Annotated in this window: 436 protein-coding genes, 5 tRNA genes, 1 other RNA gene, 1 pseudogene and 1 riboswitch (1 of these 444 running past the window's edge); of the genes and pseudogenes, 224 read left to right on the top strand and 219 right to left on the bottom strand. The window is 57.4% G+C overall.

Annotated features, from left to right (window positions below; genetic code table 11):
* The 5 genes from ACXAGD_RS09535 to ACXAGD_RS09515 all read left to right on the top strand — a co-directional run.
* Positions 1-383 carry the end of a helicase-related protein gene (locus tag ACXAGD_RS09535; protein ID WP_475210027.1) on the top strand. It extends 2425 nt beyond the left edge of the window, so the window shows 383 of its 2808 coding nt (coding positions 2426-2808); its start codon lies beyond the left edge, outside the window; the stop codon is at positions 381-383.
* 6 nt (positions 384-389) lie between these two features.
* Entirely contained in the window at positions 390-755 is a 366-nt protein-coding gene (locus ACXAGD_RS09530) for an RNA-binding S4 domain-containing protein (RefSeq protein WP_475210025.1), read from the top strand.
* 66 nt (positions 756-821) lie between these two features.
* Complete coding sequence (gene fdxA, locus ACXAGD_RS09525; protein WP_170324594.1) at positions 822-1160, top strand: ferredoxin FdxA; 339 nt, start codon at positions 822-824, stop codon at positions 1158-1160.
* A gap of 284 nt (positions 1161-1444) precedes the next feature.
* Entirely contained in the window at positions 1445-1954 is a 510-nt protein-coding gene (locus ACXAGD_RS09520; protein WP_170381457.1) for a CarD family transcriptional regulator, read from the top strand.
* A 112-nt stretch (positions 1955-2066) separates the two neighbouring features.
* On the top strand, positions 2067-2837 hold the full coding sequence (locus ACXAGD_RS09515; RefSeq protein ID WP_475210022.1) for an ion channel: 771 nt from the start codon (positions 2067-2069) through the stop codon (positions 2835-2837).
* Here ACXAGD_RS09515 and cobS read toward each other — a convergent pair.
* On the bottom strand, positions 2834-3598 hold the full coding sequence (gene cobS, locus ACXAGD_RS09510) for an adenosylcobinamide-GDP ribazoletransferase (protein WP_475210020.1): 765 nt from the start codon (positions 3596-3598) through the stop codon (positions 2834-2836). The two genes, ACXAGD_RS09515 and cobS, sit on opposite strands and share 4 nt — an antisense overlap.
* Before the next feature lie 79 nt (positions 3599-3677).
* On the opposite strand from cobS, the gene cobT reads away from it, so the two are divergent.
* Positions 3678-4691 carry a nicotinate-nucleotide--dimethylbenzimidazole phosphoribosyltransferase gene (gene cobT, locus ACXAGD_RS09505; RefSeq protein WP_475210019.1) on the top strand — a complete coding sequence of 338 codons (1014 nt, stop codon included), beginning with the start codon at positions 3678-3680 and terminating at the stop codon, positions 4689-4691.
* 19 nt (positions 4692-4710) lie between these two features.
* Here the strand turns inward: cobT and ACXAGD_RS09500 are convergent, their stop codons facing one another.
* From ACXAGD_RS09500 to ACXAGD_RS09485, 4 genes are all read right to left on the bottom strand, one after another.
* The gene (locus tag ACXAGD_RS09500) at positions 4711-5232 is read right to left on the bottom strand and encodes an NUDIX hydrolase (RefSeq protein ID WP_475210017.1); all 522 of its coding nucleotides are present in this window, start codon (positions 5230-5232) and stop codon (positions 4711-4713) included.
* Positions 5229-6155 (bottom strand): hypothetical protein, encoded by a 927-nt coding sequence (locus ACXAGD_RS09495; RefSeq protein ID WP_475210015.1) that lies wholly within the window; start codon positions 6153-6155, stop codon positions 5229-5231. The genes ACXAGD_RS09500 and ACXAGD_RS09495 overlap by 4 nt, the downstream gene beginning before the upstream one ends.
* A gap of 200 nt (positions 6156-6355) precedes the next feature.
* Positions 6356-8236 carry a monovalent cation:proton antiporter-2 (CPA2) family protein gene (locus ACXAGD_RS09490; RefSeq protein WP_475210013.1) on the bottom strand — a complete coding sequence of 627 codons (1881 nt, stop codon included), beginning with the start codon at positions 8234-8236 and terminating at the stop codon, positions 6356-6358.
* A 19-nt stretch (positions 8237-8255) separates the two neighbouring features.
* Positions 8256-8711, bottom strand: coding sequence for an Lrp/AsnC family transcriptional regulator (locus ACXAGD_RS09485; protein WP_475210012.1), 456 nt, complete (start codon positions 8709-8711; stop codon positions 8256-8258).
* Between the two features lie 146 nt (positions 8712-8857).
* Here ACXAGD_RS09485 and hppD point away from each other — a divergent pair, with 146 nt between their 5' ends.
* Positions 8858-9955: a 4-hydroxyphenylpyruvate dioxygenase gene (gene hppD, locus ACXAGD_RS09480; RefSeq protein WP_475210010.1), complete on the top strand. Its 1098-nt coding sequence runs from the start codon at positions 8858-8860 to the stop codon at positions 9953-9955.
* 33 nt (positions 9956-9988) lie between these two features.
* On the opposite strand, the gene ACXAGD_RS09475 is transcribed toward hppD, so the two are convergent.
* Positions 9989-11839, bottom strand: a complete 1851-nt coding sequence (locus ACXAGD_RS09475; protein WP_475210008.1) for a hypothetical protein — start codon at positions 11837-11839, stop codon at positions 9989-9991.
* A 164-nt stretch (positions 11840-12003) separates the two neighbouring features.
* On the opposite strand from ACXAGD_RS09475, the gene ACXAGD_RS09470 reads away from it, so the two are divergent.
* Entirely contained in the window at positions 12004-12699 is a 696-nt protein-coding gene (locus tag ACXAGD_RS09470) for an SIMPL domain-containing protein (protein WP_475210006.1), read from the top strand.
* On the opposite strand, the gene ACXAGD_RS09465 is transcribed toward ACXAGD_RS09470, so the two are convergent.
* From ACXAGD_RS09465 to ACXAGD_RS09455, 3 genes are all read right to left on the bottom strand, one after another.
* Entirely contained in the window at positions 12655-13413 is a 759-nt protein-coding gene (locus ACXAGD_RS09465) for a GNAT family N-acetyltransferase (RefSeq protein WP_475210005.1), read from the bottom strand. The genes ACXAGD_RS09470 and ACXAGD_RS09465 overlap by 45 nt on opposite strands.
* Positions 13414-13416: 3 nt before the next feature.
* Complete coding sequence (locus ACXAGD_RS09460) at positions 13417-14709, bottom strand: O-acetylhomoserine aminocarboxypropyltransferase/cysteine synthase family protein (protein WP_475210004.1); 1293 nt, start codon at positions 14707-14709, stop codon at positions 13417-13419.
* 72 nt (positions 14710-14781) lie between these two features.
* Positions 14782-15777: a hypothetical protein gene (locus tag ACXAGD_RS09455; RefSeq protein ID WP_475212538.1), complete on the bottom strand. Its 996-nt coding sequence runs from the start codon at positions 15775-15777 to the stop codon at positions 14782-14784.
* 311 nt (positions 15778-16088) lie between these two features.
* Here ACXAGD_RS09455 and ACXAGD_RS09450 point away from each other — a divergent pair, with 311 nt between their 5' ends.
* The 3 genes from ACXAGD_RS09450 to preA are packed head-to-tail and all read left to right on the top strand — an operon-like array spanning position 16089 to position 19631.
* Positions 16089-17423: an NAD(P)-dependent oxidoreductase gene (locus tag ACXAGD_RS09450; protein ID WP_475210002.1), complete on the top strand. Its 1335-nt coding sequence runs from the start codon at positions 16089-16091 to the stop codon at positions 17421-17423.
* Positions 17424-17469: 46 nt separating this feature from the next.
* Complete coding sequence (locus ACXAGD_RS09445; protein ID WP_475210000.1) at positions 17470-18306, top strand: methyltransferase domain-containing protein; 837 nt, start codon at positions 17470-17472, stop codon at positions 18304-18306.
* A gap of 20 nt (positions 18307-18326) precedes the next feature.
* Entirely contained in the window at positions 18327-19631 is a 1305-nt protein-coding gene (gene preA, locus ACXAGD_RS09440; protein WP_475209999.1) for an NAD-dependent dihydropyrimidine dehydrogenase subunit PreA, read from the top strand.
* A 222-nt stretch (positions 19632-19853) separates the two neighbouring features.
* On the opposite strand, the gene ACXAGD_RS09435 is transcribed toward preA, so the two are convergent.
* The 3 genes from ACXAGD_RS09435 to ACXAGD_RS09425 form a co-directional block, all read right to left on the bottom strand.
* Entirely contained in the window at positions 19854-20522 is a 669-nt protein-coding gene (locus ACXAGD_RS09435) for a hypothetical protein (protein ID WP_475209998.1), read from the bottom strand.
* Positions 20523-20525: 3 nt separating this feature from the next.
* The gene (locus ACXAGD_RS09430) at positions 20526-21926 is read right to left on the bottom strand and encodes a selenium-binding protein SBP56-related protein (protein ID WP_475209996.1); all 1401 of its coding nucleotides are present in this window, start codon (positions 21924-21926) and stop codon (positions 20526-20528) included.
* A gap of 235 nt (positions 21927-22161) precedes the next feature.
* A complete protein-coding gene (locus tag ACXAGD_RS09425; RefSeq protein ID WP_475209994.1) occupies positions 22162-22770 on the bottom strand; it encodes a TetR family transcriptional regulator C-terminal domain-containing protein in 609 nt (202 codons plus the stop codon).
* A gap of 171 nt (positions 22771-22941) precedes the next feature.
* On the opposite strand from ACXAGD_RS09425, the gene ACXAGD_RS09420 reads away from it, so the two are divergent.
* From ACXAGD_RS09420 to ACXAGD_RS09380, 9 genes are all read left to right on the top strand, one after another.
* Positions 22942-24192, top strand: a complete 1251-nt coding sequence (locus ACXAGD_RS09420) for a Zn-dependent hydrolase (RefSeq protein WP_475209992.1) — start codon at positions 22942-22944, stop codon at positions 24190-24192.
* 92 nt (positions 24193-24284) lie between these two features.
* Positions 24285-25739, top strand: coding sequence for a dihydropyrimidinase (gene hydA, locus ACXAGD_RS09415; RefSeq protein WP_475209990.1), 1455 nt, complete (start codon positions 24285-24287; stop codon positions 25737-25739).
* Positions 25740-25796: 57 nt separating this feature from the next.
* Positions 25797-26591: an ABC transporter ATP-binding protein gene (locus ACXAGD_RS09410; RefSeq protein ID WP_475209988.1), complete on the top strand. Its 795-nt coding sequence runs from the start codon at positions 25797-25799 to the stop codon at positions 26589-26591.
* On the top strand, positions 26584-27513 hold the full coding sequence (locus ACXAGD_RS09405) for an ABC transporter permease (protein WP_475209986.1): 930 nt from the start codon (positions 26584-26586) through the stop codon (positions 27511-27513). Before ACXAGD_RS09410 ends, ACXAGD_RS09405 begins: the two co-directional genes overlap by 8 nt.
* Positions 27510-28355 carry an ABC transporter permease gene (locus ACXAGD_RS09400; protein WP_475209984.1) on the top strand — a complete coding sequence of 282 codons (846 nt, stop codon included), beginning with the start codon at positions 27510-27512 and terminating at the stop codon, positions 28353-28355. Before ACXAGD_RS09405 ends, ACXAGD_RS09400 begins: the two co-directional genes overlap by 4 nt.
* Before the next feature lie 56 nt (positions 28356-28411).
* A complete protein-coding gene (locus ACXAGD_RS09395; protein ID WP_475209982.1) occupies positions 28412-29401 on the top strand; it encodes an ABC transporter substrate-binding protein in 990 nt (329 codons plus the stop codon).
* A gap of 153 nt (positions 29402-29554) precedes the next feature.
* Complete coding sequence (locus ACXAGD_RS09390; RefSeq protein ID WP_475209980.1) at positions 29555-30268, top strand: ABC transporter permease; 714 nt, start codon at positions 29555-29557, stop codon at positions 30266-30268.
* Positions 30261-30995 (top strand): ATP-binding cassette domain-containing protein, encoded by a 735-nt coding sequence (locus tag ACXAGD_RS09385; protein WP_475209978.1) that lies wholly within the window; start codon positions 30261-30263, stop codon positions 30993-30995. The genes ACXAGD_RS09390 and ACXAGD_RS09385 overlap by 8 nt, the downstream gene beginning before the upstream one ends.
* 20 nt (positions 30996-31015) lie before the next feature.
* Positions 31016-31831, top strand: a complete 816-nt coding sequence (locus tag ACXAGD_RS09380) for an ABC transporter substrate-binding protein (RefSeq protein WP_475209977.1) — start codon at positions 31016-31018, stop codon at positions 31829-31831.
* Positions 31832-31837: 6 nt separating this feature from the next.
* On the opposite strand, the gene ACXAGD_RS09375 is transcribed toward ACXAGD_RS09380, so the two are convergent.
* From ACXAGD_RS09375 to ACXAGD_RS09330, 10 genes are all read right to left on the bottom strand, one after another.
* Entirely contained in the window at positions 31838-32710 is an 873-nt protein-coding gene (locus tag ACXAGD_RS09375; RefSeq protein ID WP_475209975.1) for a substrate-binding domain-containing protein, read from the bottom strand.
* On the bottom strand, positions 32711-32836 hold the full coding sequence (locus ACXAGD_RS09370; protein ID WP_475209974.1) for a hypothetical protein: 126 nt from the start codon (positions 32834-32836) through the stop codon (positions 32711-32713).
* Positions 32833-34110, bottom strand: a complete 1278-nt coding sequence (locus ACXAGD_RS09365) for a c-type cytochrome (RefSeq protein ID WP_475209973.1) — start codon at positions 34108-34110, stop codon at positions 32833-32835. Before ACXAGD_RS09365 ends, ACXAGD_RS09370 begins: the two co-directional genes overlap by 4 nt.
* A complete protein-coding gene (locus tag ACXAGD_RS09360) occupies positions 34111-35313 on the bottom strand; it encodes a formate dehydrogenase subunit gamma (RefSeq protein ID WP_475209972.1) in 1203 nt (400 codons plus the stop codon).
* Positions 35314-35383: 70 nt separating this feature from the next.
* The gene (gene fdh3B, locus ACXAGD_RS09355) at positions 35384-35977 is read right to left on the bottom strand and encodes a formate dehydrogenase FDH3 subunit beta (RefSeq protein ID WP_170324620.1); all 594 of its coding nucleotides are present in this window, start codon (positions 35975-35977) and stop codon (positions 35384-35386) included.
* Between the two features lie 11 nt (positions 35978-35988).
* Entirely contained in the window at positions 35989-38883 is a 2895-nt protein-coding gene (locus ACXAGD_RS09350) for a formate dehydrogenase subunit alpha (RefSeq protein WP_475209970.1), read from the bottom strand.
* 104 nt (positions 38884-38987) lie between these two features.
* On the bottom strand, positions 38988-39176 hold the full coding sequence (locus ACXAGD_RS09345) for a twin-arginine translocation signal domain-containing protein (RefSeq protein ID WP_475209969.1): 189 nt from the start codon (positions 39174-39176) through the stop codon (positions 38988-38990).
* Positions 39177-39237: 61 nt separating this feature from the next.
* Positions 39238-39849, bottom strand: a complete 612-nt coding sequence (locus ACXAGD_RS09340) for a TorD/DmsD family molecular chaperone (RefSeq protein WP_475209968.1) — start codon at positions 39847-39849, stop codon at positions 39238-39240.
* 4 nt (positions 39850-39853) lie between these two features.
* The gene (locus ACXAGD_RS09335) at positions 39854-40414 is read right to left on the bottom strand and encodes a DUF3306 domain-containing protein (RefSeq protein WP_475209967.1); all 561 of its coding nucleotides are present in this window, start codon (positions 40412-40414) and stop codon (positions 39854-39856) included.
* Positions 40411-40965: a DUF3305 domain-containing protein gene (locus ACXAGD_RS09330; protein ID WP_475209966.1), complete on the bottom strand. Its 555-nt coding sequence runs from the start codon at positions 40963-40965 to the stop codon at positions 40411-40413. The genes ACXAGD_RS09335 and ACXAGD_RS09330 overlap by 4 nt, the downstream gene beginning before the upstream one ends.
* Before the next feature lie 251 nt (positions 40966-41216).
* Here ACXAGD_RS09330 and ACXAGD_RS09325 point away from each other — a divergent pair, with 251 nt between their 5' ends.
* Positions 41217-43169 (top strand): 4Fe-4S binding protein, encoded by a 1953-nt coding sequence (locus ACXAGD_RS09325; protein WP_475209964.1) that lies wholly within the window; start codon positions 41217-41219, stop codon positions 43167-43169.
* Here the strand turns inward: ACXAGD_RS09325 and ACXAGD_RS09320 are convergent.
* A complete protein-coding gene (locus ACXAGD_RS09320) occupies positions 43163-43891 on the bottom strand; it encodes a c-type cytochrome (protein ID WP_475209962.1) in 729 nt (242 codons plus the stop codon). The genes ACXAGD_RS09325 and ACXAGD_RS09320 overlap by 7 nt on opposite strands.
* Positions 43892-43999: 108 nt before the next feature.
* Between ACXAGD_RS09320 and ACXAGD_RS09315 the strand changes: the two genes are divergently transcribed.
* From ACXAGD_RS09315 to ACXAGD_RS09305, 3 genes are read left to right on the top strand one after another with little or no spacing between them, the layout of a single operon-like run.
* Complete coding sequence (locus ACXAGD_RS09315) at positions 44000-45061, top strand: Mrp/NBP35 family ATP-binding protein (RefSeq protein WP_475209961.1); 1062 nt, start codon at positions 44000-44002, stop codon at positions 45059-45061.
* A complete protein-coding gene (locus ACXAGD_RS09310) occupies positions 45058-45753 on the top strand; it encodes a biotin/lipoate--protein ligase family protein (RefSeq protein WP_475209959.1) in 696 nt (231 codons plus the stop codon). Before ACXAGD_RS09315 ends, ACXAGD_RS09310 begins: the two co-directional genes overlap by 4 nt.
* A complete protein-coding gene (locus tag ACXAGD_RS09305) occupies positions 45750-46229 on the top strand; it encodes a DUF6505 family protein (RefSeq protein WP_475209958.1) in 480 nt (159 codons plus the stop codon). Before ACXAGD_RS09310 ends, ACXAGD_RS09305 begins: the two co-directional genes overlap by 4 nt.
* Here the strand turns inward: ACXAGD_RS09305 and ACXAGD_RS09300 are convergent.
* The 8 genes from ACXAGD_RS09300 to acs form a co-directional block, all read right to left on the bottom strand.
* Complete coding sequence (locus ACXAGD_RS09300) at positions 46226-46726, bottom strand: flavin reductase family protein (protein ID WP_475209957.1); 501 nt, start codon at positions 46724-46726, stop codon at positions 46226-46228. The genes ACXAGD_RS09305 and ACXAGD_RS09300 overlap by 4 nt on opposite strands.
* Positions 46727-46815: 89 nt before the next feature.
* A complete protein-coding gene (locus tag ACXAGD_RS09295; RefSeq protein WP_475209955.1) occupies positions 46816-48228 on the bottom strand; it encodes a 3'-5' exonuclease in 1413 nt (470 codons plus the stop codon).
* Position 48229: 1 nt separating this feature from the next.
* Positions 48230-48748 (bottom strand): hypothetical protein, encoded by a 519-nt coding sequence (locus tag ACXAGD_RS09290; RefSeq protein WP_475209953.1) that lies wholly within the window; start codon positions 48746-48748, stop codon positions 48230-48232.
* Positions 48749-48797: 49 nt separating this feature from the next.
* Positions 48798-50621 (bottom strand): DUF294 nucleotidyltransferase-like domain-containing protein, encoded by a 1824-nt coding sequence (locus ACXAGD_RS09285; protein WP_475209952.1) that lies wholly within the window; start codon positions 50619-50621, stop codon positions 48798-48800.
* Between the two features lie 109 nt (positions 50622-50730).
* Positions 50731-52515: a sodium:solute symporter family protein gene (locus ACXAGD_RS09280; protein ID WP_475209950.1), complete on the bottom strand. Its 1785-nt coding sequence runs from the start codon at positions 52513-52515 to the stop codon at positions 50731-50733.
* A gap of 15 nt (positions 52516-52530) precedes the next feature.
* Positions 52531-52815 (bottom strand): DUF4212 domain-containing protein, encoded by a 285-nt coding sequence (locus ACXAGD_RS09275; protein WP_475209948.1) that lies wholly within the window; start codon positions 52813-52815, stop codon positions 52531-52533.
* A gap of 182 nt (positions 52816-52997) precedes the next feature.
* The gene (locus ACXAGD_RS09270; protein WP_475209945.1) at positions 52998-53681 is read right to left on the bottom strand and encodes an adenylate kinase; all 684 of its coding nucleotides are present in this window, start codon (positions 53679-53681) and stop codon (positions 52998-53000) included.
* 7 nt (positions 53682-53688) lie between these two features.
* Entirely contained in the window at positions 53689-55653 is a 1965-nt protein-coding gene (gene acs, locus ACXAGD_RS09265; protein WP_475209944.1) for an acetate--CoA ligase, read from the bottom strand.
* 415 nt (positions 55654-56068) lie between these two features.
* On the opposite strand from acs, the gene dctP reads away from it, so the two are divergent.
* From dctP to ACXAGD_RS09250, 3 genes are all read left to right on the top strand, one after another.
* Positions 56069-57085 (top strand): TRAP transporter substrate-binding protein DctP, encoded by a 1017-nt coding sequence (gene dctP / locus ACXAGD_RS09260; protein ID WP_475209943.1) that lies wholly within the window; start codon positions 56069-56071, stop codon positions 57083-57085.
* Positions 57086-57148: 63 nt separating this feature from the next.
* On the top strand, positions 57149-57778 hold the full coding sequence (locus ACXAGD_RS09255; protein WP_475209941.1) for a TRAP transporter small permease subunit: 630 nt from the start codon (positions 57149-57151) through the stop codon (positions 57776-57778).
* 3 nt (positions 57779-57781) lie between these two features.
* Positions 57782-59185 (top strand): TRAP transporter large permease, encoded by a 1404-nt coding sequence (locus ACXAGD_RS09250; RefSeq protein ID WP_475209939.1) that lies wholly within the window; start codon positions 57782-57784, stop codon positions 59183-59185.
* A 52-nt stretch (positions 59186-59237) separates the two neighbouring features.
* Here ACXAGD_RS09250 and ACXAGD_RS09245 read toward each other — a convergent pair whose 3' ends face one another.
* Genes ACXAGD_RS09245 through rocF form a run of 3 tightly spaced genes read right to left on the bottom strand, consistent with a single transcriptional unit; the run spans position 59238 to position 62122 of the window.
* Entirely contained in the window at positions 59238-60278 is a 1041-nt protein-coding gene (locus ACXAGD_RS09245) for an ornithine cyclodeaminase (protein ID WP_475209937.1), read from the bottom strand.
* A gap of 9 nt (positions 60279-60287) precedes the next feature.
* Positions 60288-61202 carry a citrulline utilization hydrolase CtlX gene (gene ctlX / locus ACXAGD_RS09240; RefSeq protein WP_475209935.1) on the bottom strand — a complete coding sequence of 305 codons (915 nt, stop codon included), beginning with the start codon at positions 61200-61202 and terminating at the stop codon, positions 60288-60290.
* A complete protein-coding gene (gene rocF, locus ACXAGD_RS09235; protein WP_475209933.1) occupies positions 61202-62122 on the bottom strand; it encodes an arginase in 921 nt (306 codons plus the stop codon). Before rocF ends, ctlX begins: the two co-directional genes overlap by 1 nt.
* A gap of 86 nt (positions 62123-62208) precedes the next feature.
* Between rocF and ACXAGD_RS09230 the strand changes: the two genes are divergently transcribed.
* Both ACXAGD_RS09230 and mprF read left to right on the top strand, forming a co-directional pair.
* Complete coding sequence (locus ACXAGD_RS09230) at positions 62209-62637, top strand: Lrp/AsnC family transcriptional regulator (RefSeq protein WP_170324645.1); 429 nt, start codon at positions 62209-62211, stop codon at positions 62635-62637.
* A 103-nt stretch (positions 62638-62740) separates the two neighbouring features.
* On the top strand, positions 62741-65350 hold the full coding sequence (gene mprF / locus ACXAGD_RS09225) for a bifunctional lysylphosphatidylglycerol flippase/synthetase MprF (protein WP_475209930.1): 2610 nt from the start codon (positions 62741-62743) through the stop codon (positions 65348-65350).
* 3 nt (positions 65351-65353) lie between these two features.
* On the opposite strand, the gene ACXAGD_RS09220 is transcribed toward mprF, so the two are convergent.
* The 6 genes from ACXAGD_RS09220 to ACXAGD_RS09195 all read right to left on the bottom strand — a co-directional run bounded on the left by ACXAGD_RS09220 (position 65354) and on the right by ACXAGD_RS09195 (position 70097).
* Entirely contained in the window at positions 65354-66916 is a 1563-nt protein-coding gene (locus ACXAGD_RS09220) for an efflux transporter outer membrane subunit (protein WP_475209928.1), read from the bottom strand.
* 11 nt (positions 66917-66927) lie between these two features.
* Positions 66928-68073 carry an HlyD family secretion protein gene (locus ACXAGD_RS09215; protein ID WP_475209926.1) on the bottom strand — a complete coding sequence of 382 codons (1146 nt, stop codon included), beginning with the start codon at positions 68071-68073 and terminating at the stop codon, positions 66928-66930.
* A gap of 21 nt (positions 68074-68094) precedes the next feature.
* The gene (locus ACXAGD_RS09210) at positions 68095-68457 is read right to left on the bottom strand and encodes a DUF3302 domain-containing protein (protein ID WP_475209925.1); all 363 of its coding nucleotides are present in this window, start codon (positions 68455-68457) and stop codon (positions 68095-68097) included.
* A gap of 34 nt (positions 68458-68491) precedes the next feature.
* Positions 68492-69055 (bottom strand): disulfide bond formation protein B, encoded by a 564-nt coding sequence (locus tag ACXAGD_RS09205; RefSeq protein WP_475209922.1) that lies wholly within the window; start codon positions 69053-69055, stop codon positions 68492-68494.
* A 10-nt stretch (positions 69056-69065) separates the two neighbouring features.
* Positions 69066-69221, bottom strand: a complete 156-nt coding sequence (locus ACXAGD_RS09200) for a DUF5993 family protein (RefSeq protein ID WP_475209919.1) — start codon at positions 69219-69221, stop codon at positions 69066-69068.
* A 114-nt stretch (positions 69222-69335) separates the two neighbouring features.
* Positions 69336-70097, bottom strand: coding sequence for a DeoR/GlpR family DNA-binding transcription regulator (locus tag ACXAGD_RS09195; protein ID WP_475209917.1), 762 nt, complete (start codon positions 70095-70097; stop codon positions 69336-69338).
* Positions 70098-70286: 189 nt separating this feature from the next.
* Between ACXAGD_RS09195 and glpD the strand changes: the two genes are divergently transcribed.
* Complete coding sequence (gene glpD, locus ACXAGD_RS09190; protein ID WP_475209915.1) at positions 70287-71873, top strand: glycerol-3-phosphate dehydrogenase; 1587 nt, start codon at positions 70287-70289, stop codon at positions 71871-71873.
* 39 nt (positions 71874-71912) lie between these two features.
* On the opposite strand, the gene ACXAGD_RS09185 is transcribed toward glpD, so the two are convergent.
* The 3 genes from ACXAGD_RS09185 to metG form a co-directional block, all read right to left on the bottom strand.
* Positions 71913-75050, bottom strand: coding sequence for an efflux RND transporter permease subunit (locus ACXAGD_RS09185; RefSeq protein WP_475209913.1), 3138 nt, complete (start codon positions 75048-75050; stop codon positions 71913-71915).
* 3 nt (positions 75051-75053) lie between these two features.
* Positions 75054-76214, bottom strand: a complete 1161-nt coding sequence (locus tag ACXAGD_RS09180; protein ID WP_475209911.1) for an efflux RND transporter periplasmic adaptor subunit — start codon at positions 76212-76214, stop codon at positions 75054-75056.
* A 269-nt stretch (positions 76215-76483) separates the two neighbouring features.
* A complete protein-coding gene (gene metG / locus ACXAGD_RS09175; RefSeq protein ID WP_475209909.1) occupies positions 76484-78202 on the bottom strand; it encodes a methionine--tRNA ligase in 1719 nt (572 codons plus the stop codon).
* 256 nt (positions 78203-78458) lie between these two features.
* On the opposite strand from metG, the gene ACXAGD_RS09170 reads away from it, so the two are divergent.
* Both ACXAGD_RS09170 and ACXAGD_RS09165 read left to right on the top strand, forming a co-directional pair.
* Positions 78459-79175, top strand: a complete 717-nt coding sequence (locus ACXAGD_RS09170; RefSeq protein ID WP_475209907.1) for an OB-fold-containig protein — start codon at positions 78459-78461, stop codon at positions 79173-79175.
* 33 nt (positions 79176-79208) lie between these two features.
* Positions 79209-80870, top strand: a complete 1662-nt coding sequence (locus ACXAGD_RS09165; RefSeq protein WP_475209904.1) for a flotillin family protein — start codon at positions 79209-79211, stop codon at positions 80868-80870.
* Positions 80871-80900: 30 nt separating this feature from the next.
* Here ACXAGD_RS09165 and ACXAGD_RS09160 read toward each other — a convergent pair whose 3' ends face one another.
* The 7 genes from ACXAGD_RS09160 to ACXAGD_RS09130 form a co-directional block, all read right to left on the bottom strand.
* Positions 80901-82121 (bottom strand): MFS transporter, encoded by a 1221-nt coding sequence (locus ACXAGD_RS09160; protein ID WP_475209902.1) that lies wholly within the window; start codon positions 82119-82121, stop codon positions 80901-80903.
* Positions 82122-82192: 71 nt separating this feature from the next.
* On the bottom strand, positions 82193-82789 hold the full coding sequence (locus tag ACXAGD_RS09155; protein ID WP_475209900.1) for a YceI family protein: 597 nt from the start codon (positions 82787-82789) through the stop codon (positions 82193-82195).
* A complete protein-coding gene (locus ACXAGD_RS09150) occupies positions 82786-84000 on the bottom strand; it encodes an MFS transporter (protein WP_475209898.1) in 1215 nt (404 codons plus the stop codon). Before ACXAGD_RS09150 ends, ACXAGD_RS09155 begins: the two co-directional genes overlap by 4 nt.
* A 64-nt stretch (positions 84001-84064) precedes the next feature.
* Positions 84065-84685, bottom strand: a complete 621-nt coding sequence (locus ACXAGD_RS09145; protein ID WP_475209897.1) for an ImuA family protein — start codon at positions 84683-84685, stop codon at positions 84065-84067.
* A gap of 61 nt (positions 84686-84746) precedes the next feature.
* Complete coding sequence (locus tag ACXAGD_RS09140) at positions 84747-85328, bottom strand: retropepsin-like aspartic protease family protein (protein WP_475209895.1); 582 nt, start codon at positions 85326-85328, stop codon at positions 84747-84749.
* 41 nt (positions 85329-85369) lie between these two features.
* Positions 85370-85990 (bottom strand): MarC family protein, encoded by a 621-nt coding sequence (locus ACXAGD_RS09135; protein WP_475209892.1) that lies wholly within the window; start codon positions 85988-85990, stop codon positions 85370-85372.
* Positions 85987-87840, bottom strand: a complete 1854-nt coding sequence (locus ACXAGD_RS09130; RefSeq protein WP_475209889.1) for an ABC-F family ATP-binding cassette domain-containing protein — start codon at positions 87838-87840, stop codon at positions 85987-85989. The genes ACXAGD_RS09135 and ACXAGD_RS09130 overlap by 4 nt, the downstream gene beginning before the upstream one ends.
* Positions 87841-87945: 105 nt before the next feature.
* Here ACXAGD_RS09130 and ACXAGD_RS09125 point away from each other — a divergent pair, with 105 nt between their 5' ends.
* Together ACXAGD_RS09125 and ndk are read left to right on the top strand one after the other, a co-directional pair.
* Positions 87946-89148, top strand: coding sequence for a multidrug effflux MFS transporter (locus ACXAGD_RS09125; protein ID WP_475209887.1), 1203 nt, complete (start codon positions 87946-87948; stop codon positions 89146-89148).
* A 102-nt stretch (positions 89149-89250) separates the two neighbouring features.
* Positions 89251-89673: a nucleoside-diphosphate kinase gene (ndk, locus tag ACXAGD_RS09120; RefSeq protein WP_155143779.1), complete on the top strand. Its 423-nt coding sequence runs from the start codon at positions 89251-89253 to the stop codon at positions 89671-89673.
* Positions 89674-89726: 53 nt separating this feature from the next.
* Here the strand turns inward: ndk and ACXAGD_RS09115 are convergent, their stop codons facing one another.
* Positions 89727-90074 carry a TfoX/Sxy family protein gene (locus ACXAGD_RS09115; protein ID WP_475209885.1) on the bottom strand — a complete coding sequence of 116 codons (348 nt, stop codon included), beginning with the start codon at positions 90072-90074 and terminating at the stop codon, positions 89727-89729.
* A gap of 119 nt (positions 90075-90193) precedes the next feature.
* Here ACXAGD_RS09115 and ACXAGD_RS09110 point away from each other — a divergent pair, with 119 nt between their 5' ends.
* From ACXAGD_RS09110 to ACXAGD_RS09095, 4 genes are read left to right on the top strand one after another with little or no spacing between them, the layout of a single operon-like run.
* Positions 90194-90379: a hypothetical protein gene (locus ACXAGD_RS09110; RefSeq protein WP_475209883.1), complete on the top strand. Its 186-nt coding sequence runs from the start codon at positions 90194-90196 to the stop codon at positions 90377-90379.
* Entirely contained in the window at positions 90379-91890 is a 1512-nt protein-coding gene (locus tag ACXAGD_RS09105) for a CHAD domain-containing protein (protein WP_475209881.1), read from the top strand. The genes ACXAGD_RS09110 and ACXAGD_RS09105 overlap by 1 nt, the downstream gene beginning before the upstream one ends.
* A gap of 3 nt (positions 91891-91893) precedes the next feature.
* On the top strand, positions 91894-92649 hold the full coding sequence (locus tag ACXAGD_RS09100) for a ParA family protein (RefSeq protein WP_475209878.1): 756 nt from the start codon (positions 91894-91896) through the stop codon (positions 92647-92649).
* A complete protein-coding gene (locus ACXAGD_RS09095) occupies positions 92646-93113 on the top strand; it encodes a CYTH domain-containing protein (protein ID WP_475209875.1) in 468 nt (155 codons plus the stop codon). Before ACXAGD_RS09100 ends, ACXAGD_RS09095 begins: the two co-directional genes overlap by 4 nt.
* Here the strand turns inward: ACXAGD_RS09095 and ACXAGD_RS09090 are convergent.
* The 9 genes from ACXAGD_RS09090 to ACXAGD_RS09050 form a co-directional block, all read right to left on the bottom strand.
* Positions 93110-94480, bottom strand: coding sequence for a sensor histidine kinase (locus ACXAGD_RS09090; RefSeq protein ID WP_475209872.1), 1371 nt, complete (start codon positions 94478-94480; stop codon positions 93110-93112). The genes ACXAGD_RS09095 and ACXAGD_RS09090 overlap by 4 nt on opposite strands.
* Positions 94473-95153: a response regulator transcription factor gene (locus ACXAGD_RS09085; RefSeq protein ID WP_475209869.1), complete on the bottom strand. Its 681-nt coding sequence runs from the start codon at positions 95151-95153 to the stop codon at positions 94473-94475. The genes ACXAGD_RS09090 and ACXAGD_RS09085 overlap by 8 nt, the downstream gene beginning before the upstream one ends.
* 182 nt (positions 95154-95335) lie before the next feature.
* Entirely contained in the window at positions 95336-96772 is a 1437-nt protein-coding gene (locus ACXAGD_RS09080) for a Do family serine endopeptidase (RefSeq protein WP_475209867.1), read from the bottom strand.
* 747 nt (positions 96773-97519) lie between these two features.
* Positions 97520-98125, bottom strand: a complete 606-nt coding sequence (locus tag ACXAGD_RS09075; RefSeq protein WP_475209864.1) for a nucleotidyltransferase family protein — start codon at positions 98123-98125, stop codon at positions 97520-97522.
* A 31-nt stretch (positions 98126-98156) separates the two neighbouring features.
* The gene (locus ACXAGD_RS09070; RefSeq protein ID WP_475209862.1) at positions 98157-100574 is read right to left on the bottom strand and encodes a GcvT family protein; all 2418 of its coding nucleotides are present in this window, start codon (positions 100572-100574) and stop codon (positions 98157-98159) included.
* Positions 100575-100666: 92 nt separating this feature from the next.
* Positions 100667-101974 (bottom strand): HlyC/CorC family transporter, encoded by a 1308-nt coding sequence (locus ACXAGD_RS09065; protein ID WP_475209860.1) that lies wholly within the window; start codon positions 101972-101974, stop codon positions 100667-100669.
* Positions 101975-102037: 63 nt separating this feature from the next.
* Positions 102038-102991 carry a site-specific tyrosine recombinase XerD gene (locus ACXAGD_RS09060; protein WP_475209857.1) on the bottom strand — a complete coding sequence of 318 codons (954 nt, stop codon included), beginning with the start codon at positions 102989-102991 and terminating at the stop codon, positions 102038-102040.
* 2 nt (positions 102992-102993) lie between these two features.
* A complete protein-coding gene (locus ACXAGD_RS09055; protein ID WP_475209854.1) occupies positions 102994-104517 on the bottom strand; it encodes a hypothetical protein in 1524 nt (507 codons plus the stop codon).
* Positions 104507-104656 (bottom strand): hypothetical protein, encoded by a 150-nt coding sequence (locus ACXAGD_RS09050; protein WP_170331309.1) that lies wholly within the window; start codon positions 104654-104656, stop codon positions 104507-104509. The genes ACXAGD_RS09055 and ACXAGD_RS09050 overlap by 11 nt, the downstream gene beginning before the upstream one ends.
* 79 nt (positions 104657-104735) lie before the next feature.
* On the opposite strand from ACXAGD_RS09050, the gene ACXAGD_RS09045 reads away from it, so the two are divergent.
* Both ACXAGD_RS09045 and aroB read left to right on the top strand, forming a co-directional pair.
* Positions 104736-105323, top strand: coding sequence for a shikimate kinase (locus ACXAGD_RS09045; protein ID WP_475209852.1), 588 nt, complete (start codon positions 104736-104738; stop codon positions 105321-105323).
* Complete coding sequence (gene aroB, locus ACXAGD_RS09040; RefSeq protein ID WP_475209849.1) at positions 105323-106435, top strand: 3-dehydroquinate synthase; 1113 nt, start codon at positions 105323-105325, stop codon at positions 106433-106435. Before ACXAGD_RS09045 ends, aroB begins: the two co-directional genes overlap by 1 nt.
* On the opposite strand, the gene ACXAGD_RS09035 is transcribed toward aroB, so the two are convergent.
* Both ACXAGD_RS09035 and ssb read right to left on the bottom strand, forming a co-directional pair.
* A complete protein-coding gene (locus ACXAGD_RS09035; protein ID WP_475209846.1) occupies positions 106436-107506 on the bottom strand; it encodes a site-2 protease family protein in 1071 nt (356 codons plus the stop codon).
* Between the two features lie 18 nt (positions 107507-107524).
* Positions 107525-108031 carry a single-stranded DNA-binding protein gene (ssb, locus tag ACXAGD_RS09030; protein WP_475209844.1) on the bottom strand — a complete coding sequence of 169 codons (507 nt, stop codon included), beginning with the start codon at positions 108029-108031 and terminating at the stop codon, positions 107525-107527.
* A gap of 207 nt (positions 108032-108238) precedes the next feature.
* On the opposite strand from ssb, the gene ACXAGD_RS09025 reads away from it, so the two are divergent.
* Positions 108239-108823: a lytic transglycosylase domain-containing protein gene (locus ACXAGD_RS09025; protein ID WP_475212536.1), complete on the top strand. Its 585-nt coding sequence runs from the start codon at positions 108239-108241 to the stop codon at positions 108821-108823.
* Positions 108824-108836: 13 nt separating this feature from the next.
* Here ACXAGD_RS09025 and ACXAGD_RS09020 read toward each other — a convergent pair whose 3' ends face one another.
* The 6 genes from ACXAGD_RS09020 to miaA form a co-directional block, all read right to left on the bottom strand.
* On the bottom strand, positions 108837-110018 hold the full coding sequence (locus ACXAGD_RS09020; protein WP_475209843.1) for an MFS transporter: 1182 nt from the start codon (positions 110016-110018) through the stop codon (positions 108837-108839).
* A gap of 123 nt (positions 110019-110141) precedes the next feature.
* Entirely contained in the window at positions 110142-112229 is a 2088-nt protein-coding gene (locus ACXAGD_RS09015) for a dipeptide ABC transporter ATP-binding protein (protein WP_475209840.1), read from the bottom strand.
* 94 nt (positions 112230-112323) lie between these two features.
* Complete coding sequence (locus ACXAGD_RS09010) at positions 112324-113787, bottom strand: ABC transporter permease (RefSeq protein WP_475209838.1); 1464 nt, start codon at positions 113785-113787, stop codon at positions 112324-112326.
* 13 nt (positions 113788-113800) lie between these two features.
* Positions 113801-114847 (bottom strand): ABC transporter permease, encoded by a 1047-nt coding sequence (locus ACXAGD_RS09005; protein ID WP_475209835.1) that lies wholly within the window; start codon positions 114845-114847, stop codon positions 113801-113803.
* Positions 114848-114968: 121 nt separating this feature from the next.
* Complete coding sequence (locus tag ACXAGD_RS09000; RefSeq protein ID WP_475209833.1) at positions 114969-116639, bottom strand: ABC transporter substrate-binding protein; 1671 nt, start codon at positions 116637-116639, stop codon at positions 114969-114971.
* A 309-nt stretch (positions 116640-116948) separates the two neighbouring features.
* Positions 116949-117842: a tRNA (adenosine(37)-N6)-dimethylallyltransferase MiaA gene (gene miaA, locus ACXAGD_RS08995; RefSeq protein WP_475209832.1), complete on the bottom strand. Its 894-nt coding sequence runs from the start codon at positions 117840-117842 to the stop codon at positions 116949-116951.
* 97 nt (positions 117843-117939) lie between these two features.
* Between miaA and pyrH the strand changes: the two genes are divergently transcribed.
* The 9 genes from pyrH (at position 117940) to ACXAGD_RS08950 (ending at position 128254) form a co-directional block, all read left to right on the top strand.
* Positions 117940-118692, top strand: coding sequence for a UMP kinase (gene pyrH / locus ACXAGD_RS08990; protein WP_475209831.1), 753 nt, complete (start codon positions 117940-117942; stop codon positions 118690-118692).
* Positions 118693-118947: 255 nt separating this feature from the next.
* Entirely contained in the window at positions 118948-120174 is a 1227-nt protein-coding gene (locus ACXAGD_RS08985) for an aminotransferase class V-fold PLP-dependent enzyme (RefSeq protein WP_475209829.1), read from the top strand.
* Between the two features lie 48 nt (positions 120175-120222).
* Positions 120223-121647, top strand: coding sequence for a cryptochrome/photolyase family protein (locus ACXAGD_RS08980; RefSeq protein ID WP_475209827.1), 1425 nt, complete (start codon positions 120223-120225; stop codon positions 121645-121647).
* Between the two features lie 69 nt (positions 121648-121716).
* Positions 121717-122925 carry a class I SAM-dependent methyltransferase gene (locus ACXAGD_RS08975; RefSeq protein ID WP_475209825.1) on the top strand — a complete coding sequence of 403 codons (1209 nt, stop codon included), beginning with the start codon at positions 121717-121719 and terminating at the stop codon, positions 122923-122925.
* A 16-nt stretch (positions 122926-122941) separates the two neighbouring features.
* Positions 122942-123382: a TrgA family protein gene (locus tag ACXAGD_RS08970; protein WP_475209822.1), complete on the top strand. Its 441-nt coding sequence runs from the start codon at positions 122942-122944 to the stop codon at positions 123380-123382.
* Between the two features lie 31 nt (positions 123383-123413).
* Entirely contained in the window at positions 123414-124529 is a 1116-nt protein-coding gene (locus tag ACXAGD_RS08965; protein ID WP_475209820.1) for an NUDIX domain-containing protein, read from the top strand.
* A 69-nt stretch (positions 124530-124598) separates the two neighbouring features.
* Positions 124599-125633 carry a cysteine synthase A gene (locus ACXAGD_RS08960; RefSeq protein WP_475209819.1) on the top strand — a complete coding sequence of 345 codons (1035 nt, stop codon included), beginning with the start codon at positions 124599-124601 and terminating at the stop codon, positions 125631-125633.
* Complete coding sequence (locus ACXAGD_RS08955; protein ID WP_475209818.1) at positions 125633-128074, top strand: DUF3772 domain-containing protein; 2442 nt, start codon at positions 125633-125635, stop codon at positions 128072-128074. Before ACXAGD_RS08960 ends, ACXAGD_RS08955 begins: the two co-directional genes overlap by 1 nt.
* Before the next feature lie 90 nt (positions 128075-128164).
* Positions 128165-128254, top strand: a tRNA-Ser gene (locus ACXAGD_RS08950).
* Between the two features lie 34 nt (positions 128255-128288).
* Here ACXAGD_RS08950 and ACXAGD_RS08945 read toward each other — a convergent pair.
* Positions 128289-128996: an SDR family oxidoreductase gene (locus ACXAGD_RS08945; protein ID WP_475209817.1), complete on the bottom strand. Its 708-nt coding sequence runs from the start codon at positions 128994-128996 to the stop codon at positions 128289-128291.
* Positions 128997-129118: 122 nt separating this feature from the next.
* Between ACXAGD_RS08945 and ACXAGD_RS08940 the strand changes: the two genes are divergently transcribed.
* The 6 genes from ACXAGD_RS08940 to ACXAGD_RS08915 all read left to right on the top strand — a co-directional run bounded on the left by ACXAGD_RS08940 (position 129119) and on the right by ACXAGD_RS08915 (position 134552).
* Positions 129119-129988 (top strand): LysR substrate-binding domain-containing protein, encoded by an 870-nt coding sequence (locus tag ACXAGD_RS08940; protein ID WP_475209815.1) that lies wholly within the window; start codon positions 129119-129121, stop codon positions 129986-129988.
* A 296-nt stretch (positions 129989-130284) separates the two neighbouring features.
* Entirely contained in the window at positions 130285-131244 is a 960-nt protein-coding gene (locus tag ACXAGD_RS08935) for a glycosyltransferase family 2 protein (protein ID WP_475209814.1), read from the top strand.
* Positions 131241-131627 (top strand): GtrA family protein, encoded by a 387-nt coding sequence (locus tag ACXAGD_RS08930; protein ID WP_475209813.1) that lies wholly within the window; start codon positions 131241-131243, stop codon positions 131625-131627. Before ACXAGD_RS08935 ends, ACXAGD_RS08930 begins: the two co-directional genes overlap by 4 nt.
* 9 nt (positions 131628-131636) lie before the next feature.
* Positions 131637-132383 (top strand): methyltransferase domain-containing protein, encoded by a 747-nt coding sequence (locus ACXAGD_RS08925; RefSeq protein ID WP_475209812.1) that lies wholly within the window; start codon positions 131637-131639, stop codon positions 132381-132383.
* Positions 132380-133789 carry a hypothetical protein gene (locus tag ACXAGD_RS08920; RefSeq protein ID WP_475209811.1) on the top strand — a complete coding sequence of 470 codons (1410 nt, stop codon included), beginning with the start codon at positions 132380-132382 and terminating at the stop codon, positions 133787-133789. The genes ACXAGD_RS08925 and ACXAGD_RS08920 overlap by 4 nt, the downstream gene beginning before the upstream one ends.
* Positions 133790-133931: 142 nt before the next feature.
* A complete protein-coding gene (locus tag ACXAGD_RS08915; RefSeq protein WP_475209810.1) occupies positions 133932-134552 on the top strand; it encodes a YrbL family protein in 621 nt (206 codons plus the stop codon).
* A gap of 3 nt (positions 134553-134555) precedes the next feature.
* Here the strand turns inward: ACXAGD_RS08915 and ACXAGD_RS08910 are convergent, their stop codons facing one another.
* Positions 134556-135425: a LysR family transcriptional regulator gene (locus tag ACXAGD_RS08910; RefSeq protein ID WP_475209808.1), complete on the bottom strand. Its 870-nt coding sequence runs from the start codon at positions 135423-135425 to the stop codon at positions 134556-134558.
* A gap of 106 nt (positions 135426-135531) precedes the next feature.
* On the opposite strand from ACXAGD_RS08910, the gene ACXAGD_RS08905 reads away from it, so the two are divergent.
* From ACXAGD_RS08905 to ACXAGD_RS08895, 3 genes are read left to right on the top strand one after another with little or no spacing between them, the layout of a single operon-like run.
* A complete protein-coding gene (locus ACXAGD_RS08905; RefSeq protein WP_475209807.1) occupies positions 135532-136374 on the top strand; it encodes an alpha/beta fold hydrolase in 843 nt (280 codons plus the stop codon).
* Positions 136375-136377: 3 nt separating this feature from the next.
* Positions 136378-136626, top strand: coding sequence for a hypothetical protein (locus tag ACXAGD_RS08900; RefSeq protein ID WP_475209806.1), 249 nt, complete (start codon positions 136378-136380; stop codon positions 136624-136626).
* 43 nt (positions 136627-136669) lie between these two features.
* Complete coding sequence (locus tag ACXAGD_RS08895; RefSeq protein WP_475209804.1) at positions 136670-137674, top strand: GlxA family transcriptional regulator; 1005 nt, start codon at positions 136670-136672, stop codon at positions 137672-137674.
* Positions 137675-137682: 8 nt separating this feature from the next.
* On the opposite strand, the gene ACXAGD_RS08890 is transcribed toward ACXAGD_RS08895, so the two are convergent.
* The 5 genes from ACXAGD_RS08890 to ACXAGD_RS08870 form a co-directional block, all read right to left on the bottom strand.
* Positions 137683-138243 (bottom strand): sarcosine oxidase subunit gamma, encoded by a 561-nt coding sequence (locus ACXAGD_RS08890; protein WP_475209803.1) that lies wholly within the window; start codon positions 138241-138243, stop codon positions 137683-137685.
* Positions 138236-141181: a sarcosine oxidase subunit alpha family protein gene (locus ACXAGD_RS08885; RefSeq protein ID WP_475209802.1), complete on the bottom strand. Its 2946-nt coding sequence runs from the start codon at positions 141179-141181 to the stop codon at positions 138236-138238. The genes ACXAGD_RS08890 and ACXAGD_RS08885 overlap by 8 nt, the downstream gene beginning before the upstream one ends.
* Entirely contained in the window at positions 141178-141465 is a 288-nt protein-coding gene (locus ACXAGD_RS08880; protein ID WP_475209800.1) for a sarcosine oxidase subunit delta, read from the bottom strand. Before ACXAGD_RS08880 ends, ACXAGD_RS08885 begins: the two co-directional genes overlap by 4 nt.
* A 12-nt stretch (positions 141466-141477) precedes the next feature.
* On the bottom strand, positions 141478-142728 hold the full coding sequence (locus ACXAGD_RS08875) for a sarcosine oxidase subunit beta family protein (protein WP_475209798.1): 1251 nt from the start codon (positions 142726-142728) through the stop codon (positions 141478-141480).
* Positions 142729-142805: 77 nt separating this feature from the next.
* Positions 142806-143669 carry a LysR family transcriptional regulator gene (locus ACXAGD_RS08870; protein WP_475209796.1) on the bottom strand — a complete coding sequence of 288 codons (864 nt, stop codon included), beginning with the start codon at positions 143667-143669 and terminating at the stop codon, positions 142806-142808.
* Positions 143670-143777: 108 nt separating this feature from the next.
* Between ACXAGD_RS08870 and ACXAGD_RS08865 the strand changes: the two genes are divergently transcribed.
* From ACXAGD_RS08865 to ACXAGD_RS08840, 6 genes are read left to right on the top strand one after another with little or no spacing between them, the layout of a single operon-like run.
* Positions 143778-144377, top strand: coding sequence for an amino acid synthesis family protein (locus ACXAGD_RS08865; protein WP_475209794.1), 600 nt, complete (start codon positions 143778-143780; stop codon positions 144375-144377).
* Positions 144349-145128, top strand: a complete 780-nt coding sequence (locus ACXAGD_RS08860) for an alpha/beta fold hydrolase (RefSeq protein ID WP_475209793.1) — start codon at positions 144349-144351, stop codon at positions 145126-145128. The genes ACXAGD_RS08865 and ACXAGD_RS08860 overlap by 29 nt, the downstream gene beginning before the upstream one ends.
* A complete protein-coding gene (locus ACXAGD_RS08855; protein ID WP_475209789.1) occupies positions 145125-146033 on the top strand; it encodes a flavin reductase family protein in 909 nt (302 codons plus the stop codon). Before ACXAGD_RS08860 ends, ACXAGD_RS08855 begins: the two co-directional genes overlap by 4 nt.
* A gap of 12 nt (positions 146034-146045) precedes the next feature.
* Positions 146046-147080: an LLM class flavin-dependent oxidoreductase gene (locus ACXAGD_RS08850; protein WP_475209786.1), complete on the top strand. Its 1035-nt coding sequence runs from the start codon at positions 146046-146048 to the stop codon at positions 147078-147080.
* Positions 147081-147088: 8 nt separating this feature from the next.
* Positions 147089-148567 (top strand): aldehyde dehydrogenase, encoded by a 1479-nt coding sequence (locus tag ACXAGD_RS08845; RefSeq protein WP_475209782.1) that lies wholly within the window; start codon positions 147089-147091, stop codon positions 148565-148567.
* 28 nt (positions 148568-148595) lie between these two features.
* A complete protein-coding gene (locus tag ACXAGD_RS08840; protein ID WP_475209778.1) occupies positions 148596-149462 on the top strand; it encodes an urea carboxylase-associated family protein in 867 nt (288 codons plus the stop codon).
* Here the strand turns inward: ACXAGD_RS08840 and argE (ACXAGD_RS08835) are convergent.
* Together argE (ACXAGD_RS08835) and ACXAGD_RS08830 are read right to left on the bottom strand one after the other, a co-directional pair.
* The gene (gene argE, locus ACXAGD_RS08835; protein WP_475209775.1) at positions 149459-150616 is read right to left on the bottom strand and encodes an acetylornithine deacetylase; all 1158 of its coding nucleotides are present in this window, start codon (positions 150614-150616) and stop codon (positions 149459-149461) included. The genes ACXAGD_RS08840 and argE (ACXAGD_RS08835) overlap by 4 nt on opposite strands.
* Entirely contained in the window at positions 150613-151797 is a 1185-nt protein-coding gene (locus tag ACXAGD_RS08830; RefSeq protein WP_475209770.1) for a M24 family metallopeptidase, read from the bottom strand. The genes argE (ACXAGD_RS08835) and ACXAGD_RS08830 overlap by 4 nt, the downstream gene beginning before the upstream one ends.
* Before the next feature lie 87 nt (positions 151798-151884).
* Between ACXAGD_RS08830 and ACXAGD_RS08825 the strand changes: the two genes are divergently transcribed.
* The 11 genes from ACXAGD_RS08825 to ACXAGD_RS08775 all read left to right on the top strand — a co-directional run bounded on the left by ACXAGD_RS08825 (position 151885) and on the right by ACXAGD_RS08775 (position 163634).
* Positions 151885-152928 carry a pyridoxal-phosphate dependent enzyme gene (locus tag ACXAGD_RS08825; RefSeq protein WP_475209765.1) on the top strand — a complete coding sequence of 348 codons (1044 nt, stop codon included), beginning with the start codon at positions 151885-151887 and terminating at the stop codon, positions 152926-152928.
* The gene (locus ACXAGD_RS08820; RefSeq protein WP_475209764.1) at positions 152925-154070 is read left to right on the top strand and encodes a M24 family metallopeptidase; all 1146 of its coding nucleotides are present in this window, start codon (positions 152925-152927) and stop codon (positions 154068-154070) included. Before ACXAGD_RS08825 ends, ACXAGD_RS08820 begins: the two co-directional genes overlap by 4 nt.
* The gene (locus ACXAGD_RS08815; protein ID WP_475209762.1) at positions 154067-154774 is read left to right on the top strand and encodes a maleate cis-trans isomerase family protein; all 708 of its coding nucleotides are present in this window, start codon (positions 154067-154069) and stop codon (positions 154772-154774) included. The genes ACXAGD_RS08820 and ACXAGD_RS08815 overlap by 4 nt, the downstream gene beginning before the upstream one ends.
* 148 nt (positions 154775-154922) lie before the next feature.
* Positions 154923-156014 carry an ABC transporter ATP-binding protein gene (locus ACXAGD_RS08810; RefSeq protein WP_475209759.1) on the top strand — a complete coding sequence of 364 codons (1092 nt, stop codon included), beginning with the start codon at positions 154923-154925 and terminating at the stop codon, positions 156012-156014.
* A 111-nt stretch (positions 156015-156125) separates the two neighbouring features.
* Positions 156126-157217, top strand: a complete 1092-nt coding sequence (locus tag ACXAGD_RS08805; RefSeq protein WP_475209756.1) for an extracellular solute-binding protein — start codon at positions 156126-156128, stop codon at positions 157215-157217.
* Positions 157218-157283: 66 nt separating this feature from the next.
* Positions 157284-158555: an ABC transporter permease gene (locus ACXAGD_RS08800; protein ID WP_475209753.1), complete on the top strand. Its 1272-nt coding sequence runs from the start codon at positions 157284-157286 to the stop codon at positions 158553-158555.
* Positions 158556-158560: 5 nt separating this feature from the next.
* Positions 158561-159772 (top strand): ABC transporter permease, encoded by a 1212-nt coding sequence (locus tag ACXAGD_RS08795; protein ID WP_475209752.1) that lies wholly within the window; start codon positions 158561-158563, stop codon positions 159770-159772.
* Positions 159773-159932: 160 nt separating this feature from the next.
* Positions 159933-161153, top strand: coding sequence for an aminopeptidase P family protein (locus tag ACXAGD_RS08790; RefSeq protein ID WP_475209751.1), 1221 nt, complete (start codon positions 159933-159935; stop codon positions 161151-161153).
* 108 nt (positions 161154-161261) lie between these two features.
* Positions 161262-162104, top strand: coding sequence for a glycosyltransferase family 25 protein (locus ACXAGD_RS08785; RefSeq protein WP_475209750.1), 843 nt, complete (start codon positions 161262-161264; stop codon positions 162102-162104).
* Positions 162105-162177: 73 nt separating this feature from the next.
* Entirely contained in the window at positions 162178-162579 is a 402-nt protein-coding gene (locus ACXAGD_RS08780; protein ID WP_475209749.1) for a group I truncated hemoglobin, read from the top strand.
* Complete coding sequence (locus ACXAGD_RS08775; RefSeq protein ID WP_475209746.1) at positions 162576-163634, top strand: adenylate/guanylate cyclase domain-containing protein; 1059 nt, start codon at positions 162576-162578, stop codon at positions 163632-163634. Before ACXAGD_RS08780 ends, ACXAGD_RS08775 begins: the two co-directional genes overlap by 4 nt.
* A 3-nt stretch (positions 163635-163637) precedes the next feature.
* On the opposite strand, the gene ACXAGD_RS08770 is transcribed toward ACXAGD_RS08775, so the two are convergent.
* The 9 genes from ACXAGD_RS08770 to guaA all read right to left on the bottom strand — a co-directional run bounded on the left by ACXAGD_RS08770 (position 163638) and on the right by guaA (position 172942).
* The gene (locus ACXAGD_RS08770; RefSeq protein WP_475209743.1) at positions 163638-164252 is read right to left on the bottom strand and encodes a TetR/AcrR family transcriptional regulator; all 615 of its coding nucleotides are present in this window, start codon (positions 164250-164252) and stop codon (positions 163638-163640) included.
* Positions 164253-164331: 79 nt separating this feature from the next.
* Complete coding sequence (gene ppk2, locus ACXAGD_RS08765; RefSeq protein WP_475209741.1) at positions 164332-165201, bottom strand: polyphosphate kinase 2; 870 nt, start codon at positions 165199-165201, stop codon at positions 164332-164334.
* A 49-nt stretch (positions 165202-165250) separates the two neighbouring features.
* Positions 165251-166168 carry an alpha/beta fold hydrolase gene (locus ACXAGD_RS08760; RefSeq protein ID WP_475212534.1) on the bottom strand — a complete coding sequence of 306 codons (918 nt, stop codon included), beginning with the start codon at positions 166166-166168 and terminating at the stop codon, positions 165251-165253.
* Between the two features lie 37 nt (positions 166169-166205).
* Positions 166206-167144: a homoserine O-acetyltransferase MetA gene (gene metA / locus ACXAGD_RS08755; RefSeq protein ID WP_475209739.1), complete on the bottom strand. Its 939-nt coding sequence runs from the start codon at positions 167142-167144 to the stop codon at positions 166206-166208.
* A 39-nt stretch (positions 167145-167183) separates the two neighbouring features.
* Entirely contained in the window at positions 167184-168056 is an 873-nt protein-coding gene (locus ACXAGD_RS08750) for an ATPase (protein WP_475209737.1), read from the bottom strand.
* A gap of 49 nt (positions 168057-168105) precedes the next feature.
* A complete protein-coding gene (locus ACXAGD_RS08745) occupies positions 168106-169002 on the bottom strand; it encodes a DMT family transporter (protein WP_475209734.1) in 897 nt (298 codons plus the stop codon).
* A gap of 100 nt (positions 169003-169102) precedes the next feature.
* Complete coding sequence (locus ACXAGD_RS08740) at positions 169103-170278, bottom strand: OmpP1/FadL family transporter (protein WP_475209732.1); 1176 nt, start codon at positions 170276-170278, stop codon at positions 169103-169105.
* Between the two features lie 125 nt (positions 170279-170403).
* Positions 170404-171306 (bottom strand): DMT family transporter, encoded by a 903-nt coding sequence (locus ACXAGD_RS08735; protein WP_475209730.1) that lies wholly within the window; start codon positions 171304-171306, stop codon positions 170404-170406.
* 76 nt (positions 171307-171382) lie between these two features.
* Complete coding sequence (gene guaA / locus ACXAGD_RS08730) at positions 171383-172942, bottom strand: glutamine-hydrolyzing GMP synthase (RefSeq protein ID WP_475209728.1); 1560 nt, start codon at positions 172940-172942, stop codon at positions 171383-171385.
* A gap of 81 nt (positions 172943-173023) precedes the next feature.
* Between guaA and ACXAGD_RS08725 the strand changes: the two genes are divergently transcribed.
* Positions 173024-173470, top strand: a complete 447-nt coding sequence (locus tag ACXAGD_RS08725) for a GNAT family N-acetyltransferase (RefSeq protein ID WP_475209725.1) — start codon at positions 173024-173026, stop codon at positions 173468-173470.
* Here ACXAGD_RS08725 and ACXAGD_RS08720 read toward each other — a convergent pair.
* Positions 173467-174168, bottom strand: coding sequence for a DUF2270 domain-containing protein (locus ACXAGD_RS08720; RefSeq protein WP_475209724.1), 702 nt, complete (start codon positions 174166-174168; stop codon positions 173467-173469). The two genes, ACXAGD_RS08725 and ACXAGD_RS08720, sit on opposite strands and share 4 nt — an antisense overlap.
* Before the next feature lie 154 nt (positions 174169-174322).
* Here ACXAGD_RS08720 and ACXAGD_RS08715 point away from each other — a divergent pair, with 154 nt between their 5' ends.
* Positions 174323-175867: a trimethylamine methyltransferase family protein gene (locus tag ACXAGD_RS08715; protein WP_475209723.1), complete on the top strand. Its 1545-nt coding sequence runs from the start codon at positions 174323-174325 to the stop codon at positions 175865-175867.
* On the opposite strand, the gene ACXAGD_RS08710 is transcribed toward ACXAGD_RS08715, so the two are convergent.
* Complete coding sequence (locus ACXAGD_RS08710; RefSeq protein WP_475209722.1) at positions 175868-176167, bottom strand: DUF6477 family protein; 300 nt, start codon at positions 176165-176167, stop codon at positions 175868-175870. It abuts the gene before it with no gap.
* Positions 176168-176408: 241 nt separating this feature from the next.
* Here ACXAGD_RS08710 and ACXAGD_RS08705 point away from each other — a divergent pair, with 241 nt between their 5' ends.
* Together ACXAGD_RS08705 and ACXAGD_RS08700 are read left to right on the top strand one after the other, a co-directional pair.
* On the top strand, positions 176409-177518 hold the full coding sequence (locus ACXAGD_RS08705) for a DUF6456 domain-containing protein (protein WP_475209721.1): 1110 nt from the start codon (positions 176409-176411) through the stop codon (positions 177516-177518).
* Between the two features lie 44 nt (positions 177519-177562).
* Positions 177563-178486 carry a LysR substrate-binding domain-containing protein gene (locus ACXAGD_RS08700; RefSeq protein WP_475209719.1) on the top strand — a complete coding sequence of 308 codons (924 nt, stop codon included), beginning with the start codon at positions 177563-177565 and terminating at the stop codon, positions 178484-178486.
* Positions 178487-178538: 52 nt separating this feature from the next.
* Here the strand turns inward: ACXAGD_RS08700 and ACXAGD_RS08695 are convergent, their stop codons facing one another.
* Positions 178539-179087 (bottom strand): redoxin family protein, encoded by a 549-nt coding sequence (locus tag ACXAGD_RS08695; RefSeq protein WP_475209717.1) that lies wholly within the window; start codon positions 179085-179087, stop codon positions 178539-178541.
* A 264-nt stretch (positions 179088-179351) separates the two neighbouring features.
* On the opposite strand from ACXAGD_RS08695, the gene lipA reads away from it, so the two are divergent.
* Both lipA and ACXAGD_RS08685 read left to right on the top strand, forming a co-directional pair.
* On the top strand, positions 179352-180302 hold the full coding sequence (gene lipA, locus ACXAGD_RS08690) for a lipoyl synthase (RefSeq protein WP_475209714.1): 951 nt from the start codon (positions 179352-179354) through the stop codon (positions 180300-180302).
* Positions 180299-181456 carry an amidohydrolase gene (locus tag ACXAGD_RS08685; RefSeq protein ID WP_475209712.1) on the top strand — a complete coding sequence of 386 codons (1158 nt, stop codon included), beginning with the start codon at positions 180299-180301 and terminating at the stop codon, positions 181454-181456. Before lipA ends, ACXAGD_RS08685 begins: the two co-directional genes overlap by 4 nt.
* Here ACXAGD_RS08685 and hpt read toward each other — a convergent pair.
* A complete protein-coding gene (gene hpt, locus ACXAGD_RS08680) occupies positions 181443-181985 on the bottom strand; it encodes a hypoxanthine phosphoribosyltransferase (RefSeq protein WP_475209710.1) in 543 nt (180 codons plus the stop codon). The genes ACXAGD_RS08685 and hpt overlap by 14 nt on opposite strands.
* 72 nt (positions 181986-182057) lie before the next feature.
* Here hpt and ACXAGD_RS08675 point away from each other — a divergent pair, with 72 nt between their 5' ends.
* Together ACXAGD_RS08675 and ACXAGD_RS08670 are read left to right on the top strand one after the other, a co-directional pair.
* The gene (locus ACXAGD_RS08675) at positions 182058-182504 is read left to right on the top strand and encodes a type II toxin-antitoxin system RatA family toxin (protein ID WP_475209709.1); all 447 of its coding nucleotides are present in this window, start codon (positions 182058-182060) and stop codon (positions 182502-182504) included.
* A gap of 37 nt (positions 182505-182541) precedes the next feature.
* Positions 182542-183837 carry an MmgE/PrpD family protein gene (locus ACXAGD_RS08670; RefSeq protein WP_475209707.1) on the top strand — a complete coding sequence of 432 codons (1296 nt, stop codon included), beginning with the start codon at positions 182542-182544 and terminating at the stop codon, positions 183835-183837.
* Here the strand turns inward: ACXAGD_RS08670 and pyrC are convergent.
* The gene (gene pyrC / locus ACXAGD_RS08665) at positions 183834-184871 is read right to left on the bottom strand and encodes a dihydroorotase (protein ID WP_475209703.1); all 1038 of its coding nucleotides are present in this window, start codon (positions 184869-184871) and stop codon (positions 183834-183836) included. The two genes, ACXAGD_RS08670 and pyrC, sit on opposite strands and share 4 nt — an antisense overlap.
* A gap of 133 nt (positions 184872-185004) precedes the next feature.
* On the opposite strand from pyrC, the gene ACXAGD_RS08660 reads away from it, so the two are divergent.
* Both ACXAGD_RS08660 and ACXAGD_RS08655 read left to right on the top strand, forming a co-directional pair.
* Complete coding sequence (locus ACXAGD_RS08660; protein WP_475209702.1) at positions 185005-185913, top strand: AAA family ATPase; 909 nt, start codon at positions 185005-185007, stop codon at positions 185911-185913.
* 58 nt (positions 185914-185971) lie between these two features.
* On the top strand, positions 185972-187228 hold the full coding sequence (locus ACXAGD_RS08655; protein WP_475209700.1) for a vWA domain-containing protein: 1257 nt from the start codon (positions 185972-185974) through the stop codon (positions 187226-187228).
* Here the strand turns inward: ACXAGD_RS08655 and ACXAGD_RS08650 are convergent, their stop codons facing one another.
* Positions 187229-187732: a hypothetical protein gene (locus ACXAGD_RS08650; protein WP_475209697.1), complete on the bottom strand. Its 504-nt coding sequence runs from the start codon at positions 187730-187732 to the stop codon at positions 187229-187231. It lies immediately after the preceding gene.
* A 235-nt stretch (positions 187733-187967) separates the two neighbouring features.
* Here ACXAGD_RS08650 and ACXAGD_RS08645 point away from each other — a divergent pair, with 235 nt between their 5' ends.
* The 5 genes from ACXAGD_RS08645 to ACXAGD_RS08625 all read left to right on the top strand — a co-directional run bounded on the left by ACXAGD_RS08645 (position 187968) and on the right by ACXAGD_RS08625 (position 193903).
* Complete coding sequence (locus ACXAGD_RS08645; protein WP_475209695.1) at positions 187968-188936, top strand: XdhC family protein; 969 nt, start codon at positions 187968-187970, stop codon at positions 188934-188936.
* Entirely contained in the window at positions 188933-189934 is a 1002-nt protein-coding gene (locus ACXAGD_RS08640) for a molybdopterin-binding protein (RefSeq protein ID WP_475209693.1), read from the top strand. Before ACXAGD_RS08645 ends, ACXAGD_RS08640 begins: the two co-directional genes overlap by 4 nt.
* A gap of 151 nt (positions 189935-190085) precedes the next feature.
* Positions 190086-190571 (top strand): (2Fe-2S)-binding protein, encoded by a 486-nt coding sequence (locus tag ACXAGD_RS08635; RefSeq protein WP_475209691.1) that lies wholly within the window; start codon positions 190086-190088, stop codon positions 190569-190571.
* Between the two features lie 80 nt (positions 190572-190651).
* Positions 190652-193012 (top strand): xanthine dehydrogenase family protein molybdopterin-binding subunit, encoded by a 2361-nt coding sequence (locus ACXAGD_RS08630; RefSeq protein ID WP_475209689.1) that lies wholly within the window; start codon positions 190652-190654, stop codon positions 193010-193012.
* Positions 193013-193111: 99 nt separating this feature from the next.
* The gene (locus tag ACXAGD_RS08625; protein WP_475209687.1) at positions 193112-193903 is read left to right on the top strand and encodes an FAD binding domain-containing protein; all 792 of its coding nucleotides are present in this window, start codon (positions 193112-193114) and stop codon (positions 193901-193903) included.
* 43 nt (positions 193904-193946) lie between these two features.
* Here ACXAGD_RS08625 and ACXAGD_RS08620 read toward each other — a convergent pair whose 3' ends face one another.
* Positions 193947-194846 carry a MurR/RpiR family transcriptional regulator gene (locus ACXAGD_RS08620; protein WP_475209683.1) on the bottom strand — a complete coding sequence of 300 codons (900 nt, stop codon included), beginning with the start codon at positions 194844-194846 and terminating at the stop codon, positions 193947-193949.
* 89 nt (positions 194847-194935) lie between these two features.
* Between ACXAGD_RS08620 and ACXAGD_RS08615 the strand changes: the two genes are divergently transcribed.
* Positions 194936-195715: a beta-keto acid cleavage family enzyme gene (locus ACXAGD_RS08615; protein ID WP_475209681.1), complete on the top strand. Its 780-nt coding sequence runs from the start codon at positions 194936-194938 to the stop codon at positions 195713-195715.
* A complete protein-coding gene (locus ACXAGD_RS08610; protein WP_475209679.1) occupies positions 195712-197028 on the top strand; it encodes an aspartate aminotransferase family protein in 1317 nt (438 codons plus the stop codon). Before ACXAGD_RS08615 ends, ACXAGD_RS08610 begins: the two co-directional genes overlap by 4 nt.
* A 62-nt stretch (positions 197029-197090) precedes the next feature.
* On the opposite strand, the gene infC is transcribed toward ACXAGD_RS08610, so the two are convergent.
* The 7 genes from infC to cobA all read right to left on the bottom strand — a co-directional run bounded on the left by infC (position 197091) and on the right by cobA (position 202715).
* A complete protein-coding gene (infC, locus tag ACXAGD_RS08605; protein ID WP_438826307.1) occupies positions 197091-197552 on the bottom strand; it encodes a translation initiation factor IF-3 in 462 nt (153 codons plus the stop codon).
* Between the two features lie 246 nt (positions 197553-197798).
* The gene (locus tag ACXAGD_RS08600; RefSeq protein ID WP_475209677.1) at positions 197799-198632 is read right to left on the bottom strand and encodes a ferredoxin--NADP reductase; all 834 of its coding nucleotides are present in this window, start codon (positions 198630-198632) and stop codon (positions 197799-197801) included.
* A 107-nt stretch (positions 198633-198739) separates the two neighbouring features.
* Positions 198740-199147 (bottom strand): DUF934 domain-containing protein, encoded by a 408-nt coding sequence (locus ACXAGD_RS08595; RefSeq protein WP_475209674.1) that lies wholly within the window; start codon positions 199145-199147, stop codon positions 198740-198742.
* The gene (locus ACXAGD_RS08590; RefSeq protein ID WP_475209671.1) at positions 199144-199905 is read right to left on the bottom strand and encodes a phosphoadenylyl-sulfate reductase; all 762 of its coding nucleotides are present in this window, start codon (positions 199903-199905) and stop codon (positions 199144-199146) included. Before ACXAGD_RS08590 ends, ACXAGD_RS08595 begins: the two co-directional genes overlap by 4 nt.
* Positions 199895-201559: a nitrite/sulfite reductase gene (locus ACXAGD_RS08585; protein ID WP_475209670.1), complete on the bottom strand. Its 1665-nt coding sequence runs from the start codon at positions 201557-201559 to the stop codon at positions 199895-199897. Before ACXAGD_RS08585 ends, ACXAGD_RS08590 begins: the two co-directional genes overlap by 11 nt.
* Positions 201560-201624: 65 nt before the next feature.
* Positions 201625-201939 carry a DUF2849 domain-containing protein gene (locus ACXAGD_RS08580; protein ID WP_475209668.1) on the bottom strand — a complete coding sequence of 105 codons (315 nt, stop codon included), beginning with the start codon at positions 201937-201939 and terminating at the stop codon, positions 201625-201627.
* Complete coding sequence (gene cobA, locus ACXAGD_RS08575) at positions 201939-202715, bottom strand: uroporphyrinogen-III C-methyltransferase (RefSeq protein ID WP_475209666.1); 777 nt, start codon at positions 202713-202715, stop codon at positions 201939-201941. Before cobA ends, ACXAGD_RS08580 begins: the two co-directional genes overlap by 1 nt.
* A 140-nt stretch (positions 202716-202855) precedes the next feature.
* Between cobA and ACXAGD_RS08570 the strand changes: the two genes are divergently transcribed.
* The gene (locus ACXAGD_RS08570; protein WP_170442447.1) at positions 202856-203335 is read left to right on the top strand and encodes an Lrp/AsnC family transcriptional regulator; all 480 of its coding nucleotides are present in this window, start codon (positions 202856-202858) and stop codon (positions 203333-203335) included.
* 6 nt (positions 203336-203341) lie between these two features.
* Here the strand turns inward: ACXAGD_RS08570 and ACXAGD_RS08565 are convergent, their stop codons facing one another.
* Positions 203342-204514, bottom strand: a complete 1173-nt coding sequence (locus ACXAGD_RS08565) for a cytochrome P450 (RefSeq protein ID WP_475209664.1) — start codon at positions 204512-204514, stop codon at positions 203342-203344.
* Between the two features lie 47 nt (positions 204515-204561).
* Here ACXAGD_RS08565 and ACXAGD_RS08560 point away from each other — a divergent pair, with 47 nt between their 5' ends.
* The 5 genes from ACXAGD_RS08560 (at position 204562) to ACXAGD_RS08540 (ending at position 211061) form a co-directional block, all read left to right on the top strand.
* On the top strand, positions 204562-206295 hold the full coding sequence (locus ACXAGD_RS08560; protein ID WP_475209661.1) for a sensor histidine kinase: 1734 nt from the start codon (positions 204562-204564) through the stop codon (positions 206293-206295).
* Entirely contained in the window at positions 206292-207521 is a 1230-nt protein-coding gene (locus ACXAGD_RS08555; RefSeq protein WP_475209659.1) for a sigma-54-dependent transcriptional regulator, read from the top strand. Before ACXAGD_RS08560 ends, ACXAGD_RS08555 begins: the two co-directional genes overlap by 4 nt.
* A gap of 372 nt (positions 207522-207893) precedes the next feature.
* A complete protein-coding gene (locus tag ACXAGD_RS08550; RefSeq protein ID WP_475209658.1) occupies positions 207894-208895 on the top strand; it encodes a DctP family TRAP transporter solute-binding subunit in 1002 nt (333 codons plus the stop codon).
* 112 nt (positions 208896-209007) lie between these two features.
* On the top strand, positions 209008-209685 hold the full coding sequence (locus ACXAGD_RS08545; RefSeq protein ID WP_475209656.1) for a TRAP transporter small permease: 678 nt from the start codon (positions 209008-209010) through the stop codon (positions 209683-209685).
* A complete protein-coding gene (locus ACXAGD_RS08540; RefSeq protein ID WP_475209654.1) occupies positions 209685-211061 on the top strand; it encodes a TRAP transporter large permease in 1377 nt (458 codons plus the stop codon). The genes ACXAGD_RS08545 and ACXAGD_RS08540 overlap by 1 nt, the downstream gene beginning before the upstream one ends.
* Positions 211062-211118: 57 nt before the next feature.
* Here ACXAGD_RS08540 and ACXAGD_RS08535 read toward each other — a convergent pair whose 3' ends face one another.
* Positions 211119-211943, bottom strand: coding sequence for a glycosyltransferase family protein (locus ACXAGD_RS08535; RefSeq protein WP_475209652.1), 825 nt, complete (start codon positions 211941-211943; stop codon positions 211119-211121).
* A gap of 260 nt (positions 211944-212203) precedes the next feature.
* Between ACXAGD_RS08535 and ACXAGD_RS08530 the strand changes: the two genes are divergently transcribed.
* Positions 212204-212515 carry a DMT family transporter gene (locus ACXAGD_RS08530; protein WP_475209651.1) on the top strand — a complete coding sequence of 104 codons (312 nt, stop codon included), beginning with the start codon at positions 212204-212206 and terminating at the stop codon, positions 212513-212515.
* A gap of 66 nt (positions 212516-212581) precedes the next feature.
* Here the strand turns inward: ACXAGD_RS08530 and ACXAGD_RS08525 are convergent, their stop codons facing one another.
* Both ACXAGD_RS08525 and tpiA read right to left on the bottom strand, forming a co-directional pair.
* Positions 212582-213481: an FkbM family methyltransferase gene (locus ACXAGD_RS08525; RefSeq protein ID WP_475209650.1), complete on the bottom strand. Its 900-nt coding sequence runs from the start codon at positions 213479-213481 to the stop codon at positions 212582-212584.
* Between the two features lie 75 nt (positions 213482-213556).
* Positions 213557-214306, bottom strand: coding sequence for a triose-phosphate isomerase (gene tpiA, locus ACXAGD_RS08520; RefSeq protein ID WP_475209648.1), 750 nt, complete (start codon positions 214304-214306; stop codon positions 213557-213559).
* 124 nt (positions 214307-214430) lie between these two features.
* Here tpiA and ACXAGD_RS08515 point away from each other — a divergent pair, with 124 nt between their 5' ends.
* On the top strand, positions 214431-215342 hold the full coding sequence (locus ACXAGD_RS08515) for an isopenicillin N synthase family dioxygenase (RefSeq protein ID WP_475209647.1): 912 nt from the start codon (positions 214431-214433) through the stop codon (positions 215340-215342).
* 2 nt (positions 215343-215344) lie between these two features.
* Here the strand turns inward: ACXAGD_RS08515 and ACXAGD_RS08510 are convergent, their stop codons facing one another.
* Positions 215345-215704 (bottom strand): HesB/IscA family protein, encoded by a 360-nt coding sequence (locus tag ACXAGD_RS08510; RefSeq protein ID WP_475209644.1) that lies wholly within the window; start codon positions 215702-215704, stop codon positions 215345-215347.
* Between the two features lie 180 nt (positions 215705-215884).
* On the opposite strand from ACXAGD_RS08510, the gene ACXAGD_RS08505 reads away from it, so the two are divergent.
* Positions 215885-216211 carry a hypothetical protein gene (locus tag ACXAGD_RS08505; RefSeq protein WP_475209641.1) on the top strand — a complete coding sequence of 109 codons (327 nt, stop codon included), beginning with the start codon at positions 215885-215887 and terminating at the stop codon, positions 216209-216211.
* 227 nt (positions 216212-216438) lie between these two features.
* On the opposite strand, the gene ACXAGD_RS08500 is transcribed toward ACXAGD_RS08505, so the two are convergent.
* The 3 genes from ACXAGD_RS08500 to ACXAGD_RS08490 form a co-directional block, all read right to left on the bottom strand.
* Entirely contained in the window at positions 216439-216801 is a 363-nt protein-coding gene (locus tag ACXAGD_RS08500; RefSeq protein ID WP_475209640.1) for an SUF system Fe-S cluster assembly protein, read from the bottom strand.
* A 96-nt stretch (positions 216802-216897) separates the two neighbouring features.
* Positions 216898-217176, bottom strand: coding sequence for an NfeD family protein (locus tag ACXAGD_RS08495; RefSeq protein WP_475209637.1), 279 nt, complete (start codon positions 217174-217176; stop codon positions 216898-216900).
* On the bottom strand, positions 217176-218066 hold the full coding sequence (locus tag ACXAGD_RS08490) for an SPFH domain-containing protein (protein WP_475209635.1): 891 nt from the start codon (positions 218064-218066) through the stop codon (positions 217176-217178). The genes ACXAGD_RS08495 and ACXAGD_RS08490 overlap by 1 nt, the downstream gene beginning before the upstream one ends.
* 184 nt (positions 218067-218250) lie before the next feature.
* On the opposite strand from ACXAGD_RS08490, the gene ACXAGD_RS08485 reads away from it, so the two are divergent.
* From ACXAGD_RS08485 to lon, 4 genes are all read left to right on the top strand, one after another.
* Positions 218251-219162: a nucleoside hydrolase gene (locus ACXAGD_RS08485; RefSeq protein ID WP_475209632.1), complete on the top strand. Its 912-nt coding sequence runs from the start codon at positions 218251-218253 to the stop codon at positions 219160-219162.
* A 64-nt stretch (positions 219163-219226) separates the two neighbouring features.
* Positions 219227-220357: a tRNA guanosine(34) transglycosylase Tgt gene (tgt, locus tag ACXAGD_RS08480; RefSeq protein ID WP_475209630.1), complete on the top strand. Its 1131-nt coding sequence runs from the start codon at positions 219227-219229 to the stop codon at positions 220355-220357.
* 91 nt (positions 220358-220448) lie between these two features.
* Entirely contained in the window at positions 220449-220862 is a 414-nt protein-coding gene (locus ACXAGD_RS08475) for a DUF6636 domain-containing protein (protein WP_475209628.1), read from the top strand.
* 223 nt (positions 220863-221085) lie between these two features.
* On the top strand, positions 221086-223494 hold the full coding sequence (gene lon, locus ACXAGD_RS08470) for an endopeptidase La (RefSeq protein ID WP_475209626.1): 2409 nt from the start codon (positions 221086-221088) through the stop codon (positions 223492-223494).
* 726 nt (positions 223495-224220) lie between these two features.
* On the opposite strand, the gene ACXAGD_RS08465 is transcribed toward lon, so the two are convergent.
* Together ACXAGD_RS08465 and ACXAGD_RS08460 are read right to left on the bottom strand one after the other, a co-directional pair.
* Positions 224221-224295 (bottom strand) — tRNA-Val (locus tag ACXAGD_RS08465).
* Positions 224296-224421: 126 nt separating this feature from the next.
* Positions 224422-226302: a M10 family metallopeptidase C-terminal domain-containing protein gene (locus tag ACXAGD_RS08460; RefSeq protein WP_475209624.1), complete on the bottom strand. Its 1881-nt coding sequence runs from the start codon at positions 226300-226302 to the stop codon at positions 224422-224424.
* 557 nt (positions 226303-226859) lie between these two features.
* On the opposite strand from ACXAGD_RS08460, the gene ACXAGD_RS08455 reads away from it, so the two are divergent.
* From ACXAGD_RS08455 to ACXAGD_RS08440, 4 genes are all read left to right on the top strand, one after another.
* Positions 226860-226936: transfer RNA gene (locus ACXAGD_RS08455), tRNA-Asp, on the top strand.
* Between the two features lie 44 nt (positions 226937-226980).
* Positions 226981-227057, top strand: a tRNA-Asp gene (locus ACXAGD_RS08450).
* 177 nt (positions 227058-227234) lie between these two features.
* Positions 227235-230093, top strand: coding sequence for an excinuclease ABC subunit UvrA (gene uvrA, locus ACXAGD_RS08445; RefSeq protein ID WP_475209622.1), 2859 nt, complete (start codon positions 227235-227237; stop codon positions 230091-230093).
* Positions 230090-230452 (top strand): hypothetical protein, encoded by a 363-nt coding sequence (locus ACXAGD_RS08440; protein WP_475209620.1) that lies wholly within the window; start codon positions 230090-230092, stop codon positions 230450-230452. Before uvrA ends, ACXAGD_RS08440 begins: the two co-directional genes overlap by 4 nt.
* Positions 230453-230462: 10 nt before the next feature.
* Here the strand turns inward: ACXAGD_RS08440 and mmsB are convergent, their stop codons facing one another.
* The 4 genes from mmsB to ACXAGD_RS08420 all read right to left on the bottom strand — a co-directional run bounded on the left by mmsB (position 230463) and on the right by ACXAGD_RS08420 (position 234739).
* Positions 230463-231335, bottom strand: a complete 873-nt coding sequence (mmsB, locus tag ACXAGD_RS08435) for a 3-hydroxyisobutyrate dehydrogenase (protein WP_475209618.1) — start codon at positions 231333-231335, stop codon at positions 230463-230465.
* A 3-nt stretch (positions 231336-231338) separates the two neighbouring features.
* Complete coding sequence (locus tag ACXAGD_RS08430) at positions 231339-232379, bottom strand: enoyl-CoA hydratase/isomerase family protein (RefSeq protein WP_475209616.1); 1041 nt, start codon at positions 232377-232379, stop codon at positions 231339-231341.
* A gap of 7 nt (positions 232380-232386) precedes the next feature.
* Positions 232387-233529 (bottom strand): acyl-CoA dehydrogenase family protein, encoded by a 1143-nt coding sequence (locus ACXAGD_RS08425; protein WP_475209613.1) that lies wholly within the window; start codon positions 233527-233529, stop codon positions 232387-232389.
* A gap of 94 nt (positions 233530-233623) precedes the next feature.
* Complete coding sequence (locus tag ACXAGD_RS08420) at positions 233624-234739, bottom strand: carboxylate-amine ligase (RefSeq protein ID WP_475209612.1); 1116 nt, start codon at positions 234737-234739, stop codon at positions 233624-233626.
* 132 nt (positions 234740-234871) lie between these two features.
* On the opposite strand from ACXAGD_RS08420, the gene ACXAGD_RS08415 reads away from it, so the two are divergent.
* Together ACXAGD_RS08415 and ACXAGD_RS08410 are read left to right on the top strand one after the other, a co-directional pair.
* Positions 234872-235723 carry a class I SAM-dependent methyltransferase gene (locus ACXAGD_RS08415; protein WP_475209610.1) on the top strand — a complete coding sequence of 284 codons (852 nt, stop codon included), beginning with the start codon at positions 234872-234874 and terminating at the stop codon, positions 235721-235723.
* A 60-nt stretch (positions 235724-235783) separates the two neighbouring features.
* Positions 235784-236260 carry a fasciclin domain-containing protein gene (locus ACXAGD_RS08410; RefSeq protein WP_475209606.1) on the top strand — a complete coding sequence of 159 codons (477 nt, stop codon included), beginning with the start codon at positions 235784-235786 and terminating at the stop codon, positions 236258-236260.
* 62 nt (positions 236261-236322) lie between these two features.
* Here the strand turns inward: ACXAGD_RS08410 and ACXAGD_RS08405 are convergent, their stop codons facing one another.
* The gene (locus ACXAGD_RS08405; RefSeq protein WP_475209605.1) at positions 236323-236907 is read right to left on the bottom strand and encodes a L,D-transpeptidase; all 585 of its coding nucleotides are present in this window, start codon (positions 236905-236907) and stop codon (positions 236323-236325) included.
* Positions 236908-237104: 197 nt separating this feature from the next.
* Positions 237105-238604: a CoA-acylating methylmalonate-semialdehyde dehydrogenase gene (locus ACXAGD_RS08400; protein WP_475209603.1), complete on the bottom strand. Its 1500-nt coding sequence runs from the start codon at positions 238602-238604 to the stop codon at positions 237105-237107.
* Positions 238605-238707: 103 nt separating this feature from the next.
* On the opposite strand from ACXAGD_RS08400, the gene ACXAGD_RS08395 reads away from it, so the two are divergent.
* The 3 genes from ACXAGD_RS08395 (at position 238708) to coaD (ending at position 240684) form a co-directional block, all read left to right on the top strand.
* Complete coding sequence (locus ACXAGD_RS08395; protein ID WP_475209601.1) at positions 238708-239610, top strand: LysR family transcriptional regulator; 903 nt, start codon at positions 238708-238710, stop codon at positions 239608-239610.
* Positions 239611-239669: 59 nt separating this feature from the next.
* On the top strand, positions 239670-240107 hold the full coding sequence (locus ACXAGD_RS08390; protein ID WP_170442509.1) for a CBS domain-containing protein: 438 nt from the start codon (positions 239670-239672) through the stop codon (positions 240105-240107).
* A gap of 85 nt (positions 240108-240192) precedes the next feature.
* Positions 240193-240684: a pantetheine-phosphate adenylyltransferase gene (coaD, locus tag ACXAGD_RS08385; protein WP_475209599.1), complete on the top strand. Its 492-nt coding sequence runs from the start codon at positions 240193-240195 to the stop codon at positions 240682-240684.
* On the opposite strand, the gene gap (ACXAGD_RS08380) is transcribed toward coaD, so the two are convergent.
* The 3 genes from gap (ACXAGD_RS08380) to gap (ACXAGD_RS08370) form a co-directional block, all read right to left on the bottom strand.
* Positions 240676-241680 (bottom strand): type I glyceraldehyde-3-phosphate dehydrogenase, encoded by a 1005-nt coding sequence (gap, locus tag ACXAGD_RS08380; RefSeq protein ID WP_475209598.1) that lies wholly within the window; start codon positions 241678-241680, stop codon positions 240676-240678. The two genes, coaD and gap (ACXAGD_RS08380), sit on opposite strands and share 9 nt — an antisense overlap.
* 81 nt (positions 241681-241761) lie before the next feature.
* Positions 241762-241905 carry a hypothetical protein gene (locus ACXAGD_RS08375; protein ID WP_475209597.1) on the bottom strand — a complete coding sequence of 48 codons (144 nt, stop codon included), beginning with the start codon at positions 241903-241905 and terminating at the stop codon, positions 241762-241764.
* A 71-nt stretch (positions 241906-241976) separates the two neighbouring features.
* Complete coding sequence (gene gap, locus ACXAGD_RS08370; protein WP_475209595.1) at positions 241977-242978, bottom strand: type I glyceraldehyde-3-phosphate dehydrogenase; 1002 nt, start codon at positions 242976-242978, stop codon at positions 241977-241979.
* Between the two features lie 181 nt (positions 242979-243159).
* On the opposite strand from gap (ACXAGD_RS08370), the gene ACXAGD_RS08365 reads away from it, so the two are divergent.
* Positions 243160-244098, top strand: coding sequence for a DUF808 domain-containing protein (locus tag ACXAGD_RS08365; protein ID WP_475209593.1), 939 nt, complete (start codon positions 243160-243162; stop codon positions 244096-244098).
* Between the two features lie 39 nt (positions 244099-244137).
* Here the strand turns inward: ACXAGD_RS08365 and ACXAGD_RS08360 are convergent, their stop codons facing one another.
* Together ACXAGD_RS08360 and tkt are read right to left on the bottom strand one after the other, a co-directional pair.
* Positions 244138-244488 (bottom strand): hypothetical protein, encoded by a 351-nt coding sequence (locus ACXAGD_RS08360; RefSeq protein ID WP_475209591.1) that lies wholly within the window; start codon positions 244486-244488, stop codon positions 244138-244140.
* Positions 244489-244648: 160 nt separating this feature from the next.
* Positions 244649-246670, bottom strand: a complete 2022-nt coding sequence (tkt, locus tag ACXAGD_RS08355; RefSeq protein ID WP_475209589.1) for a transketolase — start codon at positions 246668-246670, stop codon at positions 244649-244651.
* A 234-nt stretch (positions 246671-246904) separates the two neighbouring features.
* On the opposite strand from tkt, the gene ACXAGD_RS08350 reads away from it, so the two are divergent.
* From ACXAGD_RS08350 to ACXAGD_RS08340, 3 genes are read left to right on the top strand one after another with little or no spacing between them, the layout of a single operon-like run.
* Positions 246905-247702, top strand: a complete 798-nt coding sequence (locus tag ACXAGD_RS08350) for a hypothetical protein (protein WP_475209587.1) — start codon at positions 246905-246907, stop codon at positions 247700-247702.
* Positions 247702-248097 (top strand): cell division protein ZapA, encoded by a 396-nt coding sequence (locus tag ACXAGD_RS08345; RefSeq protein WP_475209586.1) that lies wholly within the window; start codon positions 247702-247704, stop codon positions 248095-248097. The genes ACXAGD_RS08350 and ACXAGD_RS08345 overlap by 1 nt, the downstream gene beginning before the upstream one ends.
* Complete coding sequence (locus tag ACXAGD_RS08340; protein WP_475209584.1) at positions 248094-248447, top strand: MliC family protein; 354 nt, start codon at positions 248094-248096, stop codon at positions 248445-248447. The genes ACXAGD_RS08345 and ACXAGD_RS08340 overlap by 4 nt, the downstream gene beginning before the upstream one ends.
* Here the strand turns inward: ACXAGD_RS08340 and grxD are convergent, their stop codons facing one another.
* From grxD to ACXAGD_RS08305, 7 genes are all read right to left on the bottom strand, one after another.
* On the bottom strand, positions 248448-248810 hold the full coding sequence (gene grxD, locus ACXAGD_RS08335; protein ID WP_155147033.1) for a Grx4 family monothiol glutaredoxin: 363 nt from the start codon (positions 248808-248810) through the stop codon (positions 248448-248450).
* A complete protein-coding gene (locus tag ACXAGD_RS08330; protein WP_475209581.1) occupies positions 248797-249087 on the bottom strand; it encodes a hypothetical protein in 291 nt (96 codons plus the stop codon). The genes grxD and ACXAGD_RS08330 overlap by 14 nt, the downstream gene beginning before the upstream one ends.
* Positions 249084-249326 (bottom strand): hypothetical protein, encoded by a 243-nt coding sequence (locus ACXAGD_RS08325; protein ID WP_475209578.1) that lies wholly within the window; start codon positions 249324-249326, stop codon positions 249084-249086. Before ACXAGD_RS08325 ends, ACXAGD_RS08330 begins: the two co-directional genes overlap by 4 nt.
* The gene (locus tag ACXAGD_RS08320) at positions 249323-249559 is read right to left on the bottom strand and encodes a BolA/IbaG family iron-sulfur metabolism protein (RefSeq protein ID WP_170324811.1); all 237 of its coding nucleotides are present in this window, start codon (positions 249557-249559) and stop codon (positions 249323-249325) included. Before ACXAGD_RS08320 ends, ACXAGD_RS08325 begins: the two co-directional genes overlap by 4 nt.
* Before the next feature lie 135 nt (positions 249560-249694).
* A complete protein-coding gene (purL, locus tag ACXAGD_RS08315; protein ID WP_475209576.1) occupies positions 249695-251854 on the bottom strand; it encodes a phosphoribosylformylglycinamidine synthase subunit PurL in 2160 nt (719 codons plus the stop codon).
* Between the two features lie 170 nt (positions 251855-252024).
* Complete coding sequence (locus tag ACXAGD_RS08310; protein WP_475209573.1) at positions 252025-254310, bottom strand: mechanosensitive ion channel family protein; 2286 nt, start codon at positions 254308-254310, stop codon at positions 252025-252027.
* A gap of 279 nt (positions 254311-254589) precedes the next feature.
* Positions 254590-255498 (bottom strand): LysR family transcriptional regulator, encoded by a 909-nt coding sequence (locus ACXAGD_RS08305; protein ID WP_475209570.1) that lies wholly within the window; start codon positions 255496-255498, stop codon positions 254590-254592.
* Between the two features lie 169 nt (positions 255499-255667).
* On the opposite strand from ACXAGD_RS08305, the gene ACXAGD_RS08300 reads away from it, so the two are divergent.
* The 10 genes from ACXAGD_RS08300 to ACXAGD_RS08255 all read left to right on the top strand — a co-directional run bounded on the left by ACXAGD_RS08300 (position 255668) and on the right by ACXAGD_RS08255 (position 267110).
* Positions 255668-259087 carry an indolepyruvate ferredoxin oxidoreductase family protein gene (locus ACXAGD_RS08300; RefSeq protein WP_475209568.1) on the top strand — a complete coding sequence of 1140 codons (3420 nt, stop codon included), beginning with the start codon at positions 255668-255670 and terminating at the stop codon, positions 259085-259087.
* An 80-nt stretch (positions 259088-259167) separates the two neighbouring features.
* The gene (locus tag ACXAGD_RS08295; RefSeq protein WP_475209565.1) at positions 259168-260046 is read left to right on the top strand and encodes a lysophospholipid acyltransferase family protein; all 879 of its coding nucleotides are present in this window, start codon (positions 259168-259170) and stop codon (positions 260044-260046) included.
* 8 nt (positions 260047-260054) lie between these two features.
* The gene (locus ACXAGD_RS08290) at positions 260055-260864 is read left to right on the top strand and encodes a glutamate racemase (RefSeq protein WP_475209564.1); all 810 of its coding nucleotides are present in this window, start codon (positions 260055-260057) and stop codon (positions 260862-260864) included.
* A gap of 94 nt (positions 260865-260958) precedes the next feature.
* A complete protein-coding gene (gene argC / locus ACXAGD_RS08285; protein ID WP_475209562.1) occupies positions 260959-261987 on the top strand; it encodes an N-acetyl-gamma-glutamyl-phosphate reductase in 1029 nt (342 codons plus the stop codon).
* A 7-nt stretch (positions 261988-261994) separates the two neighbouring features.
* Positions 261995-262441, top strand: a complete 447-nt coding sequence (gene ccmE, locus ACXAGD_RS08280) for a cytochrome c maturation protein CcmE (RefSeq protein ID WP_475209561.1) — start codon at positions 261995-261997, stop codon at positions 262439-262441.
* A 145-nt stretch (positions 262442-262586) separates the two neighbouring features.
* Entirely contained in the window at positions 262587-263198 is a 612-nt protein-coding gene (locus ACXAGD_RS08275; protein WP_475209559.1) for a holin-associated N-acetylmuramidase, read from the top strand.
* Positions 263189-263767: a holin family protein gene (locus tag ACXAGD_RS08270; RefSeq protein WP_475209558.1), complete on the top strand. Its 579-nt coding sequence runs from the start codon at positions 263189-263191 to the stop codon at positions 263765-263767. Before ACXAGD_RS08275 ends, ACXAGD_RS08270 begins: the two co-directional genes overlap by 10 nt.
* Positions 263768-263842: 75 nt before the next feature.
* Positions 263843-265807, top strand: coding sequence for a heme lyase CcmF/NrfE family subunit (locus ACXAGD_RS08265; RefSeq protein ID WP_475209557.1), 1965 nt, complete (start codon positions 263843-263845; stop codon positions 265805-265807).
* Complete coding sequence (locus ACXAGD_RS08260) at positions 265804-266259, top strand: cytochrome c-type biogenesis protein (RefSeq protein ID WP_475209555.1); 456 nt, start codon at positions 265804-265806, stop codon at positions 266257-266259. Before ACXAGD_RS08265 ends, ACXAGD_RS08260 begins: the two co-directional genes overlap by 4 nt.
* 74 nt (positions 266260-266333) lie before the next feature.
* Complete coding sequence (locus ACXAGD_RS08255; RefSeq protein WP_475209554.1) at positions 266334-267110, top strand: enoyl-CoA hydratase-related protein; 777 nt, start codon at positions 266334-266336, stop codon at positions 267108-267110.
* Between the two features lie 3 nt (positions 267111-267113).
* On the opposite strand, the gene bmt is transcribed toward ACXAGD_RS08255, so the two are convergent.
* Both bmt and ACXAGD_RS08245 read right to left on the bottom strand, forming a co-directional pair.
* Positions 267114-268127 carry a betaine--homocysteine S-methyltransferase gene (gene bmt, locus ACXAGD_RS08250; RefSeq protein WP_475209552.1) on the bottom strand — a complete coding sequence of 338 codons (1014 nt, stop codon included), beginning with the start codon at positions 268125-268127 and terminating at the stop codon, positions 267114-267116.
* Between the two features lie 123 nt (positions 268128-268250).
* Positions 268251-268568 carry a DUF1476 domain-containing protein gene (locus tag ACXAGD_RS08245; RefSeq protein ID WP_475209550.1) on the bottom strand — a complete coding sequence of 106 codons (318 nt, stop codon included), beginning with the start codon at positions 268566-268568 and terminating at the stop codon, positions 268251-268253.
* 187 nt (positions 268569-268755) lie between these two features.
* Here ACXAGD_RS08245 and purC point away from each other — a divergent pair, with 187 nt between their 5' ends.
* From purC to ACXAGD_RS08200, 9 genes are all read left to right on the top strand, one after another.
* Positions 268756-269511 carry a phosphoribosylaminoimidazolesuccinocarboxamide synthase gene (gene purC / locus ACXAGD_RS08240; protein ID WP_475209549.1) on the top strand — a complete coding sequence of 252 codons (756 nt, stop codon included), beginning with the start codon at positions 268756-268758 and terminating at the stop codon, positions 269509-269511.
* Between the two features lie 133 nt (positions 269512-269644).
* Positions 269645-270307, top strand: a complete 663-nt coding sequence (locus ACXAGD_RS08235) for a MarC family protein (protein ID WP_475209546.1) — start codon at positions 269645-269647, stop codon at positions 270305-270307.
* A gap of 116 nt (positions 270308-270423) precedes the next feature.
* Positions 270424-270654, top strand: a complete 231-nt coding sequence (purS, locus tag ACXAGD_RS08230) for a phosphoribosylformylglycinamidine synthase subunit PurS (RefSeq protein ID WP_109311572.1) — start codon at positions 270424-270426, stop codon at positions 270652-270654.
* A gap of 4 nt (positions 270655-270658) precedes the next feature.
* A complete protein-coding gene (locus tag ACXAGD_RS08225) occupies positions 270659-271702 on the top strand; it encodes a zinc-dependent alcohol dehydrogenase family protein (RefSeq protein WP_475209542.1) in 1044 nt (347 codons plus the stop codon).
* A gap of 11 nt (positions 271703-271713) precedes the next feature.
* Positions 271714-272382, top strand: a complete 669-nt coding sequence (purQ, locus tag ACXAGD_RS08220; protein WP_170324830.1) for a phosphoribosylformylglycinamidine synthase subunit PurQ — start codon at positions 271714-271716, stop codon at positions 272380-272382.
* A gap of 36 nt (positions 272383-272418) precedes the next feature.
* On the top strand, positions 272419-274185 hold the full coding sequence (locus tag ACXAGD_RS08215; protein ID WP_475209539.1) for a sensor histidine kinase: 1767 nt from the start codon (positions 272419-272421) through the stop codon (positions 274183-274185).
* Positions 274186-274198: 13 nt separating this feature from the next.
* The gene (locus ACXAGD_RS08210; RefSeq protein ID WP_170324832.1) at positions 274199-275533 is read left to right on the top strand and encodes a sigma-54-dependent transcriptional regulator; all 1335 of its coding nucleotides are present in this window, start codon (positions 274199-274201) and stop codon (positions 275531-275533) included.
* Positions 275534-276034: 501 nt separating this feature from the next.
* Positions 276035-278914, top strand: coding sequence for an Rne/Rng family ribonuclease (locus ACXAGD_RS08205; protein ID WP_475209535.1), 2880 nt, complete (start codon positions 276035-276037; stop codon positions 278912-278914).
* Positions 278915-279044: 130 nt separating this feature from the next.
* Positions 279045-279473: a hypothetical protein gene (locus tag ACXAGD_RS08200; RefSeq protein WP_475209532.1), complete on the top strand. Its 429-nt coding sequence runs from the start codon at positions 279045-279047 to the stop codon at positions 279471-279473.
* Between the two features lie 46 nt (positions 279474-279519).
* Here the strand turns inward: ACXAGD_RS08200 and ACXAGD_RS08195 are convergent, their stop codons facing one another.
* Positions 279520-279753, bottom strand: coding sequence for a sulfurtransferase TusA family protein (locus tag ACXAGD_RS08195; RefSeq protein WP_475209530.1), 234 nt, complete (start codon positions 279751-279753; stop codon positions 279520-279522).
* Between the two features lie 105 nt (positions 279754-279858).
* On the opposite strand from ACXAGD_RS08195, the gene ACXAGD_RS08190 reads away from it, so the two are divergent.
* The 4 genes from ACXAGD_RS08190 to ACXAGD_RS08175 all read left to right on the top strand — a co-directional run bounded on the left by ACXAGD_RS08190 (position 279859) and on the right by ACXAGD_RS08175 (position 284189).
* Positions 279859-280611, top strand: a complete 753-nt coding sequence (locus ACXAGD_RS08190; protein ID WP_475209528.1) for a cytochrome c biogenesis CcdA family protein — start codon at positions 279859-279861, stop codon at positions 280609-280611.
* A 63-nt stretch (positions 280612-280674) separates the two neighbouring features.
* Complete coding sequence (locus tag ACXAGD_RS08185; protein WP_475209527.1) at positions 280675-281889, top strand: hypothetical protein; 1215 nt, start codon at positions 280675-280677, stop codon at positions 281887-281889.
* Complete coding sequence (locus ACXAGD_RS08180) at positions 281886-283235, top strand: cytochrome P450 (RefSeq protein ID WP_475209525.1); 1350 nt, start codon at positions 281886-281888, stop codon at positions 283233-283235. Before ACXAGD_RS08185 ends, ACXAGD_RS08180 begins: the two co-directional genes overlap by 4 nt.
* A gap of 72 nt (positions 283236-283307) precedes the next feature.
* Positions 283308-284189 carry a fructose bisphosphate aldolase gene (locus ACXAGD_RS08175; RefSeq protein ID WP_475209524.1) on the top strand — a complete coding sequence of 294 codons (882 nt, stop codon included), beginning with the start codon at positions 283308-283310 and terminating at the stop codon, positions 284187-284189.
* 6 nt (positions 284190-284195) lie between these two features.
* On the opposite strand, the gene ACXAGD_RS08170 is transcribed toward ACXAGD_RS08175, so the two are convergent.
* The 4 genes from ACXAGD_RS08170 to fumC are packed head-to-tail and all read right to left on the bottom strand — an operon-like array spanning position 284196 to position 286638.
* Positions 284196-284798, bottom strand: a complete 603-nt coding sequence (locus ACXAGD_RS08170) for a DNA-3-methyladenine glycosylase I (protein ID WP_475209523.1) — start codon at positions 284796-284798, stop codon at positions 284196-284198.
* A 57-nt stretch (positions 284799-284855) separates the two neighbouring features.
* Positions 284856-285071 (bottom strand): ribbon-helix-helix domain-containing protein, encoded by a 216-nt coding sequence (locus tag ACXAGD_RS08165; protein WP_475209522.1) that lies wholly within the window; start codon positions 285069-285071, stop codon positions 284856-284858.
* The gene (locus tag ACXAGD_RS08160) at positions 285068-285244 is read right to left on the bottom strand and encodes a DUF4169 family protein (protein WP_475209519.1); all 177 of its coding nucleotides are present in this window, start codon (positions 285242-285244) and stop codon (positions 285068-285070) included. The genes ACXAGD_RS08165 and ACXAGD_RS08160 overlap by 4 nt, the downstream gene beginning before the upstream one ends.
* Positions 285244-286638 (bottom strand): class II fumarate hydratase, encoded by a 1395-nt coding sequence (gene fumC / locus ACXAGD_RS08155; RefSeq protein WP_475209515.1) that lies wholly within the window; start codon positions 286636-286638, stop codon positions 285244-285246. The genes ACXAGD_RS08160 and fumC overlap by 1 nt, the downstream gene beginning before the upstream one ends.
* A 195-nt stretch (positions 286639-286833) precedes the next feature.
* Here fumC and ACXAGD_RS08150 point away from each other — a divergent pair, with 195 nt between their 5' ends.
* Positions 286834-287397, top strand: a complete 564-nt coding sequence (locus ACXAGD_RS08150; RefSeq protein WP_475209510.1) for a hypothetical protein — start codon at positions 286834-286836, stop codon at positions 287395-287397.
* Positions 287398-287407: 10 nt separating this feature from the next.
* On the opposite strand, the gene ACXAGD_RS08145 is transcribed toward ACXAGD_RS08150, so the two are convergent.
* The 7 genes from ACXAGD_RS08145 to ACXAGD_RS08115 form a co-directional block, all read right to left on the bottom strand.
* Positions 287408-287866 (bottom strand): SspB family protein, encoded by a 459-nt coding sequence (locus ACXAGD_RS08145; protein ID WP_475209507.1) that lies wholly within the window; start codon positions 287864-287866, stop codon positions 287408-287410.
* Positions 287867-287942: 76 nt separating this feature from the next.
* Entirely contained in the window at positions 287943-289196 is a 1254-nt protein-coding gene (gene chrA / locus ACXAGD_RS08140) for a chromate efflux transporter (RefSeq protein WP_475209504.1), read from the bottom strand.
* Positions 289193-290008 (bottom strand): chromate resistance protein ChrB domain-containing protein, encoded by an 816-nt coding sequence (locus tag ACXAGD_RS08135; RefSeq protein WP_475209502.1) that lies wholly within the window; start codon positions 290006-290008, stop codon positions 289193-289195. Before ACXAGD_RS08135 ends, chrA begins: the two co-directional genes overlap by 4 nt.
* A gap of 128 nt (positions 290009-290136) precedes the next feature.
* Positions 290137-290568: an ester cyclase gene (locus ACXAGD_RS08130; RefSeq protein ID WP_475209497.1), complete on the bottom strand. Its 432-nt coding sequence runs from the start codon at positions 290566-290568 to the stop codon at positions 290137-290139.
* A 100-nt stretch (positions 290569-290668) separates the two neighbouring features.
* Positions 290669-291016: a transfer-messenger RNA gene (gene ssrA, locus ACXAGD_RS08125) on the bottom strand.
* A 36-nt stretch (positions 291017-291052) separates the two neighbouring features.
* Positions 291053-291415 carry a DUF4345 family protein gene (locus ACXAGD_RS08120; RefSeq protein ID WP_475209493.1) on the bottom strand — a complete coding sequence of 121 codons (363 nt, stop codon included), beginning with the start codon at positions 291413-291415 and terminating at the stop codon, positions 291053-291055.
* Between the two features lie 10 nt (positions 291416-291425).
* Positions 291426-292157, bottom strand: a complete 732-nt coding sequence (locus ACXAGD_RS08115) for a FadR/GntR family transcriptional regulator (protein WP_475209488.1) — start codon at positions 292155-292157, stop codon at positions 291426-291428.
* 87 nt (positions 292158-292244) lie between these two features.
* Between ACXAGD_RS08115 and ACXAGD_RS08110 the strand changes: the two genes are divergently transcribed.
* The 18 genes from ACXAGD_RS08110 (at position 292245) to ACXAGD_RS08025 (ending at position 308416) form a co-directional block, all read left to right on the top strand.
* Positions 292245-293036: a DUF2182 domain-containing protein gene (locus ACXAGD_RS08110; protein ID WP_475209484.1), complete on the top strand. Its 792-nt coding sequence runs from the start codon at positions 292245-292247 to the stop codon at positions 293034-293036.
* Between the two features lie 4 nt (positions 293037-293040).
* Positions 293041-293745, top strand: a complete 705-nt coding sequence (locus tag ACXAGD_RS08105; RefSeq protein WP_170324851.1) for a DUF1326 domain-containing protein — start codon at positions 293041-293043, stop codon at positions 293743-293745.
* On the top strand, positions 293745-294251 hold the full coding sequence (locus ACXAGD_RS08100) for a DinB family protein (protein ID WP_475212531.1): 507 nt from the start codon (positions 293745-293747) through the stop codon (positions 294249-294251). The genes ACXAGD_RS08105 and ACXAGD_RS08100 overlap by 1 nt, the downstream gene beginning before the upstream one ends.
* Positions 294252-295355 carry a dimethylsulfoniopropionate demethylase gene (locus tag ACXAGD_RS08095; protein ID WP_475209479.1) on the top strand — a complete coding sequence of 368 codons (1104 nt, stop codon included), beginning with the start codon at positions 294252-294254 and terminating at the stop codon, positions 295353-295355.
* Positions 295356-295457: 102 nt separating this feature from the next.
* Positions 295458-296453 (top strand): acryloyl-CoA reductase, encoded by a 996-nt coding sequence (gene acuI / locus ACXAGD_RS08090; protein WP_475209477.1) that lies wholly within the window; start codon positions 295458-295460, stop codon positions 296451-296453.
* Positions 296454-296640: 187 nt separating this feature from the next.
* Positions 296641-297204, top strand: a complete 564-nt coding sequence (gene frr, locus ACXAGD_RS08085) for a ribosome recycling factor (RefSeq protein WP_475209475.1) — start codon at positions 296641-296643, stop codon at positions 297202-297204.
* 9 nt (positions 297205-297213) lie between these two features.
* A complete protein-coding gene (locus tag ACXAGD_RS08080; protein ID WP_475209471.1) occupies positions 297214-297945 on the top strand; it encodes an isoprenyl transferase in 732 nt (243 codons plus the stop codon).
* The gene (locus ACXAGD_RS08075) at positions 297942-298724 is read left to right on the top strand and encodes a phosphatidate cytidylyltransferase (protein WP_475209469.1); all 783 of its coding nucleotides are present in this window, start codon (positions 297942-297944) and stop codon (positions 298722-298724) included. The genes ACXAGD_RS08080 and ACXAGD_RS08075 overlap by 4 nt, the downstream gene beginning before the upstream one ends.
* The gene (gene dxr, locus ACXAGD_RS08070) at positions 298724-299896 is read left to right on the top strand and encodes a 1-deoxy-D-xylulose-5-phosphate reductoisomerase (RefSeq protein WP_475209466.1); all 1173 of its coding nucleotides are present in this window, start codon (positions 298724-298726) and stop codon (positions 299894-299896) included. Before ACXAGD_RS08075 ends, dxr begins: the two co-directional genes overlap by 1 nt.
* A gap of 4 nt (positions 299897-299900) precedes the next feature.
* On the top strand, positions 299901-301253 hold the full coding sequence (gene rseP / locus ACXAGD_RS08065) for an RIP metalloprotease RseP (protein WP_475209465.1): 1353 nt from the start codon (positions 299901-299903) through the stop codon (positions 301251-301253).
* Between the two features lie 90 nt (positions 301254-301343).
* Positions 301344-301472: a hypothetical protein gene (locus ACXAGD_RS08060; RefSeq protein WP_475209464.1), complete on the top strand. Its 129-nt coding sequence runs from the start codon at positions 301344-301346 to the stop codon at positions 301470-301472.
* 128 nt (positions 301473-301600) lie between these two features.
* Complete coding sequence (bamA, locus tag ACXAGD_RS08055; protein ID WP_475212529.1) at positions 301601-303961, top strand: outer membrane protein assembly factor BamA; 2361 nt, start codon at positions 301601-301603, stop codon at positions 303959-303961.
* A 6-nt stretch (positions 303962-303967) separates the two neighbouring features.
* Positions 303968-304552, top strand: a complete 585-nt coding sequence (locus tag ACXAGD_RS08050; protein ID WP_475209463.1) for an OmpH/Skp family outer membrane protein — start codon at positions 303968-303970, stop codon at positions 304550-304552.
* 71 nt (positions 304553-304623) lie between these two features.
* A complete protein-coding gene (fabZ, locus tag ACXAGD_RS08045; protein ID WP_170358383.1) occupies positions 304624-305097 on the top strand; it encodes a 3-hydroxyacyl-ACP dehydratase FabZ in 474 nt (157 codons plus the stop codon).
* The gene (lpxA, locus tag ACXAGD_RS08040; RefSeq protein WP_475209462.1) at positions 305094-305879 is read left to right on the top strand and encodes an acyl-ACP--UDP-N-acetylglucosamine O-acyltransferase; all 786 of its coding nucleotides are present in this window, start codon (positions 305094-305096) and stop codon (positions 305877-305879) included. Before fabZ ends, lpxA begins: the two co-directional genes overlap by 4 nt.
* 4 nt (positions 305880-305883) lie before the next feature.
* Complete coding sequence (locus ACXAGD_RS08035) at positions 305884-306678, top strand: LpxI family protein (protein WP_475209461.1); 795 nt, start codon at positions 305884-305886, stop codon at positions 306676-306678.
* Positions 306678-307835, top strand: coding sequence for a lipid-A-disaccharide synthase (lpxB, locus tag ACXAGD_RS08030; protein ID WP_475209460.1), 1158 nt, complete (start codon positions 306678-306680; stop codon positions 307833-307835). The genes ACXAGD_RS08035 and lpxB overlap by 1 nt, the downstream gene beginning before the upstream one ends.
* The gene (locus ACXAGD_RS08025) at positions 307835-308416 is read left to right on the top strand and encodes a cadmium resistance transporter (protein ID WP_475209459.1); all 582 of its coding nucleotides are present in this window, start codon (positions 307835-307837) and stop codon (positions 308414-308416) included. Before lpxB ends, ACXAGD_RS08025 begins: the two co-directional genes overlap by 1 nt.
* Here ACXAGD_RS08025 and mnmA read toward each other — a convergent pair.
* The gene (gene mnmA / locus ACXAGD_RS08020) at positions 308413-309558 is read right to left on the bottom strand and encodes a tRNA 2-thiouridine(34) synthase MnmA (RefSeq protein WP_475209458.1); all 1146 of its coding nucleotides are present in this window, start codon (positions 309556-309558) and stop codon (positions 308413-308415) included. The two genes, ACXAGD_RS08025 and mnmA, sit on opposite strands and share 4 nt — an antisense overlap.
* Before the next feature lie 129 nt (positions 309559-309687).
* Between mnmA and sciP the strand changes: the two genes are divergently transcribed.
* From sciP to ACXAGD_RS07995, 5 genes are all read left to right on the top strand, one after another.
* Positions 309688-309981 (top strand): CtrA inhibitor SciP, encoded by a 294-nt coding sequence (gene sciP / locus ACXAGD_RS08015; protein WP_475209457.1) that lies wholly within the window; start codon positions 309688-309690, stop codon positions 309979-309981.
* A gap of 83 nt (positions 309982-310064) precedes the next feature.
* Positions 310065-310781, top strand: coding sequence for a response regulator transcription factor CtrA (gene ctrA / locus ACXAGD_RS08010; protein WP_475209456.1), 717 nt, complete (start codon positions 310065-310067; stop codon positions 310779-310781).
* Positions 310782-310900: 119 nt separating this feature from the next.
* Positions 310901-313027, top strand: a complete 2127-nt coding sequence (gene ligA, locus ACXAGD_RS08005; RefSeq protein WP_475209455.1) for an NAD-dependent DNA ligase LigA — start codon at positions 310901-310903, stop codon at positions 313025-313027.
* Positions 313024-315114, top strand: coding sequence for an ATP-dependent DNA helicase RecG (gene recG, locus ACXAGD_RS08000; protein ID WP_475209454.1), 2091 nt, complete (start codon positions 313024-313026; stop codon positions 315112-315114). Before ligA ends, recG begins: the two co-directional genes overlap by 4 nt.
* A 61-nt stretch (positions 315115-315175) precedes the next feature.
* Positions 315176-315349 (top strand): hypothetical protein, encoded by a 174-nt coding sequence (locus ACXAGD_RS07995; protein WP_475212658.1) that lies wholly within the window; start codon positions 315176-315178, stop codon positions 315347-315349.
* Positions 315350-315535: 186 nt separating this feature from the next.
* Here the strand turns inward: ACXAGD_RS07995 and ACXAGD_RS07990 are convergent, their stop codons facing one another.
* Together ACXAGD_RS07990 and ACXAGD_RS07985 are read right to left on the bottom strand one after the other, a co-directional pair.
* The gene (locus tag ACXAGD_RS07990; protein ID WP_475209453.1) at positions 315536-316174 is read right to left on the bottom strand and encodes a MarC family protein; all 639 of its coding nucleotides are present in this window, start codon (positions 316172-316174) and stop codon (positions 315536-315538) included.
* Between the two features lie 59 nt (positions 316175-316233).
* Complete coding sequence (locus tag ACXAGD_RS07985; protein WP_475209452.1) at positions 316234-316686, bottom strand: iron-sulfur cluster assembly scaffold protein; 453 nt, start codon at positions 316684-316686, stop codon at positions 316234-316236.
* A gap of 48 nt (positions 316687-316734) precedes the next feature.
* Here ACXAGD_RS07985 and hisI point away from each other — a divergent pair, with 48 nt between their 5' ends.
* Positions 316735-317124: a phosphoribosyl-AMP cyclohydrolase gene (hisI, locus tag ACXAGD_RS07980; protein WP_475209451.1), complete on the top strand. Its 390-nt coding sequence runs from the start codon at positions 316735-316737 to the stop codon at positions 317122-317124.
* Between the two features lie 3 nt (positions 317125-317127).
* Here the strand turns inward: hisI and gluQRS are convergent, their stop codons facing one another.
* The 4 genes from gluQRS to ACXAGD_RS07960 form a co-directional block, all read right to left on the bottom strand.
* Positions 317128-318021 carry a tRNA glutamyl-Q(34) synthetase GluQRS gene (gene gluQRS / locus ACXAGD_RS07975; protein WP_475209450.1) on the bottom strand — a complete coding sequence of 298 codons (894 nt, stop codon included), beginning with the start codon at positions 318019-318021 and terminating at the stop codon, positions 317128-317130.
* Positions 318018-318632, bottom strand: a complete 615-nt coding sequence (locus tag ACXAGD_RS07970) for a class I SAM-dependent DNA methyltransferase (protein ID WP_475209449.1) — start codon at positions 318630-318632, stop codon at positions 318018-318020. The genes gluQRS and ACXAGD_RS07970 overlap by 4 nt, the downstream gene beginning before the upstream one ends.
* A gap of 37 nt (positions 318633-318669) precedes the next feature.
* Complete coding sequence (gene trmFO / locus ACXAGD_RS07965; RefSeq protein ID WP_475209448.1) at positions 318670-320010, bottom strand: methylenetetrahydrofolate--tRNA-(uracil(54)-C(5))-methyltransferase (FADH(2)-oxidizing) TrmFO; 1341 nt, start codon at positions 320008-320010, stop codon at positions 318670-318672.
* A 251-nt stretch (positions 320011-320261) separates the two neighbouring features.
* Positions 320262-321047: an enoyl-CoA hydratase gene (locus ACXAGD_RS07960; protein WP_475209447.1), complete on the bottom strand. Its 786-nt coding sequence runs from the start codon at positions 321045-321047 to the stop codon at positions 320262-320264.
* Between the two features lie 58 nt (positions 321048-321105).
* On the opposite strand from ACXAGD_RS07960, the gene ACXAGD_RS07955 reads away from it, so the two are divergent.
* A complete protein-coding gene (locus ACXAGD_RS07955) occupies positions 321106-321549 on the top strand; it encodes a PaaI family thioesterase (protein ID WP_475209446.1) in 444 nt (147 codons plus the stop codon).
* Positions 321550-321605: 56 nt separating this feature from the next.
* On the opposite strand, the gene ACXAGD_RS07950 is transcribed toward ACXAGD_RS07955, so the two are convergent.
* Positions 321606-321833, bottom strand: a complete 228-nt coding sequence (locus ACXAGD_RS07950) for a DUF1127 domain-containing protein (RefSeq protein WP_475209445.1) — start codon at positions 321831-321833, stop codon at positions 321606-321608.
* A 99-nt stretch (positions 321834-321932) separates the two neighbouring features.
* Here ACXAGD_RS07950 and ACXAGD_RS07945 point away from each other — a divergent pair, with 99 nt between their 5' ends.
* The 3 genes from ACXAGD_RS07945 to rpsI all read left to right on the top strand — a co-directional run bounded on the left by ACXAGD_RS07945 (position 321933) and on the right by rpsI (position 324450).
* The gene (locus ACXAGD_RS07945; RefSeq protein WP_475209444.1) at positions 321933-323336 is read left to right on the top strand and encodes an aminotransferase-like domain-containing protein; all 1404 of its coding nucleotides are present in this window, start codon (positions 321933-321935) and stop codon (positions 323334-323336) included.
* Between the two features lie 163 nt (positions 323337-323499).
* Positions 323500-323958, top strand: a complete 459-nt coding sequence (gene rplM / locus ACXAGD_RS07940; RefSeq protein ID WP_170324880.1) for a 50S ribosomal protein L13 — start codon at positions 323500-323502, stop codon at positions 323956-323958.
* 6 nt (positions 323959-323964) lie between these two features.
* Positions 323965-324450 (top strand): 30S ribosomal protein S9, encoded by a 486-nt coding sequence (gene rpsI, locus ACXAGD_RS07935; RefSeq protein WP_039535473.1) that lies wholly within the window; start codon positions 323965-323967, stop codon positions 324448-324450.
* Between the two features lie 102 nt (positions 324451-324552).
* On the opposite strand, the gene ACXAGD_RS07930 is transcribed toward rpsI, so the two are convergent.
* From ACXAGD_RS07930 to gntH, 12 genes are all read right to left on the bottom strand, one after another.
* Positions 324553-325218: a YrbL family protein gene (locus tag ACXAGD_RS07930; RefSeq protein WP_475209443.1), complete on the bottom strand. Its 666-nt coding sequence runs from the start codon at positions 325216-325218 to the stop codon at positions 324553-324555.
* Positions 325219-325346: 128 nt separating this feature from the next.
* On the bottom strand, positions 325347-326507 hold the full coding sequence (locus ACXAGD_RS07925; RefSeq protein ID WP_475209442.1) for an ABC transporter substrate-binding protein: 1161 nt from the start codon (positions 326505-326507) through the stop codon (positions 325347-325349).
* A gap of 24 nt (positions 326508-326531) precedes the next feature.
* Positions 326532-328418, bottom strand: coding sequence for an AMP-dependent synthetase/ligase (locus ACXAGD_RS07920; protein WP_475209441.1), 1887 nt, complete (start codon positions 328416-328418; stop codon positions 326532-326534).
* Positions 328419-328422: 4 nt separating this feature from the next.
* Positions 328423-329196, bottom strand: coding sequence for an ABC transporter ATP-binding protein (locus tag ACXAGD_RS07915; protein WP_475209440.1), 774 nt, complete (start codon positions 329194-329196; stop codon positions 328423-328425).
* A complete protein-coding gene (locus ACXAGD_RS07910) occupies positions 329193-329957 on the bottom strand; it encodes an ABC transporter ATP-binding protein (RefSeq protein WP_475209439.1) in 765 nt (254 codons plus the stop codon). Before ACXAGD_RS07910 ends, ACXAGD_RS07915 begins: the two co-directional genes overlap by 4 nt.
* Positions 329954-331051 carry a branched-chain amino acid ABC transporter permease gene (locus tag ACXAGD_RS07905; protein WP_475209438.1) on the bottom strand — a complete coding sequence of 366 codons (1098 nt, stop codon included), beginning with the start codon at positions 331049-331051 and terminating at the stop codon, positions 329954-329956. Before ACXAGD_RS07905 ends, ACXAGD_RS07910 begins: the two co-directional genes overlap by 4 nt.
* Positions 331052-331055: 4 nt before the next feature.
* Positions 331056-331931, bottom strand: coding sequence for a branched-chain amino acid ABC transporter permease (locus tag ACXAGD_RS07900; RefSeq protein ID WP_475209437.1), 876 nt, complete (start codon positions 331929-331931; stop codon positions 331056-331058).
* Between the two features lie 74 nt (positions 331932-332005).
* On the bottom strand, positions 332006-333034 hold the full coding sequence (locus ACXAGD_RS07895) for an alcohol dehydrogenase catalytic domain-containing protein (protein WP_475209436.1): 1029 nt from the start codon (positions 333032-333034) through the stop codon (positions 332006-332008).
* A 220-nt stretch (positions 333035-333254) separates the two neighbouring features.
* Positions 333255-333779 carry a hypothetical protein gene (locus ACXAGD_RS07890; protein WP_475209435.1) on the bottom strand — a complete coding sequence of 175 codons (525 nt, stop codon included), beginning with the start codon at positions 333777-333779 and terminating at the stop codon, positions 333255-333257.
* A 273-nt stretch (positions 333780-334052) separates the two neighbouring features.
* On the bottom strand, positions 334053-335300 hold the full coding sequence (locus tag ACXAGD_RS07885; RefSeq protein WP_475209434.1) for a HupE/UreJ family protein: 1248 nt from the start codon (positions 335298-335300) through the stop codon (positions 334053-334055).
* Entirely contained in the window at positions 335297-337054 is a 1758-nt protein-coding gene (locus tag ACXAGD_RS07880; protein ID WP_475209433.1) for a hypothetical protein, read from the bottom strand. Before ACXAGD_RS07880 ends, ACXAGD_RS07885 begins: the two co-directional genes overlap by 4 nt.
* A gap of 129 nt (positions 337055-337183) precedes the next feature.
* A complete protein-coding gene (gntH, locus tag ACXAGD_RS07875; RefSeq protein WP_475209432.1) occupies positions 337184-338515 on the bottom strand; it encodes a guanitoxin biosynthesis MBL fold metallo-hydrolase GntH in 1332 nt (443 codons plus the stop codon).
* 212 nt (positions 338516-338727) lie between these two features.
* Here gntH and ACXAGD_RS07870 point away from each other — a divergent pair, with 212 nt between their 5' ends.
* Positions 338728-340038: a tetratricopeptide repeat protein gene (locus ACXAGD_RS07870; RefSeq protein ID WP_475209431.1), complete on the top strand. Its 1311-nt coding sequence runs from the start codon at positions 338728-338730 to the stop codon at positions 340036-340038.
* Positions 340039-340156: 118 nt separating this feature from the next.
* Here the strand turns inward: ACXAGD_RS07870 and ACXAGD_RS07865 are convergent, their stop codons facing one another.
* Both ACXAGD_RS07865 and ACXAGD_RS07860 read right to left on the bottom strand, forming a co-directional pair.
* Positions 340157-341575, bottom strand: coding sequence for a uracil-xanthine permease family protein (locus tag ACXAGD_RS07865; protein WP_475209429.1), 1419 nt, complete (start codon positions 341573-341575; stop codon positions 340157-340159).
* Positions 341576-341812: 237 nt separating this feature from the next.
* Complete coding sequence (locus ACXAGD_RS07860) at positions 341813-342931, bottom strand: hypothetical protein (RefSeq protein WP_475209428.1); 1119 nt, start codon at positions 342929-342931, stop codon at positions 341813-341815.
* 334 nt (positions 342932-343265) lie between these two features.
* On the opposite strand from ACXAGD_RS07860, the gene ACXAGD_RS07855 reads away from it, so the two are divergent.
* Together ACXAGD_RS07855 and ACXAGD_RS07850 are read left to right on the top strand one after the other, a co-directional pair.
* On the top strand, positions 343266-344693 hold the full coding sequence (locus ACXAGD_RS07855; protein ID WP_475209427.1) for an alanine/glycine:cation symporter family protein: 1428 nt from the start codon (positions 343266-343268) through the stop codon (positions 344691-344693).
* Entirely contained in the window at positions 344677-345618 is a 942-nt protein-coding gene (locus ACXAGD_RS07850; RefSeq protein WP_475209426.1) for a glutaminase, read from the top strand. The genes ACXAGD_RS07855 and ACXAGD_RS07850 overlap by 17 nt, the downstream gene beginning before the upstream one ends.
* Positions 345619-345690: 72 nt before the next feature.
* Here the strand turns inward: ACXAGD_RS07850 and ACXAGD_RS07845 are convergent, their stop codons facing one another.
* The 10 genes from ACXAGD_RS07845 to ACXAGD_RS07800 all read right to left on the bottom strand — a co-directional run bounded on the left by ACXAGD_RS07845 (position 345691) and on the right by ACXAGD_RS07800 (position 353945).
* Positions 345691-346641 (bottom strand): ornithine cyclodeaminase family protein, encoded by a 951-nt coding sequence (locus ACXAGD_RS07845; RefSeq protein WP_475209425.1) that lies wholly within the window; start codon positions 346639-346641, stop codon positions 345691-345693.
* 9 nt (positions 346642-346650) lie between these two features.
* A complete protein-coding gene (locus tag ACXAGD_RS07840; protein WP_475209423.1) occupies positions 346651-347778 on the bottom strand; it encodes an aminotransferase in 1128 nt (375 codons plus the stop codon).
* Between the two features lie 23 nt (positions 347779-347801).
* Complete coding sequence (locus ACXAGD_RS07835; RefSeq protein WP_475209422.1) at positions 347802-348755, bottom strand: ornithine cyclodeaminase family protein; 954 nt, start codon at positions 348753-348755, stop codon at positions 347802-347804.
* Positions 348756-348784: 29 nt separating this feature from the next.
* Entirely contained in the window at positions 348785-349555 is a 771-nt protein-coding gene (locus ACXAGD_RS07830; RefSeq protein WP_475209421.1) for an ABC transporter ATP-binding protein, read from the bottom strand.
* Positions 349556-349581: 26 nt separating this feature from the next.
* Complete coding sequence (locus ACXAGD_RS07825; RefSeq protein WP_475209420.1) at positions 349582-350274, bottom strand: ABC transporter permease; 693 nt, start codon at positions 350272-350274, stop codon at positions 349582-349584.
* Positions 350271-350978 (bottom strand): ABC transporter permease, encoded by a 708-nt coding sequence (locus ACXAGD_RS07820; protein WP_475209419.1) that lies wholly within the window; start codon positions 350976-350978, stop codon positions 350271-350273. The genes ACXAGD_RS07825 and ACXAGD_RS07820 overlap by 4 nt, the downstream gene beginning before the upstream one ends.
* 9 nt (positions 350979-350987) lie before the next feature.
* A complete protein-coding gene (locus ACXAGD_RS07815) occupies positions 350988-351776 on the bottom strand; it encodes an ABC transporter substrate-binding protein (RefSeq protein WP_475209418.1) in 789 nt (262 codons plus the stop codon).
* A 59-nt stretch (positions 351777-351835) separates the two neighbouring features.
* On the bottom strand, positions 351836-352822 hold the full coding sequence (locus ACXAGD_RS07810) for a pyridoxal-phosphate dependent enzyme (RefSeq protein ID WP_475209417.1): 987 nt from the start codon (positions 352820-352822) through the stop codon (positions 351836-351838).
* The gene (locus ACXAGD_RS07805; RefSeq protein ID WP_475209416.1) at positions 352819-352941 is read right to left on the bottom strand and encodes a hypothetical protein; all 123 of its coding nucleotides are present in this window, start codon (positions 352939-352941) and stop codon (positions 352819-352821) included. The genes ACXAGD_RS07810 and ACXAGD_RS07805 overlap by 4 nt, the downstream gene beginning before the upstream one ends.
* A 113-nt stretch (positions 352942-353054) precedes the next feature.
* Positions 353055-353945, bottom strand: coding sequence for a LysR family transcriptional regulator (locus ACXAGD_RS07800; protein ID WP_475209415.1), 891 nt, complete (start codon positions 353943-353945; stop codon positions 353055-353057).
* A 398-nt stretch (positions 353946-354343) separates the two neighbouring features.
* Positions 354344-354547, top strand: a riboswitch (cobalamin riboswitch).
* A gap of 112 nt (positions 354548-354659) precedes the next feature.
* On the opposite strand from ACXAGD_RS07800, the gene ACXAGD_RS07795 reads away from it, so the two are divergent.
* Both ACXAGD_RS07795 and ACXAGD_RS07790 read left to right on the top strand, forming a co-directional pair.
* Positions 354660-355883: an aromatic ring-hydroxylating oxygenase subunit alpha gene (locus ACXAGD_RS07795; RefSeq protein WP_475209414.1), complete on the top strand. Its 1224-nt coding sequence runs from the start codon at positions 354660-354662 to the stop codon at positions 355881-355883.
* 5 nt (positions 355884-355888) lie between these two features.
* Complete coding sequence (locus tag ACXAGD_RS07790; protein WP_475209413.1) at positions 355889-356971, top strand: FAD-binding oxidoreductase; 1083 nt, start codon at positions 355889-355891, stop codon at positions 356969-356971.
* A 58-nt stretch (positions 356972-357029) separates the two neighbouring features.
* Here the strand turns inward: ACXAGD_RS07790 and ACXAGD_RS07785 are convergent.
* The 11 genes and pseudogenes from ACXAGD_RS07785 to ACXAGD_RS07735 form a co-directional block, all read right to left on the bottom strand.
* Positions 357030-357365 (bottom strand): annotated as a pseudogene (locus ACXAGD_RS07785) (pyrophosphohydrolase domain-containing protein); the annotation flags it as partial.
* Between the two features lie 230 nt (positions 357366-357595).
* Entirely contained in the window at positions 357596-358645 is a 1050-nt protein-coding gene (locus ACXAGD_RS07780; RefSeq protein WP_475209412.1) for a siderophore-interacting protein, read from the bottom strand.
* 12 nt (positions 358646-358657) lie between these two features.
* Positions 358658-359440 carry an ABC transporter ATP-binding protein gene (locus ACXAGD_RS07775; protein WP_475209411.1) on the bottom strand — a complete coding sequence of 261 codons (783 nt, stop codon included), beginning with the start codon at positions 359438-359440 and terminating at the stop codon, positions 358658-358660.
* Between the two features lies 1 nt (position 359441).
* Entirely contained in the window at positions 359442-360386 is a 945-nt protein-coding gene (locus ACXAGD_RS07770) for a FecCD family ABC transporter permease (protein WP_475209410.1), read from the bottom strand.
* A gap of 62 nt (positions 360387-360448) precedes the next feature.
* Positions 360449-361480, bottom strand: coding sequence for a FecCD family ABC transporter permease (locus tag ACXAGD_RS07765; protein WP_475209408.1), 1032 nt, complete (start codon positions 361478-361480; stop codon positions 360449-360451).
* Position 361481: 1 nt separating this feature from the next.
* Complete coding sequence (locus ACXAGD_RS07760) at positions 361482-362468, bottom strand: ABC transporter substrate-binding protein (protein ID WP_475209407.1); 987 nt, start codon at positions 362466-362468, stop codon at positions 361482-361484.
* Positions 362469-362528: 60 nt separating this feature from the next.
* A complete protein-coding gene (locus ACXAGD_RS07755) occupies positions 362529-364736 on the bottom strand; it encodes a TonB-dependent siderophore receptor (protein ID WP_475209406.1) in 2208 nt (735 codons plus the stop codon).
* 267 nt (positions 364737-365003) lie between these two features.
* Positions 365004-366125: a DUF418 domain-containing protein gene (locus tag ACXAGD_RS07750; protein ID WP_475209405.1), complete on the bottom strand. Its 1122-nt coding sequence runs from the start codon at positions 366123-366125 to the stop codon at positions 365004-365006.
* Positions 366118-370194, bottom strand: a complete 4077-nt coding sequence (locus ACXAGD_RS07745) for a non-ribosomal peptide synthetase (protein WP_475209404.1) — start codon at positions 370192-370194, stop codon at positions 366118-366120. Before ACXAGD_RS07745 ends, ACXAGD_RS07750 begins: the two co-directional genes overlap by 8 nt.
* Positions 370191-379502, bottom strand: a complete 9312-nt coding sequence (locus ACXAGD_RS07740) for an amino acid adenylation domain-containing protein (protein WP_475212527.1) — start codon at positions 379500-379502, stop codon at positions 370191-370193. The genes ACXAGD_RS07745 and ACXAGD_RS07740 overlap by 4 nt, the downstream gene beginning before the upstream one ends.
* Positions 379503-379580: 78 nt before the next feature.
* Positions 379581-379757, bottom strand: a complete 177-nt coding sequence (locus ACXAGD_RS07735) for an MbtH family NRPS accessory protein (protein WP_475209403.1) — start codon at positions 379755-379757, stop codon at positions 379581-379583.
* Positions 379758-379917: 160 nt separating this feature from the next.
* Here ACXAGD_RS07735 and ACXAGD_RS07730 point away from each other — a divergent pair, with 160 nt between their 5' ends.
* From ACXAGD_RS07730 to ACXAGD_RS07715, 4 genes are read left to right on the top strand one after another with little or no spacing between them, the layout of a single operon-like run.
* Positions 379918-380991, top strand: coding sequence for a GNAT family N-acetyltransferase (locus ACXAGD_RS07730; RefSeq protein ID WP_475209402.1), 1074 nt, complete (start codon positions 379918-379920; stop codon positions 380989-380991).
* Positions 380988-382298, top strand: coding sequence for a lysine N(6)-hydroxylase/L-ornithine N(5)-oxygenase family protein (locus ACXAGD_RS07725; protein ID WP_475209401.1), 1311 nt, complete (start codon positions 380988-380990; stop codon positions 382296-382298). Before ACXAGD_RS07730 ends, ACXAGD_RS07725 begins: the two co-directional genes overlap by 4 nt.
* Complete coding sequence (locus ACXAGD_RS07720; protein ID WP_475209400.1) at positions 382298-383038, top strand: thioesterase II family protein; 741 nt, start codon at positions 382298-382300, stop codon at positions 383036-383038. The genes ACXAGD_RS07725 and ACXAGD_RS07720 overlap by 1 nt, the downstream gene beginning before the upstream one ends.
* Positions 383035-383652: a 4'-phosphopantetheinyl transferase family protein gene (locus tag ACXAGD_RS07715; protein ID WP_475209399.1), complete on the top strand. Its 618-nt coding sequence runs from the start codon at positions 383035-383037 to the stop codon at positions 383650-383652. Before ACXAGD_RS07720 ends, ACXAGD_RS07715 begins: the two co-directional genes overlap by 4 nt.
* On the opposite strand, the gene ACXAGD_RS07710 is transcribed toward ACXAGD_RS07715, so the two are convergent.
* Complete coding sequence (locus ACXAGD_RS07710) at positions 383607-384941, bottom strand: MATE family efflux transporter (RefSeq protein ID WP_475209398.1); 1335 nt, start codon at positions 384939-384941, stop codon at positions 383607-383609. The genes ACXAGD_RS07715 and ACXAGD_RS07710 overlap by 46 nt on opposite strands.
* A 283-nt stretch (positions 384942-385224) precedes the next feature.
* Here ACXAGD_RS07710 and ACXAGD_RS07705 point away from each other — a divergent pair, with 283 nt between their 5' ends.
* Entirely contained in the window at positions 385225-385743 is a 519-nt protein-coding gene (locus tag ACXAGD_RS07705; protein ID WP_475209397.1) for a sigma-70 family RNA polymerase sigma factor, read from the top strand.
* A gap of 158 nt (positions 385744-385901) precedes the next feature.
* Here ACXAGD_RS07705 and ACXAGD_RS07700 read toward each other — a convergent pair whose 3' ends face one another.
* Complete coding sequence (locus ACXAGD_RS07700) at positions 385902-387971, bottom strand: oxidoreductase (protein ID WP_475209396.1); 2070 nt, start codon at positions 387969-387971, stop codon at positions 385902-385904.
* Between the two features lie 60 nt (positions 387972-388031).
* Positions 388032-389384: an aminotransferase class III-fold pyridoxal phosphate-dependent enzyme gene (locus ACXAGD_RS07695; protein ID WP_475209395.1), complete on the bottom strand. Its 1353-nt coding sequence runs from the start codon at positions 389382-389384 to the stop codon at positions 388032-388034.
* Here ACXAGD_RS07695 and ACXAGD_RS07690 point away from each other — a divergent pair.
* The 7 genes from ACXAGD_RS07690 to argE (ACXAGD_RS07660) all read left to right on the top strand — a co-directional run bounded on the left by ACXAGD_RS07690 (position 389343) and on the right by argE (ACXAGD_RS07660) (position 396866).
* On the top strand, positions 389343-390353 hold the full coding sequence (locus ACXAGD_RS07690; RefSeq protein ID WP_475209394.1) for a helix-turn-helix transcriptional regulator: 1011 nt from the start codon (positions 389343-389345) through the stop codon (positions 390351-390353). The two genes, ACXAGD_RS07695 and ACXAGD_RS07690, sit on opposite strands and share 42 nt — an antisense overlap.
* 266 nt (positions 390354-390619) lie before the next feature.
* Positions 390620-391900 carry a flavin-containing monooxygenase gene (locus tag ACXAGD_RS07685; protein WP_475209393.1) on the top strand — a complete coding sequence of 427 codons (1281 nt, stop codon included), beginning with the start codon at positions 390620-390622 and terminating at the stop codon, positions 391898-391900.
* A 17-nt stretch (positions 391901-391917) separates the two neighbouring features.
* A complete protein-coding gene (locus ACXAGD_RS07680) occupies positions 391918-392334 on the top strand; it encodes a RidA family protein (RefSeq protein WP_475209392.1) in 417 nt (138 codons plus the stop codon).
* A gap of 90 nt (positions 392335-392424) precedes the next feature.
* Positions 392425-393099 (top strand): DUF1028 domain-containing protein, encoded by a 675-nt coding sequence (locus tag ACXAGD_RS07675; protein ID WP_475209391.1) that lies wholly within the window; start codon positions 392425-392427, stop codon positions 393097-393099.
* Between the two features lie 15 nt (positions 393100-393114).
* Positions 393115-394611 carry an aldehyde dehydrogenase gene (locus tag ACXAGD_RS07670; protein WP_475209390.1) on the top strand — a complete coding sequence of 499 codons (1497 nt, stop codon included), beginning with the start codon at positions 393115-393117 and terminating at the stop codon, positions 394609-394611.
* A gap of 25 nt (positions 394612-394636) precedes the next feature.
* Positions 394637-395575 carry a LysR substrate-binding domain-containing protein gene (locus ACXAGD_RS07665; protein ID WP_475209389.1) on the top strand — a complete coding sequence of 313 codons (939 nt, stop codon included), beginning with the start codon at positions 394637-394639 and terminating at the stop codon, positions 395573-395575.
* 142 nt (positions 395576-395717) lie between these two features.
* Positions 395718-396866: an acetylornithine deacetylase gene (argE, locus tag ACXAGD_RS07660; RefSeq protein ID WP_475209388.1), complete on the top strand. Its 1149-nt coding sequence runs from the start codon at positions 395718-395720 to the stop codon at positions 396864-396866.
* Between the two features lie 72 nt (positions 396867-396938).
* Here argE (ACXAGD_RS07660) and ACXAGD_RS07655 read toward each other — a convergent pair whose 3' ends face one another.
* The 6 genes from ACXAGD_RS07655 to ACXAGD_RS07630 all read right to left on the bottom strand — a co-directional run bounded on the left by ACXAGD_RS07655 (position 396939) and on the right by ACXAGD_RS07630 (position 403826).
* Positions 396939-397976, bottom strand: coding sequence for an extracellular solute-binding protein (locus tag ACXAGD_RS07655; protein WP_475209387.1), 1038 nt, complete (start codon positions 397974-397976; stop codon positions 396939-396941).
* 19 nt (positions 397977-397995) lie between these two features.
* The gene (locus tag ACXAGD_RS07650; protein WP_475209386.1) at positions 397996-398805 is read right to left on the bottom strand and encodes an ABC transporter permease; all 810 of its coding nucleotides are present in this window, start codon (positions 398803-398805) and stop codon (positions 397996-397998) included.
* 3 nt (positions 398806-398808) lie between these two features.
* Positions 398809-399738 (bottom strand): ABC transporter permease, encoded by a 930-nt coding sequence (locus tag ACXAGD_RS07645; protein ID WP_475209385.1) that lies wholly within the window; start codon positions 399736-399738, stop codon positions 398809-398811.
* Positions 399738-400859: an ABC transporter ATP-binding protein gene (locus ACXAGD_RS07640; protein WP_475209384.1), complete on the bottom strand. Its 1122-nt coding sequence runs from the start codon at positions 400857-400859 to the stop codon at positions 399738-399740. The genes ACXAGD_RS07645 and ACXAGD_RS07640 overlap by 1 nt, the downstream gene beginning before the upstream one ends.
* 718 nt (positions 400860-401577) lie before the next feature.
* A complete protein-coding gene (locus ACXAGD_RS07635) occupies positions 401578-403302 on the bottom strand; it encodes a phosphoenolpyruvate hydrolase family protein (protein ID WP_475209383.1) in 1725 nt (574 codons plus the stop codon).
* Positions 403299-403826: a phosphoenolpyruvate hydrolase family protein gene (locus ACXAGD_RS07630; RefSeq protein ID WP_475209382.1), complete on the bottom strand. Its 528-nt coding sequence runs from the start codon at positions 403824-403826 to the stop codon at positions 403299-403301. The genes ACXAGD_RS07635 and ACXAGD_RS07630 overlap by 4 nt, the downstream gene beginning before the upstream one ends.
* 303 nt (positions 403827-404129) lie before the next feature.
* Here ACXAGD_RS07630 and ACXAGD_RS07625 point away from each other — a divergent pair, with 303 nt between their 5' ends.
* Genes ACXAGD_RS07625 through ACXAGD_RS07590 form a run of 8 tightly spaced genes read left to right on the top strand, consistent with a single transcriptional unit; the run spans position 404130 to position 411219 of the window.
* Entirely contained in the window at positions 404130-404996 is an 867-nt protein-coding gene (locus tag ACXAGD_RS07625; protein WP_475209381.1) for a branched-chain amino acid ABC transporter permease, read from the top strand.
* Complete coding sequence (locus ACXAGD_RS07620; protein WP_475209379.1) at positions 404993-405970, top strand: branched-chain amino acid ABC transporter permease; 978 nt, start codon at positions 404993-404995, stop codon at positions 405968-405970. The genes ACXAGD_RS07625 and ACXAGD_RS07620 overlap by 4 nt, the downstream gene beginning before the upstream one ends.
* A gap of 13 nt (positions 405971-405983) precedes the next feature.
* The gene (locus tag ACXAGD_RS07615) at positions 405984-407222 is read left to right on the top strand and encodes an ABC transporter substrate-binding protein (protein WP_475209378.1); all 1239 of its coding nucleotides are present in this window, start codon (positions 405984-405986) and stop codon (positions 407220-407222) included.
* Positions 407213-407986, top strand: a complete 774-nt coding sequence (locus ACXAGD_RS07610) for an ABC transporter ATP-binding protein (protein ID WP_475209377.1) — start codon at positions 407213-407215, stop codon at positions 407984-407986. The genes ACXAGD_RS07615 and ACXAGD_RS07610 overlap by 10 nt, the downstream gene beginning before the upstream one ends.
* A complete protein-coding gene (locus ACXAGD_RS07605) occupies positions 407976-408695 on the top strand; it encodes an ABC transporter ATP-binding protein (protein WP_475209375.1) in 720 nt (239 codons plus the stop codon). The genes ACXAGD_RS07610 and ACXAGD_RS07605 overlap by 11 nt, the downstream gene beginning before the upstream one ends.
* A 13-nt stretch (positions 408696-408708) precedes the next feature.
* Positions 408709-409917, top strand: coding sequence for a Tm-1-like ATP-binding domain-containing protein (locus tag ACXAGD_RS07600; protein WP_475209374.1), 1209 nt, complete (start codon positions 408709-408711; stop codon positions 409915-409917).
* A gap of 1 nt (position 409918) precedes the next feature.
* Positions 409919-410782 (top strand): phosphoenolpyruvate hydrolase family protein, encoded by an 864-nt coding sequence (locus ACXAGD_RS07595; protein WP_475209373.1) that lies wholly within the window; start codon positions 409919-409921, stop codon positions 410780-410782.
* Complete coding sequence (locus ACXAGD_RS07590; protein ID WP_475209371.1) at positions 410779-411219, top strand: SRPBCC family protein; 441 nt, start codon at positions 410779-410781, stop codon at positions 411217-411219. Before ACXAGD_RS07595 ends, ACXAGD_RS07590 begins: the two co-directional genes overlap by 4 nt.
* 368 nt (positions 411220-411587) lie before the next feature.
* Here the strand turns inward: ACXAGD_RS07590 and ACXAGD_RS07585 are convergent.
* A tRNA-Ser gene (locus ACXAGD_RS07585) sits at positions 411588-411677 on the bottom strand.
* A gap of 123 nt (positions 411678-411800) precedes the next feature.
* On the opposite strand from ACXAGD_RS07585, the gene ACXAGD_RS07580 reads away from it, so the two are divergent.
* The 8 genes from ACXAGD_RS07580 to ACXAGD_RS07545 all read left to right on the top strand — a co-directional run bounded on the left by ACXAGD_RS07580 (position 411801) and on the right by ACXAGD_RS07545 (position 418809).
* Entirely contained in the window at positions 411801-412643 is an 843-nt protein-coding gene (locus tag ACXAGD_RS07580; RefSeq protein ID WP_475209370.1) for a DUF2059 domain-containing protein, read from the top strand.
* Positions 412643-413443: a DUF2059 domain-containing protein gene (locus ACXAGD_RS07575; protein ID WP_475209369.1), complete on the top strand. Its 801-nt coding sequence runs from the start codon at positions 412643-412645 to the stop codon at positions 413441-413443. The genes ACXAGD_RS07580 and ACXAGD_RS07575 overlap by 1 nt, the downstream gene beginning before the upstream one ends.
* A gap of 208 nt (positions 413444-413651) precedes the next feature.
* Entirely contained in the window at positions 413652-414269 is a 618-nt protein-coding gene (locus ACXAGD_RS07570) for a 50S ribosomal protein L21 (protein ID WP_475209368.1), read from the top strand.
* Between the two features lie 11 nt (positions 414270-414280).
* Positions 414281-414550: a 50S ribosomal protein L27 gene (rpmA, locus tag ACXAGD_RS07565; protein ID WP_039535512.1), complete on the top strand. Its 270-nt coding sequence runs from the start codon at positions 414281-414283 to the stop codon at positions 414548-414550.
* A gap of 248 nt (positions 414551-414798) precedes the next feature.
* A complete protein-coding gene (locus ACXAGD_RS07560) occupies positions 414799-415335 on the top strand; it encodes a GNAT family N-acetyltransferase (RefSeq protein WP_475209367.1) in 537 nt (178 codons plus the stop codon).
* Between the two features lie 37 nt (positions 415336-415372).
* The gene (obgE, locus tag ACXAGD_RS07555) at positions 415373-416407 is read left to right on the top strand and encodes a GTPase ObgE (RefSeq protein WP_475209366.1); all 1035 of its coding nucleotides are present in this window, start codon (positions 415373-415375) and stop codon (positions 416405-416407) included.
* The gene (gene proB, locus ACXAGD_RS07550; protein ID WP_475209365.1) at positions 416395-417501 is read left to right on the top strand and encodes a glutamate 5-kinase; all 1107 of its coding nucleotides are present in this window, start codon (positions 416395-416397) and stop codon (positions 417499-417501) included. Before obgE ends, proB begins: the two co-directional genes overlap by 13 nt.
* Before the next feature lie 45 nt (positions 417502-417546).
* Positions 417547-418809, top strand: coding sequence for a glutamate-5-semialdehyde dehydrogenase (locus ACXAGD_RS07545; protein WP_475209364.1), 1263 nt, complete (start codon positions 417547-417549; stop codon positions 418807-418809).
* Here ACXAGD_RS07545 and ACXAGD_RS07540 read toward each other — a convergent pair.
* Complete coding sequence (locus ACXAGD_RS07540) at positions 418806-419402, bottom strand: histidine phosphotransferase family protein (RefSeq protein ID WP_475209363.1); 597 nt, start codon at positions 419400-419402, stop codon at positions 418806-418808. The two genes, ACXAGD_RS07545 and ACXAGD_RS07540, sit on opposite strands and share 4 nt — an antisense overlap.
* A 41-nt stretch (positions 419403-419443) precedes the next feature.
* Between ACXAGD_RS07540 and ACXAGD_RS07535 the strand changes: the two genes are divergently transcribed.
* From ACXAGD_RS07535 to tsf, 5 genes are all read left to right on the top strand, one after another.
* On the top strand, positions 419444-419626 hold the full coding sequence (locus ACXAGD_RS07535; RefSeq protein ID WP_475209362.1) for a DUF3553 domain-containing protein: 183 nt from the start codon (positions 419444-419446) through the stop codon (positions 419624-419626).
* A gap of 98 nt (positions 419627-419724) precedes the next feature.
* Positions 419725-420480 (top strand): L-ornithine N(alpha)-acyltransferase, encoded by a 756-nt coding sequence (gene olsB, locus ACXAGD_RS07530; protein ID WP_475209361.1) that lies wholly within the window; start codon positions 419725-419727, stop codon positions 420478-420480.
* Positions 420467-421321, top strand: coding sequence for a lyso-ornithine lipid O-acyltransferase (olsA, locus tag ACXAGD_RS07525; RefSeq protein WP_475209360.1), 855 nt, complete (start codon positions 420467-420469; stop codon positions 421319-421321). The genes olsB and olsA overlap by 14 nt, the downstream gene beginning before the upstream one ends.
* A 166-nt stretch (positions 421322-421487) precedes the next feature.
* Positions 421488-422279 (top strand): 30S ribosomal protein S2, encoded by a 792-nt coding sequence (gene rpsB, locus ACXAGD_RS07520; RefSeq protein ID WP_475209359.1) that lies wholly within the window; start codon positions 421488-421490, stop codon positions 422277-422279.
* Positions 422280-422356: 77 nt separating this feature from the next.
* A complete protein-coding gene (gene tsf / locus ACXAGD_RS07515) occupies positions 422357-423232 on the top strand; it encodes a translation elongation factor Ts (RefSeq protein WP_475209357.1) in 876 nt (291 codons plus the stop codon).
* 377 nt (positions 423233-423609) lie between these two features.
* Here the strand turns inward: tsf and ACXAGD_RS07510 are convergent, their stop codons facing one another.
* The 3 genes from ACXAGD_RS07510 to ACXAGD_RS07500 form a co-directional block, all read right to left on the bottom strand.
* On the bottom strand, positions 423610-424365 hold the full coding sequence (locus ACXAGD_RS07510) for a helix-turn-helix transcriptional regulator (RefSeq protein ID WP_475209356.1): 756 nt from the start codon (positions 424363-424365) through the stop codon (positions 423610-423612).
* Complete coding sequence (gene aroQ, locus ACXAGD_RS07505; protein ID WP_475209355.1) at positions 424362-424811, bottom strand: type II 3-dehydroquinate dehydratase; 450 nt, start codon at positions 424809-424811, stop codon at positions 424362-424364. The genes ACXAGD_RS07510 and aroQ overlap by 4 nt, the downstream gene beginning before the upstream one ends.
* A gap of 92 nt (positions 424812-424903) precedes the next feature.
* A complete protein-coding gene (locus ACXAGD_RS07500; protein ID WP_475209354.1) occupies positions 424904-425917 on the bottom strand; it encodes an NADPH:quinone oxidoreductase family protein in 1014 nt (337 codons plus the stop codon).
* A gap of 138 nt (positions 425918-426055) precedes the next feature.
* Between ACXAGD_RS07500 and ACXAGD_RS07495 the strand changes: the two genes are divergently transcribed.
* Positions 426056-426874 carry an SDR family oxidoreductase gene (locus ACXAGD_RS07495; RefSeq protein WP_475209353.1) on the top strand — a complete coding sequence of 273 codons (819 nt, stop codon included), beginning with the start codon at positions 426056-426058 and terminating at the stop codon, positions 426872-426874.
* A 21-nt stretch (positions 426875-426895) separates the two neighbouring features.
* Entirely contained in the window at positions 426896-427918 is a 1023-nt protein-coding gene (locus tag ACXAGD_RS07490; RefSeq protein ID WP_475209352.1) for a phosphotransferase family protein, read from the top strand.
* Here the strand turns inward: ACXAGD_RS07490 and ACXAGD_RS07485 are convergent.
* The gene (locus tag ACXAGD_RS07485; protein WP_475209351.1) at positions 427915-428520 is read right to left on the bottom strand and encodes a DsbA family protein; all 606 of its coding nucleotides are present in this window, start codon (positions 428518-428520) and stop codon (positions 427915-427917) included. The two genes, ACXAGD_RS07490 and ACXAGD_RS07485, sit on opposite strands and share 4 nt — an antisense overlap.
* 175 nt (positions 428521-428695) lie before the next feature.
* Between ACXAGD_RS07485 and ACXAGD_RS07480 the strand changes: the two genes are divergently transcribed.
* Together ACXAGD_RS07480 and ACXAGD_RS07475 are read left to right on the top strand one after the other, a co-directional pair.
* Positions 428696-429916, top strand: a complete 1221-nt coding sequence (locus ACXAGD_RS07480) for a serine hydrolase domain-containing protein (RefSeq protein ID WP_475209350.1) — start codon at positions 428696-428698, stop codon at positions 429914-429916.
* A 49-nt stretch (positions 429917-429965) separates the two neighbouring features.
* Positions 429966-430835: an acyl-CoA thioesterase gene (locus ACXAGD_RS07475; RefSeq protein WP_475209349.1), complete on the top strand. Its 870-nt coding sequence runs from the start codon at positions 429966-429968 to the stop codon at positions 430833-430835.
* On the opposite strand, the gene ACXAGD_RS07470 is transcribed toward ACXAGD_RS07475, so the two are convergent.
* The 12 genes from ACXAGD_RS07470 to ACXAGD_RS07415 all read right to left on the bottom strand — a co-directional run bounded on the left by ACXAGD_RS07470 (position 430832) and on the right by ACXAGD_RS07415 (position 442579).
* Entirely contained in the window at positions 430832-431599 is a 768-nt protein-coding gene (locus ACXAGD_RS07470) for an SDR family oxidoreductase (RefSeq protein ID WP_475209348.1), read from the bottom strand. The two genes, ACXAGD_RS07475 and ACXAGD_RS07470, sit on opposite strands and share 4 nt — an antisense overlap.
* Before the next feature lie 112 nt (positions 431600-431711).
* Positions 431712-432941: an acyl-CoA dehydrogenase gene (locus tag ACXAGD_RS07465; protein ID WP_475209347.1), complete on the bottom strand. Its 1230-nt coding sequence runs from the start codon at positions 432939-432941 to the stop codon at positions 431712-431714.
* A 111-nt stretch (positions 432942-433052) separates the two neighbouring features.
* Positions 433053-433742 carry a phosphate regulon transcriptional regulator PhoB gene (gene phoB, locus ACXAGD_RS07460; RefSeq protein WP_475209346.1) on the bottom strand — a complete coding sequence of 230 codons (690 nt, stop codon included), beginning with the start codon at positions 433740-433742 and terminating at the stop codon, positions 433053-433055.
* 3 nt (positions 433743-433745) lie between these two features.
* The gene (phoU, locus tag ACXAGD_RS07455; protein ID WP_475209345.1) at positions 433746-434456 is read right to left on the bottom strand and encodes a phosphate signaling complex protein PhoU; all 711 of its coding nucleotides are present in this window, start codon (positions 434454-434456) and stop codon (positions 433746-433748) included.
* A 16-nt stretch (positions 434457-434472) separates the two neighbouring features.
* Positions 434473-435270, bottom strand: coding sequence for a phosphate ABC transporter ATP-binding protein PstB (pstB, locus tag ACXAGD_RS07450; RefSeq protein WP_170354173.1), 798 nt, complete (start codon positions 435268-435270; stop codon positions 434473-434475).
* Positions 435271-435283: 13 nt separating this feature from the next.
* The gene (pstA, locus tag ACXAGD_RS07445; RefSeq protein WP_475209344.1) at positions 435284-436645 is read right to left on the bottom strand and encodes a phosphate ABC transporter permease PstA; all 1362 of its coding nucleotides are present in this window, start codon (positions 436643-436645) and stop codon (positions 435284-435286) included.
* Positions 436642-438114, bottom strand: a complete 1473-nt coding sequence (gene pstC / locus ACXAGD_RS07440; RefSeq protein ID WP_475209343.1) for a phosphate ABC transporter permease subunit PstC — start codon at positions 438112-438114, stop codon at positions 436642-436644. The genes pstA and pstC overlap by 4 nt, the downstream gene beginning before the upstream one ends.
* Before the next feature lie 85 nt (positions 438115-438199).
* Positions 438200-439240 (bottom strand): substrate-binding domain-containing protein, encoded by a 1041-nt coding sequence (locus ACXAGD_RS07435; protein ID WP_475209342.1) that lies wholly within the window; start codon positions 439238-439240, stop codon positions 438200-438202.
* Between the two features lie 203 nt (positions 439241-439443).
* On the bottom strand, positions 439444-440490 hold the full coding sequence (locus tag ACXAGD_RS07430; protein ID WP_475209341.1) for a sensor histidine kinase: 1047 nt from the start codon (positions 440488-440490) through the stop codon (positions 439444-439446).
* 18 nt (positions 440491-440508) lie between these two features.
* Positions 440509-441033: a gamma carbonic anhydrase family protein gene (locus ACXAGD_RS07425; protein ID WP_475209340.1), complete on the bottom strand. Its 525-nt coding sequence runs from the start codon at positions 441031-441033 to the stop codon at positions 440509-440511.
* On the bottom strand, positions 441030-441671 hold the full coding sequence (gmk, locus tag ACXAGD_RS07420; RefSeq protein WP_475209339.1) for a guanylate kinase: 642 nt from the start codon (positions 441669-441671) through the stop codon (positions 441030-441032). Before gmk ends, ACXAGD_RS07425 begins: the two co-directional genes overlap by 4 nt.
* A gap of 17 nt (positions 441672-441688) precedes the next feature.
* Positions 441689-442579: a YicC/YloC family endoribonuclease gene (locus tag ACXAGD_RS07415; protein ID WP_475209338.1), complete on the bottom strand. Its 891-nt coding sequence runs from the start codon at positions 442577-442579 to the stop codon at positions 441689-441691.
* Positions 442580-442876: 297 nt separating this feature from the next.
* Between ACXAGD_RS07415 and ACXAGD_RS07410 the strand changes: the two genes are divergently transcribed.
* A complete protein-coding gene (locus tag ACXAGD_RS07410; protein ID WP_475209337.1) occupies positions 442877-443497 on the top strand; it encodes a PAS domain-containing protein in 621 nt (206 codons plus the stop codon).
* A 59-nt stretch (positions 443498-443556) separates the two neighbouring features.
* On the opposite strand, the gene ACXAGD_RS07405 is transcribed toward ACXAGD_RS07410, so the two are convergent.
* Positions 443557-444927 (bottom strand): class II 3-deoxy-7-phosphoheptulonate synthase, encoded by a 1371-nt coding sequence (locus ACXAGD_RS07405; protein ID WP_475209336.1) that lies wholly within the window; start codon positions 444925-444927, stop codon positions 443557-443559.
* Positions 444928-445096: 169 nt separating this feature from the next.
* On the opposite strand from ACXAGD_RS07405, the gene ACXAGD_RS07400 reads away from it, so the two are divergent.
* On the top strand, positions 445097-446101 hold the full coding sequence (locus ACXAGD_RS07400; RefSeq protein ID WP_475209335.1) for a GlxA family transcriptional regulator: 1005 nt from the start codon (positions 445097-445099) through the stop codon (positions 446099-446101).
* A gap of 6 nt (positions 446102-446107) precedes the next feature.
* Here the strand turns inward: ACXAGD_RS07400 and ACXAGD_RS07395 are convergent, their stop codons facing one another.
* A complete protein-coding gene (locus ACXAGD_RS07395; protein WP_475209334.1) occupies positions 446108-447202 on the bottom strand; it encodes a PQQ-dependent sugar dehydrogenase in 1095 nt (364 codons plus the stop codon).
* Positions 447203-447351: 149 nt separating this feature from the next.
* On the opposite strand from ACXAGD_RS07395, the gene ACXAGD_RS07390 reads away from it, so the two are divergent.
* The 8 genes from ACXAGD_RS07390 (at position 447352) to ACXAGD_RS07355 (ending at position 454315) form a co-directional block, all read left to right on the top strand.
* The gene (locus ACXAGD_RS07390; protein WP_475209333.1) at positions 447352-448533 is read left to right on the top strand and encodes an ABC transporter substrate-binding protein; all 1182 of its coding nucleotides are present in this window, start codon (positions 447352-447354) and stop codon (positions 448531-448533) included.
* 106 nt (positions 448534-448639) lie between these two features.
* Entirely contained in the window at positions 448640-449428 is a 789-nt protein-coding gene (locus tag ACXAGD_RS07385) for an ABC transporter ATP-binding protein (protein ID WP_475209332.1), read from the top strand.
* Positions 449425-450255: an ABC transporter ATP-binding protein gene (locus ACXAGD_RS07380; protein WP_475209331.1), complete on the top strand. Its 831-nt coding sequence runs from the start codon at positions 449425-449427 to the stop codon at positions 450253-450255. The genes ACXAGD_RS07385 and ACXAGD_RS07380 overlap by 4 nt, the downstream gene beginning before the upstream one ends.
* A 1-nt stretch (position 450256) precedes the next feature.
* Entirely contained in the window at positions 450257-450691 is a 435-nt protein-coding gene (locus tag ACXAGD_RS07375; RefSeq protein WP_475209330.1) for a hypothetical protein, read from the top strand.
* 276 nt (positions 450692-450967) lie between these two features.
* Positions 450968-451345 (top strand): hypothetical protein, encoded by a 378-nt coding sequence (locus ACXAGD_RS07370; protein ID WP_475209329.1) that lies wholly within the window; start codon positions 450968-450970, stop codon positions 451343-451345.
* A gap of 210 nt (positions 451346-451555) precedes the next feature.
* Positions 451556-452566 (top strand): branched-chain amino acid ABC transporter permease, encoded by a 1011-nt coding sequence (locus ACXAGD_RS07365; RefSeq protein WP_475209328.1) that lies wholly within the window; start codon positions 451556-451558, stop codon positions 452564-452566.
* Positions 452563-453876 (top strand): branched-chain amino acid ABC transporter permease, encoded by a 1314-nt coding sequence (locus ACXAGD_RS07360; protein WP_475209327.1) that lies wholly within the window; start codon positions 452563-452565, stop codon positions 453874-453876. Before ACXAGD_RS07365 ends, ACXAGD_RS07360 begins: the two co-directional genes overlap by 4 nt.
* Positions 453877-454063: 187 nt before the next feature.
* A complete protein-coding gene (locus ACXAGD_RS07355; protein ID WP_475209326.1) occupies positions 454064-454315 on the top strand; it encodes a hypothetical protein in 252 nt (83 codons plus the stop codon).
* Positions 454316-454360: 45 nt separating this feature from the next.
* Here the strand turns inward: ACXAGD_RS07355 and ACXAGD_RS07350 are convergent, their stop codons facing one another.
* Complete coding sequence (locus ACXAGD_RS07350; protein ID WP_475209325.1) at positions 454361-455902, bottom strand: helicase HerA-like domain-containing protein; 1542 nt, start codon at positions 455900-455902, stop codon at positions 454361-454363.
* A 428-nt stretch (positions 455903-456330) separates the two neighbouring features.
* Here ACXAGD_RS07350 and ACXAGD_RS07345 point away from each other — a divergent pair, with 428 nt between their 5' ends.
* On the top strand, positions 456331-456939 hold the full coding sequence (locus tag ACXAGD_RS07345; protein WP_475209324.1) for an invasion associated locus B family protein: 609 nt from the start codon (positions 456331-456333) through the stop codon (positions 456937-456939).
* A gap of 62 nt (positions 456940-457001) precedes the next feature.
* Here ACXAGD_RS07345 and ACXAGD_RS07340 read toward each other — a convergent pair whose 3' ends face one another.
* Genes ACXAGD_RS07340 through ACXAGD_RS07325 form a run of 4 tightly spaced genes read right to left on the bottom strand, consistent with a single transcriptional unit; the run spans position 457002 to position 461241 of the window.
* The gene (locus ACXAGD_RS07340) at positions 457002-458210 is read right to left on the bottom strand and encodes a beta-ketoacyl-[acyl-carrier-protein] synthase family protein (protein ID WP_475209323.1); all 1209 of its coding nucleotides are present in this window, start codon (positions 458208-458210) and stop codon (positions 457002-457004) included.
* Between the two features lie 9 nt (positions 458211-458219).
* On the bottom strand, positions 458220-458477 hold the full coding sequence (locus ACXAGD_RS07335) for an acyl carrier protein (protein WP_475209322.1): 258 nt from the start codon (positions 458475-458477) through the stop codon (positions 458220-458222).
* Between the two features lie 32 nt (positions 458478-458509).
* A complete protein-coding gene (lpxD, locus tag ACXAGD_RS07330) occupies positions 458510-459601 on the bottom strand; it encodes a UDP-3-O-(3-hydroxymyristoyl)glucosamine N-acyltransferase (protein WP_475209321.1) in 1092 nt (363 codons plus the stop codon).
* A 35-nt stretch (positions 459602-459636) separates the two neighbouring features.
* Complete coding sequence (locus tag ACXAGD_RS07325) at positions 459637-461241, bottom strand: L,D-transpeptidase family protein (RefSeq protein ID WP_475209320.1); 1605 nt, start codon at positions 461239-461241, stop codon at positions 459637-459639.
* Between the last annotated feature and the right edge of the window lie 132 nt (positions 461242-461373).

The raw sequence follows: 461373 nt of genomic DNA, 5'->3' as shown, positions 1-461373 counted from the left end.
CTACTGAAGAAACCCCTGCACCTGAGGCGGTAACCGAAGAGGTCGTCGCGCCTGTCGAGTCGTCAGCCGAGGCCACCGAAAGCACCGAGGCGGCAGCCGAGGCTCCGGCATCGGAAGAGCCCGAGGTTGAAGTGTTCTACACCTTCACCTGGGGACGTCAGCGCCAGGCCAACCGTGGTCCGCGCCGTGAACAACGGCAAGGGCAGGGTAAAGGCAAACCGCGCGGCAAGCCTCAGGACGGTCGTGGTAAGCCGCAGGGCAAAAAGGGTGGCAAGCCGCAAGGTGCCAAATCCTTCTCGTCCCGCCCGCCCAAGAAAGAAAAGGCTATCGATCCCGATAACCCGTTCGCAGCAGCGCTGATGGGTTTGAAGGACGGTAACTAAACGCCAATGGCCGAGGCCAAGCTGCGGATCGACAAATGGTTGTGGCAGGCGCGGTTCTTCAAGACCCGCAGCCTGGCCGCCAAACAGGTCAGCGGCGGCCACGTCCGTCTGAATGGAAACCGGGTCCTGAAACCGGCGCAGGCCGTAGGGCCCGGAGACGTTCTGACCTTTCCACAAGGTCGTATCGTGCGGGTGGTTCGGGTCGAAAAGCTCGGTGAACGCCGTGGTCCGGCACCCGAGGCGCAGACGTTGTACTTTGATATGACGGAAAAACAGGACGCCACGCCCAAAAATCCGGGATTTGAGGGAAAGGGTCGTCCGACCAAGAAGGATCGGCGCGCGCTTGATCTTTCTCGCACCTCTAAGGGCTGATCCTCCCTTGAAGACAGTGCAATACTGGATTAGCTAATCGCCCAAACCGCAAACGGGAATCCGACCATGACCTACGTTGTCACTGAAAACTGCATCGCCTGCAAATACACCGACTGTGTCGAGGTATGCCCGGTGGACTGTTTCTATGAAGGTGAGAACACGCTGGTCATTCACCCCGACGAGTGCATTGACTGCGGCGTGTGTGAGCCCGAATGCCCCGCCGATGCCATTCGTCCCGACACCGAGCCAGGCATGGACCAATGGGTCGAGTTTAACCGGAAATACTCGGAACAATGGCCTGTGATCGTGACCAAGAAAGATCCGCTGCCCGAGGCCGAAGAACGCGACGGTGAAGAGGGCAAGATGGAGAAGTACTTCTCGGAAGCGCCCGGCGAAGGTGGCTAAGCGATTCGCTCTCTGAACTTGTTCGTTCAGGTATAGAAACAGATTGCATCGCCTTGAAAAATATAAGGTTTCACGTCCGAACGAGGGCGTGACCTTTCAGGTGTCGTAATTTTGTGATATAATCGAAAGCTGAATGTTGAATGAGATGGGGATGTACTCCGTAAGTATGACTGCTTTGGAGTTCTGATTTAATGACAAACCAGCCGCTTGACGGGGCCGAAAAGGCTCCGGCTTGGGTGTTTTTGTTGTCCCGTGTCTCGCTCTAAAACTAAGGATGAACCTGTATGTCTAAGTCGAAAAAGCTTGAGTTCCGCCCGAACGACTATGTTGTTTACCCTGCGCATGGCGTGGGCCAGATCATCTCGATCGAAGAACAGGAAGTCGCAGGATATTCGCTCGAGCTGTTCGTCATCTCCTTTGAAAAAGATAAGATGACTCTGCGGGTGCCGACCAACAAGGTTACCGAGTCCGGCCTGCGGTCGCTCAGCTCGCCCGATGTCATCAGCCAGGCGATGAAAACCCTAAAGGGCAAGGCTAAGGTCAAGCGCGCCATGTGGTCCCGCCGGGCGCAGGAATACGAACAAAAGATCAACTCGGGCGATCTGATCTCGATTGCCGAGGTTGTCCGCGACCTGCACCGCACCGACGATCAGCGCGAGCAGAGCTACTCCGAGCGTCAGCTATACGAAGCCGCGCTCGAGCGTCTGACCCGCGAAGTGGCCGCCGTTTCCGGAGCTGGCGAAGTTTCTGCAGCCAAGCAGGTGGATGAGGTTCTGACCTCGCGCGCGGCCTGATCGCTGTTCGCACTAAGTTTTTGGCCGCTCCGGTAAGGGGCGGCCTTTTTCGTTTCTGGTCTTGGTGGAATCCGCGATTACCGCTAATTTTCCTGTAACCAGAGGCGGATACATGGCCGGGATAAAGCAAACCGTTAAGTTTTTATACGTCGCGCACGAGCCGGTTTCGGTCTGGTTCCGCTATTGTCTAATCCTGTTCGATGCGGCTTCGATCGTGTTTTTCGTGGCCACGGCAAACATCCCGCATGGTCCGGGGATTACTATCGCCAGCTTGTGCGTCGGCTTCCTGATCCTGCTGGATTTCCTCGCCCGACTGTGGATCGCAAAGGATCGCTGGAAACTGCTGCGCAAGGTCTACACTCTGGCCGATATTGTTGTGATCGCCTCGCTGTTGCTTGAACCGTTCTTGCCCGGAAATCTGGCCTTCGTGCGGATCTTGCGCGCCTTGCGTCTGATCCATTCCTACCACCTGTTGCGTGACCTGCGGCGCGACAGTCAGTTTTTTCGGACCCATGAAGACGCCGTAATCGCGGCGATCAACCTGATGGTGTTCGTGTTCGCGACCTCGACGGCGGTTTTGGTGTTCTTCATCCCCGACAACAGCCAGACGGCTTATATTGACGCGCTCTATTTCACTATGGCGACGCTGACCACGACCGGGTTTGGCGATATCACCCTGTCGACCCCGGGTGGCAAACTGTTTTCTGTGTTCATCATGGTGGTCGGTGTGGCGCTGTTCGTGCGATTGGCACAGGCGATCTTCATGCCGCAGAAAGTGCGGCACAAATGCCCCAGCTGTGGCCTCTACCGCCACGACCCGGACGCGGTGCATTGCAAGCATTGCGGTGCAACGCTGAGGATCGAGACTGGCGGTACGACCTAGAGCGCCGCTGCGGCTGTAGCCAGAAAGGCCAGTTCGCCCAATTGTTGCGTTGCGCCCAGAATGTCTCCGGTCTGGCCGCCGATCTTGGCCTTTGCCACCAGCGCGAACACCGTGATAGTCAGTGCCGAAACGATAACGGGCAGGATGGCGCCTGATCCCATCAATATTACTGCGCAGACAGCGGCCAGTGCAAACCCCACAGTCACTGTTGCACCACGAGGGCCGCCGACCGAATGGCTCAGACCGCTATTGCGGGCGTTGGGCAGGGCGTTCATCAGGACTGGCATGAAGGCGCGGGACAGGATGCAGGCGGCGAGGACGGCACCGTAGGCTCCGGCCGTCAGCAAGGTCGCAATCAGGGCGACACGCATCAATTGGACAAAGATCAGCGACAGGACCCCATAGGCCCCAATATGGCTGTCTTTCATGATTTCCAAGCGACGTTCCCGTGTGAACCCACCCCAGAGCCCGTCCACTGTATCCGCTAGACCATCTTCATGCATGGCACCGGTGGAAACCACCAGAGTGACGGTGAGTAGTACGGCCGCAACCATAGCAGGCAGGCCCAAGGTCAGTGCGACCCATCCAACCGTGCAAGCCAGCAGGCCAACCACCAAGCCAACAACGGGAAAAGCCCATGCGGAATCGGCCTGACGCGCAAAGGTTGGCTCGGGCAGGCGTGGCACCGGCAAACGTGTCAGTAACACCAGCGCCAGGGGGATATCCCGCGCAGAAATCAGGGCGTTGTCGTTTTTTTGCACTCCTGCGCCTTTCCGGGCCTTGTTGGATTGGACGCTTCGGTTAAACACACAGGACCACTCTGATGCAACGAGGCTTTGGATGCTTCCTGAACTTAATGATCTGAAAACTCTCCGAGATGCCCTGACACAGGCGCCGGGATCGGACGATGCCGCACTGCAAGGGGCGGCTGAACGCAACGGACAACTGACCAAACCACCGGGAGCGCTTGGGCGGCTTGAGGATTTGGCTATTTGGTATGCAGGATGGCGTAGGGATGCCCGTCCGCAGATCTCGGCACCTCAGGTGATTGTATTTGCAGGCAACCACGGCGTCACAGCGCAAGGCGTATCAGCCTTTCCGCCGGAAGTGACCGTTCAGATGGTGATGAACTTTGAACACGGCGGGGCAGCGATCAACCAGTTGGCCAAGGCTGCCGGTGCCACGATGGATGTGCGCGCGCTGGATCTGGATACGCCGACCGCCGACTTCACCGCAGGCCCGGCCATGTCCGAAGACGAACTGCTGCAGGCCCTGCGTACTGGTTGGACTGCTGTTGATCCGAAGGCTGACCTGCTGGTTGTCGGAGAGATGGGGATCGGGAACACCACCCCGGCCGCCGCAATCGCTTGCACCCTGTTCGGCGGGGACGCCGCTGATTGGACTGGGCGTGGCACCGGTGTGGATGACGCCGGGTTGATCAATAAAACCCGTGTTGTGGCCGAGGGCGTAGCCCTGCATGCAGGGGCGGGCGACGGGCTGGATGTTCTGCGCTGCCTCGGCGGTCGTGAGATTGCCGCGATGGCCGGTGCCATCGCTGCGGCCCGTGTGTTGCGCATTCCGGTCATTCTGGACGGTTTCATCTGCTCGGCAGCAGCGGCCTGTCTGGCGGATGTTGCTGAAGGCGCACTTGATCACACCGTTGCCGGACACCAAAGCGCCGAAGGCGCGCATGGTGCTGTGCTGGAAAAACTCGGTAAAGAACCAATGCTGAACCTTGGCCTGCGTTTGGGCGAGGGCTCGGGCGGGGCGCTGGCGATCAACATTCTGAAAAGCGCGGTGGCCTGCCATTCAGGCATGGCAACGTTTGCCGAGGCGGGCGTGTCAGACGCCTGATATTCCCCCAAAGCCCCGCTTAGGTGGGGCTTTGGGCAATCTGAACCTCTAGCTTGTCGCTGGCAGCCAGCAAGCATAGAGCAGATAGCGTAAAGCCATCTTCGATTTCGCCCCGTGAGAGCTTGGTCTTTAGCTCGCGAACCGGAATCTTCACAACATTGGTCGCTTCGCTGTCGCGTGCTGTTCCTGGGGTATCGACCGTGAGATGCGCAAGGAATACAGCCACTCTGGAAGTAAGCAGCCCGGTGTTTGGGCGAATGAATCCAAGCCTTTCCAACTTACCGGGGGCAACATCATACCCGGTCTCCTCGCGCAGTTCGCGTATTGCGCAATCCAGAGCTGTTTCGGATTTTTCGCCGTATCCGCGTGGTATTTCTAGCGTAGCCTCAAGCTGCTGCGCAGGGCGGTGCATTTCCAACAACACCAGTTGATCGGACAGCAACGGCACGATTGCGGCCCCGTTTTGCGCAGAGGGTTCATCGACGTAGAAATAGGAGCCGTCTTCGACGACCCGAAACCAGTTGTTTTGGTAGACGATCATCTCAGTTCCACTCCGATCGCTTTGGCTAGTCTGGGGTATAGCCCGAACCAGTTTTTCCGCGTGGCCCATTTCATGCCTTTATCTTGGGCTTTGCCTTCCAGATATCCAAGTGCTTCATCGGTCAGCAACTTCATCAACTCGATTGATCCGAAAGATGTCACAATTTCAAATGCTTTTGTCGCATATCCGATGTACTCGAATTCATTGCGCAGGGATCGTATTGCTACAGTCGTATCCAAAATCGGGGCTGGAATGCCGTCCAGAAACTGAATTCGGTCCATGGCAAAGGCTTCGCCTTGCCCGACGAACAGAGCGTGATAGGCCGTGTCGATCACTTCGGTTTTAAAGCGAACCGCATCTTGTGGCATCAGGCTATCCACGGCCGCGTACCATTCCGAGCGTGACCCCAATTCGTCTTTTCGTTCCAAAAGCCCTTGGATGCTATCCCGCTTTTCTTCCGAAGTTTCCAGCCATTCGGTCAAAGCCGGACGCTTGAGAATGCCGTTGCTCAGAGATTGCCGCTCCAACCCGACCGTTTCAAATGTTGGCTCGAATTGCCGAATGGACTTGTCCAGCGCATCAAGGTCTCTCCGCAATTCGATGAGCTGGGGTCGGGACAATGACCCTTTGGTCTTGCCGTCGTAGCCTGCCAGAACATGGTTGGGCGGGAGGGCGTCAAAATACTCAAGCATAGAGTGGCAGTCTGCAGCACCGGGAAGGCGCACGACAAAGCCACCATTGCCTTCTTCGCGGTACCATTTGACAAGGTTTTTTCGGTCAAGAACCGCCGCAAGACCCTTGTTGTCCAATAACAGGCTTGGGGTCACAATGACCCCGTCGGTAAAAGTGACGCCTAACAGGAACCGTTTCTCGAGTTCTTTGACTGACAACCGCCGCACCGGATCGCAGTTGGCCAGGAACATTTTTTCGTTAATTAGCACTCGAAGAAATCCTCAAATTGATTGCACAGCGATAGTGCGCGGTTAGGAAAGTTGGTCAATATATGCAACACGGAAAAAGCGTTTAATTTTAGTGCCCTGCGTGGGAAAGTTTGACACGATCAAGGCTTTCAGGCCAGCTGCGAGGGGCAACCTGGGCCAGTACAAGTTTAGGAAAGAATAATTCAGGCCGACTTCTGGGCGTGCTTTTCGGCAAGTTCCAGAAGCTCGGTTTCCAGGTCTTTTTCGAACTGTTGCGCCCGTTCGATGTATTTTTTGTTTTCCGCCGTCGGCATCCCCGGAATCCAAAGCTCGGCCAGTTCACGGATCGACGCGCGGTCGTGGTGGTAGAAGGTTTGCTCGGCCTGCGCGGCCTCATATTCGCTGAGCCCGATATTCTCGAGCACGTAGCGTCCGGCCCGGAGTGAGCTGTCGAACATCTCGCGTACGATGTCGTTCGCACCGGCCTGATACAGCTCGTACACATGGGTGCGGTCATGGGCGCGGGCGATGATGTGCAGGTCCGGGCGTTGGCGACGGGCAAAACTGACCAGACGTGTCACTTGTTTGCGGTCGTCCATCGCGGCGACAAGCACGGCTGCTTTCTCAAGCCCAGCAGCCCGCAGCAACTCGGGCCGGGTGGGATCGCCCAAAAACCCTTTGACACCAAAGCGACGCATCAACTGAATGGTGTCGATGTTATGATCCAGAACGATGGTTTTGAATCCGCTGGCGCGAACCAGTCGGTTCACAATCTGCCCAAAGCGCCCGATGCCTGCGATGATCACGGGGCCTTGCTCGTCGATTTTGTCGGGTTCTGGCTGCGGGCCGTTGTCGCGAATGCGGCGGGACAGTAGGTCGTAGATGATGAAGAGCAGTGGCGTGATCAACATGGTCAGGGCGATGATCATCAGCAGCTTTTGCGACAGGTCGGACGGGATGACGTTCTGCTGGGTCGAGAATGCCAGCAGGACAAAGCCGAATTCACCAGCCTGCGCGAGGCCCAGGGTGAACAACCAATGATCGCGACCGCGCAATTTGAAGGCGCGCCCGACAAGGAACAGGATGATGCCTTTGAACAGGATAACCAGAAGGGCCAGCCCGATCAGTTCCAATGGGTCATTGAAGAAATAGGCCACGTCGATCCCGGCGCCGACCGTGATGAAGAACAGACCGAGGAATAGGCCTTTGAACGGCTCAAGGTCGCTTTCCATCTCATGCCGAAATTCCGAACTGGCCAGAACAACGCCCGCCAGAAAGGCACCCAGAGCAGGGGACAGACCAACAAGTGTCATCAGGAAGGAAATGCCGACCACGATCATCAACGCCAGTGCGGTATACATTTCGCGCAGGCGGGTGGCGTGGATAAAGCGAAACAGGGGCCGCGTCAGGTAGACACCTGCAAGGATCACAAAGGCAATCGCACCTATGGTGACCAGCGTGACAGCCCAACCTGGCAAGCCATCGACCAGAGACAGGCTGTGATGGGCCGTGTCGTGCAGATCTTTGACACCCCGGTCGATAGAGCCGTCGCTTTCCAGGTGCGGGATCGCAGGCAGCGCCAGCAATGGTAGAAGCGCCAGAATGGGAATGACCGCGATATCCTGTGTCAGCAGCACCGAAAACGTTGCACGGCCGCCATTGGTCTGCATCAGCCCCTTTTCCGACAGGGTTTGCAGCACGATCGCGGTTGATGAGAGTGACAAGGTCAGCCCGACCGCCAGCGCGACCGACCATGGGTGACCGGCGTACATCGCGACACCGGCGATCGCAGCCGTGGACAGACCGACCTGCAAGCCGCCAAGGCCCAACAGCCTGTCCCGCATGTCCCACAGCGCGCGGGGCTCAAGTTCCAGCCCGATCAGGAACAGCATCATAACGACGCCGAACTCGGCCACATGCTGCAGGCTTTCGGTTTCGGCACCGACCAAACCGAATACAGGACCGATCACGATACCGGCGGCCAGATACCCCAACACAGACCCCAGCCCCAGACGCGCCGATAGGGGCACGGCGATCACGGCAGCTGCCAGATAGATCGAGGCCTGGTAGAGGAAATCGTCCATGTCGGTCCTTTCGGTCAGGTCAGGTGGGCAAAGGGGCGTCGCGCTTTAGCTGGTCCATCACGATCTGACTTTGCACCCGTGCGACCGCAGGATGCGGCAGTATCACCTCATGAAGCAAGCTGTTGAGCGCAGATAGATCGTCGCAATAAACGCGCAAGAGGTAATCTGCCTCTCCGGTCATCGTCCAGGCGCTGGTGATCTCAGGGCGTGAGTGAACCATGCGGGCGAAACTTTCTGATTGCTCGGGACCATGCGTGCCCAGATGAACCTGAACAAAGCCCTGCACGTGCAGACCCAGCTTCAGCGCGTCCAGCCGTGCGGTATATCCAGTGATGTAGCCTTCGGCCTCCAGTCTCTGGCGCCGCCGTCCGGCTTGACTGGGGGACAAGTTCAGCATTTCCCCGAGTTGATGCGCGGTCAGATGTGCGTCTTTCTGCAAGGCGGACAGCAAGCGTGTGTCGGTTGCATCCAGCATATGCGTACTTTCTTCATCTATGCTCGAATTGGCGCGGTATTTGCGCGTTTTTTATCAGGTTACACGAAAACTATGCGCAGAAACAGCGCTGAATAAGGCGTATTTTGGAATCAGCAAAGAAATTCCTGTTTTAAAGGAGGTGCGCCATGGGCCCTTTCCCTCACAACGCCCCGAAATCTGTCATCAGCAAGGAAAACCCGGTCGGGACCGACGGGTTTGAGTTTGTGGAATTTGCGCATCCTGAGCCGCAGGAGTTGCGCGATCTGTTCGCCAAAATGGGCTTTGAACAAGTTGGCTATCATACGGACAGACCCGAGGTTGAGCTGTGGCAGCAAGGCGATGTGACCTACATCCTGAACGCCGACCCGGATAGTTTTGCCGCGCGGTTCGTGGCCGAGCATGGCCCCTGTGCGTCGGCCATGGGCTGGCGTGTTGCGGATGCGAAAAAAGCCTATGACCATGCGGTTGCCAAAGGTGCCGAGCCATATGATGCGGCGGACAAGACCATGGAGGTTCCCGCCATCAAGGGCATTGGTGGATCGTTGATCTACTTCATCGACCAATACCATGACACGTCGCCCTATAATCATGAGTTCACCTGGACCAAACAATCCAAGCCGCGCGGCGACGGGTTCTATTACCTCGATCACCTGACGCACAACGTTTATCGCGGGAATATGGACAAGTGGTTTGAGTTCTACGAAACCCTGTTCAACTTTCGTGAAATCCGCTTCTTTGACATTCAGGGTAAGTTTACCGGCCTTTACAGCCGTGCCCTGACATCGCCCTGCGGCCGTATTCGCATTCCGATCAACGAGGATCGCGGCGAGACTGGGCAGATCGTATCCTACCTCAACAAGTACAAGGGTGAGGGCATTCAGCACATCGCGGTTGGCAGCGAGGATATCTATGCCTCGACCGATGCGATTGCCGAAAAGGGGTTGAAGTTCATGCCAGGACCCAACGAGGCCTATTACAAGATGTCCAAAGATAGGGTTTCTGACCACGAAGAGCCGCTGGACCGGATGATGAAACACGGCATCCTGATCGACGGTGAGGGCGTTCTGGACGGAGGCGAGACCCGAATCCTGCTGCAAATCTTCTCAAAAACCGTGATCGGCCCGATCTTTTTCGAGTTCATTCAGCGCAAAGGCGACGATGGGTTTGGTGAAGGGAACTTTCAGGCCCTGTTCGAATCCATCGAACGTGAGCAGATCGAAAGCGGAGAGATTTCAGCTGCTTGATTAACTAATTTAAAGCGGGCGCAATCGCCCGCTTTAGCCCCGCGGCATTTTCAATGTCAGGTTCCGACCCTTTTTCTGATAGCGCAATTCGCTGTCACCAATTGCGATGACCTTGCCGCCATCCAGCCTGTCACCCACTTTCAGTTTCTTGTAGCGACCGCTGGGCAAGCGAACCAGCGCGCGCCGGTCGGCGGGCGTGCCGTAGACCCCGATCAGGTTCAGCTTGCGCAAGTTTAGTGCATTGTCGATCGTCGCTTGCCGCGCAACCGAGGCCGAGGATGGAATCTTGGGCGCTACGGCCTTGGGCTTAAAGCCCCCGGTGTCGATCTGACCAATACCAGCTGCCGAACCCAAACTGGCGGTCTGGGTGCTTGTCGAAGGGGCGAGACCTGCGGGCCGCGTTTTGGGGCGCGGCACGCTTAACCCACCCAGCACGGCGGGTGTGGGTTCTTCTTCGACTTCTTCTTGTTGCAAGGACGCAGGGCGAACTTTGGGGCGCAGTGCCGCCAGTTCGTCGCGCGACCGTCCACCTAATTGCTGACGTTCGAATCGTTCGTTCAGATCGCCGGGGCGCGGTTTGGGGCGCAATCCGGCCAGCCGGTCAGACGGGGTTTCCGGACTGGGTTCTTCCTCAAACCGGAGGGGCGGCGCGGGCGGTGCCTTTGACGGGCGCCCGAGATAGACGGCAATCCCCTCGGGGTTTAGCGTTCCCTCGGCACTGGGCGTGACCAGCCCTCGTTCATCCAAGTCGAACTGGGATCCGGCTATGCTGGGCAACGCAACCTGATCAAACGGCGCATCGGTGGCAAAACTTTCAACGGACGGCTGGGCAATCGCGTCGTTGGACAGGTTGGAATTGTCGACAGACGCCAAATACGGCTCTTCCTGCGTGGGCAGAGCAGGGGGTATCAGAGGAGCGGGTTCATTGATCTTTATGCCGGGTTGTGCCGGAACTTCCTGCGGCTCGGGTTCGCGGTCGATTTCTTCGACCAGCGTTGGGGCCACGTTCAGTGCTTCGAGGATCGCGGCATCCGTGGGTGAAACGTCAGGCTCCTCGACAGCGCCATCCGGTTCCTGCTCGGCCGTTTCAATGGTCGGTTCCACGGCTTCTGGCGTTTCCGGCGCAGTGTCGAGGATCTGAACTTCCGGTTCGGGCTGAGCGGTTTCAACCCGTGCCGTTTCCGGTTCTTCGTCGCTGTCGGGCGTAATCAGGACCCAAGCCCCCAACGCGACCGCGACGGCAACCGCGGCTGCCGCCGGCGCGGCATATCGTTTGACTACGGCTTCAGTAGACGGCCTAGGGGCAGTGTCGTCGGACGGCGTACGGAACACGTCCGGAGCGGTCGTGTCCGCAATGGCGTGGACATTCGGTGCAGGTGTTGCACCGCTTTGCTCTGCCGCTGGGCCGTCGTCCTTTTTGTCAGAAAACACCGGTTCCGTCGGGAACTGGGACTGATCGGTGTCCGCCGTGAACAGGACGGGAATGAACCCGTGCTCGGTTGCAAAATCACGCGCTTCGTCCAGCGTCTGTTTCGCGATGGCCGCAACATAGGTGGTGGCGCCGACCGTGCTTGTGTCAAAAATCAGTTGGTCGACAGAATAGGGCGTCGCATCGGCCAGCGCGGACTGGGCTTGTGTTGCGCTTTCCTCTGGCGTTTCGCCCTCTGTATCCGCTGACAGAATTCGAACCTGATCGGACGGAATCACGACCTTGCAGTTCAGGTTGTTTTCCAGCGCGAATGCCTTGTCCCGCAAATCATGAAGCTGCGCGTTCAGGTCTGGCGCATCCAGCGCAACCTCACCAATGCAGAACCAGTCGCCGTCGGACTGGTGGTGCACAGATATTCCGGTCGCAGAAAAAGACAGCGCAAAGGCGGGTTTCATATTCCCGAGGAACCATAATTGTCAGCATCAATGCAAACGACTTCTCGTCCGCAGAGTGACATTAAAGCAGGTTCCCGCCGAGGGAAAGAAAAAGCCGGAGATTCCCCTTGTCTGATCGGTCTCGCCATCACCATGTTGTTGGTAGAGAAATTGGAGGGAAGACCTTGAAGAAAATCGCTTTTCTGGCCGCGATGGTGGCCGTAACAGCAGCGGGCATTGCCCATGCGGAAGAACGTCGCATCACGGTGGACGCGGCAGGAACGGTTCAGGCGGCGCCCGATATGGCGACCATCACTCTGGGCGTCACAAATGAAAATGCAGAGGCGTCGAATGCCATGCAGGCGACTTCAGACGCCGTTGCGCAGATTCTGAAACGGCTTGAAGACATGGGTATCGAATCCCGCGATGTGCAGACACGGGACCTGTCCCTGTCGCCGGTCTGGTCCGGTCGCAACAATTCCAGCGGTGAACGGCCCGAGATTTCCGGATTTGTCGCCTCGAACAACGTTCATGTGCGGGTGCGTGATCTAACCAAGCTGGGCTCGATCATGGATGCGGTCATTCAGGATGGTGCCAATGATTTTGGCGGGCTGAGCTTTGGTGTGCAGGACCCCGCTCCGCTGCAGGCAGAGGCACGCGCCAAAGCCGTGGCCGAGGCCACAGCAAAGGCTGAGCAACTGGCACAGGCGGCCAACGTGACTCTGGGTCAGGTTCAGACGATCAGCGAACAAGTAGGCGGTGTTCGTCCCGCGCCTCAGATGCGCGCGATGAGCATGGCAGAGGGCGGAGGTGTTCCTGTCGCGGGTGGCGAGATTTCAGTCTCGGTCAACGTGATGATGGAATTCGGGATTGCCGACTGATCCAGAGGTTTTAGCGCGGGCTTTCAGCGGTTGCCGCTGTTGGCCCGTCTGATCGAAATTGTCCGGCGATAACCAAGCCTCGAACGCGACCTTGATGCGTGGCCACTCGCTGTCGAGGATCGAATACCACGCCGTATCCCGGTTGCGGCCCTTGTAGTGGGTTGCTTGCCGAAAAACGCCCTCGAAGGTAAAGCCCAACCGCTCGGCTGCGCGACAGGAGGCGGCGTTCAGCGCGTCGCATTTCCATTCATATCGGCGATAGCCCAACTCGTCGAAGACGCGACGCATCATCAGATACATGGTCTCGGTCGATTTCGGGCTGCGCTGCAATAGTGGCGAAAAGTGGATGTGTCCAACTTCGATCGCCCCCGCCGCAGGTTCGATCCGCAGGAATGATGCCATGCCAATCGGTGTTTCGTTTTCGTCAAGCACCGTGTGGAACATCGGATCAGCGTCCATACAGGTCGCACGGGTCCATTCCACAAAGTCATGTTCCGAGGAGAACGGTCCATAAGGCAGGTAGGTCCAGTTGCGACCGTCTGTATCGTTGGCAAACGCCCGGAATAGGCCGGGCGCGTGCCGATTTACGTCCAGCGGCACGACAGAACAATACTGGCCTTCCATCGGCGTATAGGGCGGCGTCGGGCGAGGAAAATCGCCCGAAACCGGCCTGCCAACAGGCTGGCCCAGATCGTTGGTGTCGTGCTCACTCATCGGTCAGGCCGACGCTTTGGCCAGCGCCTGATCCAAATCAGAGATCAGGTCATCGGCGTCTTCGATGCCAATGGACACACGCACCACGCCCGGACCAGCACCCGCGGCCTCTTGCTGCTCGGGGGTCAGCTGACGGTGGGTGGTCGAGGCCGAGTGGATGATCAGTGACCGCGCATCGCCAAGGTTGGCAACGTGGCTGAAAATCTCAAGCGAGTTCACCAGCTTGACGCAGGCGTCATAGCCACCCTTGACCGCAAAGGTGAACAGCGCGCCGGCGCCTTTCTTATACTGCGCCTGAACCCGGTCGTGATAGGGGGACGAGGGCAGACCCGCGTAGGTGACATAGTCCACGCGATCGTCTGCCTCGAGCCAGGCGGCGATCTTCTGGGCGTTTTCGACGTGACGCTCCATCCGCAGCGACAGGGTCTCGATCCCCATCAGCGTGTAATGCGCCGCTTGAGGGTTCATGGTCATGCCCAGATCGCGCAGACCGATGGCGATACCATGGAAGGTAAAGGCCAGAGGGCCGAAGGTCTCGTGGAATTTCAGGCCGTGATAGGCCGCTTCTGGCTCGCTGAGCGAGGGGAACTTGTCATTCGCCGACCAGTCGAACTTGCCAGAATCCACGATGCAGCCGCCGGTAACGGTGCCGTTGCCGGTCAGGTACTTGGTGGTCGAATGCACGACCAGAGTCGCACCCTGTTCGATGGGGCGGCACAGGTATGGCGTGGCCGAGGTGTTGTCGACGATCAGCGGGATGCCCGCCGCATCGGCCACATCCGCCAGAGCGCGAATGTCGGTGACGTAGCCGCCGGGGTTGGCGATGGATTCGCAGAATACTGCACGGGTGTTTTCGTCAATCGCGTCTTTAACAGCGTCCAGATCGTCGGTGTCCACAAACTTGGCCGACCATCCAAAGCGTTTGATGGTTTGGCTGAACTGCGTGACCGTGCCGCCGTACAGACGGGTCGAGGCGACCACGTTGCAGCCCGGACCCATCAGCGGGAACAGCGCCATGATCTGTGCCGCGTGACCCGAAGAACAGCAAACCGCGCCTACGCCGCCCTCAAGCGTGGCGATACGTTCTTGCAGAACGGCCACGGTCGGGTTGGTCAGGCGGGAATAGATGAAGCCTACCTCTTGCAGGTTGAACAGGGCAGCCGCGTGGTCTGCGTCACGGAACACGTAAGCCGTAGTCTGGTAGATCGGCGTCTGGCGCGCACCTGTTGCCGGATCGGGCCGTGCGCCCGCGTGAATTTGCAATGTGTCGAAACCGTAGGTCGGGCCGTCAGACATTGTTGAAATCTCCTGTTGGAATTTGTGTTGCTGAATCTCTAGGCGATCCGGCGCGGGCGCACAACAATCCTGTCAGCGCATCCAAAGGCCGTTGTTGCGGATTGTATTGCGGATGACCTGCTCGCGCGGGGGCAGGTTTTCACGGTCGAACAGGTCACGGATTTTATGGCCCTTGCGCTGCAGAACCAGCTTTTTGATCGGCTCATACCCTTTGAGCACTTTCTTGACCCTGTTTGGGGCCACGACGGTTTCCAGCACATCAACCACGTGGTCGCTTTCGCGGGCATAGAGCAGAGGGAACAGGCGATAGTGGCAGCTGACCGATCCGTCCAGCAGACCGGGGGGCAGGGCATCCCGGCCGCCACCAAGGGAATGAATGACCAAAGGCAGGGCGGCTTGATCCAACCAGGGGTCAAGGTTCTGCCCTGCCAGTTCAGGAATCTCTTCGTCTCGGATCGTGCGGGCATAGTCCAGAAACCGCTCTCCGAACTTGCGCGGGCAGGAATAGAAGAAGTAGCCCGCGTTGAAATACAGATAGCGCCGCCAGTAGTCCTTCGGCTGGCTGGTATCCTGCGAGCTTTCGAAATCAAGGCCAAAACGACGATAGAGCGCGTGCCAGATGCCATCGAAACCTGGGCCATAGAGCGTCGGCTTGGGCCACGTGCCTTCGACTTTTTGCGAGGCTCCGGGGTGGTCGAAGTTAAACGGCACCGAGGTCACGTCACCGGTGATCAGCGTGTCGCTGTCAAAGAAAACGAACGGCTCGCCCTCGGGCAGGGCCAGCAGGGCCTCGATCTTGTTGCCATAGGGATAGCTGTCGCCGAACACCTGATTGTCAAACGGTAGGATTTCAGCATCCAGTTGTCGCAGGGCTTTCAGTACATCTTCGTTTCGGATGCTTGGGTCCTGACGCCATCGCGGTCCGGGCTGTGGGACGGCCACAAACAGCCGCCCCTGAAAGTCCGGTGAGCTATGGCGCAGAGAGGCCGCGAACAGCAGGGCCTCGTATTGCAGCCGGTTATTTTGCCCGATGATGACAATGTTGAATTTCGAAGGGCTGGCCTGCATCAGGTGACTTTCACGTATCTGGCCGCTGTCCGGCACTGCTCGGGTTATGTTTGACCTACAGCACGTCGAGAGGTCCGTCAAAACCAGATGCAAGGAATTTTCGGATTCCGTGTAACCCGAGGCTGTGCTGGCGCAGCGCAGGTGCCGCAAGTTTTCCAAATGCAAGAAAAACAGGCGGTTTTTCCTATTAAATCGAGGGAATCCACCCTGTTTTTGCGATTTTTGCCGATTTTATAAATTTTACCAATTGATAAAAAATCAGATTGTGGCAAGCTAAAACCATAACGAACATATCTACAGGGAGTAGAGCGATGGCACAGGGCCAGATGGCCTCCGGCATTGTCTCCGGGCGGCTTTCCAGCGATGAACTGACCTCGAATTTTACCGATCTGCATCCGCCTTTGGCCGCGCATGAGGCCGCAGTGGCAGCGGATCGGTGTTATTTCTGCTATGACGCGCCATGTGTGACGGCCTGTCCGACGGATATCGATATTCCGTTGTTCATGCGTCAGATTCAGGCCGGGCAACCCGTAGCTGCGGGCGAGACTATTCTGGCGCAGAACATTCTGGGCGGCATGTGCGCCCGCGTCTGTCCGACCGAGACATTGTGCGAAGAAGCCTGCGTGCGCGAGACCGCCGAAGGTGCCCCGGTTGAGATCGGTCGCCTTCAGCGCTATGCGACCGATAGCGTGATGGCTGCGGGTGAACATCCGTTCCAGCGCGCCGCGCCGACCGGTAAAACCGTTGCTGTGATCGGGGCAGGGCCTGCGGGGCTGGCCTGTGCGCACCGGCTGGCGATGTTGGGGCATGACGTGGTGATCCACGAAAGCAAACCCAAGCCTGGCGGTCTGAACGAATACGGCATCGCCGCCTATAAATCGACCAATGACTTTGCACAGGCCGAGGTCGACTGGCTGCTGAATATCGGTGGTATCACGATTGAGACCGGTTCGGTGCTGGGCGAAAGCGTCTCGCTGGACGGTTTGGTCGAAAACTACGACGCTGTTTTTCTTTCCATCGGTCTGGCCGGGGTGAACGCCCTGCGCGCGGAAGGGGCTGACAAGGACGGTGTTCGGTTCGCCGTCGATTTCATCTCGGACGTGCGTCAGGCATCTGATCTGGCGAACTTGCCGGTAGGGCGCAATGTCGTCGTTATCGGCGGCGGTATGACTGCCGTGGACGCGGCGGTGAAATCGAAACTGCTGGGTGCCGAGCATGTGACCATCGCCTACAGGCGCGGCCGCGACGCGATGGGTGCCAGCCGGTATGAACAGGATCTGGCTGCTTCGCATGGTGTGAAAATCATGACCAATGTGCAGCCCGTAGCTGTGCATGGCAACGGAACAGCGGCTGAGATCGAATTGGAGTATACCTCCAGCGAAAATGGTCAGTTGACGGGCACCGGAGAAATGATCCGCCTGCCAGCAGATCAGGTCCTCAAGGCGATCGGCCAGAAATTGGACGGCGCGCCGGAAGGGTTGAAGCTGGACGGCAACAAGATCGCGGTTACCGAGACAGGCCGCACGTCGCTGACCGGTGTCTGGGCCGGGGGGGACTGTGCCGCTGGCGGCGAAGATTTGACCGTGACCGCCGTGGCCGAAGGCCGGGATGCAGCGATGGACATCCACGCAACGCTGGTTTCGTGATAGGATGGGGTATTCACCCCATTCCTTTCGCTGCTGAGGTATTCCCATGTCCCAGATCGAACAAGCTGTTGCCCAACACTACACAACTGGTGCCCTGACCGAACGCGTCCGCGCGGCGCTTGAGGCCAGCGGTATCGACCCTGACGCGGCAACTGTCGCCGATTTGAAGGCGGGGGATGAGTTCCACACCGGAGGTGTACTGGCGACAGACAACCTGTTCGCTCAACTCGCGCCGACCCATGCGACGCGGGTGTTGGATGTCGGGTGCGGCATTGGTGGGACATCGCGTTACATCGTGGACCGTTATGACTCGACGGTGACCGGGATCGACCTGACGCCGGAATTCGTCGAAACCGCAACTGCGTTAAGCGATCTTGTCGGGCATGCTGACAAGTCTAGCTTTCACGTCGGTAGCGCCCTGAACATGCCAGTCCCGGATGCGGGTTTTGATCTTGCCGTGATGTTGCATGTCGGCATGAACATCAAAGACAAGGCCACGCTGTTTACCGAGATCTCGCGAGCTCTGGCCACGGGCGGAACCTTTGCCTTGTTTGATGTTATGGGTGGTGAGGTCGCCGAGCAGTTGGAATTCCCTCTGCCCTGGTCGACCGTTGCCGATACGTCATTCGTCGATGCACCTGAGGTATATAAAGATGCCGCTGCTGCGGCGGGTCTTGAGTTGGTGACCGAGACCGACCGGACCGAGTTTGCCGTGCAGTTCTTCGAGGACGTCTTTGCACGCCTTGCTGAAAGCGGACCGCCCCCTTTGGGCATTCACCTCATGATGGGCGAGACGGCGCCCGAGAAGTTTCAAAACTACGTCAAAAACCTAAAAGCCGGGCGGATCAGCCCGACTGAAATGATCTTTACAAAAACCGGCTGAGGAGCCGGAAAGGAGTACCTATGGCCGATCTGAAGACGAACTTTCTGGGTATTGAAAGCCCGAACCCGTACTGGCTGGCCTCGGCGCCGCCGACCGACAAGGAATATAACGTACGCCGCGCATTCGAGGCCGGATGGGGCGGTGTCGTCTGGAAAACGCTGGGGTCCGAGGGCCCGCCGGTCGTGAACGTAAACGGGCCGCGGTATGGTGCGATCTACGGCGCGGATCGTCGGTTGCTGGGTCTGAACAACATCGAACTGATTACCGATCGCCCGCTTGAGGTGAACCTTGAGGAAATGGCGCGGGTAAAGGCTGACTATCCTGATCGTGCGCTGATCGCCTCGATCATGGTTCCGTGCGAGGAAGAAGCGTGGAAAGCCATCCTGCCGCGCGTGGCCGAGACCGGCGCGGATGGGATCGAATTGAACTTCGGTTGTCCCCATGGGATGAGCGAACGCGGCATGGGATCGGCTGTGGGGCAAGTGCCGGAATATATCGAGATGGTGACCCGCTGGTGCAAGCAATACTATGACCGCCCGGTCATCGTGAAGCTGACGCCGAACATCACCGACATTCGCAAACCTGCCGAGGCCGCCAGGAACGGCGGCGCGGATGCTGTGTCGCTGATTAACACCATCAACTCGATCACCAGCGTCAATCTGGACACGTTCAGCCCGGAACCCTCGATTGACGGCAAGGGCAGCCACGGTGGTTATTGTGGTCCGGCGGTGAAACCGATCGCTCTGTCCATGGTGTCCGAGATTTCGCGCGCTCAGGCAACGCACGGTCTACCGATTTCCGGTATCGGCGGCGTTACAACCTGGCGCGATGCAGCAGAGTTCATGGCTTTGGGATGCGGCACCGTTCAGGTCTGCACCGCTGCCATGACCTATGGGTTCAAGATCATTGATGAACTGACCGCTGGCCTGTCCAAATGGATGGACGAGAAGGGCTATGAGGACGTCTCGGAAATCGTCGGTTTGGCCGTTCCGAATGTTACTGACTGGCAATATCTGAACCTGAACTATGTGGCCAAAGCCAAGATCAATCAGGATCAGTGCATCAAGTGCGGTCGCTGCTACGCTGCCTGCGAAGACACCAGCCACCAGGCGATCTCGATGTCCGAAGACCGGGTGTTCGAGGTGATGGATGACGAATGCGTTGCCTGTAACCTGTGCGTGGATGTCTGCCCCGTGGACGGATGTATCTCGATGGTGCCGATGGCGGCCGGAGAGGTCGACCCACGGACTGGGCGCGAGGTTCAGCCGGACTATGCCAATTGGACGACCCATCCAAACAACCCAATGGCAAAGGCCGCCGAGTAAAACTCATCACAAAGAAGAAGGGGCTGGCGAACAACCAGCCCTTTTGCCGTCAATATTGCCGCACAGCCACAGGCCTGTGGGTTTGTCATTCTACATAGAACAATAGCACCCGTAGATTTCTTCGGGAGCAGAGCGTTGAGGTCCCTTAGGCGGACAAAGCAACCGTTCGCTGATGCACGAACTAAACGATTGCTCAGCGTTCTATTTGGCCCGGCATTCCTGTTAACCAGCCGAATGAACGAACAGCAACGAAATTGATCCAACAAGTATCAAGCTAAGCGCCCAAACAATATCCAGGTTGAACCAACTCCTTGAGAGAAACCTAAGGCCCAGCCAATGGTAAACACCGAATGCAAGCAACCCGCCTGAGACTGTCATGGCCAGCGTGTGGGCCAAGGCGACACCAATAGCGATTTTGGCGTTGCCGGTCATCAGATCAGCAGCCGCTGCGTGGCCTTGGTCCGTGGAGATCGTGCGACAGATGCCCAGGTAAATTGGAACCAACATCAGCCCCGCACCATGTGCCATTGCTGCCAAAAACGACCAGAGCGCAAGTCGCGACGGAGGTACCCGCGCAAGGATTCGCGGATGACGCCGGTTGAACAATAGATAGACGCCCAGTCCGATCACGAGGCAAGCCGCGAAGATTTGAATCTCACGCTGCCATTCGGCCAGAAAAAGCAGTGCGGTAAAGGGAAAAAGAATGGCACCCATCGCAACCAGATGCCCGGCTGCCAGAGCGATCAAAGCCTTGAACAGGCTGTTGCGGCTTTTGTCCATCAGCGCCGCAGAAACTGCCAAAGGCCAACCCATGCCCGGATTGACCCCATGGTATATGCCCGAGGCGACAACAGCCCACCAAAGGGCTGTTGCCGTGTCTAATCCGTCCACGCGTCAGACAGACGGGTAGCAGAAGCTATCGGTTGAGCAGTCTCCACCTTCAAGGCGGATCTGATGGCTGCGATAGCCCTTTGGGAACTCGACATAGAAATCCTTGTCCAGTTCCAGACCACCGTTTTCCCCGACATTGGCCATGACCATTTGCCCGCCCTCATCATCAGGGTAGAACTGATCATCCCATGTCGAATACAGCGAGTTGGTCCAGTAGACCCGCTTGCCGTCCCGGCTGATCTCAACCATCTGGGGGCCGTAAGCAAAACCCTTGCCGTTCGGATGTTTCGCCCCGCGCGCAATCCCGCCAAGTTCGACCTTGCCGGTCAGCTTGGGGTTCATCGGGTCGGACACATCATACTGATGCATTTCACCCTGACCCCAACACGCGACATAGAGGTACTTGTCGTCAAGACTCAGGTCTATGTCGGTGACCAATGGAGGTACGGCTTCAAATCCCTGCAACAGGGGCGGAAGGTTCTCGGCCTTCTCAGGTCGCGGATCAATCGTGATCGTCTTTTTCGCCTCGAATGTTCCGTCATCCTTCTGCCACCACGTGAAAATTGCACCCTGCAGGTTCGTGGTGTCCACGACGACGCCGCAAAATCCATAATCCTTTGCCGGATCATGAGCGGGCCGTATTTCCAAAGCCATCTGGTGGTTTTCACCCAGATCGATGGTTTGGACGTTGCGGCGTTCGCGAAGGTTCCAGAAATGGATCTTGTGACCGTATTTGTTGGACAGCAAATCCTCGGCCACGATCCCGTTTTCGAACTGTGGTGGCAGCCCCCATTCCGAGCTCACCATGTAGTCGCGCGGGAGGTTCCACCAGAAGTCATAGTGTTTGTCCTGTTCACCGCGGTCCATTTCGTAGCGACCCAAGACATCAAAGGTTTCGCAGTCCATGATGAAGATACCCGGAGGGCCATCTGTGCCATCGGCACCGCCGCCGCCAAGCGTAGAAACATAAATCCCTTCGGGGCCGCAGTGGATTGTGTGCGGGCGGGAATAACCCGTTTTGGCGAACACCTCTTCTGGTTCGATGATCTTGTGAATCTTCGCCTTCAGGGGTTCCTTTACGTCGATCACGTAGATGCGCGAGGACCGGATACCCGGTATGATCAGATATCTGCGTTCCAGAAAAGCATGCCCGGTTAGTGGCGAGAGTGCAGATGAGCACGCGTTCCAACCGAAGTGATGAAATTCATCGCCCTTGTTGGGCATCATAAGCTTATGAACAATCTGGCTGTATGTCTTCGATTCAGGATCAACATCTACGACGGCCAAGCCATCAGGCTGGGAGCCGTCCGGGCTGAGCATCAAAGTGAAGGCCAGCGTTTCCGCAGGCGCTTCCATAGCAAGTTTCGGAGTTGCGTGAAAAGTTGGGTCAGGTCTCAGGTTCATAACTGGCTCCTCCCAGGCCACAGGCGCCAAGTCTAAATCCAAGTTTGACAGGTATCGCCCGGAACTGAGAATGGCACATATTCAAGATTCGTTAAAACGTCTCAAACTCAGGGGCTGGATTTTGCCCCCCTAAATCTGCTCTTCTAATGCCTGAATTGGGCTTGGAACGGGCCACAAACTCTGAGCTTCACTAACGTTCACTTGCACCACGTATTGGAAAGGACTGGGTCTGATTTCAGGGTGTGAGAAGTTTACGATAAAGCGTGTCTATGAACGGTTCGGCACCTTCAAACGGGTCCTCGTCGCCCAGAATCGCGCGGACCTGTACATCGAAATCGGCGTAGTGCTGTGTTAGTGCCCAGATCGAGAAGATCAGGTGATAGGGGTGAACCTGAGCGATTTTACCATCGTCCATCCATTGCTTCAGGATCGCGGTTTTTTCATCCACCAGCTGTTTCAGGTCCTGCGACAGCGCGTCGTGAATGCGTGGGGCACCCTGGACCAGTTCGTTGGCAAACAAACGGCTTTCGCGCGGCAATTCGCGGCTCATCTGCAGTTTGCGGCGGATGTAGGAAAGAATTTCCTCCATCGGGTCACCGGCTTCGTCCAGATCGTGCAGCGGGGCAAGCCAGACGTCCAGCAGACCAGACAGAAGGGCGGTATGAATCGCCTCTTTCGACGGGAAGTAATACAGCAGATTTGGTTTGCTCAGCCCGGCTTCGGTCGCGATTTGATCAACGGTCGAACCGCGAAACCCATGTGCCGAGAACACATTCAGAGCAGCGTCCAGAATCGCTGCTCGGTTCTTTAATTGAATTCTGGTTGGGGCACGATCTTTGGGCATGTTTTCAGGCTGTCTCTTTTTCCGGCAAGCAGGCGCCGTTTATGCCAAAATTATCGACGGCGTCTCGCAATTTCTTGACTGATGACCAACCCGTGATAGCGTGAGTTTGACCAGATGGTCAAATCAAGACACCAAAAGCGAGCCAAATCGCAAGCAACAGGGAAAAAGAAAATGGCAGCTCCGGCGCAGAACCTCAGGATCAATGGCGACAGGTTGTGGGAAAGCCTGATGGAGATGGCCAAGATCGGCCCCGGCGTTGCGGGCGGCAACAATCGCCAGACCCTGACGGATGAGGATGCCGAGGGCCGCGCGCTGTTCCAGAAATGGTGTGAGGATGCCGGTTGCACCATGGGTCTGGACCAGATGGGCAACATGTTTGCCCGCCGAGAGGGGACCGACCCCGAGGCGTTACCGGTCTATGTCGGCTCGCACCTGGATACGCAGCCAACGGGCGGAAAGTATGACGGTGTGTTGGGCGTACTAGGCGGCTTGGAAGTTATCCGCACTTTGAACGATTTGGGGATCAAGACCAAACATCCGATTGTGGCCACGAACTGGACCAATGAAGAGGGCACACGCTATGCGCCGGCGATGTTGTCGTCGGGCGTGTTTGCCGGGGTGCATACGCAAGGCTGGGCTTATGACCGCGAGGATGCCGAGGGTAAGAAATTTGGCGACGAATTGCAGCGCATCGGTTGGCGAGGCGACGAAGAGGTCGGTGCCCGCAAGATGCACGCGTTTTTTGAGTTGCACATCGAACAGGGACCTATCCTTGAGGCCGAGGGAAAGGACATCGGCGTTGTCACCCACGGGCAGGGCTTAAGCTGGACACAGATTACGGTGACGGGGAAGGACGCCCATACCGGATCGACCCCGATGCCGATGCGCAAGAACGCCGGGCTGGCGATGGCGCGGATAATTGAGAAAGTAGATGAGATTGCATGGTCCCATGCGCCGCATGCCGTGGGCGCGGCAGGGCATATCGACGTCTATCCGAACTCACGCAATGTGATCCCGGGCAAGGTGGTGTTCACGGTCGATTTCCGGTCGCCTGATCTGGATGTGATCACGGATATGGAGAACCGCCTGCGCGTGGCCGCAGAGGGTATTGTCGAAGAGATGGGTCTGCAGATCGAATTCGAGAAGGTCGGCGGATTTGATCCGGTAAAATTCGATGACGGCTGCGTCGCAGCCGTTCGTGATGCAGCCGAACGGTTGGGCTATTCACATAGGGACATCATCTCGGGTGCGGGGCATGATGCGTGCTGGATCAACCGTGTGGCGCCGACTGCGATGGTTATGTGCCCGTGTGTAGACGGGTTGAGCCACAATGAGGCCGAAGAGATCAGCAAGGACTGGGCTGCAGCCGGGGCGGACGTTCTGTTTCATGCAGTCGTCGAGACAGCTGAGATCGTGGAATAGGGGACTCTGCCCCCGTCGCCCAAAGGGCGACTCCCCCGGGATATTTTTGGCCAGATGAAGCAAGCGGCGCAGACCGCAACAGGGAGACTAAAATGAGCACTGTTATCAAGAACGGGACCGTCGTGACCGCCGATCTGTCTTACAAGGCGGATGTAATGGTCGAAGGTGGGGTGATCACCGAGATCGGAATGGATCTGAAGGGTGACAAGGAGCTGGACGCGACCGGGTGCTATGTCATGCCCGGCGGGATCGACCCGCATACCCATCTGGAAATGCCGTTCATGGGCACTTACTCCAGCGATGACTTCGAAAGCGGCACGCGCGCGGCATTGGCCGGGGGCACTACGATGGTGGTGGATTTCGCGCTGCCGAACCCCGGAGAGGGGCTGCTGGACGCTCTGAAACGCTGGGATAACAAATCCACGCGGGCGAACTGTGACTACTCGTTCCACATGGCCGTGACATGGTGGGGTGAGCAGGTTTTCGACGACATCAAGACGGTGATCGAGACCCGTGGCATCAACACGTTCAAGCACTTCATGGCCTACAAAGGCGCATTGATGGTGAACGATGACGAGCTTTTCGCCTCGTTCAAGCGTCTGGCAGAACTGGGTGGCATCGCCATGGTCCATGCCGAGAATGGCGACGTTGTAGCTGAATTGCAGGCCAAGCTAATGGCAGAAGGGAACACCGGCCCCGAAGCGCACGCCTATTCACGTCCGCCGCAGGTGGAAGGTGAGGCTACCAACCGGGCAATCATGATCGCCGACATGGCTGGCGTGCCGCTCTATGTGGTGCATACGTCCTGCGAAGAGGCGCACGAGGCCATTCGCCGGGCCAAGATGAATGGCAAACGGGTCTGGGGTGAGCCCCTGATTCAGCACCTGACATTGGATGAGAGCGAATACTTCCATCATGATTGGGATCACGCGGCGCGACGGGTCATGAGCCCTCCGTTCCGGAATAAGCAGCATCAGGATAGCCTGTGGAACGGCCTGCACTCGGGTACGCTTAGTGTAGTAGCGACTGACCACTGTGCGTTCACGACCGAGCAGAAACGCTATGGCGTCGGGGATTTCACAAAAATCCCAAATGGTACGGGCGGCCTTGAAGATCGGATGCCCATGCTGTGGACCTATGGAGTGAACACCGGTCGTTTGACACCGAACGAGTTTGTCGCCGTGACCTCGACGAACATTGCCAAGATCATGAATTGCTATCCGAAAAAGGGCGCAATCCTCGTTGGCGCGGATGCGGATATCGTGGTTTGGGATCCTGAAAAGACCAAGACGATCAGCGCCGACACGCAGCAATCCTCAATCGACTACAATGTGTTCGAGGGTAAAGAGGTCAAAGGTCTGCCTCGATTTACCCTGTCACGCGGCCAGGTGGCGGTGCATGACGGTGAGATTCGTACTCAGGAAGGGCACGGTGACTTTGTCGCGCGCGAGCCGAACGGTCACGTGAACAAGGCGCTGAGCACCTGGAAAGAGCTGACCGCCCCGCGGCCAGTTGAACGGTCGGGCATCCCGGCGACGGGTGTTTAATTGTGCGCGGGTCGTCCGCCAGGGCGACCCAAAGCCTAACCTTTTCAAGGCAATGGAATGAATACTGAAAGCACTACCCAGCCCGTGATCGAGGCAAGGCAACTGGATCTCACTTTCCAAACCAATGATGGACCGGTCCACGCGCTGAAAGACGTAAACCTGACCATCGATAAAGGTGAGTTCGTCAGCTTCATTGGCCCCTCGGGTTGCGGCAAGACAACTTTTCTGCGCTGCATCGCGGCTCTGGAAACACCGACCGGGGGCACCCTGACCGTCAACGGCATGACCCCAGATGAGGCGCGGCGAAACCGGGCCTATGGCTATGTTTTCCAAGCTGCGGGGCTGTATCCGTGGCGGACCATTGCCAAGAACATCAAGCTGCCGCTTGAGATCATGGGCTATTCGTCCGCCGAGCAGGAAGAACGGGTGAGCAAGGTTCTGGAACTTGTTGATCTTTCAGGGTTTGGTGGCAAGTTTCCATGGCAGCTGTCGGGCGGCATGCAGCAGCGCGCCAGTATCGCGCGGGCGCTGGCGTTTGACGCCGATATCCTGCTGATGGACGAACCGTTCGGCGCTCTGGACGAAATCGTGCGCGACCACCTGAATGAGCAGTTGTTGGCGTTGTGGGCCCGGACGGGTAAGACCATCGGCTTCGTAACACACTCGATCCCCGAGGCGGTGTACCTCAGCACCAAGATTGTGGTGATGAGCCCTCGGCCTGGGCGGATTACGGATGTGATCGACAGCCCTCTGCCGAAAGAACGTCCGCTGGATATCCGTGACACGCCGGAGTTTATCGAAGTCGCCCATCGCGTGCGTGAAGGCCTGCGAGCGGGGCATGCGGATGAGTAGCAGCCTAAAAGCGTTCTGGGCCGTCCTTACGGTTCTCGCGGTCATTGTCGCCTTTTGGTACGCGGCTTGCGTTCCGATGAACATCAAGGGCGTATTGACTGAACAAGAGCGGGCAGGGGCCGAGGTGCAGCCTCCGTCCGCCAAAGACCGGCGAGACATGTCTGAGTTCGGCTTGGCGCTGAACAACAGTTTCGCCGTTCCCGCCACGTGGGAGCAGGACAGGCCCCGCCTGCCAGCCCCACATCAAGTCGCCATCGAGATGTGGGAGACGACGGTTCAAAAGAAGATCACCTCGAAACGGTCACTTATCTACCATGGCTGGGTTACGCTGAGCGCGACGATGCTGGGCTTTGCGATCGGTACAGGGCTTGGCATTTTGCTGGCCGTCGGGATCGTGCACAGCCGGGTTATGGACCTGTCGGTCATGCCCTGGGCCATTGTCAGCCAGACCATTCCGATTATCGCGCTGGCGCCGATGATTATCGTGGTGCTGTATTCGGTGGGGATTCAGGGGATCATCCCCAAGGCAATCATCTCGGCATATCTGAGCTTTTTCCCGGTCGTTGTTGGCATGGTCAAAGGTTTACGCAGCCCGGATGCGATGCAGTTGGACTTGCTGCGGACGTATAACGCCAGCCGGTCACAGGGGTTCTGGAAGCTACGCTTGCCTGCGTCGATGCCGTACCTGTTCACCTCGCTGAAGATCGGTATTGCGGCCTCTCTGGTCGGGGCCATCGTGGGTGAGCTGCCGACCGGGGCAGTCGCCGGTCTGGGCGCGCGCCTGCTGGCGGGCAGCTACTACGGTCAGACGGTGCAAATCTGGTCGGCCCTGTTCGCTGCAGCCATTTTGGCGGCTTGCCTTGTCGGGTTGCTGGGAATGGTTGAACGGACGGTTCTCAAGCGGATGGGGATGGCGCAATGATACTTGTTTTCTGTGCAATCCTTCTATGGCTGTTCGGTTGGTGGCTGAACGGGCGTTTGGCCAGCGGTCCCTATGCTGATACGCGGATGGTGCGACTTCTGGCCCCGCTGATTTTTGGTCTCACCGTGATCGGGATTTGGGAACTGGTGGTCCGTGGGCTGGACGTGCCCTTGGTGATCTTGCCTGCGCCTTCAGTCATTGCCGTGCGGTTTGGGGACAGCCTGCCGATCCTGTGGGCCGATTTCGTGCAAACCATCCTCAAGGGTGCGCTCAGTGGCTATATCATCGGGTGCGGATCTGCTTTCCTGATGGCGATTGCGGTGGACCGCTGGGACTTCCTGCGCCTTGGTCTGTTGCCGGTTGGGAACTTTGTGGCGGCGCTGCCGATTGTTGGCACGGCCCCCATTCTGGTGATGTGGTTTGGGTTCGACTGGCATTCCAAGGCAGCCGTGGTCGTGGTGATGGTGTTCTTCCCGATGCTGGTGAACACTGTGGCCGGTCTGCGCGAGGCAACGGCCATGCAACGCGACCTGATGGAGACCTACGCGGCGACCTATTGGCAAAGCTTCCTCAAACTGCGCTTGCCTGCCGCGATGCCTTTTATTTTCAATGGGCTAAAGATTTCTACCACCCTGGCGTTGATCGGCGCTATCGTGGCCGAGTTCTTTGGGTCGCCGACTCTGGGCATGGGGTTCCGGATATCGACCAGCGTAGGGCAGCTTTCGCTGGATATGGTCTGGGCCGAGATCGTCGTGGCCGCTTTGGCCGGGACGGCGTTCTACGGGCTGGTCGCCATGATCGAAAAAGCGGTGACATTCTGGCACCCATCACAACGAGGATAACAAGACTTCAACAGACCCCGAAAACGGGGCGCCAACAACAACTAGGAGATATGAAGATGAATAAGCTACTCAGCGGGGCGGTTGCCGCCTTTAGCCTGGCAGCCAGCGCGGCGCTGGCGGCGGATGAGGTGACACTGCAGCTCAAATGGGTCACGCAGGCGCAGTTCGCGGGCTATTACGTGGCCAAGGATAAAGGGTTTTATGAGGAAGAGGGGCTGGACGTCACCATTCTGCCCGGCGGCCCGGACATTGCGCCGACACAAGTAATCGCAGGTGGTGGTGCCGATGTGACGGTTGAGTGGATGCCCGCGGCGCTTGCCGCGCGTGAAAAAGGTCTGCCGCTGGTGAACATCGCGCAGCCCTTCAAGAGCTCGGGCATGATGCTGACCTGCTGGAAGGACGCCGGGATTTCCTCGCCCGAGGATCTGAAGAACCGCACGTTGGGCGTTTGGTTCTTTGGCAACGAATTCCCGTTCATGAGTTGGATGAGCCAGCTGGGCATCGACACCGGGGGCAAGAGCGAAAGCGGTGTCGAAGTTCTGAAGCAGGGCTTTAACGTTGATCCGCTGCTGCAGCGGCAAGCCGATTGCATAAGCACCATGACCTACAACGAATACTGGCAAGTGATCGACGCAGGCGTCAGCCCGGATGAACTGGTGACCTTCAAATACGAAGATCAGGGTGTCGCCACGCTGGAAGACGGTCTGTACGTTCTGGAAGAAAACCTCAGCGACGCGGCATTCACCGACAAGATGGAGCGTTTCGTCCGCGCCTCGATGAAGGGCTGGAAATATGCGGAAGAGAACCCGGATGAGGCCGCAGAAATCGTGCTGGAAAACGACGCCACCGGCGCCCAGACCGAAGAGCATCAGAAGCGCATGATGGGCGAGATCGCCAAGCTGACCGCCGGTTCGAACGGCGCGCTGGACCCGGCGGATTTCGAACGCACTGTGGGCACTCTGCTGGCCGGTGGGTCTGATCCGGTAATCACCCAACAACCCGAAGGTGCCTGGACGCATCAGATTACGGATGCGGCTTTGAACTGATCCCTTCCAAACCCTTGAACATGCGCGGTCCCAATCGGGGCCGCGTTTTCATTTTGATATGTCGGAAACGTGTCTGTACTTGGCACCAAGGGAAGCTAGTATTATCCTGCAATTGGGCGCATTTCATCCGAAGTGCAGGTCAGCAGGGATAAAATGCAGGGATTTGCTTCAGAATTCAACTCGGCATTATCTTTGATCCTCCAAGGGGATGCAGAGCTGTGGGCGATTGTGCTGTTATCCCTGAAAGTTTCGATTTTTGCAGTGCTAATTTCGGCGCTGATCGGGATGCCGATAGGGGCCGCGCTGGCGGTTGCGCGGTTTCCGGGACGGCGGGCTTTGATCGTGCTAATGAACGCGCTGATGGGGTTCCCGCCGGTTGTTGTGGGATTGCTGGTCTATCTGATGCTGTCGCGTTCGGGGCCGTTAGGGGTGTTGGAACTTCTCTATACGCCGACCGCCATGATCATTGCACAAGTGGTGCTGGTCACGCCCATAGTCGCCGCGCTGACCCGGCAGGTGGTCGAGATGCTGGCCGAGGAATACTCGGAACAGCTGCGTTCGCTGGGTGTGTCGCGGTTGGCCTCGGTTCCGGTGCTGCTATGGGACGCGCGACTGGCGCTGGTAACCGCGTTGCTGGCCGGGTTTGGCCGTGCAATTGCCGAGGTTGGGGCGGTGATCATCGTCGGCGGCAATATTAACCATGTGACCCGGGTGATGACGACGACCATCGCGCTTGAGACATCTAAGGGCAATCTGGCGCTAGCCTTGGCGCTTGGCGCCATCCTTATCGGCATCGCCGTCGCTGTAAACGCCATGGTCAGCACGCTCAGCCTGCGAGCTGAGCAGGAGGGGTTGCGCCATGCGTGATCTGACCCATGAAATGGCGGGCTGTCTGTCGTTGGATGAGGTGCGGATCGCCCGAAATGGCAAGGCGCTGCTTGATGTGCAGCACCTGTCGCTGGATGGGCCAGGGCCGACCCTGATCCTTGGACCGAACGGTTCGGGCAAAAGCCTGCTGCTGCGCTGCCTGCACGGGCTGATCGTGCCCGATCGCGGGCATGTCCGGCAGGACGGAGAGGTCCTGAACGCCGAACACAAGGCGCGGCAAGCGATGGTGTTTCAGCAACCCGTCTTGCTGCGCCGGTCGGTCGCGGCCAATCTGGACTTTGTGCTGAAACGGCAGGGTCTGCCCCGCAGCGCCCGCAAAACCCGTATCGAAGAACTGCTGGCCGAAGGTGGGCTGGACGGCAAGGCGCGGCAATCCGCGCGGTCCCTGTCCGGGGGCGAGGCGCAACGGCTGGCCATCCTGCGCGCCCTTGCGTTGAACCCCGAAACGCTGTTTCTGGACGAACCCACCAGTGCGCTGGACCCAAGCGCGACGCAGGTGATCGAACGGATGATCTTGCGTGCGTCGACCCGTGGTGTTCGCATTGTCATGGTCACGCATGATATCGGGCAGGCTCGGCGGTTGGCCGCCGATATCGTGATGATGCAGGGTGGTCATGTGGTTGAACATGGGGCCGCCAAACAGATACTGGATGCCCCCGAAAGTGACGCCTCGCGTCGTTATTTGGCTGGCGGGCTGGTCACTTAATTTAAAAAATGGAGATCGAAATGATCCGGAATTTTGTTCGGGCAGCATTAGTAACTTTTGGCCTGACGGCAACGTCAGTCACCGCCGAAGAGCCGTTTATCGTCGTGCAGTCGACAACATCGACCCAGAATTCCGGCCTGTTGGATTATATCTTGCCAGGGTTCGAGGCCGAGACGGGTATCGATGTGCGCGTGGTTGCGGTTGGCACCGGGCAGGCGATCCGAAACGCCGTCAACGGGGACGGCGATGTGCTGTTGGTGCATGCCAAACCTGCCGAGGAAGAGTTCGTTGCCGATGGTTGGGGCGTTGAACGGTTCGATGTGATGTACAATGACTTTGTTCTGGTCGGGCCAAAATCAGACCCAGCCAAAGTGAAAGGTGGTTTGGACGTCGTGGTGGCCCTGAGTGCCGTGGCTGAGGCCGAAGCACCCTTCGCCTCGCGCGGAGATGACAGCGGAACTCACAAGGCCGAAATGCGCTTGTGGGGCGCGGCGGATGCCGATCCGACCAAGGCCTCGGGCGAGTGGTATCGCGAGACGGGATCGGGCATGGGGGCGACACTTAACGTGGCCAGCGGGATGGGTGCCTATGTTTTAACCGATCGTGCGACATGGCAGTCTTTTGGGAACAAGGGCAACCTGGAGATTCTGGTCGAAGGCGATCCGCGCCTGTTCAATCAGTATGGTGTCATTCTGGTGAACCCAGAAAAGCACCCGCGCGTGCGGGCTGCAGCGGGGCAAAGGTTCGTCGATTGGCTCATCGGCCCAGACGGGCAGGCGGCGATTGAATCCTATAAGCTGGACGGCCAGCAGCTGTTTTTTCCCAACGCCAAGTAATCAGGGCTAACCGCTCGCGCCGTTGTGGTGGATCGTGCCCAGACCGGACAGGTCATATCCTCCAAACTCGGCGGCGCGGGTGGTAAAGCGGTCTGATTGCACGAACCCCAGCAGCTTGCGCATCGGATCATCGAAATAAGCCCGACGCCAGATCGCAAGGTCCAGCCGTTCAGAGTGGGTTGGGGTGAAGGCTAGTTCATAGAATCCCGCCAAAGCTCCGAGCCCAAATCCGGCCTCGGCCTTACCGTCGTGTAAGGCTATGGCCAATTCCTCTTCGGTGCGGGCACAGGTGGGCAGGGCGTCCACATCCTTGCACGTCAGGCCGTGGGCCTCAAGCTGCGCGTCAAACAGCCGTTGGCTGGCGGCGCTGTCCTGACGCAGGATCACCCTACGGCCTTTAAGGTCCGCAAACCCTGAAATATTGGTAACACCTGGTGCCAATAGCAACCCGCGCTGTCTTTGTGCGATCTCATACAAAACTACCGGGGCCTCACCCAGAGTGTCTCGCAGGGCATGCGTGTTGAACCCATCGTCTTCGTGGATATGTAAAGCCGCGGCTTGAGCGCTGCGGTCCTTCAGACGGTTCAAGCCGTCGAAAGAACCGTCATAGTAGGTGGCCAGACCCGATCCGCTTTCGCGCAAGGCCCAGTCCAGCAGCGGATCGTGGCTGCCGGCGACAATCGGGGGCAGGGGTGGTTCAGCTACCTGAGGGCCAGAACGGGAGGCGTTTAGCCACGCAATGACCTCGGCCCGGGGGAACAACAGCTTGCCCATGGCACGGACGCAGGGGACCTCGCCCGAGGAAGCCAGATCATAGGCCTTGCGCTCGCCAATGCGCAGCAGGTCGGCCAGCTCTTTGGTCGTCAGGAATTCGGACATTCAGTCGAGCCGCACCGCAGCGCCAGAGCCCGCTTCAGCGGCGCTGAACCCGATCTGTTGCAATGCGAAGGGTGCGGCGACGGTGATTACGACCATTGCGGCCACAGCGGCAAGAAAGGCTTTCATTGGTCTCCTCCGGTTCCGTTTTCCGGTGCTGTTGCACGGCGCAGAAAGGCGATCAGATCGTCGCGGTCGCTAGACTGTGTGATCCGCTGCATTGGCATCTTTGACCCTGGTATGTAGTGGTCTGGGCCCTCGTCGAAAAGGGCGTTTATCGTTTCGTCATTCCAAGTGATATCAGAGTCTTGCAGCGTGTCCGAGTAGAAATATCCCGGCAGTGTACCCGCCTTGCGGCCGAAGATACCGTAAAGGGTCGGACCAGCTCGCCTTTGCCCGTCAGGTGTTAGGCTATGACAGATCGAGCATTTTCGGGCGAACTGGCGTTCCCCGTTGCTCATCTCGTCGGGGTTCTTCAGAAATGTGGGCTCTGCCGCCGCCATCTGTTCCTGATCGCCAAGCGCAGAGACGGGCCAACTATACATTGCTTCATCAAGGCCACCAGCGTGGAGGTTCTGGCCGTCCGCCGAAAAGGCCAGCGCCCAGACCGGTCCGCGCAGCGTGGCGCGGAAGTCCTGCGCGATACGCCACTCGGTAGTGTCGATCACCATGATGTAGCCTTCACCGTCGCCCACAGCCAGCAGGCTGCGATCCGGGGTCAGTGCCAGCGCTAAGATCGGGCGACGGTCGAGCGTAAAATCACGCACATCCCCGCTGGCCAGGTCCAGAATGCGAGTGACGCCATCCACCGCGCCATAGGCGATCCAGTTGTCTTGGGCGTTCAGAACGATTTCGTTGATCCCGAATCCATGTTCGACCAGCCGTCGGGTTTCCTGCCCGGTGGCTACATCCCAAACCCGCAGCGTTCCGTCCATGCCTGCCGAATACAGCGTCGAGCCATCTGGGGAAAACGTCACGGCGTTGACACCACTGCCCGCCTCAAGCACTTGGGGGGGCGAGCCATCCTCGGGCCACAGGCCGATCGTGCCGTCCCAGCTGGCAGTTGCCACGTGCGTTTTCGAGGCCGCAAGTCCGACGATCTTGCCCTTGTGCTGGCCAACCACGTCTCCGCCCGGCCAGCGTCGCAGGGTGAAATCATCCCCTGCGGAATAAATCGCACGCCCGTTAAAAGCGACAGAATTGACGGCAGCCTCGTGCCCCTCCAGCCATTGGGGCTTGCGGTCTGACCAAAGGCCAACCGAATTGTCGAAACTAGCCGTGGCGATCCGCCCGTCAGGCGCGGTTGCAATCCCCATGATCGGCCCGCCGTGACCTTTGAGCGTAAAGAACTCGGCCAATGCGGGCGGGGGAGCCAGCGCCAGAGCCAGAACCAGCCAGCGCATCTATTCGGCGGGAGAGGCCGCAGCCTTGTTGGCCTCTTTGTCCTGCACCTCTTCCAGCCACAGCGAGTGATGCTCGCGGGCCCATTGCTCTTCGACTTCGCCGGTACCCATGGCATCGAACGCGCCTTCCATGCCAACCGAACCGAGATAGATATGGGCGATGATGATGGCGATGAACACATAGGCGACCATCACGTGCCAGACCTGTGCGTATTGCATTTCCTCTTGCGGAGACATTTGCGCCGGCAGGCTCAGTCCGAACATCTGTGGGATACCGGTCGAATTCGCGACCGAGAAAGTCTTGGCAAACATTGGCAGTTCAAATGGGAACAGCAGGGAAAGGCCAGACAAGCTGATCGAGACGCCCAGCAGGATGCAGGCCCAGAAGATGACCTTTTGACCTGCGTTGAACTTCTTGGCGGGTGGGTGGCTGCCCTTGGTGAACAGCCCGCCTCCGGCGGCCAACCATTTCAGGTCGGTGCGGTTCGGGATGTTATGAGCGATCCAGTTCACGGTTACGATGATCAGCCCAAGCATGAAGGACCAGGCCAGATTGTTGTGCAGCCATTTGCAGCCCTGCGCGATGGTCGCGAAGCCTTCTTTGCCGAAGATCGGAATCAGGAAGTCGCGGCCATAAAGGGTCAGCAAGCCCGTTATGCCCAAGACGAGAAAGGACCCGGCGAACAGCCAATGGCCAAAGCGTTCAAAGCCATTGAAGCGGGTGACGGTTCGGCCGGTCTTTTCTCCGTCGATGCGGATTTTCCCGCGGATCAGGAAAAACAGCACGATGATCGCCAGCATTCCCGTGATGATATACGAGCCGTATTCGCGCAGCGGCCCGGTGCGGAATTCCCACCACCACATGCCACCATCCTGAATCAGCACGCCTGCCGCTGGCCCGCTGGTCGAAACGGTTGTGTCTGCTGAGCCGTATCGAATGGCCCGGTAAACATCGCTGTCGGACGCTACGCCACGCGTACCCAGTTGACCCAGCAGCCCCTCGGCATTGTCTTGGCCGGTATTTTCCGAGCGATAGCTGTTGTCCACTTTCTCACCACGTTGCCGCGCGAGGATATCCTCAAGCGTGGTCGCGCCACCTGTTTGGGCGCGTTCTTCGGTCGTGGCTTCTGCCTCGGTGGACTGTGCCAGGGCGGCGCTGGTTAATCCCAGGGCGAACAGGAATGCGAAAAGTAAGCGGAACATCTGAACCTCGGTCAAAATTCCAAAGCAGGTGACCCACCTAGGCGGGTCACCTGTTTTTCATGCAGACGGATCAGCCGTCTTTTTGGTCGTAGGCTGTGCCCCAACCCCACGCGCCCGAACCGAACCCGCGTGCGACGACACGCTCGCGGTAGATGGCCGAGACCACGTCGCCGTCACCGGCAAGCAGGGCCTTGGTGGAACACATCTCGGCGCAGAGGGGCAGTTTGCCCTCGGCGATCCGGTTGCGACCATATTTGGCGAACTCTGCGGTCGAGTGGGTTTCCTCGGGGCCGCCGGCACAGAAGGTACATTTGTCCATCTTGCCGCGTGATCCGAAGTTGCCAGCCTGCGGGTATTGCGGCGCGCCGAACGGGCACGCGTAGAAGCAATAACCACAACCGATGCACAGGTCCTTGGAGTGCAGGACGACCCCTTCTTCGTTCTGATAGAAGCAGTCGACCGGGCATACCGCCATGCATGGCGCATCCGAACAATGCATACAGGCCACAGAGATCGAGCGTTCGCCCGGGTTGCCGTCATTGATCGTCACCACCCTGCGGCGGTTGATGCCCCATGGTACCTCGTGCTCATTCTTGCACGCGGTGACGCAGGCGTTGCACTCGATGCAGCGTTCAGCGTCGCAGAGAAACTTTGCTCTAGCCATTATCGTCCTCCTTACGCTGCCGAGATTTTGCAGAGAGTCGCTTTGGTCTCCTGCATCTGGGTCACTGAATCGTAGCCATAAGTCTGTGCGGTGTTGGAACTTTCACCCAGCACGTAGGGATCAGCGCCTGCGGGGTACTTGTCCCGCAAATCCTGGCCCTGAAAATGGCCGCCGAAGTGGAACGGCATAAAGGCCACGCCGGCACCGACCCTGTTGGTCAGCATCGCCATCACCTTGACCTTGCCGCCTTCAGGACCCTCGACCCAGACCTGTTGCCCGTCACGAATACCAAGGTTGTTGGCATCGCGTGGGTTGATCTCGACGAACATGTCCTGCTGCAACTCAGCCAGCCACGGGTTCGACCGGGTTTCTTCGCCGCCGCCTTCATATTCGACCAGACGACCTGACGTCAGGATTATCGGGTAATCCTTTGAAAAGTCGTTCTTCTGGATCGAGGCATAAAGGGTTGGCAGGCGATAGGCCTGGCGGTCCTCGTAGGTCGGATAGTCCTCCACCAGATCGCGCCGGTTGGTATAGAGCGGCTCGCGATGCAGTGGGATCGGATCCGGGAAGGTCCAGACGACCGCGCGGGCTTTGGCGTTCCCGAAGGGCGCACAGCCATGCTCGATCGCGACCCGCTGGATACCGCCGGACAGGTCGGTCTTCCAATTGGTCTCTGGTCCAGCAACGGCGTCGATGGCCGCGCGTTCTTCGGCCGTCAGGTCGCCGTCCCAGCCAAGGTCCATCAGCATCTGCATTGTGAATTCGGGATAGCCATCCTGAATTTCCGATCCAGCGCTATAGACCCCTTCGGCCAGCAGGTTGTCGCCATCGCGTTCCACGCCAAAGCGAGCGCGGAAGGTCAGGCCGCCTTCGGCCACCGGTTTGGACATGTCATAGAGGTTTGGTGTCCCTGTATGACCCATTTCCGGCGTTCCCCAGCAGGGCCAGGGAAGGCCGTAGTATTCGCCGTCGTTTGGTCCGCCAATGGCTTGCAGCGTGGTTCTGTCGAACGTGTGCTGGTTGGCCATATGGCTTTTCAGACGTTCCGGCGACTGACCGGTATAGCCGATTGTCCAGAGGCCCTTGTTGAACTCACGCGTGATGCTTTCAACGTTGGGGGTTTCGGGATCGTCCATCTCGATGTTGCGGAACAGTCGATCTGCCCATCCAAACTTATTGGCGAATTTGGCCATGATGACCTCGTCCGGCAGGCTTTCGAACAGCGGCTCAACCACCTTGTCGCGCCACTGCAGTGAACGGTTCGAGGCCGTGACAGATCCACGGGTTTCGAACTGCGTGCAGGCGGGCAACAGATAGACGCCGTCGGTGCGGTCATGCAGAACGGCCGAGACGGTGGGATACGGGTCGATCACGACCAGCATGTCCAGCTTCTCCATCGCCGTCTTCATCTCCGGGCCTCGCGTTTGCGAGTTCGGAGCGTGACCCCACAGAACCATGGCGCGGACGTTGTTGTCCTGATCCATGTTGGCCGGGTCTTCCAGAACACCGTCGATCCAACGAGAGACAGGGATGCCGCGCTCGTTTTGCAGCGACTTGTCCTTGCCTTCCTTGTCCTTGATCGTGGCGAACTGACCGGCCAGCCATTCGGAGTCTTCACCCCAGACACGGCCCCAGTGACCCCATGCCCCTTTGGACAGGCCATAGTAGCCGGGCAGGGTATGAGACAGAACACCAAGGTCCGTCGCGCCCTGCACGTTGTCATGGCCGCGGAAGATGTTGGTGCCACCACCCGAGGTGCCCATGTTGCCCAAGGCAAGCTGAAGCACGCAGTAAGCGCGGGTGTTGTTGTTGCCGTTGGTGTGCTGCGTACCGCCCATACACCAGATCACCGTACCGGGACGGTTGTTGGCCATGGTGCGCGCAACACGTTTCAGCTGCGATCCCGGAGTGCCGGTGACACGCTCGACCTCATCCGGGTTCCATTTGGCAACCTCTTCACGGATCTGGTCCATGCCCCAGACGCGGGTGCGGATGAACTCTTTGTCCTCCCAACCGTTGTCGAAGATGTGCCACAGAATACCCCAGACAAGCGCAACGTCCGTGCCGGGGCGGAACCGGACATATTCATCCGCATGGGCCGCGGTGCGCGTAAAGCGCGGGTCGCAGACGATCAGCGGGGCGTTGTTCTGCTCTTTGGCGCGCAGAACGTGCAACAGCGAGACGGGGTGCGCCTCGGCCGGGTTGCCGCCGATGATGAAGATGGCCCGAGAGTTATGGATGTCGTTGTACGAATTGGTCATGGCGCCGTAGCCCCATGTATTCGCAACACCCGCAACGGTGGTTGAGTGGCAGATACGGGCCTGATGATCCACGTTGTTCGTGCCCCAGTAGGCGGCGAACTTGCGGAACAGATAGGCCTGTTCATTATTATGCTTTGCTGAACCCAGCCAGTACACGCTGTCCGGCCCGGATTCTTCGCGGATACTCATCATGCCGTCGCCGATCTCGTTGATCGCCTCTTCCCAGCTGATGCGCTTCCACTCGCCACCTTCCTTTTTCATCGGATATTTGAGGCGGCGCTCGCCATGGGCGTGCTCGCGAACCGAGGCCCCCTTGGCGCAGTGTGCACCCAGATTGAACGGGCTGTCCCAACCGGGTTCTTGCCCGATCCAGACACCGTTCTGCACCTCGGCAACGACTGTACAGCCGACCGAGCAGTGGGTGCATACGGATTTAATGTTTTCAACGGCCTGGTTTGCTGCTGTCTGGGCACTGGCTGGCGTCACGGTTCCACCCGTGGCGCTGATCGCAGCAAGGCCGCCGATCGTCAGGCCCGAGCCACGCAGAAATGCGCGGCGATCGACGGTTTTTTCGCCGACCTGGGACAGGATACTTGTCCGCTGGGGGCGTCTCGCAACCCCGTTGGTCTTTTTCCTTAGCATTGGTTTCCTCCCTTGCTCACCATGTAAGCCATGGCTGGCTTGGTACTTTTAGTGCCGACGTCAGGGCCAATCGCAACCGTCAGTCGGGGTTGACGTCGTCCGGTTCAGAACCGGGCGCTGTCCAGATAGGCGCGGGTGTGCGCTGTGTCCTGCATGCGGGTCTCGTCCGTTGGCAGCTCGGCTGCTTCGGCTTGACCGCTCAGGCTGGCTGCGGCAACGGCAGCAGGCGCTGCGGTTCCGGCCAGTTTCAGGAAGTCGCGGCGCGATGCGCCTTCTTCCTTGGTCTTGCTCATGGGGTCCTCCTTTCCCATTTGCAGTTTAACGCCCCTGCGGGCGCTGGCGACTGACAGCGGTTCACGCTGCCGTCATTCGGAAGGCCTCGCGTTCGATCTCCATGAACACCCGACCGGCGGTGCCGACAGATGCATAGAGAACCGACGCTTCGGCGGCTTCCAAATCCGAATAGAAGTGCGTAGCCCAAGGGCCGATATGCTTGTTCCAGAACGCTTTCTGATCCTCCAATGACGCAGGCGCTCCAAAGCGGCCAACGATCATGCCCGCCATCATCTCCATCAGCGAGGCGATGTTGTCCTCGGGTTCGAATACGTTCTGTGCCCTGGTGATGCCGCGTGCGGCCATATCGTTGCGCAACTGGGCCAGAGGTTTTTCGTTCAGGAAACCGGTCAGGTAGAAGCTGGCATAGGGCAGCAGCTCGCCCCGACCCAGTCCGATGAACAGGGCGTTGAACTCACGTTCCGCAGCGGCTGGTTTCGTGACCTTAGCCACCCGTGCCATGGCCTGAATGGCCTGACCCAGATCAGTCTCATCCCCGGACAGACCAGCCATCTGATCCAGCAACATCTGATCTGGCGGAGCCGCAAGTAACAGCCCGAGAAAGTTATAGAAATCCGCGCGCAGGCGATCCTCGGTCGAGACATCCATATTTTGCGCTTCGCTTGCGGTCATGGGGTTATCCTTCGAACTCAAATTTCATGCGGCGCGGGGTGGGGGGCAGATCGACGTCTTCAGGATCTTCTGCCTCAGCCGTGATGACCGGCTCTGGTGTCGGCTCATCGACCAGTTCTGGCTCCGTTTCCTCAACTAAAGGTTCTGGCTCGATCTCTTCGGCTTCTGCTGCCAGCGCTTCGATATGGGCCAGCATACCTTTGCCGACCTGATACGCGGTGGGGATGTTTTCAATCACGCAAGCCGCGTCGGTATAGTCCTCACCGTAGTCAACGAGCCCGTCCACATTGGCCAACACCGGGTTCAAGCGCCACAACCGCCGCAGCGCGCGACGGCGCAGGCGGTCGGGCACAGCCTTGGCCATAAAGCCCGAGACATCGTCTCCGGCCTGCAATTGATCGGGATCGGGTAAATTGAACTCGGCGAGTATCTCGGCGTCCGACTTTTCTTCGAGTTCCGCACGCTGCGCAGCGATAGCCTGCTCCTCGTCCGCGATGATTTCGGCTTCAGCCTCTGCCTGAACGGCTGCCTTGCGGCGGGACCAGAAATCGCGGGCTTGCGTCATTGCACGATCCTCCGCGGGGCGCGATAGACGTCTGAGGTCTGACGGATACGCGCGTCGCCCTTGCCATCCTCGACCAGATCGGTGCGTTTCTTGTCACGGCGGCGTTTCACGAAGACTTCTTCGCGGTGATGTTCCAACGCAAAGTCACGAACCCAGGCGATGAGCCCTTCGGTCATTGGGATCTTTTCAACGATCTCTTCTCCGGTGTCTGCGTAATCCTGGCCTTCGAACGGGGACGCCGTAACCAGCACCGCATCCATTGGGCGCTCTCCATCCAAAGCATCTCGCAGAACAAGGTAGATTGAAGGCTGGTCGTCAGAGAGGTTGACCATGTAGGCCTCGGTTTCGTCAGCCCATAGGGTAAGCGGGAGGGTTGCCGCGTGATACTCTACAGCCTCGCCTTCCCGGCGCAGCTCCTGCCAGTCAGCAGGCGCGGCCCCGGGCAGCACAGCAACAGCGCGCCAATTCCACTTCGCCCAGCGGGTTACACCGGGTGTTTTGCGTACGACGACGCCGATTGGCATTTGAATCCGGCTTGCGGCCTTCGCCACTGGCTCCTCCCCGAAAGGCTCTCCCCTGCCTTTCAATGGGTTTACTATGGTATACAAAATAGGCGTGTGCCAAGTCTGGATTTTGTTAAGAATGCGCTAAATAACGCCTTTTTTATCGAGAATGTCCTAGTGCAATTGTCGAGTATTTGGTTGGTTTCACGCGGGTATCCAAGGTTTTTTACGCGTTCGCGTTGTCAAGCCGCCGAGACAGTCTAAGGTGCTCAATGTAGGGAATATGTCCGGGGGAGGATATGAGTACCAAACTTTTGCTATGTAACTGCGCGGGGACGCAAAACATAGATGCCGAGAATATAGAGTCTGCCTGTGCGGTGCAGTGTTCCAAGGTTCACACAGCCCTTTGCACGTCAGAGTTGGAGGTCGCGGCAAAGCTTCTCAAGGACGGAAATACCGTGATCGCCTGCGGACAGGAGCAGGATGTCTTCAGAGCAATTGCGGAGGAAGTGAACTCCCAAGAGCCGGGGTTTGTAGATCTGCGTGACCGCGCCGGTTGGTCTGACCAGGGTGTAGATGCGGCGCCCAAGATGGCTGCACTGGCCGCAGAGGCGATGCTGCCGCAGCCGATTACACCCAGCGTAGATGTGTTCAGCGAGGGCACCTGTTTTATTGTTGGACCCGGGGAGCCGTGCTTCGATCTAGCCGAACGTTTGGCGACTTCGCTGGCGGTTACGGTGCTGGTAACAGATGATGCGCAACCATTGTCACGTGCCTTTGACGTGGTGCGTGGGAGCTTGCGGTCACTGAATGGCGCGCTGGGCGGCTTCTCGCTGCGAATAGATGCCTTAAAGCAGACCGAACCGGGGGGGCGCGGTGCTTTTGAGTGGTCCGAGCCGCGCGATGGGGCCAAATCCTCTTGTGACCTTGTGATTGACTTAGCTGGTGGCGCACCGTTTGTGCAGGCTCCTGCCAAACGTGAAGGATACTTGCGCGCCGATCCCAAGGATGCCGTTGCCGTGGAACGTCTGGCCTTTGAGGCAGTGCAACTGGTTGGGACCTTCGAAAAACCTCTCTACGTTCGGATGGAAGAGACGCTGTGCGCTCATTCCCGTGCGCAACAGGTGGCCTGCACCAACTGTCTGGATATCTGTCCGACAGGCGCCATCACTCCCGCTGGTGAGTACGTGACCATCGATCCGATGATCTGTGCTGGGTGTGGGGAATGCGCAGCGGTGTGCCCGTCAACTGCGATCACCTACGAAGATCCGCCAGTATCGGCTTTAGTGTCGCGGATGCATATTCTAGCGCGCACGTACAGGCGCGCGGGTGGCACTGTACCGCGGCTGTTGGTGCATGATGCCCACGGGGCCGAGATGATACGGCTTGCCGCCCGGTTTGGTCGTGGTCTTCCTGCGGATGTCATTCCGTTGGAGTTGAACGTGATCTCGGGCTTTGGCCATGCTGAGATGCTGGCTGCGCTGGCCCATGGTTTTGCGCGTGTCGACGTACTGCTAGCGCCGACCACCGAACGAGACGCGCTGGACCGGGAACTGGCACTGGCGCAGGCGATCGCCGGGCAGGGCAAAGTTGGGCTGATGGATGAGGTCGATCCGGACGCCATGGCGGAACTGCTTTACGCACGGGATGTCCTGCCACCACTTGCCGACCCGGTGCTGCCGTTGGGCAACCGCAGACAAATCGCGCGGCTGTCGGCGCAGGCGCTGAATCCACAAGCGGAGGCCCCGTTGCCCTTGCCTGAGAACGCACCCTATGGGGCCGTGGCGGTAAATACGGATGCCTGCACATTGTGCCTCAGCTGCGTGTCGCTCTGCCCGTCCGGTGCTTTGGTTGATAACCCCGACAAACCGCAGCTGAACTTTCAGCAGGACGCCTGCCTGCAATGTGGGCTGTGCAAGGGCATCTGCCCCGAGGATGCGATTACACTGGTCCCGCAGCTTGACCTGAGCGATGCGGCCTTGTCGCAGCAAGTGCTGAATGAAGAGGAACCGTTTGCCTGTGTCGAATGCGGTGCTTTGTTCGGCGTGAAATCCACGGTCGAACGGATCATGGAGAAACTGTCAGGCACGCATCCGATGTTTGCCACCTCGGACAAGGCGCGGATGATCCAGATGTGTGACAATTGCCGTGTCAACGCGCAGTTCCAGATGCAGGACAACCCGTTCCAGTCCAATCCAAAACCCAAGGTAGTCACGACCGAGGACTATTTCTCAAAACGAAAGGATCACTGAAGCTGTAGTGGAGCGCCCAGATCAGCGGCCTTGATGACTGAGACAAAGGCAAGGATTGCCTCCAGCTCTTCCAAGGTCATCTCAACGGGATGGATGGGCGAAGGACGCGCAGGGTCGAAAGGCGGAGTAAGCCCGTCAATCTGTGTGAAGGCAGGATGCGGGTTCAGGGCAAAGAACGCCTCGAACCGTTCTGACCAGTCGGGCATCGCACGCAACACGGCAAACGAAGGCGTCGAGCCCAACCCGTTCATGCGGTTTTTTGGCCCGATCACATGGCAACGCCCGCAATGGGTCATCGACAGCTCCTCACCCCGGGCGGTGTCACCGTCGATCACTGTGTCGGCTTGTGCCGCTGTGACCTCGAAACGGGCAGAGAAGGGCGCACCCTGTTCAGGTGTAAAGCTTTCGACCGTCTTCTTGCCGATATCGGACAGCAACCAATCGCGGAACCGTTCGTGTCTGGCGTCTTCTTCGATCCGTAGGTGATAGACTACACCGTCGCGGGCAAAGACCGGATCACCCGGAGGCACGGATTCCAGCACTAAAACCCCCGTGTCATCTGCAATAACGCGTATCCCGGTCTTGAGAGAGAAGCGTGGAAGGATATGTTGCAACAGACCAGAGTCTTTCACCTCGGCCGGGGCGACCAATCCCAATGCCTCTTGCGACCAAGAGGGACTAGCAGAGAGCGTCAGGCTCAGGCACAAGAGGACAAAGCGCATGGCCCAGCCTAACGGCCCGGCCCCGAATGCGTCAAATGAACTGAATGAGACGGAGACACATGCAATGAAACGCAACCTCGTGTTGGGGCAAGTCAAAGGGGTAATGGCATGAGTGTTCGTGACGCGGTTCTGGCGAACCTGAAAAAGATCACTGATCCTGTGTCCGGTCAGGACATCGTTAGCGCAGGTGTGGTGCGTGCGCTGAACGTAGAAGGCGACACTGTTCGATTTGTTTTGGAGATTGATCCCAAGCACGCCGAAAAGATGGAGCCGGTCCGCGAGACCGCTGAAAAGGCGGCGCAGATGGTAGACGGGGTAGCCAAGGTCTCGGCTATGTTGACTGCGCACTCCGACAAGGCGCCGCCGGACCTGAAACCCAAGCCCAAACCCTCGCAAACCGGCCCGCAGGCTGTTCCCGGCGTGGATCGGATCATTGCCGTTGCCTCGGGTAAGGGGGGCGTCGGTAAATCCACCGTGTCGGCCAACCTCGCCTGCGCCTTGGCAGCTGAGGGTCGTCGCGTAGGTTTGTTGGACGCTGACGTCTATGGTCCGTCGCAACCCCGGATGCTGGGTGTCTCGGGTCGTCCGGCCAGCCCCGATGGCAAAACTATACTGCCGCTGCGCAATCACGGCGTGACGATGATGTCGATGGGGTTGATGACCAATGAAGGGCAGGCGGTTGTATGGCGTGGCCCGATGCTGATGGGTGCGCTGCAACAGATGATGAATCAGGTGCAATGGGGAGCTTTGGACGTGTTGATCGTGGACTTGCCGCCCGGCACTGGCGACGTGCAACTGACGCTCAGCCAGAAGTTTAAGGTGGACGGTGCCATTGTCGTCTCAACCCCGCAGGACGTGGCCCTGATCGACGCCCGCAAGGGTATCGACATGTTCAATCAGCTCAAGACACCGATCGTCGGGATGATCGAGAACATGTCGACTCACATCTGTTCCAATTGCGGGCATGAGGAACACGTGTTCGGTCATGGTGGCGTGAAGTCCGAAGCCGAGGCGCTGGGCGTTCCACTGCTGGGTGAAATACCGCTGCACCTGGATATCCGAGTGGCGGCGGACGGCGGTGCCCCCATCGTTGTTAGCAAACCCGACAGTCCGCAGGCCGACGCGTTCCGCAAAATCGCCCGCGACATGATCGCCAAGGGCAACGCATGAACCAGCCGGTCTTTCCTCCCTTGCTGTCAGGCCACCCGGTGCAGGGTGGGGAAGACCCGTTCGACCGCGCGCAGGCCATGGCCGCGCTGGGCTGTGATGCCGGGTCGGTTGTGTACAACGTTCAGGCCGACAGGCTGCGAGCTGCAATTGTATTTGCGCCCGAGGTTCCTCTGCAGGACGCTATGGCGATGCTGCCTTTGTGCGCCGTCGGGTTTCAGAACGCGCTGGGCGCACTGGCCCCGCCCGAGGTCGCGGTGCATCTGGGCTGGGACGGGTTGATCTGCGTGAACGGCGCGAGATGTGGTGACTTCCGCGTTGCGGCATCCACAGCAAATCCGGATGAAGACCCTGACTGGTTGGTCGTAGGCTGGGAACTGGCATTGATGCAAACCAGCGGCGCACCGGGGGAAACGCCGGATGTCACGGCGCTGTACGATGAAGGCTGCGCCGAAGTATCACCGGTGCAACTGGTTGAAAGCTGGTCGCGACATATGCTGACCTGGCTGAACCGTTGGCAGGAGGACGGCAATGCTCCCCTGCACGGCGAATGGATGGGCCTGCTGCGCGGTGTTGGAGAACCCGTTGAGGCGGGTGTTTTTCTTGGAGCGGATGAACGGTTCGGGATGCTGATCCGTGACGGTGCCGAAACCCGCCTGCGTCCCTTGACCGAACTGTTGGAGAACCCAAAATGAAACTGGCCCGCGCGATCCATTTCGACGAAAGCGACATGAACGTGTTCCATTCTCCGGCCCGGACCGGCGAATGGTGCATCTCGGGCGGGTTCGAGTTTTCGAACTGGGGACAAGCCGATCTTGAGGGCAAGGCGCGACAGGCCTTTTCAAACGGTTGGTTGGGTGCGGAAACCTTCGGGCGGGTGACTTTCGTCGCTGTCACTCAGATTGAGCAGGCCGAGATGGACCAGATCGCGAAAAACCTTGCTGAGCATTTCGTGCAGTTCTACGGCGCGCCGTCGGTCGAGGCCGCGTTAGGTGTGGCGCAGTCCGAGATCATTCATATGGCGGAACTGTGCGAGGAACACGCGCCGAATACGCTGCTGACCGTTGCGCGTGAATTGTCCGACAGCGGCGTACATGAGGCCTTTCGCATCATCACACCACAGGAAACGCAGCTTGAGGCGCTGGCCGTCCACGGATCGCTGGACGATTAAAGCAGGTCCGCGAACCCGCCGAATTGCCCGCGTTTGAAGATCAGGCCCTTGCCTGTGCGGTACATGACCTGCTCAACCTCACCAACCAGGATCAGGTGATCCCCCGCTTCGTGTTTGGCATGAAGCTGACAGTCAAATCGGGCCAGACAGTTTGCAAGATGCGGGCGCCCCTTGTGATCGGTTTCCCAAATGGCGTGTGAGAAATCCAGCCCGTCGCGTGCGAACCGCAACGCTTGGTCTTGCTGCTCTTCGGCCATCACGTGAATGGAATAGTGCTGGCAGGCGTTGAAAGAGGTGAACCTGTGGGAATCCTTAGCCAGGCACCACAAAACCAGCGGCGGATCCAGGGATACTGACGAAAACGAATTGACGGTGATGGCGCGCGGCCCGTTTGCCGAACTTGTCGTGACGACGGTAACGCCAGTACCAAAACACCCCAATGCCTCGCGAAACGCGGGGCTTTGATCCGGGGTAGGGGTGAAAGTCTTTTCCGTCATGACGCGCTCGTTCAGTGGCCGCGCATCAGGTGCCACGGCCAACCAAGATTGTCCATGAAAAGCTGAATTTCATCCGAATATTTTGACGGTTAGTTCAGATCTTCCAGCAAACGGCCATGCTGCCGGGTGGCCTCGATGACGGCGCCAAAGGTCGTCATGCCGCGTGCGTTCAGCATCGGCAGCATCTTGACCAATGCCTGCGCCGTGGCAACCGCATCCCCCAGCGCGGTGTGGCGCAACTCGTGCGGGATGGTGATTTCCAATCTTTCGCAAAGGGCATCCAGCGTGTGTTTGTCACTGGCCCCGAACAGAACAGCAGAGAGCAGGACCGTGTCCAGAATGGGGTGATCCCATTCAACATCCATTCGCTTGGCGTGGCGCCGCAGAAAGGCCATGTCAAAGGGCGCGTTATGAGCCACGATCACGGCATCCCGCGCGAATTGGTGAAAGGTGCGACCAGCCTCAGCAATATCCGGCGCATCTTTGACCATACTGTCGCTGACCTTATGTACCTTGGTCGAGGCTGGAGGGATGGGCATGCCGGGATTGACCAACATGTTCAGCTTCTCACCCTCGACAATACGGCCATTGACCACGCGAACCGCACCGACCTGAACGATTTCGTCCTTATGCGGCAGCAACCCGGTGGTTTCAGTATCAAAGACGACAAAACACAAATCTTGAAGCGCAAGCGTTTCGAATTGCCCGCCGGCGGCGCTGTTCAGCAGGTCGAAATCATAGACCAAAGGCCGCGCTGCCTCGGGTTCGATGTTGGCGGCGCTTTCGTCAAAAATCAGCAAGTAACCTGGGGCGTCGCCCAGCGGTTTCATCCTTGCGGAATAGGTCTGCGCGCCGTCGATGCTGGTCAAGTTACAGGCGACCTCAAGCCCGGTTTTCGACAGTTTTTCATAGGCGTTTTGCAACGCTGTAGGCTGCAGGTACTCGAAAAGTGAGGCGTTCAGGCGGGGATGCGCAATCTGGGCCAGAACCCCGGCGGCCTGACCATCGTAAAGAACGACCTTATGGGTGGGGCTGGCCAAAACCATCGCCACGGGAATCTCAGTCAGCAACGCTGTCAGCCGTTGTTTTTCGGCGGCTAAGTGAGCTGTTTCTGCTGCCACCGCTTCGGCGACATCCATCGTCTTGCCTGACAATTGATCGGCCAGTCCGGCCGCGGCCGGGGCCAGATCGCCCAAATAACGCGCCGCCTGCATATCGACATCTGTGCTGACCCCTGCGTGGGCCCGGGCGCGCAGCTGCGCCGACAAGCGTTCAATCGGTTTGGCGACGTTGTCGTCAAACAGCAACCAGACCGCGACGATCAGGGCAACAAATCCGAACCCCATTATGATTTCGGCAAAGATAAACGCATTTGCCAGAGCCGGGTCCGCAGTACGCCTGTAGCTGATCCAAAGCGCCAGAGAGCTGACTGCCAACCCACCCAAAGCGAGCAGGCAGAAGAACAGGAAAATACGAATGCGCAGGCTTAGCCGGGTCAGCATGTTACACTCCGCAGGTTGCCTCGATAATTGGGTCACCGTCCTCGACATTCAGCCAATCGACGTTCTGTAAATGGCCATCGTCACCGAACTCGACACCATCTGCCAAGCTGGCGCGGCTGTTGGCATCGCAATCAACAGCCACGGGTAGTTTCGAAATCGGAGCCCAGCGACCAAAGAAATACACGTCTACAAGCCGTTGCGCGGGAACCTGTTCGTTGGTCCGGACCGAGACCGTGTCGATCGCCGCGAAACGGTCTACGAAGGGCACGGCATAGGTCCACGGGCGATAGAAGGCGCGGCTTTCGACCTCTTGCACGATTTCCATGCCCTCAGGCAGCGTCTCGACCGTGCGGTCATACCAGGAATATTCGCTGGCGATGGTCATGCCGATCATGCCGAGGCCCGCAGCGACCGGAGCCGCCCAGCGGGGTAGGCGGCCGCCTGTCAATTTGTTCACTACCATCACCACGCCTGCAAAGGCGAAGCCTGCAAAGATGGTACCGATCAGTTCCAGAAACATGTGTCTCTCCGAAGTTCGGACGCTTGCGTCCGTTTAGTGTTGTTGCGACCTAGCCCAGCATACCTTTGCCATGGCCCACCGCCGATTGCATTGTTTTTACAACAACGAAGGCGTCGCGCAGATGGCTTCGCTCAAAATCCGACAGAGCGGAGGGCGGAAGATAGTTGTCGGGCTTTTCGCCGGATTTGACCAGCCTTACCTGATGTTCCAGCCGGGTTTCGGCAATCAGATCATAGGCGTCCAGAATGTCTCGTGCACCTGAAGGGCTGAGCACACCGGCAGCCTCGGCGGCTTTCAGGCGGGCGCGTGTGTTGGCCTCGGTCAGTTGGCCTTGCAGGCTGTAGACGCGGGCCAAATCGACCACAGGCACCACGCCGTTGTGTTTCAAGTCCAGCGTGTTGCGATGCTCGCCCGAGCGGATGGTGGCAAAGCCCCGCAGCAGGCCAAGCGGAGGCGTGTGCTTCAGCGAGTTCGAGATCATATGCGCCACAAAGATCGAATTCGCATTGGCGGCGGCCAACGTGTCGGTCTGAAGATCAGTAAACAATTCAAACGCGCCACCGATAGGGCGCAGGTCGAACATGACCGATGCCAACATCTGTGCTTCGGGGTTCGGCTTTGCGATCCAGCCCTCGAAATAGTCGCGCCATACACTCACCGGCTGACACCAGCGGGGATTGGTCGCCATCATATCACCGGGGCAATAAAAATATCCGCAGGTATCCAGCCCGTCCGAAACAAATTTCGCCAGTTCCGTGAAATAGGCCATGTCGGCCTCGGTCACGCTATCGTCCAGAACCAGGCAGTTGTCCTGATCCGAAACACCGGTTTGTTCCTGACGGCCTTGCGAGCCACAGGCCAACCACAAATAGGGCACCGGTGCCGGACCGAATTTCTTTTCGGCCAAGGCCAGCAGCCGCCGGGTGGCGGTATCGGCAATGTCGGTGATTAGACGGGTGACGATTTCGTGCCGGTTTCCCGCCGCAACCAATTGCACCAGCAATTGCGGGATTTCGGCGGTGACCTGCGCCATTTCAGCCGCCGAATTGGCTAGGGCGATCTGACGAACCAGTTCTGCCGAACTGACGGCCTGATAATGGGTAAGGTCGGTTTGTGTCACGATGCCGACCAGCTTGCCGCCCTCGGCGACCGGGATATGACCAATCCCGCGCTCCATCATCACATGCAGCACATCCGAGCCGATATCGGAGGGCGACAGGGTGATCGGATCAGCGGTCATGATTGCCGACACGGGCGTATTCTCGGGCATCGCGTCCGCCACGTATTTGCCCGAGATGTCGCGCAGCGTGACGATACCCAACAACGACTCTCCCTCGGTCACGCAGAGGCTTGAGATATGGCGGTTCCGCATCAGTCGCGCGGCTTCCTGAACGGGCATCGCCGCGGGGCAGGTGGCAGGGTTGCGGGCCATCAGGACATCAATCGCACTGGTGGCGAGGCTTTGCGGCCCAGAGCGTTCGCCGCGTGTTCGGTCAAAGAACTTGGCGACGAAGTCATGGTCGTCGATCAGTTGACGCACCACAGAGGGAGGCAAAACAAAAAGAACGGTCGGAGTATCTGCGTGCGCGTGTGTTGCAGCCTTGCCGTCTTTCAGCAGGCCGCGCTCACCAAAAGAGTTTCGGAGCCCAAGATGAGAGACCACTGCGCCGTTTTCATCCGTAATCTCAACCTGACCTTCGTAGATCAGGAAAACGCCGGGCAGGGCGTGACCCAATTTGTAGACCGGGGACCCTTCCTCAACTTCTCGCACCTCGATCTGTTTGGCCAGATCGTCCAGTGCCTGGGCGGGCAGGGCGTCATAAGGGTGTACGGATTTCAGAAACCGAGTGATCTGGTCTTTTGAAAGGGGCATCGAGAAATCCCGGGTCTTGGGTTGAAAAATCCCGCCCGGTGGTATGCCGGACGGGAGTAGTAGATCGAAAAATGCGGCACATGGAAGTTAACCATATGCCGCATCATGCTCATTTGTTCTGAGCTGCGCCCGCGCCACGGGGAATGCGAACGCTTTCGACCAATTCCACGATCTCCTGCGGGGTCTCTTTCGTCATGCCGGCGACAACATATGCTACTGCAAAGTTGATCATCGCACCGATCGCACCGAACGAGGTCGACTTGATCGGACCCAGCAGCGGGTCAGCATCGGTGAACGAGTTGGTGCCCGGAATGAACAGCCAGCCCTTGTGCAGGAAGATGTAGACCAACGTGACCGTCAGACCTGCCAGCATACCTGCAACCGCACCGGTGTTGTTGATGCGGGTCGAGAAGATCCCCATCATCAGCGCCGGGAAGATCGAGGCAGCCGCCAGACCGAAGGCCAAGGCCACGGTTTGAGCCGCAAAGCCCGGTGGGTTCAGACCCAGATAGGTCGCGACAACGATAGCCACAGCCATTGCGACCCGAGCTGCCATCAGCTCGCCTTTTTCCGAGATCTGCGGGTTGATTGCGCCTTTGACAAGGTCGTGAGACACAGCGGACGAAATCGCCAGCAACAGGCCCGCAGCAGTCGACAGAGCAGCCGCAAGACCACCAGCCGCAACCAGACCGATCACCCAACCCGGCAGGTTGGCGATTTCGGGGTTGGCCAGAACCAGAATGTCACGGTTGAACTTGGTCAGCTCGTTACCGACCCAGCCTTTTTCTTCCGCGATGGTCTGCATGGCTTCGGACTTGTCGTTGTAGTACTGGATCTTGCCGTCGCCGTTTTTGTCTTCCCAATCCAGAAGACCGGTTTTCTGCCAAGTTTTCATCCAGTCATAACGCGGATCGGTGTCGATTTCCTCGACCGAAACAGCGCCACCCTCGATGCCACCGTTGGGCCACATCATGTCGGTGATGTTAAGACGCGCCATTGCGCCAACCGCAGGGGCGGTCAGGTACAGCAGAGCGATGAAAACCAGCGTCCAGCCAGCGGACCAACGAGCGTCAGACACTTTTGGCACGGTGAAGAAGCGCATGATCACGTGCGGCAGACCGGCAGTACCGATCATCAGCGACAGCGTGAACAGAACCATGTTCAGCGTGTTCGAGTGGTGCGCCGTATAGTCAGCAAAACCCAACTCGGTCACGATCGCGTCGAGCTTGGTCAGCAGGGGCTCACCGCTTGCGGTGTCACCAAACAGACCCAGGGCCGGAATCGGCGTGCCGGTCAGCTGCAGCGAGATGAAGATCGCCGGGATGGTGTAGGCTGTGATCAGCACGCAGTACTGAGCAACCTGGGTGTAGGTCACACCCTTCATCCCGCCGAACACCGCGTAGGCAAACACGACACAGGCACCGATCAGCAGACCGGAAGTGTTCGAGACCTCGAGGAAGCGGCCAAAGGCCACGCCCACGCCGGTCATCTGACCGATAACGTAAGTCACCGACGCGACGATCAGACAGATCACAGCAACGATACGTGCGGTCTGGCTGTAGAAGCGGTCGCCGATGAATTCCGAGACGGTGTATTTGCCGAACTTACGCAGGTAAGGCGCAAGCAGCAGAGCCAGCAGCACGTAGCCACCGGTCCAACCCATCAGGAAGGTTGAGTTGTCATAGCCGGTAAAGGCAATGAGGCCTGCCATCGAGATGAACGAGGCCGCGGACATCCAGTCCGCCGCGGTCGCCATACCGTTGGTGACCGGGTGAACGCCGCGACCCGCGGCGTAGAATTCCGATGTGGAACCCGCACGGGCCCAGATCGCGATGCCGATGTATAGCGCGAAAGATGCGCCAACAAACAGCAGGTTGATGGTAAACTGATCCATTGTCCCCGCTCTCCCTTACTCTTCGTCTACGCCGTATTCGGCGTCCAGCTTGTTCATGCGCCAGGCGTAGTTGAAGATCAGCACCAGAAAGACCAGAATCGATCCCTGCTGAGCGAACCAAAAGCCCAGATCGGTTCCGCCCACGGCGATACCCGACAGTAGCGGACGCAGCAGAATGCCGAATCCAAACGACACCAGCGCCCAGATGACGAGGCTGATGTAGATGAGGCGCAGGTTGGCCTGCCAATAGCCCTTATCGGACTCGGCAGTCTGCGCGGAGTTTGTAGAATTATCCGCCATTGCGGGTTCCTCCTTGATTCCTCGTTGGGCGGCCCGTCACCCAACTCCTCCAGCGCTTCGGGCCGCTTCTCGATTGTGCCGAACACCGGTTGGCGTTAGGCAAAACTTCACCGGTCCGCCAAGGCGGGTCCTTTGAAGTATTCCGTTGTAGGATCAAAGCCCTATGGGCTTATCTTCTCCCCTTAATTCATGACCCCGCGCACGAGCCCTTGCAGGTCGTTGGCGATGTCATCGATCTGACCCATGGCGTCGATGCCTTTCAGCACGCCTTGGGTCTGATAGTAGTCAATCAGCGGTGCCGTTTGGGCATGATACGCAGCGAGGCGGGACGCGACGGTTTCGGCGTTGTCGTCCGCGCGACGCTTGAATTCGCTGTGGCCACACTTGTCGCACTTGCCCTCCTCGGCAGGTTGCTTGAACTGATCGTGGTAGCCTTCACCGCAGCCGGCGCAGGTGTACCGGCCTGAAATACGGATCACCATTTCGGCGTCCTGAACTTCAAGGCTGATCGCGGCGCTGATCTTTTGGTCCGAAGATGCCAGCAGGCCGTCCAGCGCCTCGGCCTGAACCGTGGTGCGCGGGAAGCCATCCAGAATGACGCCCTTGGTACAATCCGGTTGGGCCATACGGTCGCGCAGGATGGCAATGACGATCTCATCACTGACCAGATCGCCTGCTTCCATCACGGCCTTGGCGGCCAGACCAGCCTCGGTGCCTGCAGCAACGGCTTCGCGCAGCAGATCGCCGGTGCTGAGCTGAACCAGCCCGAACTTGTCTTCCAGCATACGCGCTTGCGTGCCCTTCCCGGCGCCCGGAGGGCCGAGAAGGATCAGAACGGCGGGAGTAGTGGTAGCGGCAGCGTCCATCACATCCTCACTTGTTCGCGCGGTTTGCAATCAGATCATCGACCACCGACGGATCGGCCAATGTCGAGGTGTCACCCAGTGAGCCGAAGTCGTTCTCGGCTATCTTGCGCAGGATACGGCGCATAATCTTGCCCGAACGGGTCTTGGGCAGACCCGGAGACCATTGGATCACATCCGGAGACGCGATCGGGCCGATCTCGGTCCGGACCCAGGTGCGCAGCTCTTTCATCAGCTCGTCGCTGGGCTCGCGATCATTCATCAGAGTGACATAGCAATAGATGCCTTGCCCTTTGATTTCATGGGGATAACCCACCACTGCGGCCTCGGCCACGGCGGCATGCGCCACCAGTGCGCTTTCAACTTCGGCGGTGCCCATACGGTGACCGGATACGTTGATCACATCATCAACGCGACCGGTGATCCAATAGTCACCATCTTCGTCACGACGGCAACCGTCGCCAGTGAAGTAGTATCCTTTGTAATCCGAGAAGTAAGTTTTCTCGAACCGCTCATGATCGCCCCAGACGGTGCGCATTTGGCCCGGCCAGCTGTCCTTGATGCACAGAACACCTTCGACGCCGTTGCCGTTGATCTCAACTCCGGACTGAGGATCCAGAACAACAGGGTTCACGCCGAAGAAGGGCTTTTGAGCCGAACCCGGTTTCAAGGTATGCGCGCCGGGCAGGGGAGTCATCATGTGACCACCGGTTTCAGTTTGCCACCAGGTGTCGACGATGGGGCATTTACCTTTGCCGATAACGTCGTTGTACCAGTTCCACGCTTCCGGGTTGATCGGTTCACCCACCGTGCCCAGCAGGCGCAGGTCGCTCAGATCGTGCTTTTCGACGAATTCGTTGCCTTGACCCATCAGGGCGCGAATGGCGGTCGGCGCAGTGTAGAACTGGTTGACCTTGTGCTTGGCACAAACTTCCCAGAAACGACCTGCATCCGGATAAGTCGGGACGCCTTCGAACATAACCGAGGTTGCGCCGTTGGCCAGCGGACCATAGACGATATAGCTGTGTCCGGTGACCCAGCCCACATCGGCGGTGCACCAGTACACGTCACCTTCGTGGTAGTCGAATGTGATTTCGTGGGTCAGCGCGGCATAGACCAGATAGCCGCCACTGGAGTGAACCACCCCCTTCGGCTGACCAGTCGAACCCGATGTGTAGAGAATGAACAGCGGATCTTCTGCGTTCATCTCGGCAGGTGCGCAGTAGTCGTCCGCCTCAAGCGCCATTTCGTTGTAGTCAAAATCCCGGCCTGAAACCCATGTGGTTTGACCGCCCGTCCGTTTAACGACCAGACACTTTACTGTGTCTTTACAATGCAGCAGTGCGGCATCCGCGTTCGACTTCAGCGGTGTCTTTCGACCGCCGCGCGGTGCTTCGTCGGCGGTGATGATGACTTTGGCGTCACTACCGTTAACACGGGCTGCCAGAGCGTCCGGAGAAAAGCCGGCGAACACGATCGAGTGGATTGCGCCTATACGGGCGCAGGCCAGCATCGCATAAGCCGCCTCAGGGATCATGGGCAGGTAAATGACGACACGATCACCTTTGCGTACGCCCATCGATTCCAGGATGTTGGCCATGCGACAGGTGCGGCGGTGTAGCTCTGCATAAGTAATGTGCTGCGCTTGATCATTTGGATCATCCGGCTCCCAGATGATCGCGGTCTGATCGCCGCGTGTTTTCAGATGACGATCCAGGCAGTTGGCAGAAACGTTCAGCGTGCCGTCGGCATACCAGTTGATATTGACCGAACCAAAGTCATAGCTGACATCCTTTACCTGGGAGTAGGGCTTGATCCAGTCGATCCGCTTGCCTTGTTCACCCCAGAACGCGACGGGATCTTCAATCGAGGCCTCGTACATTTCATTGTACTTGTCAGCATCGATATGCGCGCGCGCAACGGTTTCGGCGGACGGCGGATAGACGTTGGCATCTGCCTTGGCAGCGGTTGTCATCTTGAGGCTCCTCCCTCTGGACTGAATATTCTGGATCAATACTGCCCGCCTTGCGAGCGCTGTCGATCCGTTTCCTCCCTAGTACGGATAATACGAAGAACTGAAAACAATGAAATAAATTACCGAAATTCCTGCATTTGTTTGTAAATAAATTTTATCGTGGTAGGTAATTTAGTAAATCAAGTGGCATTGTTGTTTAAAAGATACAATAAAAACAATGATAAGGCTGTCATGGTTTTTATGGGTGAGTCGATGGTGTTCTTTTGCAGTTTTCACCGCAGCTAATTCACCTTTTGGTTGTTAGCGCTGGCGGTCGCCGGTGTAGCGACGCGTTCAGGGTTGGCACATTTCGATGTTGGCGCTAGCTTGAATCTCAAGCGCTTGAACAAGAAGCGCAGCAAAGGGAGAACTCATCATGAAAAAGATTTTAAGCGGCGCTGCAGTCGCCGCCTTGGGTGTTGCATTCGTCTCTGAGGCCGCAGCAACCGAATGGAATGCCTCGGTTTGGGGCAAGCGCCGCGCCTTTACCGAACATGTTGAAAAGCTGGCTGAACTGGTCAGCGAAAAGACAGGTGGCGAATTTACCATCAATGTCAGCTATGGCGGCCTGTCCAAGCCTAAGGAAAACCTTGATGGAATCGAGATCGGCGCCTTCGAGATGGCCCAGTTCTGTGCCGGTTACCACCGTGACAAAAACCGCGCGATCACTGTGTTGGAGTTGCCGTTTCTGGGTGTGAACACCTTGGAAGAAGAAGTTGCCGTCAGCCATGCCGTCTATGATCACCCGGCGGTCAAGGATGAGATGGCGCAGTGGAACGCGCGCATCATCATGACTTCGCCCATGCCGCAGTACAACATCGTTGGCACCGGTGAACCGCGCGATGAACTGGCCGAGTTCGATGGGATGCGTGTCCGTGCGACCGGTGGTTTGGGTCAGGCGTTCGAAGCAGTCGGAGGGGTGCCGACTTCGGTTCCCGCAACCGAAGCGTTTAATGCGATGGAGTCTGGGGTCGTCGATACAGTCGCCTTTGCCCAGCACGCGCACCTGTCTTTTGGCACGATCAACGAAGCTGATTGGTGGACCGCCAACCTGAACCCCGGTACAGTAAACTGCCCGGTTGTGGTGAACATCGAAGCCTATGAGGCACTGCCTGCCGAACATAAAGAAGCGTTGAACAGCTCGATCAGCGAGGCGATTGATCACTACCTTGCGAATTACAGCGGGCTTCTTGAGCAATGGGACAGCGTTCTTGATGAAAAGGGTGTCCAAAAGGTCGAGATCGACGACGCCGTAATCGAAGAGTTCCGCACCAAGGCAGCTGATCCAATCCGTGAACAGTGGATTGCCGACATGTCCGCGCAGGGGCTTCCGGCGCAGGACCTCTATGATCTGGTTCAGACGACACTGAAACAACAGCGCGGCGGCAACTGATTGCCCCGTCCGGGTGTCTGAACGGGCACCCGGACACAAATACCAAAACAGGGGATCACCGGAATGGCAGGACAGGCCACGGTGCTTGAGGACGGCAGTCGGCTTAGCCGTCTGGACCGTCATCTATTGAAGTTAGAGCAGTTTCTTGCGCTGATCAGCGGTTTGGCCGTTTTCGGGCTGATGGTGCTGGCCGTGGTCTCGGTTAGTGGGCGCAACGCGATCAATGCGCCGCTGCCGGGCTACGTGGACTGGATAGAACAAGCCATGCCCTTAATCGCTTTTCTGGGTATCTCCTATGTGCAGCGCGAAGGCGGTCACATCCGAATGGATATCGTCATCTCACGCCTGCATGGCCGGGCGTTGTGGCTGTTCGAGCTGATTTCGGTCGTTCTGATCCTTGTGCTGATGCTGGCGCTTGTTTGGGGCAGCTGGTCCCATTTCGACCGCTCTTTCGATTTTGGTGCACCGCTTTGGAGCCGGGACAGTTCGATTGACATCGGCATTCCTCTGTGGCCGGCCAAGCTGCTGGCACCGGTGGCGTTTTCGGTGCTGTGTGTGCGGTTGGTCCTGCAGATCTGGGGCTATGGGCGTGCCTTTGTGCTGGGGTTGGAACACCCGGTGGCGGTGCCTCTGATACAGGACGCCGCTGCTCAGGCCGCGGCCGAAGCCGAGCAATTTGAAGGGCAGGACTAGCGAATGGACACGATAGACATTGGTCTGTGGGTCACCGCTGGCCTGCTGGTTCTGGTGGTCACGGGCATGCGCGTGGCTTTCGCGGCGGGTCTTGCGGGGCTGGTGGGGCTTGTCTGGATATTCTGGGCCAAGTTCGGATACGACCCTGACCGTTTCGGCAAAGCGCTGACGGTTGCTGTCAAAACGGCGGGGCAGGTGCCACATTCGAAAGTCGCCGCCCATGCGCTCAGCCTGATCCCGACCTTCATCCTGATCGGTTATCTGGCCTATTATGCGGGCCTCACGCGCGCACTGTTTGAGGCGGCCAAACGCTGGGTGGCGTGGGTGCCGGGCGGGCTTGCGGTTTCGACAGTGTTTGCGACCGCCGGGTTCGCCGCGGTGTCGGGCGCGTCCGTCGCCACGTCTGCCGTCTTCGCCCGGATCGCCATCCCCGAGATGCTGAAGGTTGGCTACAACAAACAATTCGCCGCCGGGGTGGTCGCCGCAGGCGGCACGCTGGCCTCGCTGATCCCGCCTTCAGCCATCCTTGTAATCTACGCTATCATTGTTGAGCAGGACGTGGGCAAGCTACTGCTGGCCGGTTTCATTCCGGGCGCGTTTTCGGCGGTGATCTACGGGTTGCTGATCGTCGGTATCGCGGTGTTCTTCAGAAACGTTGGCCCCCCAGTCAAGGGTTTCACATGGAAGCAGCGCTTTGCTTCGTTACCCGGCGCCTTTCCAATCGTGGCCGTGATCCTGATCATCATCTGCTTTGTCTACAACCCATTTGGAGAAAGCGCCTGGGGCACTCCGACAGAAGGCGGTGCGATCGGAGCATTCATCGTCTTCTGCTTTGCCTTGTTTCACGGGATGCGGTGGACCGAGTTGAAATCTGCGCTGCTGGAAACCGCCAAGCTGACAGCGATGATCTTCTCGATCATTTGGGGTGTTCTGATCTACGTCCGGTTTCTGGGGTTCGCCGACTTGCCGGGGGCATTTTCGGACTGGATCACCTCATTGGAAATGTCTCCGATGCTGATCCTGATCTGCATCCTTCTGGCTTATGCAGTGCTTGGTATGTTCATGGATGCCATCGGGATGCTGTTGCTGACATTGCCCGTGGTCTACCCAGCGGTAATGGCCCTGAACGGAGGCGAGGGCGTCAGCGCGGCAGACAGCACCTTTGGCATGTCCGGCCCGATGTGCGCGATCTGGTTCGGTATATTGGTGGTAAAAATGGCAGAGTTTTGCCTGATTACACCACCCATTGGCCTGAACTGTTTCGTGGTCGCCGGCGTGCGCCCGGACCTGAGCGTGCAGGATGTATTCAAAGGCGTAACCCCGTTCTTCATCGCTGACGGCGTCACTATTGCGCTGCTTGTGGCGTTCCCAGGGATTGTTCTCTACCTGCCGTCCTTGGCCGGATAGAAAAAGCCCCCGGCGATTGGCCGGGGGCAAGGTAATGCTATTTGCGGGTTCTTTAGCTTGCCCGCATCAGCATCCCAAACAGATCTCGTGGGTCATCAGGGTCAGCCAGCATGTCCAAAGGCTCAAAGAAATCGGTGCCTTCAATGGCAGACTTGACATAGCGAAGGGCCGAAAAGTCCTCGATCGCGAAACCCACACTGTCGAAAAGAGTGATCTGACGGTCGTCGCGGCGACCCTCGGCTTGTCCTGTTATGACTTGCCACATCTCGGTCACTGGATGATCGTCATCCAGCGCCTGAATCTCGCCTTCGATCCGCGTCTGTTCAGGGTATTCAACAAAGATGTCCGAGCGCAGAAGGATATCGCGGTGCAGTTCCGTCTTGCCTGGACAGTCGCCGCCGATTGCGTTGATGTGCACGCCGGGGCCGACCATGTTGTCGGTCAGGATCGTGGCGTTTTTCTTGTCAGCCGTACAGGTGGTGATGATATGCGCGCCCTCGATGGCCTCTTCGGGGGTTGAGCAGGGCACAACGGTCAGGCCAGTCCCTTGCAGGTTGGCGGCGCATTTCTTGGTCGCATTGCTGTCAGTGTCATAGAGACGAACGGTGGTGATCCCGCACATCGCCTTGAAGGCCAGACACTGGAACTCTGACTGCGCACCATTGCCGATCATGGCCATGACTGTTGATGATTTCGGCGCCAGATAGCTGCCGACCAGCGCCGAGGTTGCCGCAGTTCGCAGCGCGGTCAGCATGGTCATTTCGGTCAGCAGAGTAGGGTAGCCCGTATAAACATCCGCCAGCAGACCAAAGGCGGTGACGGTTTGCAGCCCCTCAGACGTGTTCTTGGGGTGCCCGTTTACGTATTTGAACCCGTAAGCCTCTCCGTCCGATGTCGGCATCAGCTCGATCACGCCATGCGGCGAGTGGGCCGGGATGCGCGGGGTTTTGTCAAAGCTCTCCCAGCGTTTGAAATCGGATTCGATCTGAGCAGCGATCTGAGTGATCATCTGCTCGACCCCGACATGATGCACCAGACGCATCATGTTGTCGACGGATACGAAGGGCACAAGCGCCTTGTCAGAAGGTTGCATCGGGGTCTCCTATCGGCGGGACAGGTGGATGCCTGCAATCATGCAGCGCACGGATCCACCGGCAGTTTCAATGGTCGGAACCGAGAGCGGCAGCGGCGTGGCGCTGGCCTCGATTGTGGCGATTTGTTTGGGTGTAAGCGCGGAAAGCGCCCGACTGGAGAGCGCCAAAACCAGACCGTCACGCCCGCTAAGCTCAATTGCGTTACCGGCAAACTCGGCGATCTGCTCGTGGCTCAGATCAATGACGGTACGACCGCTTTCCTCAAGCCGCGCCTGGACCGTTGCGCGCCGTTCCGCGTCGGTGATCATATCCAGACAAATTAGTGCGTAGTTGGTGCCGATACCCATCAGAACGTTGGTGTGATAGACGTCGCGCCCGGTGGCATCCTTTGCCTCGAACACCATGGGCTCATAGTTGAAGTGGGTGCAGAAACGTTCCAGCAGAACGGGATCGGCACGGTTGGATTTGACCGTATAAGCCACGCGACCAATGTGATCCAAAACCATTGCGCCAGTACCTTCCAGCGCCAGCTTGTCCTGTTCCAGACCGGAATAGTCGATCACGTCCTGAACGCGGTATTCCTGTTTTAACACTTCGATTACATCCGCCCGGCGCTCGCGACGGCGCGACGGAACATACATCGGATAAATCGCCACATGCCCACCAGGATGGGTCGAGAACCAGTTGTTCGGAAAAACGCTGTCAGGCGTGTCTTGCTCACCGTGATCGTCGAAAACGTGAACCCTTACGCCAGCATCGCGTAACTGAGCGACCGCCGTGTCATGTTCCGCGCGCGCTGCAACAGAGGGTGTCGCGTGCGTAGAGAGCGTCTGAAACGCATTGTCGCCGTGTGTTTCTGGGTTCGACGTAAACGCATGGGGACGGATCATCACGACGGCTGAAGGGGCTTGCAGAGACTGCATCAGAAACTCCGGGTTGGGCGGTCAAAGATGCGGCGGCCCAGCAATGAGGCGGCCAGATCGACCATCAGTTTTGCAGTGCGGCCACGTTCGTCGAGAAACGGGTTCAGCTCGACCAGATCCAGCGAACAAACGAGACCACTTTCGTGCAGCAACTCCATCACCAGATGCGCCTCGCGTTCTGTGGCGCCGCCGGGAACAGTGGTGCCGACAGCGGGGGCGATGGAGGGGTCGAGGAAATCAACATCAAGAGAGACGTGCAAAATACCATTGGCTGCCCGAACCCGATCCAGAAAAGCCATCAGGGGTGCTTTGATTCCGTGTTCGTCAATGCTGCGCATATCTGCCAACATGGCATGGTCTTGTTCCAGTCGGGCGCGTTCAGCGGGGTCGACCGAGCGTAGGCCGATCATACCGACGCGGTCGGTTGGCACCGGGGCTGGCACAGTTGGAAAAGCGTCGAAACCTGGCTGGCCGGTAAAATATGCCACCGGTGTACCGTGCAGATTACCGCTGTCGGTGCTGTCGGGCGTATGAAAGTCGCTATGGGCATCCAGCCAAAGCACGAACAAAGGCCGCCCGATCTGTTCGGCATGAGAGGCCATTCCTGCGACGGTGCCCATCGATAGCGCATGATCGCCGCCCATGAAGATCGGCAGACCCTTCGGTGCGGTTTCTTGCGCAGCGCGGCACAGTGCGCTGGTCCAGCCGATAACCTCGGGCAGGGCGAAAAGATGTGTGTGTTCCGGGGTGCCCGTCTCGTCAGGGCTGATGTCGCCAAGGTCGGTCACCTGATGCCCTAGATCCGCCAAGGCCTCACCCAGACCAGCCACGCGATAGGCATCAGGCCCCATCCGACAGCCTTGACGCCGCTTGCCCGCGTCCATCGGAGCGCCGGCTAAAATTACGTGTTTGTTCTCCATACGACTATTTAGAGTTTCGCATAGGGTTGCGAGAAGAGGTCAATTTGCTCAAAATGAAATTCGTGTTTACAAAATGAGAAATCAACATGGACGATTTGGATAGTAGGTTGTTGAATGCACTGCACCGGGACGCTCGGGCGTCTCTGTCCGAACTGGCCGAGACCTTAGGGGTCACCCGCACGACCGTCCGCAGTCGTCTGCAACGCCTGAAGCAATCCGGTGAGATTGTTGGCTTTACCGTCTTGACCCGTCAGGATGTGGCGGAAAGCCCAGTGCGCGGGCTGATGATGTTGGAAATTGAAGGCCGCGGCACCGAGCGCACAATGGCCCGAATTGCTGCCCTGCGCCAGGTGCGCGCTGTGCATACAACAAACGGCAGCTGGGATCTTATCGCCGAAATCGGAACCGAAACTCTGGCTGAGCTTGACGAAGTTCTGTTTCAAATCCGGCGGATGGAGGGGATCACCAAGTCTGAGACCAATCTGTTGCTGTCTACGCGTAAGGGCCGCGTCTAACCCGCCCATAGTGCTTTGAGGTTCAAGGAAAATGTGCAAGAGTTCCTTCGCGCGGCCGGTCCGCGCGCGGGATCATTGCAGCACCTCAGAGCAGGGAAAAATTATGGCCACGCAGGAGACAGGTGAAGAACTCTGGGCGGTACGCTGGGCTGAGCGGATTACAGGGTTTCTCGAAAAACCCCTTGTCAGGATTGCGGTGCCGATCCTGGTCACCCTGATGGCGTTGGTGGTGCTGCACGAGCTGTCTCATCATGTGAAATGGGGGGACGTTCAGACGGATGTGGCGAATACGTCATGGAAACTGATGTTCGTCGCCTTCTGTTGGACCTGTTTCAGCTTTCTGTCGTTGTCTATGTACGATGTATTCGCCGTGCAGAGCGTGGCCGATGGAGAAGTGCCGTTGCCCGTCGCAGGAATGGCCGGTGCTAGTGGCTATGCTGTGTCCAACTGTCTTGGCTTTTCCTACATCACCGGTACGGCAATCCGGTATCGAATCTATGCCTCGCTCGGGCTGGATCTGAGCCGGGTTGCGGGCGTCATCGCTACCTCGTGGATCGCGTTTTGGTCAGGGCTGGTTCTGTTATTGGGCACGCTGCTGACCCTGCATCCCGACGGGATTTCCAACGTTTTACCCATCAGTGACACAACGGAAACCGTGATCGGGTTGTGCATGCTTGCCGCCCTTGCAACCTTATTTATCTGGCTTGCCAAAGGGGGACGCAAGCTGGCCTATGGCGGGCTTGGGTTCAACTTGCCCGGCGGCAAGCTGGCGGGTCTGCTGACCCTGGCCGCGATCGGAGATCTGTTTGGCGCTTCAATGGTGCTCTATACGTTGATGCCAGATGACCTTGGGGTCGGTTTTCCCTACTTCTTTACGATTTACATCGGGGCGATTGCAGTTGGTATCGTCAGCCATGCGCCGGGCGGGATTGGCGCGTTTGAGGCGACGTTGATCGCTGGCCTGGGCGCTTCGGGTCGTTCTGATGTGATCGCGGCTTTGCTGCTGTATCGGTTGGTCTATACTTTCTTGCCTTTCGTCATAGCCAGCCTGTCGATCGCAGTAGCCTCGGCGCTAACGCATCGGCACCATATCAGCGGCGCGGCGACGTGGGTATATCGTGCAATCCGCCCGATTGTACCAATGGTGGCCGCGGGCGTGACCGCGGTAGCAGGGATTATACTGCTTGTCTCGGGCGCCTTGCCGTCGAGCACGCAGAGCCTTGGTGCTTTGCGGGATTTCCTGCCTTTGTCTTTTGTCGAGGCCTCGCATCTGGCAGGCAGTGCGGTTGGGGTGCTGCTGATCCTTGTCTCGCGCGGGTTGTTTCGCAAGCTCTACCGCGCGTGGATCGTGGCAATGTTGCTGATGGTGGCCGGGTTTGTCGCCTCGCTGACCAAAGGTTTGGATACACATGAGGCAACCGGCATGTTGGCGTCGATCGCTATACTTGCCACCTTCCGCGGGGCCTTCTATCGCGTCAGCGGCGCCTCAATCTTTCGCTTGAACATTCCGTGGCTGGTCAGTGTCTTCGCCTTGCTGGCGGTCATCTTCTGGATCGGGCTGTTCGCATATTCTCATGTCGAGTACCAAAACGCCCTGTGGTGGGAGTTCGCGTGGAACGGCGACGCCTCGCGCTTTTTGCGGTCTAGCCTCGTGGTGGCGGTCATCCTTGGCGTGGTGGCAGTGAATTCTCTGTTCGGGCGGGAAATTCCGCAATTGCAGCGCACCGAGATTCCTCCGGCCGTTGAACGCCTTGCCTTGGAAAGCGAAGATACTGAGGCGCAGATTTCACTGACCGGGGACAAACAATTCCTTATTGCACCGGATGAAAGCGCATTTCTGGCCTATGCTGATACCGGTAATGCTCTGATCACAAAGGGTGAGCCAGTTGGTGAGGAAAAGGCCGGCCAGCAACTGATCTGGCAACTGCGCGAAATGGCGGATCGCGAGGGCAAGCTGTGCGCGTTCTACAGCGTGTCGACCAAGTACCTGCCAACCTTCCTGGACCTAGGCTTGTCGATCCTAAAAATCGGTGAGGTCGCACGGGTGCCGCTGAAAGATTTTTCGTTGGATGGCAAGTCCCGCAAACGGTTCAGGCAGGCCAAGAACCGGGCAGAGCGCGAAGGTTATGTGTTCGAGGTCATCCCGAAAGAAGAACTGATCCCGGTCTTGCCCGAACTGCGCAAGATTTCGGATGATTGGCTGCAGCAAAAAGCGGGCGAGGAGAAGGGGTTTGCCCTCGGCGGTTTTGACGAGAAGTACCTGTCTTACTTCGATCATGCCGTGCTGCGAAAAGGTGACACGGGCGAGATCGTCGCGTTTGCCAATCTGTTCCAGGGCGGAAACAAATCCGAACTGTCTCTGGACCTGATGAGGTACGAGCCGGACGGGTCGAATTTCATCATGGACGCTTTGTTTGCTGAGATGATGTCCTGGGGGGCAGAGCAGGGATTCCACTGGTTCTCGCTGGGGGCAGCACCGTTTTCAGGGATCGAAAACCGGCAACTTGCTTCGTTCTGGAACCGCGTCGGCGGGTTTGTCTATGAGCATGGCGAACAGTTCTATCACTTCGAGGGTCTGCGGTCGTTCAAGCAGAAATTTGACCCGGAATGGAGCCCTAACTATCTGGCCAGCCCCGGTGGACTGGCTGCACCGCGCATACTGTACGAAGTGAACATTCTGATTTCCGGCGGCCTGCGTGGCCTGACTAAGTAAGTCTTAATTTAGGCTGGCACCGGTTGGGTCCTGTTGCAGCAGATCGCCCCAATCGGTGCGATAGGCCATTTCGGCCAGAACGGTCTCTGGCAGGAACTCCTGATTCTGGCGGATCTGCCATCCGCCGCCGAGGCCTTTGTAAACAGCCACCAGATTGCTGGATACCTGCTGCCGCGCCTCGATCAGGTTGGCCTGCGACCGTAATAGCGCGGTCTGCGTGTTCAGGATGCGGGAATAATCGGCAACGCCATCCCGATATTGATCCACCGCGATCTCTGCCGCTTTGCGCGATGCGGTGACGCTGTTTTCATAGAACCCGACCTGTTTGCGCGATTGGGCGTACGCAACCATCGCGCTTTCAACTTCAGAATAGGCCGTCAGGACAGTGTTTTGGTAATTCGCAATCAAGGCCTGATAGGCTGCGTCTTGCGCGCGGACGTTGTTTTTGATCCGGCCGTAGTTCAGCACGTTCCAGACGACACCGGCATTTGCCAGACTGGTGGAACTGGCTGAGGCAAACAAGTCCCGACCGCCAGAGGCCTGCAGCCCGATGGACCCCGACAGAATGAACTGCGGATACAGATCGGCTATCGCGATCCCCACCTGAGCCGATTGCGTGGCCGCCGCCAGCTCGGCCGCGCGCACGTCTGGACGACGGCGCAGCAGTTCTGCCGGTACTCCTACAGCAATGTTGGAGCGGGCCGCAGGGATACGCCCGGAACTGCCCAGCAGACTGGTCATCCGCGACGGAGTGGTACCCAGCAAAACGGCCAACGCGTTCTTGGCCTGTTGAATGTCGCTCTCAAGTTCGGGCACCAGTGCCTTGGTGTTGTTCAGCAGGGCGGTAGATTCCTGCACGTCCAACTCGGTCGTCACGCCGTTTTTGAAGCGAAGTTCGGTCAGGTCAGCGGACTCCTGTTGCAGCTTGATGTTTTCACGTGCGACCGCCAAAGATTCCTGCAACGCGCGGATATTCACATACAGCGCCGCAACGTCTCCGGTCAGAGTTACCAGAGCGTCGTCGTAATTCGCGACCTGCAACGCCAAATTGGATCGTGCGGCCTGAACGCCTCGGCGTTGCTGGCCCCAGACGTCCAGTTCCCATTGCGCATCGAACCCAACCTGGGAGGTCGAAAACTCGGTATCGAGAGGAATGATCCGTTGGATATCCGAGATCGGCCCAAGATTATCGCTGATCTGGCGCCGTTCAATTGAGCCGCCGATAGCTTGCGATTGTGGATACAACTCTCCGAACGCGATCCCCAACTGCGCGCGGGCTTGCAGAACACGGGCTCCGGCCACTTGCAGATCAAGGTTTTGGGCATAAGCTTCGGCGATCAGCTTATTCAGGGTGGGGTCATTGAACGTCTCCCACCATTTAACCACCGGTGCGCTGCGCGAGGTCAGGCCGCTGGGACCTGCGCTGGGGCTGTTAACCTCGATCCATTCCTTCACGACCGGAGAGTTCGGGCGCACGAAATCCGGGCCGACTGGGGTACAGCCGACCAGCAGGGCCGCGCACAGGGCGGTGCCGATCAGTCTGCGGTGAAGCTTGGCCCGGGTCATGTCGTGCTTCCTCAAATATCCAGTGGTCGGATGAAGTTGGCGAAAGAATAGAGGCGGATATTGATGCGCCGCAGGAACTCAAAGCTTTTGCCCTGTCCGGTGTAAATCGCCACCGCCGCGTGCCCACCAGCAGGGAAGGTGTGACCGTCCGGAATATCGACCGATATCTGCACCGCGATGCGCCCCGGCAGCTTTGGCAACTCAAAGCCGGGCAGGCGGCCCGACGGCAGGTATTGCCCCTGACGAGTGGCCCACCAAATCGCCTCGACTTTACCGTTGAGAATCTCACCGGGATAAAGGTCTAACGCGACCTCGACCGGCTGACCAACTTCGACAAATTTCAGGTTTTGCTGGCGGTAGGTGGCAAGAATGTAGGGGTTGTCCTTGGTTACAAAGCTGGCAATCGCACCCAGACGGATATCACCCACAACCAGACCCGGGCGGGCCTGTTGCGATACGATCATGCCGTCCTCGGGTGCGTAAATTGTTGTGTTTTCAAGGAAATACTCGGCTTTCTCCAATTGCGCCTGCGCCTGAAGAATGCCTGTGTTTACCCCGTCAATCTGAGAATCCAGTGCCAGTTGCGCCTTTTCCAGATTGGCTTCGGCTTCATTGATTTGCGCCTGATCTTCGGTGACTTGTTCGTTCCAGCGATCCAGCTCATCCTGACGCGCACCGCCAGCAGGCACCAGAGTTTCATAACGCGCCTGCTGTGTCAGCGCATAAGCTAGCTGTGCATTTGCACGCTCGACGTTTTCACCCGCGACAATGACATCCTGTTCCAGAATCTTGGCATTCTGCTCGGCTGCGACCAGTTGCGCGGTGGCCTCCTCGACCTCAAGCGAAAATACGGTGTCGTCAAATCGATAGAGAGGATCGCCCTTAAGAACCGGTGTATTCGGTTCGACAAGCACTTCCGTCAGGATGGTCGGTTCGGTCAGCCGCGGCACGATCTGGATGGTCGAGCGGACAACGTGGCTATCGACAGAAAAGGGCTGAAAGAAGCGTAGCGCTACAAGAAACACCAGCAACAGGTGCGCGCCGATCCAAAAGGTGACGATACCCCATGTGATGTTGAATTTCAGCCATTGGACCTTGAAGAAAATGAACCAGACGAAAATGATGTAGAACAGCGTAATGCCGAGGGCGACGAACATAGTCTGTGAATTCCTTTGGCCTTAGCTTTTCTGAGTGTCTTCAGAGTCTAGCGGATCGCGGTATTCTTCATTCACCGAGCCACCCAACCGTTTGATTTCTTTTCGTATTGCGTCCTTTTCGTCGTCTGGCGTGCGGCGAATATCGACCGTGACGCCATCGTGGAACGCCCACATGAAGGCATGAACCCAAGGGACAACGGCCAGAAACCCCATCCAGCCCATGATCTTGACGGCCTCGGCGTGCGGATGGTTGCGTTTGATCGCGATCCGCCCCGGTAGCCCCATGATGAACAGAAATAGTGCCATCACCGCAGCCAGCAGCAAGATCAGCGCCACAAATGTCAGATAGTCGTAAAAGCCAAGCGGCTGTCCCAGTAATCCCATGCTCGTGCCTCCTTTTGGGAAGGTTGCCCCATCCTCAGCCGTTGCCACCCATTTCGTCAATCAATTTGTAGCTGGTGGGAGGGTCAGCGCAGATGCCGGGCCCACATTCTATCAAGGTCGAGACCGCGTTCAGGGCGGCCAGACCAAACATGACAAAAAACGCGGTCTTCGCCAGCACGCTACCGCCGAAACGAGGCTGAGGTTCGTCGTCGTATTGGCGGTCGAACATCAACATGAGCGCAGTGCCCAGCAGGATCAAGAAAAAGCAGATCGCCGCCCAGGTGTAATAGTGCAGCCCCAGCACGGGTGAGCCGTAATGCCCGGTTCCCGGCACGATATGCAGCAGGATCTGCCGCACAGCGACGCTGCCGCCAAACAACGCGCCAAGTAGCATGATGCCGTAGTTTCGAGGACGGGCGCCATACAGAAGGTTCAGCCCCAAACCCACGCCCACGGCGACAAAGCCAACCCGTTGCAACAGACATAAAGGGCAGGGTAGTTCATAGAGTTTCAACTGATAGACATAGGCCAGTAACAGCACGAGGCTGACTGCCAACATGCCAAGCGCGTTCAGCGTGCGAGAGAGTTCAGGTGTCATCCGGGCTCTCCTACAACTGGATCGTCAGTTGGCTGGTGGCGTGGAATTTTAGCCAATAGACGCTCAACGCCAGCGTGAAAAAGAACAGCACATTGGCGGCTGCGGTCCGATTGAAATAGTTCAGCCCCATAGTGGCTGTAAGTAACGCAAATAAAAGCGCTATCATGGCCCGGATCTCCCCTACCGTGCGACGATTGCAATATAAGCGAGTGTGTCAGGCGGTGACCGATCTGGCAAGAACCAGTGTCCAGGATTCACCTTTAGTGCGAATTACTTGACGTCAACCGCAGAGCTTTACTTGCGTCTGCCAATCCTTGCATTTGCGGGCCAAGTCGTTGCGCAAGGCGTGGTCGGAATAGAACACGTCCACCTCGGAGAGCGAGGCGATCCGCGCCGGCGCAGTGCGTTGGAATTTGGACTGGTCGGCCACAAGGCAGGTCTTGCGCGCCTGCGCGATGATGGTTTGACTGACGCGCACCTCCTGAAAGTCGAAGTCCAGAAGATCTCCGTTTGTGTCCAGCGCCGAGCAACCAATGATCGCATAGTCGAACTTGAACTGTTCGATGGTTGAGATCGTTAGGTTGCCGATCAACCCGCCATCCGAGCGACGCAGCACACCTCCGGCCACTACGATCTGACAATCAGGATTGTCGACCAGGATGTTTGCGACGTTCATGTTGTTGGTCACGACCATCAGGTCCTTGTGGTCCAGCATCTGCCGGGCGACGGCCTCGGTCGAAGTGCCGATGTTCAGGAATACGGACGCTCCATCAGGGATATCCTGTGCACAGGTCCGCGCGATGCGTGCCTTAGTGTCGGCATTGAGGGCGCGGCGGTCCTCGTAACCTATATTCGACACGCCCGAGCGCAGAACCGCACCGCCATGCACGCGGTCCAGTTTACCCATGTCGGCCAATTCGGACAGGTCGCGGCGAATGGTCTGAACCGTGACCTCAAACCGCGCGGCCAAGTCATCGACCATCACACGACCGTCCTGTCTGGCGATGTTTAGGATGTCGGATTGGCGAAAAGATAGGGACACGGTTGGCTCCAAATTGTGTTCTTTCGTTTTTGTTCTGTTTTTCGGGAAATTCAACAGATTGAGGCATCGAGCAGCAATATTTGGCAAAACTTGTGGTAAAACGAACATAAACGAAAACAAATATTGACGAAACGCGGGCCCTTAAGGTTAATAAGCGCGCGCTCTCCACCATTTGGGAATCATCCGGATATGACACAGGCACAGGATCAGGTCTTTGATCTCTTCATCATCGGCGGCGGCATCAATGGGTGTGGCATCGCGCGCGATGCAGCAGGGCGTGGATTGTCGGTGACACTGGCAGAGATGAACGATCTGGCCTCAGCAACGTCTTCGGCCTCCACCAAGCTGTTTCACGGCGGGTTGCGGTATCTGGAGTATTTCGAGTTTCGCCTTGTGCGCGAAGCGCTGATCGAACGCGAAACCTTGCTGCGGGCAATGCCTCACATCAGCTGGCCGATGCGGTTCGTGCTGCCGTATCACGAGGATATGCGCTTTGACTCGGAAACCCCGACCTCGCGCCTGCTCAGCACTGTGATGCCGTGGATGAAAGGGCGCCGTCCGGCATGGCTCATCCGTCTGGGCCTGTTTATGTATGACCATCTGGGCGGGCGCAAAATCCTGCCGGGCACGGCCTCATTGGACCTGAAAACTGCTCCCGAAGGACGACCGCTGCAGGACAAATTTGAAACGGCCTATGAGTATTCGGATTGCTGGATCGAGGATTCCCGATTGGTTGTCCTCAACGCCCGTGATGCCGAAGCACGCGGCGCGAAAATCTTGGTGCGCACCGAAGTTCTGTCGGCGGAACGTGTGGATGACTTGTGGCAAGTGACGCTCAGGGATCGAGACAGCGACGAGACGCGTGTGGTCCGAGCAAAAATGCTGGTCAACGCCGGTGGCCCATGGGTGGGTGACATCATCCAGACGAAAATCCGCGTGAACTCGCGCGAAGGCGTCCGGTTGGTGCGAGGCAGCCATATTGTGACCCGCAGGCTGTTCGACCACGACAAATGCTATTTCTTCCAAGGCGAGGATGGCCGCATCATCTTCGCCATTCCGTATGAGCGTGATTTCACGCTTATCGGAACCACGGATCAGGATCATTCGAATCCGTCCGAGCCTCCGGTCTGTACTGAGGCCGAGCAGGACTATCTATGCGCTTTCGCGACGAAGTACTTTAAGAAACCAGTGACCCGCGAGGAAATTGTGTGGACCTATTCCGGTGTACGCCCTCTGTACGATGACGGGGCCAGCAGTGCGACGGCAGCAACCCGGGATTACACGTTGAAGGTCGATGCGCAGGGCGGGGCGCCGGTGCTGAATGTCTTTGGGGGTAAGATCACAACTTACCGGCGTCTGGCCGAGAGCGCGCTGGAGAAAATAGCCGAACATTTCCCGGATCTGCCCGGTCCCTGGACGGCAGGAGTGTCCTTGCCCGGTGGTGATTTCCCTGTCGATGGGGTGCAGGATCTGGTCGCCGGGCTCGAGGCAGACTACGGCTTTCTGGACCGCGCCTGGGCCGAACGTCTTGTGCGAGCCTACGGTACTGAGTCGCGCGTTATTCTTGGGGATGCAGCGACGATCGAGGATTTGGGCGAAGGTTTTGGTGCCACGCTGACCGAGCGGGAATTACTTTGGCTGATGGACAAGGAATATGCGCGCTCGGCCGAGGACATTGTCTGGCGCCGCAACAAGCTGGGTCTGCGATTGTCTGCCGAACAGATCGGGCGGATTCAAGAGTGTATGGAACAGCGCAGCGCGCAAGCGGCTGCCTAAGAAAAAGCCCCGCCGGTCTGGCGGGGCATTTCGTTTGGATCAGGCTGTTTCCTCGGACGGGCCTGGATCGTTCTTCGTACCCTTGATCCACTCTCGCAGTCCTTGCATCACGGCATACAGAACCGGGACCAGAATGACGCCGATCAGTGTTGCTGCCAGCATCCCGCCAAACACGGCGAAACCGATGGCTTTCTGGCTGGCCGCACCCGCGCCGTTGGCCGCCATAAGTGGTACAACACCCAGCAGGAAGGACAGCGCAGTCATCATCACCGCGCGGAAACGCTGATATGCGGCCTCGGCCGCGGCTTCCTTGATTGACAGGCCTTTGGCCCGCTGCTCCATCGCAAATTCGACGATGAGAATGCCGTTTTTCGAGGCCAGCCCCACAAGCATGATCATCCCGATCTGCGTATAAAGGTTGATATCGCTCCCTACGATGGCCACGGCGGCCACCGCCCCGAACAAGGCGACGATCACCGACAACAGGATTGATACCGGCATCGTCCAGCTTTCATATTGCCCGACAAGGAACAGGTAAGCGAACAAGATAGCAAGCATCAGGATCACGATTACCAAACTGCCCGAAGCAAGCTGCTGCTGTGCCGTGCCGGTCCATTCAAAGGCATAACCGGGGGGCAGGGCAGTGGCGGATTCTTCGGTCATCACGTTGATCGCGTCACCCGACGAAAGACCCGGTGCCGGTACGGCCGTCACAGTGGCCGAGCGGAACAGGTTGTGGCGCTTCAGCAAGACCGGACCCAGCACGTTTTCAATGTCGACGAGCGTGCCCAGCGGGACCATCTCACCCTTAGTCGAACGGACGTAAAGGTTCGAGATATCCTCGACATTGTCGCGATAGCTACCATCCGCCTGGATCATTACGCGATAGACCCGACCGAATAGGTTGAAGTCGTTCACATAGTAAGACCCCAGCTGCGCCTGCATTGTCTGGAATATTTCGGCCACGGACACTTGCAGCGTCTTGGCTTTTTCGCGATCTAGATCAACAAACAGCTGCGGCACGTTTGCGCGGAAAGTGGTATAGGACTGTCCGATCTCAGGCCGCTGATTGGCAGCATAGACAAACGATCCGACCGCCGATGCCAAGTCCTGTGGCGTTCCACCGCCAGTCTGCTGAACTTCCATTTCGACACCGGCCGACATGCCCAGACCCTGAATGGGCGGTGGGTTGAAGGCCACGATCGAAGCCGCGGATTCTCCATTAGCAATTGCCAACACTTTGGCCAGGATGGCATCGGCGCTGAGGTCGTCATCCTGCCGTTCATCCCAGTTGGTCAGGTTCACAAAGATCGCCGCACCATTGGTGGTGGTCCCGTTCAGCAGTGAAAAGCCGTTGACCAAAACCGTGCTTGCCACTCCGGGAATTTCGCGGATTTGGTCATCCACACGCGCTGACACGGTTTCTGTCCGTTCCAGCGTGGCGGCGTCAGGCAACTGAATGTCCACGAAGAGATAGCCGTTGTCTTCCAGCGGAATAAACCCACTGGACGTGTTCGACATGATCGTAGTCGTTCCCATCGCAAGCGCGGCGATCACGCCAAGGGCAACCACCGGAAGGATCAACATTTTGCGCACGATGGCGACATAGCCGCCGCGCACGGTTCCGATGAATTTCTCAAACAGCGCCAACAGCCCTTTGGGCGGGCCAGACCGCGGTTTCAACACCAGCCCGCACAGCGCAGGTGACAAGGTCAGAGCGTTGATCGAGGAAATCACAACGGCGGTTGAGATTGTCACCGCGAACTGAGAATATAGCCGCCCTGAGATGCCCGGCATGAAGGTCACTGGCACGAACACGGCCAGCAGAACCAACGTGGTTGCAATCACCGGCCCGGTGATTTGTCCCATTGCTTTACGGGTCGCTTCGGCAGGGGGCAAACCTTCATCCGCAATGATCCGTTCAACGTTTTCGACCACGACGATCGCGTCATCCACCACGATCCCGATGGCCAGAACCAGCGCGAACAATGAGATGGTGTTCAACGACATGCCAAACGCCAGCAAAAAGGCGAATGTGCCGATCAGTGATACGGGAATTGCGACGGCTGGAATGATTGTGGCCCGCCAACTTCCAAGAAATACGAACACGACCGAGATCACCAGAATGAAGGTCATGATCAGGGTCGAAACCACGTCGCTCAGTGACTGTTCAACAAAATCTGTGGTGTTGAACGGCACCTCGTATTCCACATCCGTCGGGAAGGATCGGGACAGGCGTTCAAGTTCTGCCTCTACACGTTCGGATACGGCCAGAGCATTAGCTCCGGGGGCCTGATAGATGCCGATCACAGTTGCTGGAACCGCCTGGAAATACCCCGAGGCCGAGTAGAATTCTGCCCCCAGTTCCACCCGGGCAATATCCTTCACGCGCACGATTGAACCCGCATCACCGGTGCGGATGACGATGTCACCGAACTCGGCTGCCGAGGTCAGACGACCTTTGGTTTTGATGGTGTATTGAAAGGTCTGGCCTTCGGGCACAGGGGGCGAGCCGATGGAACCGGCTGAAACCTCGATATTCTGTTCGCGGATGGCGTTGATCACATCCCCGGGGGTGATGGACAAGGCAGCCATTTGATCCGGGTCCATCCAGATACGCATCGCGTATTCCAGATTGGTCAGAACATCCGCCTTACCAACGCCCTGAACCCGCGCCAGCGCATCTTTCAGGTTGATTGAGGCATAGTTCGACAAAAACACACTGTCATACGTGCCGTTGGGCGAAGTCAGCGTGACCAGCAGCAGCATGTTGGTCGATGCTTTCTGCGTGACCACACCCGAGGATGTCACCTCGGCTGGCAGCGACGACATCGCCTGCGCGACACGGTTTTGCACGTTGACCGAGGCGATATCGGGATCGGTGCCAACTTCGAACGTGATGTTTAGCGAGTAGGATCCGTTATCCGAGGATGTGGACGTCATATAGATCATGTCGTCCACACCGTTTACTTGCGCCTCAATCGGGGCGGCGACGGTGTTTTCCACGGTTTCGGCGTTGGCGCCGGTATAGGTGGTGGTCACACTGACCACCGGCGGGGTGATGTCGGGAAACTGGGCGACGGGCAGAACCATGTAGCCGATCCCGCCCATAATGGTTAGGACCAGCGAAATAACGAGCGCCAGCTTGGGCCGGCTAATGAACAGGGCAGAGAACATCGGTTACTCTCCCGGCTGCTCAGAGGCCACGACCGCATCCACGGCCACGCCCGGACGAACCCTTTGCAGGCCCTCGACGATCACGCTTTCTCCTTCGCGCAGCCCGTCTTTGACGATGACTGCCGTTCCTACGTTGTCGCCGGTGGTGATGTAGCGCTGTTCAACCATCTGCTGATCATTGACCACCAACACAAATTCGCCCCGTTGATCACGCTGCAGCGCGGCCTGAGGGATAAGTACTTCGAGAGTTGGTTCCAAAGCTTCAATCTGAACGCTCAAGAACTGACCATCGACGATCAGACGGTTGTCGTTGGCGAATTCGGCGCGAAGCGTGATCGCACCGGTAAGAGGATCGATACGGTTATCGACAAAAACAATCTCGCCGGTTTCATCCAGTTGTGTGCCATTGGGCAGCGTCAAATGCACGTTTGGGCTTTTGTTGCTTTCGGCCAGGGATGCGGCGCTTTCGCCATACTGTTCGAGGACAGTGGTGAATTGCTTTTCGTTCAACGAGAAATTTACATAAATTGGCGCTTCACTTACCAAATTGACAAGCGGAGGATTTGTCGGCCCCACAACATCGCCAACACTGGTCGCCACGCGACCGATCCGTCCGGTAAATGGTGCGTGGATTTTAGTGTAGCTCAGGTCTAGTTCAGCTTGCTGAATGGCAGCATTGGCGGCTTTGACCTCGGCCTCGGCGACAAGCTCTGTGGCACGGGCGGTGTCACGCTCTGCTTCCGGCGTGGCATCGCGTTGATACAGCTCTTCCTTCCGGGCCAAATCGATTTTGGCCAGTTCCAGATTGGCCTGGGCCCGATCAAGATCGGCCTTCCGCGCTTCTAAATTGGCCTCATAAAGATCTGGCTCGATTGTGAACAACAAGTCGTCCTTATTCACCAGGGCACCGTCTTCGACATCCTGGCTTTCCAAGAACCCGTTGACCCGGGCGACGATATCAACTTTGTCGATTGCCTCGGCGCGACCGATAAACACGGCTTCTTCGGTAATTTCTTCGGAATAGGCCGCCGCAATCGAGACTTTAGGCGGCGGCGCATCGCTTTGATCTTGCGCCACGGCCGCATGTGCCATGCCCACACAGACCAAAGCGGCAAAGGCTGGCCCGTAATAACGGGATTTGGAGTTCTTCAATGCAAGGGACATGGCAGGCGCCTCGTTAAAACTACGGGTTTTGCGCCAAAGCGGATTGGCCGCCCCGACGAGTCGATAGAATTCTGGATCAGGATGGCGCTTTTGCGCGTATATCTCAAGCTTCTTGAATACGAATTTTCAGTTCCGCTCTTCTCAGTTTTTCGCGCGATCAGACCAACTTAGCCCGGTTTTCTTAAGTCTGCATATCGAGTTTCTGGCCGCGACAACGAAAACGGGGGCCGTGCAGGCCCCCGTTTCCTTGTTCAGTTGTGAGTGTTCGATCAGTCGCGCGTTCCGGCAAACCGGGTCTGCCAGTCTTCGCGCTGCTCGTCAGTGACTTTAGCGAACAAAACGTCAGGCACGGTGAATTCATGTCCGGCGGGCAGGGCGCTGAGCGCGGCCTCGACATCTTCGGGCCAGCTGGCATCCAACGTGTTCATCGCACTCAGCATCTTGGCTGAGGTTTCGGGGATGAACGGGGCGCTGAGAACGGCATAGAGCCGGATCAGGTTCAGACCCAGACGTACTTGTGCAGCGGCATGTTCGGGGTCTTCCTTGAATGTCGACCACGGGGCAGCGGACTGCAGGTATTCGTTGCCGGCCACCCAAATCGCCCGCAGTTCCTGCGCGGACTTGCGGACATCCATCGCTTCCATATGCCCTTCATAGGCGCGGACGCGTTTGGTGAGTTCTTCAATCAGCGTCTTTTCACGTTCACCATAGCTGCCACCCTCAGGCACGGCCTCGCCAAATTTCGAGCGGCAGAACTTGGTGATCCGGCTGACAAAGTTGCCCAGGACGTCGGCAAGGTCTTTGTTCACCGACTGCTGGAAGTTCTCCCAGGTGAATTCACTGTCGCTGCTTTCGGGTGCATGGCTCAGCAGCCACCAGCGCCAGAAGTCGGCGGGCAGAATGTCCAGCGCCTGGTCCATGAACACGCCACGGCCCTGAGAGGTCGAGAATTGGCCGCCATCATAGTTCAGGTAGTTGAACGATTTCAGGTGATCGACCATCTTCCACGGCTCGCCCGACCCCAGAATGGTCGCCGGGAAAGACAAAGTGTGGAAGGGCACGTTGTCCTTGCCCATGAACTGGACATAGCGCACATCGTCGGCACCTTTGTCGGTACGCCACCAGCGCTCCCAATCGGCATCCGACTTACCGTTTGCATCCGCCCATTCCTTGGCGCAGGCGATATATTCGATTGGCGCGTCGAACCAGACATAGAAGACCTTACCTTCCATACCCGGCCAGTCCTGATCGCCTTTCTTGACGGGTACGCCCCAGTCCAGATCGCGGGTGATGCCACGATCCTGCAGACCGTCTCCGTCATGCAGCCATTTTTTGGCGATCGAGGTGGTCAGGATCGGCCAGTCGGTCTTGCTGTCGATCCATGCATCCAGCTGATCCTTCATCGCGGATTGACGCAGATACAGGTGCTTGGTTTCGCGCACCTCCAGATCGGTCGAGCCTGAAATGGCCGAGCGCGGCTCGATCAGGTCAGTCGGGTCCAACTGCTTGGTACAGTTTTCACACTGATCACCGCGTGCGCGCTCATAGCCGCAGTTAGGGCAGGTGCCTTCGATATAGCGATCGGGCAGGAAACGGCCATCGGCATTGGAGTAGACTTGCTTTTCGCTGACTTCGCGGATCAGGCCAGCGTCATCCAGCTTACCCGCGAAATGCTGGGTCAGTTTCTTGTTCTGCTCGCTGGATGAGCGGCCAAAGTGATCGAAGCTGAGGCCAAAGCGTTTGGCGATGTCCGCTTGAACGGTGTACATATCGGCGCAATACTCTGCCACCGGTTTGCCAGCTTTGGCAGCCGCCAGTTCTGCGGGTGTGCCGTGTTCATCCGTGGCGCATAGGAACATGACCTCATTTCCCCGGCCACGCTGGTAGCGCGCGTACAGATCGGCCGGCAATTGTGAGCCGATCAGGTTGCCGAGGTGCTTGATCCCGTTGATGTAAGGGATCGCCGAGGTAATGAGAATCCGAGCCATTTTGCGTTTCCACGTATCTATCTGCGCGCCCGTCTACCTTATGTGACCGGCCAGCAAAAGACCGGCTTTTAAATTGGTGTCGGTTTAGACATCTATACATGGAAAAAACATGCTGCTCCGAACTTCCCGATTGCATTAATCCGAGCCGCGGTCATACCCATAGGTTGAGAACCGGAATCACAACCTCTTGAATTTTAGTAATGACTTCCCATTTATATTGCATACTAATGTATACCAAAACGGGGACAGCCTGCTGATGTTCAGCTTTTTACTCGAGGGTGCGTTTGTGCCCTTTACCATTTCGCTTGCGCTTTTGTTTGGCCTTTTGGGGCTGGAGCTGGTTGCGCTTGTGTTGGGCGGAAGCCTGATGGCGGGTGAGGGCGAGGTTGATCTGGATATGGTCGACGCTCCGGATCTGGATATAGGCGATTTTGATCTGGATATCGATGCGGATGTAGATCTGGGCGAGTTTGAGCTGGCCGAGGTTGAGGTGGACGCGCCGGGTGCCGCGCCTTCGGGGCCAATGGCTTGGCTGGGTATTGGTAAGGTGCCGTTCATGATCTGGCTTGTTGTCCTGTTGGCGGGCTTTGGCCTGTCGGGCATCGGCCTGCAGTTGGCCTTGCGCGATCTTCTGGGCTTTGACTTGCCCAGTTGGATGGCCGCAATACCAGCCGGTGCCTTTGGTCTGTGGTTTGCGCGTGGCTTTGGGGCGGTCTTTGCTCGCCTGTTGCCCAAAACCGAGACCGAGGCGATGTCCGAGCGGATGCTGGCCCGCCGCCGTGGTACGATCACGCAAGGCACGGCCACACGCGGCCGCCCGGCGGAGGTGCGAGTGGTGGATCGGTTCGGCAACTCTCACTACCTGCGCGCAGAGCCGCTGCAGGACCAGGATGCGTTGGAGCAGGGCACCGAAGTGCTTGTTCTGCGCGATCGACGACGTGACCGGTTTGTTCTGGTCGGCTTGTCGGACTAACGAAATTTCAAACCCCATCTAGGAGGATTTTGCATGGAGCTTACTTTCCTGATCACTATAGTTGCGACCGTTCTGGCCGTATTGCTGTTCATCGGTCTTGTGCTTGGCAGGCTTTATCGACGTGCAACCCGCGAGATCAGTCTTGTGAAAACAGGTGCGGGCGGCAAGAAGGTTATCATGGACGGCGGCGTCATCATCGTGCCGCTGCTGCATGAGGTCAGCCCGGTCAACATGAAGACCCTACGCCTTGAGGTACAGCGCAGCGGTGAGGCCGCTCTGATTACCAAAGACCGGATGCGCGTGGATGTGGGCGTCGAGTTTTATGTCTCGGTCATGGCGACCGAAGAAGGCATTTCGCGCGCGGCTCAAACGCTTGGCGGTCGCACTTTTGACGTCGAGCAACTGCGCGAGATGATCGAAGGTAAACTGATCGACGGCTTGCGTGCCGTGGCCGCTCAGATGACCATGGACGGGCTGCACGAAAACCGTGCCGACTTTGTGCAAGAGGTGCAGAATGCCGTGTCCGAGGACCTGTTGAAAAACGGTCTGTCGCTGGAATCGGTCTCTCTGACTGCTCTGGACCAGACGCCGTTCGAAGCGCTGGACGAGAACAACGCCTTTAACGCCGTTGGTATGCGTAAACTGGCCGAAGTGATTGCGGTATCCAAGAAAGAGCGGGCGCAGATCGACGCTGAGGCCGAGGTTGAAGTGCGTCGCGCGGCCATGGAAGCGGAACGTCAGAAACTGCTGATCGAACAGGACGAGGCGCAGGCGCGTATTGAACAGACCCAGAAGGTTGAGACCCTGCGCGTGGCGCAAGAGGCCGAGATCGCTGCGCGAACCGAAGACTCGGTGCGGGAAACCGAACGTGCTCGGATCGCCCGTGAGGAAGCCATTCGTGCTGCTGACATTGAGCGTGAGCGCAAAATCCGCGAGGCTGAGATTTCGAAAGAACGCGAACTGGAAGTGGCCGAACAGGAACGCCAGATCATCATCGCGCAGAAATCCGAAGAGGAAAGTCGCGCGCGTGCTTCTGCTGACCTGGCCCGTGCCGAAGCAACCAAAGCGACCGAAGCGGTTGCGACTGCCCGCGAAGTGGCGGAAGCCGAGCGTCAGAAGCAGATCGCTCTGATCGAAGCCACCCGTGAGGCCGAGCGGCAGGCAACCGCGATCCGCCTGGCCGCGCAGGCTGAAAAAGAGGCCGCTTCTGACCGTGCCGAAGCCCGACGCGAGGAAGCGCAGGCCGAAGCGGACGCGCTGAACATTCGTGCCGAGGCCAAGAAGAATGACATGCTGGCCGAAGCGGAAGGTAAACGCGCGATTGTTGAGGCCGACAATGCTCTGTCCGCTGAACAGATCCGTATGAAGGTCGATATGGCGCGGATCGAAACCATGCCGTCGATCATCTCGGAAATGGTCAAACCTGCCGAAAAGATCGACTCGATCAAGATCCATCAGGTTGGTGGCATCGGCGCAGGTGCCGCTGGTGGGGCTGCCAACGGTGACAAGCCGGTGGTTAATCAGGCGCTCGACTCGATCATGGGCATGGCTGTGCAGATGCCCGCGCTCAAGAAGCTGGGCGAAGAGTTGGGCCTGTCGATGGAGAATGGAGTTGGTGGCGTCGTTAACGGAGCGCTTGAGCCGACGCCGGAACCCGTCGAGGTTCTGGAGGAAGAAACTCCTACTACCCAATAACAAGCGAGAGGGCCGGGATTTCCCGGCCCTTTATTCTTCGCGTGACCTCTTGAGCAACCGCCCGATAGTAAAAGAGGTACGCGGCGCATAGACATAGTTGGTCCGTTCGTCCGGCGTTGGGCGCGAGCGCATCCGGGCGACGCCGAACACAATCAGTGCCAGATGCCCCACGGCCACAAAGGCAAACAGGGCGCCGGGGCCGAATTGCTGGATCAACGTCGATGAGACATAGGGCGAGGCGATCGCGCCAAGCGCGTACCAGAACATGAGCGCAGCCGAAAGTTCCACCCTCTGTTCGGTGGTGGCAAAGTCATTCGCGTGCGCGGATGACAGCGAGAAGATTGGAAAGGTCGTCAGCCCGAAGAACCCGGCGGCGAGCATCACACCCAACGTGCCTGCGCCACTGGCGGCCATTGTGACGCCACAACTCAGCACTGCAGCTGCGGACAACCAGATCAGCACCCAGCGACGGTCATATTTGTCGGCCAGCCATCCCAGCGGGTATTGCGCCAAAGCACCGCCCAGAACAAACGAGGCGAGGAAAAACGCGATCTGATCGACCCCAAGTCCAACCTCTTGCCCGTAAACCGGACCGACCATGCGGAAGGATGCTGAACTGAGCGCAGCGACGATCACCCCGGCCACAGCCAATGGCGAGCATTGCCACGCCAGCCGGGGGCGCAGTCTTGGGGCGCTCGGGGTCTTGGGTTGGGTGGCGCGGGTCAGGGCCAGTGGCAGCAGCGACGCACAACAGAGTATCGCAAGCAGGTTGTACGACACATAAGATGCGGGTGGCAGCACGGCGATGATCAACTGCGCGCACAGCGAGGCCCCAAGATCGGCAATGCGGTAGGTGCCCATCGCGCGGCCTCGGGTTTCGTTGGTGACCTTCGCGTTCAACCAGGCCTCGATCACCGTGTAACACCCGGCGACGCAGGTGCCCGAGGCGATCCTGAGCACAGCCCAGACTTGCGGGTTCTCGGTCAGCGTATGCCCAAGCAGACCCATCGCGCCCAAGGCCGTGCAGACGGCAAATGCGCGCGAGTGGCCAACGCTGCCCATCAGGCGCGGTGCCCACCAGCAGCCGATGAAGAACCCGATGAAATGGGCCGAGCCCAACAGACCAATCTGCTCGGTCGTGAAGTTCAGCGTCAGGCCCGAGATGGCGTCCAGCGGTCCGACGCCGCCGGTGGAAAGCTGCAGCAGAATGACGGAAAGAAAAAGGGCGGCAAAGGAAATGATCGTGCGCATGATGAGCGTAGCTTTACTCAATAAACCTGCAATGCGCGCGCCTTATCGACGCGTAGGCGTCGTTTTTTTGCCTATCCGGCCTTTTTGATCTCAGCCCGGATGTCCAGCCCGACCGTATCCTGCACCAGATCGTCATATCCCGACGCGCCAAAGTCGTGGCGGTTCAGCCCGCCGGTCAGGCGGATGGACAGCATGTCGAGATTGTCCGACGCGCTGCCTGAAGGGCGAAAGAGGTCAGCTTGTAAGGTGATGGGTTTTGTCACACCACGCAGTGTCAGATTGCCGGTGATCTTTGCCCCGCGTGAGATACGCCCGCCTTCACCCAACTGCATCCGAGTCGATACGAAATGAATGGTCGGAAACTGCGCGACATCCAATACGCTTGCGCCCAGCATTGCGTTCCTGGCGAACGGCAACTTTGTGCGGGCTTCGGCGGCGTTTAGGGTGACATTGACACGGCTGTTGGTCAGATCGCTCAGGTCGATCCGGATATCGGCCGAGTGGATTGGCATCGTACCCGTCTGGGCAAGGCCAGACAGGTCGAAGGTAAAATCAACGGATGTTCCCTTGGGCACCAGAACATAAGGGTTCAGGCCCGCATGGGCTGGGCGAGTCAGGGTCAGGGAGGCAATTCCGGCCATAAGAGTACGCCGGGTTAAGTGGGTCATGCTACGGCCTCCTGTCTTCGGGGGCGCGAGCGGTTCAACAGCACCAAAAGGATGGCGATGTTCAATCCGTTCCAAAGGAGGCCGTTAACGAAGGCCAGTTGATAGTTGCCGGTAACGTCGTAAATCCAGCCGGACATCCAGCCCCCCAAGGCCATGCCCATGATTGTCATCATCAGAACGAATCCAACACGTGCACCTGCTTCTTGCGGGGGCATGTATTCTCGGACCACGAGGGCATAGCTGGGCACGATGCCGCCCTGCGCCAGCCCGAACAGCAGGCTGATGACGTAAAGCGAGACCATCCCGTCATAAGGCAGGAATAGGAACAAGGCGATGCATTGCAGGACCGAACCGATCAGCAACGTCTTCACTCCGCCCAGCTTGTCGGCAACAAGGCCCGAGATCACCCGGCTGACCACGCCTCCCAGCAGCATAAGCGACAACATCTCTGCCCCGACCGCAGGACCGTAGCCCAGACCGACACAGTACGAGACGATATGAACTTGCGGCATCGACATCGCCACGCAACAGCCGATCCCAGCCAGACCCAGAATGTACTGTAGGGCGCGCGGCGAGATTCCGACGCTGCGGGCATTGATCTGCGCGTTGGCGGCGGCGGTGCTGTGCGCCTCGACCGGGACCTGACGGCGCAGAAGGAGGGACAGCGGAATAACCACAACCAACGTCATCACGGCCAGCGTCAGGTAGACGTGTTGCCAGCCATCGCGAGCCAGAATGCCGGACAGTATGGTGGGCCAGATTGCGCCGGACAGGTAATTTCCGCTGGCCACCAGTGCGACGGCAATCCCACGCCGTCGCATGAACCAATGCGAAATGTCCGCGATTAAAGGGCCAAACCCAATGGATGCGCCCAAGCCCATCAACAGATGCGCCACCGAGAGCATCAGCATGTTCGGGGCCAGGGTCGCCAACAGATAACTGGTTGCGCTCAGTGCAGAGGCCCCGATCAACGCTTTGGTCACGCCCAGTCGGTCCACCAACTGCCCCAGCCACATGTTCCCAAGCGCAAAGCCGATCATGGCGAGCGTGTAGGGCATCGATACCTCGGCTCTTCCGGCGTTGAACTGTGCCTCGACGTCCGGCATCACCACGACCACCGCCCACATGCCGGCATTGGCCACTATCGCAATCGCGAGCGTGACCAGCAGGCGAAGCCAGGAATAGCGGCTGTCATGGATCGGATGGCTCATACGGAAACGCTAGGGCCGGGGTCGGGCTTTGGCCAGTCACATGTTTTGTGATCCCCGTGAGGTGTCACACCAAAACATCTTGCGTTCCGATCCGTTGCAGGTTCAGCCCGGCACGCGGTTTGGTCTGGGTGGCTTGCCAACTGACCGGGGGCAGGGCGCGGGCGCGGCTGCGGGTCAGGGTCCAGCGGCGGGCCTCTGCCTGATGGCTCGCGGCCATATGCCAGCGGGTCTCGACCCCCTGCGCGCCGCCATCGCCGGGCGTCAGCAATAAGCCCAGCGGAGCCCGCCCCATCGCACCACCCTGTTCGGCGGCCAAGTGCATCCGTCGCACCGGTGTCAGTGCCGGCGCACCGGGCAAGTCGCCTATGATTAACGGGATCGCTCCGCTGCGCAGCGCCTCTTCCATGCACCACAGCAGATCCTCGGCGCGGGTAGGGCGGACGAAGATGAACCGGGCGGGATCGGCAAAGGGCATCATCCCGTCGGGGTTCAGCTGGCCGGACTCCCACGCGGGCGAAATCCACAGCACCGGCCCCTGCGCCTGACCGGCCAGCCACATGGCAAAGCTGCGCCGGGCAGGACCGCAAGCCTCGTGCACGCGGCCCAGTTGCAGGGTGATCTGCGGGTGTAGGGCCAGCCCGGGGGCCTCACGCGCGGGTTTGCGACCAAGAAGGTTTGTAGACATGCCATCAGTCTAGCATGTTCTTATTTTGTTCTCAATCAAGGAGTGTTGCAGGGGCCCCAAATTACCGGGACAGGATCATACGCCCATCGGTGAACTGGATATTCGAGAACCGATGCAAGTAGTCCATGCCCAACAGCGACTGTCGCAAATCACCTTCGTTGACCCAAGCCGCAACGCCGTGGTCAATGATCGGACCCAGCTCAAGACTGTCCAGCCGGATGGGCGCGGTGCGTACCTCTCCGTTCGCAGTCGACGCGCGGCCGAGGTAGTTCAACTGGTCGGGGTCAATACCAATGAGTCTGGCGTCCTGTTCGCTGAACACAATCTGGCTGGCACCGGTGTCAACGAGGAAGGTGATCGGCTCTCCGTTCACCAGAACCGGCAGGTAATAGTGGCCGTCATAGGCACGAGGCACCTCGATGGTCTCGCCGGTAACAGTCATCTGCGGGGCGGGGCCTACGGTCGAACGGATGTCTTCCCACAAGCCAACAACGGCGATGGCGCCAACGAAAATGAACACCCAGGCCATGGCCTGCTGCATGGTCTTGTTCAGAGACTGGCGATTCTGCGAGACGAACCACGCCACAACGGCCGCGCCAAGCACGACCAGATAAACCAAACGTCCAATGTTGTCGCCGTCCATACCGTTACCCTTACCACATTCACTTTCAGTTATATGGGGATTTATGAGGCAAAACCAAAGGCCTTCAGGCCATCCAATATGAACTGGACCGACAGTGCTGCCAGCAACATACCAAGCAACCGGGTCAGCACATTAAGGCCGGTCTTGCCCAACGCGCGGGCAATCAGGCCGCCCGACAGAAAGAAGGTCAGAACGACGGCCATCACCGCCAGCATGACGATGCAGGCCTCGAAGATGCCCAGAATGCCCGGATGCTGCCCGGCCAGCAGAATGATCGTTGCAATCGACCCCGGCCCGGCGATTAGCGGAATAGCCAGTGGAAACACCGAGGGGTCGGGATGTTCTTCTTCCTCGGCTCTGTCCTCGCGCCGTTTGGTGCGGCGTTCGAACAGCATGTCCAGCGCGGTCAGGAACAGCAATGCACCACCGGCCACTCGGAAGGCGGGCATCGAGATGCCGACAAAGCCCAGAACGGCCTCGCCGAAGGCTGCGAAGGCGATCAGGATGAAGACGGCCGTCAGGCAGCTTCGGATCGCCGTTTTTCGGCGGGTCTTTGCGTCCATGTCCTGAGTCAGCGCCACGAAGATTGGAGTGGTGCCAAACGGGTCGATCACCACGAACAGGGTGGTGAAGGCAGTGATAAAAAAGGCAAGATCCATCATGCGGCATTCTCGGCGTTTTCAAGACGTTCGGCGGCGGCGACCCACAGGGCCTCGGCCTTTTGCATGGCTTCGACGACCTCGGCAAATTTGCGGTTCCAGGTTTCCAGATCGTTGATCTTGTCATCCTCGTACAGCGCGGGGTCTGCCAGCTTGGCCGAGAGCTTGTCGTGCATGTCCGACAGTTTTTCGATCCGGTCTTCGCATTTGCGCAGATCGGCGCGTAGGGCCAGCATTGCTTCGCGCGAGGGGCGCTTGGGCTTGGCGGTTTGCGGTTTCTCTTTGACCGGCTTGTCGCGGGCCAAAAGCATGGTGCGATAGGCCTCGAGGTCCCCGTCAAAGGGTTTGACCGTGCCATCCGATACCAGCCACAGCCGGTCCGCCACCAGCGACAGCAGGTGCATGTCGTGGCTGACCAGAACCACGGCACCGGAATAGGCGGTCAACGCCTCGACCAGCGCTTCGCGGCTTTCGATATCCAGGTGGTTGGTCGGCTCGTCGAGGATCAGCATATGCGGCGCGTCGATGGTGGCGATCAGCAGCGACAGGCGTGCTTTCTGGCCGCCAGACAGCCGCCCGACCAGCGTTTCCGCCTGATCCGCATTCAACCCAAACCCGGCCAGACGGGAACGCCACTTGCCCGGAGCTTCATCCGGGCGCAGGCGACGCAGGTGGTCCAAGGGTGTCTCGTCCACATGCAGCTCATCGACCTGATGTTGTGCAAAGTATCCGATGCGCAGCTTGTTGCTGCGGGTCATCTTGCCAGCCATCAGGGGCAGTCGGTCTGACAGAAGTTTGGACAGGGTCGATTTGCCCTGACCGTTCTTGCCCAGCAGCGCGATCCGGTCGTCCTGATCGATGCGCAGGTTCAGACGGCGCAGTACTTCGGTCTCGCCATAACCGGTCACGCCGCCTTCGATCTGGATGATTGGTGGCGACAGCTCTTCGGGTTCGGGGAAAGAGAACGCGCGTAAGGCGGCTTCCTGAGGGGTCGAAACCAGTTGGATACGTTCGATCATCTTCAAGCGCGATTGGGCCTGCACCGCCTTGGAGGCTTTATAGCGGAAGCGGTCGACGAAACTCTGCAGGTGCGCGATGCGGGCCTTGGCCTTGGCATTCTCGGATTCCGCTTGCGCAAGACGCTCGGCGCGGCGCTCGGCAAACTTGTCATAGGGCACCGCGTAGTAGGTCAGCTTCCGATCTTCCAGATGCAGGATCGACCCTACCGCACGGTTCAGCAGCCCGCGGTCGTGGCTAATGATGATCACCGTGTGGGGATATTTCGCCAGATAGCTTTCCAGCCAAAGCGCGCCTTCGAGGTCCAGATAGTTGGTCGGTTCGTCCAACAGAAGCAGATCGGGTTGGGAAAACAGTACCGCCGCCAATGCGACGCGCATCCGCCAACCGCCGGAGAAATCGGAACAGGGGCGGAGTTGGTCTTCGTCATCGAAGCCAAGCCCTTTGAGGATCGAGGCTGCCCGCGCCTCAGCCGACCATGCGTCGATATCGGCAAGACGGGTCTGGATATCGGCAATACGTGCAGGGTCTTCGGCGCTGTCAGCCTCGGCCATCAGCGCGCTGCGCTCGGTATCGGCGGCCAGAACCGTGTTGATCAGCGATACGTTGGACGAGGGCACCTCTTGCGCAACCCCACCAATTCGCGCCCGTTTCGGCAGCACGATATTGCCCGATTCCAAGGCCAGCTCACCCCGGATCAGGCGAAACAGAGTGGTTTTACCAGTGCCGTTCCGCCCCACCAGACCAACCTTATGGCCGTCAGGAATGGTGGCGCTGGCGCCGTCAAACAGGGGGCGGCCTTCGACCGCATAGGTGATGTCTTCGATCCGTAGCATGAGCCGCTCATAACAGAGCATCCCAGACGCCGCCAGCGGGTTGGCATGTTCAATCTGCGGCCAGTGTGTTAGCGCTGGTCCGGTTGGTTTTCGACGGTTTTCATCATGCGCGCGGCTTCTTCGCCTCCATCTCTGGTCACTTTGGTGTTTGCCACGGCGCTTTCCGTGCTGACGCTGAACATGTTCCTGCCTTCGCTGGCCCGGATGTCGGACGATTTTCAGGTCGACTATGCGTTGGTGAACCTATCGGTGGCCGGGTATCTGGCTGTGTCTGCCGTACTGCAACTGATCATGGGGCCTCTTTCTGATCGTTTTGGTCGCAGGCCAATGCTGCTGATCTGCATGGCTGTGTTCGTAGCGGCGTCGATCGGTTGCGTTCTGGCCGAGTCGATCTGGGTCTTTCTGGGTTTTCGCCTGCTGCAGGCAGCCGTTGTGGCGGGGCCAGTTCTATCCAGCGCCGCCATCCGAGACATGCATCCGCCGAACGAAGCAGCCAGCAAACTGGGCTACGTGGCGATGGCGATGGCGCTGGCCCCGATGCTGGGGCCGATGCTGGGCGGTGCGCTCGACAGCCTGTTTAGCTGGCGCGCCGGGTTTGTTCTGTATTCCGCGCTGGGGGCAGGGATGCTGCTGTTGCTTTGGGCTGATATGGGAGAGACCAATACAAACCGGTCCTCGACCTTTTCAGCCCAGTTGAAAGAATACCCCCACCTTTTACGCGCGCGCCGGTTTTGGGGCTATGCGCTCTGTGCGGCCTTCTCAATCGGAGGGTTCTACAGTTTCATCACCGGCGCTCCTCTGGTCGCAGCAGCTTGGTTCGACCTAAGTCCTGCGATGCTGGGCCTTGGCATCGGCATCATCACCGGTGGCTTCATGGTCGGCAATTTCATAACCGGGCGGATCGCGGCGCACACAAAGCTGACCACTATGATCCTGATCGGACGCATCATTGCGTCCACAGGTCCACTATTGGGGTTGCTTTTGTTTCTGACAGATCTGGGATCGGTCTGGGTGTTCTTCGGCTCGGCCATCTTTGTCGGCTTTGGTAACGGCCTGACCAATGCCAATGCATCGGCTGGTCTGATGTCAGTTCGCCCCAAACTGGCGGGCAGTGCCGCCGGGCTGTCTGGTGCGATGATCGTTGCTCTGGGGGCTGTCCTGACCTCGCTGACCGGACTTTGGGTCAGTCCCGAAAATGGTCCGTTCCTTGTTCTGGGAATGATGTGGGCGTGCAGTTTTGCCGGTCTGTTGGCGGTGCTGTATGTGCGCTGGGTTGACCAGCAAGACCCACTGCCGGAAACGATCTGAGCCCTCGCGCATCATAGTGCTTTCCATATCCGACAGACCATGCTACCCGGCGCGCGATGGATTTCGGCGCGACCCCGCGCCCTATGTTAAGGAGAGGCCGACATGGCACTGGAACGCACATTCTCGATCATCAAACCCGATGCAACCCGCCGCAACCTGACTGGCAAGATCAACGCCAAGTTTGAAGAAGCGGGCCTGCGCATCGTTGCGCAAAAGCGCATCCACATGACCAAAGAACAAGCTGGCAAGTTCTACGAAGTGCACGCCGAGCGTCCGTTCTATGACGAACTGTGCGAGTTCATGTCGTCGGCACCCGTTGTTGTTCAGGTTCTGGAAGGCGAAGGCGCCATTGCAAAGAACCGCGAAGTCATGGGCGCAACCAACCCCGCAGACGCAGCAGCCGGCACCATCCGCGCCGAGTTCGCTGAATCGGTTGGCGAAAACTCGGTCCACGGTTCGGACGCTCCGGAAACCGCAGCCGTTGAGATCGCTTACTTCTTCTCGGGCATCGAACTGGTCGGCTAAACCGCCATCAGATCGGAGATACAGGCCGCTCCCGGCAACGGGCGCGGCTTTTTTTACAACGGCTTGAGGTCGTCCACCGACACCCGGACGCCGACCGCGTCCAAGTCTGAGATCATCTTTGTCTCGGGTGCGGCGCTGACATTGGCCTTGATCGCGTCAAACCGCTGACGCAAGGCCTTTTTCTCTTCGCCTTTGCAGTCATTCCACGGACGCCCCTGCAACCCCATCACCAGCACGTAATAACCGATGAAATGCGGCCGGGTTCCGGCGCGCACGACGCGGGTATAGGCCTCATCCGGACCTATCTCGCGCAGTTGGTCGGCCGAGTGTATTCCTGCGCGGGCGCACGCCTGCTCGAAAGCGGGACCAAGGTTGCGGATGGAAGAGACGGGATCGGACATGCCCAACTCTTAGCCCTGTGGCGCAGCGATGTCGACATGACGCTGGGTCAGTGCAACATCGGACTTGCCAGAAGGTCTATCGTCCGTTTTCATGACGTCATGCTGTCATGAGGTTGCCGATGTCAAAGAACATGGAAACCGGCGAAAACCCCGGCAAGAGCAAAAAGAACACCTCGCTGAGGTTGGACGGCAAGACATTGAAAGCCCTAAAAATCCGGGCAATCGAAGAGGGGACCAGCGTTCAGAAGATCGTCGAGACGCTGGTAAATGACTATCTTGAAACGCCGAAAAAGGGTCGTTCGTGATGGGGCAGGCAAGCAGATTTTTCATCCTTCCCGGCAAGTTTGATCTGGCGGAATTATCTGCTGCGCTCAAAGGCCTGACACCCGAGTTCGATGCACTGACTGCCGCGCGACCCTTCGACCTTTTGGACTGTCACGATCAATCGCTGCGGGCTGAAGGGCGGCTGCTGATCGAGGTCAGTGGCGCGTTGCATTTGCTTCGCGAAAATGGCGATAGTCTGGTTCAGGCCTGCAGCGGCAAAGGGAAATTCGTCCAGGATTTTCCGGATGGTCCAGTGAAAGCGGGGATGAAAGGGTTCCCCAAACTACGCGCGTTGATGTCCGTAGGATCGGGACTTATCGAAACCGGTAGTTTTGCTGTACTTGATGACCTGCAGAAAACACAAGTTCGGGGCAGCGTCGTGATGTTGTCCTCGGATGGCGGGCAGGTGACACTTCTGACCGTGCAACCGATGCGGGGCTACGCTCGCGCCTTTCACGTTGTCTGTGACGCGCTTGGCAACATGGCGACCTCGGGACTTGAGGCGGTGTTCGCAACTCTGTTTCCCGATGCCATCCCCTATTACGCAAAGCCTGATGTTTCTCTGGGAAAGCAGGAACCTTCTATTGAAGTGGCGGCGGATATCATCCGTACTTATCTGGCTGTCGCCCGCCAAAATGAGGCTGGCGTGATCGCCGATATCGATACCGAATTCCTGCACGACTACCGTGTTTCGCTGCGCAGGGTCCGGTCGGTGCTGAGCTTGTTCAAAGGCGTGTTTTCCCCGGAGCAGACCGACGTGCTGAAGCGCGAGTTTTCTGATCTGATGGCCCCCACAGGGCGGGTGCGGGATCTGGATGTATATCTTCTGGAAAAAGATATTTACTTCAACTTGATACCGTCCAACCTTCATCTGGGCGCCGAGGCGATGTTCACGCAGTTCGCCAAAGAACGCACCCGCGCTCTGGCCACATTGACCCGACGTTTTCGTAGTGCGGCCTACGGTAAGAGGATGGATCAGCTGGCAGCCTTGTTTGCTGATCTGAAAGGGCTGGAACCCGGTCCAAACGCGGATCGCGGGGCTTATAGTTATGCCTGCGCGCTGATCTGGAAGCGGTACCGGAAGGTTTGCAAGCTGGCCCGCGGTATCACACCGGAAACACCGGGTGAGGCCGTCCATGACCTGCGGATCGATTGCAAGAAACTGCGTTATCTGATGGAGTTCTTCGGCCCTCTGTTCGACAAGAGTGATTTCAAAATGCTCATCAAGCCTTTGAAAAAGCTTCAGGATAATCTGGGCCTGTTCAACGACTATTCCGTCCAGCAAGAGGCGCTGCTGGAGTTTGTAGCAACCCAAAGCAACGCGCAAGGTCGCGCAAACGCACAACTCGCCATGTCCGTCGGCGGGTTGATCGCCGTGCTCGATCAACGCCAAAAGGCCGAACGCGACCGCGTGATCGCCAATTTTCAACATTTCGACAGCCCGGACATCCAGAACCTGTTCCGAACCCTGTTTCACCACAAGGAGGACTGAGGAGTGAAAATCATTGCCTGCTACAGCAACAAAGGTGGAGTGGGGAAAACCGCGACCTCGGTGAACTTAGCCTATGCCTATGCGCAAGCAGGGTACACCGTTTTGCTGTGCGATCTCGATCCGCAGGGGGCGTCGGGGTTCTATTTCCGGGTGAAGCCATCGAAAAAGCTGACAGACGCGCGGTTTTTCGAAGACGTTGAACGGTTCACCAAATCAATCCGGGCCAGTGATTTTGACGGGCTGGATGTGCTGCCTGCCAACCTAACATTTCGTGACTTCGACGTGTTCCTGTCGCGGATGCGGAACAAGCGGTCGCGGCTGAAAAAGGCCTTGGCCACCGCAGGCAGCGATTACGACGTGATTATTCTGGATTGCCCGCCGAATTTTTCGACCCTTTCTGAAAATATCTTCAAGGCCGCTGATCAGATTTTGGTACCGGTTATCCCGACGACACTGTCGGAACGGACGCTGGAACAATTGGTGAGTTTCTTCGACGATCACAAGCTGCCAAAAAAGAAACTCAGGGCGTTCTTTTCGATGGTGCAGCGGCGCAAAACTCTGCATCTGGAGACGATGGTCAAGATGCGCAAAGCGTACAAAAAGCGGTTCCTGCACAGCGAGATTCCCTTTGCTGCGGATATCGAACGCATGGGCCAGAACCGCGCCCCTGTCAGCATCTATGCCAAGCGCAGCGCCGCGTGTACCGCCTATCAGGCGTTGTTCGATGAATTGGAAAACGGAGTGATTTCAACCAAATGAGCACCGAGATTGAACGCAAGTTTCTGGTCGCAGAGCTTCCGGACTTAGGCAGCGTGGACAAGGCCGTCGTGCGGCAGGGCTATCTGACCGCGCCTGACGACTCCACCGAACTGCGTCTGCGTCAGAAGAATGACAGGTACTTTTTGACCCTAAAAGGTAGCGGCGGGCTGGTACGGGTTGAGCGTGAGGCTGAAATCTCGGCCGAGCAATTTGGCACCTTCTGGCCCGAAACGGACGGGCGCAGAGTGGAAAAGGAACGTTTCACCGGGCAGTTGCCGGACGGACGGGTGTTCGAACTGGACGTGTTTCAGGGTGATCTGGCACCGTTGCGGTTGGTCGAGGTTGAGTTTCAGACCGAAGCCGAGGCCGAAGCCTATACCCCGCCCGAGTGGTTTGGCGCTGACGTTACAACGGATAAACGGTACAAAAACAAGACGATGGCAACCAAAGGTATCCCGGCTTAAGGCTTTCGTGCCAATTTGATCACCACCTCAAGTCCCGGGTCGCAATTATGTGCCTCAAACGCGCCGCCGTGCATCCGGGATATTGCGGCAACCAGGGCCAATCCCAACCCAGCATTGCGCTCGGTCCGGGCCGGGTCGAGCGTCACAAAGGGCATCTGCAAGCGTGGTAAGTCTTCTTTCGGTACACCAGGTCCTCGGTCACGGACGCTGAGGCTGGTATAGGGGCCGTCTTCAGATAGGTTGATCGTGACTGCCGTGTCCTGCGGGGCATAGCGCATTGCATTTTCCAGCAAGTTCGACAGCGCCTGAGACAATAGCGGTCGGTGCCCCGGGATGGAGCCCGCGCTGCCCGTGACCTCAAGCCGGATGCCTTGATCGTCGGCGACTGGGTCGTACAGCTCGGCCACGTCCGCAACCAGTTGCTGCAGGTCAACCGGTTCGAACTGTTCGCGGCCTACACCGGCCTCAGCGCGCGAGATTTCAGTCAGTTGGCCCAGAACGTGCAGCACGTGGTCGATTTCTGTGCTGGCCCGTGCAACGTCGATCTCACGCTCCTGATCTGATTTGCCGGGGTCAGACAGCGCCTCGACCCGCTGTTTCAGCCGTGACAGGGGTGAGCGCAGGTCATGTGCGATGGAATTCGACGTAGTGCGCAGGTTACTGACCAGTTCCTCGATCCGGTCCAGCATAGTGTTAAGCGTGCCAGCCACCTGATCAAATTCATCGCCAGTGCCGCGCAGGGGCATTCGGCGAGATAGATCGCCTGAGACGATGTTCTCGGCGGTGCTGGCGATGTCAGACAGGCGGGAAAAGACCAGGCGGGTGAACAGCCAGCCGGTCAGCACACTCAGCGCCAGAGCGATCGCCAGCGCGATGCCAACCGATCTCAGCAGCACCCGGTCAAACTGCTGCCGGGCCAATGCGTCGCGCCCCACCAGCAGGCGCTCGCCGCCGGGCAGGCGGATCGAAGCGGCCGAAATGGGCACCAGTTGGTCATTGTCGGCGCGGCGCAGTTCAAGGTCGACCCAGCCGCTGCCCGCTGTGATCTTCTCGGGCCATTGTTTGAGGTTTCCGGCCAGTTTGGCACCGAACCGATCCGTCAGTAGATAGAGGGCGTCTCGTTCCGAGGCGGTAGGGATGCGCCGTTCTATGGCTGTCATCAGTCCGATCAGGCCGCGGCGTTCATATTCATCCGCCAAGCCGGTCAGTTCCGCCGACACGACCGAGCGGGTCTCGCCTTCGATACTGCGGTTGGCGGTGACATAGACCAAGGCCAGCACAGTAGCTGTCAGCAATGTGCTGAGAATCATGCTGGCCAGAACAAGGCGTGTGCGTGAATTGTTGAAGGAAAGCCGTAGGTTATCCATCAGATATCATGTAGCCCGCACCCCGGACGGTTTCGATCAGTGGCTGCTCGCCACCTTCGTCCAGCTGACGCCGCAACTTTGAGATATGGACGTCGACCACATTGGTATTCGGGTCGAAATGGTAATCCCAAACCCCCTCCAACAACATGGTGCGCGACACCACACGGTTCTTCCGGCGCAGAAAGAATTCTAGGATCTGAAACTCGCGCGGGGTCAAGGTGATCTCGCGCCCGTTGCGGGTGACCTTTCGGGTCAGCAGGTCCATCTCGAGGTCGCGGCACGTCAGGGTCGGGCTTTCTTCGGCCTCTTGCGGGCGGCGCAAGAGGGCCTCGATCCGGGCGTGCAGTTCCTGAAAGGAAAACGGTTTGACCAGATAGTCATCCGCCCCGGCGCGCAGCCCTTTGACGCGCTCGTCAACGGCGCTCATGGCGGTCAGCATAAGAACCGGCGTTTTCACACCCGCCGCGCGCATCGACTTGATCAAGGATAGGCCATCCAGCCCCGGAAGCATCCGGTCCAGAACAACAGCGTCAAACCCGCCATCGGTGGCATGATACAGGCCCTCACGGCCATCCTCGGCCGCCTCGACAGCGTAGCCTTCCTCGCCAAATCCCTTGGCAATGAAATCACGGGTGTCTTCGTCATCTTCGACGATCAGCAGGCGACGGCTCATGATGCGAGTTCCTTTCTCTTGGGAGTTAATCACAAAAATAGGGCAAAGCATATGGTTTCGCTAAATAATCTGCCGGGTGCAAAGATGTGCACCCGGCAGTCCCGGCGGTTTGCGGACAATTCAAACCCGCCAGGGAGGCGCCCGCCAGATTTCCCCATCACGTGGCGCGCGCTGGTGTCAGATCAGGCGATTTCCACCGCCACGAAGATCTGGTTTCCGCCGCGATTGATCAGAACGAGCGCGGGATCGGTCTTTTCGCTGTCCAGCGCGGCTTTCAACGCGTCCGGTGTCGCGGTTTCCTGACCGCCCAGCTTCACGATCACATCGCCGCGCTGCAGACCAGCCTTAGCCGCCGGGCTGTCGGGCTTCAGGTCGGTGACGATCACGCCATCGACATTTTCACCCACGCCCATCTCGGCGCGGTTGTTGTCGGTTAGCGGGGCCACGGTCACGCCCAGGGCTGTGCCCGAAACGGTCTCGTCCACTGACTTGTCGATCTCGGCCGAGGCGCTCTGATGCTGACCGATAGTAAGTTCAATCTGCTGTTCCGTGCCATCGCGCAGAACGGTCAGAATGCTGTCGGTGCCCACCTGAGTGGTGCCAACCAGGATCGGCAGGTCGCTACTGGAGTCGACAGCCTCATCGTTGAAGGTCAGGATTACATCACCCTGTTTCAGCACGCCATCTGCCGGGCTGCCATCAATGATGTCGGCAACTAGCGCACCACTTGAGGCATCTATGCCCATGGCGGCCGCGATCTCGGGGCTGACATTCTGGATCGACACGCCCAGCCAGCCGCGGCTGACCTGGCCGTCGTCACGGAGATCGGCGGCGATGTGGTCAACGATGTTCGATGTCACCGCAAAACCCAGACCTACGGACCCGCCGGTGGGGGAGTAGATGGCCGAGTTCACGCCAACCACTTCGCCTTGCATGTTGAACAGCGGACCGCCCGAGTTACCCTTGTTGATGGCCGCGTCAGTCTGAATGAATTCAGCGTAGGGGCCAGCCGAGATGTTGCGACCCTTGGCCGACACGATCCCAGTGGTCACTGTCGAATGCAGGCCGAACGGGTTGCCGATGGCCACGACGTCTTCGCCCACGCGGATCACGTCGCTGTCGCCCAGTTGCACAGCCTGCAGTGCCTCGTCAGCGTCGATTTTCAAGACGGCGATATCGGTCAGCGGGTCGGTGCCGATGATTTCAGCCTCGTAGGTGGTGTCATCGGACATGCGCACTGTCACCGACTCGGCATTGTCGACGACATGGTGGTTGGTGACAATGTATCCGGCTTCATCCAGAACAAATCCAGACCCAAGCCCTTGCGCCGGTCCGCGCTGCGGTGCGTTGAATCCCTCGGGCGCACCGAAGCGTTTGAAGAACTCCCCAAACGGGTGCTGGTCAAAGTCAAAGTCCTGACCCTGCGCAGGAACAGGCACTGCGCCCTGTTCTGCGATGATGGTGACAACCGAGGGCGATACGTTTTCGACCAGATCGGCCAGCGCCTCGTCCGCCATCGAGGGCAGGGCGGTGGTTGTCAGCATTGCGGCGCTTAGCGCGCCGGCACCAATCCAACTGGCTGTCCCGGGCAAAAGTAGAGAGGATTTGCGGATGCTCATTTTTATCTCCTGTTTCTGTCACGCGGTTGCGGCCGCGCGTTGGAACAGGAGATGCGCGTACAGTCTGAGTCTTTCCTGAGCAAAATGTTAAGAAATCTTAATTTTGCCACAAACAGACGCTTCTATGCCGCCGAGCCCAAGGCGTAAATCGGAGGATTTGCGCGAATCACCGGGTGCGAATCGGTGGATTGTTGCCGGTTTAGACGTCAAAGGGCGAAAAGGGTTGAATTGAATCAATTTTGTTAACAAAGCAGCCGCCTATTTTGCGCGCTTTTCTGCAATCTTCTTTGGGTTGTGATCATGTTTGACCTTTGGTGAGTTTTCTTGAGGAATCTACTCGCTTAGGCGACGCATATTTTATTAGGTTTGTGCTTAATCGCAATTGATGCCCTGCCGGTCTCAAAGCGCACTCAACCTATGAGTGTTTTTCGCTTTGACGATGTTGCGGAAAAACCATTCAGAGAGACGCAAAATTAACCGTTCTTTCCAATTTTACGTTGTTTGAACGCACCGGATCGGTGACGATGAAAGAGCCCAAGCGAGGGGGAGCCGGTGGCACTAGGGGGTGCCTAAGGCTTGTCACAGTCACTGGAAGCGCTGCGCGGCATGTTAACGAGGGGGTCTTGTTTAGGTTCGGCGGCGAAACAGCCAAAATGTCAAAAGACATTGTTGGCCGCGTTTCCGGGATTGATGAAAAGTGGTAGTCCTGTTTTGGGTACCGGCCCGGTCGTTATCGACCGGGCCGCGTTACTCTTGGGCATCGCGTTTCGCGCGCCATGCCGCCCAGTCTTCAGGAGTGTCCAAATCCAGTAGGGCGTTTTGACCGGGCAATAGCTGCAGATGAACACTGTCAGCATTCGCACGGACAATCGACTGTGCGCCGTCATCGCCTGACAAACTGCTCAGTTGCTCAAACAGGCTGCGATCAAACACGACTGGGTGGCCCGGTTTGCCGTTGGCTGTCGCGCCGCGCCAGACCAACCTGTCAGGGTGGGATTGAGTCGAACCCAAAACGGCCGTCAGATCCTCGGTGGAAATATCGGGTAAGTCCGCCAACAAGATCATCGCTGCGGGCGCTTCGTCTGATACTTGTGCGAGTGCTCCGCGCAGGCTGGCATTTATGCCTTCCTTTGCGTCGGGGATGTCGACCCGGCGCAGGTCCAGCCCATCCAACGCGTCATGCCGAGGGTGCGGGGCCGGGGGCAGCGCAACGATCACCGGGGCCGCGTGCCGGGCGATCATGGCCGAGCGGCGCAGCAAGGGCTGGCCGTCCACAATTTGCAACAGTTTGTCCTGGCCGCCCATGCGGCTGGATTGCCCAGCTGCCAGCAAAAGAATGGGTATGTCCGTCATTCCGTCACCATGGCGCCGGATCCGTCCGGTGTCATCCCCGCATGCGCGCTCCGTCCAAATCGAACAACGGCTCTGAGATCACTCTGGCTTTGCGCAAGTGGCCGAGAATTTCGATTTCCACCTCCAGCCCGTCCGTTGCCCGGTCGGTCGGCAGGAACCCGAAGGCGACCGACTTTTCGGCATAATGCGAATACCCGCCCGAAGTGCAGAAACCCACAACTTTGCCGTCCAGCCAGATTGGTTCATAAGCATTCACATCGGTGTCGTCCGCTTCTACCTCGAAGGTCACCAGTTTGCGTGCTGCACCTTCGGTCCGTTCCTGTTCGGCCGCAGCCCGGCCAATGAAATCAGTGTTTTTCGAGAAGGAAATGAAGCGATCCAAACCCGTTTCAGCGGCGGTGTAGTCGGGCGAGAACTCACGCATCCACGAACCAAAGAACTTGTCCAGACGCAAGCTCATCATCGCGCGCATGCCAAAAGGCACCATGCCGTGCGGCTGACCGGCCTGCCACAGCGTCCACCAAAGCTGACGTTGGGCCATCGGATCGCAGTAAATCTCATACCCCAGATCGCCGGTATAGCTGACGCGCTGCACAATGCAGTCGGTCATTCCAACCGTCATGCGCCGCACGTCGAGGAAACGGAGGTTCGAGATATCGTCACGGGTGCAGCCCGACAGCACTTCAGCTGCCTTTGGGCCAGCGATCTGAAACCCGTTCAGTCGGTCGCTGACGTTTTCGATGATCGCGCCGTCTTGCTGGTTCTGCAGGAACCAGCGCATATGGAACGCCTGCGCTCCGTAAGATGCGGTCAGCCGGAATTCGGTCTCGCTCAGGCAGGAGACAGTGAAGTCTCCGATCAGTTTGCCTTTGGGCGACAGCATCGGCGTCAGGGATACGCGCCCCGGCTGAGGGATACGCCCGGCCATGAGCCGATCCAGCCACGCACGTGCTGCAGGGCCAGTAACGCGGTATTTGCCGAAATTGTGGACCTCGTTTATGCCGACGCCGCTGCGAACGCCGCGTACTTCACGACCCGTTGCGCCGAACGCATCTGAGCGCCGGAATGAGGGTGTTTCGTAACCGGGTTCGCCGTCTTGGGCGAAATAGTTCGGAACCTCCAGCCCGTATTGCTGACCCCAGACCGCGCCCAGATCGCTGAAGATGTCATACATCGGGGTCGTGCGGTTGGGACGCGCGGCGGGCAGCTCTTCGTTGGGGTAGGAGACGCTGAACCGTTTTTGATAATTCTCGATCACCTTCGGGCGCGTGTAACCGGCGCTGATCCAGTCACCGAACCGGGCCACGTCCATTGCGAACACATCGCGTTCGGGCTCCCCTTCGATCATCCATTGAGCCAGCGTAAGACCGACACCGCCACCCTGGCTGAACCCGGCCATCACGCCACATGCGGACCAATAGTTGCGCATCCCCGGAACCGGCCCGACCAGTGGGTTCCCGTCTGGGGCAAAAGTGAACGGCCCATGGATCACCGATTTCACACCCGCCTCGGCTAAAACCGGGAAGCGTTTATATGCGAACTCGATACTGTCAGTGATCTTGTCGTAGTCGTCGGGCAGCAACTCGTGTCCGAACTCCCACGGCGTGCCATCGACGGCCCACGGTTTGCAGGGCTGTTCGTAGAACCCGATGCACAGACCGCGTCCTTCCTGCCGCAGATAGCTTTCCCCGGCTGGGTCCATCACATGCGGGTGCTCGCCACCTGCGTCTATGATTGCCTCGATCTGAGGGATCGAGTCCGTGACCAGATACTGATGTTCCATCGGGTGCAGCGGAAAGTACACGCCAGCCATCGCGCCGACCTCGCGCGCCCAAAGGCCGCCCGCGTTGACCAAGTGTTCGGCGTGAATGGTTCCCTTGTCAGTGACCACGTCCCAAGTGCCATCGGCGCGCTGGTTGGTCTCGCGCACCATGCAATGGGTTTCGATTGTCGCGCCCCCCATCCGTGCTGCCTTGGCATAGGCATGGGTGGTGCCCGACGGATCAAGATGCCCGTCCAGCGGGTCATAAAGCGCGCCGATAATTCCGTCGGTGTTGGTGATCGGGGCGATCTTCTTGATCTCCTCCGGTCCGACAATCTCGGTCTCCAACCCCATGAACCTGTGCTTGGCGCGTTCGGCCAGCAGCATGTCGAACCGGTCCTGATTGTCGGCCAGAGTCACCCCGCCCACATGATGCAGGCCGCAGGACATGCCGGTGATCTCTTCCAGCTCTTTATACAGGCGAATGGTGTAGCCCTGCAGCGCGGCCATGTTGGTATCGCCGTTCAGGGTGTGGAACCCTCCGGCCGCGTGCCACGTCGACCCGCTGGTCAGTTCGGACCGTTCCAGCAGCATGACATCGGACCAGCCCAGCTTGGTCAGATGATAAAGCACCGAACATCCGACTACACCGCCCCCAATGACGGCTACCTGAGTTGTGGTCTTCATGTCTCTGCCTCCCATGCGTTTTAATCAAAGACTGCAAGTGCATGGCAAAGCAGGCTGTTCCGTTCACGACATAGGTTGTCGCGGAACAGGGGTCAGAGCGGGCGGATCTTCAGCTCGGTAATCCGGTTGCCTTCACGCGCTGTGACTTCGAAACGGAACCCGTGGAACGAGAACACCTGACCAGTCACCGGGATCATCTGCGCTTCGTGTATGACCAAGCCTGCGATCGTGTTGGCCTCGTCATCGGGCAGCGACCAGTCCATTGCCCGGTTGGCATCACGGATGGTCATCGCGCCTTCGACAAGGAATTGTCCATCGTCGGTTCGGGTCACGGGGACGTCTTCTTCAATATCGAACTCGTCGGCGATTTCGCCCACGATCTCTTCGAGGATATCTTCAAGTGTGATCAAGCCGCGCAATGATCCATATTCGTCCACCACCAGCGCAAAGTGGCTGTGCATCCGCAGGAATTCCCGCATCTGATCGTCTAGAGTGGTGGTTTCAGGAACAAAATAGGGATCGTTGGCCACTTTCGAGATATCGAAGGACTTCAACCGATCATTGTCTTCTTCGCTGGCCCCCGCATGTGCGTACATGGCGCGGAACAGATCTTTGGCGTGCACCACACCGACTATGTTTTCCTGTTCATCCCGGAACACGGGCAGGCGAGTGTGTGGGCTTTTCAGGCATTGCTGCAGAATGGCCTCGGGCGCGTCGTCGGCATCGATCATCTCGATGTTGGAACGGTGCAGCATGATTTCCTCGACCGTACGGTCGCCCAGATCAAGGGCGCCCAGAATACGGTCGCGGTCTTCCTTTTCGACCACGCCTTCTGAGTGGCCCAGATGCAGCGCGCCTGCGATTTCCTCGCGCACGGCAAGGATGTTGCTGTCAGGGTCGATCTGCACGCCAAACAGGCGCAGAACGCCGCGTACCAGCAAACGCACTGCCGCAACCATGGGCGAGAACACGGTTACAACAACGCTGATGATCGGCGCCACAAGGGCCGCTGCTTTTTCCGCGTTGGTAATGGCGTAGGTTTTCGGCAGCACCTCGGCAAAGATCAGAACCAGCAGGGTCATCACCAACGTCGCCAGTGCCACGCCGCTTTCGCCGAATAGCCGGGTAAACAGCGCTGTCGCCAGCGAGGCCGCGAGGATGTTCACGAGGTTATTGCCCAGCAGGACCGAGCCGATCAGCCGTTCATTGTCATCGGTGATATCCAGCGCTTTTTGCGCCCCGCGCGAGCCCTTGTCGGCCTGCGCCCGCAACTTGCCGCGCGACGAGGCAGTCAATGCCGTTTCAGAACCCGAGAAGAAGCCCGACAGAACAAGCAAAAGAAGAATGGCGCCAGTGGTAAACCAGAATGCGCCGTCGATCAGAGAAGAAGAGGGTTCCATCGGTCCTTGGTTATTGGTTTTGCTGCATCCGTTATGGGGTCGCGCCCCCTGCGGATCAAGGGGTTAGCCTTTGTCTTCGGGGTCTTTGGCCAGTGGGTGATGCTCCAGCACCAGTTCGGCCAGACGTTCGTCCAGAACATGAGTGTAGATTTCGGTCGTCGCCACATCGGCATGGCCCAACAACGTTTGGATTGACCGCAGGTCTGCACCATTGGCCAACAGGTGCGTGGCGAAGGCATGGCGCAGAGTGTGCGGCGTGACTTTTTCCGGGGAAACGCCGCCCTGAACTGCCAGCTCTTTGATCAGCAGAAAGAACATGTGGCGTGTGAGATGCCCGGATTTCCCGCGCGAGGGAAACAAGAACTTGGATCGCTGCCCGCCGTCGGAAACCAATTGATCCTCGGCCTCGTCACGGACGATCAACCACGCGGCCAGCGCCTCTCGGGCAGGGGGCGACAGAGGAACCATCCGTTCCTTGCCGCCTTTGCCCAAAACCAGCAGCATCCGCGGATCGCCCCGTGCGGAGGAAACTGGCAGCGAGACCAACTCGGTCACGCGCATGCCAGTGGCATAGAGCACCTCCATCAGGCAGGTGTTGCGCACCCGGTCGCCCTTGGTGCGTCCAGTCTGGCGAGCGGCCTGCAGCAGCCGGTCGACCTCGGGCACGTCCAGCGTTTTGGGCAAGCGCTTCTGCCGACCAGGGCCTTTGATTTGAATCGCCGGGTTGGAGTCGCGCCAGCTTTCCTCAAAGGCAAAACGATAGATCTGCTTGATTGCCGATAACCGCCGCGCGCGGGTGGATTTTGCCAGCCCCTGTGCGTCACAATCGATCAGATAAGCTTCGATCTGGTCCCGTTGTGCCTCGGCAAACCCGGTTTTGCGGCGTTCAAGCCAGGACGCGAAGTCTTTCAGGTCCCGACCATAGGCGAGCAAAGTGTTGTTCGCGGCCCCCAACTCGGCGGCTTGCGCCTGCAGAAAGGTAGAGATCCAAAGTTCCGAGGTTTCCGGCGCCACCATGGTCAGGTGTCCTGAAGGATCAGAAGATTCAGCGCAGCACGGCGGGCGGTGTCCTCAAGGCCCACGCGGCGCAGGGTCGCAACGGCGGCAGTCAGATCCACAAGGTTCCCACGGGCGCCATGGGCAAACAGTTCCATCGTTTCCAGAATGGCCTCACCCAACTGACCGTTCGCCAGCATCACATCAATGTCTGATGGCACTGGAGCGGCCCAGGCAAAGCCTTCGGCGACTGCATCGGCCCATGGCGATGGCGACTTAGCGCGCCCAGGATCGCCCTGTGCAAGCGCGGCAAGGAACTGCGTTTCCACGGAATCGTCCGGTGGCGACAAAGCAGCGGTTTCATAGAGCTCCGAGAGTAAAAGAATCCGCCACCGTAAATTTTCTGCGGTCGGATCGGGCAGGGTCATCTGTGACAAACGGCCTGCGAACAGCTCGGCAAAAGGAACCTCCAGCCCGACGCTGCGCATTTGCTCCCAGACTTTGGGTAGTGCCTTGGCCACTGCGCCAGGTTTGCCAGTTTCCAGAGCGCTTTCAAACTTCTGCACCGCCGAGACCCGGTCCCAAACCGCGCCAGAAGCTGCGGGGGAACGCTCGGTGTACAGACCCAGCAATTGGTTGGGTGTCAGTGCTCCAATCCGAGTCAGGCGCTCGGCGGCCTCGATCTGCGCCTTCCACCCGGCGACATCGCGCAAGTCGGCATTAGCAAAGGCGCGTGGTAACGGGGACGAGGGCAAACGCTCTCCAATGGCTTCGAACAGGCGAAAGCTTAGCGGGTCTGGATTGTCGGGCTGCGGCAGATATTCGGCGTCTTCGTAAAGCTCGGGGCTGAGGAAACGGTCCAGCACGTCCAGATCTTCGGGTGGCAGAACCTGCAGCGCATGAGCAGCCTCAAGCGTCAATGCGGCCGAACTCCAGTCGCCCCGACGGGCCTTGCAGAAGATTTGTGCGGCATAGTCCTGAGACAGGTGCGGCTGCGCGATCAGCGCGGTGCAGCTGCGATCCTCATCTCCGGTCAGCAGCGTCGCGTCAAACCAGCGTTGAAACCGTTCACGATTGTCGGTCGGGCCGGCCAGTTGCACCAGCGATTGCACGGGATCGGCTGCCCCCAGCTGCATCAGCCGGTCAAGCCGCGCCAATAGCAGAGGTTCCTGAGCATTCGGCCCTGCTGGTGCGCGGGCCTCGGTCAGCAGCAGGGTAAACAACAGGCGTTGCATCGCCGGATTGTATTTAACGGGTACACGGGCGATCAGTTGTGCAAGACGAGCGGGATCGCTGTTCTGCCACAGATCCACAGGCAGCCCGGTCACTGAGGATGCCACCAGCCCCAAGGGAGGTGACAGCGCTTCAAGCGGGGTGACTTCGACATCCGGCTGCAGGCCGGTTTCGGTTACCGGCGGTTCCAACAGCACAGTCCCCGGCAGGTTCTCTGGCGGGTCGCTCAGCCATTCTATGACGGAAAGAGGTTCCTGCTGGGCCTGCGCCGATCCGGCCAGAAACAGCGCAACCACTGCGGCCTTATTCGACATTCAGGATTACAGGCTCCCGTATCTCGTCTTGCGGCGCCGAAAAGTCAGCACCAAAAAACGGCCCCAGATAGGCGTATGCCACCAGCCCGACAAAACCCAGGCAAATCAGATATAACAGGAACTTGATCAGACGGCCCATTGCTCAACGCTGCCCCAATTTTCTCTTTTGTCATAGTTATAGCTAGCATTTTTCGTAAGATCACGTCATTCACGGTGAAATGAGCGAAATTAAGCATAACTCTTCCAGCCAGGCACCAGACACGGGCTTTGAACTGCACAAAACAGTGGTTCTTGTCGGTATGATGGGGGCAGGAAAGACGGCTGTGGGTCGTGCATTGGCCGCGCGGCTGGGTGTTCCTTTCCTCGACAGCGACGCCGAGATCGAATCGGCCGCCAATATGACCATCCCCGAGATTTTCGCCCGCGACGGAGAGCCGTTTTTCCGTGCCAAGGAAACTCAGGTTATCGGGCGTCTGCTGGACGAGGAAAAAGGCATCCTATCCACTGGCGGCGGAGCCTTTCTGGCCAAACAGAACCGCACGATGATCACCGAGCGCGGTGTGTCCGTCTGGCTGCGTGCTGATCTGGATGTGCTGTGGAACCGGGTTAAACACAAGGACACGCGCCCCTTGCTGCGCACGGCTGATCCGTATGCGACCTTGCGTGGTATTTATGAGCAGCGCGTACCGGTCTATGCGCAGGCTGACCTAATCGCGGAATCGGATGGGGAAACCTCGATCGAGAATATGGTGAACCGGGTGGTGGATGCGCTGGCAACACGCCCTGATGTTTTGGAACGAAAATAATGCACCAAACCGTACATGTAGAGCTGGGCGAACGCTCGTATGACGTGGAAATCGGCCCGGACCTGCTGGAGCAGGCGGGTACGCGGATTGCGCCCTTGCTGCACCGCCCCAAGTTGGCCGTTGTAACAGATGAAAATGTGGGCGCGCTGCATCTGGACGGTCTGCGGGATGGGTTGGCTTCTGCCGGGATTGAGATGACGTCTTTGACCTTGCCTGCGGGCGAGGCGACCAAAAGCTGGCCACATTTCGAACGAACGGTCGAGTGGCTGTTGGCGGAAAAGATTGAGCGCCGGGATGTCGTCGTTGCGTTGGGTGGCGGTGTCATCGGTGATCTGGTTGGTTTTGCCGCTGCAGTTCTGCGTCGCGGAGTGCGGTTCGTGCAGATCCCGACTTCGCTGCTGGCGCAGGTGGACAGCTCGGTGGGTGGCAAGACCGGGATCAATGCACCGCAGGGCAAGAACCTGATCGGAGCGTTTCACCAGCCGTCGCTGGTACTGGCAGATACTTCAGTTCTCGGCACAATGACCCAACGCGATTTCCTCTCGGGCTATGGCGAGGTGGTGAAATACGGCCTGCTGGGTGATGCAGCTTTTTTTGAGTGGCTTGAGGAAAACGGGACGAACGTCTCGGGCGGAGACATGGCCGCGCGGGTGCGGGCCGTGACACGCTCGGTTCAGATGAAGGCCGATATTGTGGCGCGCGATGAGACCGAACAGGGCGACCGCGCGCTGCTGAACCTTGGCCACACATTCTGTCACGCGCTTGAGGCAGCGACAGGCTATTCCGACCGTCTGCTACATGGTGAAGGTGTGGCCATCGGTTGCGCGCTGGCGTTCGAATTGTCGTCGCGCCTAAGCCTGTGTTCTCAAGAGGATCCAAGCCGCGTCCGCGCTCATCTGCGGGCGATGGGGATGAAAACCGATCTGGCCGATATCCCCGGAGAACTGCCAGGGGCCGAGGCGCTGGTCGATTTGATGGGACAGGACAAAAAGGTCATCGACGGTCAGCTGCGGTTCATTCTTGCGCGCGGTATCGGGCAGGCTTTCGTTACCTCGGACGTTCCGCGTGACGCGGTTATTTCGGTGCTGGAAGACGCCTTGGCGACGGTTTGATCACCGTCCCCGGATCACCATCAACTCACCGATATTTTCGCGGGTGATATAGCCAACCATGTTCCCGACCTGCGTACAGACCGCGATGGCCGGGGCGCCTTTGTACAGCCCGTCCAGAACCGTTTCCAACCCACTGGTCAGCTGAACCTGCGGGATATCCGCTACCATGATCGAAGTTGCTGGATCTGAACGCGGGGTTTCTCCAGCCAGCGCCGAGAATAAACCGTTTCGGGTGACGAACCCCAACAGAACACCTGCTGAGTCCAGCACGGGGAATTCGTGTTGTGTGGTGTGAATGACGGCTTGCGCCGCAGTCGCCAGCGTGTCGGTCGGGGACAGGGCGTGGAACTCGGTGATCATCGCGTCCCGTGCCAGAACCCGCCGCGCGATCGAACGCATGGCCACATCCTGGCTTTCGGAATTGGCCGCGATGAAGACAAAGACTGCGATCAAAACGAGGATCGGGTTGCCCACACTCAACCCCCAGAAACCGAACGCCACGGCGACGATCTGTCCAGCTAGAGCGGCAACTTTGGTGGCTTTGACCCGGTCCATCTTTAAGCACAGCAGGGCGCGGAAGACACGACCGCCGTCCATCGGAAAAGCCGGGATCATATTGAACGCTGCCAGCAGCAGGTTCACATAGGCCAGCCGATTCAACAGCCCATGTCCGGTCGAGTCGATCTGTGCCAGCGTCTCAAGGGGCATACCGGCCCCCAGTACAACGAGGATGACCCAAATCACGATGTTCACGGCGGGGCCAGCAAGGGCGACCCACACCTCTTGCATTGGTTTTTCCGGCATCCGTTCCAGTCGGGCCAACCCGCCAATCGGCAACAGAGTGATGTCGGGGGTCTTTATCCCGTACCGCCGTGCCATCAACGCGTGGCCGAACTCATGCGCGACGACGCACGCAAAAAGCGCCAGTACAAAGACCAGATTTTCGATGGCGGCTGGTAATCCGCCGCTGGAATAGGCGGCGAAACCGACCCAGGCCAGAAGCAGGAAAAAGGTGACATGGACCCTCAGTTCCGACCCTAGTATCCGGCCGAGTGAGAAGGACCATGTCATGATATGTCTCCGTTTGGTTTAGAACGGGATCTCGTCGTCGTCGATGCCACCAGATGCCGGGGCAGGAGCGCTGGACGGGCCGCCATAGGGATCGCCATAGCCGCCACCGGCCTGACCACCGCCATAGCCGCCCGATTGGCCGCCATAACCACCGCCGCCGCCACCACCTTCGCCGCGACCGTCAAGCATTGTCAGTTCGCTGCGATAGGGCCGCAGGACCACTTCGGTGGTATATCTGTCCTGTCCAGATTGATCCTGCCATTTGCGGGTTTCCAGTTGCCCTTCGATATAGACTTTGCTGCCCTTGCGCAGATATTGCTCAGCGACCCGCACCAGAGGCTCCGAGAAAATAGCGATCGAGTGCCATTGTGTCCTGTCTTTACGCTCTCCGGTATTGCGGTCTTTCCATGTTTCGGAGGTCGCGATGCGCAGGTTGCATACCTTCCCACCATTCTGAAACGACCGTACCTCAGGGTCCGCACCGAGATTGCCGATAAGAATGACCTTGTTGACTGAACCCGCCATGTATTTCCCCGTTCTGATTTGACGTTTACGCGCCCGAATCTGGCGCTGAGTTTCCAAGCGACCCTATACGGCCTGCGTCGTGGTTGGAACACGGATGATGCAGGTAACACTCAGCAAGAAAATACTCAGGTTCCGTTTACCAAGCTTTCATTATTAACTGAAATATTTATACTCCACAGAGTTCCTGAACGAATGAGATTGGCGTTAATGCGATTTCTGGTTAGTTGTTTTTTTGTTACGTGCTTTGCTCTGGTCTCGGGTCCGGTGTCTGCGCAGACTCTGTCGACAAAAAGCCGGAAGGACATTTTCCTTAAGCAGTCCAAGGTGTTGGACTCGCGCGCTGCAACCCAGTATCGGGATTCCGAGCGGCTAAAGCCGAAGAGAGCGAAGACCAGCGACACCTTTAATAAGCGCTACACTGGTAAATACCGGGGACAGTATATGACTTTGGCCCGTCAGGCCGCGCGTAAGCACAATGTTCCGGAAGAACTGTTCCTGCGTCTGGTACAGCAGGAAAGCGGCTGGAATCCCCATGCGAAGTCGCACAAGGGCGCGTTGGGGTTGGCTCAGCTGATGCCCGGCACGGCAAGGCTCTTGGGCGTGAACCCGCATGACCCCAAGCAGAATCTGGAAGGTGGCGCGCGGTATCTGTCCTGGCAGTATCGTAAGTTTAAATCATGGCGCCTGGCTTTGGCGGCCTATAACGCAGGGCCAAAAGCCGTTGAAAAGCACGGCGGCGTTCCACCCTACAAGGAAACTCAGAACTACGTGAAAGTGATCTGGGGCGGCTGAACCGCATTCTCGGTTACATTGCTCCAATTTCGGCGCGCTTGCTAAGCTTGGCTGTGATCCGCAATACAACCAACGCGCATAGCATGGGCAGGCACGCCGCAAGGATGGCAGTCTGGAAGCTTGTGAACTGCGCTATCATCCCAACCGACGGACCGGCAAACAGAGCCCCAATGAACAGGCTGTTGACGTAAAGCGCGTTGGCACGCGCCATGCGCCCATTCGCGAAGTTCTGCACATAGGTCAGGCTGACTCCGGCAAACAATCCGTAATATGTCCCCTCAAGCGCCGCCCCGACGGCCATCGCAGACAGCCCAGAGACTTGCGACAAAACTAGAAATGAACACAAACCAAGCCCTCCGGATAGGATAAGCCCGGACAGCGGTGAAATGTGGCGCAACAAGAGCGGAGTGGTCAGGATGATCACAATCTCGGTTGCAGTTTTGATTGAAAAGGACAGGCCGGGCGCAAAATCGGGCAGGCCGGCCTCGCGCACGTAAAACAAGGGCAGGGCGCTGCTGCACAGCACATGTGCCGCTGAAAAGAACAGGCAGGCAGCGACCGCCAGCCGCAATGCCCGGTCGGTACCAGAATCGGCCTGTTGCGGTTTCCCTACTGCTTCGGCCCGGGCTGTCCTCGGCATCGTGTGCCACCATAAAGCTGCCCAAACTACTGCTGCGCCAAGTGCAAAGACAAAGGTCCGATCCGCGCCCCATTGCCCTGCCACGAAAAACGCCAACGCGGGCCCCATCATCCATCCCAGAGAGGTCATCGCCCGCAGCCATGCGTTGAACGATGGAATGTCGAACCCAAAGCGCTCGGCGCTGATGCGACCGAAGCTGTACATCCTCGACAAAGAACTGCTGCTGAGGCTGAACCCCAGTACGCCTACAGTGATCAACGTCCAGTAGGACGGCCAGATCAGAACCGACAGCAACGCGATCACATAGCCTGCTATAGAGGCGCCGACCAGCGGCGCAAACCGGTAACCTTTGTCCAGTCGAGTGGCAAAGCCGCGGTTGAGTGTGACCGTAAGCAAAATCGCTAATGCGCTGTAGATACTGATCTGCCAGGGCGGGTGGCCCAGCTCCTGCACAATAAAGAAGGGAATGAACGGGGCCGTCATGCTGGCGCAGAAAGTGCCTGACAGGTGCAAGCCCAATACAGCCCGCGCGCGACCGTCGCTGAGGAGTGTCATAAAATGCTCGCAATGAAATCGTGGCCGCGGACCGCAGGCCAACGGAGTTCCGAGCGCTAAAGGACAATTGTATCAGAGATATGAAAACTGGCGCCGGTGCTAAACCGGCGCCATTGTGCAGCGCTATTCGGCTGCGATTTTGATGACCGGCTCCATGCGGGCTAGAATGTCTTCGGACAGGTGGCATTTAACCTGATGTCCGTCGGCCAGAGTCTTCACCGGCGGCACGTCACGTTCACACATCCCGCCCGGCACTTCGGACTTCCAGCGGCAGCGGGTCTGGAACGGACATCCCGGAGGCGGGTTCATCGCCGAGGGAATATCGCCTTCCAACACGATATGCTGCTTTTCGATCGAAGTATCGGCGATGGGAACCGCACTCAGCAAGGCTTCGGTATAGGGGTGATAGGGCGGCGCAAAGACTTGATCGGTAGTACCTAGCTCGACCACATGGCCCAGATACATCACCATCACCCGGTCACTGAGGTACCGCACGATCGACAGGTCGTGACTGATGAACAGCAGCGTTGTCTTGTGCTCGCGCTGAATCTCCATCAGCAGATCGGTCACCGCCGCCTGAACCGAAACGTCCAGCGCCGAGACGGGCTCGTCGGCGACAACGATCCGGGCGTCCCCAGCAAAGGCGCGGGCGATACCGACGCGCTGTTTCTGCCCGCCTGACAATTGCCGCGGCATCCGTTCGGCGAAGGCACGGGGCAATTTCACCAGATCCAAAAGCTCTAGCATCCGCTTCTTACGTTCGGCCTCGGAGTTGCCGACACCAAAGATTTCCAGCGCACGGATGATCTGACGACCCACCGTCATCGAGGGGTTCAGCGTGTCAAACGGGTTCTGGAACACCATTTGGACTTCGCCTACGGTCTTGGCATCGCGTTCCTCGATTGGCACGGCCTCGATATTGCGGTTGTCCAACAGGATCTGGCCGTCCGTGGCTGTCTCCAGCCCCATTAGCACCTTGGCAAAGGTGGACTTGCCGCAGCCGGATTCACCCACAATGGCCAGCGTCTCGGACTCATGTGCCTCGAAGCTGAGCGTTTCGTTGGCTTTGACCACCTTGGTTTCGCCACCGCCGAACAGGGCATTCGCGGCCACCTCATAGTATTTCTTGAGGTTGTCCATCTTTAGAACGGTGCGGCCGATCTCGCCTTTTTCTTTCTGCTCTCCCACGGTGATCGGAGCGTTCCAATCGATTTCCTTAAACTTCAGACAACGTGTGTGGTGGCGGTCATTGCCCGGCACCGGTTCCATCAGGATGTTCTGAGCATCACAACGGCCTTCTTCGAAATAGTCGCAGCGTGGGCCAAAGTTACAGCCCGGTGGGCGTTCGTGGGGTAGGGGGAAGTTGCCTGGGATGGCCACCAGAGGTCGCGCATTCTTGTCGGCCCCCGGCAGCGGGATCGAGCGGAACAGCGCCTGCGTATAAGGGTGCTGCATCTCGTCGAACACGTCGTGAATCGAGCCGCGCTCGACCGCCTCACCTGAATACATCACGCACAGCCGGTCGCAGGTTTCCAGAACCAGCCCGAGGTTGTGCGAGATGAATAGCATCGACGTTCCGTATTTCTTGCCCAGGTCCTTCACCAGCTCGACCACGGCGGCCTCAACCGTCACGTCCAGAGCGGTGGTTGGTTCGTCCAGGATCAACAACGCCGGTTTCGACATCAGCGCCATGGCGATGACGATCCGCTGCTGCTGACCACCCGACAGCTGGTGCGGGAACGAATTCAGCATCCGCTCGGGGTCGGGCAGGCGGACGTCGGTGACCACTTCCAACGCGCGGGCATAGGCCTCGTCCTTGCTGACGCCCTCATGGATCATCGGCACTTCCATCAGCTGTTTGCCGATCTTCATCGCCGGGTTTAGCGAGGCCATCGGCTCCTGATAGATCATAGCGATTTCGTTGCCCCGAATGTCGCGCAACTCTTCGGTGGTCATCTCAGATAGGTCACGGCCCTTGAACTTGATCGAGCCGCCTACAATCCGCCCGTTCTTGCCAAGGTCCTGCATAACGCCAAGGGCCACGGTGGATTTGCCGCAGCCGGATTCTCCGACCAATCCTACGGCTTCGCCGGGTTGCACACTGACCGAGAAATCCATCACGGCAGGAATTTCCCTCAGACGGGTGAAAAACGAAATCGAAAGCTTGTCGATCTCAAGGATTGGCCCGTCATAATCTGCCAGTTTGTTCATCTTGCTTACTCCTCGCGAGAGTCAGGGGCTTCCCCTTCATCTGGCTAAAAATATCTCGGGGGTCCGGGGGGGTGGCCCCCCGGCCTCGATCACATCAGTCCTTAAGACTTTCTTCGCGCAAACCGTCAGCCAGCAGGTTCAAACCAAGAACCAGCGACAACAATGCCAGCGCGGGCGGCAGGGCCGGGTGTAGGTAGATCGACAGCAGCTTGCGCCCTTCGTTGATCGTCGAACCCCAGTCCGGGCTTTCCGGCGGAAGACCCAGTCCGAAGAAACCCAAGGTTCCCAGAAGGATGGTGGTGTAGCCGATGCGCAGACAGAAATCGACGATCAGCGGACCACGGGCGTTGGGCAGGATCTCCCACAGCATGATGTACCAAGGGCCTTCGCCACGGGTTTGGGCGGCAGCCACGTAGTCACGCGTTTTGATATCCAGCGCCAGTCCCCGCACGATACGGAACACCGTAGGTGAGTTCACGAACACCACCGAAACGAATACCACAAGGATCCCGCCGGGGATGTCGAACAGGTCCAGATAGGTCGGCAGACCCCAGATACGATAGCTGTCGGTGTTGATGATGTAGCCATCGGTCGTGATCAGCGACAGGTAAAGCCATCCAGCAATGCCCAAAACGCCGATCAATAGCGGGGTGCGGAAGCTCGGCCTTGTGTAAAAGCGAGAGTTCAGCAAAACCGCAAGGAACAGGATCGGGAACACGAACAGCACAGCCGCCATGTAATTCGGCACCCCGGTCGCCACGATTTCCGGCGTGACCAGCAGATAGAACAGCAGGATCACGGGGAAGGCGAGGATCAGGTTCGCGAGGAACGACAGGAACGTGTCCAGACGACCGCCATAGAACCCTGCGGGCAGGCCCAGAGTGATCCCGACCATGAAGGCAAACATGGTCGCCAGCGGTGCGATCTGCACCACGATCCACGCGCCTTTTACCATACGGCTGAATACATCCCGGGCCAGATTGTCGCCGCCCAACAGGTACCAAGCGTATTCGCCGTCCTCCGTAGAAGGAAGAGGTGTTCCGGGGACCTTGTTCTTCATACCCGACACCTGATCCAGCGGATCGTGGGTAATGATCAGGTCCATAGCGCCAAAGATGCCGGTGAAAACCCAGAACATCACAAGGCCAAAGCCGATCATTCCAATGGGGCTGTCGAACAGTTTTCCGTAAAGGCCCAGCTTTCGCTTAAAGGCGATCGACATGGCAAACAGGATGATCAGTGACAGCCAGACAGGCAGGAATTGCTGTGAGATAGCACCGATGATGCCCGCACTGGTCCCCATCAGGACACCAAGCACAATATAGGCCAGCGCCAGCGCGACACAGGCTGCAAAGCTGTACCTCAGCGCCTTTTGGGTCAGGCCACGCAGGCCCGATCCGGAACTGATCGTTCCATCGATATTAACGCTGACTGGCGTTTCCGGCAGCACGATACTGCCCACGATCCAGACGACGATCGATACCAGAAGGGCCGCCAACGCGATCATCAGCAACGGGTTCAGGAGGGCGATAGAGCCGGTCCAGGTAAGTGGTTCCATGATCTATCCCTCCTTACGAAATACGGATGCGCGGGTTGAGGTAGACATAGCCGATATCCGATATCAGCTGAGTCACCAGCACCACAAAGACAGACACAACCGAGATCGCCAGAAGCAACTGGATGTCGTTGTTGCCCGCCGCCTGCACCAGCGCCCAGCCAAAGCCCTTGTAGTTGAACAGGGTCTCGACGATCACGACACCGTTCAGGAGCCACGGGAACTGCAACATGATGACGGTAAAGGGTGCGATCAGCGCGTTGCGCAGTGCGTGCTTCATAACGATGTTCGAGAAGGACACACCTTTGAGGCGTGCAGTCCGAATATACTGAGCCGTCATTACCTCGGTCATCGAGGCGCGGGTCATCCGGGCGATGTAGCCCATCCCATAAAGCGCAATCGTCAGCACCGGTAAGAAGAAGTTCTCAAACGTCGGATTCTCCATCGCCTGCGTAGCAGTGCCTTTGAACCATTTCAGCCCCACCGCCGATGAGGTGAAAATGGCGATGAAGATAACACCTGACACGTATTCCGGTGTCGCCGTGGTGGTGATCGCAAAGGTCGAAAGAGTCCGGTCGGTTGCCGATCCTTCTTTCATACCAGCCAAAACGCCAAGGATCAGCGCTGAAGGGACCATCAACAGCATAACCCAGAACATCAGCCTGCCGGTCAGACCCAGACGGGTTCCAACAACGGTCGAAACTTCCTCTTTGAAGACAGTGGAGTATCCCCAGTAGCCTTGCAGAATGCCGCAGAACTTCGGGGCGGTTTCTGCGGATTCACCGGGCAGAATACATCTTCCCTGTACCGTGCCATCCTCGTTCGTATGTCGGTAGGAAGGCAGAACGCCCAGCCATTCGCCGTATTTGATCGGCGTCGGCTGAAGATATCCGTTCTTTTCAAGAAAGCTTGCAACCTGTTCATCCGACATCCGGAAATTGCCCTGCGTCTTCGCGAGCTTTTCGAGATTTGGATAAAGGTTGGTGAGGAAAAAGACTAAGAATGTCAGGCATAATGCTGTCATGAGCATGATGCCGACACGCTTTAGAATGAAAAGTCCCATATTGGCCCCTGTTGGTAGGCTAGCGCGAAGAAATTCCGGTTCCGCGCGTTGCTGTTTTTTGTGTTACCGCGGTCAGGACGAAAAGGCCGCGCCTCTGTGGCGCGGCCTGTTTGGTTTCGGCTTAGCCAATCAAGCCGAATTTATAGAGTTGAGGCAGGTCGGCGATATGCTTTTCAACACCGACCATGTTGTCACGGTGGTGACGCATTGCGGTCCGCCAGTAAGGCTGAATGACAACACCTTCGTCGATCATGATCGCCTGAAGCTTGGCCATCACTTCGCGACGCATATCCACATCAGCAATCGAGTTTGCCTCTGCCAGCAACTTGTCAAACTCTTCATTGGCAAAGCCGGATTCGTTCCAGGCAACGCCCGACTTGTAGGCCAGTGCCAGAACCTGCGTTCCCAACGGACGGTGGTTCCAGTTGGTCGAAGAGTACGGGTACTTGGTCCAGTCGTTCCAGAAGGTCGATCCAGGCAGAACCGTGTGTTTGGCCTTGATGCCCGCGTCATTGAGCTGAGCAACAACCGCCGCAGTGGTGTTCCGACGCCAGTCATCGTCGATGGACTGAACTTCGTGCTCAAAATCGCCCATGCCCGCTTCGTCCATCAGTGCTTTGGCTGCGGCCGGGTCATACGGAATACGAGTCACTTCCGAGTCGTATTCGGGGTGCATCGGGCCGACATGACTGTTTTCGGCTACAATGCCGTAGCCGGACATGCCAAGCTCCAGGCACACCGCGTTGTCGACGGCCATCGCAAGCGCCTGACGCACGCGTTTGTCACCGTAGATTTTGTTACCGTTCGCATCTTCAGCCAACTGGTTGGGACGGATGACGATGGTGAAGCCTGACGGGATTTCCGAGCGGACAAGGCCGATACTGTCAAAGATGTCGACGAATTCGCCGACCGATTCCCAGTTCATGTCGATTTCTTCGGCTTCATAGGCAGCAAGGAAGGCTGCCGGGTCGGTGCCGTAGTCGATAAACTCGATCCGGTCGATATATCCGCCTTTACCGGCTTCGTATCCCCACCAGTCAAAACCTTCGTTGCGCACCAGAACGCCTTTGACGCCGACCTCGTGGCTTTCCGGGATCATGAAACCAGTGCCGATCGGGTTTTCCAGCATATTGTTGGCGTCATGGCTGCTGTGCACGATGGCACCCGGATAATCAGCCATGCCCGGGATGATCGTGATATCAGGCGCGTTACACTTCAGTTTGACTGTGTGGCTGTCTACAACAGTAATCGCACCGTCTGCGGCCTGCTGTGTGCTCTCATCGATCAGCGACGCCATTCGGGACGCCATCGAGTTACCTTCGAGCGTGGTGTCGCACCAGCCGGTGATGTTGCGTGCAACGTCTTCGGCGGTGAAATCATCACCGTTGTTCCACTTCACGCCTTTGCGGACGTTCAGGGTATATTCGGTTGCGTCGTCGTTCGTTTCCCAGCTTTCCAGCAGCATGGGCTTGAAGGACCCGTCGTTGTTGTATTCGACCAGATATTCCAGCCAGCCCGCTGTAAAGGTGGCGATCTGTGTCCAGTCATAGGTCCGCGGATCTTTCAGCGCGCGCACTTCCATCTGATAGCGGATAGTGCCGCCACGCTGAGGCTCTTGCGCTGCAGCAGGTGATTGCAGGCCAATCATCCCGTAGGCCGCTGGAACGGCAACACCCAACGCGGTGGCGCGCGCCAGGAATTCTCGCCGGTTCAATTTGCCGTCCCGATACTCCTGAGCGTGCATCTCTGCGGCCCAGTGAATCGGTGCTCCGGTGATGGTTTGGTTTTTCATTAATGTCGCTCCCTGATGACATGTTTTGTTTTTGGAGAAGTTTGGAACCGCTCGAACCGGTTAGACTCCGGCAGCTGGTTCACGGTTTTTTTGAGTTCTGTAAGTCCCCATGCACCCATTCGGCCCCAGAATTTTGATGAGGTCAATGTTCGAAATCGTCATCCAGAATACAAAAGCGACATGTTCAGGGATTGTTATCCGGTCCGCCATGCCCGGATTTGGGCGATATTGCCATGTATACTATGGTGAACCGGCGGATTCCTCTTTTTCAAAGAATCGCTTGGAGAAAAAGCTCAGGAAAGCGACGTATCATTTTGAGAAATCAATGCGATTCCACTTGCTCATCCGGGCTCGGAACCAAGTTCGTTGGCGTTTCGCAAACTGACGGGTGGCGATTGTTGCGCGCTCTCGCGCAGCGTCCAGGGGCATCTTTCCGTCCAGATACGCCATAAGTTCGGGCACGCCTATGGCCTTGAATGCTGGAAAGGACGGATCGTAAAGGTCGCGCATTGCCTCAACCTCTTGCAGAGCGCCAGTGTCCAGCATCTGATCGAACCGGCGTGTGATGCGTTCCAGCAGCCACGCCTTATCGACGTCAAAGACGATCGGCACCGTGTCAGACAGGTTCAGAACCGGGGGCGGCGTGTCGGCCTGCCAATCGCTCAGACTGCGACCGGTGGCGTTCTGCACTTCCCACGCACGCTGAACGCGGGCGCGGTTTTGGGTGTCGATCCGGTCCAGAGTCTTCGCGTCGACACCAGCTATCAGCGACGGCAGGTCCATCGCGTCAGCTTTGACCCGAACCTCAGGGGGGGTGGCTGGGATGTCGGCCATCCCTTCTGTCAACGCCGAGAAGTACAAACCGGTGCCCCCAACGATTATCGGGCGCTGCCCCCCGGACAGCAGAGGGGTCACTTCGCGTAACCAGTGGCCGGTGGAATAGTCCTGATCGTAAGAGATGTGACCATACAGCAGATGTGGCGCGCGGGATTCTTCTTCGACAGAAGGTCGCGCCGCAATCACCCGCCAGCAATCATAGACCTGACTTGCATCCGCGTTCACAATCACGCCGCCAAAGGTCTCGGCGATCTGCAGGGCCAGCGCCGATTTCCCCGAGGCCGTCGGCCCCGCAATCAGGACGGGCTTGCTGTTGTCAATCGGGGGCAGGCGGTCCCAAATCTGCGATCTGTCGGTCTTGGTCATCCGGGTGCGCCCCAATCCTCACCATCCGCATTGAACCTGCGGAGTTTTTGCTTCATTTTGCGCCGGAAATTAACCCCGTGCCAGCCCGGAGCGCAACATGAGCCTTTCCCAATCAGTCGAAACCGCCGAGAACGCCAAGACAAAGTACAACCGCGTGATGCTGAAGATATCTGGCGAGGCGCTGATGGGGGATCAGGGGTTCGGCCTGCACCCTCCGACCGTTCAGCGCATCGCGCAAGAAGTCAAATCGGTGCACGATCTGGGCGTTGAGATTTGCATGGTGATCGGTGGCGGCAACATCTTCCGGGGTCTCAGCGGCTCGGCGCAGGGCATGGAACGTACAACCGCCGACTACATGGGCATGCTGGCAACGGTGATGAACGCGCTTGGGATGCAGTCGGCATTGGAAGAGATCGGCGTCTTTACCCGTGTCATCTCAGCCATTCGCATGGATGAGGTCTGCGAGCCTTACATTCGTCGCCGGGCTGTGCGGCACCTTGAAAAGAAGCGGGTTTGCATCTTTGCCGCCGGGACCGGCAACCCGTATTTCACCACAGACACTGCCGCCACCCTGAGGGCTAACGAAATGGCTTGCGAGGCGATCTTCATGGGCAAGAACGGCGTCGATGGCGTCTATGACAAGGACCCGAAGGTTCACCCCGACGCGGTTCGCTATGACACAGTCACCTATGACGACGTGTTGGCCAAACGCCTGCGCGTCATGGATGCGTCGGCCATTGCACTGGCGCGGGACAATAACCTGCCGCTGATCGTCTTTGGATTGGACGAACCCGGTGGGTTCCGCGGCATTCTGGCGGGTGAGGGTACTTACACCAAAGTTCAAGGCTAACCGCAGCAAATAACATGTACAGGCCGGGCCAACAGCCCGGCCATTTTTCTTTGGGCCGGGTTGACCGATCTCTCTCCACTTGTCTAAGTATCAGCGTCCTTAGGGTGGCGCGTTTGTCGCCTAAGGTCTGCCTGTGCCTTTGTTTTTGACCGAGGCTGTGGTTGGGCTGGAAGACCTGCCGTGATTTCCGAGTTGTCCGAAATCATGCGCGGGCATCGTATCGGAACAAGCTGCATAAATGAGGAGAGGCGTGCCATGAGCACTCTGGATATCAATTTCGTCCGGGATCAGTTTCCGGCTTTTTTCGAGCCCAGCTTGCAGGGGCAGGCGTTCTTTGAAAACGCGGGCGGGTCATATACCTGCAAGCCGGTGCTGGACCGACTGACGCGCTTTTACACGCAGCGCAAGGTACAGCCCTATGGCCCGTATGGCGCCAGCCGTCTGGCTGGCGAAGAGATGGACGAGGCCCGAATGCGCATGGCGGCCATCCTTGGTGTGGACACGGATGAGCTGAGTTTTGGTCCTTCGACGACGCAAAACACCTATGTTCTCGCACAGGCCTTTCGCCAATGGATGAACCCGGGCGAAGCCATCGTGGTGACAAATCAGGACCACGAAGCCAATTCGGGCCCGTGGCGGCGTCTGGCGGAAGACGGCATCGAAATTCGCGAATGGCAGATCGACCCGGAAACCGGATCGCTGAACCCGAAGGACCTTGAAAATTTGCTGGACGAAAAGGTCCGTCTTGTCTGTTTTCCCCACTGCTCCAACGTGATCGGAGAGATCAACCCGGTGACCGAGATCACCGCCATCGCCCATGCAGCCGGTGCGTTTGTTTGTGTCGATGGCGTCTCATACGCCCCGCACGGCTTTCCGAATGTCGGTGATTTGGGTCCAGACATCTATCTGTTCTCGGCTTACAAGACCTATGGTCCGCATCAGGGTTGCATGGTGATCCGGCGTGCGTTGGGTGAGTTGCTGCCCAATCAGGCGCATTTTTTCAACGGCGATGTGCTGTACAAAAGGTTTACCCCTGCCGGTCCTGATCACGCCCAGATCGCGGCCAGCGCGGGCATGGCGGATTATGTCGATCTGTTATGCGATCATCATGGCGGTCCTGAAGCGGATGCCACCCAGCGCGGGGCGTTCGTACATGACCTGATGCGCGGGCAGGAGGTTTCTTTGCTGCAGCCGGTGCTGGATGCGGTCAAGGATCGCAATGCCGTGCGTCTGATCGGTACGTCGGATGCGACACGCCGCGCTCCGACCGTTGCACTGGCTCTGAACCGTAACGCCGGGGTCGTTGCGTTCGATCTTGCAGATCACGGTATCATGGCGGGCGGCGGTGACTTCTATGCCGTGCGTCCGTTGCAAGCGATGGGAGTGGACATAGCGCAGGGTGTGCTGCGGGTCAGCTTTACACATTATACCTCTCAACAGGAAATTGATCAGTTATTGAACGCACTTGACGCCGTTTTGTGATCCGGTTTTCGTTCGGCTTCGTAATACGAAGAAAACAACCGGGCGGTCATGGAAAACACTGAATCTCCGATCATCATGTGGTTCCGGCGGGACTTGCGCCTGTCGGATCATCCCGCGCTGAGTGCAGCGGTCAAGACCGGGCGTCCCGTGATCCCGGTCTATATACTGGACGATCTTGCCGAGGCTTTGGGCGCAGCGCCCAAATGGAGGCTTAGTCTTGGGCTCAATGTCTTTGCGCAGGTCCTTGAAGGTGTAGGCAGTCGCTTGATCCTGCGGCGCGGCGACGCTTTGGCAGTATTGCAGAACCTGATCGAGGAAACTGGTGCTAGCACTGTTTACTGGTCTCGGGCGTATGACCCGGAGGCAATTGCGCGGGACACTCGGATCAAATCGGCTCTGACCGGGCAGGGCGTCGCGGCCACGTCCTTTGAAGGTCACCTGTTGTTTGAACCGTGGACTGTGGCAACCAAAGCCGGTCAGCCTTTCCGGGTGTTCACTCCGATGTGGCGGGCGGTTCGGGGGCGGGACGTGGCCGCGCCAGAGGCCGCGCCTTTGACGATCCCGGCGCCCGCCAAATGGCCGATTTCCGAAGGTTTGGAAGAATGGAAACTTGGCGCCGCAATGAACCGCGGGGCCGATGTTGTTGCACCACATGTGCGACCCGGTGAAAGTGCTGCTTTCGAAGCGTTGCATGGTTTTTTGGACCGAATCTCAGACTATTCAGTGGATCGGGATCGTCTGGATAAGGACGGCACATCGGATTTGTCGGAATACCTGTCCTTGGGCGAGATCGGCCCGCGCAGCGTCTGGCACGCGGTCCAGCGGGCCGCGATGACCGGCGCACAGGGCACTGAGGCTTATCTGCGGCAACTGGTCTGGCGTGAGTTCGCCTATCACCTGATGTTTCACACACCGCAGTTATTGACCGAGAATTGGAAGGCGGAATGGAACGCGTTCCCTTGGAACACCGATGCCAGCCACCCCGACGTTGTTGCGTGGCAGCAAGGCCGTACCGGTATTCCGGCGGTGGATGCCGGACTGCGACAGATGTACGTGACCGGCCGAATGCACAACCGAGCCCGCATGATCGTGGCCAGTTACCTGACCAAGCATCTGATGACACACTGGAAAATCGGTATGGATTGGTTTGCGGATTGTTTGATCGACTGGGACCCGGCCGCAAATGCGATGGGCTGGCAATGGGTTGCAGGTTCGGGGCCGGATGCATCTCCGTTCTTCCGGATTTTCAACCCACTGACTCAACAGGAAAAGTTCGATCCAAACAGGGCATTTCTGAGCCGGTGGATCGCCGAAGGACAGGCCGAGCCCTCAGCCACGGCATTATCCTATTTCGAGGCTGTGCCGCGATCATGGGCCTTGAATCCTGCCTTATCCTATCCGGAACCGGTGGTTGATCTTGCTGCTGGTCGGGCACGAGCTTTAGCGGCCTATGAAAGCCGAAAAACCGGGTAAGGAACTGAAAACTTGCCATAAACACAAACTCGGCCTAGCTTTGAACCACGGCCGCACAGGGGAGAGCGGATGATCCTTACGACAACGGAGGGGCAGAAAGATCTGCCCCGGTACTTTGGACAAGTCTTCAAGATGCTGAACCGGATGGAATCCGGTCGGATGGACATCGCCTTGCCTGATGGTCGGGTGTTTCGTTCCGAAGGGGCCAAACCTGGACCGGTTGCACGCGTTGATATTCATGACCCGGACGTGTTTGCGCGCCTGATCCGAGAGGGCGAACTGGGATTTTCCGATGCTTACCTGGAAGGCGATTGGAGCACCCCGGACCTACGATCCTTTATGGACCTTGTGCATCTGGGCACCGAGACCGTTTATGACGATTTCACTGGTAAGTTTCTTGTGCAGGCGTACGAACGCCTGCGCTTTTGGCTGCATCGGAACAATCGGCGGCAGGCCAAGAGGAACATCTCGTACCACTACGATCTGGGCAATGAGTTCTATGGTTTGTGGCTGGATGACACCATGACCTATTCCAGCGCTCTGTTTGAAACCGGGCAGGAGAGTCTAGAAAAAGCGCAAACCGCGAAGTACGCCAGCATGGTCGATGAAATGGGCGCAAAGCCCGGTGACCACATCCTTGAGATCGGTTGCGGCTGGGGTGGTTTCGCCGAATATGCCGCAAAAGAGCGTGGCCTACGGGTCACAGGTTTGACGATCAGTCAGGAGCAGTTGAACTTTGCCAGGCAGCGCATTGAAAATGCAGGTCTTTCCGACCTTGTAGAGTTCAAGTTGCAGGATTATCGAGATGAGAAGGGGCAGTATGACGGGATTGCCTCGATCGAGATGTTCGAGGCCGTGGGGCAGAAATACTGGCCTGTTTACTTCGACACCGTGCGAGAGCGCCTGAAACCGGGGGCACAGGCGACGTTACAGATCATCACCGTAGCGGATCACCGATGGGAAATATACAAGAACGGCGTTGATTTCATTCAAAAATATATTTTCCCGGGCGGAATGCTTCCGTCGCCCACGGTCCTGAAGCAACAGGTTTCCGACGCGGGTCTGAACGTGGTGAAATCACGGGAATTCGGCAAAAGCTATGATCTTACCCTGCGTCGCTGGTACGAGACATTCAACGACAAATGGGACGAAATTGCCGAAATGGGGTTTGATGAGCGTTTCCGCCGCATGTGGAACTATTATTTGACTGCATGCGGCGCAGCCTTTGACACTGGTAACTGCGATGTGACACAGATCACTATAGCAAAACCCAGTTAACAAACGGAAATACCGAATGCCCAGTGCTCCGCGTCTCGTTGCTGCAATTTGTCTGTTGGTGGTGGCCTTTATCGTTTCAGGCATGATCATCGACAATGGCGAAGAGGGTAAGGATTACGGCGCGTTCACGACAATCAACATGATTATCGGTCTGGTCTGTGGATGGATGATCATGGGCAAACGAGTGGGCCGGGGCTGGACCGGAGCGGTCAATAATGGGCTGACGGGGATGACGTCGCTTGTTTTCTGGGGGCTTTTTGTTCAGGGCTGCTACGAGATGTTCCGCCTGGCCATGCGTCACCGGTATGACGGGCCTTTCGACGCTCTGATCGGGATCTTCAAGATCGGGATCGAATATAGCCAATTCCTGCTGGCGCCGGAAATTTTGTGGACTTTGGTGATCGGAGCCCTTATCGCCGGGCTAGCAACAGAAGAAGCCAGCCGCCGCTGGCGGTAACCCTCTGGAATTCAGCGCGAGTTTCAATTCAGTGTCAGATTTGTTCTTTTACGGCACGCTCAGGCATCAGCCGCTGCTTGAACTTGTGCTTGGTCGCACCTTATCGCAATTGGCGGTGTCGCAGGCCTGCCTGCAAGGTCACGCCGTGTATGCCGTTGCAGGGCAGGCCTTCCCGATGATCGTGCAGGAACAAGGCAGCAAGGCCGAAGGACTGCTGGTGCAGGGCTTTACCCAAGAGGATCTGGACAGGCTGGCCTATTACGAAGGTGGGTTTGATTATGATCTCAGTCCACAGGATGTGGAGCTAGCCGACGGATCAAAAGCCGCAGCCAGCGTGTTCTTTCCCGAGCCCGGCCTCTGGACCCCGGACGGGCCATGGTCGCTGCAAGGCTGGATCGACAACTGGGCCGAAGTGACCCTTCTGGCCGCAGAGGAAGAGCTTGCGTATTTCGGTAAGGTCGATGCGACCACGATTGCCCGCAATTTTGGGCCAATTCGCACCCGCGCTTGGGCAAAACTGGCCGCGCGCAAGCGCCGAACAGGCGATCCGCGCGACACGGCCAAGGATGTCATCGTCGGAAGCCACAAGCGCGCCTATGTGAACTATTTCGGCGTGGAAGAGCTGGAGGTGCAACACCGCCAGCATGACGGCACAATGGGGCCGGTTCTGCCCCGAAGCGGCTTGATGCAAGGGGCCGCCGTGGTCGTCTTGCCCTATGACCCGGTCCGTGACACGGTCTTGCTGGTCGAACAATTCCGCGCGCCGGTGTTTCTGATCGACGACCCTGAGCCGTGGATGTGGGAGCCGGTGGCCGGCATGATCGACCCCGGTGAAACTCCGGAACAGGCTGCATATCGGGAAGCGCAGGAAGAGGCGCAGGTGACGCTGGAAACATTGGAGTATGCGGGCGGGGCCTATTCTTCGAGCGGGTCGTCGACCGAGTATATTTACCTCTATGTCGGGCTGGGTGATCTGACCCGGACTATCGACAATGGCGGCTTGGCCTCTGAAGGTGAGGATATCCGCACGCAAATCCTGCCCTATGCCACCTTTATGCAGAAGGTGGATAACAATGAATTCAAGGATTTGCCTCTGCTGTCGCTCGCCAATTGGCTGGCCCGGCATCGCGACCGCCTGAGGGGGTGAGGATCGCCGCTTGTGGTTGTCGCACGGCATCTGTAAATCTTCGTTGATACGTAATGAAATGAGGGCGCCATGCGCATTGCACGAGACCTTGCCGACGCAGTCGGGAAAACACCGCTGATCCGGCTGAAGCGCATCAGTGAAGAGACCGGGTGCGAAATTCTCGGCAAGGCCGAGTTCATGAACCCGGGTCAATCGGTCAAGGATCGCGCGGCGCTTTACATCATTCGCGACGCCATTGCGCGCGGCGACCTGAAGCCTGGTGGCACTATTGTCGAGGGCACAGCTGGCAATACCGGTATCGGTCTGGCACTGGTCGGTGCGTCGATGGGGTTCAAAACCGTGATCGTGATCCCGGAAACCCAGTCCGAAGAAAAGAAAGACATGCTGCGTCTGGCGGGCGCACAATTGGTGCAGGTTCCGGCCGCGCCGTACCGCAACCCGAACAACTTCGTACATTACTCGCGCCGTCTGGCCGAGGAACTGGCGCAGACCGAACCCAACGGCGCGATCTGGGCAAACCAGTTCGACAACGTCGCCAACCGTCAGGCCCATGTCGAAACAACCGGCCCGGAAATCTGGGAACAGACCGGCGGCAAGGTCGACGGCTTTGTCTGTGCAGTGGGCTCTGGCGGTACGCTTGCCGGTGTGGCCGACGCGTTGCAGCCTAAGGGCGTCAAGATCGGTCTGGTCGATCCGATGGGGGCAGGGCTTTACTCCTACTACACGACCGGTGAGATCGCGATGGAGGGTAGTTCCATCGCCGAAGGTATCGGCCAGGTGCGGATTACCAAGAACCTGGAAGGGTTCAAGCCGGACTTCTCGTACCAGATGACTGACAACGAGGCGCTTCCGCTGATCTTCGACCTGCTGCGCGAGGAAGGTCTGGTCATGGGCGGCTCGACCGCGATCAATATGGCGGGCGCTGTGCGTATGGCCAAGGATCTGGGGCCAGGTCATACTATCGTGACGATCCTGTGCGACTACGGCACGCGCTATCAGTCCAAACTGTTCAACCCTGAATTCCTGCGTGAAAAAGAGCTACCGGTACCGGATTGGATGACCGAAGCCCCGCGCAGCATTCCCGGCGTATTCGAGGACGTATGATGCTGCGGCAGGTCCGCCTGTTTTTAGCGCTCTTTTTGGTTTGCTTTGCCATGCTGGGCGGCCCCGTAGCCGCCGAGCTGACCGATCAGCAAAGCGAGTACTACCAGAATTGGCTTGCGACAGCGGACCGTGCCGAGGCCGAGATCGAAGCCGACCGAACCTCGAATGCAGCGCTCGAAAACTTGCGGGCTGAAATCCACAATTACCGAGAAGATTTCAACGAGGCCCGCAGCGCCAATACGGATCGCATCCAGACGCTGGATGCCCAGATTAAGGCCCTTGGCCCCGCGCCAGAAGGCGACGCGACCGAACCCGAAGAAATCGCTAAACTGCGGGCCCATCTTGAGGATCAACTGACCAGCCTACAGGTTCCTCAGATCATTTCGGAAGAAGCCTTCAGCCGCGCCAACGGCCTAATCAGCGAAATCGACCGGCTGTTGCGTGACAGGCAGGCGAAGGAATTGCTTGAACGCGGCCCATCTCCGATGAACCCGGCTTATTGGGGCCCGGCGTGGATCGATATCGTCGAATCCGTACGTAGCCTAATCGATGAATCGTCACAAAACCTGAAAGCCAATATCGTTCAGGACCGTTTGCAGGATCGCGGTCTAGGCATCTTGTTCCTGATCATTGCTGCGGGCGTGCTGCTTTATTACGGTCGGTACTGGTCCGAAGCTGCTGGCGAGTATCTGCGCGGCCTTGGTGGGCGCGGCATTGGTGTCTGGTCATTTTTGGTATCGCTTCTGCGTATCCTGCTGCCCTGGCTGGGTGTTTGGCTGCTGGTGCAGGCGATCATAATGACGGGGATTATGGGGCTTCGGGGCACGTTGCTGATCCAGAACGTGCCGTACTGGGCTGCCCTAATCTTTTACTACGACTGGATCGGACGTCAGCTGTATCTGACGCAGGCGGCGCAGAGCTTCAACCGCTTGTCCCGCAAGAACGTCACCGAATTGCGGGTGTATCTCGACATTCTGGCGGTCTTCTTGATCGCTTATGAATTCGGGCTGGTGTTCGATCAGATCGAGAACATCTCGGATGCAACTCGGGCGGTCATCAGCTTCCCGGTGGTTTTGGGCACCGCTGTGATCCTGTTGCGTATCCGCCGTATCCGGGCCAGCAGGATGGTGGCGGACGACGGCGAGGCAGGTGAGAAAACACCCAACGCCAGCCTGAGTCAGATTATGGAGTTCCTACGCAAGGCTTTGTTCCTGCTGGGGATAGTCAGTCCGATCCTTGCGCTGGTCGGTTACACCAATGCAGCCGAGGCGATTGTTTTCCCGGCCGTGAAAACGCTGGTGCTGTTTGCGGCTTTGGCAATCCTCCATCGTTTCCTGACCTCGGTCTACGGCTGGCTCAGCGGGCAGGGAGAGTCGGCGCGAGATTCTCTGTTCTCGGTGCTTGCCGGCTTTGTTCTTGCCATACTGACACTGCCGATTCTGGCACTGTATTGGGGTGCGCGGCAAACCGATCTGCTCGAGGTCTGGTCTCGGCTTTTGCTGGGATTCGACATCGGTGGCGTCACGATCTCGCCCAGCAACTTCTTCACATTTCTTGCCGTGTTCGCAATCGGCTACGGGCTGACCCGATTGCTTCAAAGCGGACTTCGTAACTCGCTGCTGCCGAAAACCAGTATCGACCCGGGCGGGCAGAACGCAATTGCGGCGGGCACCGGCTATGTTGGGATTTTCCTGGCGGCGTTGGTTGCCATCATGGTGGCCGGGTTCGATCTGTCATCCCTAGCTATTGTCGCTGGTGCGCTGTCCGTTGGTATCGGTTTTGGCTTGCAGACTATCGTTTCGAACTTTGTCTCGGGTATCATCTTGCTGGTCGAGCGCCCGATCTCTAAGGGCGACTGGATCGATGTGAACGGGATGATGGGCTATGTGCGCGACATCTCGGTGCGGTCCACGCGGATTGAAACGTTTGACCGGACCGATGTGATCGTTCCGAATTCGGACCTCATCAGTGGAGTGGTAACAAACTACACGCGCGGCAACACCATCGGGCGGGTCATCGTACCGGTGGGTGTAGCCTATGGCACTGACACTCGCGTAGTCGAGAAAATCCTGGGCGAGGTGGCGAACGCGCATCCGATGGTGCTGGCGCATCCGGCCCCCAGCGTTGTGTTCCAGGGCTTTGGTGCGGATTCTCTGGAATTCGAGATTCGCGCCATTCTGCGCGACGTGAACTGGGTGCTTTCGGTGAAATCCGACATGAACCACGAGATCAACCGCCGCTTTGTCGAAGAGGGGATCGAAATCCCGTTCGCACAGCGCGACGTCTGGCTGCGCAACCCCGAGGCGTTGCAGAGCCAGCCATCTGCGCCGCAGCAAAAAACTGAGGCTGACGCCGCGAAACCGGCTTCAAATCCGACGTCCACCACGCCCGTTGATATGACAGAGGCAGATCTGGGCGATGGGGATGGAGACGAGATTTAACCGCGTGTGTGGCTTAACTGCGGAAGGTTGAATTTTCGCCGTAATCGCCCCTTGCAAATCCCCCGGCGATGGTCCAAAGATCGCGCCCACGGAGAGGTGGCCGAGTGGTCGAAGGCGCACGCCTGGAAAGTGTGTAGGCGGGAAACCGTCTCCAGGGTTCGAATCCCTGTCTCTCCGCCATAACACCCAATTTACTATGTGCACCTGACCGACATCAGACCGAGCGTGTGATGCCGCCATCGACGCGGATGTTCTGACCGGTGATATACGCACCACCGTCCGAGGCTAGAAAGGCCACAGTGGCGGCGATCTCATCATAGGCCTTGCCATAGCGTTCCATCGGGATGCGTGCCTTCCACTCGGGGTTTTCGGGCAGGCTGTCGATGAAACCCGGCAACACATTGTTCATGCGCACATTGTCGGGGGCGTATTTGTCCGCAAAAAGCTTGGTATAGGCCGCAAGCCCCGCGCGCATCACGCCTGAGGTCGGGAAGACCGGGTCTGGCTCGAACGCGGCAAAGGTTGAAATGTTGATGATCACACCGGATTTCTGGTCGATCATGACAGGCGCGACAATCCGCGTGGCACGTACGGCGTTGAGGAAATAGACCTCCATCCCTTCGTGCCAGTCCTCGTCGCTGATTTCCAGAACCGGTGCGCGGGGGCCGTGGCCAGCCGAGTTCACCAACACATCCACGCGGCCCCATTTTTCCATGACCTCATCCACGAGGTGTTGCATGTCTTCGCTGGATCGGTTGGTGCCGGTTGCACCGATGCCGCCAAGCTCCGCCGCCAGCGCTTCGCCCTTGCCTGAGGACGACAAGATAGCAACGTTGAACCCATCGGCCGCCAGCCGGCGCGCGCTTTCTGCGCCCATACCGCTGCCGCCGCCCATGATGATTGCGACTTTCTTCTCAGCCATGTTTGCCTCCGTTCAATTGTAGCATTTGGTCTGGGGTCAACATGGGGTGTGGTGCGACGTTTGACCAATCAGTAATTCTGTCTTAATCCTGTAGAATAACTACTGAATGAGACGCTTGAGTTATGCGCAAACTGCCGCCCCTGAACGCGCTGAAGGCATTTGAAGCCTCGGGCCGTCACCTCAACTTCAGCCGGGCAGCTGACGAGCTGGGCGTGACGCAGGGGGCTGTCGCGCAACAGGTGCGGTCGCTTGAGGAACTATTGAAAATCAAACTTTTCGATCGGAAACCCAGAGGGTTGTCTCTGACGGATGAAGGCCGAAAATACCTTGCTCCGATCCGCCGCGCTTTTGATGTGATGGCCGAGGCGACAGCTAACCTTGCGCCGCAGGATATCGTTGTGACCATTAGCACGACACCGTCATTTGCTACACGCTGGCTGGTGCCAAGGTTGGGACTGTTCGCGCAGGATCATCAGGATATACGATTGCGTTTGGATGCCTCCAACGCGCTGGCGAACTTTCAGACGGATGGGGTTGATATCGCGGTTCGGCAGGGGAAGCCGCCATTTGGGCCGGGGCTGATCGCCGAACCATTGTTTGCCGCCGACCTGATCGCGGTATGTCATCCCGATCTGGCATTGGGCGACAAGATCCGTTCGCCAGCCGATTTGCTAGACCATGTCCTGCTGGAGGATACACATGGCCAATGGCCGTTGTTTCTTGAGGCCGCACTGGGTGAGGTTTCGCCAACTGGTTTGAAAACGATGGCGTTCAGCCAGACGTCTCTGGCCATTGATGCCGCTATTGCGGGGCAGGGCGTGGCTTTGGCCAACCGTGAATTTGTTGCGGATGATCTGCAGGCGAAGCGTCTGTGTCAGCCGATTTCGTTTTCGACCGAAGTGCAGGAAGGGTACCACGTCGTCACCCCGCGCCACCCCAGAAATCCCCGGATTGTTTCCGCTGTACGTAGATGGCTACTTGCGCAAGTCTGACGATGATGCGCGAGCAACCCAAGCAATGCCGCAGGAAGGGCGTATTGCTGCCATATCCCGCGCGTAAAAATCGGCAGAATTAAAGAGCGGTCACATTCATCGCGGAATTTCAGGTCGGGTTATGTGTCGCAACGGTAACGACCCCTCGAAATCTCGCGCTAGCCAATTAGCGAAAGCCGATTGTTGGGATATCAAGAGCCGCAACTAAAAGTGAAACAAAAATACACGAGCAGCCAGTTCCGGGTAAACGCGACCTGATCGCGCGGACTCGGACCAAAATCTCGGTCGGAGGTTCAATGTTATTGTCCGTTGTCGTGCCCTGCATGAACGAGGAGGACTCGATCCCGATGCTGGTCGAGCGTTTGATTGCTGCGACCACCGCGTGGCAGGGCGACACCGAGATTGTGCTGGTTGATGACGGATCGACCGATGACACCTGGAACGCCATCTGTGCGCAGTGCAGAGACCACTCTGCGATCCGTGGTCTGAAACTGTCGATGAACCGCGGTCATCAGGTGGCGCTGACTGCCGGGCTGATGGCAGCAAAGGGTGAGCGGATCTTTATGCTCGACGCCGATTTGCAGGACCCGCCCGAGCTGTTGTCGGACATGATGGCCATGATGGATCGCGGCTATGACGTTGTGTATGGGCGCCGCAGTGAACGCAAGGGCGAAAGCTGGTTCAAGAAGGTTACGGCTCATGGGTTCTATCGCGTGCTCAACCGGCTATCCGATGTGCCGATTCCTAACGATACGGGCGATTTTCGTCTGGTGACCCGACGGGCGCTGGACGCGGTGCTGCAAATGCCCGAGCGCGCACGCTTTATCCGGGGGATGTTCGCCTGGGCCGGGTTCCGTCAGATCGGTATCGAATACATCCGCGATCCGCGTGTGGCGGGCGAAACCAAATACCCGCTGTCCAAGATGATCCGGTTCGCTTTTGACGCGCTGGCCAGCTTCTCAATCAAGCCCTTGCAGATCGCGACGCGGATGGCGTTTCTGACTTTGATCATCGCCGCGCTGATGGGTGTCTATGTGTTCGGGTCGCTGATCCTGTACAGCACGGTCGCAGGTTGGGCCTCCACCGTTTTGATCATCAGCTTTTTCTCGGGCATTCAGTTGCTGACGCTTGGCATCATGGGCGAATATCTGGGCCGCCTGTACGTCGAGGCCAAAGGTCGGCCGTTGTTCTTCGTGGACGAGCAAGCCGGAGACGCGGTCGAGCCCGTCGTTGAGCACATTGTCAGACAGCGATGACCGAACGTCGCCGCATATTCCGTTTTGCGGTCGTCGGAACCGGGGTGGCGGCCTATTACATGGTGACCTACCTAGGGTTGCTGCATCTGTTGGGCTCACCCTGGATTGCCAACCTTTTGGCTTTTGGATCGGCGATCCTGATCCAGTATGTCGGCCAGACCGCATGGACATTTGGCAAACCTCTGGCCGCCCCGGCACAGTTCGGACGCTTTCTTTGCATGATCGGGGTGGGCCTGGTCGTGTCTTCTGCACTAACCGGCCTCATCGGGCCGCGTCTGGGGGTGCCCGAGACCGTCTCGGCCGCCTCAGTCGTCGTGGTCCTACCGATAATCAACTTCGTGATCCTTCGCCTTTGGGTCTATCGCGAGCGAAATTCAATCTAGAGATCAGTCATGTCGCACATCTATTCCAACGAGTTCTTTGACTATATCGACCAGGGTGCACGGCGCTCGGCCAATAGCCTGATCCGGTGTCTTCAATCGAAGATCAAACCCGAGAGCGTCATCGATTTCGGATGTGGCAGGGGGGTCTGGCTGTCGGAATGGGCCGCGGCAGGGTGCACGGATATCGCAGGCGTTGACGGTGACTATGTGGACCGCGAAAGGTTGGCCATTCCTGTGGATGCGTTTTTTGGCAAGAATCTTGTCCAGCCAATCGATCTGGGACGGCGCTTTGATCTGGCTCAGTCGCTTGAGGTCGGAGAGCACCTGCCGCATGAGGCTTCGGTCAGTCTGGTGCAAAGCCTGACAACCCATTCCGATCTGGTCCTGTTCTCGGCAGCCGTGCCGGGGCAGGGCGGCGAATTCCATATCAACGAGCAGCCGCTTTCCTTCTGGCAAGATCTGTTCGCCGAGCGCGGATATACGGCCTATGACTGCCTGCGCCCCGAATTGTTCGGCGACACAAGCATTGAGCCTTGGTACCGCTATAACTCGGTTCTCTATGCCAATGATGCAGGCGCTGCAAAGCTGCCGCCCGAGGTTCTGAAGACCAAAACGGACGGCGCTTTGAAAGAGGTTGGATCCTTTGGATGGAACCTGCGGAAGATGGTTGTGCGCCGTTTGCCGCGCACAACGGTCACGGCGATCGCACAGGCGCGGGCGTCGATCATTGCGCGCTCATACGGGGGAGAGAAATGAACTCCCGGTCCCTGGGGCGTGAATTCGCACGCCTGTTCGTGCTGTGCTTTTGCGTGTTGATCCTGGCATATCTACCGTTGATTGAGGATCCTTTCGTTCGGCATGATGATTTTCCCGCCCTGCTTGGCACCCGCAAGGAAGCCTTGCTGAAGACGCTGGATGAGGGACGCTGGCTGAACTACTGGTGGCAGTTCCGACCGTTTTTCCTGCCATCTCCGGTCCATTTGATCCTGTATATAACGGGTTGGTCGCTCTTTTCTGCCGCAACCGCGCTAAGCCTTTTGGATCGTGACGTTGACGGCTGGTATAAGGGCTTTCTTGCCATTTTCGTGGCGCTTTCGATCCCCGCTTATCTGATGTCCTTCTGGTTCAATACCTTGTTGCCGGGCGTCTGGGTGGTAGCGCTTTTTGCGGTGGCGGTCGTGTTCCTGCCGCATCGCACGGTGCTTGGCCTATTGGTCGTGGCGGTGCCGTTGTCCTTTATGGCCTATACGACTTATCCGTTCCTGCTGCTGAGTCTGGTTTTGCTGTCCCGCAATGCGCCCAAAACCTACAAGAGCATGGCGATCACGCTGGGAGTGTTCGTCGTCAGCCTTGCTTTGGGTGTGCTGGCTGTCTATTCGCTGAACTACATCTATCACGGGGTGTTCGGCATTCCGGTTGCCCAATGGCGCGAACCGAGCGAAGTGCATTCCTTTGCCGATTTGCTGGCTAACATTGAAAAGCAAAAGGTGTATCTGCACAAAATCCTCGAGCAGATGGGTGGAGGCGTCACAAGACACGGTGTTGTCATTCCTCTGATGTTCCTAGCCGCTTGGGTGGCCTTGTTCGTCTGGAACAGGTTTGTAGCCATGGCTGTTCTTGCGGCCGTTCTGATGGGGTTGGCACCACTTGTGGGCAAGGCTTTGATGTCTGGTGTTCAGGTGCCGCTACGAACGCTGGGCTGGCTTTGGCTTCTGTTCGGGTTCTGTATCGTTTCGGTTGCCGTACATCTGGCAAAGTCCGGCGGCAGGTGGATGAGCCTCGCCCGTATCGCGATCCTGTGCGTGTTGCTGTTCAACATGCTGGCGATCGCAAAAACCACGTACTTTGCGTTCCCTCTGTGGCAGTACGCCACCAAAGATATGGCCAGTTCTGTGCCGGACGGCACGGAGACCATCTATGTTTATGGGAACTATATGGAGGTTGAAGGCGCGCGGAAGGCAGCGATTCAGCAGACCCGGGGATTGCGGCTCAGGCTGGCTTACCTGACAGGGGCCACAGTGTTCATCTGCGACGACAAGCCAAAGGGCTGTATGGATATTGAACCGCCTTTCGATCCTAACGGCCCGAACGGGGCTCCGGTCATCAAACCGGTTGGGCAAGACGTGTTCATTCTGCTGCCCGCGCCCGAAGCCGTTTCCTGAGGCTCTTGGATACGCATCCCATCCCGTTCTGCAGGTTGGGAAAAGGCCAATTGTAACGGAAATAAGAACGATTTATGAAGGGGCGGATTTCAGAGCCATCGCCCTGAGGGCGCGTGTATTTGGTAAACAGGACCCGGCAAATATGATTGACCTGAGTGACCTTACTCCGTTGCGGAAAAGTCAAAATTACATGATTTTTCAGCACCCCGAGCTAGAAGGTGCGTTGTTGAAGGTCCGTATTGATGAACCGGGGCGCAAGCACCTGTTGCCGCGCTATTCTGAATGGCGCTACGGAAACTTGCGGCAGTGGAACCGCGAGGCTAATGAATACCTTGCCGCGCTGCATCGTAGATGCCCGGAGATCGAACGTCTGGCCCGGTTCGAAGGGTACGCTCCGACATCTCTGGGGCCTGCAATGGTGGTGGAAAAGCTGACCGGACCGGATGGTAAGCTAGCGCCGACTCTTCGATCAGAACTGGCGACTTTCAAAAACGACCGGGAAGGGCGCCAGCGCTTGCACCAGGAGTTCATGGAGTTGTTGGACGATCTTGAACGGGGTCAGATCGTCGTCGGCGATATGGGGTTGGAGAATATCGTGCGTGCGCAAGAGCGTGGCGGAAAGCTGGTCATTATCGACGGTCTGGGCGAAAGGGTGGTGTTCCCGCTGGCCTTGTTTAGCAATTGGGCTTTCCGCAAGTCGATCCAACGCCGCCGGGAGCGCATGACCCAGGGGTTCAGGCTGGACGCCCCAGACAAAGCCTAGGGTTTACCCTGCTACACGCAAAGGTATCGCGCTTTTGACTTCTTTCTGGACCTCTTCGATCAGCGCTGTCCCTGCGGGATTCCGGCGTTTTAAGTGCGTCCGCGCGACGTAAGCAATGCCGGGCGGGTCGGGGAACAGACCGTCGATGATTTCCATATCCGGGGTCACATGTAGGCCGTTCAGCAGAGCCACGCCCAGCCCTGAACGCACCGCCGACTGAATGCCGGCTGCACTTGGGCATTCCAGAACATTGTCAAATCGGTGCGGCCCGTGTCCGATGCCCCAGTGTCGGTAAAAACACTGGCTGTCGAAAGATAGGAACGGCACCGGGACCGTCGTATCGACGCGGAATTCAGGCGATTTGACCCAATGCAGATCATCCTCGAACAGGATCAAGTCATCAGGCAGAACGTCCTGACGAAAGATCTGCATGACCGCCACGTCCAGCTCTCCGGCCTTGAGCCAGGCCTGTACATTCAAGCTTTGGCTGGTGCGCGTGCGGACCTGAACGTCGGGGTATAACCGTGTGAAACGGCCCAGAATTCGGGCAATGCCGCTGGTGGTGGTGTCTTCGGTCATACCCAGACGGATGGTGCCAGATAGTGGTTTCTTGCCCAGGGCCGCCAGGGCCTCATCATGCAATTCGGTGATCCGACGGGCGTATTCGCACAGTCGCTGACCCGCATCAGTGAACAGCGGCCCTCCGGTGCGACGCGCCAGCAGGTCGCAGTCCAAAGCCTGCTCCAGTCTTCGGATCTTGTGGCTGACCGCCGACTGCGACAGCGCCAGATGTTCTGCGGCCCGTGTGACGCCGCCATGGGCCGCGATGGCAAGCAAGGCCCGAAGGGCATCGATTTCCAGACGTTCGTTCATTTGCACTCACATGACAAAAACAGATAGATTGATGACAATCATTCATTTGAGTCACATCCTAGCGCCGGTTTAGTCATCAGGAAAGACAAATCACCGGAGGCAAACCATGTCACATCTCGTCACTGACCACGCTTTGATCAACAACACACGCATAGCCCACGGAATTTTTGGCTCAGGCGAATCGGTCGTGCTGATCCACGGAACGCCGTCGTCCTCCTATATCTGGCGCAACGTGCTGCCGGTACTGGTTGAGGCTGGCTACAAAGTTCATGTCTACGACCTGTTGGGCTTTGGCCTGTCCGAACGCCCGTGGGATCCGTCGGTTGATACATCTGTCACGGCGCAGGTTCCGATCCTTGAGGGGCTGCTGGACCTGTGGGGGTTGGATGACCTGCACGTGATCTCGCACGATATCGGCGGTGCGGTCGCGCCGCGTTTCGCCGTCCAATCGCCAGACCGGGTGCGATCACTGACCATGATCGACGTCGTCAGCTTTGACAGTTGGCCTTCAAAACGGACCAAGGAGCAGATGCAATTGGGTCTGCAGCACTTAATCGACGCACCGGATTCCCAGCATCGAGAGCATTTTCGAGATTGGCTATTGTCTGCTGTGGCAAATAAACAGCGCTTGGCCGATACGGTGCTTGAAACCTATCTGGACTTTATCAGCGGACCCATCGGGCAGGGCAGCCTGTTCCAGCATCAGGTCGGGCATTACGACCCCAAGCACACCAACAGCATCGACTATGCGAAACTCGGTGCATTGCCGGTTCAACTGATCTGGGGCGCGGATGACGCGTGGCAGGTGGTCGACTGGGGGCACAAGCTGCATGACACCATTCCGGGGTCGGAGCTACACATTCTGGAAAACTGTGGTCACTTCGCGATGGAGGACCGGCCGGAACAGATATCGGCCCTTTTGGTCGACTTCCTCAGACGGAATGGGTGAGGCATGGCAGAGATCGATGCCTCTCGCCGCGGCCTGACGACCGTGTTTGAAGTTACCGGATCGGTGTTGGCCATGGCTTACGCTTTGCTGATTGCGTCGAATACCGGGGCAGAACTGCTGGGCTTTGCGTTACTGTTGTTGTCTGCTGGTCTGTTCGCTGCTTGGGCGGTGATCGACCGGCGTTGGACTTTTCTGCTGCTACAAGGGTTCTATGCGACCTCGGCCATCATCGGGTTGATCCGCTGGGCGTAAACTACGCATAGGGCTGTCGTAGATTTCCTGCTAGGACAGCCCTATGCGCATCGAAAAAAGAATCGAGATCGGCTTTCTGCTGTTTGACGGCTTTCCGATGGCCTGCCTGACTTCGGTGATCGAACCGTTGCGGGCGGCCAACGAAATTGCAGGACAGCAGGCGTTCTGCTGGTCGCTGATTTCGGAGCATGGACAAAAGGTCCAATCCAGCGCCGGTGTCGGGTTTGAGGCTGAACGATCACTGGCCGATTGCAAGGATGTCGACATTCTGTTTCTGCTCAGCAGCCCGACCTCGGTTTTTGACAACCCAACGGCGGGGAATGGCGTATTACGCAGCCTTGGTCGCCACGGCACGGTTCTTGGCGGCATCAGCGCCGGGGTTTTCCCTTTGGTGCGGTCCGGGGTGATGCAGGGCCAGCCCGTTTCCGTTCACTGGTGCTATGAGGCTGCGTTCGAAGCCGAATTCCCCGACATGGATACCCGCAGTGAAGTGATCGTCAGGAATGCCAACCGATACACTGTATCGGGTGCGGCGGCAGGCTTCGATCTGGCGCTGCACTTGATTGAAGATCGCCTAGGTGGTGATGTGGCGCATGAGGTCGCCTGTTGGTTCCAACACCCGATGATGCGCGGGGCGGGAGTCCGGCAACAGGTGCCCAGCGCCAATGCGCCGGTTACAGGGGACAGCCTGCCGCCGTTGGTTTCCCGCTGTGTGGCGCTGTTTGGGACCCATATGAGCCATCCGATTTCAATTGCAGACGTGGCGCAGCAAACAGGTGTTACGCCTCGCCAGATCGAACGCGCCTTCAAACAGGCGACGGGTCAAAGTCCCAGTCACTATTACCGCGCCATGAGGATGAAAGCGGCGCGGCAGATGGTCGTTTACACCAAGGACCCGATCCCCGAAATTGCCGAGGCAGTTGGTTACAGCTCGGTTTCACCGCTGTTGGCCCATTACCGCGCAGCCTTCGGGCTGAGCCCTAGTGAAGACAGGCGCCGCATCAACCGATTTCGGGTCGAAGACAACGCACCCTTACCTTCAGTTTAAGCGATGCGTTAAAGCGCCGCGCGCATTGCCGTGACGATGGCATGGTGCAGCGACCCGGCTGAAGACCGTGGGCCGTATATGCTGACCTCCTCGGGCGACTGGTGCAATACGAAACAACCCAGATGATGGATCGAACAGCGCGCAGCGCTACCCTCAACAAGTTTGCGCTGATCGAGTTGGCATAGAAATTCCAGCACCGCAGGGATGCAGTCACCGCTCAGATCGAACCGCGTCCACGCGTCTGTCTGCTCGGTCACCGATGCCGTATCCCCAACGATCGCCTTGACCTGATCCGCAAGATTCTCGTGGCTGTCGAACGGGGCTTCGACCATCCATTGATCCGAACCGATCCAGAACGCTTTGACCGTTGTGCCACCCAATTTGCCGACATCCGGTGCGGGCGCGTCTATTAGCTTGGCAAGCGCCGTGGCGGCTTTGGATTCCTGACCCATGCGCGCGGCGACCGACGCCAGCGCCACTTCGGGGGCCTCGGTGCATGTCACGCCAGCTACAGAGTCTATACGCGGCTCAGCTCCGCCCAGGGCAGTTATCGCAACAAGATTATGCACGCAGACGCTCTCCTTCAGGGTCAACGAAATGAGCCGAGACAAGTTCAATCTCTACCGTCAGATTGGTCAGGGGGGAGACTAGGCGCATTTTTTCGCCCAGCCGCTCTGAACCGTTTTTGACCAGCCCCAGCCCGATATTGCTATTCAGGATCGGTGAGTAGACGGCCGAGGTGACATAGCCCTGATCATGGGCAGCATCGACCGGGCCATCGGCATTCATCAGGTGCCCGCCTGCGGTGATCTTGTCCTCGGATTGCAGAGGTTTGATCCCCACAAGCCGTAACCCATCCGGTTCGACCAACGCTTCTCGTTCCGAGAGGATCGAACCGATGCTGTCCTTCTTCTTCGACACCATCTTGCCCAATCCAAGGTTCAGGGCGGTTGTGGTGCCGTTCAGCTCGTTGCCCGCCGCATGGCCCTTTTCAACCCGCATGACGCCCAGCGCTTCAGTGCCATAGGGGACAACGTCAAACTCTTCGCCCTCATCCATCAGGCGCCGCATCAGCGCATCGCCATAGCGCGAGGGGACAGCGACCTCATAGGCCAATTCGCCCGAGAACGAGATCCGGAACAACCGTGCCCGCAAGCCGCCACAGACGGTGATGTTGCCACACGCCATGAAGGGGAACGCCTCGTTCGAGATATCAAACTCCGGGTCAACGATCTTTTGCAACAGCTTGCGCGCGTTCGGTCCAGCCACGGCATATTGCGCCCAGGCCTCGGTGGTTGAGATCAACTGTACGTCCATGTCCGGGCACAGGCATTGGCGTACGAATTCCATGTGACGATAGACACTTACGGCGTTGGCTGTGGTCGTTGTGACAACGAAGTGATCCTCGGCCAAACGTGCGGCGGTGCCGTCGTCCATAACCATGCCGTCTTCGCGCAGCATCAGGCCATAGCGGGTTTTGCCTATGGCCAGCTTGGCGAATCCGTTGGCGTAAATCCGGTTCAGAAACTCGGCGGCATCCGTGCCCTGCACATCGATCTTACCGAGCGTGGTACAATCACACACCCCGACCGAGGCGCGGGTCTGGCGCACCTCACGGTCCACCGATTGCCGCCAATGCGTCTCACCTGGTTGGGGGAACCATTGCGCGCGCAACCAGTTGCCAACCTCGACAAACACTGCGCCACGTTCCTTGGCCCAATAGTGTGAGGGCGTCAGGCGGGTCGGGTGGAAGTCTTGACCTTTCATGCGACCTGCGAAGGTGGCAATCGGAACCGGGGTGTAAGGCGGACGGAAGATCGTGGTGCCGACCTCTGGGATCGACTTGCCGGCCACTTCTGCCATGATCGCCAGTCCGGTGATGTTCGAAGTCTTGCCCTGATCCGTCGCCATGCCCAGCGTGGTATAGCGTTTCAGATGCTCGACCGAACGGAAGCCTTCCTGATAACTGAGCTTCACATCCTTGACGGTCACGTCGTTCTGCTGATCCACCCACGCGCGCTTGCAGCCTTGGACGTACCAGAAAGACGTTTGCGAGACCGGGGCATCATCGGCCTCGGGCAAGTCGGGCAGAGCGCCGCTCAGGCCCAGTGCCTGTGAAGCCCCGTCAGCACCAGATTGGAGTGCGCCGTGTGTCGACATGATCCCGTTTGCCGCGCCAGCGACGGACAAACCGACGGGCAGGTCGGAACCGGGGACAAAAGCCGCCAGCGCTTCGTTCCAGACCGGGCGCCCGCGTTGGTGGCACGTCAGGTGCACGTTCGGGTTCCAGCCGCCGGACACGCCCAGCGCGCCGCAATCCAAGGTCCGGGTCGAGCCATCAGCCAAGGAGACTTCGACGAAGCTTAACCCGTGACGGCCTTTGGTATTCTTGACCTGAGCGCCCTTCAGAACTTCGTAGTCATAGCTGGAAGGCGCATCCTCACGCACATCAACCACGGCGGCGATCTTGACGCCTTTGGCGTGCAGATCGGTGGCGGTCCGGTGACCGTCGTCGTTGTTGGTGAAGACCGCCACCCGCCGCGAAGCGGTGACCGCGAACCGGTTGGCATAGGTACGCAAGGCGCTGGCCATCATCACGCCGGGGCGGTCGTTGTTTTCGAACGCGATCGGGCGTTCCGTGGCTCCGGCGCAGAGCAACGCCTTTTGCGTATAGATGCGCCACAGGATCTGGCGCGGCTTGCCTGCGGGTAGGGTGGGCAGGTGGTCTCCGGTCCGTTCCACTGCGCCGTAAATGCCGTGGTCGAATGCGCCGATGACCGTAGTACGGGGCATCAACCGGACGTTCGGCAGAGACGACAGCTCGGCTACTGCTTGCGCGGCCCAGTCCGGGGCGCTCTGGTCGCCCACAGCAAAGGTCTCGCTGTTCAAACGTCCGCCAAGGGTGAAATCCTCGTCGGCCAGAATGACATCCGCCCCAGCACGCCCGGCGGTCAGTGCTGCCATCAGACCGGAAGGCCCGGCACCAATGATCAGCAGATCGCAGTGACGGAACCCTTTATCATACTCGTCCGGGTCAGCCTCTTGCGATAGCGACCCCAGACCAGCGGCGCGGCGGATTACCGGCTCGTAGAGCTTTTCCCAAAACGCAGCGGGCCACATGAAGGTTTTGTAGTAGAAGCCCGCCGACAGGAAGTTCGAGAACAGATCGTTCACTGCCAGAGCATCGAATTTCAAACTGGGCCAGCGGTTCTGCGAATGTGCCTCCAGTCCGTCGAACATCTCAACCGTCGTGACACGGGTGTTGGGTTCCTTGCGCGCACCGCTGCGCAGTTCGACCATACCGTTTGGCTCTTCGGACCCGGCAGTTAGCAAACCGCGCGGGCGGTGATACTTGAACGACCGCCCAATCAGCCGCACGTCATTGGCCAGCAGGGCCGAGGCCAGAGTATCGCCCGGATGCGCAGCATAGCTGCGTCCATCGAACCGGAAACTCAGCGAGGTGTTGCGATCAATTTGACCGCCATCAAGCCTGTTTGTCTGTGTCATTTGGATCGCCCCCGAGCGCGGGCCACGTCGCGGGCCAGTTCCACCTTCGAAATCTCATGTGTCAGCGTGTTACGCGTCAAGACCAGCCACGAGCGATCACCCGCCTCGTGATACCAAAGCTCCTGATGCTCACCGGCGGGGTTGTCGCGCAGATAGCCGTATTCATAGAACGCCTCGGCGGCGTTCTCAGACTGCCAGTTGGGGCGGTCGATCAGTGAGGCGTCGCCCAGGTAGGTGAATTCCGACGCGTCACGCGGGCCCAGAAGGGGATGGTTGATAATCATGGTTGGGTCCCCTCAGTGCAGGTTGGGCTGGTTGCCCACGCCTTTTTCGTCGATCATCCGGCCGGTCTGGAACCGGTCTAGGCGATAGGCAGTAGCAACGGGGTGCGGTTCATCCTTTGCCAGAAGATGCGCAAAGCAATGGCCCGAGGCCGGGGTCGCCTTGAATCCGCCGTAACACCAGCCGCCGTTGAAATAGAATCCTTCGACGGGGGTGCGGTCGATGATCGGCGAGCCATCCATCGACATGTCCATCACTCCGCCCCACATCCGAAGCAGACGCGCGCGGCCAATCATCGGCATCAAGGCCACGCCGCCTTCGCAAACATCCTCGACCACAGGCAGGTTGCCGCGTTGGGCATAGGTGTTGTAGCCGTCGATATCACCGCCAAAGACCAGACCGCCCTTGTCGGACTGGCTGACATAGAAGTGACCCGCACCAAAGGTGATGACGCTGGGCAGGATCGGCTTAAGACCTTCGGAAACAAAAGCCTGCAGGACGTGGCTTTCGATCGGCAGCCGCATTCCGGCCATTCCCATTACACGGCTGGAACTGCCCGCGACCGCACAGCCCACTTTGTTGGCACCGATGAAGCCCTTGGTAGTTTCAACACCCAGACACTTGCCGTTCTCGATGCGCAGACCGGTGACCTCGCAGTTCTGGATGATATCCACTCCGTGCAAATCCGCGGACCGCGCAAAGCCCCAGGCCACCGCATCATGGCGGGCCGTACCTGCGCGGCGTTGTACCAGGCCCCCTTTGATCGGAAAGCGGGCGTCGTCGAAATTCAGATAGGGGTGTTCCGTGCGTACCTGATCGGCATCCAGCAATTCGGCATCCGCGCCGTGAAGGATCATTGCATTGCCGCGCCGTGTATAGGCGTCGCGCTGGCCGTCGGTGTGGAACAGGTTGAGGATCCCGCGCTGGCTCATCATGGCGTTGTAGTTCAGGTCCTGTTCGAGACCTTCCCACAGTTTCATCGAGAACTCATAGAACGGCTCGTTCCCGTCCAGCATATAGTTCGAGCGGACAATCGTCGTGTTCCGCCCCACGTTACCGCCGCCGATCCAGCCTTTCTCTACGACGGCCACGTTGCGCAGACCGTAGACCTTGGACAGGTAATGCGCCGTGGCCAACCCATGTCCTCCGCCGCCGATCACGACGATGTCGTAATGCGGTTTTGGTTCGGGCTCGCGCCAGACCGGTTTCCACCCTTTGTGGCCGGTGAGCGCCTCTTTAATGACTCGAAAGCCGGAATATCGCATGAATCGGACCTTTTTTTCCAGAATTCACTATTCTAAGGCGTTTGGATATCCTCAGATGCGACATCGGTTTGCCTGAATCAGACGTGGTTGCACTCCGCTGGGCTCTGGATACCGGAAAACCATTGCACAAAAGCATCTACCTCAGGCGAGCGGCGCTGCACCGCCAGAAAATACCCCTCACTGGCCGGGGCAGAGGTATCGGTTGCACGCAAGACCTGACCAGTTTGCAAGGCGTAGTCAGCAATCAGGGCGTTGACTAAGGCAACGCCGTTTCCGGTTGTAGCCAGCTGCAGAGCAAGGCCGTAGGAATCGACATAAAAGGAAGGAGCGCCAACCGGTTGACCGGTTACTTCGGCCCAGGATGCCCAATTGTCCGACGTCCCAACGGTTCCGATCAGGGGCAGGTCTTGCAGCCCTCCTGACAGTTGCGGGGATTTCACCGCGATCAGGTAATTGGGTTCCAGTGGTGTTGCATCCCGTCCCACCTGTTTGGCCGAACCAAATCGAATCTCGACATCCGCGCGCGAGGCCGCGAACTCATCTGGCCATATCGTGCTGACAAATCGTACGGACGTATCTGGGTTCTGATGCTGAAACCGTGGCAGGGCCGGAGAAATCACCCATTCCAGCACACTGACCGAGGCCGCAACGGTGATGTGCCGCGCCCGCTCCTCAGCCAAATAGGGTGAGGCGGCGGAATGCAGCATCTCAAGCGCGGCTTCGACCTGCGGTAGTAGTTTTCGACCTTCGTCGGTCAGGGACAGACCGCGCGCGTGGCGGTGAAACAGCACCACCCCCAATCGCGTTTCCAGCGATCTGATCTGTTGGCTGACAGCGGATTGCGTCAGGCCGATCTCCTCGGCGGCAGCGGTCGAGCTCAGGCGCCGGGCCGCAGCTTCGAACGATCTGAACCATGTCAATGGGGGCAGGGATTTCGACATTGGTAACCTACATATTAGAGTCACTAATACCTAAGACCAAAGTTCTTTCGTTTGTCAAAGCGACCCCCAGGCGAGGATAGTTTGCCAACGACAGAAGAGGGGGCGCTCGTGGAGCCAAATATTCGGAAAATCGTGACTTATGACGAAGAGGTTCTGGTCGAAGGATTTCGCAAGGCTGAGCGTCCGTGGCGGATGTTTGCGGTTGCGGCCGTGGTGTCGAACCCTTGGGCGGGTCGCTACGTCGAGGACCTGCGGCCCGAAATCCTGAGCTTTGCCCCAATTCTGGGCGAAGAACTGACCAGCCGAATGATTGCGCTAGCGGGCAGTGGTGATGCCATTGAGGCGTATGGCAAGGCCGCCGTCGTGGGGTTGGATGGCGAGGTCGAGCACGCCTCGGGCCTGATCCACACGCTGCATTTTGGCAATCACTTCCGGCAGGCGGTGGGCGCGAAATCCTACCTCTCCTTCACCAACACGCGTGGTCCTGCAAACGCGCCGATCATGGTGCCGTTGATGGACAAGAACGATGCAGGCCGTCGGTCTCACTACCTAACGCTGCAGTTTTCAATTCCCGATGCACCGCGCGCGGACGAAGTAGTGATTGTGCTGGGAGGCGCAACCTCGGGACGGCCTCACCATCGGATCGGAGACCGTTATCAGGACTTGAACGATCTGGGTCATGACGTGGACAACCCGGCCTCGGTCTGAACACGGCGAAGTGGCCGCGATTGACGCGGGCGAGGGGCCTCTGGTCCTTCTGCTGCATGGCGTTGGCTTGCGGGCCGAGGCTTGGGGTGCGCAGATCGATCCGCTGGTCTCCGCCGGATATCGCGTGCTGTGTCCGGATATGCCTGGGCATGGCGAGTCCCCATTCTCTGCGGTCGATGGGCTGGACAGCTACACCGCGCCGGTTGCCGCGCTGATACAGGAACCTGCCGTCTTGATCGGGCATTCCATGGGGGCGCTGATTGCAACGCATATCGCCGCCTCGGGCGATCCGAATGTCAAAGGTGTTGCTGCTTTGAACGCTATCTTCCAGCGGCCAGAAGCGGCCCGAAAATCGGTTCTATCGCGGGCGCACGCGCTGGACGAGGCGCAAGCAAACGATCCGTCGGTCACTCTGCAACGGTGGTTTGCCGAGGATGTATCGGCGGAACGTGACGCCTGTGCGCGCTGGCTGCACGCGGTCGACCCGCGCGCTTACAAGGCCGCCTACACCGTCTTCGCCGAAAGCGATGGGCCGACCAAGGCGCAACTGGCCGCAATTCGCTGCCCGGCCTTGTTCCTAACCGGCGCGGATGAGCCGAACTCAACCCCACAAATGTCGCGGGACATGGCCGGGTTGGCGTCACAGGGGCGGGCCGAGATCATCCCGAACGCCGCGCACATGATGCCGATGACCCACGCGGAAGAGGTTAACGCCATCCTGTTGCGTTTTCTGCAGGAGTGCTTGCCATGACAACGCTTGACCCCCGCGCCCTGCGTGATGCCTTTGGTAGTTTCATGACCGGTGTGACGGTGGTGACAACGCGCGACGCGACCGGTGCTCCGGTCGGTTTCACGGCCAATTCCTTTTCTTCCGTGTCCCTTGATCCGCCGCTGTTGCTGGTCTGCCCGGGCAAGTTCCTGTCCAGCTATGAGGTTTTCACCAGCTGCCGACATTTCGCCGTCAATATCCTGGCCGAGGGTCAACAGGACGTCTCGAACACCTTTGCCGGATACAAAGGCGATCGGTTTGCGAAAGTTGCTCACCGGGACGGCGTACAGGACCTGCCGTTGATCGACGGAGCGCTGGCGCAGTTCTGCTGCGAAACGCATCAGGCCATCCCAGCGGGCGACCACACAATTCTAATGGGGCGGGTGCTTGAGTTCTCGCACGCTGTGGGTGACGGCCTTGGCTATGTTGGCGGCTCGTATTTCAGCCTTGGGCTGGAACGCGAGATGGACTCGAAAGTGCCTACACTGTGCGGTGCCATTATTACCTCCGGTAATATGGTTTTGCTGGAGCATCACGACGGTTGTTTCCGTCCGGTTCAGGTCGCTGGGGCCGAGCCCGGTGGCCAGCGACACAGGCTGGAACAGGGACTGGCCCAGCGGGGCATCCATGCACAGATCGACCAGGTTTATTCCGCGTTCAACGATGCAGAAACCAAGCTGCACTACACGTTCTTTTTAGCCTCAACCGAACAGGTTGCGATGCCCGAAGATACCCGCTGGGTCTCGGTCGAAGACCTGCCCAACCTGACCTATGCCACCCCCGGCATTCACCACATGATGACCCGCTTTGCGCGCGAAGCTCAGACTGGCGATTTCGCCCTGTATCTGGGCGACGCGGAACGGGGCGACATTCACAGTTTTCGCTAAAGGAGCCGGATGATGGAGTTTTCTCTGTTTGCCCATATGGAGCGTCTGACGCCCGACCAGCCGCATGATGTTCTCTACGATGAGTTTGTGGGTCTGGCGAAGATGGCCGATGAGGGCGGAATGCGCGCGGTGTGGACGGGTGAGCATCACGGGATGGAGTTCACCATTGCGCCCAACCCGTTCTTGCCTTTGGTTGATCTTGCACATCACACTACGAATGTCCGTCTGGGAACCGGGACCGTGATCGCACCTTTCTGGCATCCGATCAAACTGGCGGGCGAGGCCGCAGCGGCGGACCAGATCACCAAGGGCCGCATCGAGCTGGGGATCGCGCGTGGCGCTTATTCCTTTGAATACGAGCGTTTGGCACCGGGCATGGACGCATGGGAAGCCGGTCAGAAAATGCGCGAGTCCACGCCGCTTTTGCCAAAGATATGGGAAGGCGACTGCGCGCATGAGGGCGAGTTCTATTCGTTCCCGGCAACTACTTCGGCCCCCAAGCCAATGCAGGACGGAGGCCCGCCGATCTGGATCGCGGCGCGTGATCCCAACAGTCACGAATTTGGCGTGCACAACGGGTTTAATATTCAGGTCACGCCGCTTTGGCAGGGGATGGAAGAGATCGAAACGTTGATGGGCCGTTTCAACGATGCCTGCGACAGCTATGCAGGGTCACGGCCAAAAATCATGCTACTGCACCATACCTATGTCGGCAAAGACGAGGCGGATGTGGCGCAAGGGATCGAGGATTTGCGACGCTACTACAACTATTTTGGCGCGTGGTTCCTGAACAAGCGACCCGTTCAGCAGGGGTTGATCGAACCGATCTCACCCGAGGAAATGGACGCAAACCCGATGTACACCACCGAAAAGCTCGGCCGGGACCTGACGGTTGGCACAGCGCAGCAGGTGATCGACCGGATCAAGCGCTATGAGGATCTGGGCTATGATGAGTTTTCGTTCTGGGTTGATAGCGGCATGACCAACGACCGCAAACGCGCCTCGCTGGCGCGGTTCATCGACGAAGTTATGCCAGCTTTTCAGTGAGGGCCACCATGGTAAATCTTCCGCATTTTCAGCTGTTCATTGATGGCGAATGGACCGAGGGGTCAGACGCTCAGGTCATGACCTCGGAGAACCCGGCTACCGGGCAGGGGTGGTCAACATTCGCATGCGCCTCATCCAGTGATGTCGATCGTGCTATTGCCGCAGCCAAACGGGTTCTGGACGATCCTGTGTGGCGGGACATGACGCAAACCGCGCGAGGAAAGCTGCTCTATCGTTTGGCGGACCTGGTGGCCGAAAATGCCACGCGTTTGGGGGAGTTAGAGACCACAGATAGTGGCAAACTATTGGCCGAAACCTCAGCTCAGACGGGCTATGTGGCAGACTACTACCGCTACTTTGCCGGTCTGGCGGATAAGGTCGAAGGCACCGTGCTGCCCATCGACAAGCCCGACATGCACGTTTTTACAACGCGCGAACCGATCGGCGTTGTGGCGGCGATCGTGCCATGGAACGCGCAGATGTTCCTGACGGCCACTAAACTGGGCCCGGCCTTGGCCGCAGGATGTTCGGTGGTGTTGAAAGCTTCGGAAATCGCGCCAGCGCCGATGTTGGAATTTGCGCGTCTGATCGAACAGGCCGGGTTCCCACCAGGTGTCGTCTCGGTCATCACCGGTGATGCCGAGAATTGCGCCATTCCGCTGACCCGCCATCCCGATATCGATCGGATCGCCTTTACCGGCGGGCCCGAAACCGCGCGGCATGTGGTGCGCAATTCGGCCGAGAACTTTGCGGTGACCTCTTTGGAACTGGGGGGTAAGTCCCCGATCCTTGTGTTCGATGACGCCGATCTGGACGGTGCGGCCAACGGGCTGATCGCGGGGAACTTTGGTGCGTCCGGTCAAAGCTGCGTGGCGGGAACGCGCGGTCTGGTGCATCGCTCTATTCTGGAGCCATTGATTGAACGGATCGAACAGAAAGCCAGCGTAATTCTGCTGGGCGATCCGCTGCACTCTGATACTCATGTTGGCCCGCTGTGTACGGCTGCCCAAGTGCGCAAGATCGAAGCGACATTGGCCTCGGCACAGGGGCAGGGCGCGGTGATCCGATTTGGCGGTGCCCCTGCGGACCGTCCGGGCAACTACATGACACCGACGCTGGTTCAGTGTACCTCACCCGAAACCGAAACGTTGAAGGTCGAGATGTTCGGGCCGGTCATGTCTCTGCTGCCGTTTAATACCGAAGAAGAGGCCATCGCGCTGGCAAACAGCACGCCTTATGGGTTGGGTTCCGGCGTTTTCACGCAAAACCTGGCGCGGGCGCATCGGGTGTCGAAGCGGATCAGGGCGGGTATTTGCTGGGTGAACACATACCGCGTGATCTCTCCGATTGCGCCGTTCGGCGGGTTCAATCAGTCCGGCTATGGGCGTGAGGCCGGGGTTGAGGCGATACTCGATTACACTCGAACCAAAACCACCTGGATCAGCACCGCGCAAGAGCCGATGGCGAACCCGTTTGTAATGCGCTAAGCCTGTGTAAACACAGGGGAGGGCGCTTATGAAACTAGAAAAACCAAACTTTGCGGCACCGTCGGACGCGGAAAAGCGCAAGGCCATTCCTCCGGTCATCTGTTATCCGCCCGAGACTTTGGCGCAGCCGGACTTGACCACGCTGTCCAAGCTTAGGGCGGGGGCCAGCAAAACGGCCGAGGCCATCGCAGCACCGCGGGATGCCGCTTGCATCGACGTGCCCGCAGGCGCGTTTGTTCGGGTGTTGTCGGTCGATGGCCCTCAGGTCGGCGACCTAAACATGTGGAACAGGCGCGACCTGACCGAACGGTTCTATTCCGGCAAGACCCGCGCGTTGCACGGCACCCACCTCTCGACCGGAGACCGAATGTGGTCGAGTTTTCCGAACATGCGTCCCATGGCGACTGTCGTTGACGATACGCTGGACTGGTACGGGTTTGATGCCTTTGGCGGGTCGGTTCACGACGTGATCGGCACGCGGTGTGATCCTTATACCGGGCGGTTGCTGTCCGGAGACGACTATCATTATTGCTGCCATTCCAACCTGACCCGTGCGCTGGCCAGCCATTGCGATCTGCCGCTGCAGGAGGCCGAGATGCTGGTCCATGATGTGCTGAACGTGTTTATGTGCACCGGTTTCACCCGCGATACCGGGCAATACTTCATGAAGGCCAGCCCCGTGCGGCCGGGCGACTATCTTGAATTCTATGCCGAGATAGATCTAATCGTCGGTCTGTCAGCTTGCCCCGGTGGTGATTGTTCGTCCGAGCATTCCTCGGACGCGGCGGCCTGTTACCCGCTAGTGATGGAGGTCTATGATCCGGGCGAGGACGCTCGCGCTGCGCATATTCAACCAGCGCGATCCGCCTATGACCGTACTCATGGTGCGGACTAAGAGGTCAAACGGCGCCCCAAACGGTCCAGCATCCGGCAACACAGGTCGAGCTGTTCGATCTCGACATACTCGTCCGCCTTGTGTGCTTGTGTGATCGAACCCGGCCCGCAGACAATCGCATGCACTCCCAACTGCTGGAAAAGCCCGGCCTCGGTTGCAAAGGCAACGACGCCGGTGCCATTGGCGCCGGTCAATTCGGCCACCAATTCGCGGGCGGCGTTTTCGTCCATCGGCTCAAGCCCTTGAACCTCGGCAACTGCCTCCTGGGTGATGCTGGCTTCGGGGTGCACCGCCTGCATCTCCGGTAGCAAACTGTGTTGCGCATAATCCGATAGGGTTTTCCTAACCAATTCGGCGTCGCTGGACTGAACTGGGCGCATTTCCCATGCCACCTCGGCCTTGCTGGCGATTACGTTGTGGGCGACACCGCCTGAGATGCGCCCGACATTAACTGTGGTCCAGGGCGGTTCGAACGGGCTGCCTTTTGGCGCACGTGATTTCAGGATATGGCGCAACTCCAGTAGCTTACCAATGTACCGCGCTGCGTATTCCGCCGCGTTTACGCCATCGTCCGGGGCTGAGCTGTGCCCTTCGAGCCCTACAAAACTTGTGGTGTATTCGAAGCAGCCCTTATGCCCTTCGATCACTCGCATCTCGGTAGGTTCGCCGATGATGGCGATGTCCGGCACGATGCCACGTTCGGACAAGTCCTCCACAAGGTTCTGCGCACCCAGACAACCGGTTTCCTCATCATAGGTAAAAGCAAAATGCAGCGGTTGGGTCAGCTTACTGGTGTCCAGTGTCTCGGCAAAGGCCAGCGCGACGGCGATGAACCCCTTCATGTCGCAGGTGCCGCGACCATATAACCGACCGTCCTTCTCGGTCATCTGAAACGGGTCGGTTGTCCAATCCTGATCGGCCACCGGAACCACGTCCGTATGGCCGGACAACAGGATTCCTCCAGGCTGATCCGGCCCCAGCGTGGCGAAAACGTTGGCCTTGGTTCCAGTGGCATCCCGCGTCTCAACACATCGCGCGCCCAGAGCTTCAAGCCGTTGGGTCAAATAGCGGATGATCTCAAGATTGCTGTCGGCCGATACCGTTTCAAAGGCAATCAGGTCGGCAAGGATTTCAGTGGTTCTGGTCAGGGTCATGGTTTCACGAACAGCTTGCGGGGCCGGTTGCAAAAACACTCGGCAGGTCCGGTTTCGGTGATCAGGATCGACTCGGTGATCTCAAGGCCCCAGTCGTCCATCCAGAGGCCGGGCATGAAATGGAAGGTCATGCCGGGTTCCAAAACAGTCTCATCCTCGGGGCGCAGGGACATGGTGCGCTCTCCCCAGTCCGGCGGATAGCTGAGACCCACCGGATAGCCGCAGCGTGCACCGCGCTCGATCCCGGCGCGTTCCAACGGAGCGGCAAGAGCCAGCGCAATGTCGCGGGCCTGATTGCCTGCGCGGGCAGCGTCCAACCCGGCCTCGAGCCCTTCGACCAATGCAGCCTCGGCCCGCAACAGGTGATCGGGCGGCTGTCCCAGAAACACAGACCGACAAAACGGCGCGTGATAGCGACGATAGCAGCCGGATAATTCGAAGAACGTGCATTCGCCGGATTTGAAGGGCGCCCCGTCCCATGTCAGATGAGGCGCTGCAGCGTCAGGGCCCGAAGGCAACAGAGGCACGATGGCGGCGTAATCCCCCCAGTCTTCCCCCGCGCCCGAGATCGCATCATGGTAAATCTGCGCGACCAACTCGTTCTTGCGTAACCCCGGTTCTACCCGCTCCAGAACGCCGTCGATCACATGCACCGAGATGCGGGCAGCCTTGCGCATCAAAGCAACCTCTTCCTCAGACTTCACCGCACGCTGCCAGTTAACCAAAGCGTTTGCATCAAGCAGTTCAGCCTCGGGCAGTTCCGCAACCAAGGTCAGATGCGCTTTGGCCGAGTAATAGTAGTTGTCCAACTCGACGCCAATCCGGCCAGCAGCGAGCCCGCAGTCTCGGATCAGTGCCGCAAGGTCCTGCATCGGATGACGGACGGTGGATTGCACATAGTGGTCCGCATAACCGTAGATCCGGTCATCCGGCATCCAGACCGTGCGTCGGGCGCCATTGGCATCCTGATTGCGGCCCCACCAGATCGGGTCGCGGTCGTTCAGAACCAGAACGCCTTGGTGCACGTAGAAAGACCATCCCTCGTACCCGGTCAGCCACGCCATGTTCGACGGGTCCTCGACAAAAAGCGCGTCTAGCCCCGCGGTCGCCATAGCTGCGCGCGTCTTTGCCAATCGACGGTTATATTCGGCCTGAGTGAAAGCCGGATTGGCATGGGCCATGGGCTTGCTTCCTGCGGTGACTGAGTTTTGTTGACAGAACTTGACGAATCCGCTCACGTCAATGGGCAACACAGGGAAGACGCTCAGTTGAAAATCACATCCAACCCGTATCGCGCCGGTCAGAAGCTGATTGAGGGCGCTCCGTTTCCATCTACAAATGTGGCGCGCGCCTCGGAATTGATTGCGCGTTGTCTGTCGGCGGATGAGACGCCTTTGACCGACGTGCCGGGGCTGGCGGATGTCGCGCACCTGTGGGTCAAGGATGAGCGTGGACGGATGGGCCTGGGGTCGTTCAAGGCCTTAGGCGCGGCCTATGTCATCGCGCGCCATGCTGCAGAGATTGACGAAACGCCGGACACCACAACGCTGACTGGTCGCACGTATGTTACGGCCAGTGCGGGTAATCATGGCCTCAGCGTGGCCTCGGGTGCGCGCAGGTTCGGGGCCGACGCGGTGGTCTATATAGCTGATACCGTGCCCGAAAGCTTCGCAGATCGCTTGCGCGAGCAAGGCGCGAAGGTTGTGCGCGAAGGCACGGATTACGCAGCCAGCATGGACGCAGCCAGCAAATCTTCACGGGATAACAACTGGATCCTGCTCTCGGACAGTTCGTGGGAAGGGTATTACAACCTGCCGCATATTCTGATGGAGGGATACTTGCAGATGGCGGCCGAGGCTGCCCAGAAGTGCCCGCAGGTGCCGACTCATATCATGTTGCAGGCCGGTGTGGGTGGTATGGCCGGTGCCGTTGCGGCTTACGTGCGAACCGTCTGGGGGGATGCGCCGCAGATTATCGTGGTCGAACCCGATGCGGCCCCGGCTTTGCAATCCAGTATTGAGGCCGGTGCCTGCATCTTCGCCGACGGCCCCGATAGTGTGATGGGAAGGCTTGATTGCAAAGAGCCGTCGTTGATCGCCCTGAACGGATTGGCCCGGGATGCCGACAGGTTTCTGACCCTTTCTGACGCACAAGTGACCGAGCATCTGCCCGCCATGGCTTCGGCAGGCATTGCCACCACAGCGTCAGGTGGGGCAGGGGTTGCGGCTGTCATGAATGATGGCGTTCGCAAGGCCTTAGGGATCGGCCCTTACGCCCGTGTCCTTTGTTTCCTGTCCGAGATCGCTGAATGAGAGGCTTTGAGACGTCTGAATTTCGTACGCGCACGGAACGCGCGCAGCGCCTGATGGGGAAAGCAGGTCTGTCGGCGCTGTTGCTGACGACCGAGCCTGAGGTTCGCTACTTCACTGGTTACCTGACTCGGTTCTGGGAAAGCCCGACGCGTCCCTGGTTTTTGATTGTTCCCGCCGCGGGGAAGCCTATTGCCGTGATCCCGTCAATCGGGGCGGCTTTGATGGCGCAGACTTGGGTCGACGACATCCGCACCTGGAGCGCTCCCGATTTAGACGACGACGGTGTTAGCCTGCTAGCCGACACTCTGTGCGAGGTTTGCCCAGAGGATGCGGTCATCGGCCTGCCGGATGGGCATGAAACCCACATCCGTATGCCTCTGGCCGATCTGAACAGGTTACAACTGGGGTTGGGCACGCGACGTTTGGGCAGCGACGGAGGAATTCTACGCACCCTTCGGATGGTCAAATCCCCGGCCGAGATTGCCAAGATCGAAACAGCTTGCGCTATTGCCGGTCGGGCCTTCCAGCGCGTGCCGGAGATCGCGACAGAAGGCGTGGCCTTGGACGAGGTCTTCCGCCGGTTTCAGATGTTGTGTCTGGACGAGGGCGCGGACTGGGTGCCGTATCTTGCGGGCGGTGCCGAGCAGGGCGGTTATGCCGACGTAATCTCGCCTGCCCGTGCCACAGCCCTGCAACCCGGCGATGTGCTGATGCTGGATACCGGGTTGGTACAGGACGGGTACTTTTGCGACTTTGACCGCAACTGGTCTATCGGCTCAGCCAGTCCAAAAGTGCGCGATGCCTATGCTGCGCTGATCGAAGCCTCAGACGCCGCTTTTGAAACCGCGCGCCCGGGCGCAACGGCGGCTGATTTGTTTCATGTCATGAACAGGGTTCTGTCCCGCACCTCAGGCGAGACAGGCGCAGGGCGGTTGGGGCATGGGTTGGGTATGTCGCTGACAGAATGGCCGTCTCTGATCCCCTCGGACCACACCGTTCTTGAACCGGGGATGGTCCTGACGCTGGAGCCTGGCATTGCGGTCGGTGACAAAATCCTCGTCCATGAAGAAAACATCGTTATCACCGAAGGGGCGCCGCGTTTCATCAGCCCCAGGGTCGGTCCGGAGTTGCCTGAGATATGAGCTATCTGCCCTACACGCTGGACAAGGACGATCCCGACGCGACGCCGATGGGGCTGATCGTGTTGCAAACCGATGAAACGATCGAGCCTGAGTTCAACGCGTATTTTTCTGACCAGCGAGCGCCGATCTATGTCTCGCGCATACCCAGTGGAGCCGAGGTGACGACGGATTCGCTGGCGGAAATGGAGAAAGCTCTGCCTGCGGCAGCGGACTTGCTGCCCAAAATCCGCCCTTACAAGGTGGTTGGCTACGGCTGCACCTCGGCCAGCTCGGTCATCGGGTCTGACCAGATCGAACGAATGGTTCAGAAAACCTGCAATGCGGCGGTGGTTACGAACCCGCTGCGCGCGGCATCCACCTGTGCGGCGCATTTGGGCGTGTCAAAGTTCGCGTTGCTGTCACCCTATATCGAAGAAGTGAACGAACCTCTGCGGCGGGCGTTTGCCGACAACGGAGTTTTCATGGACGTTTTTGGATCGTTCGGAGAAGCGGAAGAATTCAAAGTTGTGCGCATTTCTCAGCGATCCGTAGTTGATGCAGCCGTGAAGCTGGGGGCTGACCCATCGGTTGAAGCTGTCTTCATAAGTTGCACAAATTTAAGGACTTTTGATGCCATACCTGAAATCGAAAGCCGTCTGAAAAAGCCGGTATTGTCCAGTAATCAAAGCCTTGCATGGCATATGCGGAGACTGAATTCCGCCTAAGGCTGATGCAGGCGTAATCGAAAATGTCTTACGTTTGTCACATTTTGGTTGCGTGCTGTGTCTCGCATGTCCTTAAATGGGCTCAATAGGTCTTTGAGATCCGGATAACCGGGCAAACAATAGACCGCACAGGGAGTAAAATCGGTATATGTCCAATGACGCAGCGTTCGTCGAGTTTCAGCGTGTCCAAAAGTCATACGATGGCGAAGTACTCGTTGTAAAAGATCTAAACCTCTCAATGCCAAAGGGTGAGTTCCTGACTATGCTGGGTCCGTCGGGGTCCGGTAAGACAACCTGCCTGATGATGCTGGCCGGTTTTGAAACCGCCACTCACGGCGAAATCATGCTGGACGGGAAACCGATCAACAACATTCCGCCGCATAAGCGTGGGATCGGGATGGTGTTCCAGAACTACGCCTTGTTTCCGCATATGACCGTAGCCGAGAACCTGTCTTTCCCGCTGGAAGTGCGCAAAATGGGCAAGGACCAGCGCGAGGAAAAGGTAAAACGCGCGCTGGACATGGTGCAGATGGGGGCTTTTGGCAGCCGCCGCCCGGCACAATTATCCGGTGGTCAGCAGCAACGCATCGCGCTGGCGCGGGCGCTGGTATTTGAACCCGAATTGGTTCTGATGGACGAGCCGCTAGGCGCTTTGGACAAGCAGCTGCGCGAGCATATGCAGTTCGAAATCACCCGGCTGGCGCATGACTTGGGGATTACCACCGTTTATGTGACCCACGACCAGACCGAGGCTCTGACGATGTCGGACCGGGTCGCGGTTTTCGATGACGGTCGTATTCAGCAGTTGGCACCGCCAGACCTATTGTATGAAGAGCCGGAGAACAGCTTTGTTGCGCAATTCATCGGTGAAAACAACACGTTGGAAGGTGTGGTTAAGTCGATTGAAGGCGACTCGTGCGTGGTGGTTCTGGATGACGGATCTGAAATTGATGCCAAGCCGGTGAACGTCCACAAAGCCGGTGATCGCACCAAAGTTTCAATCCGCCCGGAACGCGTTGAGTTCAACAAGGACCGGCTGCACGCCGATGCGCATACGCTGAAGGCGACTGTGAAAGAGTTCATCTATATGGGCGACGTGTTCCGTTTTCGACTGTCCGTGGCGGGCAATGATGACTTCATCATCAAGACCAGGAACGCACCGGATGCAGTCAGGCTGAGCCCCGGCCAAGAGGTCGAGATCGGCTGGCTGGCACATGACTGCCGGGCGCTGGACGCCTGACAAGACAATTCCCCGTGTGATCCGCCCGGGCACGCGGGACATCAGATGATCGGGTTGCCCCGTGATCCGGTCTTCAAAGGTAAAATTAACGGGTATAACAGGGAGTTAACTATGAAAGTTACCAAAACCACTCTTTTGGCGAGTGCGGTTGCCGCAGTTGCCGGCGGCGCGATGGCCGAAGAGATGACGATCGTCTCGTGGGGCGGCGCATACTCCAAATCGCAGCTCAAGGCCTATCACGAGCCCTATTCGGAAAAGACCGGGGTCACCATTCTGAACGATGACAGCTCGAACGAAGCCGTCGCCAAGCTGCGTGCAATGAACGAAGCGGGTAACATCACCTGGGATGTGGTTGACGTTGTCGCCGCAGACGCGATTCGCTTGTGCGACGAAGGTCTGGCGCTTGAGATCGATTTCGACACCCAATTGGCTGCGGCGCCGGATGGCACGCCCGCGTCAGAGGATTTCGGCGATCTACTGGTCAGCGACTGCTTTATCCCGCAGATCGTGTATTCGACCACTTTCGGCTATCGCACCGATCTGGTTGGCGACAACCCTCCGACCGAGATTTGCGCAGTGTTCGACTTGGAAAACTATCCAGGCAAGCGTTCGCTGGAAAAACGCCCGATCAACAATATGGAGTGGGCGCTGCTGTGTGATGGTGTAGCCAAAGACGACGTATATGACGTTTTGGCAACCCCGGAAGGGCAGGATCAGGCTCTGGCGAAGCTGGACACCATCAAGGACAGCGTTGTCTGGTGGTCTGCCGGTGCCGACACGCCGCAGCTGCTGGCCGATGGCGAAGTCATCATGGGCTCGACCTACAATGGTCGTTTGTTCAGCGTGATCGAAGAGCAGAAACAGCCCGTTGCCATGTTGTGGGACGCACAGGTGTTCGATCTGGACGGCTGGATCATCCCGGCAGGTCTGAGCGAAGAGCGTCAGCAGCGCGCGCTGGACTACATCATGTTCGCAACTGACACGCAGCGTCTGGCGGATCAGGCCAAATACATCTCGTACGGTCCGGCCCGTGCCTCGTCGGCACCGCTGGTTGGTCAGCACGCTGATCTGGGCATCGACATGGCGCCGCACATGCCGACCGATCCGGAAAACGCCAAGAACACGTTCCTGTATAACTACGAGTTCTGGGCTGATTACCGCGACGACATCGACGCCAAGTTCCAGGCATGGCTGGCACAATAAGCTTGTCTTGAAATGAATGGTTGGGGCCGCCAGTGGCCCCGACCCACTAAAGACCAAGGGACGCAGATGACTGACGCTACTCAATCCGGTCCAATGCTGGCCGCAGATGGCACGCCACTGAAAAAATCGCTGGCGCGTTCATTGCGCCGCCGTAAGCTTAGGGCGCTGGCCCTTGTTGCGCCCTTGTTGCTGTTTGTATTGCTTTCATTCGTGATCCCGATTGTTTCGATGCTTTTCCGCTCGGTGGAGAACAGCATCGTTGCGGAAACGCTCCCGCTGACCGTGGTTGAGCTGAAGAACTGGGATGCCGAAGGCGGAGAACTGCCTGACGAAGCCCTGTACGCCGCCTTTGCAAAAGACATGGTCGCGGCCGTTGAGGCAAAAACACATACGAGACTTGGCACGCGTCTGAACTATGAACAGACCGGCATGTCCTCAATGTTCCGAAAATCAGGTCGTAAAATTAAACGCTTAGATCCCGAAGCTGATGCTCCGTTCAAAGAGAAACTGATCGATATTCACGACGGTTGGGGCGACGTTGAGACATGGCGCACGATCAAAACCCATGCGGTTCCGATCACCAATGGCTATTTCCTGAATGCCATAGACATGCGCCGCACACCCGAAGGCGCGCAGGCGCAGCCCGAGGATAAACAGATCCTGATCAAGTTGTTTGGACGCACGTTGTTCATGTCGCTGATCATCACCGGGTCATGTATTCTGTTGGCCTATCCGGTCTCATACCTTTTGGCGACGCTTCCTATGCGTGTGTCGAACCTGTTGATGATCCTTGTATTGCTACCTTTCTGGACATCGCTATTGGTGCGGACGTCGGCATGGAAAGTGATGCTGCAGCAGCAAGGTGTGATCAATGAAACGCTCGTCTGGCTGGGATTAGTCGCCGATGACGCTCGACTTGTGATAATCAACAACCAGTTCGGCACGATAATCGCGATGACGCATATCTTGCTGCCGTTCATGATCCTGCCGATGTATTCGGTGATGCAGACTATCCCGCCATCCTATACCCGCGCGGCCAAGTCGATGGGGGCGACCAACTGGACGACCTTTTGGCGGATCTACTTCCCTCAATCCATCCCGGGTATCGGGGCGGGCTCGATCCTCGTGTTTATTCTGGCCATCGGTTACTACATCACGCCCGAGATCGTAGGCGGCACCAAGGGTGTCTTCATTTCGAACCGGATCGCCTACCACATCTCGTCTTCGCTGAACTGGGGTCTGGCGGCGGCGCTGGGAACGATCCTGCTGGCGGTCGTTCTGTTGCTCTACTGGTGCTACGACAAGATCGTAGGCATCGATAACGTGAAACTGGGATAAAGATCATGGCAGCACTTACACCTATATCCCGCAAACCGTTGTCGGTCGTTCTGCCCGCAGTCGCTATCGCCGGAGGGTTCGTCGGCATGTTTGTTGGGGCCGGGCAGGGCAGCGTCCTGTTGGGCATCCTGATTGGCGCTGCGTTGATGGCAGGGCTGGCCTGGGTCTATATCACGGTGCTCGACAACGAACGCGTTGCGCGCTGGATTACCGTTCTGGGACTAGCTGCCATAGGATTCTTCTTTGCCGGGGTCACCGGTCTCATCGTTGGATTGCTGGCGGGCTGGTTCTTTGCGTTCTTTATCTTCTGGCTCTACGAGGGGCGCTATCGGCAAAAGCTGTTGCCTTATCTTACAGGTCGGCAGGTGTTCGAGCATTATCTGTTCCGTGTGATTTGCGGAGCCATCTTTGTCTTCCTGATCACGCCGATCCTTGTGGTTCTGCCGCTGTCGTTCAACGCACAGGACTTCTTCACCTTCACGCCTGAGATGCTGCGCCTGGACCCCGAGGGGTACTCGCTGAAGCATTACCGCGATTTCTTTACCAACAATGAATGGCAGCGCAGCTTTAAGAACTCGCTGATCATTGCGCCGATCGCGACGATCATCTCAGTTTCTTTGGGGACGCTGGCCGCTATCGGCCTGAGCCAATCACATGTACCGGGGCGTCGGGCCATCATGGGCATCCTTATATCGCCCATGATCGTGCCGCTGATCATCTCGGCGACAGGTATGTTCTTTTTCTACAGTGACATCGGCCGGTTCCTTGAGGGAACGCTGGGCATGGACAAAAACTTTGTCGGCTATGTGAAGGTTATCCTAGCTCACGCCGTTCTGGGTATTCCTTTCGTGATCATCACGGTGACGGCGACCTTGGTCGGGTTCGATCAGTCACTGACGCGGGCGGCGGCGAATATGGGGGCAGGGCCAGTGCGGACCTTCTTCAAGATTCAGATGCCGCTGATCCTGCCGGGTGTGATCTCGGGCGGGTTGTTCGCCTTCATCACCTCGTTTGACGAAGTGGTGGTGGTGCTGTTTGTCGGTTCAGCCAGCCAGAAAACGCTGCCTTGGCAGATGTTTACCGGCCTGCGTGAACAGATCAGCCCGACCATTCTGGCGGTTGCCACGATCCTTGTAGTCATCTCGATTGCGTTGCTGACTACGGTTGAACTGCTACGGCGTCGGTCTGAACGTCTGCGGGGCCTCAGCCCGGGTTGACGCGACTCGAAAGCTGATTTAGCGATTTCACCATGCACCCCGGTCACGATGGCGTCGTGATGTTAGGCGGGGTGCATGGCTCTCGGTTCCCGAGGCCGCTTGTCCTGAACGCCGGGGCTTGTGGCCGGGCGGTGCCTGTCCGGCATTGAGGAGAGACCAAATGACTGACCTACAAAATCGCCCCGAGTTCTTCACCAGCCACAATGGCGAAAAGGCTCCGTTGCCCTTCAGTAAGGCAGAGTACGCCCGTCGTCTTGCCAACCTGCGCGCAACGATGGCGGCGCGTGACATACCTGCAGTGCTTCTGACGTCGATGCAGAACATCGCTTACTACTCGGGCTTTCTGTACTGCGCGTTTGGCCGTCCGTATGGCTGCGTGGTTACACAGGATGCATGCACAACCGTGTCGGCGAATATCGACGCAGGGCAGCCATGGCGCCGCTCGGTCGAAGAAAACGTTATCTACACCGACTGGAAACGGAACAACTACTGGCGCGCTGTGGCAAGCCTGATTGGCTCGGCAGGCCGGATTGGTATCGAAGGAGATCACATGACGCTGGCCTTGCGCGACACTGCGCTGGATATGCTGGGCGGGCCGGAACTGGTGGACATTGCCCCTGATACGATGGCCGCACGCATGGTGAAATCTGCCGAAGAGATCGAGTTGATTAAGGGCGGTGCGCGCACGGCGGATGTGGGTGGCGCGGCCATTCACGCAGCCATCCGTGAGGGCGCGACCGAGATCGAGATCGCCATGGCAGGCCGTGACGCGATGGAGGCCGAGATTGCGCGCGCCTATCCGGATGCGGAATACCGTGACACGTGGGTCTGGTTCCAGTCGGGCCTGAACACGGATGGCGCGCACAACCCGGTGACCAAACGGGCGCTACAAAAGGGCGATATTCTGTCTCTGAACACGTTTCCGATGATCTCGGGCTATTACACAGCCTTGGAGCGCACCCTGTTCCTTGGCGAACCCGATACAGAAAGCCTGCGCATCTGGAAGGCCAACGTTGCCGCGCACGAGCTGGGTTTGAGCCTGATCAAACCAGGCGCGACCTGTTCGGGTATCACCGCCGAGATCAACCGGTTCTTTGCGGATGAGGGTCTGCTGCAATACCGGTCCTTTGGCTACGGTCACTCTTTCGGTATTCTCAGCCATTACTACGGTCGTGAGGCCGGGCTGGAACTGCGTGAGGATATCGACACGGTGCTGGAGCCCGGCATGGTCGTTTCCATAGAGCCGATGTTGTGGATCCCCGAAGGTCAGAAGGGCGCGGGTGGCTACCGCGAACATGACATTCTGGTCGTCGAAGAATCCGGTGCTGAGAACATCACCGGTTTCCCCTATGGCCCGGAACACAACACAATCAGCGCTTGATTGCGCCATGGGAAGGGGTCTTCGCCCCTTCCTTTCATCTGTCTTGCGCGGGGTTGATTGTCCGGTTCAGCGGTGTGTATTTGACGATACTGTTTGAAAGGATAGGTCGTGGGACAATTCGAGCTGCCATCGGAAGCGGGTGCCTACTTTATCAACCTCGACCGGGTGCCGGAACGGGCCAACTTTATGGAGTCCCAGTTTGCCCACACGGGATTTATTGGCGCCCAACGGTTCAGCGCAACGGATGCGCAGCAACCCGGAGTGCTTGATGGCAACGGCTATGTCCCCGGAACCGGCAGCCGCTGGGGCCTGAAGCAAAGCGAAATCGCCTGTTTCGAAAGCCATCGTGCCGTGTGGCAGGTCGCTGTGGATGAGGGTCTGAAGGCGGTTGCGATTTTTGAAGATGACGTTGAAATGTCTGCCCAGGCCGGAGAGGTTATTACCGCACTGCTGAACGGCAGAGACGAGTTTGACCTTATCAAGCTGGATTTCTCGCCGCGGTCTATGCGGTTTGGTCCGTTGCAGGAAATTGCGGGTGTTTCGGTCAGACCGATGTTGGAAATGGCCCCCAGTGCGGCTGCCTACATCGTCACGCAAGCAGCGTGCCGTAAACTGTTATCCTGGTCCGAGCAGTATTCAGATCACCTCGACGATTTCATTTCGATCCCGCGCCCGAACTGGCAGATGTATCAGTGCTTTCCGGCAGTCGGGGTACAGATGATCTGGTCCAAACAACAGGAACAGACCGCAGAAACCGTCAAGGTCAGTGAAAGGTCGCAGGACCAGAAAACCAACAGTGGTCTGGACAAAGGACCATTGTGGTTCCGAATCCGGCGCGAGGTGCTAGCCGCCGGGCGCAAACTGTATTGGCGCGCTGGCGCTCAGCGCCGTTTGCTGGATAGCGGCGGGTTTGTCGGCTTCATTCCCTGCACTGATGACCTGAGCGTGTAACGGTAAAGTCCCCCGATTTCGATCGCTCAGCGTATAAGCGTTAACAAAACTGTCAATTTGATATAATCTTGCAGTGTTGTTAGTGGTTAACGTTTGGGTGTTTGGTGTGGGGCAGACAATTTACGAAAGGTACGGCGGGTTCAAAACCATCAGCCGGATCGTGATGACATTCTATGAAATGGCGTTGGACTCCGATCAGATTGGCGGCCATTTCGAAGACATTGATATGCCGCGCCTGATCGATCACCAAACCAAGTTCGTGTCGTCCTTGGTGGGCGGACCCGCATCGTTCAGCGATGAACGGATCGAAGCGGTTCATCGCCACCTCAATATCTCTCACGAAGATTTTGACGAGATGGCCGAGCTGTTTGGCGAGGCGCTGGCCATGCACGGGATGGAGGACGGGCATATAAAAATCGCCCTGAGTGCCATCGAATCCAAACGCTCAATCATCGTTGCGCGAGACGCCGCATGAGCATTCTGGCCATCAATGAACAACTGCTTCGGGCGATCGGGGTTGGTGTTGCGGTCGTGCGCGCCTCGGACTTGAGTTTCGTGTTTCACAACGGTCCGTTTGCTGAATGGTTCGGGAAACCGGAAGAGGGGCAAACCCTTCTGGATTTGATTCCGTCGCTCGATCTGCGTGAATTGGAGGATGTCAAACAATCTGGTCTCCGGTATTCCGTCGAGATTCAGATAAAGCCAAAGCGCAGAACGCTGATATTCGCGGCGGCTGTGTCGCTTGCAAACGGCCTGAACGAGCAGGTCTTGGTCGTCGAATGTCAGAACATCACCCGCATTCGCGAACTTGAAAGTATGATCGACAGCTACTCGACCATGGTTGAGCGTAACACTCGGGAATTGGAGCGTGAGAAAGAACGCGTCGAACGGTTGCTGCTGAACCTGATGCCGCGTGCGGTTTACGAAGAGTTCAAGACATTCGGAGTGGTTACGCCTCAGCTATATGATCAGGTGTCTGTGGTGATGCTGGATTTCGTTGGTTTTACCGACTTCGCAGCCAAGACCGACCCGACAGTGACGCTGAGCGAACTGAACGACATTTTCACCGCTTTCGACCGTATTGTTGAACAGTTTGGCTGTGAACGGATCAAAACCATCGGCGACGCTTATCTTGCCGTGTCGGGGATGCCTGATGCGACGCCCGATCATGCCACAGCCGTGGCACATTGCGCGGTGCGGTTCCTGCGGTATCTCGAACGCCGCAATGAAAGCCACCCGCACAAATGGCAGGCCCGTATCGGTTTGGGCATGGGGGCTGCGGTGGGCTCGGTCGTGGGGATACAGAAATACGTCTATGACGTATTTGGCCCGGCGGTAAACATTGCTTCGCGCCTGCAAGTCTTTGCAAACCCAATGAATATTGTCGCGCCGGAGGAAATGAAATTCGCCCTGATTGATGAGTTTCAGGTGTCGGACATCGGACGCGTGGATATCAAGGGCATGGGTGAGATGGACCTGATCAACGTGACCTCGGGCCTTAGTGTGCCGCAACCTTTGTCGCGGTTCTAACCTCTAGTCGTCTTGTGGAACCAATCCCAGACCGCGCAGATAGATACCGATTCCGGACTCCAGTAAATCTTCGGGCGGGAAGGGGGAACTTGCGCCAGTGTTGCGGGCAAACAGTTCGACAACACCGTGGCTCATGGCCCAAATATGGGCGCTGAACATCGACGCGGGCGGGCGTTTTTCGGGTGGGATGTGTTGCGACAAATCCGAGGCAGCTTTCTCAAGTACCGCTTTCGCGCGGTTCGCAGCCAGCGCCAGTTCGGGTGTACGGTTGATGGAAATACCGCTTTCGAACATCGCGATGTAGTGGCCCGGATGCTTGCGCGCAAAGGCCAGATAGGCGCGGCCCGTGGCCTCGAACGCAGCCAGGGCCGAGGGTTGGCCCTTGTCATAGGCGTATTGCATCAGATCCGCGAACATCTCGTATCCCTGACGCGCTGCCTCGGCGATCAGGTCTTCGCGACCATGGAAGTGCCGATACACCGCAGCCGGGGTGACCCCCGCAGTTTTGGCAGCCTCGGACAGGGTAAAGCCGGTCGGGCCTTTTTCCTCGATCAGAGACAGTGCAGCCTCGATCAAAGCCTGTTTCAGGTTCCCGTGGTGATACCCGCGTTTCGTCATCCCTGTTTCAGGTGCCTTTGTTGTTTAAGCGCTCGGAACATATGACATAATCCGCGTTGTGGTCTTCGTCCACTGTTGGTCATGCATCCCAGACTTCCGGTCCGCCACATATTTTGTGATCGTTCGGCCCGATGGCGTCTTCGTCTTTTTCATCATAGTCCAGCGCGTGCAGGACCGTGCGAATGGCTGCCAGCCGCGCCCGTTTCTTGTCGTCGGACCGGACGATGGTCCAGGGGCAATGCTCGGAATGGCTTCGGGTTAGGGTTTCCGAGATCGAGTTGCTGTATTCGTCCCATTTGTTCAAACCAGCCACGTCGATGGGGCTGAGTTTCCATTGCTTTAGCGGGTCCGTTTCACGAGACAGAAACCGGTTCAACTGTTCGGCACGACCGACATTCAGCCAGAACTTGAACAAGGTGATCCCGTCATTCACCAGCCCGGTCTCCAGCGGCAGAACCTGCCGGAAAAACCGTTCACGCTGTTCCGCGGTACAGAAGCCAAACACGTTTTCAACGACCCCGCGATTATACCAGCTTCGGTCAAAGAACACGATCTCACCGGCTGCAGGAAGATGCTGAATGTACCGTTGAAAGTACCACTGGCTTTGTTCAGTATCCGAGGGTTTGCTGAGCGCCACGTTGCGCGCACCCCGAGGATTCAGATTCTCGCGGAACCGTTTGATCGTGCCACCTTTGCCGGCGGCATCCCGGCCTTCGAAAATGAGGGCAATACGTTGGTCTGTTTCCTTGACCCAAGACTGCATCTTGACCAGTTCAATCTGCAGCTTTTCCATCTCTTTATCATATTCCTTACGCTTCATCCGCTCGTCGTAAGGGTAGGTCGGGTTGAGAATATCGTCCTTTCCGGACTTTTCGATGGCCGAACGCACCTCTTTCGGAGCGTCCTTTTTGAAATACTTTTCGATGGAACCTTTTTCGGAACGGGCCATGTGTCACCTCGCCATAAAATCCATAACTTACTATGGATTAGCTGCGGGCTTAACGCAAACCCGCACGTTGCGCGGCACGGTCGATGGCGTCGGCAACCTCGGGGGCGGCCACGACCTGCGGCATGTGCCCGATGCCCGGTAGTTCAATAAGTTCTGCACCGGGGATTTCGTCGATCAACCGGTGTGAATGCCATTCAAGACCAACGGTGTCATCGGCTGTGCCGTGAACGATTTCTGTCGGGACATCGATCTCGCCATACCGGGGTTGCAGGGCCGTGATTTCGTCCAGCAGGTTGGCGCGTTGCTTGGCGTTGGCATGCATCGAGGCGCGGCGCATTGTCAGGCCGGGGCCAAAGTGATCGGCATAGCCCTCGGGGGCCGTCTGCGGCGCGAACACGCCGTCCAGCGCTTTTTCGACGTACCAATTGGGCGCAAATGCAGTGATAAACGGCAGGGATGCGGCGCTGCCGGCCGAAGTAGATGCCAGTTGGTTGAAGCCGTCCAAAGGAGTTTCCCACGGGATCGCTGCGGGTGCGATCAGAACCAGTGCTGAAATGTTGTCTGGGCGTGTCACGGCCCATGCAAGAGACACCGATCCCCCATAGCTTTGGCCTGCAACGATGGGTTTTTCAGCCCCTAGTTGAGCAGCGGCCTTTTGCAGGATTTCTGCCTGTTCTTCAATGGTTTCCCCGTCTGGATTAAAGCTTGCGCTATAGCCCAGTCCGGGGCGGTCAAACACGATCACGCGATAGTTTTCGGCCAAGATCGGCGCCAGCGCAAAGGTCATGTCACGTGTGTTGCCGCTGGAGCCGTGGAGCAACACTACATCCGGTCCTTCGCCCATCACAACGGCATGGACAGGCACGCCATCGACCTCGACGATCTGACCTTCGGGGGGAAAGGCGGTCTCGGCGCGGGCCTCGTTCCGGGCGGCGCGCCAGATTGCGACGGCCCATAGCGTGACCATCAGGGCCAGAACGATTATGCCGACGCGCAGCACTGTGTCAGGCCCTTAGATCGGTTTGCTCGACACCGATCCGGCTGATGTCATAGGGAACCGTGCCATAAATCTCGCTGATCCAGTTGCCATAAAGCAGATGTGCATGGCTACGCCATCTGTTTTGCGGTGTCTGGCCTGGATCATCATCCGGATAGTAGTTCATGGGCACGTTGATCGGCGTGCCATTGGCAACGTCGCGGTCGTATTCCTGCTTCAGCGTATCGCTGTCGTATTCGAAGTGATTGAAGATATAGAGTGCCCGATGTGCCCGATCCTCAACCAAACACGGTCCTACATCATCACTGCCAAGCAAGGTCACCAATCCTGTTGCTGCGTCAATCTCCGGCTGTTTCATCTCGGTCCAGCGGCTGACCGGGATGACGCAATCGTCCGAGAACCCGCGCAGGAAGGGCGAGGCCGGATTGAGGTTCGAGTGCCGGAAACAGCCGAATGCCTTGGCATCCAGCATGTGTTTCTTCACGCCGTGGAAATGATTGATCATCGCCATCCCACCCCAGCAGACGCCAAAGGTGGAATGCACGTTCGTCTGGGTCCATTCAAAAACTTCGCGCAGCTCTTCCCAATAGGTGACATCGTCGAACTCAAGATGCTCGATCGGTGCGCCGGTGATGATCAGGCCGTCAAACTTCTCGTCCTTAACCTCCTGAAAGGGGCGGTAGAACTCGGCCATATGCTCGGCAGCTGTGTTTTTGGTACGGTGCTCGGTCATGCGGATCAAAGATAGGTCGATCTGCAGCGGAGTCGCCCCGATCAGGCGTGCAAACTGGTTTTCGGTCTGAATCTTCTTGGGCATCAGGTTCAGCAACCCGATCCGCAGAGGGCGGATGTCCTGACGCATTGCCTGATCTTCGTCCATGACCGAAACGCCCTCTTTCGTGAGGACGTCAAAAGCTGGAAGATCGGAGGGAATCTTGATCGGCATCAGGTGCAAGCCTTTGGAGTTACAGTGTAGAAGCGGTAATTAAGCGTGGTTCGCGCGGGTCTCAAGGGTGCGTTCGATCAACTCATCGAAATCAGCCGCATCCCGTACCTTGTGCATGTCGTCGGCGGTGACCGCGATTCCCCAGTTTTCCGCCATCGCCTGATAGCGCGGCTGGCGATGCGCCAAGGCCTGCGCATAGGTCCAGCGGATAAAGGCGTCGGGGTCTACATCCTCGGCCCGGCAACCATTTTGGTTGAGGTAGTCATCCCAGACGCGGGTCAGAAACTCGGGTTGATAAGACATCGGCTTGGGCGCCTTGTCAAAGCGGCGAACCAGCTCAGCGGTGTGCTCTTCGTCGCCCTGAATCCAGATCATCAGGGTCTGGCGGGACAGTTCAGACAAAACATGGTCGTTCGGATCGTTCGGGTCCACCCATTCACAGATCGATCCGCCCGTGTCGCAGATAAAATGCGGGTACTGGTACAAGCGTTGTGCACGATCGATGAAGTACTCGGTGTCGAGCAGAGCGTGAATCTCCGCCAATCGGAACTGTTCCTGCCGGCGGCGGTATTCAGGCAGGTCCATCCCGCCCAATGCAGGATTGCCGGGTTTGCCCAAATAGGCGGCAACCGGGGTCAGGTTCTCGAAGGTGATATTCGATCCGATATAGATCGAATCCGATAGCAGAAGATCGCGCAGAAACGGAACCTTCATCGCTTCGGCTTTGGCGTTGTCGATGATGTATTCGCCCATGTACCGCGTGCCGATGCGGTAATCGATCGAGTAGTGGAACCAATCCCCAGAGTCGCGCAGGACGTTTGACACGTAAGTCTTGCCCAGACCAGACATGCCGAAGAACAGCACCTTTTTCCGCGCCGCGTCGCGCCAGTCATTTGCCGAACCGTAGATCATTGTCCGCTATCCCTTTTTCCGACCTAGCTAAAACGGCCAGCGGGCGGCGTCAATCGCGGGCTCCTGCGCGGTTGAGTATCAATAGCCCCACGGCAAGGATAGCAAAGCCCAGATAGGCTTGCGGGAGCAGGGCCTCATCCCTCAGAACCGCGCCCAATACGATAGCGACCGGGGGAATAACCAGTGTGACCAACAACAGGTTGCCCGCACCCGCCATGGCAAGAACCCGATAGTACAGCATATATGCGCCTGCCGTTGCGATCAGGGCGTAATAGCCAATCGCTGCCCAGGTGATCACGGGCAGATCCAAACTCGGCACGCCATCGACCAATAGAGTAATGGGCAGGATCAGCAGCGTTGAGCCGGTCAACATCCCCGCGGCTGCGACGACGGGGGGCAGGTCGGACAAGTTGGCCCGGGCCCAGGCTCCGGCCAATGCATAGGACACCGTGCCTGCAATGACGGCCAGTTGGGCCATACTTTGCAGATCAAAACTGGCGAAGTTGCGCAATCCGATGGCGATAGTAACACCAAGAAACCCAAGTCCTACGCCTATAGCACGCGCGCGGCTGAGACGTTCGTCTTTGAAAAACAGCGCTGCGACGATGACACCGAAAATGGCCGTCATCGCGTTCAGGATCGAGGTCAATCCCGTTTCTATATACAACTGCCCCCAGGCCATCAGTGAAAATGGAATAGCGTTGTTCAGCAATCCCATGACCAGAAATGCCATCCAAACGCGAGGGCTGCGGGGAACAGGCAGTCGTCGGAACCAGACCACAAGCCAAAGCAACAGCATGGCCCAGAAAACCCGGTGAAACACCGAGGTCATCACCGGGATCGTGTCCAGTGCGATACGGATGGATAGGAACGAAGCGCCCCAAATCAGACCCAGCAATAATAGCTCGGCCCATGCTTTCGGTGAGAGGTGTTTTTGTGCTGCCATACCACCTTGTTGCATTTACGACGTAACCGTTCGACCCGAAACCTGCGCAAAGAAAAACCCCGCCGGAGTGGCGGGGTTCGTCTGTTTTTGATGCGTTTGATCAGCCGAGCGAATAGGTGATCTGGAAACCGACACTCCAAGCGTCGTTGCCGCTGAAGTCGGCAGTCTGGCCAAATCCGCCATCCGCAGTCGCGTCACCAATATCGGTGTAGCGAACACCGGCAGAGATCTGCGCTTTTTCAAGCGTATACGTGCCGCCCAGACCGATGCTCCAGAACCCGTCTGTGGGCCCAAGGTTGGATACCGGTTCGCCTTCGTCGGTTTCGTAACCCAGTGTTACAGCGCCAGCGAACTGATCAGTGAACTGATAGCCCAGACCAAGCGAGTAGGTGAACGTCGCGTTGTCGTAATCAACCAGCGGGTTGCCAACGATACCAATATACGCAGGCGGCGCGTAGTTCAGCTGTGGCCAATCCACCCAGCGGATCGAGCCAAACAACAGGGTCTTTGGTGCAACCCCGGTCTGGAAGTCCAGGTTGATGGACTGTGGTGTTTCGATTTCGCTGGAAGTGTCAACCGAGGCAACGGTTCCCGGCGGGATCGGCGGGATCGGAAGCGGGTTGAACGATTCATTCTGCGACAGGTCGTGCGAGATTTTCGAGTTGTACGTGAGCGCCACTCGTGCCGCGATTTCAGGCTTTTCCCATGCCACGCCGACAACGTAGCCAAAGGCGATGTCCCGGTCCGAAGACACCTCGTAGCCCGCGGCTGCGGGGACAGTGACCGAAGCTTTGACACGCTGTGCCCGCACACCGCCGATTGCGCTGAATCCGTTGTCGAACTTATAGCGCAGCAGGGCGGTAATTGCCTCGGTGTCCGCTTTGGCTTTCAGAGTATTGCCGCCGCGTCCGAACGGAACGGGGTTAATCGACAGCGGATAGCCATCTGCATATTCGATGTCGGCTCCGAACGGTTCGTCATACATGATCGCGAAATCAAGCTGGTCCGTGAGTGCGGTTTTGTAGCCGAGATGCGGAGTGAAGAAGTCATTCGCCACGCTGCCTGAGTCCACAACTTGTCCATTTGTGGGGCTGCCGGGGTTGTTATCCAGCAAACTGCCGCTGACGCTTGGGTTGGTGTATCCCAGCCGGAACTGAGCGACCGATCCCTCTTCGAAGATCAGGTTGATACCTTGACCGCTGCGATCCAGACCGCCTGCATAAGCGCCAGTCGCTCCGACGGTAAGTGCGCACGCCTGTAATAGCGCTTTTCTCATTGTGTCCTCCCTTAAGGTCTCCTGTAGGTCAGGCCAGCTTTATTGAGTGGTTACGATCGACCTGACTTATGGTGCTCGATACTTTCTTAAGGCCTATTAAACCGTCAACTGGTGACGGTGCGTTATTACTGGCGATTGTGGGGTGAATCTGTTGCCAAACTGTTACGATTCTCGGCCTGGACGTTCAGAAAGATGCCGGAAAAGATTACGGCTGCGCCCAGAAGGGTCCAGTGATCCAGCGGCTCGTGATACAGAATCATGCCCACTACGGCGATTGTCGGAAGGCGGGCAAAGTCGAATGGGACGACGATGGTTGCCGGGGCAATAGCCAGCGCGTTGGTAATGCAGTAATGCGCCAGCAGGCCCGCCAACCCGATCAGCAAGAGATAAGGGGCAGTGGTGAGCGTCGGCAAGGCGATCTGCCCGTCAACGCCTGCCGCAATCAGGCCCATAGCCGCCTGCATGACGGTCAGCCAGAACATGATGCAGCCAATACTGGCGTACCGCGTAAGGGTTTTGGTGGATATTGTCGTTAGCGCGAAAAACACCGCTGAAAGAGCGGCAGCCAAGACGCCCGCGCTGAGCGGTACAGCGCCGGGTCGGGCGACAATCAGGATGCCGGCAAAGCCGATAAGGGCTGAAAGCACCCGAACTGGCGTCAGCCGTTCTTTCAACAGCAGAGGGGACAGCAGAATAACCCAGATCGGTTGCGTGAATTCCAACGCAAAAACCTGCGCCAGAGGGATGACCGTGACCGCATAGAACCAAAGGTTCTGGCCAGCAAAGTGCGTCAAGTTTCGAATGCCGTGCAAACCCAGCTTGAATGTCGAGACCTGATGCCATTTGCCTGTCAGTGACAGAACCAGCGCGACGACACAGATACCGACGAGGCTGCGGTAGAACATGATCTCGAACGTATCATGCGTGACGCTCAGCTCTCGTCCGGCAACAGCCATAGAAGAAAACGAAGCAATAGCCCCGGTCATCCAAAGCGCGGCCTTGCCGATCTGTGGTTTGTCGCTGTCCATTCACCTGCCTGCGGGAATCGCGGGTTTCTACCTGAACTTAAACAAAAAAGCCGGGACAGCGCCCGGCTTTTTTGGGTTACTCCCACTCGATTGTTCCCGGAGGTTTCGAGGTGATGTCATAGGTGCATCGGTTGATGCCTTTGACCTCGTTGATAATCCGCGTGGCGGTTTCGCCAAGGAATTCGTGGGTAAAAGGATAATAGTCGGCGGTCATGCCATCGACTGAGGTCACCGCCCGCATGGCGCAGGCATAATCATAGGTACGTCCGTCGCCCATCACGCCAACTGTACGAACGGGCAGGATAGCCACAAAGGCCTGCCAAATCTCGTCGTACAGCCCGTGTTTGCGAATCTGGTCGATATAGACTGCATCGGCCTCGCGCAGGATTTCCAGTTTCTCACGAGTGATCTCACCGGGGCAGCGGATCGCTAGGCCCGGTCCGGGGAATGGGTGGCGACCAATAAAGCTCTGCGGCAGGCCGAGTTCCCGACCCAGCGCGCGGACCTCGTCCTTGAACAGTTCACGCAGGGGTTCGACCAGCTTCAGGCCCATCTTTTCTGGCAGACCGCCCACATTATGGTGCGATTTGATGGTGACCGAAGGACCGCCCGAGAACGAGACCGATTCGATCACGTCTGGATACAGCGTGCCCTGTGCCAGGAACTCGGCGCCCTCGATAGTGTCGGCGTGTTTCTGGAACACGTCGATGAAAAGCTTGCCAATGATCTTGCGCTTGGTCTCGGGGTCGGACTGGCCGTCCAATTCGCCCAGGAACAGGTCGCTTTCATCCGCATGGATCAGTTGGATGTTGTAGTTGTCGCGGAACATGCCAACGACTTCTTGCGCTTCGTTCTTGCGCAGCAGACCGTGGTCGACGAACACACAAGTTAGCTGATCGCCAATCGCTTCGTGGATAAGGATCGCCGCGACCGAGCTGTCGACGCCGCCGGACAGTCCGCAAATGACCTTTTTGTCACCGACCTGTTCGCGGATTTTGCGGATCATCTCGTCGCGGTAGGCGCCCATGGTCCAGTCACCGTTGAAACCGGCCAGTTTGACGAAGTTTTCGTATAGTTTCGCGCCCTTGGGGGTGTGGTGCACCTCGGGGTGGAACTGAACGGCATAGAAATGACGTTTGGTGTCAGCGGTGATCGCGTAGGGTGCGTTGGGTGATGTGCCGAAGACCTCAAACCCCGGGGCGATTTCACTGACGTGGTCGCCGTGACTCATCCAGACCTGTTCGTCACCATCGGCGAACCAACCGTTCAAAATATCCAGCTGACCTTTCGGCGTGACAAAGGCACGGCCAAATTCGGCAGTTCCATGGCCGCTTTCGACCTTGCCGCCAAGTTGGTGCATCATCACTTGCTGGCCATAGCAGATGCCAAGGATCGGCACGCCATAATCAAAAATCTCTTGCGGTGCGCGGGGCGAACCCTCGCGGGTCACACTGTCCGGCCCGCCCGAGAAGATTACGGCTTTGGGCGCCATCTCGCGCACAAAGTCCATCGTAACATTCTGGTAGGGGTGGATTTCACAATAGACATTCAACTCGCGAAGGCGGCGTGCGATCAGCTGCGTCACCTGGCTGCCGAAGTCGATGATCAGAAGGCGGTCATGGGATGTCTGGCTCATGACTGGCTCTTAGGTCGCGCGACGGCTATGTGCAAGCGTTATGAGGTGTTTCTAACCAGATACGAGAGGGAGATTGGATCTATGACTGCCATTCGTTTCGTGAACGCGACACAGGAAGATGCCGGGGCGATCACTGATTGCCTAACGGCGGCTTATTTTAGTGCGCGTGAATCCATTGCTGATTTGCCGGATGTGACTGCGGGAATTGATCAAGATATTTCGGACAATAGGGTGGTTATTGCCGTTGCAGATGGGCGTTTGGCCGGGGTGATCATTTTTGCCCGGCAAGGCGCTGACATGAAGGTTTTCAATCTGGCCGTTTCACCAAATACGCAAGGGCAGGGAATTGCTGGAAAGCTGCTTGCCCGGGCCGAGGGCGAAGCGCGCGAGGCAGGATGCACACGTATGGTTTTGCGCACACATCGCCTGATGCAGGATACGCGCGCGATCTACGCGCATCTGGGTTGGGTTGAAACGGAAGTCAGCGGAAATTCCGTGGCCATGGAAAAAGCACTCGGAACAGACTAGCCCATCGATTCCGATTTTTCACTGCCCCGGTGAGAGGCGCGGCTGACATCTGCCCGGTAACTCCAGATCGCGATGAGGGACCAGCAAAGTATGTAGAAAATGCCTGTGAGGATGAGAAACTCACCCGGAATGGGGCCGACATCGGCTCGGTCAATGGCCTGATGGAAACCCTCAACCGGAGTCGGGTGGACCGAGATCTTGACGCAAAAAGCAAGGCTCTGGATCAGCAATATCCACAGGTAGTTCCTGCGAATCCGACGCCCAATCGCGATCATCAGGCTGACGTGATAGCGCGGGTGCAAATAGTCCTGCGCGAGAACCTTTTGCCAGTTCTCCTCCATGTGAAGATCGCCGTCATACAGAAGCGGCGCATAGAAATGGGTTTCCAGCCATCTGGCGCGGGCGCGCCACACGTTGAAATACCGGTAACGCCGCGCCTCGAGCATCAGGAACAGGATGATCAGAACGCCGACAAGCACCAGCGGAAGAGGTGAAGCCTCGGGCGAAGAAAAGGAAATCGACAGCGCAACACCCAATGTGACAACAGCCCAATTCGTTGTCGTGTCCAATCGGGTGCGCCAGATGGTACTTCGGTAAACCTCGCCTCTGTACAAGTGTGCCACCGCTCCAATTTCGGCCGCATCAAGGGTTTTCCGTTCATCTGCAGGAGTGGGCGTTTTTTGCGTTTCCGATTCCATGTCCTTATCATGAGCATCAGGAAAAAAGGGTCAAAGCAAAATCGAAGTGGCGAACATGTCGCTTTTACCCCGATTGCGCCGTTATCCACGTTCGGTGTGACTGGCGGTTCCGGTAACACAATTTGCAACGTGAACAGACTAACGGGATTATCTCATGTCAGAGGCAAACACCCGACGCAGAGCCAGAGGCGGTGGAGGAGCCGCCCGCCGGGCCGAGCGCACCGCGGTTCGTATCGAAACAGCAAAGTACATCGAACGGAATATTCCGAATTTCGAGGTTCTGAACGAAGAAGCGTTGGAAATCATCGAAGCCAACGCGGAAACCATTCTGGCCGAGGTTGGCGTCAACTTCGTCGACAATCCGGCTGCGTTGCAGCGCTGGAAAGACGCCGGCGCCGACATTGATGGCGAGCGCGTGCGCATCCCTCGTGGTTTGGCCCGTGAGTTGATCAAGACTGCGCCCAGCCAGTTTACTCAGCACGCTCGAAATCCCGAAAAATCGGTTGTTATTGGTGGCCGCAATCTGGTCCTGGCACCGGTCTATGGCCCGCCGTTCGTGCGTGATGCACAGGGCGGTCGGCGTTATGCGACCATGGACGATTTCAACAAGTTCGTGAAACTGGCTTATATGTCCAAGTGGTTGCACCACTCGGGCGGGACCGTGTGCGAGCCGACCGACGTTCCGGTGAATAAGCGTCACCTGGACATGCTGATGGCGCACATGACCCTGTCGGACAAGCCGTTCATGGGCTCGGTCACAGATCCCAGCCGCGCGCAGGATTCGGTTGATATGTGCGGGATCCTGTTCGGCAAAGAGTTCGTGCAGGAAAACACTGTCATGACCTCGCTGACCAACATCAACTCGCCGATGACCTTCGACGACGTGATGATGGGCTCGCTAGAGGTTTATGCGGCAAACAATCAGGCCTGCATCATCTCGCCCTTTATCGTCGGCGGCGCGATGGCGCCTGTTTCGGTGGCAGGGACGCTGACGCAGGTTCTGGCCGAAGTGATGGCCGGTGTTGCATACAGCCAGATCATCCGTCCAGGTGCCCCGGCAATCTTTGGTGCGTTTGTGTCGTCGATCGACATGAATTCGGGCGCGCCGACTTTCGGTACTCCCGAGGCGTCGTTGGTCACTTACGGTGCGGGCCAGCTAGCGCGGCGTCTGAACCTGCCGTTCCGTTCGGCCGGGTCGTTCTGCGGCTCGAAACTGCCTGATGCGCAGGCGGCCTATGAAACCGCGAACTCGCTGAACATGGGTCTGATGTCTGGCGTGAACTTCATGCTGCACTCGTGCGGCTGGCTGGAAGGCGGTCTGGTTGCAGATTTTGAGAAGTTCGTCATGGATGCCGACCAGTTGGGCGTTCTGCACGGTCTGGCCAAAGGTGTTGCCTATGACGACAACGCTCTGGCAATGGATGCGATCCGCGAAGTTGGCCCCGGCGGCCATTATCTGGGCTGCGCACATACACAGGCCAACTTCAAAGAGGCATTCTGGAAAAGCGAAGTTCTGGACTACAAGCCGTTCGAGACCTGGGAAGACGAAGGCGGACGCGATACGCGTCAACTGGCCACATCGCGGGTCGAGCATCTGCTGGCCAACTATCAGCAGCCGCAACTCGACCCGGAAATCAACGCCGCGCTGAACGAATACGTGGCGGAAAAGAAAGCATCCATGCCGGATGCCTTCACCTGATCACTGAAATTGCGAGGCGCGGCTGGCCTGAAACAGTTGCGCCTCGCCCAGTAACGCGATCAGCAGATCAAGATGCCGCACCAACGAATAGGCCGCATCTTCTTCGACCCGCTGCGCGTTGACCTCTCGTTCCATTTCCATCAATCGTACCAGCGCCGCACCGGTTCCGGGCAGCGAGCCGTATCCGAGAATACGTTGCAGATGCCGTTCCCGATCATAGTCCCGCGCCCCTAATTTCGCGGCCCGAGCCAAAAGGCGAGGGCGGCGGAGGGTGGCTATCATGGTCATCAGGTCCTGCATTTCGGGGGCTCCTTGTTCGAGTGGAAGTTGTCCCTTTTTACACACAACCTAAGCGGGTGTTGCCTTGATTGGGTTCGCGCCGAACTCTGGTTTCATGAGTGTTTATGTTTTTGAATCAAATCTGGTTGTTGTCTCTGTGGGTTAACGAACGAGTAACGAAAGCAACTCTAGTTAGAATTGGTTAACAAACTCATCGGGGGCGGTTGAGAACAGATTGTTGGTTCGACGAGGGCAAGGAACTATGGAAAATAACATGGCTTTCACCATTCCGGCTTGGGTACCTGAGGGGGCGCAAAGATATCTTGCCCACACAGAGACCGGCCAATCGATCCGCGATATCGCGCGATCCGCGGGGTGCCATGCTTCGACCATTCTCCGGCAAATCAGACGGATCGAAATGCGTCGCGACGATCCGTTGGTGGACGCCGCGCTGCAATCTCTGGCCGAGACGCATTTCGGCGATCCGGAAGCGGGCGCGAGTAACACGTTTGCACTTGCGCAAGACGAGACTGCAGCTGCCAAAGACGAGGAATTCAATCGCGAAGCCCTAAGGATTCTGCGCCGGTTGTGTGAAACGGGGTCGGTCCTTGCGGTAGCCGAGGAAATGGACAAGGCCGTTGTGGTCCGGGATACCGGTGACACTGGGGCCACAAGAACAGCCGTTGTGGATTGCAAGATCGCACAGGCGCTGGCTCTGAAAGACTGGATCTCTTGCGACAATCCTGGCCGGATTTCGCGCTATCGCATTTCGTCGGCAGGCCGGACCGCTTTGAGCCGTCTTGTTGCCGAGGCCGAGAACAAGGCGCGCGAGCGCAGTGAATTTGGCATGGCCGAGGCGCCAGCCTCTTTCCAGTCAAAAATGGCTCCGGGGCAGGGCGCGGCTGTGCCCCTCAATCGGCCCAAGCGAATTCGCTACAGCGCGGCGGAAAGTCCTCTGATCGCTTTGGCCCGCCGACGGGACCGGGATGGCAAACCTTTTCTGGATGAATCTCTGGTGGCGGCAGGAGAGCGTCTGCGTGAGGATTTTGAATTGGCGCAAATCGGCCCTCAGGTCGCGCAGAACTGGGATCATTTCCTCACCGCCGGAGGACGTGGCAGTTTCAAAAGCGAGGCACATGGCGGGCGGGGTTCGTCCGATGCGCGGGATCGTGTAGAGCGTGCCTTGTCGGATCTCGGGCCGGGGTTGAGCGACGTGGCACTGCGCTGCTGTTGTTACCTCGAAGGCTTGGAACTGGCAGAGAAACGCATGGGCTGGTCAGCGCGGTCGGGCAAGATCGTATTGCGGATCGCACTGCAACGTCTCAAGCGGCACTACGAAAGTCAGTCAGAGCGCAATCGTATGATTGGGTGATATGTTTTGGTTGCGTTCAGTCGGCCAAGTGATAATCACAGGTTATGCATTTTACCCTCAGACAGTTGCAGTATTTCAGCGCCGTCGCGGAACAGCGCAATTTCGGCCGGGCGGCGCAGACCTGCCATGTGTCTCAACCCGCTTTGTCAGTGCAGATCAAAGCGCTGGAGGAAAGCTTGGGCGGGCCGCTGTTCGAACGTCAGGCCCGTGACATCCTGTTGACTCCGTTGGGTCGCGATGTACTGGACCACGCGCGCCAGGTTCTGGGGGCCGCCGACAGGCTGGATCAATTTGCCAGGGATCGCTCGGGCGGGCATAGGTCACTGGCGATTGGAATTATACCGACAATCGCTCCGTATCTGTTGCCGGGCGTTCTGGCCGGATTGCGCGCCTCGGATGTGTCGCTTCGCGTGCAGGTGCGCGAGGCCAGAACCGAGCGGCTGTTGACTATGCTGCGCGCCGGGGAAATTGACGCCGGTGTCGTGGCCTTGCCGGTTGGGGGAAATGAGCTGTTCGAACTGCCCTTGTTTCAGGATCGGTTCCTTCTGGCCGGTAGCACGGCCCGCCTGCAGGGCATGACAACAAACCCCGAGGCCCTGCGGCCACTGGACCTGAAGACAGCGCAGTTGATGCTGCTGGATGATGGTCATTGCCTGACAGATCAGGCGCTTGAGGTCTGCGGGCAGGATCGCAGCAGCGGGTTGATCAACATGGGCGCGTCGTCCCTAGCAACTCTGTCCCGACTGGTGGCCGAAGGCTTTGGTCTGACCCTGATGCCCGAGCTTGCAGCGCAAGCGGAATCCGAGGCTGTGCCCGGGTTGAAACTGATACGTTTCGGCACACCTCAACCGTCGCGGACGGTTGGCCTGGTGCGAAGGTTGTCAACCGGCAATGAGGGCTGGTTCGATGGTCTGGCTGAGGTCATTCAACGGGTCGGCGAAGATATCGTGTCGGCCACTCGCAGCTGAAAATGAAAAGACCCGCCATCGGCGGGTCTTAAAAATTGGATCGCAGAAAGGCTTAGGCCAGAGCCGGCTCTTTCGCTTCGTCCAGGTGCTTTTTCAGGTTTTCCGGCGAGGACACGCCATAGGGGTCTTCCGGGCAGTTATCCATCAGGCCGGGCTCTTCGAACCATGCGTCGACGACGCCGTTGTTGACGATGGCAGCATAGCGCCACGAGCGCATACCAAAGCCCAGGTTGTCCTTGTCGACCAGCATGCCCATCTTGCGGGTGAACTCGCCCGAACCATCCGGGATCACCTTGACGTTTTCCAGGCCCTGATCCTGCGCCCATTTGTTCATGACAAAGCTGTCATTCACCGACATGCAGTAAATCTCGTCGATGCCTTTTTCCTTGAATTCGGCATGACCGTTTTCAAAACCGGGCAGCTGGTAGGTCGAACAGGTGGGGGTGAACGCACCGGGCAGCGAGAACAGGATCACCCGTTTGCCGGCAAAGTAATCTGCAGTTGTCTTGTCTTCCCAACGGAACGGGTTGGGGCCTTCGACGGCCTCGTCACGGACGCGGGTGTGAAAGGTTACGTCAGGCAATTTGGTACCGGATTTCATGCTCAAGTTCCTGTGATTCATGTGTGAACTGCTGCAGATTTAAAACAGTTCTAAATTGGCTTCAATGTAATAGTTGCCGCAAACGCGAATTCTGGCGGATACTGCAAAGCGTACTGTTTTCAATAGGATTTTTCCAGGATTTGTCTGGTGTTTTTCTGCAATTGCATAGTGCGCTGTTATGGCAGCTATGCATGGGTGGCGTAGCAATCCGTCACTGTTTATATTATGTCGAAGCAAAGTGACCAAAAGTCAGGAAAGCCGACCGTGCGTGATCTGAAGATCCCCGAACAACGTCATCCCGAAAAGGCGCATCGCCAAGACAATGCGCAGCCGAAAAAGCCGAAATGGATTCGGGTGAAGGCTCCGGGTGGAAAAGGGTATGCCGAAACCCACAAGATCATGCGCGAGAACAACCTCGTGACCGTCTGCGAAGAGGCCGGTTGCCCGAATGTCGGCGAATGCTGGAGCCAGGGTCACGCCACCATGATGATCATGGGCGAGATCTGTACCCGTGGCTGTACTTTCTGCAACATTGCGACCGGTCGCCCCGACGATCTGGACGCGTTCGAACCCGGTCGGGTAGCGCATGCGGTACAGAAGCTGGGGCTCAACCACGTGGTTATCACCTCGGTGGACCGGGACGACCTGACAGACGGCGGGGCCGAGCATTTTGCCCAGACCATCCGCGCGGTGCGTCACCGCTCGCCCAAGACAACGATTGAAATCCTGACGCCGGACTTCCTAAAGTGTGATGCTTCGGTTCTGGAAACTGTGGTCGAGGCGAAACCGGACGTGTTCAACCACAACCTCGAAACCGTTCCGGGCCTGTACCCCGAAGTGCGTCCCGGTGCGCGGTATTTCCACTCGCTGCGCTTGTTGCAGCGGGTCAAAGAGATGGACCCGTCGATCTTTACCAAATCGGGCATCATGGTTGGCCTTGGGGAAGACGAACAACAGGTCCGGCAGGTCATGGACGATATGCGCGCGGCCGATATCGATTTCCTGACCATCGGTCAGTATCTGCAGCCCACGCCGAAACACCACGGCGTCGACCGCTTTGTCACGCCCGAGGAGTTCGCGTCATATGAAAAGGCGGCCTACGGCAAGGGATTCCTGATGGTGTCCGCGACGCCTCTGACCCGGTCGTCCTACCATGCAGGCGATGACTTTGCCCGTCTGCGCGATGCGCGCCAGAAAAAGCTGGAGCAAGGGTGACACCCGAAACACTTGCGCGGCTGACTTGGCTGCGCCACGAATTGCATCAATACCCCGAGATTTCCGGGCAGGAGGAACAAACCGCTGCCCGGATTGCGGATGAATTGCTTGCCCGAGATGCCGATCAGGTGCTGACGGGTATTGGCGGTCATGGGGTGGCGGGCGTTTTCAACAGTGGTCAGACGGGGTCAACGGTTGCCATTCGGTGCGAGTTGGACGGGTTGCCGATTCAGGAAGTCTCTGAAGCTGATTATGCCTCACGTCTTCCTGGAAAGGGGCATTTGTGCGGACATGATGGCCATATGACGATGGTTCTGGGGGTGGCTGAGCAACTAGCCCAATCCCGCCCGGAAACGGGCCGCGTGGTTCTGATTTTCCAACCGGCCGAAGAAACCGGGAAAGGGGCCATCGCCTTTCGGGCCGATCCGAAGTTTGCCGAAATTGCGCCGGATTTTGTGTTTTCACTGCACAACCTGCCGGGCTTGGCGCAGGGGGACGTGCTGCTGTGCAAGGGGCCCGCGAATTGTGCCTCGCGCGGGATGAAGATTGTTCTGACCGGCAAAACCTCACACGCGGCAGCGCCACAGGATGGGGTATCACCGACTGGGGCGCTGGTGTCTCTGATGCCGCAATTGGCGGCGTTGGGGCAGGGCGGTGATCTGGGTGCGGATTTTGCCCTGACCACTGTGACACATGCCAATCTGGGTGAGCCGACCTTTGGTGTTGCTCCCGGTCGGGCCGAGCTTTGGGTGACCCTGCGCACTGTCGCCGATGCGCGAATGCAGAACCTGATGAACGAGGCCGAGGCGTTGGTTGCGCAGGTCGCTTCAGATCAGGGGCTGGGCTATGAGATCGGTTATGAAGACGTGTTCGAGGCCTGCGTGAACGCGCCCGAGGCTGTCGAAATCCTCAGCCGATCCTGTGTGGAAACAAACGTGCCGTGCGAGCTGACGTCCAGCCCTCAGAAGTTCTCAGAAGATTTCGGACAATTCGGTAAAGACGCCAAGGCAGCCATGTTCTGGCTAGGCTCTGGAGTGGGTCACCCACAGTTGCACAACCCGGACTACGATTTCCCGGATGCCCTGATTCCGGTTGGAACTGGTATTTTCCTGCAAGCGATTCAGCAGGTGTTGGGCCCGCTCAGTCCTCGGTAAAGCGAACCTTGCCGATAAAGGGCAGGTTGCGATTGCGCTGAGCGTAGTCGATTCCATAGCCCACGACGAATTCATCCGGAATCTCGAACCCGATCCAATCGGACCGGAAATCAACCTCGCGCCGGCTGGGTTTGTCCAGCAGGGCGATGGATTTCAACCGTGCAGGCTTACGGCTGCGCAGCAGCTTGGTCACGTGGTTCAGGGTGTGACCGGTATCGACGATATCCTCGACGACCAGAACATCACGCCCTTCAATCGCGCCGCGCAAGTCTTTGAGAATGCGAACTTCTCGACTGCTTTCCATCGAATCGCCGTAGGATGATGCTTCAAGGAAATCCACCTCGATCGGCAGGTCCAGTTCGCGCACGAGGTCAGCGATAAAGACGAAACTGCCGCGCAGCAGGCCGACCACGACCAGCTTGTCGGTATCGCCGAATTCCTGTGTGATTTCGCGGCACAGCTCTTCAATCCGGGCGGCGATGGCCTTGGCCGAGATCATCTCATCTATCACATATGCGCGGTCGCTCATCGCTGCCCCCTTGATCTTTGGCGCGCAACATACGAAATCACGCGCCATTGTCACCTGTTAATAGCGGACGCCATGCCTACTCATTCGGAAACCCGCCACCTGCCGTATACCGCACAGCAGATGTACGACCTGATTGCGGATGTGGCGAAATACCCTGAGTTTCTGCCATGGTGCGCCGCCGCCCGCATCCGCCGAACCTATGCCGCCGGTGAGGCGCAGGTGATGGAGGCGGATCTGGTCATCTCGTTCAAAGTGTTCCGCGAACGATTTGGCAGCCGGGTGACGCTGTTCCCGGACCAGATGAAGATCGACACCGAATATCTGGACGGCCCCTTCAAATATATGAAATCCGACTGGCAGTTTGCGGATGCACCCGAAGGTGGGTGTAACGTATCCTTCCACGTGGACTTCGAATTCAAGAACGCCATCCTGCAGGGTATCATCGGCGTCGTGTTCAATGAAGCCATGCACCGCATCGTTCAGGCGTTCGAGACCCGCGCCGCGGATTTGTACGGCTAGGTCTTTACCCGTTAACGGCGCACGCTAGACTGCGCACATGAGCGATTTTTCCACTTCTCTGGCCGCGTTTGCGGCGGGCCCTGTCGAGACAACCTTGCAGACGCGGGTTGTCACATCGTTGTCCATTCTGGACTGGATTGCTGTCGGTCGTGCCGGGGCTGACGAGCCTGTCTCAAAAGCCGTGCGTGATCTGGTACTGGGCGAAGAGGGGGCGACGCAGGCGCATTTGTTTGGCGGTGGCGCAGCCCCGATGCGCGGGGCGGCCTTGGTCAACGGCACCGTGTCACACGCGCTGGACTATGACGACACGCATTTCGCCCATATCGGTCACCCTTCGGTTGCAGTGTTGCCGGCCGCTTTGTCGCTGAGCGAATGGGATGATCGCATTCTCGTCGATTTCCTCGAGGCCGCGTTGGTTGGGATGGAGACGTCGATCCGCGTGGGTCTGTGGTTGGGCCGTGACCATTATCAGGCAGGGTTCCATCAGACCGCGACAGCGGGTGCGTTTGGGGCCGCCGTGGCAGCGGGCCGTATTCTGGGGTTCGACCCCAAGCAAATGCAAAAGGTGTTGGGTCTGACGGCCACGCGCGCCGCTGGCCTCAAGGCGCAATTCGGAACGATGGGCAAACCCTATAACGCGGGTCTTGCGGCCTCGGCCGGGGTTGAAGCCGCGTTACTGGTCGCGAAGGGGTTTGAGCCCAATATGGACGCGTTGGAGGGGCAGTACGGCTTTGGCGCTCTACACAAAGGCGAGGGGGATGCATCAACCGCTTTGGCCGGGTTGGGTGAAGAGTGGCTGTTCGAAGCCGTCAGCCACAAGTTCCACGCCTGCTGCCATGGCCTGCACGCCGCGCTCGAGGCCGCGCGCGATCTGGACATTGCGGAACCGGAGGTAGCAGAGATCAAGATCAAGACTCATCCGCGTTGGATGAGCGTGTGCAACCAGATGTCTCCGACCACCGGTTTAGGAGCAAAGTTCTCGTACCGAACGGTGATCGCCATGCAGGCGCTTGGCTATGACACGGCGCTGCCGGACAGCTACACCGATAAGGTCTGCGCGGACCCGCGCCTGAAGTCCTTGCGGGATCGCGTGTCGGTCGAAGCGGATGAAACGCTGTCAGAAACGCAGGCGCATTTGACTTTGTTGCGCCGCGACGGTGCACGGCTGGAAGCAACGCACGACCTTTTGACACCGATGAGTTTGTCGGACCGCGAGGACCGGGTACGCGGCAAGGCCGCCAAGCTGATCGGAGGAGAAGAGACGGACGCGATCTGGTCGATGCTGCGCACCGGCGGCCGCGCCCGCGATCTGGCAAAAAGCCTGGCGGTTTAGACCACGCGCCAGTGCAGCGGGAAGCCCGGGTCAAAGACCGTTACCGGACCATCTCCGGATTCGATCTTTTCGGGGTATGCGACAGGCCCACCTTTGGTCAGGGTGATCGTTTCTTCGTTCACCGGCAGGCGGTAGAACGCAGGCCCATTCAGTGAAACAAAACCTTCCAGCTTGTCCAACGCGCCTTCACGGTCGAACATCTCGGCGACCAAGGACATCGTGTTCGTCGCGGTGAAGCACCCGGCACAACCGCAAGCCATTTCCTTGTTGTCATCCGTATGCGGCGCGCTGTCTGTGCCCAGGAAATACCGTGCATCGCCCGAGGTCGCAGCGGCCAGCAACGCCAGCCTGTGTTCCTCCCGCTTGGCGACGGGAAGGCAGTAGTAGTGCGGTTTGATGCCGCCAACCAGAATGTGGTTGCGGTTGATGATCAGGTGATGTGCGGTGATGGTAGCACCCAGATCGGTCTCGTTGGCCTTTACGTAGTCGACGCCGTTCGAAGTGGTGATATGCTCCATCACCACACGCAGACCCGGAGTGGCCTTGCGGATCGGATCCAGAACACGGTCGATGAAAACCGCCTCACGGTCAAAGATGTCGATCTCTGCGTCTGTAACCTCGCCATGGACGCACATTGGCAAACCGATCTCGGCCATCTTTTCCAACACTGGACGCACCTTGTCGAAATCCCGCACGCCCGAGGCCGAGTTGGTCGTAGCACCTGCAGGATATAGCTTGACCGCCTTGACCAACCCGCTGGCATGAGCAGCGGCTACATCGTCTGCATCCGTATCCTCGGTCAGGTACAGGGTCATCAGTGGCTCGAACGTCATGCCTTCGGGAAGCGCGGCCATGATGCGGTCGCGATAGGCGGCGGCCTGATCGCCGCGCACGACGGGAGGCACGAGGTTAGGCATGATGATCGCGCGGGCAAAATGGCGCGCGGTTTCGGGCAGAACGGCCTGCAACATCGCGCCATCGCGCAGGTGCAGGTGCCAGTCGTCGGGGCGGCGGATCGTGATGCTATCGGTCATGGCGCCTCCGCTATCACACAGGCCGCGTGCGGGAAAGGCTTGTCAACGACCCGGATCGCCGTAAATCCCGGAAAGACCATGGCCTTGACGCGCGTGCGCTGTCGTGACCTGTTGTGCCGAGGGAGATTTGCAAATGACACAGCCAGAAACTATCGACGCCGTTCAGAACATGTTGGGCGCGCAGGGTTATGTCTGCGGACGTGCACTGGCCACGGTTGTGTTCCTGTCGCTGAAGCTGGGCCGCCCGTTGTTTCTGGAAGGCGAGGCCGGGGTCGGCAAAACCGAGATCGCAAAGGCGCTGGCATCGGGTCTGAACAGGCGCTTGATCCGGCTGCAGTGCTACGAGGGGCTGGATGCATCCTCGGCTGTCTACGAATGGAACTTTCCGGCGCAGATGGTGGCAATCCGGACGGCTGAGGCGTCGGGTGGCGCCGATCGCGGTGCATTGCAATCCGAGTTGTTCTCGGACGAGTATCTGATCGAGCGCCCTCTGCTGCAGGCCATGCGTCCGGACCAAAACGGCGCGCCAGTCCTGCTGATCGACGAATTGGATCGTACCGATGAGCCGTTTGAAGCCTTCCTGCTGGAAGCGCTGAGCGACTTTCAGGTCACAATCCCCGAACTGGGCACAGTACATGCGCCTGAGCCGCCCATCGTCATCGTCACTTCAAACCGCACGCGCGAGGTGCACGACGCGTTGAAACGCCGTTGTCTGTATCATTGGGTCGACTATCCCGATTTCGACCGTGAAATCGAAATCCTCCACGCCCGCGCGCCCGAGGCCGCTGAGGCGCTTAGCCGCGAGGTTGTGGCTTTTGTTCAGCGCCTGCGAACCGAGGACCTGTTCAAGAAACCTGGGGTGGCCGAGACCATCGACTGGGCCAAATGCCTGCTTGCGCTGGATGTGATCAACCTCAGCCCCGAGGTCATCGGTGACACGCTGGGCGCGATCCTTAAATATCAGGACGACATCCAGAAATTGCAGGGGTCCGAGGCGAAACGGATTCTGGATGAGGCCAAATCCTCTCTAGAACCGGCCTGATGCTTCATCTTTTTCAAAATACCCCGAGGGTATGGGGGCTGCGCCCCCTTGGCTGCTGATGGCAGAACAACTCCCCCTCGATATTCCGGACAACCCTAGGCTGGCGCAAAACATCACTCATTTTGCACGGGCCTTGCGCAAGGCTGGGCTGCCGATTGGTACGGGGAGGGTGGTTGATGCGATCCGGGCCGTGCAGGCAGCTGGGTTCACCGAAAAGCGGGACTTCTACTGGACGCTGCACGCCTGTTTCGTCAGCCGCCCCGAGCACCGGACCGTGTTTGCACAGGTCTTTCGCCTCTACTGGCGCGACCCGCGTTACATGGAACACATGATGGCAATGATGCTGCCCGCCATTCGGGGGGTGCAGCAGGAGCGTAAGGCTGAGGCCGCCGAAAAACGCGCGGCCGAGGCGTTGCTGGATGGCGTAGAACGAGACCTGCCGGAAACGTCCGAATCCGAGGAAGATACGGAGCTTGAGATTGACGCCTCACAAACCGCGTCGTCTGAGGAACGGCTCCGCAGTCTGGATTTCGAGCAGATGAGTACGGCCGAGATCGCTCAGGCTAAGCGTATGCTGGCGCGCTTGACGTTGCCGGTAAATCCCATCGATTCTAGGCGCGGGCAGGCCAGTCATCTGGGCCACCGCGTCGACCGGGCGCGCACCTTGCGTGCGGCTATGCGCCAAGGCGGAGAGCTGCACGAAATCGCGCGGCTCAAGCCCAAACCGCGCTGGCCGAACCTTGTGGTGCTATGTGATATCTCGGGCTCGATGAGCCAGTACAGCCGGATCATCCTGCATTTCCTGCACTCGGTTTCGAACGCCAAAGGTGCCGGTTGGGCCAAGGTCCACGCGTTTACCTTCGGCACTCGTCTGACCAATATAACCCGCCATTTGCAACAGCGAGACGTGGATGCAGCGTTGGCCGCCGCCGGAGATGAGGCGCAGGATTGGGAGGGCGGCACGCGGATCGGGGAATGCCTGCATGCGTTCAACCGCGACTGGTCACGCAGGGTTATGGGGCAGGGCGCAGTGGTGTTACTGATCTCGGACGGGTTGGATCGGGGCGATCCCGAGGCGTTGGGAAAGGAAATGGAGCGGCTGCACCTTTCGGCCAAGCGTCTGATCTGGCTCAATCCGCTGCTGCGCTGGGATGGTTTCGCGCCCAAAGCACAAGGCGTGGCGGCGATGCTGCCACATACGGACAGCTTTCGCGCGGGTCACTCGGTTGCTTCGTTAGAGGACCTGGCCGCCGTGATCTCACAACCCGACGACGTGGGAGAGAAAGCGCGGCTGATGACCGCGCTTTCGGGGTGATTAGCCACCCACCTGTTCTTCGTTGCACTTACGTGCCATTTCCATGGCCTTGTAGGTGCCGGTCAGATCGACGGTGAAGGCAAACTCCTTCTCGGGGAACACAACCATGACTTTCTGCTTGGCGATGTCATCGGCGAACTGAGGGTCATCGGACAGAACATAACCGCCAGAGTATCCTTTGGTGATGTTGCCCTTCATACCGGTGGCTTCACCCAGATAGATGTTGTCACCCAGCAGGATGGCCACAGCTTCCTTCTCGCCACGCTTGATGTCGGTCTTGGCCTTGGTGAAGACGCCCACATAACCAACGCTGCGGTCTTCGGTCAGCCCCATCTGAACCACGTTTTCAGCGTCATCGACAGCTTCGATCAGGCAGGATTTCTTGTCCTCGTCAATAAAGACCTTCCATCCTTCGACCTCACCATAGCGCAGGAAAGTATCCGCGCTGACTGCAGTCGATGCCAGCAGTCCGATTGCCGTTCCGAGTGTAAAAATGCGTTTCAACTCTCTGTCTCCTTTGTGAAATAACAATATGCGCATACTGGAATGCACCAGTTGCGCGTGTAGGCTAGAATCAGGTCAGCTGACAATCAATCCTTTGCGTAAACTGCATAAGTCCGGGCTTCTTTGTGCGGAAGGTCCGGTACTTTGGATGCGATGTATCCCCTCTTAGGACTTGGGTTCCTTTTCATCCGGCCAAACCTGCCTATGTTGGGTCTGAACACTCCGGGAGGGTGCAATGGACAGATTCGACAACAGCCCCGAAACGGCTCTGCGCTGGTTCCAAGATGGAAAACCTGTTGCATTGGCCACGGTGGTCGAGACCTGGGGCAGCGCGCCGCGGCGTGTGGGCGCTCAGTTGGTAATTGGCGGGGACGGCCGCATCGAAGGATCAGTCTCAGGCGGGTGCGTAGAGGGCGCGGTCGTGGTCGAGGCACTTGAGGCGATCGACGAGGGCGAGGCGCGGCTGTTGGAGTTTGGCGTCAGCGACGAGGACGCCTTTGCCGTTGGGCTGGCCTGTGGCGGCACTATCCGCGTGTTGGTCGAGCCGGTAGGAAAAGTCCTGCCCGAACCCATGCTGCGCGAATTGGTTGACGCCCGCGCCCGGCGTGAGCCTGTGGCCTATGAGGTGAACATCGAAACGGGCCATCGCGCCCTGCGGCGCAATGCCTATGCCAACCGACTGCGTATGGATCGTTCGGGGTTTGAGGAGGATGGCCAGACCTTCGTTGCTGTGCACAACCCGCCGCTGCGGTTGATCATCGTAGGTGCCGTGCATATCGCGCAGGCGCTGGTGCCGATGGCGCGGATCGCCGGATACGACCCGGCCATCATCGACCCACGCGATGCTTTTGCATCCAGCGCGCGCTTTCCAGGTGAAACGATCCTGACCGACTGGCCGGACGAAGCCGTTGCCAAGCTGGGGATGGACTCACGGACGGCGATTGTACTGTTGACCCATGACCCCAAATTGGACGACCCGGCCCTGCAATCGGCGCTTCAGGCGGGCGTGTTCTATATCGGCGCTCTAGGCTCGACCCGCACCCATGCAAAACGCGTGACACGAATGAAAGAGGCGGGGTTCACCGATGAGCAGATTACACGCATTCACGGGCCGATCGGTCTGGACATCGGTGCTGCGGACCCATCGGAAATCGCGGTGTCCATTCTGGCGCAAATGACGGCTGTATTGCGGGGCAAGGCGTGAAGTTCGGCCCCGTTCCCGTCGATCAGGCCGCCGGCGCAATTCTGGCGCATTCCGTAAAGGCCGGAGATACCAAACTGCGCAAGGGCCTCATGTTGACGGCCGAGCATCAAAAGGTATTGACCGATGCCGGGCACAGTTCCGTTACGGTTGCCCGTCTAGCGCCCGGCGATTGCCACGAAGACGATGCGGCCGGTATGTTGGCTGACGCTTTGGTTCCCGACCCCAAAGCCGCCGCTTTGCGGGTGACACACCCCTTCACGGGTCGGGTGAACCTGTTGGCGGATGGCCCCGGGGTTGCGGTGCTGGATATCGCGGCGCTCGAGGCGTTCAACCAGGTCAATCCGATGATAACCGTGGCCACCGTACCCCAATACCAGCAGATGAGCGCAGGCGGCATGGTCGCGACGATCAAGGTGATTTCCTACGCCGTGCCGGGCGGAGACGTTCTTGAGGTATCGCGTCTGGCCAAAGGTGCGGTCCGTCTGGCCAAACCGGTCTACCGAAACGCCGGGTTGGTGGTAACCGATATACCCGGCGGACCACCGAACGAAAAAGGCATCGCCGCAATTCAGGGGCGGGTAGAGGCCCTTGGGCTAGAGCTGGCCGATGTGCGAATTGTCCCGCACCAGACCGAGGCCCTTGCGACCGCTATCGGAGAAGCGCATGGCGATGTGTTGATGGTTTTGACCGGCTCGGCCACCTCGGATGTGTCTGACGTGGCCCCCGAGGCAGTGCGCGCTGCAGGTGGGCAGGTCGACCGTTTCGGCATGCCGGTTGATCCGGGGAACCTGCTGTTTCTTGGATCTCTGGGCCAGCGCCCCGTCATAGGGTTGCCGGGATGCGCGCGGTCTCCGGCGTTGAACGGCGCCGATTGGGTCTTGTCGCGTGTTGCCTGCGGTATCGAAACGACCGGCTCAGATATTGCGGCGATGGGGGTTGGCGGGTTGCTCAAGGAAATCCCGACGCGGCCGCAGCCAAGGGCAGGGCGCAAGGGATAACGTGGCGGTTATTTGCCTTTCCGGTTCAACGAAATAGATGTTGGTGATTGTCCGGCAAGCTGACCAAAACGGTCGCTAAATATTTTTGTTCTCAAACAAATTTTCCCGTGTTTAACTCGGCGTAGGGAGAGTTTCATTTTGGGAGGAACATATGACACAGGTCTCAATGACCGTGAACGGGAAATCCGTGAGCGGTGATGTCGAGGGCCGGACGCTGCTGTCCAGCTTTCTGCGTGATCACCTGTCGCTGACCGGAACCCATGTGGGCTGCGATACCGCGCAATGTGGTGCGTGTGTGGTTCATGTGGATGGTGAGGCGGTCAAATCCTGCAACATGCTGGCGCTCGAGGCTGATGGGGCCGATGTTGGCACGATCGAAGGTCAGGCAAACGCTGATGGCTCGCTGAACGTCATCCAGCAGGCGTTTCAGGACCACCACGGTCTTCAATGTGGTTTCTGCACACCGGGCATGGTCATGAGTGCAGCGGCGTTGTTGAAAGAGAACCCGCGCCCAACCGAAGCAGAGATCCGTAAGTATCTGGAAGGCAATCTGTGCCGCTGCACCGGGTATCACAACATCGTCAAGGCGATCATGGCCGCATCAGGTCAGGACGCAGGCAGCATCGCTGCCGAATAATGCCACTGCGGGCGTAAGAGGAGACGCCCGTGGGATGACATAGGGTGCACAAGCATCCGTTTATGGGAGGAGAACAAGCAATGCCCAAAGACAGTGGCATCGGAGCCAGTTCCAAGCGGCGCGAAGACGTCCGCTTTCTGACCGGAGCGGGCAATTACACCGACGACATCAACGTACATGGCCAGGCCTACGTGCATTTTCTACGGTCCGACATCGCGCATGGCCGGATCAAATCCGTAGACACCTCAGCCGCCGAACGTATGCCTGGCGTGGTCAAGGTGTTCACAGGCAAAGACTTTGAAGGCGTAGGCGGAATGCCCTGCGGCTGGGAGGTGACCGACAAGCACGGCGCGCCGATGCAAGAACCGCCGCACCCAATTCTAGCGCAAGGCAAGGTCCGCCATGTGGGCGACCCGATCGCGGCGGTTGTGGCCGATAGCCTTGAGCAAGCCCGTGATGCGGCTGAGGCAATCGACGTGGATATCGAAGAGCTGCCTGCCGTGATCGACATGAAGGCAGCCGCGCAGGACGGCGCGACTCTGATCCACGAAGATCTGAAGAACAACATCTGCTATGACTGGCAACTGGGTGAGACCGATGACGCAAAGGTCAATGAGGTCTTTGCCAATGCGGCCCATGTGACCACGCTGGATCTGGTGAACAACCGCCTGGTCGCCAACCCGATGGAACCGCGCGTGGCGGTGGGTGAGTACAAGCGCGGCACGGATGAGTACACGCTCTATACAACCTCACAGAATCCGCATGTGATCCGCCTGCTGATGTGCGCTTTTGTTCTGGGCCTGCCCGAACACAAAGTGCGTGTCGTGGCCCCGGATGTGGGCGGCGGATTTGGCACCAAGATTTTCCACTACGCTGAAGAGGCGTTTTGTACTTTTGCCGCCAAGGCCTGCAACCGGCCTGTGAAGTGGACCTCCAGCCGGTCCGAGGCGTTCATGTCGGATGCCCATGGTCGCGATCATGTCAGCAAGATTGAACTGGCGCTGGATGCCGATAACAACTTTATCGGCTTGCGCACCAACACCTACGCCAATCTGGGGGCTTATCTGTCGACCTTCTCCAGTTCCGTGCCCACATGGCTGCACGGTACCTTGATGGCAGGCAACTACAAGACACCGGTCATTCAGGTGAACGTGAAGGCGATGTTCACCAATACGGTACCAGTAGATGCCTATCGCGGCGCGGGTCGTCCTGAGGCGACCTACCAGTTGGAGCGTGTCGTCGACAAGGCTGCGCGTGAGCTGGGCGTCGATCCGATTGCGCTGCGCCGCCAGAACTTTGTCACTCAGTTCCCGTATGACACGCCAGTCGCGCTGACCTATGACACCGGGGATTACAACGGGACGATGGACAAGCTTGAGGCTGCCGCCGATCTGGCTGGCTTTGCCGCGCGTCGTGCGGAAAGCGAAGCAAAAGGCAAGCTGCGCGGTCTGGGCATCAATTGCTATATTGAGGCCTGCGGCATCGCGCCTTCGAACATCGTCGGCATGCTGGGGGCCCGCGCGGGTCTTTATGATGCGGCAACCGTACGAGTGAACGCCACAGGATCGATCAGCGTTATGGTCGGAGCGCACAGTCACGGGCAGGGCCATGAGACCGCTTTCCCGCAGGTTGTGGCGGACATGATCGGCATTGATGAATCGATGGTCGAGATTGTGCATGGCGATACCTCGAAGATCCCGTTCGGTATGGGCACCTATGGCTCGCGCTCGCTTGCGGTCTGTGGCTCGGCCATGGTCAAGGCGACCGAGAAGGTGATTGAGAAAGCCAAGCGGATCGCGGCCCATCTACTGGAAGCCTCCGAGGCGGATATCGAGTTGAAGGACGGCCAATTCAGCGTTGCGGGCACCGACAAGTCGGTGGCCTGGGGTGATGTGACCCTGACGGCTTATGTGCCGCATAACTATCCCCTGGAAGTTGAGCCTGGGTTGGAGGAGACCGCGTTTTACGATCCGGCCAACTTTACCTTCCCGGCTGGCGCCTATGCTTGTGAGGTCGAGGTCGACCCCGAGACCGGTCAAGTCACCATCGAGGCCTTCACTGCTGCCGATGACTTTGGAAACATCGTCAATCCGATGATCGTGGATGGTCAGGTGCATGGCGGTATCGGTCAGGGCATTGGGCAGGCTCTGCTTGAGAACTGTGCCTATGACGAGAACGGCCAACTTCTAAGCGCTTCCTTCATGGATTACGCAATGCCCCGCGCGGACGATGTGCCGTTCTATGGTGTGGATCATTCCAGCCAGACGCCCTGTACCCACAACCCGCTGGGGGTGAAGGGTTGTGGTGAGGCCGGTGCGATTGGCTCGCCGCCAGCGGTGGTCAATGCGGTTCTGGATGCGATGAATTCGGGCGGTAAGGCGATCGATCACATCGACATGCCGGTAAGCCCGTCGCGCGTCTGGGCGGCGATGAACAGCTGAGTTGAGAGGTTGGGGTGCGAGGGGCCAGCTCCTCGCGCTCCCCGGGATATTTATAGCCAGATGAAGGGCGGATCCGCGCCTTTCGGAAAGGAAAACGAAATGTACAATTTCGAGTTTGAGAAACCCTCGACCATTGCTGATGCGGTTGCCGCGTTGGGGGCCGAGGATGCGCAGGCGTTGGGGGGCGGTCAGACGCTGATCCCGACGCTGAAGCAGCGACTGGCCGCACCGTCCACGCTGGTGTCGGTAAGCGGAATTGCCGAAATGAAGGGTGTCTGCGTCGAAGATGATGGGTCAGTGGCTGTTGGCGGTGCGACCACCCATGCTGCGGTCGCATCCGAGGCGGCAGGCAGCTATCCGGCTATCGCTGCGTTGGCGGGACAGATCGGTGATCCGGCAGTGCGCAATCGTGGGACCATCGGCGGGTCGATTGCCAACAACGATCCGGCAGCGTGTTATCCTGCGGGGGTTTTGGGTTCGGGTGCGACGGTTGTGACCAATACGCGCGAGATCGCAGCCGATGACTTCTTTGAAGGCATGTTCACGACCGCTTTGGACGAGGGTGAGATCATCACCTCGGTCCGGTTCCCTGTTCCGCAGGCGGCCAACTATCAGAAGTTCCTGCAACCAGCCTCACGGTTTGCTTTGGTGGGCGTATACGTGGCGCGATTTGCGGATGGTGTTCGCGTTGCAGTCACCGGTGCAAGCGAGGATGGCGTGTTTCGTTGGTCCGAAGCAGAGGAGGCGCTGAACAAAGAGTTCCGTTCAGATGCGTTAATGGATTTGCGCATCAATCCGGCCAACATGATTGCCGATTTGCATGGCAGCAAGGAATATCGCGCCCATCTGGTTGGCGTCATGACCAAACGGGCTGTCGACGCCTGTATGTAAGACGCAACAATTAACCAAAGCCCCGGTGAAACCCCGGGGCTTTTTACGTGCGGCGCAGTCTTGGCGGTTTTGCGGGTTGCCAATAGGCCCCGGTATCCTCACGTGCTTTTTGGTAAGCTTCAATCCGCTGTCGCGCTGTGTTGCCCCCTGCATCGAAGAGGTGGCCTAGCAGGCATTCCAGAACAGCCATGGCTCCGGTGAAGCAGGAAAATGGGTACAGTGCACGGGTGCTGACGGTGAAGGCAACGTCAGGTTCCACCCCGGGGGCGATCACGTCGCTGTCTGAGATCAGGATCAGGCGCAGGCCTTGTTGTTTTGCGAAACGCATCGATTGGATGGTGTCCGCGGAATAAGGCTGCACGGTGATGGCGACGAGGCAATCGTTTTGGTCAGCGTCCAGCAGGTCATCCGCGGCTGACCCGATATGACGCGGCACCAGTTGGATACCCGGATACGCCATTCGACCCGTATAGGAAAAGTAATAGGCCAGTGCGTAACTTGCTCGGGTTGCCGTCACGAAACATCTGCGCGATGCGGTGATGTGCTGGACAGCTTCGCGGGTCTTTTCGGGTTTCATCAGACGCAGGGATCGGGCAACGACGTTTTGTTCGTTTTGTGCCAGTTTGGCCTGCGTTGCGCTGAATGCGTCCTCGGTTTGCAGCGTGCTCAGCCATTCCTGTCCCAATTCGTTTTCTCGGTCTGTGACCAATGCGTGCCGGAACGGAGCACGAAACGCCTCGAAACTGTCAAACCCCATGCGCGTTGCCAAACGGACCAGAACATTCGAGCTGACGCCAATTCTGGCTGAAGTGGTGCGGATCGGGTCGAGGCCGAAATCTCCGGGATGGTCGATGATGTATTTGGCCGCTGCCTGCAAGGCAGAAGGCAGCCGTTCGATATCATCACGCAGTCGGTCGGTGATTTGGTTTGGAGTGTTTCCCATTCGAGAAGAAAAAAACAAATGTTATGAAGATAACAAGTAAAAAACGCCATGCGCTGGATTAGATGGCAGGTGTTACCCGAGGAATGAGCATGTCCGACACGCACGCAAAAATCGAAATCGTTCGTCGCCCCTATGTGCTGGTCGCACCGAATGGTGCGCGGCGCGGGCCGTCGGATCATCCTGAGCTGCCCGTCTCAATCGATCAGATCGTGGATACTGCCGGCGCTTGTTTCGCAGCCGGTGCGCATGGGCTGCACTTGCATATTCGCGACAAGCAGGGACAGCATTCTCTGGACGCTGGCCAATATCTTGAAACGATGGCCGAGCTGCAAAGGGCGGTTCCCGAAATGGATGTCCAGATCACGACCGAGGCTGCGGGCGTTTTCGAGGTGGCGGCCCAGTTGGCATGTCTGGAGGAGGTGCAGCCGGGTTGGGCCTCGATTTCTGTTCGGGAAATTGCGCGATCGCCCGAAATGGCGCCGCGGGTATACGGACTGTGCGCCGAGCAGGGAACGAGGGTGCAGCATATTCTCTATGATGCCGAAGACGCCGCGTTGCTGACGCAGTGGCAAAAGGTGGGTATTGTGCGCGATGGGCAGGTGGATCGCCTGTTGGTTCTCGGGCGATATACGTCAGGTCAGCAATCCTCACCCACGGACTTGGACAAGTTCCCGACGGATGTTTCCCCTCGGATGGTTTGCGCATTTGGAGCGCAGGAACATGCGTGTTTGGCCTACGCTGCGAGACGGGGCGGAGATGTTCGCGTCGGGTTTGAAAACAGTCTGACCGATCAGTATAGAAACCTTTGGAAAGACAATGCCGCGTCGGTGACGGCGCTTGTTGCCATGTTGGAAGGGGCAGTCAAATGAGCCATATTTTTCCGCGCCACACGAAATCATACCTGCCTATCGCAGTTGGGGGAGACGGCTGCTATCTGATCGACGCGAAGGGTCGCCGGTACTTGGACTGCGGGGATGCCGCTGTGTCCTGTTTGGGGCATTCAGATCCGGCAGTGATCAGCGCAGTGCAGCAGCAGGTCGAGAAGATCGCGTTTGCTCATACTGGCTTCATGACGTCTGAGCCGGCCGAAGCGTTGGCGGATCTGCTGGTCGCGCGGGCTCCGGGCGCTCTGGATCGGGTGTATTTCGTTTCGGGCGGGTCCGAGGCGACCGAGGCAGCGATCAAACTGGCGCGGCAATATTTCCTTGAGATCGGGCAGCCTGAGCGGCGGCATGTGATCGCCCGGCGGCAAAGCTATCACGGCAACACTCTGGGCGCGTTGTCGGCCGGAGGGAACGCATGGCGACGGGCGCAGTTTGCGCCGATGCTGATCGACATGACCCATATCGCACCTTGCTATGAATACGCGGAAAAAGCCGACGGCGAGAGCAGCCATGAGTACGGTCAACGTGTCGCCAATGAGTTGGAGGCCGAAATCCTGCGGCTGGGCCCCGAGACCGTGATGGCCTTCATGGCTGAACCGGTCGTGGGGGCGACCTTGGGAGCGGTTCCCGCGGTCGAGGGGTATTTCAAACGCATCCGCGAAATCTGCAACCAGTATGGCGTGCTGCTGATTCTGGATGAGGTCATGTGCGGTATGGGCCGGACGGGGCATCTTTTCGCTTGTGACCACGACGGAGTTGCTCCTGATATTCTCTGCATCGCCAAGGGCTTGGGGGCAGGGTATCAACCGATTGGTGCGATGATGTGCACGGATCGGATTTACGAGGCCATTCGCGACGGGTCCGGGTTCTTTCAGCATGGTCACACGTACATTGGCCACCCGGTCGCTACGGCGGCGGCACTGGCCGTTGTGCACGAATTGACCCAGCGTGATTTGCCCACAAGGGCGGGTGTCATGGGCGAAAAGCTGCAATCGGCTCTTGAGGCTGCGTTAGGACAGCATTCCAATGTCGGGGACATTCGGGGCCGTGGTTTGTTCCGGGGTATTGAGTTGGTCGCAGACCGCGATACCAAAACGCCGTTCGACCCGGCACTCAGTGTGGCGGGGAGGATCAAAAAGGCCGCGCTGGCCGAAGGTCTGATCTGCTACCCGATGTCCGGAACACGGGATGGTCGGCTGGGGGACCACATCCTGTTGGCGCCGCCATTCATCATCGAAGAGGCACAGATCGACGAGTTGGTCGGAAAGCTGAGTAAGGCGTTATCGGCGGTGATCTGACGGACCGAAAAAGAAAAGCCCCCTCAAATGAGGGGGCTTTGAAATTTCGGTCGACTAAAACCTTATTTCTGCGGCAGAGGGCCGATCATCATGATCATCTGACGGCCTTCCATCTTCGGCATGTTTTCAACCTTGCCGATTTCCTTGGTATCGGCTGCCACACGCTCCAGAAGTTCACGTCCCAAGTTCTGGTGCGCCATCTCGCGGCCGCGGAAACGCAAAGTGACTTTGACCTTGTCGCCGTTCTCAAGAAACTTGAACACATTCCGCATTTTGACATCGTAGTCGTGCGTGTCGGTGTTTGGTCGGAATTTGACCTCTTTCACCTCGATGATCTTTTGCTTCTTTCGAGCTTCGCTTTCGCGCTTCTGCTGCTCATACTTGAACTTTCCAAAGTCCATGATTTTGCAGACCGGCGGGTTCGCGTTGGGCGAAATCTCAACCAGATCAAGTCCGGCATCTGCGGCCATCTGCATGGCTTTGGCGGGATGAACCACCCCGACGTTTTCGCCTTCGGCGCCAATCAGGCGAATTTCGGGGGCACGGATCTTTTCATTGACGCGCGGGCCGGTGTCTCGTTGCGGCGGCGCGTTGTGAGGTCTGCGGGCTATGGGTTCATTCCTTTGATAATTGCAGAATTTCGAGCCCGGAATTTAGACTGCTGTGCGTCTTGATTCAAGCGCCAACCTTGCCGAAACGGCTCAATAAATCAGGTTTAACAGCAGGTTTATGCGCGGGCCATGGCCATTCCAGTGGCCCGCGCGATTGGATCAGCCGACAAAGGCCTTTTCGATCACGAATTCCTTGGGCTCGGAATTGGCACCTTCGCGCAGGTCGAATTCTTCCAAAATGGCCTTGATGTCCAAGTTGAAGGCCAGCGAACCGCAGACCATGGCGCGGTCGGTTTCCGGCTTAATACCACCCTCAATACCCAGATCGGCAAACACGGTGCCGTCTTTCAGCAGGTCTGTGATACGGCCCATCTTGGGGCTCTCTTCCCGAGTGGTGGTCGGGTAGTAACGGATCTTGTCGGCAAAGCCTTCGCCGATAAGCTCGGCCAGCATTTCGTCCTGGCGGATGTTTTCGATCAACTGACGACCATATTCCAGTTCCGCCACTTCACGGCAGGTATGGGTGATGATGACCTCATCATAATCCTCATAGGTCTGCGGCTCACGCAGCAGGGATGCAAACGGCGCAAAGCCGGTTCCGGTGGCAAAGAACCACAGGCGCTTGCCGGGCAGCAAGGCGTCGTGAACCAGTGTGCCAACAGGCTTGGGCCGCAGAATGATTTGATCGCCGGGTTTGATGTGCTGCAATTTCGACGTCAGCGGGCCGTCCTGCACCTTGATCGAGTAGAACTCCAGCTCTTCGTCCCAAGACGGCGAAGCAATCGAATAAGCGCGCAGCAGCGGTTTGCCGTTGTCACCCAGCAGACCGATCATCACGAACTCGCCCGAGCGGAACCGCAGCGAGGCTGGGCGCGACACCTTGAACGAGAACAGGCTGTCGGTCCAATGTTTCACTTCTTTGACGGTCTGCGCGTCCGGCAGAACGGGGGCCTTAACGGCGGTTGCTTCGGTCACGGGCTTCATCTCTGTCATCGTTTCACTGCCGGTGAGTTAAACCGACATCTCCGTTTAATCTTTGATCCAAGTCAGGAAAAGGGGCAATTGCCCCTACGTCCTTTTGCTAGCTGGCGGTGGCGGCCTTAACCGCGCAGGCGAGCCTGATAGCTGTGGTCTTTCCAGTTGGCACGAGCCAACCACTGATCCTCGGGCTGACGGGCGGCCAGAGAGTCGTCGATTTCGACCTCGTCAAAGCCGCTGCGGCGGGCCATGGCGTATTGGTCGGCCAGCACGTGCCCTTTGGCGCGCAGGCGGCCGGTAAACCCCTTCAGCCTCAGAACGCGGGCAATGGTAAAGCCGCGCCCATCCGCCGAGGATGGGAAGTCCACGCGCACCATTTGCGCGCTGCCCAGACGATCAATCAATTCGTCAGGGTCAGTGTCCGAGGCCACATCCAGCGCGACCACATCATTGGCCGCGTCTTCCAGCGTGACAAAGCCGTCGGTCCAGTCATCGGGGGCAAACCCGGTATCCGATACGATTACGTTCATGTTTTCTCTCCGGCGCGCACCATCTTGCCATCGACAAAATGGATGCCGCATTCTTCTTTGTTCTGATCGCGCCAGCGCCCGGCGCGTGGGTCTTCGCCTTCTTTGACCGGCGAGGTGCAGGGTGCACAGCCGATCGAAGGGTATCCTTTTGCCACCAGCGGATGCCGGGGCAGGTTGTTTTCATCCATATAGGCGCGCACGTCCTCGGGCGCCCAATGGGCCAGCGGGTTGACCTTGATCCGACCTGTGCCGTCCTCGACTTCAAAAAAATCGAGCTCGGCGCGGGTGCCCGACTGGAACCGTTTGCGTCCAGTAATCCAACCATCGTACCCCGCCAGAGCCTTTTGCAGCGGGAAGGTCTTGCGCAGATTGCAGCATGCATCCGTGTCCCGCAGGCGCAATGCGCCATAGGGGTCTTCGCGCTGCACGTCCTCATCCTCGGCGCGGATGACGTGGACGTTTTTCAGACCCAGGCGTTCGCTCACTTCCTGCTGGTATTCCAGCGTTTCGGTGAACAGCATCTGGGTGTCCACGAAGAGCACCGGGGTCATCTTGTCTACCACCGCTGCCATATGCAGCAACACTACTGATTCCGCGCCAAAGCTCGAGACCAGAGCAAGCTCTTCGATCTCTTCAATGGCACCATGCATCACATCATGCGCCGAATGATGGCGGAACCGGGCGTTCAGCGTGTTGACCGTTTCGGTCAGTTCAGCGCGGTCTTTACCAAGTTCCGTCTGGATCAGGTCAAGCGGCATTTGCCTGCGCCTCGGGGTAGAGGGCCGCTTTGAACGGCGCCATGCCTACCCGACGATAGGTCTGCAGGAATGTTTCCTCGCTGCTTTCGCGTTGTTCCAGATATGTGTCGACGATGCGTTCAACCGCAGGCACGATCTCATCATAGGCAAAGCCCGGGCCGGTGCGGTCGCCAATAGCCGCGTTCTCGGTGCCGTCACCACCCAGAGTGATCTGGTAGTTCTCGACACCGGCACGATCCAAACCCAGGATGCCGATGTGGCCCACGTGGTGGTGACCACACGCGTTGATACAGCCCGAAATCTTGATCTTCAGGTGACCGATATCATGCTCCAGCTTCAGGTCTTCGAAACGGGTTGCGATTTCTTGCGCCACCGGGATCGAACGAGCCGTCGCCAGCGCGCAGTAATCCATGCCGGGGCAGGCGATGATGTCGCTGATTAGGCCGATATTGGCGGTCGCCAGTTCGTGTTCCTTCAGCTTGGCGTGGATCGCGGGCAGGTCCGACTTGTGCACGTGCGGCAGGATCACGTTCTGCTCGTGGCTGATGCGCAATTCGTCATAGGCGAACTCTTCGGCCAGATCGGCCATTACGCGCATCTGCTCGGCAGTTGCATCACCCGGAGTCTGGCCATGCTTTTTGATCGAGATCGTGACGATCGCGTGGTCCGCGTTTTTGTGCGGCGCGATGTTGGTGTCGACCCACGACCGGAAGACCGGCTCGTTGGTATACGCACTTTCGAACGACGCAACCGAGCCCTGACGGAAGTCGGGCGCAGCAAAGTGACCCTTGATCTCTTCCAACAGGTTCATGTCGGCACCTTTGAACTGCGGGCGGACCTGCAAGAAACGCTCGTTGACCTTGGCGCGGATGGTGTCGATGCCATTTTCGTGCACGGTGATCTTAATGCGCGCCTTGTATTTGTTGTCGCGGCGGCCGATCTGGTTCCAAACGGAAACGGTGGCTTCCAAGTAGGCCAGCAGGTCGTCAAATGCGACGAACTCGGACAGTTCTTTGCCAATCATCGGCGTACGGCCCAGGCCACCACCCACGATGACGCGGGCACCCAGAACGCCGTCACGTTCGACCAGTTGCAGGCCGATATCGTGCGCTTTGATCACGGCGCGGTCGTTTTCCGAGCCGGTGATGGCGATCTTGAACTTACGCGGCATGAACTGGAATTCCGGGTGATCGGTCGACCACTGGCGCAGCAGTTCAGCATAAGGGCGCGGGTCAGCGACCTCATCCGCCGCAGCTCCGGCGAAATGGTCGGCGGTCACGTTGCGGATGGTGTTGCCCGAGGTCTGAATGGCGTGCATGCCAACTTCAGCCAGCGCGTCCAGCATATCCGGCACATCGTTCAGTTTCGGCCAGTTGTACTGGATGTTCTGACGAGTGGTGAAGTGGCCATAACCCTTGTCCCACTTTTCAGCCAAAAGGGCCAACTGACGCATCTGCGCGCTGTTCAGCGTGCCATAGGGAATCGCGACCCGCAGCATGTAAGCGTGCAGCTGCAGATACAGACCGTTCATCAGGCGCAGAGGTTTGAATTCGTCTTCGGTCAGCGAGCCGTCAATGCGGCGCTCGACCTGCGCGCGGAACTGCGCGTTACGTTCTGCCAAAAATGCTGTGTCGAACTCGGAGTAGCGATACATGATTAGCTGTCCTTGATTGCAGCCCCGAACCTTGGGGCCATGAAGGGGAGAGAGAGGGCCGAGGGTTAGGCCCGGGGCTGCGTTGCTGTTTCCTGCTTGCCGTGGGCATAGTTCGAGGGTCCGGTGCGGCGGAACTCCTCGCGGAAATGAGTGGGTTCGGGGCCGTTATCGCCGGCGACGGCGTCGGCCAGGTAAGCGCCGACGATCTTGCTGGCCTGACGGGTGGCGTCCAGCAGGCGAACCTGTGCGTGGGCTTCATCCGTGATCAACTCGGCTTCGGACAGCTCACGCGACCAGCGGTCGTCTTCGGTTTGATAAATAACGTCGCCTTCCAACAGATCGTTGGCGGTGACCACTTTGGGAGTAAAAGCGCGGGCCATCAGGCGTGCTCCTTCTTGAATTCGGTCAGGGCCTTGGCCGCTTGGCGCGGCGCGAGGCCATAAAAGGTCAGGGTGGGGCCGTCCATCTCGGCGGCGGTCAGATCATTTGGCAGTTGGTCCAGATTGGTTTCCAGAATGCGCTGATCGGCGCGCGATGCGTTTTCCACCAGCGTCACCGGTGTTTCGCGGTCAGCACCGTGCATAATTAGGCGGCCCTGAATGAAGCGGGCCGATTTCTTGCCCATATAGATCGCCGCGACAGAACCGGGGCGTGCCAGCGCTGTCCAGTCGTGATCGGCAAATCCTTTCATGTCGTGCCCGGTCAGGAACCGTACCGACGAGTTGCGGCCTCGGCGGGTCAGGCTTTGACCGATCTCCGCAACCGCAGCCGATGCCGCGGTGATGCCAGGCACGATCCGCCACGAGATGCCTGCAGCCTCGACTGCCTCGATCTCTTCATCCAGGCGACCAAAGACGGTGGGGTCGCCGGATTTCAAGCGCACAACACGGTGACCTTTCACGGCATAGTCGACCAAAAGCGCGTCTATATCTTCCTGTTTCCAAGAGGGACCAAAGCCTGCCTTACCGACATCGACCAGAACGGCGGACTTGCCAGCCAGTTCCAAAACCTCGGCGCTGATCAGGCGGTCATGCAGCACGACATCAGCACGCTCGAAAGCGTTCAACGCCTTGAGCGTCAGCAAATACGGATCGCCCGGACCCGCGCCGACAAAGTCGACGTGCCCTGTGCCATCATATGGTTGCGTCGTTTGCATGTTCCGTTCCGCTTGTTTGACTTGACCTGCAATATAGGAAATATTCCCGGTATTGCGCCATATGGGCGCATAAATAAGAACAAACGTTCCTCCAGGGCCTCTGTGTGGGACGTCGGTTTCGAAACGAAGAGGAAATTGGAATGTCGGTGCGGATTGATGACACGGATCGGAAAATTCTGGTCGAGCTACAGCGCGACGCCAGCCAATCGCTTGACGAAATAGCAGCGCGCGTTGGCAGTTCCAAGACGCCTGTTTGGAATCGCATTCGCAAGCTGAAAGGGGCCGGAGTCATCGGTCAACAGACCGTTCTGCTGGATGCTGAAGCGCTGGGGTTTGAGGCCACATTTTTCGTTCTGATCCGCACCTCTGAGCACGAGGCCGATTGGCAGCGTAAGTTCCTCAAAGCCCTTCGCGATCGTCCTGAAGTACAAGAGGCGCACCGACTGGCGGGCGACATTGACTATATCCTCAAGGTTCGGGTTAAGAACGCCCGGGCCTATGACGAATTCTATCAGACTCTGATTTCCGAGGTGCGTGTCCACAATGTCACCGCGTTACTGTCGATGGAGGAGATCAAGTCCACCACCATGCTGCCCCTGAACGCGTTGATCGAAAGTTGAAGCTGCTCAGACCTGCACCATCAGCCGGGTCAGCCCGTGGAAATGGTAGGTGTTCGAGTACTCCGGTTCCGCGGCTAGGTGCACGTTCGGACACCGGTCGAACAGTGCCTTCAGTGCAATCCGCATCTCTAGCCGCGCCAGCGGTGCTCCAACGCAAAAATGCAGGCCACCACCGAAACTGGCATTGGTCACGATAGTGCGGGTTGGGTCGAACCGCGCCGGATCAGCCCAGATCGCAGGGTCCCGGTTCGCGGCCCCCAGCAACAGCGCGACTTCATCGCCGCGTTGGAAGGTGTGGTCTAAAAGCTCGACCTCTTCATAGGCGTAGCGTGTGAACATGTGCAGTGGCGGGTCGTAGCGAAGAATTTCTTCTACCAACCCGTTCGACTCACAGCTTTTCGGATCAAGCCCCAGTTGCAACACTGTTTTTACGCCATTGCCCAACGAATGAACCGTGGCTTCGTGCCCTGCGTTCAGTACTAGAATGCAGGTGGCAATGAGCTCGTCATGTGTGAGTTTCTCACCATCCTCTTCCGCTGCAATCAGGCGCGTGATCAGATCGTCACGCGGATCAGTGCGGCGTTGCTGGATGTAGTCGTCAAGAAAGGCGGTGAAGTCTTTTGCAGCGGTCTCTGCCGCGTCTTCGGTCTGGCGCGAGCGGCCGGCTTGATACATTGCGACCATAGCGTGCGACCAACGCAACAGATCGGGTGACATATCCTCGGGGACGCCGAGAAGGCGGCAGATCGTGATGACCGGAACCTGCGTGCAGTAGGCGTCTAGCAGATTAAATGGTGCGTCCGGAAACTGGTCGATCAGCCTGTGGCTGAGGTCTTGAACGAAAGGCGCCAGGCCAGTGATTGCCCGTGACGTAAAGGCCCGCATGACAAGGGACCGAATACGCGTATGCCGGGGCGGTTCGACCTCAAGCAAAGAGTTTTCTTCGGTGGTCAGCCACGCGGCCAGATGCGCAGTCCCGGGGCGTTTGAGTTCCGTTGGCGCTTCGCGTCCAAATCGACGGTCCTTCAACAGCGCCTGAACTGCCCTGTACGAAACCGCCGAGACCTTGTCGTATTCCTTCCAGAAGACGAAATCTCCTTCGGCCCGAGCCGTATCGTAAAACGGATAGGGGTTTTGCACAAAATCCGGATCAAGCGGGGATTGGTTTAGTGTCTTCATGCGGCGCAGACTTGCCATGCGGCGCGCTGAATGCAAGACCCTATACCATGCAACGGGTTTGGGTAATCCTTGGATTTCTGTGTGCCGTCGGGCTGTTGTCCGCCGGAGTATGGTCTTATGGCTATCGGCAAGCGTTGTCGCAGCTGAGCGAAAAGGCCGAGGCCGACCTTGAACTGGCCGCCGACCGACTGAGCACCCAAATGCAGGTCTATCAGGAGCTGGCTGTCCTGATGGCAAACCATCCGGCCTTGCGAACGCTTGAAACAGAGGCACAACAACGAACCGCCCGTGCGATATTGCTGGACGTCGCGGACAAGACCGCAGCCGTGAACATGATGTATCTGGACCGGAGCGGTCAGGTTCTGGTCTCGGCACAGCCGGTCGAACAAAGCAACATGGCTGCGCACCCTGCCTTTCAGCGTGCACTGCAAGGGGCCTTGGGAAACGCGCATGGCGTCCTGCCGATCAGCGGCAGCCGGATCTATTCTTACGTAGCCCCGGCGTTTGACGCCTCGGGCCGGGTTGAAGGCGCGCTGATGGTTGTGGCGGACGTGCAGGATGTGGAACAGACATGGCGCGGCAGTACCGAAGCGGTGTTCTTTATCGACGGGGAAGGGGTGGTCTTTATCTCAAACCGGTCTGATCTGTTGTTCTGGCATCGCGCCGACGGACAACAGGGGCTGACACCACCTGACGGGGGCGCGGTCGATTTCGCCGCGACCCGGGTCGGGCCGCATGAGTTGTGGAGGCTGAATTGGGGCCGGTACCTGCCCAGCCGCGCTTTGCACCTGATGCTGGATTTGCCGGTGATCGATATGACCGCCGAGGTGCTGGTCGATGTTGCCCCTGCACGTCGTTTGGCCGGGCTACAGGCGGCAACTGTTGCGGCGATCTGTCTGGCCTTTGGGGCATTGCTGTTTCTGGCGACCGAGCGCAGGCGTACTTTGGCCGAGGCTAATGCGGTGCTGGAAAGCCGCGTTGCACAACGCACACGTGCCTTGACCGCCGCAAACACCGCTTTGCGCCGAGAGGTGTATGAGCGACAGGAGGCAGAGACAGCGCTGAAACACGCGCAGGAGGAGCTGATTCAGGCCGGTAAACTCAGTGCTTTGGGGCAAATGTCTGCAGGCATAAGCCACGAGTTGAACCAACCTCTGATGGCGATCCGTCAGTTTGCCGATAATGGGGCAGCCTTCCTGTCGCGGGGGCGCGAAGAAAAAGCGGCTGAGAACCTGACGCGCATTTCCGACATGGCCGCCCGGATGGCGCGGATCATCAAGAACCTGCGCGCCTTTGCCCGCAATGAAAGCGAACCGATGGGCAAGGTTGATCTGGTGCAGGTAATAGACACCGCCGTGGAGCTGACCGAGGCCCGGCTGCGAGCCGAAGGGGTGAAGATGGATTGGCAAGCACCTGACGGGCCTGTCTATGCCTGGGGTGGTGAAGTGCGGCTGGTGCAGGTCTTTGTCAACCTTATCAACAACGCCGCGGATGCGATGAGCCAGCAAGACGAACGGCTGATCCGCATTGCGATTGAAACCGGAGACAGGCTGACCGTTACGGTGCGCGATATCGGGCCGGGCATCGAAAATACCGAGAAATTGTTTGAACCCTTCTACTCGACCAAGGCGGTTGGATCGTCCGAGGGGATGGGGTTGGGTCTTTCGATCTCGTATGGTCTGGTTCAAAGTTTCGGTGGGAATATCCGCGGTGCCAACGCGCAAACCGGCGCGACGTTCACTGTTGAACTAGAGTACTTCCGGGAAGATGAGGTGGCATGACGCGCAAGGTTTTATTGGTCGATGATGATGCCGCCGTGCGCGAGGCGCTGGCGCAGACGCTGGAGCTGGCAGAATACGCTCCGGTCACCGCGGGATCATTCGTGGCTGCCAAGGATCACATCCGTGCCGATTTTCCCGGCGTGATCGTCTCGGACATTCGGATGCCGGGGCGAGACGGGTTTCATCTGCTGACCTACGCGCATGAGATTGACCCGGATTTGCCCGTAGTCCTGTTGACCGGTGAAGGTGATATCCCGATGGCCGTCCGTGCTATGGGGCAGGGTGCGTTCGACTTCCTTGAAAAGCCCTGTGCCGCCGCCGACCTGCTTGAGGTTTTGGGTAAGGCGTTCGCCGCCCGTATACAAATATTGGAACAGCGCGCCGTAAAACATGAGTTGGAACGCGGTGACCCCGCCGCGCGCCTGCTGTTCGGGCTGTCGCCGCAAGCCGAGGCCTTGAGAGAGCGAGTGCGCAGCGTTGCACCCACCGGGGCCGAAGTTCTGGTCACTGGTCCTGCGGGCAGTGGAATTTCCAAAGTGGCTGAGGTCGTGCACCTGATGTCGCCACAAGGGCAGGGCCCGTTTGTAAAGCGTCCCTCGTCCGGTTTGACGCCTGATGCGCTGGTGCAAGTCTGTGAGGACGCAGCCGGGGGTTCTTTGTTTCTGGACGAGATCTCAGCAATGCCCGAGGCCACGCAATACGCCGCGTTGGAAGCGGTTGAGCAAGGTATCGGCGCGCGTATTTTGGCAGGCACAACAGCTGATCTGGCTACCCTATCGGCAGAGGGGCGGTTTCATGCGGACCTGTTCTATCGACTGGATGTGATGCGCGTGCGTATCCCATCCTTGGCCGAGCGGCCCGAGGACATTCCAGTTATTTTTCGCCACTACGTGGCGCAGGCCGCCGAGCAGGCAGGCATTCCGGAGCCTGAGATTTCGTCGGATCATTTGGCCTCATTGATGGCCAGTGATTGGCCAGGGAATGCGCGGTCGTTGATGTCGGCGGCCATGCGGTTTGTGCTGGGGATGCCGGAAGAGGTCGCACAGGCTACTGATCTGGGCCTGAGTGAGCAGATGGCGCGCGTAGAGCGCTCATTACTGATCGCGGCCTTGGGGCGGCATAACGGCAAGGCCTCGGACGCGGCGAAAGCGCTGAAACTGCCGCGCAAGACATTCTATGATAAACTGGCCCGGTATCAGATTCGCCCCGAAGACTACCGCAGGTGATCCGAACCGCTCCCGCCCCCTTTGACCGCATTATCATACGGTTAAAGGCGTTGGGCCGGGCAGCCCGCTGATGCAGGCCGCAGGTGGCGCGCAGTTTCAATGACCTGATTCTTAAGAAATGATTCGAGAAGAGTGCGGAAATCCGCACAACGGGCGCAAGGTATGTGCGAAATCTCGCACAAGGGTGGGTGGCGCTAAAAAGAAGAGCCTAACATGCTCCTTTTAATGGACTGTTTTTATGAAAAAAAATCCCAGACGGCCGGAGGCGCAACAAAAAGTTGAGCCGCAACCTCTGATTCGGTTCACTTCGCCACACAGGGCGTCAAACAGGTGCCCATTTGACGAATAAGTAAGTCTGGGAGGAAAAGACTGATGAAATTCCTTACAACGGCAGCAACGGCAGTTGCGCTGACCGTAACCGCAACAGCAGGCATGGCCGCTTGCGAAGACGGCGAAATCGTCGTGAAGTTTGCGCATGTGACGAACTCGGACAAGCACCCCAAGGGCATCGCGGCATCGTTGCTGGAGCAGCGCGTGAACGACGAGATGAACGGCGTGATGTGCATGGAGGTTTATCCGAACTCCACGCTGTACAACGACGACAAAGTGCTTGAGGCGATGCTGCAGGGCGACGTGCAACTGGCCGCGCCTTCGCTGTCGAAGTTCGAAAAATTCACCAAGCAGTTTCGCCTGTTCGACCTGCCGTTCATGTTCAAAAACATCGAAGCTGTAGACGCTTTCCAGGCGTCAGCTGACGGCCAGGCCATGAAAGACAGCATGCAGCGCCGCGGCCTGCAGGGGCTGGCCTTCTGGCACAACGGCATGAAGCAGATGTCGGCGAACAAGCCGCTGGTTGATCCGTCGGATGCGGATGGCCTGAAGTTCCGCGTTCAGTCCTCGGATGTGCTGGTGGCACAGATGGAAGCCATCGGTGGTAGCCCGCAGAAAATGGCGTTCTCGGAAGTCTACGGCGCGCTGCAACAGGGTGTTGTGGACGGACAGGAGAACACCTGGTCGAATATCTACGGCAAGAAGTTCTTTGAGGTTCAGGACGGCATCACCGAGACCAACCACGGCATTATCGACTACCTTGTCGTGACCTCGGTGGACTGGCTGGATAGCCTGGATCCGGAAGTGCGTGACCAGTTCCTGACGATCCTGGCCGAAGTGACCGAGACCCGGAACAAAGAAGCCTTTGCGGTGAACGAAGCGGCCAAAGCCTCGATCACAGACGCAGGCGGTATCATCCGTGACCTGAACCCTGAACAGCGTCAGGCATGGGTCGATGCGATGAAGCCCGTTTGGGACAAATTCGCCGACGACGTTGGGCAAGACAAGATCGACGCCGCTCAGGCCATCAACGCCGGGTTCTGATCTCGGTACAGGCCGCGCGTTCGGGACTGGGGAGTATAGGACGCGCAGGCCGGGCGGGCCGTGAAGGGCCCGCCCCAATCACTCTCATCACAAAAAATGCGGGGACAAAAAGATGTCTGGTGCGAAACCCGGCCAAGGCGGGCTGGTCGACCATATCGAAGAAACCCTGATCGCGTTGCTGCTGGGCCTGATGACGGCCGTGACCTTTGCCAACGTGATCGCGCGGTTCGTATTCAATTCCAATATCCTGTGGGCGCTTGAACTGACTGTGTTCACCTTCGGCTGGCTTGTGTTGTTGGGCGCATCTTATGCGGTCAAGAAACACGCGCATCTGGGCGTGGATGCAATCCTGAACATGCTGTCCCCGGCGCCGCGCCGGATTTTGGCGCTGATCGCTGTAGGTTGCTGTTTGGTGTTTTCGCTCCTGATGCTTAAGGGCGCGTATGACTACTGGGCTGTGTTCGCCGACCTTCCGCCCACTTCGGGCAGGTGGTTCCCAACTGGGTTCAATTTCGATGCCCGTAGCCAGAGTTTCTATGAGGTTGACGACATCCCCATGGTCGCGCCGCTGCGGTTCCTGGAAGACATGATCAACTACGGCGAATACTACGAAAAACTGCCAAAGGTTGTTCCTTATTTCATCCTGCCTCTGTCGATGCTGCTGCTGGTGATCCGCTTTGTGCAGGTCGCCGTGCAAATCTGGCGCGGTGAAACTGACCGTATCGTTGCAAGCCACGAAGTCGAAGATGAGATCGAAGAAGTGCGCGCTCAGCAAGGAGAGCATGACTGATGGACGTAGTACTTCTTTTTTCGATGGTCATCGGCCTGCTGTTGATCGGTGTTCCGATTGCGGTGGCTCTGGGGCTCAGCTCGACCCTGTTCCTGCTGATCTATTCTGACAGTTCGCTGGCTTCGGTCGCGGGCACGCTGTTCGAAGCGTTCGAAGGGCACTTTACCCTGTTGGCGATCCCGTTCTTCATTCTGGCCTCGTCCTTCATGACGACGGGCGGCGTGGCGCGGCGGATCATCCGGTTCTCGATTGCCTGTGTGGGGCACTTGCCGGGCGGTCTGGCAATTGCGGGTGTCTTCGCCTGTATGCTGTTCGCGGCGCTGTCTGGGTCGTCCCCTGCGACGGTTGTGGCCATCGGTTCGATCGTAATCGCCGGGATGCGTCAGGTTGGATACTCCAAGGAATTCGCCGCCGGCGTGATCTGTAACGCCGGTACGCTTGGCATCCTTATCCCGCCGTCCATCGTGATGGTTGTGTATGCCGCAGCCGTTGAGGTCTCGGTCGGGCGCATGTTCCTGGCCGGTGTCATTCCGGGCCTGATGGCGGGTCTGATGCTGATGATCACCATCTATGTCATGGCCAAGGTCAAGAACCTGCCGAAAGGTGAATGGAAGGGCTGGGGCGAAGTCTTCACCTCGGCGCGCGAAGCTGGTTGGGGCCTGTTCCTGATCGTCATCATTCTGGGCGGTATCTATGGTGGTATCTTTACCCCGACCGAGGCCGCTGCGGTGGCTGCCGTCTATGCCTTCTTCATCGCCTGCTTTGTCTACAAGGATATGGGGCCGCTCAGCACCGAAGATGGCGAGAAGAATGTTCCGCTGTTGAAAAAGCCCTATGCCTTGCTCACAGCGTTCTTCCACCCGGACACCAAACACACTCTGTTCGAAGCCGGTAAGCTGACCGTCACGCTGCTGTTCGTGATCGCCAACGCGCTGATCCTCAAACATGTGCTGACAGACGAACAGGTGCCGCAACATATCGCCAACGCGATGCTGTCGGCGGGCCTGGGTCCGGTGACCTTCCTTATCGTGGTTAATGTTATCCTGCTGATTGGTGGTCAGTTCATGGAGCCCTCGGGCCTGTTGGTGATCGTCGCGCCGCTGGTGTTCCCAATTGCAATCGAACTGGGCATTGACCCGATCCATCTGGGCATCATCATGGTGGTGAATATGGAAATCGGGATGATCACGCCTCCGGTCGGTCTGAACCTCTTCGTGACCTCGGGTGTGGCCGGGATGCCGATGATGAAGGTCGTAAAGGCGGCGCTGCCGTTCCTGGCTGTGCTGTTCGTCTTCCTGATTATGGTGACATACATCCCGTGGATATCGACCTTCCTGCCCAACACCTTCATGGGGCCAGAAATCGTGACCAACTAACGGGTTGCAACAACCAAAGGTTAAGCCGGGTCCAAGCTAGGGCCCGGCTTACTTCGTTCAGGTGCTGTATTTTTGTAAATAATGCTGAACCCAGCCGACCGCTCCGAACGCGCGGCGGCGGCCATATCCCCAGTGGCCGACGTCATTTCCAACCAGTTCCTCAGGTTTTGGGCGGCCGTTGAAGATCACGATTCGCGAACGCTGAGGGATTCTCTGGTACCGCCTGAAAATCAGTCCAAAGGGCCAGTAGGGGATCAGGTGATGAATCCCAATGCACCAACCCTTGGGATAACACTTGCGGTCATACGCCAGGGCCGAGATGTAGTTCTGGTCGTTATCATACTGAACCAGATCCGGGGCTCCGTTGAAGTCCTCATACAGGTGAAACTGTTCCGACGGGACAAACCCAACAATCGACGAATTGCCCCGCGTGACCTTGTTCATGGCGGCGGGCATCCGATCCCAGACCGCCGCCGGGATCGTACGCCAGACGAACCCGCGGAACTTGGGCATCAGAAACAACCCGCCCTGGTTCCGGACAACGTCCACTAAGGGCTGAAGGTCGCCCGTTACAATCAGGTCCAGATCAAGGAACAGGACGGCGTCATAGCCTCCGACAATCTCGTGATCGAACATCTGCAACTTAGGCCACCGCCCGTTTTGCCAGGCGGGCCAATCCGGTTGAAGAAAGTTGAGAGAGCGGCAAATTACGCCGGGATCGAGACCGTCTTCGTTGTCGGTGATGCAAATGAAATCGTGATCTATGCCCAGGTTATCACGCACGGCGCGGTACAGCGTGTTGACGTATTCGACGCCAAATGCGGTGCCCCATTTCATACAGAGGATGCAGATCTTGGATGAATTTACGGTGCCGTCTGTCATCCCGGGCTCCTTGTGCGGCCTTTCAGGGCATAAGGGCAGGGAAGTCATCCATGCGCCCCTTTTTAAGCTTCCTTGAAGTAGAAGTTGGGGCGCTAATATGACCGGCACGTAACCGAAATATTACGGATTTGTAATTGTTTTTAGGCAAAAGAAGCTGTGCCCTTGAATGGTGTGCGCAACTTCTTAGCTAAGTGTCAGAGGACGACCTCCCCACAATGGGTGATCATTCGGGACGACCCGAACCTGATTGAGGTGTTCTGATGTCTTGGATTTTTCTGTTATTCGCGGGCTTGCTTGAAATCGTGTGGGCCGTTGCCATGAAGCAATCGGCCGGTTTTACACGGTTGTGGCCAACGGCCATCATGGGGGTGTCCATGATTGGTTCATTCGGTTTGCTGGCGCTTGCAATGCGCACGCTGCCGCTTGGAACGGCTTACGTGATTTGGACCGGTATCGGCGCGGTTGGTGCGTTTTTGGTCGGCGCGATGTTTCTGGGAGAAGCGCTGACACCGTTGAGAATTGGTGCCGCTATCCTGATCGTATCAGGGCTTGTTGCGATGAAGCTGGCTTGAATTCAGAACGGGCCGGAAGCCAAAAAAACTGGCGCCGGCCCGCATTATTGCCTAATTGCCCGGTTTTTATCGTTTTCGGAATAGACGAGACAAGCCGCGCTTTTGTTTTGGTTCATCGTCCTTCTGAGGAGCAGTCGCGGCAACCTGTACCTGTTTGAGGATCGAAGGCTTTTTGCTACGGGGCGCGTAGTTGTGCCACTTCTCGATAGTGAAGCCACCTTTGAAAAGATCAGTCAGCGCAGGAGGGGCGTATTTCGGGTTTACAAATACCAGGTCGACTTGCGCCAGGAAGCCGTCATAGTAGCAAAAGTCGATGATATCGAGCAGTTCAAAGCCAGCATCTTTGGCCATTTGCATTCGATCGAAAAGGCGGTCACGCGTGGCCTCGATGATCAGAATTGAGCAGCTTTCTAGTGCTTCCTGCGCGCCTTCGAGTATCATTTCTTCGGCACCGTCGACATCGATTTTCAACAGGAACGGGGATGCCGGCGCCTGATTGGCAACAAAGGTATCCAGTTTAAGCGTTGGAACTGTGCGCAGCGTTTCTTTAGGTAGTTCGCCTTCGGCGAATCTTGCATGCGTGACTTCGTGGCCGTCCAAAACGGTGGATACCGTCAGTTCCGCAGTCCCGTCAGTGTTGGAAACCGCGACCTTGTTCAGATCAAAATCAATACCCGACTTGTTATATACCTCTTCGATAGACTCGAAGTGTTCTTCAATCGGCTCAAACAAATAGTGCTTTTTCTCAGGAAAGGCGCGCATCAATTCATGAGTTCCAAAGTGAATGCCAACATCCAATACGCATTCAATAGGGAACCCGGTATCGCCAAGTTGCTTGAGGATCGAGGTCTTGCTCGGGTTGCGCTGATTGCTTTCCATAATGTTCCTTAGATCGGCAAGTGTGGGTGTTTCTTCATGAGTGCCCGGACGTAGACCAGTTGGATTTTGTCCAGTGTATTTTTCCACGCGCGAGTGTTTGTTGAAAGGGCGCGCTAATTCAACCTCTTCTTTTCCATCCGGGTGAATTCAGTAATAAAACGCTCAGGCGGTCTCCAGCGCTGAGACGATGCTGGAAAAATCTTCAGCCTTTAGGCTGGCACCGCCGACCAATGCACCATCCACATTAGACACCCCGAAAATGTCGGTCGCGTTGGAAGGTTTGACTGAGCCGCCATATAGCAGACGCACCGAGCGGCCGACGCCTTCACCGAAACGCCGCTCCAGGCGGGCACGGATAAAGTCGTGCACCTCTCCGATTTCGTTCAGCGTGGGAACCTTGCCGGTGCCGATGGCCCAGATCGGTTCGTAAGCGACGATCAAATTCTCACCGGTCGACTGGTCAGGGATCGAACCCGACATCTGGCCACCGATGATGTCCAGTGTATTGGCCGCCTCGCGCTGTTCCAGGCTTTCACCTACGCAGATAATCGCCTTCAGCCCGGCATCCATGGCAGCGCGGGCCTTAGAGCGAACGTCTTCGTTCTGTTCGCCGTGATCCTCGCGCCGTTCGGAGTGGCCCAGAATGACCGCGTTCGCACCGGCGTCGACCAGCATCTCTGCACTGATATCGCCGGTATGCGCGCCCGACGTCGCTGCATGGCAATCCTGCCCTCCGACATTGATTCCCGTGTCACGTACGGTCTCAGCCGCGCGGTGCAGCAAGGTGGCAGGAGGGCAGATCAGAACGTCTACGCCCGGAGAGGGAAATGCGCGGGCCAGAGCCTCCAATTCGTTCAACGCTGCTGTGGTTCCGTTCATTTTCCAATTGCCAGCCGCCAGCTTACGCCGCATGTCCCAATCTCCCTTAAGTATCAGTGTTCTTCAGACCGGATAGCACCGCCAGTCCGGCCTGACAATTCCGGTTGCAGAACAGACCGCAAAACGGCAGTTTCCGCGCGCAGAATGGAGCAGACCTATGATCGACAATCTTGATCTTACCAAGCTGGACCAACGTGACCCTGCCGAACTTGGCAAGTTACTGCGCGCGGTGGGTGAGGTAGGTTTTTTGACCGTCTCGAACACTGGGTTGAACGGTGAGCGTGTGCGTCACGTTCTGGACCTGTATCGAGCGTTCTTTCACCTGCCTGAGGCCCAGAAAAAACGGGTGGACATGGCTTTGACCGGGGCCAATCGGGGCTGGGGCGCGTCGCGGTCCGAGCAAGTTGACCCTGAGGCAAATCCCGATTTCAAAGAGGTGTTCGACTGCGGCTATGAATTGCCTGCGAACAGCCCGTATTCCGCAGCAGATCTGGGTGTGTATGCGCCAAACCGGTGGCCGGATCATCCGCCTGCGTTCAAGGATACGATCCAGGCTTACTACACAGACGCCTGCGCGGTGGCGATGCGGGTTCTGCGCGCAATTGCGGTGGCGCTGGGGCGCGCCGAGAACAGCTTTGACAACGCGTTTGATACACCGATGGCCCTGCTGCGGGGCAATTATTACCCGCAACGCCCGGACTGGGCCGGAGATCGCGACTTTGGCATTGGCGCGCATACGGATTACGGCTGCCTGACTTTGCTGGCGACCGACGGCACTTCGGGGCTTGAGGTGCGGATGCCCGACCAAACTTGGGCAAAGGTCGAAGCTGCGCCCGGGATCTTCATCATCAATTTCGGTGAGATGTTGGAGTTCTGGACAGCAGGGCAGGTCAAGGCCACTTTGCACCGCGTGGTTGGCAGCGCGGACGAGCGATTGTCTGTACCACTGTTTTTCAATCCGTCTTACGATGCCGATGTTGCACCACCAAATTCAGGCCAGAGTATTCGCGCCGGCGAGCATCTGACCCGCCGGTTCAATGAGACCTACGTCCACCTTCAGGCATCTTAGGATTAGGGCGTCAGCCCTTCGTCGAACTTGATCGACTCGCCGCAGCCGCAGGCATCAACAACGTTCGGATTGCGAAATTTGAAACCGGATTCCAACAGCGAGACTTCATAATCGATCTCGGTCCCAAACAGGAACATCTGTGCCATCGGTGCAATTATGACCCGAGCGCCGTCCTGTTCGACTACCTCGTCGTTGGGATCGGCCTGATCAACGTAGTCCATGGTATATTCCATGCCAGCGCAGCCGCCTTTCTTGACGCCAATGCGCAGACCCGCGTGACCACCTGATTTCATCAGGCGGACAATCTGCTCTGCCGCTTTGGGCGTCATGGTCACGGCCTGTTTGCCGGGAATGCCGAACATTGTGATCTCCGTTATCGCGCGTAGCATTTAATTTAGTGCCGACAGGGCAATGGCTCAAGACATAGCAGCGCTGCTTACCTAAGTTTTCTTCCGCACGGGCAATGATGCTTGCCTTTTGAAATCAGGTGAACTTAGCTGAGCGCACGGGTTTTCAGACAGGTTGAGATAAGGTGAGAAAAGATGAAATCGTATAAATTTGTGCATAAAAACATAGTTTTGGCGTTAATTCTTGCGGCAGCAGCAGGTGTTGCTTGGGCCGATACCGAGCAAAAAGTACATCCGGTCAATTGCGCCACAGCCGAAGGCGATTTGCGTGCGATCGCGGCCGAGAAAAAGCACGCGCAGGATCAGCAGGTTGAAAGTGTTGCGGCCCTGACGCCAGCGGGTGCCTTGTTGGGGTTGGTTACGGGCACCGAAAACAAAAGATTGTCCATGTTGTCCGGCGATTACGTCAAAGCATTGGATCAAAGAGCTGCCGAGATCAAATCTAAGTGCGGCGTCCAGTAATCCCTTAATATAATGAGAAAAGACCGCTCTCGGGCAAGAGCGGTCTCTTATTCAGGTCGTCCGGCCGGGGACTATGGGGGACGTGTAATTCAACCCGGCGCGTGTCGTGCACTCGATGGGATGCAAGTGCAAGCACGCCGGGACTATTCGCAGACTAGGTAACGGTTTTCAGACAGGATGATGACAGAAAAATAAATCTTTTGCGACAAAGACTTATTTCGACTAGCTTACATGAAGCCAAGCTCCAGGCGCGCTTCGTCCGACATCATTTCCATACCCCAGGGCGGCTCCCATGTCAGTTCGACGTCAACTTCTTTGACGCCCGCAACGGGTTCGATTGCTTCGACGATCCAGCCGGGCATCTCGCCGGCCACCGGGCAACCGGGCGCTGTCAGGGTCATGATCACTTTCACCGCGTTTTCCTGCGTGATGTCGATCGTGTAGATCAATCCCAGATCGTAGATATTCACCGGGATTTCAGGGTCAAAGACCGTACGGCAGGCTTCTACCACGGCGTCATAAAGGGGATGCTCAATGGACGAAGGCGCAATCAGGGGTGTGCCTTCCAGATGTTCACTCGGATGAGTCATTCGTGCCTCGGGTCTGGTTCCTGAGCAATTATATAGGGAAAGCCTGTGGCAGCGTCCAGAGGTGCAATGACGCCCCCAAGGGGGCGCCAGCAGGTCCTAGTCGTTGATGTCGTGCCGGAAGGTTTTCACCTGACCATGGGGCAGGGAGTATACGCGTCGCAGCACAAGCCATGCGATCAGGGACAATGCTGCGAAGATCAGCAGCAAAACGGGCAGCGAGGGAGCCATCCCCGGAATAATCAGCAGCAATCCCGTGATGGCCGCACCGATGGCAAAGCCCAGAAAGATAAATCCGGGCAGAACCGTCTCGAGGATCCCAAGCGCCAGCGCAGCGGCCAGCCAGATCCACCAGGTCAACCAGAAGGGATCAGCCATTACTTTCCACCTCTCAGCATCTTGAAGGCATCACCGAAGGCCTCTAACGCGTTAGCGGGCACAACAATGGTTTGCGAGCCGTTTCCTTTACCCAGCGCATTCAGCGACTCAACCTGCTTCAGGGCAACCTGATACTGCGCGGCTTCGATGCCATTGTCCTGAATGGCCTTGGCAACCACGCCGGTTGCATACGCCTCCGCTTCGGCCTGAATGCGGCGGGCTTTTGCGGTTTGCTCGGCGGCATACAGTTCGGCGTCAGCGTTCAACTCGACGGCGCGTTTCTGGCCCTCGGCCTCGGTCACCTGTGCGCGGCGGGCGCGTTCAGCGTTCAGCTGCTGCAACATCGCGTCGCGAGTCGCTTGATCCAGATTTACGTCCAGAATCTCGGCACGGGTCACTTCGATCCCCCAGTCATCCACAGCGGTTTCGACGCTTTCTTGGATGCGGGTGATCAATTGCGCGCGGTTCGATTGGACCTCATCCAGATCCATTTTACCGATTTCCGCCCGAACGATACCAGCAACAGTTGTTGCAATCGCACCGTCTACGTCACGAATACGATACACTGTCTTTTCAGGTTCGAGAATGCGGTAAAACACCGAGGTGTCGATCTGCACCAGCACGTTGTCCTTGGTGATCGCGTCCTGTGTCGCATTGGGCAACTGGCGTTCAAGAATGGATATCTTGTGCCGTGCAACATCAAGAAAAGGAACAATAAAGTTGATTCCGGGGCCAAGCACCGAGTGCAAGCGTCCGAACCGTTCGACCACGTATTTCTCGGATTGGGGAACGATTTTGATGCCTTTGAATGTCACAACGATGAGCAACACTGCTGCCAACACGTAAATGATGTTTGACGTCAACAATCCAAAGATCTGGTCTTCATTCATGCCTATCATTTCTGTCCTCTTTTATTGTGTACTATAGTATACATGTGGGGATTGAGTCGCCCGATTTCAACTCTGGTATGGGGTGTATGGGCGTGGATGCAAATCTCTGAAGTTGTCGATGCGGGCCGGAAAAATTGGATTGTGACCGCTTTGCATCCCAAGGTGTTTGCGGTATCGGGCAGGGATGAAATTGATCATCGATACAGACCCCGGCATCGACGATGCCATGGCGATTGCCTATGCCGCTGCAGCACCCGAAATTGATCTGATTGGGCTGACAACAGTCTTTGGCAACACCCATGTGCATCAATCCAGCCGCAATGCGCGGTTTTTGCTGAATAAACTCGGTCTGGACGCGCCGGTGGCCGAGGGGGCTCCGTACGCGTTGGGCCAGAGTGATCATGCACCTTCTGAGCACGTGCATGGCCCGGAAGGGTTTGGGGATATTACTGAAATCCCCGACATCGGCTCAAACCACGACGTGTCGGCGGCCGAATTTCTGGTTGATTCCGCGCGCCGCCATAAGGGTGATCTGGTCGTCTGTGCGGTTGGTCCATTGACCAATATCGCCCTGGCCATGAAGTTGGACCCTGAATTTGCGCGAAATATCGGGCGCTTGGTTGTCATGGGTGGCGCGGTCTATTGTCCCGGCAATGTGAACCCCCATGCTGAAGCCAACATCTATCACGACGCCAGGGCGGCAGATATCGTCTTTGCCATGCCACCAGAGACTGTATTGGTGGGGCTGGATGTGACGTTGAAAACCCTCTACGAAACAGCCGACTTCGAAGCGCTCGCCAGGCGGTCCAAGGATATGGGTGGGTTTCTTCGCGATATCTCCAAGTTCTATCTGAATTTCTACAAAGAGGTCGGCGGGCTCGAAGGGTGCGGGTTGCACGATTCAACCGCGGTGATCGCCTGCACGCACGAACCGATGTTCAAGACGGTCGAAACAGGGCTGAGAGTGGTGACTGAAGGGCCAGAGATCGGCGCCACGCGCCCCGATCCGTCGCGCCCTGCGGTCCGCGTGTGCCGGGATGTCGACGGGGCAGGGGTCGTACATCTGTTTACCGAGCGCGTGGCATCACTGCCCTGACGGGTTGCAATGGCTGGGCAGATCGGGCACATCCCACCCGGTTCAGCGACCCCGAGGCACCCCTATGACCGAGCGTTTTTCCTTTGACCTTAAGGCCACCGACGGCAAGGCCAGAACCGGCGTGATCAACACGCCGCGCGGAGAGGTGCGGACGCCTGCGTTTATGCCCGTGGGTACCGCAGCGACAGTTAAGGCGATGATGCCGGAAAGCGTGCGCGCGACCGGAGCGGATATCCTGCTGGGCAACACCTATCATCTGATGTTGCGTCCCACAGCAGAGCGGATCGACCGGCTGGGTGGGCTGCACAAGTTCATGAATTGGGATCGTCCGATCCTGACGGATTCGGGCGGGTTTCAGGTCATGTCGCTGGCCGGGTTGCGCAAGCTGACTGAAAAGGGCGTGACGTTCAAATCCCACGTCGATGGGTCCAAGCATGAATTGACACCTGAGCGGTCGATGGAGATTCAACGCCTGTTGGGGTCCGACATTGTAATGTGTTTCGACGAATGCCCGGCTTTGCCAGCGGATCGGGATCGCATCGCCGAGTCGATGCGCCTGTCGATGCGTTGGGCTGAGCGGTCTCGGGAAGCGTTCGGAGATCGCCCGGGCCACGCGCTATTTGGAATCATGCAGGGCGGTTTGGAACCGGACCTGCGGGAGGAAAGCGCTGAGGCGCTCAAGCAGATCGGGTTCGAAGGTTATGCCGTTGGCGGTCTGGCCGTGGGCGAAGGGCAGGAGGCCATGTTCGACTGCCTCGACTACGCCCCCGATTTCCTGCCGGTCGACAGGCCGCGTTATCTGATGGGTGTTGGCAAACCCGACGATATCGTGGGCGCTGTTGCGCGGGGTATCGACATGATGGATTGCGTGCTGCCCTCACGTTCGGGCCGCACAGGGCAGGTGTTCACTCGGCATGGGGTCGTAAACATCAAAAATGCCCGGCACGCCGATGATCCGCGCCCGCTGGACGAGCAGTGCACATGCCCTGCCTGTTCGAATTATTCCCGTGCCTATCTGCACCATGTATTCCGCTCGAACGAGATGATCTCGGGCATGCTGCTGACTTGGCACAACCTGCATTACTTTCAGGAAATCATGCAGGGAATGCGTGACGCCATTGCTGATGGTACTTTCGAGGCATGGCAGGCAGAGTTCCATGCGCAGCGAGCGCAGGGTGATATTGAACCCCTCTGACAAGTGGACCCTTGGTGACAAAACGCGGATGTCTTGTTAGTCTGGCTTTAGATTATTCAAGTCAGTTTCAGGTTTTGTATTGGGGGTTCTAATGCCTCGTTTTATGCTTCTCGCAGCCTTTTTCGGTTTCTTGGCGTCAGTCTCGCAAGCGGATGTCTGGACGTTTGAAACTCCGTCCGAAAACATCCAGTGCTCGGTTGGTGAAGGGGTAAACGGATCCGACATTTACTGCACGATTATTGAACGTCGCGGCGAGCCAGCCTTGCCGCGCCCTGCGGGCTGTCAATCGGACTGGGGGCACGATTTTTTCATGCTGAACAAAGGATCCGTTGAAATGCTGTGCCAACCGCTCAACCGACATCGCGACGGGTTCAGCAGGGCCGAATATGGCGTGACCGGAGAATTCGGTGGGTTCACATGCCATTCCTCGAAAAAGGGTCTGGAGTGCAAAAATCAGGATGGTCACGGCTTTTTCCTGTCCCGCGCGTTCCAAAGGGTGTTCTAGCGCGCGCTTTTTCAACCCTTGGGGCGTGTTTTGTTAAATTCAGTGGATATGTACACCGGACGCCTTGCAGTCCGGAAAACCTCGGGTCATTCTGAAATGCGATACATGGCGATAAGGTTGAAAAAGGGCGATGAGGCCCCACCTTTATCGTCCAAGACAGGAGATGGCCGAGCGTTGCCTTATTCAGGGACCGGAGCCATCTTGCCAACGATAAGGATTGAGCATGCAAGAGCCTCTGAATTCCTCATACCCCGTACTTCCGCTGCGCGATATCGTGGTGTTCCCACACATGATCGTGCCGCTGTTCGTGGGTCGGGAAAAATCCGTCCGCGCATTGGAAGAAGTGATGCAGGACGACAAGCAGATTCTGCTGTCCAGCCAGATTGACCCCGGTGATGATGATCCGGCCATTGACGGTATTTACCGCTCGGGCGTTCTGGCCAATGTTCTGCAATTACTGAAGCTGCCCGACGGCACCGTAAAGGTGCTGGTCGAAGGACAGGCGCGTGTGCAGATCACCGAATTTCTTGAAAACGAAGAGTTTTTCGAAGCCCGGGCTGAGTATCTGACCGAAATCCCGGGCGATGTTACCACGACCGAAGCGCTGCTGCGCACTGTCGCGGATGAGTTCGAGCGCTATGCCAAAGTCCGCAAGAACATCCCCGAAGAAGCTCTGACAGCCGTCGGTGAAACCACCGAGCCTGCTAAGTTGGCCGACCTTGTGTCAGGCCATCTGGGCATTGAGGTAGAGCAAAAGCAGGAACTGCTGGAAACGCTCTCAGTCAGCGAGCGGCTTGAGAAGGTCTATGGCCTGATGCAGGGCGAAATGTCCGTTCTGCAGGTCGAGAAAAAGATCAAAACCCGCGTCAAATCCCAGATGGAGAAGACGCAGCGCGAGTATTATCTGAATGAGCAGATGAAGGCCATTCAGAAGGAACTTGGCGATGGTGAGGACGGCTCGAACGAAGTCGCCGAGCTGGAAGCCAAGATCAATGAGACCAAGCTGTCGAAAGAAGCGCGTGAAAAGGCAGAAGGTGAGCTGAAGAAGCTGCGCAACATGAGCCCGATGTCGGCTGAAGCCACTGTTGTGCGCAACTATCTGGACTGGATCCTGTCGCTGCCGTGGGGCACCAAATCCCGCGTCAAAAAGGATCTGGGCCGGGCGCAGGAAATTCTGGATGACGATCACTATGGCCTTGAGAAGGTCAAGGAACGGATCGTTGAATACCTTGCGGTTCAGCAGCGTTCGAAAAAGCTGAAAGGCCCGATCCTGTGCCTTGTTGGCCCTCCGGGTGTGGGTAAAACCTCGCTGGGTAAGTCAGTTGCCAAAGCCACGGGTCGCGAGTTCATTCGCATCTCGTTGGGTGGCGTGCGCGACGAATCCGAAATCAGGGGCCACCGTCGAACTTATATCGGGTCGATGCCCGGCAAGATCATTCAGGCGCTGAAAAAGGCGAAAACCACGAACCCCCTCATCCTGCTCGACGAGATCGACAAGATGGGGCAGGACTTCCGTGGTGACCCGGCCTCGGCGATGCTGGAAGTGTTGGACCCGGAACAGAACAGCACGTTCATGGACCACTACCTTGAGGTCGAATATGACCTGTCCAACGTGATGTTCCTGACAACGTCGAACAGCTACAACATGCCTGGCCCTCTGCTGGACCGGATGGAGATCATCCCGCTGGCCGGTTACACCGAAGAGGAAAAGAGCGAGATCGCCAAGCAGCATCTGATCAGCAAGCAGGTCAAAAACCATGGTCTCAAGGCCAAGGAATTTGAACTGACCGATGAGGCGCTGCAGAAGATGATCCGCACGTACACACGCGAAGCGGGCGTGCGGAACCTCGAACGTGAAATCGCCAAGGTGGCGCGGAAGTCGCTGACCAAGATCATCAAGAAAGAGGCGGAAGAGGTCACTGTTACGCCCGACAATCTCGATGAGTTCCTGGGCGTGCCGAAATACCGTTATGGTCTGGCCGAACAGGACGACCAGGTCGGTGTTGTCACCGGTCTGGCCTGGACATCTGTTGGCGGCGACCTGTTGCATATCGAGGCGCTGAAACTGCCCGGTAAGGGCCGGATGAAGACGACCGGTAAGCTGGGCGATGTGATGAAGGAATCCATCGACGCGGCCTCGTCTTATGTACGGTCAATTTCGCCTCAGATCGGGGTGAAGCCGCCGAAATTCGATACGCTGGATATCCACGTCCACGTACCGGATGGGGCGACGCCCAAGGATGGCCCGTCGGCCGGTCTGGCTATGGTGACCTCGATCGTGTCGGTGCTGACCGGAATTCCGGTGCGCAAGGATATCGCGATGACCGGTGAGGTTTCTCTGCGCGGCAACGCGATGCCGATTGGCGGTTTGAAAGAGAAACTGCTGGCGGCCCTGCGTGGTGGCATCAAGACGGTTCTGATCCCGGAAGAAAACGAAAAGGATCTGGCCGAGATTCCGGACAACGTGAAAGAAGGGTTGGAGATCATCCCGGTCACGCATGTCTCGGAAGTGTTGAAACACGCGCTGATCAGCGAGCCCGAACCGATTGAGTGGGATGAAGCGGCGGAAGAGGCCGCGGCAGCAGCGGCCAAGGCGGCCGAAGATGCCGGGCGATCCGCTACAGCACACTAAACAGCACAAAGGCGGGGGAGACCCCGCCTTTTTCGTTTCTCATTGGTCGCTTGTTTAGCGCGTGGTGAGAGAGAAAACCCCGCCTTCAAAAGATACCAAGCGGACTTGCGAATTTCACTCGTGACGAACGGATACATCACGCGCCGCTGAGATGGCTTACCGTCACCCTCGCAGGTGATCCAGTAGACAAATTGCACCTCACTTTTCCGGGTCATCGTCTCGCGCTCTGGTAAGAACAGTTCGATTTCCGGGTTGGTAAAAAAGTTTTTTTTTATTCCGAGTGTAAGTCGCGGATTGCCCCTCGTAATTGCAACTGTAGAACACGCCCTCGGCACGCCCACGATAGGAGGTCTGATTCTGGCTAATAGCGCTCTGCACGTCGACGAACCACGCGTCGCCTGTGAAGCCGGTGACCTACCATCGTGCATCTATGAAATCGGCATAGGCCGGGTTAGACATGAGCGCACCTGTTGCGGCGCTAGTGATCATCGAAGTTGTTTTCGTAGCGATTACTGATACCAAAAAAACCAAAGAAAAATCACTACATTGGTTTTCATCCCGGGGCACTCCAAGAAAAGGTCGCGCTACCTGGTGCCAAATCAGATCACTTCACCACAGAAATTGCGTGAAGTGTCTGCGGCATGCGCCTTCCTTGAATTGCCTCTGTCAAAAGGCATCTGCAACTAAGAAAACCTGATATCTGCAACGCGAAAATCGGAGAGAGAATGGTGGGTGATAAGAGATTTGAACTCCTGACATCTTCGATGTGAACGAAGCGCTCTACCACTGAGCTAATCACCCGTGAACACGCCTAATAAAGAGAGTTCTGCTGGCTTGCAAGAGCGCCAAACGCGCGATTTTTAGGAATTGTTAGCACAAAAAAAACAGGCAGCAGAAACCTGCTGCCTGTTGCCTTGAAGATTGTTCTTACAGGATGAAATCGTCTGCCGTCAGATCATGCAAGCCGACGAGTTTGATCATCATCTCGGGCTCTTCGTCGCCGTCCGTGTCCACATAGACGAAGGTTCTGTCATACAGAGATCCTTCAAGGTCACTGTGAACGTAGTAGATTTCGCCCTGATCCGAAGTTGTGGCGGGCGTCTGACCGTTGAAGACAAAAGCGTCGTCGCCGTCCAGAACAGTGCTGGCGTCGATGGCGCTAAGGTCGATCTTGTCCTCTCCGCGTGTGAAGTCACGGATCAGATCGGCGTTCTGACGGATGGCCGAGCCATCGTCTGTCGAGTTGAAGACGAAGGTGTCATTGTCGGCACCACCGGTCATGTCGTCGCGCCCGATGCCGCCGACTATGATGTCATTACCTTTGCCACCGTAAAGCGTATCCCAGCCACGACCACCGATTACGGTGTCACTGCCAGCGCCGCCCCTCAGAACGTCGTCTTTGATTCCACCGTCCAGAACGTCGTCGCCGGCATTGCCCACCAGATAGTTGATCAGTTCGTCGCCGGTGATCACGTCGCTCTGACCCGAACCGATGACGTGTCCGATGTTCAGGATGGTGTCAAAGCCATAGCCGGTGTTCTGCACACCGGAATTGGACAGGTTCAGGGTGACACCATTGGAGCCCGAATACTGCAACCAGTCCCAGCCCTGACCACCGTTGATCGTGTCGTTGCCGTCGTCGTCCTTGTTTACAAACCAGTCGTTGCCATTGTCGCCCGCCAAGGTGTCATTGCCTTTGCCGCCGGTAATCGTGTCATTGCCCGCGCCGCCGAAAATCCAGTCGTTGCCAGCAGCGGCGGAAAGGGTGTCATTGCCAACGCCACCGCCGAGGTAGTTGTTGAATTCGTTGCCAACCAACCAGTCATTTCCGTAACCGCCGAACGCGTTTTCGATGACCACCGTATTGGCAATGGTGAACCCGCCAGCAATGCCAGTTGCGGATGAGATTTGACCGCCCGCGTCGCTGCCTTCAAGGTCGGCATCGTTGAGGTTGATGTACACATCGCGCCAGACACCAACAGCGGAAATCGAGTCGTTTCCTCCGGTGTCCCAGATGGCCTGCCAAAACGTGCCAGCGCCATTTACGCCTTTGATCTGGTAAATGTTGTTACCGGTTGCGTGTGCGACCGTGCCATAGATGGCCTGCAAAGCGGCGATGTCCAGAGCCATCGGTCCCGCTGCCTGACCATAGGTGTAGTCCGTGACAGGAACATTTGATGCATAGCCCGAGTTATAAGACATGATCGTGTAGACGGCCTGGTTTTGACCATCGGTGCCATAGTCGCCGAACGGTTCAGTCACACCGTCGAAAATGGTCGAGCTTCCACCTTCGTCATGCGGGTGAGCCAGGCCGAGACCGTGCAGAATTTCATGCACGATGGTTGCAAACCCTTCACCGCCCATAGCCAGCGCTTCCTGACTGAACAGAGGAGTGTTGTAGGCGAACAGTCCGAACAGTGTTGGGATGTTAAAGCCTTGCTCAAAGAGGCCGTCGTCGCCGGGGACCTGATGAAAGCCCAAGCTTCCGTCGATGGTATCTGAATGCACAACACCCCAAGAGATATTCTCGTAATAGGGCGTTCCCTGAGGCGCGAGGAAGCCAACTTCGACAAAATCAATCGGGATGAAGGTCTCGATGATGGCCAGGGCTTGGCGGAAGGCCTGCTTTTCGTATTCGTACATGTTCACGAAACCATCTACGGAACTATCCGCGAAGGAGTACGTGATGATGCCGGGGGGACTACCGATCGGCGAGGCTAAGTTCCAAGACGATCCCCAAATAATTCCGTCTACATATTCATGCCCGGTTGGGCTGGCGCCTGGCGAATATATAATTGCTTCTGACATTTTCCTACTTCCATCTTTCACACCACAACCAGAGGGCAGCCAAAATGCGCTGTCCTAAACTGTGGTAGCCTTCTTTTTGACCCCTTGAAATCGGAGCCTGTTTTTTCCTCGGATACTTTCACTTCGAAACTTGCAGGTGCAAGTCGATAGTCCGAAATTATTGGGTTTCGGTTCGTTGTGTCGTCTCTTGCACACGCAATGTGGCTGAAAAATGGCGACCGGACAGGGCGCTCAGGGTGACGTTGCGAGCGAGAGTGGTTCTATTGGTCATTATGTCCAAATTATTGGAAATCATACATCTTATACGTGTATTCTGCTGACTCGGTCAGCGGCGAATCTCTAGAATTTTGGCAGAGTGTTTTCCCGAGGGGATACCTGCACTCAATCCGAACAATTCCGGATATCCGATCAGCGCGTGAAGAGCCCGCTTGGCAAGGGATGGGTTCCTGTGGAAGTGAACAATTTTTGCGATCTGAAAAAAAACTTCAAAACGCCGCTTGACGATGTCGGGGCGTGGCCATAATACACCCCAACGTTCAGCAACGAACGGGCAGCGGGCGGTTGTAGCTCAGTTGGTTAGAGTACCGGCCTGTCACGCCGGGGGTCGCGGGTTCGAGCCCCGTCAACCGCGCCATCGCTGCCATCCTTGGTCCAGGACAAAGGCCATGAAATAGATGCGCGGTTGTAGCTCAGTTGGTTAGAGTACCGGCCTGTCACGCCGGGGGTCGCGGGTTCGAGCCCCGTCAACCGCGCCATTTCCCTTCCGATATCGATGAAAATATACCCCCTTCGCAGGGGCACGCATCGGATCTGGGTTTCGATGTCAGGAGATGTCGGCAATAATCTGTTAGTTCACACTTTGTTCTAACTTTTCTGTTGGAGACTCGGTGTGGCTCGCCTATTTCTAAGACACTTGTGTGTTGGGGGCCAAAATGGCTGAGCTGAAGAATATCGAGGTGCGCGGTGCGCGCGAACATAACCTCAAGGGAATCGACGTGGATATCCCGCGCGATCAGTTGGTTGTGATCACCGGGCTGTCTGGCTCGGGTAAGTCTTCGTTGGCCTTCGATACGATTTATGCCGAGGGGCAGCGCCGCTATGTCGAAAGCCTGTCGGCTTATGCGCGTCAGTTCCTCGACATGATGGAAAAGCCTGATGTGGATCACATCAGCGGCTTGTCTCCGGCGATTTCAATCGAACAGAAAACCACATCGAAAAATCCGCGCTCGACCGTCGGTACGGTTACTGAGATTTATGACTATCTGCGTCTGCTCTTTGCCCGTGCAGGAACACCCTATAGCCCTGCCACCGGCCAGCCGATTGAGGCGCAGCAGGTGCAAGACATGGTCGACCGCATTATGACGATGGAGGAGGGCACGCGGGGTTACCTTCTGGCGCCGATCGTGCGCGACCGGAAGGGCGAGTATAAGAAAGAGTTTCTTGAGCTGCGCAAACAGGGCTTTCAGCGTGTGAAAGTGGATGGCGAGTTTTATGAACTCGACGAGCCGCCGACGTTGGACAAAAAGTTCCGCCACGATATCGATGTTGTGGTTGATCGTCTGGTCGTACGCGAAGGGATGGAAACGCGTTTGGCCGACAGCCTGCGGACTGCTTTGGATTTGGCAGACGGCATCGCGGTTCTGGAGACCGCGCCGCGCGAAGGTGATCCCGAGCGCATAACCTTCAGCGAAAATTTTGCCTGTCCGGTCAGTGGCTTCACCATCCCTGAAATTGAGCCCCGGTTGTTTTCCTTCAACGCACCGTTCGGGGCGTGCCCGGATTGCGATGGTCTGGGGGTCGAGCTGTTCTTTGACGAACGGCTTGTGGTGCCGGATCAGACGCTGAAACTCTACGATGGTGCCTTGGCCCCGTGGCGAAAAGGCAAGTCACCATATTTCCTACAAACGATTGAGGCCATCGCGCGCCACTACGAGTTTGACAAGAACACGCCTTGGAAAGACCTGCCCGCGAAGGTTCAACAAGTCTTCCTGCGTGGGTCGGGCGATGAGGAAATCCAGTTCCGCTACGATGAAGGTGGGCGGGTGTATCAGGTCACCCGCAGCTTTGAGGGCGTGATTCCAAATATGGAACGGCGCTATCGCGAGACCGACAGCGCGTGGATTCGGGAAGAGTTCGAGCGGTACCAGAACAATCGCCCTTGTGGCTCTTGCGAAGGCTACCGTTTGCGTCCCGAAGCTCTGGCCGTGAAGATCGCCGGCCTGCATGTGGGCCAGGTGGTTCAGATGTCGATCAAAGAGGCTCTTGCTTGGGTGGAAGACGCACCAAACCATCTAAGCGTTCAGAAGAACGAGATTGCGCGGGCGATCTTGAAAGAAATTCGCGAGCGGCTGGGCTTCCTGAATAATGTGGGTTTGGAATACCTTACACTGTCTCGTTCAAGTGGCACTTTGTCAGGCGGTGAAAGCCAGCGGATTCGTTTGGCCAGCCAGATCGGCTCGGGCCTGACCGGTGTTCTGTATGTGCTGGACGAACCTTCGATCGGTCTGCACCAGCGAGACAATGACCGCCTTCTGGGCACGCTCAAGAACCTGCGCGATCAGGGCAATACCGTGATCGTCGTCGAGCACGACGAGGAAGCCATTCGTGAAGCGGACTATGTCTTCGATATCGGCCCCGGTGCTGGTGTACATGGCGGGCAGGTGGTCAGCGAGGGCACGCCCGAGCAGATTGCATCCGATGCGGCCTCGATGACTGGTCAGTATCTGTCGGGTACGCGCGAGATCACGGTTCCGTCGAAACGGCGCAAGGGGAACAAGAAAAAGGTCTCGGTGGTCAAGGCGACCGGGAACAACCTCAAGAACGTCACCGCTGACTTCCCGCTGGGTAAGTTCGTTTGTGTGACCGGCGTTTCAGGTGGCGGTAAGTCTACCCTGACAATTGAAACGTTGTTCAAGACCGCCTCGATGCGTCTAAACGGTGCGCGACAGACGCCAGCGCCCTGTGAAACGATCAAAGGGTTAGAGCATCTGGACAAGGTCATCGACATTGACCAGCGCCCAATCGGGCGGACTCCGCGTTCGAATCCAGCGACTTACACTGGTGCTTTCACCCCAATCCGCGACTGGTTTGCGGGTTTGCCTGAGGCCAAGGCTCGCGGTTACAAACCCGGGCGGTTCAGCTTTAACGTCAAAGGTGGACGGTGCGAGGCCTGTCAGGGTGACGGTGTCATCAAGATCGAGATGCACTTCTTGCCTGACGTCTACGTCACCTGTGAAACCTGCAAGGGTGCGCGCTACAACCGCGAGACACTGGAGATCAAATTCAAGGGTAAGTCCATCGCGGATGTCCTTGATATGACAGTGGAAGACGCGCAGGAGTTCTTTAAGGCTGTTCCGTCGATCCGTGATAAGATGGACGCTTTGGCACGGGTTGGGTTGGGCTATATTAAGGTCGGCCAACAGGCGACCACGCTTTCCGGTGGTGAGGCGCAGCGTGTAAAACTGTCCAAGGAACTGTCCAAACGCTCAACCGGGCGAACGCTGTATATTCTGGATGAGCCGACTACAGGTCTGCATTTTGAAGATGTGCGTAAGCTGTTGGAAGTGCTGCACGAATTGGTCGATCAGGGAAACACCGTTGTTGTGATTGAGCACAATCTGGACGTCGTGAAAACTGCGGACCATATCATCGATATTGGACCCGAAGGCGGCGATGGCGGGGGTGAGATCGTGGCAACAGGAACGCCTGAGGATGTGGCAGCAATCGAACGCAGTCATACCGGCCGATATCTGAAACAAATGCTGGATGGTCAAAAAGTAGCGGCTGAATGAGGCTTGCACAGAAGATAGCGCTCATCACAGGTTTGGCGGTCTTCGGCACCTATTCGCACGCCGGTGTGTGCGCGTTGTCACAGATTAATTGCGAGTGCAGTGCTTTGTTTTCCGTCATCGAAACCGATGATCCTGAGTTTAACCTGAGGCTTCGTGAGATGGCGAAAACCCTTCGGGTAAATGCGTATCCGGGGAACGGCGTACAGCCCGTGGACGCATACATTGATCATTTGATTGGTCAATGGCGCGATACCAACATCGATCATGATGGTTCGGTCAAACTGGCCAAAGCACTGGCCAGGTGTGACCGATTTCTGTCGGGCGACGTCAAGCCGCCCAAAATCATGGTCACACCATAGGGCTTTAATTCTACTGTCGCCCGCGTTTTTCGAACCGTGGCAGCATGGCTGAGAAATCCATACCCAGACCGCCCTCAGACTCGACAAATTTCTCGTACAGCGTGGTTGCGGCCTGACCCATCGGAGTGTCTGCATCTGCGCTTTCTGCAGCCTGTTGGCTGAGCCGAAGATCCTTGAGCATCAATTCGGCTGCAAAACCGGGCTGATACTCGTTATCCGCCGGGCTGGTCGGGCCAACGCCGGGAGCAGGGCAATAGGCATTCATTGTCCAGCTATAGCCCGAAGATGTGCTGACCACGTCGAACATCTTTTGCCGGTCCAACCCAAGTTTGTCTGCCAGAGCAAAGGCCTCGCAGGTGGCGATCATGGTAACGCCGAGGATCATGTTGTTGCAGATTTTTGCGGCCTGACCAGCGCCGGATTCACCGCAATGCACCGCTTTTTGGCCCATGATGTCGAACAGCGGGGCAGCCTTGGCAAAAGCATCGTCGCTGCCACCAGCCATAAACGTCAACGTCCCTGCTGCAGCGCCGCCGATCCCACCGGAAACTGGGGCATCTACCGCAAGGACTCCAACCTCCTTCGCCTGATCTGCCACCGCGCGGGCGCTGTCGACATCGACGGTCGAACAATCGATCCACACAGACCCCGGCTGCATCACGGGGATGATCTCATCCGCCACTGCGCGCAGAATCTGACCGTTCGGAAGCATCGTGATGACAATTTCGGCACTGGCTGCGGCTTCGGCACCTGATCCGGCCATGGTAACGCCCGCGACATCGACGTCGGCCATGTCAAAACCCGTAACGTCATGTCCGGCCTTGGCCAGATTGGCGGCCATTGGGCTGCCCATATTACCCAGGCCGATAAATCCGATTTTCATCTCTTATGTCTCCTCAAAAGTCAGCATGTCTTTGCCCAACGGTTGCAGCATCTTGGACACGGCAACTGCGGGCACGGCCTGATTGGCGAACTGCCACTGCGGGTTACGGTCCTTGTCGATGATCTGGGCGCGGATGCCTTCCAAAAAATCGCCATGCTGCATCGCGCGGAAGGTGTAGCGGTATTCCAATTCCAGCGCCTTGCGCTGTGTCAGGCTGGGCGTGCGCAACCGGTGCAGCATTTCTACTGTGCACGCCATAGACAGAGGAGAATTGCGATCCATAAGTTTGCGCGCCTCGGTTGCCAGCGCGTGATCCTCATGGCTAAGGGCATTCAGGATGTCTGGTAGGCTCTCTCCGTCAAAAAGCCCATCAATCACGTCCTGTTGACCTGCAAGGTCGCTTGCTGGGAGCCCAACCTCGTGTTTCTGAAGCATCTCGAAGTCACCCGAGGCTTCGAGGATTTCAATCAGGTCAGACCATTCCGCAAGCGGGATGTAGTGATCAGCAAATCCGGCAAAGATGGCGTCTGCGGGTCCCATACGATGGCCTGTGGTACCAAGATATTCTCCCAGCCGACCGGGGGCCAGTGCCAGCATCAAAGTGCTGCCAACGTCCGGCACCAGTCCAATCGAGCATTCCGGCAGCGCAATCTGAGAGCTTTCGCCAACGATGCGGTGACTGCCGTGGCAGCCAATGCCGACGCCACCACCCATAGTGAAGCCTTGCAGGAAACTGACGATCGGTTTGGGGTACTCAAAGATCAGCGCGTTCAACCGGTATTCATCGCGCCAGAATTTTCGACCGAAGTCGTATTCACCTTTGATGCCACTCGCATAGAGGTCGGCAATGTCTCCGCCAGCGCAAAAGGCCTTTTCGCCCTCGGCGTCCAGAATGACCAGGTCCACGGCATCATCTTCGCGCCAGTTTCGCAGCGCCGTGTCAATCGCCATGCACATGTCATAGGTCAGCGCGTTTAGTGCCTTGGGGCGAGTCAGGGTAATGCGCCCGGCGCGGCCAGTGATGCGGATGTCGATGTCAGGCATGGGCCCCTCAGCGGTCTGCAAGCATTTGTCGGGCGACAATGACCCGCATGATTTCGTTCGTGCCTTCAAGAATCTGATGCACGCGTAGATCGCGGACCAGTTTCTCGATTCCATAGTCCGCCAGATATCCGTAGCCACCATGCAATTGCAGACATTGGTCCACAACCTTTGACCCGGTCTCGGTCACGAATTTTTTGGCCATGGCACAGAATTTGGTTGCATCTGGCGCGCCCTGATCCAACTTCCATGCGGCCTGCCGAAGAAAGGTGCGGGCGGCTTGAATTTCGATCTCCATATCGGCTAGCCGGAATTGCAGGGCCTGAAACTGATCGATGGATTGGCCAAAGGCTTTGCGTTCAGACATGTATTGCAAGGTCATATTCAGTCCGGTTTGCGCAGCACCAAGCGAGCAAGAGGCAATGTTCAACCGCCCGCCATCCAGACCCATCATCGCGTATTTGAAGCCGTCGCCTTCAGTGCCAACAAGGTTGCCTGCCGGGATTTTGCAGTCGTCGAACTGCACTTGCGCGGTGGGTTGGCTTTTCCAGCCCATCTTTTGTTCCAGCGCGCCAAAACTGAGGCCGGGCGTGCCGTCCTCGACATAGACCGTCGAAATCCCCTTGGGTCCATCCTGACCGGTGCGCACCATGCAGACATAGGCGTCGGAATAACCTCCACCCGAGATAAAGGCCTTGGTGCCGTTCAAAGTGTAGCCTTCATTGGTGCGGTCGGCGCGGGTTTTCAGGGCAGCAGCGTCCGAGCCTGATCCGGGTTCGGTCAGGCAATAGCTGAGGACGGTGTTCAGGGTCAGCACATCGGGCATGATGCGCGATTTCAGGTCGTCGCTGGCGAAGCTGTCCAGCATCTTGGCGCACATGTTGTGGATGGAAAGGAACGCCGCGACCGAGGGGCAGGCCATTGAAAGCGCCTCAAACACCATCGTGGCGTCCAGACGGGTCAGGCCCGAACCGCCGCTGTCTTCCGAAACATAAAGCCCGCCGAACCCCAACTCTCCGATCTGGGGCCAAAGGTTTTTGGGTATGGTTCCGTCTGCTTCCCATTGGCGGGCATAGGGTGCGATGTTGTCCTGCCCAAAATCATAGGCCATATCGAAGATCGCGGTCTGCTCTTCTGTCAGTGCAAAATCCAAGGCTTGCCTCCCACGCTGCCGAATGAATTGAACGACTGTTTATTTCTCAATTCTTACAGAAGTTTTGCAGGGCCAGCAATCAGGCGCGGATATGTCAAAGGTCTATGTGATATTCTTCGATCAGATGCCGGACCACCGCCTTGCCGGGATCTTCACCTTTTGCCACGGCCTCGGCGTGAATACGGCGTTGTCGCGTGGCCGAGGTGCCGGTCTGCGCGATCTGCTGCAGGCGGGCCAGTTCCGTCATGGTGCCGAGCGCTTCGGCGTCTTCGGCCAGCATACCCATCAATTCACCCATCAACTCGGGCATGGGTTTGATCGAGCGATCTCCAAAATCGATCAGCCCTTCACCGACACCGTACCGCTGCGCGCGCCACCGGTTTTCGCCGATCAGGAATTGGTCGTAATGCCGCCAGCGCAGGTTTCTATCTTTCAGGCGGCACAACATACGGGTCAGGGCCTGGACCAGAGCGGCCAACGACAGGGTATGTTCCAGTCGCGGCTGTACGTCCATGATCCGGGTTTCCAGCGTCGGGAATCGGTGCGATGGGCGCAGGTCCCACCAGATTTTTGTCGTGTCCTCGATCACGCCGAGTTCGACCAGAATTCCGGTCGTGCGTTCATAATCGGCCCAGCTTGCCAGAACCGGAGGCAAGCCCGTTCGCGGCAGGTTGTCAAAGACAGTCAGGCGGTAGGAAGAAAGGCCCGTATCCTCTCCGTTCCAATAGGGCGACGAGGTCGACAGCGCCAAAAGGTGCGGTAGAAAATACGACAGTTGCGGCATCAAGTCGGCGCGTAGGGCAGGGTCCTCGACCCCGACATGCACATGCATCCCGCAGATCAGCATCCGCCGCGCAACCCCGCCCAACGCGTGTTGTAGCGCATCATAGCGATCCTTGCGGGTGTGGTGCTGTTTCTTCCAGTCGGCAAACGGGTGGCAGGATACCGCAATCGGGGCAAGGTTATGTTCGGCAGCGCGTTCGGCCACGCAAGAGCGCAGGCGTTTCAGGTCCTCGCGGGCGGATTTAACTGTTGTGTGGGGCCGGGTGCCGACCTCGATCTGACATTGCAAAAACTCGGGGCTGACCTGTCCTTCGAAATCCGACTGGCAGGCTTCCATCAGGGCGGCGGGGGCTTCGGCAAGCTCTAGACTGTCGCGATCGACCAGCAGGTATTCTTCCTCGATGCCCAGCGTATATTCTTGCTGCATGACAGCCCTCGCTTACCTATTCGCACCAGTGAATACGGAAATTCCTGTTTTGCCAAGCGTTTGACGACACCTGCCTTGCAGAGGCCCGGCCAGCAACGCTATGGAACAAGCGAGACGAAATTGGAGCCGCCCGTGAAACCCAGAAAATTCCCCAAGATCAATGAAGCCCTGGATGAGCTAGGTGTGAAGCTGATCGACAAGGCCGCCGAAAACGACGAGCGTGCCCGGCTTGAGGCGTTTGAAGACGCAGGCGGACTGACCCGCCCGGCATATGCGCTGTCGCCTGGGATGGAAGGATTCGATATCTCACAATTGGTCGCAGAGTATGCTCAGCACGCTGCTGCTTTGGAGGCGTTGAAAGACCCTGCGCGCAATCAAACCGGTTATCGAATCGAGAACGGCTACTACGACAGTCCGGATGCAGACGCGCTGTATTTGATGATCCGGCGGTTTCAGCCCAAGCGCGTGATCGAGGTCGGCTGCGGAAATTCAACCCGCGTGACCCGGCAGGCAGTTATCGATGGCGGACTAGATACTCAGATCACCGCGATTGACCCTTTTCCGCGGGCGGATATCGCGCACGTCGTTGACCTTTTCGAACAAAAACGGCTGGAAGAGGTAGACCCGGCGCTGTTCGATCAGCTTGAGGCAGGGGACATTCTGTTCATCGATTCCAGTCATGTGGTTCGGATGAGCAACGACGTGGCACATCTGTTCTGCCGTATCATTCCAGCGTTGAAACCGGGTGTGGTGATCCATGTCCACGATGTTTTTCTGCCCTATGAATACCCCAAGCGGTTCTTCTACGACTGCCCGGGTTGGGGAGAGCAATACATGCTGCACGCCTTGCTGCAATCTGGCGCCTTTTCAATGCTTTGGCCTGGCTATTACCTGCAGCAGGACCGCCCGGATGCGGTCGAGGCCTTGCCGTTTCTGAAGGATGGGCGGGCGCAAAGTATTTGGGTGCAGAAAAAAGAAAAGTGATCCGGGCTGGCTGAGCCTCCGTAACCCTTTCCATAACAAGCTGGAGAGGAGACAACAGCCATGTTTCGCCGTACATTCATGGGCGCCGCCGCCGCACTTGCACTTGCCTTGCCTGTAAAGGCCCAAGCTGCTGACATCGTGGACACCGCCGTTTCGGCCGGGTCGTTCAACACTTTGGTCGCTGCGGTTCAGGCCGCCGGACTGGTTGATACGCTGAAGGGTGATGGCCCATTCACAGTGTTCGCACCGACAGACGAGGCGTTTGCTGCATTGCCCGCAGGCACGGTAGAAACGCTGCTGCTGCCGGAAAACAAAGATCAATTGGTCGAAATTCTGACCTATCACGTGGTTCCGGCCAAGGTGATGTCGGGTGACATCGCTGGCAAGCGCGCCAAGGTCCTGACCGTGCAGGGCGACCGTCTGAGCGTGAATGCCCGGAATGGGGTGAAGGTCAATGACGCTGAGGTTATCCAAGCCGACATTGAAGCGAGCAATGGCGTAATTCACGTGGTCGATGCGGTAATCCTGCCGGAATAACAAAGACCCCCGAAGACCCCGTAACGAAAAAGCCCCGGTCGTGATGGCCGGGGCTTTGTGTGTCAGACCAGTCTGACCTGAGTTCCGATTTGCACCAGAGGATACAATTCCTCGACATGCTGGTTGTAAAGGCCGATGCACCCGGATGAGCTTTGGCGACCGATCTTGCGCGTATCGTGGGTGCCGTGCACCAGATAAGCTGGCCAGTCCAGATACATGGCGCGTGTGCCCAGTGGGTTGCCGGGATCGCCACCTTCCATCCGGACAGGCAACGACGGATCGCGTTCGCGCATCGATGCTGTCGGCGTCCAACTTGGGAATTCGGTCTTGCGGACAATCTTGGTATATCCGCGTTTGGTCAGTTCCTCGCTCATCGGAACAGAGCTCGGGTAAAGTTTGTATGTTCCGTCTGGGCTCCAATAGTGGACCGCGCGGCTGGTAATGTCGGCCAGCAGGCAGCCAACGCCCAGTTCATTGAAATGATCTTGCCAGTTCTGTTGCGAGAACGAAGACACATTGCGGCGGACCGGCAGTTGCGTGCTGATCGCATCCTCATCAGTCGGGAAAGCGTCACTGCTTTGCGCGCGCACGATGGCGGGCGTCGCCAAAAGAGATGCTGCGCCCAACAATGCAGAGCGACGAGTCATACGGGGATTTGACAAATTGGCCTCCGGTTCAGGAACTGCTCGAGCAATAATCTGTCGTAAAATATTGGCCATCGCCCCGATTTTCTAGGGTGTGCAAGCTGAATTTATCGTGAAATCGCATGTTTTGGCGGTGCTTCGCCGAGAAAAACCCGGCCTGTGACAAGCCGGGTTTGATTGTTTCAGAATTCAGTCGTGGATCAGTCCATTGCCTTGAAGTTGAACTCGCCACCTTCTTTGATGCCCGATGGCCAGCGCGCCGTGACGGTTTTGGTGCGGGTGTAGAACTTGAAGCTGTCCGGGCCGTGCTGGTTCAGGTCGCCGAACATGGACTTCTTCCATCCGCCAAAGGTGTGGTAGGCCAACGGAACCGGGATCGGAACGTTGACGCCGACCATGCCGATATTGATCCGGCTAGCGAAATCACGCGCGGTGTCACCGTCACGGGTGAAGATCGCGGTGCCGTTGCCGTATTCGTGATCCATCGCCAGGCCAATCGCCTCTTCGTAAGATCCTGCGCGGACAGTCGACAGAACAGGACCGAAGATTTCCTGTTTGTAGATGTCCATGTCGGTTGTGACGTGGTCAAACAGGTGTGGGCCGACAAAGAAACCGTCCTCATAACCCTGCAGGCTGAAGTCGCGGTTATCTACAACCAGTTTGGCGCCTTGCTCGACACCTGAGTTGATCAGACCTAGGATACGCTCTTTTGCAGCGCCGGTCACAACGGGGCCCATGTCCACGTCATCGCCCGCGGTGTAGGGACCGACCTTCAGTTTCTCGATGCGCGGGATCAGCTTTTCGATCAGCGCGTCGGCAGTTTGCTCACCCACCGGAACAGCGACCGAGATGGCCATGCAACGTTCACCAGCCGCGCCGAAACCAGCGCCAACCAGAGCGTCCGCTGCCTTGTCCATGTCGGCGTCGGGCATGATGATCATGTGGTTCTTGGCGCCGCCGAAGCACTGTGCGCGTTTGCCGTTGGCGGTTGCGCGGCTATAGATGTACTGCGCGATCGGAGTCGAACCCACGAAAGAAACGCCCTGAATGATCTCGCTGTCCAGCAGAGTATCCACGGCTTCTTTGTCGCCATTGACGACTTGGAAAACGCCGTTCGGCAAGCCGGCTTCGATGAACAGCTCAGCCAGCATCATTGGTACCGATGGGGCCCGTTCGGACGGCTTCAATACAACGGCATTGCCACAAGCCAGAGCCGGGCCAACGTGCCACAGCGGCATCATAGCGGGGAAGTTGAACGGCATGATCGCAGCCACAACGCCCAGAGGCTGACGCATCGAATATAGGTCAATTCCGGGCCCCGCGCTGTCAGTGTATTCACCCTTCAGCAAGTGAGGTGCGCCAATGCAGAATTCGATCACTTCCAGACCACGCTGTAGATCGCCCTTGGCGTCTGGGATGGTCTTGCCGTGCTCGCGGCTCAGCGCCTCGGCCAGTTTGTCCATGTCGCGGTTCATCAGGCCGACCATGGCCATCATTACGCGCGCACGCTTCTGCGGGTTGGTTGCCCCCCATGCGGGTTGCGCCGCCGCGGCGGCTTCGATGGCGGCCGTTGTTTCGGCAACACTGGCCATAGGGCAGCGGTACTGAACCTCGCCGGTCGCAGGGTTGAACACGTCGTCGAAACGACCAGAGGTTCCGGCGGTCATCTCGCCATTCAGGAAGTGGGTCAGATCTTGCATCGATAGCTCCTCCGATAGGTTTGGGCGCACAATAGGCTTGCAGAAATGGCACGAACAGAGGCAATGTCTCAAAAGAGCTTTGCAAAAATGCAAAAGGTGGCACATGAACCCGAACTGGGATGATATGCGGGTTTTTCTGGTTGTCGCGCGCGAAGAGAGCCTGTCTGCTGCCGGACGTATCCTAAAGATCGACCCAGCCACGGTCGGACGGCGCATTGCCCGACTTGAGACGAACCTGGACGCGACACTGTTCACGAAGTCCCAACAGGGCTATGTGCTGACGTCGGCCGGAGAACGCCTGCTGGATCACGGGCTGCAGGCCGAAGAAGCGATGCGAGCGGCAGCAGGGGCCGTGGTCGGCTCGACCAAGTCGCTTAGCGGTCAGATTCGGATCGGGGCACCTGACGGCAGCGCGAATTATCTATTACCTCAGGTCTGCGCGAAAATCAGCGATGCCAATCCGGATCTGGATATTCAAATTCTGGCTTTGCCGCGGATCATCAATCTGTCCCGGCGCGAGGCGGATATGGCCTTGACCGTCAGTGCGCCAACCGCAGGAAAGTTGCTGGTCAAGCGGATCAGCGATTACAAGCTGCATTTGGTCGCGACGCAGGATTATCTGGAACGCCACGGCCCCATTCAAACCATCACTGACCTGAAAGGGCACCGGTTGATCGGTTACATCCCGGACATGATATTTGACCGCGAACTGGACTATCTAAACGATATCGGCGTTGACCGTGTCGCGCTTGCATCGAATTCGGTTTCGGTTCAGTTGCGTCAAGTGACGCTTGGCACTGGTGTGTGTGTGGCCCATGACTTTACGTTGCCCTTTCACCGGAACCTGCGGAAAATCCTGACGGATCAAGTGAGTTTGACCCGAAGTTTCTATCTTGTCCGGCATCAGGGTGACCAGCGCAACGAGCGGTTGAACCGTTTTGCTGACGCCTTGACGCAGGGCATACGTGACGAAGTTGCGCGGCTTGAAGCCGATGCCGATGCTTGACAGGTCGTCCCAATCGCGCAACGCTTTGGAATAAGATTATTATTTCGGAGGTGTTCTTCATGCTCGTACAGGCCATTCTGAAATCCAAGGCGACAGAAGGCGTGGTGACGGTCGAACCTTCGGCGACAGTCTCGGAAGCTTCGAAGATTCTTGCAGAAAAACGTATCGGTACTGTTGTCGTGTCTGAAGACGGCGGGCAGACTGCGTCCGGCATTTTGTCTGAACGCGATATTGTACGCGAACTGGCGGCCAGCGGCAGTGGATGTCTGAACCAGCCGGTCAGCGCTTATATGACGCAAGACCTGATCACGACGACGCGGCAGGCAACGGTTCAAGATATTATGGCCAGCATGACCGAAGGCCGTTTTCGCCATATGCCTGTGGTCGAAGAAGGTAAGTTGGTAGGCATTGTGACGCTTGGCGACGTAGTCAAGGCGCAGCTTGCGGAACTGGCGATGGAAAAAGATGCGTTGCAAGGCATGATTATGGGCCACTGAAGGCCGGCATCTCCAAACTGATCGCTTGCACCTGCATTCTGTTTATGTTTGCTTGCGCAGAAATTTTATTGCGCAGGAGGGCGCGATGCGGGTTGCATTATATCCCGGAACCTTTGATCCGATCACCCTGGGTCATATCGATATTATCCGCCGCGCCTCAGCACTGGTGGATAAGTTGGTTATCGGCGTCGCCATCAATCGGGACAAAGGACCGATGTTCACTCTTGAAGAGCGCGTTGCCATGATCGAAGCGGAATGCGCGCATCTGTCTGAACAGACCGGAACCGAAATTGTCGCTCATCCGTTCGAAAATCTATTGATCGATTGTGCCAGCGATGTGGGCGCTCAGATCATCGTACGGGGTCTGCGGGCCGTAGCAGATTTTGAGTATGAATTCCAAATGGTTGGCATGAACCGTGCGTTGGACAACTCGATCGAGACTGTTTTCCTGATGGCCGAAGCGCGGCATCAGGCGATTGCTTCGAAACTTGTGAAAGAAATCGCTCGGCTGAACGGGGACGTGTCGAAATTCGTCACGCCCCTTGTTAATGACGCTCTGCGCGAAAGGTTAGGCTAGGGCGCCCATCGCGGCAGCTGTGTCCAGCATCCGGTTCGAGAAACCCCATTCATTGTCGTACCAGGCCAATACGCGTACCAGCGTTCCGTCGGTGACTTTGGTTTCTGCCAGTGACACGGTCGAACTGTGGGCGTCGTGGTTGAAGTCCATCGAAACCAGTGGGCGGCTTTCTGCGGCCAGAACGCCCGGGATTTTGGCAGCTGCTTCTACGAATAATGCATTAACTTCATCTTCAGTGGTCGGGCGCGAAACCTCGGCCACCAAATCCACGACGGACACGTTCGGTGTGGGGACGCGGATCGCCTGACCTGTCAGCTTTCCTGCCAATTGCGGCAGAACCAGCCCAACAGCGGCAGCCGCTCCGGTAGTGGTTGGGATCATAGACAAGGCCGCGGCCCGCGACAGGTAAGGGTCTTTGCCCGCAGTATCGTGAACCGGCTGGCTGGCCGTATAAGCGTGAACGGTGGTCATGTTGCCATGCACAATGCCCAGACCGGCATCAAGCGCGGCAGCGACCGGAGACAGGCAGTTCGTCGTACACGAGGCGTTCGAGACCACAGTGTCCTCAGCGGTCAACTCGTGCTCATTCACTCCGAACACAACCGTCTTGACCGCACCATCGCCGCGCGCAGGGGCCGAGATCAGTACTTTTTTCGAACCGTTTTTCAGATGGCGTTCTGCGGCTTCGCGCGTGCGAAAAACGCCTGTGCATTCCAACACTACATCCACATCCGACCAGTTCAGTGCCTCGGGGTCACGCTCGTTGGTCAAACGGATGGGGCCGGCACCAACGTCCAAGCCTGCTTCGGACAGTGTTACCGGTTTGGCGTAACGGCCGTGCACGCTGTCGAATTCAAACAGATGGGCGTTCATTTCTGGCTTGGCCAGATCGTTGATTGCAACGATTTCCACGTCCGTGCGACCGGTTTCCATAACCGCGCGCAATACGCCGCGCCCGATCCGCCCGAATCCGTTGATTGCCAGCTTGAGTGTCATTTTCTGCTCCATCCGAATATCGGCTAAATAAGGTTAGCGCTAACATCACCAGATAAGCGAAAATGTCAAGCAAAACCTCAGTCAGCGCCAGAAGGCGAGCCAATCAAGAAAGGCGTAGAGCTTTTTGCCGAGGAAGATCAGATGCTCGGGACCAACAAGGGCATAGTCCACAACGATGGCGCCTAGGATCAGAAGGCCAAGCCAGATAGCGATTTGGTTGGTCATTGCGGCCCCAGACGAAAATGCCCGCCCAGATAACCTGAGCGGGCAAAAAGGTTCAAGATTTCATGCCGGTCTTAGTTAAGGCGACCCATCGCAACCGCGACGTCAGCCATACGAACCGAGAAGCCCCATTCGTTGTCATACCAGGCCAGAACGCGAACCAGGCGACCATCCACAACGCGGGTCTGATCCGGTGCGAAGATCGAGCTTTCTTCGGTGTGGTTGAAATCAGTCGACACCAGCGGAGCGGGCTCATAACCCAGAACACGCTGCATCGGGCCTTGTGCGGCTTCGCGGACGATTTCGTTGACTTCCTCAACGGTCACTTCGCGCGAGGCACGGAAGGTCAGGTCAACGGCCGAGACGTTCGGGGTGGGAACGCGGATCGCCGAGCCGTCCAGACGGCCTTTCAGGTTCGGCAAAACCTCACCCAGCGCCTTGGCTGCGCCGGTCGAGGTCGGGATCATCGACATCGCTGCTGCACGCGCGCGATACAGGTCGCTGTGCCGACGGTCCAGTGTTGGCTGGTCGCCGGTATAGGCGTGGATTGTGGTCATGATTCCGTTTTCGATGCCCAGCCCTTCGTCCAGAACCTTGGCAAGCGGGGCAAGGCAGTTCGTGGTGCAGGAGCCGTTCGAAACCATATTGTCGTTTGCGGTCAGAGTGTTGTGGTTCACTCCGAACACGATGGTCTTGTCGACGTTCTTACCGGGGGCGGACAGCAGAACCTTGCTGGCGCCACGCTCCAGGTGGGTTTTGGCCTTCAGACCGTCGTTGAATTTGCCGGTGCATTCCAGAACGACGTCGCAGCCTTCCCAGTCCAGTTCATTCATGTCGTAGGTCGAGAACATCTCCATCGGGCCGCGGCCCAGATCCATGGTGTTGCCATTGATAGCGATGTCACGAGGGAAACGGCCATGAATGCTGTCATATTTCAGCAGATGCGCGGTTGTTTCCAGTGGGCCGGTCGCGTTGACCTTGATCACTTCGATGTCGTTACGGCCTGACGCGGCGATGTGCGACAGGGTGCAGCGGCCGATGCGGCCAAAACCATTGATACCGACCTTTATGGTCATATGACGTCTCCAAATGCGCTTGCGTTGAAGGCCATATAGCGGTGAAATTTGAATCTCAAAAGACTAAAAGCGGCATATTTTTAAGGTGTTAGCGCAAACCTCTAGCGATTGCGCTAACGCTTGCGCTAGCTGAGAGATCGGGTAGGGTCCGGTTGCGGCAGGATACAGGAAAGGATGCGCGATGAGCGGTCTGTTGGCCCTTTTGGATGATGTGGCGGGGATCGCCAAGGTCGCGGCGTCCTCAGTGGACGACGTGGTGGCGGCGGCTGGCAAGGCTGGCGCCAAGACGGCCGGCGTGATTATCGATGATGCGGCCGTGACACCGAAATACGTTCAGGGTTTTGCCCCGGCACGTGAATTGCCGATCATCTGGCGCATCGCACGTGGATCGATTTTCAATAAGATCGTGCTTCTGTTGCCGGTGGCTCTGTTATTGGCCAATTTTGCGCCTTGGCTGATAACGCCTTTGCTGATGTTGGGTGGTTCATACTTATGTTTTGAAGGGGCCGAGAAGATATTCCATGTCCTCTTTCCGCATGGCAGTAAGGCCATCGAGGACGACATGAATGTTCGCGATCCCGGCCATTTGGAGGAGCAGAAGGTCAAGGGCGCGATAAAGACCGATTTTATTCTTTCGGCTGAAATCATGACCATCGCACTGGCCGCAATCGAAGCGCCAAATCTGTGGATGCAAGCGGCAACACTGGCGGTGGTAGGTATTGGTGTGACAGTTGCCGTTTATGGGTCGGTGGCGCTAATCGTGAAGATGGACGACGTGGGCCTGTATCTGGCGCAGAACGCGCCGACGCCTATTGGGCGCGGTTTAGGGCGCGGTCTGGTCAAAGCGATGCCGGGCGTGATGAAGACTCTGTCGATTGTCGGGACTGCCGCAATGCTTTGGGTCGGCGGATCGATTGTCATTCACGGAATGGAGGTTCTGGGCTTTGGTTGGCTGGGCCATCACATCCACGATTGGGCCTATGCCGTCGGGCACATGGTGTCAGCGCAGTACGAAGGCGCCGTCGAATGGATCGCCAAAGCGACCATGGACGGAGTGTTTGGCCTGGCTTGGGGCATGGTCTTGATCCCCTTGGCAACGAAACTGTTGAAGAAGCACTGAGTTTTCCCCGTGGCGTTTTTCGCCACGGGGCAGCGCATATCAGTATTCGTTCGGGTTGCCTTTAACGACGACGCCTGCACCGTCTACTTTACCGTCTTTGTAAAGGGTTACAGCTGCGCCATCGATTTTGAGATCCCAGCAGTTCTCGGGATCGGTGCCGTATTGAAAGCACATTCCGTTTTCGGTGGCTTTCCATACGCCTGTGTAGCCATCGCCTTTGATGGTGCCGTCTGCGGCGTAATACTCAGTAAACGCGCCCGACAACATACCGCCTTGGTAGGTGTGGTCGCTCATTGCGGTTTGGATTTCTTCCTTGGATGCAAACGAACCAGCCGCGACGGAAGATGCCGCGACGAATGTGGTAAGAAGAATAGCCGTTGTACGAAACATGTCTGTGCTCCCTGTTCCTGACAGAATGCACCTGACTTAGCCGGGGTAGGGGCAGGGTGTAGGATTATGGCATTCACAACAGCTCACCAATCCGTGACGTCGCCAGCATGAAAAAAGGCGACCGAATTGGCCGCCTTTTGCTCTTCTTCTCTGGGCAGATTTAACCCAGCAATTCCTTGACTTTGGCAACCGTTGCTTCGGCGGTGATGCCGAAGTGCTTGTACAGCTCACCTGCTGGTGCAGACGCGCCAAAGCTTGACATGCCGATGAAACCAGCCTTGGCTTCGCGACCACGCTCGCCCAGCAGCCAGCGATCCCAACCGCCGGCGCGGACGGCAGCTTCGATACCGACGCGGACGGCGCCAGCGGGCAAAACGCGTTTGCGGTAGGCTTCGTCCTGCTCGGCGAACAGCTCCATGCAGGGCATCGAGACAACGCGAGTACCAATACCTTCGGCTTCAAGCATCGCCTTGGCTTCCATCGCCAGCGACACCTCAGAGCCGGTGGCGATCAGGATAGCCTGACGCTTGCCCTCGGCTTCGGCCAGAACGTATGCGCCCTGAGCAACAAGGTTCTTGGTCTTGTGATCCTTGCGCACGGTCGGCACGCCCTGACGGGTCAGCGAAAGGACCGAGGGGCTGTCCTTGAAGGTCAGCGCCAGTTCCCATGCCTCAGCCGTCTCAACCGTGTCGGCGGGGCGGAACACATAAGTGTTCGGCGTTGCGCGCGAGATGGCCAGATGCTCGACCGGCTGGTGGGTCGGGCCGTCTTCGCCCAGACCGATTGAATCGTGGGTCATCACAAAGACTGACGGGATTTTCATCAGCGCGGCCAGACGCATGGACGGGCGAGCATAGTCGGTGAAGGCCATGAAGGTGCCGCCATAGGGGCGGATACCACCATGCAGCGCCATCCCGTTCATCGCAGCTGCCATGCCGTGTTCGCGGATTCCGTAGTGGATGTAACGACCTTTGCGGTTTTCCGGCAGGAACACGCCCATATCGGCCGATTTGGTGTTGTTCGACCCGGTCAGGTCGGCCGAGCCGCCAACGGTCTCGGTCATGATCGGGTTCACGACGTTCAGAACCTTCTCGGACGAGGCGCGGGTGGCCAGTTTCGGCTGGTCTTCCGACATCTGTTTCTTGAAAGAACGGATCGCACCGGCCAGTTTCTTCGGCGCTTCGAACGCATAGGCGCGGTTGAACTCGGCCTGCTTGCGCTCGGACAGTTGCGCGAAACGCTCTTGCCATGCAGCGCGCTCGGCAGCACCACGGGCGCCGATGGCTTCCCAAGCTGATTTTACGTTGGCCGGGACTTCGAACGCGTCATGCGGCCAGCCGTAGCCTTCCTTGGCAGCCTTCAGCTGGTCCTGATCGGTCAGCGCGCCGTGGCCCTTCGAGGTGTCCTGAGCGGCGTGGCCCAGAGCGATGTGGCTTTCACAAGCGATCATGGTCGGCTTGTTCGACTTTTTCGCCTGAGTGATCGCTGCGTCGATCGCTTGCGGATCATGGCCGTCGATTTCGATCACGTGCCAACCCGAGGCCGCAAAGCGGCGCACCTGGTCGGTGCGGTCGGCGATATCGACGGTGCCGTCGATGGTGATGTTGTTGTTGTCCCAGAAGACGATCAGCTTGCTCAGCTCATGACGACCGGCCAGAGTGATCGCCTCTTGGCTGACGCCTTCCATCAGGCAGCCGTCGCCCGCGATCACATAGGTATAGTGATCAACGACTTTCTTGCCGTAATGCGCGCGTTGGATTTCCTCGGCCATGGCAAAGCCCACAGCGTTCGAGATACCCTGACCCAGCGGGCCGGTCGTGGTCTCGATCCCATCGACCAGGAAGTTTTCTGGATGGCCTGCAGTTTTTGCGCCCAACTGGCGGAAGTTCTTGATCTCGTCCAGCGTGACGTCGCCATGACCCGTCAGATACAGCAGCGAATAGATCAGCATCGAGCCGTGACCTGCCGACAGGATGAACCGGTCGCGGTCGGGCCAGTTCGGGGCCGAAGCGTCGAATTTCAGGTGCTTTTCGAACAGCACGGTCGCAACATCGGCCATGCCCATCGGCATGCCGGAATGGCCGGAATTGGCGGCGGCGACGGCGTCAAGGGTCAGGGTGCGGATGGCCGCAGCTTTGTCCCAGTGTTCGGGGTTTGCATTGCGCAGCGCAGTCAGGTCCACGGGCGTTGTTCCTTTGGATTACAGGCAGATGGGCGCTCAATACCATCCGCCCCCCAAAGTGCAAGCAGAACCGGGCGTTCCGGCTTCGGCGTGGTTCAAGAATACGGCCCAAGTTGTTGAAAGCAAACAGTGGGTATTTTCCGTCTCGTTAGGTTAGACTGGGGCAAGACGCGGCGGATGTTGATTCGGACGGACCCGCGGTACAAGGAACCTTGGTTAATAGGTGGCAGGGGCATGAGCCAGATCGAAGAACTACAGCGCCGTATCATTGCCGCGATGGATCGGATCGGAACCGGTGTTGACGCACTACGGGATGAGGCTCCGGTCGGCGGTGGCGCGGACGATAGCTTGCGCGCGGCATTGGATGACGAACGGGTTGCTAATGCGCAATTGGAAGAACGCCTGAAAACACTGAAGGAACGCCACGAGCGGGAAGTCGACGCCATGCGCGCCGACATGGAAAGTCTGCGATCGGCCCCAGTGGAAGATCCCGAAAATGGCGCGTTGCGAGAGCAACTGGCCGCGGCGACTGCGAAGCTGGCCTCGGTTGAGGCTGCCCGGGCCGAGTTGGCGGCGGCCAAGGCTGCACTGGAAAACCAGGATGAGCTTGAGGCCCTCAAGGCTGAGAACGCGTCACTGGCATCAGCTGTCAGCGCGGCTCAAGAGGTTGAGGCCGAAAACGCACGCCTTCGCTCAGAGTTGGCCGATAGCGAGCGGCTGGCGGAGTTAAGCGCCGAATTGGACATGCTGCGCGCAGAGCGAGCCAGCCATGGCGCTGCGATGTCGCGTCTGGATGATGATCTGCAACGGATGCGGAAAGCGAATGAACAACTGCGTCAATCGGTAGACGAGCTACGGGCGGCGGCCGAAGACGGCGTACCTGATGCTGATCTGCTAAACCGCGCAACAGTGGCTGAGCTTGAGGCCACGCGCGCCGCGCAGGCTACGGATGCAGCCGAAGCGCACGCGGTTCTGGCCCGGCTGGAACCGCTGCTGTCACAGGCGAAACTGGCGGAAGGAGAGGTTGAATAATGCCCGAGGTGACCATTCAAATCGGTGGGCGCGGCTTTGAGGTCTCGTGCCAAGAAGGTGAAGAGGCGTTTCTGCATTCTGCCGCCAAGATGCTGGATGACGAGGCTCAGGTCCTGTCAGATCAGATAGGTCGTATGCCTGAGTCGCGGATGTTGCTGATGGCCGGGCTGATGCTGGCGGACAAGACTGCAGGAACAGAAGAAAAGATGCAAGCGCTCGAAGCGAAGCTTGCAGCTGTCGAGGAGGAGCTGCTCGCGCTCAAAAACATGCCTCAACCGGAACCTGAACGGATTGAGGTCGCCGTGGTGCCACCGTCGGTGACGGATACTCTGGCGGAATTGGCCGCGCGGGCAGAGGCCCTGGCCTCGGTTGTTGAAGAAAGGTCTGCAGGATGAAATCGATCCGAACTCTGGGTTTTGCCGCAATGATGACGCTACCAGCCGGGTTGGCCTGGGCCGAGATCGACATTCTGCCGGTGACGTTCACCTGCGACAATGGCGTTCCGTTGGAAATAGCGTATTTCAACGCGCCGGACGGATCCAGCGCAGCTGCGATGGTGGTTGATAATCAACTGGTCACACTGCGGCAGGCTGAAAGTGGCTCGGGAATTCGATATGAATCCGAGGGTAATGCAGGGACTTATGTCCTACGCTCTAAAGGCTGGGACGCCACTGTGAGCTATTTGGCGGCAGGATCAGGTGCCGCCAGTGAGCAAGTCGTTCTGCAAAACTGCAGCAGCCGCTGATCAGGCGTTCGCTTCGCGGATCTTGTCTGCAGCTTCTTTGTTGTAGCCTACGCCGTTGTCGTCAAACAGCGTGTCCAGCTCGCCCGACAGGGTCATCTCGGTGATGATGTCGCAGCCGCCGACGAACTCGCCCTTGACGTAGAGTTGCGGAACGGTCGGCCAGTCGGAATAATCCTTAATGCCCTGACGCACTTCTTCATCGGCCAGAACGTTCACATCGGTGTAGTCCACACCCATGTAGTTAAGAACTCCGGCCACGCGGGACGAGAACCCACACTGTGGCATTTCCTTGGTGCCTTTCATGTAAAGCACCACATCGTTGGCTTTGACGGTTTCGTCGATCTGGGTTTTAACGTCGCTCATCTTGCTTGTCCTCTTCACCCGCATCCGGGTCGGTCGTTTCATTCTGTGACTGGTCAGAGGTCCATCCTTCTTCCTCCAACCGCCGGTGTTCGGCTTGCGCCAGGGCCAGTGGGTCCAGCCCGTATCTTTCGATGCCACCTACCTTGCTTATTTTGTCCGGATCCGGACGCATGTCGGCAAGGTTACGCTTTCTGTTCCGCTTCACATAGGCTTCGATCAGAGCGGCGGCAACTATCAATGTTGCGATCACACCTATCCAGAATAGCCAGCCGCTCATTTTTTCGGAGCCATTGCTTTGGCGTACTCCTGAGGGTCTTTGGTGACCCGGGAAACTGTTACATGACCGCCACCGCCACCCAACACAGTTCCATGATCTATGAGTTGGTCACCCTGACCGGGTTTCGCGCCCCGAATTTTTTCAGAACGCTCATTTTTAATCGTAGATCTGAAAATAATGACGCTGCAGACGAGGGCGATCAGTCCGCAAATGCCATATATCCAGAAAGCAGCGTTCATTCAGGCGCTTTCGTCGTCAACGCCAGCGCGTGCAGGTCGCCGTCCGGGCCGTCCATTTTGCCTTTCAACGCTGCATAGACCGCGCGTTGCTGTTGCACTCGATTTTTCCCGCGAAAGCTTTCGTCCACGACCATGGCTGACATATGCACGCCGTCATGCCCGCCAACCTGAATTTCCGCATCCGGAAAGGCTTCGCGCAGCAGGTGTTCGATTTCGTGGGCGCTCATCGGCATGTAGGTAACTCCTGAAGGTCTTTCCCAAGATGTAGAGCGCCGGGGCGGGGCGCGCAAGGGTGTGAGAGGTGTCTGAAAATGACAAAACCTGCGCCCATCAGGACGCAGGTTTTGCATTCAAATCGTGATCATCGATCAGGCCACGGCCTCGGCAAAGCTGCTGCGGAATGTGGCGGTCAGTTCCTCGAGCGCGGCTTCGGAGTTGCCGATGCGCACGCTGTCACCGGTGAAGCGGCCAACGGAAACCAGCGGGACGCCAGCCTGACCTGCTGCAATCATAAGCGCTTCGGCCTGATCGAAGTTGCAAGCCACCAGATAGCGGGCCTGATCTTCGCCGAACAGGAACTCGGTCGAGGCTTCATCAAGGTGGACACCCACGCCAGCGGCCTCGGCCAGTTCAAAGGCTGCCAGTGCCAGACCGCCATCGCCCAGATCGGTGCAGGCCTTGATCATCTCGCGATTGGAGCGGATGAAGTCGCCGTTGCGTTTTTCTGCGTCCAGATCGACATGCGGCGCGTCGCCGTCTTCGCGGTTGAATACTTCGGTCAGCAGGGCGGATTGACCCAGATGACCGTTGGTTTCGCCAATGATGAGAGCTACGTGGCCTTCGCGGACTTCGTTACCGATGATTTGATCGGTGTTAGACAGAAGGCCAACAGCGCCAATGGTCGGTGTCGGCAGGATCGCCTGACCATCGGTCTCGTTGTACAGCGAGACATTGCCTGAAACGATTGGCATGTCCAGCGCTGCGACGGCCTCGCCAATACCCTGAATAGCACCGACGAACTGGCCCATGATTTCAGGCTTTTCGGGGTTGCCGAAGTTCAGGTTGTCTGTGGTGGCCAACGGTTTCGCGCCTACGGCGGTCAGGTTGCGATAGGCTTCGGCCACCGCTTGCTTGCCACCTTCAACGGGGTTGGCACGTACATAGCGCGGAGTCACATCGCTGGTGAAGGCCAGCGCCTTGTCGGTGCCGTGCACTCGAACCATGCCAGCACCCAGACCCGGCGTGCGGGCGGTGTCGGCCATGACCATGGTGTCATACTGTTCGTAGACCCACTGCTTGCCCGCATAGTTGGGCGAGGAGAGCAGGGCGCGCAGACCGTCGATCGGGTCGATCTGAGGCACTTCGACCAGTTCTTCGGCTTCGGGGGTGGCCACCCATGGGCGGTCGTATTCCGGTGCTGTCGAGGAAAGCTTTGACAGAACGAGGTCGGCTTTCACCTCGCCATTGTGGACGATCAGGAAGCGGTCTTCGGCTATCGTTTCGCCGACGATGGCAAAGTCCAGGTCCCATTTCTCGAATACCGCGCGGGCTTCGGCCTCAAGCTCGGGCTTCAGAACCATCAGCATACGTTCCTGAGATTCCGACAGCATCATTTCGTATGCGGTCATGTTCTCTTCGCGCTGCGGGACGTTTTCCAGATCCAGACGAACGCCCAGACCACCTTTGTCGCCCATCTCAACAGCGGAACAGGTCAGGCCTGCGGCACCCATATCCTGAATCGAGATCACGGCGCCGGTCTGCATCAGCTCCAGCGTCGCTTCCATTAGGCGCTTTTCGGTGAAAGGGTCGCCAACCTGAACGGTGGGGCGTTTTTCCTCTATCGTGTCGTCGAACTCGGCCGAGGCCATGGTTGCTCCACCAACGCCGTCACGACCCGTTTTTGCACCCAGATAGACAACAGGCATGCCGACGCCAGAAGCTGCCGAATAGAAAATCTTGTCGCTATCAGCCAGACCGGCGGCAAAGGCGTTCACAAGGCAGTTGCCGTTGTATGCAGGGTGAAAACGGACTTCTCCGCCCACGCAGGGAACACCGAAGCAGTTACCATATCCGCCAATGCCTTCGACCACACCGTTGACCAGCTGGCGCGTTTTGTGGTGGCCGGGTTCACCAAAGGAAAGGGCATTCATCGAGGCAATCGGCCGTGCACCCATGGTGAAGACGTCGCGCAGGATGCCACCCACGCCGGTCGCCGCGCCCTGATAGGGTTCGATATAGGACGGGTGGTTGTGGCTCTCCATTTTGAAAACCACGGCCTGACCGTCACCGATATCCACCACACCTGCGTTCTCACCTGGTCCGCAGATCACCTGAGGGCCCGAGGTGGGCAGGGTGCGCAGCCATTTCTTGGAGGACTTGTAAGAGCAGTGCTCGTTCCACATCGCCGAAAAGATGCCCAGTTCGGTGAATGTCGGTTCGCGCCCGATGATTTCGAGGATCATGTCGTATTCGTCGGGCTTGAGCCCATGTGCGGCGATCAGATCGGGTGTGATTGCGGGCTCTTGCATCTTCTGTCCTGTGTCCAAGTGGGCCGAGATTGCGCGCCTTTTAGGGCAAGGGCGCGTCCGAGGAAAGAGTTAAGACCCGTAAGGCATAGTTTGACGCGGCTTGCGGGGTAAAAAAATGGCCGCCCGGCTTGTTCAGCAGGACGGCCGTTTGGTTTTCGAAGGGCTCCGAATTACTCAGGAGCGCCGTGGGCAGAGCCGGGTTTCTGCGCTTGTTGCTCGGCTTGTTGGTTGGCGGCCTCACCGGCTGCGGCCCCAATGGCTGCCTTTTGTTCCTCGCTCAGATGATCTGCGTCATCCAGTCCGGGGATCGCAACGCGCACCTCGCGGCGTGCAAAGTCGATGTCGTTATCCTTGAACGCGGCTTTGACACGGTTGAAGATTTCCTTGCGCAGCGTGAACTGCTTGCCCGGCTTCGCCATGAATTTACCGCGGATAATCATGCCCACATCGTCAAAGTCGAACACACCCTGAGACTTGAAGGGCTGCAGGAATCCGTCCTTGTGGGTCTCGTCCTCCATCATCTCAGCGCCGATCTTCTTGAAGATCTTCTTCACCTTGTTGGGGTCGGTGTCGAAGGGCACGGTGAATTTCAGCTTCATGATAACCCAGTCGCGGCTGTAGTTGGTCAGCTTCTGAATCTCACCATAAGGGATGGTGTGAACCGGCCCACGGTGGTGACGCAGCTGCATCGACCGGATCGAGATTTTCTCAACCGTGCCGGTGGTGCCGCCCACATCGACATATTCACCGACACGGAAGGCATCATCCACAAGGAAGAAAATGCCGCCGACGATGTCAGCCACCAGTTTCTGCGCGCCAAAGCCGATGGCCAGACCCAAAACACCAGCACCGGCCAAAAGCGGGGTGATATTGATCCCCAACGCACCCAAGGCGAGAAGGACAAAGATCACCGCAATGGCGGCCTGTGCGGTCACACGCAGCAGAGGCAGAACGGTCGCCAGACGCGACCCACCTGAGCCACCGCCTTCGCCAGCCTCCTCGTCGGGGCTTTGCTCGGCGGCGGTTTGTTCTTTGGCCAGACGGCGGTTAATCCAAAGCGAGACGACCTCGTTCAGGATGTAACCGACAGCGATGATGATGAAGAACTGGATCAGCTTGCTGCCGGATTCGTCACCACCTCCTGCGATTTCTTGAAGGTCCAGATCCCACGCTCTGGCAACCATCAGGATCACCAGAATGCCAGCCAGAACCCGGCCAATGCGGATATAGCTGCGCTTAGTGGATTTATACGCGCGTTCCGCCACAGGACCTTCGCCTTGCATCGGAGGTTGTAGATGACGCACCAGGCCGCGGATCAGAGTATCCAGCGCGGGCGCAATCAGCAGCCAGAACATGGTTGTGAAATGCGCGCCCTTTAGAAGCAGGGTGCGGATCATCGGATCACGCTGTGCGGCCAGGAATTCAACCAGAAGCCAGATCACGGCCGAAACCCCGATCGCAAAATAGGGGTAATAATGGGCGACTTCCTCGTCGAACTTGGTGCGATCCGGATCGGTGCCCAGCATCATCTGAGACAGACCCTCGCGCGCTTTCCAAGCAATGACGCCGATATAGATGTGAATTCCTGCGTTGAGCCAGAAGCCGATGCGCGTTTCACCGCCTGTCACTCCGTTCAGTCGGTTAAAGTGCAGCAGGAACAGAGTGAAGCCGATCAAGATCAGCAGGCCGATCAGATTGCGGTGCAAGTATTTGGCCCAATGGTCATCAATGTTGACAAGCCGATAATGCGGCTGGTTCGGTGCAAGTATGAACCGCGAGGCGGCGGCGCCAAGGCGAGGAATCCAGATCAGGTAAAAAACAAGCGGTGCAGCATAGGTTATCTGCTCTGGGCTCAATAGGCCGCGTCCGACGGCGCGAATAACGACATAAAACACAACCAAGCCCGCGATTTCGCGGCAAAAACGGCCGAACAGATATCGGACGGCGCCCCAAAGATCGTTCTCGTCTGCGGCTTCGGGGGGCCTATGCCATTTGCGAGTAAGAAACCCGAAGAGCTTTTCTGCGGCAAAGCCGACGACCAGTACGCTCAGCACCAATCCCAAAAGAACGAATACGCCTTGTGAACCGAAGGTTCCGACGAAATTGTCGACTGCATGGGCCTGAGCGCTGAAAAGATTTGGAATTGTGACAATCACGTGCGTCCAAGAAGCAACCATTGCGGCCCAGATCGCGTTAATTTCTTTGATAGGATCTTCGCGATCCTCAGCCTCAGCGGCTTGTTGTGCGGCGACCGCATCCAGGCGCTCCAGCAGAATGGCACGGACCTGATCGTCGGACATGCGTGCGACCAGATCGTCCACTTGCTCAGGCGTCAGGTCTTCTGGAATGCTGACAGGGGCCGTGGAACCGTTCGTGGCACTGGTTTGCGCCAAAACTGGGCCGGTCAGGCAAATAACGGAAATTATCGCCAGCAATAGGCGAAATGGTTGAAACATCGAATCTTTCCTCGAACACAAGTCTTCGTGATTTTTTCGTGATCATAGGTCTAAGTATCGGAGTTTCACAGATGTTTTGCCCTACAGGCCCAGTGCGTGTTGCCTGAAAGCAAAAAAAAGGCCGAGCACTAAGCTCGGCCGTAGTCCAACAGGGAGGTATGAAGATGATGAGCGTTTCAGCATCACCGCCTTCGAGTGCTCATTTAGGGATCAGTTTATGAACGATCAAGATGTTTCAGACTGATTGCTGATCATGCCCGCTATGCTGCCTATGCATAGCTAGAGTTTTCCCATCTGCTTCAGTTGCTTGCGTTGGGCGATGATCTCGTCCTGAACAAAGTCGCGGAAGGCCGCGACGCGCTTGGAATGGCGCAGTTCTTCGGGGTAGGCGAGATAGACGGGAACGTCAGCGGTTTCGATATCCGACAGGATCGGAACAAGGTGCGGGAAATCCTGTGTAACGTAGTCCGGCAACACACCTATACCCAGATTGTGCAACACGCCCTGTAGAACCCCGAAATAGTTGTTCACTGTCAGTAGCGAGCCGGGGTTATACGTCATTAGGTGCCGCACCATCGACGCACTCGCGCCAACCTGAGGGGCCGAGGGCGTCTGACAGATCAACCGATGATCTTTTATCTCGTCCAGAGAGTGCAGCATCCCACCATGTGTTTCGATATATTCCTGTGTGGCATACAGTGTCATCTGCACGGTCATCAGCCGTTTGCGTACCAGATCGGCCTGACTGGGTTCCTTCATGCGGATAGCCACGTCTGCTTCGCGCATGGGAAGATCCAGCACGCGTTCTTCCAGCATCAGGTCGATGTTGAGGTCGGGGTACTGCTCATACAGTTTCGGCAGGCGCGGGGCCAGCCACAGGGTGCCAAAGCCGAACGTGGTGGTGACCCGCAACACGCCAAAAACTTCTTCTTCGCTGTCACGGATACGCGCGGCGGCAGCGTCAAGGCGTTTGGACATGGCCGAGGTCGCATCAAACAACAACTCACCCTGCTCAGTTAGGATCAGCCCGCGCGCATGGCGGTGAAACAGAGTCGAATCAAGTGACTCTTCCAGTGCCCTGATCTGTCGGCTGACCGCGGATTGCGACAGATTCAGCTTGTCACCCGCATGAGTCAGGCTGCCTGCATCCGCGACCGCGTGAAATATCCTAAGCTTGTCCCAATCCATCGCCGCAACTTTCGTTATCTTTCGGAAGGCCTATATGAAATAGGTAACAACTTCCACATTCAAAGGCTGAAATCCTTAGGATTCAGCGGATAAACTCTATACAGGTCAGAAATTATGACCTAAAATGGGTGAAAATGTAGCACACTGATCTGGCGAGGGGAGGCGTCTGATGAGTCAGCCACAAATATCACTGAATGACCGGTTCGATCTGGATAAAAACCCCGTTCTTTTGAACGGTACTCAGGCGCTAGTGCGTCTGATGTTGATCCAGAAATTACGCGACACCAAAGCGAGCCTGAACACGGCGGGTCTGGTGACCGGATATCGCGGGTCGCCACTGGGCGCTGTGGACCAGCAGATGATGCGGGCGCATAAGCAACTGGCAGAAAGCGACGTCACTTTTCAATACGGCCTTAACGAAGATTTGGCCGCCACCGCTCTGTGGGGCAGTCAGCAAGCGGGCCTGCGCGGAGATGGGCGGTTCGATGGCGTGTTTGGTCTGTGGTACGGCAAGGGCCCCGGCGTGGATCGGTCCGGCGACGTAATGCGTCATGCCAACATGGCCGGAACGGCCCAGCACGGCGGCGTGTTGATGGCGATGGGCGATGATCACACCGGTGAAAGCTCAACCGTTTTGCACCAGTCCGAATGGTCTCTGGTCGACATGTATATGCCGATTGTCAGCCCAGCTGGTGTGCAAGAGATTCTGGATTACGGGGTCTATGGCTTTGCGCTCAGCCGTTTTTCAGGGCTGTGGGTCGGCCTGAAAACGATGAAGGATACGATCGAGGTGACCTCGGTCGTGGACGGCAGTGCCGACCGGATGCAGCTTACTGTGCCCGAATTCGACATGCCTGAAGGTGGGCTGAATATCCGTTTGGGCGACACGCCACACCTCCAGGAAGGGCGGATCATCGATTTCAAGCGCTTCGCGGCCGAGACGTTTTCACGCGCCAACAAGATGGACCGGCGGGTATGGGGTAAGCCCGGCGCAAAAATCGGCTTTGTCGCGGCCGGTAAAAACTGGCTGGACCTGACCCACGCGATGTCTCTATTGAACATCGAAGAGGATGAAGCCGAGCGTTTGGGCATTACCACCTACAAGATCGGGCAGACCTTCCCGCTGGACATGGCCGGGTTCCACGACTGGGCCGAAGGGCTGGACCTGATCGTTATCGTTGAAGAAAAGCGCAAGCTGATTGAGGTGCAAGTTAAAGAGGCCATCTTTGACGACCGCCGTGGTCGCCGCGTTTATGGTTGGTACAAAGGCGGGGCCGGGACACTGCACCGCGAGGAACTGTTCCCGACACGTGGCGCGCTTGATCCGATCATGATCGCTGAGAAACTGGGTGAAATTCTGATCGAAGAGGGCCGCGAGACTGATGGCGTCCGCGCCGGTCTAGCCAGCCTGTCCGAGGCCCGCCGCGCCGACAACGCCGAGGAAATCGCGACACGCCTGCCGTATTTCTGCTCCGGCTGCCCGCATAACAGCTCGACCCGTTTGCCAGATGGTAGCCGCGCCTATGCGGGTATCGGATGTCACTACATGGTTCAGTGGATGGACCGTGAAACCACTGGTTTCACCCAGATGGGCGGCGAAGGTGCGAACTGGATTGGTGAGGCGCCGTTTTCGACCACCAAACACGTGTTCCAGAACCTTGGCGATGGGACATACAACCACTCGGGCGTGCAGGCAATTCGGGCGGCATTGGCGGCCGGCACGAATATCACCTTCAAAATCCTGTATAACGACGCCGTCGCCATGACCGGCGGACAGGAGAATGAGGGCGACCTGACAGCAGAGCGGATCGTGGCCGAGGTCAAGGCCATGGGCGTTCAGCATGTCGCGGTGGTCTATGACGAAAAAGAAGATTTGAATTTCAAGACCCTGCCTGCCGGAGTTGAAACCTTTGAACGCGCCGAACTGATGCAGGTTCAAGAGCGGTTTCGCGAGATCGAGGGCGTCTCGGTCATCGTTTACGTCCAGACCTGCGCGGCTGAGAAACGACGTCGGCGCAAAAAGGGCGCGTTTCCGGATCCGGACAAACGGGTCTTTATCAACACAGATATCTGCGAAGGTTGCGGCGATTGCGGGGTTCAATCGAACTGCGTCTCGATTGCTCCGAAAGAGACCGAACTGGGCCGCAAACGGGCTATCGATCAATCCAGCTGTAACAAGGATTTCTCCTGCCTCAACGGGTTTTGCCCGTCGTTTGTAACGTTGGAAGGTGCGGAAATCCGCAAAGAAGCAACCACCGAGATCGACCTGCCGGATCTGCCAGAACCGGTGCTGCCCGAAATTAAGGGAACACATAACGTGGTGATTACCGGGGTCGGTGGTACAGGCGTTGTGACCTTGGGTGCTATTTTGGCCCAGGCCGCGCAGATCGACGGTAAAGGTGCAGGGATGATGGAGATGGCAGGCCTTGCCCAAAAGGGCGGAGCCGTGCACATCAACTGTCGTCTGGCAAATCGCCCAGAGGATATCAGCGCCATACGCGTGGCCACTGGCGAAGCGCACGCGTTGATCGGTGGCGATCTGGTCGTGTCTGCTGGCGCCAAGACGCTGGGACTTACGCGGGCGGGTCAAACCGGCGCTGTCGTAAACTCTCATGAAACCGTCACTGGTGACTTTACCCGCGATACAGAATTCCGCATCCCGGGTGACAGACTGAAACTGTCTTTGCAGGCGCGGTTGAAAGAGGGTCTTTCGCTGTTCGATGCCACCGATCTGGCGCGCGTAGTGATGGGCGACTCGATCTATTCCAACATGATGATTTTTGGCGCGGCATGGCAACGCGGATTGCTGCCGGTCAGTCATGACGCAATCTGGTCGGCCATTGAATTGAACGGCACGGCGGTTGAACGCAACAAGCGTGCCTTTGATATTGGTCGCTGGGCCGTCCTTCACCCGCAGGAGGTTGCGGGGATTCTCGAGCCTAATACAGCCGAATTGCCAAAAACTCTGGATCAGGTGATCGATTTCCGAGTTCAGCATTTGACCGCTTACCAAAGTGGCGGTCTGGCCAAGCGGTATCTCAAACTGGTCAATGCGTTTGACGATGATGGTATTCGAAAAGCGGTGGCAAAAGGCTATCACAAGCTGCTGTCTTATAAGGATGAATACGAGGTTGCACGCTTGATGCTCGACAGCCGCGAAAAAGCTGCGGCCGAGTTCGACGGGGACTTCAAAATGACGTTCCATCTGGCCCCACCCATTCTGGGTGGCAACGGATCGGATGGTCGACCGAAGAAACGAACCTTTGGCGAATGGCTGCTGAAACCGATGAAGTTTCTGGCCAAGATGAAAATCCTGCGTGGGACACCGTTGGATATCTTTGGCTACAATGCTGAACGGCGGATGGAGCGAAGCCTGATCAAACAATATGAGCGAGATCTCAAAGAGATAACGCCGCTTGTTTCACCACAGACACGGGATGCTGTTATCGCCCTTGCGCAACTGCCGCTGGACATTCGTGGCTTTGGGCCGGTGTTGCGCACCAACGAGGCTAAAGCAGCCAAACGGCGCGAGGAATTGCTGGCTGTAATCCGGGACGGAGGGCCCGAGCTGCGCGCAGCTGCCGAGTAAATCGTCACGGACTTGTCACGAAACCTAGGCAAAATTGTCGCTTAAACCTATCTTGCAGGTAGCAAAGCTCGGAGACTCGAATGCCCTCGCGCCACCACGTCGCTCGTGACATTTCTTATGCCCATTCCGCCGAAACCAAGGGCGGGAAGATGGTGATCAAGCTGATGGAGAACACCACAGGTCGCTTGCGTCTGATCAAGCGCGCAGACGGGTATGAGAAAGAAGTGACCGATGGGCGTGATTTTTGGTCGGTGATGGTGGATCGCTATGGGCTGTCGCTGGATGTCGTCGGCGGGGCGCTATCGAATATTCCAAAGGAAGGCCCGCTCATCCTGATCGCCAATCACCCATACGGCATTCTGGATGGTCTGATGATGGGGCACATGTTGTCCGAGACGCGCGGTGATTTCCGAATTCTGGCACATCGCGTGTTCCGCAAGGCCGAGGACATAAACCGCATCATTCTGCCGATCTCGTTTGACGAGACCAAGGACGCGATGAAGCTGAACCTTGAGACCAGAAAAACCGCACTGAACTATCTAGGTGAGGGTGGCGCGATCGGGATTTTCCCGGGCGGTACGGTCAGCACAGGTGTCAAACCGTTTTCGCACCCGATGGATCCAGGCTGGCGCGGGTTTACGGCGCGGATGGTGGCCAAATCGAATGCTACGGTCGTTCCGGTTTTCTTTGACGGTCACACCTCGCGCCTGTTCCAGATTGCCAGCCACCTCCACAACACTCTGCGTATGGGTTTGCTGATAAAAGAGTTCAAGAAGCGCGTCGATACACCGGTCAAAGTTGTAATCGGAGACCCAATCGGGCGCGACGTTCTGGACCCTTTGGCAAAGGACACACGCAAGATGATGGATTTCTTGCGCAAAGCCACGTATGAGCTTTCCCCAACGCCGCTGAAGTCTTACGACTACGGCTACGAGTTTGAGGAACGGCATCGCGCCTAAAGGGGCAAATGGCAGTAGGCATCTTTGATTCTGGTTTGGGCGGTCTGACCGTTCTGGACGCCGCGCAGAAACGTCTGCCGGACGTCGATTTCCTGTATTTCGCAGACAGTGCACATGCTCCTTATGGGGTGCGGGACGCTGAGAATATCTATGATCTGACGCGACGCGCCGTCTACGACCTTTGGAACCGAGGCTGTGATCTGGTGATTCTGGCCTGCAATACCGCCAGCGCTGCCGCGTTGCGCCGGATGCAGGAAGAAGGTGTGCCCGAGGGCAAACGCGTTCTCGGCGTTTTTGTGCCGCTGATCGAAGCCCTGACTGAACGGCAATGGGGCGATAACAGCCCTCCGCGAGAGGTTGCTGTGAAGCACGTGGCGCTGTTTGCCACGCCTGCGACGGTTTCCAGCCGCGCCTTTCAGCGGGAACTGGCGTTTCGCGCGATTGGCGTGGACGTTGAGGCTCAGGCCTGTGGCGGTGTGGTCGATGCCATCGAAGACGGCGACATGATCCTGGCCGAGGCGCTGGTGCGCAGCCATGTGGATGCATTGAAACGGAAAATGCCTGAACCACAGGCAGCGATACTGGGCTGCACCCACTATCCGCTGATGGCCGAAACCTTTCAGGCTGCCTTGGGATCGAACGTTCAGGTGTTCAGTCAGGGTGCGCTTGTGGCGGAAAGCTTGGCGGATTACCTGCAGCGGCACCCGAAGATGCAGGGTGAGGGCCAAGGCGGTTTTCTGACCACTGGCAAGCCGGGTTTTGTCAGCGATCGGGCTACGCAGTTCCTCCGACGACAAATCACGTTCGAGTCCGCCTGACTTAGGTCAAGGACGGCGCAACGCGTTCTCCTTTATTCGAAGGCCGTCGCATCGGCGGTCGTGATATGTGACACTTTGGAACAAGAGGTCTGACATGACCCATAAAATCGCAATTCTGGGTGCTTCCGGCTATACCGGCGCCGAACTGGTGCGGCTGATCGCCGAGCACCCGAACATGGAAATCACCGCTCTGGCCGCCGAGCGTAAGGCCGGGATGTCGATGGCGCAGGTCTTTCCTCATCTGCGTCACATGGACCTACCGGACCTGTGCAAAATCTCTGAGATCGACTTTTCGCAGATTGACCTGTGTTTCTGTGCGCTGCCGCATAAGACCAGCCAGGAGGTCATTCGCGGCCTGCCTAAGAACCTCAAAATCATCGACCTTTCGGCTGATTTCCGTCTGCGTGATCCGGAAGAGTATGAAAAGTGGTACGGCAACCCCCACGCCGCGTTGGAACAACAGGAAGAGGCCGTCTATGGTCTAACCGAGTTCTACCGGGATGACATCCGCAAAGCTCGACTGGTGGCCGGCACGGGCTGTAACGCCGCAACGGGTCAGTATGTGCTGCGGCCGTTGATTTCGGCGGGCGTGATTGATCTGGACGATATCGTGCTGGACCTGAAATGTGCCGTGTCGGGGGCAGGCCGGTCATTGAAAGAGAACCTGCTGCACGCGGAGCTTAGCGAGGGATATAACGCCTATGCTGTGGGCGGGACACACCGGCATTTGGGTGAGTTCGATCAGGAGTTCTCGGCTCTGGCCGGTCGGACCGTGCATGTGCAGTTCACGCCACACCTTATTCCGGCCAACCGGGGTATTCTGGCGACGACCTATGTTAAGGGCGACCCGGCCAGCGTGTATGAAGCGCTGGCTAAAGCCTATGAAAATGAACCGTTTATCCGGATGCTACCATTTGGAGAGGCACCTTCGACCCACCATGTGCGAGGCTCGAACTTCTGCCATATCGGTGTTGTCAGTGACCGGATCGAACGTCGCGCCATCGTAATCGGCGCACTGGATAACCTGACAAAAGGTAGCAGTGGCCAAGCCTTGCAGAACGCCAACCTGATGTTAGGTGAGGATGAGACCCAGGGGCTGATGATGGCCCCTCTATTCCCGTGAGGACGGTATGAAAACGCTCAAGAAACGTCGTCGTGTGCAAGTCATTCTTTTGGCCGTTGTTGCCTTGGTTCTGGCGACGGGGTTGATTGGGTACGCGTTGCAGGACGGCATCAACTTTTTCCGCTCACCCAGCCAGGTGATCGCCGAGCCGCCGAAACCGACCGAGGTGTTCCGCATCGGTGGTCTGGTCGAGGAAGGTTCGATCATACGTGGGCAGGGTGAGACGGTGCATTTTGTTGTGACCGACGGTGGCGAAAGCGTACCGGTGGCGTTTACCGGTGTTCTGCCTGACCTGTTCGCCGAAAATCAAGGTATGGTGGGTACGGGTTCTTACGTGAACGGTGTTTTCGAAGCCACTGAAATTCTTGCGAAACACGATGAAACCTACATGCCGAAAGAAGTTGTGGACGCCCTGAAAGAGCAAGGCGTTTATCAAGAAGCTGACGAAAGCTGATCGCAGCTGCGCTGCGTGCCTACAAAGGAAAAGCTTCTATTGAAGAAACAGGGCGTTGCGCGCATCAGACCGGCAGCGCCCTGTTTCGTTGTGGGAATTTAACCGGGTTGGGAAACCGTGTGTCGCATCAAAGGCGGAGGGTGCGATGCAGACGGTTCAACAGATTGCTACTCAGATTGTGGCGCGTGAAGGCGGGTTTGTAGATGATCCCGACGACCCCGGCGGGGCGACCAAATACGGTGTGACCATTTACACAATGCGTAGACTCGGACTGGACTTGTCGGGCGATGGGACAATCAATGGTGTCGACGTTCGTATGATCAGCAAGTCGCAGGCTGTCGATATCTTTGTGCAGCATTACTTTGAGAAGCCCCGACTGAGCCTGCTGCCGAAGGTTCTGCATCCTTCGATCTTTGACATGTATGTCAACGCAGGCGGGCAGGCCGTCAAGATCCTTCAGCGTCTGCTACGTGAGATGGGGTTCGGGGTCACCGTTGACGGCATCGTCGGGCCAAAAACTGCGCGGGCCTGTGACAATGCGGCGGACCCTGATCCGGTAGCTCTGCGGGATGCCTACGGTGTCGCGCGGCGCAACTTTTACTTCCGGCTTGCCGACAACAGGCCCGCATCCCGCAAATACGCCCAGAGCCGGTCGGGTGGCAAAGGCGGGTGGATTCGCCGGGCCGAGGAGTTTGTCTCACCGGTTTATCACTTAAGCGATGCAGAATTTCAAAGGAGAGTTGCGGGATGGGATTGATTTCGAACTTTTTGACGTTTCTGTTCGGCGGCGGGCGCAACGTCGTGCGCGAAACTGCTGAAATATTTCGAGAAAACACAGAAAACGGAGCCGAGCGCAGCGTGATGTTGCAACAACAGGCGATGGTTCAGTTCAGTCAGGAATTTCAGGCACCCAAAAAGGGGGCGTTTGATCGGTTCATGGATGGGCTCAATCGGTTGCCACGCCCGGCGCTGGCGTTGGGAACGCTGGGCCTGTTCATAGCTGCAATGGTTGATCCGCTTTGGTTTGCAGCGCGGATGCAAGGGATCGCACTGGTGCCCGAGCCGCTGTGGTGGCTGCTGGGGGCGATCGTATCGTTCTACTTCGGCGCGCGTCATCAGACAAAGGTTCAGGATATGCAACGCGAGATGGCCGCCACGATGCACCGGACCCCTCAGGTGCTGGAAAACCTTCGGGCATTGAAAGCACTACGCAGCGATGGAATTGGGGCGGCTGATCCGGGGACAGACGTTGCTCTGGCTGAAAACGCAGGCCATCCGGATTACAACCCAGCGCTAGACGTCTGGCGGCGCAAACGCGCGGCCTGACCCGCGACACTATGCTCGCCGCAAAGGGGCGAAAGTGATTGGTGCTTGCCTGGTAACAGGATTATATCCGGGGCCATGATTACAGAACTTGGCCACTTTGCCCTGATCCTCGCTTTTCTGGTTGCCATCGTGCAGTCGGTGGTTCCGCTGATTGGTGCCGCCAAACGGTGGCCCGGATGGATGTCTTTTGCCGAACCAGCGGCCATCCTGCAGTTTTTGCTGGTTGGGTTCTCATTCTGGGCGCTGGTCTGGGCGTTTGTGACCTCGGATTTCTCGTTGCGGGTGGTGGTCGAAAACAGCCATTCGGCCAAGCCGATGCTCTACAAGATCAGCGGTACATGGGGAAACCACGAGGGCTCGATGCTGTTGTGGGTACTGATTGTTTCGCTGTTCGGCGCCATGGCCGCGTTCTTTGGGGGCGGACTGCCGCCCACGCTGAAAGCGCGGGTTCTGGCGGTTCAATCTGCGATTGCGGTGGCGTTCTTTGCCTTCATTCTGTTCACGTCGAACCCGTTTGACCGCCTGATTGTAGCTCCGTTTGACGGGCGTGACCTGAACCCGTTGTTGCAGGACCCAGGTTTGGCCTTCCATCCGCCGTTCCTGTATTTGGGTTACGTTGGTCTCAGTATGGCTTTCAGCTTTGCCGTCGCCGCCCTGATCGAGGGGCGCGTGGACGCTGCATGGGGCCGGTGGGTGCGTCCCTGGACTCTGGCCGCATGGGTGTTTCTGACTATAGGTATCGCGCTGGGATCCTGGTGGGCGTATTACGAGCTTGGTTGGGGTGGCTTCTGGTTCTGGGACCCGGTTGAAAATGCCTCGTTCATGCCCTGGTTGCTGGCTGCCGCGCTTCTGCACTCGGCCATCGTGGTGGAAAAGCGCGAGGCGTTGAAAAGCTGGACTATTCTACTGGCGATCATTGCCTTTGGCTTTTCGTTGATCGGCACGTTCATTGTGCGGTCGGGGCTGCTGACGTCGGTTCACGCCTTCGCCAATGATCCGGAACGCGGTGTGTTTATCCTGTTTATTCTGGTGATCTTCATCGGAGGGTCACTGACCCTGTTCGCCGCGCGTGCGCAGGCAATGGAGGCCAAGGGCGTTTTTGGCATGGTCAGTCGCGAAAGCGCGCTGATTCTCAACAACATTCTGCTGGCCGTCAGCTGTTTCGTCGTATTCGTCGGGACAATGTGGCCGATGGTGGCCGAGATGGTCTTTGACCGCAAACTCTCGGTCGGGGCGCCGTTCTTCAACGCGGCCTTCACACCGTTCATGGTGGCTTTGGGCATTGCGCTGCCTGTGGGCGCGATGCTGCCGTGGAAACGCGGTAAGCTTGGGAAGACCGCTTATTCTCTGCGCTACGCCTTCCTGCTAGCAGTGGCTTTGGCTTTGCTGGTGTGGGCGATGCAGACCGGACGCAGTGCGCTGGGGCCAGTTGGTCTGTTCCTTGGCGCATGGATCACCTTTGGCGCGGCCATCGACTTGTGGAGCCGCACGGGCCGCAATGGCAGCCTTAAACGTCTGTTTCGCCTGCCGGGCGCAGACTGGGGCAAGGCTGTCGCGCATACCGGTCTGGGCGTGACCATGTTCGCAATTGCCGGCCTGACTGCATGGGAGGTCGAGGACATTCGCGTCGCGCAAGCTGGTCAACCGTTCGAGGTCGGGCAGTTTACCCTGACATTGGAAGATGTACATCGTGTGGAAGGGCCGAACTATTTCTCGACCATGGCAGATGTTCGGGTCGAAAAGAACGGGCGGCCAATGGGTACGCTTCATCCTGAGAAACGCGACTATCCGGTCGCACGGATGCCGACCACCGAGGCGGCCATCGATTATCGGTTCCTTGGTGACCTCTATGTGGTGATCGGGGACCAGCAAGCCGATGGCGGCTGGGTGATGCGGACCTACATCAAACCGCTTGCGAACTGGATCTGGGGTGGGTGTATCCTGATGTCTCTAGGCGGTTTGCTCAGCCTGTCGGACCGCCGTTTCCGGGTTGCAGCCGGTGCGCGCAAGGCGCCAACGGGCGGAGTACCTGCGGAATGAAACGTCTGATCCTAATCCTGACCCTGATTGCGTCGCCTTTGTTTGCGGTACAGCCCGACGAAGTATTGGACGATCCCGTGCTGGAACAACGCGCACGGGATCTTAGCACCGGGTTGCGTTGTCTGGTCTGCCGCAACGAGAGCATCGACGAAAGCAACGCCGAACTGGCGCGTGACCTGCGCCTGCTGCTGCGGGAACGTCTGGTCGCCGGGGACACGGACCAGGAGGCGATTGCCTTCATCGTGGACCGCTACGGCGAGTACGTGTTGCTAAAACCGACCACCTCGGGCTCGAACCTGATGCTGTGGCTGGCAGGTCCGATCATGCTGCTGATTGCTGCGGCGATGGGGTGGAGCTTTCTGCGCAAGCGATCCCAAGTGCAGGTCGGCGGCGAAAAGGACAAGTTGACCGACGCCGAGAAAGAGCGTTTGCGCCAAATTCTTGAAGACTGACCCAGGGTTCCGCTTTTCCTTCTTCTGCATTTCGGTCAGGGTTCCCAAAAGACCGGAGTTTTGGGGAGGGGTTCATGGAATACGAAACGATCCTTTTGGATATCACGGACGATTTGGCGGTTGTGACCCTGAACCGTCCGGACAAAATGAATGCTATGACGGCCCAAATGCGCGCCGAGCTTACGCATTCGATGAAGCACGCCGCTCGTCACGCACGGGCTATTGTTCTGACAGGATCAGGCGGTGCGTTTTGCTCGGGCCAGGATCTTGGTGACGCATCCAGCACCGGCAAGATTGATCTGGAACGGACGCTGCGCGATGAATACGAACCGATGCTGGAGACGATCTATGATTGCCCGGTTCCCACGATTGCGGCAGTCAACGGCCCGGCTGCTGGGGCAGGGGCGAACCTTGCGCTCAGTGCGGATGTGGTGATCGCAACCGAAAGCGCCTATTTCCTGCAGGCTTTTGCCCGGATTGGCTTGTTGCCGGATGCTGGTGGTACGTGGTTCATGCCGCGTCAGATGGGGTTCGCAAAAGCCATGGGGGCTGCCTTGTTCGCCGACAAGATCAGCGCGCGGCAGGCGGATGATTGGGGCCTGATCTGGGAAGCCGTGCCCGATGACGCGTTCGATGCCCATTGGCGCAAGCGCGCGGCGCATCTGGCCAGCGGCCCTACAGCCGGTTTCGGAGCGATTAAAAAGGCGATCCGCGGGACATATGAGAAAACGCTACCGCAGCAACTGGCGATCGAGGCGCATCTGCAGGGCGATTGCGGCCGCAGCCGCGATTTTGCCGAAGGCGTGGTGGCCTTCATGGAAAAACGCCCCCCGAAATTCGAGGGGCGCTGAAGCTTAGGCGCGGCGGCGGCGACGTGTGCGCCGCTCGGGCGCGGCATCGTCGCCTGTGCCATCTGATGCCGAAGAAAACGGCCCCAGAGCATCAGTGATCTGGTCCAGTGTTGGGCGCGAGCTGCGCGGTCTGGTATCCAGAGCCTCGCGCATTTTACGCAGATGGTCGGGCATGGTGCCGCAGCAACCACCAATGATAGTGGCACCCGCATCACGCGCCATAGCTGCATAATCCCCCATCAGTTCCGGCGTGCCGTCATAGTGGATGTGGCCGTCGACATATTTCGGAATACCGGCATTGCCTTTTGAGATCACCGGCCGCTCGGTTCCTTGCGCTGCGAAACCAAGAACGGTGCGCAGAATGTCCGAGGCACCAGTGCCGCAGTTGGCGCCGAAGGCAACCGGCGGGTTGGGCAGGGTTTCGACTAGCTGCGCCAAATCGGCCGAGGTCACGCCCATCATGGTGCGTCCGGCAGTGTCAAAGCTCATGGTGCCGCACCATGGCATGTCGGCCAAAGCAAAGGCCTCGGCTGCCGCGCGGAATTCTTCGGGTGCGCTGATCGTTTCAACCCACAGAACGTCCACACCACCTGCCTTGAGCGCTTCGGCCTGTTCATGGAACATCTCAACTGCAGCGGCGTGGGACAGGCTGCCGACAGGTTCCATGATTTCGCCTGTTGGACCTACCGACCCGGCCACCACGACAGGACGCCCGGCCTTGTCAGCGACTTCGCGGCCCAATTCTGCGCCAATGCGGTTCAACTCACCCACTCGGTTTTGCGCATCATGCAGTTTCAAACGCGCCGAGGTGCCGCCGAACGTGTTGGTCAGAAACAGATCGCTGCCAGCATCGACCGAGCCCTGATAAAGTGCGCGGATCTTGTCCGGCGCATCCACGTTCCACAGCTCGGGCGCGTCGCCGGACTGAAGGCCCATGTTGAACAGATTGGTGCCAGTTGCCCCATCTGCCAGAATGGCATCGTTGGTTTCAAGAAGCTTGCTCAGTGCATTTGTCATTGGAGTGTTCCGAAAAAAGGCGCAAAAGGCCTAGCATCTATTGGAGACGCCCCGTGTCTCATGACCGGGGCGTCAAATCAAATTCATAAATCTCATGAAGATCATGAGGCAGGCAAATTGGCCTTAGTCTGTTTCGCTGAGAACCTGAGCCTTGGCTTCGGGCAGAAGGTCGGCCATCTTGGCGCGGATTTCGTCATCGGACGACAGCGAGCCCAGATCGCCTGCCACTTTGCGTACAACGTCTTCGTGGCCGACTTCTTCCATATCGGCGATCACGACGGTTTTTGCGTAGTCTTCAGCCTCTTGGCCGGTTTTGCCCAGCTTTTCTGCGGCCCAGAGGCCAAGCAGCTTGTTGCAGCGGGCCTGTGCCTTGAACTGCATTTCCTCATCATGAGCAAATTTGGCTTCAAAGGCGTTTTCGCGTTCGTCAAACGTGGTCATTGGTTGGGGGCCTCTTGGGTTTCAACTTCTCTCCTGATGATATGACTATACGTGCGCCTGTTCGCAAGGGATTTGCGCTGCGTCAAAGCCCCTCGGGTCAGTTAACTTGCGGGAAAGGGGGGCTTGCACTATGAGAACGCCAACGTGAGGGGACTCATTCCCTCTGTTCAGAGTGGAAAGGTCGCTTATGGCGCGTCGCAAGAAAATCTATGAAGGTAAGGCTAAGATTTTGTACGAAGGCCCCGAGCCGGGTACTATCGTTCAGTATTTCAAGGACGACGCCACTGCGTTCAATGCCGAGAAAAAAGACGTAATTGACGGCAAGGGCGTGCTGAACAACCGCCTGAGCGAGTTCTTCATGAACGGTCTGGCCCAAATTGGCGTGCCGACCCATTTTATCCGCCGCTTGAACATGCGCGAACAGCTGGTGCGCAGCTGCGAGATCGTGCCGTTGGAAGTGATCGTGCGCAACTATGCCGCCGGGTCGATGTCGAAACGTCTGGGCATCGCCGAGGGCACGCAACTGCCGCGTCCGATCGTGGAATACTGCTATAAGGACGATGCGCTGGGTGACCCTCTGGTCACCGAAGAACACATTGCCGCCTTTGGCTGGGCAAGCCAGCAGGACATGGAAGACATCCTCAGCCTCGCACTGCGGGTGAATGACTTCATGAGCGGCATAATGCTGGCAGTGGGCATCCGACTGGTCGACTTCAAAATCGAGATTGGTCGCGTCTATGATGGCGACTACCAGCGCCTGATCATCGCGGATGAGATCAGCCCTGACAGCTGCCGCCTGTGGGACATCGAGACTGGCCAGAAACTGGACAAGGACGTATTCCGCCGCGACCTGGGAAGCCTGACCGACGCCTATTCCGAGGTTGCACGCCGCCTAGGTGTCTTGCCGAAAAGCAACGTAACCAAGCCGACGTTGATCAACTAATCGGCTTTTTGCCAGGGATATGAATTAAAGCGCCGTCGGCAAAGACGGCGCTTTTTTCTTTTTGCTTTGGTGGTTTGACAGTGCGCGCCGACCTTCGCATTGTCTGAACAAGCTTAACCAAGGTGATACCCAAATGGCCGAACTGTTCGATCAGGCAGTCTTTCTAAAGTTCCTCGCGGCGCTGCTGGCGATCTTCAACCCGCTTTACGGCATCCCGATCTTCCTGAGCATGACCGAAGGCTATTCAGCGCCAGAACGCAAGCGCGTGGCGCTGATCGTCACGGGCACCGTTGTAATCGTGGCACTTATCGCTGTGTTGATAGGCGAAGAGGTGCTGGCCATCTTTGGTATCGACATCCCCTCATTCCGCATCGCCGGCGGTCTGATAATCTTGGGCGTTGGCATGTCGATGCTGAACGCTTCGGATCGGCCACAGGGCGATCAGCAGGCAGTGGAAGAGGGAACCAAGAAGAAAAGCAACATCGCCGTCGTGCCACTGGCGATTCCTTTGACGATTGGGCCGGGTACCATCGCGACCACAATTGTCTTTGCCCATACGTTGTCGGACGGGGCCGAGATTGTGACCTTGGGATCGGCGGTGCTGATCGCCTGCGCGATTGTGGGGCTGGGGTTGTTGTTTGCGGACCCGATCTCACGGTTTTTCGGGCCGACTATGATTAACGTGATCACCCGCGTCATGGCGATTATTCTTGTCGCCGTTGCTGTTGAAATGGTGCTGACCGGCACGTTCAATGCCATTGACGCGCGCTACCCGGGGCTGATCGGCGGAGGTTGATCGGTTAGCCTGCGTCAAACTGTATACGGACAAGGGTTGTCGAACGCCGTTTCGCACGCTATCCCCCGCGCAACGGAACGGGCCGGAAACTACGGCCCTCAGCTGGAGTTGCAGGAATGAAAGCACGGGTGCATGTGATGCTGAAGAACGGGGTCCTCGACCCGCAGGGTGAGGCCGTCCGGCACGCATTGGGCGCCATGGGCTTTGATCAGGTCGAAGGCGTGCGTCAGGGCAAAGTGATTGACCTTGAGCTGGCCGAAGGTGCGACCGAAGCGGACATCACCGAGATGTGCGAAAAGCTGTTGGCCAACACCGTCATCGAACGCTACGAGATCGAACTGGTCTAAGTGGATGCGGGCTGCCCGTCTGATCACATATCGTCAACCGCTTGAACTGACGACCATTCCCGACCCTGAACCGGCTGAGGACGGAGTTGTCGTCCGTGTGCTGGCCTGCGGCGTTTGCCGGTCTGATTGGCACGCGTGGTCGGGATCGGATCCGGATGTGATTTTGCCGATGACGCCTGGCCATGAATACTGCGGCGAGGTTGTCGCGGTTGGTTCGCGGGTGACCCGCTGGAAGGTCGGGGATCGGGTAATCGCGCCGTTCATTCTGGCCTGCGGTCACTGTCCGGACTGCGCGCAGGGCCATCAGACTATCTGCTCTGATCAGGTCGTGCCCGGTTTCACCTGTGACGGAGCCTTTGCCGAATTCATTGCTGTCGCGCATGCCGATGCCAATCTGACGGCGCTGCCGGATACGCTTGCACCCGAAATTGCTGCGGCTTTGGGCTGCCGGGTGACCACGGCGTGGCAGGCATTGGTTGGGCGTGCGCAGATACAGGGCGGCGAGTGGCTGGCCATCTTTGGTGGCGGCGGCGTCGGCATCTCTACACTGATGCTGGGCAAGGCACTGGGTGCGCGCGTCGTTGTGGTCGATATCGCAGACGATAAGCTGGCCTATGCTGAAAGCCTCGGTGCCGATGCGGTCGTCAATGCGGTCACCAGTAATGCGCCCGAGGCCGTAAAAGATATCACCAGCGGCGGAGCACATGTCGCGATTGAAGCGCTGGGGATCGAAACCACCACCGTTGCTGCGGTAAAGTCCCTGCGCAAACTGGGTCGGATGGTACAGATCGGAATGCCAACGGGACAGCACGCGAATATGTCCCTGCCGATGGATGTTCTGTATTCGGGGCAACTGGCCGTCTACGGTACTCGCGGGATGCCAAGCTGGCGCTATCAGTCGCTGTTGTCCCTTATCTCGGGGGGCAGCGTTGATCTAAGCCCGCTGGTGACGCGAAAAATAACTCTGAATCAGGTGAGTGAAGAGCTTGCCGCCTTTGACCATCCAACGCCGCCCGGTGTTGCCGTGGTCACCGATTTTGTCTCTTAGGAGGGTCCGCAATGCGCGCAGCCGTTATCGTTTTCCCCGGTTCAAACTGTGACCGGGACCTTGCAGTGGCCTTTGAACAGGCTGGATTTCAGGTCGATATGGTCTGGCACAAGGACGCAGCGCTACCCGAGGGTATCGACATCGTGGGTGTACCCGGTGGTTTCTCGTACGGCGACTACCTGCGTTGTGGGGCCATCGCCGCGCAATCGCCGATCTGCAAGGCCGTGGTCGATCACACCAATCGTGGCGGTTATGCCGTGGGCATCTGCAACGGATTCCAGATCCTTACCGAGACCGGCATCCTGCCCGGCGCACTGCTGCGCAACGCGGGCCTGAAATACATCTGCAAGACTGTCGGCCTGAAGGTAGAGACCAGCGACAGCGCCTTTACCCAAGGCTACAATGCTGGCGATGTGATCGGAATTCCGATTGCCCACCATGACGGAAACTATTTCGCCGATGACGCGACACTGTCCGCGCTTCGGGATCAGGACCGGATCGCATTCACCTATACCGAGAATCCGAACGGCTCTGTCGGGGACATCGCTGGTATTCTGTCTGAAAACCGCAGAGTTCTCGGGATGATGCCGCATCCGGAACGCGCTGCGGATGATGGGCATGGAGGCACCGACGGTACGGCATTGTTCCGCGCATTGTCAGGTGTCCTCGCACCTGCGTGACTTGAGGTTGAGATCAAGCCCGCGTAATTTCCCGGGATGAGTTTCGACTGGTCCAATCTGACAAAACCTTTCCGTGGCGCGCCCCTTGGGTGGCGCCTGAGGGTTGCTGTGATCGCTTTGCTGGTCGCAGCCGTTGCGACGATCTGGATCACGAACCGTCTGCTGACGGACAGGTTCACCGAGTCGACCCGAAACCGGGCCGAGGTGCGCCTAGCATTGTATTCCGGCAACCTGCTGAGCGAGCTGCGCCGAAACGCGATTGTGCCACAACTTCTGTCCCGCGATCCCACGTTGATCTCGGCGCTGCAATCTGGTGACTTTTCTCTGTCTACCCAGCGTCTGATCTCGTTTGTCGAAGAGATCGGGGCCGCGTCCCTAATGCTGTTGGACGGAGACGGGCGCCTGGTTGCGTCGACCGATCGCAACCGCTTGGGCGAGGCGCATCGCAGTTCGCCCTATTTTATTGACGCGATGCGTTCGAACGCCACGATCTTCAGTGTGATCCCGAAAGAATCCGGCGGTTACAGCTTTGTCTATTCGCGTCGCATCGATGCAAATTCCGATATACTTGGTGTGATCGTTGTCGAGGTCGATCTACACAAGTTCGAACTGGCCTGGGCGGGTATTTCTGACGCGGTGATGGTGACCGACAGCACCGGCAACATCATCCTTTCTACCGAACCACAGTGGCGTGGGCTGGACGAAAACGCGGCTATGCTGCGTCAGCCTCCGGAAGGCGCGATCCAGCGCGCTCTGCGTGCCACAGCGGATTGGACCGCGCTGCCGCCTGACGCCTATTTGCAAGGTGAGGCCGTGATGCGGATGGAAACACGCATTCCGTTCCGCGGCTGGCAGATGACATCTTTCACGACCTATGCCTCGATCCGGGAAAAGGTGAACAGCGTTCTCGCGCTCGAAATCATGGGGTTCGCGATTCTGCTGGCGCTGGCTTTCTACGCACTCAGCCGAAGGGCCACGCTGCGCATGGCCTTGTTTCAGCGCGAGTCGGCAGAGCTTCGCGCATTGAATGCAAGGCTACAGCGGGAAATTGCTGAACGCGAACGGGTTGAAAAGACGCTGGAAGTCGCCGAGCAAACACTAGCGCAAAGCTCGAAACTGGCCGCATTGGGCGAGATGTCTGCTGCCGTTAGCCACGAGTTGAATCAACCGCTGGCTGCAATGAAAACCTATCTTGCCGGGGCGCGCCTGCTGTTGCGGCGAAACCGCCCCGAAGAGGCGCTTGCCAGCTTTGGTCGCATTGATGGTCTGATTGAACGGATGGGCGCGATCACACGGCAGCTCAAGTCGTACGCTCGCAAGGGCGCGGATGCGTTTTCCCCAGTAAATCTTGGCGAAGCGCTGGCCTCGAGCCTGTCTATGATGGAACCACAACTGCGTCAGCGGCATGTGAAGATAACGCAGATTTTGCCCGAAGAACCTGTTATTGTAATGGGGGACCGGATGCGGATTGAACAGGTAATGGTGAACCTCTTGCGCAATGCGCTGGACGCCACCAAATCTGTATCAGAGCCAGATGTCGAAATTATTCTGGCAGCAGGTGACATGGCGGTGCTGACCGTCCGCGACAACGGCTATGGGATCGAGGATATCGAGAACCTTTTCGAGCCGTTTTATACCACCAAGCAACCCGGAGACGGCGTCGGTTTGGGGCTTGCCATCTCTTCGGGTATCGTAAACGACCATGGGGGGCGGCTGACCGCCCGCAACAGCCAGCACGGTGGCGCGGTGTTTGAGATGCAGCTGCCGATACTGGGAAGCGACGGCCTTGAGGCCGCTGAATAACAAAGGAATTACTATGGCACAGGCCATGAAGATCGCCATCGTGGATGACGAACAGGACATGCGCCAGTCGATCAGCCAGTGGCTGGCACTGTCGGGATATGACACCGAGACCTTCTCGAGCGCCGAGGATGCGCTGAAGGTGCTGGGTCCTGACTATCCGGGCATTGTCATCTCTGACATCAAGATGCCCGGCATGGACGGCATTCAGCTGCTGAAAAAGCTGATGGGGGCCGACAGCACTCTGCCGGTCATCATGATCACCGGTCATGGTGACGTGCCGATGGCGGTTGAGGCAATGCGCGTTGGCGCGTTCGACTTTCTTGAAAAGCCATTCAATCCGGATCGGATGTCGGAACTTGCCAAACGCGCCAGCAACGCTCGTCGTCTGACGCTGGACAACCGAGCCCTGCGGCGCGAGCTGTCAGGTGGCACCCAGATCATGAACAAGTTGATCGGTGCCAGCCCGGTGATGGAGCGTCTACGTGAGGATATTCTGGATCTGGGGCAGGCGGATGGTCATGTCCTGATCGATGGTGAGACGGGCACGGGAAAAACTCTGGTCGCGCACGCGCTGCATGCTGTTGGCAGCCGGGCCGGCAAGAAGTTCGTTCTGGTGTCCTGCGCGGCACTTGAGGAAGACGTTCTGTCGAAACGTCTTTTTGGCCCGATGATGCCCGAAGATACCCAACTGCCTGCCATAGAAGAGGCGCGCGGGGGGACACTGGTTCTTGAGGATGTCGAGGCGCTCAGCGACACCCTTCAGGCGCGTCTGCTGAGTGTCATGAACGACCAGGGCACGCCGGCGGAAACCCGGATCGTGGCGATTTCCAACCTGCAAGAGGCCGGAAAGACCAGCGAAGACGTACTACGCCCGGACCTGTTTTATCGCCTGGCCGCGCTGCGGATTACCATGCCGCCCCTGCGCCAGCGGGGCGAAGATATCCTGACGCTGTTCACCCGTCTCAGCGAGCAATTTGCCGAGGAATACGGCTGTGATGCGCCACAGGTCAGCGCTCAGGAGGCCGCACAATTGCTGCAGGCGCCGTGGCCGGGCAACGTGCGTCAGCTGATCAACATTGCCGAGCGTGCCGTGCTGCAGTCGCGCCGCGGATCGGGCACGATTGCGTCGTTGCTGATGTCCGATCACGAGGAAATGCAACCCGTGATGACGACCGAAGGCAAACCGCTCAAGGAATATGTTGAAGCGTTCGAGCGGATGCTGATCGATAACACGATGCGGCGTCACAAGGGGTCGATTGCGTCCGTGATGGAAGAACTGTGTCTGCCGCGGCGGACGCTGAACGAAAAGATGGCCAAATACGGTCTTCAGCGTTCAGATTACCTGTAATTGGGTAGGGGGCTTTGCCCCCACCGCCCTATGGGTGCCTCCCCGGGATATTTTTTTGCCAGATGAAGGGATCCTGAGCGGTGTTCGGGACCCGTGATGCAGTTTGCCCATTGTCTTTTCCACAGGACTGCTTTTATTGTGTCCGAACGGGCCGGGCCTTTTTGTGCCCTTAAGCCCCATCTTTGAGTTTCGCTGCTCTGTCGCGGATGGTGACAATCCCACGAGGCAAAGCAGACCGATTGTGCCCCAGATTGGGGCAGATGAACGCCTGAGCCCGCAATTGCGGGTGATAGGAATAAATGGGCAGGTCGCGGCATATCGCACCTGTCGGAGAAGAACCGCGATGACGCGCGCGCAACGATCGAGAGTACGGGCAGGGGGCCACAGCGCCAGACCCTGCCGCGCGCCGTCCGATATCGCCCTGACAAGACACCACCCCAAATGCGCCTGTCCTCCCGGACGGGCCAGGACAACGCGTTTGGCGCGGTGCACCAAGGACACATGGCTAAGAAAATGCTTATCGATGCCACCCACGCGGAGGAAACCCGCGTCGTGGTGGTCGATGGAAACAAGGTTGAGGAGTTCGACTTTGAATCCGAAAACAAACGCCAGCTTGCTGGCAACATCTATCTCGCAAAGGTAACACGGGTCGAACCGTCGCTGCAGGCGGCCTTTGTGGATTACGGCGGAAACCGGCATGGTTTCCTGGCCTTCTCGGAAATTCATCCGGACTACTACCAGATTCCGGTCGCCGACCGCGAAGCGCTTATGGAAGAAGAGCGCGCCTATGCTGAAGCGATGAAGGCGCGTGACGAGGCCGAAGATAGCAAGCCTAAGAAGCGCCGCTCGCGGTCACGCAGCAAAGCGGCGGATGTGAAATCGGACGACGTGGTCGAAACCATCGAGGTCTCAACCGAGCCTACGGGCATGGAAACGATCGACCTTGATGAAGGCGAAGAGGGTGCGGATCTGGAAATCCCAGAAGGCACCTCGCCGATGGATCATGTCGCTGAGACGCCAGTCGAAGAGCCCACTGACGAGGTTGATTCTTCGGCTGAGGGTGAAGCGTCCGCTGCAGAGGCAGAAGAAGCTGTAGCTGTGGATGACGCCGCAGTCGAGGGCGACGAAGTAGTGACCGAACCATCGGAGGAAACTCCTGCGGATTCCGAAGAGCCTGCGGGTGAGGCGGATGAGGCACCTGACGAGGCAAAGGTTGAGAGCGCTGCAGACGATGCAGACGTCGCTGATGAAGCATCGGAGCAAGAGGCCGCTGCCGGCGAAGAGTCCAAAGCCGATTCTGATGACGAGGCGGAAGAAGAAGCCCGCCCGGATGCGTCCGCTAAGGATGACAGTATTGAATCCGTGGCCGACGAGGATGACAGCGAGGACATTCGTCCGCCGCGCAAGCCGCGTCCGCGCCGTTACAAGATTCAGGAAGTCATTAAGGTCCGTCAGGTCCTGCTGGTGCAGGTCGTCAAGGAAGAGCGTGGCAACAAGGGCGCCGCACTGACCACTTACCTGTCGCTGGCCGGTCGCTATTGTGTTCTGATGCCCAACACCGCGCGTGGTGGCGGGATCAGCCGCAAGATCACCAACGCGCCGGACCGTAAGAAGCTGAAAGAGATCGCCTCGGAAATCGACGTTCCGACTGGAGCGGGCCTGATCATCCGGACGGCTGGCGCTAAGCGTACGAAATCCGAGATCAAGCGCGACTATGAATACCTGCAGCGCATGTGGGAGCAGATTCGTGAACTGACGCTGCAATCCATCGCGCCCGCCAAAATCTATGAAGAAGGTGATCTGATCAAACGCTCGATCCGCGATCTCTATAATCGCGAGATCGACGAGGTGTTGGTCGAAGGCGAAGGCGGCTACCGCATCGCCAAGGACTTCATGAAGATGATCATGCCGTCCCACGCCAAGAACGTGAAACGGTATGAGGACGCGCTGCCGCTGTTCGCACGCTATCAGGTTGAAAGCTACCTGACCGGTATGTTCAACCCGACGGTGCAGCTGAAATCCGGCGGCTATATCGTGATCGGCGTCACCGAGGCGTTGGTGGCGATCGACGTGAACTCTGGTCGGGCGACCAAGGAAGGCTCGATTGAGGAAACCGCGCTCAAAACCAACCTAGAAGCCGCCGAGGAAGTGGCACGTCAGCTGCGCCTGCGCGACCTGGCTGGTCTTATCGTCATCGATTTTATCGACATGGACGAGCGCAAGAACAACGCGGCCGTTGAAAAACGTCTGAAGGACAAGCTGAAAACGGATCGCGCCCGCATTCAGGTCGGCCGGATTTCCGGCTTTGGCCTGATGGAGATGAGCCGTCAGCGTCTGCGTCCCGGTATGTTGGAGGCGACGACGCAGCCATGCCCGTCGTGCCACGGCACCGGTCTGATCCGCTCGGACGACAACATGGCCCTGACCATCCTGCGTCAGATCGAAGAAGAAGGCACTCGCCGCCGCTCGCGCGAAGTTCTGGTGCGCTGCCCGGTCAGCATCGCCAACTTCCTGATGAACCAGAAACGCGAGCATATCGCGCAGATCGAAGCGCGTTACGGCCTGTCAGTTCGGGTCGAAGGAGACGTGCATCTGGTCAGCCCTGATTTCTCGATGGAGAAGTTCAAGACCGCCAGCCGCGTCGTGCCCGAGGCAACTGCGCCGGTCGTGTCTGTGGACGCCTCGTTGATGGATCTGGTGGACGCGGACGAAGAAGAAGCCGTCGTCGAAGAAACCGTTCAGACCGAGGAAGAAGCCAAGCCCAAGCGCAAGCGTCGCCGTCGCCGTCGCAAGAAGAGCAGCGCTGGTGGTGAAGCGCCTGAGAACGGAGCTGAGGAAGAAGCTAACGCAGAGTCAGGTGATGAGGCCGCGTCTGAACCCGAAGCGGAAGAGGCTGCTCAGGAAGAGAAGACTGAAAAGCCCAAGCGCCGCCGGGCTCCGCGCCGCAAGAAGAAGGACGTAGAACCTGTTGAAGTGGCTGAGGAAAGCCCAGTGGAGGCTGGCGCTGAAGCGGCCGTGGAAAGCCCGACTGAAGCAGCAGAGGAAGCCCCTGTGGCTGAAGCTGAGGCCGTGACAGAGCCCGAAGCAGAACCGGTGAACGAACAGCCGGAACCTGTTGAGGCTGCGGAACCGGCTGAAGAGGAGACGCCGGAGGTTGAACCACAGGAAGCAAGCGAACCGGAGGCCGAAGAGGTGGCCGAGCCCGTTGCTGAGACTGTGGAAGTGGTTGAGGCTGTAGAAGCGGTCGAGGTTGAGGCCACAGTGGAAGAGGTGGTCGAAGAGACCCCCGAACCCGTGCTTGAGGCCGTCGCAGAAGAGCCTGAACAGCCAAGTGAGCCCGCCAAGCCGAAACGGCGAGGCTGGTGGTCTTTGGGTCAATAACGACAAAGACTGCCAGTGGGTTTGCCCATACAGCAATTTTAGAGAACGCGTTGACTTTGGTCAGCGCGTTTTCTTTTTATTGTTCTGCGGCTTACATAAGAATCGCAGTTGACAGAGGAGCGAGCAGAAAATGGGATTTTTGCAGGGTTACACAACGCAAAAGCTTAAGCAGAACCAAAGGAGCCTGAAGAGTGCTTACGCTGAAGTAAATAAGATGTCGCACGAAATTGCAGACCTTGAGGACGAATTGGAGGTCGCTCAGATTTCTCTAGATTCTCGCCACTGTGATTTAGAAGCCCGTGTGGCTCGAGAGGAATACCTGATGTCATTGCTGGATGATGCGTACGGGCAGGACAAAAACCCAGCTCGACAACCAGCTTATCCTGACGACGCAGGCTACAAAATCCCAGTGGGCAACAGAAAGGGGCAAGTTGTCACGAAAGCTGACCACATCTATGTGATGAAATACATAGATTTTTTTGAGAAGCAGTTCGAGAAGAAGTGGGAAGAAAACGTAGAGAACTGGATCGAATTTCTACACCCGAAGATTTCGATCTAGTAGATGGACTAAAGGTTTGGGGCATAGATGCCCTTGACCCCTTGCCTCAGCCCGTTTTCTGAATGTGGTAGACCTGATGCCCGTCCGCGTCCTCTTGCGACAACAGCTGATGCCCGCTTTCGGCGCAGAAATGGGGAACGTCGATGATGGCAGCGGGATCATCGGCCAGAATGCGCAAAACGGCCCCCGAGGGCATCGATTTAAGGCGTTTTCTGGCTTTCAGGACGGGCAAGGGACACAACAGACCCAGCGCGTCGAGCGTTTCTGTGGGATTTGACATAAGGTTGAGATATTTCCACTTTGCATCGCTGTCCAGCACAGACGCACGGGGATGTGACCGAATGGCCCCGTGACGCCGCCGGTTTGATATCCTATGTGCTGACTTATGTTCGGAATCGATATCATCGACGCGGGCCTGCTGCCTGCCATGTTCATCGCAATGCTGGGCGGGCTGATCAGCTTTCTGTCGCCCTGCGTGTTGCCCATCGTGCCGCCTTATCTGGCGTACATGAGCGGTGTGACGATCAACGAGATGCAGGATGAGGCAGCGGCGCGGCGCAAAGCGACCATGTCCGCTCTGTTCTTTGTGTTGGGCCTGTCGACGGTGTTTCTGCTGCTTGGCTTCACGGCCTCGGCCTTTGGGGCGTTTGTGCTGCAAAATCAGGTGCTGTTCGCCAAACTATCCGGCGCGGTTGTGATTGTCTTTGGACTACATTTCCTGAACGTGTTCCGCATTCCCTTCCTGGACCGTGAGGCCCGGATTGAGACTGGAGATTCCGGCGGATCGGTTTTTGGTGCATATATCCTGGGCCTGGCTTTCGCATTCGGGTGGACGCCCTGCATTGGCCCGCAACTGGGGGCGATCCTGTCACTGGCTGCGTCCGAGGCCTCGGTCGCGCGCGGCACATTGTTGCTTGGTGTCTATGCCGCTGGGCTGGGTATTCCGTTCCTGCTGGCGGCCATGTTCCTAAACCGGTCGATGTCAGTCATGAATCGCATCAAGCCCCATATGGGCATGATTGAGAAGGTCATGGGCGGTCTGCTGTTGTTCGTGGGCATCATGCTAATCACCGGCCTGTTCACCGAATTCAGCTGGTGGCTGCTTGAGACTTTCCCGGCGCTGGCCAATTTCGGGTAATTTGCTGATCCGACTTACCTTGCCGATAAGGCTGCGCTAACCTGCGCCGCAGAAGGTAAGGGCATGAGCAGTCACACAAATCAGCCTCGGGTAAGCAGGCGTCGGGTATTCTATATTCCCGGCTATGATCCGATTCACCCGCGCCGCTACCGCGAGCTCTATCGCAAGGAAAGTCAGGCGCAGGCTGAGATCTCTGGTTATCAGGTTTCGATTTCCCCGAAATCGGGTGAGGGGCCCTATGGCTGGCACGTCTGTTCGCGTCAGGATGGTGCAGGGGTTGAGGCGGATGTCGAAGTTTTGGTCTGGTCGGATATCGTGCGCGAAAGCATGTCGAACTCGATCCCCGCGACCTACCTGCAACTGTTGCGGACAGCGTGGATTTACATAGGGTCCGGTGCGTTGTGGCGGCTGATGCGGTTGCGCAAGGGGCCGGTGATCGCGGCGCTGTATCCCGTTGGAATGCTGATTATTCAGTTGATTGCAGCGCTTTTGGCCGTATGGACCGTGGCCGCACTGCTTTGGCCCGTCGCAGGGTGGTTGTCTTTGCCACCAGCGATTGCTGCTGCATTTGTCCTGCTGCAATGGTTTCGCAAAATCGACAACCGCTTGTTTGCCTATTACCTGATGCACGACTACGCTTATTCTGCCGCACAGAAAGGCGCCACGCCGGCCGAATTGAAAACTCGGTTGGCGACGTTTACCTCACATATTCAACACGCGCTTGAAACAGATGTGGACGAGGTTCTGGTCGTCGGCCACTCTTCCGGCGCGCATCTTGGGGTGGCGGTTTTGGCCGATCTGATCCGCGATGACGGGTTGTCTGATGCACAGCCAGCATTGTCATTCCTCACATTGGGGCAGGTGGTGCCCATGGTTTCGTTTCTGCCCAAGGCCGAGGAACTGCGAACTGACCTACAATACCTGTCCGAGCAATCAAACATCACATGGGTTGACGTGTCTGCGCCGGGTGACGGATGCGCGTTTGCTCTGTGCGACCCGGTTGGTGTCAGCGGCGTGGCGACTGACCAGAAACGCTGGCCGCTGGTCCTTTCGGCCGCCTTCACACAAACTCTGTCGCCGGAACGCTGGCAAGCGCTGCGTTGGCGCTTTTTCCGGCTGCATTTCCAGTATCTCTGCGCGTTCGATCGCCCGAACGATTACGATTACTTCCGTATCACCGCAGGCCCTTTGACTTTGGGCCAGCGTTACCTTGGGCGCGTGCCTTCGAAATCACGGATCGAGCAGCCAGTCTCAAAATACCGATCGGTGCGAAGATGATACCGCCAAAGCCAAGGCCCCGTCCGGACAAAGTCTCGCTCTGGCGCTACCTGAAACTGTTCCGCAAGGACCTGTTGTCGGCGCAACCGCAACGGCTCTATCGCGCGTGGATGGCTGAGTTTCGCACGCCATTCTTCCGATCCTACATGATCAACCAGCCCGAGCTTGTGGATACGGTCCTGAAGAAACGCCCCGACGATTTTCCCAAGTCCGGGCGCATCAGCGAGGGGTTGCGCCCGCTGCTGGGGAACTCGGTTTTTCTAACCAACGGCGAGGTATGGAAACGGCAGCGTCGGATCATCGATCCGGCCTTTGAGGGCGGTCGGTTGAAGGACACCTTTCCCGCGATGCTGCAGGCAGCCAAAGCTTGCGTTGAGCGGTTGCGAGGTCAGTCGGGTAAGGTGATCGAATGCGAAGAACTCACCAGCCACGCGGCGGCGGATGTGATATTCCGAACCCTGTTTTCGGTTCCTATCGAGCATGAAGTCGCCGCGCAGGTGTTTGATAAGTTTCGGGCTTATCAGCGACAGCAGCCTTTGCTGAATCTGGCGGCGTTTATTCCGGTGCCGCGATGGGTGCCGCGCTTGCATGCACGGAATACTCGCCGGAACGCAAAAGTCATCCGCGCGTTGATCAAGCGTCTGACAGCAGAGAGGGCTAAGCTGATCGCTACGGGCCAGGCACCCGACGATCTTGCCACCAAGATCATGACCACGCCTGATCCGGAAACCGGTCAGTGCTTTGACACACAAGAGATGGTCGATCAGGTCGCCATATTCTTTTTGGCCGGGCACGAAACCAGTGCGTCGGCGCTGGCATGGACCCTTTACCTAATGGCGCTTTATCCGGAATGGCAGGAAAAACTAAGCGCCGAGGCGGCTGCTTTGGACGATCCCAGCTTTACCACGGTGTCAAAACTGCGCCTCAGCCGGGATGTGTTCCGCGAAGCCTTACGCCTGTACCCGCCCGTGCCGATGATGGTGCGTGAGGCGAGCTGCCCGGAGAAATTCCGGGACCGGGAGATTGCCGAAGGGTCACAGATCGTCATCAGTCCCTGGCATCTGCACCGGCAGGAACGCCTGTGGGATCGCCCTGATGAGTTTGATCCCACCCGCTGGAACACCGAAAACGGAAAAACCTGTCAGCGGCAGGCGTTTATCCCGTTCTCGGCGGGCCCGCGTGTCTGCACCGGGGCCGGGTTCGCCATGGTCGAGGGCCCCTTGTTGTTGTCGATGTTGCTGCGGCACTTCCGGTTCGAGCTGGTAAAGGGCAGAACGCCCGTTCCGGTGGCGCATCTGACGGTGCGGTCTAAAGATGGAATTTGGTTGCGCGTGGTTGAGCGCTAACAAACTACCATCACCCTGCGCCTTGCTGTATGCGATGAAAAACGCGGAATCATTATTGAACGGGAAAGTCTTATGTCCAAAGCAGAACAGCGCGAGCAGATGTCCAACGGTGCAGGTTTTATTGCAGCCCTGGATCAAAGTGGCGGCTCGACACCCAAGGCGCTGGCGCTTTACGGGGTCGAGGCCTCGGATTACAACTCGGACGAAGAGATGTTCGGCGAAATCCAGAAAATGCGCGCTCGCATCATTTTGGCTGACGATTTCACCAATGCAAAAGTGATCGGCGCGATCCTGTTCGAGCGCACGCTGGGCGAAGAGATCGACGGCTGCAAGGTCGCAGATTACCTGTGGTCGCAGAAGGGAATCGTTCCGTTCCTGAAAATCGACAAAGGCCTCGAAGATCAGGCCAACGGCGTTCAGATGATGAAGCCGATCCCGGGTCTGGCGGACACTCTGGCTAAAGCAAACGGCGTCTTCGGCACCAAAGAGCGTTCGGTGATCCACGAAGCCAACGCCGAGGGCATCGCTGCCGTGGTTGCTCAGCAGTTTGACGTTGCGCGCGAAGTTGTTGCGGCCGGCATGGTTCCGATTGTCGAGCCCGAAGTGAACATCAACTCGGCCACTAAAGCCGAGGCCGAAGATATCCTGAAGGCAGAAATCCTGAAAAACCTCGACCAACTGGCAGAGGGTCAGGACATCATGCTGAAACTGACCATCCCAAGCCAGGCGAACCTGTATGACGAACTGGCCGATCACCCACGCGTGGTGCGTGTTGTGGCGCTGTCGGGCGGTTATTCGACCGAGCAGGCGTGTGATCTGCTGGATCAGAACGGCAAGATGATTGCCTCGTTCTCGCGCGCGCTAACCGAGGGGCTGTCAAAGCAGCAATCGGATGCCGAGTTTAATGCCGCTCTGGGTGGCAATATCGAAAAGATATTCCGCGCTTCTGTCTAAGGGGCGCTAGACTGGTTTGGTGAATTCGCGGCGCTTTTGCGCCGCTTTTTCACGCATGGTACACCCAATGGCGTGGTCGTTCACCAACCCCATTGCTTGCATGAAGGCAAATACTGTGGTCGGCCCGACAAACTTCCAACCGCGTTTTTTCAAATCCTTCGACATCGCAATGGATTCCGGCGAGGTGGAGGCCGTTTGCGGTTCAGGCGGATTTTCCGGTTCATACCGCCAGACATAAGCGGCCAGAGACCCTTCGGCAGTCACAAGCTCTTGCGCACGGCGGGCGTTGTTGATGACGGCTTCGATCTTGCCACGATGACGGATGATGCCCGCATCCTGCAGAAGGCGTTCAACGTCTGCTTGATCAAACGCCGCTACGGCGTTGAAATCGAAATGATTAAACGCTTTGCGAAAGTTTTCGCGCTTGGCCAATATAGTGCGCCAGCTTAGGCCCGATTGAAAACTCTCCAGACAAAGCTTTTCGAACAAACGCTGATCGTCCGCGACCGGGTAACCCCATTCATTGTCGTGGTAATCAAAGAACTCGGGCGCGGATTGGCACCATGCACAACGCGGCAGGCCGTCAGGGCCGAGGACAGTCTGGTTCATGAGTGTACCCCTTTTGTTCTCGCCACATTAGGCGCATCATTGCGATGGGTGCAAGGGTCAGTTGCGGTACCAGTTCAGTACAAAAACACGAATGGCTGAGGCCAAACCAATCTCGGGATCGCGCTGCACATCTATCTCGGCGGCTAGGGCGTTGATTGGCATGTCTTTTTCCTTGGCGATGTCCCGAAAGGCCTGCCAGAACTCGTCTTCCAGAGAAACAGAAGTACGATGCCCCTTAAGGGTCAGGGATCGTTTGACCGGGCGTCCGCTCATTCATCCAACTCGCGGTCGTCCAATTCGCGGTGCTGTTTGTCCCGCTCAAACTTGGTTTCGATCTTTTCGGCTTTGGTTCGACCGAATTTTATAGCGTTCTGATCTGCGCGGGCCTTCTTCTCGGCCCGCGCTTTTTCTTTTCGATACCGGTTCAGGTTGACCGGCTTGCCCATCAGTCTTTGGGGCCGATCATGTGTTCCGGGCGAACCACGGCATCAAAGGTCTCTTCATCGACAAAGCCCAACGCGATAGCCTCTTCCTTGAGGGTCGTGCCGTTCTTGTGCGCCGTCTTTGCGACGGTGGTGGCGTTGTCATAGCCGATGGTCGGAGCCAGAGCGGTGACCAGCATCAGCGATTCCTTCATCAGCTTGTCGATGCGGGGCTCATTCGCCTTGATGCCCAGCAGCATCCGCTCGGTAAAGCTGTCGGTGGCGTCGCCCAGCAGTTGGATCGACTGCAGTAGGTTGTAGGACATCATCGGGTTATAGACGTTCAACTGGAAATGCCCCTGCGATCCGGCGAACTTCATCGCCGCGTCGTTGCCCATCACATGTGCGGCGACCTGCGTCAGGGCTTCGGCCTGAGTCGGGTTTACCTTGCCCGGCATGATTGAGGATCCAGGTTCATTTTCGGGCAGGATCAGCTCACCCAGACCCGAGCGGGGGCCAGAGCCCAGCAATCGGATGTCGTTGGCGATCTTATAGCAAGAGCCCGCGATGGTCGCCAAAGCCCCCGAAAGGAAGACCATTGCGTCGTGTGCTGCCAATGCTTCAAACTTGTTCGGTGCAGTCACGAAGGGCAGGCCGGTGATATCTGCCATGTTCTTGGCGACGGCCTCATCCCAACCATTATGCGTGTTCAGGCCGGTGCCTACGGCCGTACCGCCTTGGGCCAGTTCGTAAATTCCGGGCATCGATGCGTGAACGCGCGCGATGCCTTGACGGATCTGGTGGGCGTAGCCGCCAAACTCCTGCTCTAACGTCAGTGGCGTCGCGTCCTGCGTGTGTGTGCGGCCGATCTTGATGATGCCTGCGAACTCTTTCGCCTTGGCTTCCAGCGCAGAGGCGAATTTCTCCAGACCCGGTAGCAATACGTCGCGCACGCTCATTGCGGTGGCGATGTGCATAGCCGTGGGGAATGTGTCGTTCGAGGATTGACCCATGTTGCAGTGGTCATTCGGGTGCACTGGATCTTTGGAACCGATCACGCCGCCCAAAATCTCAATCGCACGGTTGGCGATCACCTCGTTCGAGTTCATGTTCGACTGAGTGCCAGACCCGGTCTGCCAGACGACCAGCGGGAAGTTGTCGTCAAACTTGCCCTCGATCACTTCTCCGGCGGCCTGAATGACAGCATCCGCAATCTTCGCGTCCAACTTGCCGATGGCCTTGTTCTCCATCGCGCAGGCTTTCTTGATCACGCCCAGCGCGCGAACGATGGCAACGGGCTGCTTTTCCCAGCCAATTGGGAAGTTCATGATCGAGCGCTGTGTCTGGGCGCCCCAGTATTTGTCAGAGGGAACTTCCAGCGGGCCAAAGCTGTCGGATTCGGTGCGGGTCTGAGACATCTGTCACTCCGTCGTGTATGCAATCGTATGCCGTTTACCCGCAACCGCGTTGTCGTGCAATCGGCCAGTTGCGCGCACCATAAACGCAAGGGTGTCAGAGGTATAGCCGGAACGGATTGATAAATTCGCTCCGAAACGCATTGTGCGCGCTACCGGGTGAGCTACAATAGAAAGATCAACTTGCTGGAGGTTAAGGTGGGCACATTGGTTCGAACCTATCCCCTGAAAATCATTGCCTTTTCGTTTGGCATCCTGATTTCGCTCGCTCTCATCGGGCAAAAGGCCTATGCCGCTGATATTGCTGCATTTGTGGGTAACTATGTCGGGTCCGCCAACGTTGTCGATGAAGACGGAAGCGAAACGCCCCGTGATATGAGTGTGTCGATTAAAGAGTTAAAAGAAGGTTTTAACGTCAGTTGGACAACCACCACCTATAAAGCGGACGGGCGCGTCAAGGACCAGAAATTCTCGATAGATTTCAAGCAGTCGGACAGGGCCGACGTGTATTCCGCCGCGATGAAGCGCAATGTGTTCGGGCATGAAGTTCCACTGGATCCGATGCAAGGCGAACCGTTTGTCTGGGGGCGGATCGAGGGTAACACCCTTACCGTGTTCTCGTTATTTATCGGAGAGACCGGTGACTATGAGCTGCAGCAATTCGACCGCACTCTGGCAGAGGGCGGTCTAGATCTGTCGTTTTCACGGTTCCGTAACGGGATAAAGTCGCGCTCGGTCGAAACGTTTCTGAAAAAACAGTAGTTTAGGGCAGTTACTTTCGGAAACTGTCCAGCGAGACAACCTCGGCGTCGTGGTGATCGGGTTCTTCTTCAACCTCAATCGATTCCTCGACGATGGGTTCGATCTCATCCTCGTCCTCGGGGCTTTCAAAGCGCAGCCCAAATTCGACCGAAGGATCAACGAACGTTTTGATCGAGGAGTAGGGTATATACAGAGGTTCTGGCGCGTCACCAAAGTTGAGCGTGATCGCAAACCCGTCTTCGCCCACATCCAGGTTTTCGAACCAGTGCTGCATGACGATTGTCATTTCCTCGGGGTACCGCTCGCGCAGCCAATCAGCCAGTTCAACGCCGTCCTGGCGAGTGTCGAAGGTGATGAAGAAATGATGCGCTCCGGGCAGGCCGTTATCGGAAACGCTGGTCAGAACGGTCTTGATGAGCCCGCGCATGGCGGTGTGCATCAGGTTTCCATAGTCGATGTCTTGCGACATGTTTCATCCTCAAAAGTGGTTACCCTCAGCATAAGGGATTTCATCGGAAACGAAAGACCGGCTGTGTGAGGATTGTTTAAACGAAATGCAGTCCCGTTCCAATCGCGGCCATGATCGCCAATGTTGTCGCCATTCCAAATTTAAACCTAAAAATCAATAGCCCAGCGAGAATTGTTAGGACCAGCGCAGCTGGATTTAAGCTGGTTACGTCGGGCCAGGGCAAAGACACCGGGCCCCATGTCGCTTCGGGGGTATTCTGAAACAGAACATTAAGACTGAACCATACAGACAGGTTTAGAATCACACCCACAACAGCGGCCGTAATGCCGTGCAACGCGGCAGACAATCTGGGCCGTGCGGCAAGTTGATCCAGATAGGGCGCTGCGAGGAAAATCCACAGAAAACAAGGAACGAATGTGGCCCATAGGGCAACCGCTCCGGCCGCAATCGCCAGCGGGGCGCCGCCACTCATTTGACCAGTCAGCATTGCGACGAATTGCGTGACCAGAATCAACGGCCCCGGCGTGGTTTCGGCCAGTCCCAGCGCGTCGATCATCTGGTCCGTATTGACCCAGTGATATTTGTCCACGACCGTTTGGGTCATGTAGGCCAGCACGGCATAAGCTCCGCCAAAGGTGACGACGGCGAGGCGGGCAAAGAACCAGCCCAGATCGCTCAGCAGTTTTTGACCTGACAGGGTCAACACCAGCAGCGGCCCAAGCCACATCAACAGCCAAAAGGCAGCGGTGCGAAACGTACCGGTGACTTTGGGCGCAGGGGGGATGTCGTCCGTCCGTGCCTGACCGTCAAACGTTGCGTATCCCCAAAGCGCTGCGGCCAGAATGATCAGCGGAAAGGGCAGGTTCAGCGCAAAAATGGCCAGAAACCCAAACCCGGCGATTGCACGGTGCTGAGTGTCCGTCAGGGCCTTGCGCGACAGGTTCTGAAGCGCCTGCAGGACGATCACGATAACCGTTGCTTTCACCCCAAGAAAACCGGCCTGGACCAAGGGCAAATCACCGTAAGCGGCGTACAGACCAACCAGTACCGCGATGACGCAGGCACCGGGTAGCACGAACAACGCGCCGGCGATCAAACCGCCGGTAGCTCCGCGCAGTCGCCAGCCTGCATAGGTGGCCAGCTGCATTGCCTCAGGGCCCGGCAGCAACATGCAAAGTGACAATGCGCGCAGATAAGTCTGCTCATCCAGCCAGGGGCGGTTTTCGACCAGTTCCTGATGCATCAGTGATATCTGTGCCGCCGGGCCGCCGAAGGAAAGCAGGCCAATGCGGCCGAACACGCGGACGAGTTCCGCAATCGATGGTGTCATGATCTGCGATCCGTCGGCCAGTCGTGGTGCTCTTCGAAACCGTCCCGAGCCCAACGGTATAAAGCGTCATATAGGTGCAGGCCTGCCTCAAGGTTCTGATGGTCATCGCGATACTGCCGCGACAGACCCACCGAAACAGCCAACAAACCTGCTGCTTCGGGCGACAGTTCGTGGCGGTTGGTATCCGCGGCGCGGATTACCGTGGCAAGCCGATCGAGGGCAGGGGTGTGCAATTGGAACTCATCCAACATCGTGTCAAATGTGCAGTTTCCGTCTCTGTGGGACCAGAACGTGTCCTCGATATCGAACGGAGTTGCGTCGAAGACTTGGGCCGTAGCTTTGACCTCACTCGGGGCCACGAACAGGAACTGCGCAAAGGGGTCGACGAAGCGGCGGATCAGCCACGGACAGGCGATCCTGTCGATCTTCGGCCGATGCCGCGTGACCCAAACGGTCCGACCATCGTCGCGCGTTGGTAAGTCGAAGGCTGGTATCCGCAGTGCATTCGGCAGGTCGCGCCAGCCGTACATTCCGCCTTCCAGAAATTCGGCCTCACACCCCTTGCTACGCAACCATGAAACGACGCCTTGGCTGAGTTTCTTGCCCTTTTGGCAAACGATCACGGCGTTCCGATCACCAATTCGGCGGGCCATGCCGTCGATATCCATGGCGGGATGGCGAGCAGAGCCAGGGATCAAAAACGGGTCAGCCTCAAAGTCTGAATCCAGGCAAATATCTATTATAACAGGCGCTTGCGGCGTTCCGACCAGGCGTAATAGCTGTTTCGGAGTGATTGAATTGGGCGCGGGCATGGCATGTCTCCTGATGCAAACGGATACATGCGAAACTTGGGCTGGCGCCTCACGGGGCGTTCGCAATCTTACCCCATGACCATTGCTTACGATCAAGCGCTAGAGGGGTCAAGATTGCGTTCTTTACCTCAGGCCCAATCCAGCCTTTGCCCGGTCATGCAGACGGGCAGGGTGTCCTGCGGAAACTGGCCGAGTTGTTCGAACAGAGAGATAAAGTCGAACTGGTTGTATGCCTCGACCATCCGGCCATCTTTGATCCGGGCGATTACGCTGCCAGTGGCTTGCAACGGCGCCCCGTTGTCCGCTCGTGTGGTGCTGACATGTAAGATTCCGGACACCCAATCACCGTCTTCAATAATCTTCGGCAGTTCGACCCTAATATCCCCAAGCACATGCCGAAAAGCCATGACCAGATCGCGAAAATCATCCGCACCGACCTGCATTTCGGGGATCAGTCCTTCGGCCATCGTGTCGGGGGCAAAGAACTGGTCGATGGCGTCAATGTTCCCGTTTTCCCAAACCTCAGCATACCAGTTTCTGAGTATATCTGCGTGTGACATCCCAGCTCTCCTTTTCCTGTTGCGCTGAGAATGACGCGAAAGGGTGAAGAAACCCTGAACGTGAACAAGACTAGAGATAAACAGCAGACATTAAGTGGAAAATGCAGGTTTCTGTTGCCAGGTACCTGCGAACCCCGCCTTACGCGGCTAGGCGCAAGGGCTTAAGTTTCGGTCTTGTTACTGCTTACGCAGCAACTGCAACCGGAGCACGATTGTCGTTTGCAATTGTACTAGTTTCGCCGATAACGGTGGCAGACAGCCGAGACAAAGCTAACCCCTTTAGACGTTCGTCGATCCTATTTCGGCCCCAAAATCCCCAAACGAAGGATGGTTGGTGGAGCCGCCGGGTACCGCCCCCGGGTCCGATCCGCTTATTACGAGCGCGTTTATGTCCATAGTCCCGAAGGACATACCCTATATAGGTGAGCGGACGCGCGGATGCAAACCGGGATTTCTGAATGTCGGGATAATAAAAAACAGATACTTAGGCGGTCTTGTTCAAGTTCGCCAGGATCAACCACAGCGCCAGGGCCAGCTCGATTCCTCCGAATGTCACCGCCTTGACCAGCGGTGGATTATCCAGAACGACCGACACGAACCGACCAAGCGCGGCCCCGGCATACACAACCCCAAGCATGGCGTAGGCCATGGGGTTGTTCAGCCACAATACCGCCGCGCCAGTCACCACGAACAGCCCGCCAACAGAGGCGCGCATCTCGCTTAGGCCCATATTGCTGTCGGTGGGTGCCAGATCCAGCGACGAGGCGGTGAAGGCTGGGGCCAGGAATCCGAAAAGGCCAAAGCCAATCGTCAACAATGCGGCGACTATGTTCAGCGTTGTTACCATCATTCCTCCGTCACGCTGGCTTTCGGTGTTGCTGGGCCACGTCCTGGGCCAGTTTGCGGGTGTAATTTTCAAGTTCAACCAGCGCGGCGTCAACACTTGCCTCGTTGCGCGCCTCTAACGCGTCGGCGATGCGATTGTGCAGGCCAATGATCTCTTCGCGGGATCGGGCGGTAAAGGTGATCATGTTCATCAGGGGTTGCATCGCCTCAACAGCACCGGCCAGTTGGTAGGACAGAACCGGGTTGCTGGCCCCGTCGACCAGAGCACGGTGAAAAGCGACGTCCGATGAACAGAATGCCTCATCCGTCAGGCCGGGTTGTGCCTGCCTGAAAATCTCGGCTCGCATGGTGGCAAGCTGATCGGCGGTACGGCGTTGCGCCGACAGCGGTGCGCAGGCGCGTTCCAACGCAAAGCGGGCCTCACAAGCCGTATCAAAACTGATCTCATTCATCGACAACAACAGGGTCGAGGTGGTGATTTGCTGAGAATAAGCATCCTCAAAGCTGATCCGGTTTACGAAGGCACCACCGCTGGCACCGCGTTGCGTGCGGATCAAGGATTGTGCGGCAAGACGCTTTAGCGCCTCGCGCACGGTTGGGCGCGACACCTGAAACTGGTCGGACAATTCGGCCTCGGACGGCAACCGTTCGTCGACGATCAACTGACCTGATATGATGGCATCGCGTATAGCCTGAGCGATCTGAGCCGATAAATCCGTATGTTTCTGAGGATCGATTTTCATGTTTCGGGGACCGCCAGTGAAATTTTTATTTGTCTGACATTTAAAAGTCTGACATTTGAAAAGCAAGGACTGAGTCGGGAGGTTAGCGTGAGTCGCGCAGTTCTACGAAGCGGATTTTGGTTGGGATTCTACATTCTGATCCTGTGGGCTTGGTGGATGATGTTCACCATGAGCCGCGATATGGATTTGGACTGGATCGGTCGTCCCGGTCCGATGGGGCAAGCGATGGCCGCGATGGACCCCCGCATGGACATGTATATGCCCATGGCCGAATTCGGACCGCTGTTCTGGATGTGGGCGATCATGATGGCTGCAATGATGCTGCCGACGCTGGTGCCGACCCTTCGCAGCTATGAAGACCTGATCCGTAGCGCCAATGGCACCCGCTCGGGGTGGATAGGCGTTCTGACCGGGTACTTCATCGTTTGGGTTGGATTTGCCGCTCTGATCACCGGCGTTCAACTGGGTCTGCTGTTCGGCGGTATAGTCGACATGTTGGGCATCGCTAAGTCCGGCTGGTTCGCTGGCGGCCTAATGATCGCAGTTGGCGCGTTTCAGTTCACTCGCGCGAAAGAGGTCTGTCACGGCGTCTGCCACGCCCCGATGACCTACTTCCTGGGCCACTGGAGAACCGGGTTCACCGGCGGTCTGCGCATGGGGCTGGGGCTAGGTGCGTTCTGCGTTGGATGCTGCTGGGGTTTCATGGCGCTTGGGTTTGTTGGTGGCGTTATGAGCTTGCTGTGGATGGGCCTGGCGACCTTGTTCATGGTATTGGAGAAATTGCCTCAGATCGGCCACGCGGTGACGCGGCCGATGGGGTTTGCACTGATCGCAGGGGGTCTTGTCCTGCTGATCTATCCCTTTGCTTACGGAGGATAAGTATATGGCTAAAAACAGAAAACCCGAAGCAGACAGGCTGCCGATCAGCCAGCGCATTGACAGCCGTATGCCTAATCCCAAACGGCGAGAGATGAGCCCAACAGACTGGGCCATTAAGGGTGAGTTGATCCTGAACTGCTCGTGCGACGTGTTCTGTCCGTGTGTTGTGTCGCTGGGTGCGCATCCTCCAACCGAGGGTCACTGCCACGCGTGGATGGGGGTTATCATCGACGAAGGTCATTATGAGGGTGAAGACCTGTCCGGTCTGAACGTGGGGCTTCTTGTTGATATTCCTGGCCGCATGGGAGAGGGCCAGTGGAAAGTCGCGGCCTATGTGGACGAACGTGCTAGCGGCAAGGCTTATAACGGGTTGCTGCAAATCTTCAGCGGTCAGGCAGGTGGCACCACCGGGCTTTTCACCATGCTTGTGAGCGAGATCATTGGGGCCGAGCGGGCTCCGGTGCAGATTGAGCGTGACGGCAACAAGCGTCGGATTGTAATTGGCCGCAAGATTCAGGGTGAGATTGAGATGCTGGCGGGTAAAGACCCTGAACATCCGGTGATGGTGTCGAACTCGAAATACTGGATGGGTCCGGATATCATTGTCGCGCGCGGTACCAAGTCCAAAGTACGTGACTATGGGCGCGTCTGGGATTTCGGTGGCAAGTCGGCTGAGATTTGTCCGATCGACTGGCATGGACCAAAGTGATGATCACCGGGGCCTATGCTCAAGAAATGGCACGTTATAACCGGTGGCAAAACAGTCAGTTATCGGGATTTCTACAAGCACTTTCTCCCGAAGAAATGACCAAGGAACGCGGTGCATTCTTCGGGTCGATCATGGGTACGGCCAACCATCTGCTATGGGGCAACTGGATTTGGGTATCCCGCTTTGACAATGGCGAAGGCCCGGGGGGCGGTATTCCCGAAAGTGTCTCGTTGTGTGCCAATCTGGCTGATTGGGTGGCTCGGTGTGAAACCGTTGATGCCCGTGTTTCCAGATGGGCAGGATCGTTGAATGACACACCGCTGACCGGAGACTTCACTTGGTTTTCGGCGGCAAAAGAGGCTGATGTTACATTGCCTTACGCGCAATGTGTGATCCACATGTTTAACCACCAGACCCACCATCGCGGACAGTTGCACCAGATGTTGACCGAAACCGGATCAGCCGCGCCTGTCAGCGATTTGGTTTTTATGCCTGAGGAGGCTTGAATGCCACAAATATCCCTATCTCGTAGGCTGCGGCGGACTCCGTTTTCCGATGGGGTCGAGGCGGCCGGAGTCAAAGCATATACGGTGTATAACCGCATGCTGTTACCGACGGTATTCGAAAGCGTCGAAGCGGATTATCGGCACCTGAAGTCTCATGTTCAGGTGTGGGACGTTTCGGTCGAAAGGCAGGTCGAACTACGCGGTCCGGATGCAGCCCGCTTAATGCAGATGCTGACGCCTCGTGATCTGCGTGGGATGCTGCCGGGTCAGTGTTTCTACGTGCCAATTGTCGACGAAACCGGCGGTATGCTGAACGACCCGGTTGCGGTGAAACTTTCTGATGATCGCTGGTGGATATCCATTGCGGACAGTGACTTGTTGCTGTGGGTCAAGGGCATTGCCAACGGATACCGACTGGACGTTTTGGTAGACGAACCCGACGTGTCGCCGCTGGCTGTACAGGGGCCTAAGGCGGATGAGTTGATGTCTCGGGTGTTTGGAGACCGCGTTCGCGATATCCGTTTCTTCAAGTTTGACATGTTCGAATTCCAGGGCCGTGATCTGGCGGTCGCGCGTTCGGGCTACTCCAAACAGGGCGGGTTCGAGATTTACGTCGAAGGCTCGGATATCGGGATGCCGCTGTGGAACGCTCTTTTTGCGGCTGGCGAAGACCTTCAGGTGCGCGCGGGTTGTCCTAACCTGATCGAACGGATCGAGGGCGGTTTGTTGTCTTATGGCAATGACATGACAGACGACAACACGCCGCATGAGTGTGGTCTGGGCAAGTTCTGTAACACCCACACAGCCATCGGCTGCATCGGTCGGGACGCGTTGTTGCGCGTGGCCAAAGAAGGCCCCGTGCAACAGATCCGTCCTTTGGCCATCGACGGCGATGCCGTGCCGCCGTGTGATCGTCCGTGGTCGGTTTTTGCCGGTGGAAAACGGGTGGGGCAGGTGACGTCGGCGGCTTGGTCTCCGGATTTTTCAACCAATGTTTCGATTGGAATGCTGCGGTTGAGCCATTGGGATGCCGGTACGGTTGTAGAGGTCGAAACGCCGGACGGTATGCGCCGAGCAACAGTACAAGAGAAGTTCTGGATTTGACGGAGGCAGGGCGCGCTGCCCCCGGCGCTGTGCGACTCCCCCGGGATAATTTTAGCCAGGTGAAGATTGTGATCTGGCCTTGGAGAAACGAAAGGAAATATGATGTTCAATGCATTGGTCATGGAAAAAGACGAGGAAAGCGGACTGGCCAGCCCGTCGGTAAAGCAGCTTTCCTTGGATGATCTGCCCGAGGGTGAGGTCACCGTTGCCGTCGAATACTCGACAGTGAACTACAAAGACGGTTTGTGCACTTCAGCTAAAGGTGGCGGTCTGGTGCGGTCTTACCCGCATGTGCCAGGAATTGACTACGCTGGTACGGTCGAGGCGTCCTCGGATGATCGTTACAAGCCTGGCGACAAGGTGGTTCTGACCGGTTGGCGCGTTGGTGAGGCCCATTGGGGTGGTTATTCGCAAAAGGCAAACGCACGGGCCGATTGGCTGGTGCCTCTGCCCGTGGGGCTGGACGCGCGGCAGGCAATGGCCGTTGGGACGGCTGGCTTTACTGCGATGCTGGCTGTAATGGCGTTGGAAGATCACGGTATGAAGCCCGATCACGGCCCGGTTCTGGTGACCGGGGCCGCCGGTGGTGTCGGGTCGGTGGCAACCGCCATTCTGGCAAACCTGGGTTACGAGGTGGCGGCCGTCACCGGGCGCCCGGAAACGGGTGACTACCTGAAATCGCTGGGCGCGACCACAATCGTTCCGCGGGAAGAGTTGAACGAGACCACCAAGCGCCCGCTGGAAAGTGAAACTTGGGCCGGATGCGTCGATGCAGTCGGTGGCGAGATGCTGGCACGCGTTTTGGGCCAAATGAAATACGGCGCTTCGGTTGCTGCGGTTGGTTTGGCCGGTGGTGCCGGACTGCCTGCCACGGTGATTCCGTTCCTGCTGCGCGGAGTCAATCTGCTGGGCATCGACAGCGTGATGCAGCCCTATAACAATCGCGTTCGCGCCTGGCAGCGCATCGCAACGGACCTGCCCATGGATAAGCTGGAAGCGATGGTTCATCCCGCGACCCTGAATGATCTGCCTCAATTGGGCGCTGATATCCTGAAAGGTCAGGTCAAGGGCCGTGTCGTCGTTGACGTAAACGCCTGATCGGCAAGACGAACATCAAGACCGGTCGGCCTTGGCGCTGATCGGTCTTTTTTGTCTAAGAAACTCCTGGAAAATGCCAGAAACACCTCTGGTCATTGGCGCAATTCCACATCATCATTGCTATACATCCCACCTGCGATGGCTTATGAGCCATGCAAACAGCACCTGAAGACGGGGAGTGAGCAGCATGTCTGACGATTTCGAACTGGATACCGATGATCTGAAACGGCGCATGGAAGGCGCCATGTCCAATCTCAGAACCGAATTTGCTTCGCTTCGGACCGGGCGGGCGTCGGCTTCGATGCTGGAACCTGTCATGGTGGATGCTTATGGTTCGATGACGCCAATTAACCAGGTGGGGACAGTCAACGTTCCCGAACCGCGCATGGTTACGGTCAATGTCTGGGACAAGGGACTGGTCGGTAAGGTTGAAAAAGCCATCCGCGAAAGTGGCTTGGGGATCAACCCTCAACTGAATGGCACTATCATCATGCTGCCGATTCCCGAACTGAACGAGGAACGCCGTCGCGAGTTGGGCAAAGTTGCCGGTCAGTATGCCGAGCACGCCCGGGTTTCGATCCGCAACGTCCGCCGCGATGGTATGGACCAGATCAAGAAAGCCAAGTCAGATGGCATGTCTGAGGATGACCAGAAGTTCTGGGAAGCCGAGGTCCAGGATTTGACTGATGAGATGATCAAAGCTGTTGATGCCGCGCTTGAAACCAAGCAGGCAGAGATCATGCAGGTCTGAGACTGGGATATGCTCAAAGCCCCACATACTGAACCCGTGAACGGGCCGCGCCATGTCGCAATTATCATGGACGGGAACGGTCGCTGGGCGCAGGCGCGTGGCCGGCCAAGGCTGTTCGGGCATCACGCCGGGGCGCGGCGTGTGCGCGAAGTAGTCGAGGCCTGCCCGGGGCTTGGCATCAAGTATCTGACGGTCTTCGCCTTTTCGACCGAGAACTGGAAGCGCACGCAGGCCGAAGTCGCCGGTCTGATGAGCTTGTTTCGGCGCTACATCGTCAAGGAAACCAGAACCCTGAAGAAAAACGGGATTCGGGTACGCTTTATCGGCGATCGGGTGCGGTTGGATGAGAAACTGATCGCGTTGATGGATACGCTGGAAGAAGAAACCAAGGACAACGATTTGGTTCATCTGACGGTTGCCCTGAATTACGGCGGGCGCGATGAGGTCGCACGTGCCACTAAACGTTTGGCATGCGACGTAGCTGAGGGGCGTTTGCGCCCCGAAGACGTAGATGAGGAAACCCTGCCCAAGTATCTGGATACGCACGTTCTTCCCGATCCGGATCTGGTTATCCGCACCAGCGGAGAGGCACGGATTTCTAACTTCCTTCTGTGGCAATCTGCCTATTCCGAGTATGAATTCATCGACACGCTGTGGCCCGATTTCACAGCGGCCGAATTGGAGCGGTTGTGCCGCAACTTCGGGTCTCGCGAACGCCGGTTCGGAGCTGTCCCGGCATGAGTGACGGCCGATGGTCTGACCTGACCGCCCGCGTTCTTTCGGCTGCCGTGCTGATCCTTGTCGGCGCAGTCGAGGTCTGGTTGGGAGGTTTGTGGTTCGAAGCCTTTATTGGCATTGCCTGCGGTCTGATGACGTGGGAACTGGTGCGGATGATCGACCCGGAAAAAACCGGGGCCGCCGTTCAACTTGGCATTTTAACAGGCGTTGCGGTGCTGCTCAGCTATCATCTGCCGCCGCTCTACAAGTTGCCGGTTCTGATTGCGCCAGCTTTGGTTGGAGCGGGGCAGGTCACCCGCTCAAAAACGACCTATGCGCTGTTTGCCATCTGGATTGCCGCTGCTGGGCTTGGGTTCATCTCGATCCGTGAGAATATGGGCTTTGGCTGGATGATTTGGCTGATCTCGGTCGTGGTTGCAACGGATGTGGCCGGGTACTTTGTGGGCAAGACTTTTGGTGGTCCGAAATTTTGGCCCAAGGTCAGCCCCAAGAAGACATGGTCCGGTACCGCCGGCGGGTGGGCGGCGGCGGCCATCGTTGGTACGATATTCGCCAACCACGCCGGGTTCGGTGTGATGTTCGTAGTGGTGTCGGTGCTGGCCTCGATGGCCAGTCAGGCCGGTGACATCGTTGAAAGTGCCACGAAACGGAAATTTGGGGTCAAGGACAGCTCGAATCTGATACCGGGCCATGGCGGCTTTCTGGATCGCTTCGACGGCATGATGGGCGCGGCCTTGTTTGTTCTGATCGCGGGCCTGATCTATTCCCCCGGGGGCATGTAATGCGCAAAGTCTCGATTTTTGGTGCAACCGGCTCGATCGGACAGAACACCATTGATCTGATCGACCGAAACCCGTCGGGTTACGACATTGTGGCGCTGACCGGTGGTGCAAATATCGAAAAACTGGCCCAAGATGCGCGCCGCTTGAACGCTGACGTGGCCGTGACCGCGCATGAGGATCGGCTTGAAGACCTGCGTGCTGCTTTGTCCGGAAGCGGTGTTGAGGCTACAGCCGGGCAGGCGGCCTTGACCGAGGCAGCGGCGAGGCCAGCCGATTGGGTCATGTCTGCAATCGTTGGGGCGGCTGGCCTACCGCCTGGGCTTGAGGCGTTGAAACAAGGCGCGACGCTGGCCTTAGCGAACAAGGAAACGCTGGTTTGCGCCGGGGCGCTTGTGTTGGAAACCGCGCGGGCGCATAACGCGCGCCTTCTTCCGGTAGACAGCGAACATTCGGCCGTGTTTCAAGCTCTGGTCGGTGAGGACATAGACGCCGTCGAGCGGATCATCATCACTGCCAGTGGTGGCGCTTTCCGCGACTGGCCGTTAAGCGATCTGGCCAACGCCACGGTCGAACAGGCCTCGAATCATCCAAACTGGAACATGGGGCAACGGATAACCATCGACAGCGCTTCAATGTTCAACAAGGCGCTGGAGCTGATTGAAACCAATGAGTTCTTTGGTGTCTCTCCAGACCAGATCGAAGTGCTGGTTCATCCCGAATCCATCGTGCATTCACTGGTTGGGTTCAACGATGGCGCGGTCATGGCCCATATGGGCGCTCCCGATATGCGCCACGCGATCGGCTATGCCTTGCACTGGCCCGAACGGCGCGAGTTGCCGGTCGAACGCTTGAACCTCGCCAAACTGGGTCAGTTGAGGTTTCAGGAACCGGATGAGGAGCGTTATCCGGCCTTGCGTCTGGCCCGAAACGTAATGCAGAGGGGCGGCCTGTCCGGTGCGGTATTCAACGCTTCCAAAGAGCGCGCGCTGGATCACTTTATCGCGCGCCGTGTCGGATTTCTTGAAATGGCTGATATTGTCGAGTCCGTTCTGAATAGGTTCGAGGCGTCAGACGGCCTTCTTGATGCCCCATTAAACCTTGATAACGTGCTGCAAACGGACCATTTGGCACGTAAGTGGGCCGATGAGGCCGCAATCCAGTCAGCAGGATAAAAACTTGGACTTAATCTCTCTGATCCCTCAATTCGGCAACCTGCTGTATACTATCTTTGCCTTTGTGATTGCGCTGTCCGTTATCGTCGCGGTGCATGAATACGGCCACTATATCGTGGGGCGGTGGTCGGGTATCCATGCCGAAATCTTCTCAATCGGCTTTGGTCCGGTCCTCTGGAGTCGCGTAGACAAGCGCGGCACCCGTTGGCAGATCGCTGCGCTTCCGTTTGGCGGATATGTCAAATTTCTAGGCGACTCCAACGCTGCGTCCGGCAAGGACGAAGAAGCGATGAAGGAGATTACTGAAAAGAGCCCCGAAGAGCTGCGCCGCACCATGCATGGCGCGCCATTGTGGGCGCGGGCGGCCACGGTTGCGGCTGGTCCGGTCTTCAACTTTGTGATGTCCATTCTGGTGTTCGGACTGATCTTCTTTTCCCAAGGCGTGACCCGAGAGCCTTTGACAGTTGGCAAGCTGTATCCATTGCCTGGAACGCAACAGCAGCTGGAGGATGGCGACGAAATCGTGGCCATCGCGGGCGTTCCGGTGCCTGAGTTCGATCAGCAGGGGGCCTGGTCCGATTTCACCGACGCTCTGCCGGTTGAGCCCGAACTGGACTACACGGTGATCCGCGACGGGCAGACGGTAGACGTTTCCGGACCGTGGCTGTTCCCGCCGCTAATTCAGCAGGTTGCGCCGCGCAGTGCAGCTATGGATATCGATCTGAAATCCGGCGACGTTATAACGGCGATCAATGGTGAGCCAGTGTTTGCTTTCGGGCAACTCAAGGAACACGTCGAAGGGTCTGACGGAAAGGTCCTGCTGCTGAATGTCTGGCGAGACGGAGCCGAGCTTGAATTCGCGCTGGCCCCACGCCGCACGGACGAGCCGAAGCCAGAAGGTGGGTTTGTGACCCATTGGCGCATTGGAATTGTCGGCGGCATGGCTCTGGAACCGGCTACGGAACCTGCGGGGCTTATGGCATCACTGTCCGGGGGCGTGCGCCAAACATGGCGCATCATTGACGGATCGTTGTCTGGCGTGTGGCACATGATCACTGGTGCGATCAGCACCTGCAACATGTCTGGTCCCATCGGAATCGCCGAAACTTCGGGCGCTATGGCCAGCCAGGGAGCGCAGAGCTTTATCTTTTTCATTGCGGTTCTGTCGACTGCCGTGGGTTTGCTGAACTTGTTTCCGATCCCCGCGCTGGATGGCGGGCATCTGGTTTTCTACGCCTATGAGGCCGTAACGGGCAAACCGCCCAGCGATAGAATCCTCGGTGTTCTGATGGGCGTTGGTGTGTCGCTGATCCTTGGTCTGATGGTTTTCTCAGTGACTAACGACTTGTTCTGCTGATTGTGGCAGGTGGCGCATGGAAATGCCGCAATTCCGCCCAAATTCAGGCGTAGATTTTCGGTCGAAGAATTAACCGTGTCTGAGGTTGTTATGTCAAAGGCTCTGCGTAAATCAGCCGAAAGTGTTGGGTACCTGTTCGTTTTGAACTGGGACATGCTGCTGTTCTTTGGCGTGACCGCCGTTGCGATGGGTGGCTGGGCTTATCTGATCACCATGTGATTCTCAGAACCTGCTATGAAAACCACACGAGGCGGCCCTTGCGGCCGCTTTCTTATTTGGTCTTTTGACAAGAATTAATAATCTCGCTACTCAGCTATAAAGTCCAAAAAAATTGGGTAGTGAAAACTATGATTAATAGGCGAGGCGCGGGCACATCCTGCGGGGGACAAAAGCCGGAAAACAAGATTTTGTGGCGGTCACTAACGTTTATTTTCTTTCTGACACTAATAGGTTTTGTACCGTTTCCGCAGGCCGCGTGGGCGCAAAACTTCGTCATCAACTCGTTCGATGTTGAGGGAAACCGACGCATCGAAACTTCGACCATTATCGCGCGAACGGGGATTGAGCCGGGCCAGTCCTTAACCGCCGGCGAATTGAACGATGCTTACCAGCGTTTGCTTGACAGTGGTGTTTTTGAGACAGTCGAATTGACCCCGCGCGGCAATACGCTGCTGATTGAGGTCGAGGAGTATCCGACGATCAATCAGATCAGCATCGAGGGAAATCAGCGTGTCAAGGACGACGTGCTGCTCGAGGCAATCACCTCGCAGCCCCGACGGGTCTTTACGCCGCAGGTTGCGGAAACCGACGCCGATCTGATCGCCGAGATCTACTCTGCACAAGGTCGTGTGTCCGCTACCGTCATTCCGCGCATCATTCGCCGCAGCGACAACCGGGTCGATCTGGTTTTTGAAGTGGCCGAGGGCACCACGATTGAGGTTGAGCGTGTCAGCTTTGTTGGCAACCGCGCCTTTTCCGATCGCCGCCTGCGCCGGGTACTTGAAACCAAGCAGGCAACGGTTCTTCGGACGTTCTTCAGCAGTGATACTTTCATCGCTGATCGGATCGAGTTCGACAAACAGGTCATTCGGGATTTCTATCTGTCCCGTGGCTATGTGGACTTCCGCATCAACAGCGCGAATGTTGAATTCACCCGCGAGCGGGACGCCTTTTTCCTGGTGATGAACATTACCGAAGGCCAAAAATTCTCATTCGGACAGATCAGCACAGTCAGCGAGATCCCGGGTGTGGACCCGGCTCCGTATCAGGCTGCACTGAAGATCAAGCCGGGCGTGACTTATACACCGTCGCTGGTTGAAAACTCGATCGCCCGGATGGAACGTCTGGGAATCAAGCAAGGTGTCGACTTCCTGAGGGTTGAGCCCCGTGTGACCCGAAACGCGCGTGATCTGACGCTGGACGTTCAGTTCGTTCTGACCCGCGGCCCGCGTATTTTCGTCGAACGGATCGATATCGAAGGTAATACCACGACGCTGGACCGTGTGATCCGTCGCCAGTTCGACACAGTTGAAGGTGACCCCTTCAATCCGCGTGAGATCCGTCAGGCTGCCGAGCGTATTCGTGCGCTTGGGTTCTTTGCTGTGGCGGATGTCGAGCCGCGTGAAGGTTCAACACCAAGTCAGGTGATTGTGGACGTTGACGTCGAAGAGCAACCGACCGGCTCGCTGAGCCTGGGTGGTAGCTACTCGGTCTCGGATGGTTTCGGGGTTGCGATCGGACTGCGGGAAACCAACTTCCTGGGACGTGGACAAACGGTCGGCTTGACCCTGTCGACTGCACAGGACGCCGAGCAATACACGTTGAACTTTACCGAACCCTATCTTCTGGGGCGCAAACTGCGCTTTGATCTGGGGCTGGGCCTGTCGTCCACCAACTCGAGCTTTGCCAGCTATGACACTGAGACATTGTTCTTCCGTCCTCAGCTGAGCTACGCCATCGGCGAGTTGTCCTCGCTGCGGTTGCGCTACGCTTGGGAAAACAGCGAGATGACCCAGCAGGATGACGAGATCAACGGTGCAGTGATTTCTTCGGAAATCGATCAGGGTGAACGTTCGACTAGTTCGTTGGGTGTGTCCTATGTCTATGACAGCCGTTTGGGCGGTCTGAACCCGAACGCGGGTGTTCTGTTCGAAGCCGGTATCGATGCGGCAGGTCTGGGTGGGGACAACGAGTTCTATAAAACCACTGCGCGAGGTATCGCCCAAACCCGTGTTTGGAACGAAGAGGTTGTTCTGCGTGCATCCCTCGAAGTCGGTGCGCTGCACTGGCGCGGTGATGACTTCAGCCGGACACTCGACCGCTTTGTTCTTGGGCCCAGCACCTTCCGCGGGTTCGAGCCTGCGGGTATCGGTCCGCGAGATCTGTCGAACGGTCAGGATGATGCGATCGGGGGTAACTACTACTGGGTTGCTCGTCTGGAATCGGACTTCCCGCTGGGTCTGCCCGAAGAACTGGGCCTGCGCGGCGGCGTGTTCTACGATTTCGGTAACCTCTACAACCTGAATGATGTGAACACCGCCGGAGCGGACATCGTTGGCGAGGACGGCTCGATCCGTCACGTGATCGGTGTTTCGGTTCTGTGGGAAACTCCGTTTGGTCCTTTGCGCTTCAACTTCTCGAAAGCGTTGAAGAAAGAGGACTTCGACAAGGAGCAGAACTTTGACCTGACGGTTCAGGCCCGGTTCTGATCCTGAATGTTGATACGTATGTTCATGCGACTGCAGGGCCCTTTGAGGGCCCTGTGTGTTTTTCTGGCCCTGGCTTGTGCGGCCCCGGCCGTGGCGCAGCAACTGGGCGCGCCTCAGAGCAATGTTGTAACCTTGTCCAGCGATCGGTTGTTTACCGACTCGGCCTTTGGTCAGCGCGTCCTGAGCGAGATCGAGGCTGAAGGGATCCTGTTGGGCGAAGAAAACGAGCGGATCGTTGTTGAGCTAAGCCAAGAAGAAAAGACCCTGACCGAACAGCGTGCGACCATGTCGGCGGAGGAATTCCGCCCGTTGGCCGATGCGTTTGACGAAAAGGTCCAATCCCATCGTGAAGGACAACGTGCCAAGCTGGATGCACTGGCGCGTCGCAGTGAAGAAGCCCGGCAAAAGTTCTTTGAGCTGGTGCAGCCGGTTTTGATAGATCTGCTGCGCGAAACCGGAGCATCAATCATCATCGAACGCTCCAGTGTCTTCCTCAGCTCGGACCGCACCGACATAACCGATGCGGCCATTATTCGGATCGACGCGGCAATCGGAGACGGTAGCGAAGTCGAAAACGAGGCCAGCGAATAGGTTTGCTTGCCCTTGCGGCGCGGTATTGCTACCACGCCGCAAATAGAAATCCAGAACGGGACGACGAAACTATGAGCACGGAAACCAAAAGCGCCGACATTCAGCTGATCCAGCGGATTTTGCCGCATCGCTATCCGTTTCTGCTGGTCGACAAGGTTGTCGATATCTCGGGCTATCAGTCGGCCGTTGGGATCAAGAACGTCACCATGAACGAACCGCATTTCCAGGGCCATTTCCCGGGGACGCCGATCATGCCGGGTGTGACCATCGTTGAGGCGATGGCGCAAACCGCGGGCGTGATGCTGGGTGTGGGTATGGATGTGATCGACAGCGAGCTGCTGATCTATTTCATGAACATCGACAAGTGCAAATTCCGCCGCAAGGTGATCCCGGGCGACGTTCTTGAGATGCATGTCGAAACCGTGCGCGGTAAGAAAGGTGGCAAGATCTTCAAGTTCAGCGGTCGAGCAACCGTTGATGGTGAGGTTGCAGCCGAGGCCGAATTCTCGGCCTATGTCGATTGGGACATGGAAAAAACAACATGAGCGGCATCCACCCAAGCGCAATTATCGAAGACGGCGCGCAGATTGGTGAGGGCTGTATCATCGGGCCGTTTAGCTATGTCGGCGCGCAAGTCAAACTGGGCGAGAGGGTTGAGCTGAAGTCGCATGTTGTCGTGACCGGCGATACCTCGGTTGGTGATGAAACTGTGATTTTCAGTTTCTCGGTGATCGGAGAGATTCCGCAGGACCTGAAATTCGGTGGCGAGGATACGCGGCTGGAGATCGGCAAACGCAATCGTATCCGCGAGCATGTGACGGTTAATACCGGCACTGACGGCGGCGGCGGTGTGACCCGGATCGGCGACGATTGTCTGCTGATGGCCGGTGTCCATGTGGCGCATGACGTTCAGATCGGCAACCGGGTGATCATGGTCAACCATGCTGGTGCGGCCGGGCATTGTATCATCGAAGATGACGTGATCGTCGGCGGCATCTCGGGTCTGCACCAATGGGTGCGCGTGGGTCGAGGAGCGATCATTGGTGCGCTGACCATGGTCGCCAATGACGTAATTCCCTACGGCCTGGTCCAGGCTCCACGGGGTGAGCTGGACGGCCTGAACCTGGTGGGTCTCAAACGGCGCGGGGTCTCGCGCGAAGATATTTCGGCCCTGCGCGCTGCATTCCGCGAATTGTCAACGGGTGATGGGACTTTCATGGAGCGCGCTCATCGGGTTGGCGCTGACAACGAAAGTGAATACGTGCAGCGGATCGTGGATTTCGTTACCGGAGAGTCGGACCGTTCGTTCCTGACACCGAGGAAGTAAGCTGATGTTGGCGCTGATTGCTGGAACAGGCGCGCTTCCGGGCGAAGTGGTAAGCCATCTTGCCGACCGCCCAGTGATCTGCGCGATGGAGGGGTTTAAATCCGACAGCGTGACCGCGGACATTGTATTTCCGCTGGAAAAGCTTGGCAGTTTCATCGCGAATTTGAAGGCGCTTGGCGTAACCGAGATCTGCATGGCAGGCGCGGTCCGGCGACCGGTGATTGATCCGTCGCGCATCGATGCCGCAACTATGCCGTTGGTGCCAGTGCTGCAACAGGCGCTTATGTCCGGCGATGACGGCGCCTTACGCGCAGTGATCGGTATTTTCGAAGAGTCCGGGCTGACCGTTCGCGCGGCCCATGAGATCGCGCCGACACTGTTGCCTCAACTTGGCTGCCTGACGGACGCGCAACCTTCTGACGCTGATCTGGCCGATGCGGACAGGGCTGCGAGTATCCTGCGGGCCATGGGCGCAGCCGATATCGGGCAGGCCTGTGCAGTATCCAAAGGGCAGGCGCTGGCGGTGGAAAGTATCTATGGCACCGATTGGATGCTGCAGTCTCTGACTCAGCGTCCCGATGCGGGTGGCGGGGTTCTGTTCAAAGCTCCGAAACCGGACCAGGATCGCCGCGCCGACTTGCCGACAATTGGTCCAGGCACCATGTCCGGAGCCGTCGCCGCAGGTCTGGCTGGGATTTTCATTGAAAAGGGTGGCGTCATCGTCCTGCAGCAAGAGCAGGTTGTTGAGGAATGCAACCGCCTTGGCCTCTTCTTGTACGTGCGCGAGCGGGCCAACTGATGCGGGTGTTTCTGGTTGCCGGCGAACCTTCGGGCGACCGTTTGGGCGGCGCTCTGATGGAGGGGCTGCGCAGCCTTGTTCCCGATGTCCAGTTTGACGGGGTTGGCGGCCCCCTGATGCAAGCGCAGGGGATGGAAAGCCGTTTCCCGATGTCCGAGTTGTCGGTGATGGGACTTGTCGAGGTTCTGCCGAAGTTCTTCCACCTCAAACGTCGGATTGCCGAGACCGCTCGCGCGGTTCTGGACACGCAACCTGATGTTTTAATCACCATAGATAGCCCCGATTTCTCACTGCGCGTGGCTAAGATCGTCAAAGCACAAAATGATATCAGAACCGTGCATTATGTTGCCCCCAGTGTCTGGGCATGGCGACCGGGACGGGCGGACAAGATGGCCAAGGTGATCGATCACGTTTTGGCACTACTGCCTTTCGAGCCGCCCTATATGGAGCGCGCAGGCATGGAATGCGATTTCGTCGGCCACCCGGTAGCCAATGAACCGGTGGCAACCGATGACGATATCAGCGCATTCCGCGCTACTTATGATTTGGGCGATGCGCCGATCCTCTTGGCGTTGCCAGGTTCGCGTGGCGGCGAAATCGAGCGTTTGGCTCCCGTCTTTGGTGAGGCGCTGCAGCTTTTCCTGCAAGACCGACCGAACATGCGGGTCGTGGTGCCAGCAGTGGCGCATATGGTCGAGACTGTCGCGCAACATGTAAAAAGCTGGCCAGGCGATCCGGTGGTGGTCGATCCGCGTGATATGCCTTCGGATCAGGCTGTTTCCCAAAAGCGGGCCGCTTTCGCTGCAGCTGACTTGGCGCTGGCGGCCTCGGGTACCGTTTCGCTGGAACTGGCGGCCCAGGCCACTCCGATGGTGATTGCCTATAACCTCAACTGGCTTACGACCTTGATCGCCAAGCGCATGGTCAACCTAGATACGGTGACGCTGGTCAATCTGGTTTCCGACACACGCACTGTTCCGGAATGCCTGCTGGATGACTGTCATCCGAACAATATCGCCGAAGCCCTCGCACAAGTGACTGCGAAACCGGATGCGCAACGCGATGCTATGGCGACAACAATGGAGCGGCTTGGTCGCGGTGGTGAGGCTCCGGGATTACGGGCGGCCAAAGCGGTTCTATCCCGGATGAACGCGTGATGTTGGACTTCGCGCTTTTCGGTCTGTCGGCCTTTATGGCGCAGATTCTAACAAATCTGGACAATCTGGCGGCGCTTCTGGCCTTGACGCTGGTCTCGGGCGCAAAGCGGTCGATCTTTGGGTTCCTGATGGCGCAGGCAATCGTGATCGGCGCGGCGCTGTTGCTGGCCTTGGGGGTCGAGGACGTGGTGCCGCACTGGGCTGGCTATCTGGGGGTGATCCCGCTGAGCCTTGGCATACTGGCGCTGGTCCGGCGGAAACGTGGAAAAGACTCGGCGGCAAACCCCAATCTGGAAACCGGCGCATCGGTGATCATGGTCACGCTGCTGTTTATCAGCCTGTCGATGGACACGTTTGCGGTTCTGGCACCGTTGCTGGCAGATTCGGCCCCAAGCTTCCGGACAGCAGGCGTGATAGGTGCATCGCTTGCCGCGGCCAGCTTGGCAACGGTTGCTTTGCTTGGATCAAAAGCGCCCTTCATGAGTGGTGCTTTGGCCCGGCGACTGGAGCAGTTGGTCCCGTACGTGATGATCTGCGCCGGGCTTTACATTCTCAGCAACTCTTGGACTGACGCGATTTAATAACCGCGCCAAATCCAGCCACCACCAAAGATCCGGCTGCCTTCCGAAGCGTAAAACACGCAGGCCTGACCGGGCGAAACACCTTCTTCGGGCGTCAGCAGCTCAACCTCTGCCGTAGTGTCCGACAGGGGCCGAATGATCGCCTCGCGCGGCGGACGGGTCGAACGAACCTTGACCGACACGTGCCATTCATCGCGAGAGGTGAACGGCTCATCCCCAAGCCAGTTGATTTCCCGCACGGGAATGGTGCGTGTGGCCAGCATTTCTTTGGGTCCGACAACAACCTGTTGTTTGTCGACGTCCAGTTTCACAACGTAAAGCGGCTCGCTCAGACCACCGATACCCAGACCGCGGCGCTGACCGATCGTGTAGTGAATGACACCGTTATGTTGCGCCAAAACGCGGCCGTCGACATGCACGATTTCACCGGGTTCTGCTGCACCTGGACGCAATTTTTCGATTACGCTGGCATAGTTGCCGTTCGGCACGAAACAGATGTCCTGGCTGTCAGGCTTGTCTGCGACCGCCAACCCATACTGCGCTGCCATTTCACGCGTTGCGTCCTTTGAGGGCAGGTGGCCCAGGGGGAACCTCAGGAAATCCAGTTGCTCGGGCGTGGTCGAGAACAGAAAATAGGATTGATCTCGGTTCGCATCCTCGGCGCTGTGTAGTTCCGGGCCATTGGGACCCATCTTGCGCTGGATATAGTGCCCGGTGGCCATGCAATCGGCCTCAAGATCTTTGGCGGTTTCCAGCAGATCTTTGAACTTCACACGTTCGTTGCAGCGGATGCACGGCACCGGAGTTGCGCCAGCCAGATAGCTGTCAGCGAATTCGTCAATCACCGCGTCTTTGAAGATGTTCTCGTAATCCAGAACGTAATGGGGAAACCCACGCTCCTCAGCCACGCGTCGCGCGTCATGAATATCGATCCCCGCGCAACAGGCGCCTTTCTTGGCCAGTGCTGCGCCGTGGTCGTACAGCTGCAGGGTTACACCGACCACGTCATAGCCTTCGTCAGCCAGATAGGCGGCGACAACGGAACTGTCCACGCCACCGGACATTGCCACAACTACCCGCGTTTCGGACGGGGGTTTGGCAAAGCCAAGCGAGTTCAGCGGTGTCTCGGTATCGAGTGCCATGACGATTCCAGTGCGGGTTAAGAAAGACCGGCAGAATATAGGAAAATTCTACACACTCTCAAGAGGCGGTTTCACTCTGCATTAAGTAGGCTGGTGTCAGCTTTGTCGCAGCACGAAGAGGACCGAAAGATGTATTTGCACAAAGTAGAAGGACCAAGGTCCGTAACCCTGCCGGATGGAACGGTTATATCGCGTGCCGATCTGCCGCCAGAGGATACGACCAGATGGGTGGCCTCGCGCAAGGCGATTGTTGTACGCGGCGTGATTTATGGGCTGATCACGCTGTCGGATGCCAAAAAGCGGTATGGGTTGAGTGATGAAGAGTTCAACTCGTGGGTTTCTGCGGTAGCCGAGCATGGAACGGACGCTCTGAAAGTCACCGCCCTAAAAAAATATCGACAACCTATAGGCGAAAGTGAATAAATGATTCAACGGTAACGTCAGATTAACCATTTTTGAGCAGGCTCAATTTGAAATTGGTAAATTGACCCGAATTGGAGCAGTAAATGCGTATACTTCTTGTCGAGGATGATCCGACCACGTCTAAAAGCATCGAACTGATGCTGACGCACGCCAACCTCAACGTCTATGCGACGGACCTCGGCGAGGAAGGCATCGATCTGGCAAAACTCTATGATTACGATCTAATCCTGCTGGATCTGAACCTGCCGGACATGAACGGTCACGAAGTGCTGCGCCAGTTGCGTATAGCGCGGGTGGAAACGCCGATCCTGATCCTGTCGGGCGCGGATGACACTGAAAGCAAAATTAAAGGCTTCGGGTTCGGTGCTGATGACTACATGACAAAGCCGTTCCACCGCGAGGAATTGGTGGCCCGCATTCACGCCATCATCCGCCGCTCGAAAGGGCATTCGCAATCGATCATCCGCACCGGACAGGTGGCGGTGAATTTGGATGCCAAAACAGTTGAGGTTGAAGGCAAGGCGGTGCATCTGACCGGCAAGGAATACCAGATGCTCGAGCTGTTGAGTCTGCGCAAGGGCACGACGCTGACCAAGGAAATGTTCCTCAACCACCTCTATGGCGGCATGGATGAGCCCGAGTTGAAAATCATCGACGTGTTCATCTGCAAACTGCGCAAAAAGCTTAGTAACGCTACTGGCGGTGATAACTATATCGAGACCGTTTGGGGCAGGGGGTATGTCCTGCGCGATCCGCAAAGCAATAGTGTTGACGAAACCCGGATGGTCGTCGGCGCCTGATAGGAACGCGGTCGCCCTTGGTCCGGGGCGACCCTTTTCAGTCACTGAACAGCACGTCTGGACCTAGCCATGGCCTCGCCCTATCACTGAGGTCCAAGAATACGTGACAGGGCGAGGCCATGAGCAAATTGATTCCGGTAAATGACCTGACTGAGGACGCCGCGCAGATAGAATTGGCGCAACTCGCCGAGCAACTTGCACGGGCAAATACACAGTATCATGCCGAAGACGCGCCAGATATCTCCGATGCAGACTACGACGCGCTCAAACGTCGAAATGCTGAGATCGAGGCACGTTTCCCGCATCTGAAACGCGCTGACAGCCCTTCGGATCAGGTGGGCGCGCGTCCGGCTGACGGGTTTTCCAAAGTGACGCACGCCGTGCGCATGATGTCATTGGGCAACGCGTTTGATGACGAAGACGTTCAGGACTTTGATCGCTCGATCCGAAAATACCTCGGGCTGGATGCGTCACACCCTTTGTCATTCACAGCTGAACCGAAAATCGACGGTCTGTCGCTGTCACTGCGATATGAGAACGGAGCGCTGGTCCAGGCTGCCACCCGCGGTGATGGTGAGGTCGGAGAGAACGTGACCGCCAACGCCCGGACGATTTTGGACATTCCGCAAACCTTAGCAGACGCGCCGGCCGTGCTTGAGGTACGCGGCGAAGTTTACATGTCCCATGAAGACTTTGAAAAGCTGAACGCCCGGCAGGAAGAGGCTGGCGAAAAGCCCTTTGCCAACCCGCGTAATGCGGCCGCAGGATCGTTGCGGCAGTTGGATTCTGAGGTCACCCGTGCGCGCCCGCTGCGGTTCTTCGCCTATGCGTGGGGAGAATTGTCGGAGCCTTTGTCCGACACACAATTGGGTGCGATTGATCGGTTGCGTGCTTTCGGATTTGCTACCAACCCGCTCACCCAGCTGTGCGAAACGACCAGTCAGATGCTGGACCACTATCGGGATATCGAGGCTCAGCGATCTACGCTGGGTTACGATATCGATGGCGTCGTGTACAAGGTGAACGATTTATCTTTGCAGGCGCGACTTGGGTTTCGGTCCACGACCCCTCGCTGGGCGATCGCGCATAAGTTCCCGGCAGAACTGGCGTGGACCCGGCTAGAAGCAATCGACATCCAAGTGGGCCGGACCGGCGCGCTCAGCCCGGTTGCCCGGCTGCATCCGGTAACTGTTGGCGGCGTCGTTGTGTCGAACGCGACGCTACACAACGAAGATTACATTGCGGGTCGGGATGCAAAGGGCGCAACAATTCGCGACGGCAAGGACATTCGTGTCGGTGACTGGGTGCAGGTTTATCGCGCCGGTGATGTGATCCCCAAATTAGCCGATGTGGACATCTCAAAGCGCCCCGAAGGGGCCGAGCCATTCGACTTTCCCACGTCCTGCCCCGAATGCAACAGTGATGCCGTGCGTGAGGAAGGTGACGCGGTCCGGCGCTGCACCGGGGGTGTGATCTGCCCGGCGCAAGCGGTGGAAAAGCTCAAACACTTCGTCGCGCGCAAGGCTTTCGACATCGAGGGTTTAGGGGCAAAGCAGATTGAGATGTTCTATGAGGACCCTGACCTGCCGATCAGAACGCCTGTTGATATTTTCACCTTGCAGGCTCGTGATGCCGCGAACCTGAACAAATTGGCCAACCGCAAAGGGTGGGGCGCGCAAAGCGCGGGTAATTTGTGGGCTGCGATTGACGAAAAACGCAACATACCCTTTGGGCGTCTGCTGTTTGCGTTGGGAATCCGGCATATGGGCGAGGCGGCCTCGAACCTGATCGCCACCCATTTTGGAACCTGGCCCGACTTTGAAAACGCCGTGACGGCAGCGGCGAATTTCGAAGGGTCCGAATGGGAGGATTTGCTGAGCGTTGACGGTGTCGGCGAAATCATGGCCCGTGCCCTCGTGTCCGCCTTTGCGCAAGAGGCGGAACGCGCCAGCATCGACGCGCTTGTTGCGCAGCTGGACGTGCAGGAAGCCAAGCGCCCCGACACCACCGGTAGCCCTGTTGCAGGCAAGACAGTTGTTTTCACCGGCACGCTGGAAAAGATGACCCGCGCCGAAGCCAAGGCCCGGGCCGAGGCGTTGGGTGCCAAAGTCTCGGGCTCGGTCAGCAAAAAGACCGATATTCTGGTGGCAGGCCCCGGGGCGGGGTCCAAGGCGAAAAAAGCCGCCGAGCTTGGGATTGAAACACTGGACGAGGATGGTTGGCTGCAGCTGATCGGCACCGTATGAGCGGACGTCCCGAACAGTTGTTCCCGTTGTTCGCGGGCTTGGAAACGCTGGATGGCGTGGGGCCGAAAACGGCGCAGGTTCTGATCCAGGCGGGCACGGATTCGCCGCGTGACGTTTTGTTCAGCCTGCCTTACGCCGTCATCGACCGCAGGCGTCGCGACACCATTCAGGGTGCCGATCTACCCAAGACCCTGACAGTTGAAGTGACGGTTGGGGCGCACAGGCCGTCGCGGAACAAGGGCGGCGCCTACCGGATTCACGTTGAGGACAGTCAGGCCGATTTCCAACTGGTGTTCTTCCATGCGCGCGGAGACTATCTGAAGCGTATTCTTCCGGAGGGGTCGCGGCGCGTGATCTCAGGCAAACTGGAACTGTTCGACGGCATGGCGCAGATGGTTCATCCAGATCATATGCTGCCAGTGGAAGACGCCCGGGACATTCCCGAGTTTGAGCCGGTGTACCATCTGACGCAGGGGATCACTCAAAAGACGGCCTACAAGGCTGCGCGCAACGCATTGGCACGAGCACCGGACTTGAAGGAATGGATTGATCCGGCCTTGATCGCAAAACAGGGGTGGTTGGACTGGTCGGCTGCAATTGCGGCTGCGCATAGTCCACAAGGTGCAGATGATGTCGCGGCGCATGCGCCCGCGCGGGAACGACTGGCTTATGATGAGCTCTTTGCGCATCAGCTAACGCTGGCTTTGGCACGGCAGCGTGAACGGAAGGCGCGAGGCGTTGTCAGTATCGGAACTGGCACACTACAGGCGAAAGTTCTGGACAGCCTTCCTTACAAACCCACAGGCGCACAGATGCGGGCGATTGATGACATCGCGGCGGACATGGCTTCGGACGCGCGGATGAACCGGCTGCTGCAAGGCGATGTGGGCGCTGGCAAAACGCTGGTTGCTTTCATGTCGCTGCTCGTCGCGGTTGAAGCGGGTGGGCAGGGTGTCATGATGGCTCCGACCGAGATTTTGGCCCGGCAACATCTTGAGGGGTTGCGGCCCTTGGCCGAAGAAGCAGGCGTTGTTCTGGATATCCTCACCGGCCGCGATAAGGGGGCTGAGCGTCGTGCCAAGCTGGCAGCACTGAAGAGCGGTGATATTCACATTCTGGTTGGCACCCATGCGGTGTTCCAAAGCGATGTGGAGTTCAAAGCGCTCCGGCTTGCTATTGTTGATGAACAGCATCGGTTTGGCGTCCGGCAGCGGATGGAACTGTCCGAAAAAGGGCAGGGTGCGGACGTTCTGGTCATGACGGCCACCCCGATCCCCCGTAGTCTGGCTTTGGCTCAATATGGGGACATGGATGTCTCGGTGCTGGACGAAAAACCGCCAGGCCGAAAACCTATTAAAACGGCTGTTGTCAGTACCGAACGTATGGAAGAGGTCGTGGCTCATCTGCGTCGAGCCATTGACGAAGGGCGGCAGTGTTACTGGGTCTGTCCGCTGGTTGATGAATCCGAGGTATCGGACCTAACGGCGGCTGAGGAACGGTTCAAGCGCCTGCGTGCCATTCTGGGCGAAGGAACGGTCGGGTTGGTACATGGCCAGATGCCCTCGGCTGATAAAGACGCTGCGATGAAAGCGTTTCAAGAGGGGCAGACTAAAGTTCTCGTTGCAACAACTGTGATTGAGGTCGGTGTCAACGTCCCGAATGCCTCTATCATGGTGATCGAGCGGGCCGAGATTTTTGGGTTGGCGCAACTGCACCAGCTTCGGGGTCGGGTTGGCCGCGGCGAGGCGGATTCGACCTGCCTATTGATGTATCAACCTCCGCTCAGCGAAGGTGGACGGAAACGGCTTGAGGTATTGCGCGAAACCGAAGACGGCTTCAGGATTTCTGAAACCGATCTACAAATGCGTGGTGCGGGTGATCTAATCGGCACGGCGCAGTCCGGCCTGCCGAAATTCCAGATCGCCGACCTTGAACGACAGGCCGGATTGATGGCCGTTGCTCAAACCGACGCCCGTGCGCTGCTGTCTGCGGATCAGCAACTGAAATCGGACCGAGGGGAGGCGGCACGTGTTCTTTTGTGGTTGATGAAACAGGATCAGGCAATTCGTTTGATTTCAGTGGGTTAGAGAAGTTGTTCCCTTAAGTTCACAAATGTTCTCAAAAAGTTCTTTACCGACTCGGTAAAATATGAGAACAAAAGGTCAACAAAGGATTAAAGCTCTGACCGGAGGTGAGACCATGCTGACCCAGATCAAGACCGCTATTAGCCGTTCGCAATCGACGCTGTTGCAGGATGCTGTGGGGGCCGTGTCTTTGGTAGTCATGCTGATGGTTGCCCTCCACATGCCCGGAACGTTCTGACCCTTTTCTGCCTGCGATCTCGTGCCGATCATACCGCGCTGTCATCCCCATTTCAGTCAAGGGTGACCTGCCTGTCCCATTTCCCTTGAGGGGCCTGCCTCGGCCCCGCGTGGCTATCCGGACCCCACACGAGACACGCACAACCTGCCGCCGCCCTTTCCGCCCGGAAGGCGCGGCGGTTTTTTCTTACAACTCACCTGTTTTGATAATCTCAAGCATGGCCGACAGTACGGAATTCACCGCGACCGAGGCCAGGATCATCCCCATGACACGGCTGATAATGGCGGCGCCTGAATAGCGAATGAGACGAATAATCGGATCGGCCAGCAGCATCAAAAAAAACGATATCAGAATGACGGACAGCATCACCAACGCCGTAATGCCCTGATCTGTGGCACTGTAGCGATGGTTGTCGGTCAGAATGACAATGGCCAGCATCGCGCCGGGGGATGCCAAAGAAGGGACCGCCAAAGGAAAAATCGCCGGATTGGGGCGATGCGACGGCCTTTCCAACTCCTCTTCGGCCTCATGCTGTTCGACGACCTGTTTGCTTTCCCCAAAGATCATCGTCAGCGCGAACAGAAACAGGATGATGCCACCTGCGACCTGAAATGAGTTCAGGCCGATATCCAGTGCCTCGATCAGCAATTGGCCAAAAACCAGAAAGAACAATAGAACCCCTGCGCTGACCAAGGCAGCAAGAAGGGCTGTTTTACGACGGGCCGACGCCGATAGGGTGGCCGTCACTGCGATGAATACGGGGATAGTGCCAATGGGATCGATAACGACCCAAAGGGTAACGAAATGCTCAAGCAGATTGTTCAAACCGATCACTCCCCCAAATTTCTGCAGAGGTTAGACGGGTTTGCAGCAGAAAGCTACGCTCAGGCGCAATTGGCTTGTTCGGCCTGCTCCATGGCCTCGGCGGCGGCTTCAAGCGCCAACAGGATCGAGGCATGACGGTTCTTGTAGTCCCGCGCAGGGATCAAAACCTCAAGCCCATCAAATGGGGCGTCGGGTGCTGGCCCGTCTTTTTTAAGCATAGCCGAAAGCTGATCACGCGCGGTTTCCACCTGCGCCCGTGTCGCTCCCACTATAGCGCTGCCGACAACCGAAGCCGAGGCCTGACCCAGCGCGCAGGCCTTAACGTCCTGCCCATAACCCGAAACCTTACCGTCTTGCATTTTCACATCCACGGTCACGGTTGAGCCGCACAGCGGCGAGCGTTTTTTCACCGTGGCATCAGGGTTTTCAAGCCGGTCCAGATGCGGAATATCCGCGGCCAGAGCCAGAATGCGGCCGGAATAGAGCTTAATCAGATCGTTCTCGCCGGACATGGGTTTCCCTCGTTGCGTGTTCCCCATACATAGAGGCCATCCACCGGGATGCAAAAGGTTTTTATCATGTCCGCCACAGTCGCATTTGACCCGACCGAACTGAAGTATAACGAGGCTGGTCTGATCCCCGCCATCGCTCAGGATGAGAGTTCGGGCGAGGTATTGATGATGGCTTGGATGAATGTCCAAGCTGTTGAGAAAACACTGGAAACCGGACGTGTCACCTATTGGTCGCGGTCTCGCCAGTCGTTTTGGATCAAAGGCGAAACCTCGGGTCACGTGCAGGAATTGGTGGATTTCCGATTTGATTGTGACCGTGATTGTCTGCTGGTTCTGGTGCGTCAGACCGGGGCGGCCTGCCACACCAACCGCCGCACCTGTTTCTACACCGCCGTTCGTGGCGGCGACGAGGTTGAGCTGATGTCACCGATGGAGTGACCACTACAAGCCGACTATCGACCGGATTTCGGCGGGGGACACGCCCTCAGCCCGGTATTTCGATATTGCCCGCGCGTCATCGCGTTTTGCCAGACGTTTACCAGCGTCATCCCGGATCAGCCGGTGATGCAAGTAGAGCGGTGTCGGCAGCCCAAGCAGGGCCTGTAGCACAACGTGAATGCGTGTCGCCTCAAACAGATCCTGACCGCGAATGACATGGGTGATGCCTTGCGCGGCATCATCCAATACGACGGACAGATGGTAAGATGTGCCCATGTCACGCCGGGACAGTACGACGTCGCCGATTGTCGTTGTCAGTTCGTCCAGCGTGAACTCAATGGATCCGGTTTCGCCATCTGGCCCGGCGCCAATTTCCTCAAATGATCCAACGAAAGCGTCGGTTAGACCTGAATTCAGAAGCAACCTGCCAGCGGCAACCATATCCAGGCGCAGCGGTATGTCCTTGGGCCGCGGGCCATCCCCTAAGTCTGGCCGCCATTTTGCGCGACACGTCCCGGGATAGATGATGCCGTCCGGCCCATGCAACGGCGCACCTTCTTGCGGTGCACTAGCGGCGGCGGCGATATCTTTGCGATTGCAGGTGCAGGGATACAGCAACCCGCGTGACCACAGATTATCCAACGCCTTGTCATACGCGGCCAGACGATCGGATTGTCGCATCACAGGTTCGGGCCACCGAAGACCCAACCACCTCAAGTCGTCATAGATTTGATCTTCCCAGTTCTGCCGCGACCGTGACCGGTCGATATCTTCGATCCGTAGCAGGAACTGCCCGTTTTCTAATGCTGAAAGATCATGGGCCAGAATCGCCGAATAGACATGGCCCAAGTGCAAAGGGCCTGTCGGCGATGGCGCGAAACGGGTTTTAAATGTCACGCTTTTTCAACAACATATACGTCTGATTTCAAGTCCATTCCCGGCAGGTGCGGACCATATTCCCGAAACAGAAGCCGCGCGGCCCCCATATCCAGCCAATCATTCAGCCGAACGGTATAGGATGTATCCGCAAGCGTATGATCGTTAAAGGAAAAAGCTAGCAATCCCTTCTGCGGCAGGGCGCGCATCAGCGTATCAAACACCTCGGGCGGCGCTGTGCCAACGCTGATAACGCCAATGGCCGCAATCGCTTTGTAGGCTCCTTCCTCCAACGGGTTCGGGTCGGTGATCTCAAAAGTTGAGAGCTTACGGTAGATGCCCTTTGCCTCGGCGCCTTCCAGCATTTGGGGGGTCGGATCGACCCCGTCAATCACCTGAAAACCTGCTGCGTGCAGGGCTTCGCCTGAAAGACCCGTTCCGCAGCCATAGTCCAGAATGGGCGTCTGGGGTTCGGGCATTTTTGACCAAAGCGCCTCGGCCACGCGTCCAGGTGTCGCGTAACCATGTGCGCCGACTTCTGCATCATAGGATGAGGCCCATTTCTGGTAGTGCGCGCGCGAGGCTTCGGGCGTATCCAACCCATAGCTTTCTTTGATTTTATTGTCGCTCATACACCGATGTTAAGACGTCGGGCCGGTATGCGTCCAGTCAGCAATGCGCGAGCCAGTTTTTCCATTCAGCTTTGGCGCGATCCGTGTAGGCCTTATAGCGATCCTTGCGGCCGCGACGCCCGCCCTTCAGCCCGTCAACGGGGCGGAAAAGGCCGAAATTGACGTTCATGGGCTGAAAGGTCTTCGCCTCAGCGCCACCGGTGATGTGATGGATCAGGGCACCCATCGCGCTGTCTTGCGGTACTTCGGGCAGGGTTTGGCCCAGAATCTCGGCTGCGGCCAGACGGCCAGCTAGCAGGCCCATAGCCGCGCTTTCCACATACCCTTCAACTCCGGTGATCTGACCTGCAAAACGAATATTCGGTTTGGATTTCAACCGCATCTGCGCGTCCAGCAGAGTAGGAGAGTTGATGAACGTATTGCGATGAATGCCGCCCAATCGCGCAAAGCTGGCGTTTTCCAGGCCCGGGATCATACGGAACACCTCGGTCTGTGCGCCGTATTTCATCTTGGTTTGGAAGCCTACGATGTTGAACAGCGTTCCCAACGAATTGTCGCGTCGCAGCTGTACCACCGCATGAGGTTTAACGTCTGGCTGATGCGGGTTGGTCAGTCCAACGGGTTTCATCGGGCCGTGGCGGAGGGTTTCGCGCCCGCGTTCCGACATCACCTCAATCGGCAGGCAACCGTCAAAATAGCCTGCAGTTTCACCTTCGTGAAACTCGGTCTTGTCGGCGGCCAGAAGGGCATCGATGAACGCTTCGTACTGATCACGGTCCATCGGGCAGTTGAGATAGGCGGTACGTTCTTCCTCAGTCTCGCCCTTATCATAGCGCGACTGCATCCAGGCTTTGCTCATATCGATGCTATCTGCGTAGACGATGGGTGCGATGGCATCGAAAAAGGCCAGCGACTCGGCGCCGGTCTCGGTCCGAATAGCCTCACCAAGCGCGGCCGAGGTCAGCGGACCAGTAGCAAAGATCCAGTGGCCGCTGTCGGGCAGGGTGGTGATCTCTTCTCCGGTGACTTCAATGCGGGGATGCGCACGTAGTTTTTCGGTGACCGCCTCGGCAAAGGGATCGCGGTCCACGGCCAGTGCGCCACCAGCGGGCAGGCGGTGTACGTCCGCGGTTGTCATGATCAGCCCATTGGCTTCACGCATCTCCCAATGCAACAGACCAACCGCGTTCTGTTCGTCGTCGTCCGAGCGGAATGAGTTCGAACACACCATCTCGGCCAGGTTGCCGGTCTGGTGCGCGAATGTGCCCACTTTGGGTCGCATTTCGTGGATCACTACGTCCACGCCCATTTTCGCCGCCTGCCAAGCAGCCTCAGACCCGGCCATGCCGCCGCCCACGATATGCAATTTCTGTGTCATGCGCTGCCACATAGGGCACAGCCCCGCGCAACGCAATACAAGGCGCATCGTTTCCGAATTAAGGGGATTTTGGGGTCACCGCTGCGGGAATGTCGACGCTGGTGAGAGAAACCAGCTTGGAGGGACCTTCCGCCCACGGCGACCCAAAAGTGTGTCCAGAGCATTTGCTCTGTCCCAGCTTTGCCACAGTGTCGCCTTTTTGAAAAGTGCAAAAATGAGGACAGTCTTTAAAAATGTTGACAACAATCGCCTTATTGATGCCAATTTGGCGGTCTTTTTTCGATAAATGCGGATATTCCTTCTTCGGTATCCCGGTGCAACATATTCTGAGCCATTACCTCGCCGGTATAGGCGTAAGCCTCTTCAATCGACATATCCAACTGCTTGTAGAAGGCCTGTTTGCCGATTTTGACGGCTGATCCCAGCTTGTCCGCAAGCTGATCCGCAAGGGCTGCGGTTTCGTGTTCCAGCAACATTTCGGGCACCACTCTGTTCACCAGACCAAGCTCGGCCGCTTTTTCAGCCGAAATGAAATCGCCAGTCGTCAGCATTTCAAACGCGCGCTTGCGGGGGATGTTACGGCTGAGCGCAACCATCGGCGTCGAACAGAACAGACCGATATTCACCCCATTGACCCCAAACCGAGTGCCCTCGGCGGCAACAGCCAAATCGCAGGTAGCGACCAACTGGCATCCTGCAGCCGTTGCGATACCGTGCACTTGCGCAATAACGGGCTGGGGCAGGGACTGGATCGACAACATCATCTGCGCGCATCTGGAAAACAGGTCCTGAAAATAAGCCTTGCCACCATCCTCGGACTGCCGCCCGGCCGTCATTTGTTTCAGATCATGACCCGCACAAAACGCCTTACCTTCGCCCGACAGGATCACAGCGCGAATCGCGCTGTCGTTCCGCAGCGCATCAAATTCGGATTGTAGTGCGGCCAACATCTCATCGCTGAGGGCATTCAAGCGCTCGGGCACGTTCATTTTAAGGGTCGCGACCGCGCCAGTGTCGTTACGTTCCAGAATTGCCATCTTGCCCTCCGATCTGATGTCGGGCCAACTCTAGGTCGGCAAGTCGAGGAGGGGAAGTATGGCTTTGGCAATGGGTCGCGAAGATCTGATGGCGTACATGAAAGAGATCTTTCCGCAGGTGCATCGGGATTTTGTGGTCGAGGACCTGAGCGAAGACTCGATCGTCATGCGGCTGGTTGTCGAAAACAGGCACCTGCGCCCCGGCGGGACCGTATCAGGGCCGTCAATGTTCGGGCTGGCAGATGTTTGCGTCTATGCGTTGGTACTGGCCCGTAAGGGGCGTCAGTCATTGGCGGTGACCACCAACAGTTCATTGGATTTTCTGCGCAAACCCGAGGGCGGCAAGGACATGATCGCGCATTGTCGCTTGCTGAAACTGGGTCGAACTCTGGCAGTTGGCGATGTTCTGATGTTCTCGGAAGGGTCTGACAAGCCCGTCGCGCGGGCCACGATGACGTATTCACTGCCCCCCGAAGGATCTGCGGCCGCTGCTTTCGGATAAAAAAGGCCGGGCATAGCCCGGCCAGGAAGAGGTCCCGTCAAGGGACTGGGGAATCTTTAGTCCTGCCAGAAATAGCGGGTGCACTCATTGCGGGCCTGATATTTGGTCAGGCCGACATCTTTCAGAAGCCTGTCGTCCAGATTGGACAAATTGACTCGGCTGCGGCGTTGGCGTTCCCACTTTGTCACTGTCGCCGCAAACCGCACGGCCAGCGCGGCGATCAGCGGCAGCCGTGGACTGTCGTTTAGCAGCATGAGGGCGGGGTTGTGCATTGCGCGTGTCATAGTGGATATCCTTTCAAATTGTATTGACACAAAGCATGTTTGTTCGGTATATTTAATTGATACATTCAGGATTGTGTCAAAATCAAAGGAAGAATTGTAATGGATACAATTTGGCCAGAGGCGCTGCCAAAGTCCAAGGGTCCGAAGTACACTCTTGTCGCTGACACAATCCGAAAAGCTATTGATAACAAGTTGCTGGAAGTTGGAACCAAACTGCCTCCAGTACGTGAACTGGCGTATCGGTTACAAATCACGCCGGGCACGGTTGCGCGGGCTTATACGATTCTAACCGATGAGGGATTGTTACAAGCTGAGGTCGGGCGTGGTACATTTGTGGCCCCACCGAAATCGCCCATTCTGGACGATGTATGGGCCAGGCAACTGCATCTGCGTGATGACAAATACAATGCTAATGTCAGCCTTTTTAGTCCGCGATTGGCGGATATGGGGCAGGTGTCTTTGATCCGGGAATGTCTGCAAAAGGTGTCACAGGCTGATCCAGGGTTGTTTCTGAACTATCCAACCCGGGACGCCTACCAACCCATGCGGCAGGCCGTGGTCGAGTGGCTGTCGGATTTACCGCTGGGTGCGGTAACCCATGACGACATTGTACTGACACATGGGGGCCAAAATGGCCTGTGCCTGGTGTTTCAAACAATCCTTCGTGGCCCAAAGCCAGTCGTGCTGGTTGAAGACCTGTCCTATGCAGGGTTCCGCCGCGCCGGAGAGTTGATGCGCGCCGATATTGTCGGTGTGAAGATGGACAAATGGGGGATCGACCCCATGGCGATGGAGCATGTGTTGCGCCAAACCACTGCGCAAGCCGTCTGTGTCTCGCCCGAGGTGCAGAACCCGACCGGCTCGCACACACCGCTTGAACGCCGCAAAGAAGTTGTTGAGGTCGCCCGGCGTTTTGACCTGCAGATCATCGAGGACGACTGCTATCGCATGGGCGACGCGCGTGAACCCAGCTATCGGGCGTTGGCCCCTGAGCGGGGTTGGCATGTATCCTCGATCTCGAAAATACTGACACCATCGCTGCGCGTTGGGTTTGCCATCGCCCCCCGAGAACGGAGCGTCGATTTGCGGCGGTCTGCGGAATACGGATATTTCGGTCTGGCCCAGCCTTTGGCAGAACTGACCCGGTTGTTGCTGTCCGACCCGCGGACCCGCCGGATTGCCAAGGATGTACGCGTACGGATGGGCGATTATGTCCGAGTAGCGGTGAATGCGTTGGGCGGGTTCGACCTTAACTGGGCGCCGGATGTTCCCTTTGTCTGGCTCAACCTACCGTCCGGTTGGCGCGCCGGCTCCTTCACGCGTGCGGCCGAGCGGGAAGGGATACAGTTGCGGTCCGCGGATGAGTTTGCTTTGCGCGATGGCCGTGCCCCAAATGCCGTGCGTATTGCGATGAATGGGCACGTATCGCTGGAGCGGTTTGAGGATGCGATGCAGCGGTTGCGCCGGTTATTGGACAATCCACCTGAGCAAATCAGTGTTTAATTATGGGGTAAAATAATACCTATTTTTTAAGTCATTGTAATTGCATCATTTAAATGCGTTTAGTGTTGTTGACCTGCGCGACACTCCCCTCTAAATACGCTCCATCGAATTCGGGCCGCTCTGTCTTGGGGCGGTCTTTCACATCAAACAGGACTATCCTGCCATGAAAACCTTTTCTGCAACACCTGCAGACATCGACAAGAAATGGATCCTGATCGACGCCGAGGGCGTTGTTCTGGGTCGTCTTGCTTCGATCGTCGCCATGCGCCTGCGTGGCAAGCACAAAGCGTCGTTCACCCCGAACATGGACATGGGCGACAACGTCATCGTGATCAACGCTGACAAAATCCAGATGACCGGCAAGAAGCGCGAAGAGAACTTCTACTGGCACACTGGCCACCCGGGCGGCATCAAATCGCGCACCAAGCAGCAGATCCTCGAGGGTGCACACCCCGAGCGCGTCGTGACCCAAGCGGTCAAGCGCATGCTGCCGGGCAACCGCCTGTCGCGTCAGCAAATGACCAACCTGCGCGTTTATGCCGGTGCCGAGCACCCGCACGAAGCCCAGGCCCCCGAAGTTCTGGACGTTAAGTCCATGAACAAGAAAAACACCCGGAGCTAATGACCGATGGCTGATCAGATCAATACTCTCGAAGAGCTGAGCGCCGTCGCAGGCGTTGAAACCGTGGCCGAAGAAGTCATCGTGCGTGAACCCGTACGTGACGAGCTGGGCCGCTCGTACGCCACCGGCAAGCGTAAAGACGCTGTTGCCCGCGTTTGGATAAAGCCGGGTTCCGGCAAGGTCACCGTGAACGGCAAAGACCAGGACAAGTACTTTGCTCGTCCCGTTCTGCAACTGATCCTGCGCCAGCCGTTCCAGGTTGCTGGTGTCGAAGGTGAGTTCGACGTTGTCGCAACCGTCAAAGGTGGTGGCCTGACCGGTCAGGCCGGTGCGGTCAAGCACGGCATCTCGAAAGCGCTGCAGCTGTACGATCCGTCGCTGCGCGGCGCACTGAAAGCTGCCGGCTTCCTGACCCGCGACAGCCGCGTTGTGGAACGTAAGAAATACGGTAAGCGCAAAGCGCGTCGTTCGTTCCAGTTCTCGAAGCGTTAATCGCTACGGAATACGAGTTTCAAACGGTCGCAAGAAATTGCGGCCGTTTTTCTTTGTGTGGTCAACTCCCGACCAATGATCAGAGTTTCAGGCTTTTGCTCTTTAGGCCGACTTTTGGCGTAAAGCAGTTTCAGCGACACCCGTGAACCTTTCTCTGATTTGATTGATCTTGCGCTTATTCAAGAACCCAATCCAACGACGCACCGGAACAGCCTGCTTGCAGCCGAAACTGTCGATCCAAACCCACCGCGCGGACCCGTCGGCAAAGGTCTGGTAGACGATGTTGCCGGTATTCTTGTTACTGATCAGGACCCTTTCTTCGATCAATTCATCAAAATGTTTGTGTAAAGCGTTTACATGCTCACGCGTGATGCCACCGCTTTGGGCCAATTCCTTCAGGCTGGGGGATAGCTGTCCGTTCGGCTCAGAAATCCGTTCATACATCAACGCCAGGCCCATATCTGTCTGAACGACGCCCCGAACTTCGCAGACCGGAATTGGATCATCCCGGTTCTGGTAGCGAACCATCAGATCGAATGACTCGTGAAACTCGCGTAGAAAACCTTTGAAAACCGTAGATCGACGAAACGTTCGATCAAACCACGTGTCCGTCAACAGGTTGGCCTGATCATCCATCGTGTCAGGCTGAGGAATCTTCAAAAGCGTATCGGGCGCGTCAGGATGTTGGTAAACGAATTGCCGGTTGCCTTGCGCAATGACTTCGCAGTTGGTCAGTTTTAGCACGTTCTCGATTCCACCTGTTTTCACGCTGTCAAATCCTTACGATTTTATGACAACGCAAAACAAGCCGGAGCACAATTGGGTATCTGAAACTGATTAACCCAAGCCTGTGGGATGGAGGGAGGTTTGAGCGAAAAGACAGTGCCTGCCCACGTCTATTCCTCGTAAACCAGTTTCCACGCTCCGTTTTCGACGACGTTGACAAAGACAGTGTCAGCGCCCTGATGATCATCCGGGCCGTAGGTGAGCCGGTTTCCGACCAACTCGTCCTCGTAGTCCAGACTTTCCATAGCCGCGATAAAACTGTCATGGGTCAGATCAGGGCCTGCGGCCTCCAGCGCTTTGACCATCATCTCAGCGGCAGAATAGCCCAGCATGGAAAATCCAACCGGGTCTTCGCCGGTTGCGGCCTTGTATTCCTCGATAAACGCGGCAGGGGCGGGATCATCAGCACGGGCCCAAAGATCTTTCCATGAGGCGGCGGCGTAGAACCCATCCGTCACGCCGCCTGGAACTTGTGCCACGACTGTCAGGAAGCTCGCAGAAGTGCCCATGAACTTCATATCGTTCAGGCCCATCTTTTTGGCTGTACCCACAACCGTGATCGCCTGACGCACACCCAGCGCTATCGTGACGATATCGCAGCCTTCTTCCTTGAGCTTGCTCAGTGATCCGACAAAATCGGTCTCATCCGGCTTGTGCGTCGTCTCAGCCACAAAGGCGATACCGGCTTCTTCGGCGCCAGCTTTGCTACCCTCCAGAATTTCCTCACCGAAATCCGTGGGCAGGTACATGGTGCAGACGTTTTGCGAACCGAACTCACCAGCCAGAAATTTCACGCCAATACGGCTTTGGTCAAAATAGGTTGAGAACGAGGTGAACTTATTCCTCATCGGTTCCTGTAGCATCTGGGTCGATGCGGTCAGAGGCGCGATGTTCGGAATACCCTTGGGATCAAGTAGCTTGAACCCCGCGAGGTTCATCGGTGTACCAAGCGATTGCAGCATGGCGAACACCTTGTCGCGGTTCAGCAGTTTGTTATAGCCCTGCATCGCGCGCGGCATCTGATAGCCGTTGTCCTCGACCACATAGCGGATGGTGCGGCCATGCACGCCACCTGCAGCATTGACCCGATCGAACACAACATTCGCACCCTTTGTGGCCGGAACGCCAACGGCGGCGAAAATACCGCTCAGATCGTTGACCGATCCGATGACGATCTCATCCTCCGTAACACCCTGCGTCTGGGCATTGGCCATGGTTGCAGACACTGTCAAAGCGGCCGCGGTCACAAGGCCCTTGATCCCATGAGTCATGACTTTTCCTCCCTTTGAATTTCCTTATTTATACATATCTTCAATAAGATGAGCGTGTTTCTGTTCTACAAAGCTGCGCTTCAGCTTCATCGTCGCGGTCAGTTCGTCGTCATCAGCAGTCAGCAAAACATCGATCAGGCGGAAATCCTTGATCTGTTCCACGCGTGCGAATTCCTTGTTAACTGCTGCGACTTCGCCCGCGATCTGTTTCTGAACCTCGGGAGCCGCGCAGAGAGAGGCGAAATTCGAGAACGGGATTTTCTGATCTTGCGCGTATTTCTCGACGTTTTCCTGATCGATCATGATCAGCGCGGTCAGGTATTTCCGGGCGTCCCCGATGATTACCGCATCCGAGATAAAAGGGCTGAACTTCAACCGGCTTTCGATCTCGGCCGGGGTGATATTCTTGCCGCCGGCGGTGATGATGATGTCCTTCAAACGTCCGGTGATGGTGACAAAGCCCTGATCGTCGACATGGCCTAAATCTCCGGTTCGCAGCCAACCATCAGCGGTAAAAGTCTCGGCTGTTTTGGCGTTGTTGCGCCAATAACCCTGAAAGATATTCAGCCCTTTCAGTTGGATTTCCCCTTGGTCCGAGATGCGGATGTCATTGCTGGCGATGGCTTGACCAACAGTGCCGATCTTGTTGGTTTCAACGCTGTTTGTCGTTGCAATACCCGAGGTTTCCGTCATCCCGAACCCCTCGACCAGCGGCACACCGATGGCCCAATACCATTTCAGTAGATCGGGTGAGATCGGCGCGGCTCCGCTGCCACCCCGGCGCAGTTTGTCCAACCCCAGCATCCGACGCAGGTTTTGCAGCACCAATCGATCCCATATCCAGAACCGGGCCGAAACGCTCATCGGAACGGTCTGGCCTGAGCACATGTATTCGGCCCGAGCAAGCCCGGCCTTCAGCGCCATCTGATACGCTGCCCGGCCCGTCGGGGTGGCATCCTGCGCCATGATCTGAACGTGGGAATAGACCTTCTCCCACACGCGGGGGACGGCGACGAAGGTAGTGGGTGAGACCTCTTGCAAGTTGGAGAAAACGGTCTCGGGGCTTTCGGCGAAGTTGACCACGCATTTTGCAGCCAGTGGGAAATAGATCGAAACAGCGCGCTCAAGGATATGACACAGCGGCAGGAAACACAGCTGTTCGTCGGTTTCAAAGGTAGGCAGGGCGCGCGCGCCGCTTTCGATGGCGGCCAAGATGTTTTCGTGGCTCAACATAGCGCCCTTGGGATTGCCGGTGGTGCCTGACGTGTAGATCAGCAACGCCGTGTCCTGAGGCGACGCCAGCGCCAGTTCAGCCTCGAACCGAGTTGGATCATCAGCCTCGGCGTGTTGTCCCAGCTTATACAGATCGTCGATCATCAAGCAGCGGGGATGGGTCAGGTCGTGCAGGCCCTCATCCTCAAGAATGATGACGTTCAGCAGGCCCGGAACCTCGGAATCGACCTCAAAGTACTTGTCCAGTTGCTCTTCGTTCTCGACGATCAGAAACCGGCTGTCGCTGTCATTGATCAGGTATTTCAACTGGTTGGCCGAGTCTGTTGTGTAGACGCCGGACGCGATACCGCCGACCGCCTGAATGCCCATGTCGAACCAAGCCCATTCCTTGCGGTCTTCGGACAGGATCGAAACAACCTCGCCGCGTTTCAGCCCCAGCTTACGCAGCGCCATCCCGATCCACTTGGCGTGTTGCCAATAGTCGGTCCACGAATAGGACTTCCAGATCCCAAGGTCTTTTTCGCGATGTGCGGTACGGTTCCCCAATGTGGCACAGCGTTTCTGGAACAGCTGGGTGACGGTGGTGCATTCATCCACATGCACCGGGCGTTGACCGGCGGTTGCGTTGAACCAGACGCCGTTGATATTGGTCTGAGGGGGCAGGGTGCTAATGTTCAACCGCTCACCTCCACGTCTTTCTGCGTTTCCAGCGGCGGCTTTCCCGCGCGCCTTCCTCTTGCACGCCCAGATAGAAGTTCTGGATGTCCTCGGACTGGATTAACACATCCGCGGCGCCGTCCATGACGATCCGCCCGACCTCCATCACATAGCCATGTTGGGCCAGTTCCAGAGCGGCTTTGGCGTTCTGTTCAACCAAAATCATGGTCATGTTCTGTTCGTCGTTCAGGCGTTTGAGGATACCAAAGATTTCCTGCACCAGCAGAGGGGACAGGCCCAGAGACGGCTCATCCAGCAGCATGATCTTCGGGTTCGCCATCAGGCCACGCCCGATGGCCAGCATCTGCTGCTGTCCACCTGAAAGTGTCCCGGCCTCTTGGGCGCGACGCTCTTTCAGGATGGGAAAGTAGGTGAATACCATTTCCCGATTGAGATCGATCTGGGGCTTGTCAGCCAGAGTATACGCACCAAGGTTGAGGTTTTCATCAACCGTCATTAGGGGAAAAACCTCACGCCCTTCGGGGACGTGGATGATGCCCATTTCGACAACCTTATGCGGTTCCGACCCCTGTATTTCGGTGCCGTCGAAAGTGATCTTCCCCTTTTCCGGGTCCATCACGCCCGAGACGGTCTTCATAAGCGTTGTCTTCCCCGCACCATTTGCCCCGAGGATCGAGACGATCTGACCGTGATGCACGTCCAGCGACACGCCGCGGATCGCCATGATGGGGCCATAGAAGCTTTCGACATTGCGGATGGTCAGGACGGGATCGCTCATGAGGCTTTCCCCAGATAGGCTTCGACCACGGCGGGGTGGGATTGCACTTCGGCGGGCGTTCCAAGCGCCAGTTTCGCACCGTCGGCCATGGCCAGAACCCTGTCGGACACACCCGATACCAGCCCCATGTCGTGTTCGACCATCAGGACCGTGATACCCATCTGTCGCCGGATGTCATCGATCCACCAACGCATATCCGTGGTCTCTTCGACCGAAAGCCCCGAGGCTGGCTCGTCCAGCAACAACAACTTGGGATCGGTGGCCAGTGCGCGGGCGACCTCGACGACCTTGCGCACACCATAAGGCAGGCCCGAGATCATCTTGTCGCGATAGGCCTGCAGGTCCAGAAAATCGATAATCTCTTCGACCTTCTCTCGGTTTTCGACCTCTTGCCGCCGGGCGGAGGGCAGGAACAGGACCTCGGACAAAAGGTTGGTGCGGCGATGCCGGTGACGTCCGACCAGCAGGTTCTGCAGAACGGTGGCGTGTTCGAACAGCTCGATATTCTGGAACGTGCGGGCCACGCCATAAGCGGCCACGCCCGAGGGTTTGACCTGTAGCAGATCGTGCCGGTTGAAGCGGATTGCCCCTGCGAACGGGTCATAGAAACGCGATATCAGGTTGAACACGGTGGACTTGCCCGCGCCGTTCGGGCCAACGATGGCAAAGACCTCGCCCTGTTCGACCGAGAAGGACAGATCGTTGACCGCGATCAGGCCGCCGAATTTCAGGGTGACGTTTTCGAACTCCAAAAAGCTCATCGCAGGCGTTCCGTCTTGAGGTAGGATTTCTGCCGTTTGAACATGTCCTTGCGGTAGAAGGGGAACAGCTCGAACCAGGTGCGGATTTTTAGCCAGCGACCATAAAGACCCATCGGTTCGAACAGTATGAAGGCGATCAGGATCATGCCGAAGATGCCGAACTCCAACCCTGGTATGGCGACTGTGTTGCCGCCGAAAAGCGCGCCCACGTATTCCTTTGAGATCGACAGGAACTGTGGCAGAAACCCGATCACGATAGCGCCCAAGAACGCTCCGTGGATCGACCCAAGCCCACCGATCACGATCATCATCAGCAGTTGGATTGAGATCAGAACGCTGAAGGTCTCGTTGTTGAACGCGCCCGCATACATGCCCATCAGTGCGCCGGCCCAACCCGTGACGGCGCAGGACAGGGCGAAAGAGATCATCTTGGTGCGTGCAATATCGATCCCCATCGCCTGCGCCGAAATCTCAGAGTCGCGCACCGCGATGAAAGAACGCCCCAAGGGCGCGCGCAGGAGGTTGATATAGCCGAGGGTGACCAGAACAGCGACACCTAGAACCAGCCAGAAGAACTGATCTGGTGTGGCCCAACGGTCAATCAGATGGCCGAACACCTCGACCCCGCCCAGATATTTGCCCGCCACGCCACCCGTCAGCGGTTCGGCCAGAACGATTACGTCATCCATCAGGATCGACAGCGCCATTGTAAAGATCGCCAGATAGATACCGTGTAGACGCAGGGCAGGGATGGCGACCGTCACTCCGGCAATTCCGGTCAGAATACCGGCCAGAGGGAAGGCGATCAGAAACGGCACGCCGGCCTCGACTAGGATAACATTGGCATAACATCCAAAGGCCAGAAAGGCGGCGTGACCTAGACTGACCTGTCCGGTATGGCCGGTCAGGACCATCAGGCCCAGCCCGGCGATGGCCCAGATCAGGACGTTTGTTAGCTCCCCGAGGTAGAAGTCATCTAACCACCACGGCGCGGCGGCGACGATGGCAAGAAGGATCAGGTAGAGGCTAAGCTGAAAACGATCCTTCCAGGGTCGAATGTCCTGCAGATAGTCGGTTTTGAACACGATCCGCATGGGCCTATACCTTCTTGACCCGAACCTGACTGAACAGCCCGTTGGGACGGAAGATCAGAACCGCCAGCAAAAGGGCGTAAGGCGCAATCTGACTGTAGCCCGCAGCGACATAACGGCTGGCAAACGGCTCGATGACGCCAACGATCAGCCCTCCGGCCAGTGCGCCCGGCAGGCTGCCCAGCCCGCCGATCACCGCAGCGGCGAAGGCCTTGATCCCCAGCAGACCGGTGGTTGGATCGACCGCGCCCTTGGCGGCAAACAACACGCCGGCAATACCCGCAACAACACCAGCCAAAGCCCAGATGAAACCCTGAACGCGTTTGACGGGAATGCCCATGTAATAGGCCGCCAACTGGTTCTGCGATGCACCCTGCATCGCCAGTCCAAGTTTCGTCCGGTTGAAAAACACATACATCGCCCATGTTAGCAGAACGGTGACGACGATTACGGCTACATCCTCCATGCCCAGAACGATGCCTCCAAACCGGAATTCCTTTCCGGCCAAAGGGTTCTGCAAGGTTTGCGGTTCATGCCCCCAGATCAGCCCGGCGACAAAGCGGATCACAAACCCTAGTGCGATGGTAAGGATGACCACGGCGGTTTGGCTTTCCCCGAACAGGCGGCGGATGATCAGCCGGTCGAGCAGATACCCAAGTGCCCCCATGATACCCAGCGAGATCGGCAGAGCGAGCCAGAAAGGCAGCCCCATATATTCGGTATTGGTCAGCCCGATGGTGACAAAGGCGCCCAGCATCATGAAATCGCCCTGCGCGAAGTTCACCGCCTCGGTCGCTTTGTAGATCAACACAAAACCAAGCGCGATCAGGCCATAGACACAGCCGTTTGCCAGCCCGCTGATCAGCAGCTGCGCGTTGTCCAATTTCACCCTCCCAGCCGGTAGACCCGACGATTTGACCACCCCGGTGGTCCTCCGTCACCCGGGGCTTTGTTCTACTATGGCGTGATAATCACCTTTCCGTCACTCTTTTTCAGTGCTTCGGCCAGATTTTGCACCAAATCCTTCAATGCAAGCCTTTCGGAAATATCGGTTTTCCAGCGACCGTCGGCAAAGCGGGCTTGAACCTCGCCCACGACGCGCGCCTGATCCTGCGGCGGGGTGGAGGTGACCCAATTGGTCAGCCAGAACCCTTCAATCCGTTTGCCCATAAAGATCAGTTGACCCATCTGCGTCAGTCGCGGCAGTTCGGCACTGAGCTTTCCATAGCAGATCCAACGCGCCTGATTGGGCATGGCGCAGAAGACCTCCTCGGACAGTTGGTCAGCAACGGCATCCAGGAACACGCGAGGTTTCAGCGCCTTGCTGACATCTACAAATTTCTGCGCGACATCCGGATCAGTAGTCACCAGTACCTCCGCCGCTCCGTGATCTTTCAACATATCGACCGTTTCACCGCGCCGTACCAGCGCGATAGGTTTCAGACCAAGATCGCGCCCAAGACCGCACATCAATTTGCCTAATTGACTGGTGGCAGCCGAGATTACAAAGGCATCCCCGGCGCTCTGGGCAATATCGACCATCGCCATCGCGGTCAGAGGGTTCACGATCTGCGCGGCACCGTCTTCGTCGGAAATTTCCGGGCGCAGCGGGATACACATCATGGCCGGGGCCAGAACATATTCGGCCCAAGCACCGGAACCGGCAGTGATGAAGGCAACGCGCTGGCCCATTAGCGCCTCGGAACCTTGACCGGTCGCAACGACATCGCCGCAACCTTCAAATCCGGCGGCAGAGCCTTTGACGCGGGGCTGCCCGTATTCGCCTTTGATGAAATGGATATCGGAAGGGTTCACCGAGGCCGCGCGCAGTTTTATCAATACCTGTCCCGGGCCGGGTTCGGGAACCGGCACCTCTGCTTCGGAAAGCCAATCAGCCGCGTCGCTGATATAGGGGCCGGTGGCTTCACCGGAATAGCCGTCGTGCAAAAGGACGGTTGCGAACATGGTTTGGGGCAGGGTGGTCATAGTTGTTCCTTGTTTCTGAACCGATCGGAATGCTGACGAAACCCAGTCACCGACAGCAACTGTAAAGCGCGCCGTGCAACATTTGAATTGGGGTTTGTTTACAAGTCGGTGACAGCCAAACAAAAGCGCCGTTGCGCGTCAATCGATCGATACCCTGACGTGGGTGGAACCTGCATCACGTCCGAAAGGCGGGCCGCCCAAACCGGGCGACCCGTCTGCTTCACTGTCCCGAAAGCAGATCGCGGAGTTCCTGAATTTTAACCGCAATCGTTTCTGGTGACGCCTTGATGTCGTCCAGAATTTGAATGGCCTGCGTTTGCAGGTCCTGCGCCAGTTCGCTTTCCTGAATTGAGGCGACCATCGTGTCATAGTCAAAATTCTCGAGGCTCAGCGTGCCATTCTCAATCCACGAGTTCAGCAAGTCCTGACCCTGAGTTGCCAGAGCAGCAACTTCCTCTCCGGCTTGATTGGCCAGATCCGTGGCTGCTTGCCCGGCCTGATCGGCTGCATCGGTGGCTTGTTCCGCGATGGACGACGCGCCCTCGGTCGCTTGATCGGCTACCGAGCTTGCGGCATCGTTGACTGCATCGGCAGCGTTCTGGGCTGCTTCGCTGACGGCATCGCCAGCATCCTGTGCTGCCGACTGCAATTGTTCGGCCGGTGTTGGTTCGGGTTTGGTAAGATAATAATATGCGCCAGCGCCAATCGCGGCGATGGCTACAGCTAATAGAATGGTACGCGACATGTGTCTCTCCTTTGGAAAATGTGTCGCCGAGATGGGTTAATTGTAACCAGATGCAAAGGGGAAATCCCGGAAGTTCTTTTCAAATCGGGGGATTGAGCCATGCTATGCCTATCCGCTGAAACGCGATGGCAATAACATGCCACCAGGCTTTTGCCCGACCACTACCCGCTTGTGATTGCGAAAAAGCGCCAACGGTGCGCGTTCGAAAATCTATCGCGTGTACAGCAGCGCAGGGCTTGCATAGCCCAATGGAAACCTATCAAACCGCCTGCTTCACAGAAAGACTTCAGCGCGCTCGACCACCCATACCATCGCAATCAGGCTGGCACACACAGCGACCGCTGCGCGCGATCCGACCCAAATCCGCCCCGGTTGTTTACGCAGGAACAGCACCAGCGGCCAGACCAGCAGGACGATCATCACTTGTCCGGCTTCCACACCGACATTGAATGCCAGTAAGCTGTGCCAGACATTCGGCGCATCAACGCGCAGTATCTGGTGCAGCATGAAGGAAAACCCGAACCCGTGTAGCAAGCCGATGCCCGAGGTAATTGCAAAAGCCTTCAGGTCTCCGTGTCCACGTTCTAGTGGTCGGATGGCCATCATGGCGGCATAGATGATCGACAATGCAATCGCCAGTTCTACGGTCGGGATGAACCACGCTCCGCTTGGTGCAAAACCAAAGAACCCGAGGATCAGCGTAATCGTGTGGCCAAGGGTGAATCCAGTCACTCGCGCCAGAAGGCTGTGCAGGTTCAATGCGCCGATGATCATGCAAAGCACGAACAGCACATGGTCAGGCCCTTCCAGAATATGTCGGATGCCTTCGACAAAAAAGGTGGACGCCGCCGCGGTCACAGACCCTGAGATTTTCACCGGTTCAGTCATCAGGCCTGTGGCACGATAGGTGCGGACCTCGTCGCCGTTGTAGTCCAGGATCAGGTTCGCGGTATCTTCTTGTCCTGCCAGGCCGGGATTGGTGCCATAGGACAGGCTGTAGGTTTCGACGGGCCCGGTGGCATAGTGCAAATGCAAATCCACCATCACGTCGCCGACATAGGTTTCGCTTGTTGCGAGGAACACCTCACCGTCAACCAAGGCGGTTTGCGCTTCGGCCAGCGTAGCGAACCCGGGTTCCGACCCCAGAGAATGCAGGCGGATGGCCATGATAGAAGCGTTTTGCGTCTGCTCATCAATGGTTAGAACGACCCCATCAGCCGCCAATTGCGCCAATCCCTTCGGGTCAGCGAGCAGGGCGTTTTGATCGACATAGTGCATCAGAACACCGTCTTCGATCCGGTTATATGTGAAAGGCGCAGGGGCCGGTAACCCATCCGGTCCCTCTGGCCCGACCAAGTCGGCAACCGCGTAGGACATCGGAATGCGCAGATAGACGTCCAGCCCGTCTTCCGAATGCAGAACATGATGCAACCGCACGTTCTGGTTCAGTTTGAAATGGGCAAGAGCTGGTTGGCAAAGCAAGCAAACGGTCAGCACGAGTATGGAGATAACAGGTTTCATGAGTTGCCTCCGGTTGTTGCGGGTTGAGCGTCCATGCGAGCTTCGAGGACCGTCAATCCCGACAGGAACCACGCTCCATTGACATGTTTGACGTCCAGCAATGCGCGGTAGGAAACGGTGCGCCGATGCATGTGGCCCCAATGCCCACCGCTGACGGCTGCCTCCCAACGGGCAAGTATTTGGTCACCGCCTTGGGCAAGTGGCTCAACACGCTCGACCTCCAAGCCTTCAATCGCATCGGTTTTGGCGACGGCCCCTGACGGCAGGGTGGCCGACAGTCCACGCATGGTTTCCGTTTTGACGTCACCAAGGTTTTCGGTTGTGACAAAGGTCTTCAGAGCGTTCGACAAGCGCTGGTCGTCTGTCTCCAACCTTGCCACGGCCAGATTTGAAATTAGGGCTTCGGTAATCTGTGTGGCCGCTGCCGTGTCCGTGACCGACTTGCTTTGGAAGGCAATCCTAGTCGTGATTGAAGACGCGGCGACGGACAAAAGGCAAAGTGCCAGACTTCCAGTCGCCAGTCCTTTCCAGTGGCTATCGCGTTTTTTGAACGCGAAACCGGCAAGCATCAATGCGAAGGCAAAAATTACAAATGATGGAGTTGGGATCTGAAAAGACCGGGTGGACGCGACGAATATGGGCGTAACCTCGGGCTCATTCCATTTTAGGATGTAATTCTTCCAAACGACCTCTGACGCCTGTCTGGTCACCTGACCGGGTACGGCACCTGCGGGATCGGTAACCTGAAGAGGAATGATTGTTGCATCCTCGGTGAACAATTCCCAGTCCAGAGAAACTTCCTGGGGTAGTCTCTCTTGCGGGTAGGAAAGGATTATTCCCAAAAGCGCAGTTGAGCGGTTGGTTTGTTCCAGATTTTCCAAAAGCTTCAAGCCCTCGACGCCTACAGATAACTGTTGGACTTTTGCGGTTGTGGGGCGAGCAATTTGCCCATCAATGACCATTGGGTTGCTGTTGGAAAACAGGTCGATGGCACGCTCGTTGACGACAGCCATAGTGTCACGGTCCAAATGAGTTGCGTCGCCAAGATCAAGGTTCGTCCACGTCTCAAGATCGCGCAGGCGAAAGATCACTTCGTGGCGCACTTCCCGAGGTTCAACGGAAACAAATGACATCAAGGCTGACTTATGGTGGCGGGTCAGGTTGGGGTTCGCAAATCGGCTGTACCAGGGATCTTCCCAATCGGGATGGAACACCTCTGGCTGTGAAAGGTATCGGTAATCCGTAACCGCCACACCCAAGTGATCAAAAATCACACCAACCGATGCGGCGGGCATTCCGCCTTGGGTGAGTGGGGGCACAAAAGTGAATTCAGTTGGTTGTTGATCAAAGGCGTAATCCAGGATGACATAGATCACCTGAGGGGAGCGGTTGTCCTGTACAGTGCGCCCATAAGTTGGCCTGAACGCCGTTGTCCGCGTTTTTCTGGGCCGGACTTCCAGCACATGGGTTTCAGGAACAAGCGCCGCGCCATCAGCGGATACCTGAAACGCCCTGCCGGTTCGCGCAGCAAGATTTGCCGCCGGGTCTTCGCCTTCTGGCGCTTTCTCCAAAAACGCATGAACGTCCGCGAAGTCGATTTCCAACGCGACCCGAACCTTTTTCTCCATCACCGAGATTTCGGCAAAGTTTGCAGCTGACTCCGCACCATTGGCAGGCAGCAAGTCAGCAAGTGCGGGGACCACCGATAAAACCAAAAAGATCGGCAAAAGGGTCAGACGCTGGAGCCAAGTCATTAGAAAATCCTCCGAATCTTGCTCTGCTCTGTGCTTCGCAATCAAGGCCCGAGGCGATGCCTGGAAATTGGAGCACAGAGCCCGACGCCGGACGGCGATGCCAACCGGCGCCGGTATGTATTTACGAGGTCACTTGGGCGTTGACTTCTCCGGATACGGGAAGTCATGACCCAAGGCTTCGCTGGCCTGTTCGTAGATCGGACGCAGGACATCATCGACATCCCAGACACCAGCGGCAATGAAATCACTGAAATCCAGTGTTTCGACACCCAGTTGTTCAGCCATGGCCGTTTTGTCATCCGGATTGGGCGGCTGCGCCGGGGCTGCCAAGGGCGGAGACCACGTGCGTTCTTCGGTCACTGCCATGCGCACTCGGATGTCGTCTTTGGTCACGTTCCAGACCATAAAATCGTCCGCAAGACTGAGCGGGCCGTCATAGGTTGACCGGATGCGTTCATAAACACCTGAGGACGTATCGTAGTCATTGAAGAAATGATACGCGACCGCCATGCGCGGTTTAATCTCGCTCATCACCTTGCCGAAGGCTTCTGGTGCGGTGTGCACCTGGGTTCCAACCTGCAAGGCCGATTCCGGTGTGAACTTCATCTTGCTGACCAATTCGGGTACCGCAATAAAGCACTCGTGGATGACCAGATCGGCATCCTTGGCATATTCGACAAACCATTTGTTCGGGTATGTGTCGGAACTGAAGACGAACTTCAGATCATTCCACTCCAAGGCGTAGCTTACAGAGCCATCGATGGAATGAATCGCCGGGAAAGAACGAATAACAACACCATTTTCTTCATAGACGGGCTCATTCTCGAGCTTGTAGTCAAACTCGGTCACATCCATCACGTAGCCGCGGAAATCAATGTTACCGGCGCGGCCAGCAAGATCCCAAGACAGCATTTCCTGCATGCGTTCAAGCGCATAGGCAGTTCCCAGTTCCGGAGAGGCGCCGCTTGGCCCCCAAACCCGCAACGGAACGTTACGCCCCATCAATGCGCCACCGATGAACAAATCGTGCAATGCACCGAAATGGTCCGTGTGAAGGTGGCCGATGAACACCTTGTCCAGATAGTTGTACGGGATTTGCAGCGAAGAAATGCGTTCAGCGGAACCCGATCCGATATCAAACAGGAACTTGTCGCCATTCCCAAGCTCAACCAGGAAACAGGCCGCGGCTTGTGCGGCTCGGGTCGTCGGCATCCCGGTTCCGCAGGCAACAACCCTCATTTCATCAGGTTGCAGGTCTTCACTGTTTGGATAGTAAGTCTCTCTCTCCCTGGCCTTGACCGGTGACACCTCTGGCGTCGTTTCCTGAGCCAAGGCCATCGAAGGGCCGAAAGCTTCACCAATGATCCTGAGACCGCCATTCGGCGCGGCCAACCAGATCCCAAAGGTAATACCGGCCGCGAGGTAGGCCGAGTATTTCAATAGCCGTTTTCGCTTTTTCATGAATCAACTCCCTTGCTGACCGAACGCGGCGGCCAAACCGGATTCAGATGGGGTCGCCGTCGTTGCGATCTTGGTTGCGATGCAAGGTCAGTGTCTCGCACGGAGCTGATGTTGGTAACGGAGTCACGGTGACACAGGGGTGACTCACTGCGAAATCGGGTGCATAATAAAATATGAATACGTCCAGCAAAGCAGCCAAAACAAACCGTTTTATGGACTCAGACATTCGCGATACCGACAAGGTCAGAGCGCTGCAATCAGTTTGCGAAAGTGATCTGTTTGCGCATTTGGACCGCCTTTGCGCCTTCCTGCAATACATCGTTACGGAGGAATTGGAAGGTCGCGGAGAGCTGATCCGCGGCAAGACGGTTGCGCAGGATGTTTACGATCGTGACCCCGCCGAAGAGGGCGACATCGAAAATGTGGTCAGAGTGGATGCTCGAAGATTACGCCAAAATCTGGAGCATTATTACGACACGACCGGCAGCACCGATCCAGTTCGTATTTTTGTAGATACCGGCGGCTACAGACCGCGATTTGAAAAGATTGAAGTCGCACTGCCTGACGAGAAAGCGCGCCCCGGGCGTGCCATCGGCTGGGCCGCACTTGCATTCGCAATTGGGACGGCCATTGGTGTCGGAGTGTCCTTCGGGCCGCTCAAGAACAGGTTTGGCACACAAGTTGAGGCTCCACCACAGGATCAAAGACAGGCGTCACTGCGTCGTCAGGCTGTCGTCGAACAATCGGCATCTTTGCTACAGGCCATGAACTTGGCGGATCAGGCTAGAAGCATGATGTTCCCCATGTTCGACCGTGATCGCCAACAATTGGTTGCAGATGCTTTTCACCGCGCAATTGAACTCGGTCCGGAATACTTTGGGGGCTACGCCGGAGCAGCGCAAACGCTTGGCACACTCGCAATCATGACCCCGCCGGGAGAGGAAAAGAGCGAGTTAATCGCGCAAGCCAAGTCCATGAGCGAGACAGCGCTGCGTCTTGCGCCTTCAGATTCGTGGGCACAGTCAGCCGCGGCCTGGGTAAGCTTTGCCGACAGAGACTACGAAGAGGCGATGAGAGTTTCGAGCAGGGCTGTCGCCTTGGCACCTGACGATGCGCATGTGTTGGATATCCATGGAGCAATTGCCCTGTTTTCAGGACGTTTTGCAGATGCAGCTGAAATTGCAGAAAAGGCCATAAACGCAGGTAACAGCAATCATCGCTTTGCGAACCGGAATATCTACGGAGCGGCAAACTTCCATCTGGGGAACTATCGTAAATCCTTGAACTCATTTTCAAAGGCGGCAGAGTATGGCGATCCCATCAGCGCCCCATCTTTCGCCTATCAAACCGCCGCATTGTACGCCTTGGGACGAACCAAGGACGCCGCGCGAAAATACTCTGAGCTAAAAAAGTCATGGCCCGAAGCAGACGTGGAAGCGATACTGACAGGTATCTTCAACGACCCGGCACATGCCAAAGAGGTCATGGATCGCATTCGGGCGCTGGAAGCCGAAAAAGACTAGGGCGGCCAGCCCAAGCGGTGCCGCACTCCGCCTCTTGGTCATAAAAGTCGCGACGAGAAGTTCTCATCCAATGGTTCCGCCCCGCCAATTTGTGAAGCGGTGGGGCGGCTACAAAGCACTAATGGGGCATGGGTTCTGTATGCGCCATTCCGCCCGAGATTTCTTCGGTCGCTTCCGGTTCCAGCGGCTTAGGCAGGATCAGATTCAGGACGATGGCGATCAGCGCAGCCGGGAGCAAGCCGGATGTTACCAAAATACGTGGCGTATCCGGCAGATGCTGGACCGCACCAGGTTCAAGTTGCAGGCCCAACCCAACGGAGAGTGCTATGGCAAAGATAACCATATTGCGTTTGTCCCAATCGACGTCTGACAGCATTGAAACCCCAGCAGCAACCACCATGCCGAACATAACGATCACGCCGCCACCCAGCACCTCGATTGGAACTGTTCGGATCACAGCGCCAACTTTGGGGATCAGGCCGCACAGGATTAGAAACAACGCTCCGATGGTGACGACGTGGCGGCTCATGACCCCGGTCATGGCGATCAGGCCGACGTTCTGGCTGAACGAGGTATTGGGCATCCCGCCAAAGATGCCTGCGATTGCGCTGCCGACACCGTCAGCATAGGTCGCCCCGGTGATTTCTTCCTCGGTTGCTTCTCGGCCAGCGCCGCCCCGGGTAATTCCGGATACGTCGCCCACGGTCTCAACCGCCGAAACAAATGCCATCAGGCAGAAGCCTAGGATTGCTGCGGCCGAAAACTCGAAACCATATTTGAAGGGTTGCGGCAGGGCAAAGGCCGCTGCGTTCTTCCACGATCCTGAGACCGCATCGAGCGAGAGCATTCCAGTCATCAGGGCAAAAACATAACCGGCGAGGATGCCGATCAGCACTGCTGAGACGGAGAGCATCCCATGGGTGTAGAACTTCAGTCCGAGGGTGACGAAGATCACAACCAGCGCGGCAGACCAGTTGTGCAAGCTGCCATATTCTGGCGTGCCAATTGCCGGAACACCACCGGCCGCGTATTGAATACCGACCTTTACCAAAGCCAGGCCAATCATCATGACCACCAGCCCGGTAACCAGAGGCGGCAGCGCAAAACGGATTTTGCCGATGATTGTGCCGAGAGCTGCGTGGAACAGCCCGCCAACAAGAACACCGCCAAACAGCGCGGCAAGCCCGTCTACGCCCTTTCCCGCAACAAGCGGAATCATAATCGGTATGAAGGCAAAACTGGTGCCCTGAACAATGGGCAGACGCGCCCCCACCGGGCCTGCACCGATTGATTGAAACAGCGTTGCAATGCCCGCAAACAGCATCGACATCTGAATCATATACAGCAGTTCTGGGAAGTCCGGGGAATTGGAACCAAAGCCGAAACCCGCCGCCCCGGCAACGATAATGGCTGGCGTCACGTTTGATACAAACATTGCAAGGACGTGCTGAATTCCAAGGGGAACCGCCTTTGCCAGCGGGGGAATGTAATTTGGGTCGCGGAGTTGCTCTGGCGTTCCGATAGAATCCATGTTCATTGCAATGTCCCGTAATGTTTTACGGGTATCAAATTGAGTTCTTTGTGGAATGTCTTTGGCAAGCGGAGTGACCCAAGGTTGCTTGCTGGGTAATGCTGCAATCTCTGGCATGTATCGGAAGGTGTGCTTAAGATTTAGAACTATGATTAAGACTGTGAACGCCAGATCGTTCCAGCACCAATCTCAAACAGAGTATCTGTCGTTCCCGGTTAGTACTGATCTCAGAGAGGGCGGTTCTTAGTCGGCGGGGGATAGCTTGGATTGAATGACAAACCGCGTTACGGGATCGGTTTCGGTATCGTCCAAGATCGCTTTTAGCTGATGGTCCAAACGATTGTCCTGCCAGTCACGCACCGCTATTGCGACGTTCAGAGCTAGCGAACTGTCTTCATTCAATACCCTGGAAAAAATACTCATGATTGGATCTCGCAGGTTCGCAGAGACAGTACCTGCTTTTGCCAGTGCCCGTATTAGGTTCTGCCGTTCATCTGGTTTTCGACCCGGCCTTTCAAGGGCATCTTCAACCGCTTTCACAGCAATCAACCCGTCCAGTTCCAAACCAGCAAGCGCCCACTCGAACAGGTAACCACCGCCGGATTGCAAAGCACGCGGGTAGCGTGAGCGCACGAACGCGGCGGCCTCGGAATCATCAGCCTGTAGACCCAGAAGAAGAATTGAAACGGGGACAAACCTGAACCGATTAATGTCGCGAAACTCTGATTCCAATAGGTCTGTAGACGCGAATGGGCGCGCGGCTTGTACAACGGGGTAGGGCGCGCGATCCAACTCGATCAATGCTGTGTCACGCAGGACGCCATCGGCAGAGTTCAAATAGTCGGCGAAGAACTCAACGCGTTCTCGGGAGTACTTGCTGCCAGGCGGCCAGTTGTCGGCAGCTTTTCTAAGATCTTCAAGAAACCTCGTCCTGTCTGGCGTCAGGGCGAAGATCCTTCTCCAACTGCGTGAAACGCTGCGTCCGGCGGCGTCTTTGTCGACAGCGCCATACGTAAACAGAATGCTCGTGTCAGGGTTGTTACGAAACACCGATCGGGTATTGCTATCGACGAGAAACGGGATCTCTGGCAGTCGTGCAAGGTCCTCGGGCGAGCCCTTGATCAACGTGATCGGGGCGTACTTAAATGAGTTCTCCGGTGAAGGTCTCGCCAGAACGATAATCTCTGCAGACAGAAGGTGGTCCGCCAGTGAGGCGTCCGGCAACGTGATGCAAACTGCGCACGCGATAGCAGGTTTGGGAGGACCGACGGCGGCGAGCATTACGCCAACAACCAACAGGGGGCCTGCGAAAACCCCGAACAGAGCGCCGCGGATCGGCAAAGGGTTCTTAAAACTGAACATTCAAGAAATCCTCTCCGTAGCTGTCCGCGAACACATCAGGCCATTTGTTACCCATCTAATCATTTATCACATCGAATAGGCCATTAGTGTCAGTTAATACGGCACGCCTTTATTCCAAATTTACAATGACCCCTGTCGAGGCCTTGGCCGCCTCACCTCAAAAAGAAGATTCACCCTAATAAATTTTCCGTTCTGATCCGCACTTTGCTGTCGGTTCAAAAAAATCCCGAATGCCAAATTGAAGTGCTAAGGTGCATTGGTAATTGAATTTCTTTGTGCGAGCGCCTCCTGTTTCGCACGCATTCTATTGATACCAATTGACCGAGGGCATGTGATGGAATTCTTTGTTGATGGGCTGAACGGCATCCTCTGGAACTATGTCCTTGTCTACGGTCTTTTGGGCGCCGGCCTCTACTTTACGATCCGACTAGGCGCACCGCAGTTTCTGCATTTTGGCGAAATGTTGCGTGTCATTACGTCAGCCCGCAGTACCGACAAACGCGGTATCACGCCGTTTCAGGCCCTTACCGTCAGCCTTGCATCGCGCGTCGGCACCGGGAACCTTGCTGGCGTTGCCGTTGCGCTGACGCTGGGTGGTCCAGGGGCCATTTTTTGGATGTGGATGGTAGCGCTGGTCGGCATGGCAACTGCGTATTCCGAAAGTACCTTGGCGCAGCTTTACAAGATCACCACCAAATCGGGCGACTACCGCGGTGGACCAGCGTTCTATATCTCTAAAGGCCTGAACGCACCGTGGGCCGGGGTGTTGTTTTCTGTCTGCCTGATCTTCAGCTTTGGGCTGATCTTTGTCGCGGTTCAATCCAATTCGATCGCCGAAGCCCTAAGCGGCGCTTTTGGCATTGAAAAGCTCTGGGTTGGTGTCGGCATCGCTGCAGCAGCGGCGTTTGTGATCTTTGGAGGCATCAAGGCCATTGCCCGCGTGGCCGAGATTCTGGTCCCGTTCATGGCGGGTGGGTATCTTTTGATCGCGGTTATCGTAATGGTGCTGAATATCACCGAGGTGCCGGGCCTGTTATGGCTGATCGTATCCAACGCATTGGGGCTGCAAGAGGCGGCGGGCGGCGTCACCGGAGGCGTAATGGCGGCCATGCTGAACGGTATCAAACGTGGCCTGTTTTCGAACGAGGCAGGTATGGGGTCCGCCCCAAATATTGCTGCAGTTGCCACGCCATCGCCGCATCACCCGTCCAGCCAGGGGCTGGTGCAGGCGTTTGGCTGTTTTGTCGACACCATTCTCGTCTGCACGGCGACTGCGATTTTGATCCTGCTTTCCGGTGTGATCGACGGAAGCGGGACGACCGGCATGCAATTGACCCAGAACGCGCTGGACGTTCATCTGGGTCCGGTGGGTACGTATTTTATTGCCGTCGCAATCATATTCTTTGGATTCACATCGATCCTCGGCAACTACTCATACGCAGAAAACGCCATGACCTTTCTTGGCTTGGAAGGCAAAGCCGCCATCGCTGTTTTGCGGGCCGCATGCCTGGCGATGGTGGTTTGGGGCGCGCTGCAGACCGTGGCCACCGTTTTCAATCTGGCGGACGCGGCAATGGGGCTAATGGCCGTTATCAACTTGACTGCTATCCTACTGTTGTCGGGTACAGTTTATCGCCTGACCAAAGACTATTTCGGCCAGAGAAAAGCCGGGAAAGAGCCGACTTTTGTCCTTGAGGGGTTCGAGGGAGAGACTAAAGGCGTTTCAGCAAAGATTTGGAACGAAGATGCGCAAACCGATTGATCCCGAACAAATCCAAACAGAACTCAACAAGATCGCAAACCGCATGGCCGGTGTGTCCGAACGTGGAGAGGTTGCCGACTACATCCCTGAACTTGCAGATGTCTCATTGAACCAATTCGGAATTGCAGTGGCCCCGCTTGAAGGCCCTCCGCTGATCGCAGGTGATAGTGACGTTCCGTTTTCGATCCAGAGTATCTCTAAGATATTTGGCCTGGTTGTCGCTCTCAAACATACCGGTGCGACGCTGTGGCGGCGGGTTGGGCGTGAACCGTCAGGCGACCCCTTCAACTCGATCGTTCAGTTAGAGTTCGAACGCGGGAAGCCGCGCAATCCGTTCATCAATCCCGGAGCGATTGTGGTAACGGATGTCATTCTGAAACATGAGCCTGAAACCCGCGACCCGTCTCCGGTTCTGGAACTGTGCCGCCGTCTGGCAGGAACGCCTGAAATTGCGGTGGATGAAGAGGTCTTTGCTTCAGAGGTTGCCACAGGCGACCGGAACAGGGCTCTGGCTTACTTCATGTTGGCCGAAGGAAACATCAAAGGCGATGTACAAGAAGTCACCGAGAGTTATTTCCGTCAGTGCAGCATCGCAATGAGCTGCCGCCAATTGGCTATGGCGACACGTTTTCTTGCGGCCGGAGGCGAGGGGGCAGATGCTGAACTCGCCGGAATTACGCCCGAGCGCGCCCGACGCATCAACGCCCTGATGATGACCTGCGGGTGTTATGATGCCTCAGGTGAGGTTGCTTTTCGTATAGGTCTGCCATGTAAAAGCGGTGTTGGAGGAGGGATCGTCGCCATCGCCCCCGGCCTTGGCTCGATCGTGGCATGGAGCCCCGGGCTGGACGATAAGGGGAATTCGGTTCTTGCCCTTAAAGCCATCGAAGATCTGGCACATGGACTGGGTTGGTCCGTCTTTTGATTTCTAGAAGTTGTTGCACATAGTTCGGATGCCCAATGGACTTTATGAAGCGAGGTTTGGTGCCAGAGGTCGCTAGTGCGAAGCCCGCAGAACCGAGAGTGAGATTGCTATGTCCTGAGCGGCAAGACCGGTAAGATCAGCAATAGTGATTTCGTTTTGCGACTGTCGGCCTGGGTGGCTCCGCGACAACACATGCCCAAGCGCTGCAACATCCGCGTCGCTCAGACGGCCCGCTTTGTGCAACGTCTGGAACTCTCCATGATCAAGCGACTGCTCAACTGAGTCACACACACGCAAATCGGCTGTGGCGATCAGGTCTGAATCCAACTCTTGTTTTCCCGGACAGTCCGCACCAATCGCTGTGATGTGCGTGCCAGGGCTGATCCAGTCCTTATCGATCACCGGCGTTTGCGCGGGGGTCGTCGTGATGATGGCTTGTGCCTGCTTGCACGCATTTGGCAGGTTGTCCGTTGCGACAGCGGTTAGCCCCGAATTGCCAAGATCATCAGCGGTTGCCTGGGCCTTTTCAGTGTCTCGACCCCAATTTACAAAGTTCAACTGCCGATCCGGGATCAACTGTTGCAAACACTGCGCCTGATGACGTGCTTGCAATCCTGTTCCGACAATTAGAACCAGTTCAAAACCTTCGACGGCCAGAGCTTGCGTTGCCAACGCGCCGCCGATCCCGGTTCGAATATCGGTCAGCCAGCCTTCGTCCTGCAAGACCGCTATCGGCGCGCCGGTCTCAGCTGAAAAGACAAGGTTCATTCCGTTTGAGCTGGGTAATCCATTGGCTGGATTATTGTAAAATCCCGTCGCGATCTTGATGACGAACGCCTCATCGCCCTCGATATGGCCGGATTTAACGTGGCAGTCGCCCGAGACTTCGGGGAAGCCCAGATAGGTCACGGGCGCGGTTTGCACTCTGCCATCTGCGGCCGCGATATACGCGTCACGCACCGCATCAACGGCGGTCGAAAAGTCGAACAGACTTTGAATACGTGCCTTGTCCAGCTCAATCATCAGTGTTCTCTACTGACCGCTGTGACGCCCGAGGAAGCCTGAGAATTTGGCCAAACCGGCCCTCAGATCAGCTGTCGGGTTCGTGTACCCCAAACGTAGCCACCCCTCCATATCCATGGCGCTGCCGGGGGTCAGCATGACGCCTTCCTCTTTCAGCAGAGTCACGCAAAGATCGCGCGATGACATGGGCAGATCGTATTTCAAAAGGGCCGTCGTGCCGGACTTTGGCTTTACCCAGCTGATCAGTGTTTCATTCGCTATCCAGTCCTCAACGATCTGCAAATTTTCGCGGGTAATCCGTTGCGCGCGCGCCAAAATCTTGTCGCGGTTTTCCAGCGCTATCGCCGCCAGCAACTCATCAACCTGGCCGACCGAGATTGTGTTGTAGTCGCGGTGGATCATTACGTCGTGCAGCATGTCCTTCGGTCCGGCGATCCACCCGACACGCAGGCCGGCCAGTGAATAGGCTTTGGACATGCCCGCCGTGCTGATCCCCTTTTCGTACAAGTCCGCAACAGCAGCGGTGAAGCCATCGCCAGTTTGGTCGGTACCGCGGTAAACTTCATCACACAGCAACCACGCGTCAACGCTTCGCGCGATCTCGACAATCTGCTCCAGCATCTCACGATCCATCAAAGCGCCGGTCGGATTGTTCGGGTTGTTGATTGCGATTAGCCGGGTATCGGGGCGCACCATTGCGCGCAGCGCATCTAGATCGGGCAAAAAGTCATGCTCGGGTCGCAGATGCAGCAACTCGATATCCGCACCGATGCTTTCCGGGATCGAGTAGTGCTGCTGATAGGTAGGGATCACAGAAATCACGTGATCTCCCCTCGCGACTAGCGTTTGGTGCACCAGAGAGTTGGCCCCGATGGTTCCATGAGTGGTCAGGATATTGTCGCAGGTTTGGTTTTCATACAGATCACAGATCGCATCGCGCAGCCGATCGGACCCTTCGATCGCGCCATAGGTCATCTTCATGACCGACAGGTCGTTCAGAATGCTGTTGTGCTGACCGGCCATTTCAAACAAGTCACCCAACGTGATCGATTCAACACAGGTTTCCGCCAAATTGAGCTCACACTTGGTCTCGAACTCATTCATCCACATTTCGACGCCGAAGGGTCTGATATCCATGGGGTTCTCTCCTACAGTCTCAGTTACGCCGAAGCCGCGTCGAAGACGGCGCGGGCCATAAAGATATCTTCCAGCCCCAACCCGATGGAACGGAAAAACACTGGCTTGCTGCCCGAGGGCTTCTTGCAGTTGTCGGTTTGAAGCTCGGCCAGATCACCCTGAATCGAATCCGGCGACCATCCGGCCTCGGCCGCCAACTTCATCTCACCGGCCGAAGCGGGCGTGGTGGCACGGTAGTCGCAGTAAACCTCGGCACTGTTCAGGAATGTCGGGTCGACCTCATGCGCGTTGGTGACGTTGGTGCTGATCGAGGTGATCAGCACGCCCGGTGCGACCGATGTAGTGTCAAAAACTGGCGTCCCGGATGAAGTGCAGAGCATGATGACATCTGCGCTCAGCCCGGCAGCCGAGGCGCTTTCGACAATCTGCACCCGCGGGTCTGCATCGCACCATTGCGCGGCAAGGTCGGCGTTGCCAGCCAGATTTGGCGAAAAAACGCGGATCTCTTTCCAATTCCGCAGGGCCAGAACATGTTTCAAATGTGCTTGCGCCACCTTACCCGATCCGATGATCGCCAAAGTTTCAGCGTCTCCTCTGGCCAGATGGTCCACGGCCAGAGCGGTTGTCGCGGCGGTGCGCTCGGTGGTCAATTCACCAGAATCGCACAGCATCAGCGGCTGACCTGTCTCCATCGACATCAGAACAGTCCAGGCAGTGATGACTGGCTTGCCGGGGCGCACCAGATACGGCGAGAGCTTTGCGCCAAACAAATCAGCGCCAGTACTGGCGCCCAGATAGGTGATAAAATCACCTTTGCCCTCGGGGAACAGGGTCAGGGTTTGTGCGGGCTGAACGGCCTGGCCACGGCCAAGTTCGGTAAACAGCGCGCGCATTGCGCCCAAAGCGTCTACTTTGGGTAGAACCTCCTGCACGGATGCAGCGTTCAGTACGAGGGCGGCCGGGTTTGTGTCAGTCATGACGGATTCCTTGGTCTTTGATCCGGGTCCTAGCCCGGCGTTTGTTTGAATTCCCGGATGAAGTTGGAAAACACTTCGGTATCCGGGTTCGAGAACATTTTCTCCGGCGCGCCGCTTTCGGCAATTTCGCCCTGATGCAGGAAAACGATGTCGGTGGAGACGTCACGGGCAAAAGCCATCTCGTGGGTGACGATGATCATGGTGCGCCCTTCGTTGGCCAGTTCCTTCATGACCTTCAGTACTTCGCCGACCAATTCCGGGTCCAGTGCCGAAGTGGGTTCGTCAAACAGGATAGCGTCTGGCGCCATCGCTAGAGCGCGGGCAATGGCGACACGCTGCTGCTGACCGCCCGACAGGGCCCAGGGGTACATGTCTGTACGCTCAGATAGGCCAACGCGGTTTAGGATGTGTTCTGCCTGCTCCCGCGCCTCGGCCTTGGGTTTGCCCAGAACGTGAACAGGACCTTCCATCACGTTTTCGATCACGGTGCGGTGGGTCCACAAGTTGAACTGTTGGAACACCATGCCCAGACGTTGACGCAACCGCTCCACGGCCTTGCGGTCGGCGGGGCGATCGTTTTTGAACAGGATTTCCTCGCCATGCACATGAATGCGCCCAGCGGTCGGAACCTCCAGCGCGTTCAGGCAACGCAGCAACGTACTTTTGCCCGAGCCGCTGGAGCCAAGAATGGAAATCACGTCATGCGCATGCGCCGTCAGGTCGATGCCCTTGAGGACTTCGACGTGGCCAAAGCTTTTCCGAATTCCTTCGGCTTTCAATACAGCCTGCGTATCGGTCATGTTCGGCTCTCCATGGTCAAACCGGCTTAGCGGACTTTGAAAAATTGCGGGTTCAGCATGATCTCGACCCGGCGCCAGACCCAAACCAGCACGGCGGTCAGGGCGAGATACAGAACCGCCGCCCAAAGATAGGCCGACAGGTCGAAAGTGCGCGAGAAGATCAGGCGTGTTTCTCCGAGCAGATCAAAGATCGTCACTACGCTTGCCAAGGCACTGGCCTTGATCAGCAGGATGACCTCATTTCCCAACGCAGGCCAAGCGATGCGGTAGGCGTGGGGAAAGATCACCCGGCGATAACGCGTCAGGGGCGACATACCGATGGCATTTGCGGCCTCGATCTCTTGCTGCGGAACTCCCATCAGGCCACCGCGCATGATTTCGACCTGATAGGCGGTCGAGCTGATCACAAAAGTAAGAAGGGCGCAGAAATACGGTTCGCGGAAGTAAGTCCAGAGACCGATATCCTGCAAGTAGGGCCGGAACTGGCCGGATCCATAGTAGATCAGGAATAGCTGCGCCAGCATCGGAGTGCCGCGAATGAACGAGACATAGATGCGCACCGGAACGCTGAAGACAGCAGGTCCGTTCAGCCGGATCAGCGCCAGAGGAGGGGCCAGAATTGCGGCCAGCACCGCCCCGACCCCGGCGAGTTGAATCGTGACCCACAGCCCTTCGAGGTATTTGGGCCAGTATTGCATTAGCAACTCAATCGGGTTCATACACCGGCCCTCCGCACGCCGCGATTGGCGCGACGTTCCATCCTGGCCAGAACAAACTCGGAGATCAGGCAAAGTGCCCAATAAATCAGGCAGGCGGCTAGATAGAAGTCGAAGGGCAGCTTCGTATAACCTGCGGCAACTTTGGTCATGCGCATCAGATCATCCAGTGCAATTACCGACACCAATGCCGTGTCCTTCAGCAGGTTGATCCAGAGGTTGCCAAGGCCGGGTAGGGCAAACCGCCAGATTTGAGGCACCTTGACCCGAAAGAAAATCTGCCTTGGTGTCATGCCGATGGCCATCGCGGCCTCTATCTGGCCCATATCCAAAGACTGAAACGCGCCGCGCAGCACTTCGGCGGCAAAGGCACCGAAGACCATACCCAAAGCGATAACGCCCGCCGCCATTGGCGAGAAATTCACCGGCGGCTGATCAAGGGCGCTCATGAGCGCGTTCAGGCCAAGACCGACGCCGTTATAAATCACAAACAGCGTAAGAATTTCAGGCAGGCCGCGCATGGTTGTGGTGTAAAACCGCGCTGCCAGCCTGAGGGGGGCTGACCTTGTCAGCGACATGGTCGAGAACACAAACCCCAGCACCAGACCGACCGGCAAGGCCAGCAGCGCCAGTTGCAGTGTCACCCGAAGACCGGCCAGAAGTTCGTCCCCCCAGCCGGCGTCCCCATATGCGAACAGATCAAGCATTCACGTGCCTTATTCGGCCTTCATAGTGCGAACGTTGATGTCGAAGTAACGGTCGTTGATCTCTTTGTAGGTTCCGTTCTCGATGATCGTTGCCAGCGCCGTGTTCAGGGCCTTGACCAGTTCGGTGTCTTCCTGACGGACTGCGATGCCTACGCCGTCGCCGACGAACTCGGGGTCGGTGATCGGTTCACCCGCAATCTCGCAGCAGGCACCGTCATCGGTTTTGTTGACCCATTCGCTCAACGGGATGGTGTCGCCGACCATGATATCGATCCGTCCGCTGGCCATATCGAGGTTGGCTTCGTCCTGCGTTGCATAAAGGCGCAGGTCGGCATCGGGATAGATCGCCTGAATGAAATCTGCCTGTGTGGTGCCCGATTGCGCGCCAAAGGTTTTGTCAGAAAGTGCCTCGGCCGAGAAATCGGTGATGCCTGCATCTTTGGGCGCAACATAGCTCATGGCCGCCAGATAGTAGGGGTCGGAAAAGGCGACCTTTTTCTTGCGTTCTTCGGTGATGAACATCGAGGCGATCACAAAGTCATACTTGTTGGCGATCAGGCCGGGGATGATGCCATCCCAGTCCTGCGCGACCAGATCACACTCGCGACCCATTTCAGCGCAGAGCGCTAAACCGATATCCACATCGAAACCGGCCAATTTACCTGAGGAATCGATGAAGTTGAACGGAGGGAAGGCCCCCTCAGTGCCGAGGCGCAGCTTATCTTCGGCAAGCGCTGAAGTGGCAGAAAGACCGACCATTACGGTCAGGCCAGCGAGTGTTTTGGTAACGAACTTCATGAGTGTTCTCCTCTGTTGACCGGGGCGGTTTGGCCTCGGCGTGTACGGGTTTTTGTGCTTCAGCAGCGGCTTGCTACTGCTGATTGGAAAGTCTCAAGGCTGATGTTTCGGCCGGTGATCACCACAATGGCTCGGGTGGGTGTCATGTCCCGCACCTCGGGGCTGAGGGCAGCGATTACGGATGTTATGGAGCCGCCCTCAACGATCATGCCTTCGGTTTCAGCAAAGATCGCCATTTCGGGGGCTAAAGCGTCCTCGGCGATCAGGACCGCGCGATCCATGAAGTCACGTACAATCGGGAACGTATAACGATTACGCATCCCGATCGCGCCTGTGATGCAACTGGCCAGGCTGGGATGTTCGTCGACATGAACAGGTTTGCCCGCTTCGAGGCTGCGCACCATGCCGGGTTCTATCTCCATCGACGAACCAACCACTGCTATCTCAGGAGAAATCGATTTTGTGGCCAATGCGATACCGGACAGCAGACCACCGCCGGACAAAGGGGCGACGATCATATCTGCATCGGGAAGATCGCTTAGCGCTTCAAGCGCGATTGTACCCTGACCGGCAATGACATGCAGATCGTCATAGGGATCAGCCCAGGTATAACCGTGCTGTTCGATCAGCCGATCGGCGTGATCCTGAGCCTCGTCCTGGGTGTCCCCGCACACAATCACTTCGGCGCCAAGGTCTCGCATCGCCTGACGTTTGTTTTCAGGACATAGCGAACAAACGACCACCCGTGCTGCTGCGCCAAGGCGCTTCGCCAGATACGCGACGGCCCGGCCATGATTGCCGCTGGACACCGCAATGATGCCACGCGCCTTTTCTTCGTCGCTAAGCTGGAGAATGCGGTTTGACGCCCCCCTGAGCTTGAAACTGCCGGTGGTTTGCAGGTTCTCAAGTTTGAGCCAGATTTCAAACCCGGCGCGCTCAGACAGTGCTTCTGAGAACACCAATGGCGTTTTGCGTACGATCGGAGCAATCCGCTGCGCGGTGCGCATGATGTCCTGGAGCGAGACGTAGCTGCTGGGCGAAATCATGCCAGATCTCCTGTCATGAAAAGAGCATCGCCGCGTGTCACGATGACCGTCGGGGCATCCAGCGCAGGGATGCGGGCCCAAAAGCCGATTCCGGGCACTGATGGGTATACCGAACGCATGCGTTTCAATTCTGGGCCTCCGACTTGGACATCTCCAAATCATGGCAGGCACGCATTGAGGAAAAATCTGTATTTTCAGAAGTAAACTTTTAACCGTTCAAAAGTAATTGGGGTCAGTTCTGAACTTCAGCCAGCGTTTTAAGGAAAAGCTCGACGCGCTTGTCCCCGTGGCCCTTGCGGCTGGCCAGTTTTATGTCGGTGTCGTAAGCGTAAACTTTAGGCAGAAGAGATTTCAATTCGCCGTTCTCAATCCACGGTTCGCAGGCGTGCCGGGGCAGGTAGCCCAGATACAAGCCGCTCAGCACCATGCCCAACATGGCTTCCATCGTGGCCGCCGTCGCGGCGCTAGTGAAAAGACCGTGTGGTTGTGTTTTGTCCCGGTCGTCAAAGCTGCGTTCAGAATACCTTGCTTTGGTGACCGCCTGTTCGATCTCTTGTTCATCTTCAAGATCAAAGGCGGGATGGGCGCGGCCACAACATAATAGCTGTCTTTCAACATTAACGGTCTCGGCCTTCAGCGCTGCGGACAGTTCCCGAAAGGGACCGATGGCAATATTCAGTTCATTGTTGAGCAGCGCCCGTTCCATCTGTGGGGCGCTCATGATGGCGATGTTCAGGGAAATCTCGGGCGCCTGCGCGGCAAACTTCTGGATCACTTTATAGATCGGGCAACGCAGATTGGTCATGATCGCGTCGTCCATTGCGATGCTAAATTGACCGTGCATGTCACCATTATACGCCTCGACCGATCTGGTGAATGTTCCGATGGCCTGGCTGAGCGGTCGCAGCTCCTCGTATACAAGGTGCCCGCCTTCGGTCAGTTGGAACCCGCCGCGTCCACGGTCGCACAGGCGAAACCCCAAGCGGGTTTCCAGATTTGAAATGGCCGCGCTGATAGCGGACAGGCTCATGTTCAGACCGTACTGAGCGGGAGACAACCCGCCGGCCTCAACCACATGCGCAAAGACCTGCAAGAGTTTCAAATCGGCACCGTGAAGGCTCAATTGAACCGGTGCTGATCTTTCAGGGATGTTCTTCCCTGACAATGACTTACCTTTTTGCATTTGAGGGGTGCCTCTCAAATTTTGCACTGGCACAGTCTAGTGAAAGTCACCTCGGGTGGAAATATGGCGGCGATGCTAGTTCTCACGATATCCCGGACCACGTGGCCAATTTGATCCTACAGAGAGTGTGATCGACGTCTGGTCACCAGAAGGCGTAGCCTAGAGCCGAGGCTACGCCTCACAGGCTCAAACGCAAGAACGACCTGCCGACTTAATTGACAAACCCCCAGTCAGTTGTCAGCACGCCCCAGAATTTTCCAATGAAAAACCGAAACCAAACGATGTCTGTTTTGTTTCCGGAAATGTCGCAAGTATTTCAGCGGTCAAAAGTGACTGAAATAGTTTGATGGTCGTGAGGTGCCGCTGTTTGATTCTAAGACAGCGGAGAATTGGGAAGCCGGTGTAAGTCCGGCACTGCCCCCGCAACGGTAAGGAAGGTCAGGTTCGACAATCAACCACTGGGACGAGGATCCCGGGAAGGTCTCGCAACCGGGTGTAAACCCCTTTTAAGTCCGGAAACCAGCCTCTCAGATATGTCAAACCGCGGGTGGCGGTGGGGGCACGGGTTTCGGACGTGATCCTCGCACGCCTCCGGACAGGTCCTCCTTGTCATCTGCCCAAGCAATGCCGCGGGGCGCGGCAGGAGAGCCAGAAATGAACACTATTCAAAGCCTGTTGGCGCGTCGAAACCCGGGCTATGCTCTGGAACAGGCGTTTTATATCGATCCCGAGATTTTTCAGACCGACCTTGAAACCATCCATTACCGCGACTGGCTGTTTGCCATTCCAGCCTGTGAACTGGTGAAAGCAGGCGACTACGTGACGTACAACGTCGGGGCTTACCGAGTGATCATCGTGCGCGGCGCCGACAATCAGATCCGAGCGTTTCACAACACCTGTCGCCATCGCGGCTCCGTCATTTGCAAGGCGGCAAAAGGCAATGCGCCCAAACTGGTTTGTCCGTATCACCAATGGACCTACGAGCTTGACGGCTCACTGCTCTGGGCCCGTGACATGGGGCCGGACTTCGATCCCAAACAGCATGGATTGAAGACAGTCCATTGCCGCGATCTTGCCGGGTTGGTCTTCATCTGCCTTGCGGATAATGCGCCAGATTTCGACACCTTCGCCAACACTGCGCGCCCATATCTTGAGCCGCATGATCTGGGGAATGCCAAGGTCGCCTTTGAAAGCTCGATCATCGAGAACGGCAACTGGAAGCTGGTCTGGGAAAACAACCGCGAGTGCTATCACTGTGGCGGCAACCATCCTGCTTTGTGCCGAACTTTCCCCGACGATCCGGGTGTAACAGGGATAGAAGGCGGTGAAACACCAGCCTACATGCAGGCCCATTTTGACCGGTGTCAGGCTGCGGGCATGCCATCGCAGTTCTATCTGAATGATGATGGCCAATACCGTCTGGCGCGTATGCCGCTGAAAGAAGGCGCTGAGAGCTATACGATGGACGGAAAGTCCGCTGTGCGCCGCTGGTTGGGCCGATCTCCCTTTGCGGATGCGGGATCGTTGTTGAAGTTCCACTATCCAACCACCTGGAACCACTTCCTTGCCGACCATTCGATTGTTTTCCGAGTCACTCCGATCAGTCCGACAGAGACCGAAGTCACGACCAAATGGTTGGTCAACAAAGACGCGGTCGAAGGCGTAGATTACGACGTGAAACGTTTAACCGAAGTTTGGGTCGCCACGAATGACGAAGATCGTCAGGTGGTCGAGGATAACCAGCAGGGCATCAACAGCCCGGCCTATGTGCCTGGTCCGTACTCGCCAATTCAGGAATCCGGCGTTCTGCAGTTCGTGGATTGGTATTGCAACACGTTGTCGGCCCGCCTGGCACCAAACACGCTGGCGGCGGAGTAAGGCTAATGAAAGACCTGAACACGCTCTCTTCTGCCATCTGGCAAGATGGCGAGATGCTGGAATGCGTCTCGGTTGTGCCCGAGATGCCCAACACCGCCAGCTTTTCGTTCCGCGCCCCCTCGGGGGCGCAGTTCGCCTATCACCCCGGTCAGTTCCTGACGCTCGAAATCCCGGCACCGAACCAGCCCGGGGGTATCGTGCATCGCACTTATACGATCTCGTCATCGCCGTCGCGCCCGCGGTCAATCACCATCACCGCCAAAGCGCAACCCGACAGTATCGGCACGCGCTGGATGCTGGACAACCTGCAACCCGGCATGCGCATCAAGGCCATTGGGCCTGCGGGCCTGTTTTCCAACGCGCAAAGCGCGGCAGGCAAGTACCTGTTTATTTCGGCCGGCTCGGGCATCACCCCGATGATGTCGATGACAACCTGCATGTGGGACGAAGGCCGTGATCTGGACGTTGTCTTCATCAACTGTGCCAAGCGGCCATCCGAGATCATCTTCCGCCAACGGTTGGAACAGATGGCCAGCCGCACCGACGGTTTGGACCTAAAATTCGTTGTTGAAGAGCCGGATCGGTATCGCCCGTGGACGGGATATCAGGGTCAGTTCAATCAGTTGATGCTGGGGTTGATGGCCCCTGATTACCTTGAGCGCGAGGTCTATTGCTGCGGCCCTGAACCCTTCATGCAGGCGGTGCGCGACGCTCTGGCCGGTCTTGGTTTTGATATGGACAACTACCATCAGGAGAGCTTTGGCGCGCCGGTGGAAACCGAGGCGGATCAGCCTGAGTTGGATGACGTTGTCCTCGACGATGACAGCAGCGCTGAGATCCTGTTTGCAAGCTCCGGCGTGACTGCCAAGGTCACTGAGACCGATACGGTTCTTGCCGCCGCCCGTTCGGTTGGTCTGAACATTCCGTCGGGATGTACTTTCGGTGTCTGCGGAACCTGCAAGGTCAAGAAAACGGCCGGAGAGGTCCACATGGTCCACAATGGCGGGATCTCCGAAGACGACATCGAGGCAGGTTACATTCTTGCCTGCTGCTCAAACCCGATCGGCAAGGTTGAAGTCGAGGTTTAGGCGGTTTGCATTCGAAACCGCAGCGTGGCTGACGCTTGCTGCGGTTTCGATGCGCTGACTATGTCCGCTGCAGAATGCGGGCCAGATCGGGCCGCCGGAAGTCCGGCCCTTTCAGCACCTTGCCGTCGTCACGCAGAACCGGCCGCCCATCGGCACCGAGTTTGGACATGTTCGACGCGTGGACCTCTTCCATCGCATCCTGCTTGAAACCGTGCAGGCCAAATTCGAGAAGCGTGCCGTCGAGCACGTACTGGATGTCGCAAAGCGCATCCAGAACTTCGATCAGATCACCAGCCTCAACTGCAGTACGCAGCTCGGCCACTTCCTCTTCAAGGATCGCCAGCCGCATCTGCGCGCGCTCCTCGGGGATCGACGGGGCGTCAACGACCGGAACGTCGAACGCCGCGTGCCTTCAGGGAAAATGCCAGACCAGCCTCAGAGCAGTGTCAAATTCACAAGCGCCAGGGCCGCAATCGCCCCGACCCAGGGTGCTACGGGCATTTGTGAAGCTCCGAAGCATCGGGAGCAACAACAGCCAGAGGAGCTATTCCGACGACCGTAGCGTGGTTTCCTGAATCAAGGAAATACGCGGAGCAACGGCAAGCGATAGCTGGTAGCAGATCCTTATGGTTTGCTCCAATAGGCCGCAATGTAAGCGTTCGCCGGATCGCTGCCCTTGGCCTTGAATGCGGTTCTGACTTTCTGTACGTCCGCTTTTTCGCACGCGAACCAAAGGAAGTGATCAGGAAATTCGTCGTGTGCAGCCAATGCGAGATCAGCGAGACTTTGGCCATCTTCCGGACTTAGCCAGGATGTTGAAATGCCACTAGGTGCGCTGAGAGAGTAGGCGCATTGCGGACCGTCCTCCACCCGAACGGTTACGTGCCCTTTGCTGTTTTCCGCCAGGTTTTCAAGGATGCGTGCAGCTGCGGGCAGTGCGGTTTCGTCAGCGAACATCAGAATACGCGTTGTGTCAGGGATACCGCCGCCACCGGGGCCCACCACAGCCACTTTGGTTCCGGGCTCAACCTGACTGGCCCATTCAGATACACGACCGCCCTCGTGCTGGAACACGTCAAAATCCATCACGCCCTCGGCGTGGTCTATCCAGCGCGTGGTATAGACGGGTCTGTGCAGTGCCTTTTCGCCCTTTGGCCAAACCGTTGCTCCGTTTTCAGAAACAGAGGGCCATTCAACGTCATCAATTCCTTTAGGGGGCAACACAATACGGAAGTGAATTGCGTCATCCTTAAAACTGGACAACCCGCGTGCCTTGATCCGAACGCGCAGGAAACAGGTTCCAATGGGGCGAACTGACTGCACCGTGGCAAAATGAAAATTGGGAGGCAGGCTGCCGGCTTTTTCAGCGTCGGACCACCTCAGCGCTGCCGCAGCATCCGGGGCAAAGTGCGTCAGATGCTCAACAAGGCTTTCCTTGAGCATGAATAGCCAATCCTGCTTGGCTGCTGACACCTTTGCCGTGACGCCCCCAGACACCGCGCCAAAGCTATAGTGGCCAAATGGCGTCTCCAGCGTGACACGCTCATCAGTGTCTTCAATGACCGGTAGGTCATGTTCCTGTGCTTCATGCAGCATTACCATGCGCATCGCCGGGAAACTCAGGTCGGGCAATGTGGTTTCGGCATGCAAGGAAAAAACGGGGCGGATGGTCATCGAAGCCTCCTCTCAGGCGGGAATAACGTGGGGGGTTCCGTGCACCGGATCAGTGATCACAGTGCAGGGCAGGGCAAAGACCTGATCCATTGTCTGTTCAGTGATCACTGCGGCTGGCGATCCTTCGCGATGCACCTTGCCGTCTTTCAAAGCGATAATGTGATCGGCAAAGCGAGCAGCAAGATTGATGTCGTGCAGCACCATGGCAACTGTGCGTCCGGTTTCCCGGTTCAATTTCTGTACCAGTGTCAGCAGTTCAATCTGATGCGGCAGATCAAGATAGGTTGTCGGTTCGTCCAAAAGCAGAATGCCGGTATCCTGCGCTAAGGCCATCGCGATCCAGGCGCGTTGCCTTTGACCACCGGACAGGGACTCCAATGGCCGATGAGCATTATGTGTCATACCCGTTTCATCCAACGCATTGGCAACCGCCTCAGCGTCCACTTTAGACCATTGCCGAAGCGCGGATTGATGCGGGGTGCGGCCCCGGACGACCAGGTCATGAACGGACAGGCCTTCGGGCGCGGTCGGCATCTGCGGCAGGATGGCAAGGCGACGCGCTACCGAGCGGCTGCTTTGTTTGTGAATTGCCTTGCCATCGAGAACAACTTGTCCTTTTTGCACAGGTTGCAATCGCGCAAGCGATCTGAGCAACGTGGATTTTCCGCATGCGTTGGGACCGACGATGACGGTCAGGCTTCCGTCGGGGATCTGCACGAACAGCTCGCTAAGAACAGTGGATTTGCCAAAGGAAACTGAGAGATCCTTGGCCATGAGACGAGAGGGCTGAGACATCTCAGAGGGTTCCTTTTCTGAATTGCACCAAAAGCAGCCACATCAGGACAGGCGCTCCGATCATCGCGGTAAACACCCCGGCTGGCAGTTGTACGATTGGTATTGAACGCGCCGCCATATCGGCCAGCAGAGTGACCATTGCCCCAACCATTGCCGCGGGTAACAATGCCGGGCTTCCACCGCGCACGACGCGTCGTGCTATGGGACCGGATACAAAGGCTACAAAGGGCAGGGGGCCCGCAACGCTGACACCCAAAGCAACAAGAGCGACCGCACAGGCGGTTACCAACAAACGCAGTGGTGACAGAGGAAGGCCCAAACCGGTGGTAATATCGTCGGACATCGCCATTCGGCTCAGTGGAAACTGCAGCCAAAGCGCCAAAGGGAAAAGAACGAACAGGCCAAGCCAAACCAACCTCACATCGCTCCAGTCGCGCGCGTTGAGTGTGCCGATCAACCATTTAGCCATTTCGGAAGCGGTCAAAGCGTCAAGCTTGGTCATCAGCAGGTCTGAACCAGCAGAAAGGGTCAAGCTGGCGCCGATACCAATCAGGATCAGGCGATAGGGCTGCAGGCCGTTATGCCATGCTAATGCAGTGACGGCTGTTGCGGTCACCAACCCACCGACAAGTGCACCCGGCAGTACAAACCCACCGGTCAGGATCATCGCCAGCAACGCGCCGCAACTAGCGCCCGCGCTGAACCCGATCACGTCCGGGGATGCGAGTGGATTCCGCAGCATTGTCTGGAACATTGCTCCTGCCAGACCGAATGCTGCACCGGCTCCAATTGCGGTCAGGATACGCGGCAGACGATGGTCAAGAACAATCATTTGTTGCACGCCATCAGCCTGCCGCGCGAAGGTGGCAAAGATCTGGGACCATGAGAGCGGAAAGGCACCCAGCTTCACCGAAACCGTCAGGGTGATCGCAAGCAGTATTGCCAAAGCAGAACCAGCGATTATAGCGCGACGGGAACACTGTAAGGAAAGATATGGCAGACGCAGGATCATAGCTTGCTCACTCCGTTGCGACGTACAAGCCAGATCAGGATTGGCCCACCGATGAGAGCCGACATGACCCCGGCTTGCATATTGCCTCCGAACAAAGACATTCGACCCAGTAGATCAGCGGCCGTCATCAAAAGGGCACCGAAACTGGCCGAAAACAGAAGCATCCACCGCATGTCGGCTCCGGCTACGCGTCGGGCCAGGTGCGGTACGATCAAGCCAACAAAGGCAATCGGACCGGCCATCGAAACAGTGGCCCCGCACAGGATGACGATCGCCAGACCGATCAAAACCTGTGCAAAGCCCACCCGAACTCCCAAACTGCGTGCGGTGTCTTCGCCCAGCATCAATGCGTTCAGTGCAAATGCAGCAATCAACGCGATCACAACGCCAACCGCAAAAAACGGGAGCAGAACCTGAATGGTGTCAAAATCGACACCGTCAAATCCACCCAAAACCCAAAACCGATAGACATCCAAGGTTTGCTGGCTGATCAAGAGCAGCGACCGGCTGAGCGCAAGAAACAGAGCCGAAACAGCGGCACCAGCAAGGATCAGACGCGCCGGATTGGCTTGATTGCCTCCGCCCAGAAGAAACACCAAAAGGGATGCGATGAGACCACCAGCAAGTGCAATCCAGATAAATGCAGCCGGATCGGTTACACCCAAGATAAGAATGCAAACAACAACGCCCAGCGACGCCCCTGCATTGACCCCCAGAATACCCGGGTCAGCCAGAGGGTTCCGCGTCATGCCTTGCATCAAAGCCCCGGCCATACCAAGCGAAATGCCCGCCAAAACCGAAGCTGCAAGGCGCGGTAAACGAATTTCCCGAATGACGATCTGTTCGGGAGACTGAACATCGAACGCAGTGAATGCCGACCAGATCTGCAGAAAGTCTACTGGTCGCAATCCGAGCTTCAACGCGAAGCCCGATAGTAAAACAAGCCCCAACACCGAAACAAAGAGCCAAAGGCTCCGCATGTCGGTGCGGGACTGTTCCGAGGGAACGGAAGTCGTTTGGACGGTCATGTCAGGAACCCTCCGGAAGAATGCCTGCATCGCGCGCTGAAGGAACAACCGTCTTCGGGTCACCGTCCGTCGCCGCTTCTAACAGTGGCACGATCTGATCAAGCGCATAGTCAAGGCTAAGAGGGCTTGAGTGAGACAAGGCGGCTGACAAAAGCGGGTCGGCGTAAACTTCTCGCCCCTCTTGATAGGCCCGCATCGTTGGACGCAAAGGCATGCGGTTGAGTACGGGTATTGAGCCTCCCGCGTCGATCCAAACCAGCGCATCAACATCGATTGGCGTTAGGTCTTCGGCTGGGATCAGCACATAGAAATTATCCAGTGTACCGCGCTGATTGACAGCCTCAGGTACTTCGAAACCGAGATCTTCCAAAAAACGGCCACGAATGTCTCGATCCGTGTAAGCTCCGGTTTCCCCGGCCCACACCATAACGGATGAAGCACCCTGCCATTCGGGGTGGCTTTCACGTATACCCGCAAACCGCCCCTCAATCCGTTCAATTTCCATTTCGGCCTTGTCAGATGTACCAGTCGCTATGCCGACGGTTCGCAACATCTCTTGCCATGGGGTGCCATAGTCGCCGTATTCCGCTTTGGGTGCCACAGTCGGAGCGATGCGCGACAGCAGAGCGTAGTCTCTTTCGGTCATTCCAGACCACTGGCCCAGGATCAGATCGGGCTGCATTGCGGCTATCTGTTCGATATTGATTTCGCCTTGCATAACAATGGGTTCTGCATCCCCCAGTGCTTCGTGCCCCCAGACCCAAACGCCAAAACGATCGGTGCCGTACCATTTTCGCAATGCATAAGGAGCGATCCCGAGGGCCAGCAAAAAGTCATGGCCAATGAAGCTGAGAGAAACAATTTTCTTCGGTTCCGTTTCGATTTGGGTAACACCAAACCGATGTTCGATTTCGACCGGAAATGAATCAGCACTGACTCCTGTGGGAAGGAGTGCCAATGCAATACAGGTCAAAAGTCTGCGCAGCATTTTTCGTGTCCTCGACAAAGTGACCCGGGCGGGGATACTCCCGCCCGGGCCGGATTGGTTTTAGAATGTGCGACTGAGGGTCAACTCGACAGTCCGGCCTGCACCGTAGGCGCACCCGCCAGCCTGGGATGCGATTGCTCCAGGTACCAGCCCGCTGGGGTCACCGGCTTGGCAATAGGTGACGTATCGTTTGTCGGCCAAATTCCGCGCAGCCAGCGTGGCTTGCCACCCTTCAAAGGCATAGCTGACGGACGCGTCGAATACCGTCACATCATCCAGTTCGTACGCGGCGGTGTTTGCACTATCCGAGAAGCGTTCCCCGGTGTACCGCGCACCAACACCAAGACGCAGCCCCGGCGCTTGAGCAACATCATAGGCTAGCCACAAGGAAGCGGAGTGTTCAGGAACACGCGCTACGCGATTGCCTTCGTTAACCTCATCGTCGGTAATTTTCGCGTCAATAAAGTTGTATGCACCCAGGATCGAAAAGCCGTTGGCGAAAGCATAGTTCACTTCTACTTCAACACCTTTCGAGCGAACTTCACCAACTTGCTCAAATGCTCCCGGGAATCCGGGGATTGATTGGGGCGTGTTGGTTTTGGTGATGTCGAACAAGGCGATCGAAAGAAGTGAATTTGTACCCAACGGCCGGAATCTAGCGCCGATCTCATAGGCCTCGGCCTTTTCGACATTCAAAGGTTCGCCGGTTGAGTCCACACCTGCGGGAGGCAGATTGAATGACCGTGCCGCAGACCCATAAACTGTTACGCCATTATCGAAGTTATACGAAACGCCGAAATGCCCACTTGTGTAGTCCTGTTTGTTGTCCAGGTTCGCGCCATTGAATTCGGTTTCCAAATCTACCCAATCATGACGCAGACTTGCGTCCACAATGACGTTGTTACCGATTTCGAAGTTGCTGATCAGGTAAAGCCCGGTCTGTTTGACATCTTGAGTTGTGTCGAAAACCGTCGGAGTAGTCGGAACACCCGGAATGAAGAGGATGTTGCCGGTCTGCAGCAGATGCGTACCGCCATACCCAAACGAATAGGTGTTGTCATACTCGCCACGGTAATAGTCCACACCACCAATTACCCTTGCGTTGACATTGCCGAACGAGAACTCTTTCAACAATCCGTTGTCAAAAGAAGTTTGTTTGGTCGTCTGATCAACGTCAAAATTGTACAGGGTCGCCGTATCGATAGCACCTGAAACAGGCGGCTGACCGGCTAGGATAGCAGATGAGAAAAACGCGCCAGCATAGGCGGTTTCGTTTGTCCAATCATTGTCTGCATATCGCGCCCGTGACCGGAAAGTGAAACCATCGCCGAATTCGTGATCGAACTCATACCCAACATAGCTTTGGGTAGTTTCGATATCGTTGCGGTTCGGATTGTTGGAATAGAAATCGTTGTCGTACTCTCCCAACGGATTGGGCAGCTGGGACCCGTATTGAGGGACCAAAATGTACGTGTCGCCGACTTTGTCCTTTTGGTACTGAGCGAACACCGTAAGGTTCGTCGTATCCGTTGGGGACCAGGTAACAGAAGGCGCAAAATACAAACGCTGCTCGTCTACTTCGTCGTAAACAGTGCCGTTTTCTCCGCCAAGAAACACGAAACGATAAGCCAGTGTATCCGAGGCCGGGCCAGTCGTATCTAACCCCAATTCTACTCCACCATATGCAGAGGTCCGCAGAAGAGCTTGGGTGCTTTGTTCAAATCGTGGACGTTTGGTGATCGAGTTTACAAGTCCGCCAGGTTCATTGGCACCATAGAGGCTCGAGGTTGGGCCACGCAGTACTTCGATACGTTCCAAGCCAAAGGTCTCAGTTCGCCATGCGCCCCAACCATATAGGCGCAACGGCATGCCATCTCGGTAATTGCCAGACGTCTGCGTTTCGAACCCGCGGATCGCAAACTGGTCGTAGCGGTTATCCAAACCATAGGTTTGGACAGTCACGCCGGGTGTGTAAGCAATTGCTTCTTCAAGCGATGTCGCGCCCTGATCGTTGATTTGCTGTGAAGTAATTACACTGACTGATCGCGGCGTGGTCGCAATGTCTGTAGGGAGCCCGCGCAATGCCGTACCGGAGGCCTCTGCGGCGTAGCCTTCTACGTTTTCCAGTGAACCTGCGTCATCTCCTTCGACCGTAATGGTGTCCAGAACGACTTCTTCCGGTTTCGATTGCGCTTGAGCCCCCTGAGCCGCCAGCCCGACCGATATCATCAATGGCCCTGCTGCCAGAACCTTGCTTCGTGTTGACATATTCCGTCTCCAAGCGTCGACGGGTTTCGTCGGCGCGTTATGTGTTTTGAAACACGAAAGCATCCCCGTTCGGCTTGGGTGTTTTCACCTCTGCACGGGTTTGCTGTCCCTCAATGTCTGGCTGGACTTTCAGCCTCAAAAGATCGGCTGCAACTATCTCGCTGATTCACGTGCCATGCACGCTCAGGCTGTGAAGTAAATTTCCCTAGTTTTTTTGTCAAGTTACTGTGAGGGAATTGTTATTAAAAGATACATCGCGGGCGTCCATCAGGCGTTTGAATGCCTGGGTTTTCGCGCAACCAATAATTTCATCACCGTTTCAAGAGGACCGTTTGCGTAAAACCGCAGCCACAGCGCCATCAAAAGTTGCAAGGCAATCAGGACAGCGAAAGAAAAAACCAAAACCACCGACATCGGTAACGTCGCAAACAACCCAAGGCCGGAAAACACCACGACTCCGATCACGGATTGGGCGACGTAAAGGCTCAGAGATGCACGACCTGTAACAGAAAACAGCCGAACAACAGGATGTTCGTGATTTGCATTCATCAACAAATACAACCAACTGAACAACGGCAACATAAGTATGAAACCGAACAGGGGCCGCAAAGGCGCAGCAAGAAATTCAAGGGCAGGAGTCTGATGCAACTGTCCCAAGAGCATCAGGCCGCTGTAAACGCCGCTGCCGATCAATCCAGCGATCCAAAGTGGCTTGCTCCATTCCCGCAACGCTTCAGCGGCGATGAGCATATTTCCAAGCTTTTCGAACACCCACACACCCAAAACAAAGCTGCCAAAAATGAAAAAGAACAAATGAAATGGCAGCGCTGCGTAAAACCCAACCCATCCCTGGACGTTCAACAACAAGATTTCTTGCCAACGTCCTGACTGCATCACAGTGAGAATTCCCTCTCCGTCGGGACGGGGTATTTCAATCAGAAATTGCAAAGCTGACAAGGCAAACAGGCCCAGCACTGACAAGCAAATGCTAACAACTACCGCACCAAGCATGTTTTGAATGCGCCGGCGTAAAATGGTGAACGCAACAGCACAGAGCGCATAGGCCAGAAGGATGTCTCCTCCAAACAGAAGTAACCCGTGGAACATTCCAATTATGCCGATCAGCAGAGCGCGTCTTAGCACGAAAGCCTGACCTTGAACCGCAAGCTGCTGAGCGACCCCGAACCCGAAGAGCATCGTGAACAAACCAATAAACGGGCCTTCACAAAACGCGCGGATAAAGAATGTGGCCGCCATGTCGGCAGACCCTGCACCATTCAACCACCAGCTAAGGCCATATCCACCGGGCAGCGCAAAGAACGGCATATTAGCGGCGATGATCCCAAAATGTGAAACAGAGCGGGTTGCGTCCAGGGCCTGATCACGCATCGGTCAACTCCTTGGCCCAGTTTCCGGACAGACTTTGGGCAAAACTTCGATGAAAGTCCGGGCTATCGACAATTTGTCGGTGCGTGACGCCGGGAACGGTAACTACGCGCTGAACGCCCGGCGTGTATTTTGACCAATCGACCAGCTGCAACTTGCGTTTGATGGAATCTTCAGCCCGCCAGACGTGGACCGGTATTTCCGTAGCTTGGGTATGGTGCTGCCGGTAGATCAACGTGTTGTCCAAATAGGTCCAAAGTTCGTATTCCCTGGAACCTATACTTGGACCATCGACCGGCAGCTGCCCGCCAGCGGTCTGCACATACCTGAGAAACTGACGGAAAAGATCACTGTCCATCTTTCGAAAAAGAGCTTCCCATTTCGGGCGCAGTTTCGTGCGAGGCAGCCATTCCTCAACACGTTCTGTCAGGGCTTTTTCTTGCAGTGGAGTGATGTCAATCAACGTGCCTGTCGCGAAGTTCACGTCCAAATCACAAACGTCCAACATGCCAACAAAGCTCAATTCTATGTCCTTGCCCAGCAAACGCGCGGTCTCATAAGCCAGCACGCCCCCCCAGGACCAACCCAAAAATGTGCAGTCTGCACCAATCGCGTGTTTGCGAATGTATTCAGCGTAAGTTTCGGCGATCCCGCTGATAGTGGTTTCGCTCGACCTGTTTTCATTCAACGAATAGCAAACAAATCCGGATATCGAATGCTCGGCATGACCATGACGTTCAAGGTAGTGCGCTAATGGAGCGTATTCGCGCGTGTTCACCATCAAACCGGGAAACAAGAAGAGCTTCCCTTTTTCACCACCTTCTTTCAGATGCACGACAGCCAAGTTCTCGCGATCTTCTTGTTCCAGTCTCTTTGCCAGGGTCGACAGGTCAGCCGAATTGAACAGGTCAGCCAAACTAAGCTGGCGATCCGGAAACTCAGTTCGGAGTCTATCTACGAGCTGAATTGCTTTGATTGAGTCTCCGCCTTGTTTGAAGAAGTTGGATTTTTTGTTTGGTTTTGTTTTGAGGATTTGTGTCCAGATGTCTGCGATTTTGGCTTCGGTTTGGGTGAGGGTTTCGTCTGTTTGGCTGGCTGGTTGTGCGCGCGGGGTGAGGCGCAGGGCTTTGGTGTCGGTTTTGCCGTTCGGGGTTTTGGGGAAGGCGGTCAGGGTTTCGATCTGCGCGGGCACCATGTAGGCGGGCAGGTCGGCGGCAAGGCGGCGTTGCAGACTGGCCTCGTCCGGGTTTGCGCCCTGGGCCGGTGTGACCCAGGCAGCCAACAGGGGGCCGTGGTCTTGATCGACGCGGGCGACATGGGCCTGGGCCACCTCTTCGCAGGCCATCAGCCGGGCTTCGATCTCACCCGGTTCGATCCGGTACCCGCGCAGTTTGATCTGCCGGTCGGCGCGTCCGAGATACTCGATCACCCCGTCCGCGCGCTGCCGCACCCGGTCGCCGGTTCGGTACATGCGGCTGCCAGGGGTGCCGAACGGGTCGGGCAAAAACACCCGCGCCGTCTGACCCGGGCGGCCCAGATATCCACGCGCCAGACCACCGGCGAGGTAGAGCTCACCTGGCTGGCCGGGCAGAACCGGCCGCAGCCGATCGTCCAGTACATAGGCGCGCCGGGCACCGACCGGACGTCCAATCGGAGCGTTGGGCGTGTCGAACTGCGCCGCCTCGCTGCCCGGCTGCGCCTTCCAGATCATTGGCGAGATCACGCATTCCGTGGGCCCATACCCGTTGATCATCAGCTCAGGCTGCAATGCCTGCGCCACAAGATCAAAGCCGGCCCGCGGCATGGCTTCGCCGCCAAAGGAATACATCTGAACCGGCGGGGCCTCTGATCCACGCGCCGCGTCAGCCACCTGATGCAGCAACGCGGTGGGAAAGCCTGCATTGGTGACGGACTGATCCGCCATCACCTGCAGGGTCTCGGCCCCCGACCACAGGGCATCAGGGCGCATTACGATCGCGCCGCCCAGCCAGAACGGTACCATCCAACGCTCATGCGCACCGTCAAAGGCCAGCGACAGCATATGCAACTCGCGGCAATCGGCACCCATCTCATAGGCCGCAGCGGTGGTGGCCACATGCATGGCCAGAGGGCCGTGTTCAACCGCGACCCCTTTGGGCTGGCCCGTTGATCCGGACGTGTAGATCACATAAGCCAGCTGATCCGGGCTCAACTCTGCCGCAGGATCCGTTTCCGGGCCGTTAATGTCATCCGGGAACAGAGTGTCTATCCCGGCCTCTTTATCCGCAATCACCAGAGCGGCGGCGCTGTCGTCCAGAATATAGGCGCGCCGGTCCTCCGGATGGGTCGGGTCCAGCGGCACAAAGGCACAGCCCGCCCGCATCACCCCCAGGCAGGCGGCAATCGCCTGCGCGCCGCGCGGCAGGCACACGCCCACGCGGCTCTCGGGCGTCAAACCCCGCGCCAGCAGCGCATGGGCAACCTGATTGGCCATCGCATTGAGCGCGCCATAGCTCGTCTCAACCCCGTCAAACACGATCGCCACACGGGTCGGGTCCTGCGCCGCCACCGCCGCAGGCACCAGCGTATCGGCTTGCGCCTGACTGTCGGGCCAGGGCGCGGGCAGTTGCGCAGCCTCGGCCGGGCTGCGCAGATCGATCAAATCCAGCGCCCGATCCGGTGCCGCCACACCGGCGGCCAGCAGGTCGATCCAGGCCGCAAGCCAGCGCGTCGGTGTCGCAGCACCGAACAGGTCGACATCATAGCCAAGCGCGGCCGCAATCGGCCCATCAGCGCTTTCAACCGTTTCCAGCGCCAGATCGAACTGTTGCGCCCCGGTCGAGCGTGCAAACCCCTGTGCTTCTTGCCCATCGGGCAGGGTGATCCGGTCCGCCATCAGCGGCTGATGCGCGTGCACCACGTCAAACAATGGTCGCGAAGCGTCCGCGTCTTCCCCGCGCAGCGCCGCGGTCAACGCCTCCAGCGATACGTCCTGATGCGCCAGGGCCTCTGCCGATTGCCCCCGGACCCGGTCGACCAGCCCCGAAAACCCTTCGCGCGGATCGACGGTAACCGGCAAAGGTAAAGTGTTGACGAACAGGCCAATCATCGCCTGCATCTCGGCCCGGGAGCGACCGGCCACAGGCAGACCGACGCACAGATCCTGCGCGCCCGTGAGCCGATGCAACAGCGCCACCCAACCGGCCATCAGAACCTGCTGCAACGTCGCGCCCCGGGCTTGCGCCAGCGCCCGTAACCGCGCGGCCAGATCGGCCGGGATCTCTTGTTCGATCCGGCCTCCGCGCCAGCTGCGCTGCGCCGGACGGGATCGGTCGGTGGGCAGTTCCAGCCGGTCAGGAGCCGCATTGCCGAACACTTCCAGCCACCAGTCCAGGCTGTCCTGACCCGCACCGGCCTCGGCCAGGGCGGCCTGCCAGCGTTGTACATCCAGATAGCCGGGGCTCAGCGGTGCGCCTGCCTCGCCCGCCAGCGCGGCCAGAAGGTCCGATTGCAAAATCCCCATCGACCAGCCGTCGCAGAGAATGTGGTGCAGCGTCAAAAGCAGCGCCTGGCCCTGCGGCATGTGCACCAGAGTTGCCCGCCAGCCAGGACCGTTCAAAAGATCGATCCTGTCGCCCGCATCCTGCTCGGACAATGCCGCCAGCCGCGCCTCGGCCACATCCGCGTCAAACCCGGACAAATCCACCTGCTGCAGCACAATCTGCGCCTCATTCGGCGGCACAGCCCGACAGGTCAACCCGCCATCAGACGCCTCGGAAAACCGCAACCGCAACGCCTCCTGCCGTGCCACAACCAAACCCAGCGCAACCTCAAAAGCACCAACATCCAAATCGCCAGAAAACCGAACACCACACGCAACAGAACAAACACCACCAAATCCAAATCGATCCAAAAACCAAAAATATCGACCCAAACCTGAGATGCCGATTGTGTCTCCGGGTTGCAGGAGCGCAGGCAGCGGCAAATCCTGCACCGATCTGCCGGATTGCGTTAACGCTTTCAGAAATGAACCTTGTTTTTCTGGGGTTAAGGCAAGAAAACGGGTGGCAAGGTTAAGTCGGGGATCGATCATTCGGTTTCCAGTTCTGACATCAGATCTGCAAGATCATCAAAGTTGTCATGAGGAGCAGCCATTTCTTCCAGAGCTTTTGCCAAGGTCGAAAGCTGTCGTTTTTCAAACACTGTCTTCAACGGCAGGGACAGTCCCAGCTCGTTTTCCAGCGCGGCACGGAGCCGGGTCGCAAGCAAGGAATGCCCACCCAACGAAAAGAAGTCGTCGTCGGCAAAAACCTGAGTAACACCCAGCAAATTTTCCCAATGTACGGCGAGGGCTCTTTCCATTTCTGTTGACGGCGGTCGCCCGACGCGCCGGTTGCTTTGGGGGCGCGGCAAAGCGCTACGGTCAAGCTTACCGTTCGCGTTCATTGGCATGGTGTCGAGCGCAGTGATCCACCGTGGCACCATGTGCGGTGGCAATTCCGACGCAAGTCTGGACCGGAGGTCATCCGGCACCACACCTGAAACATAAGCGGCGAGGTCGGTCAAACCTTGGTCTTGATGCAGAACCACAACAGCTTCGGTTACACCGGGTTGGGAACGCAAGACGGCTTCGATCTCACCTAACTCAATCCGAAATCCGCGCAACTTTACTTGCTGATCGGCACGACCTTTGAATTCAAGCAATCCATCCGGTGCAAGTCGCGCGAGATCTCCGGTGCGATACAGACGCGATCCGTCTCGCTGAGGGAAGGAGCGTTCGGTCAAATCGGTTCGGCCGAGATACCCTCGTGTTACCGCGGGCCCGGCAACATGTATCTCCCCGGTGGCACCGGCAGAGACGGGTATACCCAGATCGTCCAGGAGCAACAGTGCAGTTCCGTCGGTGGCTCGCCCAAGTGGTGCATGCGCTCGGTGCTGTAAGTCTTCGGCTAATATTTCGTGTTTGGCCACAAAAACCGTGGCCTCGGTCGGACCATACAAGTTGTAGACACGAAGACTGGGGAAGCGCTGCCAAACAGGTTCGAGCATGGACAGGTCTACGGTTTCCGCGCCCAGGAAAAGGTGACGCAGTGGCAGAGCAGGCTGCCTCAGAATTTCCGGCAGAATCTGCTGAAACGCCGTCGGGGTCTGACAGAAAACAGTTACCCCTGCGTCTCCAAGCAGCTGGGCCGTCGCCTGCGGATCACGGCTGATCACATAAGGCACAATGACCACTTCGCCACCAGACAGCAAAGCCCCAAAGATCTCCCACACTGAGAAGTCGAAACTATAGGCATGGAAGGCAGTCCACACATCGTTAGGTCCGAAGTCGTAAGTGTTGCGGGTCAACAGGTGTAAGGCATTGGAATGCGTGACCTCGACGCCTTTGGGTCGACCGGTAGAGCCGGATGTATAAATCACATAAGCTACATCTCCGGAAACGACATCCGGCGCAGTGACTACAGGAATGGAATAGTCAGGAACCAGTGCACCTTCGAAACCATCTGGCAAGGAGCTATCGCAGACAATTGTTGATAGCCCAGCGTCTTCCTTGATGAAACGTAGGCGCTCGATTGGGTTTGCCGGGTCAAGTGGGACATAGGCAGCGCCTGCTTTGAGGATGCCCAACATCCCTGCGACAAGCTCGACAGAACGTTCGCAGGCAAGACCAACATAGTCGCCTGGGCGAACACCCGATGCGATTAGCTGATGCGCCGCAGCGTTTGCCATGTGGTCAAGCTCGGCATAGGTGAGACGTTCACTTTCGCATTGCAGGGCAGGGGCCCCGGGTTGCTGCAAGGCAATCTTTGAAAATGCCTGTGCCAGCGTGCCAGACGGGGCTTGGGGGAGTTCCGGCAAAGCTATCGGATCAGCCAGAGCCGAGCGGATGTCCGACACGGTACGGCGTACAGGATCAACAAGCTCGCTCAACGCTGCGATCAGTTCGGTTTTTATCCTTTGCAATCCCTCAGGGCCGAACACCCCAGCGTTGGCCGCCAAGCGCAGGGATAGTGTTTCGCCCGGAATCACAGAGATCGTCAGCGGGTAGTTCGTACGCTCTTCGGCTTCGTATCCGTCAATCCTGAAGCTTGCATCGCTTTGACCTACAAGTGCTGCATCCAATGGGTAATTCTCGAACACAAGCAAAGTATCGAACAGCTCGCCCCCCCTTTGTGGTGCTTGGGCTGCTATGGACGTGAGCGGATCGCCTTCATGCTCAAGCAACGCAAGGCCGGTATGTTGAATCCCGGCCAGCCAATCTGACAAAGCTGTATCGCTCATATCCACGATCATCGGCAGAGTGGATATGAACAGGCCCACCGCATTGTCATCGGCCCCTTGGGACCGCCCAGACGTTGTCACGCCGAAACTAACCGTCGTCTCGTACTGGTAGCGCTTTAATACAACCGCCAGAGCCGCCTGAAACAGCGTGTTCGTTGTTACTCCCAAACGCTGGGTTGCGTCCTCCAGACTGGCCTGAAGAGTCTTGTCCAGAACGACGATTTGGGTCGAGCGACCTTCGTTGGGTGTCGCGAAAGCGTCCGCAAGCCTTGTTGGGCTTTCAAGTTCAGACAATTCCGCACGCCAGAAGGCTGCATCAAACTCACGCGCTTGCAACTGTGCCACGTGATCTTTGAAACGTGGGGCTGTTGGCAGTTCTGACGATGGGCTTTCGTATTGCCGGCTAACCTCTGCAAGAAACACGCCGAGGCTCCAACCATCAGTCAGGAGGTGGTGACAGGTCCAGATGGCATGTGCTGATCCACCTTCAGTTTCAATCAGTGTTAGCCGCGACAGAGGTGGAGAACTGAGGTCAAAACCGCGAGCCTTGTCTTCGGCCATAGCTTTTTTGATTTCGGTATCGACATCTCCACAGGAATGGATCTGACGAATATCAACTTGAAGCGTTTTGTGGACCAGCTGCAGATATTGGCCGGTTTGAGCGGACGCAATAAATCCGGTGCGGAAGACATCATGACGTTCAGTGACCTGTTTCCACGCTTGAATGAAGCGATCACCATCCAAATTTCTTAGATCCAGCCGCATCTGGCTGACGTAAGGATCGTCCGTTTCAATTTCGGAATGGAACAGCATTCCGGCTTGCATTGAGGTAACGGGATAGATGTCACTGATCCCGTTGTGACCAGGCTGCAATTGGTCCAGATCGTGCTGTGATAGCTGCGCCAATGGATAGTCCGACGAAGTGGCACGTGGAACCGCAGCACGGCAATGCTCAATCAGCCGCTCGAAGGCACTTTCAAACTGCTCAGCCAATTCGAGTACCGTTGATTGAGCCAAGCGATCTGACGCAAATTCCCAATCAAGATGGAGTTGTCCTTCAGATATCCAGGAATTCAGACAAATATCCGTTTCAATCGGGGATTGCGGACCCATTGATAGGCCCGACCTTGACATATCCAATCGCAACGTGCCTTCAGCCGGTTGATTTTCACCCAGGTGGTTAAATGCGATCCGAGCAGCCGGAGCTTGATTTTCCAGCCGCCATTTATTGAAGAGGGGCGCAAACTCTAGTGCGCTGGCATGTGCTTCCTTTGTAGCGCAAATGCTGTCGCTCTCAGACCCAGCCGCCACCACGACCGGGGCTACAGAAGTAAACCAGCCCACCGATCGGTCCGGCACCGGAACTACATTCGTTCTTCCGTGCGTTTCCACAGCAATTACGGTTTGTCTTTCACCAGTCCAACCCCAAAGAGACTGAGCCAACGCCGATAGCATTATCGTCTGCAGATCAGCTTTGTAGGGGCGAAGACCAACCTGCTTAGCCGACATGGTCGTCTGATGGCCGATCGTCCTTTGTACTGTCCGTAAACGTAATGCTGTGTTTGCGCTGTCGGGGTTGTCGACGGGAAGCGGCTTGATCAGTTTCGAGGTAGCGTACCATCCTGCTGTGACCTTTTCGGGCACATGTGTTTGGATAACGCCCTTTGCCCACAAGCTTGGTGACCCGCCGGTTGTGATTTCGTCACGCCCGGACAAGAGCAATTCCAGATCCTCGATCAGAATGCGCCAGGATATGCCGTCGACGATCAGGTGGTGCGCGATCAGATACAATCTATCGCTTTCGCCATTGGTGCGAATTGCACGGAACAGATCACCACTTTCCAAGGACAGGCTTTCGTGAGCCCGCGCCAGATATACGGGAAGATCAGCCTCAAAACACTTGGCCAGCTTTACCGGGCTTTCCTTCTCCCGTATTTCGGCATGCCATACTCCACTGTCTTTACGAAACGCCGTTCTGAAAACTTCATGAACGGAAGTCAGTTTACCTAGTGCTGCCTCAAGAGTGGCATCATCAACCGATGCATCAACGCCTAAACACACGAATTGGTTCCAGTGCTCTGGGGTCGGGTCGTCGCGCTCAAAAAACCAGCGTTGGATTGGTGTCAGTTCTGCCTGACCCGGCTTAACAACTTCCTGCGGTTTTCGGGTGTTCATTGCTGCAGAAGAAATGGCTTCCAAAGTGAGCTTTTCGAAAATCGCTTTCAAGGAAACGTCTATCCCCTCGCGACCTAGGTGTGTCGAGAGCTGAATTGCTTTGATTGAGTCTCCGCCTTGTTTGAAGAAGTTGGATTTTTTGTTTGGTTTTGTTTTGAGGATTTGTGTCCAGATGTCTGCGATTTTGGCTTCGGTTTGGGTGAGGGTTTCGTCTGTTTGGCTGGCTGGTTGTGCGCGCGGGGTGAGGCGCAGGGCTTTGGTGTCGGTTTTGCCGTTCGGGGTTTTGGGGAAGGCGGTCAGGGTTTCGATCTGCGCGGGCACCATGTAGGCGGGCAGGTCGGCGGCAAGGCGGCGTTGCAGACTGGCCTCGTCCGGGTTTGCGCCCTGGGCCGGTGTGACCCAGGCAGCCAACAGGGGGCCGTGGTCTTGATCGACGCGGGCGACATGGGCCTGGGCCACCTCTTCGCAGGCCATCAGCCGGGCTTCGATCTCACCCGGTTCGATCCGGTACCCGCGCAGTTTGATCTGCCGGTCGGCGCGTCCGAGATACTCGATCACCCCGTCCGCGCGCTGCCGCACCCGGTCGCCGGTTCGGTACATGCGGCTGCCAGGGGTGCCGAACGGGTCGGGCAAAAACACCCGCGCCGTCTGACCCGGGCGGCCCAGATATCCACGCGCCAGACCACCGGCGAGGTAGAGCTCACCTGGCTGGCCGGGCAGAACCGGCCGCAGCCGATCGTCCAGTACATAGGCGCGCCGGGCACCGACCGGACGTCCAATCGGAGCGTTGGGCGTGTCGAACTGCGCCGCCTCGCTGCCCGGCTGCGCCTTCCAGATCATTGGCGAGATCACGCATTCCGTGGGCCCATACCCGTTGATCATCAGCTCAGGCTGCAATGCCTGCGCCACAAGATCAAAGCCGGCCCGCGGCATGGCTTCGCCGCCAAAGGAATACATCTGAACCGGCGGGGCCTCTGATCCACGCGCCGCGTCAGCCACCTGATGCAGCAACGCGGTGGGAAAGCCTGCATTGGTGACGGACTGATCCGCCATCACCTGCAGGGTCTCGGCCCCCGACCACAGGGCATCAGGGCGCATTACGATCGCGCCGCCCAGCCAGAACGGTACCATCCAACGCTCATGCGCACCGTCAAAGGCCAGCGACAGCATATGCAACTCGCGGCAATCGGCACCCATCTCATAGGCCGCAGCGGTGGTGGCCACATGCATGGCCAGAGGGCCGTGTTCAACCGCGACCCCTTTGGGCTGGCCCGTTGATCCGGACGTGTAGATCACATAAGCCAGCTGATCCGGGCTCAACTCTGCCGCAGGATCCGTTTCCGGGCCGTTAATGTCATCCGGGAACAGAGTGTCTATCCCGGCCTCTTTATCCGCAATCACCAGAGCGGCGGCGCTGTCGTCCAGAATATAGGCGCGCCGGTCCTCCGGATGGGTCGGGTCCAGCGGCACAAAGGCACAGCCCGCCCGCATCACCCCCAGGCAGGCGGCAATCGCCTGCGCGCCGCGCGGCAGGCACACGCCCACGCGGCTCTCGGGCGTCAAACCCCGCGCCAGCAGCGCATGGGCAACCTGATTGGCCATCGCATTGAGCGCGCCATAGCTCGTCTCAACCCCGTCAAACACGATCGCCACACGGGTCGGGTCCTGCGCCGCCACCGCCGCAGGCACCAGCGTATCGGCTTGCGCCTGACTGTCGGGCCAGGGCGCGGGCAGTTGCGCAGCCTCGGCCGGGCTGCGCAGATCGATCAAATCCAGCGCCCGATCCGGTGCCGCCACACCGGCGGCCAGCAGGTCGATCCAGGCCGCAAGCCAGCGCGTCGGTGTCGCAGCACCGAACAGGTCGACATCATAGCCAAGCGCGGCCGCAATCGGCCCATCAGCGCTTTCAACCGTTTCCAGCGCCAGATCGAACTGTTGCGCCCCGGTCGAGCGTGCAAACCCCTGTGCTTCTTGCCCATCGGGCAGGGTGATCCGGTCCGCCATCAGCGGCTGATGCGCGTGCACCACGTCAAACAATGGTCGCGAAGCGTCCGCGTCTTCCCCGCGCAGCGCCGCGGTCAACGCCTCCAGCGATACGTCCTGATGCGCCAGGGCCTCTGCCGATTGCCCCCGGACCCGGTCGACCAGCCCCGAAAACCCTTCGCGCGGATCGACGGTAACCGGCAAAGGTAAAGTGTTGACGAACAGGCCAATCATCGCCTGCATCTCGGCCCGGGAGCGACCGGCCACAGGCAGACCGACGCACAGATCCTGCGCGCCCGTGAGCCGATGCAACAGCGCCACCCAACCGGCCATCAGAACCTGCTGCAACGTCGCGCCCCGGGCTTGCGCCAGCGCCCGTAACCGCGCGGCCAGATCGGCCGGGATCTCTTGTTCGATCCGGCCTCCGCGCCAGCTGCGCTGCGCCGGACGGGATCGGTCGGTGGGCAGTTCCAGCCGGTCAGGAGCCGCATTGCCGAACACTTCCAGCCACCAGTCCAGGCTGTCCTGACCCGCACCGGCCTCGGCCAGGGCGGCCTGCCAGCGTTGTACATCCAGATAGCCGGGGCTCAGCGGTGCGCCTGCCTCGCCCGCCAGCGCGGCCAGAAGGTCCGATTGCAAAATCCCCATCGACCAGCCGTCGCAGAGAATGTGGTGCAGCGTCAAAAGCAGCGCCTGGCCCTGCGGCATGTGCACCAGAGTTGCCCGCCAGCCAGGACCGTTCAAAAGATCGATCCTGTCGCCCGCATCCTGCTCGGACAATGCCGCCAGCCGCGCCTCGGCCACATCCGCGTCAAACCCGGACAAATCCACCTGCTGCAGCACAATCTGCGCCTCATTCGGCGGCACAGCCCGACAGGTCAACCCGCCATCAGACGCCTCGGAAAACCGCAACCGCAACGCCTCCTGCCGTGCCACAACCAAACCCAGCGCAACCTCAAAAGCACCAACATCCAAATCGCCAGAAAACCGAACACCACACGCAACAGAACAAACACCACCAAATCCAAATCGATCCAAAAACCAAAAATATCGACCCAAACCTGAGACAGGCTGCATTGCCGCGGAATTTCCTTCAGGAATGCGTGTCAGTGGTTTCGCCGAGCCCAGACGTTTGGCCATGCCAGCAAGAGTTGGTTCCACGAACAGTGCTGCCGGATCAACGGCCAGGGAAAGCTCTTGTTCAAGTCTTGCTATAAGGCGAGTGGCCTGAACTGAAGATCCGCCCAGTACGAAGAAATTTGAATTTGGATCGCCTACGCGGACGCCAAGGATCTGGCTCCAGATCTTAGCAAGCTGCGCTTCAAATTCGGTCAGGACTTGGTCATTCGCCGTTGTGCCGCCCCTCCAAACAAAGACCGGCAATTCTGGAGCGTCATTTACAATTTCAGCAGTTTGGCGACGTTGGAGTTTACCGCTGGAAGTACGGGGCAGGGCGCGTGGAGGAAGGAGTAGTATTTCGGTCGGTGTGTGTTGGAACATCGCGGCCAGTTCCGACGCGATTTCTCGCGCCAAATCTTCAAATGCTACCGAAAGTCTATTGCCCGGCATCTCCAAAGCGACACCATAACTCTCCACTCCGTTTTGCGAGCGTGCGTAGGCAGCGACGCGCCCGGATCGGGTAGAAGACTGGTTCGTTTCAAGGAAAACCTCGATGTCTTGCGGAAAGACATTCTGCCCATCCAATATGATCAAGTCTTTTGCTCGCCCCGTCAGATGCAGGTGACCGTCGGCAAGAAACCCAAGGTCTCCGGTTCTGAGCCAACGTTTTCCGTCGATTTCGCGAAAGCTGTCGGCCGTAGCTTGCGGGTTTTTCCAATAGCCGAGTGTGATTGACGGCGAGTGAACATATACCTCTCCCACACCTTCCCGCCGGTTCAAGTCGAAATCTGGTCCGCCAGTACGCACCTCGGTGTTCGACAAAGCCGGCCCGCAATCCACGTAGACTTGGTCTGTACCAGGAGCCTTGGCGGTAGACGGCGCATGATCCGGTCCAATGCCTGTCACGGCGAGAGTGGCTTCGGCCAAACCGTAACAAGGAAGTTGGGCTTCATTTCGAAAACCAGAGGGCTGAAACCGTTTTGAAAACGCGTCAAGTGTTGTGGCGCGGACAGGCTCAGAGCCAGAAAATGCCACGCGCCAGGCAGACAGGTCGAGGCGGGACAGCGTTCTTTCCCTGACAACATCGGCGCAAAGGCGATATGCAAAATCTGGAGCACCGGAAATCGTACCCCGATGGTCGCTGATGGCCTGAAGCCAGCGTTCGGGGCGCATCAGAAAACGCTTTGGCGACATGTTGATCGTCTTAATTCCAGCGACCAACGGCATGAGGATTTTAGCGATCAGGCCCATGTCATGGTAGATTGGCAACCAGCTTACTACGACGTCGTCTGGGTTCACTCCAACGGCATCGATCATCGCTTTCGCGTTGGCGACTATATTGCCGTGACTGACCATCACTCCCTTGGGCGCCGAAGTCGAACCAGATGTGTATTGCAGGAAGGCGAGGTCGTCTGCATGGGGGCTGATTGGAGCAAGCGGGCGGCTTCCAGTAGGGCATTCATAAGCGTCCACCACCGGGGTTTTTGACAGGGCTGTCAATTCGGCTACAACATCCCGTTCTGTCAGGATCAATGTAGGCTCTGCGTCCGCAATGACGGCCCGGAAACGGGACATGTGGTGCTCACGTGCGGTTTCGGGCGGAAACAGTGGTACCGGAATCGCACCGACTGCAAGCGCGCCGAGAAACGACAAGACGTATGCGGGACCAGAGTCCAAGGCCAACAGCACCCGGTCACCCGGTTGGGTTTGCGACCCTATCCATCCTGCATATTGCGCTGTGCTGGAATACAAACGCGCAAAGCTGTAGATTTCTTCTTTTCCGTCCCTTCCAATGAATACAAAAGCCGTTTTTTCGGCCTGCGTTTCTGCGTGTGCGACCACGTAGTCCAACAGAAAACCTTCTTTGTTTTTCAAATTGAGAGTTTCGCCTTGAACAGTCATGCCCGCCGCCTTTTGTTCTTATTTGCGTGTCTGATCAGCCGAGGCTGCGATGGCGTCGACATGCGCCGCGCAATCATCTTCGCCACCTGCAAAGCCTTCGGCTTCCCAGCCCGCCGGGATGGGCAGGTGATCAGGCCATAGCGCATGCTCGCTGCGCATATTCACCACTACGAAATACTGTTTGTCTTCGGTCATGACCGCCCTCTGTTCGCCGGATTGGATCATCCCCTTGACGAGCGGGCGGAGAAAAAATTTAGGTCCAAGAAGAGTTTTTTCTAAATTTCTGCCGACCAGCTTCGTTCCTACTGCAAAAGCGTGACTACACGCGTGCGATCCGAAAAATCGGAGGGACAAAATGTCATTGGATCTAACTCAAGCGACCGGACTTGGGCATTGCGCACGCCGTTCAGGTAACACGGTTACCGTTACGGCTTGGGGACAAAGCGAGACGTTGAAGGTTGCAGAACTCGGCGGCGGAAAGCTGGAGCTGGCGCCCCCGAGGGAACTGACCGAACTCAGGGACGCGCTCGCGGCGTTTGAAGCATTGACCAGTCATTGTGACGAAGAAGTGCTTGTTCTCCTCAACAGGAAAGGTTGGCAGCCCCTAGAACCCGAACTGCTCTCAAGTGGCGCAGCGCAGATTTTGGATGAGACATACCTTGGCGTGTTTGCTGAACAGCTGTGGCAAATCCCAGAATTGTGGTTGCCGCAAACACCCTCCTCCTATCCCCAATCGTTGATTTCCGGCCCTCATGGGCAGCACCCCAAGCGGTCGCCAAAGCCAGCGGGCCAGCTCTATCATCGCTATATTCCGTGGCTGGATCAGGTCTTTAGCCTGCGGTCACTGGATCGCGAAGCCGATCTAGACCTTTTCCACACATGGATGAATGACGAGCGTGTTGCGGCATTCTTTGATGAGGCGGGAACGCTGGACTACCATCGCAGTTACCTGGCTAAAATGGCAGAAGATCCTCATATGATGCCAGTACTGGGTTGTCTGGACGGCGCACCGTTTTGTTACTTCGAACTGTACTGGGCCAAGGAAAACCGTCTCGGTGCCCACTACGAGGCCGGAGCCTGGGATCGGGGTTGGCATGTTCTGGTGGGTGACGACAGCGCAAGAGGTGCGGACTATATCACCGCATGGTTGCCTTCGTTGATGCATTACATGTTTCTTGTCGAGCCGCGCACTCAGGCCATCGTTGGTGAGCCAGCCACAAGCCACACCCAGCAACTGCGCAACCTGACCCGATCTGGATTTGCAAGGGTCAAGGATTTCGATTTCACCCATAAACGCGCCACGCTGATCAGGCTTGAGCGCGACTATTTCTTCAAGGCCCGCCTTTGGGCACGCCCCAACCCCGCACAGCCTGGCGAACCTCTGCGCCTGTCGCTGAACGCCCAACTTTTTTCAGGAGCTTCGAAATGACTCAGCCCGATAGAATTCACGACCTTCTAGGCGTAGGCTTTGGGCCTTCAAATCTGGCGCTGGCGATTGCACTTCAGGAGCGTACTCAATCGGGGACCGCTGTTCCTGATATCGCGTTCCTGGAAGCAAAGCCGACGTTTAGCTGGCACCCAGGCATGTTGCTGGATAATTCTGACATGCAGGTTTCTTTTATCAAGGATCTGGTATCGCTCAGAAATCCTGCCAGCCCATACTCGTTCCTCAGCTACCTGCACGCAATGGGTCGGCTTGAACGGTTTATCAACCGAAAAAGTTTTTTCCCGTCTCGTCACGAATTCAATGATTATTTTGGTTGGGCCGCCGAACAGTTTGATGACCTTTGTTCCTACGATCAGCGTGTAGTTGGCGCCGAAGCCGTTGAAGGCGCGGATGGGCGGGTACAGATGTTGTCCATCATTTCTGAGGATTCCCACGGTGAACAAACACGGCGCCTTACCAAGAACCTGGTCTTGGCGATCGGTGGGCGGCCGTTCGTCCCCGGAGTTTTTGAGCCACTGAAGAACAATGCCAACGTGGTCCACGGATCGACCTATATGGGCACGGTGAAACCCCGGCTTGCGGCGAAAGAGCCGCTGAAGATTGCGGTTATCGGTTCGGGGCAAAGCGGGGCAGAGATCTTCTATGATCTGGTCAACGATCCATCGCAGCCGCAGGTCGATTTCATTTTCCGCAGCCACGCGTTGAAACCCTCCGACGACAGCCCGTTCGTCAACGAGATCTTCAACGTCGACTTTACGTCGTATGTCTATCAACAACCGCCTGAACGCCGTCGCGCGCTTATGGAGGAATACTCAAACACAAACTATTCGGTCGTGGATGGTGATCTGATCGAACAGATTTACGGCATTTTCTATGAGCAGGATGTAACTGGCGCCACCGATTACGGTCTGTTGCGTAGTACACAAGTGTCGCAAGCCGTTGAGAAGGGCGACAAAGTATCTTTGACGCTGCAAAAGGTGGATATGGATCATGTAGAAGAGCGGGACTATGACCTCGTGATCCTTGCTACGGGTTTTCAGCGCAGAATTGGAGAGACTCTTCTGAGCGATCTGTCGCCTCACATCGCCGATATGTCGGTTGGTCGGAACTACCAGATTGAAACAGCAGGCAACTTCAATCCCAGAATCTTTGTACAGGGCTATAGTGAAGAAACTCATGGACTTAGCGATACGCTTTTGTCGGTTTTGGCCGTCCGCGTTGAGGAGATCGCAGCCCAGCTTTTGGAGCCCGAATTAAAGCCTGTCCAAACATTGTCGGCGGCCGAGTGATGTTTCAACCACGGGATATCACGCCAGCGTGGTGCCCGGACTGGGCCCAGAATGTTGAGGGAGGTGGATGCAACGTCATCTGCCTTCCTTACGCGGGCGGCAGTGCGTCGGCTTGGTTTGGCTGGCAAACAAGCCTCGGTTCAGACGTGAGTTTTTTCCCCTACGAATTGCCGGGGCGAGGATGTCGCTATGGTGATGATTTACCAACAAGTCGACGCTCTTTAGTAGAGCGTATTGCCGAAGACCTAAGACCGTTAGCAAGCAGCGGAAGCAAGCTGGTGCTGATGGGGCATTCGATGGGTGCCACCCTTGCATACGAAGTTGCGTTGGAGTTGGGAATGAGGCTTCCGCTGATCCTTAGCGGAAGGGCTGCACCTGGTTTTTCTAACAAGAATATCCACGGCCTATCAGATTCGATCCTGATCAAACGTCTTGCCGCACAGGGCGGAACTTCCACTGAGGTTTTGGAAAACCAAGAGCTTATGGATTTGATCCTACCCGTATTTCGCTCAGACCTGCAGTTGTTGCACCAAGAACAGGAACGAGCCGAATTTTACGACGGCCCGGTCTTAATTCTGGGTGGGATCGAAGACCTTGAGGTCCCTCAGCAGGCATTGGATTGCTGGCGCAGCCTTTGTCCCGAAGCTGAAATCAGGCTGTTCCAAGGAGGGCATTTCTTCGTTCAAGAACAGGCTGAATGTGTGCAAGCACATATACGCGTATGGCTGGCCCGACAATGACGCAAGCCTATGTACGGTGGGCGGCTGATCAGAATTCGCTGGAAAAAGCTCGGCAATACAGCGTGGAAGAAGACCACAACCGTGCAGGCGTGTACGAGTTACCCCGCGATCAACGTATGCGCTGTGCAGCCTATGGGCTGTGTCGTCAGTTACTGCTGGAGACAGGGTTGGCACCACACGACGCAGTGGTCGAAAAGTCGTCCTCTGGGCAACCGTTTTTGAACGATTTTCCCAATCTCTCGATATCGATATCGCATAGCGCCTTGGGTGTAGCGACCGGTCTTGGGTTGAACTGTGAAATTGGCGTAGACATCGAAGAACAGCAAGAAGACTGCGTCTGGTCTGAGATTGCTCAGTATTTTGCTCCATCCGCGCCCAGATGCCCTAAGGTGCTTTTATCGATCTGGACCGCTTCGGAAGCTTGCGCCAAGTCGCATGGAGTAGGGATGCCAGCCATTTTTGACACCCCTTTGCCTGTTTCACCAAACGCGTCATGGACTAATTTATCATGGCAGCGACGCGCACAACGGGATGTTCAAACTTTAAGTGTTCCCGGCGGCTGTCTCGCCTATGCTGTGTCTGCAGGTACTGCAGTTGATTGCGCACCTGCCTGACTGCCGTTCATGAGATGTAAAGCAATTGCCAATCCAGCGGTTATGAGGCCGGACAATGGGAATACCCATAACAGTCCAGAGAACCCCCAAATAGCGGGTAAAACATAGGCCAGCGGTAGCATCACATATCCGGTCGGTGCAAGTGCGACCAGCGCCGCTGGAACTGCACGATCTCTGGCCTGAAACCCCGTTAACAAAGGGATGTAGATACAGCTCCCGATAACGTAGCCGGCAAAGTAGGGAAGAAGTCCAGCTGCAGCCGCTTCCATTTCTGCTTGCGGCACCATCATGGGTATCAAAAGGGATTGCAGACCAAGTAAGGCAATCATGCTGATAGCCCCGAACCCAAAAGACAAGATCAAAATAAACCGGACCAGCACATGCGCACGCTGATGCAGAGACGCGCCATGTGCATGGCTCACTGCGGCTTGTGCGCCAAGCGCCAGACCCTGTGCAGGGATTATGACCAATGAAACAAGCCGTAGGTCAAAGCTAAGAGCTGCCACAAAAAGATCGTCGGAAATTCGGGATGCTTGTCTTAGCACGAACAGGAAAGCTGCTGCCGTCAAAAGATTTAGAAGGCTGACAGGAGGGGCAAATCTGAGAAGTGCAACAACCTCAGCTCGGCCGACGCGACCACGCTGCGGTCTTACGCCCAAAGTTCCCCTTCGGAACCAAAAAACGTAAAGCGTCAACGCGGCAAGCTGACCACATATGGTCGCCAAAGCAGCCCCGCCAACGCCCCAGCCAAATCCAAAGATAAAGATCGGGTCCAATACAATATTCAATCCAAAGCACAGCAGGAGTGATTGCATAGATCGCCAACTATGACCGGCACCGAGGGCGGTAAAGTCAAATACGACTTGAAGCGCTGCAAAAGGTGCAAACCAAAGCAACACGTTCAGGTAGCCCCATGCCAGCGGCAACGTATCAGACGACGCCCCAACCGCGTTCAGGATGGGCTGATAATAGGCTGCCACAAGTGCGGCAAGTACCGTTGATACTCCGGCTGCAAGCACACCCGCGGTTACTACGATGTTATGTGCACCGTCTTGATCACCTCGGCCAATCCGTCTGCCGATCTCAGCAGCTGTTGCGACCCCAACCCCAGCTGTGACCGCGCCAACGACAAGCAATACCGGGAACGTAAGTCCGATAGCCGCCATGGCCAATGGGGACAATCGTGTGATCCAAAGGGCATCTATGAATTGGTTTACGGCGTTGGCGGAAAGCCCAAGAATTGCCGGAAGCCCGAGACGCAATATCAAGCGCAACAGCTTTGAATCCATCATGTCGACAGAAGTAGTGGATCGCATTCAGTAGGGCTTTCGGTCTGGTAAACGAGAGGTTTTGACAAACCGACGGCTGAGCCTTCCAGGAATTTAAGAGAAACTCGAAAATACTTCGCCATGAGTTCGGAAAAACGACGTTCCAGCTTGACAACACAACCTATAGGAGAGATACGACGGCTGTCCACTCGAAGGCTCAGATGCGAGTCTCAGGCAGGCTTCTCAATCCAAAATACCCAATGAAACTTGGTCTCTGCTGAGCGCCAAGATTTGGAGTCTTGCCATGAACAACAGTAGTAAGGCCGCACGCGAGGCCCTGATTGCGGAACTTATGGGCAATAGAAGTCTTCTATTCTGTCAAGCACTGAAAGTGGTGAGATCGCACGCTGCGGCAGAGGATGTTCTACAGGATGCAGCACTTAAATGCCTGGCTTCACCTCCGTCGGAGGTGCCGATCAAGCTTCGGGGATATGTGTCTCGGATCGTTAGGAATACGGCCATAGATTACGTGCGTAAACATCGGAACGAGCAGCCCGCATCTTTTGATGACGAAAACAGTCTGGTCCAGATCGGAAGCGATCCCCGATGTGGTTTTACCCGTCTGGAAAACAAAGAACGCCTGCGCACCGTCACAAAAGCGATTAGTGATCTCCCTCAGCGACACCAGGATGCATTCATAAGGCACCGACTGGCGGAAATACCGCAAAAACAGATCGCTGAAGAGCTCTGTGTTTCCAGGACCTTGGTAAACTTCATGATACGAGACGCAGATGCAGCATGTAAGCAAGCTGCTGAAGTCTAACCCGCCGAACTTAGGACATCAGATGGCGCAAATGAAAATCGGAGGTGTGCTGCCCAAACTCCTCCGATCCAGGCGATGGCTCAGCGCGAAGCAGAAGATTTCAAAGCGGCAGAAACTCACCCCATTTGGTGTACACCGCCCCTTTCGCACCAATGACCTCAGTCCACGGCAAGCTCAGTGATTTCACGGCGGAAGGGCAGGGCGTCACCCAGGTCTTTGCCATCAAGCTCACGCGCATAACGGTGACCGGCATAGGTTGCCCAGGCGATCGGTCCCGGAGCGTTCGCATCGCCAATCAATTTGACAGACTTGATACCTGCATCCGCCCATTCGGCCTCGCGAGATTTCAGGTCATTGAATACGGCGTTGTTTTCCAGGCGCGACGCCACCATCACCACGGCATCTGCCTCAATCTTCCAGGTTCGGTCGGTGTAGACGCAGTTCGAGACCACGTGATCCGGGTGAATTTCGGTGACACCTTGGTTGAGCACGATCTCGACACCTGCTTCTACAAGCCGCGGATGGATGGCGATTTGTTCAAGTGTGTTGTTCGTCCAATCACTGACATATGCCGACGGCGTGACCAGAGTCACTATTGCACCGTTTTTGGCCAATAGTTCTGCCAGAACGCCGCCCATGTAATAGTGGTCATCGTCATACACCACCACGCGGCCTGACGGGATAGTGCCATCCATCAGATCATCCGGTGTATATACCTTGGCGCCTTCGGCAATTGGCATTGGTACAACATGCTGACGCGAGATCCCGTCGTTGCGCCACGTAGACCCGGTGGCGATACAGACGTTTTCGAACCCGAACTCCAGAATGCTTTCGGCATCCAACTCGCTTTCGCGATAGATTTCCACGTTCGGACGTTGCGCCAGTTGAAAGTCGCGATAGTCCACGACACGACCCCAAGCAGACAGCCCCGGCAGCAAACGTTCGCGGGCCACACGTCCACCGATCACATCGCGCGCCTCGGCGACGGCGACATCATATCCCCGACGACAAAGCGCCCAGGCAGCCTCAAGCCCTGCGGGGCCCGAACCAACGATCAGAACGTTTGAGCTTTCGCCCTTGTCGTTCATCTTTTCTGGATGCCAGCCTTTGCGCCATTCTTCCATGAATGTTGGGTTCTGGGTGCAGCGGCTGATCGACATGGTCATATCGCCCGTGATGCAGATGTTGCAGCCGATACACTCGCGGATGTCCTCAATCCGACCTTCTTCGATCTTCTTCGGCAAAAATGGGTCAGCGATCGAAGGACGGGCGCAGCCGATGAAATCCAGCGTGCCGGACTTGATCATCTTGGCCATCACGTCGGGCGACGTGAAACGTCCAACCCCAACGATGGGCTTGTCGGTCAAGTCATGAATGCCATGCACCAATTGTTCCTGTGCAGCTTCTTCCTTGAACCGAGAAGGGCCGGAACAATCCTCCCACGTACCCTGCGCCAGGTCCCAGAGGTCTGGCAGATCCTTGTTCATCTCAATGTAGTCACGCACCTCGGCGTTCGAGAAACCCAGATCCCCAATGGTTTCGTCCAACGACACCCGAAGCGTGATCGCCATCGTATCACCCACGGCATCGCGCATATCGGCGATCACCTCTTGGCTAAATCGGGCACGATTTTCCAGAGACCCACCATATTCGTCGCTGCGTTGGTTGGTTGCCCGGCTAAGAAAGTGCTGGAATATGCCAAATCCATGCGCGCCATACAGACAGATCAGGTCGAAACCGGCTTCTTTCGAGCGTTTGGCTGCGTTCACGAACCAACGGCGCAGGTCCTTGATGTCCCGCTTGTCCAAGGCACGCGCCTGTACCGGATCATTGGTAAAGGTACGGATCGGCATGGCTGAAGGGGCCAGTGGCACCTCTTTTGTGTAAAGGTTAGGTCCGTTGATACCGGAATAGGCAAGCTGAATGCCGGCCAGCGCGCCATGGGTTTTCATCCGCTCGGACATCTTGCGCAATTGGGGGATGTCTTTGTCTTCCCATAGGCGCAGTTCGATAAAAGGGGTAATCTCAGACGTGTGGTGCATTTCGCACTGTTCGGTGAAGATAACGCCCCAGCCGCCTTCGGCCTTGATACCTCGCATTGCGGCCGCCGCTGACGGGTCGCGATAACCGCCGCCGTTGCAGTGGGGCACCTGATAGAACCGGTTCTTTGCCGTCAGGGGGCCGATCTTCATCGGTTCGAACAGAATGTCGTAGCGTGGATCGCGCATAGCTGGCTCCTTGTGGCTGGCTGATATGTTTGAAGGGGCTGTGTCGCCCCGAATACGGATTTACAAACCGACGGCGACTTCGGTGATGGCATCGCGCAGGATGGCTTCGATACGATCAATCATCGGTTCGTCCATGATCAGTGTCGGAGACAGGATCAGAACGCTACCGAGGGGGCGAGCGATGAGGCCGCGCTTCTGACAAGCGCGCGCGACTTTCAGGCCCACCTGCGCTTCTACCGGATGGCTTTCCTTTGTGGCGCGATCCTTTACGAATTCGATCCCCATCATGAAGTGGCTTCCGCGCACTTCACCCACCATTTCGATATCGGTCAGGCCACGCAGGTTGTTTTCAAACTGCTTCCCGGTCGTCTGCACACGCTCGGGAATGCCCTCCCGCTCCATGATTGCGATATTGGTCAGGCCTGCCGCTGCAGCCGCTGGGTGGCCGGAATAGGTCATACCGTGCAGGAACATTCCGTCGGGGCCTGAGATGACGTCGTGAATATCGTCGGAAACGAGCGTGGCAGACAGCGGCTGATAGCCTGAGGTCAGACCTTTGGCCGTGGTGATGATATCGGGCACCATGCCAAACACGTCTTCTGACGCAAAGAAATGCCCAAGGCGCCCAAACGCGGTGACGACCTCATCTGCAACGTACTTGATGTCGTTGGCCCTACAGACCTCCCACGCGCGCTTGTGATAGCCGGTTGGCGCGGTCACAACACCGCCCGCGCCCTGGATCGGCTCGGCGATGAAGGCACAGATGTTCTCGGAACCAATGCGTTCAATGCTCAGTTCAAGATCGTCGATCAGGGCGTCGAGAAACTCAGCCTCGGTCATTTCACCGCCTTCGCGCCAGTAATGGGGCGAGCGCAGATGATGCACCAGTTCACTGGCTGCGTGCCAGCCTTCGGAATAGCCGGGCGTGGTCATCGCCATCGCCAGATGGGTCGAGCCGTGATAGGCCCCGTGCCGAGACAGAACCAGTTTCTTTTGCGGCTTTCCTTTACGGATATTGTAGTGGTGCAGCATCCGAATGGCGCTGTCATTGGCGACCGAACCGGAATTGCCAAAATACACGGCGTTCAAATGACCCGGTGCAAGTTGCGCGATCTTCTCGGCAAGTGCTGCCGCTGCCGGATGGGTGAAATTGTAGAAGGTCGAGTAATAGTCCAGCGTTTTCAGCTGATCCGAGATCGCCTCGACCATTTCATCATTGCCGTGCCCGATGTTGACACACCATAAGCCGCCGATACCGTCGATCAGCTCATTGCCATCGCTGTCGTAAACATATGCGCCCTTTGCGCGTGAGATCACTGTACGCGCACCTTGCTGCTTGAGCGCGTTCAGATCGGCGAAGGACTGAATCAGATGTTCGTCCTGTGCAAGAATGTCGAGTGTATCTTTGGCCATGATCAACCTCTTTGTCTTCCCGATGCAATTTTGCTGATCCGGCGAGGTTTGTTAGAAACCACGATCGCATTGGCGATTGCATACCACCTATTTTGCTGCAGAATGTTACTTTGGCTAAATTGGGGGGTATATACCCCCATGGGGGTATTAATGATGTTGTCGGTTCCCGCACCACAGGCTCTGTCAGCCGCGATACTTGCGATGGGAACAGAAGGGTTCGGCGATGCGCTTTACACGTGGCTGAACGCAACCTGCTCCTTTGACAATTTCGCAATCATTGCCTTTTTTCAGCACAATAGCCCGCAAGTCCTAATGACTCATGCACGCGACAGCCGCGTTTTTGAGCGGATCGATAGTCACTATGTCAAAGGCGCTTATCTATTGGATCCTTTCTATGGCCTGCATCAAAGTCGTGCGGAGGACGGTCTTTACAGATTGACCGATGTTGCCCCAGATCAGTTTCAACGGAACGAATACTTCAAGTCTTACTACAAAAATACGACGCTGACGGATGAACTGGCCTATTTCGCCGGTCTCAGCCCCGAAAGTTCGATCACTGTGTGTCTAGGCAGGGACGCCACCACGGCAACGCGTTTCAGCAACAAGGACTTCAACGCGGCCAACAGTGTGGCGCCGATCGTCACTGCGCTGATCAGGAGGAACTGGCCTGACCTGAAGCCCTCGGATAAAAAAAAGTCGGAAGATATCGTCGAGATATTACGCCAACGTTTGTTTGATGAACGAGCCATCGGTTTAAGCCCAAGGCAGGCGCAAGTGGCGTTGTTAATCCTGCAGGGTCATTCGTCGATTTCCATTGGTCTGACGTTGGGTATCAGCCCTCAGACCGTCAAGGTTCTACGCAAGCAACTCTACCGCAAATGCCATATCTCGTCACAGGGCGAACTCTACTATCTAATCGCACCGTATCTTTCGGAAAGCGGCCAACCGGCTGGGAATATAGGGCAATAACCGGCTGGTTAGTCAAAGCCTAATTAAGAGTAAGCTAGACAGTAATTTCGCCACTTCCCAACTTGTGAAACCTTAACCCGGAAACGTGCAAAACGTGCTGCAGAGGCATAGGAAGCGGTACGCCAAAGGTCCGCTCTGATGTCCTTTTTTTGAGAATGCAAGACCGTCGGCCCACAGAGGTCAGTCGTTCTTCCGCGCAGCGCAAAACGCACGAATACAACGACCTGTTCAGGTCAAGTCGTGACGCAGTAATAGGGAACCGACACATGTCCATTGAGAAAACGGATACGCTGGTTGTTGGCGGAGGGCAGGCGGGTATCGCGTTAAGCGAGCACCTTGGAAACAACGAAGTGCCCCACATCATTTTGGAAAAGAACCGCACGGCCGAAGCGTGGCGCACTGGTCGTTGGGATGCTTTGGTCGCAAACGGCCCGTGCTGGCACGATCGTTTTCCCAGCCTCCATTTCAAAGGGGACGATCCGGATGCGTTTGTGCCCAAGGACCGTGTCGCCGAATACCTCGTCGAATATGCAGAAATGGTGAACGCACCAATCCGCGAGGGTGTTGAGGCGTTGAAAGCTGAGCGCTTGCCCGGCAAAGGTGGGTTCCGCGTTGAGACGACCGCCGGTGAAATCCATGCCAAGCGCATTGTCGCTGCAACAGGCGCTTTCCAGCATCCGGTTATTCCGCCCATCGTGCCGCAGACGGCTGGCGTCGAGCAACTCCATTCGTTTTACTACAAGAACCCCGAGCAACTGGCCGAAGGCGCAGTCATGGTTGTGGGCGCTGGCTCGTCCGGCGCACAGATTGCGGATGAGTTAAACCGCGCCGGTCGCAAGGTTTTCCTGTCTGTTGGCCCTCATGACCGGCCCCCGCGTCGTTATCGCACCCGCGACAACGTTTGGTGGTTGGGCGTTCTGGGTCTCTGGGACATGGCTGCACAAAAACCGGGAACTGAACATGTTACGATCTCGGTCAGCGGTGCTCACGGCGGACACACGATGGATTTCCGCCGCTTGGGGAATGAAGGTGTGACCCTTACAGGGATGACCAAGAGCTTCGAAAACGGCGTTCTAAGCTTTGCCGATGATCTCCAGAGCAATGTCGCAGCAGGTGATGCCAACTACCTTGAAATGCTGGATTTGGCAGACGCCTATATCGAACGCACCGGCATTGATCTGCCCGAAGAGACCGAGGCGCGAGAGCGGTTTGCTGATCCTGACAGCCTAACCAACCCCTTGACATCAGTCGACTTTGCCAAGGAAGGCATCACAACAATCATTTGGGCGACAGGCTTCCGTCAGGATTTCAGTTGGATCAAAGCAGACGCCTTTGACGCGAAGGGGGCGCCAATACATCAACGTGGCGTCTCGGTTGAACCTGACATCTATTTTCTTGGCTTGCCGTGGCAATCGCGGCGCGGCTCGACCTTTATTTGGGGTGTTTGGCACGACGCGAAATACATCGCTGATCAGATCGCAATTCAACGCGCTTATGCCGAATATGACGGCGAAGCGGCTATCATCTCTCCCGCCGCAGCAGAATAAGTAGTCAGGACTTCGAAATGGCGCATACACGCATTCGCAAATTCAACACCAAAGAAACCTACCCCGAGCAAAACCTGGACAACGATCTGTGTCAGGCCGTTGTGACACAGGGCGGTAAGACAGTTTATCTGCGCGGCCAGTGTCCGCAAAATCTGGATGATGCGGTCAATATCGACAGCCACGATCCGGTCGAGCAGACCCACAAAGTGATGCAGAACATTAAACAACTGATCGAAGAGTCCGGCGGCTCGTTGGAGCATCTGGTCAAGGTGGTCGTCTACATCACCGATGTGCGCCACCGTGAGGCTGTTTACCGAACAATGGGAGAGTACATCAAAGGTGTTCACCCTGTTTCGACGGGGCTGGTCGTTCAAGCACTGGCGCGTCCTGAATGGTTGGTTGAAATAGACGGAACTGCCGTTATTCCCGATTGATCCACTTGATCAATCAAATTGACCGGACCGCGCCACTCGTTCTCCCCCAAAACAGGCACGATCCGGACTTTCTTTTTTCAGGAGAGCCGAATGACTTTTTCATTGGTCGCCCGCTGCGCTAATACCGGCATGTTTGGTTTGGCGATTTCGTCATCGTCACCCGCCGTTGCCGCACGCTGTTCCTTTGCCCGGGCAGGTGTTGGTGCGGTTGCGTCGCAGAACGTTACCGACCCAAGCCTCGGTCCGTTGACATTGGACCTGATGGAGCAAGGCAAGGCAGCGCCTCAAGCCATCGACGCTATGAAAGAGCAGGCAAAGTTCATCGAGTACCGTCAGGTTTTAGCTGTCGACGCTAATGGCCGAACGGCGATCCATTCCGGCCCGAACAGCCTTGGTATCTGGATGCAGGCACAGGCCGAGAATGTCGCCTCGGGTGGAAACCTTCTAGACAATGATGGCGTCCCTCAAGCCATCGTCGATGGGTTCCTGTCGTCTTCCGGGCATATCGGAGACCGATTGATAGCTGCAATGCGGGCCGGATTGACCGCGGGTGGTGAGGCAGGCCCGGTGCATTCGGCTGGTATGAAAATCGTCGACAAGGTCAGCTGGCCTGTCGCCGATCTGCGCTGTGACTGGACCGAAGATTGTCCCATCGAGGCCATCGCAACCGCCTGGGAAATCTACAAACCGCAACTTGACGCCTACACCCAACGCGCCCTCGACCCACGTGAGGCACCATCTTACGGCGTACCGGGCGACGAATAATCAGGGAGACAGACAATGTTGGACAATACCTATGAGGATTGGAAAAGCCGTGCGGCCGGCCTGATGTTTCGGGGACAAGCCTTTATCGACGGTAAATTCACCGATGCGGCATCAGGTAAGACCTTCGACAGTATTAATCCGGCCACTGGCGCGGTTCTGACTCCGGTCGCCGAGTGTGACGAAGAAGACGTCAATCGTGCCGTTGCCGCAGGCCGTGCTGCCTTTGAGGATGGTAGCTGGTCGCGAATGGCTCCGGGTGACCGCAAGACGGTGATGCTGAAGCTGGCCGGCTTGATCCGGGAAAACTTGGAAGAGATGGCACTGCTGGACAGCCTTGATATGGGCAAGCTGGTGACGGATGCCGCGACTATCGACGCGCCGGGCTCAGCCCATTTCTTCCAGTGGTATGCCGAGGCGATTGATAAGGTTTATGATGAGGTAGCTCCAACCGGCCCAGGCGATTTGGCGTTGGTCAGTCGTGTTCCGCTGGGTGTGGTTGGGGCAGTAACCCCCTGGAACTTCCCGCTTGATATGGCGACATGGAAAGCCGCCGCCGCGCTGGCCGCAGGAAACTCGGTGGTCCTCAAACCGGCTGAACAATCACCTTTGTCTGCACTGCGACTGGCAGAACTCGCGGCTGAAGCAGGTGTTCCAGATGGCGTATTCAACGTTGTTCCAGGTTTTGGTTTGACTGCAGGCAAGGCGCTTGGCCTGCACATGGATGTCGACTGCCTGGCCTTCACCGGGTCGACAGCAATCGGCAAGATGTTCATGCAGTATTCTGGCCAGTCAAACCTGAAACAGGTCTGGCCGGAAACCGGGGGCAAAAGCCCCAATCTTGTCTTCGCCGATTGCGAGGATTTGGATGCCGCTGCCGACATGGCGGCCTTTGGCATCTTTTTCAATCAGGGCGAAGTGTGCTCGGCGAACTCCCGGCTTTATGTGGAACGCTCGATCAAGGATGCATTTGTCGAAAAGCTGATTGCCCGCGCGGAGGCGATGCAACCGGGTGACCCATTAGACCCCAAATCAAAGATGGGAGCGATCGTCGATGAAAAGCAAACGCAAGGCATCATGCGTTTTGTGGACGAGGGCAAGAAAACGGCCAATCTGGTAACTGGCGGTGAACGTGTCACCATCGAGGGCAAGGGTTGCTTTGTTCAGCCAACAATCTTTGATGACGTGGCCCACGAGAACCCATTGGCACGGGATGAGATTTTCGGCCCTGTCTTGTCGGTGATCCCCTTTGACACCGAAGAGCAAGCCGTGGCGATGGCAAACGACTCGGTCTATGGGTTGGCCGCATCGGTTTGGACCGATAACCTGTCCCGCGCTTGCCGAGTTTCAGACAAGCTGATGGCAGGAACCGTGTCAGTCAACACGGTGGACGCACTGTCCGCAATGACACCTTTCGGAGGCATGAAACAGTCCGGTTTCGGACGTGATTTGTCATTGCACTCGCTTGAAAAGTATACTGCTTTGAAGACAACGTGGATCAAGTACAAGGCTTGATACACGGCCAAGCGGAGATGTGCTATTGCCATTCAGATACACGCTGCGACAGCTTGAGTATTTTGTTGCGGTCGGGAAGGCGGGCAGCATCGCTGCGGCAAGCGACAAGCTGAACGTGTCGTCGCCGTCGATCTCGGCGGCGATAACCCAGCTTGAGGTCGAATTCGGCGTCACCTTGTTTGTACGCGAACATGCGCGGGGACTGTCGCTCACGAAGGCGGGACACAGGATCATGGAACGAACCGAGTTTGTTCTCCGTGAAGCCGAACTTCTTGCAACGCTTGCCGGAGAAATCACCGGCAAGATTCAGGGCATCCTGTCAGTTGGGTGTCTTGCTACATTCGCTCAATTCATTCTGCCGGGGATACGACGTGATTTTGAACAAAATTACCCTGATGTAAGGATTGAACAACGTGAGTTGAATCAGGCTGATATCTTCAGTCAACTGCGTCGAGCCGAACTGGACATTGCACTGACCTATGATCTGGATATTCCGGCCGATCTTGAATTCCAGCCCTTGCATGAACTGCCACCGTACGTGGTTCTTGGGGAAGATCACGCATTGGCAGGTCGTGCCGAATTGACAATTTCAGACCTGCAGGACAGCCCCATGGTTCTGCTGGACCTGCCATTCAGCGGTGAATATTTCCTGTCGTTCTTCCGTGAAGCAAACATCAAGCCCAACATCGCGGAACGCACTGCGGACATGTCGGTGATGCGTTCGTTGGTTGCAAACGGGTTTGGGTTCTCCATAGCGAATATTCGCCCATCAAATACCTTGTCACCAGATGGGAAAAAACTGGTTTACGTCTCTTTGGCCGGAGGTTTGCGCCCATTGCGCCTTGGCCTATTGCGTGCTCGGGCTGAAAACGAAACAAATACTCTGAAAGCCTTTGTGGAGCACTGCTCCCGCACGGTAAAATCCAGAGCGCTTCCGGGTTTATATACCTCAGGAGGTGAATGACCGCAGGGCCTTAGAAATCTCCTAAGCTCTGCTTCGTCATTCCCAGATTTAAGTATTCTGTCTGTTGTATAGGCTTTGCTTAATCCCAGAACACAACAGGGAACTAACCGGTCGGCAATCGGAAAAAGCAGGTTCAATTCGCATGACGTCTACACTGGATATTCTCGCAAAACTAGTTGGCTTTGATACTGTCAGCAAGAACTCGAACCTTGAACTTGCCGCTTATGTCGAAGAATTTCTGGAGGCACGCGGGTTTGCAGTTCATCGCATCACTGATCCCGGTGGTGACAAAACGGGGCTTTATGCGGAAAAAGGCCCTGATGGAGACGGTGTTCTGCTGTCGGCACATACGGATGTCGTCCCAGTCGAAGGCCAAAGCTGGACCAAGGACCCGTTTCACCTGACCCGAGAAGGAAACCGTGTTTACGGCCGCGGCACCACAGATATGAAGGGTTATGTGGCATCGCTCATGGCTTTGGCAGACCGGACGGCCGGGGCTGACCTGCGAGAACCTCTCAAGATCGCGCTGTCTTATGACGAAGAGGTAGGGTGCGTCGGCATTCAACATATGCTGGATCGGCTCGCCCCGATGCTAGGCCAACCCCGCGCGTGTTTCGTTGGTGAACCGACTGAAATGCAGGTCGCTATAGGGCACAAGGGCAAAGCTGCGCTGCGCGCAGTCTGCCACGGTCAAAGCGGGCATTCAGCTCTGGCCCCGAAATTCGTGAATGCATTGCACCTTGCAACCGATTTTGTGGTCGAGTTGCGGGCGCTACAGGACATTTATGCCAAGAGTGGAAACAGCGATCCGGCTTATTCGGTGCCATATACGACCTTCCATGTGGGTTTGCTTTCGGGCGGCAAAGCGCTGAACATTGTGCCGGACCGCGCAGAGTTGACTTTTGAATACCGTCATCTTGCCTCGGATCATGGCAAGGATATCCTTTCACAAATCCAAGACGCCGCGGTCAGGGTAGGGGCCCGCTATCAGGCACTTTGCCAAGAAGCACGCATTGAGGTCGAACAGTACAACGCATACCCTGGACTGGATGTTGTCGAGACAGAGGGCGTTATCGCTTACGCCCAGAAACTTGCCCAAAGCAATATCACCACCAAGGTCGCGTTTGGCACCGAGGCCGGGTTTTTCAGTGAGCTGGGGATTCCAACCGTTGTCTGCGGACCTGGTTCTATGGAGCGCCAGGGCCACAAGCCGGATGAGTATCTTGAAATTGATCAGTTAAACGCGTGCGACGCGATGATGGATCGCATTCTCGAAGACATCAGTCGCTAAACAACAACCACTTACTAAATTCAAAAGCCCCCGGATGAACCGAGGGCTTTCGCGTTAGTGATACGGCCTTAGTTATTTCTTTAGGTTGGTCCAAATCTGGTCATAGACCGCCTGGGTTTCCTGATCACAGACTTCGATGAACACGCCTGGGCCCGCATTGTCATGGGGGTTCTTTTCGGGCTGTTCGGCCAGTGCCGGGTCGAGGAACTCACCCACACCATTCACACCGGCGTTGTACTGCGCAAAGTTGGACACGGCTGCGATGTTTTCTGGTTCCAACAGGAAATCCATGAAGATCAGCGCGTTCTCGCGGTTAGGAGCGTCTTTCAGCAGAACGACATTGTCCATCCACGCGATGTAACCTTGTGTTGGGAAGGCGTATTCTACGTTAGCCCCTTCATCACGCGCCTTGGCCGAGAACCCGTCATAGATCTGGCCTACAGCTGCGTCACCGGATACCAGAACCTCTTTCGCGGTATCTGAGTTGAACGATGCCCAGTGCTGCTTCGCTTCTTGCAACATGGCGTTCAGAGCTTTCAGTTGCTCGCGGTCTGTGGAACACTGAGGGATACCCATGTGCAACGCCGCCATGGCCATGACTTCGCCCTGGCTGTCCAGCATGTTGATACGCCCCTGCAGCTCGGCTGGTGGGTTGAACAGGATATCTGTGGTTTGAATGTCACCTTCATAAGCATCGCGGCTGACCGCAAAGCTGGTTGAGCCCCACTGATAGGGGATCGAGGATTGGCGACCGGGATCAAAACCGGGATCGGCCCATTCGGGCGCGATGTTGCCTTTGTTCTTCAACTCACCGTCGCCAATGGTGTCCAGCATGCCTTCTCCGGCCATGATCGAAACCATGTAGTCGCCAGGCACTGACACATCATAGGTGCCGATACCGCCAGCCTTGAGCGAAGCCAGCATTGCCTCGTTCGAGTCGTATGTATCCATCGTGACCGTAATGCCAGTTTCTTCGGTGAATTTATCCAGCAACTCTTGCGGTATGTACTCAAACCAGTGGTAGACAACCAGCTCACCTTCGGCAGCGGCGGCGTTTGCACCGATAGCCAAAGCAAGGGCAGCGACCCCGTTTTTCATCAAATGTTTCATGTGTCTCTCCATCTGTTGGTTATTTTGTGTTGTCAGATTTGCTGACGAAATAGCTGATCGTGACCATGACGATGGACACACTCAGCAACATGGTCGAAATCGCCATGATATTCGGTTTGATCCCTTGCTTAACCGAGCCAAAGATTGCCGTGGGCAAGGTTTCGACCCCGGCACCCTTCACGAAATTGGTGATGATGAAGTCATCCAGGCTTACGATGAAGGCCAGCAGGAACCCTGAGATGATACCCGGCATCATCAGTGGCAGCAGGATCTTGGTAAAGGCCTGCCGTTTTGTGGCGTACAGGTCCAGTGCGGCTTGCTCATAGCTATCTTCGATCCCTTGCATCCGGGCCGAGATTGGCAGGTAGGCAAAAGGAATGCAGAAAGCGATATGGGCCAGCAGGATGGTCAGAAGCCCTCGTTCGAACCCGATCGAGTTGAAGAAGATCAGAGTCGCGACTGCCAAAACAATCTCGGGCACCATCAGCGGCAAGCTGATCAGACCAAAAGACAGCGTGCGAAAGCGAAACCTGCCGCCTCGTACCATGCCCGTCGCGGCCAAAGTGGCGATTGCGGTCGCCGTGGTTGCCGCGATGATCGCGATGATAAAACTGTTCTTGGCCGCAGTTTTGAACTTACCGCTTTCTGGGCCAGTAAAAACATCCGCATACCAGCGTAGCGAGACACCTTCCCAGTTGGTCAGTGACTGCGATGCGTTGAAGCTGTAGATCGTGACCACGACCAGTGGCGCATAAAGGATAACCAGACAGAGCAGAGTGATCCCCTTGAAGCCAGTGTACGACTTGATGTCGAATTGCTTGCTTGCCATCGGTCAGCCCCCCGCCTTGTCAGCCTTGGCCTGCTGACGGGCCGAGAACATCAGGATGATCAAAACCATTGTCAGCAAGATCATCGAAGCGGCTGCGCCAAACGGCCAGTTGCCTGCATTGCCTTTGAACTGTTCTTCAATCAGCGAGCCGATCATGAAGTTCTTGGCCCCCCCCAAAAGATCGGGCGCAAGGAACGACCCCATCGACGGAACAAAGACCAGAATACAGCCCGCAATGACGCCAGGTTTGACGGCAGGAAGCAGCACGCGGCGCAAGGTGGTCCACTTTGACGCGTAGAGGTCGGCAGCAGCTTCGGACAGCGCGAAGTTGTACCGCTCAACCGCCGCATAGATCGGCAGCACCATAAAGGGCAGATAGGAATAGAACAGGCCCAACTGAACCGCAAAGTTGGTGTTGACGATATGCAAGGGACTGTCGATCAGGCCGATATTCATCAGGAAATCATTCAACGGCCCTTGATCGCGCAGAAGGAATTTCATCGACACGGTACGGATCAGCAAGTTCACCCAATAGGGGATGGTGATCAGGAACACCCAAACCGGCCGCATATTCTCGGACCGGGTGGCGATGAAATAGGCCGTTGGAAAGCCGATCACGAGGCTGAGCAACGTAGCAGCACCTGCCTGCCAGATTGAGCGCCAGAAAATCGTGATATAGGTCCATTCGATCTTGGGGGGATCGTCGCCGAAAAGCCCTCGGTCAAAGAAGAACTGATCGTAAGCCGCCAGCGAGAACTCCCAGATCACGCCGCCCCGAAACTCTTTTGTCAGGAAAGAGTAGACAAGCATCATAATCACCGGCGCCAGAACCAGAATGGCCAGCGTCACCCATGCGGGCAGAAGGAGCCAGGTACGCGCCTCTTTGTACGTATCGGTCGTTGCGCTGCCGCCGCTTGCTGCACCCGCCGCCATCAGTCGACCAGGAGGCGACCGGCCCCCAACTCCATGTTGACGTACATCTCGGTGCCTGGCTCAAAAATCCGTTTATTGCCACGGTCTGAATTTGAGGTGCGTACGACAAAGTCCGGGCCGTCCTGCAAATCCACGATTGTTGTTATATCTGTGCCGACAAAGATGTTCTCTTTGATCCGCCCTTTCAGGCTTTCGGTTTCTGCAGGAGTGTCCGACATATAAAGCCGCTCTGGCCGGATCGACATATGAACCTTTGAGCCAACGCCAATCCCGTCGACCGAGTTGCAGGTCAACTCATGCCCCCCGCCCAAATGGCAGGTGGCGCGGCCATTTGCGATACCGTCAACGGAAACCTCCAACAGGTTGGTCTCGCCAATAAAGTCAGCCACGAACATGTTGTGCGGACGCTCGTAGATGTCCGTCGGAGACCCCAGTTGCTGCATCTCGCCAGCCGACATAACGGCAATTCGATCAGACATGGTGAGGGCTTCTTCTTGATCGTGAGTGACGAAGATAAAGGTAATCCCCGTTTCGCGCTGCAGGTGCTTCAACTCAAGCTGCATGGCTTTGCGGAGCTTCAAGTCAAGCGCAGACAAGGGTTCGTCCAGCAGCAGAACCTTTGGCTGCGGTGCCAGCGCACGCGCAAGCGCGACACGTTGTTGCTGACCTCCTGACAACTGACTGGGCTTGCGCGCAGAGAACTGAGAGAGCTGCACCAGTTCCAGCATCTCGCCCGCCTTTTCGCGCGCATCTGATTTAGAGGCCCCGCGCATTTCCAGCCCGAAAGCCACATTGTCCAGGATGGTCATGTGCGGAAACAAGGCATAGTTCTGGAAGACCGTGTTCACAGGACGCTTGTTGGGCGGCAGGTTTTCGATCTCATCACCATAGAGGTAGATCGCCCCTTCGGTGACGGCCTCAAACCCGGCAATCATCCTGAGCAAAGTGGTCTTACCGCAGCCAGACGGACCCAGAAGAGTAAAGAATTCATTGTCCATGATCGACAGCGAGATCTTCTTGAGCGCAGTAAAATCGCCGTAGCGTTTCACCGCATCCCGCACGTCGATCGCGATATTTTCTTCGTTAGACAATTGCGCCTCCTGAGCACCGCGAACTTCCATTCGGGTATATACGGGCTGCGTTACCGTCCTAAGAACTGACTTCCTCACTAAACATTAGGATTTGCCTAATCATTTTAATTATTGTCAGTATTTCAATGTTTTATCAAATCCCTGCCATCTATTTGGGCGAAAAGAAAACACCAGAGTGCGCGTAGGAAGAACACTCTTTTTTCTTAGAGTGATGAGGAGATCGTCAAAGAACTAAAGGTGGGCTTCTTGCAAGTGCACTATGCACCAGTTTCGTACTTGCGTGCCTCCCGGCTTGCGCCTGAGCAACGACTGAAAGCTATTCAGCGGGTTCGTAGAGTCGACTCTAAGAGAAAAAGTGTGAAAAATTTTTGGGCATCCTTACTTATAAAAAAGTTTTTGATGTCCGACGTTTCTTTATGCTGCTTTTTTTGTTTGGCGGAACGTTTCGTGCGCAGACAAAGCATTTTGAAGAGTACCGGTCAGTAGCCGCCAGAACCTTTCGCGGAATAAACACCAAGGTTGTAAAGACATTTGGTTTTAAGGCTCAGAACTTGGAACGAAAAGGCTAAGTTGAGTAAGATTGACCACCTTGGATGCAGCGTAATCGACCGGCGGTCATTGCGTAGTCCCTTCATAACCAAAAACGGTGATCACTAGGAGCAGATCTCACTAGTCACCTCAAGAGTAACGAGTTCGGCAGATGATAAGTCTTGTTTGCTTTTAGAAAAGAAACTCGGGATGGCACAAGCTACCCCTGCAACCCATGTTTCTTGATTTTGTTGTAAAGTGTTCGGGTTGTCATCCCAAGTTCTTCGGCTGTCTGTGCGCGACGAAATCCATTGCGAGCCAGCGCGTCGGCAATCCAGTCACGCTCGGAAACTGAAACACGGCCTGTTGGATCTTTCCGGTGAGGCTTTGTTTCTTCCGCATGAGTACGACGCAGGAATTCGACATCTTTCAGCTTGATTGTTGATCCGTCAGATTTTCGAACCGCGCGTTGGACTGCAAAATACAGCTCTCTCATATTGCCGGGCCAGTTGTGTTCCAACATAAGCCGTAGCGCCGCGTTTGAGAATTTTGGAGTCTCGCGACTAATTTGTGTTCCGATATGCAATGCCAGTTCCGGGATGTCATCAATACGATCACGCAGAGGCGGCAAGTGAATCTCATGACCGGAAATCCGATAATAAAGGTCTTGCCGAAAGTCTTTGGCTTCGACCGCGTCCAGCAGTTTCGGTGTTGTGGTAGAGACAATCCTTGCATCTGCCTTGCGTAGCGTGTGATCCCCGATACGTTGAACCACCTTTTCATCGGTGAATTTCAAGATTTTCCCCTGGTGTTCCAGTTGCAGCGCGGCAATTTCATCAAAGACGATTGTGCTGCCTGACGCTTGTTCCAATGCACCGCGCTGACTGCCAATTCCCCCAAACGCTCCTGATGCTGTGCCAAGAAGGTGGATGCTTCCTTCTGCACCTTCGAGGGCAGGGCAATCCACAACTACAAGCTGCCGCTTGGCCGAAGGACCTGCTGCGTGCAGCTTCTGTGCTGCCCGACTTTTTCCCGTTCCGGTTTCTCCAACAAGCAAAACGGGGACATCCTCGTAGGCGAGGTCATCCAACTCCTCACGGATCATCTGCATCGCGTAAGATGATCCAACGAGATCGCTGTCCGAGTCTACGGAATTTGCTTTGATACGCGACAGGTTGGGAATTGACGTAAAGCCTTTTGTCACCTCGCTGAGCGTTTGCTCGACGGGAAGCCGATCGAGTGTCGAACCAGCCACAAACCCCTGCACGCCGCAAATGCGGGTGATCGCAAGCGCTTCTTCTGGGGATGTGATGGGGCCGCCGTGGCAGAGCTTGTCAACCGAAGATGGCACACCTGCAAGGACCCGTTCTATCTGAGCTGCCGCAGTTTCCAGCGTCAGATGTGTGTTGACCCCTGTATCCCCGCTGGTGAACCCAATGTTCACGCAGATCGCGGTTGAACCGGCATCGACCATTTTTCGAGCTTGCGCATTGGTTTGGACATAAACGAAAGCGCCAAGCCCGACCTTGACCGCCTCTTGAACCAATGCGACCTCGCGCTCCAAACCCAGACCCTCGCGTTGGATCAGAGCCCCCAGCCGTCCGTCGATTAGTGTTGTTGACGGGAAATTGCACACGCCAGAAAAGCCGAGGTCTTTAGCGCTCAGCACCAGATTGGTGATATCCAATGCCGGGTCACTTACGGAAAAGCCGGCGTAGATTGGAGCGTTACAACGCCCCAGCATTTCACGTTCAGCAAATTCGACGACCCAGTCGTTGGCTGCCCGTACGGGCAAAAAACTGGTGAGGGAGGAGGCACCCTGAACCCTGAACCGACCCGCGTTGAGCGCCAGGAGGTAGTCAGCGCCAGCTTTGTCTGCCGCTTTAGCCGTCAATCCCGATCCGACGACCGCACCGAACAGAAATCTCTTGTCATGCTTGTTCAATATTCCGCCTCGCACCAGACCAGCCCATCGACATCAAGCTTGCTAAGCGGCACGACCTGTTCGTGCCAATCTGAAGTGTACGCAAAAACAGTTGCATTCTCCGCTTCGGCTTTGATTGTCTCGATCAGGCGCTGTAGCGACCCCAAAACCATTGCGCCGCTTTCTGCGCTTCCGACATCTAGCAGACCGGGATGCAAAGCCAGTTGCGAGAGGCCGGATTTCAACGCCAAGCGGGCCTGATCAAGTGATAGAAAAAAGGCTAGGGTCTCAAATCCTGCCTCTTTGGCGCGCGCGAGGAATTCATACTCAAACTCAGGCGATGCCGGGATGGTCGACATGGACTGTTTTAGCGACCCATCCAGCAGGATCGAAGAGGGCCAATTGGTGATGCCGCGATACCCACGTTCGTATAGTTGCCTGAACATCGCCACCTCAGAACCGAAAGGGTCACTTGCCAAAAGCGCCGCCCAATCTCCTTGTCGGCGGCTTTCACGGATGACGCGGTTGTGGTCCAGTCTCGGCATCACAAAAGCCAAATCTGCCTGCCTTGCAGACAAGCCACACAATGCCGGACAGAATATCCGATCGGACAGAGTTTGATTCGAGGACCGCGTGCCGGTGAGGATCAATTTGTTCATAGGCCTGTATAGGAAAAATACACCAGAAAAGAGAAACTATTTCTTATTTTTTCCGACCGCTAATTCACTTAAGCCCAGTGCATCCACATAAGTCATTGTTACGATTAATACTTTTTTCTTCCGTATTTTGACAGGCAACCCGCGCGATTTCCTAAATCTGCGCAATTATTGTCGTCAACGGGAGGAACCATGACTTTATTTCTGATCGTCACCCTGAATGGGCTGACGCTTGCAGCACTCTACTTTCTGGCCGCCAGCGGGTTCAGCCTGATCTTCGGGCTGATGCGAACGGTGAACATGGCACATGGCGCTTTGCTTCTTTTGGGCGGCTACGTTGGGTACAGCATAGTCGAGGCCACCGGCTCATGGGGATTAGGCGTTGTAGGCGGTGGACTAGCGGCGGGTCTGGCCGGAGCGATTGTGCAGGCGGGCGTGTTGGGTTGGATGCAGGGGGACGAACTCCGCCAGACCCTCGCGTCGATCGCGATCTCGATCATCATGGCGGATCTGATGTTGTGGTACTGGGGCGGGCTGACCTATCAGGTTGAGCTGCCCGATGCGCTGGCCGGAGGGCACCGTCTGCCGGTGTTGGGTGTCGGTTACGCCACAATTCGTCTGGCTTTGATGGGCTTTGCACTGGCAACCGGCATTGCACTTTGGTTCCTGATCCAACGCACGCGATTTGGTGCAGTCATCCGGGCTGGCGTCGATGATCAGGACATGCTGCGTGCGATGGGATATCCGATCAACCGCATCTTTGTCCTTGTCTTTGCGTTAGGTGGAATGCTGGCCGGGATGGCAGGTGTCGTCGCAGCGAGCGCTCTTTCTATCGCGCCAGGTACAGACCTGCAGTTCCTGCTGTCTTCGCTGGTGGTCGTGATTGTGGGTGGCATGGGATCGATCGGCGGGGCGGCTCTTGGTGCTTTGCTGGTTGGGCTGGCCGAGCAGTACGGTCTGGCCTACGCGCCGACCTATGGCGTTGTGTTTACCTTCGCGATCATGGTGTTGGTTCTGGCGGTACGGCCGCAAGGATTGATGGGGAAGGCCGAGCTATGAGGCAAGCCCTGATCCTGATACCTCTGTTGGCCCTGCCATTGGTACTAAACGATTTCTGGCTGACGCAGGTTGCGACGCGGTCGCTGATCCTTGGCGTGATGGCTCTGAGCCTCAGCTTTCTGGCAACCTATCTGGGCATAGTGTCTTTCGCACAGGCCACAATGGCTGGGATCGCCGGATATACGATCGCCTATTTCGGCCCGAACACTGTGGGTGTTGGAACGCCGCTGCCGTTTTGGGTGAGCATTCCCATGGCGCTGACCTTCGCGGCTTTGTCCGGTGCTCTGGTCGGGCTGATCGCGCGCCGGTCGCGCGGCATCTATGCCATCATGATCACCTTGGCGATCGGAGTGGCGTTCTTCTACTTTACCCGACAGAACTATTCCCTGTTTAACGGCTGGACCGGCTTTTCGGGCGTGCGGGCGCCAGAGATTGCGGGTGTTAGCCTGCGTGATCCGATGGTTCTGTACCTCCTTTCGCTGTCCACAGCCGGAATTGCTTTGGTATTGGTCAATGGTTTTGTCCGGTCCCCACTGGGCCTAACCATTCAAGCGGTTCGCGATGCGCCCGGTCGTGTGCTGGCTTTGGGGATTTCGGTCACGATACCGATTGTCGCTGCCTTTGCCTTCTCGGGATTGTTGGCTGGGGCAGGGGGCGTTCTGAACGTCTGGTACCAAGAACGAATTTCGTCTTTCTCGGTTGGTCTGGGGCCGATCATCGACATCCTGATCATCTCGGTCATCGGTGGCCTGCGCCACCCCGGCGGAGCATTTGTCGGAGCCGTCGTCTTTGTCCTGCTCGACACGTTTGCCGTCGATCTGATCGATCGCGAACGGTTCAACACTCTGATTGGCGTTGTGTTGTTGCTGATCGTCATCGTGGCCCCCGGCGGGCTGCAGCAACTGGCTCAAGACTGGGCGTCGCGGCTGCGCAGCCCTCAGGCAAAACCAAAACAAGCATCTGAGCACTCATAGGGAGGAACCTGAAATGAATAAGCTCAAACTGGCCGCTTCGGCACTCGCGCTCTGCGCGATGTCGGTTCCGGCATCCGCCGAAGACGTCAAGATTGGCGTTATCTCGATCCTTGAAGGCGCTTTCGCAGCGTTGGGACAAGACGGTATTCGCGGTGCAGAGCTGGCGGTGTTGGAGACCGGAGGAGAGGTCGACGGCAACAAAATCGAGGTCATCACCATGTCGTCGGACGCAAGCCCCGACAGTGCGGTGAATGCAGCTCGCAAACTGATCGAGCAAGATGGCGTAGACATTATCGTTGGTCCGCTATCCGGTTCTGAAGGTCTTGCCTTGCGCGATCTGTCCAAATCCTACCCCGGCGTCACCTTCCTGAATGGCTCGTCAGCTGCACAGGACACTACGCTGCGTGATGGGTCTGACAATTTCTACCGCTTTGGCGGCGACGGTGCGCAATGGATGGTCGGTGTGGGCGACTATGCCTTCAACGACATGGGCTATAAATCGGTTGCGATCATCGCCGAGGACTATTCCTTCCCGTACACGCAGGTTCTGGGTTTCATGACTGAATTCTGCGAGGCAGGCGGCAAGGTCCCCGAGAAATTCTGGACTCCCATCGGCAACAAGGACTACTCGTCGGTCGTTTACTCGATCCCGCAGGATGTTGATGCGCTGTTCGTGGCGCTTGGCGGCGCGGATGCGGTGAACTTCCTGACACAGTACAGTCAGGCGGGCGGTGACAAGCCGATCATCGGCGGTTCGATTACAATCGACCAGTCGATCCTCGACAGCAAAGGTCCGTTCAAGAAGTTGCTGGTGGGTGCACCTGCTGGGACTCCTACGGTCAGCGACTATGAAGGCGATGAATGGAAAGCCTTTACCGCCAGCTACACCGAAGCCTTCCCGGATGGGTTCTCGGCCCCGTCAATCTTTGCGCATCACTATTACATGAGCGCCAAGGCCGCGATGATGGCTCTGGACGAGGTGGATGGCAATCTGTCCGACAATCATGCGGCTTTCCGTGCGGCGCTGAATGATCTGACCTTCACCACCCCGACCGGCGGCACCATGCGTCTGGACAAGAACCGCAACGGGGTCATCGATAACTTTGTCACCGAAGTCTACGAACGTGAGGACGGCACCCTTGGCAACCGGGTTGTGAAAGTTGTGCGTGACGTCGACCAATTGCTGGGACAGGAAGAAGAGGCATTCTTGGCCTCGGGCCCGGTCAGCCGGGATAACCCTTCGTGCCCGTAAACAAATCACATACCCACGCCAATGCCCTGGAGGTCCGGGGCATCGGCAAACGCTTCGGCGGGTTCTGGGCGGTTCAGGACATTGACCTGACCGTCCGCCCCGGCGAACGTCGCGCGATCCTTGGGCCGAACGGCGCAGGCAAGACCAGCCTGTTCAACGTTCTGACCGGAGACACTAGCGCGACAACCGGCTCAATCACGCTGTTTGGGGACAGTGTGACACGTGAGCCGATCAACAAACGCATTCAACGTGGCCTGCGTAGGACGTATCAGCACGCGCACCTGTTCAACGGTCTGACTGTGCGCGACACTCTGTTTCTGGCTGTGGCCGGAGTGCGTGGCGGGTGGCTAGAAGTGCTGCCACTGCGCGCCAGTGACAAGCGTGTGGCCGAGGCTGAACGTCTCGCCGAAATCGCGGGTGTGACCGAGTTTCTGGACCGCGAAACATCGGAACTGAGTCATGGGCAAAGGCGCCAGCTTGAGATCGGGATCGCGCTTGCTGAAAACCCGAAGGTCCTTTTGTTGGATGAACCGGCCGCCGGGCTTTCGCCGGCGGAACGCCCAAAACTCAGCGCGTTGCTGATGTCCTTACCCAAGGATGTGACGGTTGTTCTGATCGAACATGATATGGATATCGCCCTGCAGACCTCGGAAAGCGTTTCCGTCCTGTATAACGGCCGCATGCTGGCCGAAGGTTCACCCGATGAAATCATGCGGAACGAAGAGGTTCACCGCGTCTATATCGGAGGCGCTCATGGTCACTGATGCGTTGCTACAGATCAGCGGCTTGGATCTTCGCTATGGTTCAAGCCATGTGTTGCACGGGGTAGAACTGAGCCTCGGCAACCGACCGCTGGGCATTTTGGGCCGCAACGGCATGGGCAAGACCAGTCTCTGCAACGCAATCATGGGCCTGAACGCGCATTCCGCTGGTGAAATCCGTTTCGATGGCGTGGATATGACAGGTCTGCCGCCCGAGAAGCGCGCGCAGATGGGGATCGGGTATGTCCCGCAGGGGCGGCGCGTGTTCCGCTCGCTCACGGTTGAAGAACACCTCAAAATTGCCGAGCGCAAAGGCGGCGCGTGGTCGATTGACCGGGTCTACGAGACTTTCCCGCGCCTGAAAGAGCGTCGTCGCAATCTTGGCGACCGCCTTTCAGGCGGCGAGCAACAGATGCTGGCGATTGGACGGGCTTTGTTGCTGAACCCGCGCTTGGTGGTGCTGGATGAGCCAACCGAAGGTCTGGCCCCGGCCATCGTTTCAGATGTGATCGACCTGATTGGCCTTATTGCCCGCGAAGGTATCGCTGTGCTGCTGGTCGAACAGAACATGCACGCCGCATTGGCCGCAGTCGATGACGTGGCCATCATGGTCGGCGGAGAAGTTGTCGAGCGGATGACGGCAGACGCCCTTGAGAATGACGCAGCAATGCAAAAGCGTCACCTGGGCCTCGAACCCGGACAATCGGGCTAAGGGAGGAGGAAGTATGACAAAAAGAGCTTACGTGATCGGCACAGCCGATACAAAAGGGCCAGAGCTTCGCTATGTGCGCGACCTGATCGATGCGGCAGGGATGGAAACTGTGTTGGTTAATGTCGGTACTAAAGGTGGCGAAAAAGGCGTGGACGCAACCGCAGCTAGTGTCGCCGCCTGCCATCCCGACGGCCCTGCAGCTGTGTTCGTAAACGACAGGGGGCAGGCGGTGATCGAGATGGCCAAGGCGCTGTCCGCTTTCGTATTGGGTCGGGATGATCTGGGCGGCGTCATCGGATTGGGTGGTTCTGGGGGATCCGGCATTATCGCGCCAGCCATGCAGGCTTTGCCAATTGGGGTACCGAAGGTCCTCGTATCGACGCTCGCATCCGGTGACGTTTCTGCCTATGTGGGCGCGTCGGATGTAAACATGTTTCACCCAGTAACGGATGTGTCCGGCCTGAACCGTGTTTCGCGACGTTTGCTAGGTAATGCAGCCCACGCGCTGGTCGGGATGATGGCCAACGAAGTGCCAGAGGCCGCCGATGATCGCCCCGCATTGGTGTTGTCGATGTTCGGCGTCACAACCCCTGCGGTGCAAGCGATAACCGAAGGCTTGAGCGACAACTACGACTGTTTGGTCTTCCATGCCACCGGCAGCGGGGGCCGGTCGATGGAGCAACTGGTCGATCAGGGCGATGTGGCCGGTGTCATCGACGTCACCACAACCGAGATTTGTGACCTAATCGTGGGTGGACTGCTCAGCGCAGGCGAAGAAAGGCTGGACAGTATCGCCCGAACCAAGCTGCCATATGTGGGCTCTTGCGGCGCGTTGGACATGGCCAATTTCTGGGCACCCGAAACGGTGCCCGCGCAATTCCAAGGCCGGAATTTCTATCATCACAATGCGCAGGTTACCTTGATGCGTTCGACCCCAGAGGAATGCGCTCAGATCGGTGCCTGGATTGGTGACAAGCTGAACGCCTGTGAAGGGCCGGTGAGGTTCCTGTTACCTCTGCGCGGCGTATCGGCGCTGGATGTCGAAGGCGGTGCTTTCCACGATCCGGCCGCAAACGAGGCGCTGTTTCAGGCGCTTAGAGGCACAGTAAAGCAAACCGCTGACCGGCAATTGGTCGAGCTGGACATGCATATCAATGATCCAGCTTTCGCCGAGGCCGCAATCAACAAATTCAACGAAATCTACACTAAAAAGGATAACTGAGATGGCAGTCACAGGACGCGCAGAAATCCTCGGTCGTCTTCGGGCGAAAATCGCGGCAGGCAAGGTCATTGTCGGTGGTGGCGCGGGCACCGGTCTGTCCGCCAAATGCGAAGAAGCAGGTGGCATCGATCTGATCGTTATCTACAACTCGGGTCGCTATCGCATGGCCGGGCGCGGGTCGCTTGCGGGCTATATGTCCTACGGCAATGCCAATGAGATTGTCGTCGAAATGGGCCGAGAGGTTCTGCCCGTGGTTCAAAACGTGCCGGTTCTTGCCGGGGTCAACGCCACCGATCCTTTCTGCATCATGGAAAAGTTTCTGGACGATCTGGCCACGATGGGCTTTGCCGGCGTTCAGAACTTCCCAACTGTTGGTATTATCGATGGCCGTTTCCGGCGTGAGCTTGAGGCGACCGGAATGTCCTATGACATGGAAGTGGAGATGATCGCCAAAGCCCATGAACGTGATCTGCTCACGACACCTTATGTGTTCAGCGCGGAAAACGCCGCCGAGATGGCCAAGGCAGGTGCGGATGTGATCGTGGCGCATTTCGGCCTGACGACCGGAGGTTCAATCGGGGCAGGGGACAGCGCACCAGACATCGAAGAATGCGCACGCCTTTACAACGAATGGGCAGAAGCAGCACGATCATATCGGGATGATCTGATTTTCATTTGCCATGGTGGACCGCTGGCCGAGCCCATTGATGCGCAGAAATTCCTGGATCTCTGCCCCGATTGCCATGGCTTTTACGGTGCGTCGTCAATGGAGCGCCTGCCTACTGAGCGAGCAATTGCAGCCCAGACCGCCGAATTCGGAAAACTGCGCCGAGGCGCGCGAGTCACAGAAGGAGCGACACAATGATCCGAGCCTATTCCTCAACAATCATCGCTGTTCCCGTTGAACAGGTCTGGGAGCGTGTGTGCGATTTCAACGGGCTGCCCAACTGGCACCCGGCTGCAACCGACAGCCGAATTGAGGAAGGTCGCGCCAATGGCGAGGTCGGCTGCGTTCGCAATTTCGCGCTCGCTGATGGCTCCGGTCGTATCAGGGAAACTCTACTGTCACTGTCGCACACGGATCGAACACTCTCTTATGACATGCTGCCAAACGGCCCACTTCCATTTGTGAACTATGTCGCGACAATGAAGTTCTCGCCGATAACAGACCGAGGCGAAACTTTCGCGGAATGGTGGGCAGAGTTTGAGGCCGGAGATGGTCAGACAGACTTCTGGCACAAGTTCGTCGAAAATGACGTTTTTCACGGCGGTTTCAGGGCGCTGGAAGCCAGTTTCCTATAAAAAAAGTGATCAACCCTGTATTGCGACGAGGGCCAGTCAGGAAAACCCTTTTTCTACGCCTCGGTCGTTTTCGATTTGAATGTCTTTCGTTTGTTACCGCTTACCAGTTTGTAAGCGGTTTCCTTCGACATATTTTTTTACTCGATGTTATCGACGAACATGAACTTCACCGTTGTGAAGACCCCTACATCTGCATAGCGGGTGGTGACATCACTTAAAGAGAAAGCCCGGTATTTCCTTAAGCCGCCGACGAAAATTTCAAGATATCGCTTATCCGAACGACCAAGCGGTATTCACGTGGTCCACTGCATTGCCAATAGCAGAAAACGTGCCATGACCCGAAAATTTGCTAATTTTCATTGGTATAGTGGCGGAGAGACAGGGATTCGAACCCTGGGTGGGCTTGCACCCACAACGGTTTTCGAGACCGCCCCGTTCGACCACTCCGGCACCTCTCCGCGGGGGTCTGTGAGGGGGGGATTTAGTGAGGAACGCGCGGGGGTGCAAGCAGAAAATTCCTTAAATTCACCAAGTCGGGATTTTCCATTGCCACATGGCGCAAAACACCTAGGCTTCTGGGTATGACTTATCACCAACGCCGCATCACTTTGTCCTTTGTCCCGTTGCTTTTGGCGTTTGCCATGCTGCCCGTGCTATCTTTCGCCGCCGAGCGTGACCGGATTGAAGCGTTTCTGACCACCACCGGCTTTGACGTTGCATTGGAAAGCATATCGCTGTCCTCGGCCTCGGCTCCTCGGATGCTGGGAATCGATCCCGAAGGATTCGGCTCGGACTGGACGCGTTTGACAGAAGAAGTTTTCGATACCGAAGATATGCACGAAATCGCCGTCGCGATTCTGGAACAGACGCTGAGTGATGAAGCGCTGAACCACGCTGTCGAATTCTATGCCTCGGATCTGGGCCAAAGGCTGGTCGAGGCTGAAAACGAGGCTCATATGATCAAAGACGACGACGTCATAGATCAACAGGGTCAGGAAATTGTGGCTGGACTGATCAAAGACGGATCAAAGCGGGTCGAGAACCTGAAACGCATGAACGCTGCCATTGATTCCAGCGGTACCGCCTTACGAGCTCTGCAAGAAATTCAGCTGCGCTTTCTACTGGCCGCCAGCGCATCCGGCGTGATCGACCTGCAACTGAGCGCAGATGAGCTGCGTGAAATGATGAAACAAAACGAAACCGGCCTGAGGCAGGCATTGCAGTTATCCGCCCTAGCGGGGGCAGCATACACCTATCAGGAATTCTCAGACGCCGAAGTGGTCGCCTATGCCGAAGCGCTGGAACAGCCGCTTATGCAGGAGGTTTATGAGCTCCTTAATGCGGTCCAGTACGAAATCATGGCGATGAAGTTTGAAGTGCTGGCCTCACGGATGGCCGAACTACACCCGGCTCAGGACATCTGATGCGACTGTTTTTGGCGTCTGCCGTACTGGTTTTGTGGACATTACCGCTGCAGGCCGAAGAAAAGGTCGAACGCCTGCTGCAAGCCCTGCAACTGGATGAGATCATCGAGATTCTGCAGGATGAGGGCGACGTGATGGGGCAGACCCTTCAGGAGACCTTTCTGGACAATAACGGTGGGCAGGTTTTCCAAAACCAAGTCGACCGGATTTACGATGCCGACAGAATGCGCAGTCAGGTAGCGGAAGTGTTCGATCAGACCCTTACTCAAAGGGAACTGGACCGTGCCATTCTGTTTTACGAAAGCGATCTGGGGCAGGCCATCGTCTCGCTTGAGATTACCGCCCGCATTGCAATGGCCGATGAGACCATCGAAGAAATGGCGCAGGACACCTATGAGAACGGCGACCGAGACACCGAGTTCTACAAGCTGGTAGACGAGTACATCCAGATCAACAACTTGATCGACGAAAACGTTCAGAACTCGATCAGCGCCGACTACAACTTTTTCCGCGGGATGGATCTGGGAGGCGAAGTGGATGACGCAGAGCTTTTAGCCCAGTTGTTGACGCAAAAGGACAGCATAACCGACGAGACGCAGACTTGGCTGTACTCGTTCTTTCTGCTGGCCTATCAACCGCTAAGCGATGCCCAAATTCGCGAGAACATCGCATTTTCACGAACTGAAACGGGCAGGGCGGTCAACGATGCCCTGTTCCAAAGCTTTGACTGGATGTTCGATACAATCTATTTCGAGCTGGGTCAGGCGGTCGGATTGGTTCTGAAAGGGTCGGACCTTTAAGCCCGCTTTTGATGTTGACTTTCCCATGCAATCTATGGATAAGCGCGCATCCCGGCCGGTTTTCCGCGCCGGGTCTCGTTATTATTGACCCATAGGGCGCGTCCCAAGGGTCGTCACACAGCCCGAAAAGGGCGCGCTGTTCGAGGTGGCCAAGGCCAACAACGCCCGAAAGGGGACCACAGAACGCGGGTTAGAAAAGGAAAGACGCATGTTTGCGGTCCTCAAGACTGGCGGCAAGCAGTACAAGGTTCAGGCGGGCGACGTGCTCCGCGTTGAAAAACTGGCTGCCGACGCAGGTGAAAAAGTTCAATTCAACGATGTTCTGATGCTGGGCGGTGACGCTCCGGTTGTTGGCGCACCTTTCGTTGAAGGCGCAGGCGTACAGGCCGAAGTGATCGAACAGGTCAAAGGTGACAAAGTCATCAAGTTCGTCAAGCGCCGTCGTAAGCACAGCTCGAAGCGTACCGTTGGCCACCGTCAGAAGCTGACTCTGGTCAAAATCACCGACATCCTGTCGTCGGGCGCTGACAAGTCGGGCATCAAAGCTGCAACCGGTTCGGCACCGGCTGGCGAAGCTGCTCCGGCGGCGAAAAAGCCTGCCAAGAAAGCTGAAGCCAAAGCAGAGGCGCCCGCCGCTGCTGCTGCCGCTGACGATCTGACCAAGCTGAACGGTGTCGGCCCTGCCGCTGCCAAGAAGCTGGTTGAGGCCGGTATCGAGAGCTTTGCCGCTCTGGCCGCCTTGTCGGACGAGCAGATTGCTGCTATCGAAACGGTCAAAGTGAAACCCGAGTGGGTTGAGCAGGCCAAAGAGCTGGCCAAAGGCTAAGGAGAGAGAGAATGGCACATAAAAAAGCTGGCGGTTCCTCCCGTAACGGTCGCGACTCAGCTGGTCGCCGCCTTGGCGTGAAGCTGTACGGTGGCCAAGCAGCCATCGCAGGCAACATCATCGTGCGTCAGCGCGGCACCAAGTTCTGGCCGGGCGAAGGCGTAGGCATGGGCAAAGATCACACCATCTTTGCAACCACCGATGGCGCCGTGAAGTTCCACAAGGGACTTAAAAACCGCACCTTTATTTCGGTCCTGCCAGTGGCGGAGGCCGCAGAGTAAGCCGAAACCCATAAGGTTTGAAAATTCATGGGGGACCGGCAGAAAATGCCGGTCCCCTTTCTCGTTTTAACGCAGTTTTGATCAATGGCTCCGATGACACACGCAGCAAGCATAATCCCGTCCCTGATTCAGGGCAGGATCGCCCCTGCGGTTGAAGATCGTGTGGGCCGCAAATATCTGATGTGGACGTTAATTGGTTTCACCGTTGCGTCCGCGATTTACGTGTTGTTCGGAGGAGGAACGAACTCATGAAACTTGAGACGATTATAAACCAGCCGGTCATAGAAACCGAGCGGTTCGACCTGCGCCCGCTGCGTCGGTCGGATATGGGTCTCATTGAACACTACGCAGGTGATGAGCGCGTTGCACGCATGACAACCAGTATTGCGCATCCGCTGCCGCCCGGCTCGACCGAGGCCTTCGTGACCCGGTCCATGGCCGAGGATCGCGACGAGGATGTCTGGGTCATGGATGCCACCAAGGACGGCGGCCCGGAACTGATCGGTTTGATCACGCTGACGCGGCTGGATCGCAACCAGTCTGAGGTCGGCTATTGGGTCGCGCCCGTGTACTGGAACACTGGTATCGCGTCGATGGCCGTCGAAGCGCTGGTCAACGCAAACCCGTTGGAGAACGCCACCATGTTCGCCAGCGTGTTCCAAGACAATCCGGCCTCGGCCCGGGTATTGACCCATTGCGGGTTCCAGTACCTTGGTGATGCCGAAAACTATTCGGTGGCGCGCGATGCAAACGTGCCCACCTGGACATACAGTAAAAAACTCTGACTTGTGGCCGATGGGGCCTTTGCAGTAGGGGACAGCCATGAAATTTCTCGATCTTGCAAAGGTCTACATCCGGTCCGGGGCCGGAGGTGGAGGCTGCGTCAGCTTCCGACGCGAAAAATACATCGAATACGGCGGTCCCGATGGCGGCGACGGCGGTAAAGGCGGGTCCGTCTGGGCCGAGGTCGTGGATGGTCTGAACACCCTGATCGACTTCCGCTATCAGCAGCATTTCTTTGCTAAGAACGGCCAGCCCGGGCGCGGACAACAGCGCACTGGCAAGGATGGCGATGATATCGTCTTGCGCGTGCCTGTGGGCACCGAGATTTTGGACGAAGACGAAGAGACCGTCATTTGTGACCTAACCGAAGTCGGACAACGCGTCTTGCTGGCCAAGGGCGGCAATGGCGGCTTTGGCAACCTGCACTTCAAATCGGCTACCAATCAGGCCCCGCGCCGGGCCAATCCAGGGCAGGCAGGCATTGATCGCACCATCTGGTTGCGGCTGAAACTGATCGCGGATGTGGGACTGCTGGGCATGCCCAACGCCGGCAAGTCAACCTTTCTGGCGGCAACTTCGAACGCGCGCCCGAAGATCGCGGATTACCCATTTACGACGCTGCATCCCAATCTGGGCGTCGTCGGCGTCGATAACGTTGAATTCGTCGTGGCTGACATCCCCGGTCTGATCGAAGGCGCGCACGAGGGCCGCGGGATCGGTGACCGTTTTCTGGGCCATGTCGAACGCTGTGCTGTGTTGCTGCATCTGGTCGATGGCACGTCAGAGACCGTGGCGGATGACTATCGCACGATCATCCACGAGCTTGAGGCTTATGGCGGCGAATTGGCCGAAAAGCCGCGAATTACCGTGCTGAACAAAGTCGACGCGCTAGATGACGAAGAGCGCGAATTGGCCAAGGCTGAGCTGGAAGAGGCCGTTGGCGGACCCGTCATGACCATGTCTGGCGTAGCTCATCTGGGCGTGACCGAGGTTCTGCGTGCATTGCGCGCTCAGATCGACGAAAACCGACTGCGCCAAAAGCCCGCTGAGGAGGCGAAATCGTGGCAACCCTGACCTCGGCGAAACGCTTGGTGGTCAAGATCGGCTCCGCTCTGCTGGTGGACCGGAATTCGGGGTTGTTGCGGTCGGACTGGTTGCATTCTCTGGCGCAGGACGTGGCCTGGCTCAAGGGGCAGGGGACGGATGTCATTCTGGTCTCGTCCGGGTCAATTGCGCTGGGTCGCGGAGTGCTGAACCTGCCGATGGAAGCGCTGCCGCTGGAACAGTCCCAGGCCGCCGCCGCCGTTGGTCAAATCCGGCTGGCCCGCGCGTATGAAGAGGCGTTGACCCCGCACAAGATCACCACAGCGCAGGTGCTGGTGACGCTGGAAGACAGCGCAGACCGCCGACGTTATCTGAACTCTCGCGCGACGCTCGAGACATTGCTGAGCCTTGGCGTGGTTCCCATCGTCAACGAGAACGACACAGTCGCGACGGATGAGATTCGTTATGGCGACAACGACCGACTGGCTGCACAGATTGCGGTGACCGTTGGGGCAGACCAGCTGATCCTGCTGTCTGACGTGGACGGTTTCTATACCGGCAACCCGAACGAGGATACCTCAGCCACCCGGTATGACGTGATCGAGGATATCACGCCAGAGATCGAAGAAATGGCGGGCGACGCCGGGTCGGGCTTATCCAAGGGCGGTATGAAGACCAAGCTGTTGGCCGCCAAGATGGCAACAGCGGCGGGGTGCGACATGGCGATCACTGAAGGTTCACCTCTGAACCCGCTGAAAACGCTTGAGAATGGCGCAAACTGCACCTGGTTCACGGCGGCACTTGACCCGCACGCGGCACGTAAGCGCTGGATTTCTGCGATGAAGCCACGCGGTGAGATCGTCGTGGATGCTGGCGCGGCACAAGCGCTTGGCAATGGCAAAAGCCTGTTACCTGCGGGTATCGTCGAAGTGACCGGAGATTTTGGCCGCGGCGATCCCGTGGCCATCCTTGACCCAGCTTCGCGCCGATTGGCGCAAGGCCTCAGCCGTTACACCGCGCAAGAAGCGGATGCGATCAAGGGGCGCAAGTCCTCGGAAATCGAGGCGACTTTGGGCTATCCGGGGCGGGCCGTTTTGATCCACCGGGACGATTTGGCGCTATAGACGCGCGATGTTAAAACACCAGAATATGACCGAAAGGCACATGAGATGAAGGATTTCGACAGCATTCCCAACCTGATGGCCGATCTTGGAAAACGCGCCAAGGCGGCCTCGGCTGATCTGGCTTGTGCCAGCGCTGAACGCAAGCACGCCGCGCTGATTGCAGCCGCTGATGCAGTATGGGCAAACCGGACCGACATCATAGAAGCCAACAAGAAAGACCTAGAGTTCGGCCGCGAAAAGGGCCTGAGCCCGGCGATGATGGATCGTCTGATGCTGGACGAGGACCGCATCCAAGGCATGGTTGACGGTTTGCGCACCGTAGCGGATCAGCCCGATCCGGTTGGCGAAGTTTTGACCGAATGGAACATGCCCTCGGGCCTGAACATCCAACGTGTGCGTACGCCTTTGGGCGTTATCGGCGTGATTTATGAAAGCCGCCCGAATGTAACTGCTGACGCGGGAGCTTTGTGCCTGAAGTCCGGTAATGCAGTAATCCTACGCGGCGGGTCTGAGAGTTTTCATTCTTCGGGTGCAATCCATGCTTGCTTGGTCGAAGGCCTAAAGGCCGCGAAGCTGCCCGAAGATGCTATTCAACTAGTTCCGACGCGCGACCGTGCCGCCGTTCAGGAATTGCTGACCATGACCGACTATGTAGACGTTATCGTACCGCGTGGCGGTAAGGGGCTGGTCGGTCTGGTGCAGCGCGAAGCCCGGGTTCCCGTGTTCGCGCATCTCGAAGGCATTGTTCACATCTATATCGACAAGGTAGCGGACCCGCAGAAGACGCTGGACGTGGTATTGAACGCCAAAACCCGCCGAACGGGTATTTGCGGTGCCGCTGAGTGCTTGCTGATCCATCAGGACGTCGCCGAAACGCTGGGCCGGAACGTCATCTCGGCTCTGTTGGCTGCTGGCGTCGAGGTACATGCTGAAGGTACACTGGCCATGGACGGCACGGTTGCTGCGACTGCTGACGATTGGGGCAAGGAATTCCTCGATAGCATCATTGCCGCCAAACCGGTGGCGGATATCGACGCGGCTATCGAGCATATCCGTCAATATGGATCGAACCACACCGATTGCATCATGACCGAGGATGCGGGCACCGCCGCGAAGTTCTTTGAGCGGCTCGACAGCGCGATCCTGATGCACAATGCTTCGACCCAATTCGCCGATGGTGGAGAATTCGGAATGGGTGCCGAGATCGGCATCGCCACCGGCAAGATGCACGCGCGCGGGCCCGTGGGCGCCGCGCAACTGACCAGTTTCAAATATCTGGTGCGTGGGAACGGAACGACCCGGTCCTAGAACCGGATCACAATGCGGGTTGAGGTGGTTTCCGCCGCAACCCGCCGCCCCATCGACGCTGCGGTTTCGGGCAGAAGGGCGAACTGAACCTGTGCAGGGGTGACCTTGTTGGCAAACCGGCCCAGAGGTAGGTTCTTCCACAGATCATTGTCCAGGTTAAGCTTGTCTGCCGCGCCGGTCACCGTCCAGGTGTCGCCGTTATCTACGATTGTGACCTCACCGCCGAAGGGCATCGCGCTTTCGCAGCACATCAGCGCCAGAAACGCCAATTTTACCTGATTGCGAGGTACGGCCTCGGTCAGGTGCCAATTGACGCGCACACGGCCCGCCCGTTCGACATCCTTCAACAAGTCCGACACCTCGGCTCGGCCCAGAGGCTGATCACCGGCCGAACCAAATGCGACCCGGAAAAACCGGATCCGCGCCCCGGCGCTGCCGACACTGCCCGAGATCAACTCCATCTCGGGGCCTTGGGTGCCACCGACCATTTCAAGCAGCTCGAGGCCGTTAGTGATCGCGCCAATAGGGCTGATCAGATCGTGGCAGATCCGAGAACCGATCAACTCGGCCAGGTTGACGTTGGTGTCGCTCATGCGTACCTCCTGCTGCATCTGCCACCGGACCGGAGCCCTTGATGACAGACCTCAATGCTATTCTTGCACCAGGCATGTACGTCCGCCACCCCGATTTCCCCGATTGGGGCGTTGGACAAGTGCAGTCCAACATCGGGGGCAAGGTCACCGTCAACTTTCGCGAGCAGGGGAAAGTGGTAATTGACGGAGCACGCATCGCCCTGATGCCGGTCTTTGATCCGTGAAACTGGTTTAGGAAAGGTTAACAACCCTGCAAATCCGCTCTTGTTGCCATCCCCCCGGAAACTGCGGTATCAGCGCAAAAACAAGAACGGAACCACCAATGCCGGATGCAGGCCCTTCCTTTACCGTCAAACTCGCCGAGACCGAGGACGAACTGCGCGCCGCGCAACGGCTGCGCTATGACGTGTTTGTCCGCGAACTGGGTGGTGGTGGAGAGATGGTCGATCACGAGGCTGGCTTGGAGCGCGACAAGTTCGATCCGTATTTCGATCACATGCTGGCAATCGACAACGTCAGCGGCGAAACTGTGGGCGTTTACAGGCTGTTGCCGGGCGAACGTGCAGCGGAACTTGGGCAATTTTATTCCGAAGATGAATACGACCTGACCGTTCTGAAACAAAGCGGCCGAAAGCTGCTGGAACTGGGCCGGTCCTGCCTGCATCCCGACTATCGCGGTGGAACGGCGATGTATCACCTTTGGAACGGTCTGGCGACATATGTCAACGAGCGCGGGATCGAGGTTCTTTTCGGCGTGGCCAGCTTTCACGGCACGGACGTCGAGGCTCTGGCTCAGCCACTGTCGATGCTGCACTACAACCATCTGGCGCCGCCCGATCTGCGGGTGCGGGCGCAGCCAGATGTATTTCAATCCATGGGCCTCGTGGAGCCGACCGACCTGGATCGCCGCGCTGCGATGGTGCAGGTTCCCGCATTGATCAAAGCCTATCTGCGGCTTGGCGGATTCGTGGGTGAGGGGGCGTTCATCGACCATGCTTTCAACACGACAGATGTCTGCCTGATCCTCGACACTGCGCGCATGAACGAGCGTCAAAAACGCATCTATGGCGGAGCGTAGCCCGGTGAACGACGCGCTGTGGAACAGTGAGGACCAACCTGACCCGATCAATCTGGGTCCGCTAGGCTGGGTTCTTGTCATCCTGCGCGGGGTGCCTCTGGCGCTATTGGTATTCGGAGGGCTGATCATCCTTCTGACCATTCGCCTGATCGAACTACCATTATTCGGAGTACGCCGCCCAATCACCCCGTTCATCGCGCAATTTGTCTGCCGCAATGCCCTCCGGCTTCTGGGTGTCGGTTTTCGTACCTCGGGCGAGTTGATGCAGGAACGCGGTGCCGTGGTTGCGAACCACACGTCCTGGCTGGACATTTTTGCGTTGAACGCGCGCAAGCGGGTCTATTTCGTGTCCAAAGCCGAAGTAGCAAAATGGCCCGGCATCGGTTGGCTTGCCCGCGCGACTGGCACCGTGTTTATCGAACGGGAACGCAAGAAAGCCAAAGAACAGACCAAAGTGTTCGAAACCCGGCTGAAAGCTGGGCATAAGTTGTTGTTCTTTCCCGAAGGGACATCGACCGATGGATTGCGAGTTTTACCATTTAAAACAACGCTCTTTGCCGCGTTCTTCGCAGAAGAATTGCGCGACTTTATGTATGTTCAGCCGGTCTCGGTAGTTTTTCACGCGCCCAAAGGGCAACCAGACCGGTTCTATGGCTGGTGGGGCGACATGGAGTTCGGGCCACATCTGCTCAAAACCCTAGGTGCACGCAAGCAAGGTTTTGTCGAATTGATCTACCACGCGCCAGCCAAGGTCAGTGACTTTGAGAACCGCAAGGCGCTGGCCGCGCATTGCGAAGAGGCTGTGCGTCACGCGCACAGCTTGGCGCGGCTTAAAAAATAAGGGCAATAGCCCCTTGCACTGCATCCAAAGCTGCCGTATACGCGCGCCATTCAAACCCGCAGGCGGGGTTTGGGCTTTTTGAGGGAGACATCCTCATCAAGACCGCCGGTTGGAGCATCCGCTTCTTTCACCCCCGCCCAGGCGTAAACCGGAAAAGGAAAATAGCATGGCTCTTCCCGAGTTCACCATGCGTCAGCTGCTGGAAGCTGGCGTTCACTTTGGTCACCAGACACAGCGTTGGAATCCCCGCATGGGCCCGTTCATCTACGGCTCGCGCAACGGCATCCACATCATGGACCTGACCCAGACCGTTCCGATGCTGGACCAGGCTCTGCAGGCTGTTCGTGACACTGTCGCAAAAGGTGGCCGCGTTCTGTTCGTTGGCACCAAGCGTCAGGCAGCTCAGCCGATCGCAGACGCCGCTGAAAAGTCGGCTCAGTACTACATGAACCACCGCTGGCTGGGCGGCACCCTGACCAACTGGAAAACCGTTTCCCAGTCGATCAACCGCCTGAACCAGATCGACGAAGCGATGGAGTCGGGCGCCGAAGGCCTGACAAAGAAAGAGCGTCTGGGCATGGAACGTGACCAGGCCAAGCTGCAGGCTTCGCTGGGCGGTATCCGCGAGATGGGCGGCGTTCCGGATCTGCTGTTCGTCATCGACGTCAAAAAAGAAGCACTGGCCATCGCAGAAGCCAACAAGCTGGGTATCCCGGTTGTGGCTGTTGTCGACACCAACTGCTCGCCCGACGGTGTTGACTACATCATCCCCGGCAACGACGACGCGGCTCGCGCAATCGCACTGTACTGCGATCTGGCAGCACGTGCCGCTCTGGACGGTATGACCGCTCAGATGGGTGCTGCAGGCGTTGACCTGGGTGCGTTCGAAGAAGCTCCGGTTGAAGAAGCCGTTGCAGAAGAAGCGCCGGCCGAAGCAGAAGCATCTGCCGAAGCGTAAGCTGCCCGTCACGTAAATGACATATGGGGCAGGGTATGACCTGCCCCAATTCCGTTTGAATTGAGGAGAGCCAAAAGATGGCAATCACAGCAGCAATGGTGAAAGAACTGCGCGACCAGACCGGCGCAGGCATGATGGACGCAAAAAAAGCGCTGACCGAAACCGGCGGCAACATGGACGAAGCCGTTGACTGGCTGCGCACCAAAGGCCTGGCCAAAGCGGCCAAGAAATCGGGCCGTACCGCAGCAGAAGGTCTGGTTGCAGTTCACGTCAATGGTGGCAACGGTGTCGCTGTCGAAGTGAACTCGGAAACCGACTTCGTTGCGAAAAACGCTGAATTCCAGGAAATGGTCGGCAAGATCGCATACGCTGCCGAAGGCGTGGACAACGTCGAAGCGCTGCTGGCGGCTGATCTGGGCGGCAAGAACGTTGCCGACACCTTGACCGACAAGATCGCCACCATTGGTGAAAACATGTCGGTGCGCCGCATGGCCAAACTGTCGGGCGACACCGTTGTTTCTTACGTCCACAACGCAGCCACCAACGGCATGGGTAAAATCGGCGTTCTGGTCGCTCTGACCGGTGGCGACGAAGCGATCGGCAAGCAGGTTGCGATGCACATTGCAGCTGTGAACCCTGCAGCTCTGTCCGAAGCGGACATGGACCCGGCTGTTGTTGAGAAAGAAAAACAGGTTCAGATGGACATCGCCCGCGAATCCGGCAAGCCGGAGCAGGTGATCGAAAAGATGATCGAAGGCCGGATGAAGAAATTCGTCGCTGAGTCGACTCTGCTGAACCAGTCTTTCGTTGTGAACCCTGACCTGACCGTTGAAGCAGCGGCCAAAGAAGCAGGCGCAACCGTCACCGGCTTCATCCGTCTGGAAGTTGGCGAAGGCATCGTGGTCGAAAAAGAAGACTTCGCAGCCGAAGTTGCCAAGGCCGCTCAGGGCTAAGGAATACCTCCGGACCTCGCAGGAGGTCCGGTCTTATAAGTTTCAAAACCGGTCGCACTAAACGTGGCCGGTTTTTTCGTGCGGACATAAAAAAAGACGCCGAAGCGCCCTGTTTTTCATGAATTTGATTGAGGGGCCCCGCATGATGGGGATGGTCGAGGCCCCCCAAAATTCCGGCAATTGGACGCGGACGAATAGGCGCCTTATTGTCAGAGCGGCTGGAGAGCCCTGTTATTGCAAAGATCCAACCAAATGTTCCCTGGCTAAAGCCACCACTCACGGAACAATATCAGTTTGCAACTACGCCCTAGGAATGGAAAGTCATGTTTTCCTTACCTAGGGTAAATTGACGCAATATGGCGTCAGATTCCGAGGTCTTAGGCTTCCATCACGAACATCTGATTCTGCAGCGATGCCTTCAGAACTGCCTGCGCCGTGGTCTCGACACAAAGCGCTTCACGTGCAAGCCGAAGGTGCTTTTCTACCGTGGCCGACGTCAGCCCCATCAGCAGCGCAATGTCTTGTGTGGTCTTGCCGTCTCCGACCCATTGCAACGCTTCGCGCTGGCGTTTGGTCAGGGCACGGTTCGGGGCATTGTAGGGCAGGGTGAGGATTTTCAGATGCGCGACGTTGTTCATCAGCAGGATGTCATCGCCATGCTCGACCCACATCTTGTCCACTTCAGCCTGACTGGCTGCGTCCCCGGCGGACAGGGAAATAGCGCCCTTGGACCGCATCGAAACCGATGTGAAACTGATGGTGTACCCGAAGCTCACGCCTTGCGACCGGTTGAACTCCAGAACGTTCAGTTCTTGCGCCGTCAACTTTCCGTTGGTCACCATGTCCTGCGCGACACCCCAACTGGCAGCGCCCTCATTATTCAACGCCCATTTCAGCATCGGAGCGTGAAAATACATCCCATCCCGCAGAAACCCGTCCAGATACGGTTTCTCATGATTGGTTAGAATCACGAAATCCTCAGGGTCACCAAGCGAGGTTTCCGTGCGGTATTGGGTATAGCCATAAATCAGGCGATCAAACCCGAAACGGGCCATCTGGCGACAATGTGCGTCCCAAAGCTCTTCCAGAGTTTTGGTGTAGCTGAGAAAGTGTAGGTATTCACTCAGCGTCATGCAGTTGACCCGCCTTTCAAGTGTGCGGCCAGTGCGTCCAGTGCCAGAACATAGCCCTGCGCGCCAAAGCCGCAAATCTGGCCGACAGCAACCTTCGAGATATAGGAGACGTGCCGGAACGCCTCACGCGCGTGGATGTTGGACAGATGCACCTCGATCACTGGAAGCTCGACCGACGCGATGGCATCCATCAGCGCGATTGAGGTGTGGGTATAGGCGCCGGCGTTCAGAACGATGCCGTCCTGATCCCCTTTGGCCTCATGAATGGCGTCGATCAGCGCGCCTTCGTGATTGGACTGAAAACACGACACTTCGACACCAATGGAGGTACCATGGCTCAGGCACAGGTCCTCAACCATCTCCAACGTGGTGCTGCCGTAAACCTCGGGCTGTCTTGTACCCAGGAGGTTCAGATTCGGGCCGTTCAAAATCAGAGCTTTGTGCATTATCTCACTGTTCCCATTACAAGTTCATAGACGCGAACCGATGCCAATGTCCACCGGCCTGCGCGCGCGCAGGGCGAGTAGGGGAAGTTGGGTCACTCACCTTCGGCGTGAACTGGCATTGTCACCACGGTCTTTCCAAGCGCGGAGCGGCTTGTCATATGCGCCAATGCCTCGGACGCGCGGTCCAGCGGATATCTTGCGCTTATTCTGGGTTTGATCTTCGCTTCGCTGTATAACCTGAACAAATCTCTCACATTTTCCGAATGTCCTGCGGGATCGCGCATCACCGATGCGCCCCAGAACACACCCACGATCTGACACCCTTTGAGCAGCGGCAGGTTCAGTGGGATATTGGGAATGCCCGCCGGGAAACCGACGACCAGAAAACGCCCGTTCCAGGCCATGCTACGCAACGCGGGTTCGGCATAGCCTCCACCGACCGCGTCATAAACGACATTCACCCCCAAGGGCGCGGATAAATCCTTGATTTCAGACGTGAATTTCTTCTGCGAGTCATTGTCCATGTCATGCGCATACAGAACTGTCTCATCCGCACCAAGACTTCGGCAGAAATCCGCTTTGTCCTGCGAGGATACGGCGGCAATCACCCGCGCACCCATGGCCTTGCCCAACTCAATAGCCGCCGACCCGACGCCGCCCGCGGCACCCAATACAAGCAGAGTCTCGTCCGGCTGCAAATCGGCGCGGTCTTTCAGGGCGTGATAGGAGGTTCCATAGGTGAATATGAAGCAGGCTGCGTGCTCGAACGGCATCGTATCGGGAAACTTGATGGCGGTGGCCGAAGGGATAGTCAGGTGCGTGGCAAACCCCCCGTGCCCGGTCAGGGCCAGCACGCGGTCCCCGATTTCGAATCCGGTGACGCCTTCACCGATGGCCAGCACTTCGCCTGCAACTTCACCGCCCGGTGCAAAGGGGCGGGGCGGCCTGATCTGATAACGATCCTGAATAATCAGCGTGTCCGGGAAATTGACGCCAGCCGCCCTGATTCCGATCAGCAATTCGCCGCGTCCCGGAGAAGGATTGGGGAGGGTGGTCAGTTCCAGTGTGTCCGGCCCGCCTGGCGCGACGCTGAGTAAAGCTTGCATATCAGACCTGTTATCCTTGTAACTTAGTTACGAGGAGCTTTGGCGCAGCAACAAGCCTTGTCAAGAAACCAGCAATCATAGCGCCTGACCGATCCCCATTCCGGGGAAGCACCCGCAGCAGAACAACAGGAGCAGACCATGACCCCCGAAACGCTTTTTTCTTTGCAGGGCAAGACTGCGCTTGTCACCGGTGGGGCGACCGGGATCGGCCGTATGGCTGCCGAGGCGCTGATGCGGGCCGGTGCACGCGTTCTGATCGCGTCGCGCAAAGCGGACGTCTGCGAGGCCGTGGCGGCGGAACTTAATGCCCTGGGCGCCTCCGGGCAGGCTGAAGGGTTCGGCGGCGATGTCGCCACCAAAGAAGGTGTCGAGGCCTTGGTATCTGAGGTCAAGAACCGCACGGATCAACTTGATATCCTTATGAATAACGCGGGCGTCAGCTGGGGCGCCCCAATGGGTCAGTTCCCCCATGAGGCTTGGGAAAAAATCATGTCGGTCAATGTGGCCGGTCTGTTCGACCTGACCCAAAAGCTGCTACCCATGCTGATGAAATCCGGCACGGCCGACGATCCGGCGCGGGTGATCAATGTCGGTTCGGTTATGGGAGAGGTGCCAATGGGCGACGGTGCCTACAGCTATTCTGCATCGAAGGCGGCCGTTCTGCACCTGACCAAAATCATGGCCAAGGAATTCTCAACCTACCATGTCACGGTGAACGCGCTTGCACCGGGGCCATTTGTCTCACGCATGACGGCCTTTGCAACCGGTGACGAAGAGATGCGGGAAAAAGTCGGTAAGTCCGTTCCCTTGGGGCGTGTGGGCCGGGATGAGGATATCGCGGGCTGCATGTTGTTTCTATGCGGCCGCGGCGGAAGCTATGTGACCGGCGCTGTGATTCCGGTTTCCGGCGGCATCAACGTGGTGACCGCCGGCAATATCTTTGCCGCAGCCTTCTAAGCTGAAACATGGAGAAACAGGATGAGCAGCACGCATCTGGACCTTGCGGCGGTCGACGCTTACCTCAGCGCCCATCTGCCGGGATACCAAGGCCCGCTGGAGGCAACCAAGTTTTCCGTCGGACAATCCAACCCGACGTTTCTGCTGCAAACACCTGAAAAAAAATATGTTTTGCGGCGAAAGCCTGAGGGAACACTGTTGAAATCCGCTCACGCGGTGGATCGGGAATTCCGCGTGCAGACCGCTCTGGGCGGAACTGCGGTACCGGTCCCTCAGATGTATGTGTTGTGCGAGGATGACAGTGTCATCGGCTCGGATTTTTATGTCATGGAGCATCTCGACGGGCGCATCTTTCTGGAACCAACCATGAGCAGCGAAAACAACGCTACGCGTAGCGCTGTTCTGGACGAAATGAACAGGGTTCTGGCTGCATTGCACATGGTCGATATCGAGGCAGTCGGGCTTTCAGACTATGGCCCACCGGGAAACTACTTCGAACGCCAGATTGCGCGCTGGACTAAGCAGTATCGCGCCTCAGAGACCTCGGAAATTGCGGAGATGGACGCGCTGATTGATGCGCTAGGCCAGGCGGCGCCCGAGGATGACGGGCAAAGGACACTGGTGCACGGCGACTATCGCATCGACAATCTGATGTTCGAAAAACACGGAACCCTATGCATCGGCGTTCTGGATTGGGAGCTCTCGACCATCGGCCACCCTTATGCGGATCTGGCGGCGGTCATTATGCAGTGGCGGATGCCGCCCGGCACCGAGGGACGCGGATTGGCGGGCATTGATCGCGACAGCCTGGGTCTGCCGTCGGATAAGGCCTTTATCGATCAATATTGCCAACGTCGCGGCCTGTCCGGCATCGACAATTTCGGATTTTACCTAGCGTTCAACTTCTTTCGAATGGCCGGAATTCTTCAGGGCGTCTACAAACGCGCGCAGGATGGCAACGCATCGGACCCCAAACGCGCTATGGCGCTTGGTTCCTATGTCCCAATGTTCGCGCAATATGGGTTGGCCGCGTTAAAGGCTTAGGAGCCCTTTGACAGCTCAAGCACTAGGTTTCCCAGACTATTCTTACCAAAGAACATCTCGGACCCCACGAACATGCTGGGCACACCAAAAACGCCACGTTTCACGGCCGCCTTGGTCTGATCTTTGAGTTGCTGCTTGACCTCGACGCTGGTCATCGCTTCACGGATTTTACGCACCGGCAGTTCGTTTTCGTGCAGGATTTCGGTGAGAACTCCGATCTCTTCTACCTTTTGGCCATGCACCCAAATGGCATCGAATATGGCATTTATGTATTTGTTTTCCCACGATTTACCTGATGAGAACACCGCTCCGCGCATGGCAAATTTCGTATTGACCGGAAAATGCGGGCTCATGTGAAAGCTGATCCCACGGGCACGCGCAAACCGGTGCAAATCATGGGTCAGATAAGCCGTTTTCTGGCGGTTCTCAGAGAATGCCTGAAACGGGCTCTGGTTGTTTGTGGCCTTGAAGACCGTAGCAAGCAGAACAGGAACATGTTTCACCTTGGCACGGTGTTTATCGGCAAGCGCGGGCAGGGCCTTGTAGGCGAGAAAAGCGTTTGGGCTACAGAAATCATACACAAATTCAATATGTTGCGTCATGTTTTTCCTCCGAGAGGGTTGGGTGGTGAAATGTCTCCAACTCGTAACCAGCGAATCCGCTACGCCATCAGTGTAACAGCCTGATGGGGTGGACGTACCTATCTGGACGAATTCCCTGTTAATTCAGCGTGTAAGGCCGCAAGATCCTGCTCATCAGACAGAGGGCAGGAAAAAGATGACAGCGTTCGACCCCAAGCGCCTGAGCCATATCACCGACTGGATGCAACGTTATGTTGATGAGCGGAAGTATGCGGGTAGTTCCTTGCTAGTGAAACACAAGGGGACCGAGATTTACTTCAACGCCTGCGGTCAAAGAAGTGTCGAAAACGATCTGCCGTTTCAGCGTGACACGATCGTTCGTATCTATTCCATGACCAAGCCTGTGACCACGGTCGCGCTGATGATGCTGGCCGAACGTGGCTTGTTTAACTTGGATGCCCCACTGTCCGATTTCCTTCCGGAATTTCGCGATATGAAGGCCTTGATCCCGAACGCAGAGCAGCTGGATCAGACCGAGGATGCCGCAACCCCGACGCTGCATCAGTTGCTGACCCACACAAGCGGTCTCAGCTATCCGTTCAATCCCGGGGTTTTGCCCATGGCGATGGATGAACAGGACCTAATGTTCAAGCCTAATCAGGGTCTTCTGGCGGATCGTGTGGCCGATCTGGCCAAACTTCCATTGGCATTCCAACCCGGAACACGCTGGGAGTATTCCGTTGGCATAGATGTCCTGGGTCGCGTGATTGAGGTGGTTTCGGGTCAACCTTTGGACCAGTTTTTCGCGAAAGAGATATTTGAACCGCTGGGCATGCAGGATACCGGGTTTCAGGTGCCACCGGGGGCAGGGGATCGGTTCGCCTCGCTCTATACCCCTCTGGCTGGGGACGCGATGGCATTGAACTCGGCGGAGACCGGCGGCGAGACCCTGCGGCTTGTCGATCAGGTCGGTGAATCGCCATTTGAACGCACGACGACATTCTCGGGCGGCGGTGGATTGGTTGGGACAATCGATGACTTTTTTCGATTTGCCGAAATGCTGCGGAACAAAGGGCAGGGTAACGGGCACCGTCTGCTGGGCCCAAAAACGATAGACTACATGCTGTGTAACCACTTACCGGGCGATATAGCGTCGATGGGACCGCAGAGCTTTGCAGAACAACCCATGGAAGGCACTGGTTTCGGTCTGGGCGGCGCGGTGGTTCTTAACCCCGGCAGAACACGGGTGCCTGGATCGGTTGGCGACTTCAGTTGGGGCGGCATGGCTTCGACCTTTTTCTGGATCGACCGGGTGAACGATCTGACAACTGTCTTCTTCACACAGTTATCGCCGTCCAGTTCCTATCCATCACGGGCAGAGTTAAAGGCGCTTGTCCTTGGGGCACTGATTGAATGACCTTTGTACCGCTGATACTCAAGCCTGACGACCAACCGGAGACCGCAGAATGACCGAAGCAGAACGCATCCTTTTGGACCTTTTGGACATCGAAAGGCTTGAGGTTGACCTGTTTCGCGGCACAGGCTCCGGTGGAGAGACTCCGACACGTATTTTCGGCGGACAGGTGATCGCACAGGCTTTGGCTGCCGCTTATCGCACGGTAGAAGATCGGCTGTGCCATTCCCTGCACGCCTATTTCATTCGTGCAGGCGATCCTTCCATTCCCGTTATTTATCAGGTTGATAGAGCGCGGGACGGAGGTTCAATGACGACACGCAGAGTGGTCGCGATCCAGAACGGAAAGCAAATTCTGAACATGTCGGCCTCATTCCATGTGCGGGATGAAGGCTGGGACCATCAGCATGCCATGCCTCAAACCGAAGCTCCGGAAAACTACCCGGAACGATCGGAGCTGCGGAAGCGATACGTCGATCTGGTTCCCGAAAAACTACGCGGAGAGCTGTTGCGCGAACGGCCAATCCAAGTGCGTGAAGTATACCACCTGAATCCCTTCAACCCCGGAAAATCTGACGATCACAACCAAATCTGGTTCCGCATGGCTGCAGCTGCCGGCACCGATCCTGTAACCCAGCACCTTCTTTTGGCTTACGCGTCAGACATGTACCTGATGACGTCCGGAATGCGGCCACATGGGCTGAGTTGGTTTAGTGGCGAGGTCAATTTGGCCAGCCTGGATCATGCTTTGTGGTTCCATGCTCCGGTTCACTTTGAAAACTGGCATCTCTACGCGATGGAGTCTCCATGGAGCGGGCAGGGACGCAATTTCAATCGCGGTTCGATTTATGCGCAAGATGGCACTTTGGTCGCCTCAGTCGCGCAGGAAGGTCTTATGCGAAAAGCGCGCAAGAAACCTTAGGTGTCTTCGATAAACTGTTGATTTAGCTTCCGCATACCGCCCAGCCAGCGATCATAGTCACCGGCCTTGTGGCGGATGTAGTCCAAGACCTGAGGATGCGGCAGCACAAGAAACTGCTCGGCCCCGATGGCGTCAACACAGGCCTGTGCCACTTCTTCGGGCTCCAACATGCCATCAATCGACGCGACCGAAACCTCATGGCCTCGTGTCATTTCCGACCGGACTGCCTGTGGGCACAGAACCGATACGCGCAGGCCTTTGTGTCCGTATGTCAAAGACAACCACTCGGCAAAACCAACCGCGGCGTGTTTCGTAACACCATACGGTGCAGCGCCGGGCTGGTTCAGTAATCCTGCGGCCGAGGCCGTGATCATAATGTAACCGCTGCCGCGCGCAATCATTCTGGGCACAAGGTGACGCGCGGTCCAGACATGGGACATGACATTGATCTTCCAGATCTTGTCCCAGTCATCATCGGGAACCTCAGGACCGCCAAGCGTCAGTATTCCTGCATTCGCGCAGAACAGGTCGATCGGACCGATAGTGTCTTCGACGGTCTCAATCAGGTTTTCAATGTCCTCTTCGCGCGAAACATCGCAGACCAGCGCGCGGCCACCAATGTCCTTGGCCACGCGTAGAACAGCATCAGCGTCAATATCCGAACAGATCACTGTGGCGCCATCATGGGCGAAACGTTCGGCCAGTCCTTTGCCGATACCCTGAGCGGCTCCGGTCACAACCACAGTTTTTCCGCTCAGTTCCATGTCACAATCCCGAATGTTGCTTCGGGTTCACACCGTAACGCGTTTGATTTGTTGTGCAATCTGGTATTGGGTCAATCCATATTTTTACCATAATACCAATTACACGAAAACCTTAATAGAACGCCTGCAGCCCGGTTTGTGACCGCCCAAGGATCAGCGCATGCACATCATGCGTGCCTTCATAAGTGTTCACAGTCTCAAGATTGACCATGTGGCGGATGACCTGGAACTCCAACGAGATGCCGTTGCCCCCGTGCATGTCGCGCGACATCCGAGCAATGTCCAACGCTTTGCCGCAGTTGTTGCGTTTGACAATTGAGATCATCTCGGGCGCGGCTTCGGCCTGATCCATCAGACGACCAACACGCAGGCTCGCTTGCAGCGCCAAGGCAATCTCTGTCTGCATGTCCGCCAGCTTCCGTTGAAACAGCTGCGTCTGCGCCAGCGGACGGTTGAACTGTTTCCGATCCAACCCGTATTGACGCGCAGCATGCCAACAACACTCAGCTGCGCCCATGACGCCCCAACTGATGCCATACCGCGCGCGGTTCAGACAGCCGAAAGGACCTTTGAGGCCCTGAACATGCGGCAGCAACGCGCTTTCATCGACCTCAACGCCATCCAGGACGATCTCACCGGTGATCGAGGCGCGCAGACTCAGTTTGTTCTGAATTTTCGGTGCGCTCAGACCTTTGAGGCCCTTGTCCAATACAAAGCCGCGAATTTTGCCGTCATGGGCATCGGACTTGGCCCATACTACAAACACATCGGCAATCGGCGCGTTCGAGATCCACATCTTGCTGCCGGTCAGTCGGTATCCACCGTCCGTCTTCTCAGCCTTCGTTTTCATACCTGCCGGGTCCGAGCCCGCATCCGCCTCGGTCAGGCCAAAGCAGCCGATCCACTCACCGCTGGCCAGTTTTGGAAGGTATTTCCGGCGCTGTTCCTCACTGCCATAGGCATAAATCGGATACATCACCAAAGAGCTTTGAACCGACATCATTGAGCGATAGCCGGAATCTACACGTTCGACCTCGCGCGCGACCAAACCGTAGGAGACGTACCCTGCCCCAAGCCCACCGTATTCCTCGGGGATAGTGGTGCCCAGCAGCCCCATATCGCCCATTTCGCGGAAAATCTCCGGATCGGTTTCTTCTTTCTGAAACGCTTCCGTCACGCGAGGCTGCAGTTTTTCCTGCGCGTAAGCCTGTGCGCTGGCCGCAATCATGCGTTCGTCTTCGTTCAACTGGTCGGACAGACGAAACGGATCGTCCCATGCAAACTTGCCCATATCGGGCGCATCTTTGGCACGCAATGCGGGCTTTGTGTCAGGGGCGTTCATGGTGCTTCTCCGCTTAGTCAGCTTCGACGCAACCTAACCCGGCCCCGGACCAAAAGACAGTAAGAGTTTCGCATCTGACCATGAGCAAAACTCATACCCCTGCCCCGGCTTTTATCCCAGTGCGTAACCCGCGCCGCGGACCGTGCGCACCGGGTCTTCACCGCCATGTTGCGTCAGGGCCTTGCGCAAACGACCGATATGGACGTCAACCGTGCGTGTATCAACATAGATATCGCGCCCCCAGACCCGGTCCAGCAGTTGCTCGCGGCTCCAGACACGGCCTGGCTTCTCCATGAAAGTGCTGAGCAGTCGGAACTCGGTCGGACCCAATTTCAAAGGTTTACTGTCACGGCTGACCTTATGAGTTTCAGAGTCCAGAATGATATCATCAAACTCCAACCGCAGACCAACGGTTGCTGGGCGCACGCGGCGCAGTTGAGTACGCACGCGCGCCATCAGTTCAACCACTGAATATGGCTTGACCACATAGTCATCGGCACCCGTTTCCAGACCACGCACTTTATCGACCTCTTCGGTGCGAGCTGACAACATGATAATCGGGATCGACCGCGTATCCGGGCGAGATTTCAGGCGGCGGCAGACCTCAATCCCGCTGAGGTTCGGCATCATCCAGTCCAGCACGATGATGTCCGGGTGCTCTTCATCGACCAGCAGCATGGCTTCGTCGCCACTACCGGCCTTGGACACGCGGAACCCCTCCGCTTCGAGGTTGTATGCCAACACTTCACGCTGCGCCGGTTCATCTTCAACGACCAGAACGGTAGGCTGATCCGCAGACATTGGTCAGATCTCCTGAGGGGTGTGTGAGGTTACATCGGCTTTCGGGCGCGCCTCTGCCGGACGTTCCCCTGTCACGAGATAGACTACCTGCTCGGCAATTGCGGTCACGTGATCGCCCATGCGTTCGATGTTTTTCGCGATAAAATGCAGGTGCATACAAGACGATATGTTACGCGGATCCTCAGCCATGAAGGTTAGGAACTCACGGAACAGGCCGTTATACATCTGATCCACTTCTTCGTCGCGATTGATGACATCAGTGGCCAGTTCGGCATCGCGTTGAATATAGGCGTCCAGCGCATCGCGCAGCATTCGTTCAACCTCGCGCGCCATACGGCGCAAGGCGGCGGCACTGCCATTGATTTCACCGGCATTGACCAGAACCGTGGTTCGCTTGGCAATATTCTTGGAGTAATCGCCAATCCGTTCAAGGTTGCCGGATACTTTCAGAACCGACAAGACCAAGCGCAGGTCGCTGGCGGTCGGTGCGCGCAAGGCGATCAGACGCGCGGTTTCTTCGTCGATCAGCTCTTCCAGCGCATCGATGGCCTTGTCACCCTGACGGACCTGTTGGGCCAGTTCCTCGTCCCTGGTTTCCAGAGAACGCGCTGCGCTCATGATGGCGGCCTCGACCAACCCACCCATCTTCATGATGTGGGCCTGAATCGCTTCCAGATCGCGGTCGAAAGCGGATGCAATATGTTGTTCGCTCATGCTCAAATACCTGTCCTCAGCCGATCCGGCCGGTGATGTAGCTTTCGGTGCGGGGGTCTTCGGGGTTGGTGAAAATCTGCCCGGTCTCGCCAAATTCGACGAGGTTCCCAAGGTGGAAGAACGCGGTTTTCTGGCTGACCCGAGCGGCCTGCTGCATCGAGTGGGTCACAATTACCACCGAATAGCGTGAACGTAGCTCGTCGATCAGCTCCTCGACCTGCGCCGTTGCAATCGGGTCCAGAGCCGAGCACGGTTCGTCCATCAGTAGAACTTCGGGTTCGGTCGCGACGGCGCGCGCGATGCACAGACGCTGTTGCTGACCACCGGACAGACCGGTTCCGGGGGCGTCCAGACGGTCCTTGACCTCATCCCAGATCGCACCGCGACGCAGGGATTTCTCAACGATCTCATCCAGCTCCGCCTTGTTTTTTGCAAGGCCGTGGATGCGGGGACCATAGGCCACGTTGTCGTAGATCGACTTGGGGAACGGGTTCGGCTTCTGAAACACCATGCCCACCTTGGCGCGCAGCTGCACCGGATCGACGCGTTTGTCATAGATGTCTTCGCCGTCCAACAGGATATCGCCTTCAACCCGGCAAATATCGATCGTGTCGTTCATCCGGTTCAGGCACCGCAGAAACGTGGACTTGCCGCAGCCTGACGGGCCGATAAAGGCAGTCACGGTCTTGTCTTCGATTTGAACATCCACGTCCTTGATGGCGTGGGTATCACCGTAATAGACCTGAACCTTGTTCGCGGCGATCTTGATTGCTTTGGAGTCCACAGCTCTCTCCACTCGTGTCATGTCGTTCATCTTAAGCACCCCCCTACCAGCGGCGTTCAAAGCGGCGGCGCAGGAGTACCGCGATGGTGTTCATTGTCACGAGGAAGATCAACAGGATGATGATGCCGCCCCATGCGCGTTCATAAAAGGCCGGGTCGGCGCGCTTGGACCATTCGTAGATCTGCGCCGGCATGGCCGAGTTCGGTGACAGGAAGCCCGCAACAATTCCGTCCGGCGGGTTCGAGGCGATAAAGCCAACCATCCCAATCAGTAGCAGCGGCGCGGTTTCCCCCAGCGCTTGCGCCAGACCAATGATGGTGCCGGTCAGGATGCCGGGCGCAGCCAGCGGCAGCACATGGTGGAACACCGCCTGCATTTTCGAGGCCCCTACCCCAAGCGCCGCGTCACGGATCGACGGCGGCACCGCCTTCAGCGACGCGCGGGTCGAGATGATGATCGTCGGCAAAGTCATCAGCGTCAGCACCAGACCACCCACCAGCGGCGCTGAGGTTGGCAGGTGCATGTAGTTGATGAACACGGCCAGACCCAGGATACCGAACACAATCGACGGTACAGCGGCCAAGTTCGAAATGTTGACTTCGATGATATCCGTCAGGCGGTTCTGTGGCGCGAATTCCTCAAGATAGATCGAGGCCGCAACGCCAATGGGCAGCGCCAGCGCCAGTACCACGAACATCATGAACAACGAGCCCAGCATCGACACACCGATCCCCGCAGCCTCGGGCCGTTGGTCGGACGCATCCGCGCCAAAGATGAAGTCCGGGTTAAAGGCTTTGTACAACACGCCCGCATCCCGCAACTGATCAACGAAATCCAGTTGCGCGACCGAAATGCTCTTGTCGTTGGCAATAGACTCACGCGTCACGCGGCCTTTCATGTAGCCATCGACGCGGCTGTTGACCAAAAAGCGGAAACTGACGGTTTTGCCGATCTCATCGGGGTTGGCGATGACATAGTTCCGCAGTTCGGCCTGAGCGGCCTTGGACAGGATCTTGCCCATGTCCTTGGGCGACAGATCCGTCTGGATGCCAAGCTTTGCAACTTCACTTTCCAAAGCCGAGGCGATCAGCGGCGCATAACCAAAGGTCGAAACCTTCTTGATGTCCTCGATATTACGGTTGCCCTTCTTGTCCAGCTTGTCTGCTTTCAGCTCGACATCAAGCTCAAGAAAGCTCTGCTGAAATGCGCCCGTTCCGGCGGTCACGATGTTGGTGACCAGAACAACCAGCATAAGCAGGCCGATCCCGATCGCCGCAATGCCGTACAGCTTAAACCGGCCTTCGGCGGCATTCCGACGTTTGGTGCGCGCGTCCTTTTCGAACAGCGACCCGCCTTTGGGCTTCGCAGCAGGAGCAGCGCCAGGAGTTTGGGAAATATCGGTCATTCGTACTGCTCCCGGTATTTGCGTACGATGTAGAGGGCAAAGATATTCAGCCCCAGTGTGATGATGAACAGGGTCAGACCCAGCGCAAAGGCAACCAGCGTTTCAGGGCTGGCAAAATCGGTATCGCCGGTTAGCTGGCTAACGATACGGGTGGTGATGGTGGTCATCGCCTCGAACGGGTTGCCCGAGAATTTGGCAATTGCACCCGCGGCCATCACCACGATCATGGTCTCACCGATGGCACGGCTTGCGGCTAGCAGGATCGCACCTACGATGCCCGGCAACGCGGCGGGCAGAACCACCTGACGCACGGTTTCGGAGCTGGTAGCGCCCAGACCCAAAGAGCCATCGCGCATCGATTGCGGCACCGCGTTAATGATGTCGTCCGACAGCGACGATACGAAGGGGATCAGCATGATGCCCATGACCAAACCAGCCGTCAGAACCGCGTTAGAACTGGCCATCCAGCCCAAACCCAGCGTGCCACCGTCCCCGAAAAGAGACACCAGAGCCGGACCCACCGTCAGCAGGGCAAACAGACCGTAAACGATGGTCGGAATACCCGCGAGGATCTCAAGCAGCGGTTTGGCAACCGCACGGGTTGCACCCGAGGCATATTCCGACAGGTAGATCGCAGCGAACAGGCCGATCGGCACGGCCACCAGCAGCGCAATCAGCGAGATATAGAGCGTACCCCACAGTAGCGGCAGGATCGATAGCTCGGAGCCTCCACGGAAGTTCGGGGCCCAGGTGCTGCCGAAGAAGAAGTCTTTCCACGAATGCAGCTGGAAGAAGTTCATGGTCTCAAACAGCATCGACAACACGATGCCGACCGTTGTCAAAATCGCAATCGAGGCAGCCAGCAGCAGCAGCGCCAGAACGCCCTGCTCGACCACGTTTCGTGCGCGGAATTCCTTGTGCGTCCGCACATAGGCAAAGGCAGCACCCAAAAGGGCTAGCGCCAGTACGATAACCTGCATCGCCACTGACCCAGTCCCGGTCATGCTACGGTATTTCTGAGCCGCGACCAGAATGGGCTGAGTGATGTCCTGCGTTAGAACCTGTCCCGCGTCTTTCAGGGTTTTTGTCAGCGCATCAATATCCGCGTTCGCGTCCTGTGCCACGGTCTCGGTCAATGCTCCGGTGTCCACGGCGCCATCCAAGCCGTAAGCAACGCGGCGCACTTCGCTCATGATAAGGCCACGATCCGATCCTTCTGGAATTGCCTGATCAGGGATGAGGCCGGATACAGTGCTGTTCACGATCATCGGCTGTACCAGTAGCCAGACTATCAAAACGCCCAAAGCCGGAACAAGCGCCGTCAAAGCAACGTTGTAGCCATAGTATGACGGCAAAGAGTGCAATTCGCGGGCGTCACCTCCCGCGCTTGCCAGGGCACGGGATCGACCCGTGAAATATCCGATCACTGCCAGCGCAAGCAGGATAAGCAACAGCCAGGATAACGCCATGAGAACTCCGTGGGGATGGCAGTAAGTGGAGTCAAAAAGAACCGGGACGCGTAGAAAACGCCCCGGTTCCGTTTACAAAGGGTGATTAGGAACCGCCGCCCAGTACGGTTTCGTTGGCAACAGCTTCCTGAACCTTCGCCAGTTCCGGATCCGAGACCAGACCGTATTCGGCCAGCGGGCCGTCGGGGCCTGCGATCTCGTCAGCGACGAAGAACTCAGCATATTCCTTCAGGCCGGGGATCACGCCGATGTGGGCTTTCTTCACGTAGAAGAACAGCGGGCGCGAAACCGGATATTCGCCGGTTGCGATCGACTCGGTCGAGGGAACAACGTCGGACATGGTTGCGACCTGCAGCTTGTCGGTGTTGTTCTCGTAGAACGCCAGACCAAAGACGCCGATGCCGTCCTTGTTGCTGTCGATGCGCGCCAGGGTCTCGGTGTAGTCGCCGTCGATGTCGACCGAAACGCCGTCGGTGCGGATCGCGATGCACTGCTTTTCAGCTGCTTTCTTGTCGTCGCCGGCTGCTGCCTTGAACACTTCGAAATCGCCAAGGTGCTCACAACCTGCCAAGATGACTTTGTCTTCGAACACTTCACGGGTGCCGTGCTTGGTGCCCGGAATGAAGGTTGCGATCGGCTGCGCCGGGAAATCCGGGTTCACGTCAGCCCAGGTCTTGTTCGGGTTGTCTACAACCTCACCGTCCACAACGATTTTCGCTGCCAGCGCCTTGTACCAGTCTTCCGGCGTGAACTCGAAAGAGTTGCCGTTGATGTCTGATGCGAAAACGATGCCGTCATAACCGATCTGAACTTCGATGATGTCGGTCACGCCGTTTTCGGCACAGGCTTTGATTTCTTTTTCGCGGATCTGGCGCGATGCGTTTGCCACGTCGATGGTGTTTTCGCCAACACCTTCACAGAAACGCTTCAGACCTGCCGAGGAACCGCCCGATTCAACAACCGGTGTCGGGAATTCAAAGTTTTCACCGAAGGCTTCTGCAACGATCGAAGCGTAAGGCAGAACGGTTGAAGAACCGGCAACCTGCACCTGATCACGAGCGGCGGCCGCAGTGGCCGAGACAGCAGCGATGGCTAGAGCCGAAGCCGACAGTTTTACAAAGGACATCTCAGTCTCCTTGAGAATGTAGTTAGTGATCACCCCCATGATGATCTTGCAGGCACCTCTACGGTTCGTGCGTAAGCCTTTTGTGACAGGTTTGTAACAGCTTTATGACAGTCGACAGAAATTCTTACCGTCATGACGCATTGCAGACATGCGAAATTCACATAGGTAAACAGGAACGTCCGGAACGCCCTGAATTTTAGGGGTCACAGCGGCAGAATGACGGTGAAGGTCGTACCTTTGCCCAGGCTGCTTTCCACCCGCAGCCGCCCGCGATGGCGGTTGATTATGTGTTTCACGATAGCAAGACCCAGCCCCGTCCCACCCAATTGCCGCGATCTGTGACTGTCGGCGCGATAGAATCGTTCAGTCAGGCGCGGCAGATGCACAGCATCTATGCCTGGTCCCTTGTCCATCACCTGAACCCGAACCGCAGGACCCCGCATCGCAGAATCACGGTCTGAACAATGTACTCGAATTTCAACGCTGCCGCCGCTGCCGCCGTATTTGATTCCGTTCTCGATCAGGTTAGTGAAGACCTGACGCAACTGGTCATTATCCCCGATCAGCGAGACAGGCTCTTCCGGCGCCGTCAGGGTCAACTGTACCTTGGCATCATCGGCCAAAGGGCGCAGAGAGTTCAGCGTCGATTGCAGCAGGCCTGTCAGTTCAAGCTGCTCTTTCGGGCGCACACGCTCTTCGCTTTCTACGCGGTTCAGCGACAACAGATCCCCCACCAGCCGGTTCATCCGGTTGGCCTCATCGGTCATGATCTGCAGAAAACGGTCCTGTGCTGCAGCATCATCGCGGGCCGGTCCGCGCAGCGTTTCGATGAACCCCATCAAAGCGGTCAGCGGCGTGCGCAGCTCATGGCTGACGTTGGCGACAAAATCGCGGCGCATCTGGCTGGCCTGCTCGACATGCGTGACGTCTTGAAAAATCGCCAGCAACGCCCCCCCGGAGACCGCGCCGACACCGCTCATGTAACGGCACTCAACCTCGAACGTGGTGTCCTGCGCGCCGTCGTTGGACAGGTGGCGCGTTTTGGTGGGCCCCTTGGTGCGCAAGCCTTGCTCAATCGCATCGATCACCTGTGGCTGCCGCAGGATCGTCGCGAAATGCCGTCCGACGATATTCTGCGCCAGCAGGGTTTTTGCGTCGGTATTCGCCGCAATGATTCGCTCGGTCTGATCGACCATCAGCGCAGGCATCGGAATGGCCGATACAAATTCGGCGAGCAGGTCGTCTGACATAATCTCGATCTTTCCGGACTAGCTCACAGGCTTCATCTCATCGCGGAACCGACGCATGTTCTGCTGATAGTGCAGCGCGCTAAAGGTGATCTTCTGCGCCGCCGCCTCATCCAGTTGCCGCACAACCTTGCCGGGTGATCCCATGACCAGCGAATTGTCGGGGATTTCCTTACCTTCTGTAATCAAGGCCCCTGCCCCGATCAGGCAGTTCTTGCCGATCTTCGCGCCGTTCAGAACGATGGCTCCCATTCCGATCAGCGTGTTTTCCCCAATCATACAACCATGCAGCATCACCTTGTGCCCGATCGTGCAATTCTTGCCGATGGTCAAAGGGAACCCGGCGTCGATATGCATGACGCAGTTTTCTTGCACGTTGCTGCCTTCGCCCACACGAATTTCTTCATGGTCGGCACGGATGGTACAGCCGAACCAGACCGAAGCGCCCTGCTCTAACACCACCTTTCCGATCAGGTTGGCATCAGGCGCGACCCACGTATCCTCGTGGATTTGCGGAGTATGTTCCCCCAATGCGTAGATGGTCATGACAGCCCCTCGAATTCGTTTTGCAGGGTACGCACGTGGTTTTGTAGGTTTGGCTGCTGAATACGGCGCATCCGCTCGGCGCTGACGATGGTCTTCAGCTTGTCCTCGGTGGCATCCAGATCGTCGTTAACCAGCACATAGTCGTAATAGCCCCAGTGGCTGATCTCATCCCAGCTTTTCAGCATCCGTTTGGCGATCACATCCTCACTGTCCTGCCCACGGGTTTCCAGACGGCGGCGCAGTTCGGGAATCGAGGGCGGCAGGATGAAGATCGACAGCGCATGCTTGCCCAAATCCGAATTGCGGATCTGCACCTCACCCTGCCAGTCGACGTCAAACAGCACATCCCGACCGGAGTTAATGGAATCCCGAACCGGACCAGCCGGAGAGCCGTAAAAGTTGCCGAAGACATGCGCATGTTCCAGCATCTGCCCATCGGCAACCTGCTGCTTGAACTCGTCTTCGGACAGAAAGTAATACTCACGCCCGTGTTCCTCACCCGGACGCGGCGCGCGAGTTGTGGCCGAGATCGAAAACTCAAGCCCCTCGTCCCACGCCATCAACCGACGGGCCAGAGTGGATTTTCCCGCACCCGAAGGCGAAGACAGGATGATAAGTAGGCCGCGGCGATCTGCCATGTCAGTCGTTCCCATTTTCATTCTACGTTCTGAACTTGCTCGCGCATCTGGTCTATTACCGCCTTCAACTCAAGCCCAACTGAGGTCAGATCGGCGCTTTGCGCCTTTGAACACAGCGTGTTGGCCTCGCGGTTGAACTCCTGCATCAGGAAATCCAGCTTGCGACCCACGGCTGCGTCCTGCGATAGCAAATCCCGCGCGGCCACGACATGCGCTTTCAGGCGGTCGATTTCCTCGGTGATGTCCGATTTCACAGCAATCAGCGCCAATTCCTGCGCCACCCGGTCCGGATCGGCGCCCTGCGCATTGTCCAACACCCGCGCCAGATTTTCCCGCAGCGCCTCGGCGGTTTTGTCTTTACGCTGTTCTGCAAGGTCCGCCGCCTGTTCAGTCAGCTGAGAGACCTGTGTTAATTGCCCGTCCAGAATGTCGGCCAGCGCCTTGCCCTCAGCCTCACGCATATCGACAAAGGCCGCTAAAAGAGTGGCAAACTCCTTGGTCAGCTGCTCGACCAAGGGCGCGGGGTCATCGACATCACTGCCGGCCTCCAACATCCCCTTGATGCTGATCAGGTCAGCCGCTGTTGACGGTGCCAGGTTAACACCACGGGCCGCTGCCATTTCCTGCGTGCGCGCCAGCGCGGTTAAAGCGACCATCATTGCGGTCTCGTTTAGGGCTAGATCAGGCGAGGTCTCATCGCGGTTTAGCTTAAGCGACAGGGTGACATTTCCCCGACCCAAAGCTTTGGAGATTTGTGCGCGCAAGGCAGCTTCGAGCCCGGTCAACCAGTCGGGCACGCGCAAGCGCATATCCAACCCTTTGCCGTTCACACTGCGCAGTTCCCACGTCCAGCTGTGAGGCCCATATGCCCCCTTGTCCGAGGCGAAACCGGTCATTGATCTGATCATGCCTGCCCTTTCCGTTGCTGCCTATTATGCTTGCTGGCCGCACCTAAAGCCATCGGCACGCACAGAGCAAGAGTTTGCTCACTTTGAGGCGATCTCCAGAAGTTAACCATTCGTTAAAGAATTCCTCCAAAATTGACTTAACCCGTGTCAATCTGATCTGAGCCAGGGGCCGGTCGGGCGCAAACAGCCCCGGTATCTGGCATTTTAAGAAAATGACGATCAATCGACGCTAGGGTGATGAAAATGAAAACCTTTTTCGGAAGCGGTTCCGGGTCAAGTTTTGGAAAGATCGTCGCAATGGATCGTTTTGACAGCGGGCGCAGCCTCTCGCCCATCCGACAAGTCGAAGCGTACTGGACTGCGCTTCTGACAGGTGACGGCGTGCCCAAGCGATCGCAGATCGACCCGCGTGGTCTTGAGAACGTTTTGGAATACACGTTCATCCTTGAACGCATCGCGCCGGGCTTGGCCCGGTTTCGTCTGGCCGGCAGCCATCTGAACAAACTGGCGGGCATGGAAGTGCGCGGTATGCCCCTGACTGCGTTTTTTGAACCCAGCGCCCGCGGCCAAATCTCGGACACGTTGGAACAGGTCTTTGCCAGACCTGCGATTGCGGAACTTGAGCTGATGTCCGCTGGAAAACTTGGGCAGACCCGATTGCAGGCCCGCATGATCCTGCTACCGCTGAAAAGCGATCTTGGTGATGTCAGCCGCGTGTTGGGAGTGTTGGTTTGTGATGGCACAATCGGCGCAACGCCGCGGCGGTTTTCCATCCCTGACACCCGTATACGGGCGGTCGCCGATGTTCAGGCGCCGCAAAAACAGATAGAGCGCGAACTCGCTGGCTTTGCCGAAGATCAAGGGGAATTCAAACGCCCCGGCTCGCATTTGCGGCTAGTGTCGTCCCGCGACGACTGACCCAAACGAAAAAGGCGGACCAAATGGCCCGCCTTTTCTTTTTCCTTAAGGCAAAAGCCTCAGCTGGCTGCGCGTTTGTTGCCATTGCGGCGCAGGTTGGTCAGCTCCTCGGCGACAAGGAAGGCCAGTTCCAGCGATTGCGATGCGTTCAGACGCGGGTCACAGGCGGTGTGGTACCGATCCGAAAGGTCCTCTTCGGTCACAGCCCGTACGCCGCCGGTGCACTCGGTGACGTCTAGGCCGGTCATCTCGAAGTGTACGCCGCCGGGGATTGTGCCTTCGGCTTGGTGCACACCAAAGAAGTCGCGAACCTCACGCAACACGGAATCGAACGGACGGGTTTTGTAACCGGTCGCTGATTTAATCGTGTTGCCGTGCATAGGATCGCAGACCCAGGTCACCTTGGCGCCTTCTTCCTTAACCGCCTGAACCAGACGCGGCAGGTGCTCACCCGCTTTGCCTGCGCCAAACCGTGCGATCAGGGTCAGGCGTCCCTCTTCGTTTTCGGGGTTCAGCTTGGACATCAGAACCTTGAGGTCTTCGGCGGTGGTTGTCGGACCACATTTCAGACCAATCGGGTTCAGAACGCCCCGGCAGAATTCCACATGCGCCCCATCCGGCTGACGCGTGCGGTCGCCGATCCAGATCATGTGGCCGGAACCGGCCAACCAGTTGCCCGAGGTCGAATCGAGACGAGTCAGTGCCTCTTCGTACTCCAACAGCAGGCTTTCGTGGCTGGTGTAGAACTCGACGGTCGAGAACTCATGCGTGGTGTCCGCCGTGATGCCAGCCGCATGCATGAAGTCGATCGTGTCCTGAATACGGTCCGCGATTTCAGAGTACTTGCTGACATCCTGTTCGTCGGTGAAACCAAGCGTCCAGGAATGCACCATACTCATATCCGCGAAACCACCGGTCGAGAAAGCGCGCAGCAGGTTCAGCGTTGCAGCGGCCTGCGTGTAGGCCTGCAGCATTTTGCTGGGATTCGGGATACGGGCTTCGGGGGTAAACGCCAGTTCGTTGATGATGTCACCGCGGTAGCTGGGCAGTTCCACACCATCCAAAACCTCGGTCGGCGCGCTGCGTGGCTTGGCGAATTGGCCAGCCATACGGCCCACTTTCACCACCGGCACCTTGGCGCCGTAGGTCAGCACCATTGCCATCTGCAGCATCACCTTAAAGGTGTCACGGATCGCATCCGCACTGAATTGTTCAAAACTTTCTGCACAATCCCCGCCCTGCAACAGGAAGGCCTCGCCGCGACCGGCGGCACCCAAATGTTGCTTGAGACGCCGCGCCTCACCGGCAAAGACCAGCGGGGGATACTGCGAAAGCTGGGCCTCGACCTTGGCCAATGCGGCCTCGTCGGTATAGTCTGGCATCTGAACCCGGGGCTTGTTGCGCCAGTTCGTTTTTTGCCATTCGGTCATAGCTTTGATCTCCGCTGAAGTAGTCAGGTCGTCTCTATACAAAATGCATTGAAGACTGACCATATCCGATTTGGGCCTCTTGACGCGGGAAACAAGCTTTGATCATGGTGGCTGTCAAATCTGCCGCTGGACGTAACGTCTCGAAGCGCCGAATCAAGGACACCTCGCCATGCAAGAGCAACGCCAAGTTGTCACGGTGGAAGACACTGCGGCCAACCCGCGCAATTTCGTATTTGTCCTGCTGGACAAATTCTCTCTGCTGTCATTCGCTTCGGCGTTGGACAGTCTTCGAATTGCAAACCGTATGGCCGACAAAACGTTATACACCTGGACCCTGATGGGTGAAGGCGGCGAGACGGTAAACTGCTCGGCCGGGACGACGTTCAAGCTGGACGAGGACTTGATCGAACTTCAGCGCGACGATGTGGTGTTGATCTGCGGCGGCGTCGACGTGCAGGCCGCGACCACTAAGAAAGTGTTGAACTGGGTGCGGCGCGAGGCGCGGCGGGGCCTGCGTATTGGTGGCCTGTGTACCGCGGCTTATACGCTGGCTAAGGCCGGGCTGCTGGATGGCAAGCGCGCCACCATCCACTGGGAAAACGCCGACAGTTTCGTTGAAGAATTCGACGAGGTTGAACTGACGAAATCGGTCTTTATCGTTGACGCGAACCGAATGACCACGGCGGGTGGCACGTCGTCCATCGACCTGATGCTGAAGATGATCGCGGACGATTACGGCGAAGACCTTGCCAATGCTGTCGCGGATCAGATGATCTATTCCTCGATCCGCACCGATCAGGACACTCAGCGCCTGTCGACCCCGACCCGCATTGGTGTGCGTCATCCCAAACTGAGCCAGGTCATCCTGATGATGGAAAAGAACATCGAAGAGCCAATCTCACCTTCGATTCTGGCCAAAGACGTCGGCATGTCGACCCGGCAGCTTGAACGCCTGTTCCGCCGTTATCTCAGCAGGTCACCCAAGCGGTACTATATGGAACTGCGCCTGCACAAAGCGCGCAACCTGCTTATGCAGACAGATATGAGTGTGATCAACGTGGCGCTGGCCTGCGGTTTTGCCAGCCCCTCGCATTTCTCAAAATGCTACCGCGCGCATTACAACACAACGCCCTATCGTGAACGTGGTGCACAAAGCGGGCGATTGTCGGTCTGACAGCAGCTAAGTTGCGGGCGTCATGCGATAGATCCCTCCCTGCCCGACGGAAATAAACCAGATCGATCCATCCGGCGCCTCGATGATGTCACGTACACGTTCGGTTTCGGGGCCTTTGATCTGCTCGACCTCACGCAGCGGCGACCCCGCCAGCCGCGCGATATAGTCGAATTTCAACGAGCCGACAAAGATATCTCCCTTCCAATCCGGCCACAGCTTGCCGGAATAGACCAGCAGGCCAGAGGGCGCGATGGACGGGTCCCAATAATACTCGGGCTGCTCCATGCCCGGTTTCGTGGTTCCTTCTCCGATTTTCTGACCGGAATAGTGGACACCGTATGAAATCACCGGCCAGCCATAGTTTCGACCGGATCGGACAAGATTGACTTCATCACCGCCTCTGGCGCCATGTTCCGAAATCCAAAGCCGTCCGCGCGCATCCAAACCGGCCCCCTGCGGGTTGCGGTGGCCGTAAGACCAGATTTCGGGGCGCACGCTGTTTTCCTTAACAAAGGGATTGTCCGCAGGCACCGATCCGTCGCGATTCACGCGGATCACCGTGCCATTGTAGTTCGAGCGGTCCTGCGCCTTGGGGCGTTCACCGCGGTCCCCGATCGTGACAAACAGGGTTCCATCCTCGGCCTCAACCACCCGCGAGCCATAGTGCCGCCCGGCAGACCCACCCGGGATCGCCTCGAAGATCACGCGCATGTTGGTCAGCAGGTCGCCCTTTTCGGACAATTGGGCCACCGCCAGGGCGGTGCCGGCACCACCCTGTTGAGGTTTCGAAAAGGTCAGGAAAATCTCTCGGGTTTGGTTGAAGTCGCGGGCGATGGTTACGTCCAGCAAGCCACCCTGCACCTCGGCCAGAACATCCGGAACACCGGACACGCGCTGTATGCGACCATCTTTGACGTGCAACAATTCTCCATCCCGTTCGGTGACCAGAAATCCCCCATCGGGCAAAACTCCAATCGCCCAAGGAGTGTCTAGACCGCCGACCATTTCCGTCACTTCGACAGAACCTTGAGAAGTTTGCAGCCTGTCTGCCCAAGCGACGCTGGTCCATGCCAACATCACGATTGCGATCGTCCGGATCATCTTGGTCCTCCGTCGTTTCCTGCAGCTTGCACGTATCTGAACAAATAGGGTTCCCGGTGCCAAAAACACTTTTTCGTTAGGACTTTTCTTTTCCGGATAGCTTGCCTAGGGTCGTGCCCAGAATGAAGACCACTTCAGGGAGTAACCTCATGAAAAAGCTGCTTACCGCAACTGCAGCAACCGCTCTGCTGGCCGGCACTGCCATGGCCGAAGACGTTAAACTGGGCATTATGTTCGGTTTCACCGGCCCGATTGAATCGCTGTCGCCCGCAATGGCTGCAGGCGCTGAACTGGCGATGAAAGAAGTTTCGGAATCCGGCAAGCTGCTGGATGGCTCGACCGTGACACCGGTACGTGCAGACACCGGCTGCGCCGACAACGCGCTGGCCACCGCCAACGCCGAGCGTTTGGTCGCCGAAGGCATCAACGGCCTTGTCGGCGGTGACTGTTCGGGCGTCACCGGCGCAATCCTGCAAAACGTTGCCGTGCCAAACGGTATGGTGATGATCTCGCCCTCGGCGACTTCGCCCGGCTTGTCGGTAATGGAGGACAATGACCTGTTCTTCCGTACCTCGCCGTCGGATGCGCGCGAAGGTGAGATCATGGCGGACATCCTGAAAGAGCGTGGCGTGAACTCGATCGCTCTGACCTACACCAACAACGATTATGGCAAAGGCCTGTCCGAGGCGATCAAATCCTCGTTCGAAGCGCTGGGCGGTGAAGTCACCATCGTGGCGGCGCACGAAGACGGCAAAGCCGACTACTCGGCCGAAGTTGGCGCACTGGCATCGGCAGGCGGCGACATTCTGGTCGTAGCTGGCTATCTGGATCAGGGTGGTCTGGGTATCATCCAGTCCTCGCTGGACAGCGGCGCATTCGACACGTTCGGCCTGCCCGGTGGCATGATCGGCGACTCGCTGCCCGCAAACGTCGGTCCGGACCTGAATGGTTCCTACGGTCAGGCTCCGGGCTCGAAAAGCGAGGCTGCGGATTCGTTCACCGCGATGGCCGAGGGCGAAGGCTTTGACGGCACGTCGATCTTTGTTCCTGAATCCTATGATGCTGCGGCCCTGTTCCTGCTGGCCATGCAGGCCGCAGGCTCGAGCAACCCGGCAGACTATGGCAGCAAGATCATGGACGTCGCCAACGAACCCGGTGAGAAAATCTATCCGGGTGAACTGGCCAAAGGTCTGGAACTGCTCGCTGCTGGTCAGGAAATCGACTATGTCGGTGCCTCGGGCGTTGAGTTGATCGGGCCGGGTGAAAGCGCCGGTGCTTACAAAGAAATCGAAGTTATCGACGGTGAGATGAAGACGGTTAATTACCGTTAATCCAGCGTCAAATTAGACCAGACGGAGCAGCCCGGGCCTTGTGTCCGGGCTGTTTCAATGACAAAAGGCTGCACCTCTGTTTTCGGGGAAAAGACAAGGGAAAACCATGATCGTCGTTGAAGACGTGCACAAGCATTTTAGCGGCTTCCACGCGGTGGATGGCGCTTCACTGGAGATCGAAAAAGGTTCGATCACTGGCCTGATCGGACCGAACGGCGCCGGCAAAACCACCCTGTTCAATGTAATCGCAGGTGTGCTACCGCCGACATCCGGCCGCGTAATCATGGATGGTGAGGATATCACCGGCCTGCCCCCGCATGAGCTTTTTCACAAGGGTCTGTTGCGCACGTTCCAGATTGCGCATGAATTCTCGTCAATGAGCTGCCGCGAAAACCTGATGATGGTCCCCGGCGCGCAATCTGGTGAGACATTGTGGAACACATGGTTCGGTCGCAAACGCATTGCTGATGAAGAACGCGCCCTGCGCGCAAAGGCCGACGAGGTTCTTGAGTTCCTGACCATCGAACATCTGGCCGATCACAAGGCAGGTCAGGTCTCGGGTGGACAAAAGAAGCTGCTGGAGCTTGGCCGGACCATGATGGTTGACGCCAAGATCGTGTTTCTGGATGAGGTCGGCGCGGGCGTGAACCGTACCCTGCTTATGACCATCGCCGACACGATCCTGCGCCTGAACAAAGAGCGCGGCTATACCTTTGTGGTCATCGAACATGACATGGATTTCATCGGCAAGATCTGCGACCCGGTCATTTGTATGGCCGAAGGCAAGGTTCTGGCCGAAGGCACTCTGGACGAGATCAAGGCCAACGAACACGTGATCGAGGCCTATCTGGGCACCGGCCTGAAAAACAAAGACAAGCTGGAGGCCGGAGCGTGAGCGACAATCCCTACCAGGACGATCACGGCAACAAGGACGCCACGATCACCAATCCCAGGGGTGCAGGCACCATGACCCCCGCTCATCAGACCAGCGGTGAGACGCACTATGTCGGCGGCGGCCCGTTCCTGATTGGTGACACCATGACCGGCGGCTATGGCAAAGGGCCGGATATCCTGCACGACTGCACCATTGCCGTCGACAAAGGCGAAATCGCCGTCATCGTCGGCCCCAACGGTGCCGGGAAGTCCACCGCGATGAAGGCCGTATTTGGAATGCTGGACGTGCGGTCAGGTTCCGTACGGCTGGACGGAGAGGACATCACCAACCTCTCGCCGCAGGACCGCGTGATCAAAGGCATGGGCTTTGTGCCGCAAACCTCGAATATCTTTACGTCAATGACGGTCCAGGAAAATCTCGAAATGGGAGCCTTCATCCGTCGCGACGATTTCAGTCAGACGATGGAGCAGGTCTATGACCTTTTCCCGATCCTGCGCGACAAGCGCAACCAACCGGCCGGAGAGCTGTCGGGCGGTCAACGCCAACAGGTCGCCGTTGGCCGCGCGCTGATGACTCAGCCCAAGGTTCTGATGCTGGACGAACCGACTGCAGGTGTCTCGCCCATCGTGATGGACGAGCTGTTCGACCGGATCATCGAGGTTTCACGCACCGGTCTGCCGATCCTGATGGTCGAACAAAACGCCCGGCAGGCGCTGGAGATCGCAGACAAAGGTTATGTGCTGGTTCAAGGGCGGAACGCGTATAGCGGCACGGGTAAGGAACTGTTGGCTGATCCGGAAGTTCGGAAGAGCTTCTTAGGAGGGTAAGGTGAAAACAGCGATGGCGATCGCAATTGCCTCAGTTTGCAGCACAGCCAATGCTGCCCCCTGCACCCTTATAGAAACCTGCGCATACTTGGAAAACTGCGAGGGCGGTGAACTCACGCTTGAGTTATTAGGCACCCCGCCTGAGCGTATAAAAAGTAACTTTGGCGACTTTTCTGTGGATAGGATCGCCAAGGCAGGTGAAATCATCTCCAAAGTTCGCTTGTCTAATGGGCAAGAGTGGACAGCCATTTCAGAAAACGACTTGCTGACCGCGTCCCGGACCGAGGACGACAAACACGTCCATATGTACGCGACGAGAACTTCGACCTCCGAAATGTCCGTGACACTGGTCACGCTGCCAATGCGCTACATCGATTATGCAAAAACGAGCAAGGCACGACGCGCATTCTCCGGAAAATGCGAACAGGAGTTTTAAAGGACCTCCTCAACGTCCTTTTTCTCGTAATGGTCTTTAGCCATCCGTTCCAAGTGATTGAGGCCAAACTGTGATTACGTTTAGTGAGCACCAGAAGTTAAAAAACTTAAATTGTTCAATTACAACGCTTTAAAAACCTTTTTTCGACCTCCTGAAACCTCTCTCGACGGCTAAATTTTCGCCACGATCCGCACGTACTCACAGCGGGCGAACAGCGGGAATCGAGCATTTGATTCTCAACTATTTCGGGCAAATGCCCCATTCAGGAGACATGTTATGAAATATCTGGCAGCGCTTGCCGCTATTGTCCTGCCTGCAACCGCGCAGGCCGTTTCGCAAAACGCAGCGGAAGGTGATGTTGTTTACGAATGCCAGATTACCGAGTCTTGTAATCCCGGTGGGTGCAAACCGCTCGACCCTGCGCGTCAGGTTACTTTGACAAAAACTGAAGGTAGCTCCAAAGGCGTGGTTCACGCAGATGGCACGGACCACGAAGTGATGGTGATCCCCAGCTTGGGCGCGCAGGAGTTTCTGCAAATTCAGTCAGGCGGAACTATCGGCTACACAGTGAAATCCGACACCGGACATCTTGAGGTCCGCGCGACTGGCGGGCAGCAACGAAACGAACGCGGCGTCTGCACGTCTACTAACTGAGGTGATCTAATCACGGGTCGAAAACACGGTTTTCGGCCTGCGCCCCTCTGGAAACATATCAACAGATCCCGCTCACACGACTTCGGTCAAAGAAACGTGGCGCAATTAAAGAAATTTTCAGGAGAATCGACCCTTCTGTAAGGGCAGAAACATTGTGTCTTTGCTTGCTGATATGCCATAAGGCCGCACCCGTCGGAATGGGAAGGTGAGATGGACATACTGAACGCGCTTGTGGCGCTTGCGAACTTTGTGCTGGTGCCTGCGATTGCCTATGGCAGCCAGTTGGCGTTGGGGGCGCTGGGCGTCACTCTGATCTACGGCATTCTACGGTTTTCCAATTTTGCCCATGGCGACACGATGGCCTTCGGGGCGATGCTGGCAGTGCTGGTCACGTGGGGCCTGCAGGCCGCAGGGGTCAGCTTTGGCCCCCTGCCGACCGCTCTGCTGGCCCTGCCCTTTGCCATTCTGGGCTGTATCGTTCTCGTGCTGATCACGGACAGGCTGGTCTATCGTTTTTATCGGGAACAAAAGGCCAAACCCGTTATTCTGGTGATCGTCTCGATGGGCGTGATGTTCATCATGAACGGGCTGGTGCGGTTTATCATCGGGCCGGATGACCAAAGGTTCTCGGACGGTGCGCGGTTCATCGTGTCCGCGCGGGATTTCAAGGAGATGACCGGGCTTCGTGAGGGGCTGGCGATCAAGACATCTCAGGGCATTACAGTGATTGTGGCCATCGTTGCCGTGGCACTGCTGTTCTGGTTCCTGAACAAAACCCGCACAGGCAAGTCGATGCGCGCCTATTCGGATAACGAGGATCTGGCGCTGCTGTCCGGCATCAACCCGGAGCGCGTGGTGATGATCACATGGATCATTGTCGCCGCACTCGCGACGACCGCCGGGGTTCTTTACGGGCTGGATAAAAGCTTCAAACCATTCGTCTATTTCCAGCTTTTGCTGCCGATCTTTGCCTCTGCTATTGTGGGCGGCCTCGGCAGCCCTCTGGGTGCGATTGCGGGTGGTTTCATCATCGCCTTCTCCGAGGTGACGATCACCTATGCCTGGAAAAAGGTTCTGACCTATCTGGCACCGGAAAGCCTGGAGCCATCTGGATTGGTTCAGTTCCTGTCCACCGACTACAAATTCGCAGTTAGCTTTGTAATCCTGCTGATCGTGCTGCTGTTCAAACCTACGGGCCTGTTTAAGGGGAAAGCGGTATGACCGAGTCTGTCAAAAATACGCTGCTTTTCGCTGTGGTCGGCGGCTTGATCCTACTGACCGGCTTTACCCAAAGCTGGAACGCCGCGATCCTGATCCTGAACATGGGTTTGATCTCGGCCATCATGGCACTGGGCGTGAACCTTCAATGGGGCTTTGCAGGGCTGTTCAACGTCGGTGTAATGGGCTTCGTCGCGCTGGGCGGGCTGGCGGTTGTGCTGGTTTCGACCCCGACAACACCCGGGGCTTGGTCTGCTGGCGGTTACGGTATCGTTCTGGCCCTGTTGCTGGGAGCCGCGACCGTTGTTGCCACCGTTCTGGTTGCGCAGAAGATGCCCAAAGGCCGGGTGCGGACCCTGTCGATCATCGGCATTCTGATCGTCGGGTTCTTTATCTATCGGGCCGTTCTTGATCCCAACACGGCTGCAGTTGAGGCAATTGAACCCGCAGTCGCAGGCAACCTTGGTGGCCTGAACCTGCCGGTACTTCTGGCCTGGCCGGCTGGAGGTCTGCTGGCAGCTGGTGCAGCCTGGCTGATCGGCAAGACTGCTTTGGGCCTGCGTTCGGACTATCTGGCGATTGCGACTCTGGGTATCGCCGAGATCATCATCGCGATCCTGAAGAACGAGGATTGGCTGGCCCGGGGCGTCAAGAATGTCTACGGCATCCCGCGCCCTGCCCCTGTGGTCGGATATGAGGTCGATCTGCAGAATGACCCTGGCTTTGTGGCGCGGGCTGATTGGCTGGGTCTGGATCCGGTCACGGCCTCAACCCTGTCGGTCAAACTGGGCTACTCACTGCTGTTCCTGATCGTTCTGCTGGTGCTTTTGTGGATGGCGCAAAAAGCCCTTCACAGTCCTTGGGGCCGCATGATGCGCGCGATCCGAGACAACGAGGTCGCGGCCGAGGCAATGGGCAAGGACGTCACCCGCCGCCATCTGCAAATCTTCGTTCTGGGCTCAGCCATTTGCGGGATTGCAGGCGCGATGATGACCACTCTGGATGGTCAGTTGACCCCAAGCGCCTATCAGCCGCTTCGGTTTACATTCCTAGTCTGGGTGATGGTGATCGTTGGTGGCTCGGGCAATAATCTCGGCGCTGTACTTGGGGCGTTCGTCATCTGGTTCCTTTGGGTTCAGGTCGAACCCATCGGACTTTGGTTGATGAACCTGATTACATCGGGACTGCCCGACGGCAGTGCGCTCAAATCGCATCTTATCGAAAGTGCTGCGCATATGCGCCTGCTGACCATGGGGTTGATCTTGCTGATTGTCCTCAGATTCAGCCCAAGAGGCCTTATTCCCGAGAAATAGATCACATTCCGGGGAAATTTTGGAACCGCGCTGCAAAACCGGCGCGGTTTCTTGATTCATGACCTGAACCTGAATAGACGGGGGTATCGTTAGGCACGTTCCGGACCTGCGCCAGATCGCCTTCACGTTTAATTAGTCAATCGGGGCTGAAACTACAGGCCACCTCTCGAGAGTAAGAAGACGACATATGAAAACTTCGATCATCCCCAAAATCCTCATGCTGCCGGTTGTCGCCAGCCTGGCCGCTTGTATCCCATCCCCAAGGGATCTGGAAACTGAGCCGGTCAAAGTTCAGACGCCAAAGGGTGAGGTCACCTGCCAGCTGTATCGCCAAAACCGGGTCGAGTGGGATCGCGCAATCGACTTTCCGGCCACCAAGATGTCAGTTCCTGAGGCAGACGCTTATTGCATTCAAGAAGGTCAGCGTCGCTTGAAGTAACGGGCTCGGTGCCGGGCGGCAGACATGCCGCGCGGCGCCATGCGCTTACCGGCCCCGAAACAACCCGCCCAGAATTCCGCGGACGATACGTCGACCGGTCGTACCTTTGAGTTCTTTGATGACGGCCTCGCTCATGGCCGTTGCAAAGGTATCCTTCTTTCGCGTGATCCTGGAAGAAGACCGCCCTACGCGGCCACCGGAGTACCGGCGGGCTGTGGCGAACTCGCGTTCGGCCACTGTCTGGGTTTCCTCTTTCTCCTCCGCCTTAGCAGCGGCCTGAGCAGCCTCATCCGCGCGGCCCTGAAGGATTTCGAACGCAGACCTGCGATCCTTCAACGTGCCGTACTTCACCTGCATCGGAGAGGCCGCAAGAATTGCCTGACGCTCAGCTTCGGTGATTGGACCAAGTTGCGATCCGGGGGGGCGAATCAGGGTACGTTCTACAATCCCCGGCACCCCTTTTTTCTGCAGCATCGAAGTCACCGCTTCACCTACGCCAACTTCCCGAATGGCAGCCTCGGTGTCGAAGGCAGGATTCTCGCGATAGGTTTCGGCAGCCAAACGCAGGTTCTTGCGATCCCTAGCAGTAAACGCACGCAAGGCGTGCTGCACCCGGTTGCCGAGTTGTCCTAGAATGTCCTCGGGGATGTCCGCCGGGTTTTGAGAGATGAAGTAGACCCCAACGCCCTTAGACCGGATCAAACGCGCGACCTGCTCGACCTTGTCGACCAGAACCTTTGGCGCGTCTTCGAAAAGCAAGTGTGCCTCATCAAAGAAAAACACCAGCTTGGGTTTGTCCGGATCACCGACCTCTGGCAATTCTTCGAACAGTTCGCTGAGCAGCCACAACAGGAAGGTCGCATATAGACGCGGAGAGCCCATCAACTTGTCCGAGGCCAGAATGTTCACCATCCCCTGCCCGTTCTCATCCGTGCGCATCAGATCGGCCAGCTCCAACGCGGGTTCGCCAAACAAGTTGGTCCCGCCCTGATTTTCCAACACCAACAAACGGCGTTGGATCGCACCGATCGAAGCGGTTGAGACGTTGCCGTACCGCAGAGACAATTGCGCCCGGTTTTCACCGATCCAGACCAGCAGAGCCTGCAGATCCTTAAGGTCCAACAGCGGCATCCCTTCTTCGTCAGCGACGCGGAACGCGATGTTCAGAATGCCCTCCTGTGCCTCGCTCAGGTCCATGAGGCGCGACAGCAGCAGCGGGCCCATCTCGGTTACTGTTGTTCGTACCGGGTGCCCTTGTTGACCGAACAGATCCCAGAACGTCACTGGGCACGCGGCATAGGCGTAATCCAGGAACCCAATGCGTGTTGCACGATCCTGAAACGCCTGATGCAATTTGTGCGTTTCGCTGCCTGCCTTGGCCAAACCGGACAGATCTCCTTTGACGTCGGACAGGAACACCGGGACACCTGCCGCCGAAAACCCCTCAGCCAAGATTTGCAGCGTCACGGTTTTGCCCGTGCCCGTGGCACCAGCAATCAACCCGTGCCGGTTGGCATATTTCAACGTCAGGGATTGAGGCTGACCATAGTCGTCGCCCGCGCCACCCAGAAAGATGTTATTTTCCATATATGTAAGGCCTTAATTTCCACCGATCTGCCCCCAGCATACAAAGTTAACCTTTGACTGCGATAGTCAATTCGCTGCCTTTGTCGCGATTGGCGCAAGGCGGCAGACTTCCTCCCTGTCAGACTGACCGCGCCTTCGGGCGCGGTTTTTTTAAAGGATACCTATTACTGCCATTAAAATTTCAGGTTTGCAGTTGACCGCTGCGCCCGCCTTTCGTAACGTCTGCGCATAACTAAGTCGGCCAGTCCGACGGGGAGAACATTTTTGAAAGGGAGCCGCTCCACCGGCTCCCTTTTGCATTGTATGGGAAAACCGTTAAATGGCGAAAAACCGATCACATCCGACCGTTTGTCATGCTTAGTGCCTGACACCATGATCCAACGGTGGTAAGACCCACAAAAAAGCTCAATCACTCTGCCGAGGCATTCATGATCAAGAAACTTCTCTCTTTCAACGTAATGGCCGCTGTGCTGTGCGCAGGCACCGTCTACGCTCAGGAAACGACGCAGGAAAGCCAACCTGCGGCCGAAGCACCACAGACAGGTGCAGGGACCGAACTGGACCTCGGCGAAAGCGGTCCGCGTGTTGGCGAACAATTTGTCAAAGAAAAAGTCGGTGATTGGTCCATTGCGTGCATCAACTCGGGCACAGACAACGACCCCTGTGCCCTGCGGCAAGTCCTGCTGGGCCCGCAACGTCAGCCCATCGCGGAGATCACCATTGAAAAGCTGGCCGAGGGCGCCCCGGCCATTGCGGGCGCAACCGTCATCGTGCCTCTGGAAATCCTTCTGCAAGCGCAGCTGGCCTTCTCAATCGATGGAGCGCCGGGCAAGCGCTATAACTATCACACCTGCACCCCAGTGGGCTGCATTGCACAGTTGGGTTTCACCCAAGGCGACGTGGACGCAATGAAGGCCGGTAGCAAGGCGAAGCTATCCATGGTTTCGGTTCTTGCGCCCAACCAGCTGATAGAACTGGAAATGTCCCTGTCAGGCTTTACTGCCGGGTATGACGGCCTGAGCCCGAACGAGAACTAAGTCAGACTTAGCAAAAACGCCGCCGTGTCAGAACGGCGGCGTTTTTAATTACCTGAGCCGGCTTAGATCTTCTTGAGGGCTAGCACTGCGTTAAGCCCGCCAAAGGCGAACGCATTGCTCAACGCCACCTCTACCTTAGCTTCACGGGCTTCATTGGGCACCACGTCCAACGCGCATTCCGGATCCGGCTCTTCATAGCCAATAGTCGGAGCGATCACTCCGTCGCGCAATGCCATGATACAGGCCAGCAATTCTACCGCGCCGGTTCCACCGATCAGGTGCCCGTGCATGGATTTCGTGGATGAGATCATCAGATCATCCGCATGCGGCCCGAACACATCAGCAACAGCCGCGCATTCGGTTTTGTCATTTGCGGCCGTGCCGGTGCCATGGGCGTTGATATAGCAGACCTGATCCGCATTCAGTTTCGCATCTGCCAAAGCGCCTGCCATAGCTCGGGCAGCACCCTGCTTGCTGGGCATCACGATATCCGACGCGTCAGAGGACATGGCAAAGCCCACGACCTCACAAAGGATATCGGCCCCCCGGGCGCGTGCGTTTTCGTATTCTTCAAAGACAAAAACACCGGCGCCTTCGCCCTGCACCATGCCGTTGCGATTGGCGCTGAACGGACGGCACGCGTCGCGCGACATAACCCGAAGCCCTTCCCAGGCCTTCACGCCGCCGAAACACAGCATCGATTCCGAACCGCCAGTGATCATCGCAGGGGCTGCACCGCTGCGCACCATCTGGAACGCCAGCGCCATAGCGTGGTTCGAGGACGCACAAGCGGTCGAAACGGTAAAGCTCGGGCCTTTGACGTTGTGCTCCATCGACACATGGCTGGCCGCGGCGTTGTTCATCAGCTTGGGTACAACAAAGGGATGAACGCGGTTTTTACCGTCTTCGTAGACCGACCGATAATTGTCATCCCAAGTTGAAACACCGCCCCCGGCAGTGCCCAGAACAACACCGGACCGCGCGGCCAGATCACCGTGAAACTCGATCCCGGACTGATCGATAGCTTCCTTGGCAGCTGTCAAAGTGAATTGAGTGAACCGGTCATACAAGCTCATCTGTTGACGGTTAAACCGCCCTTCGGCCTCGAATCCTCGTACCTGACCGCCGATCTTGATGGAAAGACGCTCAACGTCGCGGAATTCAAGCTCAGAAATACCACAGCGCCCTTCGCGCATGGCTTCCAGCGTATCGGCGACCGAATGACCCAGCGAGTTGATCGTCCCGGCGCCGGTAATGACAACGCGTTTCATGAGGCTTTGTCAGACCTTTTCCGACACGAGCTTTTCGATACCCGCAATGATCGCGGCAACGTTCGAGATATCGAAATCGCTGGCCTCGGGTTCGTTGGCATTGAACGGGATTGAGATGTCGAATTCTTCTTCGATGGCAAAGATGCTTTCGACCAGACCCAGACTGTCGATTCCCAGGTCCTCAAGTGTGCTTTCAGGTGTGACGTCCGAAGGCTCCAGCACGGCCTGCTCAGCAATGATTGCGATGACGCGGTCGGTGATGCTCATGTCGGTCCTCTGATTATCCCGTTGAGGATGATTTAATCACTCGGAGGCTGTTTGAAAACAGCCTTTTTCAACGCCTCGACGTCACGCGCCATTCGGGGCAGACGGCGTTGCGCTTTGTAGATATCGGTATGGGTGTCCATCTTGATGCCCGGATATCCCATGATCACGCGGCCCGCAGGGACATTGGACAAAATTTTGGTCCCGCCTCCTGCAATCACACCGTCGCCGATAAAGATGTTGTCGACGACGCCAGTCTGGCCGCCCAGAACCACGTTGTTGCCAATCTCGACTGACCCGGACACTCCGGTTTGGCCGCACAACAGGCAATCCTGCCCGACACGGGTGTTGTGGCCGACATGCACGAGGTTATCCAACTTTGACCCATTGCCGATGCAGGTATTGCGGATCGTGCCGTTATCGACCGTGCAATTCGCACCGACCTCGACATCATCCCCGATCTCAACCGCGCCCAGAGAATGAATGCGCAGCCAGCTTTGCGCCCGCGCGTCGCCCTGATCGCCCATCGTCTTGCGTGCGTTTTCGGCACCAGAGACTTCGGGCGTAACAAAACTAAACCCGTCGCCGCCGATCCGCGCACCGGGTTGGGCAATGAAACGATCGCCGATTTGCGCTCGTGCACCGATGCTTACCATCTCACGCAGCAACGCATGATCGCCCAGAACCGCGTCCATTCCGATCACGCAATGCGGTCCAATGACTGCACCCTTACCAATCCGAACACGCGCACCGATGACGACCAGCGGCCCGATCGAGGCGCCCTCGCCAATTTCAGCCGTTGGGTCGATCACGGCCGAGGGGTGTATCCCCGGTTCAACGCCCTGCCCGCGATCTAGCATTGCAGTCACGCCAGCCATCGCCATACGCGGCCGGGGTACAAAGATTGCCGCTTTCAGACCCAACGCCTGCCAGTCAGCCCCTTCCCACAGGACAGCGGCCTGTGCTGCTCCACCGCTCAGCGCTTCGGCATATTTTGGAGACATCGCCATCGCCAGATCGGACGCCACGGCATCTGCCGGTTCAGCGGCGCGTTCGATAACAAGGCCTGTGTCGCCCTGGCTTTCCGCACCAAGGGCGTCGGCGATTTGCTGGATGGTGTAGTGCATATCGGGCTTCCCGGTTTAAGGACCTGCCCCGCTGATTACCCCTGAACGTCCGGCAGGGCTACCCCTGCTTTCTGCAGAGCTTCCCAGATTTTCTGATCACGCTCATAGACATCCCGGCGATACTGAACCTTTCCCTTCGGCCCGACAAAGGCGGTACGGTAAATGATATGGACCGGCACGTGCTGATCCAGCGGCACAGTGGTTTCTTTACCGGTGTTCAGAATTCGGTGGAAAAACGCCTTTGGGTTCTCTTCCTGTTTGGCCAGCAGCGCATAGGCGAACTCAAACGGTTGCGCCAGACGGATACAGCCATGCGAGAAAGCCCGCACTTCACGCGCAAACAGGCTTTTCTGTGGTGTATCATGTAGATAGATGTTGTACTTATTGGGGAACATGAACTTGACCAACCCCAGAGCGTTGCTGGTCCCAGGTGCCTGACGCATCGCAAACGGGAAGTTGCGTGCATTGAACTGGGTGAAATCCACTGCACCGCGATTGACCTGCCGCCCACTTCGATCGGTGATTTGAATGTGCCCCACTGCGTTGGGATTCGATTGCAGTTTGGGCAGGTATTCTTTGGTGATGATCGAGCGCGGCACATACCAGCTGGGGTTAATGACCATATGCTCCATCTCGTCCGAGAATTCGGGGCTGCGGCGGTCATGAGTGTTCTTGCCGATCACGGCGCGGGTCTCGAAAGTGATCGCACCGTCATCCACGATCTTGGCCGAGAAATCGGTCTGGTTGACCAGAATATGACGTTCGCCCCGTTCGCGCGGCAACCAGCGTTCACGCTCTAGTGCCACGTAAACCGCCCTGAGCCGATCCGAGGCGCTGCGGTTAAGCTCGGTTAGTGTGCCTTGCCCGGCAACACCGTCGGCCGCAAGGCCGTGATCTGTCTGAAACGCCTGCACCGCGCCCAACAGTGCATCATCGAACTCCGGGCTGGCGGTTGGGCGAAGGTAGCCCATGGAAACCAACCGGTTACGCAGCTTGATTACAACAGGCCCAGTGTCTCCATATTCCAGCTTGGACACAGGAACCGTCGGTCCCCACCCCCCCTTATGGACGAGGCTTTCCAGTATCAGTTTCTGCTTCATCAACGCCCGGTATTGCGTCGATTGCGGGGCAAGTTGGTCGAAATAACTGCCGTTTTCCCCAGCCATCAATCCCTGAAGGTGATCCTTAGCCGAGGTCCGCTCAACCTTGCGCACCAAACCATCGTCAATCGACGCCGGTCGCAAGGCACCGGATTGCAGATTCCGGGCATACTCCACAAACGCGCGGCTTAGCTGAATCTCAACGGCACCAAGATCGCGCGTCGTACGAGCGTTCTGCATCTGATCGACAAGCGCCTGAACACTGTACGAGCCCTGCGGAAGGCCATGCATGTCTGTATCCGACAAAGCCCGGATCAGCCGTGCGCGTCGAGCCATATGCTCGGGTGATTCCCCTACCCAGACCGGCGCGAATCCGTTTTCCCGATAGAATTCCGCAATCCCGGATCCCGAAGGCGCAAATTCCGCCACCGCCATCTGATAAGCCGTTGCCGACGGGGTTTCTGCGCCTGCAATCGATGCCGAAGCCAGAAAACACGCTGTTAAAAATAAACTGGTACGCGTCCGAAAACCTGAGAACATGGGATGGCCTTGATTAATCACAATTTTGCGCCGCTGGGGCGCGTGCCGATCAACTATGATTGCGTCCCGTGCGGCTTGTCTATTCACAAACGTATCAACACGGCGCATCTATCAGAGCGTGATGCGTGTTTG

The organism is Ruegeria sp. ABF4_144 (assembly GCF_056160045.1).
This window is presented reverse-complemented; position numbering and strand designations above follow the sequence as displayed.

Coding starts and splice junctions, on each gene's coding strand:
- ACXAGD_RS09530 (WP_475210025.1), top strand. CDS start 390: ATGGCCGAGGCCAAGCTGCGGATCGACAAATGGTTGTGGCAGGCGCGG.
- fdxA (WP_170324594.1), top strand. CDS start 822: ATGACCTACGTTGTCACTGAAAACTGCATCGCCTGCAAATACACCGAC.
- ACXAGD_RS09520 (WP_170381457.1), top strand. CDS start 1,445: ATGTCTAAGTCGAAAAAGCTTGAGTTCCGCCCGAACGACTATGTTGTT.
- ACXAGD_RS09515 (WP_475210022.1), top strand. CDS start 2,067: ATGGCCGGGATAAAGCAAACCGTTAAGTTTTTATACGTCGCGCACGAG.
- cobT (WP_475210019.1), top strand. CDS start 3,678: ATGCTTCCTGAACTTAATGATCTGAAAACTCTCCGAGATGCCCTGACA.
- ACXAGD_RS09500 (WP_475210017.1), bottom strand. CDS start 5,232: ATGATCGTCTACCAAAACAACTGGTTTCGGGTCGTCGAAGACGGCTCC.
- ACXAGD_RS09495 (WP_475210015.1), bottom strand. CDS start 6,155: ATGTTCCTGGCCAACTGCGATCCGGTGCGGCGGTTGTCAGTCAAAGAA.
- ACXAGD_RS09490 (WP_475210013.1), bottom strand. CDS start 8,236: ATGGACGATTTCCTCTACCAGGCCTCGATCTATCTGGCAGCTGCCGTG.
- ACXAGD_RS09485 (WP_475210012.1), bottom strand. CDS start 8,711: ATGCTGGATGCAACCGACACACGCTTGCTGTCCGCCTTGCAGAAAGAC.
- hppD (WP_475210010.1), top strand. CDS start 8,858: ATGGGCCCTTTCCCTCACAACGCCCCGAAATCTGTCATCAGCAAGGAA.
- ACXAGD_RS09475 (WP_475210008.1), bottom strand. CDS start 11,839: ATGAAACCCGCCTTTGCGCTGTCTTTTTCTGCGACCGGAATATCTGTG.
- ACXAGD_RS09465 (WP_475210005.1), bottom strand. CDS start 13,413: ATGAGTGAGCACGACACCAACGATCTGGGCCAGCCTGTTGGCAGGCCG.
- ACXAGD_RS09460 (WP_475210004.1), bottom strand. CDS start 14,709: ATGTCTGACGGCCCGACCTACGGTTTCGACACATTGCAAATTCACGCG.
- ACXAGD_RS09455 (WP_475212538.1), bottom strand. CDS start 15,777: ATGCAGGCCAGCCCTTCGAAATTCAACATTGTCATCATCGGGCAAAAT.
- ACXAGD_RS09450 (WP_475210002.1), top strand. CDS start 16,089: ATGGCACAGGGCCAGATGGCCTCCGGCATTGTCTCCGGGCGGCTTTCC.
- ACXAGD_RS09445 (WP_475210000.1), top strand. CDS start 17,470: ATGTCCCAGATCGAACAAGCTGTTGCCCAACACTACACAACTGGTGCC.
- preA (WP_475209999.1), top strand. CDS start 18,327: ATGGCCGATCTGAAGACGAACTTTCTGGGTATTGAAAGCCCGAACCCG.
- ACXAGD_RS09430 (WP_475209996.1), bottom strand. CDS start 21,926: ATGAACCTGAGACCTGACCCAACTTTTCACGCAACTCCGAAACTTGCT.
- ACXAGD_RS09425 (WP_475209994.1), bottom strand. CDS start 22,770: ATGCCCAAAGATCGTGCCCCAACCAGAATTCAATTAAAGAACCGAGCA.
- ACXAGD_RS09420 (WP_475209992.1), top strand. CDS start 22,942: ATGGCAGCTCCGGCGCAGAACCTCAGGATCAATGGCGACAGGTTGTGG.
- hydA (WP_475209990.1), top strand. CDS start 24,285: ATGAGCACTGTTATCAAGAACGGGACCGTCGTGACCGCCGATCTGTCT.
- ACXAGD_RS09410 (WP_475209988.1), top strand. CDS start 25,797: ATGAATACTGAAAGCACTACCCAGCCCGTGATCGAGGCAAGGCAACTG.
- ACXAGD_RS09405 (WP_475209986.1), top strand. CDS start 26,584: ATGAGTAGCAGCCTAAAAGCGTTCTGGGCCGTCCTTACGGTTCTCGCG.
- ACXAGD_RS09400 (WP_475209984.1), top strand. CDS start 27,510: ATGATACTTGTTTTCTGTGCAATCCTTCTATGGCTGTTCGGTTGGTGG.
- ACXAGD_RS09395 (WP_475209982.1), top strand. CDS start 28,412: ATGAATAAGCTACTCAGCGGGGCGGTTGCCGCCTTTAGCCTGGCAGCC.
- ACXAGD_RS09390 (WP_475209980.1), top strand. CDS start 29,555: ATGCAGGGATTTGCTTCAGAATTCAACTCGGCATTATCTTTGATCCTC.
- ACXAGD_RS09385 (WP_475209978.1), top strand. CDS start 30,261: ATGCGTGATCTGACCCATGAAATGGCGGGCTGTCTGTCGTTGGATGAG.
- ACXAGD_RS09380 (WP_475209977.1), top strand. CDS start 31,016: ATGATCCGGAATTTTGTTCGGGCAGCATTAGTAACTTTTGGCCTGACG.
- ACXAGD_RS09375 (WP_475209975.1), bottom strand. CDS start 32,710: ATGTCCGAATTCCTGACGACCAAAGAGCTGGCCGACCTGCTGCGCATT.
- ACXAGD_RS09370 (WP_475209974.1), bottom strand. CDS start 32,836: ATGAAAGCCTTTCTTGCCGCTGTGGCCGCAATGGTCGTAATCACCGTC.
- ACXAGD_RS09365 (WP_475209973.1), bottom strand. CDS start 34,110: ATGCGCTGGCTGGTTCTGGCTCTGGCGCTGGCTCCCCCGCCCGCATTG.
- ACXAGD_RS09360 (WP_475209972.1), bottom strand. CDS start 35,313: ATGTTCCGCTTACTTTTCGCATTCCTGTTCGCCCTGGGATTAACCAGC.
- fdh3B (WP_170324620.1), bottom strand. CDS start 35,977: ATGGCTAGAGCAAAGTTTCTCTGCGACGCTGAACGCTGCATCGAGTGC.
- ACXAGD_RS09350 (WP_475209970.1), bottom strand. CDS start 38,883: ATGCTAAGGAAAAAGACCAACGGGGTTGCGAGACGCCCCCAGCGGACA.
- ACXAGD_RS09345 (WP_475209969.1), bottom strand. CDS start 39,176: ATGAGCAAGACCAAGGAAGAAGGCGCATCGCGCCGCGACTTCCTGAAA.
- ACXAGD_RS09340 (WP_475209968.1), bottom strand. CDS start 39,849: ATGACCGCAAGCGAAGCGCAAAATATGGATGTCTCGACCGAGGATCGC.
- ACXAGD_RS09335 (WP_475209967.1), bottom strand. CDS start 40,414: ATGACGCAAGCCCGCGATTTCTGGTCCCGCCGCAAGGCAGCCGTTCAG.
- ACXAGD_RS09325 (WP_475209964.1), top strand. CDS start 41,217: ATGAGTACCAAACTTTTGCTATGTAACTGCGCGGGGACGCAAAACATA.
- ACXAGD_RS09320 (WP_475209962.1), bottom strand. CDS start 43,891: ATGCGCTTTGTCCTCTTGTGCCTGAGCCTGACGCTCTCTGCTAGTCCC.
- ACXAGD_RS09315 (WP_475209961.1), top strand. CDS start 44,000: ATGAGTGTTCGTGACGCGGTTCTGGCGAACCTGAAAAAGATCACTGAT.
- ACXAGD_RS09310 (WP_475209959.1), top strand. CDS start 45,058: ATGAACCAGCCGGTCTTTCCTCCCTTGCTGTCAGGCCACCCGGTGCAG.
- ACXAGD_RS09305 (WP_475209958.1), top strand. CDS start 45,750: ATGAAACTGGCCCGCGCGATCCATTTCGACGAAAGCGACATGAACGTG.
- ACXAGD_RS09300 (WP_475209957.1), bottom strand. CDS start 46,726: ATGACGGAAAAGACTTTCACCCCTACCCCGGATCAAAGCCCCGCGTTT.
- ACXAGD_RS09295 (WP_475209955.1), bottom strand. CDS start 48,228: ATGCTGACCCGGCTAAGCCTGCGCATTCGTATTTTCCTGTTCTTCTGC.
- ACXAGD_RS09290 (WP_475209953.1), bottom strand. CDS start 48,748: ATGTTTCTGGAACTGATCGGTACCATCTTTGCAGGCTTCGCCTTTGCA.
- ACXAGD_RS09285 (WP_475209952.1), bottom strand. CDS start 50,621: ATGCCCCTTTCAAAAGACCAGATCACTCGGTTTCTGAAATCCGTACAC.
- ACXAGD_RS09280 (WP_475209950.1), bottom strand. CDS start 52,515: ATGGATCAGTTTACCATCAACCTGCTGTTTGTTGGCGCATCTTTCGCG.
- ACXAGD_RS09275 (WP_475209948.1), bottom strand. CDS start 52,815: ATGGCGGATAATTCTACAAACTCCGCGCAGACTGCCGAGTCCGATAAG.
- ACXAGD_RS09270 (WP_475209945.1), bottom strand. CDS start 53,681: ATGGACGCTGCCGCTACCACTACTCCCGCCGTTCTGATCCTTCTCGGC.
- acs (WP_475209944.1), bottom strand. CDS start 55,653: ATGACAACCGCTGCCAAGGCAGATGCCAACGTCTATCCGCCGTCCGCC.
- dctP (WP_475209943.1), top strand. CDS start 56,069: ATGAAAAAGATTTTAAGCGGCGCTGCAGTCGCCGCCTTGGGTGTTGCA.
- ACXAGD_RS09255 (WP_475209941.1), top strand. CDS start 57,149: ATGGCAGGACAGGCCACGGTGCTTGAGGACGGCAGTCGGCTTAGCCGT.
- ACXAGD_RS09250 (WP_475209939.1), top strand. CDS start 57,782: ATGGACACGATAGACATTGGTCTGTGGGTCACCGCTGGCCTGCTGGTT.
- ACXAGD_RS09245 (WP_475209937.1), bottom strand. CDS start 60,278: ATGCAACCTTCTGACAAGGCGCTTGTGCCCTTCGTATCCGTCGACAAC.
- ctlX (WP_475209935.1), bottom strand. CDS start 61,202: ATGCAGTCTCTGCAAGCCCCTTCAGCCGTCGTGATGATCCGTCCCCAT.
- rocF (WP_475209933.1), bottom strand. CDS start 62,122: ATGGAGAACAAACACGTAATTTTAGCCGGCGCTCCGATGGACGCGGGC.
- ACXAGD_RS09230 (WP_170324645.1), top strand. CDS start 62,209: ATGGACGATTTGGATAGTAGGTTGTTGAATGCACTGCACCGGGACGCT.
- mprF (WP_475209930.1), top strand. CDS start 62,741: ATGGCCACGCAGGAGACAGGTGAAGAACTCTGGGCGGTACGCTGGGCT.
- ACXAGD_RS09220 (WP_475209928.1), bottom strand. CDS start 66,916: ATGACCCGGGCCAAGCTTCACCGCAGACTGATCGGCACCGCCCTGTGC.
- ACXAGD_RS09215 (WP_475209926.1), bottom strand. CDS start 68,073: ATGTTCGTCGCCCTCGGCATTACGCTGTTCTACATCATTTTCGTCTGG.
- ACXAGD_RS09210 (WP_475209925.1), bottom strand. CDS start 68,457: ATGGGATTACTGGGACAGCCGCTTGGCTTTTACGACTATCTGACATTT.
- ACXAGD_RS09205 (WP_475209922.1), bottom strand. CDS start 69,055: ATGACACCTGAACTCTCTCGCACGCTGAACGCGCTTGGCATGTTGGCA.
- ACXAGD_RS09200 (WP_475209919.1), bottom strand. CDS start 69,221: ATGATAGCGCTTTTATTTGCGTTACTTACAGCCACTATGGGGCTGAAC.
- glpD (WP_475209915.1), top strand. CDS start 70,287: ATGACACAGGCACAGGATCAGGTCTTTGATCTCTTCATCATCGGCGGC.
- ACXAGD_RS09185 (WP_475209913.1), bottom strand. CDS start 75,050: ATGTTCTCTGCCCTGTTCATTAGCCGGCCCAAGCTGGCGCTCGTTATT.
- ACXAGD_RS09180 (WP_475209911.1), bottom strand. CDS start 76,214: ATGTCCCTTGCATTGAAGAACTCCAAATCCCGTTATTACGGGCCAGCC.
- metG (WP_475209909.1), bottom strand. CDS start 78,202: ATGGCTCGGATTCTCATTACCTCGGCGATCCCTTACATCAACGGGATC.
- ACXAGD_RS09170 (WP_475209907.1), top strand. CDS start 78,459: ATGTTCAGCTTTTTACTCGAGGGTGCGTTTGTGCCCTTTACCATTTCG.
- ACXAGD_RS09165 (WP_475209904.1), top strand. CDS start 79,209: ATGGAGCTTACTTTCCTGATCACTATAGTTGCGACCGTTCTGGCCGTA.
- ACXAGD_RS09160 (WP_475209902.1), bottom strand. CDS start 82,121: ATGCGCACGATCATTTCCTTTGCCGCCCTTTTTCTTTCCGTCATTCTG.
- ACXAGD_RS09155 (WP_475209900.1), bottom strand. CDS start 82,789: ATGACCCACTTAACCCGGCGTACTCTTATGGCCGGAATTGCCTCCCTG.
- ACXAGD_RS09150 (WP_475209898.1), bottom strand. CDS start 84,000: ATGAGCCATCCGATCCATGACAGCCGCTATTCCTGGCTTCGCCTGCTG.
- ACXAGD_RS09145 (WP_475209897.1), bottom strand. CDS start 84,685: ATGTCTACAAACCTTCTTGGTCGCAAACCCGCGCGTGAGGCCCCCGGG.
- ACXAGD_RS09140 (WP_475209895.1), bottom strand. CDS start 85,328: ATGGACGGCGACAACATTGGACGTTTGGTTTATCTGGTCGTGCTTGGC.
- ACXAGD_RS09135 (WP_475209892.1), bottom strand. CDS start 85,990: ATGATGGATCTTGCCTTTTTTATCACTGCCTTCACCACCCTGTTCGTG.
- ACXAGD_RS09130 (WP_475209889.1), bottom strand. CDS start 87,840: ATGCTACGGATCGAAGACATCACCTATGCGGTCGAAGGCCGCCCCCTG.
- ACXAGD_RS09125 (WP_475209887.1), top strand. CDS start 87,946: ATGCGCGCGGCTTCTTCGCCTCCATCTCTGGTCACTTTGGTGTTTGCC.
- ndk (WP_155143779.1), top strand. CDS start 89,251: ATGGCACTGGAACGCACATTCTCGATCATCAAACCCGATGCAACCCGC.
- ACXAGD_RS09115 (WP_475209885.1), bottom strand. CDS start 90,074: ATGTCCGATCCCGTCTCTTCCATCCGCAACCTTGGTCCCGCTTTCGAG.
- ACXAGD_RS09110 (WP_475209883.1), top strand. CDS start 90,194: ATGTCAAAGAACATGGAAACCGGCGAAAACCCCGGCAAGAGCAAAAAG.
- ACXAGD_RS09105 (WP_475209881.1), top strand. CDS start 90,379: ATGGGGCAGGCAAGCAGATTTTTCATCCTTCCCGGCAAGTTTGATCTG.
- ACXAGD_RS09095 (WP_475209875.1), top strand. CDS start 92,646: ATGAGCACCGAGATTGAACGCAAGTTTCTGGTCGCAGAGCTTCCGGAC.
- ACXAGD_RS09090 (WP_475209872.1), bottom strand. CDS start 94,480: ATGGATAACCTACGGCTTTCCTTCAACAATTCACGCACACGCCTTGTT.
- ACXAGD_RS09085 (WP_475209869.1), bottom strand. CDS start 95,153: ATGAGCCGTCGCCTGCTGATCGTCGAAGATGACGAAGACACCCGTGAT.
- ACXAGD_RS09080 (WP_475209867.1), bottom strand. CDS start 96,772: ATGAGCATCCGCAAATCCTCTCTACTTTTGCCCGGGACAGCCAGTTGG.
- ACXAGD_RS09075 (WP_475209864.1), bottom strand. CDS start 98,125: ATGACGGACATACCCATTCTTTTGCTGGCAGCTGGGCAATCCAGCCGC.
- ACXAGD_RS09070 (WP_475209862.1), bottom strand. CDS start 100,574: ATGAAGACCACAACTCAGGTAGCCGTCATTGGGGGCGGTGTAGTCGGA.
- ACXAGD_RS09065 (WP_475209860.1), bottom strand. CDS start 101,974: ATGGAACCCTCTTCTTCTCTGATCGACGGCGCATTCTGGTTTACCACT.
- ACXAGD_RS09060 (WP_475209857.1), bottom strand. CDS start 102,991: ATGGTGGCGCCGGAAACCTCGGAACTTTGGATCTCTACCTTTCTGCAG.
- ACXAGD_RS09055 (WP_475209854.1), bottom strand. CDS start 104,517: ATGTCGAATAAGGCCGCAGTGGTTGCGCTGTTTCTGGCCGGATCGGCG.
- ACXAGD_RS09050 (WP_170331309.1), bottom strand. CDS start 104,656: ATGGGCCGTCTGATCAAGTTCCTGTTATATCTGATTTGCCTGGGTTTT.
- ACXAGD_RS09045 (WP_475209852.1), top strand. CDS start 104,736: ATGAGCGAAATTAAGCATAACTCTTCCAGCCAGGCACCAGACACGGGC.
- aroB (WP_475209849.1), top strand. CDS start 105,323: ATGCACCAAACCGTACATGTAGAGCTGGGCGAACGCTCGTATGACGTG.
- ACXAGD_RS09035 (WP_475209846.1), bottom strand. CDS start 107,506: ATGACATGGTCCTTCTCACTCGGCCGGATACTAGGGTCGGAACTGAGG.
- ssb (WP_475209844.1), bottom strand. CDS start 108,031: ATGGCGGGTTCAGTCAACAAGGTCATTCTTATCGGCAATCTCGGTGCG.
- ACXAGD_RS09025 (WP_475212536.1), top strand. CDS start 108,239: ATGCGATTTCTGGTTAGTTGTTTTTTTGTTACGTGCTTTGCTCTGGTC.
- ACXAGD_RS09020 (WP_475209843.1), bottom strand. CDS start 110,018: ATGACACTCCTCAGCGACGGTCGCGCGCGGGCTGTATTGGGCTTGCAC.
- ACXAGD_RS09015 (WP_475209840.1), bottom strand. CDS start 112,229: ATGAACAAACTGGCAGATTATGACGGGCCAATCCTTGAGATCGACAAG.
- ACXAGD_RS09010 (WP_475209838.1), bottom strand. CDS start 113,787: ATGGAACCACTTACCTGGACCGGCTCTATCGCCCTCCTGAACCCGTTG.
- ACXAGD_RS09005 (WP_475209835.1), bottom strand. CDS start 114,847: ATGGGACTTTTCATTCTAAAGCGTGTCGGCATCATGCTCATGACAGCA.
- ACXAGD_RS09000 (WP_475209833.1), bottom strand. CDS start 116,639: ATGAAAAACCAAACCATCACCGGAGCACCGATTCACTGGGCCGCAGAG.
- miaA (WP_475209832.1), bottom strand. CDS start 117,842: ATGACCAAGACCGACAGATCGCAGATTTGGGACCGCCTGCCCCCGATT.
- pyrH (WP_475209831.1), top strand. CDS start 117,940: ATGAGCCTTTCCCAATCAGTCGAAACCGCCGAGAACGCCAAGACAAAG.
- ACXAGD_RS08985 (WP_475209829.1), top strand. CDS start 118,948: ATGAGCACTCTGGATATCAATTTCGTCCGGGATCAGTTTCCGGCTTTT.
- ACXAGD_RS08980 (WP_475209827.1), top strand. CDS start 120,223: ATGGAAAACACTGAATCTCCGATCATCATGTGGTTCCGGCGGGACTTG.
- ACXAGD_RS08975 (WP_475209825.1), top strand. CDS start 121,717: ATGATCCTTACGACAACGGAGGGGCAGAAAGATCTGCCCCGGTACTTT.
- ACXAGD_RS08970 (WP_475209822.1), top strand. CDS start 122,942: ATGCCCAGTGCTCCGCGTCTCGTTGCTGCAATTTGTCTGTTGGTGGTG.
- ACXAGD_RS08960 (WP_475209819.1), top strand. CDS start 124,599: ATGCGCATTGCACGAGACCTTGCCGACGCAGTCGGGAAAACACCGCTG.
- ACXAGD_RS08955 (WP_475209818.1), top strand. CDS start 125,633: ATGCTGCGGCAGGTCCGCCTGTTTTTAGCGCTCTTTTTGGTTTGCTTT.
- ACXAGD_RS08945 (WP_475209817.1), bottom strand. CDS start 128,996: ATGGCTGAGAAGAAAGTCGCAATCATCATGGGCGGCGGCAGCGGTATG.
- ACXAGD_RS08940 (WP_475209815.1), top strand. CDS start 129,119: ATGCGCAAACTGCCGCCCCTGAACGCGCTGAAGGCATTTGAAGCCTCG.
- ACXAGD_RS08935 (WP_475209814.1), top strand. CDS start 130,285: ATGTTATTGTCCGTTGTCGTGCCCTGCATGAACGAGGAGGACTCGATC.
- ACXAGD_RS08930 (WP_475209813.1), top strand. CDS start 131,241: ATGACCGAACGTCGCCGCATATTCCGTTTTGCGGTCGTCGGAACCGGG.
- ACXAGD_RS08925 (WP_475209812.1), top strand. CDS start 131,637: ATGTCGCACATCTATTCCAACGAGTTCTTTGACTATATCGACCAGGGT.
- ACXAGD_RS08920 (WP_475209811.1), top strand. CDS start 132,380: ATGAACTCCCGGTCCCTGGGGCGTGAATTCGCACGCCTGTTCGTGCTG.
- ACXAGD_RS08915 (WP_475209810.1), top strand. CDS start 133,932: ATGATTGACCTGAGTGACCTTACTCCGTTGCGGAAAAGTCAAAATTAC.
- ACXAGD_RS08910 (WP_475209808.1), bottom strand. CDS start 135,425: ATGAACGAACGTCTGGAAATCGATGCCCTTCGGGCCTTGCTTGCCATC.
- ACXAGD_RS08905 (WP_475209807.1), top strand. CDS start 135,532: ATGTCACATCTCGTCACTGACCACGCTTTGATCAACAACACACGCATA.
- ACXAGD_RS08900 (WP_475209806.1), top strand. CDS start 136,378: ATGGCAGAGATCGATGCCTCTCGCCGCGGCCTGACGACCGTGTTTGAA.
- ACXAGD_RS08895 (WP_475209804.1), top strand. CDS start 136,670: ATGCGCATCGAAAAAAGAATCGAGATCGGCTTTCTGCTGTTTGACGGC.
- ACXAGD_RS08885 (WP_475209802.1), bottom strand. CDS start 141,181: ATGACACAGACAAACAGGCTTGATGGCGGTCAAATTGATCGCAACACC.
- ACXAGD_RS08880 (WP_475209800.1), bottom strand. CDS start 141,465: ATGATTATCAACCATCCCCTTCTGGGCCCGCGTGACGCGTCGGAATTC.
- ACXAGD_RS08875 (WP_475209798.1), bottom strand. CDS start 142,728: ATGCGATATTCCGGCTTTCGAGTCATTAAAGAGGCGCTCACCGGCCAC.
- ACXAGD_RS08870 (WP_475209796.1), bottom strand. CDS start 143,669: ATGTCGAAATCCCTGCCCCCATTGACATGGTTCAGATCGTTCGAAGCT.
- ACXAGD_RS08860 (WP_475209793.1), top strand. CDS start 144,349: ATGACGTGGACAACCCGGCCTCGGTCTGAACACGGCGAAGTGGCCGCG.
- ACXAGD_RS08855 (WP_475209789.1), top strand. CDS start 145,125: ATGACAACGCTTGACCCCCGCGCCCTGCGTGATGCCTTTGGTAGTTTC.
- ACXAGD_RS08850 (WP_475209786.1), top strand. CDS start 146,046: ATGGAGTTTTCTCTGTTTGCCCATATGGAGCGTCTGACGCCCGACCAG.
- ACXAGD_RS08845 (WP_475209782.1), top strand. CDS start 147,089: ATGGTAAATCTTCCGCATTTTCAGCTGTTCATTGATGGCGAATGGACC.
- ACXAGD_RS08840 (WP_475209778.1), top strand. CDS start 148,596: ATGAAACTAGAAAAACCAAACTTTGCGGCACCGTCGGACGCGGAAAAG.
- argE (WP_475209775.1), bottom strand. CDS start 150,616: ATGACCCTGACCAGAACCACTGAAATCCTTGCCGACCTGATTGCCTTT.
- ACXAGD_RS08830 (WP_475209770.1), bottom strand. CDS start 151,797: ATGGCCCATGCCAATCCGGCTTTCACTCAGGCCGAATATAACCGTCGA.
- ACXAGD_RS08820 (WP_475209764.1), top strand. CDS start 152,925: ATGAGAGGCTTTGAGACGTCTGAATTTCGTACGCGCACGGAACGCGCG.
- ACXAGD_RS08815 (WP_475209762.1), top strand. CDS start 154,067: ATGAGCTATCTGCCCTACACGCTGGACAAGGACGATCCCGACGCGACG.
- ACXAGD_RS08810 (WP_475209759.1), top strand. CDS start 154,923: ATGTCCAATGACGCAGCGTTCGTCGAGTTTCAGCGTGTCCAAAAGTCA.
- ACXAGD_RS08805 (WP_475209756.1), top strand. CDS start 156,126: ATGAAAGTTACCAAAACCACTCTTTTGGCGAGTGCGGTTGCCGCAGTT.
- ACXAGD_RS08800 (WP_475209753.1), top strand. CDS start 157,284: ATGACTGACGCTACTCAATCCGGTCCAATGCTGGCCGCAGATGGCACG.
- ACXAGD_RS08795 (WP_475209752.1), top strand. CDS start 158,561: ATGGCAGCACTTACACCTATATCCCGCAAACCGTTGTCGGTCGTTCTG.
- ACXAGD_RS08790 (WP_475209751.1), top strand. CDS start 159,933: ATGACTGACCTACAAAATCGCCCCGAGTTCTTCACCAGCCACAATGGC.
- ACXAGD_RS08775 (WP_475209746.1), top strand. CDS start 162,576: ATGAGCATTCTGGCCATCAATGAACAACTGCTTCGGGCGATCGGGGTT.
- ACXAGD_RS08770 (WP_475209743.1), bottom strand. CDS start 164,252: ATGACGAAACGCGGGTATCACCACGGGAACCTGAAACAGGCTTTGATC.
- ppk2 (WP_475209741.1), bottom strand. CDS start 165,201: ATGGCCCGTTCCGAAAAAGGTTCCATCGAAAAGTATTTCAAAAAGGAC.
- ACXAGD_RS08760 (WP_475212534.1), bottom strand. CDS start 166,168: ATGGTCACGCTATGGGCCGTCGCAATCTGGCGCGCCGCCCGGAACGAG.
- metA (WP_475209739.1), bottom strand. CDS start 167,144: ATGCCGATCAAGATTCCCTCCGATCTTCCAGCTTTTGACGTCCTCACG.
- ACXAGD_RS08750 (WP_475209737.1), bottom strand. CDS start 168,056: ATGATCTACGGTTCGGCAAATGACTGGCGCGACGCGGCGCGGAAAAAG.
- ACXAGD_RS08745 (WP_475209734.1), bottom strand. CDS start 169,002: ATGGCAGCACAAAAACACCTCTCACCGAAAGCATGGGCCGAGCTATTA.
- ACXAGD_RS08740 (WP_475209732.1), bottom strand. CDS start 170,278: ATGAGAAAAGCGCTATTACAGGCGTGCGCACTTACCGTCGGAGCGACT.
- ACXAGD_RS08735 (WP_475209730.1), bottom strand. CDS start 171,306: ATGGACAGCGACAAACCACAGATCGGCAAGGCCGCGCTTTGGATGACC.
- guaA (WP_475209728.1), bottom strand. CDS start 172,942: ATGAGCCAGACATCCCATGACCGCCTTCTGATCATCGACTTCGGCAGC.
- ACXAGD_RS08725 (WP_475209725.1), top strand. CDS start 173,024: ATGACTGCCATTCGTTTCGTGAACGCGACACAGGAAGATGCCGGGGCG.
- ACXAGD_RS08720 (WP_475209724.1), bottom strand. CDS start 174,168: ATGGAATCGGAAACGCAAAAAACGCCCACTCCTGCAGATGAACGGAAA.
- ACXAGD_RS08715 (WP_475209723.1), top strand. CDS start 174,323: ATGTCAGAGGCAAACACCCGACGCAGAGCCAGAGGCGGTGGAGGAGCC.
- ACXAGD_RS08710 (WP_475209722.1), bottom strand. CDS start 176,167: ATGCAGGACCTGATGACCATGATAGCCACCCTCCGCCGCCCTCGCCTT.
- ACXAGD_RS08705 (WP_475209721.1), top strand. CDS start 176,409: ATGGAAAATAACATGGCTTTCACCATTCCGGCTTGGGTACCTGAGGGG.
- ACXAGD_RS08700 (WP_475209719.1), top strand. CDS start 177,563: ATGCATTTTACCCTCAGACAGTTGCAGTATTTCAGCGCCGTCGCGGAA.
- ACXAGD_RS08695 (WP_475209717.1), bottom strand. CDS start 179,087: ATGAAATCCGGTACCAAATTGCCTGACGTAACCTTTCACACCCGCGTC.
- hpt (WP_475209710.1), bottom strand. CDS start 181,985: ATGAGCGACCGCGCATATGTGATAGATGAGATGATCTCGGCCAAGGCC.
- ACXAGD_RS08675 (WP_475209709.1), top strand. CDS start 182,058: ATGCCTACTCATTCGGAAACCCGCCACCTGCCGTATACCGCACAGCAG.
- ACXAGD_RS08670 (WP_475209707.1), top strand. CDS start 182,542: ATGAGCGATTTTTCCACTTCTCTGGCCGCGTTTGCGGCGGGCCCTGTC.
- pyrC (WP_475209703.1), bottom strand. CDS start 184,871: ATGACCGATAGCATCACGATCCGCCGCCCCGACGACTGGCACCTGCAC.
- ACXAGD_RS08660 (WP_475209702.1), top strand. CDS start 185,005: ATGACACAGCCAGAAACTATCGACGCCGTTCAGAACATGTTGGGCGCG.
- ACXAGD_RS08655 (WP_475209700.1), top strand. CDS start 185,972: ATGGCAGAACAACTCCCCCTCGATATTCCGGACAACCCTAGGCTGGCG.
- ACXAGD_RS08645 (WP_475209695.1), top strand. CDS start 187,968: ATGGACAGATTCGACAACAGCCCCGAAACGGCTCTGCGCTGGTTCCAA.
- ACXAGD_RS08635 (WP_475209691.1), top strand. CDS start 190,086: ATGACACAGGTCTCAATGACCGTGAACGGGAAATCCGTGAGCGGTGAT.
- ACXAGD_RS08630 (WP_475209689.1), top strand. CDS start 190,652: ATGCCCAAAGACAGTGGCATCGGAGCCAGTTCCAAGCGGCGCGAAGAC.
- ACXAGD_RS08625 (WP_475209687.1), top strand. CDS start 193,112: ATGTACAATTTCGAGTTTGAGAAACCCTCGACCATTGCTGATGCGGTT.
- ACXAGD_RS08620 (WP_475209683.1), bottom strand. CDS start 194,846: ATGGGAAACACTCCAAACCAAATCACCGACCGACTGCGTGATGATATC.
- ACXAGD_RS08615 (WP_475209681.1), top strand. CDS start 194,936: ATGTCCGACACGCACGCAAAAATCGAAATCGTTCGTCGCCCCTATGTG.
- ACXAGD_RS08610 (WP_475209679.1), top strand. CDS start 195,712: ATGAGCCATATTTTTCCGCGCCACACGAAATCATACCTGCCTATCGCA.
- ACXAGD_RS08600 (WP_475209677.1), bottom strand. CDS start 198,632: ATGACAGAGATGAAGCCCGTGACCGAAGCAACCGCCGTTAAGGCCCCC.
- ACXAGD_RS08595 (WP_475209674.1), bottom strand. CDS start 199,147: ATGAACGTAATCGTATCGGATACCGGGTTTGCCCCCGATGACTGGACC.
- ACXAGD_RS08590 (WP_475209671.1), bottom strand. CDS start 199,905: ATGCCGCTTGACCTGATCCAGACGGAACTTGGTAAAGACCGCGCTGAA.
- ACXAGD_RS08585 (WP_475209670.1), bottom strand. CDS start 201,559: ATGTATCGCTACTCCGAGTTCGACACAGCATTTTTGGCAGAACGTAAC.
- ACXAGD_RS08580 (WP_475209668.1), bottom strand. CDS start 201,939: ATGGCCCGCGCTTTTACTCCCAAAGTGGTCACCGCCAACGATCTGTTG.
- cobA (WP_475209666.1), bottom strand. CDS start 202,715: ATGCAAACGACGCAACCATATGATGGCACAGGGCACGTCGACTTTGTC.
- ACXAGD_RS08570 (WP_170442447.1), top strand. CDS start 202,856: ATGTCGGTGCGGATTGATGACACGGATCGGAAAATTCTGGTCGAGCTA.
- ACXAGD_RS08565 (WP_475209664.1), bottom strand. CDS start 204,514: ATGAAGACACTAAACCAATCCCCGCTTGATCCGGATTTTGTGCAAAAC.
- ACXAGD_RS08560 (WP_475209661.1), top strand. CDS start 204,562: ATGCAACGGGTTTGGGTAATCCTTGGATTTCTGTGTGCCGTCGGGCTG.
- ACXAGD_RS08555 (WP_475209659.1), top strand. CDS start 206,292: ATGACGCGCAAGGTTTTATTGGTCGATGATGATGCCGCCGTGCGCGAG.
- ACXAGD_RS08550 (WP_475209658.1), top strand. CDS start 207,894: ATGAAATTCCTTACAACGGCAGCAACGGCAGTTGCGCTGACCGTAACC.
- ACXAGD_RS08545 (WP_475209656.1), top strand. CDS start 209,008: ATGTCTGGTGCGAAACCCGGCCAAGGCGGGCTGGTCGACCATATCGAA.
- ACXAGD_RS08540 (WP_475209654.1), top strand. CDS start 209,685: ATGGACGTAGTACTTCTTTTTTCGATGGTCATCGGCCTGCTGTTGATC.
- ACXAGD_RS08535 (WP_475209652.1), bottom strand. CDS start 211,943: ATGACAGACGGCACCGTAAATTCATCCAAGATCTGCATCCTCTGTATG.
- ACXAGD_RS08530 (WP_475209651.1), top strand. CDS start 212,204: ATGTCTTGGATTTTTCTGTTATTCGCGGGCTTGCTTGAAATCGTGTGG.
- tpiA (WP_475209648.1), bottom strand. CDS start 214,306: ATGCGGCGTAAGCTGGCGGCTGGCAATTGGAAAATGAACGGAACCACA.
- ACXAGD_RS08515 (WP_475209647.1), top strand. CDS start 214,431: ATGATCGACAATCTTGATCTTACCAAGCTGGACCAACGTGACCCTGCC.
- ACXAGD_RS08510 (WP_475209644.1), bottom strand. CDS start 215,704: ATGTTCGGCATTCCCGGCAAACAGGCCGTGACCATGACGCCCAAAGCG.
- ACXAGD_RS08505 (WP_475209641.1), top strand. CDS start 215,885: ATGAAATCGTATAAATTTGTGCATAAAAACATAGTTTTGGCGTTAATT.
- ACXAGD_RS08500 (WP_475209640.1), bottom strand. CDS start 216,801: ATGACTCATCCGAGTGAACATCTGGAAGGCACACCCCTGATTGCGCCT.
- ACXAGD_RS08495 (WP_475209637.1), bottom strand. CDS start 217,176: ATGGCTGATCCCTTCTGGTTGACCTGGTGGATCTGGCTGGCCGCTGCG.
- ACXAGD_RS08490 (WP_475209635.1), bottom strand. CDS start 218,066: ATGAATGAAGACCAGATCTTTGGATTGTTGACGTCAAACATCATTTAC.
- ACXAGD_RS08485 (WP_475209632.1), top strand. CDS start 218,251: ATGAAATTGATCATCGATACAGACCCCGGCATCGACGATGCCATGGCG.
- tgt (WP_475209630.1), top strand. CDS start 219,227: ATGACCGAGCGTTTTTCCTTTGACCTTAAGGCCACCGACGGCAAGGCC.
- ACXAGD_RS08475 (WP_475209628.1), top strand. CDS start 220,449: ATGCCTCGTTTTATGCTTCTCGCAGCCTTTTTCGGTTTCTTGGCGTCA.
- lon (WP_475209626.1), top strand. CDS start 221,086: ATGCAAGAGCCTCTGAATTCCTCATACCCCGTACTTCCGCTGCGCGAT.
- ACXAGD_RS08460 (WP_475209624.1), bottom strand. CDS start 226,302: ATGTCAGAAGCAATTATATATTCGCCAGGCGCCAGCCCAACCGGGCAT.
- uvrA (WP_475209622.1), top strand. CDS start 227,235: ATGGCTGAGCTGAAGAATATCGAGGTGCGCGGTGCGCGCGAACATAAC.
- ACXAGD_RS08440 (WP_475209620.1), top strand. CDS start 230,090: ATGAGGCTTGCACAGAAGATAGCGCTCATCACAGGTTTGGCGGTCTTC.
- mmsB (WP_475209618.1), bottom strand. CDS start 231,335: ATGAAAATCGGATTTATCGGCCTGGGTAATATGGGCAGCCCAATGGCC.
- ACXAGD_RS08430 (WP_475209616.1), bottom strand. CDS start 232,379: ATGCCTGACATCGACATCCGCATCACTGGCCGCGCCGGGCGCATTACC.
- ACXAGD_RS08420 (WP_475209612.1), bottom strand. CDS start 234,739: ATGCAGCAAGAATATACGCTGGGCATCGAGGAAGAATACCTGCTGGTC.
- ACXAGD_RS08410 (WP_475209606.1), top strand. CDS start 235,784: ATGTTTCGCCGTACATTCATGGGCGCCGCCGCCGCACTTGCACTTGCC.
- ACXAGD_RS08405 (WP_475209605.1), bottom strand. CDS start 236,907: ATGACTCGTCGCTCTGCATTGTTGGGCGCAGCATCTCTTTTGGCGACG.
- ACXAGD_RS08400 (WP_475209603.1), bottom strand. CDS start 238,604: ATGCAAGATCTGACCCACTTCCTGAATGGCGAGATGACCGCCGGAACC.
- ACXAGD_RS08395 (WP_475209601.1), top strand. CDS start 238,708: ATGAACCCGAACTGGGATGATATGCGGGTTTTTCTGGTTGTCGCGCGC.
- ACXAGD_RS08390 (WP_170442509.1), top strand. CDS start 239,670: ATGCTCGTACAGGCCATTCTGAAATCCAAGGCGACAGAAGGCGTGGTG.
- coaD (WP_475209599.1), top strand. CDS start 240,193: ATGCGGGTTGCATTATATCCCGGAACCTTTGATCCGATCACCCTGGGT.
- gap (WP_475209598.1), bottom strand. CDS start 241,680: ATGACACTCAAGCTGGCAATCAACGGATTCGGGCGGATCGGGCGCGGC.
- ACXAGD_RS08375 (WP_475209597.1), bottom strand. CDS start 241,905: ATGACCAACCAAATCGCTATCTGGCTTGGCCTTCTGATCCTAGGCGCC.
- gap (WP_475209595.1), bottom strand. CDS start 242,978: ATGACCATAAAGGTCGGTATCAATGGTTTTGGCCGCATCGGCCGCTGC.
- ACXAGD_RS08365 (WP_475209593.1), top strand. CDS start 243,160: ATGAGCGGTCTGTTGGCCCTTTTGGATGATGTGGCGGGGATCGCCAAG.
- ACXAGD_RS08360 (WP_475209591.1), bottom strand. CDS start 244,488: ATGTTTCGTACAACGGCTATTCTTCTTACCACATTCGTCGCGGCATCT.
- ACXAGD_RS08350 (WP_475209587.1), top strand. CDS start 246,905: ATGAGCCAGATCGAAGAACTACAGCGCCGTATCATTGCCGCGATGGAT.
- ACXAGD_RS08345 (WP_475209586.1), top strand. CDS start 247,702: ATGCCCGAGGTGACCATTCAAATCGGTGGGCGCGGCTTTGAGGTCTCG.
- ACXAGD_RS08340 (WP_475209584.1), top strand. CDS start 248,094: ATGAAATCGATCCGAACTCTGGGTTTTGCCGCAATGATGACGCTACCA.
- grxD (WP_155147033.1), bottom strand. CDS start 248,810: ATGAGCGACGTTAAAACCCAGATCGACGAAACCGTCAAAGCCAACGAT.
- ACXAGD_RS08330 (WP_475209581.1), bottom strand. CDS start 249,087: ATGAGCGGCTGGCTATTCTGGATAGGTGTGATCGCAACATTGATAGTT.
- ACXAGD_RS08325 (WP_475209578.1), bottom strand. CDS start 249,326: ATGAACGCTGCTTTCTGGATATATGGCATTTGCGGACTGATCGCCCTC.
- ACXAGD_RS08320 (WP_170324811.1), bottom strand. CDS start 249,559: ATGCCGATGAGCGCCCACGAAATCGAACACCTGCTGCGCGAAGCCTTT.
- purL (WP_475209576.1), bottom strand. CDS start 251,854: ATGCAAGAGCCCGCAATCACACCCGATCTGATCGCCGCACATGGGCTC.
- ACXAGD_RS08310 (WP_475209573.1), bottom strand. CDS start 254,310: ATGTTTCAACCATTTCGCCTATTGCTGGCGATAATTTCCGTTATTTGC.
- ACXAGD_RS08305 (WP_475209570.1), bottom strand. CDS start 255,498: ATGGATTGGGACAAGCTTAGGATATTTCACGCGGTCGCGGATGCAGGC.
- ACXAGD_RS08300 (WP_475209568.1), top strand. CDS start 255,668: ATGAGTCAGCCACAAATATCACTGAATGACCGGTTCGATCTGGATAAA.
- ACXAGD_RS08295 (WP_475209565.1), top strand. CDS start 259,168: ATGCCCTCGCGCCACCACGTCGCTCGTGACATTTCTTATGCCCATTCC.
- ACXAGD_RS08290 (WP_475209564.1), top strand. CDS start 260,055: ATGGCAGTAGGCATCTTTGATTCTGGTTTGGGCGGTCTGACCGTTCTG.
- argC (WP_475209562.1), top strand. CDS start 260,959: ATGACCCATAAAATCGCAATTCTGGGTGCTTCCGGCTATACCGGCGCC.
- ccmE (WP_475209561.1), top strand. CDS start 261,995: ATGAAAACGCTCAAGAAACGTCGTCGTGTGCAAGTCATTCTTTTGGCC.
- ACXAGD_RS08275 (WP_475209559.1), top strand. CDS start 262,587: ATGCAGACGGTTCAACAGATTGCTACTCAGATTGTGGCGCGTGAAGGC.
- ACXAGD_RS08270 (WP_475209558.1), top strand. CDS start 263,189: ATGGGATTGATTTCGAACTTTTTGACGTTTCTGTTCGGCGGCGGGCGC.
- ACXAGD_RS08265 (WP_475209557.1), top strand. CDS start 263,843: ATGATTACAGAACTTGGCCACTTTGCCCTGATCCTCGCTTTTCTGGTT.
- ACXAGD_RS08260 (WP_475209555.1), top strand. CDS start 265,804: ATGAAACGTCTGATCCTAATCCTGACCCTGATTGCGTCGCCTTTGTTT.
- ACXAGD_RS08255 (WP_475209554.1), top strand. CDS start 266,334: ATGGAATACGAAACGATCCTTTTGGATATCACGGACGATTTGGCGGTT.
- bmt (WP_475209552.1), bottom strand. CDS start 268,127: ATGACAAATGCACTGAGCAAGCTTCTTGAAACCAACGATGCCATTCTG.
- ACXAGD_RS08245 (WP_475209550.1), bottom strand. CDS start 268,568: ATGACCACGTTTGACGAACGCGAAAACGCCTTTGAAGCCAAATTTGCT.
- purC (WP_475209549.1), top strand. CDS start 268,756: ATGGCGCGTCGCAAGAAAATCTATGAAGGTAAGGCTAAGATTTTGTAC.
- ACXAGD_RS08235 (WP_475209546.1), top strand. CDS start 269,645: ATGGCCGAACTGTTCGATCAGGCAGTCTTTCTAAAGTTCCTCGCGGCG.
- purS (WP_109311572.1), top strand. CDS start 270,424: ATGAAAGCACGGGTGCATGTGATGCTGAAGAACGGGGTCCTCGACCCG.
- ACXAGD_RS08225 (WP_475209542.1), top strand. CDS start 270,659: ATGCGGGCTGCCCGTCTGATCACATATCGTCAACCGCTTGAACTGACG.
- purQ (WP_170324830.1), top strand. CDS start 271,714: ATGCGCGCAGCCGTTATCGTTTTCCCCGGTTCAAACTGTGACCGGGAC.
- ACXAGD_RS08215 (WP_475209539.1), top strand. CDS start 272,419: ATGAGTTTCGACTGGTCCAATCTGACAAAACCTTTCCGTGGCGCGCCC.
- ACXAGD_RS08210 (WP_170324832.1), top strand. CDS start 274,199: ATGGCACAGGCCATGAAGATCGCCATCGTGGATGACGAACAGGACATG.
- ACXAGD_RS08205 (WP_475209535.1), top strand. CDS start 276,035: ATGGCTAAGAAAATGCTTATCGATGCCACCCACGCGGAGGAAACCCGC.
- ACXAGD_RS08200 (WP_475209532.1), top strand. CDS start 279,045: ATGGGATTTTTGCAGGGTTACACAACGCAAAAGCTTAAGCAGAACCAA.
- ACXAGD_RS08195 (WP_475209530.1), bottom strand. CDS start 279,753: ATGTCAAATCCCACAGAAACGCTCGACGCGCTGGGTCTGTTGTGTCCC.
- ACXAGD_RS08190 (WP_475209528.1), top strand. CDS start 279,859: ATGTTCGGAATCGATATCATCGACGCGGGCCTGCTGCCTGCCATGTTC.
- ACXAGD_RS08185 (WP_475209527.1), top strand. CDS start 280,675: ATGAGCAGTCACACAAATCAGCCTCGGGTAAGCAGGCGTCGGGTATTC.
- ACXAGD_RS08180 (WP_475209525.1), top strand. CDS start 281,886: ATGATACCGCCAAAGCCAAGGCCCCGTCCGGACAAAGTCTCGCTCTGG.
- ACXAGD_RS08175 (WP_475209524.1), top strand. CDS start 283,308: ATGTCCAAAGCAGAACAGCGCGAGCAGATGTCCAACGGTGCAGGTTTT.
- ACXAGD_RS08170 (WP_475209523.1), bottom strand. CDS start 284,798: ATGAACCAGACTGTCCTCGGCCCTGACGGCCTGCCGCGTTGTGCATGG.
- ACXAGD_RS08165 (WP_475209522.1), bottom strand. CDS start 285,071: ATGAGCGGACGCCCGGTCAAACGATCCCTGACCCTTAAGGGGCATCGT.
- ACXAGD_RS08160 (WP_475209519.1), bottom strand. CDS start 285,244: ATGGGCAAGCCGGTCAACCTGAACCGGTATCGAAAAGAAAAAGCGCGG.
- fumC (WP_475209515.1), bottom strand. CDS start 286,638: ATGTCTCAGACCCGCACCGAATCCGACAGCTTTGGCCCGCTGGAAGTT.
- ACXAGD_RS08145 (WP_475209507.1), bottom strand. CDS start 287,866: ATGTCGCAAGACATCGACTATGGAAACCTGATGCACACCGCCATGCGC.
- chrA (WP_475209504.1), bottom strand. CDS start 289,196: ATGACACCATCGATTGCGGAACTCGTCCGCGTGTTCGGCCGCATTGGC.
- ACXAGD_RS08135 (WP_475209502.1), bottom strand. CDS start 290,008: ATGCCCGCGCCCAATTCAATCACTCCGAAACAGCTATTACGCCTGGTC.
- ACXAGD_RS08130 (WP_475209497.1), bottom strand. CDS start 290,568: ATGTCACACGCAGATATACTCAGAAACTGGTATGCTGAGGTTTGGGAA.
- ACXAGD_RS08120 (WP_475209493.1), bottom strand. CDS start 291,415: ATGGTAACAACGCTGAACATAGTCGCCGCATTGTTGACGATTGGCTTT.
- ACXAGD_RS08115 (WP_475209488.1), bottom strand. CDS start 292,157: ATGAAAATCGATCCTCAGAAACATACGGATTTATCGGCTCAGATCGCT.
- ACXAGD_RS08105 (WP_170324851.1), top strand. CDS start 293,041: ATGGCTAAAAACAGAAAACCCGAAGCAGACAGGCTGCCGATCAGCCAG.
- ACXAGD_RS08100 (WP_475212531.1), top strand. CDS start 293,745: ATGATCACCGGGGCCTATGCTCAAGAAATGGCACGTTATAACCGGTGG.
- ACXAGD_RS08095 (WP_475209479.1), top strand. CDS start 294,252: ATGCCACAAATATCCCTATCTCGTAGGCTGCGGCGGACTCCGTTTTCC.
- acuI (WP_475209477.1), top strand. CDS start 295,458: ATGTTCAATGCATTGGTCATGGAAAAAGACGAGGAAAGCGGACTGGCC.
- frr (WP_475209475.1), top strand. CDS start 296,641: ATGTCTGACGATTTCGAACTGGATACCGATGATCTGAAACGGCGCATG.
- ACXAGD_RS08080 (WP_475209471.1), top strand. CDS start 297,214: ATGCTCAAAGCCCCACATACTGAACCCGTGAACGGGCCGCGCCATGTC.
- ACXAGD_RS08075 (WP_475209469.1), top strand. CDS start 297,942: ATGAGTGACGGCCGATGGTCTGACCTGACCGCCCGCGTTCTTTCGGCT.
- dxr (WP_475209466.1), top strand. CDS start 298,724: ATGCGCAAAGTCTCGATTTTTGGTGCAACCGGCTCGATCGGACAGAAC.
- ACXAGD_RS08060 (WP_475209464.1), top strand. CDS start 301,344: ATGTCAAAGGCTCTGCGTAAATCAGCCGAAAGTGTTGGGTACCTGTTC.
- bamA (WP_475212529.1), top strand. CDS start 301,601: ATGATTAATAGGCGAGGCGCGGGCACATCCTGCGGGGGACAAAAGCCG.
- ACXAGD_RS08050 (WP_475209463.1), top strand. CDS start 303,968: ATGTTGATACGTATGTTCATGCGACTGCAGGGCCCTTTGAGGGCCCTG.
- fabZ (WP_170358383.1), top strand. CDS start 304,624: ATGAGCACGGAAACCAAAAGCGCCGACATTCAGCTGATCCAGCGGATT.
- lpxA (WP_475209462.1), top strand. CDS start 305,094: ATGAGCGGCATCCACCCAAGCGCAATTATCGAAGACGGCGCGCAGATT.
- ACXAGD_RS08035 (WP_475209461.1), top strand. CDS start 305,884: ATGTTGGCGCTGATTGCTGGAACAGGCGCGCTTCCGGGCGAAGTGGTA.
- lpxB (WP_475209460.1), top strand. CDS start 306,678: ATGCGGGTGTTTCTGGTTGCCGGCGAACCTTCGGGCGACCGTTTGGGC.
- ACXAGD_RS08025 (WP_475209459.1), top strand. CDS start 307,835: ATGTTGGACTTCGCGCTTTTCGGTCTGTCGGCCTTTATGGCGCAGATT.
- mnmA (WP_475209458.1), bottom strand. CDS start 309,558: ATGGCACTCGATACCGAGACACCGCTGAACTCGCTTGGCTTTGCCAAA.
- sciP (WP_475209457.1), top strand. CDS start 309,688: ATGTATTTGCACAAAGTAGAAGGACCAAGGTCCGTAACCCTGCCGGAT.
- ctrA (WP_475209456.1), top strand. CDS start 310,065: ATGCGTATACTTCTTGTCGAGGATGATCCGACCACGTCTAAAAGCATC.
- ligA (WP_475209455.1), top strand. CDS start 310,901: ATGAGCAAATTGATTCCGGTAAATGACCTGACTGAGGACGCCGCGCAG.
- recG (WP_475209454.1), top strand. CDS start 313,024: ATGAGCGGACGTCCCGAACAGTTGTTCCCGTTGTTCGCGGGCTTGGAA.
- ACXAGD_RS07995 (WP_475212658.1), top strand. CDS start 315,176: ATGAGAACAAAAGGTCAACAAAGGATTAAAGCTCTGACCGGAGGTGAG.
- ACXAGD_RS07985 (WP_475209452.1), bottom strand. CDS start 316,686: ATGTCCGGCGAGAACGATCTGATTAAGCTCTATTCCGGCCGCATTCTG.
- hisI (WP_475209451.1), top strand. CDS start 316,735: ATGCAAAAGGTTTTTATCATGTCCGCCACAGTCGCATTTGACCCGACC.
- ACXAGD_RS07970 (WP_475209449.1), bottom strand. CDS start 318,632: ATGAGCGACAATAAAATCAAAGAAAGCTATGGGTTGGATACGCCCGAA.
- trmFO (WP_475209448.1), bottom strand. CDS start 320,010: ATGACACAGAAATTGCATATCGTGGGCGGCGGCATGGCCGGGTCTGAG.
- ACXAGD_RS07960 (WP_475209447.1), bottom strand. CDS start 321,047: ATGGCAATTCTGGAACGTAACGACACTGGCGCGGTCGCGACCCTTAAA.
- ACXAGD_RS07955 (WP_475209446.1), top strand. CDS start 321,106: ATGGCTTTGGCAATGGGTCGCGAAGATCTGATGGCGTACATGAAAGAG.
- ACXAGD_RS07950 (WP_475209445.1), bottom strand. CDS start 321,833: ATGACACGCGCAATGCACAACCCCGCCCTCATGCTGCTAAACGACAGT.
- ACXAGD_RS07945 (WP_475209444.1), top strand. CDS start 321,933: ATGGATACAATTTGGCCAGAGGCGCTGCCAAAGTCCAAGGGTCCGAAG.
- rplM (WP_170324880.1), top strand. CDS start 323,500: ATGAAAACCTTTTCTGCAACACCTGCAGACATCGACAAGAAATGGATC.
- rpsI (WP_039535473.1), top strand. CDS start 323,965: ATGGCTGATCAGATCAATACTCTCGAAGAGCTGAGCGCCGTCGCAGGC.
- ACXAGD_RS07925 (WP_475209442.1), bottom strand. CDS start 326,507: ATGACTCATGGGATCAAGGGCCTTGTGACCGCGGCCGCTTTGACAGTG.
- ACXAGD_RS07915 (WP_475209440.1), bottom strand. CDS start 329,196: ATGAGCGATCCCGTCCTGACCATCCGCAATGTCGAAAGCTTCTATGGC.
- ACXAGD_RS07910 (WP_475209439.1), bottom strand. CDS start 329,957: ATGAGCTTTTTGGAGTTCGAAAACGTCACCCTGAAATTCGGCGGCCTG.
- ACXAGD_RS07905 (WP_475209438.1), bottom strand. CDS start 331,051: ATGCGGATCGTGTTCAAAACCGACTATCTGCAGGACATTCGACCCTGG.
- ACXAGD_RS07895 (WP_475209436.1), bottom strand. CDS start 333,034: ATGACCACCCTGCCCCAAACCATGTTCGCAACCGTCCTTTTGCACGAC.
- ACXAGD_RS07890 (WP_475209435.1), bottom strand. CDS start 333,779: ATGTCGCGTACCATTCTATTAGCTGTAGCCATCGCCGCGATTGGCGCT.
- ACXAGD_RS07885 (WP_475209434.1), bottom strand. CDS start 335,300: ATGAAACCTGTTATCTCCATACTCGTGCTGACCGTTTGCTTGCTTTGC.
- ACXAGD_RS07880 (WP_475209433.1), bottom strand. CDS start 337,054: ATGACTTGGCTCCAGCGTCTGACCCTTTTGCCGATCTTTTTGGTTTTA.
- gntH (WP_475209432.1), bottom strand. CDS start 338,515: ATGAAAAAGCGAAAACGGCTATTGAAATACTCGGCCTACCTCGCGGCC.
- ACXAGD_RS07870 (WP_475209431.1), top strand. CDS start 338,728: ATGGACTCAGACATTCGCGATACCGACAAGGTCAGAGCGCTGCAATCA.
- ACXAGD_RS07865 (WP_475209429.1), bottom strand. CDS start 341,575: ATGAACATGGATTCTATCGGAACGCCAGAGCAACTCCGCGACCCAAAT.
- ACXAGD_RS07860 (WP_475209428.1), bottom strand. CDS start 342,931: ATGTTCAGTTTTAAGAACCCTTTGCCGATCCGCGGCGCTCTGTTCGGG.
- ACXAGD_RS07855 (WP_475209427.1), top strand. CDS start 343,266: ATGGAATTCTTTGTTGATGGGCTGAACGGCATCCTCTGGAACTATGTC.
- ACXAGD_RS07850 (WP_475209426.1), top strand. CDS start 344,677: ATGCGCAAACCGATTGATCCCGAACAAATCCAAACAGAACTCAACAAG.
- ACXAGD_RS07845 (WP_475209425.1), bottom strand. CDS start 346,641: ATGATTGAGCTGGACAAGGCACGTATTCAAAGTCTGTTCGACTTTTCG.
- ACXAGD_RS07840 (WP_475209423.1), bottom strand. CDS start 347,778: ATGGATATCAGACCCTTCGGCGTCGAAATGTGGATGAATGAGTTCGAG.
- ACXAGD_RS07835 (WP_475209422.1), bottom strand. CDS start 348,755: ATGACTGACACAAACCCGGCCGCCCTCGTACTGAACGCTGCATCCGTG.
- ACXAGD_RS07830 (WP_475209421.1), bottom strand. CDS start 349,555: ATGACCGATACGCAGGCTGTATTGAAAGCCGAAGGAATTCGGAAAAGC.
- ACXAGD_RS07825 (WP_475209420.1), bottom strand. CDS start 350,274: ATGAACCCGATTGAGTTGCTAATGCAATACTGGCCCAAATACCTCGAA.
- ACXAGD_RS07820 (WP_475209419.1), bottom strand. CDS start 350,978: ATGCTTGATCTGTTCGCATATGGGGACGCCGGCTGGGGGGACGAACTT.
- ACXAGD_RS07815 (WP_475209418.1), bottom strand. CDS start 351,776: ATGAAGTTCGTTACCAAAACACTCGCTGGCCTGACCGTAATGGTCGGT.
- ACXAGD_RS07810 (WP_475209417.1), bottom strand. CDS start 352,822: ATGATTTCGCCCAGCAGCTACGTCTCGCTCCAGGACATCATGCGCACC.
- ACXAGD_RS07805 (WP_475209416.1), bottom strand. CDS start 352,941: ATGCGTTCGGTATACCCATCAGTGCCCGGAATCGGCTTTTGGGCCCGC.
- ACXAGD_RS07795 (WP_475209414.1), top strand. CDS start 354,660: ATGAACACTATTCAAAGCCTGTTGGCGCGTCGAAACCCGGGCTATGCT.
- ACXAGD_RS07790 (WP_475209413.1), top strand. CDS start 355,889: ATGAAAGACCTGAACACGCTCTCTTCTGCCATCTGGCAAGATGGCGAG.
- ACXAGD_RS07780 (WP_475209412.1), bottom strand. CDS start 358,645: ATGACCATCCGCCCCGTTTTTTCCTTGCATGCCGAAACCACATTGCCC.
- ACXAGD_RS07775 (WP_475209411.1), bottom strand. CDS start 359,440: ATGTCTCAGCCCTCTCGTCTCATGGCCAAGGATCTCTCAGTTTCCTTT.
- ACXAGD_RS07765 (WP_475209408.1), bottom strand. CDS start 361,480: ATGACCGTCCAAACGACTTCCGTTCCCTCGGAACAGTCCCGCACCGAC.
- ACXAGD_RS07760 (WP_475209407.1), bottom strand. CDS start 362,468: ATGCTGCGCAGACTTTTGACCTGTATTGCATTGGCACTCCTTCCCACA.
- ACXAGD_RS07755 (WP_475209406.1), bottom strand. CDS start 364,736: ATGTCAACACGAAGCAAGGTTCTGGCAGCAGGGCCATTGATGATATCG.
- ACXAGD_RS07750 (WP_475209405.1), bottom strand. CDS start 366,125: ATGCGTGATCAGGCCCTGGACGCAACCCGCTCTGTTTCACATTTTGGG.
- ACXAGD_RS07745 (WP_475209404.1), bottom strand. CDS start 370,194: ATGATCGATCCCCGACTTAACCTTGCCACCCGTTTTCTTGCCTTAACC.
- ACXAGD_RS07735 (WP_475209403.1), bottom strand. CDS start 379,757: ATGACCGAAGACAAACAGTATTTCGTAGTGGTGAATATGCGCAGCGAG.
- ACXAGD_RS07730 (WP_475209402.1), top strand. CDS start 379,918: ATGTCATTGGATCTAACTCAAGCGACCGGACTTGGGCATTGCGCACGC.
- ACXAGD_RS07725 (WP_475209401.1), top strand. CDS start 380,988: ATGACTCAGCCCGATAGAATTCACGACCTTCTAGGCGTAGGCTTTGGG.
- ACXAGD_RS07720 (WP_475209400.1), top strand. CDS start 382,298: ATGTTTCAACCACGGGATATCACGCCAGCGTGGTGCCCGGACTGGGCC.
- ACXAGD_RS07715 (WP_475209399.1), top strand. CDS start 383,035: ATGACGCAAGCCTATGTACGGTGGGCGGCTGATCAGAATTCGCTGGAA.
- ACXAGD_RS07710 (WP_475209398.1), bottom strand. CDS start 384,941: ATGGATTCAAAGCTGTTGCGCTTGATATTGCGTCTCGGGCTTCCGGCA.
- ACXAGD_RS07705 (WP_475209397.1), top strand. CDS start 385,225: ATGAACAACAGTAGTAAGGCCGCACGCGAGGCCCTGATTGCGGAACTT.
- ACXAGD_RS07700 (WP_475209396.1), bottom strand. CDS start 387,971: ATGCGCGATCCACGCTACGACATTCTGTTCGAACCGATGAAGATCGGC.
- ACXAGD_RS07690 (WP_475209394.1), top strand. CDS start 389,343: ATGTTCGTCCTGTGCAAGAATGTCGAGTGTATCTTTGGCCATGATCAA.
- ACXAGD_RS07695 (WP_475209395.1), bottom strand. CDS start 389,384: ATGGCCAAAGATACACTCGACATTCTTGCACAGGACGAACATCTGATT.
- ACXAGD_RS07685 (WP_475209393.1), top strand. CDS start 390,620: ATGTCCATTGAGAAAACGGATACGCTGGTTGTTGGCGGAGGGCAGGCG.
- ACXAGD_RS07680 (WP_475209392.1), top strand. CDS start 391,918: ATGGCGCATACACGCATTCGCAAATTCAACACCAAAGAAACCTACCCC.
- ACXAGD_RS07675 (WP_475209391.1), top strand. CDS start 392,425: ATGACTTTTTCATTGGTCGCCCGCTGCGCTAATACCGGCATGTTTGGT.
- ACXAGD_RS07670 (WP_475209390.1), top strand. CDS start 393,115: ATGTTGGACAATACCTATGAGGATTGGAAAAGCCGTGCGGCCGGCCTG.
- argE (WP_475209388.1), top strand. CDS start 395,718: ATGACGTCTACACTGGATATTCTCGCAAAACTAGTTGGCTTTGATACT.
- ACXAGD_RS07655 (WP_475209387.1), bottom strand. CDS start 397,976: ATGAAACATTTGATGAAAAACGGGGTCGCTGCCCTTGCTTTGGCTATC.
- ACXAGD_RS07650 (WP_475209386.1), bottom strand. CDS start 398,805: ATGGCAAGCAAGCAATTCGACATCAAGTCGTACACTGGCTTCAAGGGG.
- ACXAGD_RS07645 (WP_475209385.1), bottom strand. CDS start 399,738: ATGGCGGCGGGTGCAGCAAGCGGCGGCAGCGCAACGACCGATACGTAC.
- ACXAGD_RS07640 (WP_475209384.1), bottom strand. CDS start 400,859: ATGGAAGTTCGCGGTGCTCAGGAGGCGCAATTGTCTAACGAAGAAAAT.
- ACXAGD_RS07630 (WP_475209382.1), bottom strand. CDS start 403,826: ATGCCGAGACTGGACCACAACCGCGTCATCCGTGAAAGCCGCCGACAA.
- ACXAGD_RS07625 (WP_475209381.1), top strand. CDS start 404,130: ATGACTTTATTTCTGATCGTCACCCTGAATGGGCTGACGCTTGCAGCA.
- ACXAGD_RS07620 (WP_475209379.1), top strand. CDS start 404,993: ATGAGGCAAGCCCTGATCCTGATACCTCTGTTGGCCCTGCCATTGGTA.
- ACXAGD_RS07615 (WP_475209378.1), top strand. CDS start 405,984: ATGAATAAGCTCAAACTGGCCGCTTCGGCACTCGCGCTCTGCGCGATG.
- ACXAGD_RS07605 (WP_475209375.1), top strand. CDS start 407,976: ATGGTCACTGATGCGTTGCTACAGATCAGCGGCTTGGATCTTCGCTAT.
- ACXAGD_RS07600 (WP_475209374.1), top strand. CDS start 408,709: ATGACAAAAAGAGCTTACGTGATCGGCACAGCCGATACAAAAGGGCCA.
- ACXAGD_RS07595 (WP_475209373.1), top strand. CDS start 409,919: ATGGCAGTCACAGGACGCGCAGAAATCCTCGGTCGTCTTCGGGCGAAA.
- ACXAGD_RS07590 (WP_475209371.1), top strand. CDS start 410,779: ATGATCCGAGCCTATTCCTCAACAATCATCGCTGTTCCCGTTGAACAG.
- ACXAGD_RS07580 (WP_475209370.1), top strand. CDS start 411,801: ATGACTTATCACCAACGCCGCATCACTTTGTCCTTTGTCCCGTTGCTT.
- ACXAGD_RS07575 (WP_475209369.1), top strand. CDS start 412,643: ATGCGACTGTTTTTGGCGTCTGCCGTACTGGTTTTGTGGACATTACCG.
- ACXAGD_RS07570 (WP_475209368.1), top strand. CDS start 413,652: ATGTTTGCGGTCCTCAAGACTGGCGGCAAGCAGTACAAGGTTCAGGCG.
- rpmA (WP_039535512.1), top strand. CDS start 414,281: ATGGCACATAAAAAAGCTGGCGGTTCCTCCCGTAACGGTCGCGACTCA.
- ACXAGD_RS07560 (WP_475209367.1), top strand. CDS start 414,799: ATGAAACTTGAGACGATTATAAACCAGCCGGTCATAGAAACCGAGCGG.
- obgE (WP_475209366.1), top strand. CDS start 415,373: ATGAAATTTCTCGATCTTGCAAAGGTCTACATCCGGTCCGGGGCCGGA.
- ACXAGD_RS07545 (WP_475209364.1), top strand. CDS start 417,547: ATGAAGGATTTCGACAGCATTCCCAACCTGATGGCCGATCTTGGAAAA.
- ACXAGD_RS07540 (WP_475209363.1), bottom strand. CDS start 419,402: ATGAGCGACACCAACGTCAACCTGGCCGAGTTGATCGGTTCTCGGATC.
- ACXAGD_RS07535 (WP_475209362.1), top strand. CDS start 419,444: ATGACAGACCTCAATGCTATTCTTGCACCAGGCATGTACGTCCGCCAC.
- olsB (WP_475209361.1), top strand. CDS start 419,725: ATGCCGGATGCAGGCCCTTCCTTTACCGTCAAACTCGCCGAGACCGAG.
- olsA (WP_475209360.1), top strand. CDS start 420,467: ATGGCGGAGCGTAGCCCGGTGAACGACGCGCTGTGGAACAGTGAGGAC.
- rpsB (WP_475209359.1), top strand. CDS start 421,488: ATGGCTCTTCCCGAGTTCACCATGCGTCAGCTGCTGGAAGCTGGCGTT.
- tsf (WP_475209357.1), top strand. CDS start 422,357: ATGGCAATCACAGCAGCAATGGTGAAAGAACTGCGCGACCAGACCGGC.
- ACXAGD_RS07510 (WP_475209356.1), bottom strand. CDS start 424,365: ATGACGCTGAGTGAATACCTACACTTTCTCAGCTACACCAAAACTCTG.
- aroQ (WP_475209355.1), bottom strand. CDS start 424,811: ATGCACAAAGCTCTGATTTTGAACGGCCCGAATCTGAACCTCCTGGGT.
- ACXAGD_RS07500 (WP_475209354.1), bottom strand. CDS start 425,917: ATGCAAGCTTTACTCAGCGTCGCGCCAGGCGGGCCGGACACACTGGAA.
- ACXAGD_RS07495 (WP_475209353.1), top strand. CDS start 426,056: ATGACCCCCGAAACGCTTTTTTCTTTGCAGGGCAAGACTGCGCTTGTC.
- ACXAGD_RS07490 (WP_475209352.1), top strand. CDS start 426,896: ATGAGCAGCACGCATCTGGACCTTGCGGCGGTCGACGCTTACCTCAGC.
- ACXAGD_RS07485 (WP_475209351.1), bottom strand. CDS start 428,520: ATGACGCAACATATTGAATTTGTGTATGATTTCTGTAGCCCAAACGCT.
- ACXAGD_RS07480 (WP_475209350.1), top strand. CDS start 428,696: ATGACAGCGTTCGACCCCAAGCGCCTGAGCCATATCACCGACTGGATG.
- ACXAGD_RS07475 (WP_475209349.1), top strand. CDS start 429,966: ATGACCGAAGCAGAACGCATCCTTTTGGACCTTTTGGACATCGAAAGG.
- ACXAGD_RS07470 (WP_475209348.1), bottom strand. CDS start 431,599: ATGGAACTGAGCGGAAAAACTGTGGTTGTGACCGGAGCCGCTCAGGGT.
- ACXAGD_RS07465 (WP_475209347.1), bottom strand. CDS start 432,941: ATGAACGCCCCTGACACAAAGCCCGCATTGCGTGCCAAAGATGCGCCC.
- phoB (WP_475209346.1), bottom strand. CDS start 433,742: ATGTCTGCGGATCAGCCTACCGTTCTGGTCGTTGAAGATGAACCGGCG.
- phoU (WP_475209345.1), bottom strand. CDS start 434,456: ATGAGCGAACAACATATTGCATCCGCTTTCGACCGCGATCTGGAAGCG.
- pstB (WP_170354173.1), bottom strand. CDS start 435,270: ATGAACGACATGACACGAGTGGAGAGAGCTGTGGACTCCAAAGCAATC.
- pstA (WP_475209344.1), bottom strand. CDS start 436,645: ATGACCGATATTTCCCAAACTCCTGGCGCTGCTCCTGCTGCGAAGCCC.
- pstC (WP_475209343.1), bottom strand. CDS start 438,114: ATGGCGTTATCCTGGCTGTTGCTTATCCTGCTTGCGCTGGCAGTGATC.
- ACXAGD_RS07435 (WP_475209342.1), bottom strand. CDS start 439,240: ATGTCCTTTGTAAAACTGTCGGCTTCGGCTCTAGCCATCGCTGCTGTC.
- ACXAGD_RS07430 (WP_475209341.1), bottom strand. CDS start 440,490: ATGTCAGACGACCTGCTCGCCGAATTTGTATCGGCCATTCCGATGCCT.
- ACXAGD_RS07425 (WP_475209340.1), bottom strand. CDS start 441,033: ATGACCATCTACGCATTGGGGGAACATACTCCGCAAATCCACGAGGAT.
- gmk (WP_475209339.1), bottom strand. CDS start 441,671: ATGGCAGATCGCCGCGGCCTACTTATCATCCTGTCTTCGCCTTCGGGT.
- ACXAGD_RS07415 (WP_475209338.1), bottom strand. CDS start 442,579: ATGATCAGATCAATGACCGGTTTCGCCTCGGACAAGGGGGCATATGGG.
- ACXAGD_RS07410 (WP_475209337.1), top strand. CDS start 442,877: ATGGATCGTTTTGACAGCGGGCGCAGCCTCTCGCCCATCCGACAAGTC.
- ACXAGD_RS07405 (WP_475209336.1), bottom strand. CDS start 444,927: ATGACCGAATGGCAAAAAACGAACTGGCGCAACAAGCCCCGGGTTCAG.
- ACXAGD_RS07400 (WP_475209335.1), top strand. CDS start 445,097: ATGCAAGAGCAACGCCAAGTTGTCACGGTGGAAGACACTGCGGCCAAC.
- ACXAGD_RS07395 (WP_475209334.1), bottom strand. CDS start 447,202: ATGATCCGGACGATCGCAATCGTGATGTTGGCATGGACCAGCGTCGCT.
- ACXAGD_RS07390 (WP_475209333.1), top strand. CDS start 447,352: ATGAAAAAGCTGCTTACCGCAACTGCAGCAACCGCTCTGCTGGCCGGC.
- ACXAGD_RS07385 (WP_475209332.1), top strand. CDS start 448,640: ATGATCGTCGTTGAAGACGTGCACAAGCATTTTAGCGGCTTCCACGCG.
- ACXAGD_RS07370 (WP_475209329.1), top strand. CDS start 450,968: ATGAAATATCTGGCAGCGCTTGCCGCTATTGTCCTGCCTGCAACCGCG.
- ACXAGD_RS07365 (WP_475209328.1), top strand. CDS start 451,556: ATGGACATACTGAACGCGCTTGTGGCGCTTGCGAACTTTGTGCTGGTG.
- ACXAGD_RS07360 (WP_475209327.1), top strand. CDS start 452,563: ATGACCGAGTCTGTCAAAAATACGCTGCTTTTCGCTGTGGTCGGCGGC.
- ACXAGD_RS07355 (WP_475209326.1), top strand. CDS start 454,064: ATGAAAACTTCGATCATCCCCAAAATCCTCATGCTGCCGGTTGTCGCC.
- ACXAGD_RS07350 (WP_475209325.1), bottom strand. CDS start 455,902: ATGGAAAATAACATCTTTCTGGGTGGCGCGGGCGACGACTATGGTCAG.
- ACXAGD_RS07345 (WP_475209324.1), top strand. CDS start 456,331: ATGATCAAGAAACTTCTCTCTTTCAACGTAATGGCCGCTGTGCTGTGC.
- ACXAGD_RS07340 (WP_475209323.1), bottom strand. CDS start 458,210: ATGAAACGCGTTGTCATTACCGGCGCCGGGACGATCAACTCGCTGGGT.
- ACXAGD_RS07335 (WP_475209322.1), bottom strand. CDS start 458,477: ATGAGCATCACCGACCGCGTCATCGCAATCATTGCTGAGCAGGCCGTG.
- lpxD (WP_475209321.1), bottom strand. CDS start 459,601: ATGCACTACACCATCCAGCAAATCGCCGACGCCCTTGGTGCGGAAAGC.
- ACXAGD_RS07325 (WP_475209320.1), bottom strand. CDS start 461,241: ATGTTCTCAGGTTTTCGGACGCGTACCAGTTTATTTTTAACAGCGTGT.